At 42.4% G+C, this 461373-nt stretch carries 402 protein-coding genes, 14 tRNA genes, 3 rRNA genes, 12 pseudogenes and 1 riboswitch (2 of these 432 only partly in view); of the genes and pseudogenes, 115 read left to right on the forward strand and 316 right to left on the reverse strand.

The genetic code is table 11. The features are described from left to right. The 20 genes and pseudogenes from LC20001_RS09750 to groES form a co-directional block, all read right to left on the reverse strand. Positions 1-310: the start of a DEAD/DEAH box helicase gene (locus LC20001_RS09750; protein ID WP_003678647.1), read on the reverse strand. Its footprint begins 1040 nt before the window's first position; the window shows 310 of its 1350 coding nt (coding positions 1-310); it begins with the start codon at positions 308-310; its stop codon lies off the left edge, out of view. A gap of 227 nt (positions 311-537) precedes the next feature. Continuing rightward, the gene (locus tag LC20001_RS09755; RefSeq protein WP_003678649.1) at positions 538-1491 is read right to left on the reverse strand and encodes a DHH family phosphoesterase; all 954 of its coding nucleotides are present in this window, start codon (positions 1489-1491) and stop codon (positions 538-540) included. A gap of 2 nt (positions 1492-1493) precedes the next feature. Further along, positions 1494-2807 (reverse strand): DRTGG domain-containing protein, encoded by a 1314-nt coding sequence (locus LC20001_RS09760; RefSeq protein ID WP_010010666.1) that lies wholly within the window; start codon positions 2805-2807, stop codon positions 1494-1496. 87 nt (positions 2808-2894) lie between these two features. Further along, positions 2895-4031 carry a DNA polymerase IV gene (dinB, locus tag LC20001_RS09765; RefSeq protein WP_010010667.1) on the reverse strand — a complete coding sequence of 379 codons (1137 nt, stop codon included), beginning with the start codon at positions 4029-4031 and terminating at the stop codon, positions 2895-2897. A 138-nt stretch (positions 4032-4169) separates the two neighbouring features. Further along, positions 4170-5672, reverse strand: coding sequence for a glucose-6-phosphate dehydrogenase (gene zwf / locus LC20001_RS09770; protein ID WP_010010668.1), 1503 nt, complete (start codon positions 5670-5672; stop codon positions 4170-4172). A gap of 128 nt (positions 5673-5800) precedes the next feature. Beyond that, entirely contained in the window at positions 5801-8422 is a 2622-nt protein-coding gene (adhE, locus tag LC20001_RS09775; RefSeq protein ID WP_010010669.1) for a bifunctional acetaldehyde-CoA/alcohol dehydrogenase, read from the reverse strand. Positions 8423-8802: 380 nt separating this feature from the next. Continuing rightward, positions 8803-10186, reverse strand: a pseudogene (gene ltrA / locus LC20001_RS09780) (group II intron reverse transcriptase/maturase). 488 nt (positions 10187-10674) lie between these two features. Next, positions 10675-11106 (reverse strand): preprotein translocase subunit YajC, encoded by a 432-nt coding sequence (gene yajC / locus LC20001_RS09785; protein WP_003678499.1) that lies wholly within the window; start codon positions 11104-11106, stop codon positions 10675-10677. A gap of 76 nt (positions 11107-11182) precedes the next feature. After that, positions 11183-12325: a tRNA guanosine(34) transglycosylase Tgt gene (gene tgt / locus LC20001_RS09790; RefSeq protein ID WP_003678498.1), complete on the reverse strand. Its 1143-nt coding sequence runs from the start codon at positions 12323-12325 to the stop codon at positions 11183-11185. A gap of 407 nt (positions 12326-12732) precedes the next feature. Further along, a complete protein-coding gene (gene queA / locus LC20001_RS09795; protein WP_029508007.1) occupies positions 12733-13767 on the reverse strand; it encodes a tRNA preQ1(34) S-adenosylmethionine ribosyltransferase-isomerase QueA in 1035 nt (344 codons plus the stop codon). A 54-nt stretch (positions 13768-13821) separates the two neighbouring features. Further along, a complete protein-coding gene (gene ruvB, locus LC20001_RS09800; protein ID WP_010010673.1) occupies positions 13822-14841 on the reverse strand; it encodes a Holliday junction branch migration DNA helicase RuvB in 1020 nt (339 codons plus the stop codon). A gap of 33 nt (positions 14842-14874) precedes the next feature. Beyond that, positions 14875-15486: a Holliday junction branch migration protein RuvA gene (gene ruvA, locus LC20001_RS09805; RefSeq protein WP_010010674.1), complete on the reverse strand. Its 612-nt coding sequence runs from the start codon at positions 15484-15486 to the stop codon at positions 14875-14877. A 209-nt stretch (positions 15487-15695) separates the two neighbouring features. Next, a complete protein-coding gene (locus tag LC20001_RS09810; RefSeq protein WP_010010675.1) occupies positions 15696-16265 on the reverse strand; it encodes a Maf family protein in 570 nt (189 codons plus the stop codon). Next, a complete protein-coding gene (gene mutL, locus LC20001_RS09815; RefSeq protein ID WP_010010677.1) occupies positions 16262-18199 on the reverse strand; it encodes a DNA mismatch repair endonuclease MutL in 1938 nt (645 codons plus the stop codon). Before mutL ends, LC20001_RS09810 begins: the two co-directional genes overlap by 4 nt. Positions 18200-18322: 123 nt before the next feature. Continuing rightward, positions 18323-20968: a DNA mismatch repair protein MutS gene (mutS, locus tag LC20001_RS09820; protein ID WP_010010678.1), complete on the reverse strand. Its 2646-nt coding sequence runs from the start codon at positions 20966-20968 to the stop codon at positions 18323-18325. 211 nt (positions 20969-21179) lie between these two features. After that, positions 21180-21545 (reverse strand): YlbF family regulator, encoded by a 366-nt coding sequence (locus LC20001_RS09825; RefSeq protein WP_010010679.1) that lies wholly within the window; start codon positions 21543-21545, stop codon positions 21180-21182. A 20-nt stretch (positions 21546-21565) separates the two neighbouring features. After that, positions 21566-22375, reverse strand: coding sequence for a TIGR00282 family metallophosphoesterase (locus LC20001_RS09830; RefSeq protein WP_003678490.1), 810 nt, complete (start codon positions 22373-22375; stop codon positions 21566-21568). A 99-nt stretch (positions 22376-22474) separates the two neighbouring features. Then, positions 22475-24301 carry an APC family permease gene (locus LC20001_RS09835; RefSeq protein WP_010010680.1) on the reverse strand — a complete coding sequence of 609 codons (1827 nt, stop codon included), beginning with the start codon at positions 24299-24301 and terminating at the stop codon, positions 22475-22477. Between the two features lie 257 nt (positions 24302-24558). Continuing rightward, positions 24559-26199 carry a chaperonin GroEL gene (groL, locus tag LC20001_RS09840; RefSeq protein WP_003678487.1) on the reverse strand — a complete coding sequence of 547 codons (1641 nt, stop codon included), beginning with the start codon at positions 26197-26199 and terminating at the stop codon, positions 24559-24561. Positions 26200-26380: 181 nt separating this feature from the next. Beyond that, entirely contained in the window at positions 26381-26665 is a 285-nt protein-coding gene (gene groES / locus LC20001_RS09845) for a co-chaperone GroES (RefSeq protein ID WP_010010682.1), read from the reverse strand. A 188-nt stretch (positions 26666-26853) separates the two neighbouring features. On the opposite strand from groES, the gene LC20001_RS09850 reads away from it, so the two are divergent. After that, positions 26854-27489 (forward strand): CPBP family intramembrane glutamic endopeptidase, encoded by a 636-nt coding sequence (locus tag LC20001_RS09850; RefSeq protein ID WP_010010683.1) that lies wholly within the window; start codon positions 26854-26856, stop codon positions 27487-27489. A gap of 93 nt (positions 27490-27582) precedes the next feature. Here the strand turns inward: LC20001_RS09850 and LC20001_RS09855 are convergent. The 24 genes and pseudogenes from LC20001_RS09855 to LC20001_RS09965 form a co-directional block, all read right to left on the reverse strand. Then, positions 27583-28354 (reverse strand): annotated as a pseudogene (locus LC20001_RS09855) (IS30 family transposase). A 675-nt stretch (positions 28355-29029) separates the two neighbouring features. Next, on the reverse strand, positions 29030-29623 hold the full coding sequence (locus LC20001_RS14685) for a collagen-like protein (protein WP_010010686.1): 594 nt from the start codon (positions 29621-29623) through the stop codon (positions 29030-29032). Between the two features lie 4 nt (positions 29624-29627). Next, positions 29628-30095, reverse strand: coding sequence for a hypothetical protein (locus LC20001_RS09865; protein WP_010010687.1), 468 nt, complete (start codon positions 30093-30095; stop codon positions 29628-29630). 12 nt (positions 30096-30107) lie between these two features. Beyond that, positions 30108-31565, reverse strand: coding sequence for a LysM peptidoglycan-binding domain-containing protein (locus LC20001_RS09870; RefSeq protein ID WP_010010688.1), 1458 nt, complete (start codon positions 31563-31565; stop codon positions 30108-30110). Then, positions 31552-32070, reverse strand: coding sequence for a holin (locus tag LC20001_RS09875; RefSeq protein ID WP_225358947.1), 519 nt, complete (start codon positions 32068-32070; stop codon positions 31552-31554). Before LC20001_RS09875 ends, LC20001_RS09870 begins: the two co-directional genes overlap by 14 nt. Before the next feature lie 4 nt (positions 32071-32074). Continuing rightward, complete coding sequence (locus LC20001_RS09880) at positions 32075-32437, reverse strand: hypothetical protein (protein ID WP_010010691.1); 363 nt, start codon at positions 32435-32437, stop codon at positions 32075-32077. Then, complete coding sequence (locus LC20001_RS09885) at positions 32430-32849, reverse strand: hypothetical protein (protein WP_010010692.1); 420 nt, start codon at positions 32847-32849, stop codon at positions 32430-32432. Before LC20001_RS09885 ends, LC20001_RS09880 begins: the two co-directional genes overlap by 8 nt. Before the next feature lie 53 nt (positions 32850-32902). After that, positions 32903-33526 carry a hypothetical protein gene (locus LC20001_RS09890; RefSeq protein ID WP_010010693.1) on the reverse strand — a complete coding sequence of 208 codons (624 nt, stop codon included), beginning with the start codon at positions 33524-33526 and terminating at the stop codon, positions 32903-32905. A 33-nt stretch (positions 33527-33559) separates the two neighbouring features. Beyond that, positions 33560-33739 carry a hypothetical protein gene (locus LC20001_RS09895; protein WP_010010694.1) on the reverse strand — a complete coding sequence of 60 codons (180 nt, stop codon included), beginning with the start codon at positions 33737-33739 and terminating at the stop codon, positions 33560-33562. A gap of 2 nt (positions 33740-33741) precedes the next feature. Further along, the gene (locus LC20001_RS09900) at positions 33742-33972 is read right to left on the reverse strand and encodes an XkdX family protein (protein ID WP_010010696.1); all 231 of its coding nucleotides are present in this window, start codon (positions 33970-33972) and stop codon (positions 33742-33744) included. Continuing rightward, positions 33972-34346 (reverse strand): hypothetical protein, encoded by a 375-nt coding sequence (locus LC20001_RS09905; RefSeq protein ID WP_010010698.1) that lies wholly within the window; start codon positions 34344-34346, stop codon positions 33972-33974. The genes LC20001_RS09900 and LC20001_RS09905 overlap by 1 nt, the downstream gene beginning before the upstream one ends. Positions 34347-34358: 12 nt before the next feature. Beyond that, on the reverse strand, positions 34359-34790 hold the full coding sequence (locus LC20001_RS09910) for a hypothetical protein (RefSeq protein WP_029508008.1): 432 nt from the start codon (positions 34788-34790) through the stop codon (positions 34359-34361). Positions 34791-34833: 43 nt separating this feature from the next. Next, positions 34834-35289, reverse strand: coding sequence for a hypothetical protein (locus LC20001_RS09915; protein ID WP_029508009.1), 456 nt, complete (start codon positions 35287-35289; stop codon positions 34834-34836). 136 nt (positions 35290-35425) lie between these two features. Continuing rightward, complete coding sequence (locus LC20001_RS09920; RefSeq protein ID WP_010010701.1) at positions 35426-35893, reverse strand: hypothetical protein; 468 nt, start codon at positions 35891-35893, stop codon at positions 35426-35428. A 120-nt stretch (positions 35894-36013) separates the two neighbouring features. After that, entirely contained in the window at positions 36014-37039 is a 1026-nt protein-coding gene (locus tag LC20001_RS09925) for a BppU family phage baseplate upper protein (RefSeq protein WP_003677555.1), read from the reverse strand. Then, a complete protein-coding gene (locus LC20001_RS09930) occupies positions 37040-37483 on the reverse strand; it encodes a hypothetical protein (protein WP_035456932.1) in 444 nt (147 codons plus the stop codon). A 329-nt stretch (positions 37484-37812) separates the two neighbouring features. Further along, positions 37813-38076, reverse strand: a pseudogene (locus tag LC20001_RS14820) (LPXTG cell wall anchor domain-containing protein); the annotation flags it as partial. A gap of 831 nt (positions 38077-38907) precedes the next feature. Further along, positions 38908-39258 carry a hypothetical protein gene (locus tag LC20001_RS09940; RefSeq protein WP_010010705.1) on the reverse strand — a complete coding sequence of 117 codons (351 nt, stop codon included), beginning with the start codon at positions 39256-39258 and terminating at the stop codon, positions 38908-38910. Continuing rightward, entirely contained in the window at positions 39209-40357 is a 1149-nt protein-coding gene (locus LC20001_RS09945) for a phage tail protein (RefSeq protein WP_010010706.1), read from the reverse strand. Before LC20001_RS09945 ends, LC20001_RS09940 begins: the two co-directional genes overlap by 50 nt. A 13-nt stretch (positions 40358-40370) precedes the next feature. Further along, positions 40371-41195: a phage tail domain-containing protein gene (locus tag LC20001_RS09950; protein ID WP_010010708.1), complete on the reverse strand. Its 825-nt coding sequence runs from the start codon at positions 41193-41195 to the stop codon at positions 40371-40373. Beyond that, a complete protein-coding gene (locus LC20001_RS09955; protein WP_056943312.1) occupies positions 41195-42511 on the reverse strand; it encodes a lytic transglycosylase domain-containing protein in 1317 nt (438 codons plus the stop codon). Before LC20001_RS09955 ends, LC20001_RS09950 begins: the two co-directional genes overlap by 1 nt. A gap of 105 nt (positions 42512-42616) precedes the next feature. Then, positions 42617-43990 (reverse strand): IS701 family transposase, encoded by a 1374-nt coding sequence (locus LC20001_RS09960; protein ID WP_145955953.1) that lies wholly within the window; start codon positions 43988-43990, stop codon positions 42617-42619. A 272-nt stretch (positions 43991-44262) separates the two neighbouring features. Beyond that, complete coding sequence (locus tag LC20001_RS14420; RefSeq protein ID WP_010010118.1) at positions 44263-44424, reverse strand: hypothetical protein; 162 nt, start codon at positions 44422-44424, stop codon at positions 44263-44265. Between the two features lie 56 nt (positions 44425-44480). Continuing rightward, positions 44481-44747, reverse strand: coding sequence for a helix-turn-helix domain-containing protein (locus tag LC20001_RS09965; RefSeq protein WP_202813384.1), 267 nt, complete (start codon positions 44745-44747; stop codon positions 44481-44483). Positions 44748-44904: 157 nt separating this feature from the next. Between LC20001_RS09965 and LC20001_RS09970 the strand changes: the two genes are divergently transcribed. The 5 genes from LC20001_RS09970 to LC20001_RS09990 all read left to right on the forward strand — a co-directional run bounded on the left by LC20001_RS09970 (position 44905) and on the right by LC20001_RS09990 (position 48635). After that, on the forward strand, positions 44905-45294 hold the full coding sequence (locus LC20001_RS09970) for a helix-turn-helix domain-containing protein (RefSeq protein ID WP_010010122.1): 390 nt from the start codon (positions 44905-44907) through the stop codon (positions 45292-45294). Positions 45295-45311: 17 nt separating this feature from the next. Beyond that, entirely contained in the window at positions 45312-45746 is a 435-nt protein-coding gene (locus LC20001_RS09975) for an ImmA/IrrE family metallo-endopeptidase (RefSeq protein WP_010010123.1), read from the forward strand. A gap of 16 nt (positions 45747-45762) precedes the next feature. Then, complete coding sequence (locus tag LC20001_RS09980; RefSeq protein WP_010010124.1) at positions 45763-46686, forward strand: DUF4352 domain-containing protein; 924 nt, start codon at positions 45763-45765, stop codon at positions 46684-46686. A 72-nt stretch (positions 46687-46758) separates the two neighbouring features. Beyond that, on the forward strand, positions 46759-47322 hold the full coding sequence (locus tag LC20001_RS09985) for a hypothetical protein (protein ID WP_010010125.1): 564 nt from the start codon (positions 46759-46761) through the stop codon (positions 47320-47322). A 122-nt stretch (positions 47323-47444) separates the two neighbouring features. Further along, a complete protein-coding gene (locus LC20001_RS09990; RefSeq protein ID WP_010010127.1) occupies positions 47445-48635 on the forward strand; it encodes a site-specific integrase in 1191 nt (396 codons plus the stop codon). Positions 48636-48760: 125 nt separating this feature from the next. On the opposite strand, the gene LC20001_RS09995 is transcribed toward LC20001_RS09990, so the two are convergent. From LC20001_RS09995 to LC20001_RS10005, 3 genes are all read right to left on the reverse strand, one after another. Beyond that, entirely contained in the window at positions 48761-50101 is a 1341-nt protein-coding gene (locus LC20001_RS09995) for a glucose-6-phosphate isomerase (RefSeq protein WP_003678480.1), read from the reverse strand. Positions 50102-50256: 155 nt separating this feature from the next. Then, positions 50257-51117: a GRP family sugar transporter gene (locus tag LC20001_RS10000; protein ID WP_003678477.1), complete on the reverse strand. Its 861-nt coding sequence runs from the start codon at positions 51115-51117 to the stop codon at positions 50257-50259. 387 nt (positions 51118-51504) lie between these two features. Next, positions 51505-52176 carry a VanZ family protein gene (locus LC20001_RS10005; protein ID WP_010010128.1) on the reverse strand — a complete coding sequence of 224 codons (672 nt, stop codon included), beginning with the start codon at positions 52174-52176 and terminating at the stop codon, positions 51505-51507. Positions 52177-52452: 276 nt separating this feature from the next. On the opposite strand from LC20001_RS10005, the gene LC20001_RS10010 reads away from it, so the two are divergent. The 3 genes from LC20001_RS10010 to LC20001_RS10020 all read left to right on the forward strand — a co-directional run bounded on the left by LC20001_RS10010 (position 52453) and on the right by LC20001_RS10020 (position 56266). Further along, complete coding sequence (locus tag LC20001_RS10010; RefSeq protein WP_010010130.1) at positions 52453-54636, forward strand: LTA synthase family protein; 2184 nt, start codon at positions 52453-52455, stop codon at positions 54634-54636. Between the two features lie 190 nt (positions 54637-54826). Then, a complete protein-coding gene (locus tag LC20001_RS10015; RefSeq protein ID WP_010010131.1) occupies positions 54827-55603 on the forward strand; it encodes an FtsX-like permease family protein in 777 nt (258 codons plus the stop codon). 84 nt (positions 55604-55687) lie between these two features. Further along, on the forward strand, positions 55688-56266 hold the full coding sequence (locus LC20001_RS10020; protein WP_010010132.1) for a P-loop NTPase family protein: 579 nt from the start codon (positions 55688-55690) through the stop codon (positions 56264-56266). 36 nt (positions 56267-56302) lie between these two features. Here the strand turns inward: LC20001_RS10020 and LC20001_RS10025 are convergent, their stop codons facing one another. After that, positions 56303-57778 (reverse strand): ATP-binding protein, encoded by a 1476-nt coding sequence (locus tag LC20001_RS10025; protein WP_010010133.1) that lies wholly within the window; start codon positions 57776-57778, stop codon positions 56303-56305. After that, a complete protein-coding gene (locus LC20001_RS10030) occupies positions 57775-58503 on the reverse strand; it encodes a response regulator transcription factor (RefSeq protein WP_010010134.1) in 729 nt (242 codons plus the stop codon). The genes LC20001_RS10025 and LC20001_RS10030 overlap by 4 nt, the downstream gene beginning before the upstream one ends. A 256-nt stretch (positions 58504-58759) precedes the next feature. On the opposite strand from LC20001_RS10030, the gene LC20001_RS10035 reads away from it, so the two are divergent. Then, positions 58760-59536, forward strand: coding sequence for a Cof-type HAD-IIB family hydrolase (locus tag LC20001_RS10035; protein WP_003678470.1), 777 nt, complete (start codon positions 58760-58762; stop codon positions 59534-59536). A gap of 51 nt (positions 59537-59587) precedes the next feature. Here LC20001_RS10035 and LC20001_RS10040 read toward each other — a convergent pair whose 3' ends face one another. From LC20001_RS10040 to LC20001_RS10060, 5 genes are all read right to left on the reverse strand, one after another. Continuing rightward, the gene (locus tag LC20001_RS10040) at positions 59588-60673 is read right to left on the reverse strand and encodes a PTS sugar transporter subunit IIC (protein ID WP_010010135.1); all 1086 of its coding nucleotides are present in this window, start codon (positions 60671-60673) and stop codon (positions 59588-59590) included. A 235-nt stretch (positions 60674-60908) separates the two neighbouring features. Beyond that, positions 60909-61877 carry an ABC transporter ATP-binding protein gene (locus LC20001_RS10045; RefSeq protein WP_010010137.1) on the reverse strand — a complete coding sequence of 323 codons (969 nt, stop codon included), beginning with the start codon at positions 61875-61877 and terminating at the stop codon, positions 60909-60911. Next, positions 61877-63403, reverse strand: coding sequence for an ABC transporter permease/substrate-binding protein (locus tag LC20001_RS10050; protein WP_010010138.1), 1527 nt, complete (start codon positions 63401-63403; stop codon positions 61877-61879). The genes LC20001_RS10045 and LC20001_RS10050 overlap by 1 nt, the downstream gene beginning before the upstream one ends. A 104-nt stretch (positions 63404-63507) precedes the next feature. Next, entirely contained in the window at positions 63508-64839 is a 1332-nt protein-coding gene (locus tag LC20001_RS10055) for a dihydrolipoyl dehydrogenase family protein (protein ID WP_010010139.1), read from the reverse strand. Between the two features lie 111 nt (positions 64840-64950). Then, complete coding sequence (locus tag LC20001_RS10060; protein ID WP_235804457.1) at positions 64951-66795, reverse strand: GGDEF domain-containing protein; 1845 nt, start codon at positions 66793-66795, stop codon at positions 64951-64953. A gap of 579 nt (positions 66796-67374) precedes the next feature. Here LC20001_RS10060 and LC20001_RS10065 point away from each other — a divergent pair. Then, a protein-coding gene (locus LC20001_RS10065) for an IS3 family transposase (protein WP_099267149.1) occupies positions 67375-68753 on the forward strand; the annotation gives its coding sequence in 2 pieces (ribosomal slippage) (positions 67375-67864 and positions 67864-68753; 1380 coding nt in all). 179 nt (positions 68754-68932) lie between these two features. Here the strand turns inward: LC20001_RS10065 and LC20001_RS10070 are convergent. Beyond that, on the reverse strand, positions 68933-70285 hold the full coding sequence (locus LC20001_RS10070) for an FAD-dependent oxidoreductase (protein ID WP_010010142.1): 1353 nt from the start codon (positions 70283-70285) through the stop codon (positions 68933-68935). Between the two features lie 333 nt (positions 70286-70618). After that, positions 70619-71464, reverse strand: a complete 846-nt coding sequence (locus LC20001_RS10075; RefSeq protein ID WP_010010144.1) for a methyltransferase domain-containing protein — start codon at positions 71462-71464, stop codon at positions 70619-70621. Positions 71465-71692: 228 nt separating this feature from the next. Here LC20001_RS10075 and guaC point away from each other — a divergent pair, with 228 nt between their 5' ends. Then, positions 71693-72670 (forward strand): GMP reductase, encoded by a 978-nt coding sequence (gene guaC / locus LC20001_RS10080; RefSeq protein ID WP_003678891.1) that lies wholly within the window; start codon positions 71693-71695, stop codon positions 72668-72670. 189 nt (positions 72671-72859) lie between these two features. Then, a complete protein-coding gene (gene cobT, locus LC20001_RS10085) occupies positions 72860-73912 on the forward strand; it encodes a nicotinate-nucleotide--dimethylbenzimidazole phosphoribosyltransferase (protein ID WP_010010146.1) in 1053 nt (350 codons plus the stop codon). A gap of 15 nt (positions 73913-73927) precedes the next feature. On the opposite strand, the gene LC20001_RS10090 is transcribed toward cobT, so the two are convergent. Next, complete coding sequence (locus LC20001_RS10090) at positions 73928-74305, reverse strand: PTS glucitol/sorbitol transporter subunit IIA (protein WP_010010147.1); 378 nt, start codon at positions 74303-74305, stop codon at positions 73928-73930. Between the two features lie 210 nt (positions 74306-74515). On the opposite strand from LC20001_RS10090, the gene LC20001_RS10095 reads away from it, so the two are divergent. Both LC20001_RS10095 and LC20001_RS10100 read left to right on the forward strand, forming a co-directional pair. Next, a complete protein-coding gene (locus tag LC20001_RS10095) occupies positions 74516-75547 on the forward strand; it encodes a lactonase family protein (protein ID WP_010010148.1) in 1032 nt (343 codons plus the stop codon). A gap of 23 nt (positions 75548-75570) precedes the next feature. Then, positions 75571-76209 (forward strand): copper homeostasis protein CutC, encoded by a 639-nt coding sequence (locus LC20001_RS10100; protein WP_010010149.1) that lies wholly within the window; start codon positions 75571-75573, stop codon positions 76207-76209. Between the two features lie 153 nt (positions 76210-76362). Here LC20001_RS10100 and msrA read toward each other — a convergent pair whose 3' ends face one another. From msrA to yjbM, 8 genes and pseudogenes are all read right to left on the reverse strand, one after another. Next, complete coding sequence (gene msrA, locus LC20001_RS10105; RefSeq protein ID WP_010010150.1) at positions 76363-76875, reverse strand: peptide-methionine (S)-S-oxide reductase MsrA; 513 nt, start codon at positions 76873-76875, stop codon at positions 76363-76365. 14 nt (positions 76876-76889) lie between these two features. After that, complete coding sequence (msrB, locus tag LC20001_RS10110) at positions 76890-77324, reverse strand: peptide-methionine (R)-S-oxide reductase MsrB (RefSeq protein WP_010010152.1); 435 nt, start codon at positions 77322-77324, stop codon at positions 76890-76892. Positions 77325-77465: 141 nt separating this feature from the next. Continuing rightward, on the reverse strand, positions 77466-78806 hold the full coding sequence (gene mgtE, locus LC20001_RS10115; protein WP_029507986.1) for a magnesium transporter: 1341 nt from the start codon (positions 78804-78806) through the stop codon (positions 77466-77468). 45 nt (positions 78807-78851) lie between these two features. Beyond that, the gene (locus tag LC20001_RS10120; protein ID WP_010010154.1) at positions 78852-79742 is read right to left on the reverse strand and encodes an RluA family pseudouridine synthase; all 891 of its coding nucleotides are present in this window, start codon (positions 79740-79742) and stop codon (positions 78852-78854) included. Continuing rightward, positions 79739-80554 (reverse strand): NAD kinase, encoded by an 816-nt coding sequence (locus LC20001_RS10125; RefSeq protein ID WP_010010155.1) that lies wholly within the window; start codon positions 80552-80554, stop codon positions 79739-79741. The genes LC20001_RS10120 and LC20001_RS10125 overlap by 4 nt, the downstream gene beginning before the upstream one ends. A gap of 98 nt (positions 80555-80652) precedes the next feature. Next, positions 80653-81831 (reverse strand): annotated as a pseudogene (locus LC20001_RS10130) (IS256 family transposase). Positions 81832-81930: 99 nt separating this feature from the next. Further along, positions 81931-82809, reverse strand: coding sequence for an IS982 family transposase (locus LC20001_RS10135; protein WP_010500113.1), 879 nt, complete (start codon positions 82807-82809; stop codon positions 81931-81933). A 206-nt stretch (positions 82810-83015) separates the two neighbouring features. Continuing rightward, the gene (gene yjbM / locus LC20001_RS10140) at positions 83016-83714 is read right to left on the reverse strand and encodes a GTP diphosphokinase (protein WP_056943370.1); all 699 of its coding nucleotides are present in this window, start codon (positions 83712-83714) and stop codon (positions 83016-83018) included. 164 nt (positions 83715-83878) lie between these two features. Between yjbM and LC20001_RS10145 the strand changes: the two genes are divergently transcribed. The 3 genes from LC20001_RS10145 to LC20001_RS10155 all read left to right on the forward strand — a co-directional run bounded on the left by LC20001_RS10145 (position 83879) and on the right by LC20001_RS10155 (position 86320). Further along, entirely contained in the window at positions 83879-84757 is an 879-nt protein-coding gene (locus LC20001_RS10145; RefSeq protein ID WP_010500113.1) for an IS982 family transposase, read from the forward strand. A 232-nt stretch (positions 84758-84989) separates the two neighbouring features. After that, positions 84990-85607 (forward strand): CYTH domain-containing protein, encoded by a 618-nt coding sequence (locus tag LC20001_RS10150; protein ID WP_010010156.1) that lies wholly within the window; start codon positions 84990-84992, stop codon positions 85605-85607. 83 nt (positions 85608-85690) lie between these two features. After that, entirely contained in the window at positions 85691-86320 is a 630-nt protein-coding gene (locus LC20001_RS10155) for a DsbA family protein (RefSeq protein ID WP_010010157.1), read from the forward strand. A 130-nt stretch (positions 86321-86450) separates the two neighbouring features. Here LC20001_RS10155 and LC20001_RS10160 read toward each other — a convergent pair whose 3' ends face one another. After that, entirely contained in the window at positions 86451-87374 is a 924-nt protein-coding gene (locus LC20001_RS10160; protein WP_099267151.1) for an IS30 family transposase, read from the reverse strand. Between the two features lie 221 nt (positions 87375-87595). Next, positions 87596-88627 (reverse strand): IS30 family transposase, encoded by a 1032-nt coding sequence (locus tag LC20001_RS10165; RefSeq protein ID WP_169925069.1) that lies wholly within the window; start codon positions 88625-88627, stop codon positions 87596-87598. A 427-nt stretch (positions 88628-89054) separates the two neighbouring features. Between LC20001_RS10165 and LC20001_RS10170 the strand changes: the two genes are divergently transcribed. Beyond that, positions 89055-90407, forward strand: a complete 1353-nt coding sequence (locus tag LC20001_RS10170; RefSeq protein WP_010010158.1) for an amino acid permease — start codon at positions 89055-89057, stop codon at positions 90405-90407. Positions 90408-90494: 87 nt separating this feature from the next. Here the strand turns inward: LC20001_RS10170 and LC20001_RS10175 are convergent, their stop codons facing one another. The 4 genes from LC20001_RS10175 to LC20001_RS10190 all read right to left on the reverse strand — a co-directional run bounded on the left by LC20001_RS10175 (position 90495) and on the right by LC20001_RS10190 (position 97318). Next, positions 90495-92672 (reverse strand): alpha-galactosidase, encoded by a 2178-nt coding sequence (locus tag LC20001_RS10175; protein ID WP_010010159.1) that lies wholly within the window; start codon positions 92670-92672, stop codon positions 90495-90497. Positions 92673-92786: 114 nt separating this feature from the next. Beyond that, positions 92787-94466 (reverse strand): alpha-glucosidase, encoded by a 1680-nt coding sequence (locus LC20001_RS10180; RefSeq protein WP_010010160.1) that lies wholly within the window; start codon positions 94464-94466, stop codon positions 92787-92789. Between the two features lie 17 nt (positions 94467-94483). Beyond that, positions 94484-95344, reverse strand: coding sequence for an ROK family protein (locus tag LC20001_RS10185; protein WP_003678873.1), 861 nt, complete (start codon positions 95342-95344; stop codon positions 94484-94486). 12 nt (positions 95345-95356) lie between these two features. Then, positions 95357-97318 (reverse strand): sucrose-specific PTS transporter subunit IIBC, encoded by a 1962-nt coding sequence (locus tag LC20001_RS10190; RefSeq protein WP_003678871.1) that lies wholly within the window; start codon positions 97316-97318, stop codon positions 95357-95359. A gap of 243 nt (positions 97319-97561) precedes the next feature. Here LC20001_RS10190 and LC20001_RS10195 point away from each other — a divergent pair, with 243 nt between their 5' ends. Further along, positions 97562-99058: a sucrose-6-phosphate hydrolase gene (locus tag LC20001_RS10195; RefSeq protein WP_003678869.1), complete on the forward strand. Its 1497-nt coding sequence runs from the start codon at positions 97562-97564 to the stop codon at positions 99056-99058. Positions 99059-99071: 13 nt separating this feature from the next. Then, positions 99072-100052: a LacI family DNA-binding transcriptional regulator gene (locus LC20001_RS10200; RefSeq protein ID WP_010010162.1), complete on the forward strand. Its 981-nt coding sequence runs from the start codon at positions 99072-99074 to the stop codon at positions 100050-100052. A 364-nt stretch (positions 100053-100416) separates the two neighbouring features. Here the strand turns inward: LC20001_RS10200 and LC20001_RS10205 are convergent. The 16 genes from LC20001_RS10205 to serS all read right to left on the reverse strand — a co-directional run bounded on the left by LC20001_RS10205 (position 100417) and on the right by serS (position 108259). Beyond that, positions 100417-100500: transfer RNA gene (locus LC20001_RS10205), tRNA-Leu, on the reverse strand. 47 nt (positions 100501-100547) lie between these two features. Continuing rightward, positions 100548-100618 (reverse strand) — tRNA-Cys (locus LC20001_RS10210). A gap of 34 nt (positions 100619-100652) precedes the next feature. Continuing rightward, positions 100653-100724: transfer RNA gene (locus LC20001_RS10215), tRNA-Gln, on the reverse strand. Positions 100725-100736: 12 nt separating this feature from the next. Continuing rightward, positions 100737-100809, reverse strand: a tRNA-His gene (locus tag LC20001_RS10220). Positions 100810-100811: 2 nt separating this feature from the next. Next, a tRNA-Trp gene (locus LC20001_RS10225) sits at positions 100812-100885 on the reverse strand. Between the two features lie 10 nt (positions 100886-100895). Next, a tRNA-Tyr gene (locus LC20001_RS10230) sits at positions 100896-100976 on the reverse strand. 5 nt (positions 100977-100981) lie between these two features. Beyond that, positions 100982-101054, reverse strand: a tRNA-Phe gene (locus LC20001_RS10235). An 18-nt stretch (positions 101055-101072) separates the two neighbouring features. Then, positions 101073-101146 (reverse strand) — tRNA-Asp (locus LC20001_RS10240). Positions 101147-101154: 8 nt separating this feature from the next. Then, a tRNA-Val gene (locus LC20001_RS10245) sits at positions 101155-101227 on the reverse strand. A gap of 4 nt (positions 101228-101231) precedes the next feature. After that, positions 101232-101303: transfer RNA gene (locus tag LC20001_RS10250), tRNA-Glu, on the reverse strand. Between the two features lie 11 nt (positions 101304-101314). Next, positions 101315-101404, reverse strand: a tRNA-Ser gene (locus LC20001_RS10255). A 9-nt stretch (positions 101405-101413) separates the two neighbouring features. After that, a tRNA-Asn gene (locus tag LC20001_RS10260) sits at positions 101414-101486 on the reverse strand. Between the two features lie 10 nt (positions 101487-101496). Beyond that, a 5S ribosomal RNA gene (gene rrf, locus LC20001_RS10265) occupies positions 101497-101613 on the reverse strand. A 78-nt stretch (positions 101614-101691) separates the two neighbouring features. Next, positions 101692-104614: ribosomal RNA gene (locus LC20001_RS10270) — 23S ribosomal RNA — on the reverse strand. Positions 104615-104824: 210 nt separating this feature from the next. Next, positions 104825-106394, reverse strand: a 16S ribosomal RNA gene (locus tag LC20001_RS10275). The 16S, 23S and 5S rRNA genes sit together here with 12 tRNA genes alongside, the layout of an rRNA operon. Before the next feature lie 587 nt (positions 106395-106981). After that, on the reverse strand, positions 106982-108259 hold the full coding sequence (serS, locus tag LC20001_RS10280; RefSeq protein ID WP_056943348.1) for a serine--tRNA ligase: 1278 nt from the start codon (positions 108257-108259) through the stop codon (positions 106982-106984). A 448-nt stretch (positions 108260-108707) separates the two neighbouring features. Between serS and LC20001_RS10285 the strand changes: the two genes are divergently transcribed. Continuing rightward, the gene (locus tag LC20001_RS10285) at positions 108708-109373 is read left to right on the forward strand and encodes a deoxynucleoside kinase (RefSeq protein WP_010009283.1); all 666 of its coding nucleotides are present in this window, start codon (positions 108708-108710) and stop codon (positions 109371-109373) included. Positions 109374-109426: 53 nt separating this feature from the next. Here LC20001_RS10285 and LC20001_RS10290 read toward each other — a convergent pair. Then, positions 109427-110419: pseudogene (locus tag LC20001_RS10290) on the reverse strand (ISL3 family transposase); the annotation flags it as partial. Between the two features lie 96 nt (positions 110420-110515). Between LC20001_RS10290 and LC20001_RS10295 the strand changes: the two are divergent. Then, a complete protein-coding gene (locus LC20001_RS10295; protein WP_145955953.1) occupies positions 110516-111889 on the forward strand; it encodes an IS701 family transposase in 1374 nt (457 codons plus the stop codon). Here the strand turns inward: LC20001_RS10295 and LC20001_RS14780 are convergent. After that, positions 111888-112202, reverse strand: a pseudogene (locus tag LC20001_RS14780) (ISL3 family transposase); the annotation flags it as partial. The gene LC20001_RS10295 and the pseudogene LC20001_RS14780 overlap by 2 nt on opposite strands. 290 nt (positions 112203-112492) lie before the next feature. Here LC20001_RS14780 and LC20001_RS10305 point away from each other — a divergent pair. Next, positions 112493-113998, forward strand: coding sequence for a helix-turn-helix domain-containing protein (locus LC20001_RS10305; RefSeq protein ID WP_010010587.1), 1506 nt, complete (start codon positions 112493-112495; stop codon positions 113996-113998). Between the two features lie 98 nt (positions 113999-114096). Here LC20001_RS10305 and LC20001_RS10310 read toward each other — a convergent pair whose 3' ends face one another. The 7 genes from LC20001_RS10310 to LC20001_RS10340 form a co-directional block, all read right to left on the reverse strand. Further along, positions 114097-115560, reverse strand: a complete 1464-nt coding sequence (locus tag LC20001_RS10310; RefSeq protein WP_010010588.1) for an amino acid permease — start codon at positions 115558-115560, stop codon at positions 114097-114099. Positions 115561-115672: 112 nt separating this feature from the next. Next, a riboswitch (Lysine riboswitch) is annotated at positions 115673-115851 on the reverse strand. A 43-nt stretch (positions 115852-115894) separates the two neighbouring features. Continuing rightward, the gene (gene budA, locus LC20001_RS10315; protein WP_010010589.1) at positions 115895-116620 is read right to left on the reverse strand and encodes an acetolactate decarboxylase; all 726 of its coding nucleotides are present in this window, start codon (positions 116618-116620) and stop codon (positions 115895-115897) included. A 94-nt stretch (positions 116621-116714) separates the two neighbouring features. After that, a complete protein-coding gene (gene alsS / locus LC20001_RS10320) occupies positions 116715-118394 on the reverse strand; it encodes an acetolactate synthase AlsS (protein WP_056943321.1) in 1680 nt (559 codons plus the stop codon). 302 nt (positions 118395-118696) lie between these two features. Continuing rightward, positions 118697-118843, reverse strand: coding sequence for a hypothetical protein (locus LC20001_RS14425; protein ID WP_010010593.1), 147 nt, complete (start codon positions 118841-118843; stop codon positions 118697-118699). 121 nt (positions 118844-118964) lie between these two features. After that, positions 118965-119489, reverse strand: a complete 525-nt coding sequence (locus LC20001_RS10330) for an Rrf2 family transcriptional regulator (protein ID WP_003679143.1) — start codon at positions 119487-119489, stop codon at positions 118965-118967. Between the two features lie 457 nt (positions 119490-119946). Further along, positions 119947-120510, reverse strand: a complete 564-nt coding sequence (locus tag LC20001_RS10335; RefSeq protein WP_010010595.1) for a GNAT family N-acetyltransferase — start codon at positions 120508-120510, stop codon at positions 119947-119949. Between the two features lie 109 nt (positions 120511-120619). After that, the gene (locus LC20001_RS10340; RefSeq protein WP_010010596.1) at positions 120620-121159 is read right to left on the reverse strand and encodes a GNAT family N-acetyltransferase; all 540 of its coding nucleotides are present in this window, start codon (positions 121157-121159) and stop codon (positions 120620-120622) included. A 153-nt stretch (positions 121160-121312) separates the two neighbouring features. Here LC20001_RS10340 and LC20001_RS10345 point away from each other — a divergent pair, with 153 nt between their 5' ends. Next, positions 121313-122101: a lp_1002 family arylesterase gene (locus LC20001_RS10345; protein ID WP_003679147.1), complete on the forward strand. Its 789-nt coding sequence runs from the start codon at positions 121313-121315 to the stop codon at positions 122099-122101. 133 nt (positions 122102-122234) lie between these two features. Beyond that, positions 122235-122513: a hypothetical protein gene (locus LC20001_RS10350; protein WP_010010597.1), complete on the forward strand. Its 279-nt coding sequence runs from the start codon at positions 122235-122237 to the stop codon at positions 122511-122513. On the opposite strand, the gene LC20001_RS10355 is transcribed toward LC20001_RS10350, so the two are convergent. Further along, positions 122491-123384 (reverse strand): RluA family pseudouridine synthase, encoded by an 894-nt coding sequence (locus tag LC20001_RS10355; RefSeq protein WP_010010598.1) that lies wholly within the window; start codon positions 123382-123384, stop codon positions 122491-122493. The genes LC20001_RS10350 and LC20001_RS10355 overlap by 23 nt on opposite strands. Then, positions 123374-124036, reverse strand: a pseudogene (locus tag LC20001_RS10360) (RQC domain-containing protein); the annotation flags it as partial. The gene LC20001_RS10355 and the pseudogene LC20001_RS10360, both read right to left, overlap by 11 nt. Before the next feature lie 121 nt (positions 124037-124157). On the opposite strand from LC20001_RS10360, the gene LC20001_RS10365 reads away from it, so the two are divergent. Next, positions 124158-125186, forward strand: a complete 1029-nt coding sequence (locus tag LC20001_RS10365) for an IS30 family transposase (protein ID WP_164512712.1) — start codon at positions 124158-124160, stop codon at positions 125184-125186. 78 nt (positions 125187-125264) lie between these two features. Here LC20001_RS10365 and LC20001_RS10370 read toward each other — a convergent pair. From LC20001_RS10370 to LC20001_RS10415, 10 genes and pseudogenes are all read right to left on the reverse strand, one after another. Then, positions 125265-126395: pseudogene (locus LC20001_RS10370) on the reverse strand (RecQ family ATP-dependent DNA helicase); the annotation flags it as partial. Between the two features lie 156 nt (positions 126396-126551). Then, positions 126552-127082, reverse strand: coding sequence for a hypothetical protein (locus tag LC20001_RS10375; RefSeq protein ID WP_010010603.1), 531 nt, complete (start codon positions 127080-127082; stop codon positions 126552-126554). Positions 127083-127284: 202 nt separating this feature from the next. Next, positions 127285-128904, reverse strand: a complete 1620-nt coding sequence (locus tag LC20001_RS10380; protein ID WP_003679154.1) for an ABC-F family ATP-binding cassette domain-containing protein — start codon at positions 128902-128904, stop codon at positions 127285-127287. A gap of 432 nt (positions 128905-129336) precedes the next feature. Next, positions 129337-129993, reverse strand: coding sequence for an amino acid ABC transporter permease (locus LC20001_RS10385; RefSeq protein WP_003679156.1), 657 nt, complete (start codon positions 129991-129993; stop codon positions 129337-129339). Positions 129994-130008: 15 nt separating this feature from the next. After that, positions 130009-130647: an amino acid ABC transporter permease gene (locus LC20001_RS10390; RefSeq protein ID WP_003679158.1), complete on the reverse strand. Its 639-nt coding sequence runs from the start codon at positions 130645-130647 to the stop codon at positions 130009-130011. A gap of 2 nt (positions 130648-130649) precedes the next feature. Next, positions 130650-131477, reverse strand: a complete 828-nt coding sequence (locus LC20001_RS10395; RefSeq protein ID WP_010010604.1) for a transporter substrate-binding domain-containing protein — start codon at positions 131475-131477, stop codon at positions 130650-130652. 17 nt (positions 131478-131494) lie between these two features. Then, on the reverse strand, positions 131495-132232 hold the full coding sequence (locus LC20001_RS10400; protein WP_003679161.1) for an amino acid ABC transporter ATP-binding protein: 738 nt from the start codon (positions 132230-132232) through the stop codon (positions 131495-131497). Positions 132233-132447: 215 nt separating this feature from the next. Beyond that, a complete protein-coding gene (locus LC20001_RS10405; RefSeq protein ID WP_010010606.1) occupies positions 132448-133437 on the reverse strand; it encodes a D-2-hydroxyacid dehydrogenase in 990 nt (329 codons plus the stop codon). Positions 133438-133791: 354 nt separating this feature from the next. Further along, positions 133792-134715: a DUF6681 family protein gene (locus tag LC20001_RS10410; protein WP_003678033.1), complete on the reverse strand. Its 924-nt coding sequence runs from the start codon at positions 134713-134715 to the stop codon at positions 133792-133794. Positions 134716-134729: 14 nt separating this feature from the next. Continuing rightward, positions 134730-135209, reverse strand: coding sequence for a hypothetical protein (locus LC20001_RS10415; protein WP_029508004.1), 480 nt, complete (start codon positions 135207-135209; stop codon positions 134730-134732). Positions 135210-135918: 709 nt separating this feature from the next. Between LC20001_RS10415 and LC20001_RS10420 the strand changes: the two genes are divergently transcribed. Both LC20001_RS10420 and LC20001_RS10425 read left to right on the forward strand, forming a co-directional pair. Further along, positions 135919-136113 carry a hypothetical protein gene (locus LC20001_RS10420; RefSeq protein ID WP_010010610.1) on the forward strand — a complete coding sequence of 65 codons (195 nt, stop codon included), beginning with the start codon at positions 135919-135921 and terminating at the stop codon, positions 136111-136113. Positions 136114-136185: 72 nt separating this feature from the next. Further along, positions 136186-137564 (forward strand): IS3 family transposase gene (locus LC20001_RS10425; protein ID WP_099267153.1). Its coding sequence is split into 2 segments (ribosomal slippage): positions 136186-136675 and positions 136675-137564, totalling 1380 coding nucleotides; the frame shifts between segments, so codons are not numbered across the junction. A gap of 41 nt (positions 137565-137605) precedes the next feature. Here the strand turns inward: LC20001_RS10425 and LC20001_RS10430 are convergent. From LC20001_RS10430 to LC20001_RS10465, 8 genes are all read right to left on the reverse strand, one after another. Further along, on the reverse strand, positions 137606-138187 hold the full coding sequence (locus LC20001_RS10430; protein WP_186758242.1) for a nucleoside/nucleotide kinase family protein: 582 nt from the start codon (positions 138185-138187) through the stop codon (positions 137606-137608). Between the two features lie 88 nt (positions 138188-138275). Then, positions 138276-138830 (reverse strand): ECF transporter S component, encoded by a 555-nt coding sequence (locus LC20001_RS10435; RefSeq protein ID WP_003678038.1) that lies wholly within the window; start codon positions 138828-138830, stop codon positions 138276-138278. Between the two features lie 115 nt (positions 138831-138945). After that, positions 138946-139791, reverse strand: a complete 846-nt coding sequence (locus LC20001_RS10440; RefSeq protein WP_003678041.1) for a pyridoxamine kinase — start codon at positions 139789-139791, stop codon at positions 138946-138948. Positions 139792-139793: 2 nt separating this feature from the next. Continuing rightward, on the reverse strand, positions 139794-141140 hold the full coding sequence (gene gdhA, locus LC20001_RS10445) for an NADP-specific glutamate dehydrogenase (protein ID WP_003678044.1): 1347 nt from the start codon (positions 141138-141140) through the stop codon (positions 139794-139796). Positions 141141-141405: 265 nt separating this feature from the next. Continuing rightward, entirely contained in the window at positions 141406-142698 is a 1293-nt protein-coding gene (gene eno / locus LC20001_RS10450) for a phosphopyruvate hydratase (protein ID WP_003678045.1), read from the reverse strand. Between the two features lie 159 nt (positions 142699-142857). Further along, positions 142858-144153 carry a 3-phosphoshikimate 1-carboxyvinyltransferase gene (gene aroA, locus LC20001_RS10455; protein WP_010010612.1) on the reverse strand — a complete coding sequence of 432 codons (1296 nt, stop codon included), beginning with the start codon at positions 144151-144153 and terminating at the stop codon, positions 142858-142860. A gap of 34 nt (positions 144154-144187) precedes the next feature. Further along, positions 144188-145363, reverse strand: a complete 1176-nt coding sequence (aroC, locus tag LC20001_RS10460; protein WP_010010614.1) for a chorismate synthase — start codon at positions 145361-145363, stop codon at positions 144188-144190. A gap of 15 nt (positions 145364-145378) precedes the next feature. Next, positions 145379-145876 (reverse strand): GNAT family N-acetyltransferase, encoded by a 498-nt coding sequence (locus LC20001_RS10465; RefSeq protein ID WP_010010615.1) that lies wholly within the window; start codon positions 145874-145876, stop codon positions 145379-145381. A gap of 607 nt (positions 145877-146483) precedes the next feature. Between LC20001_RS10465 and LC20001_RS10470 the strand changes: the two genes are divergently transcribed. Further along, the gene (locus tag LC20001_RS10470; RefSeq protein WP_010010616.1) at positions 146484-147872 is read left to right on the forward strand and encodes an APC family permease; all 1389 of its coding nucleotides are present in this window, start codon (positions 146484-146486) and stop codon (positions 147870-147872) included. A 461-nt stretch (positions 147873-148333) separates the two neighbouring features. Here LC20001_RS10470 and LC20001_RS10475 read toward each other — a convergent pair whose 3' ends face one another. Further along, positions 148334-150664 carry an ABC transporter ATP-binding protein/permease gene (locus tag LC20001_RS10475; protein WP_010010617.1) on the reverse strand — a complete coding sequence of 777 codons (2331 nt, stop codon included), beginning with the start codon at positions 150662-150664 and terminating at the stop codon, positions 148334-148336. A 405-nt stretch (positions 150665-151069) separates the two neighbouring features. On the opposite strand from LC20001_RS10475, the gene LC20001_RS10480 reads away from it, so the two are divergent. Next, a complete protein-coding gene (locus LC20001_RS10480; protein ID WP_010010619.1) occupies positions 151070-151513 on the forward strand; it encodes a MarR family winged helix-turn-helix transcriptional regulator in 444 nt (147 codons plus the stop codon). A 6-nt stretch (positions 151514-151519) separates the two neighbouring features. Next, positions 151520-151642, forward strand: a complete 123-nt coding sequence (locus LC20001_RS14695) for a hypothetical protein (protein ID WP_010010621.1) — start codon at positions 151520-151522, stop codon at positions 151640-151642. A 400-nt stretch (positions 151643-152042) separates the two neighbouring features. Here LC20001_RS14695 and LC20001_RS10485 read toward each other — a convergent pair whose 3' ends face one another. Then, positions 152043-152441 (reverse strand): VOC family protein, encoded by a 399-nt coding sequence (locus LC20001_RS10485; protein WP_003678054.1) that lies wholly within the window; start codon positions 152439-152441, stop codon positions 152043-152045. Positions 152442-153166: 725 nt separating this feature from the next. Here LC20001_RS10485 and sstT point away from each other — a divergent pair. Continuing rightward, entirely contained in the window at positions 153167-154462 is a 1296-nt protein-coding gene (gene sstT, locus LC20001_RS10490; RefSeq protein ID WP_010010622.1) for a serine/threonine transporter SstT, read from the forward strand. A 178-nt stretch (positions 154463-154640) separates the two neighbouring features. Beyond that, on the forward strand, positions 154641-156008 hold the full coding sequence (locus LC20001_RS10495) for an IS4 family transposase (RefSeq protein ID WP_099267132.1): 1368 nt from the start codon (positions 154641-154643) through the stop codon (positions 156006-156008). A 414-nt stretch (positions 156009-156422) separates the two neighbouring features. Here LC20001_RS10495 and LC20001_RS10505 read toward each other — a convergent pair whose 3' ends face one another. Beyond that, a complete protein-coding gene (locus tag LC20001_RS10505) occupies positions 156423-156803 on the reverse strand; it encodes a hypothetical protein (protein ID WP_010008986.1) in 381 nt (126 codons plus the stop codon). Positions 156804-156956: 153 nt separating this feature from the next. Between LC20001_RS10505 and LC20001_RS10510 the strand changes: the two genes are divergently transcribed. After that, positions 156957-158330 carry an IS701 family transposase gene (locus tag LC20001_RS10510; RefSeq protein ID WP_145955951.1) on the forward strand — a complete coding sequence of 458 codons (1374 nt, stop codon included), beginning with the start codon at positions 156957-156959 and terminating at the stop codon, positions 158328-158330. On the opposite strand, the gene LC20001_RS10515 is transcribed toward LC20001_RS10510, so the two are convergent. The 4 genes from LC20001_RS10515 to pplA all read right to left on the reverse strand — a co-directional run bounded on the left by LC20001_RS10515 (position 158285) and on the right by pplA (position 162030). Continuing rightward, positions 158285-158617: a hypothetical protein gene (locus tag LC20001_RS10515; protein WP_056943270.1), complete on the reverse strand. Its 333-nt coding sequence runs from the start codon at positions 158615-158617 to the stop codon at positions 158285-158287. The genes LC20001_RS10510 and LC20001_RS10515 overlap by 46 nt on opposite strands. After that, positions 158610-159908, reverse strand: coding sequence for a Y-family DNA polymerase (locus LC20001_RS10520; protein WP_010009132.1), 1299 nt, complete (start codon positions 159906-159908; stop codon positions 158610-158612). Before LC20001_RS10520 ends, LC20001_RS10515 begins: the two co-directional genes overlap by 8 nt. Before the next feature lie 136 nt (positions 159909-160044). Further along, positions 160045-161025: a 1,4-dihydroxy-2-naphthoate polyprenyltransferase gene (locus tag LC20001_RS10525; protein WP_003678060.1), complete on the reverse strand. Its 981-nt coding sequence runs from the start codon at positions 161023-161025 to the stop codon at positions 160045-160047. A gap of 99 nt (positions 161026-161124) precedes the next feature. After that, a complete protein-coding gene (gene pplA, locus LC20001_RS10530) occupies positions 161125-162030 on the reverse strand; it encodes an extracellular electron transfer flavoprotein PplA (RefSeq protein ID WP_003678062.1) in 906 nt (301 codons plus the stop codon). Positions 162031-162511: 481 nt separating this feature from the next. On the opposite strand from pplA, the gene LC20001_RS10535 reads away from it, so the two are divergent. From LC20001_RS10535 to LC20001_RS10550, 4 genes are all read left to right on the forward strand, one after another. Next, on the forward strand, positions 162512-164392 hold the full coding sequence (locus LC20001_RS10535; protein ID WP_010009131.1) for an NAD(P)/FAD-dependent oxidoreductase: 1881 nt from the start codon (positions 162512-162514) through the stop codon (positions 164390-164392). Between the two features lie 119 nt (positions 164393-164511). Continuing rightward, complete coding sequence (locus LC20001_RS10540) at positions 164512-164931, forward strand: NusG domain II-containing protein (RefSeq protein ID WP_176720030.1); 420 nt, start codon at positions 164512-164514, stop codon at positions 164929-164931. A 14-nt stretch (positions 164932-164945) separates the two neighbouring features. After that, positions 164946-165545, forward strand: coding sequence for a Gx transporter family protein (locus tag LC20001_RS10545; RefSeq protein ID WP_176720031.1), 600 nt, complete (start codon positions 164946-164948; stop codon positions 165543-165545). Then, positions 165532-166512 (forward strand): polyprenyl synthetase family protein, encoded by a 981-nt coding sequence (locus LC20001_RS10550; protein WP_010009124.1) that lies wholly within the window; start codon positions 165532-165534, stop codon positions 166510-166512. The genes LC20001_RS10545 and LC20001_RS10550 overlap by 14 nt, the downstream gene beginning before the upstream one ends. Before the next feature lie 95 nt (positions 166513-166607). Here the strand turns inward: LC20001_RS10550 and LC20001_RS10555 are convergent, their stop codons facing one another. The 4 genes from LC20001_RS10555 to LC20001_RS10570 all read right to left on the reverse strand — a co-directional run bounded on the left by LC20001_RS10555 (position 166608) and on the right by LC20001_RS10570 (position 172203). Continuing rightward, the gene (locus LC20001_RS10555; protein ID WP_003678067.1) at positions 166608-167717 is read right to left on the reverse strand and encodes an Ldh family oxidoreductase; all 1110 of its coding nucleotides are present in this window, start codon (positions 167715-167717) and stop codon (positions 166608-166610) included. A gap of 178 nt (positions 167718-167895) precedes the next feature. After that, complete coding sequence (gene asp1, locus LC20001_RS10560; protein ID WP_010009121.1) at positions 167896-169401, reverse strand: accessory Sec system glycosyltransferase Asp1; 1506 nt, start codon at positions 169399-169401, stop codon at positions 167896-167898. Beyond that, on the reverse strand, positions 169398-170945 hold the full coding sequence (locus tag LC20001_RS10565; protein ID WP_010009118.1) for a glycosyltransferase: 1548 nt from the start codon (positions 170943-170945) through the stop codon (positions 169398-169400). The genes asp1 and LC20001_RS10565 overlap by 4 nt, the downstream gene beginning before the upstream one ends. Positions 170946-171174: 229 nt before the next feature. Further along, positions 171175-172203: a DUF1002 domain-containing protein gene (locus LC20001_RS10570; RefSeq protein ID WP_010009117.1), complete on the reverse strand. Its 1029-nt coding sequence runs from the start codon at positions 172201-172203 to the stop codon at positions 171175-171177. A gap of 575 nt (positions 172204-172778) precedes the next feature. On the opposite strand from LC20001_RS10570, the gene LC20001_RS10575 reads away from it, so the two are divergent. Both LC20001_RS10575 and LC20001_RS10580 read left to right on the forward strand, forming a co-directional pair. Continuing rightward, complete coding sequence (locus LC20001_RS10575) at positions 172779-173678, forward strand: proline-specific peptidase family protein (protein ID WP_010009116.1); 900 nt, start codon at positions 172779-172781, stop codon at positions 173676-173678. A 17-nt stretch (positions 173679-173695) separates the two neighbouring features. Further along, positions 173696-174367 carry a histidine phosphatase family protein gene (locus LC20001_RS10580; protein WP_010009115.1) on the forward strand — a complete coding sequence of 224 codons (672 nt, stop codon included), beginning with the start codon at positions 173696-173698 and terminating at the stop codon, positions 174365-174367. Positions 174368-174411: 44 nt separating this feature from the next. On the opposite strand, the gene LC20001_RS10585 is transcribed toward LC20001_RS10580, so the two are convergent. Both LC20001_RS10585 and LC20001_RS10590 read right to left on the reverse strand, forming a co-directional pair. Then, positions 174412-176220, reverse strand: coding sequence for an FtsX-like permease family protein (locus LC20001_RS10585; RefSeq protein ID WP_010009113.1), 1809 nt, complete (start codon positions 176218-176220; stop codon positions 174412-174414). A 14-nt stretch (positions 176221-176234) separates the two neighbouring features. Further along, the gene (locus LC20001_RS10590) at positions 176235-176996 is read right to left on the reverse strand and encodes an ABC transporter ATP-binding protein (RefSeq protein ID WP_010009112.1); all 762 of its coding nucleotides are present in this window, start codon (positions 176994-176996) and stop codon (positions 176235-176237) included. A 432-nt stretch (positions 176997-177428) separates the two neighbouring features. On the opposite strand from LC20001_RS10590, the gene LC20001_RS10595 reads away from it, so the two are divergent. Further along, on the forward strand, positions 177429-179063 hold the full coding sequence (locus LC20001_RS10595; RefSeq protein WP_010009111.1) for an APC family permease: 1635 nt from the start codon (positions 177429-177431) through the stop codon (positions 179061-179063). Between the two features lie 172 nt (positions 179064-179235). Then, on the forward strand, positions 179236-179793 hold the full coding sequence (gene dhaS, locus LC20001_RS10600; protein WP_010009110.1) for a dihydroxyacetone kinase transcriptional activator DhaS: 558 nt from the start codon (positions 179236-179238) through the stop codon (positions 179791-179793). A 54-nt stretch (positions 179794-179847) separates the two neighbouring features. Here dhaS and LC20001_RS10605 read toward each other — a convergent pair whose 3' ends face one another. From LC20001_RS10605 to LC20001_RS10650, 10 genes are all read right to left on the reverse strand, one after another. Then, complete coding sequence (locus LC20001_RS10605) at positions 179848-180579, reverse strand: TerC family protein (protein ID WP_010009108.1); 732 nt, start codon at positions 180577-180579, stop codon at positions 179848-179850. Between the two features lie 22 nt (positions 180580-180601). After that, entirely contained in the window at positions 180602-181990 is a 1389-nt protein-coding gene (locus LC20001_RS10610) for an oxaloacetate decarboxylase subunit alpha (RefSeq protein WP_010009107.1), read from the reverse strand. 22 nt (positions 181991-182012) lie between these two features. After that, on the reverse strand, positions 182013-182135 hold the full coding sequence (locus LC20001_RS14490; protein WP_010009106.1) for an OadG-related small transporter subunit: 123 nt from the start codon (positions 182133-182135) through the stop codon (positions 182013-182015). Between the two features lie 14 nt (positions 182136-182149). Beyond that, complete coding sequence (locus LC20001_RS10620; RefSeq protein WP_010009105.1) at positions 182150-183271, reverse strand: sodium ion-translocating decarboxylase subunit beta; 1122 nt, start codon at positions 183269-183271, stop codon at positions 182150-182152. Between the two features lie 32 nt (positions 183272-183303). After that, positions 183304-183708 (reverse strand): acetyl-CoA carboxylase biotin carboxyl carrier protein subunit, encoded by a 405-nt coding sequence (locus LC20001_RS10625; RefSeq protein ID WP_010009104.1) that lies wholly within the window; start codon positions 183706-183708, stop codon positions 183304-183306. Positions 183709-183717: 9 nt separating this feature from the next. Then, positions 183718-184053, reverse strand: a complete 336-nt coding sequence (locus tag LC20001_RS10630) for a hypothetical protein (protein ID WP_010009102.1) — start codon at positions 184051-184053, stop codon at positions 183718-183720. Between the two features lie 448 nt (positions 184054-184501). Continuing rightward, positions 184502-185755 (reverse strand): dicarboxylate/amino acid:cation symporter, encoded by a 1254-nt coding sequence (locus LC20001_RS10635; RefSeq protein ID WP_099267154.1) that lies wholly within the window; start codon positions 185753-185755, stop codon positions 184502-184504. A 317-nt stretch (positions 185756-186072) separates the two neighbouring features. Further along, entirely contained in the window at positions 186073-187236 is a 1164-nt protein-coding gene (locus LC20001_RS10640) for a mandelate racemase/muconate lactonizing enzyme family protein (RefSeq protein ID WP_010009098.1), read from the reverse strand. A 278-nt stretch (positions 187237-187514) separates the two neighbouring features. Continuing rightward, complete coding sequence (locus LC20001_RS10645; protein ID WP_010009096.1) at positions 187515-188219, reverse strand: GntR family transcriptional regulator; 705 nt, start codon at positions 188217-188219, stop codon at positions 187515-187517. A 217-nt stretch (positions 188220-188436) separates the two neighbouring features. Next, the gene (locus tag LC20001_RS10650) at positions 188437-189810 is read right to left on the reverse strand and encodes an IS701 family transposase (RefSeq protein WP_145955951.1); all 1374 of its coding nucleotides are present in this window, start codon (positions 189808-189810) and stop codon (positions 188437-188439) included. A gap of 254 nt (positions 189811-190064) precedes the next feature. On the opposite strand from LC20001_RS10650, the pseudogene LC20001_RS14785 reads away from it, so the two are divergent. Together LC20001_RS14785 and LC20001_RS10660 are read left to right on the forward strand one after the other, a co-directional pair. Beyond that, positions 190065-190196 (forward strand): annotated as a pseudogene (locus LC20001_RS14785) (IS30 family transposase); the annotation flags it as partial. 247 nt (positions 190197-190443) lie between these two features. After that, complete coding sequence (locus tag LC20001_RS10660) at positions 190444-191112, forward strand: EAL domain-containing protein (RefSeq protein ID WP_010009046.1); 669 nt, start codon at positions 190444-190446, stop codon at positions 191110-191112. A 57-nt stretch (positions 191113-191169) separates the two neighbouring features. Here LC20001_RS10660 and smpB read toward each other — a convergent pair whose 3' ends face one another. The 4 genes from smpB to LC20001_RS10680 form a co-directional block, all read right to left on the reverse strand. Beyond that, entirely contained in the window at positions 191170-191640 is a 471-nt protein-coding gene (smpB, locus tag LC20001_RS10665; protein ID WP_003679715.1) for an SsrA-binding protein SmpB, read from the reverse strand. 58 nt (positions 191641-191698) lie between these two features. Beyond that, positions 191699-194164 carry a ribonuclease R gene (rnr, locus tag LC20001_RS10670; RefSeq protein WP_010009044.1) on the reverse strand — a complete coding sequence of 822 codons (2466 nt, stop codon included), beginning with the start codon at positions 194162-194164 and terminating at the stop codon, positions 191699-191701. Between the two features lie 77 nt (positions 194165-194241). Next, the gene (secG, locus tag LC20001_RS10675; RefSeq protein WP_003679711.1) at positions 194242-194478 is read right to left on the reverse strand and encodes a preprotein translocase subunit SecG; all 237 of its coding nucleotides are present in this window, start codon (positions 194476-194478) and stop codon (positions 194242-194244) included. A gap of 150 nt (positions 194479-194628) precedes the next feature. Further along, complete coding sequence (locus tag LC20001_RS10680) at positions 194629-196182, reverse strand: ClC family H(+)/Cl(-) exchange transporter (RefSeq protein ID WP_010009043.1); 1554 nt, start codon at positions 196180-196182, stop codon at positions 194629-194631. A 230-nt stretch (positions 196183-196412) separates the two neighbouring features. Between LC20001_RS10680 and LC20001_RS10685 the strand changes: the two genes are divergently transcribed. Both LC20001_RS10685 and asnA read left to right on the forward strand, forming a co-directional pair. Further along, positions 196413-197723, forward strand: a complete 1311-nt coding sequence (locus tag LC20001_RS10685) for an IS1380 family transposase (RefSeq protein WP_099267155.1) — start codon at positions 196413-196415, stop codon at positions 197721-197723. Between the two features lie 854 nt (positions 197724-198577). Beyond that, complete coding sequence (asnA, locus tag LC20001_RS10690) at positions 198578-199585, forward strand: aspartate--ammonia ligase (protein WP_010009042.1); 1008 nt, start codon at positions 198578-198580, stop codon at positions 199583-199585. 125 nt (positions 199586-199710) lie between these two features. Here the strand turns inward: asnA and tpiA are convergent, their stop codons facing one another. The 5 genes from tpiA to rpoN all read right to left on the reverse strand — a co-directional run bounded on the left by tpiA (position 199711) and on the right by rpoN (position 205454). Next, the gene (gene tpiA, locus LC20001_RS10695; RefSeq protein ID WP_010009041.1) at positions 199711-200466 is read right to left on the reverse strand and encodes a triose-phosphate isomerase; all 756 of its coding nucleotides are present in this window, start codon (positions 200464-200466) and stop codon (positions 199711-199713) included. Positions 200467-200528: 62 nt separating this feature from the next. Then, positions 200529-201740, reverse strand: a complete 1212-nt coding sequence (locus tag LC20001_RS10700) for a phosphoglycerate kinase (RefSeq protein ID WP_010009039.1) — start codon at positions 201738-201740, stop codon at positions 200529-200531. A 145-nt stretch (positions 201741-201885) separates the two neighbouring features. After that, a complete protein-coding gene (gap, locus tag LC20001_RS10705) occupies positions 201886-202908 on the reverse strand; it encodes a type I glyceraldehyde-3-phosphate dehydrogenase (protein ID WP_003679702.1) in 1023 nt (340 codons plus the stop codon). 37 nt (positions 202909-202945) lie between these two features. Next, entirely contained in the window at positions 202946-203983 is a 1038-nt protein-coding gene (locus LC20001_RS10710) for a sugar-binding transcriptional regulator (RefSeq protein WP_003679701.1), read from the reverse strand. Positions 203984-204152: 169 nt separating this feature from the next. Beyond that, a complete protein-coding gene (gene rpoN, locus LC20001_RS10715) occupies positions 204153-205454 on the reverse strand; it encodes an RNA polymerase factor sigma-54 (protein ID WP_010009035.1) in 1302 nt (433 codons plus the stop codon). Positions 205455-205596: 142 nt separating this feature from the next. On the opposite strand from rpoN, the gene LC20001_RS10720 reads away from it, so the two are divergent. Next, positions 205597-205668, forward strand: a tRNA-Arg gene (locus LC20001_RS10720). A gap of 140 nt (positions 205669-205808) precedes the next feature. On the opposite strand, the gene LC20001_RS10725 is transcribed toward LC20001_RS10720, so the two are convergent. Together LC20001_RS10725 and LC20001_RS10730 are read right to left on the reverse strand one after the other, a co-directional pair. Further along, on the reverse strand, positions 205809-206657 hold the full coding sequence (locus LC20001_RS10725; RefSeq protein ID WP_010009034.1) for an SDR family oxidoreductase: 849 nt from the start codon (positions 206655-206657) through the stop codon (positions 205809-205811). 82 nt (positions 206658-206739) lie between these two features. After that, positions 206740-207312, reverse strand: coding sequence for a TMEM175 family protein (locus tag LC20001_RS10730; RefSeq protein ID WP_010009033.1), 573 nt, complete (start codon positions 207310-207312; stop codon positions 206740-206742). A 144-nt stretch (positions 207313-207456) separates the two neighbouring features. Between LC20001_RS10730 and LC20001_RS10735 the strand changes: the two genes are divergently transcribed. The 3 genes from LC20001_RS10735 to LC20001_RS10745 all read left to right on the forward strand — a co-directional run bounded on the left by LC20001_RS10735 (position 207457) and on the right by LC20001_RS10745 (position 209731). Beyond that, positions 207457-208443 carry an alcohol dehydrogenase catalytic domain-containing protein gene (locus LC20001_RS10735; protein WP_010009031.1) on the forward strand — a complete coding sequence of 329 codons (987 nt, stop codon included), beginning with the start codon at positions 207457-207459 and terminating at the stop codon, positions 208441-208443. Between the two features lie 117 nt (positions 208444-208560). Further along, positions 208561-209142, forward strand: coding sequence for an ATP-dependent Clp endopeptidase proteolytic subunit ClpP (clpP, locus tag LC20001_RS10740; protein WP_003678991.1), 582 nt, complete (start codon positions 208561-208563; stop codon positions 209140-209142). 76 nt (positions 209143-209218) lie between these two features. Next, on the forward strand, positions 209219-209731 hold the full coding sequence (locus tag LC20001_RS10745; protein ID WP_003678993.1) for a thioredoxin domain-containing protein: 513 nt from the start codon (positions 209219-209221) through the stop codon (positions 209729-209731). A 48-nt stretch (positions 209732-209779) separates the two neighbouring features. On the opposite strand, the gene whiA is transcribed toward LC20001_RS10745, so the two are convergent. The 42 genes and pseudogenes from whiA to LC20001_RS10955 all read right to left on the reverse strand — a co-directional run bounded on the left by whiA (position 209780) and on the right by LC20001_RS10955 (position 258485). Beyond that, a complete protein-coding gene (whiA, locus tag LC20001_RS10750) occupies positions 209780-210727 on the reverse strand; it encodes a DNA-binding protein WhiA (RefSeq protein WP_003678995.1) in 948 nt (315 codons plus the stop codon). A gap of 20 nt (positions 210728-210747) precedes the next feature. Continuing rightward, positions 210748-211749 (reverse strand): gluconeogenesis factor YvcK family protein, encoded by a 1002-nt coding sequence (locus tag LC20001_RS10755; RefSeq protein ID WP_003678997.1) that lies wholly within the window; start codon positions 211747-211749, stop codon positions 210748-210750. Further along, positions 211746-212630: an RNase adapter RapZ gene (gene rapZ, locus LC20001_RS10760; protein WP_003679000.1), complete on the reverse strand. Its 885-nt coding sequence runs from the start codon at positions 212628-212630 to the stop codon at positions 211746-211748. Before rapZ ends, LC20001_RS10755 begins: the two co-directional genes overlap by 4 nt. A gap of 306 nt (positions 212631-212936) precedes the next feature. Then, positions 212937-213323, reverse strand: a complete 387-nt coding sequence (locus LC20001_RS10765; RefSeq protein WP_010009028.1) for a hypothetical protein — start codon at positions 213321-213323, stop codon at positions 212937-212939. 160 nt (positions 213324-213483) lie between these two features. After that, a complete protein-coding gene (gene argH / locus LC20001_RS10770) occupies positions 213484-214866 on the reverse strand; it encodes an argininosuccinate lyase (protein WP_010009027.1) in 1383 nt (460 codons plus the stop codon). Between the two features lie 3 nt (positions 214867-214869). Beyond that, positions 214870-216090, reverse strand: coding sequence for an argininosuccinate synthase (locus LC20001_RS10775; RefSeq protein WP_010009026.1), 1221 nt, complete (start codon positions 216088-216090; stop codon positions 214870-214872). Between the two features lie 210 nt (positions 216091-216300). Continuing rightward, positions 216301-219156 carry an excinuclease ABC subunit UvrA gene (gene uvrA / locus LC20001_RS10780; protein WP_003679007.1) on the reverse strand — a complete coding sequence of 952 codons (2856 nt, stop codon included), beginning with the start codon at positions 219154-219156 and terminating at the stop codon, positions 216301-216303. Positions 219157-219242: 86 nt separating this feature from the next. Beyond that, on the reverse strand, positions 219243-221249 hold the full coding sequence (uvrB, locus tag LC20001_RS10785) for an excinuclease ABC subunit UvrB (RefSeq protein ID WP_003679009.1): 2007 nt from the start codon (positions 221247-221249) through the stop codon (positions 219243-219245). Between the two features lie 248 nt (positions 221250-221497). Continuing rightward, positions 221498-222133, reverse strand: coding sequence for an HD domain-containing protein (locus LC20001_RS10790; RefSeq protein ID WP_010009024.1), 636 nt, complete (start codon positions 222131-222133; stop codon positions 221498-221500). 163 nt (positions 222134-222296) lie between these two features. Beyond that, positions 222297-224021 carry a phospho-sugar mutase gene (locus tag LC20001_RS10795; RefSeq protein WP_010009023.1) on the reverse strand — a complete coding sequence of 575 codons (1725 nt, stop codon included), beginning with the start codon at positions 224019-224021 and terminating at the stop codon, positions 222297-222299. A 234-nt stretch (positions 224022-224255) separates the two neighbouring features. Then, entirely contained in the window at positions 224256-225209 is a 954-nt protein-coding gene (gene trxB / locus LC20001_RS10800) for a thioredoxin-disulfide reductase (RefSeq protein ID WP_010009022.1), read from the reverse strand. A gap of 399 nt (positions 225210-225608) precedes the next feature. Then, positions 225609-226016, reverse strand: coding sequence for a tetratricopeptide repeat protein (locus tag LC20001_RS10805; protein ID WP_003679017.1), 408 nt, complete (start codon positions 226014-226016; stop codon positions 225609-225611). A 309-nt stretch (positions 226017-226325) separates the two neighbouring features. Continuing rightward, complete coding sequence (locus LC20001_RS10810) at positions 226326-227339, reverse strand: NAD(P)H-dependent glycerol-3-phosphate dehydrogenase (RefSeq protein ID WP_010009020.1); 1014 nt, start codon at positions 227337-227339, stop codon at positions 226326-226328. Positions 227340-227378: 39 nt separating this feature from the next. Further along, positions 227379-228236 (reverse strand): prolipoprotein diacylglyceryl transferase, encoded by an 858-nt coding sequence (gene lgt, locus LC20001_RS10815; RefSeq protein ID WP_003679021.1) that lies wholly within the window; start codon positions 228234-228236, stop codon positions 227379-227381. Then, positions 228236-229270: an HPr(Ser) kinase/phosphatase gene (gene hprK, locus LC20001_RS10820; RefSeq protein WP_003679023.1), complete on the reverse strand. Its 1035-nt coding sequence runs from the start codon at positions 229268-229270 to the stop codon at positions 228236-228238. Before hprK ends, lgt begins: the two co-directional genes overlap by 1 nt. Positions 229271-229551: 281 nt before the next feature. Next, entirely contained in the window at positions 229552-230736 is a 1185-nt protein-coding gene (locus LC20001_RS10825; RefSeq protein WP_010009017.1) for an MFS transporter, read from the reverse strand. Beyond that, the gene (locus tag LC20001_RS10830; RefSeq protein ID WP_010009016.1) at positions 230729-231175 is read right to left on the reverse strand and encodes a MarR family winged helix-turn-helix transcriptional regulator; all 447 of its coding nucleotides are present in this window, start codon (positions 231173-231175) and stop codon (positions 230729-230731) included. Before LC20001_RS10830 ends, LC20001_RS10825 begins: the two co-directional genes overlap by 8 nt. A 125-nt stretch (positions 231176-231300) precedes the next feature. Beyond that, positions 231301-231648 (reverse strand): phage holin family protein, encoded by a 348-nt coding sequence (locus tag LC20001_RS10835; RefSeq protein WP_010009015.1) that lies wholly within the window; start codon positions 231646-231648, stop codon positions 231301-231303. Further along, positions 231648-231932: a hypothetical protein gene (locus LC20001_RS10840; protein WP_010009014.1), complete on the reverse strand. Its 285-nt coding sequence runs from the start codon at positions 231930-231932 to the stop codon at positions 231648-231650. The genes LC20001_RS10835 and LC20001_RS10840 overlap by 1 nt, the downstream gene beginning before the upstream one ends. Further along, on the reverse strand, positions 231932-232195 hold the full coding sequence (locus LC20001_RS10845) for a PspC domain-containing protein (RefSeq protein ID WP_010009009.1): 264 nt from the start codon (positions 232193-232195) through the stop codon (positions 231932-231934). Before LC20001_RS10845 ends, LC20001_RS10840 begins: the two co-directional genes overlap by 1 nt. Before the next feature lie 87 nt (positions 232196-232282). After that, positions 232283-233755 carry a daptomycin-sensing surface protein LiaX gene (liaX, locus tag LC20001_RS10850; RefSeq protein WP_010009008.1) on the reverse strand — a complete coding sequence of 491 codons (1473 nt, stop codon included), beginning with the start codon at positions 233753-233755 and terminating at the stop codon, positions 232283-232285. 269 nt (positions 233756-234024) lie between these two features. Continuing rightward, positions 234025-234990: an aliphatic sulfonate ABC transporter substrate-binding protein gene (locus LC20001_RS10855; RefSeq protein ID WP_010009007.1), complete on the reverse strand. Its 966-nt coding sequence runs from the start codon at positions 234988-234990 to the stop codon at positions 234025-234027. 139 nt (positions 234991-235129) lie between these two features. Next, positions 235130-236094, reverse strand: a pseudogene (locus LC20001_RS10860) (aliphatic sulfonate ABC transporter substrate-binding protein). Positions 236095-236145: 51 nt separating this feature from the next. After that, positions 236146-237675 carry an AMP-binding protein gene (locus LC20001_RS10865; RefSeq protein WP_010009006.1) on the reverse strand — a complete coding sequence of 510 codons (1530 nt, stop codon included), beginning with the start codon at positions 237673-237675 and terminating at the stop codon, positions 236146-236148. Next, the gene (locus LC20001_RS10870; RefSeq protein WP_010009005.1) at positions 237632-238852 is read right to left on the reverse strand and encodes an acyltransferase; all 1221 of its coding nucleotides are present in this window, start codon (positions 238850-238852) and stop codon (positions 237632-237634) included. The genes LC20001_RS10865 and LC20001_RS10870 overlap by 44 nt, the downstream gene beginning before the upstream one ends. 14 nt (positions 238853-238866) lie before the next feature. After that, positions 238867-239586 carry an ABC transporter ATP-binding protein gene (locus LC20001_RS10875; protein WP_010009004.1) on the reverse strand — a complete coding sequence of 240 codons (720 nt, stop codon included), beginning with the start codon at positions 239584-239586 and terminating at the stop codon, positions 238867-238869. Further along, positions 239583-240398, reverse strand: coding sequence for an ABC transporter permease subunit (locus tag LC20001_RS10880; RefSeq protein ID WP_010009003.1), 816 nt, complete (start codon positions 240396-240398; stop codon positions 239583-239585). The genes LC20001_RS10875 and LC20001_RS10880 overlap by 4 nt, the downstream gene beginning before the upstream one ends. A gap of 149 nt (positions 240399-240547) precedes the next feature. After that, positions 240548-241222 (reverse strand): phosphate signaling complex protein PhoU, encoded by a 675-nt coding sequence (phoU, locus tag LC20001_RS10885; protein WP_003679042.1) that lies wholly within the window; start codon positions 241220-241222, stop codon positions 240548-240550. A gap of 80 nt (positions 241223-241302) precedes the next feature. After that, positions 241303-242064 (reverse strand): phosphate ABC transporter ATP-binding protein PstB, encoded by a 762-nt coding sequence (pstB, locus tag LC20001_RS10890; RefSeq protein ID WP_003679044.1) that lies wholly within the window; start codon positions 242062-242064, stop codon positions 241303-241305. Positions 242065-242275: 211 nt separating this feature from the next. Then, entirely contained in the window at positions 242276-243085 is an 810-nt protein-coding gene (gene pstB / locus LC20001_RS10895; protein WP_003679047.1) for a phosphate ABC transporter ATP-binding protein PstB, read from the reverse strand. Positions 243086-243087: 2 nt separating this feature from the next. Then, on the reverse strand, positions 243088-243987 hold the full coding sequence (pstA, locus tag LC20001_RS10900; protein ID WP_003679049.1) for a phosphate ABC transporter permease PstA: 900 nt from the start codon (positions 243985-243987) through the stop codon (positions 243088-243090). After that, on the reverse strand, positions 243987-244907 hold the full coding sequence (gene pstC, locus LC20001_RS10905; RefSeq protein ID WP_003679051.1) for a phosphate ABC transporter permease subunit PstC: 921 nt from the start codon (positions 244905-244907) through the stop codon (positions 243987-243989). The genes pstA and pstC overlap by 1 nt, the downstream gene beginning before the upstream one ends. A 204-nt stretch (positions 244908-245111) precedes the next feature. Continuing rightward, complete coding sequence (locus LC20001_RS10910; RefSeq protein ID WP_003679053.1) at positions 245112-245975, reverse strand: phosphate ABC transporter substrate-binding protein PstS; 864 nt, start codon at positions 245973-245975, stop codon at positions 245112-245114. 258 nt (positions 245976-246233) lie between these two features. Further along, positions 246234-247616, reverse strand: coding sequence for a group II intron reverse transcriptase/maturase (ltrA, locus tag LC20001_RS10915; RefSeq protein ID WP_069700543.1), 1383 nt, complete (start codon positions 247614-247616; stop codon positions 246234-246236). 479 nt (positions 247617-248095) lie between these two features. Beyond that, on the reverse strand, positions 248096-249808 hold the full coding sequence (gene pnpS, locus LC20001_RS10920) for a two-component system histidine kinase PnpS (RefSeq protein ID WP_010009000.1): 1713 nt from the start codon (positions 249806-249808) through the stop codon (positions 248096-248098). Next, positions 249795-250502 (reverse strand): response regulator transcription factor, encoded by a 708-nt coding sequence (locus LC20001_RS10925; protein ID WP_003679057.1) that lies wholly within the window; start codon positions 250500-250502, stop codon positions 249795-249797. Before LC20001_RS10925 ends, pnpS begins: the two co-directional genes overlap by 14 nt. A 48-nt stretch (positions 250503-250550) precedes the next feature. Continuing rightward, a complete protein-coding gene (locus LC20001_RS10930) occupies positions 250551-251696 on the reverse strand; it encodes a PDZ domain-containing protein (protein WP_010008998.1) in 1146 nt (381 codons plus the stop codon). A gap of 183 nt (positions 251697-251879) precedes the next feature. Further along, positions 251880-252996, reverse strand: a protein-coding gene (gene prfB, locus LC20001_RS10935; RefSeq protein ID WP_099267156.1) for a peptide chain release factor 2 whose coding sequence is annotated in 2 segments (ribosomal slippage) — positions 251880-252923 and positions 252925-252996 — 1116 coding nt in all. Because the reading frame shifts where the segments join, the coding sequence is not laid out codon by codon here. Between the two features lie 83 nt (positions 252997-253079). Further along, complete coding sequence (gene secA, locus LC20001_RS10940; RefSeq protein WP_010008995.1) at positions 253080-255446, reverse strand: preprotein translocase subunit SecA; 2367 nt, start codon at positions 255444-255446, stop codon at positions 253080-253082. 268 nt (positions 255447-255714) lie between these two features. Then, a complete protein-coding gene (gene hpf, locus LC20001_RS10945; protein WP_010008993.1) occupies positions 255715-256272 on the reverse strand; it encodes a ribosome hibernation-promoting factor, HPF/YfiA family in 558 nt (185 codons plus the stop codon). Positions 256273-256473: 201 nt separating this feature from the next. Next, entirely contained in the window at positions 256474-257154 is a 681-nt protein-coding gene (locus tag LC20001_RS10950) for a ComFC family protein (RefSeq protein WP_010008992.1), read from the reverse strand. Continuing rightward, positions 257151-258485, reverse strand: coding sequence for an ATP-dependent helicase ComFA (locus LC20001_RS10955; RefSeq protein WP_010008990.1), 1335 nt, complete (start codon positions 258483-258485; stop codon positions 257151-257153). Before LC20001_RS10955 ends, LC20001_RS10950 begins: the two co-directional genes overlap by 4 nt. Positions 258486-258678: 193 nt before the next feature. Here LC20001_RS10955 and LC20001_RS10960 point away from each other — a divergent pair, with 193 nt between their 5' ends. Further along, a complete protein-coding gene (locus LC20001_RS10960) occupies positions 258679-259332 on the forward strand; it encodes a YigZ family protein (RefSeq protein ID WP_010008989.1) in 654 nt (217 codons plus the stop codon). Here the strand turns inward: LC20001_RS10960 and LC20001_RS10965 are convergent, their stop codons facing one another. From LC20001_RS10965 to LC20001_RS11035, 15 genes are all read right to left on the reverse strand, one after another. Further along, entirely contained in the window at positions 259333-260406 is a 1074-nt protein-coding gene (locus LC20001_RS10965) for a glycosyltransferase family 4 protein (RefSeq protein ID WP_003679070.1), read from the reverse strand. 186 nt (positions 260407-260592) lie between these two features. Continuing rightward, the gene (rny, locus tag LC20001_RS10970) at positions 260593-262155 is read right to left on the reverse strand and encodes a ribonuclease Y (protein WP_010008984.1); all 1563 of its coding nucleotides are present in this window, start codon (positions 262153-262155) and stop codon (positions 260593-260595) included. 270 nt (positions 262156-262425) lie between these two features. After that, the gene (gene recA, locus LC20001_RS10975) at positions 262426-263520 is read right to left on the reverse strand and encodes a recombinase RecA (protein WP_003679519.1); all 1095 of its coding nucleotides are present in this window, start codon (positions 263518-263520) and stop codon (positions 262426-262428) included. 134 nt (positions 263521-263654) lie between these two features. Beyond that, the gene (locus tag LC20001_RS10980) at positions 263655-264902 is read right to left on the reverse strand and encodes a competence/damage-inducible protein A (RefSeq protein WP_010008982.1); all 1248 of its coding nucleotides are present in this window, start codon (positions 264900-264902) and stop codon (positions 263655-263657) included. Between the two features lie 107 nt (positions 264903-265009). Continuing rightward, positions 265010-265597: a CDP-diacylglycerol--glycerol-3-phosphate 3-phosphatidyltransferase gene (gene pgsA, locus LC20001_RS10985; protein ID WP_010008980.1), complete on the reverse strand. Its 588-nt coding sequence runs from the start codon at positions 265595-265597 to the stop codon at positions 265010-265012. 255 nt (positions 265598-265852) lie between these two features. Beyond that, positions 265853-266803, reverse strand: coding sequence for a helix-turn-helix domain-containing protein (locus LC20001_RS10990; protein WP_010008978.1), 951 nt, complete (start codon positions 266801-266803; stop codon positions 265853-265855). 309 nt (positions 266804-267112) lie between these two features. Further along, on the reverse strand, positions 267113-267841 hold the full coding sequence (ymfI, locus tag LC20001_RS10995) for an elongation factor P 5-aminopentanone reductase (RefSeq protein ID WP_003679515.1): 729 nt from the start codon (positions 267839-267841) through the stop codon (positions 267113-267115). Next, a complete protein-coding gene (gene yfmH, locus LC20001_RS11000; RefSeq protein WP_010008977.1) occupies positions 267838-269148 on the reverse strand; it encodes an EF-P 5-aminopentanol modification-associated protein YfmH in 1311 nt (436 codons plus the stop codon). The genes ymfI and yfmH overlap by 4 nt, the downstream gene beginning before the upstream one ends. Continuing rightward, positions 269148-270425 (reverse strand): EF-P 5-aminopentanol modification-associated protein YfmF, encoded by a 1278-nt coding sequence (gene yfmF / locus LC20001_RS11005; RefSeq protein ID WP_010008976.1) that lies wholly within the window; start codon positions 270423-270425, stop codon positions 269148-269150. Before yfmF ends, yfmH begins: the two co-directional genes overlap by 1 nt. Positions 270426-270467: 42 nt before the next feature. Next, the gene (locus LC20001_RS11010) at positions 270468-272846 is read right to left on the reverse strand and encodes a DNA translocase FtsK (RefSeq protein WP_010008975.1); all 2379 of its coding nucleotides are present in this window, start codon (positions 272844-272846) and stop codon (positions 270468-270470) included. A gap of 247 nt (positions 272847-273093) precedes the next feature. Next, positions 273094-273522 carry a DUF1149 family protein gene (locus LC20001_RS11015; protein WP_003679509.1) on the reverse strand — a complete coding sequence of 143 codons (429 nt, stop codon included), beginning with the start codon at positions 273520-273522 and terminating at the stop codon, positions 273094-273096. A gap of 24 nt (positions 273523-273546) precedes the next feature. Next, complete coding sequence (locus tag LC20001_RS11020) at positions 273547-275601, reverse strand: DNA topoisomerase 3 (protein ID WP_010008973.1); 2055 nt, start codon at positions 275599-275601, stop codon at positions 273547-273549. A gap of 96 nt (positions 275602-275697) precedes the next feature. Continuing rightward, positions 275698-276207: a tRNA (uridine(34)/cytosine(34)/5-carboxymethylaminomethyluridine(34)-2'-O)-methyltransferase TrmL gene (gene trmL, locus LC20001_RS11025; protein ID WP_003679506.1), complete on the reverse strand. Its 510-nt coding sequence runs from the start codon at positions 276205-276207 to the stop codon at positions 275698-275700. 377 nt (positions 276208-276584) lie between these two features. Continuing rightward, a complete protein-coding gene (locus LC20001_RS11030) occupies positions 276585-277304 on the reverse strand; it encodes an SDR family oxidoreductase (protein WP_010008968.1) in 720 nt (239 codons plus the stop codon). 158 nt (positions 277305-277462) lie between these two features. Beyond that, positions 277463-278251, reverse strand: a complete 789-nt coding sequence (locus LC20001_RS11035; protein WP_010008966.1) for a hypothetical protein — start codon at positions 278249-278251, stop codon at positions 277463-277465. A gap of 108 nt (positions 278252-278359) precedes the next feature. Between LC20001_RS11035 and LC20001_RS11040 the strand changes: the two genes are divergently transcribed. Then, positions 278360-278875 (forward strand): hypothetical protein, encoded by a 516-nt coding sequence (locus LC20001_RS11040; RefSeq protein ID WP_010008965.1) that lies wholly within the window; start codon positions 278360-278362, stop codon positions 278873-278875. 34 nt (positions 278876-278909) lie between these two features. Here LC20001_RS11040 and efp read toward each other — a convergent pair whose 3' ends face one another. The 5 genes from efp to LC20001_RS11065 all read right to left on the reverse strand — a co-directional run bounded on the left by efp (position 278910) and on the right by LC20001_RS11065 (position 282317). Next, positions 278910-279473, reverse strand: coding sequence for an elongation factor P (gene efp, locus LC20001_RS11045; RefSeq protein ID WP_003679499.1), 564 nt, complete (start codon positions 279471-279473; stop codon positions 278910-278912). 114 nt (positions 279474-279587) lie between these two features. Then, positions 279588-280010, reverse strand: coding sequence for an EAL domain-containing protein (locus LC20001_RS11050; protein WP_081455878.1), 423 nt, complete (start codon positions 280008-280010; stop codon positions 279588-279590). Further along, positions 279959-280252: a hypothetical protein gene (locus LC20001_RS11055; protein ID WP_010008963.1), complete on the reverse strand. Its 294-nt coding sequence runs from the start codon at positions 280250-280252 to the stop codon at positions 279959-279961. The genes LC20001_RS11050 and LC20001_RS11055 overlap by 52 nt, the downstream gene beginning before the upstream one ends. Positions 280253-280875: 623 nt before the next feature. After that, the gene (locus LC20001_RS11060; RefSeq protein WP_010008962.1) at positions 280876-281310 is read right to left on the reverse strand and encodes a VOC family protein; all 435 of its coding nucleotides are present in this window, start codon (positions 281308-281310) and stop codon (positions 280876-280878) included. Positions 281311-281396: 86 nt separating this feature from the next. Next, a complete protein-coding gene (locus LC20001_RS11065; protein ID WP_003680164.1) occupies positions 281397-282317 on the reverse strand; it encodes an L-lactate dehydrogenase in 921 nt (306 codons plus the stop codon). Positions 282318-282457: 140 nt separating this feature from the next. Between LC20001_RS11065 and LC20001_RS11070 the strand changes: the two genes are divergently transcribed. The 3 genes from LC20001_RS11070 to LC20001_RS11080 all read left to right on the forward strand — a co-directional run bounded on the left by LC20001_RS11070 (position 282458) and on the right by LC20001_RS11080 (position 285893). Next, positions 282458-282895, forward strand: a complete 438-nt coding sequence (locus LC20001_RS11070; protein ID WP_010008959.1) for a MarR family winged helix-turn-helix transcriptional regulator — start codon at positions 282458-282460, stop codon at positions 282893-282895. Between the two features lie 71 nt (positions 282896-282966). Then, positions 282967-284313, forward strand: a complete 1347-nt coding sequence (locus LC20001_RS11075; protein ID WP_010008958.1) for a dihydrolipoyl dehydrogenase family protein — start codon at positions 282967-282969, stop codon at positions 284311-284313. A 257-nt stretch (positions 284314-284570) separates the two neighbouring features. Continuing rightward, complete coding sequence (locus LC20001_RS11080) at positions 284571-285893, forward strand: IS1380 family transposase (protein ID WP_099267102.1); 1323 nt, start codon at positions 284571-284573, stop codon at positions 285891-285893. 303 nt (positions 285894-286196) lie between these two features. Here LC20001_RS11080 and LC20001_RS11085 read toward each other — a convergent pair whose 3' ends face one another. Together LC20001_RS11085 and LC20001_RS11090 are read right to left on the reverse strand one after the other, a co-directional pair. Then, positions 286197-287342, reverse strand: coding sequence for an AI-2E family transporter (locus tag LC20001_RS11085; protein ID WP_010008957.1), 1146 nt, complete (start codon positions 287340-287342; stop codon positions 286197-286199). A 75-nt stretch (positions 287343-287417) separates the two neighbouring features. Further along, complete coding sequence (locus LC20001_RS11090) at positions 287418-288407, reverse strand: alcohol dehydrogenase catalytic domain-containing protein (RefSeq protein ID WP_010008956.1); 990 nt, start codon at positions 288405-288407, stop codon at positions 287418-287420. 148 nt (positions 288408-288555) lie between these two features. Here LC20001_RS11090 and LC20001_RS11095 point away from each other — a divergent pair, with 148 nt between their 5' ends. Further along, on the forward strand, positions 288556-289110 hold the full coding sequence (locus LC20001_RS11095; protein WP_010008955.1) for a nitroreductase family protein: 555 nt from the start codon (positions 288556-288558) through the stop codon (positions 289108-289110). Between the two features lie 43 nt (positions 289111-289153). Here LC20001_RS11095 and LC20001_RS14620 read toward each other — a convergent pair whose 3' ends face one another. The 6 genes from LC20001_RS14620 to LC20001_RS11120 form a co-directional block, all read right to left on the reverse strand. Next, positions 289154-290176, reverse strand: coding sequence for a UvrD-helicase domain-containing protein (locus LC20001_RS14620; RefSeq protein WP_235804471.1), 1023 nt, complete (start codon positions 290174-290176; stop codon positions 289154-289156). A 49-nt stretch (positions 290177-290225) separates the two neighbouring features. Beyond that, on the reverse strand, positions 290226-291281 hold the full coding sequence (locus LC20001_RS14625; RefSeq protein WP_010008952.1) for a UvrD-helicase domain-containing protein: 1056 nt from the start codon (positions 291279-291281) through the stop codon (positions 290226-290228). A gap of 161 nt (positions 291282-291442) precedes the next feature. After that, entirely contained in the window at positions 291443-292276 is an 834-nt protein-coding gene (locus LC20001_RS11105; RefSeq protein ID WP_010008951.1) for an alpha/beta fold hydrolase, read from the reverse strand. Positions 292277-292285: 9 nt separating this feature from the next. Further along, positions 292286-293194, reverse strand: coding sequence for a magnesium transporter CorA family protein (locus tag LC20001_RS11110; protein WP_003680836.1), 909 nt, complete (start codon positions 293192-293194; stop codon positions 292286-292288). A gap of 64 nt (positions 293195-293258) precedes the next feature. After that, the gene (locus tag LC20001_RS11115) at positions 293259-293777 is read right to left on the reverse strand and encodes a GNAT family N-acetyltransferase (RefSeq protein WP_010008948.1); all 519 of its coding nucleotides are present in this window, start codon (positions 293775-293777) and stop codon (positions 293259-293261) included. 16 nt (positions 293778-293793) lie between these two features. Beyond that, positions 293794-294111: a DMT family transporter gene (locus LC20001_RS11120; RefSeq protein WP_029507944.1), complete on the reverse strand. Its 318-nt coding sequence runs from the start codon at positions 294109-294111 to the stop codon at positions 293794-293796. 283 nt (positions 294112-294394) lie between these two features. Here LC20001_RS11120 and LC20001_RS11125 point away from each other — a divergent pair, with 283 nt between their 5' ends. Further along, positions 294395-294631, forward strand: a complete 237-nt coding sequence (locus LC20001_RS11125) for a hypothetical protein (protein WP_010012393.1) — start codon at positions 294395-294397, stop codon at positions 294629-294631. 142 nt (positions 294632-294773) lie between these two features. After that, positions 294774-295697: an IS30 family transposase gene (locus tag LC20001_RS11130; RefSeq protein WP_099267157.1), complete on the forward strand. Its 924-nt coding sequence runs from the start codon at positions 294774-294776 to the stop codon at positions 295695-295697. 436 nt (positions 295698-296133) lie between these two features. Here the strand turns inward: LC20001_RS11130 and LC20001_RS11135 are convergent, their stop codons facing one another. Beyond that, positions 296134-297519: an amino acid permease gene (locus tag LC20001_RS11135; RefSeq protein WP_010008944.1), complete on the reverse strand. Its 1386-nt coding sequence runs from the start codon at positions 297517-297519 to the stop codon at positions 296134-296136. Positions 297520-297663: 144 nt separating this feature from the next. Continuing rightward, entirely contained in the window at positions 297664-298170 is a 507-nt protein-coding gene (locus tag LC20001_RS11140; RefSeq protein ID WP_003680634.1) for a MarR family winged helix-turn-helix transcriptional regulator, read from the reverse strand. A 140-nt stretch (positions 298171-298310) separates the two neighbouring features. On the opposite strand from LC20001_RS11140, the pseudogene LC20001_RS11145 reads away from it, so the two are divergent. From LC20001_RS11145 to LC20001_RS11155, 4 genes and pseudogenes are all read left to right on the forward strand, one after another. Further along, positions 298311-299252: pseudogene (locus LC20001_RS11145) on the forward strand (ATP-binding cassette domain-containing protein). Between the two features lie 215 nt (positions 299253-299467). Beyond that, entirely contained in the window at positions 299468-299629 is a 162-nt protein-coding gene (locus LC20001_RS14790; RefSeq protein ID WP_425319781.1) for a hypothetical protein, read from the forward strand. After that, positions 299556-300818: an IS4 family transposase gene (locus tag LC20001_RS11150; protein ID WP_425319775.1), complete on the forward strand. Its 1263-nt coding sequence runs from the start codon at positions 299556-299558 to the stop codon at positions 300816-300818. The genes LC20001_RS14790 and LC20001_RS11150 overlap by 74 nt, the downstream gene beginning before the upstream one ends. A gap of 86 nt (positions 300819-300904) precedes the next feature. Next, entirely contained in the window at positions 300905-301606 is a 702-nt protein-coding gene (locus LC20001_RS11155; protein ID WP_003680883.1) for an ABC transporter permease, read from the forward strand. A gap of 57 nt (positions 301607-301663) precedes the next feature. Here LC20001_RS11155 and LC20001_RS11160 read toward each other — a convergent pair. The 15 genes and pseudogenes from LC20001_RS11160 to LC20001_RS11225 all read right to left on the reverse strand — a co-directional run. Further along, positions 301664-301873, reverse strand: a pseudogene (locus tag LC20001_RS11160) (2,3-bisphosphoglycerate-dependent phosphoglycerate mutase); the annotation flags it as partial. Positions 301874-302084: 211 nt separating this feature from the next. Further along, positions 302085-303020 (reverse strand): reverse transcriptase family protein, encoded by a 936-nt coding sequence (locus tag LC20001_RS11165; protein WP_050781686.1) that lies wholly within the window; start codon positions 303018-303020, stop codon positions 302085-302087. Between the two features lie 2 nt (positions 303021-303022). Beyond that, positions 303023-303310, reverse strand: coding sequence for a helix-turn-helix domain-containing protein (locus tag LC20001_RS11170; protein ID WP_010008935.1), 288 nt, complete (start codon positions 303308-303310; stop codon positions 303023-303025). A gap of 51 nt (positions 303311-303361) precedes the next feature. Further along, complete coding sequence (locus tag LC20001_RS14430) at positions 303362-303511, reverse strand: hypothetical protein (protein ID WP_156403526.1); 150 nt, start codon at positions 303509-303511, stop codon at positions 303362-303364. A gap of 318 nt (positions 303512-303829) precedes the next feature. Beyond that, positions 303830-304978, reverse strand: coding sequence for a tyrosine-type recombinase/integrase (locus LC20001_RS11175; protein WP_010008934.1), 1149 nt, complete (start codon positions 304976-304978; stop codon positions 303830-303832). A gap of 56 nt (positions 304979-305034) precedes the next feature. Further along, complete coding sequence (locus tag LC20001_RS11180; RefSeq protein WP_010008933.1) at positions 305035-305319, reverse strand: helix-turn-helix transcriptional regulator; 285 nt, start codon at positions 305317-305319, stop codon at positions 305035-305037. Between the two features lie 21 nt (positions 305320-305340). Beyond that, positions 305341-306969, reverse strand: coding sequence for a DNA primase family protein (locus LC20001_RS11185; RefSeq protein ID WP_010008932.1), 1629 nt, complete (start codon positions 306967-306969; stop codon positions 305341-305343). Continuing rightward, positions 306950-307312, reverse strand: a complete 363-nt coding sequence (locus tag LC20001_RS11190; RefSeq protein ID WP_010008930.1) for a hypothetical protein — start codon at positions 307310-307312, stop codon at positions 306950-306952. Before LC20001_RS11190 ends, LC20001_RS11185 begins: the two co-directional genes overlap by 20 nt. After that, the gene (locus LC20001_RS11195) at positions 307302-307754 is read right to left on the reverse strand and encodes a hypothetical protein (protein WP_010008929.1); all 453 of its coding nucleotides are present in this window, start codon (positions 307752-307754) and stop codon (positions 307302-307304) included. Before LC20001_RS11195 ends, LC20001_RS11190 begins: the two co-directional genes overlap by 11 nt. A 13-nt stretch (positions 307755-307767) precedes the next feature. Then, positions 307768-308910, reverse strand: a complete 1143-nt coding sequence (locus LC20001_RS11200) for a DNA polymerase (protein WP_010008927.1) — start codon at positions 308908-308910, stop codon at positions 307768-307770. 247 nt (positions 308911-309157) lie between these two features. Next, positions 309158-310003, reverse strand: coding sequence for a hypothetical protein (locus LC20001_RS11205; RefSeq protein ID WP_010008925.1), 846 nt, complete (start codon positions 310001-310003; stop codon positions 309158-309160). 78 nt (positions 310004-310081) lie between these two features. Beyond that, positions 310082-310612, reverse strand: a complete 531-nt coding sequence (locus LC20001_RS11210; RefSeq protein WP_010008924.1) for a DUF1643 domain-containing protein — start codon at positions 310610-310612, stop codon at positions 310082-310084. Between the two features lie 95 nt (positions 310613-310707). Beyond that, positions 310708-311070 (reverse strand): hypothetical protein, encoded by a 363-nt coding sequence (locus tag LC20001_RS11215; RefSeq protein WP_010008923.1) that lies wholly within the window; start codon positions 311068-311070, stop codon positions 310708-310710. After that, the gene (locus LC20001_RS11220) at positions 311060-311536 is read right to left on the reverse strand and encodes a JAB domain-containing protein (protein ID WP_010008922.1); all 477 of its coding nucleotides are present in this window, start codon (positions 311534-311536) and stop codon (positions 311060-311062) included. Before LC20001_RS11220 ends, LC20001_RS11215 begins: the two co-directional genes overlap by 11 nt. Positions 311537-311637: 101 nt before the next feature. Then, a complete protein-coding gene (locus LC20001_RS11225) occupies positions 311638-311919 on the reverse strand; it encodes a hypothetical protein (RefSeq protein WP_010008920.1) in 282 nt (93 codons plus the stop codon). Positions 311920-312244: 325 nt separating this feature from the next. Here LC20001_RS11225 and LC20001_RS11230 point away from each other — a divergent pair, with 325 nt between their 5' ends. Continuing rightward, positions 312245-315055: a DNA methyltransferase gene (locus LC20001_RS11230; RefSeq protein ID WP_010008919.1), complete on the forward strand. Its 2811-nt coding sequence runs from the start codon at positions 312245-312247 to the stop codon at positions 315053-315055. Between the two features lie 445 nt (positions 315056-315500). Here the strand turns inward: LC20001_RS11230 and LC20001_RS11235 are convergent, their stop codons facing one another. Continuing rightward, positions 315501-316190, reverse strand: a complete 690-nt coding sequence (locus tag LC20001_RS11235) for a 2,3-diphosphoglycerate-dependent phosphoglycerate mutase (RefSeq protein WP_010008918.1) — start codon at positions 316188-316190, stop codon at positions 315501-315503. Between the two features lie 166 nt (positions 316191-316356). On the opposite strand from LC20001_RS11235, the gene LC20001_RS11240 reads away from it, so the two are divergent. Next, positions 316357-316548, forward strand: a complete 192-nt coding sequence (locus tag LC20001_RS11240) for a hypothetical protein (RefSeq protein WP_029507575.1) — start codon at positions 316357-316359, stop codon at positions 316546-316548. On the opposite strand, the gene LC20001_RS11245 is transcribed toward LC20001_RS11240, so the two are convergent. The 12 genes from LC20001_RS11245 to LC20001_RS11300 form a co-directional block, all read right to left on the reverse strand. After that, a complete protein-coding gene (locus LC20001_RS11245) occupies positions 316514-317734 on the reverse strand; it encodes a MalY/PatB family protein (protein WP_010008916.1) in 1221 nt (406 codons plus the stop codon). The two genes, LC20001_RS11240 and LC20001_RS11245, sit on opposite strands and share 35 nt — an antisense overlap. A gap of 479 nt (positions 317735-318213) precedes the next feature. Then, positions 318214-319254, reverse strand: coding sequence for an AI-2E family transporter (locus LC20001_RS11250; protein ID WP_003677794.1), 1041 nt, complete (start codon positions 319252-319254; stop codon positions 318214-318216). A gap of 124 nt (positions 319255-319378) precedes the next feature. Continuing rightward, positions 319379-320041, reverse strand: coding sequence for a type 1 glutamine amidotransferase (locus tag LC20001_RS11255; protein ID WP_010008914.1), 663 nt, complete (start codon positions 320039-320041; stop codon positions 319379-319381). Between the two features lie 64 nt (positions 320042-320105). Further along, entirely contained in the window at positions 320106-320573 is a 468-nt protein-coding gene (locus tag LC20001_RS11260) for a CinA family protein (protein WP_010008913.1), read from the reverse strand. 407 nt (positions 320574-320980) lie between these two features. Beyond that, positions 320981-321310 (reverse strand): hypothetical protein, encoded by a 330-nt coding sequence (locus LC20001_RS11265; protein ID WP_010008912.1) that lies wholly within the window; start codon positions 321308-321310, stop codon positions 320981-320983. A gap of 62 nt (positions 321311-321372) precedes the next feature. Continuing rightward, positions 321373-322494, reverse strand: a complete 1122-nt coding sequence (locus tag LC20001_RS11270; protein WP_010008911.1) for an aminotransferase class I/II-fold pyridoxal phosphate-dependent enzyme — start codon at positions 322492-322494, stop codon at positions 321373-321375. Between the two features lie 26 nt (positions 322495-322520). Beyond that, positions 322521-323336: a MetQ/NlpA family ABC transporter substrate-binding protein gene (locus LC20001_RS11275; protein ID WP_003677785.1), complete on the reverse strand. Its 816-nt coding sequence runs from the start codon at positions 323334-323336 to the stop codon at positions 322521-322523. 430 nt (positions 323337-323766) lie between these two features. Further along, a complete protein-coding gene (locus LC20001_RS11280) occupies positions 323767-324057 on the reverse strand; it encodes a hypothetical protein (protein ID WP_010008908.1) in 291 nt (96 codons plus the stop codon). 33 nt (positions 324058-324090) lie between these two features. Further along, positions 324091-324936 (reverse strand): PTS system mannose/fructose/sorbose family transporter subunit IID, encoded by an 846-nt coding sequence (locus tag LC20001_RS11285; RefSeq protein WP_010008907.1) that lies wholly within the window; start codon positions 324934-324936, stop codon positions 324091-324093. Between the two features lie 2 nt (positions 324937-324938). Continuing rightward, positions 324939-325790 (reverse strand): PTS mannose/fructose/sorbose/N-acetylgalactosamine transporter subunit IIC, encoded by an 852-nt coding sequence (locus LC20001_RS11290; RefSeq protein WP_029507942.1) that lies wholly within the window; start codon positions 325788-325790, stop codon positions 324939-324941. A gap of 31 nt (positions 325791-325821) precedes the next feature. Beyond that, entirely contained in the window at positions 325822-326316 is a 495-nt protein-coding gene (locus LC20001_RS11295) for a PTS sugar transporter subunit IIB (protein ID WP_010008904.1), read from the reverse strand. Positions 326317-326329: 13 nt separating this feature from the next. After that, positions 326330-326764 (reverse strand): PTS sugar transporter subunit IIA, encoded by a 435-nt coding sequence (locus tag LC20001_RS11300; protein ID WP_010008903.1) that lies wholly within the window; start codon positions 326762-326764, stop codon positions 326330-326332. 587 nt (positions 326765-327351) lie between these two features. Here LC20001_RS11300 and LC20001_RS11305 point away from each other — a divergent pair. The 6 genes from LC20001_RS11305 to tnpC all read left to right on the forward strand — a co-directional run bounded on the left by LC20001_RS11305 (position 327352) and on the right by tnpC (position 333798). Beyond that, complete coding sequence (locus LC20001_RS11305) at positions 327352-329877, forward strand: PRD domain-containing protein (RefSeq protein ID WP_010008902.1); 2526 nt, start codon at positions 327352-327354, stop codon at positions 329875-329877. A 240-nt stretch (positions 329878-330117) separates the two neighbouring features. After that, complete coding sequence (locus tag LC20001_RS11310) at positions 330118-330543, forward strand: hypothetical protein (protein ID WP_099267158.1); 426 nt, start codon at positions 330118-330120, stop codon at positions 330541-330543. 14 nt (positions 330544-330557) lie between these two features. Next, complete coding sequence (locus LC20001_RS11315; protein WP_099267159.1) at positions 330558-331484, forward strand: IS4 family transposase; 927 nt, start codon at positions 330558-330560, stop codon at positions 331482-331484. A gap of 200 nt (positions 331485-331684) precedes the next feature. Continuing rightward, positions 331685-331861, forward strand: a complete 177-nt coding sequence (locus tag LC20001_RS14435; protein WP_169925041.1) for a hypothetical protein — start codon at positions 331685-331687, stop codon at positions 331859-331861. Further along, the gene (tnpB, locus tag LC20001_RS11320; protein ID WP_010011941.1) at positions 331851-332204 is read left to right on the forward strand and encodes an IS66 family insertion sequence element accessory protein TnpB; all 354 of its coding nucleotides are present in this window, start codon (positions 331851-331853) and stop codon (positions 332202-332204) included. Before LC20001_RS14435 ends, tnpB begins: the two co-directional genes overlap by 11 nt. Positions 332205-332268: 64 nt before the next feature. After that, positions 332269-333798 (forward strand): IS66 family transposase, encoded by a 1530-nt coding sequence (tnpC, locus tag LC20001_RS11325; RefSeq protein WP_169925051.1) that lies wholly within the window; start codon positions 332269-332271, stop codon positions 333796-333798. A 919-nt stretch (positions 333799-334717) separates the two neighbouring features. On the opposite strand, the gene LC20001_RS11330 is transcribed toward tnpC, so the two are convergent. From LC20001_RS11330 to LC20001_RS11340, 3 genes are all read right to left on the reverse strand, one after another. Then, a complete protein-coding gene (locus tag LC20001_RS11330) occupies positions 334718-335188 on the reverse strand; it encodes a PTS sugar transporter subunit IIA (RefSeq protein ID WP_010011944.1) in 471 nt (156 codons plus the stop codon). 1 nt (position 335189) lies between these two features. Beyond that, positions 335190-335948 carry a DeoR/GlpR family DNA-binding transcription regulator gene (locus tag LC20001_RS11335; RefSeq protein WP_056943338.1) on the reverse strand — a complete coding sequence of 253 codons (759 nt, stop codon included), beginning with the start codon at positions 335946-335948 and terminating at the stop codon, positions 335190-335192. 94 nt (positions 335949-336042) lie between these two features. Further along, the gene (locus LC20001_RS11340) at positions 336043-337428 is read right to left on the reverse strand and encodes a PTS transporter subunit EIIC (protein WP_029508065.1); all 1386 of its coding nucleotides are present in this window, start codon (positions 337426-337428) and stop codon (positions 336043-336045) included. A 357-nt stretch (positions 337429-337785) separates the two neighbouring features. On the opposite strand from LC20001_RS11340, the gene LC20001_RS11345 reads away from it, so the two are divergent. After that, positions 337786-339015 carry an IS110 family RNA-guided transposase gene (locus tag LC20001_RS11345; protein WP_010011946.1) on the forward strand — a complete coding sequence of 410 codons (1230 nt, stop codon included), beginning with the start codon at positions 337786-337788 and terminating at the stop codon, positions 339013-339015. Positions 339016-339162: 147 nt separating this feature from the next. Here LC20001_RS11345 and LC20001_RS11350 read toward each other — a convergent pair whose 3' ends face one another. From LC20001_RS11350 to LC20001_RS11370, 5 genes are all read right to left on the reverse strand, one after another. Then, a complete protein-coding gene (locus tag LC20001_RS11350) occupies positions 339163-340098 on the reverse strand; it encodes a sugar phosphate isomerase/epimerase family protein (protein WP_056943337.1) in 936 nt (311 codons plus the stop codon). A gap of 330 nt (positions 340099-340428) precedes the next feature. Then, a complete protein-coding gene (locus tag LC20001_RS11355; RefSeq protein WP_099235829.1) occupies positions 340429-341739 on the reverse strand; it encodes an IS1380 family transposase in 1311 nt (436 codons plus the stop codon). Between the two features lie 235 nt (positions 341740-341974). After that, positions 341975-342475: a ribose 5-phosphate isomerase B gene (rpiB, locus tag LC20001_RS11360; protein WP_010011947.1), complete on the reverse strand. Its 501-nt coding sequence runs from the start codon at positions 342473-342475 to the stop codon at positions 341975-341977. 16 nt (positions 342476-342491) lie between these two features. Next, entirely contained in the window at positions 342492-343139 is a 648-nt protein-coding gene (gene rpe / locus LC20001_RS11365) for a ribulose-phosphate 3-epimerase (protein ID WP_010011949.1), read from the reverse strand. Positions 343140-343224: 85 nt separating this feature from the next. Beyond that, positions 343225-344208 carry a LacI family DNA-binding transcriptional regulator gene (locus LC20001_RS11370; RefSeq protein ID WP_010011951.1) on the reverse strand — a complete coding sequence of 328 codons (984 nt, stop codon included), beginning with the start codon at positions 344206-344208 and terminating at the stop codon, positions 343225-343227. A 252-nt stretch (positions 344209-344460) separates the two neighbouring features. Between LC20001_RS11370 and LC20001_RS11375 the strand changes: the two genes are divergently transcribed. Then, complete coding sequence (locus tag LC20001_RS11375) at positions 344461-346383, forward strand: fructose-1,6-bisphosphatase (RefSeq protein WP_010011952.1); 1923 nt, start codon at positions 344461-344463, stop codon at positions 346381-346383. A 40-nt stretch (positions 346384-346423) separates the two neighbouring features. Here the strand turns inward: LC20001_RS11375 and LC20001_RS11380 are convergent, their stop codons facing one another. After that, positions 346424-347743: an MFS transporter gene (locus LC20001_RS11380; protein ID WP_010011953.1), complete on the reverse strand. Its 1320-nt coding sequence runs from the start codon at positions 347741-347743 to the stop codon at positions 346424-346426. A 493-nt stretch (positions 347744-348236) separates the two neighbouring features. Between LC20001_RS11380 and LC20001_RS11385 the strand changes: the two genes are divergently transcribed. Next, positions 348237-349046 (forward strand): Cof-type HAD-IIB family hydrolase, encoded by an 810-nt coding sequence (locus LC20001_RS11385; protein ID WP_056943262.1) that lies wholly within the window; start codon positions 348237-348239, stop codon positions 349044-349046. On the opposite strand, the gene LC20001_RS11390 is transcribed toward LC20001_RS11385, so the two are convergent. After that, positions 349043-349453, reverse strand: a complete 411-nt coding sequence (locus LC20001_RS11390) for a hypothetical protein (RefSeq protein WP_010011954.1) — start codon at positions 349451-349453, stop codon at positions 349043-349045. The genes LC20001_RS11385 and LC20001_RS11390 overlap by 4 nt on opposite strands. A 154-nt stretch (positions 349454-349607) precedes the next feature. Between LC20001_RS11390 and LC20001_RS11395 the strand changes: the two genes are divergently transcribed. Continuing rightward, positions 349608-350147 carry a GNAT family N-acetyltransferase gene (locus LC20001_RS11395; RefSeq protein WP_010011955.1) on the forward strand — a complete coding sequence of 180 codons (540 nt, stop codon included), beginning with the start codon at positions 349608-349610 and terminating at the stop codon, positions 350145-350147. 401 nt (positions 350148-350548) lie between these two features. Here the strand turns inward: LC20001_RS11395 and LC20001_RS11400 are convergent, their stop codons facing one another. After that, the gene (locus LC20001_RS11400) at positions 350549-350845 is read right to left on the reverse strand and encodes a hypothetical protein (protein WP_010011956.1); all 297 of its coding nucleotides are present in this window, start codon (positions 350843-350845) and stop codon (positions 350549-350551) included. A gap of 426 nt (positions 350846-351271) precedes the next feature. Between LC20001_RS11400 and LC20001_RS11405 the strand changes: the two genes are divergently transcribed. Then, positions 351272-353761: an excinuclease ABC subunit UvrA gene (locus LC20001_RS11405; protein ID WP_003677768.1), complete on the forward strand. Its 2490-nt coding sequence runs from the start codon at positions 351272-351274 to the stop codon at positions 353759-353761. A gap of 150 nt (positions 353762-353911) precedes the next feature. Next, complete coding sequence (locus LC20001_RS11410) at positions 353912-354985, forward strand: DMT family transporter (RefSeq protein ID WP_010011958.1); 1074 nt, start codon at positions 353912-353914, stop codon at positions 354983-354985. 264 nt (positions 354986-355249) lie between these two features. Here the strand turns inward: LC20001_RS11410 and LC20001_RS11415 are convergent, their stop codons facing one another. Both LC20001_RS11415 and LC20001_RS11420 read right to left on the reverse strand, forming a co-directional pair. Continuing rightward, positions 355250-356470 (reverse strand): MFS transporter, encoded by a 1221-nt coding sequence (locus tag LC20001_RS11415; protein WP_010011959.1) that lies wholly within the window; start codon positions 356468-356470, stop codon positions 355250-355252. A gap of 91 nt (positions 356471-356561) precedes the next feature. Beyond that, entirely contained in the window at positions 356562-357275 is a 714-nt protein-coding gene (locus LC20001_RS11420; protein ID WP_010011960.1) for a gamma-glutamyl-gamma-aminobutyrate hydrolase family protein, read from the reverse strand. 110 nt (positions 357276-357385) lie between these two features. Between LC20001_RS11420 and LC20001_RS11425 the strand changes: the two genes are divergently transcribed. Then, complete coding sequence (locus LC20001_RS11425) at positions 357386-357829, forward strand: GNAT family N-acetyltransferase (protein WP_010011961.1); 444 nt, start codon at positions 357386-357388, stop codon at positions 357827-357829. 54 nt (positions 357830-357883) lie between these two features. Beyond that, complete coding sequence (locus LC20001_RS11430; RefSeq protein WP_003677761.1) at positions 357884-358507, forward strand: DedA family protein; 624 nt, start codon at positions 357884-357886, stop codon at positions 358505-358507. A gap of 31 nt (positions 358508-358538) precedes the next feature. Here LC20001_RS11430 and LC20001_RS11435 read toward each other — a convergent pair whose 3' ends face one another. The 11 genes from LC20001_RS11435 to LC20001_RS11485 form a co-directional block, all read right to left on the reverse strand. Then, the gene (locus LC20001_RS11435; RefSeq protein WP_010011962.1) at positions 358539-359963 is read right to left on the reverse strand and encodes a 6-phospho-beta-glucosidase; all 1425 of its coding nucleotides are present in this window, start codon (positions 359961-359963) and stop codon (positions 358539-358541) included. Positions 359964-360020: 57 nt separating this feature from the next. Continuing rightward, positions 360021-360344 (reverse strand): PTS lactose/cellobiose transporter subunit IIA, encoded by a 324-nt coding sequence (locus LC20001_RS11440; RefSeq protein ID WP_010011963.1) that lies wholly within the window; start codon positions 360342-360344, stop codon positions 360021-360023. A gap of 173 nt (positions 360345-360517) precedes the next feature. After that, positions 360518-360835 (reverse strand): PTS sugar transporter subunit IIB, encoded by a 318-nt coding sequence (locus tag LC20001_RS11445; RefSeq protein ID WP_003677756.1) that lies wholly within the window; start codon positions 360833-360835, stop codon positions 360518-360520. Between the two features lie 161 nt (positions 360836-360996). Then, positions 360997-361449, reverse strand: coding sequence for a MarR family winged helix-turn-helix transcriptional regulator (locus tag LC20001_RS11450; RefSeq protein WP_010011965.1), 453 nt, complete (start codon positions 361447-361449; stop codon positions 360997-360999). A 45-nt stretch (positions 361450-361494) separates the two neighbouring features. Further along, positions 361495-364665 (reverse strand): YhgE/Pip family protein, encoded by a 3171-nt coding sequence (locus LC20001_RS11455; protein WP_010011966.1) that lies wholly within the window; start codon positions 364663-364665, stop codon positions 361495-361497. A gap of 131 nt (positions 364666-364796) precedes the next feature. Then, positions 364797-365570 (reverse strand): ABC transporter ATP-binding protein, encoded by a 774-nt coding sequence (locus LC20001_RS11460; RefSeq protein WP_010011967.1) that lies wholly within the window; start codon positions 365568-365570, stop codon positions 364797-364799. Then, the gene (locus LC20001_RS11465) at positions 365560-366498 is read right to left on the reverse strand and encodes a FecCD family ABC transporter permease (RefSeq protein ID WP_010011968.1); all 939 of its coding nucleotides are present in this window, start codon (positions 366496-366498) and stop codon (positions 365560-365562) included. Before LC20001_RS11465 ends, LC20001_RS11460 begins: the two co-directional genes overlap by 11 nt. Next, positions 366495-367397: a heme ABC transporter substrate-binding protein IsdE gene (gene isdE / locus LC20001_RS11470; protein WP_010011970.1), complete on the reverse strand. Its 903-nt coding sequence runs from the start codon at positions 367395-367397 to the stop codon at positions 366495-366497. The genes LC20001_RS11465 and isdE overlap by 4 nt, the downstream gene beginning before the upstream one ends. Before the next feature lie 15 nt (positions 367398-367412). Next, positions 367413-368186, reverse strand: coding sequence for an NEAT domain-containing protein (locus LC20001_RS11475; RefSeq protein ID WP_029507577.1), 774 nt, complete (start codon positions 368184-368186; stop codon positions 367413-367415). 3 nt (positions 368187-368189) lie between these two features. Then, the gene (locus tag LC20001_RS11480; protein ID WP_010011972.1) at positions 368190-372143 is read right to left on the reverse strand and encodes an NEAT domain-containing protein; all 3954 of its coding nucleotides are present in this window, start codon (positions 372141-372143) and stop codon (positions 368190-368192) included. A gap of 230 nt (positions 372144-372373) precedes the next feature. After that, positions 372374-373426: an oxidoreductase gene (locus LC20001_RS11485; RefSeq protein WP_010011973.1), complete on the reverse strand. Its 1053-nt coding sequence runs from the start codon at positions 373424-373426 to the stop codon at positions 372374-372376. Positions 373427-373643: 217 nt separating this feature from the next. Here LC20001_RS11485 and LC20001_RS11490 point away from each other — a divergent pair, with 217 nt between their 5' ends. Together LC20001_RS11490 and LC20001_RS11495 are read left to right on the forward strand one after the other, a co-directional pair. Then, the gene (locus LC20001_RS11490) at positions 373644-374186 is read left to right on the forward strand and encodes a DUF1836 domain-containing protein (RefSeq protein ID WP_010011974.1); all 543 of its coding nucleotides are present in this window, start codon (positions 373644-373646) and stop codon (positions 374184-374186) included. Next, positions 374179-375039 carry a DegV family protein gene (locus tag LC20001_RS11495; protein ID WP_010011975.1) on the forward strand — a complete coding sequence of 287 codons (861 nt, stop codon included), beginning with the start codon at positions 374179-374181 and terminating at the stop codon, positions 375037-375039. The genes LC20001_RS11490 and LC20001_RS11495 overlap by 8 nt, the downstream gene beginning before the upstream one ends. A gap of 54 nt (positions 375040-375093) precedes the next feature. On the opposite strand, the gene LC20001_RS11500 is transcribed toward LC20001_RS11495, so the two are convergent. After that, entirely contained in the window at positions 375094-375678 is a 585-nt protein-coding gene (locus LC20001_RS11500) for an ECF transporter S component (RefSeq protein WP_010011978.1), read from the reverse strand. A gap of 184 nt (positions 375679-375862) precedes the next feature. On the opposite strand from LC20001_RS11500, the gene LC20001_RS11505 reads away from it, so the two are divergent. Both LC20001_RS11505 and LC20001_RS11510 read left to right on the forward strand, forming a co-directional pair. Beyond that, positions 375863-376711 carry an aldo/keto reductase gene (locus LC20001_RS11505; protein WP_010011979.1) on the forward strand — a complete coding sequence of 283 codons (849 nt, stop codon included), beginning with the start codon at positions 375863-375865 and terminating at the stop codon, positions 376709-376711. A gap of 200 nt (positions 376712-376911) precedes the next feature. After that, positions 376912-378249, forward strand: coding sequence for an IS4 family transposase (locus LC20001_RS11510; RefSeq protein ID WP_099267160.1), 1338 nt, complete (start codon positions 376912-376914; stop codon positions 378247-378249). Between the two features lie 199 nt (positions 378250-378448). Here the strand turns inward: LC20001_RS11510 and larE are convergent, their stop codons facing one another. From larE to larA, 6 genes are read right to left on the reverse strand one after another with little or no spacing between them, the layout of a single operon-like run. Further along, entirely contained in the window at positions 378449-379270 is an 822-nt protein-coding gene (larE, locus tag LC20001_RS11515; RefSeq protein WP_029508068.1) for an ATP-dependent sacrificial sulfur transferase LarE, read from the reverse strand. A 32-nt stretch (positions 379271-379302) separates the two neighbouring features. Then, positions 379303-380016 carry a D/L-lactic acid transporter LarD gene (gene larD, locus LC20001_RS11520; RefSeq protein WP_003679683.1) on the reverse strand — a complete coding sequence of 238 codons (714 nt, stop codon included), beginning with the start codon at positions 380014-380016 and terminating at the stop codon, positions 379303-379305. A gap of 2 nt (positions 380017-380018) precedes the next feature. Continuing rightward, positions 380019-380450: a nickel pincer cofactor biosynthesis protein LarC2 gene (gene larC2, locus LC20001_RS11525; protein ID WP_029508069.1), complete on the reverse strand. Its 432-nt coding sequence runs from the start codon at positions 380448-380450 to the stop codon at positions 380019-380021. A gap of 32 nt (positions 380451-380482) precedes the next feature. Further along, positions 380483-381247 (reverse strand): nickel pincer cofactor biosynthesis protein LarC, encoded by a 765-nt coding sequence (gene larC, locus LC20001_RS11530; protein ID WP_099267162.1) that lies wholly within the window; start codon positions 381245-381247, stop codon positions 380483-380485. A gap of 58 nt (positions 381248-381305) precedes the next feature. Continuing rightward, positions 381306-382049, reverse strand: a complete 744-nt coding sequence (gene larB / locus LC20001_RS11535) for a nickel pincer cofactor biosynthesis protein LarB (protein WP_010011983.1) — start codon at positions 382047-382049, stop codon at positions 381306-381308. A 1-nt stretch (position 382050) separates the two neighbouring features. Beyond that, the gene (gene larA / locus LC20001_RS11540; protein ID WP_010011985.1) at positions 382051-383325 is read right to left on the reverse strand and encodes a nickel-dependent lactate racemase; all 1275 of its coding nucleotides are present in this window, start codon (positions 383323-383325) and stop codon (positions 382051-382053) included. A gap of 329 nt (positions 383326-383654) precedes the next feature. On the opposite strand from larA, the gene LC20001_RS11545 reads away from it, so the two are divergent. The 5 genes from LC20001_RS11545 (at position 383655) to LC20001_RS11565 (ending at position 387800) form a co-directional block, all read left to right on the forward strand. After that, positions 383655-384320: a Crp/Fnr family transcriptional regulator gene (locus LC20001_RS11545; RefSeq protein ID WP_003679690.1), complete on the forward strand. Its 666-nt coding sequence runs from the start codon at positions 383655-383657 to the stop codon at positions 384318-384320. A 200-nt stretch (positions 384321-384520) separates the two neighbouring features. Continuing rightward, the gene (gene cbiM, locus LC20001_RS11550) at positions 384521-385480 is read left to right on the forward strand and encodes a cobalt transporter CbiM (protein ID WP_003679691.1); all 960 of its coding nucleotides are present in this window, start codon (positions 384521-384523) and stop codon (positions 385478-385480) included. After that, on the forward strand, positions 385470-386249 hold the full coding sequence (locus LC20001_RS11555) for an energy-coupling factor transporter transmembrane component T (protein ID WP_010011988.1): 780 nt from the start codon (positions 385470-385472) through the stop codon (positions 386247-386249). The genes cbiM and LC20001_RS11555 overlap by 11 nt, the downstream gene beginning before the upstream one ends. 4 nt (positions 386250-386253) lie before the next feature. Then, positions 386254-386979 carry an energy-coupling factor ABC transporter ATP-binding protein gene (locus LC20001_RS11560; protein ID WP_010011989.1) on the forward strand — a complete coding sequence of 242 codons (726 nt, stop codon included), beginning with the start codon at positions 386254-386256 and terminating at the stop codon, positions 386977-386979. 119 nt (positions 386980-387098) lie between these two features. Beyond that, on the forward strand, positions 387099-387800 hold the full coding sequence (locus LC20001_RS11565) for a DUF554 domain-containing protein (protein ID WP_010011990.1): 702 nt from the start codon (positions 387099-387101) through the stop codon (positions 387798-387800). Between the two features lie 36 nt (positions 387801-387836). On the opposite strand, the gene LC20001_RS11570 is transcribed toward LC20001_RS11565, so the two are convergent. Beyond that, positions 387837-388646 carry a GNAT family N-acetyltransferase gene (locus LC20001_RS11570; protein ID WP_010011991.1) on the reverse strand — a complete coding sequence of 270 codons (810 nt, stop codon included), beginning with the start codon at positions 388644-388646 and terminating at the stop codon, positions 387837-387839. Between the two features lie 94 nt (positions 388647-388740). Here LC20001_RS11570 and LC20001_RS11575 point away from each other — a divergent pair, with 94 nt between their 5' ends. After that, positions 388741-389604 (forward strand): helix-turn-helix domain-containing protein, encoded by an 864-nt coding sequence (locus LC20001_RS11575; protein WP_010011992.1) that lies wholly within the window; start codon positions 388741-388743, stop codon positions 389602-389604. 29 nt (positions 389605-389633) lie between these two features. Here the strand turns inward: LC20001_RS11575 and LC20001_RS11580 are convergent, their stop codons facing one another. The 3 genes from LC20001_RS11580 to LC20001_RS14440 are packed head-to-tail and all read right to left on the reverse strand — an operon-like array spanning position 389634 to position 391080. Next, positions 389634-390317, reverse strand: coding sequence for a CPBP family intramembrane glutamic endopeptidase (locus tag LC20001_RS11580; protein WP_056943266.1), 684 nt, complete (start codon positions 390315-390317; stop codon positions 389634-389636). A gap of 37 nt (positions 390318-390354) precedes the next feature. After that, positions 390355-390891: a CPBP family intramembrane glutamic endopeptidase gene (locus tag LC20001_RS11585; protein WP_010011996.1), complete on the reverse strand. Its 537-nt coding sequence runs from the start codon at positions 390889-390891 to the stop codon at positions 390355-390357. A 27-nt stretch (positions 390892-390918) separates the two neighbouring features. Then, a complete protein-coding gene (locus tag LC20001_RS14440) occupies positions 390919-391080 on the reverse strand; it encodes a hypothetical protein (protein ID WP_010011997.1) in 162 nt (53 codons plus the stop codon). Positions 391081-391489: 409 nt separating this feature from the next. On the opposite strand from LC20001_RS14440, the gene LC20001_RS11590 reads away from it, so the two are divergent. After that, positions 391490-392440, forward strand: a complete 951-nt coding sequence (locus LC20001_RS11590; RefSeq protein WP_010011998.1) for a TerC/Alx family metal homeostasis membrane protein — start codon at positions 391490-391492, stop codon at positions 392438-392440. Between the two features lie 173 nt (positions 392441-392613). On the opposite strand, the gene fba is transcribed toward LC20001_RS11590, so the two are convergent. The 5 genes from fba to LC20001_RS11615 form a co-directional block, all read right to left on the reverse strand. Beyond that, positions 392614-393495 (reverse strand): class II fructose-1,6-bisphosphate aldolase, encoded by an 882-nt coding sequence (gene fba, locus LC20001_RS11595; protein WP_010011999.1) that lies wholly within the window; start codon positions 393493-393495, stop codon positions 392614-392616. Between the two features lie 316 nt (positions 393496-393811). After that, a complete protein-coding gene (locus LC20001_RS11600; RefSeq protein WP_010012001.1) occupies positions 393812-394294 on the reverse strand; it encodes a GNAT family N-acetyltransferase in 483 nt (160 codons plus the stop codon). Positions 394295-394339: 45 nt separating this feature from the next. Further along, positions 394340-395290: an NAD(P)-dependent oxidoreductase gene (locus LC20001_RS11605; protein ID WP_010012002.1), complete on the reverse strand. Its 951-nt coding sequence runs from the start codon at positions 395288-395290 to the stop codon at positions 394340-394342. Positions 395291-395683: 393 nt separating this feature from the next. After that, on the reverse strand, positions 395684-395872 hold the full coding sequence (locus LC20001_RS11610; protein ID WP_010012003.1) for a hypothetical protein: 189 nt from the start codon (positions 395870-395872) through the stop codon (positions 395684-395686). An 88-nt stretch (positions 395873-395960) separates the two neighbouring features. Further along, a tRNA-Asn gene (locus tag LC20001_RS11615) sits at positions 395961-396033 on the reverse strand. A 283-nt stretch (positions 396034-396316) separates the two neighbouring features. On the opposite strand from LC20001_RS11615, the gene LC20001_RS11620 reads away from it, so the two are divergent. The 5 genes from LC20001_RS11620 to LC20001_RS11640 all read left to right on the forward strand — a co-directional run bounded on the left by LC20001_RS11620 (position 396317) and on the right by LC20001_RS11640 (position 400827). Further along, a complete protein-coding gene (locus LC20001_RS11620) occupies positions 396317-396760 on the forward strand; it encodes an Lrp/AsnC family transcriptional regulator (RefSeq protein ID WP_010012004.1) in 444 nt (147 codons plus the stop codon). A gap of 3 nt (positions 396761-396763) precedes the next feature. Continuing rightward, positions 396764-397057, forward strand: coding sequence for a MazG-like family protein (locus tag LC20001_RS11625; protein ID WP_010012005.1), 294 nt, complete (start codon positions 396764-396766; stop codon positions 397055-397057). Positions 397058-397330: 273 nt separating this feature from the next. Further along, a complete protein-coding gene (locus LC20001_RS11630; RefSeq protein ID WP_003679643.1) occupies positions 397331-398008 on the forward strand; it encodes a type 1 glutamine amidotransferase in 678 nt (225 codons plus the stop codon). Positions 398009-398087: 79 nt separating this feature from the next. Continuing rightward, complete coding sequence (locus LC20001_RS11635) at positions 398088-398777, forward strand: zinc metallopeptidase (RefSeq protein ID WP_003679645.1); 690 nt, start codon at positions 398088-398090, stop codon at positions 398775-398777. 508 nt (positions 398778-399285) lie between these two features. Further along, the gene (locus LC20001_RS11640; protein WP_010012007.1) at positions 399286-400827 is read left to right on the forward strand and encodes a helix-turn-helix domain-containing protein; all 1542 of its coding nucleotides are present in this window, start codon (positions 399286-399288) and stop codon (positions 400825-400827) included. 321 nt (positions 400828-401148) lie between these two features. Here LC20001_RS11640 and LC20001_RS11645 read toward each other — a convergent pair whose 3' ends face one another. Then, entirely contained in the window at positions 401149-402069 is a 921-nt protein-coding gene (locus LC20001_RS11645; RefSeq protein WP_010012009.1) for an aldo/keto reductase, read from the reverse strand. A 153-nt stretch (positions 402070-402222) separates the two neighbouring features. On the opposite strand from LC20001_RS11645, the gene LC20001_RS11650 reads away from it, so the two are divergent. Further along, a complete protein-coding gene (locus tag LC20001_RS11650) occupies positions 402223-403647 on the forward strand; it encodes a gamma-glutamylcysteine synthetase (protein ID WP_056943267.1) in 1425 nt (474 codons plus the stop codon). A gap of 56 nt (positions 403648-403703) precedes the next feature. Here the strand turns inward: LC20001_RS11650 and LC20001_RS11655 are convergent, their stop codons facing one another. The 3 genes from LC20001_RS11655 to LC20001_RS11665 all read right to left on the reverse strand — a co-directional run bounded on the left by LC20001_RS11655 (position 403704) and on the right by LC20001_RS11665 (position 407471). Next, entirely contained in the window at positions 403704-405854 is a 2151-nt protein-coding gene (locus LC20001_RS11655) for a TcaA 3rd/4th domain-containing protein (protein ID WP_010012012.1), read from the reverse strand. A 336-nt stretch (positions 405855-406190) separates the two neighbouring features. Beyond that, positions 406191-406661, reverse strand: a complete 471-nt coding sequence (locus LC20001_RS11660) for a hypothetical protein (protein WP_010012013.1) — start codon at positions 406659-406661, stop codon at positions 406191-406193. Between the two features lie 168 nt (positions 406662-406829). Further along, positions 406830-407471 carry an SDR family oxidoreductase gene (locus tag LC20001_RS11665; RefSeq protein WP_010012014.1) on the reverse strand — a complete coding sequence of 214 codons (642 nt, stop codon included), beginning with the start codon at positions 407469-407471 and terminating at the stop codon, positions 406830-406832. A gap of 153 nt (positions 407472-407624) precedes the next feature. On the opposite strand from LC20001_RS11665, the gene LC20001_RS11670 reads away from it, so the two are divergent. Next, positions 407625-408128 carry a MarR family transcriptional regulator gene (locus LC20001_RS11670; RefSeq protein ID WP_010012015.1) on the forward strand — a complete coding sequence of 168 codons (504 nt, stop codon included), beginning with the start codon at positions 407625-407627 and terminating at the stop codon, positions 408126-408128. A gap of 107 nt (positions 408129-408235) precedes the next feature. Here the strand turns inward: LC20001_RS11670 and LC20001_RS11675 are convergent, their stop codons facing one another. From LC20001_RS11675 to LC20001_RS11700, 6 genes are all read right to left on the reverse strand, one after another. After that, positions 408236-409159, reverse strand: a complete 924-nt coding sequence (locus LC20001_RS11675; protein WP_010012016.1) for a serine hydrolase domain-containing protein — start codon at positions 409157-409159, stop codon at positions 408236-408238. Between the two features lie 19 nt (positions 409160-409178). Next, the gene (locus tag LC20001_RS11680; RefSeq protein WP_010012017.1) at positions 409179-410093 is read right to left on the reverse strand and encodes a DMT family transporter; all 915 of its coding nucleotides are present in this window, start codon (positions 410091-410093) and stop codon (positions 409179-409181) included. 270 nt (positions 410094-410363) lie between these two features. After that, on the reverse strand, positions 410364-411968 hold the full coding sequence (locus LC20001_RS11685) for an APC family permease (RefSeq protein WP_010012018.1): 1605 nt from the start codon (positions 411966-411968) through the stop codon (positions 410364-410366). 365 nt (positions 411969-412333) lie between these two features. Next, the gene (gene ltrA / locus LC20001_RS11690) at positions 412334-413716 is read right to left on the reverse strand and encodes a group II intron reverse transcriptase/maturase (protein WP_069700543.1); all 1383 of its coding nucleotides are present in this window, start codon (positions 413714-413716) and stop codon (positions 412334-412336) included. Between the two features lie 497 nt (positions 413717-414213). Then, complete coding sequence (locus tag LC20001_RS11695; protein ID WP_010012019.1) at positions 414214-414444, reverse strand: heavy-metal-associated domain-containing protein; 231 nt, start codon at positions 414442-414444, stop codon at positions 414214-414216. 97 nt (positions 414445-414541) lie between these two features. Beyond that, the gene (locus LC20001_RS11700) at positions 414542-415915 is read right to left on the reverse strand and encodes a glutathione synthase (RefSeq protein WP_010012021.1); all 1374 of its coding nucleotides are present in this window, start codon (positions 415913-415915) and stop codon (positions 414542-414544) included. 145 nt (positions 415916-416060) lie between these two features. Between LC20001_RS11700 and LC20001_RS11705 the strand changes: the two genes are divergently transcribed. Both LC20001_RS11705 and LC20001_RS11710 read left to right on the forward strand, forming a co-directional pair. Continuing rightward, the gene (locus LC20001_RS11705) at positions 416061-416258 is read left to right on the forward strand and encodes a YegP family protein (RefSeq protein WP_010012022.1); all 198 of its coding nucleotides are present in this window, start codon (positions 416061-416063) and stop codon (positions 416256-416258) included. Between the two features lie 322 nt (positions 416259-416580). Next, a complete protein-coding gene (locus tag LC20001_RS11710) occupies positions 416581-417771 on the forward strand; it encodes an IS110 family RNA-guided transposase (protein WP_056943250.1) in 1191 nt (396 codons plus the stop codon). Positions 417772-417904: 133 nt separating this feature from the next. Here LC20001_RS11710 and LC20001_RS11715 read toward each other — a convergent pair whose 3' ends face one another. From LC20001_RS11715 to LC20001_RS11730, 4 genes are all read right to left on the reverse strand, one after another. After that, positions 417905-420283 carry a phosphoketolase family protein gene (locus tag LC20001_RS11715; RefSeq protein ID WP_010012026.1) on the reverse strand — a complete coding sequence of 793 codons (2379 nt, stop codon included), beginning with the start codon at positions 420281-420283 and terminating at the stop codon, positions 417905-417907. A gap of 188 nt (positions 420284-420471) precedes the next feature. Then, positions 420472-421203 (reverse strand): GntR family transcriptional regulator, encoded by a 732-nt coding sequence (locus tag LC20001_RS11720; protein ID WP_010012027.1) that lies wholly within the window; start codon positions 421201-421203, stop codon positions 420472-420474. A gap of 370 nt (positions 421204-421573) precedes the next feature. Then, positions 421574-422419, reverse strand: coding sequence for an oxidoreductase (locus LC20001_RS11725; RefSeq protein WP_010012028.1), 846 nt, complete (start codon positions 422417-422419; stop codon positions 421574-421576). A 130-nt stretch (positions 422420-422549) separates the two neighbouring features. Further along, on the reverse strand, positions 422550-424172 hold the full coding sequence (locus LC20001_RS11730; protein ID WP_010012029.1) for a malolactic enzyme: 1623 nt from the start codon (positions 424170-424172) through the stop codon (positions 422550-422552). Positions 424173-424510: 338 nt separating this feature from the next. Between LC20001_RS11730 and LC20001_RS11735 the strand changes: the two genes are divergently transcribed. Both LC20001_RS11735 and spxB read left to right on the forward strand, forming a co-directional pair. Further along, complete coding sequence (locus LC20001_RS11735; RefSeq protein WP_244901106.1) at positions 424511-424765, forward strand: VOC family protein; 255 nt, start codon at positions 424511-424513, stop codon at positions 424763-424765. Between the two features lie 310 nt (positions 424766-425075). Continuing rightward, positions 425076-426818: a pyruvate oxidase gene (gene spxB, locus LC20001_RS11740; RefSeq protein WP_010012032.1), complete on the forward strand. Its 1743-nt coding sequence runs from the start codon at positions 425076-425078 to the stop codon at positions 426816-426818. 97 nt (positions 426819-426915) lie between these two features. Here spxB and LC20001_RS11745 read toward each other — a convergent pair whose 3' ends face one another. The 4 genes from LC20001_RS11745 to LC20001_RS11760 form a co-directional block, all read right to left on the reverse strand. Then, complete coding sequence (locus tag LC20001_RS11745; protein WP_010012033.1) at positions 426916-429834, reverse strand: beta-glucosidase; 2919 nt, start codon at positions 429832-429834, stop codon at positions 426916-426918. 163 nt (positions 429835-429997) lie between these two features. After that, complete coding sequence (locus LC20001_RS11750) at positions 429998-431014, reverse strand: glycosyltransferase family 2 protein (RefSeq protein ID WP_010012060.1); 1017 nt, start codon at positions 431012-431014, stop codon at positions 429998-430000. Between the two features lie 11 nt (positions 431015-431025). Continuing rightward, positions 431026-431526, reverse strand: a complete 501-nt coding sequence (locus tag LC20001_RS11755; protein ID WP_056943251.1) for a GtrA family protein — start codon at positions 431524-431526, stop codon at positions 431026-431028. Further along, positions 431526-433937, reverse strand: coding sequence for a glycoside hydrolase family 3 C-terminal domain-containing protein (locus tag LC20001_RS11760; protein WP_010012061.1), 2412 nt, complete (start codon positions 433935-433937; stop codon positions 431526-431528). Before LC20001_RS11760 ends, LC20001_RS11755 begins: the two co-directional genes overlap by 1 nt. Positions 433938-434097: 160 nt before the next feature. Between LC20001_RS11760 and LC20001_RS11765 the strand changes: the two genes are divergently transcribed. Together LC20001_RS11765 and LC20001_RS11770 are read left to right on the forward strand one after the other, a co-directional pair. Next, complete coding sequence (locus LC20001_RS11765; protein WP_235804439.1) at positions 434098-434811, forward strand: LytR/AlgR family response regulator transcription factor; 714 nt, start codon at positions 434098-434100, stop codon at positions 434809-434811. A 64-nt stretch (positions 434812-434875) separates the two neighbouring features. Further along, a complete protein-coding gene (locus tag LC20001_RS11770; RefSeq protein WP_056943252.1) occupies positions 434876-436114 on the forward strand; it encodes an ATP-binding protein in 1239 nt (412 codons plus the stop codon). Positions 436115-436160: 46 nt separating this feature from the next. Here the strand turns inward: LC20001_RS11770 and LC20001_RS11775 are convergent, their stop codons facing one another. Beyond that, positions 436161-436940 carry an alpha/beta fold hydrolase gene (locus LC20001_RS11775; RefSeq protein ID WP_003678834.1) on the reverse strand — a complete coding sequence of 260 codons (780 nt, stop codon included), beginning with the start codon at positions 436938-436940 and terminating at the stop codon, positions 436161-436163. Between the two features lie 147 nt (positions 436941-437087). Between LC20001_RS11775 and LC20001_RS11780 the strand changes: the two genes are divergently transcribed. The 6 genes from LC20001_RS11780 (at position 437088) to LC20001_RS11805 (ending at position 443511) form a co-directional block, all read left to right on the forward strand. Then, complete coding sequence (locus LC20001_RS11780; protein WP_010012065.1) at positions 437088-438641, forward strand: zinc ribbon domain-containing protein; 1554 nt, start codon at positions 437088-437090, stop codon at positions 438639-438641. A gap of 243 nt (positions 438642-438884) precedes the next feature. After that, a complete protein-coding gene (locus tag LC20001_RS11785; RefSeq protein ID WP_010012066.1) occupies positions 438885-439685 on the forward strand; it encodes a (Fe-S)-binding protein in 801 nt (266 codons plus the stop codon). Between the two features lie 24 nt (positions 439686-439709). Then, positions 439710-441185, forward strand: a complete 1476-nt coding sequence (locus tag LC20001_RS11790) for a LutB/LldF family L-lactate oxidation iron-sulfur protein (protein ID WP_003678831.1) — start codon at positions 439710-439712, stop codon at positions 441183-441185. Beyond that, positions 441182-441889 (forward strand): LutC/YkgG family protein, encoded by a 708-nt coding sequence (locus tag LC20001_RS11795; RefSeq protein ID WP_010012068.1) that lies wholly within the window; start codon positions 441182-441184, stop codon positions 441887-441889. The genes LC20001_RS11790 and LC20001_RS11795 overlap by 4 nt, the downstream gene beginning before the upstream one ends. A 117-nt stretch (positions 441890-442006) precedes the next feature. Further along, entirely contained in the window at positions 442007-442498 is a 492-nt protein-coding gene (locus LC20001_RS11800) for a hypothetical protein (protein WP_003678827.1), read from the forward strand. A 353-nt stretch (positions 442499-442851) separates the two neighbouring features. Beyond that, positions 442852-443511 (forward strand): RAD23 family protein, encoded by a 660-nt coding sequence (locus LC20001_RS11805; protein WP_225358720.1) that lies wholly within the window; start codon positions 442852-442854, stop codon positions 443509-443511. Positions 443512-443704: 193 nt separating this feature from the next. On the opposite strand, the gene LC20001_RS11810 is transcribed toward LC20001_RS11805, so the two are convergent. From LC20001_RS11810 to LC20001_RS11820, 3 genes are all read right to left on the reverse strand, one after another. Next, a complete protein-coding gene (locus LC20001_RS11810; RefSeq protein ID WP_010012070.1) occupies positions 443705-445141 on the reverse strand; it encodes a glutamate synthase subunit beta in 1437 nt (478 codons plus the stop codon). Between the two features lie 21 nt (positions 445142-445162). Next, on the reverse strand, positions 445163-449617 hold the full coding sequence (gene gltB, locus LC20001_RS11815) for a glutamate synthase large subunit (protein ID WP_010012071.1): 4455 nt from the start codon (positions 449615-449617) through the stop codon (positions 445163-445165). Between the two features lie 247 nt (positions 449618-449864). Continuing rightward, on the reverse strand, positions 449865-450080 hold the full coding sequence (locus LC20001_RS11820) for a hypothetical protein (RefSeq protein ID WP_010012073.1): 216 nt from the start codon (positions 450078-450080) through the stop codon (positions 449865-449867). A gap of 246 nt (positions 450081-450326) precedes the next feature. On the opposite strand from LC20001_RS11820, the gene LC20001_RS11825 reads away from it, so the two are divergent. Further along, entirely contained in the window at positions 450327-450692 is a 366-nt protein-coding gene (locus tag LC20001_RS11825) for a hypothetical protein (RefSeq protein ID WP_003677462.1), read from the forward strand. A 192-nt stretch (positions 450693-450884) separates the two neighbouring features. Here the strand turns inward: LC20001_RS11825 and LC20001_RS11830 are convergent, their stop codons facing one another. Next, a complete protein-coding gene (locus LC20001_RS11830) occupies positions 450885-452045 on the reverse strand; it encodes a cation:proton antiporter (RefSeq protein ID WP_003677459.1) in 1161 nt (386 codons plus the stop codon). A 106-nt stretch (positions 452046-452151) separates the two neighbouring features. Beyond that, positions 452152-453039 (reverse strand): hypothetical protein, encoded by an 888-nt coding sequence (locus LC20001_RS11835; RefSeq protein ID WP_010012075.1) that lies wholly within the window; start codon positions 453037-453039, stop codon positions 452152-452154. Between the two features lie 255 nt (positions 453040-453294). On the opposite strand from LC20001_RS11835, the gene LC20001_RS11840 reads away from it, so the two are divergent. After that, positions 453295-453954 carry an HAD-IA family hydrolase gene (locus LC20001_RS11840; protein ID WP_010012076.1) on the forward strand — a complete coding sequence of 220 codons (660 nt, stop codon included), beginning with the start codon at positions 453295-453297 and terminating at the stop codon, positions 453952-453954. Here LC20001_RS11840 and LC20001_RS11845 read toward each other — a convergent pair. Further along, complete coding sequence (locus tag LC20001_RS11845; protein WP_010012077.1) at positions 453929-454573, reverse strand: GyrI-like domain-containing protein; 645 nt, start codon at positions 454571-454573, stop codon at positions 453929-453931. The two genes, LC20001_RS11840 and LC20001_RS11845, sit on opposite strands and share 26 nt — an antisense overlap. Before the next feature lie 81 nt (positions 454574-454654). Here LC20001_RS11845 and LC20001_RS11850 point away from each other — a divergent pair, with 81 nt between their 5' ends. The 4 genes from LC20001_RS11850 to LC20001_RS11865 all read left to right on the forward strand — a co-directional run bounded on the left by LC20001_RS11850 (position 454655) and on the right by LC20001_RS11865 (position 457313). Beyond that, complete coding sequence (locus LC20001_RS11850) at positions 454655-455011, forward strand: DUF488 domain-containing protein (RefSeq protein ID WP_010012078.1); 357 nt, start codon at positions 454655-454657, stop codon at positions 455009-455011. A 222-nt stretch (positions 455012-455233) separates the two neighbouring features. Then, positions 455234-455635: a nuclear transport factor 2 family protein gene (locus tag LC20001_RS11855; RefSeq protein WP_010012079.1), complete on the forward strand. Its 402-nt coding sequence runs from the start codon at positions 455234-455236 to the stop codon at positions 455633-455635. A 95-nt stretch (positions 455636-455730) separates the two neighbouring features. After that, positions 455731-456438 carry a helix-turn-helix domain-containing protein gene (locus LC20001_RS11860; RefSeq protein WP_010012081.1) on the forward strand — a complete coding sequence of 236 codons (708 nt, stop codon included), beginning with the start codon at positions 455731-455733 and terminating at the stop codon, positions 456436-456438. Next, positions 456414-457313 carry an IS3 family transposase gene (locus LC20001_RS11865; RefSeq protein ID WP_139026548.1) on the forward strand — a complete coding sequence of 300 codons (900 nt, stop codon included), beginning with the start codon at positions 456414-456416 and terminating at the stop codon, positions 457311-457313. Before LC20001_RS11860 ends, LC20001_RS11865 begins: the two co-directional genes overlap by 25 nt. Before the next feature lie 70 nt (positions 457314-457383). Here the strand turns inward: LC20001_RS11865 and LC20001_RS11870 are convergent, their stop codons facing one another. Continuing rightward, a protein-coding gene (locus LC20001_RS11870) for a 2-hydroxyacyl-CoA dehydratase (protein ID WP_010012084.1) crosses the window boundary here: on the reverse strand, positions 457384-461373 show its 3' portion. 324 nt of this gene lie beyond the right edge of the window; 3990 of the gene's 4314 nt are visible here — the last part of the coding sequence; its start codon lies off the right edge, out of view; it ends in the stop codon at positions 457384-457386.

The raw sequence follows: 461373 nt of genomic DNA on the forward strand, positions 1-461373 counted from the left end.
GAATGTTCAATGGTTCTGGACTGAACTTAGCAATCTGTTCGGCAGCCTGATAGATCTGTTCGGCTAACTCCCGGCTAGGTGCCGTGATAACTGCTTGAACTTCATGATTTTCTTCTTGTAATTGATTAAAAATAGGGATTAAAAAAGCATGTGTTTTACCACTACCAGTTTGGGACTGGCCAACCACACTTCTGCCCGCCTTGATCAACGGAATTAATTTTTCCTGCACTGGCGTTGGTTGGATAAAACGAATATCTGCTAACGCTTGTAGAATATAGGGCTTCAATTTGAAGTCTTTAAATGTACTCATAACTACCTCTTCTATTTCACTTGATTAAGATAGGAGTTGTGACATAAGTCGTTTATGCCCGACGCCTTCTTCACACTTCCGAACAATATAGTTAAAACGTGTTTCATAAGGCAACTTTTTCCGCTTAGCTACGATCGTCAAATAATCCACTACGTGAATTATTCGCCGCTCTAAGCTAATGCTCAAAAGCTGGGCGCCTGATGTCACACTCTCTGATGTTCATGGCTCTATTTGTTATTTTGCGCTAATTGGTCAACACCAGCGATAATCGCTTTGATTTCAGCCTCACTATACGCCCGCGCACCACTGGCCAACGGATGGCCACCGCCATCATGAGCCTTAGCTAATTGATTGACAATTGGTCCTTTAGAACGCAAGTGAACGCGATAGCTAGCTGGGGCTTGTTGAACAAAAACACTCCAAACTTGTACCGCAGCAATTTTACCAGGTAATGAAACAACCGCATGCGCCTGCGCAACACTTACGTTTAACGCATTCAATGTTTCTGTAGTCAACGTAACATAAGCTGCGCCACTAGGCAACACCGTCATATGTTCTAATACATAAGCCGATAAGCGCGCCTGTTCAAGAGTTAATGTATCTAAATTGCGATTGATCACTGTTGGATCAAAGTCTGCCTTTACCAGCTCACCAGCAACATTAAAAGTATGTGTACTGGTATTAGCAAACATAAAGCGCCCTGTATCACCGACAATACCAGCATATAATAATTGTGCTGCCGTAGCTGATAACTGTAGCTCAGCGCTAGCAGCTTGTAAATCAAAAATTAATTCTGATGTACTAGAAGCTTGGTCATCAACCAATTGAATATCGCCATAAGCATCATCATTTGGATGATGATCGATCTTGATCAATTCTTGTCCTTGATTAAAACGTTGATCATCAACTCGCGGCGTATTCGCTGTATCCGTGACGATCACCAACGCCTGACGATAAGTTTCATCAGTCACTTGGTCCATTGTTGCTAGCCAATCTAGGCCTTCAGTATTCGCCCCAACGACGTAAACTTTTTTTGCTGGAAAACTGGCTCGAATAATCTCTGCCAAACCAACTTGTGAGCCTAACGCATCAGGATCAGCCTTTTCATGCCGATGAATAATAATCGTTTCAAACGCTTTAATTTGTGCGATGATCTGTTGCTGTAATTCTGCTTTTTGCATGTTTATTTTCCTCGATGTCCTTCTAATAATTGACAAACAATAATTGCCTTAGCAACTAAGCCGCCACCTTGTTGCACATTAACATCCAATTTAGCCGAATGACGACCACTTTCCATAATTACCGGCGTGATCGTTAATTCAGTATCCAGTTGGATCAGCCGTAAATAATGAAGATCGACCTGATCAATCGTTGAGGGGCGCTTTAGCTTGGTGAGCAACAAACGTTGACAGGTATTAACGACTAACTCACTCAGTACCCCCAACGAGATCGTCCCCAATTGATTGATCATCTGCGGCGTGACCACTAGCTGATAAACACCGCCAATTGTCTCCTTAAGATTGCTGACTACCTGATCATAAAATGTGTCGTGTAGTTGCAATGGTTCTTGATGACTGTCCAGTGTGGCCATAACATCTTGGCGACTGATGATGCCGAGTAAATGCATTCGATTATCGACTACCGGGATCAATTCATAGCCATCATAGACCATCATATGGCTAACACTAGCTAGACTAGTTGTCTCATTGACCGTTGCCGGAGTTGCCGTCATCACCTTATCAATCGTTGTTTGCCCACCATGATCCAATATATCTTTGCTAGTCACCACACCAACCAATTGTTGTCGCTGGGTGATCACAGGAAAACGGGAATGATTCGTATTGCGATTCAGTCGTTTATAGTCGGCAACCGTTTGGCGGCTATATAGATATTGAGTTTGCGCTAATGGAATATAAATATCGGCCACGGTGGCGATTTTATGCTTGATGGCCTGATCTGCTAAAGCACGATTGATCAAACTGGCAACTGTATAAGTATCAAAAGGTGTCATCAATACTGGCAAAGCTTTTTGGTTGGCTAATTCGATAATTGCAGGACTAGCACCCAAACCACCAGTAATTAAAACAGCCGCACCATTTTCTAAGGCTAGACGCTGGATCTCCTCACGATTACCAACGATCAATAATGAATCTTTAGTAATATAAGGAACCATCCGATCACCCGTCATTGCGCCGATCAAAAATCGATGCAATACCTTATTCAATCCAGCATCACCACCAAGCACCACACCATTAATAATTTGAATCAAGGCATGATAATTTAAAGTCTCCATTTGCGCTGGCAGCATTTGATCGATTCGCACCGTACCTACGCGCTCGATCGTTGAAACCAAACCCCGATCTTCTGCTGTTTTGATTGCCTGGTACGCGGTGCCTTCACTGATTTCTAAGTCGTGTGCTAACCCACGCACAGATATCCGCTCACCAATTTTTAGTGTTTTGATATATTCTACGCCTTGCTCCCGCTTCGATGCCATCAGCTACCTCCACTATTCAGCACTTCTACGCCTATAATCGAAACCAAGTATACCGGTTTTCAGTCTAAATTACAAAGTTACCTTTAGTTACACTTTTGGGTCTGAACGCGCAAATAGCGGCAAACTGATTTCTTCAAATGCTAAAGGATCCAACGTGGTGATCGTGATTCCTAAAAGGCGTATCCCTTTACTTAAACTACCATTTTCATCCCATAATTGTTGCGCATAGTAGGCAATTGCCGTTTCATCCGCAATATAATCGCTCAATGTTAACCGTTTAGTGGTGGTTTCAAAATCACGATTACGCCATTTTAACACAATTGTTTTACCATGTTTCTGTGTTTTCGCTAAGTTATTCGCTACACCACGTGCCAATACGCGTAACTCAGTGTTAACTTGCGTATCGGTACTTAACGGTTGCCCAAAAGTAGACTCACGGCCAACGGATTTACGCTGCCGCTGATATTCTACTGGTCGCAGGTCAACTCCGTGAACGTGCCGGTAAAGTTGATCCCCCATTTTGCCAAAACGTTGGATCAATTCAAATTCACTAAGTTGTTGCAGATCTGCACCCGTATAGATATCAAGTTCATGTAGCTTCGGTACCGTCTTCTTACCAACGCCATGGAACTTTTCAATCGGCAGGTCACGAAGAAATCTAAGGGCCTGTTCTGGCATGATCACTGTTGTCCCAGCCGGCTTACGATAATCAGACGCCATTTTCGCTAAAAATTTATTGTAAGAAATACCAGTTGAACTGGTTAAGTGAGTGACTTGTTTGATCTCAGTCTGAATTTTCCGCGCCAGCAACACGGCGCTAGCCAAGTCAGCCTTATTAGCCGTTACATCCAAATAAGCTTCATCCAAAGCCACATATTCAATGACATCAGTATATTTTTTAAAAATTTCGTGGACCTGTGCCGAAACACTACGATACAACGTGAAATCTGGCTTTTTGAAAATTGCTTTTGGGCATAACTCCAACGCTTTTTGCGCTGCCATCGCGGAATGCACGCCGAACTGTCGTGCTGTATAGTTAGCAGTGGTCACGACGCCTTTACCACCGTTATCACTGGGATCCCGGGCAATGATCAGCGGTTTACCGATAAATTCCGGGTGCTCACGCTCTTCGATTGAAGCGTAAAAAGCATCCATATCCACATGAATTATTTTTCGGGATAAATCATTGGTCAATGGAATTTGTAAAATACCTAAATTTGCCACTACGCCTGCCCTCCCACTTAGTGATAATCGAATCGTTGTTTACAATTAATTATATTGTAACCTAAATCACGATTTTAAGACTAGCAAAGCTAGCCACAGATAACAAAAAAGCCAGAGCTTTCACTCTAGCCTAAAAATTTATTCTTTTGGTAATGCCTGTGTCGGATCATAGATCCAATGCCGTCCTTCACGCGCTAATAACTCAGTCGCGGCTTCTGGACCCATGGAACCACTAGCATAATTAGGAAAATCAGTTGGGGTTGTTTCTGCCCAAACTTGTTCAATCACATCAGCGAATTTCCACGTCTGTGAAAGTTCATCCCAATGGGTAAAGTTGGTCGAGTCACCATTGAGCGCATCTAGTAGTAAACGTTCGTAAGCTTCCGGACTGTTACCGGCAGCCGCAGCACTATGCCGAAAATCAAGATCAACTGGTCGCGTTTCGAAGCCTTGGCCTAAACGCTTAGCATTAACTCGTAACCCGAAACCTTCAGTGGGTTCAACATAAATGGTTAGTACATTATCGCCTAGCTTATCATCATCACTGACCGTTTTGAAAATATTCATCGGTAATTGTTTGAAGACAATGTCAACCCGGGTCGCTTTTTTAGCCAAACGTTTCCCCGTCCGCACATAAAACGGCACGCCAGCCCAACGATAGTTTTCGAATTCCATTTTGCCTGCAACATAGGTCTCAGTTTTCGAATCAGAAGCCACTTGTTCGGCTTCACGATAACCTTCTAAACGCGTACCATCAATCGTCGCCGGACCATACTGACCGCGAACAAAGTTACGACGTGCTTCTTCCGGCGTATCAATATGCAAACTGCGCAGAACTTTGATTTTTTCATGGCGAATATCCGTGGCTGAAAACGAAACTGGTGGTTCCATCGCCAACAAAGTGGCAATCTGTGAAATATGATTTTGGACCATATCGCGCATTGCACCCGCAGTTTCGTAATATCCAGCCCGCTCCTCAACACCTAAAGCTTCACTTAATGTGATCTGAATATTGTCGATATAACGATTATTCCATAGGGATTCAATAATATTATTACCGAAACGAATTGCTGAAATATTCTGTACCATTTCCTTACCTAAGTAATGATCAATTCGGTAAATCTGATCTTCAGCAAAAGACGCCCGGATCTGTTCATTTAATTCTTCCGCACTTTGGTAATCATGGCCAAATGGTTTTTCAATGATCAGGCGGTTAAAACCATCTTCAGTTAAAATTTGTTCTGACTTTAGATGTTTTGCAATTGTGCCGAAAAAGTTAGGCGACATTGCCATGTAATAGATTCGATTATCTTGTAATTCATACTTTTGATCAAGCTTTTTAGCTAGCTCTTCCAAGACCACATAATGTTCCGCATTAGTCACATCATGAGATTGATAGTAAAAGTGACTAGCAAAGGCAGCGACCTGTTCGTCAGTTGCCTGCAGATCACTTAAAGACTCCGTCACGATCTGATGATAATAATCATCAGTCCATGGTCGCCGTGCAGTGCCAATCACCGCAAAATGTTGATCTAAATAGCCCTTCTGATAAAGTCGAAATAGCGATGGGTATAATTTGCGCCGCGCTAAATCACCAGAACCGCCAAAAATAATAAATAAAGCTACTTTTTCGTTTTGCATGCCTGACACCACTTCCGTTATTTTTTAACTCTAACTAATTGTACCTATTCACTTCGGTAACAGCAAGTCAAGTAGCTGAAAAATTTCTACACAAAAAAGTAGCCAACAAATGGCTACTTTTTAATGGCTTATTTAGTTTCGACACCTTGACCATCCCATTCACGAATTAAAATCTCTTTCAATTCACTGATCAATGGTTCTTTCGGATTGGCTGGTGTGCATTGATCCTCAAACGCCAACTCAGCTAACTTATCCACACTACGATCAAAGTGCGCTTTGTCGACCCGGTTGTCCTTTAAATTCAAGGTAACATCAACGGAATGTGCTAAATCGATAAAGGCTTGCACTAAGGCTTCCTTCAATTCTTCATCAGTATTACCCTTTAAGCCAAGATAGCGGGCAATATCCGCATAATCTTGTAATGCTGTGAAGTGTGAATACTTAGGCCACATGGCGATCTTAGTTGGTACCGTTGCATTATAACGAACAACTTGGGGGTACGTGATTGCAATCGCCAATCCGTGTGGTAAATCAAATTCCCCACCTAACTTGTGCGCAATAGAATGGTTAATGCCTAAGTAGGCACTGGCAAAAGCCATCCCCGCCATAGTTGCCGCATCATGCATCTTTTGTCGTGCTTCGCGATTACCATCATAGGAAGCTTTCAGGTTATTAAAAGCCAATTTCAAAGCTTGCAACGCCCAGCCGCGGGTATATTCAGAAGACATCACGGAAACGTAAGCTTCAGTTGCATGAGTGATTGCATCCAAGCCAGTCCAAGCAGTTGTCCGCTTAGGTACCGTTTCAACAAATTGTGAATCAACAATTGCGATATCTGGTTGCATTGCATAATCAGTGATCGGATATTTGACGTGCGTCTTTGAATCCGTGATAACTGCATATGGCGTTACTTCAGAACCAGTCCCAGAAGTCGTTGGAATCCCAATATATTTTGCTTTGTTCGGTACTGGTACCCGGTAAGTCCGTTTACGGATATCCAAGAATTTCTGCTTAGCACCGAAGAAGGAAGTTTCTGGATGTTCGTACATCAACCACATAAACTTCGCGGCATCCATTGCGGAACCACCGCCTAAAGCAATGATCGTATCTGGTTTAAAGGCATCCATCCGTGCCACACCCTTGTAAACCGTGTCGGTTGAAGGGTTAGGTTCAACATCAGAGAAAATATCGATCTCAACTTGGTTGGTCCGTTTACGTAAAACATCAAGTACGCGATCAGAGTAACCGAACTCAACCATCCCAGGATCACAAACTAAGAAAACACGTTTAATGCCTTCCATGTGTTCCAAGTAGCGTACTGAGTTGCGTTCGAAGTACACTTTTGGGGGTAACTTTACCCACTGCATGTTGTTGCGCCGTTTGGCAACCGTTTTAATATTGATCAAATCCATATCCGAAACATTATGCGAAATCGAGTTCTTCCCGTATGAGCCTGTCCCTAAGGTCAATGATGGCGTCATATTATTGTAGATATTCCCGATCCCACCAAGCGCTGATGGCGAGTTAACTAAGATCCGGCAAGCTAACATATCCATGCCAAATTGTTTAACTAATTCATCGTCACGTGTATGGATCGAAGCAGTATGGCCTAAGCCACCGAATTCCAATAATTCTTTTGCCCGAGCAAAGGCAGCTTCATGGTCCTTAACCTTATATAGGGACAAAACAGGTGATAATTTTTCACGTGATAGTGGGTACTTAGGACCGACGCCATCAATCTCAGCAATCAAGACTTTAGTATCCTTAGGTACATCGATACCCGCTAATTGTGCGATTTGATAAGCTGATTTACCCGCAATCGGGCCTTTAACACCGCCGCGTTTTTCATCAAACATTGCTTCGCCCAATGCCTTTAATTCAGACTTCTTAACGAAGTAACAATTCCAATATTTAAATTCAGCCTTAACTTCAGCATAGATATCTTGGTCAACAATGGCACTATTTTCGGAAGCACAAACCATCCCATTATCAAAAGTCTTCGATAACACAATATCATTAACGGCTTGCTTGACATCAGCTGTTTTTTCGATGTAAGCTGGACCATTACCAGGACCTACCCCTAAAGCTGGGTTACCACTTGAATAAGCAGCTTTGACCATGCCAGGACCACCAGTTGCCAAAATCGTGGCGATATCCTCATGATGCATCAAGGCACCAGTTGCTTCAATACTTGGGTCAGCGATCCATTGAATACAATCGGCAGGTGCACCGGCTTCAATTGCTGCATCCAAAAGAATTTGTGCAGTACGTACACAAGCTTGTTGTGCTTGGGGATGGAAACCAAAAATGATCGTATTCCGGCCTTTAAGTGAGATCAAAGATTTAAAGACAACCGTTGAAGTTGGATTTGTGACTGGTGTGACCCCAGCAACAACCCCTAAAGGTTCAGCAATTTTGATGATCTGTTCTTCATCATCGTCATCGATCACCCCAACCGTTTTGTCATGACGAATGCTGTTCCAAACATATTCACTGGCGTAAATATTTTTGATGGCTTTATCTTCAACAATCCCACGATGAGTCTCTTCAACGGCCATTTTAGCCAGTTCCATATGGTGATCTAGGGCAGCTAAAGCCATCGCCTCACAGATGGCATCCACTTTTTCTTGTGTAAAAGTAGACATAGTTGCTAATGCTGCTTGCGATTTTTTAACCAGACCATCAATTGTCTTTTCGACAGAAACGCTTTTATCTTCAGTCTTGTTCTCAGTTTTTGTTTGTTTTAGCATAACACATTTCTCCATTTCTCAGGTTGAATTAGTTGTTATCTATTTCACAAATTGATGATACTACAAATTTTAAAAATTGTAAAGCATTTTCCTGTTAAATAAAAAAGTTGATTTTAAGCGCTTTCAATGTTGCCAATTATAGCCTTTCCTGAAAAATTAAACTGATTTCCATGAAATCTTTTTGTGAATTTAATAACAATTAATCGATAAATCCAATTAAACTTACCTAACTTGGTCGGCAAACAACCAAATACGCATATCTACTTTTTACCATGGGCACCGGAAACGGCGCAACTTAAATAATCGAGTAGGAGGTAATTGTAAGTTACCGTCCTCTCACACCACCGTACGTACGGTTCCGTATACGGCGGTTCAATAATTTAAGCACTCTGAATTTGCTGGAGCGTCTGACTCAAGTTAATGAGTCCACGACGTTCCAGCTCTTTGTTAGTTAGGGTACGGCACAGCGTTTTACTATGCGCTGTCCGCCAGTACCCTTTACGCGTGTTAGCGGATAGCTTAGCTTCATCTTTCGTAAATCCTAATCCGCTCAAGTTGTTCTCTCTAGTTTTGGCTTTCTTCCATTGTTTCCAAATGTACTGGCGAATACGTGACCGCAGCCACGCATCTAATTCCGTGATGAACCGCTTCATTCTACCCAAGCTGTAATACTGCAACCAACCGCGCATCTTTTGACGAATCTCTGCCATTATTTGGTCTTCGGATACACCACGATTACGCTTAGTCAGCCGCCTCAATGCTTGTTTAACTCGCTGCTTCGCTGACCACACCGGATAGGGAAAAGCCCTGCCTTTAGTGTGGCCCAACGTAAACCCTAAGAACTTCATTCTGTTGGTGGCGACCACTTGTGTCTTTTCCTGATTGAGCGTGAGTTTTAACTCATGCTCGAGAAAACGAGTCACACTAGCGAGGACTCGTTGGCCCGCGCGTGGACTTTTAACAAAGATATTGCAGTCATCGGCGTAACGGACAAATTCATGACCGCGCCTAGCTAGTTCTTGGTCGAATTCGTTGAGATAAATATTCGCTAACAGTGGCGAGATCGGCCCGCCTTGCGGTGTGCCTTTCTCACTGCGTTCAAACAATTGCCCATTCATGGTGCCACTAGTCAGAAAACGGCGAATGAGCCGTAGTATCCAGCGGTCACTAATTCGCTGCTTGAGAAACTTCATAAGCATGTCATGATTAACCGTATCGAAGTAGGCCTTCAAATCCAGATCAACCACATAGTGATAACCCGCATTATCTAGCTTGAACGACCTGTTGAACTGCGTCATGTGCACTGCGTTGGGGTCGAAAACCAAAACTATTGTTGGCGAAGATCTGTTCATATATCGGCGAAAGGACCTGGGCCACGGCCTGCTGGACTAGCCGGTCGATCACGGTCGGAATGCCAAGCTTACGCGTTCCACCGTTGGGCTTTGGAATTGAGACTTGCTTGACTGGTGCCGGTTTATAAGTCCCATTGGCCAATTCTGCGAGTAATTCTTCGCGATGTACTTTCAGGTACGGTTTCAATTCATCAACGGTCATACCGTCAACTCCGGCCGCCCCTTTGTTCCTGACCACACGTTGATAAGCCAAATTCAGGTTGTTGCGGGCCAAAACTAATGCTTGAAACTGAGTGCCACTCATCTTTTCTCCTTCACCGGAGGCGATACTACGCGCCCCAGTTTGTCTTTGGTCTTCCAGACCTATCATCCGCTGGCGGTCAGCTTGTTCTGTTTTCTGCGATTTTCGCATCGTCTTCACTTCCAGTCGCAATATGAGTTATTATTGTTTGGTCCTTCATGGTTACCCACTACTATGACCTCGGCTGACTCCTGTACACTTAACCAGCCATTTCTGACTTGCTTTGAACTCATATTTCCTTGTCATTTGGGTATTCCCTAAGAAAATCAGGATTGTGTGTACAGGTCTCCCCGGGTAAGAACGTCAACTTTCGTACCATGTCACCGTCAGCTTTACTGTCGTAACTTCGGGTAGTATCGGACTTCAGTGTGTTTGGCCACCTTATCCAGTTACTTCCGGCCTTATAGCTGCTTCTTGTTCATCGGTGCAGTACTTTGCTCATCAGGCTTCCTTCAGTCTTCACCTCACGATAAAGGCCTTGCCTTTGGCTAGCGGTTCCGACTACTACGGCCCGCAGTGGACTTTCACCACCTAGTTGACGCCCATGCCGGGCGCACCAAAAAAACACGGACAAAAATTGTCCGCGCTTAGGTACCACATTATTTTTCAGTTTTATCGTCAGCAGCTGATTGATCAGTTGCCGCGCTATCATCAATATGGTTCGCTTCAGCTGATGATTCAACGCCAGAATCAGACGTAACATCACTTTCGTTGCTAGTTGGTGCAGCTGGTGTTGTCGTTTTCTTATCGACACGCCCAATTGCCCGTAGATCAAAGGTTAAATAAACTCCTTCAATATCCAATTCAACGGTTTGTGCTTGCTTGTCGATGCTGTTGATCACGCCATGCAAACCACCAATGGTAACGACAGAATCGCCTTTACCCATGCCGCCCATCATTTCTTTTTTCTTCTCTTGTGCTTTACGTTGTGGCCGGATCATCATGAAGTACATTAACCCGAACAAAACAACGATCATTAAAATCGAAGTTAACCCACTACCATTAGCAGCAGCCAGTACTAAATCATTCATTTAAATAGACACCTCAATCATTAATATAAACTACCTTACAAGCGTAACAGACTTATCTTAAGACTTCCAGCAAAAACTAGAAATTACGGGCATTTTTTTGATTAAAACCATAACTTTCAAAAAAGGCTTCGCGGAATTCTAACAGATTATCATCCATAATTGCTTGCCGCACTTGTTGCATTAGATGTAATAAGAAATACAGATTATGATAACTGGTCAAATGAATGCCAAAAATTTCGTCGGCTTTGATCAAATGCCGAATATACGCACGACTATAATTACGGCACGCATAACAATCACAATTATCATCTAGTGGGCCAAAATCATGAGCGTATTTAGCATTTTTGACAACTAAACGACCATGACTCGTCATCACGGTACCGTTACGCGCAATTCGTGTTGGTAAGACGCAATCAAACATATCGATCCCGCGAATCGCACCATCGATCAACGCATCAGCTGAACCAACTCCCATCAAGTAACGGGGTTTATTTTCTGGCAAAAGTGGTGTCGTAAAATCAAGTACATGGTTCATTTCTGCCTTTGATTCACCAACTGACAAGCCACCGATCGAATAACCAGGAAAATCAAGACTGACTAGATCACGCGCACTTTGTTCCCGTAAGTCTTTGAAGCCAGCCCCTTGGACGATACCAAACAAGCCTTGCGTTGCCGGATTACGGTGCGCTTTCAGACCACGTTCGGCCCAACGGCTAGTCCGCGCCACCGACTTCTTCACATAGTCATAACTTTCGAAAAATGGTGGACATTCATCTAAGCTCATCATGATATCAGGACCGAGATCATTTTCAATCTGCATCGCTTTTTCTGGTGATAAAAACATTTTAGCCCCATTCAAATGGTTTTTAAAATGAACGCCCTCTTCAGTAATATCACGCATTTTAGCTAGTGAAAAAACCTGAAAACCACCAGAATCAGTCAAAATCCCTTTGTCCCAGTTCATGAACTTATGCAGGCCGCCAGCTTCTTTAACGATTTCTTCGCCTGGGCGTAACCACATATGATAAGTGTTAGCCAAAATAATATTGGCCCCCATCTTATCTAATTCTTCCGGTGCCATCGTTTTAACTGAGGCATTGGTGCCAACCGGCATGAACATCGGTGTCGGGAAAGTGCCGTGTGGCGTAATGATCTCACCTAGGCGCGCGCCGGTGTGCTTTTCCTTTTTGATCAAGTGATACTTAATTGCAGGTTCCATGAAATGCTCCTTACTTGGTATTTATGTTTGGTTCATCGTTTAAAAGATAACTGTCATATTTTAACACGCTCGGCAAAAAGCGCAAGTCAGCTGTTGTTGGACTTAAGTAGACATTGTTTTGTAAGCGCTTGTAATTTATGGTAAAATATACTTGTGGTGTGTGACTCACATAAGTTCTAACGTTATCGCTGATAAAATCTATTCCCTACTTTCGAATAAATGATTGTTTAAGTATTTCTCCATTAGCTTGTGATGTTTTCGCGTGTTTGATGTTCGATAGATTTAAGTTTTAACTTGCGTAACGATATTTTTGTGACACCCCGCGTAATTTAATTACGTTTAACAAAAATCTTATGTGAGTACACACTATATAAAAAAGGACGAGCATATGCCCGTCCTTTTTTATATTATTTAATAAACATCGCGTCGCCAAAACTAAAGAAACGATAACGTTCGTCAATTGCATGTTGATAAGCATTTAAAATGTTATCCCGCCCGGTAAAGGCAGCAACTAACATCACTAAGGTTGATTTTGGTAAATGGAAATTAGTGATGAAAGCATCAACAACTTGCCACTGATAACCTGGCTTAATAAAAATGTCCGTCCAACCACTATCGGGCTTGATCTCACCATTAAACTTAGTCCCAATCGTTTCCAATGTCCGAATTGAAGTTGTCCCAGTGGCAATGATCCGACCACCGTTTTTACGCACTTCGTTCAATTCATCAGCCGCTTCTGGTGTGAGCCGATAGAATTCACTATGCATCTTATGATCATCAATATCATCTTCGTCAACTGGCCGGAATGTCCCCAAACCAACATGTAATGTTAAGTAAATTAACTTTACACCTTTAGCTTCAGCTTTAGCTAATAGTTCCTTGGTCCAATGCAAACCTGCCGTTGGTGCTGCTGCTGAGCCATTTTCCTTAGCATAGACAGTTTGATACATTTCTGGATCATCCAATTTTTCTTTGATGTAAGGTGGTAATGGTGTTTCGCCTAATTGTTCCAAAATTTCCATAAAAATACCGTCATAATGGAATTCAATCATCCGACCACCATGTTCTAGTTCTTCAGTCACTGTGGCTTTTAATTGCCCATCACCAAAGACAACTTCTGTACCGACTTTAGCGCGCCGGGCTGGCTTCATTAAGGTTTCCCATTTGTCGCCTTCAGTATTATTTAATAATAAAACTTCTTCATGACCACCAGTGTCAGGCTTAACCCCGTACAAACGCGCCGGCATCACGCGCGTATTATTCATCACGACTGCATCACCGGCATGTAATTCATCCAAGATATCGTAGAAATGCTTATCTTGCAATGCGCCAGTTTTGTGATCTAAAATCAACATCCGCGAAGCATCACGCTCTTTTAGCGGTGTTTGTGCAATTAATTCGTGTGGTAAATCATAATCAAAATCTGATAAAGACAATCCCATTTTTGGTCAGGTTCCTTTCTACTTCACAATAGGTAGATCAATTAGCCAAGTGCGCTAATTGGTCTTTGATTTTTGTTCAAACGGTATTCCTAAATGAGCGTATGCTTGGGGCGTTACGACACGACCACGCGGTGTTCGTTTAAGGAAGCCAATTTGTAATAAGTAAGGTTCGTACATTTCTTCGATTGTATCGGTCTCTTCACCGACATTGGCGGCAATCGTACTTAAACCAACTGGACCGCCATTATAATAGTCGATCATTGCTCGTAATAATTTTTGATCAACATAATCTAAGCCGCGACCATCAACTTGTAGTAACTTTAATGCCTTTTCAACGATCGGTAAATCAATTGCTGATTGGTCGGCTACTTGAGCAAAATCACGAATTCGCTTCAGTAAGCGATTAGCCACCCGGGGCGTTCCCCGCGAACGCCGGGCAATTTCATGCGCCCCTTCAGTGACGATGGTTGTATCAAAAATTGCTGCTGAACGTTCAACAATATCGGTTAGATCTTGCTCATTGTAATAAGCCATATGCGCCACGATACCGAAACGATCACGTAATGGTGCTGACAATAAACCAGCACGTGTCGTCGCACCAATTAAAGTAAATGGTGGCAACGGAAAATGCACCGGATGTGCTGTCGGTCCTTGACCAATCACAATGTCAACGAAAAAGTCCTCCATTGCTGAGTAAAGCATTTCCTCAACGATTTTCGGTAAACGATGAATTTCATCGATAAATAATACATCGCCCGGCTGCAACTCGTTTAAAATTGCCACTAAATCACCAGGACGTTCAATTGCTGGTCCACTGGTCGTTCGAATATTGACCTGCAATTCATTAGCGATCACCATTGCTAACGTCGTTTTACCTAGACCTGGTGGCCCATAAAGTAACACATGATCTAGCGACTCTTCACGCTTTTGCGCAGCAGTGATATAAACTCGCAATTCGTTTTTGACCTTATCTTGACCAATATATTGGCGCAAATACTGTGGTCGCAACGATTTCTCCATACCGGCTTCACCTGCATCTGCCGTTTCAGGTGAAATTACACGATCATCTGCCATTAATACACCTCCCACCAAGTAAAAAATTATCTTTTAACGCTTCATCAATAGGCGCAAGGCTTCACTTAAATAAGCATCTGTACTATCTGCATTAAATTCCTTCAACGCTGGTCTGATCCGCTTGATTTCAGTTTCCTTATAACCTAAGGCTTGCAAGGCAGCTAAGCTTTCGTTCAAATAATCATTGCCGTCATCTGCCGGTAATTCAATTTGCTGTTGGCCGACCAGAGCATCAGTTGTTGCAAGATCGCCTAGCTTGCCTTTAAGATCCAACGCAATCTGCTGTGCCGTTTTCTTACCAACACCTGGGAATTTAGTTAAATAACCAATATCGTCATTTTGAATGGCATTGATCAACCCAGCATGGTCGTTGTTTGCTAGAATTGCTAGTGCTGATTTAGGCCCAATGCCAGAAACTTTTAGTAGTTTTTCGAATAGCTGTTTTTCGGCTAAGCTGGTAAACCCAAATAAAGTCATATCATTATCCCGAATAGCTTGAAAAACATAAACTTTCTGCATTTCTGTTGGTGATACTTGCAAACGAAACGGATTTGCTAACTGTAACTTATAACCAACACCAGCCACTTCCAGCACAATATAAAACGGACTAACGTAGGTCACTAAACCTACTAAGTATTCATACATCTCTTTCACGACTCCAAATCATTTCAAATGAGTACATCTGTTCGTATTGTACCATACTTGGTCGCAGCCAGTTGCAGAAAATACTGTTACCACGAACGATCTCAACAAAAATAGATTATACCACTACCATGGATTTACGCGCAGAAAAAAATAAGCTTGAACTAGTTATAGCCAGTTCAAGCTTATTTAGTCAGCGAACTAACGATCAGTTAATCCAAAAATAATTCATCGCCAGCCAAAAGCTCGCTGACGACCGTGATCGGTAAACCCATCACGTTATAATAATCACCAGTAATTGCCTTGATCAATAAACCACCGTAGCCTTGAATACCATAGGCTCCCGCTTTATCGCGATATTCATCAGTTGATAAATATCGTTCAATTTGATGAGCTGTCAGTGACAAAAAAGTAACATCTGTTCGCACTACCCGCTGCTGAATTGCTTGCTGAGGGCGTTTTAACCATACCGCAGTATAGACTTGATGCGTTTGACCCTGTAATAAATTTAGTGTTGCTCGTGCCGCTGCTAATGACTTTGGCTTACCAAAAATTTGCTCGCGAAAACTGACAACTGTATCTGCACTTAAAACGGTTGCCGTAGGATATTGTGCTGATATCGCATTACCTTTACGTGCTGCTAATGTTTGCACATGTTGTGCTGGCGCTAGCGGTTCGGTAATATGTTCGGAAACCCGCGCAGGTATACTTTCAAAATGAGTCGTAATTCGCCGCAACAATTCCTGCCGGCGTGGTGAACTGGATGCGAGAATCAAACTCATGCCATTTCCCCCCGTAAACTTGTATGACTTTCTTGAATCCGGCGGAACATTTTCTCCAGATCTTTACCACTGAAATGAACCAACACTGGCCGTCCATGGGGGCAATTAAATGGATTTTCACATTCAGGCAAGCGCTGTAACAAAGCCTTAGCTTGTTGATCATCTAAATGGTGATTAGCTTTGATCGCACGTTTACAACTCATCATGATTGCCGTTTGTTCGCGAAACTTAGCAACAGTAATTTTTTGATCATTAAGAATATAATCGATCATTTCACGAATCGTATCCTCTTCCTGACCAGCTTTAAACCAAGTTGGATGACTGCGTACCACAAAACTATTCTGACCAAAAGCTTCCAAGTTCAAACCGAGTTGTTGCAACAAGTCCGTACGGTCACGTAACCGAATAGCATCACTAGCTGGATAATCTAGCACTAGTGGTACCAATAAGCTTTGTTGATCCGTGCTGACTTTACCAATCTCCTGACGATAATATTCATAGTTGACTCGCTCTTGGGCAGCATGTTGATCAACGATATAAAAACCATCTTCACCCTGTGCTAGCAAATAGGTACCGTGCATTTGACCGATATAATCCAAATGAGGAAAACGTTCAACCGCTGGAGCTGGTTGTGCTAATGGTGTCACTGCAGCGGCTGCGCCTAAGGCTGGACCAACCTGTTCATGCTGATACTTAGCATCCCAAGCCGCAAGATCAGCCTGATCAGCAAAGTTAGTGACCGTCTCTTCAGTGGTCGCAATTGCTGGTTCACTGGCTAATTGTTCAGCAATTTGTGCCGCTGATTCTGGTTCAGCTGCCGAGCTTGCTTCAGGTGTCGTTGAATAAGTTTGGGGCCATTTTGTACTAGCCGCATTTAATGCCATTTGTAGCTGATCAGCTTTTTTTTGCTTACTTGAGTTTAAGTTCTCGTTGGCGTCCGGAATCAGGTTTTCACTGGCGATCCGCGCGTAAATCGTTTTGCGGATCAACTCACCCAGTTCATCTTCCTTACTTAATCGCACCTCTTGTTTGGCTGGATGAACATTGACATCCACCAGTAGTGGATCCATCTCAATTGCCAATACGATCAACGGAAAACGACCTACCATTAATTTAGACCCATACCCAGCAATAATTGCCTTAGTTAATTGAAAATTTTTAATATAGCGACCATTGATCATTACTGTGATGTAGCGCCGTGATGAACGCGTTAGTTCTGGCAAAGACACAAATCCATGCAACCGAAAATCAAGATCTTCAGCGCTAATTGCCAGCATTTTTTTGGCGTTATTGACCCCGTAAATTCCGGCGATCGTTTGTTGTAATTGCCCATTACCCGCAGTACGGACCAAGATGTTACCATCGTGGCTTAAGGAAAAAGCAACCTCGGGATGACTTAAAGCTAACCGATTAACAATATCACCAATATTCGCCAATTCCGTATTCGGTGATTTAATATACTTCAGCCGCGCGGGTGTATTGAAGAATAAATCACTAACGGTCACAGTGGTGCCCTGACGAACGGCACTCGACTCTTCCTCAACCAGCTTACCGCCACGAAAATGAACGCGTCGGCCCACTTCTTCGCCAGTAGAAGTTTCTAGAATCATATCAGAAACGGACGCAATACTAGGTAACGCTTCACCCCGGAAACCTAATGAACGAACTTTAAATAAATCTGCCCGATCATGGATCTTGCTGGTGGCGTGGCGTTTAAAGGCATTTAAAACATCCTCAGCCGCAATACCGTCGCCGTTATCGATTACCTGGATCTGTTTTAATCCAGCTTCCGCAACGACAATGTCAATTTGGGTACTATGTGCATCCAATGCGTTTTCAACTAACTCTTTCACGACGGAAGCTGGCCGCTCGATTACTTCACCAGCCGCAATCTGGTTAGCCAATACTTCAGCTAGTTCATGAATCTTTGCCATCACTTTAACTCCCTTCTGCTCCGCAATTAAGTTGCTGATAGTCCGACCAGCCTCACTTCAATCAAGCCAAAACGTACTTCTCGCTTTTGTGAGCAACGTACTTTTTAACCTCCGTTAAACGACTTATAACCGCTTTTGCCACTTGTATAGCGTATTCATGACATCCATCGGCGTCATGCTCATTAAATTCAATTCTTTAAGTTCGTCTAACACTTTAAGTTCTGACTTAGAAACGTTACTTTCTTGATAATCAAATAAAGCGAGTTGTTCATCCGTTTCATCAGGTGCTGGCGTTTCAGCAACTTGTTCTACCGGTGTTGCCGCACTTGCTGGTGTTTTTTCCGATACTTTTTCCGTTAAAGTTGGCGTTTCAACTGTTGCTGCCTGACTTTGCGTCTCTAGACCAGCTAAAATCGTTGTTGCGCGTGTCAACAAACTATCCGGTAAGCCGGCCAACTTCGCTACATGGATCCCATAAGACTTATCAGCGGCACCAGCCATCATTTTATGCAAAAAGACCAACGTGCCATTCTCTTCTACCGCCCCAACGTGTACATTACGTAAATGAGGTAAATCAGTATCTAAAGCCGTTAATTCATGGTAGTGAGTCGAGAATAATGTTTTAGCGTGGACGTGATCATGTAAATACTCAATAATAGCTTGCGCTAAAGCCATGCCATCATAAGTTGCAGTCCCACGACCAATTTCATCAAACAAAATCAGACTATTTTCCGTCGCGTGCGCTAGCGCAGTGTTAGATTCCATCATTTCGACCATAAAAGTACTCTGACCGGAAATCAAATCATCTGCCGCACCAATGCGAGTAAAAATTTGGTCAAAAATCGGCAAGGTCGCTTTAGTCGCAGGAATAAAGCAACCAATCTGTGCCATGATCACAGTTAATGCCAATTGCCGCATATAGGTACTTTTCCCTGACATATTGGGTCCAGTGATCAAAAGGATCGTATTGTCAGCATCCATCGTCACATCATTGGGAATATACTTCTGCTCACCCAGAACTTTTTCAACCACTGGATGACGCCCAGCCACAATCTCCAAATCATGCGCTTTCGTCAATGTCGGCCGCACGTAATGATACGTCTCACTAACCACTGCAAAACTTTGTAACACGTCTAAGGCCGCAACTCCTTTGGCTAAGCGTTGCAACCGATGGATCTGCTGCTTAACTTGCTCGCGAACTGCAGTAAACAAGTCATATTCTAAAGCCGTTGATTTTTCTTGTGCTTCTAAGATCAGCGTTTCTTTTTCCTTTAATTCCGGCGTACTGAAACGCTCAGCATTAGTCAAAGTTTGCTTACGCTCATAGCGATCCTCAGGTAAAGCGGCTAAATTGGCTTTAGTGACTTCGATGTAATAACCAAAAACACGGTTAAAGCCAATTTTTAACGTGTGAATACCCGTTGCTGCACGTTCCTTTGCCTGCAATTCAGCGATCCACTGCTTACCGTTTTTCATCGCATCCCGATAATCATCTAGTTGCTGATTATAATGTGGTTTGATCACATTACCATCCTTGATCGACAATGGCGGTTCATCATTGATTGCGCGATCGATCAGATCAGCTACGTCGCTAACGGGATCTAAGTGATCGATCACATCATCAAACGTACCATCATTAATATCCGTCAAGATCGCTTTCAACTTGGGGATTTGTAATAGCGAAGTCTTTAGCTGAATCAAATCGCGGCCGTTAACATTACCAAAAGCAACCCGCCCTGCCAAGCGTTCCAAATCATACACTTTAGTCAGTTCATCTTGCAAGCTGGAACGCTCAAAGAAATGATCCATTAAGCTAGCAACTTTGTCTTGACGCTGTTTGATCTGCGTGGCGTTGATCAACGGACGATCTAACCATTGCTTCAACAGGCGACCACCCATAGCCGTTTTAGTTGCGTCCAATAACCATAATAAGGTTCCGCTACGTTGGCCAGTTCGAATTGAAGTCGTCAGCTCCAGATTATTTTTGGCGTAATGATCCATTTTTAAGAATTCAGAAGGCTCATATTCTTCCGCTACCTGTAAGTGTGCCAGGCTGCGCTTCTGCGTGACCGTCAGGTACATTAATAACTGTTCAACGACTTTGACCTCGGTTAAATCAGCCAAGCCCTGCGTCACAAATGATAATTCAGCCCGCGGATCAACTTGATCCTGGTAAGAGATCAAAACACCTAACTTAGTTAAATTGGTTAAGATTTGTGGTGTCACCTCGTGGTTAGCCACTAATTCCTTAGTCCGTAAGCTCATCACTTCATTGACCACAGCGTCAGCACCGGCTAAGCGACTGACCTTTAATTCACCTGTGGATAAATCAGTGTAGGCAAAACCATACTGATCCTTTTTAGTTTCAACCAAAGCGGTCAAATAGTTATTACTTTTAGCGGTGGCCGCTTTTTGTTCCATGATTGTCCCCGGCGTAACCAGTTGAATCACTTCACGTTTAACCATGCCTACAGCAGTTCGCGGATCTTCTACTTGCTCACAAATAGCGACCTTATAGCCCTTATCAACTAAAATATCGATATAATTTTGTGCCGCATGGTGCGGTACACCACACATTGGAATCGGATCCGTGGCACTTTTATTGCGTGCCGTCAAAGTTAATTCCAATAATTGGGCACCTTTGATTGCATCGTCATAAAACAACTCGTAAAAATCACCGATCCGGTAAAATAAAAACGCATCAGGATAGTCTTTCTTGATTGCGTTATATTGAGCCATCATCGGTGTTTCTTTAGTTTTTTGTGGCACGTTCAACTTCTTCCTTTCTACTTCACTTTTAAGGTAAATTCTTGTACCAAGAATTTCTGATGTTGCGGACGATGTCCATTCTTGTGGCAAAAACGTGCCGCAAGAAACATGGCTCTACTTCACTTTTAAGGTTAATTCTTGTACCAAGAATTTCTGATGTTACGGACGATGTCCATTCTTGTGGCAAAAACGTGCCGCAGACAGCAAGAAACTACTTCTTGATCAATTGATCAACTTGTCGTTGTAACTCGTCAGTAACCATCTCTAAGGTTGCATTCGCATCAAATAACGCATTACGATAAGCAATGGTTAAGGGATGTTCATCCAAGGCCTTTTTTAACTGATCAGCCTGCTTTTTAGCCTGTGCAGCCGCCTTGGGTTTATCATAATGTGCATCATTAACGATCGATTTTTGTGCTTGCTCTAAGTCCTGCTGCAATTGATTCAAGGTTTGATTATGCTTGACTTGACGTTCAATTGTTTGATAACGCTGCACCGTTTCATCGTTTTTTAGTAAGGCACACAATTTAGCCAATACAGCCTGGCTGTGTGCATCTAGCCGCGACTCAATTGCCATATCCTCACCTTTTTTCAAAATTACGCATTAAAGTCAAACGGATTATCGGCATTAATGACGATTGGTTCAATTTTCTTGGCGTGACCTGTCGTTTCATCTAGATCAATGAAACAGCCACCCAATACGCCACGACCGTCTTCTTTAACTTCATAACGAGTTGGTAGCTGTGTCAAAAAGCGTTCAATACTTTTTGCTGGCTTAACGCCAAGAATTGCATCATAAGCACCAGTCATTCCGGCATCGGTCAAATAAGCAGTTCCTTGTGGTAAAATTCGCGCATCGTTAGTCTGTACATGTGTATGAGTTCCAACGATTGCTGACACTTGACCATCCAAGTACCAACCCATTGCTTCTTTTTCCGCAGTTGTTTCAGCATGAAAATCTATAAAAACCAGATCCGTTTGTTGGTGGATCTCAGTCAATAATTCATCAGCCTTATAAAATGGATTATCTAGCGACTGCGCCATTAACGCGTTGCCTTGTAAATTGATCACCGCTAGTTTTAATTGATTGACCTGAACATAAACGTAACCTAAACCAGGGGTCGTTGCCACCGGAAAATTAGCCGGACGCACCAATTTTTTTGCTGAATCAATAAAATCAAAAATATCCCGGTTATCCCAAACGTGGTTGCCCATGGTGATCACATCAGCCCCGGCTTGCAAAAATTCCTTGTAGATCTTACCAGTGATACCACGCCCGCCGGCTGCATTTTCACCGTTAACGATCGTGACTTGAGGCCGATACCGCCCCTTTAATTGTGGCAAATAAGTGGCGATCATTTCGCGCCCCCGTGAACCCATAACGTCCCCAACAAATAAAATCCGCATGTGACTCCTCTTTTCCAGAAAGTTAGCTATATTGTACCATTTTTCCGCAATCGTACCAAAAAAGGTTGTTGTGACAAAGTGGCCACACCAACCCTTTATTTATTTCTTCAAGTGATAACTATAAGTTGCCAAAATAATGTTCTCCCGCGTTGCTAAAGCAGCACGCAACCGGAAACTCGTTTGATTATGCAAAATATTCTGCCATGGCTTCTTCGGTACAAATTGAGGGACCAAAATCGTCGTCGTATAGTTCCGTTCCTTAGCGTTTTTAGCAATGATGTCGGCAAAGCGCAATACTGGCCGCGCAATCGAACGATACGATGAATGAATATCGACAAACCGAATATCAGGGAAATCAGCCTTAAATTCAGATTCAGTTTCCCGTTCTTTGCCAGGATTTTCATCCATCGAAACGTGCATTGCAATGACATAATCTCCGATCGAACGGGCATAATTCAATGCGCCGGCAGTAACCTGAGTTACGTTACTGACCAATACAATAACCGTACTCCCATCGTAATCATGAAAATTAACGGCTTCGATCAAGCGCAGTTGTGCCGCCACTTTTTTGTAGTGATCATGAATTTTATAGAAGATAAAGATCATGATCGGCATGATAATAAAGTATGGCCAAACCCCGCTCATATGATACATCAGTAAGAAGACAAAGATGGCAAGGGAGATCAACGCCCCAGTAAAGTTAGCGATACTTCGACCAACCCAACCTTTTGGACGTTCATGCCACCATTTACGGATCATCCCACTTTGTGAAAGCGTGAATGGAACGAATACACCAGTTGCATACAACGGAATCAACCGTTCAGTACTACCGTTAAAAATAAAGATCAAAATGATCGACCCAACCGCTAAAGTCAGGATCCCATTTGAATAGCCTAAGCGATCACCACGATCCATATACATATGAGGCATGAATTTATCTTTAGCCAAGTTATAAGCCAAAATTGGAAATGCCGAAAAACCGGTATTAGCCGCCAAGGCCAAAATTAAGGCAGTGGAGAACTGCAGAATATAATAAACCGTTCCCTTGCCAAAGATATGTTGGCCTAATTGTGCTAAAATAGTGACTTTTTGTTGCGGTAGTATACCAAAATACCAACTTAAAAAGGTAATTCCAGCAAAGAAGAAACCTAAAAGTAGGCCCACAATTGCCAAAGTTTCGGCCGCATTTTTAGCCTTGGGCTTCTTGAAAAATGGAACAGCATTACTGATGGCTTCAACCCCAGTCAATGAAGAAGAACCGGAAGAAAAAGCTCGTAAAATCAAACCAACCGTTACCCCAGGTACGGCGGCACCGACCAATGAAGTAGCGTGGAATGAACGTGCGCCAGTGGCAATTTCCACCAAACCAGTCACAATCATGATTGTCAGCATAATGACAAAAAGATAGACTGGCACCATTAGAAATGAAGCCGAATCGCGTAAGCCACGCAAATTCATCGCAGTAATAAAAACAACGATCAAAATCGCAATCCCCACTTGATGACCATATAACGCCGGAATTGCGGAGGTGATGGCTTCTGTACCTGATGATACCGAAACTGCCACAGTCAGCATGTAATCGACCAATAATGAGCCTCCAGCGATCAGACCAGGATACATCCCCAGATTTTCGCTAGAAACAACGTACGCCCCACCACCCTGTGGATAGGCATGGATAATTTGGCGATAAGATAAAATCAACGACAATAACAAGATCAGAACAAAGGCAGCGATCGGCAATGAATACCACATGGCTGCTGCGGATAACACGACTAACGCCGTGATAATTTGTTCTGGCCCATAAGCAACAGATGACAATGCATCTGACGATAATAGTGCCAACGCTTTTAATTTACCAAGCTGTTGACCACCTTCATCGGAGGATTTAAGCGGTTTACCGATGAAGAAACGTTTTAACTGCTGCATGATAAAATACTCCTTTTCGTGAGTACGCAAAAACACACCTGTTTTCCACGTTTACGCCTAGCTGTGCAACAACCAGACAGCTCACGACTCCAAATCATTTTATTTCTTTATTTAATTACGACAGAAGTCATTTTACGCCATTTGCGCAGATGATTCTACCTAAATCTAAAATATGTCAAAAAAGTTGTTTTGTTTCTTAAATATGTAAAAAAGAACGCCCAACTTAATGAGCGTCCCTTAAAATCGATTCAATTGGCTTACATCATGCCGCCCATACCTGGGGCCATGCCTGCACCGGGTGCGCCAGCGCCAGCATCGTTACTTTGTGGTTCAGGCTTGTCAGCAACAACAGCTTCAGTTGTTAATAACAAGGAAGAAACAGAAGCAGCGTTTTGCAAAGCTGAACGAGTAACCTTAGTTGGGTCAATGATCCCAGCGTCGATCATGTTTTCCCATTTGCCATTAGCTGCGTTGTAGCCAACTTCTGGATCTAATGACTTCATGTGTTCAACAATAACGGAACCTTCAACACCGGCATTTTCAGCGATTTGACGAACTGGCTCTTCCAAAGCACGTAAAACAATGTTGATACCAGTTTGAACGTCGCCTTCTTCTTCAAGCTTAGCAACGGCCTTGATTACATTGATCAAGGCAGTACCACCACCAGCAACGTAGCCTTCTTCAACGGCAGCACGTGTTGCGTTTAAGGCATCTTCAATGCGGTATTTTTGTTCTTTTAGTTCAGTTTCAGTTGCTGCACCAACACGAACAACGGCCACGCCACCAGCTAATTTAGCTAAGCGTTCTTGTAATTTTTCACGGTCGAAGTCAGAAGTTGTGTCCGCAATTTGTGCTTTAATTTCAGCAACACGTTGTGCGATCGTGTCTTTGTTACCAGCACCTTCAACAATTGTTGTATTGTCTTTAGTAACGGTCACTTTACCAGCTTGGCCTAATTGACTGATATCAGTATCTTTCAATTCAAGACCTAAGTCAGCTGTGATCACAGTTGCACCAGTCAAAGTAGCAATATCTTCCAATTGTGCCTTACGACGATCGCCAAAGCCAGGCGCTTTAACTGCAACTACATTAAATGTTCCACGGATCTTGTTCAAAACAAGAGTTGGTAAGGCTTCACCGTCTACATCGTCGGCGATGATCAACAATGCTTTACCTTGTTCTACGATCTTTTGTAGTAATGGTAAAACTTCTTGAATGTTAGAGATCTTCTTGTCCGTTACTAAGATGTATGGATTGTCCAGATCAGCTTCCATCTTGTCATTGTCAGTAACCATGTATTGTGACAAATAACCACGATCGAATTGCATCCCTTCAACAACGTCTAAAGAAGTATCGATTCCTTTAGATTCTTCAATTGTGATGACACCGTCGTTGCCAACTTTTTCCATAGCATCAGCAATTAATTTACCAACTTCTTGGTTAGCTGAAGAAACAGCCGCGATTTGAGCAATATCACCTTTACCGTTAACTTTATGCGAAATCTTGTGTAATTCATCAACGGCAGCCTTAGTTGCTTTTTCGATCCCGTCACGGATACCAACTGGGTTAGCACCGGCAGTGACGTTCTTCATACCTTCGCGAACGATTGCTTGGGTCAAAACAGTGGCAGTGGTCGTCCCATCACCAGCGTTATCGTTAGTTTTTGAAGCAACTTCAGAAACTAATTTAGCACCCATGTTTTCGAAATGATCTTCTAATTCGATATCTTTAGCAATTGTAACCCCGTCGTTAGTGATGGTTGGTGAACCGTAAGATTTTTCCAAAACAACGTTACGGCCTTTAGGTCCTAAAGTTGTTTTAACAGTGTTTGCCAACTTATCAACACCACGGAGCATAGCAGAACGTGCGTCTTCAGAGAATTTTAATTCTTTAGCCATTTTAATATTTCACCTCATAAATTGATTTTTTTAGAGAGAGTGTTAAATCAGGTGTTAAAGTTTTGAGCATTTGGCTAGTTTGGCGAATTGACTGCACAGCAGGCAATTTGACAAACGTAGCAAAGCGGAAAAACTTGCCTGATTTCACACGTTTACGCTAATCTAGAACAATATCGCTAAATTAGTCGACGATAGCAATTAGATCTTTTTCATGTAAAACAAGATAATCATTGCCTTCGTAGCTGACGTTAGTCCCAGCATACTTATCAAACATAACTGTATCGTCAACTTTAACGGTTAATGGTTGAACGTCGCCATGATGATTAGCCACTCCTGGGCCAGCGGCAACAACTTTACCAGTCGTTGGTTTTTCTTTAGCATTTGATGCTAAGACAATACCGCCAACGGTTTTTTCTTCTTCATCTGCAACTGCTACAATGACACGATCGCCTAATGGTTTTAACACGTGTAATCCCTCCGTTTTACATTTAATCAATTTTTAGCACTCTTAGCAGTTAAGTGCTAATCACAATATTCATAATACCATGTTCGTTTGGGAATGCAAGTTTTATGTTCAAAAAATACTGACGGCTTTTCTTTTAGCGTAAAAAACGCTACTCTAATAACAAGTTGATTTTTATAAAGGAGCCCGCTATGTCACTTAAGAAAAACGTTGTTACAACACTGATTACTTACTTGATCATCTACCTACTACCGACTGTTCTAAATTTATTTTTACATTTAGGCAGCCATATTTATTTGATTCAAACGATCGATTACATTATTGGTGCGATTTTACTCAGTTACTACTATTGGCGCACCAAGGAACGTCCCCTGATCGAGACAAAGGCCGACAAAGGCTATCAAATTCTTTGGTGGGGAGTGCTAGGTTTCATTGCCGCTTTAGCTGCACAGATCCTAGCTAATTATATTGACACTTTTTTGTTTCATTCTGTACCCAACTCAGCAAACACAACAACGATCTTAACGATCATCAAAAGCTATCCGGTTTATCTTTTGGCGACGATCATTGCCGCACCGATCATGGAAGAGCTGGTTTTTCGCCGGACGATCTTCGGTTCACTCGTCCCCTTCACAGGTAAAGTTGGTGCTGCCCTGATCGCCAGTGTCATGTTTGCCATGGCACACAACGATGGTCACTTGCTGGTTTACACCGCAATTGGCTTGGTCTTCTGCTACCTTTACCAAAAAACTGGCCGGATTCAGACTTCGATCATCAGCCACATGTTAATGAATGCGGTGGTGATTGGCATTAGTCTATGGCGCTAAACTTAAAACAGCCTTAATTCCAAGTGCTTGAAAGTCAAAATAGCTTTCAAGCACTTTTTTTATGGTTCGAATGCTTTTTTACAACTTGAATTGTCAAATTAAGTGCAATTTTTGATTATGATAGATCTCATATGGTGTTTTCCAGTTTAAACATTTTCGTGGCCTTTTATTCAGCCGATCAACGAATTCTAAAATGACGGTATCCGAAATTGGATCCACTGGCTGAGTTTTTCTTAGCTGCTTTATGCATTATTAAGTATCTTGAACAACGGTCAACCATTGTGACCACACAAGATCTGCCAGTTTTGCCAGCTACAGTATCCAGCTCCCAGTGGCCAATCTGAGTCCGCTTATTGGCAGACTCAGGTCGTTCTTGGAGTGTATGCGATATAGGAATCTTCCCGCGACGTTCCTCATAACCTTTTTTATGGCGCGATTTACCATGATGTCTAAGCTTTCTGATCACCCCTCTGGCACCTCGTGATGAAAGCTTCTGATCAAATAAACCGGAGTAGATGCCACGATAAATCGTGGTGTAGCTGATCTGAAATGATGAGGTCTCTAATTTTAAGCGTGCGGCAATTTCTTCTGGTGACCATTGTAGATCCAAGAATAAATGCCGGATTAATTGAAGCAATTGGTGATCAGAAAGTAACGACCGGCGCCCACAATGAGATTTTTGAGCCTCGTAGCGCTCTTGAGCAACAGAAGGTGAATATGCCGATCTATTTCGCGATAACTCACGGCTAACTGTCGACGTTGCTCGACCAATTGTTTGGGCAATTGAAGTCAGTGAAGCCTGATTATTATGCATCAGGAATATCGTTTCGCGTTCACTCATGGTAAGATGTTTGTATGGGCTCATGATTATGTGCTCCCTTCGATGGTTGTCTTCGCAAACACCATTTTACAGGGATTCATATCATGAGTCTCTTTTGTTGCACTTAAAGTATAAATTCAAGAAATAAAAAAGCCCTCAAAAATCATAAAATAAGTCGCAGCCAAAAGACACGAGATAAGTTTATGATTCTGAGAACTTTTTATTTAGTCTAAAAAGACAGTATACGCTATATTAAAGGCGTTCGTTCAATTCTTTACCAAGTTCTTCAAAGCCAGGTTTGCCTAGCAATGCGAACATGTTCTTCTTGTTATCTAAGTAATTTTATTACTTTTCAAGCATCTTCAGATATTTCAAAAAGCCTTTGCTACGCGTTTTTAATCATTTCATCTATTTCATGCTAAAATTTATTTACTGATTTATCGTATACTTTGTCGTATACCCTAATTTCATGTTAGATCAGTAATTTTTTCAAAAACCTACTATATTAATAAGCCAGAGATTGTCCAGAATAAATCCAGTTAGCATTTGTAATTCCATTACGACTGGCAAGCGCAACGGTCAATCTAAAAAATATTTGGAACTTGGAACAACGCACTAAAAGCGGCCAATTTAAAAATAAATAAAATTATTTTTTTGCAATAAAAAAAAGACCTACCCCGCAAGGGATAGGCCAATTTGTTTAATCGATAGCATTTAATTTTAATTAGTAGGCTCAGTGTAAATTAGCTGACCGGCGGCATTAATCGCAAAGGTACCAACTTTGGCATCTTTACCAGCAGCCCCCGTTGCACCCGTATCACCTTTGTCACCTTTAATTCCTTGTGGGCCAATAGCTCCGGTATCACCTTTAACACCTTGAGGACCAGTCGGACCAGTAGCACCGGTCGCACCTGTGTCACCTTTAGGTCCTTGAATACCTTGTGGACCTTGATCACCCTTAATACCTTGAGCACCTGATAGATCATCAAGATAGACGTATTTCGAGCCGTCCCACGTATACATTTTAGAATTATCCACGTCATTAGTATTTGTGGTGGCAATCAAAACAAAGTCGCCATCATCTAGCCCAGCACCATTTGACGATGTCATTTGAGCAACGCTGCCATAAGTCTTTTTGATCTCAAAATTCTTGCCAGTAGGGCCTTGGACGCCCTGAATACCTTGATCACCCTTAGCCCCGTCTTTGCCTTTCAGCGAAGCTAACCATTGGACTTGAGTACCACTAAAACCATTAACGACTGCGACCTCATAAGCTGATTGACCAGTAACACGTCCTAAATTAATATCTGTCATATTATCACTCCGTTTCTTTTGTGCTGGTGCTGTAAATCAAATCACCAGTATCATCAATTCTAAAATTTCCTGCTACGCCATTACTTGCTGCTTTATCTGCGATTTTTTGCATTTGCTGATAAAGATCAGTTAAACTGATTACTTTGACCATGTTGCCTTCAACGCCATTTAAAGCATAACCAACATAAAAGTAGAGATAACCAGCCGAGGGGTAAATCGCCCGCGCCGCACCGTTGACTAACCAAACCTCTAGTCGATAGCGTCCGGCTGGTAGTTCTGCTGCAGGTGTGATGATTATGCGGTTATCGGCTAGCTCATACTTAAGCTGCTTAACATCACCATCATCGTTAGCTGCAATGACCGATAAATCACCAACTAGTCCAGTTGGTAAACCGTCATCAAATAATGTGAGCGTCATAGTGCTGGTATCAGTCTCCTTGCTTGAGTAATCAGTCACTTTTAACTCTCGCAAATCAAACACCCCCTAGTAGGCCAGTGTCTGACCCGTATAGATCAAATTAGTGTTGCCAATGCCATTTTTAGCCGCTAACGATGCTACCGTGGTGCCTAGACTAGCGGCAACACCGCCTAAGGTGTCACCATATTTGACCGTATAACTCCGACTAGTAGCAGTCGCCCCGCCACTAAATTTAAGCTGCTGACCAGTATAGATCATGTTGTAATTCGTGATACCATTATAGGCTGCCAGAGTTGCTGTGGTTAGACCGTGAGCGGCGGCAATCGCTGATAAGGTATCGCCACTTTTAACTGTATAGTAACTAGTAACACTAGCTGCTGTAGCATTGCCTTTAACTGTCAGCTTTTGACCGATATAAATATAATCAGCGTTGCTGATACCATTTAGGCTAGCTAAGGCGGATACGCTAGTACCATACTTTGCCGCGATGCCACTGAGCGTGTCACCAGATTGCACAGTATAGGTTGAGCCACTGCTTGTAGCAATCGTACCAGTAACGGATAAGATTTCCGCGTTGCTGCGATCAAGCCAGCTATTAATGCCGGATAACAGTAACTTAGTGCCACTAACCTGAGCAACCGTATAGTTTTGCCCCTTTACCCAAGACGGGATACTTTCACCGGTCGCCCAGCGATTGGCACCAAAGTTGACCTTAACGGTGTTGCCGACCTTAATGGCTGACTTCTTGGTGTTATTAGCAGCTTGACCTGCGGCAATCGCTGGCGTAGTTGTAACCGGCTTGACCTTTTCACCGCCAGCCTTGCTAGTACCGGTGCCAGTATAACCAGCATCAGTAATCCCCGTTAAATCAATGTTATAATCCAAGCCACCAGGTAGGCCGGTCGAAGTAAACTGAAATACCCCAATATTGTTCCAACTTGGGAAAAAGTTATAATTTGGCTCCGTTCGGACAGAATAGTCAGGATATTCACCTAGCCACAGTTGGTAGGCGTTTGAGATAAATGTCAGATTAATATGTGACGTCAAGAATGCCTTGTAACCATAAAGCATAGGCGTATAGCCAGCCTGCTTAACGCGATTCAGCGCATACATAACCGAATCCGTATCAGGATAACCAGACTCCACATCAAGCGCGACAATCGATCCTTTAGGCGTTTGAATCCGTGGCAAATAATAATTAAGCATAGCATCGGCTTGAGCGCGACCGCTAAACTGAGCGTAAATATAGGTTTGTGCCCGCTTGCCCTCGGCAATCGCGTACTGTACTTGTGAATTATATGTTGCCTGGTCAACAAAGGAACCATTGTAATAACCGCCGATTTGCGCGAAGGCGAACTTATCATTACCGGAGACAAACCGTCCTTGATTTCCTTGATATTTTGACCAATCTGGACCTTTATCGCCAACTGCGGCCCGTGCTGCTGGTTTACTTAAGATTACTGGCGACACTAAAAGAGCCGCCGCTAATGCGACAGCTCCAAATTTAACTTTATTTTGTGACACTTGAATCACTCCCTACTGCTGGGATATCAATAGCAATTGTTCCAGCTGAATTGACCGCGCTGCCAGTACTCACGGGTGCTGGTGCCGCACTAGTTGCAGAAGCCGCTTGACTAGCTGCAGTGTTAGAACCACCTTGCAGAATGCCGACTAAGGTCTTAAGCCCATCAACCTCTTTTTTTAATGCTGCATTTTCATCCACTACGGTCCGTTTTGCGGTACTAGTGGCTTGCACGGCCGAAGCCGCTCCACTAACTCCGTCAAACAGACCACTAGTCGCACCACCAGTTAACGCGCCAGCTAAGGCAGCACTAGCATAATTACTGTCGTGAGTAACAAGCACTGCAACTAAACCGCCTAGCACACCAATGATAATACTAGCCCATGGTAGCACCCAGCTAGGCAGCTTGGTCATTTTCTTTAACGCTTGTGTGGCCAGCCCTGAAACAGCGGCGATTACCGCTAACTCGGCAGCCGTTGCTAAATTCAAATTAGTAATAGTATCCATTACTTTAACCTCCAATTAATCCATGCGCCTTCAACTTCTTATTTTCAGCGCCTAATCTAGCATTTTCAGCCTTATAAAACTCATTGCTCTTTTTGAGATGATTGTTTTCTTTTGTCAATAAGGCTAATTGCTGATTCAGTTCAAGTTCCATCTGGTCTTTTTGCCGTTGCAATTTATTAAAAGATCCCTGTAAATCCTCATATTGTTCGCGTACTGTCCTAATAACGAATTGCTGCATCTCGTCCTGTTCACGTTTGGCGTCAGAATGGTCTTGTCGGTGAGCATGTGCGATTGCACCAATGGCGCTTAATAATCCAGCGGCGGCACCTAACAACACTATAAAATTCTTCGCAATCCATTCAGTCATGTCGCCGATCACCTCGCATTGCCGTACCAATAAGCAAGACAAATGCTAGGCCCATTGACACCCATGTTAAATTAAACCGTTGATCTAATAATCCTCGCCAAGCAAAGGCAAATGCCATTGCTCCGTAAAGTGGTGCCGCTAGAACAACACCAATATCTCGCCACTTTCTGAGACCTAGAAAAACGCCCAATAGGAGAAAGAAACCTGCTAAAACCAATAAGCTTGCAAACCACCAATCGTCTACAAAATCAGCACCTAAATGCTCAAAACGTGGTAGTGGCGGCGGTGGTGTGATCTGCGGTTCATCCAAGTAATTAAGGTGCAAGAAAACGTAAATACCACCAATTAATGTAAATACACCGTAGGCAAAGTGAAAATACTCTTTACTGAGTCGCTGCTTAAATAGTTGCATTCACCCACCTTCTTTCTGTTTTACACAAAATAAAAACGCCTAAGCTGTAGGCGTCATTCTAGTTTTGTTATTCTATTCTTGGTAATTTGATATATTTGTGGAAGTCCACCAACCCCAGCTATAGGTTCAATATACTGATTTGCCTTGACTGTTGTTTCAATCTGAAATTTGACAATCTCGGTCGCTTTTTTTAATGAGCAATTTTCTTGAATAACACTCTCAGCATCCGGTCTATCATAATTAAATAGTCGCAGAATCGAATCCGACTGTCCCCAGAAGAAATTGCTACCAAACGCGGTATTAATTTTAAAATCCTGTCCAGTAACTGAAACAATACACGGATGACCATTCAAAAATTTCACGATTGCAAATTCGTTGTTCGCTATATTTGTTTGCGCGATTGATGAAATCAGCTCAACCGCAATTTCATCTGGTGCAATATCATCCATTCTTGCATCCAAGTTAGCAAAGAATTTATTAATTTGGCTCTTAGAATCAAGTGGATTCACCAAAAAATTACCGGTTGTAGCAATAACTGCTTTAGCATGTTTAAGCAAAAAAACCTTTTGTGCTGTGTCGCTTACGATTATTCTTTGACCATAGTCATCATTAACTAGCCGAGAATCAGAGCCAATAATAACACCATCGTGAACAATTGCCGATGCAATAATTGTCATTAATATCACCTCGGCTAAATTATCCCACAAATATCATTTATTACCATATGCCAAAATATGAGTAACCTCATTTTTACCAGGCTCAATTCCTTGCATGCCAACAGATTGTAGTCCATTGTCATTCTTAAAATCATCAACTAAGTTAGTTATCTGCTTCGCCTGGTCCGCAGTTAGGTTAGTAAACGAAATTTCATAATTAATTTGTTTACTCATAATCAGCCTTCCGTCGGCGTTACGTTGGCCGTGCCACTAGTTGCTGCAGTCGAATCGGGCGCCGCGCTTGTTGTGTCAGTGGGTGTCTTATAAGCAACTGACGTCTGATATTCCTCACCAACAATTGTCTTATATTGGTCGGCCGTAATAGCTGATTTAACAACCTGTGCCGCGACGTCTTCTTTTGTCATTGTGTTCCATAATTGATACGCGAATTTAAATGTAATAAACATTATTCATTACCTCCTGTGGCTAATGCTGTCAGTGCCTGTTCAATTGATGTGATTTGTGTGGCCGTATTTGTATCATTGTCCGCAATTTGTTGGGCTAGTGCGGTCAACGCCTGTTGTTCAGCAGTCGGTTGTGGTGCTGCCTCGGGATGTTCCTTTAAATATTCCTGATAAGCTGCATCCTGTGCCGCTTGCCAAACTGCTTGATCAGTGCCGACCCATGCGGTAGCGTCATCATTCGGAAATGTGACTGGTTCATACAAGCCATCAGCCGGCTTAATTTCTGTTTCGCCAGCTGCTGCCACATAATCATCATCAACTAGCTTAGAACCTTGAAATTCACGGCTAGTTTTATCGTATAAATAAATTGCTTTCAAGTTTTATCCCTCCTATACGTCTGCGGTAAAAGCACCACGGATAATTGCTGCCTGTGTAGTAGTCCAAGCTTTCCGCGCGGTGACTGCGATAGCACCGTTAGAGATTGCCCAGCTAGCTAAGTTATCAGTCCCAGCAACAGTTAAACCAGATAACGTGACCGAGTTATTACTAATGCCTGTAGGCAATTGGATTACATTTGTTGTTGATCCAAAGTTCTTTGCCGGCATGTTAACAGAAAAACAAACAAAAACGAGCTTGACCGTACTAAATGTTAAAGAACGATAAGCTTGTTTGTCACCAGAAACCGTTGTACATCCGTTAAGCAAAGTAAATCCAGTAGTGATCCAGCCGCTATCCGTTACTTTACCATCTAAATACTTATCATTACCTAAAATACTTGCTAGCCAGCCTTTTTGACCAGCATAAATTGTTGCTAAACTCATATAAAAGCTCCTCTCAGGCATCCTGATTGGAGCAAATAATCAATTACCATTCAAAAGTCGCGTTAACTTGGAAATCTGTTCCGGCCGCTAAATTTTTCGTTAACCCCCAAAGATTGATTGTTAACGAAAAATCGGTCGTATCTAAGCCAACTACCGCATATTGACCGGTTCCGACAAGCAAAACTGTACTTAAATTTTTGGTAAATGCAGTCTTCATTATGCCGCTTGGAAGCTTACAAATCGCAATTACACCTTGACTACTGGTCAAAGCAGGCGCCTTAACATAGCCTGCAAACTCCGTTGCAATTAATACGCCACCAAAAGTGATGGTGCGATATTTAAGCGTGTTAGGCATGTCGCTGGTGTTGCCCGTATATCCATTAATAAAACTAATACCAGCATCAGTCCATGCACTAATTTCTAGCGTTTGATCTTTGACAAATTGATTATATTGCTGCCACCAGTTACTGCCTTTTGTCATTGTGTAATCAGTCATCATTCAGCACCACCTTTCAGTAGTGCTAGAAACCCGTTAGCAGAAGGGGTTTCTACCCCCCCCACGATTTTCAGGGGTAGTAGATTGGATTAGATCTTTGAACATAAAAAGCGCTCCTTTCGGGACGCCTGAGTCAGAGTTAATTTAAAATTGGAAAGATATGCGCGCAGTCTATCCACATCTTGGTAGATGAACTAGCCGAATTAGCCCAGTCTAGTGTTGATCCGCTCATTGTTGCGATCGAAACCTGATTGGTTGAAAATGCTAGACTGAGTCGCACCTGACCACCAGTGCTTGGTGCAACCCATGGCTGACTAGTCTCACCAAAATTAGGTAAATTCGTCGGAATATTAAATAACTTAGTTTCGTAGCCTGTTTTACTTAAACTACTAACTGGTACCGACACACTGCCGAAAATAGCAAATGCAATGCCGGATTTGTTGGAAAACAGTCTATATTTAATCCCGTCACTAGACGTCACGCCATTTAAAAAAGTGATGCCTGAACTACTTGCTGTAACATCGTTCCCAAAATATTCATTCATAAAATCATTTAATTGTTTACTCCAACCAGACGCTCCATTTGAAATGTTAAATTTATTAGCCATTAGAATTGCCCCCTTTTAATTAAGGTAAAGGGAGCCAAACCCTTGTCACTAGAAGGGTTCGCTACCCCCCCCCCAGCAATTTTTGTTTGTTCTTGATCATAAAATTACCTCCATGAATTTTTACCATGTCGTTACTAATTCCCAAGCACTCCACACTGTGTCTGCGGTGCCTTTGCGCATTAACACGACTGGCCTTGACGATTGCGTAAACTTGGCAGTCTGTGTCGGCCAACCCAAAGTGTTATCTGTCCACGGCACATCAGTATCAACGATAACGGCACCAAGCGATACACCAGACGGTAGCATATCTGCTGTGATTCCGATATCTGCCGCATTGTTAACTTCACGCGCAAAACCAGCTGGATATGATTTGATATAATCAATCGGATTACTATTTGTCTTACGTTTATCAAGCGCTTTAAGCGAATTCTGAAGATTGGTAACAGTCCCACTCAAAGTGTTAAAAGCTGTTGTGTCAACATAATCATTTGCATCAGCTTGCATTTTGATTGCACTTAATGTTTTTTTAAGTGCTGCAATACCAGTGTTGAGCGTTGATGTTGGATCAATAACATCATTAAGTGCGGTATTGTATTTTGTTTGAGATGCTGTAATATCAGCTTGTTGCGCTTCAATAAAATCAGTAACTTGTTTTGTTGCCTTATCTAATTCAGCTTGCAGTTTAGTTGTCGCGTCAGTTTTGATTTTTTCTAAGTCGGTATAAAACGGCTTTGAATTAATTCCCATGTCGACCTTATTCGCCAACGCACGAATTCCAATATTGACCGTTGAAATCACTGTGCCATCGGTATCAGCAACTCCAAAATATGTGCTCTCGGAATCCCAGTCACCTTGCACACTAAATGTGCCACTTGGAAAATAAAATGTGATACGTCCGGTCTGCAAATTGTCACCAGGCTGATCCGCTTGGGCTGTGCCATAAATTTTCTTGGCATTACCATCTGGATCGATACCAGCAAAATAGACTGTCATACCAGTCAAATCTTTTGGCATACCATTGCTTGTTATCCAAAGTTTAAGATAACTTTGAGCATCAGCAACACGACCATTAAAATTACCGCTTAGATCAATTGCAGTTGGTGTTGGTTTAACTAAATCTAATTGGACATAAGTGTTTACTGCCAACTAGCTCACTCCTTTCTGATACGGTGCGATATATAAATAGCAGCCGTTGAGTTTGTCCTCGATCGACTGCCAGTTGTTGTTTATATTTATTTTGTAATCGGCAAAGCCAAGTGTTTGTGGCCGCCACAAGTTAATCTGCGGTGTATCGGTGTAATTAGGTGCACCAACTAGGCCGTAGCCGTTAAATCGGCTAATTAAGCCATTCAACGTATCCTGTAGCTGATTAAACAATTGATTAAGCCAAAAATAAGCCGATCGGTTGAGATACTTGCTTGGACACTGCGTAATGGCCGGTAGCGTCGGTGCACCAAAATAAAAAAGACCATCAAGGTCTCGATAAAGCTCGTTGATCGACTTAAAAATAGTGACGCCATTTTGATAGGCATTACTCAACAAAACTGGTTCAACATCTGGCAGCCGTGCCAGTGTGATCACATCACTCATTTTACAGCCTCCTACCATGTTGTCGTCAATTCCCACGCACTCCATGACGTGTCTGATATGCCAACACGGATAAGCACTACGGGGCGTGTTTGATTTACTAATTTAGCTGTTTGAAATACCGAGCCGCCACTAGCATCGTTATACGGTGTTTCTGTGGTTAGACTGCAATAATTTCCAAGCGTTTGACCAGATGGCATTAGCGCCTGTGTAATCCCGATAGCATCAGTACTTTTAAACTCAGTTACAACTTTTTTAGGATTATTGGTGTGGTACCAGCCAGGTGTCTGATTTGTGCTGCGAGTATCAAGTATTTGACTAACTGCATCCTTACCGGCCGGACCCTGCGGACCAGTGGCTCCGGTTGGTCCTTGACTACCGGTGTCCCCTTTAGGGCCCTGCGGACCCGTAGCACCCGTTGCACCTTTAGCCCCAGCTGGACCAACTGGACCTTGGGGACCAATAGCACCTGTAGAACCGGTAGAACCGGTATCACCTTTATCGCCTTTAGGACCTTGGGGACCAGTTGGCCCAGTGTCACCTTTTGGACCCTGAGCACCTGTGTCGCCTTTATCACCCTTAGGACCTTGTGCACCCATCTGTTGCCAAGCACCCCAATTGGTGTCTGAGGTTGCAACGCGATATGCAAAGCAACCAGCATTGGCGTTGTTAGTTGCGATTTGAACTGGTAGGCCACCAGAGTAATCTTTCCATGACACAATTGTTGTCAGGTTGCAGAAAGTCCCACCTAAGATTGCACCGGCCTTAATGGTCGAGATACTCTTAAACTCAGTCACAATGGACTGCGCATAGTTGCTTTGATACCAGCTTGGTATAGAATTATCATTACGAGTATCCAACTCGGCCAGTTTAATGTTAGCTGGACCAGTATCGCCTTTATCGCCTTTAGGACCCTGAGAACCTGTGTCGCCTTTTGGTCCTTTGATGCTAGTTAGCAAACTGCCGAAGTCAAACGTACCACCGCCACCATAATTAGCACTAGACACTACATTGGTAATCTGATAAACGTTGCCTATTATGTCAACAATCGTATCACCAACTTTAGGTGGATTAGTAGTCGTAGGCGTTGGTTTCAAATCTGACCACCAACGTCCACTTGCATTAGATCCTATGCTATACGGGAAATACCAAACCGACTGTCCAGCTACGCCTGTGTCGCCTTTGTCGCCCTTATCACCCTTTGGTCCTTGAGGACCGGTAGCGCCAGTATTGCCGACCGCACCAGGCATGGCTAAAGACTGCCAGCAAGTCATGTCAGTAGGTGCTTTGCCAGTGTTGGCTGTTAAACAGATATACGATCCACCATTATAACTCACGATATCCAGCGGCACATAAGCCTTGGTCGCACTGTACGCACCCTGTGCCACCGGCATTACGCGGCCTAAATCTTTTGTTGTACTTGCCATTTAATCACTTCCTTCTATGGTTAAATCACCATTGATAACGCTAATTTTAATCGACGCGATCACCTTGGCTGCAATCTGACTGACAATATCCTGCTCGGTGACGTCCGTGGCGTTAAGCTGCAAGTGACCTGTTTTGACGTCAAGTGATACAGATAAATGCTGCTTAACTACTGTCAATATTGCGTCCATTGTGATACTTAAAAATGTGTCACTGCTGCTGCCAGATGCGGTAATCAACTGACTAATACGTGTGTCTAGTCCAATAACGGCATCCCAAGCAGTGATTGGCCAATAGACTGTTTTAGTCTTGTCCTGTAGGTAACGTTTCTGCGTAATCGGCGTATCTGACAACTGACTCACCCCCATCTAGCGTTGACACGTTATTGTTGATGATCGTTGACTGCTCGTTTTTAATGTCCGTAATCTGTTGTGCTGCTTGTTGACGGGCTAATTGTAAATCGGCGGTAATCCGATCAAACGTTTTAATCTGATTGCCTAGCGTTATTTGCGTAGCAGTATGACCAGTTAAATCACGTGTAATCTCAGTAATACGAGTATTAACATCAACTCCGTTACGAGCACGTAAATAGCCGTGGTCACCAACTGCTACTGCATCTTTATTTAATTTAAAGGGGCTTTTAGTATTATCATTATTCAACGTAATTGTCCGTTGAATTAACGGATAATCTTGTAACTTCGTTTTAAGATATGCTAATAGTGCATCATTATTAGTAAAGCGTTCATCACTGACAAAATCGGCATCAATAACGCCATAATCCTTGACATGTGGACTACTGTATTCAGCAGTCGCTAGTGGTTTGCTGTTATCATCCATCTTGCCAGTTCCCTTAATATGCGTAGCGATTGCCGTATAGTCTGATTGTTCGTTGAGTGTGTTAAAGCTAAGGGTGTCCAACCAAACAAACGCATCTTGTTGCCCGATGGTTTTATAAATATCAATATGCTGGTTATCAATGCTAAACTCAAAGCCAAAATCACTGACAAGTGTATTTAAGAAAAGATCATAAGCCTTGCCTTTGCCGAACTCAGTTGAGAATTCAAAGTTTGGAAAGCTGTCATGAATCGTATAGGTAACACTGGTCCCATTAGTTAGTAATTGCATGCAAGCGTCCAGCGACTGTGTGTCTTTAATCGTCCCATCAACGTAGTGATCGTTCCAATCATGCAATATTCCCAGAAAAACTGCTTGTATACTGTAATCTCCGCCAGATGGTGTTGCGCTGACTGATTGAAGGCGATACTGCTGTTGCGTGTCTTCATTAATTAACAGTGTCCTAGGCTGCATCATGTTGGCTACATTAGGATTAAGGCTGCGTAAAAATGTAACTGTGATTTGTGAGACCTGTCCAAACGTGTCAACTAGTGAGGCAGTAGTCGGATTATTAATCGGCGCTATATTGCCTTGAAAATCTTTTACTGTTAGCACCATTTACACCACCTCCTTAATAGTAGAATCTTGTTGAAAAAGTTACATCAAAATTGGTAGCGCCGGAAATAACAATATCGTTGAAACCCAACTGGAAGTCTAAATAAGCATGATTTGAGCTGCCATAGACTTGTGTGCCATCTATAGCCGGAACATTACCCCAAATTAAAAGCTCTTGATTTTTATTCAAGGGCTTCGTCAACGAAAACGTCTGGTTTGTTGTCACATTCTTGATGGACAACGCGTTAGCCACATCACCATGAAATTTAATCAACATTGGATGTTCGTCCGCATTAATCGGCACTACACCAGCAATATAAACCTTGGCGGTAGTCTGGTTTTTAAAAGTATAATCAAGCTCATTATTAGTGGGCAGAGCCATACCGAATGCTGCCATCTGATTAAGGTTATCACTGGTGGTCACCGTCTCTCCATAGCCCTCACTTACGATTAGATTTACAGTCACATCATCTGATATGACATTGGATCCCTGATAAGGGCTCACGGAAAAGCCGCCATCAACGTGTACTGGCCATCGAATAAATGGCACCCGCATGTCGATCACATAAAAGTCTTCTGATCCGCCTAATAATCTAAATACTTCCAGGCGTTGTAGGCTCTGGTCATACTTATCGTTACTATTAATATCAAACACCCATGGTATTGTCCGCTGCTGCAGTTGAGCAGTTGACGCAGTAACACGATGTGATGAAATTGATGTATAGGTGTGGCTGTAATTAGGTGACGGCGGCGAGAAGCTTTCGGTGTGAATGCCAATCGAACTTGCAAGTATCTGTTCACCGGTAGGCGTGACAATCATAATGTCATCATCCTTAGCCATTAATGAATTCCCCCTAACCGATTAATTGTCGCTAATTGATCACGTCCTAATAACTGTTTAACTAGCGGATAAACTATTTGTTCCACATAACCGTCTAAATGAATTTCAATTTTTCCTTGTGCCTTTTGTAGACCATCGACTAGCGCATGAGTAGTGGCTGTTAAATCATTTGAGCTGCCATTATTAGTAGTCCCTGATTGTGAGAACATTTGTGCTGATGGTTGATAACCGGAAATAGCTTCTGCGCTGGCAAACATCGTTTTCGGTAGTTTAACTTGTTGTAATGCTGCTGGATTAACCTGAGCCATTTGGGTTAACAGTTCACTGGTCAAGGTACCGGCATTACCGGCATAACCATTGATGACAAACTCGTCATGCTGCGGATTATCGCCAATCAACGCCGGCGTTTCTTTAGTAATATGTTGTCCCAAGGCCAATCGGCGACCACCGGTTGGACCCCAGCCACCAGTCTTAACATCAGACCGCCAATTAGTATCGTTGAACATAGCATAAATCTGATCTTCGCCTGATAAAATGTTTGTGTGCCCTGGTACCATGTAAGACGCAAAGGTGCTAGGCACAAATTGTAGCAATCCTCTAGCCGGTGTACCGTTAGCCATGTTAATGTCCCAAATGCCTTGGGTAATGCTGGGATTACCGCTAGATTCGTGATCAATAACATTAATAATGCGGCTAATTTCACCAGCAGTAGGATTTTGTCCCATTGCATCGCCGACCTTTTTTACAATACTAGCCCAGCGCTGCGCACCAGCACCAGCAGGGCCAGAAACGGCTTCAGCATCGACTTTCTTTTTAAGCACGTTCAACCAATTAGTCTGCTTCTTTTCAAATTCTTTCCCAGAAGAACCAATGGTACTAGTATCGGCACCAAACGGCGTCATGTCATAGGTGTTATCAACTAACTTCTTCCAATTGTCGATTGGGTGCTCAATGAACTTCATTGCGTCACCAAACAGCTTCTTGATCCAATCAATAATGCTGCCACCAGACCCATTGGCAAACATAGGTACCCCTAATGACTGCATGATTGGCCGAACTTTGTCGGTGTCGTCACCACTAAATACTTGTGCGCCGGCTGGTAACATGGTAAACGTTGGAATACTAGGCGACAAGCCAATTTGACCATTACCATAGTCGATCAGTTCTTCTTTACCACCATCACCAACAACAGCCGGCTGATCAGTTGCAAGCTTGCCATTAGTACCGTTTGCGTGGAAATATCCACTAGGTAAAGTTCTCGTAACGTTTGCTGATTGATGACTACCTGTTTTTTTACCGCCTAGGCTGGTTGACAAATTATTTGCACTGTCAATACCCTTGTTGAAATTATCATTAACGCCAGTTGTAATATCAGCGGCAACTCCAATTGGAATATTTCCAAGAGTGTATAAACCAGCACTTTACAGCTTTTCACTGACCCCCGACCAACAAGAAGCCAACCACTGAATCACCACTTTGGCCGGTGTTGTTTTTAACCGCCTTTGCACTTGCCGCGCTAAACTAGCCAAAAACAGCGCCGCTTGAATTTGCCGACTTAACCAGAGTTTGCGTTCACGCAAACTTTTGGTTACCAAAAAAGCTAAACTAGGTTGGGTCAATGGCAATACGATCATCAAGGTATACGCCGTATTCAATAAATGATGATCGGCTTCAATCTTGGCTACTGAACGCACGGCGTAATCACCGAAGTGCCAGAATGTTTTCATTTCATAAAAATAGGTCTCGATCGCCCAACGTTTTTGATAGTAGGCCAACGCTCGTAGCGCTGGCGCAGGGGCGCTGGTCTCCGGCGTCCGATAGGTGAGCTGGGTCGGATCAACGGCTAGGGTTTCGGTTGTGATCGCCGCTAATTCTTCGGGCGCGCTCGTCGCCATGAACAGACGACAAGTCGTCTTGCGTTGTACGCGGATCATGTAAACTGGCTGGGGCATCAAGCGTGTCAGACACCGCACTATACCGATCTGATCTCCGGCCGAACAAAGATTTAATGCAATATTTCCCAAATGGATCTGGTCACCATATTTCCGCGGCCGACCGCGCTTACCGGTGCGTTTGGGTAAGCCAAACATGGCGGTATCTTTACGCACATTGGCGATCATAGCTAGATTAGGTTGCGTCATGACCAGTTGGTTGATCTCAGCTTTGGGATACCAACTGTCACACAGTAGGAACACTTGTTGGTCGCTGGCGATCGATTTCAAAGTCGTCTTGATCATTTGCGCCGCTTGCTGGTATTTGGTCGCCTGTTCCGCCTGATAAAGGTGCGTGGCTAACGGCAAGAACGTATAAACTGGCTGGTCATCTTGGTCCCGCTGTGTTGGGATCATCAGACCTAAAGTAACGAAATCATGGGCATTGACGAGCCGCTTACCCGTATGTGCGGCGTGATCGAATAGATATTTGACGCCGGTAAATTTGTGGCCGAACTTGGGTTGGACCGTGTCATCCAGAACCAATAATAAGGGCAAGTCCTGACAAGTAGTGGGAATCAAGGTCAGTAAATACGTCAAGTTGCGCACTTCTAACTGTGGCAAGTGGTTACCGATCACTGCCAAAGCCCGATAAAACGTGTTCAAAGAATGCTTCGTCACCCGGCCCAGAAATTGTTCAAATAAGTGGCGGATCGAGTGGCGGTCACCGATCACTAACAACGCTAGACACAACCAAAAATAGTTAAGGCCCATTGGCTTAGACAAGCCAGCCGCTTTTAAATCAGAAAAATAGGCGTGGAGGGTGGTTAAAAGTGATGATTTTTGATAAAATGAGTTCAACACGAATCCTTCTTTCTAAATGGTTTTTTGTCGAACTCATTTTAGCAAAGAATAGGCATTCGTGCCTTTTTATATCCAAATTTTTTTAAAAAGCTGTAAAGTGCTGTCATATGAGCGCCGTAAGCCATTTCTTTTTGAGATAAGCCTGTATTGTGCTGTGCCTTTCTCCATATCCTTGTTAAATCCACTAACTTCACCTTCCAATCGTTAAATAATTCGGGAAATATCAATTCCCGATTCAGGCATACATCTCTTAAAATAAGAGATATAGAACCTTAGAAATTCTCAACGAGCTCTTCACTAATTTCATGTTCAACTCGATGCTGTTCAATTTCGACTAAACCAGCTAATGCTCGATCACTCATATTTTTTAGTACTACCAACGCAACATCTGGCCGAGCGGCTTGTGCGTATTTAATCATTGATTCGCGTGACATATGATCACCGCCTTTCATAGGATTGAATTAAGCTGATCCTGAGTGAGTTCCATTAATCAGCCCACCTCCTGTTTCGATTTTTTGATACGTTTCGTATCTAATAAAGGTAAAAAAATATCTGGAAAAAGATAAGAAGCATCTTTATTAAAAAAATCAACATATTTTTTTGTCATTGTCATACCTGGATTACGATCACCAGATTCAATTTTTCTGACTGTTATCTCCGCAATGTTCAGTTTTAGCGCTAATTCAGATTGTGTTAGATCTAGTTTTTTACGTTCATTGCGCAATGCTGCTCTTGTTTGTATTTTCGTTTTAATCACCTCCAATTACAGATACAAATCGTATCAACAGTTATTATAATAAACGATACTAAACGTATCGTCAATAGCTAAATTGATATTTTTTGTATCTTTTCGATTTTTAGATACAAAATGTATCTATACAGTGATACAATTCATTACGAAAGGCGGTGTTTTTATGCTGGGTGAACGGCTAAAAGAACTTCGAAAAAATAAGGCACAAACCCAAGAACAAGTTGCAAAGTATCTTGGTATTTCCCGTGCCGCCTACTCTCATTTTGAGAACAATAGAAATGAACCCGACTATAGCACCTTAGATAAATTAGCTAACTACTACGGGGTTACGACCGATTATTTATTAGAGAGGAATAATACACCTCAATGGGCCGATAAACGTGATACAACGGATCTAAAAAAATTTCTAGATGATGATTCGGGTATGACTTACGATGGTGATAACTTAACCGAAGAAGAAAATGAACAACTGCGTGTTGCTCTTACACAAATATTTTGGAAACGTCGCCGAGCTGAACGCAAGATTTCACGCGACACTGAAGAAAATCTATAAGTGATGTGATTGGGTTTATGAAAGAAGATTTAGAGACGGTTATCGGGTATATGGGTCACCGTTATAAAACATTTGATCCGTTTGTTATTGCGGAAAAATTAAATGTTCAAGTGGAATGGCAAAATTTCGGAGAACGACCTATCGGTGAAACAAAGTATTATCCTACTATGAATGGTAATAAAGCACCTATCATTCTACTAAATGAAAAAGTACGTGATAGACCTGAGCGATATTTTGCAATGGCCCATGAATTGGGTCATGTGATTGAGCATGAAGGATTAGAAAGCTACTATGAATTCAATCGTCGTAATCGTAGCAAAGTTGAAGTTGAAGCGGATACCTTTGCAGCGCATCTACTCACTAACCTATTTGTTGAAGAACATGATCGAGCTGCAAACAATTATCAAGAACTCGTTTGGACATATGGCTTTCCTAAAATGAGTTCATACTAAATTTGGAGGAATTAAAATGAAAAAACTGTTGGGTTTATTAAGCGTGGGGATTATTTCTTTGGGATTAGCTGGATGCGGTCAACAAAATAAGACGAAAAACAAACAGGAAAAGGCACTCACTGTATCCGTAGATAAACGTACTTACGATGTACGTACTTCTGGTAATGATGATATTTATGATACGGCTTTGGTTACAGGAAAGACAACTCCTGGTGCAAAAGTTTACGTTAATGATTCGGGAAAAGAAAAAGCAGAGAATTGGCATGGTGAAGATACGGCGGATAGCAACGGGCTTTTTAAAATTAAAGTCTACAACGGCTCAGAAAAAGTTTTTCATTATGTAGTTTATTCAAAATTAAAAGGGAAGATTTCAAAAGAAGTTCCAATTAGTATTAAAGACCATGAATCTTCAATTGACGACCAAAGAGCCTCTACGTACGTCTCAGATGATTCAAGCTCTAAAGACTCTTCGACTGCTTCAACTGGTAACGATACTTACAGTAGTGTTAAAAACTATAACGTTAACTGGTCAGATAACAGTTGGGCAGGATTAAATATTTCTATTGATAAAGTTGATGTAGGAGCATTGAAGTCACCTGAAGAAACAACTGACAACGCTGAAGCAAATGGTATTATTCGTGTTCATTTTACCATTAACAATACCCAACGCGACCTGTCCACCTACCCTAACCAGGCTACACTGCAAACAAGCGATGGTCAGCAAATTGATGCTGACTTATCAGACAGTGATGATATTGGTGGTGATTTTATGCAAGGTACCCAAAAAGACGGATATGTATATTTTCTTGTGCCTACATTAGACAACGCCTCAGATATTACAAATATTCGCTTAAAGTTTGATGGCGATTATGATACTGATAACTATGAGGACGATAATTCAATGCATAGCTTCGATACAGGAATAATTAATTTAAATTGATGTAATTGATTATGCTATTCAGCACTTGAACGACTAAATAAAGTAATTTGTAATAAAAATGGAGGCATAGAAATGAAAAAATTAGTCAGTTTAGGCATGATCACACTGGCTACCCTATCGTTGGCAGCGTGTGGGAATAATAGTTCAGCAAATAAAGATAGCTCATCGTCAAAGGCTCGCTCTGAAAGCATCGCTAAAGCTAATAAGGCTAAAAAAGAATCATGGGCGAAAAAAGTCTCTTTAGCTAAGGCTAAATCAGAGTCAAAAGCTAAAGCTACTAGTGAATCACAAGCTAAGGCAGCATCTGAAAGTAGCGCTAAGGCGGCTAGTGAAGCTGCAGCAAGTTCTAGTGTCGCCGCAGAATCTGAATCTGCAGCAGCTGCCTCATCTCAGGCCGCTGCAAGCTCGTCACAAGCAGCTGCGCAATCTAGTCAGCAAAATACTAGTCAAGCTGCAAATGGGCAGTCTATTTCAACAGATGAAAATACGCTAACTGGTTTCGTAAATAAATACGGCATGTCACCGGCTGCTTATAAAATGGTACATGATGGCATGACACCACAGCAAGCCTTAGCTGCCACACCAGATAATATGGAGACGTCAGGGGAAATTCAAACTGAACACTCACCACAGTAATTTAAATTCTAAACCCGTCGATTTCGACTGGTTTAAACGAGGGCAGTTGCCCTTTTATTTAGCGTCCAAAAAGAACGTATGTACGTATATTTAAGCAAAAATTCCATAAAGGAGTTGTTTTTATGGCTTCAATTTCCGAATATCAGCTAAAAAATGGACAAAAACGCTATAAAATTCAAGTTTACGGTGGTTTAGACCCATTAACAGGTAAAGAGTCCAGAATAATTCGTAAAGGCTTTAAACGAGCTAAGGACGCCAAATTAGCAGCTAATAAATTAGAAAACGACATAGCAAATGGTCAACACAAAAAAACTGACTTAACGATTGGTGATTTTCTCACCCAATGGATTACCGAATTAAAGGTCAACGTTAAGGAAGGGAGCATGATTCTCTACCGTTATAATATTAACCATTATTTAATTCCAACGATCGGAAAAATCAGGTTGTCTAAATACAACCTAGCTCAGCATCAGATTTTTATCAATAAATTATTTAACGAAAAAAATCTCAGTTTAAACACAGTTAAACTGATCAATGGTACACTCAGTAATGCCTTTAAAAAAGCAGTAAAAATTGGTTATGTCGAAAAGAATCCGACCATTGGCACAGAATTCATTAAAACTAAAGTGGACGCTGAAAAAAGAAAGGTACTACATTATTGGGAGAATGATCAAGTTACTAAGTTCCTAGAAGCTGCTAAAAATGAGCGCGACCAAGTTTGGTATTATTTTTTTCTTACGATCATAGACACCGGTTTACGTAAAGGCGAAGCAATGGCCTTGCGCTGGTCTGATATTAGTTTTAAAAACAATACGCTCACCGTCAATAAAACACGGATTTACCGCGATGAACATGGCAACGATGAAATAGCCTTGGATTATCCTAAAACGGCTAATTCTGTACGTACCATTCCCCTATCGCACCGTCTTGGTAAAACATTGCGCGAACTATACAGATTGCAGCATCCTAATGTGGTAAAGGTTGATACGGCATCGATACCTCTAGAAAAAATTAAACTACCAATTAGAGATTTTATTTTCGTTTATAAATTTGGCAAAGGCTTACCCTTACGCTCAAAATCGACCAATGGTGCATTTGACCGTATCACTAAACGCGCTGGACTACCCCACATTAAAATCCATGATTTGAGACATACGCATGCCGTGCTATTACGTCAAGCCGGAGTAAGCCTTGACGACATAAAAGATTTACTTGGTCATAAAGATATTTCGACTACTCAAATTTACGCACACATTACGCCACAAGTTAAAGAAAAAGCCATGGATAAATACGATCAATTAATTAATCATTAAACACAAAAAAAGCCCCACATAAGTCATCAAAAACACGATATCGTATACTTTATCGTATACTTTCATGTTTTATCGACCTATGTGGAGCCCTTTATTTTAGCTAAAGATACGCTACAAACGCCATATTAAAGGCGTTCGTTCAATTCTTTACCAAGTTCTTCAAAGCCAGGTTTGCCTAGCAATGCGAACATGTTCTTCTTATACGCTTCAACACCTGGTTGGTTGAATGGATTGATCCCGTTCAAATAGCCAGATACAGCAACAGCACGTTCAAAGAAGTAGATCAAGTAGCCTAAAGTGAAGGCATTTTGTTCTGGAATGTGTACACTCATAACTGGCACACCACCATCGTTATGCGCTAAAACAACCCCTTGATAAGCTTTAGTGTTAACAAAATCAATGGACTTACCTTGCAAATATGCCAAACCATCTAAGTCGCCTTCTTCAACAGGAACTGTCAAGTCATGAGTTGGTTTGTCAACTTTGACAACAGTTTCCATCAAATTACGACGGCCTTCTTGGATATACTGACCTAATGAATGCAAATCAGTAGTGAAGTTAGCTGAAGATGGGTAGATACCCTTTTGGTCCTTACCTTCAGATTCACCCATCAATTGTTTCCACCATTCGGAGAAGTATTGCAAGGTTGGTTCGTAGTTTTCTAATAATTCAGTTGTGTAGCCTTTACGATACAAAATGTTACGTAAAGCAGCATACTTGTAGGCATCATTTTTAGTGACATCTGGATCTGAATATTCGTCTTCCGCTGCAGCAGCACCTTGCATCAATTGATCAACGTCGCCACCAGCAACCGCAATTGGTAATAAACCAACGGCAGTTAAAACAGTGAAGCGGCCACCAGTACCATCAGGAATAACAAAGCTCTCGTAGCCTTCAGCATCAGCTTCTTGCTTCAAAGCACCATTTGCTTTATCAGTTGTCGCGTAAATACGTTCTTTAGCGCCTTCTACACCATATTTAGCAATTAACTTTTCTTTGAAGACACGGAAAGCAATTGAAGGCTCAGTTGTTGTACCAGATTTAGAAATCACGTTGATCGAGAAATCACGGTCGCCGATTAATTCTAATAAGTCATGCAAGTATGATGAGCTGATTGAGTTACCAGCAAAGAATACTTGTGGGACTTGACGATCTGGTGCCATGTTATAGAATGTGCTGCTTAAAAAGTCAATTGCAGCGCGGGCACCAAGGTATGAACCACCGATACCGATCGCAACGAAAACTTCAGAATCGTTTTGGATCTTCTTTGCTGCGGCTTTGATCCGTGCAAATTCATCCTTATCATAATCATGTGGTAAGTGTAACCAATCACGCATTTGTGATTCCACACCTGTCCCATCGACCAATTGGTTATGTGCTGCAGTAACCATTGGTTGGATTTCATTTAATTCGTTATCATGAACGAACTGACTAACGGCGGAATCATCGAATGTAATATGTGCCATTAAAAATAGCCTCCCTTAATATAGTAACTACCAGAAATAACTTTAGCCGCTTTGTTGCAAAATTGCAAGCAGGTTTATGCGTTGTAAGGGCTTTTAAAATCAAGGTAGAAAAAAACTGTCAGTAACACGTGCACCAACAGTTTGAATAATTCAAATTATGCTTTCATGTAGCCGAGTAAAATCCCGCCACCGATAACAAATAAACAACCTACAACAACGTAGACCATTTCACGTTTGGTTTTCTTTTCACCAAGTAAGAAGATACTACCCAACGTTGAAATAATGATCCCGGTTTGTGATAACGAATAAGAAACCGCTAAGCCAACTTTAGGGATTGAAAGGAACATGAAAATATTTCCGGCACCCCAGAGTAGACCAGTTAAAATATTTTTAACCGTCGCCATATTTTTAACGTCTTTGCCCATTGCCATCACGATTGCCCCGATCAACATACCAATTGCTTGTGGCAAAATAACCGCAATCGCATTAACTTGACCCCAATCGACAACGATTGTATAACCAACATAGCCGATCGTTGAAATCAAAAGGACCCGTAGTCCCCGGCTGAGTTCAGTATTTTCTTCTTTAACCACATGGCTAGCTGGATCATTGCGTGAAGTTAAGGTTGCCCCAACGATCAAGATGATCAAAGCTAAGACACCGAGACTAATTTCACGCCCATTTTGCCATTCATGGAATAACAAAGCACCGGCTAATGTGTTACCGACTAATTGCATCCCTGTTGACATTGGTACTGTCCGGGAAACACCCATGATCTGCATTGATTGGAATTGTTGACCTTGACCAACACTCCATAATAAACCAGATGCAATACCAACCAGGAATACCTTTACATTTAAGACAGGATGATAAGCAAAGTAAGCACCTAACGCAAAAACCAAAGCACCAATTGTCATTCCAAGGGTTTGCTGATGTGCGTTACCGCCGAGCTTGCCACTCACTAAACCGATACTGCCCCAACATAGTGCTGGGATCAGTGCAATTAAAATACTCACAAAATTTTCCTCAATTCTCTCTTGATTTACGAAAACCCATTTTACCGGTTACAAATTAAGGATGCAACCTTTTTTTACTGAAAAAAAGTAAATGACTTACTGGTATAGCAAAATAATTCCACTTAATTATTACGTTGAATATCGACTTGAAAGAATTTTCATAACCGCTAAACGCCGGCTTAAGCACTAATTAAGAAAAAGTAGTCTAGCTGTGGCTATATGAAAATAAGTCTATGAAAACATTTTTATATTCAGCCTTTTCTCCGCCTTTTTCGCCAGCAAAAGCCTGTTTAATCGCCTATCAGTAAATGAAAGCGCTAATGTAAATTTTCATTCCGAAATAAATAATATTGGTCTGAAATTAAAAAAAGCCTCAGAATTAAATTCTCAGACTCGCTTATGCTGGGACACCAGTTTAATCAACAACCATTGTAGTCCCCGCCAAATTAGATATAAAACAAACCCCAGCAAACAACCTAACGCATTAAAAGTAACATCATCAATGTCAGCGATCCCAGTTGATAAGAAAAATTGCAACGTTTCAATTGACAGCGACACCCCAACCCCCAGCAAGTAAACTTGCAGAAATTGTACTGGTAACCAGCGCTGATTATCCTGCAAACGAACACCATAACTAAAGCCCAGCGGCACGAACCATAGAATATTGCCAAAGAGATTGTAGAGAAAATCAAATTTGGAAACACCCTGAGCCAACTTTAATGTTTCAACAAATGGCGTTGTATTGATTGCCTCATGAGGCAATTGAAGATGCGCCCAGAATTGACTTGGCCAGTAGATCCGCCTTAATGCGGTTAGTGAATATAGTAACAATAAGTAAATGATCAACACCCACAAATAGCCTTCACGCCACCAGAATTCCCGTTGCCGCCGCAAGCGCTGGTGCCGCCATAAATAAATTAATCGCAGCACGACAAAAATCAAAAAATAGAACAGCGTTTTATCAAGACTATAAAAAATTAGGCGAATCAATGGAAAATGATTAATATGTTCTGCATAATGTGCGGCCACTAGCCGATAAAGTGGCCCCAGAAAAATCATGAACGCGCCCCTTTTCTACTATAATAATGTTTATTTTGTTTAATGTGCTCGCTGCTAGTCTAACCTTACCGCCTTATATTTTAGCAAAAAACGCCTGGCAAAACGATATATAACCCTTGATTTGCAAAAACTTAAGCTATTATTACATCCATTTACTTTATGTGTCTTCTATGCCAGTTTGACAATTGATTTCGTTTACGCGTACAATATCGTGAGAATTGATTTAACAGTCTTTATGTAAAATCAATCGCTTAATCTAAAGGAGCTTATAGCCTCGTGAAACGTTTACTTAACCAATTAAAAAATTTCGTTAATCAACGCAATGGTTTTTTCATCCTCCTGATCGTGCTTTTCTGGTTAAAAACCTTGTTTGCTTATTATGTTGATTTTTCTTTAGGTGTTAGCGGTATTTTTCAACACTTTATTCTATGGTTGAATCCGTTGGCAACCACCCTACTTGTTTTCGGACTAGCTTTATATATTCAGCGACCATTCTGGCGTTATTTTGGACTGATGATCTTAGCTACCGCCAATACAGCACTATTGTACTTTAACGTTATCTATTACCGTCAGTTTACAGATTTTATGACCATCAATACGATTTTAGGCTATTCAAAAGTCTCCGAAGGTTTAAGCGGTAGTTCGCTGGCTTTGGCGCGACCGTATGATGTTTTATACTGGTTAGATCTGATCGTCCTAGTCATTTTATTACTTGCCCGTTTGATCAAAATTGATCAGCGACCGGTGCCGCGACGTTTTCCCTTTGCTATTACGTCCGTAGCGGTATTACTTTTTTCAATTAATCTCACACTTGGTGAAGCTAATCGGCCCCAGTTATTAACACGAACTTTCGACCGCAATTACATTGTGAAGTATTTAGGCTTAGATGCATATACGGTTTATGATGCCGTGAAAACTGCACAAAACAATCAGACCCGGGCTTCCGCAAATGGTTCCGATCTAACTAATGTACTTTCCTTCATCAACCAGCATTACGCTGCGCCTAACCCAAAGATGTATGGTATCGCCAAAGGTCGCAATGTGATCATTATTCATCTGGAAAGTTTCCAGCAGTTCTTGATCGATTATAAAGTTGACGGCCGCGAAGTCACACCATTTTTAAACAGTTTGTATCATGATGATCAAACTTACGCGTTTAGTAATTTCTTCCATCAAGTTGGTCAAGGTAAAACAAGTGATGCCGAGAATATGCTTGAAACCAGTGTTTACGGTCTACCACAGGGCTCAGTTTTCACCGCCTTAGGTTCGGATAATACTTTCCAAGCTGCGCCAGCCATCCTGCAGCAAAAAGCTGGTTATAGTTCCGCTGTTTTCCACGGTAACGTTGGCTCATTTTGGAACCGCGATAATGTTTATAAAAATATGGGCTACCAAAACTTTTTTGATGCTTCATATTTCAATACGACGGGTGACCGCTCAGAGCAGTACGGCTTGAAGGATAAATTATTATTCCACGACTCAGTTAAATATTTAGAACAGCTGCAACAACCTTTTTATGCTAAGTTCATCACTGTCACCAACCATTTCCCGTTCCCGTTGGATAGCGAAGATACTGATTTTCCTTTACCGACCACTGATGATAAGGCTGTTAATAACTACTTTGGTACCGCTCATTATCTCGATCAAGCGTTACAAGAATTCTTTGCTTATTTAAAGGCTAGTGGTTTGTATGACAACTCAATGATCGTCCTTTATGGTGACCACTATGGTCTTTCCAATAGTGATAATTTAAGCTTGGCCGAGTTACTAGGTAAATCATCCGATACTTGGAATGATTACGATAACGCGCAGCTACAACGAGTGCCACTGATGATTCATATTCCGGGGCAGCATGATGGTGGTATTCAGAAACAATATGGTGGCGAGATCGATGTTTTGCCGACGATTGAACATTTATTAGGGATTGATAATAAAGGCTACATTCAGTTTGGTACTGATCTGTTTTCACCACAACATGATCAAGTTGTTGCCTTTCGTAATACGAATTTTGTCACCCCTTCCCATACAGTGATCGACGGTACGATCTACAACAATAACGGCGACGAGATCACCCATCCGTCGACTGAATTGCAAGCGACGATCAAACGACAACAGACTAAAGTTCAAAATGAGTTACAGCTTTCTGATGCGGTTAATAATAAGAATTTGCTGCGCTTTTACACGCCGACTGGCTTCAAGCCCGTTGATCCAGAAAGTTACAACTATAAAAACGATTTTGCCAGTTTGAAACTTGCTGGCGAGAAGCTTGGTAAACTATCAACTAGCCTTTACGCTAAAAATGGTGATCGTACAACTAGCAATCACTATAAAACTGATGCGGCTGAGCTTTCTGATAGTAGTTCAGATAACGATTCCGCTAACAATTCTGATAGTGACTCAAATAGCAACTCAATGGACTATTCTAGTGCTATGAGTAGTAGTATGACTGGTCAAAACTAACATATTACGTTATATTTATGAAAATGGATTAATACGAGCCATATTGCTTATTTTTCGCAATATGGCTCGTATTTTTTATTTACATTTTAATGTTAACTTGTTTATTTACCTGATTCGCTATTTTAGTTAGGGAACTTCACACTTTTTTCAAGATATTTTTTTATAATGGGTTGTGTAATGAGGTGAGCTTATGCGGGTCGTGCAACGGGTATTTGCTAGTTTACGTTATCATTGGCGTTATACCGCCGTTTTCGGCGTATTCACCATGTTATTTCTAGTTAGTAGTCTTTCAACCTTGATCGTCCATGATATTCAGGGACATGCGTTAGGCTTATTTGAGCAGCGCATCGATATTATTGATCGTAAATCACAAATCTTAACCCGCTGGTCGCTTTTGCGCCAGCTACTCCATGTACGACAGTCAATCGTTATTGATACACAAAATTTCTATTTTATTTTATTTGGAAGTTTTGCCTTATTGATCCTGATTCTTAGTGTCATTACATTGATTCAGCGTAAACACGAATTTGCAATTTATCAGTTAGCTGGTAAAAGTAACGCTGATATTAGCTTTCAGTTCGCCCTAGAAAACCTCTTTTCATTTTTAATTGCTTTCTTCATTATAACGATCATTTTATTAGTCGTTCAAAGTTGGTATTTAGATGGTTTGATCCAATTAAATCAATACTGGTTCACCGAAAAATTACCGACTAGCCTAAAAACACTATTAACAAGTAACTCTGAACAAACTTGGCAAAAGTTCAACCAACTTTTTCAGCACCAATTCACTACCTTCAATGGCCACCTTTTACTATTTGATCAAGGTAGCCACAATGCTTTGGGATTAGCCGATTACGATCGTTACTTATGGGCGTTGCTCTGGCAAGGTAGTGGTTTAGTTTTTGCCATCAGTTACTTGAGTACTTCATTTTATAGTTGGCGGACTAGTCGCCAAGCATTGAATTGATCTAAGTAGCATCCCCTCTATAACCATTCTAAAATTATCGAATGGGCAACCTTTCGCGTCACTCTCTAGTAAAGGAGCAAGCTTATGTTCTCTTTCTATCCAACTAAAAATCAAATTAATTTTATAGATAAGTGGCAAACAGTCTTCACACCCGCTCAACTTTACTTCATCCATGTTCCACTAGCTGCGCAACGTCAGCAGATCATTAAATACTATCTAAAGTTATTTACTCAGCACCATTTAAATAAGCGATTAGGCATCATCACAGCGCACAAAGATATTTTACTACCCTATTTAAGCGTTCGGGAAAACATTATGCTTAATTTAAATGGCAGTATTAAGAAAAAGCAACGCCAACTACAAACTGCACATGATCATGCTTTTTTTGAAAAGGATGCCGGTGAGCTAACGGCGAGTGAGCGATTTTATGTACAACTTTATCGTAACGTTTTTGCTGGTAAGGATATTATCTTAGTTGATGCCAGTCTTGACGAATACCCTCCAGCAGAAATGCGTGCTGTTCTGGTTAAATTGAATCAACTAGTGGTTTCTAGTGCTATTACAATTATTTTTTTAACTGCTAACCAAGAATTATTGACTAGCGAACGCGAACAAAGCCTACGCACCGCCCCGTTCTTAGAAGAAACACCAAAAAAAGTGTAGCCATCCCCACTTTCTCGTGGTGAGTGACTAAACTTTTTATTTTTCTGTCGTAGTTTCTGCTCGGCTAGCAACCTCATCGGGAAAACTAATTGTAAAGGTCGTTCCAGCATTAAGTTTGCTGGCAACTTTGATCTCGCCGCCATGCAGTTGTACTAACTGATGAACGATAGCTAAACCTAAACCAGACTCACCGTACTTGGTATTTTTACGTGATGGATCAGCCTTATAGTAACGTTCCCAAATATTTTTAACTTGATCAGCTGACATCCCGATCCCCGTATCTTGAACCGTAAAGATGGTTTCGTGATAACCATGTTTTGCCGTGATCGTGATCGTTCCATCTTTAGTAAATTGAATTGCGTTTTGGATCACGTTAAACATCACTTGCACAAAACGATCGTAATCCGCATAAACTTGAACGGTTGGTCCTGGGGTTAAAATCAAATCATCATTGGCGTCATTGGACTTTTTGGTCAATTGCATAATAATATTCTGCAAGGCTTCAGTCGCATTAAAATTACGTCTGGACAAACTGATTTGATTGGTGCGAATTTTTTCGTAATCCAAATTTTCATTAACGATGCGGATCAAACGCTTAGTTTCATTTTGCATCAGCTCAATGCTTTTACCACGCATATCTTCTGGAATTGCATCGTACTGCAATCCTTCTAACAGACCGTTGATCGTCGTTAGTGGCGTCCGCATTTCGTGTGCAGCATCAGCCATGAATTGCCGCCGCCGTTCTTCTTGGCGCTTGATCTCATTCCGTGAGTCGCGCAATGAAGTCGTCATTTGATTAAAGTCGACCGCTAAATCATCCAGCTCATCATGATGTTTAGAATCAATTTGAACATCAAAATCGCCTTTGGCTACCTTATGGGCGGCACCCCGTAATCGGTTGATCCGCAGAATTTGATACTTAGCTAACCAAAAGCTAAGTGCCACTGCCGCTACACTGGAAATCAATAGCGCCATAAATAGATTATGCTCAATCTTAATAATATTGGCGTGCACATTGGAAACCAGTGAACCGACCGAAATAACTGCCTTCAAATCACCATCATAAAAATAAGGCACTAAAACATCAGTCATTTCCTGCTGATTATTCAGTACATTAGTTCCGTGATCAGACTTACGATAAATGCGTTTGCCTTGCCGCAGCTTACGCCAATCTGTTTTTGTTAACTTACGCGCTAACTTAGGTCCATTGGCATTAGCAATTGGATAAATCATCTGATTTTTGTCGTTAAAAATTGCAAAATGCACCTTTTGATGGGATAAAACAGCTTCACTATTACTGAGCATACTAACCTGGAAGCCTGTAAAGGTATTGGTTGTTTTATCGACCGTCATCGCTTGCTGCATTAGACTGTCGGCATAACCTTCCAACTGATCCCACGTATTTTCATAGACCATTTTATCCGTAAATTGAACGAAGAAAAGACCCACGACTAACAATGTCGTCATGATCACGGCAAAAAAAGCCAGCATTTGCTGATAGATCAGTTTCATTGAGCCGTCACATCGGAATCATCGAATTTATAGCCGACACCCCATACCGTTTGAATGATTTGGGGGCCGACTTTTTCGATTTTTTGACGCAGCTTTTTGATGTGGGCATCAACAGTTCGCTCGTCACCATAATATTGATAATCCCACACCAATTCTAACAACTGTTCTCGCGAAAAAACTTGTTTGGGTTTTTTGGCTAGGGTATGCAGTAAATCAAATTCCTTCGGTGTCAATCCTTCGATTGGTTTACCCGCTAAATAAGCTTCACGGGTCTTAGTACTTAATTTGAAGTGATCGGTCACCACATCAAAATCGGTTTCAGCATTATCATTATCAGTCTCATTACTCGCTTCGCCTAACTCAGCCCGCCGATGCAGAGCCTTGATCCGCGCAATTAAGGTCATGGGGCTAAATGGCTTGGTCACATAGTCATCAGCACCGATTTCCAGTCCCAACACCTGATCGCTTTCCGAATCACGCGCTGTTAACATGATCATCGGTACCGTTTTAGAAATCTTACGGATCTCCTGGGCAACTTGCATCCCGTCCATTCCCGGCAAGTTAAGATCCAAAGTAATGATGTCCCAACTATCCGGTGCCGCTTTAAACATATCCAGTGCTTCGTTACCGTCATAGGCGAAGCTAACTTGCCATTCTTCCTTAGTAAAAAACATATTCATCATTTCGGAGACTGATTTATTATCCTCGATCATTAATAAGCGCATATTCATATTTCCTCCGTTTGTCATCATTTTACCACGAGCATTTACGTCATCCGTAAACAGGTCCCCTAACCCGTCCATCAATTCATATTGCCCTTATTATACAATATCTAGCAGTTATTGTGGGCCTTTGCCAAAAAAGTTGTGCTAACTTCACTAACTATTCACATTTCTGTCTAAGTTCCATGGCTGTCTTTTCGGAAAACTTTTTGCTACACTGAATAATGACTTTTAATTTATTTTAGAAAGCAGTGAAAAAATGACCTATCGTGCGTTAGTTTTCTTCGACTTAGATGGCACTTTAATGAACCCACAATCACAGCTTGATGCGGATGTCCGCGCCGCTGTGCACAGCTTACGCGATCAGGATATTTTGCCGGTCATCGCTACTGGCCGCTCCCGCGGAGAAATTCCCGAAATCTTTGAACAAGCTGGCATTGATACTTATGTTGCCCTTAATGGTGGTGTCATTGTCTACAACGGCCAACCGATCTATGAAGGCGCCATTGCCCCCGCTACCATCGAAAAAATGCTCACAGTCACTGAATCACATGGTGATGCATTGGCCTACTATAATGGCACTGATTTTCGGATTTCACGGTTAAATGACTTAGTTAAAGCGCAATACGATTTTGTCAGCACCCCTTACCCACAGGTTGAACGTGATTTCTACCAAACCAATCCGGTGGACATGTTATTAGTGATCACGGTTGATAACGACAAACGTTATACCTATCCTTATGGCGATGAGCTCACTTTTTATCGCAACACCCCTTATGCTTTGGATACCGTCTTAAAAGGCGAATCCAAACAATTCGGGATCAGAACATTGATCGATAAAATGGGTTTGGCTGACGTACCCACCTATGCCTTTGGCGACGGCGTCAATGATATTCCGATGTTGAACACCGTCGATCATCCGATTGCCATGGGCAACGGGATCACTGCAGTTAAGGATCGTGCCGAATACATTACCGCTAAAAATACTGAAGGTGGCATTATTCAGGGCTTGCGCCATTTTGAATTACTACCATAAGCTAAAAAATACGCCAGTCAAATTGACTAGGCGTATTTTTGTAACTTCAATTTAAACGACTTCAACATGTAAAACATTTCGTTTAGCCCAGCCAATCGCCAACATGCCTTTGTGGACGGCGAACGTGATCACTGCTGGCAGTAAGACACAGGTACCCATGTAGACCCAGAACATATGCATATTTTTCGAGGCAAACGTGATCGGTGCAATAAACGAATTCAAGCCTAAACCGCCTAACTCATAATTAGCCCGGAAACCGAAGCCCATGATTGCGATCGGTGCCGCCACAACAGCAGCAACAAACGGTGGCAGCGCCATTTGCGGATGTAGTAACAGATTAGGGAATTGAATCTTCGGCGTCAATACTCCTTGGGCGATATTAGCACCTAAATTATTTTCGCGCCAGGACATCACGGTAAAACCAACAAATTGTGCCGTAGTTCCGACCAAAGCAGCAGCGGACGACATTGGATCCAACATCAACGCGATCGACAATGCCGCTGACGATGCCGGTGTCATTAAAAATAAACTCCACGTCAATGAGATAACCATTGAGCCAACCAATGGATTAACTTGCATCGAATTAGCTAAAAAAGCCGAAACTGCTAATAAGGCCGGCGTTGTGACTGCAGCCAATCCTAAGCCAGTGATTCCACCGACCAAGGTGGCCGCCAGCGGTACCAACATCATATCTAGCGGCGTTTTCCCCGTTAAATATTTACCGACTAAAGCTGCCACCAAACCGGCAGCAACGGCTGAAATCGGCTGACCCGTAGTGAAAACACCAGAGCCAGCAGCTTGTAGTAACGCATGACCAGTAGCAGTGGTCCCTTTAGTTGCTGCATCAGTAAAAAATACCGCATTTGACCCCACGGTTGCCGCAATCATACTGGAAAACATAACTAAACTATTGGTCCGTAATTGCATCGCAATTGCCGCGCCAAAAGCCGGCGCTAGCATGATTTTAGCCATCGTTCCTACCATATGCAACGCTGGCCAATGGACAAAGTTTGCGATTGATTCGATCAACAAGCCGATTCCTAGCATCACGAGAATTGCATTAGAAACCCCAGCTGATACTTTATAAACGTAATCTTTGATCGATAACTTCTCCTGATTTTGCGCCGTCTCTATCATCATAACGCCCCTTTTCATAATCTAAATAGCATTTATTTCTAATTTAAATGAGAATTTTTTAATCTTGTTCATGAAATTAAACCATGAAACTGTAGTGGTCGTCAATAACCAACACTAGATTGACATCTATTTGTAATAGATAGCGTTTGCTTATTTATGAGTTTATTCTCATTTAATGTACAGGAAACAAAAAAATAGCAGCTTGATCAAGACTCGATCAAACTGCGATTTTTGCTTATTTATTCTTAAAATTAATCATAAATGCTAGTAGTTGTTCCTTGGTCAATTTCCCAGCCAACGCCATTTCATCATTGATGCGTACAGCACCGTGCGTTTGCAGTGCCGGCAAAACTTCACCGATCGTCTGATTACTGTCAAACACCGGTAATTGTTGATCTGCTGCCGTTAATGGTTCTAAGTAGCCTAACACTTTCAAGCGGTTGAGGTAAACCCCATAAATGTCATTAGTTTGGGCTGAGGCAAACATTTTACTGACAAATTCGTTGGCCGGTTGCTGGGCAATTTCGTCAGGCGTACCGACCTGCACTAGTTGCCCATGTTGCATCACGCCAATACGATCGCCTAATTGCAATGCCTCATTCATATCATGGGTAACAAAAACAATCGTACTGTTTAATCGCTGATGGATCTTCAAGGTCAACTTTTGCAGCTGCTCACGGGAAATTGGATCCAGCGCACTAAACGGCTCATCCATCAATACCACTTTCGGTTGCCCCGCAAAAGCACGAATGATGCCGACACGCTGCTGCTCACCACCAGATAAATCACTGGGTAAGCGCTGTTGATAAGTTGCTGGATCTAGGCCAACTTCATTTAGTAAGTCCTTGACCCGAGTTTTGATCTCCGTTACTGGCATACGTTTCATTTCTGGGATCAAGCTAATATTCTGACCGACAGTCATGTTGGGGAACAGCGCGATCTGCTGTAAAACATACCCCATCTGTAACCGCAATTGACGTAACGGTAATTCATTCAAGGGTTGACCATGATAATAGATTGTGCCACTGGTTACCTCTTCAAGTCGATTGATCATTTTTAAAGTCGTTGTTTTACCACTACCGGAAGCGCCGACCAGTACAAATAATTCGCCAGCCTGAATCGTCAAATTAAGCTGCTTAACCGCATAATTTTCACCAAACTGTTTACTAACTTGGCGAAATTCGATACTCGATTCGGTTGTCATCAGCGGTCACCTCCCAATAAATGATGTGTCACTAGATACTGATGTGCGACTTTAGCCGCTGATTTGCGTTTAACGTTAACTTGATAATTCATTTCCTGCATATCCGCTGCAGAAATCTTACCCTGCAAACGATTCAAACTACGTACGATCTCGGGATGAGCCTTAGCTGTTGCTGTCCGCAGCAATGGTGCCCCCTGGTAAGTCGGGAATAGATGACGATCATCCTTTAACACAACAAGATCGTATTGGCGAATCTGAGAATCAGTCGAATAGCCATCGGTGACATTGACTTTATCTTGCTGCAAGGCTTCATAACGCAGATCAGCTGACATCGACTGCGTCTTGAAGCTAAGACCGTAGCGTTGCTGGATTCCTTTATAACCGTCAGTTCGATCCAAAAACTCCAGATCAAAACCAGCGTTGATCTTCCCTTTGACTTTGGCTAAATCACTAATACTATGCACATCATATTTATTGGCAAATGAACGCTTCACCACTAAAGCGTAAGTATTATTATATTTTAACGGCGCTAAATAAGTTAAGTCATCCTGTTTTTGCAGTGCGGTTTTAGCTTGCTGGTAAATTCCATTAGCACTAGTTGCCGTTTTGGTTGGCTTTTTAACCAAACTTTCTAAAACTGTGCCAGTAAATTCAGGATAAAGTGTGATCTGTTTTGATTTTAGTGCACTAAATAGGAACGAGGTTTGGCCGAAATTGGGCTTTAAGGTTACTTTAACATTGTCGTTATCGGATTCGATCAAATCGCGATACATGTTGATCAAAATCTCTGGCTCGGAGCCTAGTTTACCGGCAATCGTGATCTCGACTGGTTGCGGACGCACAAGTCGATAAACACCAAAGCCACCGCAGCCGACCACAACCACTGCCAACGTAATCAGCAATGGCTTGATTTTAATCCGCTTGACACCCCGTAAAGCTAAACTTAGAACGATTGCTAATAAAGCAGAAGCCAAAGCACCGATCAAAGTCATTGTATTATTGTTGCGATTGATCCCTAATAAAATAAAAGTCCCTAGACCACCAGCACCAATCAAAGCAGCTAGTGTTGCAGTCCCAATGATCATCACTAAAGCGGTGCGAATCCCGGATAAAATCATTGGAAAAGCTAATGGCAGTTCAACTTTACGCAGTTTTTCCCAGCGCGTCATCCCAAAAGCCGTCGCCGCTTCTTCTAGTGAAGGATCGATCTCAGTTAGTCCAGTATATGTATTTTGAAAAATTGGTAACAAAGCATACACCACTAATGAAATCACTGCTGGCACACTACCGATACCAACTAACGGAATCAGCATCCCTAATAAGGCCAACGATGGGATCGTTTGTAAAACACTAGCCAACTGCAAAAATACGTTGGCCGTTTTTGGCCGTGGAATCACCCAAATCGCCAATGGCAACGCAATTACGATCGCAATTGCTAATGAGATCACCGATAACAACAGATGCTGCCCTAATGCAGTCAGTAATGCCGCGCGTTGGGTCACTAGCGTTTGCAAAAAGTTCGCCAAGAAAGTCGCCTCCTATATATAAAAAACCCGCAACTGCTTCACTAATGTGAAAGTTACGAGCTTCAATTCATCACATAAACTAAATTATTACTGCCACTTAAAAACTATACATAATAGTAGCCAAGATCACTGCCTGGTGACGGATAAGCTAATATTTGTTGACCTAATTGAGCCTTAGTCATTGTCATCAATAAAGTTAAATAATTGATCACTTCTTCAGCAATACTGGCATAAACGACTGCCCCCACTAAGCGCTGATCAGTACGTTCAAAAATGGTCGTTACTTTAGCCGTTGGTTCCTTGATTCGATTAAAAGTATACCACTGCGTCACATCTTGTTCTAAGATTTGGTAACGTTCTGGTTGTTTTTTAGCATCAGCTAATTTTACACCAACCTGAGCAATCTGCGGACTGGCATAAACGACTTGTGGTGTAAATGGATACTCAATAGCAGTCGCTGTAGCAGCTAAAATAGTGTGCGCCACATAACGGCCTTCAAAACTGGCTACCGGCGTCAGTTTAGGTTGTTTTTTAGCAATTACATCACCTACTGCATAGACATGCGGATTAGTAGTCCGCAAATGATCATCCACTGTAAGTCCTTTGGCAGTAGCTGCAATACCAGCCACTGCTAAGTCAAGACTAGCTAATTGTGGACGACGCCCACTAGCTGCAAAAACTGCATCAACGTTCAACTGTAAAGTCGTATTGGTCGCCAAACTATAACGATCATCATGCTTAGTGACTGTGGTCAATTCGGTATCCCAATGGAACGTGATTCCTTTGGCAGTCATTGCTGCTGAGAGCAACTGCGTGTAATCCTCCGGAAAATCGCGTAAAATCCGCTGATTATGTTGTAGAATATGCACTTCGGCTCCAGCACTAGCCGCAATATTAGCTAATTCCAAAGCCACGTAACCAGCACCAATAAAGGCGATCCGCCGTGATAACGTCGGCAAAGCTAAGAAATCAGTACTAGTTTGCAGATACTCGCGCCCATTAATTTCAGGTACTACCGGTGCTTGGCCAGTTGCAATAATAAAATGATCAGCTTGATAACGTGTTTGATCTACTTGAATTTGATCAGCAGCCACAAAGCGTGGTTGCCCATGTACTGTAGTAATATTAGCCGCCTGTAGTCCAGCTAAAGTCCCACTAGGAATTTGATCCGTATAAGCGCGCTTAAACGCCATTAATTCTGGCCAATCGATCTCTGGCACACCTTTCAAACCAAATTGCTGTAAATGATGTGCTTGATCTTGAGCTTCAACGGCTGAATAAAGCATTTTCTTAGGATCACAACCACGATTAGGGCAAGTTCCACCCCAAAGGTTATTTTCAATCACTAAAACATGTTGTTGTTTAGCTAATGCATAAGCCGCCGCATTACCACCTGGCCCAGCACCAATAATGATCGTATCAAATTTAGTTGTCATACCCTGCCTCCATCTAAGTAACGCGTTTTTCTCTGCCTAAAATCAATTTTTACCGTGATATCTATAGTAAGTTTAGCACACTACTTAATACGAATACTCAAAATATGCTTACTATGACATTAGCAAAGGTAATTCAGCCGTTCCAAAATAAGGACCTTCTAGATAATCAACATAATCTTGGTTCTGTAACCAAGTAAACATGCTTTCATCAGCCACACCCGCTACAATAAATTCAATTTTCCAATTAGTTGCGATTTCACCCCAAAACTGAATGTCCTTACTCAACTCAGGCGGCATTCCAATAGCATCGGTCGTGGACTGAATGGTCAATTTGATTCCATCAATGTATTGCAAACTGGCATTAACTTGTTCAAAATGACGATTGCTACCAATTTGACTGAGTACGATTTTAATCCCACTTTCATGATAAAATGCTGCCATTGGAATCAATAGATCCAGCACTGGAATGCGATCAATCTCAATATACATAATTTCCGGACCATTCGGACTGTTAAAGAATTTAACTAATTTATCGGCAGTAGTCTGGTTAAGAAAGTTAGCGATCGATAACGACACAACGATCGACTGACAGCGACTATTGACTAAGACATCACGCATCAATTCAATCCGCGTATTAATATTCAAATGCCGCTGTTCTGGAATCACCCAAGTTTGTTTCTCACGATCATAGCGCCGCAAAGTTAATTCATTAGCTGCTCGCCGCTCATCGGCATCACGACCGCTAGTATAAATCCCCTCAACAAAATAAGCATAATTTTCCCGCTTTGAATCATCTTGTAGTTGCTGCGTTTTGCCATCGACGGTGATCGTATCCCGACCATTCTTTTTACTAATATATAATGAATGATCGGCACGCTTATAAACATCATCAGGTGATTGATCGTGATCTACTAATTCCGTCAAGCCAAAGGATACGGTAATTTTGATCGTGTCCTTATCATAGACGTACTCAGCAGCACGCACGGTCCGCCAACAATGGATCAAGATCGCTAATATTTCCTGCGCCGAACTATCAGGAAAGACTAAAGTGAATTCCTCGCCACCCGTACGATAAAGTTGATAATTTTCACTATATTGCAATAGAACACGCTTTAGGGCGTTAGCAACCTCAGTTAATACTTGGTTACCGGCTAAATGACCATATTGATCATTGATCAACTTAAAATGATCAATATCCATCATGGCAATTGCCAACGGTTGATGCCCAGTACGTGCAATCCCAAAGGCGTTAAAGATCTCTTTCTGATAAGCCGTAAAATTCTTGGTATTAGTCAAACGATCATAATTGGCTTGATGAGCAACTTGCTCATTGTGCGCCCATAAATTCTGCTGTCGCCCAGTAGACAATTTCATGACGAAGAACATCAAAACAGCTTCGATTGAAACTGCTGGCGTCATAACCATGCTGGCCGAATGGGTCGGTAGCGTAAACCAAAAATCGATTGCCACAATTGACGATACTAATAAGCGTAACGGGAAGCGCGATTCGATCGTATGCCGAAAACGCCAGACCACAACCAAAATAATCACCAGAATGATCATTGAAATGGCAAAACGATCAACCATAAAGTGACCCATATGGTGCATTGCCCAAACCGTGATCAACGCCACACAACGAATCAAATACTCACCAAAATTAATTTCTTCATCAAGCAACGAGAAAACTAAGATGAACAGACCAATATTATGGTACATCATTGAAGTGCTACCGCCGAGATAACCAGCAAAATGTAATATCGAGCCTAACCCGATAGCTAAAACAATCAAAGCGACCCGTAACCAAATACGTTCGGTACGCGAACGCTCCGAATCACTAAATGCACGATTCCAAACTTCAGTATAAAAGCTTACGAACCCCGCAATAAAAAATATTGCGACGGTCAGCTGTGCTGCCCATGACATCGCAACTACTAATAGATTTGTTCCATCTTCCACTGTGTGGTCCCCCAATACGAACAGGATACCGACCTTTAGCTATTAGATAACGCATAATACTAGCGCATGATTAAAGCCCTAGATATCAATTACCTAGGGAGTACTAAAAGCCACTATCACTGCAAAAATTACTTTAGTTGTGACATTAAATACTAATCGAACTGAACTGGTCATCAATGGACTATACCAATATACAAAGAATATCTTTATGCATCTGGCATTGATTTGAGCGAACGCAATTGCATTTCCGCTGACAAACCACACCCAAAAATAACGATTGATCAGTATAATAAAATATTTATAGAAAAATAAAATAAAAATTTATTTGCCAATAATTTTTCAATTATTTATTCAACAAAAATGAATAGTTAGAACTACTATATAAGCTAAGCAGCACACGTTATATCTAAATTAAAAAGTCTCGGTAGCCCCTATTTATTAGCGCTTTCAAGAAAATGAAGCACTTGCTAGGTCTAACTAAACAATCACCAATAATTAAATAGTATACCCAAAATCAGTTTTAAGTCACTGAAGTGAACCCCCGGTATTGGACCAAAATCCAATACCGGGGGTTTTACTATGACCAAATATACCAAGCAGTTTAAACTACATGTTGTTCAAGACTATCTGACTTCTTCATTAGGTTTTATCTTGATCGCCAGAAAGTACCAGATCAAAAGTCATGCGACCGTTAATAAATGGGTCCGGCAATACCAGCGTTTCGGTGTTAGGGGGCTTGAGGTTCGCCGACCAGAGAAAGTTTATGATGGCACTTTTAAGGTGACTGTTTTAAACTGGATGAAAACGAATCAGGCATCCATAACTGAAACTGCCCTTAACTTTGATATTTCTGCGCCGTCAACTATTTGGCAATGGCAACGAACTTTCGAAAATGAAGGTCTTGATGCCTTGTTTCGTAACCGAGGACGGTCAAAAATTATGTCAGCTGATAAACAAAGCAAGAAAACGAAACAACCAGATGAATTAACCCGCTTACGTGACGAAAACGAATTACTAAAGATCGAGAATGAATACCTAAAAAAATTGAAGGCCTTGGCTCAATCACAAGTAGACAACGAGCACAAATCATCCAAGAACTAAGGCCTAATTATCGGCTCGGTAAGATCCTTAAAGTCGTTGGCATGGCCAAGAGCACCTATAGCTACGCGATAAAGTCTGTCCCAACTGAAAACGATCCGGATGCGATCCTTAAACAAACCATTACAGACATTAAAGCTAACGCGACTGCGGCCGGTTACCGCCAGGTCACTGGCCAATTGGGTGAAATGGGGCTGGTGGTCAATCATAAGAAAGTCCTGCGTTTAATGCGTGAACTAAACCTGTTATCAACGGCATATAATAAGCAAACCCGTAAGTATAATTCTTACAAAGGAACGGTTGGAGCTGTCGCTAAGAATCGACTTAAACGACGCTTTATGACCAATCGACCGTATCAAAAGTTAACGACGGATATTACTGAGCTTCGTTGGGGCAATAAAACGATTGAAGAACGGGCTTACTTTACGTGTGTTTATGATCTATTTTCCGGTGAAGTCCTGAGCCATGATATTGCTTTAAAACCAACTGTGACGTTCACCACCGATGTTTTAACAACAGCGATCAACCTGATTCCCAAACAACTAGGTTATCGGACAACGGTCCACTCTGACCAAGGCTTTCAATATCAAAATCCACGTTGGGTCCGTATTTTAAAGCAACAACATCTTTTCCAGAGTATGTCACGCAAAGCAACCTGCTTAGATAATGCGGCCATGGAAAGCTTTTTTCACATTCTAAAAGCAGAAGTTTATGATCAAAGACAGTTCGATACCTTGGCGGAATTAACCCAAGCCGTAGCGAACTGGATTCAATATTATAATTTCACGAGAATCAAAACAAAACTGGGTGGTAAGAGCCCGGTTAAATACCGTGTTCTTACCACCCAGAAAGTTGCTTAAAGTTTCGTCCAATATTTGGGGTTCACTTCACACTATTATTTTTTTATTTATATGATTATCATACCACTATTTTTAAAATCAATATATTGTATTTCAAGTTATTTATTTAGAAAAGCAAAAAGTTCAGTGATTTTATGTTGCTAAATAACATAAAATCACTGAACTCTATTTCCGCCTGATCAACCTAGCGTTTCAAATAAATCATTTAAAGCTTCACTCATCGTTGGATGGGCAAAGATTTGATCACGCAGTACTTGGTATGGTAAATGATGATGCATCGCTAATGAGATCAAATTGATCACCTCATAGGCTTCTTCACAATACAAGGTTGCACCAAGGATTTGATCATCCGCCGCAACTAATGCTTTCAAATAGCCAGCTGGATTACCTAAAATATGTGCTTTAGGCATTGCCCCTGCCGGGATTTTGGCCACACGATAAGCAATTCCCTGTGCTTTAGCTTGTTCCTCATTTAAACCAATTGTTGACAATGGTGGGTTTAAAAAGACCGTATGCGGTACTAATTCTTGTTCCTGCAGTGATTTTTTACCAGCTCCCTTTAGTTGATCATAAACGATGCGATAATCGTCTAAAGAAATATAAGTAAACTGTGCCCCACCGCGAACATCCCCCATCGCCCAAACATTCGCAACCGTTGTCCGTAAATGATCGTCAACAACAATACCGTGTGCATCAGTTTTAATTGCGGTATTTTCTAAACCTAAGCCAGCAATATTAGCTGCACGCCCGGTTGCAACTAATATCGTATCGGCGACAAACGTCTGCGGCTGACCAGCAACAGTTGCTGTAATCTCAGCATGCGTACCCACATCAGTGACTCGAGTAACCTGAGCGTCTTGAACTACCTCAATGCCAGCTTGATCAAACTGTGCATGGACAGTTTGGGCGACTTCACGCTCATCACGAGCCATGAACTGTGCTTTATTGTCTAAAATTGTAACCTGAGCCCCAAATTGCTGATAAGTCGTTGCAAATTCCAGACCGATATAGCCGCCACCGATAATAACTAATTTCTGTGGTAACCTTGCCTGATCAAGCATTTCTGTACTGGTGACCATAAATTTACTATCAACTAATCCAGGAATAGCTGGCAAAATTGCTTTAGCCCCAGTATTGATGAAAATTCGTTCGCCATGAACTTGTTCAGTCTGACCATTAGCATAACTAACCGTCAAGGTATGCTCATCAATAAATTTAGCCCAGCCGGTCAAAACCGTGACCGCTGGAAGATCGGCAATTTTGTGCAAATTTTTTGTTCGTAAACCACCGATCACACTACGCTTGTTTAAAACTGCCTGCTGATAGTTGCGAGTTTGAGTGCCCACTACCGGCGCCATCGATAATGTATAAAGTAATTTCGATGGGATACAGGCAATATTGATACAAGTCCCACCATACATCTGATCAGAGCCTTCGATCATGACCACCGATTCACCCGCTTGCGCTAATTTAAACGCTAAAGTCTTAGCCGCCTTGCCAAAACCGATAAAAACATTCTTTGCTTCACGCATATTATGACCTCCATTATCCGATTGAGACCTATTTACGTTTTAAAGGTAGCACAACCTATTTAAATGTTAAAACAATTAGCTTGTGCACAACAGAATGTAACTAAAAACACCCAACTCACTATATCGTAAGCTGGGTGTCCTTTTAAAATGGAAAACGTACCATCTCGGTGTGGGCACGGCGAGACAGTACGTTAGTGAAGTTTTAATCACCAATTTTTATCAAAACTTAAAGGTTATTCTGATAAAAGTTAATGAAAAAATACCTTGAAAATACTATAACACCTTACGTCGCGTTTTACAACTACTTCAGGTTACATTTTCTTAACAAAAAGTTCAATCTAATACTGATTGCGCGCCAATTAAAACGGTCACATCAACTGTGATCTGCGGAAATGGTTGTGCCAGTAGCTGTTGTAGCTGCTCCGGTGTGGCTTGCCAATGAAGCGGTGTCATCAAAACAAGATCAGCGAAATTTTCTGGGGGAATCGTAAATTGGTAACGAACGCGCTGTGCGGTTACTTGGCGATAACTCTCTTTAAAATGGGCTAGTACTTTCTCATTAGAATAAACTGCCCGCCGGTCACCAGCAAATAAGGCTTGGCGCAATTCACTGAGATAATCAGTATTTGGGATCACTTTGATCACTTGTGCATCTGGCCGCATAATTCGGGCAAACTCCCGATAATTAGATGGTGAAAAAATATTCAAAATAACGTCAAATGTTGCGGCATTAAATGGTAGGTGCGCTAGATCCGCCACACAGAAAAAAGCCGCCGTATCTTGCTGCGTTGCTAAGTTGACCCCCGCTTTAGAAATATCAAACCCGATTGCCGTTTTCAAGTCGGCTTCCAGCTTATGTAGCGGCGTCCCCTCGCCACAGCCGACATCCAAGCCAACACCTGCTTTGGGTAGCTTTTCCCGTACCACATCCAAAAAGCCATCAAATAAGCCTGCTTGCAAAATTCGTCGCCGACTGGCTAACATTGCTGCGTCATACTCACTTTGCACTTGTCGCTGTAGAAAATATAGGGTGCCTTTTTTGCTGAGGTCTAATTGATGACCGTTGGGACAACTCAAACTGTTCTCGATAACTGCATGATAAGCCTCGTGACAAACCGGACATTGAAACAAATTAAGGTGCTGGCGCAAAAACTGCTGACCGCGCTCAATTTTCTTCATTCAAAAATCATTCCTCTAAGTTATTTATGGTACTTCATATTCTACACTGTTATCGCTCAAAGCAAAACACACGAACAATAAATCGAATCAATATAATATTATCCGTTTTTAGTATTGACGTTAGCTTGAAATTGGGTTAGTCTATCTAAGGAACGAAAAATGTGACATTATTTAAAGTTATTGTTCGTGTTTATGTAAATGATGCGCAATTATGAGGAGTTGGCTTACATGCAAGTATTTGATTACGAAGATATTCAATTAGTCCCTAATAAGTGTATCGTTGATAGTCGTTCAGAATGTGATACCCGGGTTACATTTGGGCCACGTACATTCAAAATACCCGTTGTACCAGCTAATATGCAGACAATTATCGACGCACCCCTAGCAAAAGATCTGGCCAATAATGGCTATTTCTACGTGATGCATCGCTTCGAACCGGCAACCCGCGCTGATTTCATTCGTGATATGCATCAAGCTAATCTATTTGCTTCAATTAGTGTCGGCGTTAAACCCGAAGAATATGACTTTATCGAACAATTGGCCACAGCCAAGCTGAATCCAGAATATATCACCATCGATATTGCTCACGGTCATAGTCAACGGGTGATCGACATGATTCAACATATCAAGCGCCACTTGCCGGACAGCTTTGTAATTGCCGGTAATGTAGGCACTCCTGAAGGCGTGCGGGAATTAGAAAATGCTGGTGCCGATGCAACTAAAGTTGGTATTGGCCCCGGCAAGGTTTGTATTACTAAGATCAAAACTGGTTTCGGTACTGGCGGCTGGCAATTAGCAGCACTACGTTTATGCGCCAAAGCAGCTAGTAAACCGATCATTGCCGATGGTGGTGTGCGAACTGATGGTGACATCGCTAAATCAATTCGCTTTGGTGCTAGTATGGTCATGATCGGTTCCCTTTTTGCCGGCCACAAACAGTCACCGGGTAAAACAATCGAACGGGATGGCGAACTTTTCAAAGAATATTTTGGCTCCGCTTCGGAATACCAAAAAGGCGCACATCACAATGTCGAAGGTAAAAAAATGTTAGTCACTTATAAAGGTGATATCGCCGATACTTTAGTTGAAATGCAAGAAGATCTGCAATCGGCAATTTCATATGCTGGTGGCAAAGATCTAAAAGCGTTAACTAAAGTTGATTACGTAATCGTTAAAAATTCGATTTTTAACGGCGATCAATATTAAAATATATCAATAGAAGGCTCCCTTTACCGGCTTATTTACGCTAAAATAATTTATTTTTACTCATAACCAAAAGCACGAAATATGGCAGTCAAGTGTGCTGCGTATTTCGTGCTTTTTTAAATTAAATCCTTTTCAAATCCATGATAGCGTTTTACAATGGATTTATTCTACAGGAAATCAGGCGTTACGATGCAAACATTTCAGGCAAACACTTATCACCTACCACCACTCGCTAGCGAATCAGCACAGGCTATGCGGCAAATTGTAAACGGCTTGGCCAAACCGATTGCCAGCTTAGGCCGTTTAGAGGAGCTTGCCATCCGCTTAGCCGGAATCGAGGCCACAACTAGCTTACGCTTACGGCAAAAAACACTTTTAGTTTTTGCCGCCGATCATGGTGTGACCGTAGAGCACGTTTCAGCAACACCAAAAAAAGTCACTATTGTTCAAGCCGGTAATATGTTGGCCGGACACACTGCCGTGGCTGCTTTAGCAATCGCAGCTCATTGTCAGGTTCAAGTGATCGATATTGGGATCGATTCGCAACGGACTTTTCCTAAGTTGATCAATGCCAAGATTGCTTATGGTACACAAAATATTGCCCAAGGCCCCGCAATGACGCGTGAACAAGCCCTAAAATCGATTAAAATCGGCTATGCTACCGCCCTAGCTGCCATTAATAACGGAAGTGAAGTGTTGGCCGTGGGTGAGTTAGGTGTGGGTAACACCACCACTGCCTCTGCCGTTGTTGCCGCCTGCTTACAATGTAATGCTGCCGAAGTCGTCGGTCGTGGCTCTAATATTTCCGATGCCAAATTGGCCCATAAAATATCGATCGTTCAGCAAGCATTGACGCGCAATCAACCTGATCCCACTGATCCAATCGATATTTTAGCCAAAGTTGGTGGCTTCGAATTTGGCGGTAAAGTCGGTGCCATGTTAGCTGCCGCCGAACATCACACACCTCTGATTTTAGACGGCTTTATTTCCTATGCTGCCGCATTATTGGCACAAAAAATAGCACCAACCATCACTGATTACTTGGTGCCATCCCATGTTTCGCATGAAAAAGGTTCGCAGCGCGCTTTACAACAGCTTGGACTGGAACCCTACTTTGATCTACAATTATGTGTCGGCGAAGGTACCGGCGCCGTTATGCTGATGCCTTGGCTGGATGAACTTGCTGCGATCCTTACCCACATGAATACCTTAGCCGACATGGCGATCATTTATAAAAAATAAATGGTAGACCGTGCCTTAATCGTCTGTCTTGTAACTAATCTTAGTGCCCACATGAAAAGCAGGCTTAACCGTTGTGGTCAAATAAACGCCGTTACCTAGTCGATCTGAAGCTGGTAGCGGTGCAAATAATAAGGTGATATGACCGATTGTCTGCAGATTTTGATTGGCGACATCACCAACGTATGCAATCGTATAAGTGTTTTCATCGATCGTGATCGTATCGCCTTCCGCCAAGGCCAACGTCTTCATTGCCGCTGGCTCACTAAATTCTTGGATCACCGCAATGTCTTGTAACTCAGGCGTTGCTTCTTGGTCAAATAAAATAACTAATGGATCTTCATTTTCAATGGCATGGTTGCCGATTGCAATAACCGTGCTCGTAACTGTACTCATAAAATTTTTCCTCCAATTAAGGTGACGCTTTCAATTAAATTGGCCACCACTACTCATTGCCATTAGTGTATCACAAAAACAGTACCCTCGTTACTCTTTTCCGTGTCTAACCAACTATGCTAAGATAGTGTTAAACGTACTATAAAATAACTGTGAGTCGAAACACAGCTTAATTGATCAACAAACCTAAGCAAGAAGGGATGTTTTATTTTGTCAGTAAAATTATTATTGGGTAGTTACACCCGCAATGCCGGCACTGGTATCTATCAAACCACTTTAGATGTAGAAAAAAAGCAATTAGCACAACCATCAGCTTACATTACGGCCGGCAATCCTACTTATCTGGCCGTTTCACAAGCAAAGCGCTTGTATAGTGTCTTAGCCGAAAAAGATGCTGGTGGCTTAGTCGCTTATGATCTAGCTGATTTTAATGCACCGAAATTGATCAATAAATCAGTTCAACCCGGCTCATCACCTGCATACGTAGCGGTCGATGAAGCACGCCAGTTAGTCTATTCAGCAAAATACCACAGTGGTCAATTATTGATCCACCGTGTTTTGCCTGATGGCGGCCTTGAATTAGTGACAACCGTTACCGATCATGGTCACGGACCAAAACCAGAACAAGACGGTGCACACGTTCATTTTGCCGATTTGACTCCTGATCAACGTTTAGTCACTTGTGATCTGGGCACCGATGAAGTCCACACTTATGATGTCACCGCAGATGGACAAGTTACTGAAGTGGCCGTTTACCAAACTGCCGCTGGATTTGGTCCACGCCATATCGTCTTCCACCCAACTGCACCGATCGCTTATTTAGCTGGAGAATTAGGTAGTGCTGTTGAAGTATTGAATTATGACGCTACCACTGGCCGTTTCACTCATTTACAGACGATCGCAACAATACCCGCTGAACACACGACTCATAATGGTGCTGCCGCGATTCGTATTTCCGCTGATGGTCGTTTCTTATATGTTTCGAATCGCGGTCACGACTCACTAGCTGGCTTTGCGATCAAAGCAGATTACAGCTTAAAATTACAACAATTAATCGCAACCGAAGGCGAATTCCCCCGCGATTTTGCTTTTGATCCAACCGAAAAATTTGTTGTCTGTGCAAATCAAAATACCAGCAATCTAACATTGTTTGCACGTGACGCTAAAACTGGTAAACTAAGCTTACTACAAAAAGATATCGCTTGTACTGAACCAGTTTGCGTGCGCTTTTTGAATTTTTAATTGAAACAATAAAGGAGCTTATCATGCTGATCAAAGAAGTTTGTCTTGAAAACTTTACCAACTTACCACAAGCCATTCGTCAAGGTGCTAATCGCATCGAGCTGTGCGATAACCTAGCCGTTGGTGGGACGACCGTTAGCCACGGTGTAATGGCCGAAACAATGCGTTACGCTCATGAAAAAGACGTTCCCGTTTTTACGATGATTCGGCCACGCGGTGGTAATTTTGTTTATAACGATTTAGAATTACGCATGATGGAGGCTGATCTTTTTACGGCGCAACAATTAGGCGCCGATGGTGTGGTCTTTGGATGCTTAACTAGTGATCATCAGATCGATGAAGAAGCTATGGAAATGCTGCTTGGAGCAGCCGGTGGCATGGAAGTTACTTTCCATATGGCTTTTGACGAAATTGCTGCGGACCAACAGCCTGCAGCAATTGATTGGCTAGCTGAACATCAAGTAACCCGTATTTTGACGCATGGTGGCCCATTAACCGAACCACTTAATATTGCCGCATTAAAGCAAACAATTGCGACAGCTAATGGTCGGCTAACGATCTTACCTGGTGGCGGGATCACTGCCGATAACGCAACTGAATTAGCTACAGAATTAGGTATCCCAGAAGTGCATGGTACCAAAGTTGTTGGTACATTAGGTTGATCAAAAACTCTTGATTTAGTGTGATGAACACGAAGATCAAGAGTTTTTTGATACGCTTTTAAGGCCTTTTCGTAGCTCCATTTTGTTCGTCCCTTTATTGGTCACAAAAAAACGCCTAGTATTTTCACAATACTAGACGACTCACTAAAAAATTTATTGCCATTTTTCGTGAATGAATTGTTCCCGTCCGCCCTGTTCCTCAATCGCATAGCGCCAAGCATTCTTCTTGTAGAAATCTTGGTGTTCTGCTTCGGCTGGATAAAAAGGTTGGGCGTCTTCGATTTGAGTGACGATTGGCTTATCAAAACGACCACTGGCCGCTAATTTAGCCTTAGAAGCTTCAGCAATTTGCCGTTCTGCTTCATTACTTACAAAAATTACCGGCCGGTAACTGTCACCACGGTCCTGAAACTGTCCCATAGCATCAGTAGGGTCGGTTTGCCGCCAATAGCTTTCTACTAGCTGAGCGTAGGAAATAACGCTGGGATCATAGGTGATCTCAACCGCTTCCGTATGCCCAGTTGTATGACTAGCCACTTGTTCATAAGTCGGATTAGCCACTGTACCGCCAGTATAGCCAGAAACAACCTTTTCAATTCCTGGTTGGGTATCAAACGGCTTGACCATACACCAAAAACAGCCACCAGCAAAAATTGCTTTTTCCAAGTTGATTCCCTCCATTATTCAAATAAAAATTGATAATCGCCATAGCCTTGCGCTGTCAAGTCAGTTGCTGGGACAAAACGCAACGCTGCTGAATTAATACAGTAACGTAGCCCACCTTTATCAACGGGACCATCCGTAAAAACATGGCCTAAATGTGAATCAGCATTTTGACTACGAACTTCAGTACGAGCCATTCCCAACGAACGATCAACGTGCTGCTTGATCTGCTTTTTAGCGATTGGCTTAGTGAATGACGGCCAACCACAACCAGCATCATATTTATCAGTTGAACTAAATAACGGTTCGCCGCTGACAATATCAACAAAGATTCCCGGCTGATCAAAATTATCATATTTGCCACTAAATGGCCGTTCAGTTGCAGCATGCTGAGTCACCTCATATGCCTCATCACCGATTCGCTGCCGTAATTCTGCATCGTCTTTTGCCATCATAAAACCGCCTTTCAGTTATTCATTGTACACAATTTGTGTAGACTTTTATATTGAACTTAAATAGAGTTCACGTCAAACATCCAGCTTTTTTTATCACTGCAAAACAAAAATGATCTGCCAACGCAGACCGCTTGATTGTTACTGTACAAATGAGGCAATAAAATACTGGGCAATGCTGAAATAAATCAGCACACTGGTTAGATCACTTAAGGTGGAGATGAACGGACCACTGGCAACCGCTGGATCAAAGCCTAAGCGCGCCATCAAACCAGGAATAAAACTACCTGCTAGATTAGCGACGACAATGGCGCAACACATCGCCAGACCGATCACAAAGCCCAACGTAAAATTATGCTTCCAAACGCCAACCACCAACGTGATCGTAACACCGGTAACTACCCCAGTGATCAAACCAGTTATTAATTCCGCCAATAACGACTGAACAAAGCTGCGTTCCTGATCAGGAAAAGTTAAACGTCGTACCGCCACGGCTAAACTTTGGGTACCAGCATTCCCGGCCGTCCCCGTGATCAATGAAATAAATACCGCCAGCACACTTGCCTCACTTACCAAACTTTCATAGTGATTGATCAAACTGGCAGTTGACATCCCTAAGAATAGTAAAGTAATCAACCACGGTAACCGTTTGACTGCCGCTTTCAATGGATTCTCACTAGTATTTTCCACGTCAACACCGGCCAAACCAGAGTAATCAGATGCTGCTTCGTCATCGATAACATCGATAATATCATCAACCGTGATAATACCCAATAAATGATTCTCGTCATCAGTGACGGGAATCGCAAAGAAATTATAGTCACGGATCGTTTGGGCAACACTTTCTTGATCATCCGTTACCTGCACTGAGATCACCCGTTCATTCATGATCGTGCGCACTTTTTTAGTCTGGTCATTAACGATCAGATCACGTAACGAAATAATGCCGACTAAATGTTGCACCTCATCTAAAACGTAAATATAGTAGATCATTTCGGCATCTTCGGCCTTTTCACGCAAAGTTTGCATAGCGGAGGCCACAGTTTGTTCTGCCACAATCGCCACAAATTCAGTGGTCATGATCGAGCCAGCAGTTTCATCATCATAATGCAGTAAGCTGCGCATATCCACTGCCGTCTGATGTGGCATCTGTGCTAGCAGCCGATTGACGGTTGCTTTATCCAAATGCTCCAAAATATCAACAGCATTATCAATATACATTTCAGTCAGCATCTGCGCCGCAAATTCAGGGCGCATTTCGGCTAAGAACACCGTCAGCTGTGCCTCATCATCGTCAATATCATCAAAAAAGTCCCCGACTTCACTTGCACTAAGTACTTTATATAAGGCCATTCGCTCCGAACGGTTTAAGCCAAGAAAAAATTGCGCTTGCTCCCAAGTATGCAACTCTAAAAAAGCCGCATGAAAAGCAGTGGGATCATTAGCAGCCAACAAGCGTTTTAAATGGCGCAGCTGAGTCAACCAAACCTTATTTTCTATATCTGCCAATTTTCCTCGCCCCTTTACTTATTTGAGAGTATTCAATAATACTTGTAGATCTGCCGGTAGTGGACTCGCCAGATCCAAATCCTTTGCCAAAAATGGCTGATAAAAATGTAACTGAGCACAATGTAGTGCTGGTCGTTGTAAATTTATTATTTGTGGTCCTTGATAGAGTTGATCACCAAGTAGTGGATGTCCAATTGCCGCGAAATGAACCCTGATTTGATGAGTCCGACCAGTATGCAATCGGACTTTGACCAGTGCCGCATTCTTAAACTGCTGCTGGCACCAATATTCAGTCAAAGCGCTACGCCCACCGACAGCAGTCGTCCGCTCAATAAACGACCAAGGGGCTCGTTTGATTGGAAAAGTGATCCGATTGTGAGTATAAGTCAGCTGCCCTTGTACCACTGCTAAATACGTCTTTTGCAATTGTTGTGTGTGCAATTGTTCGCTTAATAACGTATGCGCAAAAGCGTGTTTGGCAAAAATCATCAAGCCTGATGTTCCCCGATCCAATCGCGTCACAATATGAATACCTTGATTTGCATAACCTTGCCGCTGGTAATAACCTAACACACGATTGGCCATCGTGTCCTTAGGATAAATATGACTAGGCAGCGAAGCCACCTGGGCAGGTTTATCGACAACCAGAATATGCTCATCTTCCCAAACCACTTTTAACGGTGTTGCTGATGCCGTCAATGTAGCCGGCGCACCTTCCGGCGGTAATTGGACTGTCAGTGTTTGACCAGTTGTCAACAGCGTCCGCACTGTTACTGGCTGCTGTTCAACACTTAGTTGACCACCATGAAATTTAATTTTCTTGAGTAAAGTACGCGAGATTCCCTGGGCCGTTAAAAAAGTACGCACACTTTGCGGCGCTGCACCGAAATATTGCCATGTAAAAATCATCCGTGCTGCTTCTCGCCAATAAAAGCGTCCTCAACCCGATTCCAGAAATGCGTATGTCGATAACCCGCAAAAGAGATTCGTTGCTTAGCGATTTGATAACGGATCGCCGTGATCAATCGTTTTTTGGGGGCGAAGCGATCAACGGTCATTACATAATCATCCTTACCCTTAGGATCGGGATACAAGTCGATCCATTCATCAGGGGCGATCACAACAGGCGCACTTAACGTCCGGAAAACACGATTATTGATCGACGCGATCTCGGCTAACTGAATTGCTTCTAAGCGTGGATGCAAAACAGCGCCGCCAATTGATTTATTGTATGCCGTTGAACCCGTTGGTGTTGATATACACAAGCCATCACCACGAAAACTTTCAAACAGTTCATCGCGAATATAAACATCAGTAACCATGGTTGCCGAAACTCGTTTCAAAGTCGATTCATTCAGTGCTAAATAATGGGTCACTGAATTATCCCCAGCATAACGAACGCCAACATCTAATAATGGATAACTGATGATCTGCTCACTGCCATCACCCTTTAAACTCGCAACCAATTCATCTAACTCATAATCACGCCAATCAGTATAGAAACCTAAGTGCCCCGTATGCACCCCGATAAAACGGACGCGATCTAACATATGTGCGTATTCATGAAAAGCAGACAATAACGTCCCATCGCCACCGATCGTAATCACAATTTCTGGATTATTTTTAACGACTGAAAAGCCCGCTCGCTTCAGCTTAGCAATTAAATCTGCCGCTGTGTGAACCGATTTAGTATTTGAATTATGAAATACGGTTATCCGCATACGAAAATCCCCTCTATCTCACTTAATAATGACAGTTTTTTAGGGAGTGTCAAGAAGTTTGTGTAAATGAAAATCCCTTCTCCTGGCAAAATAATGTATTAATCGAAAAGTGATTCTAACGTGTCTTTGACTTGACCAAATCCGCGATGGCTACGATTGAAGTACTTTTCGTTATAGCTTATGACTTGAACTCCAATGAAATTGTCTAAAGATTTTTCGTTTGGAAATTGTTCCTTTGGTTTGGTCTTGCGTTTGATTCTTTTGTTCAGTGATTCTAAGATATTGGTTGAATAAATTGTTGGTCGAATGGCCGGGGGAAAACTCAGGAAAGCTAATAGTTCATTTTCAATGGATTTAAGTTGCTGGATCAGATTGGAATACGATTTCCCCCATGCACCATAAAAATCATTTAAGATCTTGTGTGCTGCAGTTACATCGGTCGCTGAATGCAACTCTTTAAAGTCATTTAAGATCGCCTCACGATCTTTTAAACGCACATGCGAACCAATATTGCGCATAACATGTACTAGGCATCTTTGAAATTTAGCTTTCGGGAAAGCGTGCAATAATGCTGGCTGCAGACCAACCATTCCATCTGCAATGATCAACTGGACTTGTTCTAATCCACGTTTTTTAAGATCTTCTGCCATTTCTGACCAAACTCCTGCATTTTCACTTGGAGCGATTCGATAATCAAGAACTTCTTTGATGCCGACAGATGTAATACCTAAAGCAATATAGACCGCTTCTCTTTAAACTGAATCGCGGCGCAAAGGTAAGTAAGTTGCATCTAAGAAAAGACAAACATAGTTTGCCTTAATAGTTCGTTGATGAAAAGCTTCAATCTATTTTGTTACCTGAGCAGTGATATTAGAAACAGTAGTAGGTGAATAATAAGAGCCATACATTTTTTCAATCAAATCTGTAATTTCACGGGTCGTAACGCCCTTGGAATAAAGCTGAATGATTGTTGTTTCTAAAGCGTCCTGACGACGAGAATAGGCTGGAAGCAGGTGGTTATGAAAATGGCCTTTACGGTCACGCGGCACAGCAATTTTCAACTTACCATATTCAGAGTCAATTAAACGATAATACTGGCCATTACGAGAATTGCCAGTATTAAAGCCACTGCGGTCATAAGGATCATAACCAAGTAAGGCAGTTAGTTCAGCTTGCAAGATGTGATTAATAGCCGTTTCGAGTTGTTGACGAAAAAGTTCTTTAACATCGCCATTTGACAATAGAGTTTTGGTTAGATTTTTGGTAAACTGATCCATGGGGAATCCCTCCGTTTTGGTTTGATTTGGATGATTTAATCATACGGGGAAGGGATTCCCTTTTCAACAGGACTTTTATTCATTTACACACGCGTGGTGCTAGTTCGTCATAAAATCAAAAAAGCCTAAATTGTATACCAATATCGTCAATTCAATCTTTAATTGAAAACCAAATAGACTACGGGTGAGATTGGTTTCAATCCCAAATTGCTGGGCTAAAATTGAAAAGCGTGACTCTATTGTCCGCCGTAACGCCTTGAGTTGACGCTTATTATGCTGTTTAGCACCTTTCATATTAGAACGATAAGGCGTCCATAAGTTATAGCCTAGGGCCCTAAAACTGGTCTTGAGTTTTTTCCCAACATAACCAACATCGGCCAAAATATTGGGACAAGGACAACCGCTAATTAGCTCAGGCGCTACCTTAGCATCATGAACTGAGGCCGCCGTGATCACATAATTCAGAATATAGCCATTAGCCGTGACGACCATGTGGGTTTTAAACCCATAAAATGGCATTTTCTTGGTGGCATTATAGCCAATGTTGGCCTTCCCAGCAAAAATTCTAACTCTGAAATTACGAACTTTGGCACATAGTGGGTTGGGTAAACTGTCGATAATCGCTAGGTCGCCCGAATGAGCATAATCCTTAGTGATACCTGAGCGAATGGCATTGACTACTGCCAGTAATTGTTGCGCGCGGCGGTTGAAACGTGAACGTGATACCACCATTTGCCGCGGCATAAACGCTGCCATCAGATAATAGAAGCGGCGTTGCGATTGAATTCCCAGTGTGACTTGTAAGCACAGTAAAGCTAAAAGTTTAATATCAGTAATTTTAGTATGTTCAACGTTGCGCCGCTCAATGACGCTACGCGGACAATAACGCTGATAAAGCAATGAACATAACTGGTAAAAGTAATGGAAACTAACTTGTAATTCGTGACGATTTTGCTTAAACTTGAGGTGGTTCAACACAGTTATTACTCCTTTTAAGTTTTGTCACTTATGAGTCTAACTGGGTTGGACTTTTTTGTTAAATTTCTAAATGTTACAAACTAGCACCACACGTATTTACACAAACTATTTTATACTCTCGTTTTTTAGCTAAGCTCGCTAATAAACTTTTGATGTTCGCGGCGATGGCCATTCTTCTGGCACAAAACGTGCCGCAAGAAACATGACTAATTATCTTGAGGTGCAGTCGCCCCATCGTCGTTGTCATTGATTTGATTGCGTTCAATCGTTCCGTCAATCATCTGCTGACCTTTGCCGTAAGAAAATAGTTGCTGGGCCTCTTGAATTTCTTCACGAATGGCGGACATTTCTTGATCCAACATAAAAGCAGCTTCGGCGGCCCGCTTTAACCGTTCATTGATTTCATCAGGAAATTCACCTTGATATTTATAATTCAATGAATGCTCGATGGTTGCCCAGAAATTCATCGACAAAGTACGAATCTGAATTTCCGCCAGTAATTTTTTCTCACCATGAACTGTTTGTACCGGATACATAATCACCATATGGTAAGAACGGTACCCACTAGGCTTAACATTGGTAATATAGTCGCGCTCCTCAACCACTTCCATATCGGTCCGTTGATGAAGCAGATCAACGACTTGGTAAATATCCTCGACAAATTGGCACATGATCCGCAAACCAGCAATATCCTGTAGATCTTGTTCCATCAAGTCTTCACTGATCTGGCGACGATGCATTTTTTCAATAATACTATCCACGGGCTTGACCCGACCAGTTACAAATTCGATCGGCGTATGCGCATTTTCTTGTTGAAATTGTTTGCGCATCCCACGTAATTTGATTTTCAATTCGTCCACAGCTTGCTTATATGGCATTAAAAATAATTCCCAGTCCTTCGGCATCGCAACTGTCCCCATCCTTCTCGTTATTTGCACAATGTTAAACGCAAAATTGCGTAAATTACTACATGATACGTGTGGTGCTAGTTTGTAACATTTAGAAATTTAACAAAAAAGTCCAACCCAGTTAGACTCATAAGTGACAAAACTTAAAAGGAGTAATAACTGTGTTGAACCACCTCAAGTTTAAGCAAAATCGTCACGAATTACAAGTTAGTTTCCATTACTTTTACCAGTTATGTTCATTGCTTTATCAGCGTTATTGTCCGCGTAGCGTCATTGAGCGGCGCAACGTTGAACATACTAAAATTACTGATATTAAACTTTTAGCTTTACTGTGCTTACAAGTCACACTGGGAATTCAATCGCAACGCCGCTTCTATTATCTGATGGCAGCGTTTATGCCGCGGCAAATGGTGGTATCACGTTCACGTTTCAACCGCCGCGCGCAACAATTACTGGCAGTAGTCAATGCCATTCGCTCAGGTATCACTAAGGATTATGCTCATTCGGGCGACCTAGCGATTATCGACAGTTTACCCAACCCACTATGTGCCAAAGTTCGTAATTTCAGAGTTAGAATTTTTGCTGGGAAGGCCAACATTGGCTATAATGCCACCAAGAAAATGCCATTTTATGGGTTTAAAACCCACATGGTCGTCACGGCTAATGGCTATATTCTGAATTATGTGATCACGGCAGCCTCAGTTCATGATGCTAAGGTAGCGCCTGAGCTAATTAGCGGTTGTCCTTGTCCCAATATTTTGGCCGATGTTGGTTATGTTGGGAAAAAACTCAAGACCAGTTTTAGGGCCCTAGGCTATAACTTATGGACGCCTTATCGTTCTAATATGAAAGGTGCTAAACAGCATAATAAGCGTCAACTCAAGGCGTTACGGCGGACAATAGAGTCACGCTTTTCAATTTTAGCCCAGCAATTTGGGATTGAAACCAATCTCACCCGTAGTCTATTTGGTTTTCAATTAAAGATTGAATTGACGATATTGGTATACAATTTAGGCTTTTTTGATTTTATGACGAACTAGCACCACGCGTTACATGATATATCTCACACTATTTTAGCATAAATCATTCAGCAGCGTATTGCTTGCATTTTGCCCGATAATCAGTGTAGACTTGCTCTGAGTGATTATGTAAGTGCGCTTTGTAAGTATGTTTCAATTTCTGTCATGAGAACGGCTGCCAGCGTTTATTTAGTCTATTCACTTAATAAACTAACCTGAATTATGTGGTCAAGATTAGAAAGGATGCTCATCAATGAGCCAACAAGCCGAACGCGAATTTAAAAACTTATTGACCGCGAGTGAGTATCAACGTTTACAACAAGCCTACTCATTTACCATACCATTTAAACAAACTAATTTATATTTTGACACTGCAACCCAAGAACTAAAACAACGCGGTTGGGGCCTGCGGTTACGTTTGTTTAAGGATCGCGCTGAGCAAACATTAAAAGTACCAGCGCATGGTGAACATGATTTGTGGGAAATCACCGATCCATTACCTTTATCCGTTGCACAACAGGTACAAATTCAACAACCTAGTCAAGTCAGTCAGTATTTACAAAAATATAATATTGATCGTACACAACTTCAATTGATCGGTTATGCGCAGACTGAACGCCAGCAAGCAATCTTATCGGCGGGCTTATTGGTCCTCGATCGGACTAGTTATGCTGATACTACCTTGGATCACGAGTTAGAGCTAGAGGTGCAAGACACCGCTAGTACATCCACAACTTTCCGTAATTTACTTAATACACAACAAATTGAACCACGCAAAACCACTAATAAAGTCGCACGTGCTGTTGTACATTTTCAAAACATATCACTTGAAAATCAGTATGCAAATCTTGAACGAATGCTTTTTGATTGAAAATTTCATTTATTTTGTTAAAGTATGTTTATGAACTAGTTGAAAATGTTTAGTAAGTTTCAACCAACATGGGGGACGTAATCGTGTTAGAAATCTATTTATTTGTTAATCCATTAGGCGAACAATGCCTAGAGGCAGAACGCTCAGTTTTAAAAGTTGCTGAAGAGCATCATGACACCGTACATTATCAATTTTTACCATTGGTTAATTTACACACTGTAGAAGATGTAATGCAACGGAACCAGCTCAACACGCACGATTTAACTATCCGTAATCAAATCTTTCAAAAAGTTTATGCAGCCGCATTAGATTACAAAGCGGCGCTATTCCAAGGTAAGCGTCGTGGCCAGGAATTTTTAATGGACCTACAGGCCGAGCTGAATTTTCATCATGAACGCTATACTGATGATTTAATCAGTCGTTTAGCCGCTGATAATGGTTTGGATTCAGAAATGTTCCATGAAGATCGCCGTTCTAAATTAACCGCTGAAAGTTTTGAGGCTGATCAACGTATCGCCTGCGAAATGCAAATTCAAAAACACCCTTCCGCAGTCATCTACAATTATGCTGATCCTACACAAGATTATGGTATTATGATTGAAGATTGTGCTTCCTATGAAGTATTAAAACAAGTTTGCCAAGGTAATTATGAAGCTGCATTAGCAGCAAAAGATCCGATTAAAAATCGGCGACAAACCATTCATATTCTTTAAATAACAGTTGTTATAAGCACATGAAAAAGACGCTCTTTATCAAATTCTGTTGATAAAGAGTTTTTTATTTAGATAATCGCTAAAATAGAAAATTGTAATTGGCAGATTGCAAGAAATAACTTGAACAAATTTAGTAACGCAGATTACGCAAAAAGATCTCAATCGGTGTTCGCCAATTTAAACATTTGAGTGGTCGGGAATTCAAATACCAGTTAATTTGAATCAATTCATCATCGGTAATCTCATCAATCGGTTGACCTTTGGGAATGAAGCGGCGTAGTACTCGGTTGCGATTTTCATTACTGCCTCGTTCATGTGGCGAATAAGCGTGCGCAAAGTACAGCGGAACACCGGCCTGTTCTTCAATCAAATTGTAGTTGGCGAATTCTTTCCCATGGTCAACAGTAAGGGTCTTGAGATTATCTCCTAACTGGTTAGCCAATTCTAAAATAGCCTTGGTCATTGAAGTACTATCTCGTCCATTAAGCCGTTTAACGATGGTAAGCCGACTCTTACGCTCGACAAACGTAGCTACTGCTTGACCTTTACGTTTTCCAGATAAAACTGTATCAACTTCGAAGTGACCTGAAGTATTACGATCAGAAATTTCAGCTGGACGATCTTCGATGGAACGTCCATGACTAAAACTACCACGGGTTTCTTTAGATCGTTTGCGACGAATACCATGGTCAGGTAAATCAGTCACATTAATATCCAGTAGTCCCTGATCAATCCAGTTATAGATGGTTTTGTAGGCAATTCTAACTACATGAGCCACTTGTTCAATTGACCATTTTTGGATCTTGATTTTTTCTTCAATCAATCGCTTTAGGTTAGTCGTTAAGATGGTTTTACGACCACGATGACTAAGTTTAACTGCATGGTCAGTTTGAGCCTTAACTGCGTGATACTCACCAGCTAAGCGATGAACCTCATTAAAGATAGTGGTTTTACTAAAGCCTAAATAATCGGCAATATATTGAAGTGAGTGCTTTTCATGATGAAGTGTTTCGATGACAACGCGGTCTTCAAATGATAAAATAGTGGTGCCCATAAAGGTCCTTCTTTCTAGTGGAATGTTGTGGTGATACCATTAAAGACCTTTATGGGTTTTTCTGTCCACTAATATGTTCAACTTAAATTTTACAATCTACCAAATAAAAAAAATCTAAGTTTTATGAGTTTTATTTCTCCAAATTGCAAGAACAAATTAGCCACACGATAAATCCTATTAAATCAGTATTTTCATTAATATTCATATTTTATGGACTTAACTTAACCGGCGGAAGCAGCGGAGAAAAGCTCTTTGGGTGTTTGATAGCCAGTTTGCCGGCGCGGTAAATTGTTTAGCTTTGACTCAACTGCTTGGATATCATGAGGACCCAAAATATCCATGGATAGACCCTTGGGTACATCGCGGCGGATCATTCGATTATGCGCTTCGTTAGTCCCACGCTCAGAGGAACGATATGGATGGGCATAATAAAGGTCAGCGACACCGGTAAGTACAGCGTCAACTTCCGAGAACTCAGCGCCATTATCGGCAGTAACTGACTTCATGATTGATCCGTATTCTTGACAGATCTTGGCCAGCTCATAGTTGACTGAATCGGCATCACGACCATCGATCAAACGTAGAATTTGGCAGCGGGATTGACGCTCGATCAGCGTTAAGATCACACTCTCTTGACCGTTGCGCTTGCCCACCACGGTGTCCAATTCGAAATGGCCGAACTCTTGGCGCTGGTCGATACTTTTAGGCCGTTCATCAATACTCCGTCCGGCCAGACGCTTGTGCTTGATCGAGTGATGATGTTTAGCACGGTGGCGCGTTTTTTCGAGTAGATCAAGATTACGGACTTCAAGTAACTGGGCATCAATATAGTGGTATAGCGTCTTGGTCGAGACCATCTCCTCAGGTTGATATAAGCCTTCAAGTTGGGCCCGTCCTACTGCTGCATCAGGCGACCAACCATCTTGACGCAAATGAGTCGTAAAATAGTCGATAAAATCAGCGACACCGACGAGTTTCAAAGGTCGATGACAGTGGGCTCGATTAGCTTCGTACTTAGCTTGTGCTGTTTCTGGTGAGTATACAGCGTAATATTGGCGTTGACCATTCACTTTTTTTACTTGGTCGATCTCGCCGCGGCACAATTCATTATTGATTGTTTGATGACAAACATTAAGCGCTCTGGCAATTGCACGATTGGAATAGCCTTGGCTGTGCAGCGTAGCAATTCTGCCTCGTTCAAACGAAGTTAGGTGCTGACCTTTTTTTCTGACTGTGGTATTCTGTTCTTGCATCAAGACAATAACCTCTTTCATTGTTTGTGTAGGAACATCAATGATAACAGAGATTTGTCTTGGTGTTTTTTATTTTATCAATTAGCTAAAAGTATTTGGCTAACTTGATTATAAAACGCGCGAGTTTTATTGATCCTTAAATCAGCATCGATACCTTGACAAATACCTTGATTTCTAATACACTGAGTGACAATTGTTTTAATCAGGTGAACAGAGAGATCAATACTGGCTGTGAATTGATCCACTTGAATGGCGTAACATATAGGTTGATCGCGTTATAGATCATTAGAGGCAATTCATTGAATTGCGAAACTTGGGTGGAACAGCGTTGAACAAACGCCCCTAGTGCAAAATAGTCTGCACTGGGGGCGTTTTTAAATACCGAAAAATAGTCACCAGTCGGAAAAATATAAGGAGGAGCTCTCTTATGCAAGATCCACAAAAATTATCACGCTCGCTGAAAAGTCGACATATCCAAATGATCGCCATTGGTGGCGCCATTGGCACTGGCCTATTTTTAGGCTCCGGTACTGCCATTCGTGCTGCTGGGCCATCAATTATCTTGTCATATCTGATCGTCGGCGTGTTCTGTTTTTTCTTGATGCGGGCAATTGGTGAACTACTATTATCCGATACTAGTAAAAGTTCATTTCTCGATTTTGTTAAACTCTATTTAGGCAAACGAATGGAGTTTGTCGCTGGTTGGATCTACTGGCTATGTTGGATCAGTTTGGCGATGGCCGATTTAACTGCTACCGGAATCTACGTGAAATATTGGTTCCCCAGTTTCCCCCAGTGGGCAACACCACTGATCATTATATTAGTTCTCTTGATCACCAATATGGTCAACGTCGGCTTATTTGGTGAAATGGAATCCTGGTTCTCAATGATCAAAGTTGTGGCAATCGTTGCTTTAGTGGTTGTCGGCGTCGTGTTAGCGGTTATCCATTTTCCTGTTAGCACCGGACATGCCGGCTTCGCTAATTTGGTTAGTCATGGTGGTTTCTTCCCAACTGGGGCGGTTGGTTTCTTCATGTCCTTCCAGATGGTCGTCTTCGCCTTTGTTGGTATTGAAATGGTTGGTTTAACTGCTGGCGAAACAACTAATCCAGAAATTAACTTGCCCAAAGCTATTAACAGTCTGCCGATTCGGATCGGGTTATTCTACATCGGCTCAATGGTCGCAATCATGAGTGTTTACCCTTGGAATCACATTACGACCACTTCCAGCCCATTCGTTCAGGTTTTCTCCAGTATTGGTGTTGTCGGCGCGGCTGGCATCTTAAACTTTGTTGTTTTAACGGCCGCAATGTCAGCCACTAATAGCGCTATTTTCAGCACAAGCCGAACGCTACATGCTTTAGCACGCAGCGGTAATGCACCAAAACGGTTCACCAAACTCGGCCGCAATAACGTACCCAACTTGGCCCTACGCTTCTCTTCAGCAATTTTATTTGTGATCGTCATTCTAAATTACTTGATGCCAGCCAGTATTTTCAACCTGATTTCTGGTGTTTCAACGATCAACTTTGTTTTTGTTTGGTTGATTTTACTTTGGTGTCACATTAAATACCGGCAAAAATATCCCCAAGGTTATACCAAATTTAGTATGCCGGGCTACCCAATCACTGATTATCTTAGCATCTTTTTCTTCGCTACTGTACTCGTTTTCTTATTATTCGATCCGAGCACGAGAGTTTCTGTGATCATCGCCTTTGTCTGGTTTGTTTTAATGTTTATTGCTTATGAATGTATGCAGAAAACAAGTCGTAAAGCTTGATCAATACGCAAAAAGGCTTTCTACCAACAGTAAACGAGGTAGGAAGCTTTTTTTGATTAACCAAGTAACGATCCTCACTATACCCGTTCAAATTGCTTGAAAGTGATACGTATAAGTATAGAAATCAGCTTTGACCCACGGCAACGTTAAGCCGACCCGCATTAATTCATCGCCACCAAATATTTGCCCAGAATCTGTTCGATAATTCCGTTTCGGGTCTAGATAATGTAGTTTAAAAACAGGATATTGCTGTGCTGGTTGCACCAATTTTTGAAAAATCAATACATTAAATTCACTTTGATCAGCATTAATGATTAGCCAAGCTTGATAATTAATCGCTGCTGTTTCCAGCCGATAGAACCGGCCAAATTGCATTAGCACGCGGGTCTGTTTGGCTGTGCTGATCTGTTCCATTATTGCTTGCTTTTTATTTTCTGATAGCTTAGTTAAATCCAATTCATACCCCAGATTACCAAATCGCGCAACATCAAAGCGCGTCTGTAAGCTAGTTTGCCGACCGACCTGCTGATTAGGCACCCTACTAACATGCGCACCTAAAGTGATCGGCGGATATAGCAAACTATAGCCATTTTGAATCATAACACGACTAAGCGCATCGGTATTATCACTAGTCCAAGTTTGTGGCATATAATACAGCATTCCCAGATTAAAGCGGCCACCACCGCTGGAACAGCCCTCAAATAAAACATCTGGAAATTCCTTCGTCAGCACTGCTAAAATTCGATACAACCCCAACACATAACGATGCCAAGCTTCGCCCTGCTGTATATCAGCCAACTCAGCTGCGTAGACATCAGTTAAATGGCGGTTCATATCCCATTTGATGTAATCAACTTGCCCAGTACCTAAGTATCGCCGAAAAACAGTGATCAAATAGTCTTGGACATCATTTCTAGTTAGATCTAAAACTAATTGACACCGACTTTCCGTTGCCGGATATGCCGGGACCTGTAAACACCAATCAGGATGACGACGATAAAGATCACTATTACGTGAAACCATTTCCGGCTCAAACCATAACCCAAATTGAAGCCCGAGCTGCCTTATTTGTTGTGCCAATCGACTAATACCGGCTGGAAATTTAGTTTCATCCGCAATCCAGTCACCTAGTGACGATGTATCATCGTTGCGTCCTTTGAACCAACCATCATCCAATACAAATAATTCGATACCTAATTTGGCAGCTTGCCGCGCCAAGTCAAGGCACTTTTCTGCTGTCAGGTCGAAATGCATCGTTTCCCACGTATTGATCAAAATCGGCCGTGATCGTCGTCTAAATTGGGGAGCAACCAAATTTGCTTGATATAAATGTTGAAAATTTTGACTCATCCCATTTAAGCCACTCGTACTATAATTTATGATCACTTCTGGAGCAACAAAGGTTTCCTGTGCCGTTAATTGCCAAGTAAATGTATCCGGATTCAATCCTAGCTGTGCACGAATATTACCATACTGATCCACTTCAACTGCCCCCATAAAATTACCACTATAGATTAAATGAAAAGCGTAAACTTCACCATTATACTCGGTCGTTTCCGGCGCCATAAGCGCGAAAAAAGGTTGATGTTGTGGACTGCTAGTTCCGCGCGCACTTTCAATTTTTTGAATACCGGGATACAGTGGATGTCGGTTTAAATTAGCTTCCTTCGTATGCGCCCCATACAGTGATAGCCAATCAAGTTTTTGCGGAGGTAAATCAAGCGACAGACTTTGACAATTTTCAATCATAACCGGTTGCTGACCACAATTAGTCACTTCTTGATGCGTTGCAATAATATCAAGTGCCTGAAAAATCGTATAAAAAAGGGGCACTTTCACGTTCGCAATCTGGTCAACTAATTCAATTTTCAAAGTTTCCGCTGCAGCTACTTGCTCTACATAGGTTGCTGGTAATCCAGTTAGACCCGGTTTACCAGCTAAAATCTCATAACCGGCGTAGCTTAAGTCGATATGGCGGCGTTGCCCACTTTGCACAATTGTTAAGACAGGTAATCTATAATCACCAGTTCCCCTAGTCGGACAAGCCAAAGGAAGCTCATTGACCGAAAATTTACGGTCAGTTGAATCTGGGTTACTGGCAAAACCCCTGTCAGTCAACCGCAATGAATTACTGTCATGAAAACTGCGAATAGCTGAACCCAAATAACGCTGCAAAACGTATTTCTCACGTATAATCGCCAGCACAAAACTTATTCGGCCATTACTCAAATGAAAACTGGCTTGCCGTTGATCAAATTCAATCATGTGTCGATTTCCCCCAAGTATTATTAAATCTAGAAACTTATTTCTTTACTCAGTATGAAAATATCCTAAAAGACAACACTACTGCGCAACTGACTTTTAGGATAAACACCAATATTAAATTAGCTCAAGAATAAAGGCTTCATACGGCTGAATATTTTCATCCAGCGCACAACGATGCGTATTATTTTTAAGCTTAAAGACAAATTCGGTTGTGACTAACTCCGCCAAACGAGTGATCGGTACGATTTGAGCTGACAGATTAGCAACGATCAACCAACTTTGTTCTGCCGTTACCCGGCGATAAACAAACAACTGCTGATCAGTCGGTAATTCCAATTGATACCGTCCAGTAGTTAAAATTGGAAACTGATGACGTAGCTGAATTAGTTGTTGATAGTATTTAAAAATCGAAGCGTGTTGTTGCCGATCCGTAGCCACATTGATCTGACGATAATTTGGATTTAGTTGAAACCATGGTCGCCCGATGGTAAAACCTGCGTTGGCACTCGTATCCCATTGCATTGGCGTTCGCGCATGATCCCGGCTAAGCTTTTGCGCTGCAGCCAAGAACTCAGTCGCTGTCATCGTCTGATCTTGTTCCACATATTGCCGATAATTGGTCGTGATCTCAATATCTTCATAATCCGCCAATGCAAACGTAGCATTGGTCATGCCGATTTCTTCACCTTGATACACAAAGGGCGTACCCTGCATACCATGTAAAACCGTTGCAAAAGCAGTTGCACTTTGATAACGATATTTTTGGTCGTTACCCCAGCGCGAAACGATCCGCGCACGATCGTGATTTTCAAAGTACAGCGCATTCCAGCCATGATCGCGTAAATTATCTTGCCATTTTGTTAAGCTATCTTTTAATTTTAAAAGATCAAAGTGATCATAATCCCATTTACCATTGACTCCACCAGCTTTACGGTCTGCGCGCATATGTTCAAATGAAAAGACCATATCCAGCTCTTTACGTTCTGGGTCAACAAACTTGCGGACATTTGCTGCTGTAGCCCCAGGTGCTTCACCAACACTCATCATATTAAACGGCGCCAAAACTTCCCGGTTCATTTCTTGAATAAATTCATGTAACCGTGGACCATTATTCTGATCACTTAACACATATGGTCGATTCAGCTTATCTGGATAATCAGTGAAGTGCTGATCTTTAGAGATCGACGAGATCACATCCATCCGCCAACCATCAACACCCTGCGCCTTCCAAAACCGCATCATATCGTAAATCGCTTGGCGTACTAGCGGATTTTCCCAATTTAGATCGGGTTGTTCTTTAGCGTAATAATGCAAGTAATATTGTTGTCGTTCTGGCACATAAGTCCAGGCAGAACCGCCAAAGTTGGCGGCCCAATTATTCGGCTCACTACCATCCGACTTAGGATCACGCCAAATATAAAAATCACTGAAATAATTATGCCGTGATTTTTTACTTTCTTGGAACCAAACCGCTTGATCTGAGGTGTGGTTGGCCACTAGATCCATAACGATCTTTAAATGTCGTTGATGTGCCGCAGCAATCAATGCATACATATCTGCATTAGTCCCAAAGCGCTGATCAATTTGCCGATAATCACTGATATCATAACCGTTATCAATCTGCGGCGAAACATAGATTGGGCTAAGCCACAACGCATCCACACCCAATTGCTGTAAATAATCCAATTTACTGATGATACCTTGTAGATCACCGATTCCATCGCCATTAGCATCCATGAAGCTTTTAGGATAAATTTGATAGATCACAGCATTTTGCCACCACGATTGTGCCATTGATCATACCTCCTTATTTAACGTAATTGTTCTTGTGCCAACAAAAGACAACCGGTGATCCCAGCGTTATCACCTAACTGCACGGGTACGATGTAATCATCTATCGCTGGTGTCGGCACGTAACCGGCTAATTGTTGGGCAAATTGTTGCCTGATCAACGGAAATAACTGCTGTTGCTTCATAACACCACCACCAAAGATGATCATTTCCGGCGATAATGTCACGGTCAGATCAACACAAGCTTGCGCCAAATAATTGGCTTCTAAAGTCCATGCCGGATCATCGCCAGCTAAAGTCTGTGCCTTGCGCTGATATCTTTGTTCTAAAGCTGGCCCAGCAGCTAACCCTTCCAAACAATCCGCATGAAAAGGACAGTGTCCCTGGTAAGTATCAGCTGGATCATGGCGAATCAGCATATGCCCCATTTCGGGATGACCAAAGCCATGCAATAATTGACCGTTGATCACTGCACCGCCACCGATTCCAGTACCAACAGTTAAATAGACACAACTTTTTAAGCCTTGGGCTGCCCCCAGCTTCAGTTCGCCATAAGCAGCTACATTCACATCCGTAGTCCACACATATGGAATATCAAAAGCCTTTTTCATCGTTCCTAAAAAATCATAGTCGCGCCACCCGACTTTAGGCGTGGCTGTGATATAACCGTAAGTTGCAGAGTTAACGGCAACATCGATTGGGCCAAACGAACCGATGCCCATTGCGTCTACTGGATTTTTTTGAAAAAAGGAAATAACTGCTCCCATCGTTTCAGCAGGCGTCGTTGTTGGAATTTGTTCCCGCGCAACAATCGTTAACTGTTCATCGCTGACGGCACATACAAATTTCGTTCCGCCCGCTTCAATTGCACCAATTTTCATTTGCACACCTCATTATTGATTGATATTTTCGGTCAAGGCAATCAGCTGCTCGCCAGATTTAACAGTTTGATTATTGATCCGATCAACGCCACCATATGCTAATGTATTGGTAATGATCACCATGACTGTTGAATCGTAGCCCGCTGCTTTGATTGCCGCCACATCAAACGTACCTAATAGATCACCTTGTTGTACGATTTGGCCTTTACGTACGCTAGTCGTGAAGTGAGCACCCGCTAAATTAACTGTATCGATACCTAAATGGATCAATATTTCGGCTCCAGCATCGGTTTTGATACCGTAAGCATGCATCGAATCGTAGGTCACCGTTACCGTACCACTAGCTGGTGCGTAAACATTGTTATCACTCGGAATAATTGCGGCACCTTTACCCATGATCTCGGCAGAGAAAACTTGATCATCAACTTGTTGCAGCGGCACTGATTCACCTGCTACCGGCGCAGCAACGATTTCGTCTTGAACCTTACCAGCATCACTGGCTTCCGGTGCTAAATTGATGTCGGCGGCCGCATCAGTAACGGCGGCCATTTCCGGTGTAGCGTTCAAAACGCGCTTACCATAGACAAAAGTCAATGCGAAACCAAGCACAAAACTGATAACGACCCCGATCAGAAAACCTGGTACTGATCTGGCTGAAATACAGATAAAGCCGATCACACTGGCTGGTCCCATAGAAACTGATAAGACGTGCATTGCCCCGATTACTGCACTAGCGATTCCAGAAGCGATCATTGCACAAACAAACGGGAATTTTAACTTTAAGTTGACCCCAAAAATTGCTGGTTCAGTAATACCAAGTAAAGCTGAAACACTAGCTGAAGAAGCCAACCCTTTTTGCTTTTTATTCTTAGTGACAAAGAATACTGCCAAACAAGCAGCCCCTTGAGCAATATTCGCCATCGAAGCAATCGGGAAAATAAATGAACCGCCAGTTTGTTTAACATTGGCTAATAAGGTCGTCTCGATCGCCGGAAAAGTTTGATGTAAACCAGTGATCACAATCGCAGAATAGAAAGTCCCAAAAATTCCGGTACCAAACGCTCCTGCTGTGTTATAAAGCCAAACTAATCCAGTCGTTAAGCCATCTGAAACGCCGCGCATCACCGGACCAACCACGATAAAAGTCAAAAAACCAGTAATGATAATAGCCAACATTGGTGTAAATGTGAAATCAAACGCGCTAGAAATATGGCGATGGAAATACTTCTCTAAATTGGCTAAGATCCACGCAACAACTAATACTGGTAGGACAGAACCCTGATAGCCAGCTTGAGCAACGTTCAAGCCAAAAACGTTCCAGAAAACCATCTTACCAGCGGCCATTGTGGTCGCGACCGCATAGCCATTGATCAAATCCGGAGCAACCATGATCATCCCCATAGCGGCCCCTAGATAAGGATTCCCCCCAAAACGCTTAGTAGCTGAGAACCCAACCAAGATCGGTAAGAACGTAAATGGTGCCGAAGCCATCGTATTGACAATCTGGGCAAAACCATTCAACGCGGGATAAGCTTGGACAACTGATTTTGCCATAAATAAATGTTCAGCAGTTAAAACATTATTTAAAGCCATTAACAAACCACCGGCAACTAACGCAGGAATGATCGGAATAAAAATATCAGATAAGACCTTGATCAAAGCCATAAACGGATTAATCTTTTTACCATTAACTGCTGCAGCTTTGATATCATCCGGTGTCGCTTCACTCAATCCAGTTGTTTTGATCAGTTCGGCATATACCTTATCTACATCCCCTGGTCCAATAATAATTTGAAATTGACCGTTAGTTTCAAACGTCCCCTTAACACCAGGATTCGCGTCCAATGCTTTCTGATTGATCTTACTTTCATCCTTGATCACCATTCGTAAACGCGTTGCACAATGCGCTGCTGCTTGAATATTATCCGCACCAACAGCACTAAGAACATCCTTGGCCACCTTTGCATGATCCATTATCATTACCTCCAACTATTTTATGTAATCGCTTTATGTTTATTATCATACTCACTTTTTTAAAATTGTCAAACGTATATCATTTAAAAAATTAACAATCATCGATTCATAATAAATAAAAGATCTAGTAAATGATTATCGTTTGACATAAAATGGTATAAAAGCTAATATAGCAAGTAAAGTTAACGATTGCATTTAAAATGGATCGTTATATTCTAACTAGTAGAAATCGAGGAATCGAGCATGACTTTAATTAAAAAATGGACACGCGCACTTAGATATCAAAGTTATTCAAAATGGCCCCCTGCTACACAACAAGCACTTTTAGCAACTGTCAGCACATCTCCTTGGCGTTTGGGCTATCACATTCAATCCGATAGCGGACTACTGAACGATCCTAATGGTTTTGCTTATTTCAATAACAAGTGGCATTTATACTACCAGAACTTCCCTTTTGGCCCAGTTCATGGGTTAAAATCATGGCGTCATTTAACTTCCGATGATTTAGTCCACTGGCAAAAGACAGCTGGCGATCTGTTACCAGATTCTGCCTACGATAGTCACGGCGCCTATTCCGGCTCTGCCTTACCACTTGGCAATCAATTATTTCTGATGTATACCGGTAATGTGCGCGACGCAAATTGGCAACGTCACCCATATCAAAACGGCGCTGTGCTGGACCAGCATAACCAGCTCACCAAATTAAGTAAACCATTGATCAGCGAACCACCAGCTGGTTACACCAGTGAATTTCGTGATCCGCAGATCATCGCAAAACAAGACCAATATTGGGCATTTATTGGTGGACAAACTAACGACAAAGTAGGCACTATCCTTGTTTATCAGTCCAATGACCTACACCAATGGGATTTTATGGGCCCGCTACAACTAGACCAACCCAAAATTGGCTATATGATCGAATGCCCTAATTTAATCCAAATCGGCAATACCACTGTTTTGATCAGTTGTCCCCAAGGTTTAGCACAGTCAACACTCGCTTACCAAAATATTTATCCCAATACTTATTTGCTTAGTGACCAAGTCGACTGGGAAAACTTAACTTTCAACGCACAATACTCACTTAAATTACTAGATGATGGTTTTGACGTTTATGCCACGCAGGCGATCAATGCGCCGGATGGCCGTGCGTTAGCCGTGTCGTGGATTGGCTTGCCTGAGATCGACTATCCCACTGATCGTTACGGTTGGGCCCATTGTTTAAGTCTGATCAAGGAATTAACGATCAAGGACGGCCACCTTTATCAATACCCTGTCAGCGAGAATCAAAAATTACGCACTGATGAGCAACAATTCAACGTTCAGGCAACGCCAGCACCGACAGTTATCCAAGCTAACAGTGGTCAACAATACGAGTTGGCTTTAAACCTTGCCGCAGATCAAGAAATTACACTACACATCGCAGAAAATAGTGACGCTTCTGCCTTTTTTGAGGTAAAATTAAACAGTAAAACCGGTGTTGTCACTGTTGATCGCCAAGCTGCTGGTGAACCATTTGCTGAAAAATACGGCACAGTCCGCACGAGTCAATTACCAGCCCATCACGCGATCACTTTAAATTTATTTGTTGACCATTCAGTTTGCGAGATGTACCTCAATCATGGTTACACTACCCTGACTGCACGCTTTTTCCCCAAGCCGGGCCAACAACAACTATCAGTTAGCAGTCCCACAACGGCTGAGCTCACCGGAAAATTTTGGCAATTAAACGCCATAGATTAAGGAATGATACACGATGGTCAAACTAACTGACGTCGCCAAATTAGCTGGCGTTTCCGCTACTACCGTTTCACGAGTGATCAATAACTACGGTTCTTTATCGCAACACACTAAAGATAAAGTATTTGCCGCAATGCAGGAACTAAATTATCAGCCCAACAGTCTAGCACGTTCGCTGCAAGGTAAGGAAACAAAATTAATCGGCGTTATTTTCCCATCAGTTAGTAACCCTTTTTTTGGTGAGCTCGTTTCATTACTAGAAAGCCATCTTTTCGCCAAAGGCTACAAAGTCATCTTATGTAATAGCGCGGAGAATAAAGAAAAAGAGCGGGCGTATTTACAAATGTTGATTGCCAACCAAGTTGATGGTATTATTGCCGGTGCTCATAATCTAGGCATTGCGGAATATGAACGCGTCGGTTTGCCCATCATTTCGTTTGACCGTGCCTTATCAAATACGATTCCAATCGTCAGCAGCGATAATTATACCGGCGGCGCATTGGCAACGGAAGCATTACTAAAAGCTGGGGCTAAAAAAATCGTCATCCTTTCTGGAATCAACCAGCCGAATTCTCCAACGACGGAACGCTTAAATGGCTATGCCGATACTCTAAAAGCAGCCGACCTACAACCAATCACTGCTGAGATCGATTTTCATACCGCCGCTAATATCAAAGCCTTAAAGATCCATCAGTTACTCGTTGATCAAAAACCGGACGGTGTCTTTTGTACCGATGATCTATCGGCACTTTTACTAATAAATGAAGCGCAAAAATTAGGCTTGGCTATCCCAACTGACTTACAAGTAGTTGGCTATGACGGTACTAAATTAATTCAAGATTATCATCCCGAATTAACTACGATCATGCAACCCATCGATGATATCGCTACTTTATTGATTGATCTGTTGCTACAAAGAATCAAAGACCACCATGTAGCTTTACAACCACGCTACCAATTGCCGGTCAAATTGATCAATGGCCAAACAACGCGTTAAGTTGAATTAAACACGCAAAAAAGCTTCCTACCAACAGTAAACGAGGTTGCGATAATCCCTCCATAATCATCAGATGAATTATTGTATTTCATCTGATGATTATGGAGGGATTATTATATGCCAAGATCCAAACTCACTGCCCTTGAAAAACTCAAACTGATCGAGGCGTTTCAACAGTCAGGTATATCGAGAACGCCACTTTTGCACGACAGCGTGGAATCGATGAGAAAGCGCTTGGAAGAAGCCAAAAAGAACATCCACTATAGCAAGGAATTGAAGCTCAGAACAAACAAAAAAGCAACCCTACTAAAAATTAATTTAGTAAGATTGCACTTATTCGATTGTGTCCATATTCGGACATCAATACCGGCGATCGGGGTCGAACCGATACTCCCGCGAGGGAACTGGATTTTGAATCCAGCGCGTCTGCCAATTCCGCCACGCCGGCATAATACTTATTTTTAAAAGCATGGATACCATACCTTTTTAATACAAAGGCGGTAACCGGATTTGAACCGGTGATAGAGGTTTTGCAGACCTTTGCCTTACCACTTGGCTATACCGCCATCATCAAGGTTCAAATACCTTGAAACTTTTAAACTGGGATAGCTGGATTCGAACCAGCGCATGACAGAGTCAAAGTCTGTTGCCTTACCGCTTGGCTATATCCCAATATGGTACAAGGGCGGTATGTGGGAATCGAACCCACGCGTGCCGGAGCCACAATCCGGTGCGTTAACCACTTCGCCAATACCGCCATGGCAGGGATAGTAGGAGTTGAACCCACATCAACGGTTTTGGAGACCGTGATTCTACCATTGAACTATATCCCTATTATAAAAATGGAGGAGAGTGGATTCGAACCACCGAACCCGAAGGAGCGGATTTACAGTCCGCCGCGTTTAGCCACTTCGCTACTCCTCCATAAATGGCGCGGGACAGAATCGAACTGCCGACACATGGAGCTTCAATCCATTGCTCTACCGACTGAGCTACCGAGCCATATGAAAATATTATAAGCGGTCCCAACGGGACTCGAACCCGTGATCTCCTGCGTGACAGGCAGGCGTCCTAACCAACTAGACCATGGAACCAATGTTGATGGAGGTTACAGGGATCGAACCTGTGACCCCCTGCTTGTAAGGCAGGTGCTCTCCCAGCTGAGCTAAACCTCCATAATGACCCGTACGGGATTTGAACCCATGTTACCGCCGTGAAAGGGCGGTGTCTTAACCACTTGACCAACGGGCCAGCATAGCTGACGGAGAGTAAGGGATTCGAACCCTTGATACAGGCAATACCCGTATACATGATTTCCAATCATGCTCCTTCAGCCGCTCGGACAACTCTCCATGACTCGACTCCGGCTGTCGGACTCGAACCAACGACATTCTGATTAACAGTCAGACGCTCTACCAACTGAGCTAAGCCGGAATTATAAACAGCGTGGCAACGTCCTACCCTCGCAGGGGGTGCTCCCCCAACTACTCTCGGCGTTAAGAAGCTTAACTTCTGTGTTCGACATGGGAACAGGTGTATCCTTCTTGCTATCGCCACCACACCACTTTCTGAGAACGTTACGCTCTCAAAACTGGATATTCAATTTATTTGCCCTTGAACTAACCTGCGTAAATGCTACTTGGTTAAGTCCTCGACCGATTAGTATTGGTCCGCTCCATGCCTCACGACACGTCCACTTCCAACCTATCTACCTGATCATCTTTCAGGGGTCTTACTTCCATAAAGGAATGGGAAATCTCATCTTGTGGGGGGCTTCACACTTAGATGCTTTCAGCGTTTATCCCGGCCATACTTAGCTACCCAGCGATGCGCCTGGCGGCACAACTGGTACACCAGCGGTATGTCCATTCCGGTCCTCTCGTACTAGGAACAGCTCCACTCAAATTTCCTACGCCCGCGACGGATAGGGACCGAACTGTCTCACGACGTTCTGAACCCAGCTCGCGTACCACTTTAATGGGCGAACAGCCCAACCCTTGGGACCAACTACAGCCCCAGGATGTGATGAGCCGACATCGAGGTGCCAAACCTCCCCGTCGATGTGGACTCTTGGGGGAGATAAGCCTGTTATCCCCAGGGTAGCTTTTATCCGTTGAGCGATGGCCCTTCCATACGGAACCACCGGATCACTAAGCCCGACTTTCGTCCCTGCTCGACCTGTAAGTCTCGCAGTCAAGCTCCCTTATGCCTTTACACGCTATGAATGATTTCCAACCATTCTGAGGGAACCTTTGGGCGCCTCCGTTACTTTTTAGGAGGCGACCGCCCCAGTCAAACTGCCCACCTGACACTGTCTCCCGCCACGCTGAGTGGCGCGGGTTAGAGGGTTCATACTGCAAGGGTAGTATCCCACCAATGCCTCCACCGAAACTAGCGTTCCGGCTTCAACGGCTCCTACCTATCCTGTACAAGCAGTACAAACACTCAATATCAAGCTACAGTAAAGCTCCATGGGGTCTTTCCGTCCTGTCGCGGGTAACCCGCATCTTCACGGGTATTATAATTTCACCGAGTCTCTCGTCGAGACAGTGCCCAGATCGTTACGCCTTTCGTGCGGGTCGGAACTTACCCGACAAGGAATTTCGCTACCTTAGGACCGTTATAGTTACGGCCGCCGTTTACTGGGGCTTCATTTCTGGGCTTCGTACCGAAGTACTAACTCATCCACTTAACCTTCCAGCACCGGGCAGGCGTCAGCCCCTATACGTCATCTTACGATTTAGCAGAGACCTGTGTTTTTGATAAACAGTCGCCTGGGCCTATTCACTGCGGCTGATCGTTAGATCAGCACCCCTTCTTCCGAAGTTACGGGGTCATTTTGCCGAGTTCCTTAACGAGAGTTCTCTCGCACACCTGAGGATACTCTCCTCGACTACCTGTGTCGGTTTGCGGTACGGGTAGTTTATTTCTCACTAGAAGCTTTTCTCGGCAGTGTGACATCAAGGACTTCGCTACTTAAATTCGCTCCCCATCACAACTTGTCCGTACAGGTGCAAGCATTTGACTCACACCAAGACTTATTGCTTGGCCGCACATTTCCAATCGTGCGGATCCTTTAGCCTCCTGCGTCCCTCCATCGTTCAAACAAAATAAACTAGTACAGGAATCTCAACCTGTTGGCCATCGCTTACGCCTTGCGGCCTCAGCTTAGGTCCCGACTAACCCTGGGAGGACGAGCCTTCCCCAGGAAACCTTAGTCATACGGTGGACAGGATTCTCACCTGTCTTTCGCTACTCATACCGGCATTCTCACTTCTAAGCGCTCCAGTTGTCCTCACGATCAACCTTCAACGCCCTTAGAACGCTCTCCTACCATGACCACATAAGTGGTCATCCACAGTTTCGGTATTATGTTTAGCCCCGGTACATTTTCGGCGCAGGGTCACTCGACTAGTGAGCTATTACGCACTCTTTAAATGGTGGCTGCTTCTGAGCCAACATCCTAGTTGTCTATGCAACCCCACATCCTTTTCCACTTAACATAAATTTGGGGACCTTAACTGGTGGTCTGGGCTGTTTCCCTTTCGACAATGGATCTTATCACTCACTGTCTGACTCCCGGATAATTCATCAATGGCATTCGGAGTTTATCTGAATTCAGTAACCCAAGACGGGCCCCTAGTCCAAACAGTGCTCTACCTCCATGATGGTCAATTCCGAGGCTAGCCCTAAAGCTATTTCGAAGAGAACCAGCTATCTCCAAGTTCGTTTGGAATTTCACCGCTACCCACACCTCATCCCAGCATTTTTCAACATACACGGGTTCGGTCCTCCAGTGTGTTTTACCACACCTTCAACCTGGACATGGGTAGGTCACTTGGTTTCGGGTCTACGTCTACATACTAAACGCCCTATTCAGACTCGCTTTCGCTATGGCTCCGCCTTATCAGCTTAACCTCGCATGCAAACGTAACTCGCCGGTTCATTCTACAAAAGGCACGCTATTACCCATTAACGGGCTCTAACTAATTGTAGGCACACGGTTTCAGGAACTGTTTCACTCCCCTTCCGGGGTTCTTTTCACCTTTCCCTCACGGTACTGGTCCACTATCGGTCACTAGGTAGTATTTAGCCTTGGGAGATGGTCCTCCCAGATTCCGACGGAATTTCACGTGTTCCGCCGTACTCAGGATCCTGAACGAAGAGCCGTTGATTTGACTTACGGGACTTTCACCCTGTTTTGTTCAGCATTCCAACTGACTCAGTTATCAACGACTTTGGTAACTCCAAAGTTCAGTCCTACAACCCCACAATGCAAGCATCATGGTTTGGGCTGTTCCCCGTTCGCTCGCCGCTACTTAGGGAATCGAATTTTCTTTCTGTTCCTGCAGGTACTGAGATGTTTCAGTTCCCCACGTTTACCTCTCATAAGCTATGTATTCACTTATGAGTAACCAACGACTAAGTTGGCTGGGTTCCCCCATTCGGAAATCTCCGGATCAAAGCTTACGTACAGCTCCCCGAAGCATATCGGTGTTAGTACCGTCCTTCATCGGCTCCTAGTGCCAAGGCATCCACCGTGCGCCCTTCTTAACTTAACCTATTTGATACCTAACGGTATCACGGTTAGAGTTTAGCGATTAAGAAATACTTTCTTAAAAAACTCTTTAAAACGCAGTGTTAATTCTCGGTTTATATATTACAAAGAAATTGAATATCCAGTTTTCAAAGTACAACGTTTGAGAGTAAGCCTCTCAAAACTAAACAAAGTTTCAAAACAAATCGTGTAGGTTTCCGTAATTATTCCTTAGAAAGGAGGTGATCCAGCCGCAGGTTCTCCTACGGCTACCTTGTTACGACTTCACCCCAATCATCTGTCCCACCTTAGGCGGCTAGTTCCCTAAAAGGGTTACCCCACCGACTTCGGGTGTTACAAACTCTCATGGTGTGACGGGCGGTGTGTACAAGGCCCGGGAACGTATTCACCGCGGCGTGCTGATCCGCGATTACTAGCGATTCCGGCTTCATGTAGGCGAGTTGCAGCCTACAATCCGAACTGAGATCGGCTTTAAGAGATTAGCTTACCCTCGCGGGTTCGCAACTCGTTGTACCGACCATTGTAGCACGTGTGTAGCCCAGGTCATAAGGGGCATGCTGATTTGACGTCATCCCCACCTTCCTCCGGTTTGTCACCGGCAGTCTTACTAGAGTGCCCAACTAAATGCTGGCAACTAGTCATAAGGGTTGCGCTCGTTGCGGGACTTAACCCAACATCTCACGACACGAGCTGACGACAACCATGCACCACCTGTCACTTTGTCCCCGAAGGGAAAGCTGTATCTCTACAGTGGTCAAAGGATGTCAAGACCTGGTAAGGTTCTTCGCGTTGCTTCGAATTAAACCACATGCTCCACCGCTTGTGCGGGCCCCCGTCAATTCCTTTGAGTTTCAACCTTGCGGTCGTACTCCCCAGGCGGAATGCTTAATGCGTTAGCTGCAGCACTGAAGGGCGGAAACCCTCCAACACTTAGCATTCATCGTTTACGGTATGGACTACCAGGGTATCTAATCCTGTTCGCTCCCCATACTTTCGAGCCTCAGCGTCAGTTACAGACCAGACAGCCGCCTTCGCCACTGGTGTTCTTCCATATATCTACGCATTTCACCGCTACACATGGAGTTCCACTGTCCTCTTCTGCACTCAAGTTTCCCAGTTTCTAATGCACTTCTTCGGTTAAGCCGAAGGCTTTCACATCAGACTTAAAAAACCGCCTGCGCTCGCTTTACGCCCAATAAATCCGGACAACGCTTGCCACCTACGTATTACCGCGGCTGCTGGCACGTAGTTAGCCGTGGCTTTCTGGTTGGATACCGTCAAAGGACTAACAGTTACTCTAGTCCCTGTTCTTCTCCAACAACAGAGTTTTACGATCCTAAAACCTTCTTCACTCACGCGGCGTTGCTCCATCAGACTTTCGTCCATTGTGGAAGATTCCCTACTGCTGCCTCCCGTAGGAGTTTGGGCCGTGTCTCAGTCCCAATGTGGCCGATTACCCTCTCAGGTCGGCTACGTATCATTGTCTTGGTAAGCCGTTACCTTACCAACTAACTAATACGCCGCGGGTCCGTCCAAAAGTGACAGCCAAAGGCCGTCTTTTACATTCAGACCATGTGGTCTGAATGGTTATGCGGTATTAGCATCTGTTTCCAAATGTTATCCCCCACTTAAGGGTAGGTTACCCACGTGTTACTCACCCGTCCGCCACTCACGTCAATCAACGTCCACTGCAAGCAGCTTCGGTCGACGTCAGTGCGTTCGACTTGCATGTATTAGGCACGCCGCCAGCGTTCGTCCTGAGCCAGGATCAAACTCTCATATAAAATGAAAATTGATTGCTCAATTGATTTTGTTGCTAGCGAGTTATAATTCAAATTGAATTGACTTCGCAAATGTTTGCTTTATCTCGAACCGGTCCGAAGGCCGGTAAAAAATAAAGACCCTACACATTTGATTTGTCGAAACTTTGTTCAGTTTTCAAAGGTCTACCTTGTTGCTCAACACAACTTAATCAGTTTATCATGACGAGCGAAGCTTGTCAAGAACTTTTTGAATAAATATTCAAGCCGTTCATTTCTGATTTCGTTATGCCTTGTTAAATCAAGCTTTTACTCTGCATCTTTATGCAAGTAGAAATGAATAACTCAACAAGTGACAACTTTATTAGTTTATCAAGTTAAGCAAGATATGTCAACAAAAAGTTTTAAAAACTTTTTTCAACGACACGAGCTATAACTGACAACAACAAATACTATATCAACATTTCGCGGTAGCGTCAAGGATATTTATAATTAAAATTTGCTTTATTTCAGATTACGAATGCTAATTAATTTATCTTTATAATTGTACGTATTAAAAAAGCATAATTACCGTAAAAGGGTAATTATGCATTCGTTACTGTTCGTTTCTATTATTTAGTGATTTTTTCTACACCACGCATATAAGGAACAAGAACTTTCGGTACGGTCACACTGCCATCTTCATTTTGATAATTTTCTAAAATAGCTGCAACAGTACGACCAACCGCTAAGCCTGATCCATTCAATGTGTGTAATAAATTGACTTTGCCTTCACTATCACGGTAACGAATCTGTGCACGGCGCGCTTGGAAATCTAAGCAATTTGAACAACTTGAAATTTCACGATAAGTTTCTTGCGCCGGAATCCATACCTCTAGATCGTAAGTTTTCGCCGCAGAAAAGCCCATATCACCAGTTGATAAAGTAATAACATGATAGGGCAATTCAAGCTTTTGTAAGATATTTTCTGCATTAGCTGTCATTTTTTCTAATTCATTAAATGATTCTTCTGGCTTAACGTACTTGACCATTTCCACTTTATTGAACTGGTGTAGTCGAATCAAGCCACGAGTATCCCGACCAGCACTACCTGCTTCAGAACGGAACGATGGACTCAACGCTGTGAAGTAAACCGGTAATTGTGCTTCATCCAAAATTTCACCACGATAGTAATTAGTCAATGGTACTTCAGCGGTCGGAATCATGGTCATTTCTTTGTCATCAGTCACCGTTGAGAAAACGTCCTCCCGGAACTTAGGGAACTGGCCCGTCCCAAACATCGAATCATCATTGACCATATAAGGTGTGATCATTTCGGTATAGCCTTCTTTTTCATGCTCATCCAGCATGAAATTATAAACGGCACGTTCTAACTTAGCACCTAAACCTTTATAGAAGAGAAAACGGCTGCCGGCCACTTTAGCGCCGCGTTCAAAATCAAGAATATCGAGATCTTCACCAATCTCCCAATGTGGTTTCGGCGTAAAATCAAACTGGCGCGGTGTACCGATCTTGCGCTCTTCATGATTAGCTGATTCGTCTGGACCGACTGGAATCGATGCATCTGGTAAGTTAGGTAAACGAACTGCGATATAGCGAACTTGTTCATTTAGCCCGGCAAGCTTTTCATCAACTTGTTTAACTTGAGCACCAACCTCGCGCATTTCTGTGATCATATCTGTTGCGTCTGCTTTATTGCGTTTCAATTCAGCAATTTGCTTAGAAACCTCATTGCGTTTTTGCTTTAAGTTTTCAGAAACGGCAATTTGTTCCCGCCGTGCTTCATCTAATTCAACTAAGTGATCGATCTCTGCTGGATCAACACCACGTGTTGCTAAGCGCTGTTTCACTTCTTCCTTGTTTTGCCGAATCATTTTAACATCTAACATGATTAAATCCTCCATTAATTAAATTTTAAACGCAATACAAAAAAAGCCGACTCATCCCCGTAATTGGGACGAATCAGCTTCGCGGTACCACCCAAGTTTGACTATCATTAGCCACCCTCAATTGTCGATAACGATCGTTGACCGTGCAGGATTAACTGCCCGCTATTGTGCTGGAAGCGGTCCGAATGGCTTTGCAGCTACCACCATTTCTCTTAACAGACCTTAGGCACATCATCGCGTTTAAATAATGTAGTTAGTGTACTCGAATTTTTAATAAAAGGCAACTCGAAAAAAGTTGTGCCACATATTGCAATCGATTTTCAGCATGATACAATATATGGTGCTGTTCAGACCCATTTAAGGTTAAACTTATTTGTACGGGCCTAAACTTGTGTTATTGCTCGTTAAACAATCCCAATTAAAAACCGAAAACAAGGAGCCTATTATTATGATCGTACTTGCAGGAACAATTGGCGCAGGTAAAACAAGCCTTACTACGCTATTGGCGGAACATTTAAATTCGCAAGCCTTCTATGAATCCGTTGATGACAATCCCGTTCTCCCTTATTTCTATCAGGATCCAAAAAAGTATGCCTTCTTACTCCAGATTTATTTTTTAAATAAACGGATGGCTCAATTAAAAGCTGCTGATCGCATCACTAACAGTGTGATGGATCGGTCAATCTTCGAAGATTCATTATTGTTCCACTTAAACGCGGATCTAGGCCGGGCGACTGAAACAGAAGTTGCCGTGTATGATTCATTATTAGATAACATGCTTCAAGAATTACCACAGCAAGACTACCATAAACGTCCTGACTTACTGGTCCATATCAACATTTCTTTTGAAACCATGTTAAAACGAATCGAAAAGCGTAACCGGCCTTATGAACAGATCACGCAAGACCCTAGCCTTTACGATTATTACCGGACGTTAAATCAACGTTATTCACAATGGTACGATGATTATAATGAAAGTCCTAAAATCCAAATCGATGGTGATCAACTTGACTTCGTCAGCGATGAGCTTGCCCGTAAGCGGGTCATTGAGCTAATTGATCAAAAATTAGCTAGCCTCCGGCAACCAGCATCTGCTGCTAGCAATCACCAATAATAAACGGCTCTTTGTCAAATCCTGTTGATGAATAGCTTTTACAGAGTTGAAAGTCATGCGACTTTCAACTCTGTTTTTTTCATTGGTTTTGTTCTCATTTGCCGTAACTTAATACGTGAAATCATATGATGGTAATTACGGAATCCAAATGCTGTGCGTTGAATTTGTTTAATCATTCGATTCATGCCTTCGACTGGGCCATTCGTATAGTCCGATTCACTGGCGTTGAGTACAACCACTAAGTTCTTTTTGAACGTTTGAAACACTGCTTTCATGTAGGGACTTATATTTTGATTTGTATATAGATCTTCCACAAGCTTGTCTTTGTCTTGATTCTTAAGGTTTTCCATGATGCTTTGCATCGACTCGTACGATGCTTTAAGTTCTTCGTTAATTGTCAGTCCTTGTTCTACACGTTCTAGTTGTGTGAGTTGTTTTCGCAGGTGTCGGTCATAAAAGACATGTTCCTCATCTAGATTTCCGGCATACTTCAAATAAAGCCGCCAGGCGAACTTTAACGTGCGATATTCATAGGATCTTTTATTGTACTTTTTCATGGTTTGTACCCGAGTTTGATTAAAAGCTCGAGTCATCATTGCAATGATGTGAAAGCGGTCGATCACAATTTTTGCCTGCGGAAACATTGCCTTGGCAATGTCTTGATAGTAACTATTTAGATCTACGGTAACTGTTTTGACACGTGCTCGAACACTTGCTGGAAATTGTTTAAAATAATCAGTAATACTTTGCTTGAATCGGTCTGGCAGAATTTGTTGAATTTCGTGCTCACCAGCGCCATTAATACAGATGAAATGGAGCCGACCACCAATTCCTCTAAATTCATCCATGACGAGATGAACCGGTAGATAGTTAAGATTTCTGCGAAATAAGTCATCATAGTTGTCTAAGTAACGACAGACAGTGCTAGCTGATATGCCGGCATCGATCGCAATGCTAGCTTGAGTGCGGTCGTCTTGTAGACTCATAAACACTTTCTGACGCGTGGCTCGGGAGATACAACAGTACTTGTCTACCACATCAGCACTTTACAGCTTTTTAAAAAAATTTGGATATAAAAAGGCACGAATGCCTATTCTTTGCTAAAATGAGTTCGACAAAAAACCATTTAGAAAGAAGGATTCGTGTTGAACTCATTTTATCAAAAATCATCACTTTTAACCACCCTCCACGCCTATTTTTCTGATTTAAAAGCGGCTGGCTTGTCTAAGCCAATGGGCCTTAACTATTTTTGGTTGTGTCTAGCGTTGTTAGTGATCGGTGACCGCCACTCGATCCGCCACTTATTTGAACAATTTCTGGGCCGGGTGACGAAGCATTCTTTGAACACGTTTTATCGGGCTTTGGCAGTGATCGGTAACCACTTGCCACAGTTAGAAGTGCGCAACTTGACGTATTTACTGACCTTGATTCCCACTACTTGTCAGGACTTGCCCTTATTATTGGTTCTGGATGACACGGTCCAACCCAAGTTCGGCCACAAATTTACCGGCGTCAAATATCTATTCGATCACGCCGCACATACGGGTAAGCGGCTCGTCAATGCCCATGATTTCGTTACTTTAGGTCTGATGATCCCAACACAGCGGGACCAAGATGACCAGCCAGTTTATACGTTCTTGCCGTTAGCCACGCACCTTTATCAGGCGGAACAGGCGACCAAATACCAGCAAGCGGCGCAAATGATCAAGACGACTTTGAAATCGATCGCCAGCGACCAACAAGTGTTCCTACTGTGTGACAGTTGGTATCCCAAAGCTGAGATCAACCAACTGGTCATGACGCAACCTAATCTAGCTATGATCGCCAATGTGCGTAAAGATACCGCCATGTTTGGCTTACCCAAACGCACCGGTAAGCGCGGCCGGCCGCGGAAATATGGTGACCAGATCCATTTGGGAAATATTGCATTAAATCTTTGTTCGGCCGGAGATCAGATCGGTATAGTGCGGTGTCTGACACGCTTGATGCCCCAGCCAGTTTACATGATCCGCGTACAACGCAAGACGACTTGTCGTCTGTTCATGGCGACGAGCGCGCCCGAAGAATTAGCGGCGATCACAACCGAAACCCTAGCCGTTGATCCGACCCAGCTCACCTATCGGACGCCGGAGACCAGCGCCCCTGCGCCAGCGCTACGAGCGTTGGCCTACTATCAAAAACGTTGGGCGATCGAGACCTATTTTTATGAAATGAAAACATTCTGGCACTTCGGTGATTACGCCGTGCGTTCAGTAGCCAAGATTGAAGCCGATCATCATTTATTGAATACGGCGTATACCTTGATGATCGTATTGCCATTGACCCAACCTAGTTTAGCTTTTTTGGTAACCAAAAGTTTGCGTGAACGCAAACTCTGGTTAAGTCGGCAAATTCAAGCGGCGCTGTTTTTGGCTAGTTTAGCGCGGCAAGTGCAAAGGCGGTTAAAAACAACACCGGCCAAAGTGGTGATTCAGTGGTTGGCTTCTTGTTGGTCGGGGGTCAGTGAAAAGCTGTAAAGTGCTGTACCACATCAGAAGTAGCCATAAACGACGCTTTACAATTACGACAAATGACGCGTTCTTTATGGAGTTCTAAATAAACTGGTTCACTCGCATTCGCTGCCAGATAGGTCACGCGTGATACGTAGTGTCCATTATGACTTAGCTCGCAAAAGCCACAGTTAGCGCAATGTTTCTGGTCGAACTTAACCGTGGCTATATATACTTTTGCGCGCTTAGCTTTAATCACTTGATAGTTATATTTGTAAAAAACTACATTTGGGTCTTTAATACTGAGCACAAATTTTATATTATTATCTACAGGGTCCATAAGTTTTCACGTCCTTTAAAAAAGATGCTGTAGTGGGTGGATTTTTTAGGTGCGAGGCTTATGGGCCTTTTTTATTTTGCACTAAAAAATCCTGCTAATAGATTACCATGTTAAGTAAGCTATCAACAGGAAAAAGTATAGAACCTAATAAACTTCTCAGTCTAAAGTCAGTCATTGATTTTAGGCTTTTTTGTTAGTCAAAGTACGTTCAGCGTCGCTTTGCTTTTAGGTAATAGAATAGTAAAATGAGAAAAGTAGCCACAAAATAAATACTTGTAAGGAGCTTTGTGATGCTGTTTGAAGAAATATTTTTAGAAAAAGCGGATCTGCAGAAGTTTCAGATGTTTCGCGTTCTAAAATCAGCTGGTACTAATTCGTTTACGATCAATGATATTAGTGAACAGCTACACCTTTCATATCAACAAACTTATAATACCTTTCAAGATCTATTACAGGATATGCAAACAATGAATCCACAACTCGATTCAACCCTTAATCGACATGAATTACTATCTCAACACACGTTCAAAACTTCTTTAGAGCGCTATCGCCTTTTTCTACTGGAACAATCCTTAGTCTTTCAGTTTATTGATTATCTAGTCCAAGAAGCAGCGCCTTCAGTTAGTGAGTTTTGTGAACAACACTTCGTCAGTAAATCAACCTTACTCCGCAAGTCAGCGGCTTTAAAACGTTTCATGTTGCAGTACTCACTGCGATTTTCTTATACGGATCTGAAAATTGTTGGTGATGAATGCAATATTCGTTATTTTCTATTTATTGTTTATTGGATCGGTTTTCATGGTATGCGCTGGCCGTTACATCATTTTAGTGAAAGTTCACTCCAGCAATCACTTACAACCGTTAACACACCAGCAAATGACACGATCCTTACTTTACAAAAAAGATTGTTGCTTGGTATCATGCGTGTGCGCATCACCAATGGTTATTTGATCCACAATAATAATCTTTTCAAAATTCTCACCGCACATAATCCTAGTTTTGAACAATTAAGTCTACCAACTGAGTTATTTAATTATCTTTCCGCGCGCAATCGACAACGTGAGACTGAATTCTTCTTTTTCGCGCAATTTAGTTTGATCACTTCTGCAACGACTACCCAACAGCGTGCACACCAGCTGACGGCCTACCTAACTGAGCAGAAAAGTCCTTTATGGCAGTTAACTGTGGAACTTTTAGGTAACCTATCAACTACTTACAAGACTAAATTGACTGTCACTAACGAACCAACATTAACTTATAATATTTTGCGGTTATTGATGACCACGACTGCGTTACAAGGTAATTACCCAAAAGTGATTGATTTTTATCAGCCCGACTTGACTAGTTACACCCAAACACAACTTTATCAATATATACTAGCCTTTCTCAGCCGGACCACAGTAACGCAAAATGCCGCACAGCTTTATCATCACCGTGAACAGCTTGCCACTTATTTATGCTATCTGCTGCAGCCGAAATTGCATCACTTTGAAGACCACCAAATGGTCCGCATTTGGCTAGTGGCTGAAAATAACGACCGCTTAACTGACGAGCTTCAACGCTTCCTAAAGTTCTTAAAAATCGCGCAAGTCATGCAACCACCGGCACAACCGACTGATGCTGATTTAATTTTATCTACTATTGATACTCAAGCCCCGCTAATACAACAAATGGCCACCACAGGTATTCCTATCCTACATTGGAATCTAGAAGCCCATGATACTAATTTTTTTCAGTTATATACCGAGATCAAAACACTTTATATGGCTAAACAAACAACTACAAGATCCAACTAAACCGTTGCGCAGCTTTGCGCGGCGGTTATTTTTATGATTCGCGACAAAAAAAGTGCCAGCAACCATGACGGCTACTAGCACTTCTTTCCCTTTAATCATTAATCATGATGGATCTTAGTCAAGTCCACTTCATCCAATGGAATCATGTGGGTCTTGTAACGAATCTTGTAATACGTGAACAAGATAATGAACAGTGGCACACTCATATAACTGACCCCTAGCGCTTGCCAATCAAAAGTCTTCACCGCATGTAGATCCTGGCCAATAATAACCAAAATACCTAGTACCATCGCCAAAATCGGTCCAAATGGGAATAACTTAGCGTGGTATTTCAACTCACTTAGCTGATGGCCTTGCGCGATAAAGGCTTTACGGAACCGATAATGCGAAATCGCGATCCCTAGCCATGCAATAAAACCAGTTAGCCCGGAAGCCGAAACTAAGAACAGATAGATCCGTGGTCCCCAGATGCCAGTCAGGAAAGTGAACAAGCCAACAACGGTCGTCATCAATAAGGCAGCAACGGGAACACCACGGCCGTTCACACGACCAAAAATTTTCGGTGCGATATGTTGCTTCGACATGGCCCACAACATTCGTGTCGAAGCGTACATCCCGGAATTAGCTGCTGAGATCACTGACGTTAGGATCACGGCATTGATCACACTGGCAGCACTAGCTAAGCCAACGCGCCGGAATACCAACGTAAATGGACTGATCGCCACATCACTGGCACCCGAACCAAGTAGATCCTTACTGGTATACGGTAAGATTGCTGCAATCACGAAAATTGCTAGGATGTAGAATAATAAAATCCGCCAGAAAACTTGTTTGATTGCCTTAGGAATACTAGTTTCCGGTGTGGCTGATTCTCCGGCTGTAATTCCGATCAATTCCGTTCCTTGAAAGGAGAAGCCGGCAACCACGAACACACTTAAAATTGCTGGAATCCCACCGACAAACGGTGCTTTACTGATCGTAAAGTTGTGTAGCCCAATTGCGGGGCCCTTACCGCCCATAATACCGAAGATCGTTAAGAAACCAACAATCAAAAAGACGATAACCGTGACGACTTTGATGATCGATAACCAATACTCAGTCTCACCAAATGAGCGCACTGATAAGGCGTTAATAATAAAGATCACCGCTAAGAAAAACATACTGAAGATCCAACCAGGAATATGCGGTAACCAGAAATGCATCACGATCGCAGTCGTGGATACATCCACCGCCAAAGTGATCGCCCAGTTAAACCAATAATTCCAACCCATTGCAAAGCCCAACGCTGGATCCACAAAACGACCAGCATACGTGGCAAAAGATCCCGATACCGGAATATAAGTTGCCATTTCGCCCAAACTAGTCATCAAGAAATACACCATCAAGCCAATCCCGATATAGGCGATCAATGCCCCACCAGGACCAGCAGTCGAAATTGCCGAACCTGAAGCGACAAATAAGCCAGTCCCAATACTGCCACCCAATGCGATCATCGACAAATGCCGCGTCTTCAGCTCACGCTTTACGCTGCCTTGTTCATGATCAATATGCTGTTGCGCCATCTAAAAATTCCTCCTGAACCAAGTCTAAATTTAGAGGTGCGCCACTTAAACACAAAAAACCGCCCTTTTATGTAGCACCCACTGCTACACAAAAAGACGGTGTCTCTTTCTGTCAGTCGATAGCGCCCCGTGATGACTTCATCACGACAGTACTTGACTTATTCAGCCAAGCCCCAACACTTAATTGAAAAAGCAATTAAGCATTTCGGCAGATCACCCTTTTGCCAGCCCTCAATGACGCTTTTCGCCTCCGACTGGTGACTCATGATCTCTGCAACCTCAATCTAATTGTTAATAGTATACCGAATATTTAATTGTTTAACAAGGCTAGTGCTTATTTTTCTGCCTGGTTGATCGATTGACTCATACCATCATAGTTAAAATTCTGGTGTAAGAAGTCGTGATTATCCAGTGGGAAATGCTGCTCCAACGTGGCAAATGGTTGGATCGCAACTTGACCTTTTTGCAAACGATAATCCAAAATATGACCACCGATCGTCTTATGATCGTCACTTAAGAAATGTACATGATAGCCTGCGACTGCTACCCCTTGGAACAATTCTGGTGCATAGTAGCCGATCAAGGTGCCATGAATATTATCTTGGTTAAACTTTGGCTGCGTTTTAGTTGCTTCCGTCAAGCTCGGGTAAGGCTTTTGTTGCTCTTCAACGACCCGCGTATGCATATGAGCAAATTCACCCGTAATTTTAACCGCGAAGAATACATTGCGGTACGGGTAGTTTTGCAATAAATAACGTTCAACTTCAGTCTTATTCAAATTAGATAATTCAATTTGTTCCAGCGGATCATCGAAATGGACCGTTGCAAAAGGTACGGATTGCTCCGCTGACAATTCATTGACCGCGCCCGACTCAACTACTTGATAAGCGTGGCCATCAAGTACGACCAACTCACCATTAAAGTCTTGCACTGTCCCAATACCATAATTACCATGTTGCAACAACTCACCCACAGTCATTGTCCCTTCAAATAAACCGGGCACTAACAAACTAAGCGTACCGTGTTGAAAAAGAACTGACTGCTTTTTTTGCTCTGCCATTAAATAAACATCCTCCCATTTAGAGAGTGGCTAAAATTTAGCCACGTTTTGTTAGCTTAATCATAAACGACACTGATTCAAAAATCAGTGATTTTTAATAGAATTGATCTGGTAAAATCGTTTGTCCGAGTTTTTTGTTATCGGAATAATCGATCGGAATATCAACGATCACAGGACCCTTAGTTGCAAAAGCTTGATCGAGCACCTTTTCCAGATCACCAGCTTGATCAACACGTAAGCCAGTTGCACCAAAGCTTTCCGCATACTTCACGAAGTCAACTGGACCAAAATCAGTCCCCGCACTTTGACCGTATTTCATTTCTTCTTGGAATTTGACCATATCATAAGCACCATCGTTCCAAATCAATTGGACGATGTTCAAATTCAAGCGCACCGCCGTTTCTAGTTCCTGACCTGTAAATAAGAAGCCACCGTCACCAGAAACGGAAACAATCTGTGTATTTGGTCGCAATAAAGCTGCTGAAATTGCCCATGGTAAAGCAACCCCTAGCGTCTGCATCCCATTAGAGAATAACAAATGCCGTGGTTCATAACTCCGGAAATGCCGTGCCATCCAAATGTAGAAACTACCAACGTCAACGGTTACCGTCATCTCGTCAGTCACCCGTTTTTGTAGCGCTGAAATAACCGCTAACGGATGGGTCAATTTAGTTTCTGGTGCGACAACTGGTGGTAAGTCACGCTTTTCAAACTGATCGTGTAATCCTTCCAAGTAATCCTTGGATTCGGCTTTAACTTCATAGCCGCGCAAATATGGCAATAAGAAGTCCAGCGTCTGGGCAATATCGCCGATCAATTCAGTTTCCGGTTGGAAATTATGATCGATTTCGGCCGCCATATCGTCGATCACTACGATCCGCGCATCGTTTTCTGCATTCCAGTTACGTGGTTCGTATTCGATTGGATCATAGCCGATCGTAATCACCAAGTCGCTTTGCTTCAACAACATGTCACCTGGTTGATTACGGAATAAACCGACACGACCAAAGAAGTTTTTCTCCAAGTTCCGTGAAATAATTCCCGCAGCTTGGAACGTCTCAACAACTGGAATATCGGAAACGTATAAAATATTGCGCAATGCCCGTGTTACTTCAGCAGAAGAAGCGCGCATCCCCACTAACAATACTGGCAGCTTAGCTTCCTTGATCTTGCGCGCTAAAATCGTAATATCAGCAGGACTAGCCGGCCCTAACTTAGGTGCCTGTAATGGCATTACAGATGGCCGTTCAATTTTTGAATCAACCACATCTTGGGGCACACTAACAAAACTGGCACCTTGTTTGGCAGATAAAGCCGCACGATAAGCGTTGGCGATCACTTCAGAAGCATTTTCTGGTTCTTGGATTTCTGCACTATATTTCGTAATTGGTGCCATCAAAGCAGTATTAGCCATGCTTTGGTGCGTCAACCGTAGTAAGTCAGCGCGCTGTACTTGTCCAGAAATTGCTAAAACAGGGTCCCCTTCAGCAGTTGCAGTAACCATACCAGTTGCTAAGTTGCTGACCCCAGGACCAGAAGTAGTCATAACGACCCCAGGTTTACCAGTGATCCGACCAATCCCAGAAGCCATAAATGCAGCCCCTTGTTCATGGCGGGCAACAATTAATTCAGGCCGCTTCGCATTGTCGGCGTGAGCTAATAGTTCAAACAGACGATCGATTTTTGCACCGGGAATCCCGAAAACGTATTTGACGTCATGGTTGATCAAACTTTCAAGGATGGCATCGGCGCCATAGCGTTGTTTTTCCGTCATTTATAAATCCCTCCAAAATAAAATTCTTTTCATGTTTTTAATTATTTTCAAAACCGGTTCTTATCATAGCATACTCTTCTCATAATTTCTTGTGAATTTAATTAAGTGAAATCATTTACAAATACCGTAATTGCTGAAATTCAATGTTTATGATTTTTCACAAGCGCGTAAACCACCAAATTTTTCTAATTTGTGAAATTACGCTAAAAATAAGTAACACACGACAAAAAATGCGTAATAAAAAAGTGTGTCCGGATTTTTCAGATTAGAAAAATCAAGCCACACTTAAACCATCGTCAAATTTAATTACGACCACTAAGCTTTTCAGCTTCCTTATCAATTGTTTCAAAACCAGAAACAGCTGACTTAGGTTGTGGATGCTTAGCACGAGCCTCTTCAGCTTTTTGGATCAACTCTTTCTTCTCAGCTTTAGAGAGTTTCTTTGCCATTGTTACCGCCTCTTTTAATATTGAAGTAACGGGCTAACACTCGTTAACTTTATTATAACGCTTTTTTTCTAAAAGCGTGCTCATTAATTCAGCATTTCAACCGTCAGCATCACAGTCGAAATTACTTATCGCTACGAATATTACGTAATAATTTTTGAATCAATAATTCTCGCTTCTCATCAGATTCATTCCAATTAACTAGTGGAATCTCACTATCACCAAGTGTTTCACTGATTACTTGGTAAACGGATTGCTTCTTCAACGACTCGCCCCATAACAAATCAGCCTGATGAAAAACTTGGTTGATCACTGAAGTTCCCTGCTTAGCGACCGGTTGAAAATCTTTAAAAACCATATCGATCAGACCAGAATCAGGGTAGGTATGGATATCCCCCTCAGTTGCCAATACAATATCATATAAACTGATTTCTTTCGGTGACCGGGCAATTGTGAAACCACCATTGTTCCCAGAAACGGACTTAATCAGCCCACCAACAACTAATTTACGCATAATTTTACGCAAATAAGTTTGTGATCCATTCAAGCGATGATGAATCACTTCAGATGAAATTGGAATTTCCGGATCTTGTGTCGCCAACAATGTAATAATACAAGCAGCTTGTTCAAAACCACGGGTTAATTGCATACCAGACACCTCTCTACTTCACAATTAAGGAAATTTATTAGCTTTAACCCACTAATAAATTCTGACGTTACGGACGATGACCATTCAACTACGGCAAAGTACGCCAAGTTGAAACATGGCTCTACTTCACAATTAAGGATATTTATTAGCTTAACCCACTAATAAATTCTGATGTTACGGACGATGACCATTCAACTACGGCAAAGTACGCCAAGTTGAAACATGGCTCTACTTCACAATTAAGGATATTTTATTAGCTTAACCCACTAATAAATTCTGATGTTACGGACGATCGTTATTCACCTATTTGTTATGGATATATCATATCACAAATATAAATGTGGCGCAAAAAGAAAAAAGGCGCTTACACCAGATCATCATCTGATATAATCGCCTTCTCCCTGCCAAGGGTGTAGTTTAAGTATACCGCAGCCACGTCTTTAAAAAAACAGTCAGCTTATTCTGCGAGTGTTAAATAAAAACTAGCTAACCCTTGCTGTGCATTTTGAATCTTAAATTCAAACCCAAATTTTTCAAACAACGCCATAACTTTTTTTAAACTTTCACCATCAAATGAACTGACATTGCCGTCAATTTTTACGACTTGGTTAGCACGTGCAATTTTCAATAGATATTGCAATGACAATTGCGCCAAACCATGATTTTGAAAATCGTAAAAAGCTAACTGGCTTTCAGCACCCAGAGTCTCCAATACTGTAATATGAACCGCTTTAGCCCACGCATCATATTCAAATAACAATTCATTTTGATAATCAGTTTTCGAGTGCCCGTATTTATCTACATTTTCATAAGCTGTGTAGACAAAAATCGAGCTGCTTTTTTCATTGAGCTGAGCACGATTAAAATCGGTATAAACAATGTACGGTGTAACTGGTTGTGAATCCGCACTATAATCTACGACTTTATCTAATATCGTCAACCGTGAATTAGCTTCAATTGCTGCCAGTCGTTCCCGATAAGCTTTTCCCATTTTTTTCAATTGCTCCTGTGACACGTCCATCATTCCTACCTCCAATATCTCTATCTCGGCTCATTATACCATAATCGACACTGAGCAAAAGCTAAACCTTACTATAGTTGCAATATTTTCATGATATTTTCATTTTCTGTTAACGCTGTCTAAAATCAGCCAGTGTCATTTTATAGTACATTTCGTCCACTGGTTCTTCATCGCTAAATAAGCGTGGTCGCTCAAATTCATACTCAAAATGAAAGCCCGTTTTTTCGATCACCCGCTGCGAACGCTGGTTATCCGCAAAATGACCCACCCAAATTTCTTGCAATCTTAAATGATTAAAACCAAAAGTTACGATTGCGGTGACTGCTTCCGGCATCAATCCTTGACCCCAGAAAGCTTCATTGAGCATAAAACTTAGTTCACGACTATCGTCTTTCGGCGTTGTCCCACTCGGTGCACGACGATGTAAGCCGATCGTACCGATCATCTTACCGCTGACTTGGTCCACCACCGCAAAAACTTCATCGCTGCGCAAAAACATCGTCAAAACAGCTTCACTTTCAGCCTGTGAATGATGGGGTTGCCAGCCGGCCATGGCGCCTAAACGCGGATTTTGCATGAGTTCGTGTAAATCTGTTAAATCAGCTTCTATAAATGGTCGAATCACTAGACGCGGTGTCGTTAAACGCACAGCAGTCAGCTCCTTAAATAAATTTAAATTTTTTCAACAATGCTGCTTAGGCCTTTCGCCTGCACAAATTGATTAAAATCGCTACAATAGTTTTAGCAACTAACATCATACTAAATACTTTGACACTTAATTATGAGAGGTAGGTTTTATATTTTGCAAATTATTACGGTCCCTTTAACGACACCAGCTTACTTAAAAGCTTACATTCGCCAGCCTGATGACAATACACCGCAAACCACTTATCCAGCGATCATTATCGTCCCTGGTGGTGGCTATACTCATATTCCTGAAGCACAGGCAGAGACTTTGGCTTTGGCCTTTGCTGCGCGTGGCTTTCAAGCTTTTTACCTCCGTTATCATTTTAACACGGAAGTGAGTCCACTCTTGCCACAGCCACTGCTTGATTTGGCGGCAGCCGTTCAGCAACTGCGCCAAAACGCGACAGCTTGGCACCTTGATCCCAATAAAATTGCGGCAGCCGGCTTTTCAGTTGGCGGTCATATTGTTAGTACCTACAATGGCAGTTGGCAGGAACACTGGCTGCAACAAGCAGCCCCAGATATTGATCTTCAGTTAAATGCCGCTATTCTTGCGTACCCAGTTATTCGATTGGATGCCGGTTGGCCCGCAGCAGACAAACTGGCCACTTTAAGTGCACAACCTGATCAATTTGCCGCGGATAAATTAGTTAATTCGGCATGTGCACCAACATTTATCTGGCATACAGCTGATGATCCATTGGTGCCCGTGCAAAACAGCCTCTATTACCTCAACGCCTTAGCAAAAAATGGAATTCCTTTTGAAAGTCATATTTTCCGTCACGGCCCCCACGGCTTAGCATTAGCCAATCAGCAAACCGCGTGGAAGGCTGACGCTGACCAACCGCATGTCGCACACTGGCTTGATTTAGCAGTGGAGTGGCTACAGGACACATTAGCTTAAGCTCGACACCATTCAGTAAAAATTAATTTAGTCTAAGCAAAAACTTAATTACTTGTACTTTTAAGCAGGACCACGTATAATTTTTAACAAGGAAAACGTTACTTTTGTCACCCGTGAGAAAGAGGGAAATACTATGCACAACCGCCATTATTTTCAACCTCGTCCTGCTTTTAGTGATGACGCTGCCGACTATGTACTCCATTTCATCGATGTTACCCGTCCGGATCTAACTCAGTATCCACAAATTAGTCAACTCGGTGATTGGATGCACTACGGCGAAAACGATTATCGCTTTTGGAGTCACATCAGTAAAAATGATTTAACCGCGACGATCAGCCAAGCCACTGGCATTACTGCTGATCATTTTGAAATTATCGATAGTGCTGATTTTAAAGGTTATTCTTACTTTTAAGCAACTGCTGTAAGTCCAGCGGCAATGGTGCAGTAAACGTTTGGGTTTGTTGTGTAAACGGATCAGTGAACGTTAATTGCCATGCATGTAGTGCTTGGCGGTGAATACCTCGATCCATTGGACCACCATATAAAGCATCGCCTAGCAACGGATGGCCTATAGCTTGCAGGTGGATTCGAATTTGGTGGCGCCGGCCAGTGTGTAACTTCACCTTCAAAACGCTAGCGTCCAATTGTGGCAAATAAGTTTGCCGCCAGAATTCAGTGCGTGCAGCTTTACCATTTAAATCGATGATACCAGCCGCTTGTGTCGGTCGTTGACCTAAAGGTAACGTGATCATACCATGTTCTGTGTGTACTGCGCCTGCAACTACCGCTAAATAAGTTTTTTCACGTACTAAATTAGTCGCTGAGTTAGCTAATCGACTATGAGCAAAAGCGTGTTTGGCCACTAATAACACACCACTAGTGGCATAATCTAGACGACTGACCAAATGTGGCACAATATTCTCAGCACCTTGCCGCAACAGATACCCACGCACACGACTAACAACCGTATCGATACCTGTCTGTGGACCGGAAACTGAAGCCAAATTAGCCGGTTTATTGATCACTAGCCAGTCTGGTGTTTCATACAATAGCATTAACGGCTGTGAACTAATAGCTGCCAGCGGATCACCATTTTCCGCTGGCAGCTTTATTTTTATTTCCGCATTGGTTGGTAGTTGGTCGATCAGGCGACTGGGCTGCCCCGCAACCCAAACTTGACCATGATACTTTAAGCGCTGCAACATATGCTTACTTAAACCTTGGTGTTGTAAAAATCGCGCCACAGTAGTTTTTGGTCCTTGATTTCGCCAATTAAATTTCATTGGCCGTACCCGCAGTTGCTAAAATCTCAAGAAAAGCAGCACCATATTGTTCAGCTTTATGTTCACCAACACCCTTGACCTCTAAAAGTTCACTGGTATTTTGTGGTAAACGTGCGCACATCTCATGTAATGTCCGATCAGAAAAAATAACGAACGGTGGCACTTTTTGTGCTTGGGCTAATTCTGAACGTAACTGGCGCAGTTTTTCAAATAGCGCATCATTTTCTGGTTGGGCCGCTTGCGTTGCCACTGCAGTTTTACGTAGAACTTGCTGCTGCCCACGCAACACTTCCGCCCCACTAGCAGTGACCGTCAAAACCGGATACTGTCCACCACTAGCTTGCAAATAACCTGCGGCAGTCAAAAAATCGATCAAGCTGCCAACTTCTTTTTGCGTTTGTCCTTTTAGCAAGCCGTAAGTGGATAATTTAGTAAAGTCCAATTCACGCACCCGTTGATTATTAGCACCAGTCAGCACCTGAGTGACCAACGTTTTACCAAAGTTTTCGTGCATCCGATAAACGCACGATAATACTTTTTGCGCCGTCACCGTAATATCGACTGCTTCGCGTTGATCTAAGCAATTGCCACAGCGACCACATGGTTCAGCTTTTTCACCAAAATATTGTAAAATTGCTTGTTGCAAACAACCCGCGCGTTTTATAATCAAGTTAGCCAATTAGATCCAGCTAATTGAAAAAATAAAAAACACCAAGACAAATCTCTGTTATCATTGATGTTCCAACACAAAAATGAAAGAGGTTATTGTCTTGATGCAAGAACAGAATACCACAGTCCGAGAAAAAGGTCACCACCTAACTTCATTTGAGCGCGGCAGAATCGCCACGCTACACAGCCAAGGATACTCTAACCGCGCAATTGCTAGAGTTATCGGCGTTTGTCATCAAACAATCAGTAATGAACTACGCCGTGGTGAGATCGACCAAGTTAAAAAAGTGAACGGTCAACGGCAATATCACCGCGAGTACTCGCCAGAAGCGGCACAGGCCAAATACGAAGCTAACCGAATGTCCTGTCATCGACCTTTGAAACTCGCTGGTGTCGCTGACTTTATCCACTACTTTACGGCCCATTTGCACCAAGACGGTTGGTCGCCTGATGCCGCGGTGGGCCGTGCTAAACTTGAAGGCTTATATCAACCTGAGGAGATGGTTTCGACCAAGACGTTATACCACTATATCGATGCGCAACTACTTGAAGTCCGTAATCTTGATCTGCTCGAAAAAAACCGGCGCCGCACCAAACACCACCATTCACCCAAGCATAAGCGTCTGGCCGGACGAAGTATCGAAGAGCGACCTAAAAGTATTGATCAGCGCCAAGAGTTCGGTCACTTTGAGTTGGATACCGTAGTCGGTAAACGTAATGGCCAAGAAAGTGTCATTCTAACGCTGATCGAGCGCCAATCTCGCTGTCAGATCCTGCGTTTGATTGATGGCCGTGACGCCGATTCAGTCAACTACGAACTGGCTAAGATCTGCCAAGAATACGGGCACATCATGAAGTCCGTTACCGCTGACAACGGGGCAGAATTCGCAGCGGCGGGGACGGTGCTTGACGGGGTTGCCGACCTTTATTATGCCCACCCTTACCGCTCTTCAGAACGAGGCACAAATGAGGCGCATAATCGAATGATCCGTCGTGATGTGCCTAAGGGCCTGTCCATGGATACTTTAGGCCCTAGTGATATCCAAGCAGTGGAAGCCAAGCTAAACAACTTACCACGCCGGCAGTCAGGTTACCAAACCCCAAAAGAGCTTTTCTCCGCTGCCGCTGGCTAAAGATTGAATCTTTAAAATATGAATATCAATGAAAATACTGTCTTGCCGGGATTTATTGCGTGGCTAATTTGTTCTTGCAATTTGGGGTTGCAAACAACCTTGGGTATTGGCGTATTGCATCAACGCTTGCAACTTCAAATATTCCTGCTGCCGTGGTGCATCGGCCATATCAGAACGCTCAATAAAGAAGCGCTGCAACTGAATATCAGAAGGCCGGTAAAGCAAAATAGCTTCACTAGGTAAGCCGTCGCGCCCTGCTCGACCAGCCTCTTGGTAATAAGCTTCCAAGCTTCCCGGCGCCTGCGCATGAATAACAAAACGCACATTGCTTTTATCAATACCCATCCCAAAAGCGTTGGTCGCCACCATCACTAATTTACGATCATATAAAAAATCCTCTTGGTTTTGCCGCCGGACTTCTTCACTTAACCCGGCATGGTACATCGTCACACTTAGGTCATGTTGTTGAAATAACGTCGTCAACCGCGTGACTTCTTTACGAGTACTGGCGTAAATAATACCTGATTCATGTGCATTCAACTTTAAATAATCCAGCATGTAGCGATCGCGATCCTGTCCCTTAACAACTTGTAAGGCTAAATTATTGCGCGCAAAGCCAGTTTTTACTTCATTTTCAGCAGCAATACCTAATCGTTGACGGATATCAGTTGCCACACGTTCAGTTGCCGTCGCAGTCAAAGCAACAAGTACAGGATCACTCCGCAATTCTTGCAATCGTGCCGTTACTTGGAGATAACTTGGGCGAAAGTCATGACCCCATTGTGAAATACAGTGGGCCTCATCAATGGCCACCAGATCAATCTTTAATTGATTAAGTTCAGCCATAAAATCCGCCATTTCTAGGCGCTCTGGTGAGAGGTACAGTAACTTGACCTCACCGCGAGCAGCCATATCCAAGCGCTGATCAATTTCTGCATAAGTTAAAGAACTATTGATAAATGTTGCTGGAATCGCATTTTCATTTAACGCATCAACTTGGTCCTTCATTAATGAGATCAATGGTGAGATCACCAGCGTTAAACCAGAAAATAATAGTGCGGGAATCTGGTAACAAAGCGATTTCCCGCCACCAGTTGGCATTAGCGCCAAGACATTTTCTCCGGCCATCAATTTATCGATCACTAATTTTTGACCATGACGAAATTGTGTGTAGCCAAACTTTGTTTTTAATATTGTTGCCGCATCCATCAAGTCCGTGCCCCTTTATTTAACGCTCTATACTTAATCTACGCTGTTTTTGATAACTTTCGTCTGTGAATTTCAACCACCTATTCTAACCAATAACTGTAACTGATGCAAGGCAAGTAAAAAGACGGTCCACACGGGACCGTCTTAAATGGATCATTATTCCAAGTTAACCGTTAAAGTTTTCGCGGTTCCTTTTTTAGGCACAATACTAATTTTCAATGGTTGTGTTTGGTTATCTAATTGGTAGGTAAATTCAAAATCCTCATCAGCTTGTGGCGCCACCGAGTCCGTAAAATCATCATCCCGTTCAACCATCGCTAATTCTGCATCCCCTTGGTGAACGGTCACTGTAGCTAAATCGGCAAAATGTTGATTACTAGTGGCCAAATTACGCCAACCAATTTCTAGTTCCATTTGCTGATCATCGTCTAATTCACCTTTAACCGAGGTGATCGCCAGTTGTTCAAACTGCCAAGTCTGATTAAGTAGTACCTTTTGCTCATCCGCCTGACGGTTTAATGTTAAAGTGTTGGTTCCTGAATGTGAGGTCAGCGCTTGACTACTTGTGCTGCTGGTCACGCTGCTTGCTTTGCTACTAGATGATTCTTGATCTGAATCGGGTTGTGAACAGCCGGTCAGCAAACCAACCGCACTTAATAAAATAAATACGCGTAACTGTTTGATCATCGCCAGCACCCTTTCTGCTAAGTTATGTTCTAAGCATAACGAGAAAAAAGGCGCAGCGTCAATAAATATCCTTTTACGCGGTACACCGCCGGGAACACCTGTTGACCGCTTATTTGACAACAACAGCACCCTGATCTTTAATTTTTCTATTGTTGGGCAACAACCGGCCTAGCAAAAAATCCGCCAATCATGGCGGATTTTTTTAGTACAATGCGGCAACCTGTTTTTGAATATCATCGTGAGCCAAGAACTCATCATAGTGCGTATCAAAACGCTCAACGACGCCTTTAGCACTGACCTCGACAATATGATCAGCGATGGTTTGAATAAATTCGTAATCATGAGAAGTAAAGACTAATGCGCCACCAAAATCAACTAACGCATCGTTTAAAGCTGTGATCGATTCCAAATCCAAATGATTGGTTGGATCATCGAGTAACAAAACATTAGCCTGGCTGAGCATAATTTTAGCTAACATACAGCGAACTTTCTCGCCACCGGACAACATGTTCAACTTTTTCAGCACTTCGTCACCAGAAAATAACATTCGACCTAAGAATCCACGTAAGAAGGTGTTATCACTTTCTTCTTTGCTAGCAAATTGTCGTAACCAATCCAAGATCGTTAAGTCAGCAGTAAATTCCGCCGAGTTATCCCGCGGTAAATAAGCTCGTGAAGTGGTCACACCCCAGGTTACTGTTCCAGTATCAGGTTCTAATTCACCGGCTAGAATTTGCATCAAGGTTGTCGTCGCCACATCACTACGACTGATCAACGCCGTTTTTTCACCTGGTTTCAAAGTGAAAGTAATTTGGTCAAGAATTTTAACACCGGCAATCGACTTGCTGATATTATCGACCCGTAACAGATCACTACCGATTTCGCGTGCCGTTTCAAATTTAATAAATGGATACTGGCGACTCGACGGTTTAATATCTTCCAACGTGATTTTATCTAACTGTTTTTTCCGCGAGGTTGCTTGTTTGGATTTAGACGCATTAGCGCTGAACCGGGCAATAAATTCTTGTAATTCTTTGATTTGGTCTTCTTTTTTAGCGTTGGCTTGGTTCTTTAACTGCGCGGCTAACTGACTGGATTGTAACCAGAAATCATAGTTACCAACAAACAGCTCGATCTTGCCAAAATCTACGTCACACATATGCGTGCAGACCGTATTTAAGAAATGACGATCATGGGAAACCACGATGACGGTATTAGGAAAATTCATTAGGAAATTTTCTAACCATTGAATCGTGGGTGCGTCTAGCCCATTAGTTGGTTCATCCAATAGTAAAATATCGGGCTTGCCAAATAAGGCTTGGCCTAACAACACTTTGACCTTCTCATTTTCAGTCAGTTCACTCATTTTTTGTTGCTGCATGGTTTCATCAATACCGAGTTCTTGCAGTAATTGTGCGGCCTCAGCTTCAGCGTTCCAGCCATCCATTTCCGCAAATTCGCCTTCTAATTCCGCAACTTTGATACCATCTTCATCGTTAAAATCAGGTTTGGCGTACAAGGCATTTTTTTCCTGCATCACTTGATATAACTTTTCGTGTCCTTGGATCACCGTATCCAGAACCGTATACTCCTCAAAAGCATAATGGTCCTGTTTCAAGCTCGTCATCCGTTCGTTAGGCGAAATTGTTACTTGACCAGTGGTTGGCGCTAATTGGCCGGAAAGAATTTTCAGAAAAGTCGACTTACCGGCACCATTTGCGCCAATAATGCCATAACAGTTGCCTGGGGTGAATTTTAAATTAACATCAGAATACAATTGGCGATCGGGGAAACGTAAACTAACATCACTTACAGTTATCATTGCTTATCCTCACTCTACTTCATAATTAATGGTAATTCATTAGCACAGTACGCTAATAAATTTTGATATTACGGGCGATGACCATTCTTGTGGCAAAAAACGTGCCGCAAGAAACATGGCTCTACTTCATAATTAATGGTAATTCATTAGCACAGTACGCTAATAAATTTTGATATTACGGACGATGACCATTCTTGTGGCAAAATTCGTGCCGCAAGAAACATGGCTCTACTTCATAATTAATGGTAATTCATTAGCACAGTACGTTAATAAATCTTGATATTACGGACGATGACCATTCTTGTGGCAAAATTCGTATCACAAGCAGAATGGCCTTTTTCATAGTAGCTTTCACTTTAGCACAGAAACGTCTTAACGACAATCAAAAAAGTGCAGCCGCTGAGTTTTTCTCTCAACAACTACACTTTAGGTTTAAGCGCCCATCCGCCGATCCAGTACACGGGAAAGCCAGGATAGTGCGTAACAAACAATAAAATAAAGCACTGCTAACGCTAAAAACATTGGCAACACAAAATTCGTATTTTGTCCGTAAATGATCTGCGCGTGGTACATCAGTTCTGGTAACATGATGATCGTTGCTAAAGAAGTATCCTTGATCAACGAGACGAATTGACTGACCAGCGGCGGAATCATTTTCTTGATTGCCTGCGGTAAAATAATATGTTGCATCGCTTGGCGATAGGACATCCCGTTACTCCGCGCAGCCTCCATTTGTCCAGGATCAACAGCTTGGATCCCACTACGAATGATCTCGGCAACCATCGCTGATTCAAAGACTGTCATCGCCAAGATCGCCGCCATAACAACATCAGGCTTGATCCCGATATTCGGCAAACCGAAGAACGTAAAGAACAAAATCAACAGTAGCGGCAAATTACGAATAATATCGATCACAAAACCCACTAACGCGGATAGATATTTGATCTTCACGTAACGTAACAAGCCAAGTAAACCGCCGATAATAAAACTCAGCACGATTGAGATAGCGGAAATTTCAACGGTGATCCATAGCCCTTCCAGGAGATAACGGATGTTCAGCCATGAATATGCTTGAATAAAATTATTCATTAGTTATTCCCCCTTCTAAGCCCATTTCTTTTCTAGATAACGCATAAAATAGCTCAATGGTAGTGTTAGGATCAAGTACAATAACCCAATTGCTAAATACGTACTTGTGGTATCAAAAGTCGTCGAGGCGATCAGATTACCTTGATACATTAAATCAAAACCAGCCACAAAGGCTAAGACTGATGAGTTTTTAACCAAATTAATGAATTGGTTACCCAACGGTGGAATCGTAATTTTAATCGCTTGTGGAAAAACAATGTGCGCCATTGCCTGAGTATAAGTCAGACCGTTGGAACGTGCCGCTTCCATTTGCCCTGGATCGACCGCTTCAATACCCGCACGAACAGTTTCAGCAATAAAAGCTGAAGTATAGATCGTCAAGCCGATTGTCCCAGCAGTAAATCCGCTGACCCCAGTAAGAAACATTGGAATCACAACGTAGAAAAACATGGTAATAACTAACAAGGGAATATTACGGAAAACTTCTACATAGATGCGACCGAGGGCATGAACCCATTTACGCTCACTGATCTCCATAAACGCAAAGAACGTCCCCACAATCAAACTACCAACTAAAGCTAAAATACTAGAACCAAGGGTAAACAGAAAGCCAGACCAAAGTTCCGGCCAATGATTAACTAAAATCGAAATCATTTTTAGTTCCCCCCTTCGTCAAAACCAGGTACTTTACCAAACCACTTATTTTGCAAGCGTTGATACTCACCTGATTTTTTCATATCGTCGATAGCCTTATTAACGGCAGCCGTCATATCTTTTTGACCATTATTAACAGCGATCCCATAAGGTTCCTTGGTGAAGGTACCACCCACAACAACGTAACCTGGATTTTCTAGCGACATCCCATAAAGGATCCCGTTATCTGTAGTCAACGCCTGTCCTTGACCTGATTGCAAAGCGGTAAAGGCCTGCGCGTAATCAGATAATTCCAAAACGCTGGCTTTAGGTGCAAACTTTTTAACGTTTAAAGCTGAAGTTGATCCTTGAACCGCCAGGACTTTAGCACCTTTATAATTCAGATCACGAATGTCTTTGATCTTACTGCCCTTTTTAACCAAGATCGCTTGGCCGGCATTAAAATATGGTTGCGAAAAATCAACCTGCTTAGCCCGTTCTGGCGAAATTGTCATTGTGGCAATGATTGCATCAATATTACCATTCTTTAACATTGGAATCCGAGTATTACTGGTCACTTGGATAAACTTAGCTTTACCATCTTTACCTAAGATCTGTTTGGTGATTGTCTTAGCCATATCAATATCAAAGCCTTCAATATTGCCGGTTTTGATATTCATCAGGCCGAATAAGCGGGTATCGGCTTTTACGCCCCAAGTCATCGTTTTGCTGGCTTGATCGACTTTTAAAACATTCTGTTTCGATAAACTTTGATTACCGCAGCCACTCATCAGTAAAACCAAACTCAATAAGAAGGCAAGCGGCAGTATGCGTTGGACAAACTTTTTCATGTCCAAGCCTCCCTTCATTAATGATTAATGATTTTACTTAAGAACTGCCGCGCCCGTTCTTCTTTTGGATGAGCAAAGAAGGACTTTGTATCGTCATCTTCCAAGATTTCACCGTCGGCCATGAAAATCAACCGGTCAGCAACTTCTTGGGCAAAGCCCATTTCGTGGGTAACCACAATCATTGTCATCCCTGCATCAGCAGCGACTTTTTTCATAACGTCCAGTACATCACCAATCATTTCTGGATCCAATGCAGAAGTTGGTTCATCAAACAGTAAAGCTTTCGGTTTCATCGCCAAACTACGTGCAATCGCCACCCGCTGTTCTTGACCACCAGACAACATACTTGGATAAGATTGTGCCTTATCGGCTAAACCAACTAAATCCAATAAGTCCATTGCTTCTTTTTCACTTTGTGCTTTATCCTCTTTTAAAACTAAGCGTGGTGCTAAGGTGACATTTTCCAGCACGGTTTTATTGGCATATAAATTAAAATGCTGGAAAACCATGCCGACATCCCGGCGAATCTTATTGATATCCGTTTTCTTATCTGCTAAATCAAAATTATTAACAATTAACTTCCCGGAAGAAACTGTATTAAGGCCATTCATCGTTCGGAGTAGCGTGCTTTTACCAGAACCTGATGGGCCGATAATAACAACGACTTCTCCTTTATCGATCGTCAAGTTGATATTTTTTAGGGCATGAAAATCGCCATAATATTTTTCAACATCGTGAAACTCGATCATTGACATAACTTTCCCTCCAAACTTGAGTACACCCGATCACTGGTAATTGCTGTTAATAATTACCAAATAATCGCGTAGCTAATTTCTGTGGTCCAAAGCCACCTTTTTAATTTTAATTTATTTTTAATCTCTACGCAAATAAATCTGGTTAATTTCTGGATATTTTTTTAAAATTAAAATTAATATGAGAAAAATCTCATTTTAAACATGACGATCTGTCATCACTTTACCGGATGCTGCGCCTGACCTGTTTCAAGAATACTTTTAGTATCATCCAAACTGATATCGACCATGTTTTGTACTGCCATATTGGTGTAAAAAGCAATGTGTGGTGTAAAAATAACGTTTGGCATAGCTTGTAATGCTAGCACATTGGGATTAGTTATTTTAGTCTTTGTGAGATCACGATTGTTGAATTCCTGCTCGTCTTCGATGACATCGATTGCTGCGCCAGCGATTTGTTTATTTTTTAATGCCGCAACTAAAGCGGGGGTATCCACTACTGGACCACGCGAAGCATTGATTAAAAAGGCGGTTGGTTTCATCTGTGTAAATTGCTCGGCACCGATCAAATGAGTCGTTGTTGGCAATAACTGTGTATGTAACGTCACCACGTCAGCTGTTTTTAATAAACTTGCTTGATCCATGTAGGTAACAAACTCAGCAAGTTCTGTATTTTCTACTGGATCAGTTGCAATCACCTTAGCACCTAAAGCATGGAACAAACGAGCAACGGTCCCACCAATACGGCCTGCCCCAATAATACCAATCGTCAATGTATGTACTTCATGGGCCATTAGACCACCCCAACGAAAATCATGGTGTGCCGTCCGTTCATCGAATAATTCCAAATTACGAATTAAACGCATAGTTTGTGTCAATGCATATTCAGCCACTGAACGCGGCGAATAAGCTGGCACATTGGTAATGATCAAATCGTTAGCTTGAGCTACTGCTAGATCAACAACATCATAACCCGCACTGCGCAAACTAATTTGCTTAATGCCAAATCCGTGTAGCTTCTGATAAACTTGATCACTGTCGATTTTAGCATGCTGAACGATCACAATACCGTCATAACCCTTAGCACGCTCAACCGTAGCTAAACTCAGATCTTGATCAAAAGTATCAACCGTTGCTTGATTGCGTTGTGCCCAAGCCTTGATTGCGGGTTGCTCATCATCACGAACACTGTACATTAAGATTTTCATTTTAAATTCCTCCATTGATTAAGCCGACTTAAAATATTCACCTGTACTACACAAATAAAAAAAGCCCACAGCATAAGCGCTGTGAGTTAAAAGCAATCACACTTTTGACTGCATTAATGCCATTAGAAGTTACTGCTGTGTGATTAGAACACTAAATTCCTTGATGTTCATCCACTAAACTATCAGCAGTCCGCAGTCACCGCTACAGTTATGATGCAATTAATTATTAGCTTATTTTAATTTAAGTTTAACCTTGTTATTAGAAATCGTCAATCATTTTCGTGTTCAGCATTTATCCGTAAAAAAAAGAAGGAGTTGGACATAAATTACTTATGTCACAACTCCATTTTAAGGTTAGCGATTACGCCGCGACATACGCGTTGGTTCAGCAGACGACGTTGGTGTTGATAGATTATTGGCAGCCACTTGCTCTGCCTTTACAGCACTGGTTGGGGCTGCTGTTGGATCCTTATACGCTGCTTGGATCACAAGCTTAAATGGTTCACTGCCAGAAACAGCACCCGAGCGTCCAGCAATCTTATACGGCCCACCAGTTAATTGCGCACTGGCCAACACGATCTGATATCTAGCCGCTGCTTCTTTAGTCGGCATCAAACCAACTTCAGTAACTTCCCCAACGGGTAAACTATCAATTGCATTCCGGCCGGCATAAACCAGATAGTGATCGCCCTGCTGCCGTAATTCATAAAATGGTAATTGGACTAAATCACCAAGCGCATAAACCGGCTGACCTGTTTTTTGTGCTTGCTCATAAATTTGTTCATCCGAGCGGTTAGCATAATTTAATTGTAAATAGCCATTAGCCACTAGACTATCAGCTAGCTGCTCAAGATTGGCCTGTTGCGTTGCATCCACCGTTAGTTTAGCTGGTAATAAGCTCTGTTCGTGAAACAAACCAGCTGCTGGGATTACAGTTGTCGTATGTGCAGCATGCTTCCCGCCGATCATCGGGTCATCAGCAGCGCTAGCAGCACGACCACCTAATAGCTTTTCGATCTTCGGCGAAATGTCAAACTTAGCGGTTTTCGTTGTAAAGTAATAAATGACATTTAACACCGTAAAGTAAACCAAGATGACAAAAACCAGTAAAAATAGTAAGCCCCGTGTCCAGGCGCCAGCACGGAGGAAATAAATAGCAAGATAACCTAGATAAAGGACACCAACTACACCGATCAATGTATACACACGGTTTTTTAATTTAACGTTCATGTTGAAATAGCCTAAATAGTGATTCAACATATCAAGCAAAGATAACACCCAATCACCTCCAATTATTCAGTTGTTGTGTCATTTGTCGTGGTTGTTGTCGTACCCGTACCTGTCGTGTTACCAGTCTTTGTTGTGTTTGAGGTCCCACCGGCTGATGACGAATCAGCAGCTGCAGAACTTGAACTAGCACTAGTTGCACTTGAAGAATTAGCCGTTGTGCTTTGACTATTTTGTGTTGGCGTCGTCGTTGTTTGTGCTTCTGAGCCATCATCATTAGTTGTCTGTGAATTATCATCAGTCGATTCTTGCACGCTATTGCTACTCTCCTTCACCGATTGACTGCTTTCAGGATGTGTAGAACTACTACTTTGACGCAAGCTGCTGGAACCGCTTGTGACTGATGAACTATCAACTTGACTTGTCTGTTCAGTTTTGCTTTTAACTGGGGCAACTTTGTCAGCCACAACATTGGTCGCGGCTAAACCTAAAACGATTGAAACAATCGCAAATGGGGTGATAAATGGCGGTGTCCGGTAAGCCATTCAAAAACCTCCTCCTTCGTATTGATCTTCTAATGTTTCATTAAACCATATCTGCTTTAACATTGCGCGTCTTATTGGTAAAGAATTATTAAAATTTAGTGTCGGTAAAATTACATTAAGTATTGGCCTCATTCGAGTCTACTTTTAAACCACGACCAAGTCTAGCCATTTCAGCTTAATTTAAACTTAAATCAAACTAAAACGCGCCGAAAAATTAGCAATCAGCTAATCCTTCTGCGTGCGGCTGAACATTTGTTCTTAAGTCTAGTTTAGCATATCGCGTCTAACTTGCAAGTTGTTGAATTGAAAACAAAAATGTAAATAATTGACTATATTTCAAAGGCTTTCATAAAAATAGACTTAGTGAAAACTTATAGTCAATGATAGTTTGTATTAGCTGTAGGGGTTAGTAAAACAGCAATTTAAATTTGTGTTGCATTTCACTTGCTAATTTTGAAATGATATTGTAAACTATTCTGTAAGCTGTTACGTTAACCGTTTACAAAGAAGCGAGTGATTTTTATTATGTTTTATGCAAAGACAATTTTACAGCTAAATCCTTGCGTAAAATTCATTTTGGTTGTAGACTATTGAACACGTGCTGGGCGTTACAAAATTAACGTAACATCTTAGTCACCGTTAACCTATTGCTTCGGTTGGCGGGACTAACTCACAAGGACATTTTCCTTGATACAAGGAGGTATACACCATGAAATTTGGTAATTTTAGTGATAGTTGGTATCGGATCTCATTAGACACCGATCAACAAATTTTTTATGCAACTTCCAAGCAACATCCGGAACAAGTTGCCAGCGGTGTCACCATTGATGAGGCAGTACGTAAATTAGCGTTACAAGCACATCAACCCGTGACCCTTAATAATCACGCCGATCAAACGGCCTAATCGATAATCTAAAAAGCGCTGATGAAGTGAACCCCCGGTATTGGACCAAAATCCAATACCGGGGGTTTTACTATGACCAAATATACCAAGCAGTTTAAACTACATGTTGTTCAAGACTATCTGACGTCCTCATTAGGTTTTATCTTGATCGCTAGAAAGTACCAGATCAAAAGTCATGCGACCGTTAATAAATGGGTCCGGCAATACCAGCGTTTCGGTGTTAGGGGGCTTGAGGTTCGCCGACCAGAGAAAGTTTATGATGGCACTTTTAAGGTGACTGTTTTAAACTGGATGAAAACGAATCAGGCATCCATAACTGAAACTGCCCTTAACTTTGATATTTCTGCGCCGTCAACTATTTGGCAATGGCAACGAACTTTCGAAAATGAAGGTCTTGATGCCTTGTTTCGTAACCGAGGACGGTCAAAAATTATGTCAGCTGATAAACAAAGCAAGAAAACGAAACAACCAGATGAATTAACCCGCTTACGTGACGAAAACGAATTACTAAAGATCGAGAATGAATACCTAAAAAAATTGAAGGCCTTGGCTCAATCACAAGTAGACAACGAGCACAAATCATCCAAGAACTAAGGCCTAATTATCGGCTCGGTAAGATCCTTAAAGTCGTTGGCATGGCCAAGAGCACCTATAGCTACGCGATAAAGTCTGTCCCAACTGAAAACGATCCGGATGCGATCCTTAAACAAACCATTACAGACATTAAAGCTAACGCGACTGCGGCCGGTTACCGCCAGGTCACTGGCCAATTGCGTGAAATGGGGCTGGTGGTCAATCATAAGAAAGTCTTGCGCTTAATGCGTGAACTAAACCTGTTATCAACGGCGTATAATAAACAAACCCGTAAGTATAACTCTTACAAAGGAACGGTTGGAGCTGTCGCTAAGAATCGACTTAAACGACGCTTTATGACCAATCGACCGTATCAAAAGTTAACGACTGATATTACTGAGCTTCGTTGGGGCAATAAAACGATTGAAGAACGGGCTTACTTTACGTGTGTTTATGATCTATTTTCCAGTGAAGTCCTGAGCCATGATATTGCTTTAAAACCAACTGTGGCGTTCACCACCGATGTTTTAACAACAGCGATCAACCTGATTCCCAAACAACTAGGTTATCGGACAACGGTCCACTCTGACCAAGGCTTTCAATATCAAAATCCACGTTGGGTCCGTATTTTAAAGCAACAACATCTTTTCCAGAGTATGTCACGCAAAGCAACCTGCTTAGATAATGCGGCTATGGAAAGTTTTTTTCACATTCTAAAAGCAGAAGTTTATGATCAAAAACAGTTCGATACCTTGGCGGAATTAACCCAAGCCGTAGCGAGCTGGATTCAATATTATAATTTCACGAGAATCAAAACAAAACTGGGTGGTAAGAGCCCGGTTAAATACCGTGTTCTTACCACCCAGAAAGTTGCTTAAAGTTTCGTCCAATATTTGGGGTTCACTTCATGACTTGATTTTTATATCAAGTCGGCGCTTTTTGTTAGGCCATAATTTTGCATGATTTGATCCAACTGCCTTTGTGCAACTAGCCAGTCATCATTAACGATCACTTGCGCCTGATCTGCTAACGCCGTTGGTAGCCGCAGATCGCGCTCATACTCAGGACTAGCTACCCGCTGTGCGATCATTTCCCGCTGATCGCCGCGCTTAGTTAACCGCGTCACCAGTGACGCAGGCTGTTCAACCGTCAGAAACAACGGTATCACCTGTGCACCTAGCGTCTGTACGTAAGTCACTGCACCTTTGGTATCCAAAACGATACTGGCATAAGCGCATTTTTCCCAGGCTGCAGCTAGGGCTTCACGTGATGAACCATAGTAATAATCAGCGTAGCGCACCGATTCAATATAATGCTTAGTAAAGAAGCTGACTTCATTTTCAAAATAATAGTCGACACCATTTTCCTCACCGACCCGTGGTGGCCGTGTTGTATGAGTGATGACCCGCGGAATTTGATAATACTTAGTTAAGTACTGACTCACGGTTGTTTTGCCCGTTCCTGTCGCCCCGGTGATCACGAATAAGCGCTGTGGCAACAACGCCACCTCCCTCAAAATAGACTCAGCTACTACTCTACAATAGAAACGGCGTGTTGGCAAAGCAAATTTTTCTGTACACTACGATTAATTAAGCACGCCGCCGTACGGTTTGTAGACTACCGCGTAAAGCAAAATACAGTATTGGCACCAGAATGGCAGTCGAAATTGAATTGATCACCGTCGCTGGCAAGCTTAAAAATGAATTGATCAATGCTACTTTAAAGCTAGTCCCAACCATTAGTGCTTCAACGATCGACACTGCATAAGTCGTCACGATCTTCATCAATCCAGCAACGATACCTAAAATCACAATGTGGCTAGCGCGATCGTCCCGCTGAAAGAGGTTAAAGCCGGTGTTGACCACTAAAGCGATCACGATCACTTCTAGCGCGGTCAACCACGACGTCGCCGCATAACCATTTAATAAATCAAAACCACCTAAACCAATAATGCCCGCTAACGCACCATTACGACCACCTAGGAATAAAATCGCTAAAACGGTCAAAGAATTGCCAAAATGGATAAATGGCCGCCCAACTAACGCTGGTATTGGAATTCTTAATAAAGATATCCCGATAAAAATGATGGCCGCAAATAAACCTGTAAAAATAATCGCCCGTAAAGTATTCTTCTCTTGTCGCATCTACATTCTCTCCCCAAAAATAAAGGGCTACGGTAATATTCACCGTAACCCAGTAAATTATTTTCCCAATTGATCAGGTCATTACCTAAATCAAAATTTTACGCTAAGTCACTATTTAAACTGGTAGTACTTGTTCTAATAATTGTTGGAATCCAGCTGCATAATCAACACCAAAACGCACATCCGTTGCCGCAGTGGCTGTTCGTTTGATTGCTTGCTGTACAAATTCCATAGCCTGCTGACTGGCACTTTGCAGCGTTGATCCATGTAACCACAAGCCAAAGCAAACACTAGCAAAAATATCACCAGTCCCAAAATAATGGCCTGCTAATTGTGGTGTTGACCAATGCCAAATCGTCCGTTCAGTATAACCAACTACACCAATTTGACCATCATTCAATGGTACACCGGTTAGAATCACATTGGCAATCGACAATTGTGCGCTTAACTGTTGCACTAATTTTTCTGCTGCCGCAAGCGTCAATGGCTGCTCATCTTGGGGCAATTCCAATAGTAACCGTGCTTCGGTCACATTCGGTGTAATAACAGTGGCCCGATGAGCTAGTTGGCGCATGCCCGCCACATAGGAACGGCCAAAGCCCTTGTATAAACGACCGTGATCTCCCATCACGGGATCTAGTAGAATCCGCGCCGCGGGTGTTGCTAAAGTCGGTAAGTGCTGTCTCATTACTGGTAAAGCGGCGGTACCTAAATAGCCTAAGTACACCGCAGAAAAATTCAGCTCCAGCGTTTGCCAATGAGCGATGATCCGTTGCATTTCCTGACTGAGATCAAGGTAGGTGTTAGCACCAAAGCCGCCAGTATGCGTTGATAATAATGCAGTTGGCAAAATAGCCGGTTGTAGACCGAGCGTTGCCACGATCGGTAATGCCACACCTAAAGAAACTTGACCAACACAGGATAGATCCTGGCTGATCAAAACTTGGTTCGGTAAAGTCATGGTTAGACAATACCTTGAGCGTACATCGCATCAGCAACTTTCAAGAAACCAGCAATATTGGCACCCGCAACATAATCGTCGCCTAAATTATACTGTTTAGCGGCATCAGCTGATTTTTGGAAAATATCTTGCATAATCTTCTGTAAACGTTGATCTACATCAGCAAACGACCAAGCTAGCCGTTGACTGTTTTGACTCATTTCTAACGCAGAAACGGCAACGCCACCAGCATTAGCTGCTTTAGCTGGACCGTACAATAAGCCGGCTTGGCGATAAGCTTTGATAGCTTCTGGTGTACTTGGCATATTGGCCCCTTCAGCAACCACTTGGACGCCGCTGGAAATCAATAATTTAGCCCCAGCAACATCAATTTCATTTTGTGTTGCACATGGTAAAGCAACGTCACAATCAATTGGTGCTTCCCAAACAGAACCTTTAGAATATTCTGCCGTTGAGACCCGCTTAGCGTATTCACTGATACGACCGCGTTCGACTTCTTTGATCTGTTGCACAACCTTGTAGTCAATACCTTGTTCATCATAAATATAGCCATCAGAATCAGAAACCGTTACGACTTTAGCACCTAGTTCAGTCGCTTTTTGAATCGCATAGATTGCCACATTACCGGCACCAGATAATTTGATTTTTTTACCGCTGAGGTCATCACGATGTGCTTTGAGCATCGCATCCACATAGTAAAGTAAGCCAAAACCAGTCGCTTCTGGCCGCGCTAAGCTACCACCGTAGCTGAGACCTTTACCAGTTAAAATCCCACCACTAAAGCCATTTAAACGTTTGTATTGACCAAATAAGTAACCAATTTCACGACCGCCGACACCAATATCACCAGCTGGCACGTCAATATCAGGCCCAATATGTTTTTGCAATTCGGTCATAAAGCTTTGGGCAAAACGCATAACTTCACCATCAGATTTACCTTTAGGGTTAAAGTCACTACCGCCTTTACCACCACCGATTGGTAAGCCAGTTAGACTATTTTTGAAAATTTGCTCAAAGCCTAAAAATTTAACAACAGACAAGTTAACACTAGGATGGAAGCGTAGCCCACCCTTATACGGGCCAATAGCGGAATTAAATTGCACCCGGAAGCCACGATTGATCTGAACTTTACCAGCATCGTCGACCCACGGTACACGGAATTGGAAGGCCCGCTCAGGTTCAGTGATCTGGCCCAAAATATTAGCTTCAATATATTCGGGATGTGCTTCAAACACCGGCGTGATCGTTGCTAGAAAATTATCGACCGCTTCAAGAAACTCAGCTTGGTTGCCATCGCGTTGAGCAAGGTTCGCCCGAACTTCTTTGATATATTCAGTTGCTTGTGACATATTTTTCCTCCTATTGCACATTAGCTGATCGATTGCACGATTACCTAATGTGATCGACAGTGCCCATTCAACTACGACAGAACCTGCAGTTGAAGTTAGGCCCAAATTTGACTATACGACAATATATATACAGAATTCAGTCGGCGCACGACAAATTCATGGTAGTATTATAGCACAATTAAAACACTCATTGAATTATAATTTTATCTTTTCAGAAAAAAAGCAGGATCACATCTGTGATCCTGCTTAAAATCGTTATATTTGATTAGTCAAAGTCAACGTTGTGTGGAAAATGAGCAACGTGTGCTTGGCCTTCAAGTTCTTCTTCGATGCGTAATAATTGGTTATATTTCGCAACACGTTCTGAACGTGCCATAGCACCAGTCTTCAATTCGCCACCAGAAACGGCAACGGCGAAGTCAGCAACAAATGTATCTTCTGTTTCACCTGAACGATGAGAGATCATTGTTGTGTAGCCGTTGTTCTTAGCCAAACGAATTGCTTCGATTGATTCAGAAACAGTACCGATTTGGTTCAACTTGATTAAGATTGAGTTAGCAACACCCTTCTTGATCCCTTTACGGAAGATAGATGGGTTTGTAACGAAGATATCGTCACCAACTAATTGAACACGATCGCCAACTTCTTCAGTGAACTTAGCGAAGTTATCCCAATCATTTTCGGAGAATGGATCTTCGATAGAAATGATAGCTGGGAATTTCTTCAATAAGTCATTTACGTAATAATCACGTAATTGGTCAGCATTGAATTCATGGCCTTCAAATGTGTAAATGCCAGTTTCTTCGTTGTAGAATTCTGATGAAGCAGCATCTAAAGCGATACCGATATCTTCACCAGGCACGTAACCAGCTTGTTCGATTGCTTTGTAAAGCATTGAAACAGCTTCGTCAGTGTTCTTCAAGTCAGGAGCAAAGCCACCTTCGTCGCCTAAGCCAGTTTGGAAACCAGCATCTTCCAAGACTTTTTTCAAAGTATGGTAAGTGTCAGCGATTTTTTCGATACCATCACGGAAGCTAGTCTTCTTGATCGGTGTGATCATGAATTCTTGGAAATCGATACCGTTGTCGGCATGCGCACCACCGTTGATAACGTTATGGAATGTTTGTGGTAATTCAATGTTTACCCCGCCCAAATAACGGTACAATGGTGTATCCAATGAAAGTGCAGCAGCACGTGCAGTTGCCATAGAAACGCCTAAGATAGCATTGGCACCCAAACGTGCTTTGTTAGGTGTACCATCCAAGTCGATCATGATTTGATCAATTGCAGCTTGGTTGTATGGTGAAACACCCTTCAAGGCATCATTGATTTCTGTGTTAACGTTGTTAACGGCTTTGCTAACGCCTTTACCTAAAAGACGGCTACCACCATCACGTAATTCAGTTGCTTCTAATTCACCTGTTGAAGCACCTGATGGAACGGATGCACGGCCCAAAGTACCGTCAGTTAAAACAACATCAGCTTCGACAGTTGGGTTACCGCGAGAATCAAAGACTTCACGTGCTTTAACACTTTCAATTACTACTGATTTAGACATTAAATATGTCCCTCCTTAGTGATTATCGGTGTGATTAAATAGGGCGACACCAGCACCCACAATTCATCTAAAATGATATCATCTTACATTTCAAATAACAACAAAATATGACCGCTTTTTTTGAAAATAAGTTTAGGAAAACGCTTACTTGATGCTATTTTAATCTAATACCTGTTTTAAGTCGGTGAAAAAACTGGGATAAGAGACATTAATCGCAGCGGCATCATGCAGCGTTAATTGGCTGTGACTCAATAAAGCAGCCACTGCCAACATTAAACCAATACGATGATCACCATGTGAATCTACCGTATCGCTAGTTACTGCACGCAATGGTGTTGGCCCATGAATGATCATCCCATCCGGCTTAGTTTCGATGTTAGCTCCTAATTTACGTAGCTCTGTCGCCACGGTTTCGATACGGTCAGTTTCTTTGACCCGTAATTCAGCGGCATCACTGATCTCGGTAGTGCCTTCGGCTTGCGTTGCCGCCAATGCGATCAAAGGAATTTCGTCGATCACGTTGGCGATCTCAGTGCCATGAACCGTAGTTGCCTTTAAAGCACTTGAAATTACCACCAGATCACCACTAACTTCGTCGATACGCGAATCAACATTTTCAACGTGAATGTCGGCACCCATGCGACTCAAAACATCCAAAAAGCCTGTCCGCGTCTTATTCAAGCCAACTTGGGCCAGCCGCAGTTCACTATTAGGAACGAGGGTCGCTGCCAAGGCAAAAAAGGCCGCTGACGACATATCACCTGGTACACGGAATTGTTGCGCGACAAAATGATTCTGTGGTTTGGTGGTCAGCGTTAACCCATCTTTTTCGATTTCACCGCCGAATTGGCGTAGCATCCGCTCAGTATGATCACGTGTCTGGGCAATTTCAGTTAATTTCGAAATACCATCGGCTTGTAAGGCGGCAAAAATCAGCGCGCTTTTAACCTGCGCACTAGCCACCGGTACTGTCATTTCAACTGCATTTAGTTGGGTATTCGCTGCAATCGTCAACGGTAAAAAATCATCAGCAGTCGCCGTGATCTGCGCCCCCATTTGACTTAATGGGCCGATCACCCGTTGCATCGGCCGCTTGCTCAAAGAAGCATCACCAAAAAAATCGATTGGAAATGGCTGCTTACTCAGTAAACCCAGCAATAAACGCGTGGACGTGCCTGAGTTACCGAGATCAATTGGCTCTTTGGGCGCCTTTAACCCGTTCAAACCAACCCCAGTGATCGTGACTTGATCACCCTCGATCGTGATCGGTACCCCCAACGCTTGAAACGCAGCTAATGTGCGCTTGCAATCATCAGAGAAAAGAAAATGATCGATCACCGTGGTTCCTTCAGCTAATGCACCAAACATGATGCTACGATGCGAAATACTTTTATCACCAGGAATCGTTAAGGTCCCGTGTAGCCCTTGCGCATTGGCAATTAATGCTTTATCCATAATAACCCCCTATTTTGATCGCAAAAGTCTAGTTTTAGTATGCGGCTAATTCTTTCCGATAAGCTGCAACTTGTGCTTGTAGACGTGGTAAGGCATCAGCGTCAAATTTAGCTAAAACGGCTTCCGCTAACGTGATCGATACCATTGCTTCAGCGACGACTGCTGCTGCCGGCACCGCCGTGGTATCGGAGCGTTCTACATTGGCTTTATAAGCTTGCTTAGTCGCGATATCGACACTATTCAGTGGTTTGTACAACGTAGGAATTGGCTTCATGACCCCTTTAACAATAATCGGCTCACCATTGGTCATACCGCCTTCAAAACCACCCAAATGATTGCTGCCTCGGTAGAAGCCACGTTCTGGTGTGTACAAAATTTCGTCCATATCTTCACTACCGGGATGATCCGCTAAACCGAAGCCGTCACCAAATTCAACCCCTTTAAAGGCATTGATACTAATGATCGACTGGGCAATTTTTGCATCTAATTTAGTATCTGCGCTCACATAACTCCCCAAACCAGCTGGTAGATTAGTGGCAACGACTTCGACAACACCACCTAAGGTATCACCAGCTTTTTTAGTGACATCGATCAGATCGCGGATCTTAGCGGCAGCAGCTTCATCATAGGTTCTGACGTCACTGGCTTCGGTGACTGCACGAACGGCCGCTAGATCACCTAATTCTGGTAATTTAGTTGGATCAGCGTAGATACCACCTAACTGTTGAACAAACCCGAGCACTTCGACATCGATTGCTGCCAATAACTGCTGGCAAACACTACCGACCGCCACACGCATCGTTGTTTCCCGCGCACTAGAGCGTTCCAAAATATTGCGTAGATCACGTTGTTGGTATTTTTGTCCCCCAACTAAGTCCGCATGGCCAGGCCGTGGCTTGGTCACCTGGCGGATCGTATTTTCCGGTGTTGCTGCTGCAGTTGGGCTCATGATTTCATCCCAATGGGCGTAATCGCGGTTAGTCACCTGTAACGTAATCGGTGCACCTAACGTTTTTTGGTGGCGTACGCCAGAAACGATCTCCACTTGATCATGTTCGATCTTCATCCGATTACCGCGACCATAGCCTTGCTGGCGCCGCGCCAATGCTGCATTGATTTTATCCGCAGATAAAGTTAAACCAGCGGGTATCCCTTCGATCACTGCCGTTAGTTTAGGCCCATGTGATTCTCCTGCTGTTACATAACGCATGTTAATTCCCCGTTTCTAATTGATTTGTTTACCTAAAATGACCAGATCACGAAACTCACCATCTAATTCAGCTACTTGGGGTAACTTTCCCCATTGACGATAACCTTGCTTCGTAAATAAATGTAGGCTAGGTTGATTGTGACCAAAAATAAAACTCAAAACCGTTTTGATACCTAATGTCGGTGCTTGTTGCTCAACAAAAGCCAGACTTTGCTGACCGATATGTTGACCGCGAAACTGTTCATCAATATAGAGACTGATTTCAACCGTATTGTGGTACGCCGCGCGTCCATAATAATCCGATAAACTCAGCCAACCAGCTGGTTGCCCGTCTGCTGTGATCAACCACAAAGGCCGTCGCCGTTGTTGATGTGCCGCAAACCATGGCTCACGCTGGACCACCGTCACTGGTTCTAAATCAGCAGTCACCATTCGGCTCGCCACTGTTTTGTTATAAACTTTAACAATAAACGGCAAATCGCTATGTTGTGCCCGCTGAAACTTTATTTGCATGTAAATTCCCCCATTACACCAGCTAAACCTGATCAAGCACAATTTCTCAACCATAAATTTAGCCACAACCTGTCTTTTACGACATTCTAATTATTAAATATTTAACCATCTTTACGCCTAAATTGCTAATCTAACTTTAATTAATTAACTTAGTAATCGTTTTCTTTAGGATTATATTAGGCTTTATTCACACAAAATTCATACCTTCCTGGTAGACTTTTAAGTGTTGGGAAAAGTGAGTGAATAAAATTGCTGTGCGCCGTTGATCGGCTTGAAGGCCTTTGAACGTATAAAAATTTTACCATGTCACTTATAGAAATTTGAAAATATGAATCAAGCATAGATAGGAGCATCCACTTCTGCGCATATATTAATTAATTGCGGTGGGCCAAAACAACGGTTACGTTAGGTAACGCTTGTTTTGGTCTTTTTTATTGCTAAAAATTGATAAGCCACCTGTGTTTTCCTGATAAAATGAGACCATTATGTGACTTATCATTTTCTTTTCATTGTTAGATAGCTATGCTATGATGAAAAGCATCTAAATAACGAGTTGATAGTAGCGAAAAACTGCTATTTGACCTGACTCATTGGAGGGGGAAATGAATTGTCGATCAAAGATAAAATGTGGCAAAAGCAAAGTCTAGATAAATATCTAGCTAAAGATAATCAATTCATCAAATCAATGAACGCATTTGACTTGATGGCATTAGGAATCGGTGCGGTAATCGGAACGGGGATCTTCATCTTGCCTGGTACTGTAGCTGCCCTAAAAGCAGGACCGGGGATCATGCTTTCATTCGTAATTGCCGCAATTGTTTGTTCTTTAGCAGCCATGTGTTACGCGGAGTTTTCATCCGCGATGCCCATTGCCGGTTCGGCTTATTCTTACGGTAATGTGATCTTTGGTGAATTTATTGGCTGGATCCTTGGTTGGGCGCTGATCCTCGAGTATATGTTAGCCGTCGCTGCTGTTTCAACTGGTTTTTCGGCTTACTTTAGTTCTCTACTACAGGGCTTTGGCCTCGCCATACCGAAAGTACTCAGCGGGCCGTTCGACCCCACACACGGCACTTATATTAATATTGTGGCAGTTATTATCGTCTGGTTGATTACTTGGTTATTAAGTCAAGGCATGAAACAATCGGTGCGCATTAACAACATCATGGTAATTGTTAAAATTAGTATCATCGTCATTTTCTTGTTGGTCGGTGTCTTCTATGTCAAGCCCGCTAATTGGCACCCATTTTTACCATTTGGTAAGCTTGGGGTCTTACACGGCGCTTCAACCGTCTTCTTTGCTTACTTAGGTTTTGACGCCGTTTCATCATCAGCCGCTGAAGTTAAAAATCCACAGCGTAATATGCCGATCGGAATTATCGGAACTCTAGTGATTGCAACCGTACTGTACATTTTAGTTTCTGTGGTTCTAACTGGGATGGTTTCCTTCCGTGAATTGGATGTTGCCAACCCCGTAGCGTTCGCCTTACAAAAGGTGGGGCAAAATTGGACGGCCGGTATTATTTCTTTAGGCGCCTTAGCGGGTATGTTTACCATGATGGTCACTATGATTTACAGTAGTTCACGTTTGATCTACTCAATTGGTCGTGACGGTTTACTACCTAAATTTCTCGGCCGTTTACAAGGAAAAAATCACTTGCCACAACATAGTTTATTACTGGCTACGTTGATCATTTCCTTCTTAGGTGGATTAGTTCCATTAGATCAACTGACTAGTTTAGTCAATATTGGCACGTTGATCGCCTTCACCTTTGTCTCAATCGGTATTATTCCATTACGCAAGCACACTGAGATCACACATAATGGCTTCCATGTGCCCTGGTCACCTATTCTACCGATCATCTCAGCCTTAGCTTGTATTGGATTAATGCTCACTTTATCTTTAGAAACTTGGATTGCTTCTTTGATCTGGTTTGCCATCGGTATGGTAATTTACTTTACTTACGGCATTCATCATGAGAATATCTCTGATTAACGAAATTTTTGATACGCCAAACGGAGCTCCGACAGCCAATGTCGCAACTCCGTTTTTTTTATTTATGACAGCCTTGCCCCTTTTTCGATTTTTTGCTTGATTGATCACGTTCAGCAAAGCGAAAAAATCTTTTGCCGCCAGTAGCCTTTACAGATAGGTACTTGGTTGATCTCCCAATCCATAATACCAACATCCCTTCCCTTAGGATATTTTTAGAATAGCATGTTAGTCTTTTTTCATTGGGCTTCATGAGCAGTTTTTTATAAAAAAATCACTTATCAAACACTTCCCCAACTAATTTAGGATAGAAAACATCGTTAAAGCCTAAGTTGACAATCTCTAGTATAAATCAACTATTTACTTTTTTTACCTTGTATTTCTTAGTAAATTCTTTTTTCCGTATGACGGTGTACAAAAAAGTCGCTTCTACTCAAATCTAGAAGCGACTTTTTTGATTAACTTTATTCTGAACGCAGCGCGATCGCAGCATCTTTCTTCGAAGCCATACGTGCTGGTAAATGACCACCGATGATCGTCAAAACCGTACTCAATACAATCAAAATTAAAGCATGAACAGGATTTAGCTGCGCAACGTTAGACAAATCAGTTAGCTTATACAGCAAACTATTGATCGGGAACGTCGCCAGATAGGCGATCACAACACCCAGGATACCGGAACCGACACCGAGAATACCCGTTTCCGCATCAAATACGCGGGTAATATCTTTTTTCCGTGCGCCAAGTGCTTTTAAGACCCCGATTTCCTTGGTCCGTTCTAACACTGAGGTATACGTTAAAATACCGATCATGATCATACTAGTTACTAACGAGATACCAGCAAAGGCCACTAGAACATACGTGATAGCGTCCATTAAACCACCCGTTAAATCAGTCATCGTTCCCGCCAAGTCGGTGTAAATAATCTTGTCAGCTTTATCTTTGCCCTTATTATATTTGTCCAAATAAGTCAAAACATGATCTTTATCCTTAAAATTATTCGGATAAATTAGGATACTGTAAGGAATGCCACTGCCACCCAAAGTAGCCATTAACTGTGATTTAGTCTGTGCCGTTAGCGTCTCGCCAGTCAGCACATTAGTGTTGCTCTGCTTTTGTGCTTGCACGATCGCTGAGTTTTTATTATCTTGAATAATTTGTCGAACTAACTTGTCCGAATACGCGATTCCTGGTGCCAACAGCCCCATATTAGTGCTCTTTTTAGCACGGATCACCCCAACGATCTTCAGCTGGTGTTTGCTATTGTTATAAGCGCTGGTCAAGTTTTGATTAGGAATGAAGTTATCAGACGGTAATTTTTGATAATAATCATCATTGCTGGCAACTTTGATCGTTGTCCCAATAATTTTACTGAAATCAACTTTTTGACCATTTTTTACGTCAAAGCCTAGATTTTTCAATGCATTGATATTCGTATGGTTTTTACTGTCCACAACGACCACAATATCTGTTGCGGTTTTGGGATAAGCGCCTTTAAGTAATTTGTAATTAGATTGCAGGAAATTATTTTTACCGGCCGTCAACGGTTCTGGAAATGAAGAAACGCCCACGCCTGACGATGAAGATAGACTTTGCTGAATGCTTTGTGTATCGCCGTCTGAGTTAGAGAATTTAACGGCCGTCACTTTACCCTCTACTTGACGTAACAAATTCATCCCAGTTAATCGAGTATAGCCAATATTATTGCTATACTCAGGATCAATATTTTTAACATAATTCAAAAATTTAGTATTGATCTTATTGACATGCTGGGCACTTTCACTTTGATCTTTAGCCGCGACTAAATAACCCCTATTTTTAGCCGTTTTATCGGAATCACTCATACTACTTTGTGCTTTAGATTGATCGGTGGTCACTTGCGAAATTGTAATTGGAAACTTGGACAGTGTTTCCGTTTGCGTATCATTGATTTGCTTTTGGAAACCGTTGGATAAACTTAAAACGATCGCGACACCAATAATTCCAATACTTGAAGCAAATGCGGTCAGGAACGTCCGCCCTTTTTTCGTCCGAATATTGTTAAATGATAACTTGATGGCGGTGGCAAAAGTCATTTTAGTTCGCTTTAATGTAAACGCACTGCTAGTTGCACTTTCCTGGTATGGATCAGAATCTTGCTGAATTTTACCATCAGCAAATTCAACGATCCGATCAGCGTACTGGTGCGCTAATTCAGGATTATGCGTGACCATTACGACTAAGCGTTCATGCGATAATTCTTGGATCAATTGCATGATTTGCTCGCTAGTGACCGTATCCAGTGCCCCAGTTGGTTCATCACACAATAGAATATCTGGATCGTTAACGATTGCGCGAGCGATTGCGACACGCTGCATTTGACCACCAGATAATTGATTAATCGCTTTATTGATGTGTTGGCCCAAGCCAACGCGCTCCAGTGCAGCTACCGCCTTTTGCTTTCGCTCCGCCTTACCAACGCCGCTCAGTGTCATCCCCATCTCGACATTATCGATAATGCTTAAATGACCGATCAGATTGTAACTTTGAAAAATAAAACCAACTGTATTATTGCGGTAGGCATCCCAGTCCGTCTCTTTAAATTTCTTAGTCGAAGTACCGTTAACGATCATATCACCGGAATCATACCGATCAAGACCACCTAAAGCATTCAACATCGTTGTCTTACCAGAACCGCTAGGCCCCAATATTGCAACAAATTCTTTTGGCCGAAAAGCAATCGAAACGTCATCTAGTGCTTTAGTCAGCGTATCACCGACTTGATAATACTTTTTTACGTGCTGTAATTCGAGCATGGTATCCCTCTTCTCATCTAAACCACTGTTAAACTGACTTTGATTTTACCAAAACACTTTACAATCGTCAAATATTCATTATAATTAATAATTGACGATATGAATAGACAGAAGCAATCTTAAACGCAAAGTAGAACCATGCTTCCTGCGGCAAGATTTTTGCCACGAGAATGGCATCATCCGTAACATCGAAGAGAGTGTGACATAAGGTGCCCAACTTTTGAGCATTAGCCTAGAGCGGCGAATAATTCACTGCGTGAATTATTTGACGATCGTAGCTAAGCGGAAAAAGTTGCCTTATGGAACACGTTTTAACTATATTATTCGGAAGTGTGAAGAAGGTGTTGGACATAAACAACTTATGTCACAACTCCTAACCTTAATCGTGGAGTAGAGGAGTTAACTATGGCAGATGAACAAAAAAATTTAAACACGTTGTTTGAATTGATCACCATTTTAAATCAATTGATTTTTGAACCAAAAATGATCCAGAAAATAAAATTATCTAAAAATGAAATTCTAATTCTAGGTTTGATCAAAGAAGGTAGCCAACCAGCAATGTCAGAATTGGCCAATAGATTAGGTACCTCTCCTGCTCAGATTACGCGTTCAGTTACCAGTTTAGAAAAAAAATCACTGGTCAAACGGATAATTAATCCAACTAATCGACGTATAATCAACGTTAGGTTGACGCCAGCAGGTAATCAATTAATTGGACAGCATGAACAAGCGGTACGTACTAAATTACAAAAACAACTTGCCGCCGTTTCCGCTGCTGACTACAACGAACTAGATCACGCACTGCAACAAGCTGTGACTATTTTAAAACGAACGACTTTAGGAGGTTAACCGCTGATGCACAAAACGGCTTTAAAACAGCAATTACAGTTAGACTTGGCTTCAGCCGAACAACTTAGCAATAAATGCAATTTGATTTATCAAAGCGAGCAGTCAGCAACTTCGCTTACCCAAGTTTAAAGACATTGCCTAAAAAGCAACGTGATCAATGGATGCTGTGCTAACCCACCAACCAATATTTTTTAGTCGCACGCATAGTTCAGAAAAGAATCAAACATTTCTTAGAAACAAATTTCAATGGTACCTATCAATATGTGGATACATTATTGACAGCACCGGCAGCACTGCCATTTGTTTGGTCGTTAACTACTAATCAAACAGGGTGACCGTGTTGACAGATTCACGTGGTCATTATCATTATTTATGACCCTAATTTGATCAGAAGAACCAGCGAATCAAGTTTTATTGGTGCCAACACGCTGCTAAGCTATTACAAATTATTTTAGTTCACTAAATCATTTTCACATAAAAAAGCTGTGCTAAGATTCTTAACAATCCAGCAACAGCTTTTTTAATACAGTTACATCGCCATCCAAGCAGCAGAGAGAATATTGCCGTCGGGATCTTTGATTTCTAACTCATACATTTGATCTTCGGGAATGCCGAGCTCAACATGATAATATGAACCACCATTGGCTGCTGCTTCAGCTGCGAATTCTTTAACTGCCGCAACACTATCGAAACTAAATGCCGTCATGCTGCCGCTGATTTTTTGCGTATCGGCCACTATTTGTCCTTGCAGAAATTTATTATAAAAGTCATGCGTTAGTAGCATGATCCAGATCGTATCACTCCACATCATACCTACACCGCTTTCATCCGAAAAATCCTTATTCTGCTTAAAACCTAATGCCTCATAAAACTTGATTGAACGCTGCATATCTGTAACTGGTAAGTTCACAAAAATCATTTTTGCCATCGTGCACCTCCTGATTTTTTTGAATACATCATCATTATCGCAAGCATGATCATAAATGGCAATCGATATACTTTCTCAGTATACTTGGGTTAGGGGGCTTTCATGCCAGCCACTGCAAATGCGCAAGTGCTCGGTTTTCGTTTACAAAATTAGCAACTAGCGCAACCACAACCAACAAGCGCCCTAGCGATAATCGTTGGTACCTGTGGCTTACAAACATGCTCCCTGATGCTTGGTCAACAGCTAACTATAATCAGTTGTCCGCCATCAAACGGGCACAACTCACACAAGCTTTAGAATCGAACAAGCTACTATTGTAGACTTCGAGTTACCGTGGTGCGCCCGTTATTTTTCCGACTGAACAAGCCAGTATTTTTCTAACCGCCTTAATTCCAGAAACAGATGAGCAGCCGTGGATCATACTCGCGGCTGATTGCCTACTTTGCCGGAACTCGCCCTTACTTTTGAGCAAGCACTACATTACGTTAGCACTGCTTACCACCAATTACAGCAACAATTGGGCAAATTAGGATTTGAGCACTAATTCAGTTTGCTAGAGCTTTATCAAATAAAGTCAAAAATTATACTGAAAGTTCTATTGAATCCCTTGATGGCACGCTTCATCCCCCTTAATAACCTCGTTTTAATATTAAAATCAGTTTATTTTTCTCTCATAATCCTTTATACTTTTAAAAATAAGTAAAAAAGATTGTGAGTTGAAAGTTATGTGGGAACGTATTACTAGAATTTCGCTGATCAAGCGGATCTTGATTGGGATCATCATTGGTGCCATTCTCGGTGTTGCCATACCAAGTTGGACTTGGTTAGAAATTCTGGGTGATCTATTCGTGAATTCATTGAAAGCTATTGCCCCGTTGTTAGTCTTCATGTTGATTATGTCATCAATGTCAAAACATGAAAAAGGCGCACAAACGCATATGCGTTCGATCGTTGTTTTGTATTTAATGGCAACTTTTGTCGCTGCTTTGGTCGCTGTTGGTGCCAGCTACTTATTCCCAGTCGACATTATTTTGCCTAAAGGAACTGCTAGTGCAGCGGCTCAAGCCCCAAAAGGCCTAGCACCCGTTATCAAAAATTTATTTAATAGTGCCATCGAAAACCCAGTCAAAGCACTGACTGAAGGTAACTACCTCGCTTTATTAGTTTGGGCTAGCCTGATTGGGATTGGTTTACGTCCGTTTGCCGGTACGACTAAAAAATTAGTCAGCGACTTTTCTAGTGCGATCACCAATGTTGTTCAATTCATTATTCAATTGGCTCCAATTGGGATCGTTGGTTTAGTTTTCCGCTCAGTTGCCGAAACTGGACTTAGTGGTTTAGCTCGTTATGGCCAACTAATCTTGCTGGTCGTCGGTACAATGGCCTTTGTTGCTTTGATCGTTTACCCAGCAATGGTGTTATTAATGACCCATCAGAATCCCTATCCACTGACCTTATTTACATTACGAGAAAGTGGAATTCCGGCATTCTTCACCCGTAGTTCCGCGGTCAATATTCCAATCAATATGGATCTTAGTCGTCGTCTAGGCTTAAATGAAAAAACTTATGCGATCTCAATTCCGTTAGGCGCCTCTGCTAATAGTGGTGGTGCAGCAATGACTATTTCAATTATGACACTAGCGACTGCGCATACATTAGGAATCAGCGTTTCTTTCCCGATGGCCTTCCTGCTATGTTTATTGTCAGCAATTTCCGCCACCGGTGCATCCGGCATTGCTGGCGGTTCACTTCTGCTAATTCCGCTAGCCTGCAGTTTATTCGGCATCTCGAATGATATCGCGATGCAAGTGGTCGGTGTTGGTTTCATTATCGGTGTCATCCAAGACTCAGTTGAAACTGCCGTTAATGCCGCCAGCGATATTTTATTTACCGCTACTGCTGAATTTGCTGACCTACGCCGTGCCGGTACACCCGTTAACATTACCGAGCGCGTGCGCAAAGCAAAACAAATGGAAGCCGGCGACGTTACAACGATCATTGAAGAACATCATGAACAATAACTTGAGAAATACCGCTAACTTATGCGGTATTTTTTTATGAAAAGAACTAAACCGTGAAAGTTCAAAACCCAGCTAAACCCTGATTGCACTAAGTTATTTTAGCCCAAAATTAAACACAAGCAGCTCCTTGAAGTATACTTGAGTCGTCTAAACCACGATACAAAGGAGTGCTTGTGCTATGGCTAGTATACCGCAAAATAAAATTGAAAAATCAAGTTTTAAAATAATTACCCAATTTTGTGCCTTGGCGCACCTACCAGCTTTGGTCCGCTTGCTCAATGATCACCGCCATTCTAACGTTTCACTAACTGCAATCTTGATTTGGTTACTCAAGGTTATTTTCCAGCGGCGGACACTTTACCGAGCAGAAGCACCAGGCATGTGTACCAAACGCACGGTCTACAATATCTTGAATGACGGTCGGATCAATTGGCAACGGCTTAGTTGTTTATTGGCACAACGGGTGATTACTGGCCTAGCACAGTGGCTCGACGCCCGCAAAAGTGGTGCGCTGATCATTGATGACACCCTGATCTCACGACTGAATGCGAAACAAACCGAGCTTTTAGCCAACACCTTCGATCATGATCGGCAACGCTACTTAAAAGGTTACCGTGGTTTGACCTTGGCTTGGAGTAACGGCCAGCTCGTGTTGCCAGTCACGACGGCAGTTTTGTCGTCACAGAAAGCACGTAATCGGGTGGGCACACCAGCTAAAACTTTAGATCAACGCACCTTAGCCGGACAACGGCGGGCCCAAGCGATGCGGCCAATGCCAGCGGTCGCACTAGAACTGATCAAGCAAGCGCGGGCAAATGGGCTCAAAGCTAAATATGTGCTATTCGATAGTTGGTTTACCTCGCCTAAAATGTTTGCGGCGTTAAACGACCAAAAGTTGATCGGTATTGGCATGCTTAAACGGACCAAGAAGATCTATTACCGCTATCGTGGCCGCCAATACACCGTCAAAACGCTCTATCAGTACTTACGTCAGTCGCATCGTCAATCACGAGCCGACTATTTATATAGTTGCGTGGTTCAGGCCGCTACCGCAAAGTTACCGTTACGCTTAGTTTTTGTCGCTAAACGCCATTGCGCCAACGACTACCTGGTGTTAGCGACTACAAAAACCAATCTGACCCCGGCAGCGATCATTCAACTTTATAGTCGCCGTTGGCAGATTGAGAACTATTTTAAGGCCGCCAAACAATATTTACGCCTTGATCAGACTCAGATCCAGGATTATGACGGGCTTTGTGCGCATATGGCTGTGACCATGATGACCTATGATCTGTTGGCTTGGCAACAGCGGCGCCAACCAGGCGACCCAACGATTGGCGATATTTTCTATCAATTGGATACCTTACTGCCGATCATTGATCTGGCGACTGCAATCGGCCAGTTACTAGGTGAGTTGACTAACCTAAAGGTGACTAAATCACCTGCAAAAATGACTGCGCAGATCAAGACACTGATTGACCAATTTTTAAATGGCTTATCGATTCAAACTTCGGCGCTGATCACGCTGAGCATGAGCAATAGTTGAAGGTTAATTTTTAGGCTGTAAAGCTTGGTGGACTAAGGGATTACTCGAATTGGAACTTTCACGACTTAGTGAAAAGAATAAAAAAATAGCGATTAAACTCAGATATAGTTTCTCTGGCATTTGTGCCAAAATAGCCCGTGCCTGCCGAAATAAACGCCTTGCTGTTGGCATTATTCCATGATAATCCGTAGCGTCTTTATACTCGGGCCGTAACAAGTAAGTATATAAAATTGCCAATCAAATATTTCCTGTGTTCGTTAAATAAGGTGTATACACAACTGAACTGATCGCCGCTACCTCCCTTAGGCATCAACAAAACCGTTATCCAAAGCCTTTTTTTCATAATATAATGCCACATTGTTATATTTGGATAAGCAAATCCATAGCATGTGCTGTCCGCATTAGAAAGCTCTTTTAAATAAATTCTGCATGTTTGATCGCTGCTAAAACTAACCAGATGATCTTTTGCTCGGCTGTTTGAATACCAATCTCGTTATCCGCCATTCCAACCACTGTCCCCGTCACCGCAACAACTCGTTCACCAACTTCCAATTGATTTAACTGCAGATGGACTAATTGTTGTCGCTGCCAGGCACTAAATAACCGCTGACTGATCAGCGCCTGTGATTGTATCGGCAATGGTGCTTCAGCAACTTCAGCTGCATGCATTTTCTGTAAAGCACTGGTGTGATCTGACAAATAAAAGCCACCCCACTTCATCATGCCCCGATCGTGATAATGATATTTAAAAAAATCAGCTGCCACCTGCTCATTTTTGGCTTTATGTAAAATCATTTTAATCACCTCGCTTGATCAATGTTTGTTTTTGCGGCCAGCGTTGCGTTCAGCACTTTACAGCTTTTTAAAAAAATTTGGATATAAAAAGGCACGAATGCCTATTCTTTGCTAAAATGAGTTCGACAAAAAACCACTCAGAAAGAAGGATTCGTGTTGAACTCATTTTATCAAAAATCATCACTTTTAACCACCCTCCACGCCTATTTTTTTGATTTAAAAGCGGCTGGCTTGTCTAAGCCAATGGGCCTTAACTATTTTTGGTTGTGTCTAGCGTTGTTAGTGATCGGTGACCGCCACTCGATCCGCCACTTATTTGAACAATTTCTGGGCCGGGTGACGAAGCATTCTTTGAACACGTTTTATCGGGCTTTGGCAGTGATCGGTGACCACTTGCCACAGTTAGAAGTGCGCAACTTGACGTATTTACTGACCTTGATTCCCACTACTTGTCAGGACTTGCCCTTATTATTGGTTCTGGATGACACGGTCCAACCCAAGTTCGGCCACAAATTTACCGGCGTCAAATATCTATTCGATCACGCCGCACATACGGGTAAGCGGCTCGTCAATGCCCATGATTTCGTTACTTTAGGTCTGATGATCCCAACACAGCGGGACCAAGATGACCAGCCAGTTTATACGTTCTTACCGTTAGCCACGCACCTTTATCAGGCGGAACAGGCGACCAAATACCAGCAAGCGGCGCAAATGATCAAGACGACTTTGAAATCGATCGCCAGCGACCAACAAGTGTTCCTACTGTGTGACAGTTGGTATCCCAAAGCTGAGATCAACCAACTGGTCATGACGCAACCTAATCTAGCTATGATCGCCAATGTGCGTAAAGATACCGCCATGTTTGGCTTACCCAAACGCACCGGTAAGCGCGGCCGGCCGCGGAAATATGGTGACCAGATCCATTTGGGAAATATTGCATTAAATCTTTGTTCGGCCGGAGATCAGATCGGTATAGTGCGGTGTCTGACACGCTTGATGCCCCAGCCAGTTTACATGATCCGCGTACAACGCAAGACGACTTGTCGTCTGTTCATGGCGACGAGCGCGCCCGAAGAATTAGCGGCGATCACAACCGAAACCCTAGCCGTTGATCCGACCCAGCTCACCTATCGGACGCCGGAGACCAGCGCCCCTGCGCCAGCGCTACGAGCGTTGGCCTACTATCAAAAACGTTGGGCGATCGAGACCTATTTTTATGAAATGAAAACATTCTGGCACTTCGGTGATTACGCCGTGCGTTCAGTAGCCAAGATTGAAGCCGATCATCATTTATTGAATACGGCGTATACCTTGATGATCGTATTGCCATTGACCCAACCTAGTTTAGCTTTTTTGGTAACCAAAAGTTTGCGTGAACGCAAACTCTGGTTAAGTCGGCAAATTCAAGCGGCGCTGTTTTTGGCTAGTTTAGCGCGGCAAGTGCAAAGGCGGTTAAAAACAACACCGGCCAAAGTGGTGATTCAGTGGTTGGCTTCTTGTTGGTCGGGGGTCAGTGAAAAGCTGTAAAGTGCTGGTTGCGTTGCAAAATCAACAAAATTAAAGGTCAATTGTGTTGTTTGCCGCAACAAGTGGACGACTGTTTCTAAATAGACTAACTGGTAAACGCGCAAACGATGTAACGGTAACGAACGTTCACGTTGATACGGTGCTTGAATATTGAGGAAGAAATTATAACTAGCACCGTAAATATTATTCACAATATCCAAGCGATAACGGTGCTGGGTACGCGGTTTAAAATAAAGTGCTAATCGTTGCTGAATCACTTTTGCCGCTTGCTGTGGTGTCTCAGTCAAAACTATTACCTCCATTGTGTCCGCCAACGAGCGCGGCCCGCGCTAACAGGGTACCGCCTTTCAATAAGCTGCTAGCAGGAAATAGCGCCGTAGTACCAAACCGTGCCCGGACTTGATCGAGTACGCGCTCAAAACGATCATCCTTTAATTGTCGTTGCGGATCTTGAAACAAATCAAGTTGTAATCCAGTATTAGGAACCAACTGTGAAAGCGAAACTGCAATGTACCGCACGGCTTGGCCTGACCAAGCGTCACGAAATAACGCCAACAGGTGACCAATTATTTCATGCTGACTATCCGTTGGCTCAATACGCAGAGAATGACTAAATCCAGCACGGCCATCCTCTTGTGCTGCAGCATGGGCAAAGCCGATCCCTAAACTAACACAGCCAGCTTTTTGCTGATGGCGACGCATCCGCGTACCTACTTGCAGCGCAATTTCGCGTAGTACCAATTCGATCTCCGCCTGTTTTAAATAATCACGCGGTAAAACTTGTGAATTGCCCCAACTTTTATCCTTCGGTGCAACTAAGTCATGGAGCTGACTGCGATCGATCCCCCACGCCAATGCATATAATTGTGCCCCAATGATCCCCATTTCTTGTTTTAGTTCATAGGGATCAATCTGTGCCAGGTCCCGAATACTGTGAATACCTAACCGTTGTAAATGTGCTGCGGTGCGGTGTCCAATGCTCCAAACTTTGGTTAAATCAGTGATTGGCCAAACTTTAGCCGCCATAGTTGCATAGGTTAATGTTCCTAACAATTCATGATCGTGTTTAGCAAATAGGTCAAGCGCCAGCTTAGCTTGCAGCGGATTTTCGCCGATACCCACAGTCGTATAAAGTCCAAGCTGCTGCCGCACTGTACATTGAATTTTTCGTGCAACCTGCAATGGCGTCTTCCCAAATAAACGCCAAGAATGAGTCATGTCTAGAATCGATTCATCGATCGAGTAAGGATAGCAATCTTCATCCGCAACAAAGGAACGAAAAATTTGGTTGATCGCCAAGTTTTTCTCAATGTAAAGATTCATTCGTGGTGGCACCACTAATAATTCTGGCGTCATTGGTACTTCATATTGACGCGAAACATTACTGATACCAAAGCGTTGCTTGGCCTGTGGCGAAGCAGCCAATACCAAACCGCTGCCGGTATTGTCTGCTTCTGACATGACAACTAGTACTGAACGCAACGGATTCAATCCGCGTTCAACACTTTCAACACTGGCATAAAAGGACTTATTATCGATCATAAAAAAGACACCACGCGGTTCATCGGCATAATCCATTCGACCCACCTCACCATCACATAATCCTATTATAGGAACATACGTTCTTATTTAGCAAGTTTTTTATGCCATTGACAAACAAAAAACCGAGTTATAGCTGCTCTAACACAGCTGTAACTCGGTTTTACTAACTTTTCTAGCCAAATACTTGAGTTCGCAGAATAGCCACCACTAGTGCCAAAATTTGAACCCCTTGAAAAAGCATTAAATTCTGAATCGCCGTTTCAAATGTGGTTTCCTTGATCTGCTCTCGATGAAAAATACGACTGTTCTTGCGAATTTGTGGTAGAACTAACCAAACCAATAAACTTTCCGGCGGTAAAAGACGTAAGATTGCGCTAACCGTGACACTAGCAAAACATAAATATAACAACGCATCATACAGCCACAGCGCCCGTTTTATGCCTAGGTAGTACGGCAATGTATAACGTTGATTGCGAATATCCTGCGGCAGATCCGACATATTATCGGCAAACATGACATTTGCCACCGTGAAAATATTCGGTAACCCGACCAAAACTAAAATAATCAACGTTAATAAATTGCCATTGATCATGAAACGCGGCCAATCAAAAAATAACCCTAGCAATCGCTCCGGCGCAACATTGACGTAGATCGTGATGAAAAAAACACCAAACCCTTCAGCTACACCAGAAAGCAATTCACCTAAGGGAAAACGAGAAAATGGGATCGGCCCAAAAGTATAAAAAATGGTTACAAAAATACCAGCGCCGCCCATAAATAGTAATAGTAAATTAGTTCGCCAAACCAAAATTAGGCCTAAGCCACACGCAACTACTAAAAAAGCCAGCATTAAGTTTAAAGCCCGCCGTGGCGATAAATGTTCGCGACCAATAATGTTATAAGTATCGCGATAATGTTGATCAACCGCCAATTTATAGTCCTGCACATTATTAAAGCCAGTCACAAAAAAAGCAATCGCCATCTGCGCAATAAAATAAATCAGTGAATTCAGCCAGTCAACACTTTGAAAATAATAAATCGAATACAATAAGCCTAGTATAAATGGTATTGCACTCGCAGTTTTTGCGTTCAACCGAATGAACTCTAAAAACAATTTAAAGGTCATCGGTTTAACGGTGGTTTCGTTATTCATTTATTTGCTTATGCCCCTTTGCGCTAAAAAATAAGAATAGGAACGCGGCAATATCGCCACATTCCTATTCTATTAAGTCAACATGAAAAGTACAACTAATTATTCAGCATAAACGTAGTTGCTGACCTTGATCGTACCTTTATCGCCATTTTGTGCCGCATTAACTAACTGAGCACTATACAACTTAAACGTATTTGAAGATTCAGTTGCCCCAGAAACGACCTTCACATTTTGATAAGTTGTTGCAGTCTTGCCCTTTAAAGCCTTGTTCAAATCAGGGATGTATTCCTTAGGACCAACTTTAACCTTGGACTTCATTGATTTTTCGTAAGCAGCATCCTTGGTCTTGGATTTACCATTTTTATTAACATAGTCCATATTAGACTTAGTGATCTTACCATTCTTAACGGTGATCGCCATCTTCATCCGGTAGCCATGCGAATAATTTTGTTCAGCTAACTTATATGTTCCGTTCTTCATCTTTTTACCGTTGTTAACAACAATCGTCTTAGTGTCTCCAGCTTGTGCTGCTTGAACTAATTGTTGTGCATAGTTCTTGAAGTCGTTAGAAGATTCAGTTGCTCCAGATACAACGGCAATGGCACCAGTATCAGAACCATTCTTCTTAAACGAATCATTCAACTGTGGAATATATTCAGCCGGACCAACCCCGCTTTTAGCCTTCATAGACTTTTCGTAATCAGCGTCTTTGGTCTTTGAATTACCATCTTTATCCACATAATCGTAACTGGTATTAGTGATCTTACCGTCATTACCAACCGTCATTGACATTTTTACCTTGTAACCATGACTGAAATTCTTTTCTTCCAGTTTATAAGTACCTGCTTTCATCGTCTTACCAGCAGTCACTTTCTTCTCAGTTACTGAACTGGATTCTGCCGATGAACTAGACGAATCAGCAGCCTGAACTGGCATTGCTGAAGCCAATGTTAAAACTGACATCGCAACGACCGACAAGCTTGTGACAAATTTATTTAATTTCATAATATGTTTCCCCCACCCATAAATATTTGTGTTTGACTTCACATAAATTAGTATATTACATTTTAAATCATAATCAAGCTAAAGACAGACTGCATTAGAAAACGTTTTAATTGCCATGAGTCTTTTTTAATTTAGCCATCCCTATTTTACACAAACAATAAGTTTTATATTTACAGAAACTGTAATCAACTAATTAATTTGTCCAATGCCAAAATGAATCATAAAGTCGCTTATTATACTAATTTATTCTGAATCAAGGTGACAAAAATCAATTCGTCATTGGCATAATTTTTGTTTTATTTCAAATAATTTGTTTTTTTGTGCTTGCACTTTAAATTTGTTCTGACCACATTTGTATATACCGATGGACAAAGCGATTGCGATTCTGTATAATTTACCTGATATAAGCTTTGCATTTTTTTTAACTTTATCTTTTTTGTGAAATTTTTATTCTACTGCAATTATTAAGGGGTGTTCATCTATGGCTGAGAAAAATATTGTAGTGGTTGGGGCTGGCTTTGCCGGTGTTTCTGCTACAAGACGCTTGGCAAAACGATTCAAAAAGAATCATGACGTGCATATCACACTCATTGATCGTCATTCTTACATGACTTATATGACTGAACTGCACGAAATTGCAACTGATCGTGTACCACTGGAATCTGTTCAATACGACTTAGGTCGCTTATTTGCACATAAAAAGAATGTTTCAGTGGTCACTGACAACGTTACAAAAGTCGATCACGATAAAAATGTGGTCAAAACTGAACATGGTCGTTACGACTATGATTATTTGATTTTAGCAATGGGTGCTGAATCTAATGACTTTGGCACACCTGGGGTTAAAGAACATGGCTTTAGCCTTTGGTCCTTTGAAGATGCGGTTAAAATCAAAGAACACATTAAAGCTACCGTTGCTGCGGCAGCATTAGAACATGACGAAGCCAAGCGCAAAGCAATGTTAACGTTTGTCGTTGTTGGTGGCGGCTTTACTGGGGTCGAGACCATTGGTGAAATGATCGATTGGCGGCCAATCTTAGCTAAGGAAAACAAGATTGATCCAAGCGAGATCACTTTGATCTTAGACGAAGCAGTCCCAACGATCCTTAACATGTTGGACCGTCCTGATGCGGATCTGGCCCTACGTTTCATGAAGAAAAAAGGCGTGGATGTTCGTACTAGTGCGCCAATCACTGAAGTCGGTGCCGACTACATGACGTTGAAGGATGGTACGCATGTGCCTACGCATACGGTCATTTGGACGGCTGGCTTAAAGGCTAACACCGATACTGCTGAGTTTGATATGGAACAAGGTCGCGCAGGTCGTTTAGTAACTAACGAATACATGCAATCCAAGCAATATCCTAATACTTATGTTGCTGGGGACCTGTCCTTAAATACCAATGAAGGCGATCGTGGGACACCACAAATTGTTGAAGCAGCTGAACAAACTGGGAATACTGCTGCAGAACATATCGTCGCTACGGTTAACGGCACTACACCTAAGCCTTTGAAGAGTAGTTATTCTGGCTTTGTCGTTTCGATTGGCTCCCATTACAGTGTTGCTAACGTTTTTGGTAGCATTCACCTTAGCGGTTGGCTGGGCACCATGATGAAGCACATGATCAACTTGTTGTACTTCTTTACAACTTTTGCTGGCTACTATATTTTCCAATACAGCATGCATGAATTCTTCCGTAACCGCAATGGTCGTAATCCTTTCTGGGGCCATATTTCTCGCTACGGTAACGTTTTATGGAGTGTTCCCGCGCGGATCTTCTACGCTTCTATGTGGTTAGTCGATTGCTGGTACAAGATTCAAGGTAGTGGCTCATGGTTTAACGGCAAGCTCCGGCTACCGTTCACTTGGCTCTATCCCAAGGTAACTACTAGTGGTGCTTCTGAAGCAGCTGGCACAGCCAAAAAAGCAGTTGAATCAGCTGCGGCAGCGCCAACTAATGAATTTTTCAGTCTATCATATGATTACGGTAAACAACCAATGATGATCTTCAAGCACTTACCAAAGTGGTATGAAAGTGTAACTAAGTTCTTCATTCCTAACAAGCAAACAGCGCTTTTCATGCAAGAATTCATGACGATCGTTGAAATTGGTTTAGCACTGTGTATTTTGTTTGGTTTGTTCACTTGGTTAGCCAATGCAATCACAATTGGTTTAGTGGTGGTCTTCTGCTTATCCGGTATGTTCTACTGGGTCAACATGTGGATGCCATTTATGGCCCTCGCCTTGATGAACGGCTCCGGTCGTGCATTTGGTCTCGACTTCTGGGTTGTGCCGTGGTTACAAAAACATCTTGGTCACTGGTGGTACGGCGACTTGAAATCAATTTATGGTAAACATTAACAATTACAGTCAATAACGGGGATGGTTCTGGGGTGACTTACCCAGGGCCATTTCTTTTTTTCAAAGCAAATCGGCAATAGAATGGAGTCAAGTCTGTGGCTAAGAATAAGTATTTGAAAATGATTCGTCCGTGGGACATCATTATTGTGGTTTTGCTAGTGATCGGCTCGTTCACTCCGCTTGTCATTTTTGCGTTGCATGAAAAGAATCAGGTTGCAACTGATAAACAGGCACCAACGACGCAGGTACGCACTGCTGTTATCAGCCATAATGGCAAAAAAGTGTATTCGATCAAACTAACCGGTCACAAAGGTTCGACTAAATACCGTTATCAGGCCGCCGATGGTGACTACAATGATGTCGAGATCAAAGGTGATCGAATCGCCATCGTTGGTGCCAATTGCCGTGATCAAGTCTGTGTGCGCCGTGGATGGATCTCAAAACCTGGACAAACGATCGTCTGTTTGCCACATAAACTCTTGATCGAGATCAAGGTCAACCACGGCTCACAAACCCAAGGTGGGATGGTCACCGAATGAGTGAGGAAAAATTAATGACCCAACCTAAAATTCAAAAATATGTATTCATTGCCTTATTAGTTGCACAAGGTGTCATTATTGGCCTACTAGAACGGATGATTCCCTTTCCCTTCGCATTTGCCCCCGGCGCTAAACTAGGCTTAGCAAATCTGATTACGATCGTTGCCCTATTTACAATGCCTTTTCGCGATAGCTTTTTGCTACTATGGATGCGTTTGATCCTAACTACCTTGCTGGGCGGTACACTATCAACTTTTCTATATTCAGCAGGTGGTGCAGTACTTAGTTATTTGGGGATGTTATTGATCAAACAGCTGGGACCCAAGCGCGTTAGCATTATTGGTATTTCCAGTGCTGGTGGCGTCCTGCACAACGTCGGTCAATTATTAGTTGCTAGCCTAATTGCTCAGAGTTGGACGGTAATGCTCTACTTACCAATCTTATCCTTCATTGGTATTCTTGCGGGAATTGCAATTGGTATCTCTGCTAATTATTTATTCGAGCACGTTCGTACCCTAAATTATTTAAAGGCCAATTATGCGCATATGCAAACGCAAAAGAAACGTCAACGACACGTGAGACACTTAAAGGAGTCGCATTATGACAAAAATTAATGCAATGTGGCAACAATACCCGCGCCTAGCGCCAGAGTTAACTGCCACACTGACTTTGATTGAAAAAAATATTAAAGCCCATGATCCAGAAGTCACTGCGGCTATTATCGATATGATCCATGCTGGTGGTAAATTGCTGCGCCCGGCTTACTGCCTGTTATTCGCCCAATTTCACGAAACTGATCGTAAAAAGATGATTGCGTTAGCTGCTGCAGTCGAAACATTACACACAGCAACATTGATTCATGACGACATTGTTGATGAATCCAATCTACGCCGTAATCAACCAACGATCCAAGCACGCTTCGGTAAAGACACCGCTGTATACGCGGGTGATTATCTCTTTGTCGTGTGTTTTAAACTACTGGCGCACTATACCAGTGACCTCCGCAGTATCCAAGTTAATTCGAATAGCATGGAAAGAATTCTTAACGGTGAGATCCACCAAATGAAGATGCGCTATCAGCTATCGATGAGCTTAGATGATTATTTATTGCAAATCAAAGGTAAAACGTCTCAGCTTTTCAGTACTGCTTGCTTTATTGGCGCTTATGAAAGTGGTAATACTCAAAGTTTTGCACGTCAAAGTGAACAGATCGGTATGGCGATCGGAACTGCTTTTCAAATTGTTGATGATATCCTTGATTACCAACAAAGTAGTGCTACTTTGGGAAAACCAGTTTTAGAGGACGTTCGTCAAGGTGTCTATTCCGCGCCACTAGTTTTCGCCCTGCAAAACGCGAACCCCGAATTAGTCGCATTACTAAAAAAACGAACCGCTTTAACACCAGCGGAATGTGAACAGATTCGCCAATTGGTTGTGGCGGCTGGTGGGGTCACAGCCGCACAAAAATTAGCTGCTGACTATACGCAACAAGCACTAACTGCGATCCACAAGTTACCGGCTGGCGCGGCACGGGATGACTTGGAACAATTAACGCAACAGTTGCTGACCCGTAAATATTAAAACATGCAAAAAGCATATCTAACGACAAAATTTATCGTTAGATATGCTTTTTATATAGAATCTAAATTAATTGAGGTGCTTAAAAACGACCTAACCTATTCCCAGGCAAATTTAAAATCAATGGCATATTTATCCCGCACGGCTGTTAGTGAATCGCGCACAGCTGGATTTAATGGAACGCCCGTTTCTGAACGCTCTAGGAAGGCTAAATATTCCTTTTCACCACCTGTATAAATTCGTGACTGGCCTTTTGCTTTCTTCGAAGCACGCAGAGCCCGCAAAATATCACCAGCGGTTTTTTCAAAAGCTGAAAGTTCAGTAAATGCGTTAACGTCAATGGCAATGAAGAAGTGACCTAAATGATACGGTTGTTTTTTACCATGCACATCAAAGCCACTTAATTGATGTAAGAAACTACCTCCCTGTAATGCAGCTGATAAGACTTCAACTACAGTTGCGTAATCGTACCCCTTATAACCAGCTAACTCTTCGCCAATACCACCCAGTGGCGCCAATGCACAAGTACCATCCACTAGTCCTTTAAGTGCAATATCTGGATCAGTGACGCCTTCCCCATTTTCATCGATCACCCATCCATAAGGCATGGTTTTATGGATACGTGCATAATGTTCAATTTTCCCCCGCTGGGTAATTGAAGTTGCTGCATCGATCATAAACGGAAAGGCTTCATCAGTTGGAAAACCAATTGTTAATGGGTTGGTTCCAAGCATATTTTCTACTCCAAAAGTTGGCGCGATCGATGGCCGAGCATTGGTACCAGTCATCCCGATCATCCCATTCTTAGCTGCCATGATTGGATAATAACCTGCGATTCCATAATGAGTTGAATTACGAACTGCAACCATGCCCATGCCATACTCTTTAGCCTTATCGATTGCCATTTGCATTGCTTGTGTACCGATAACATGGCCCATACCGTTCCCACCATCAAGTACAGCGGTTGTTTTGGTTTCACGCACAACTTCCACCTTAGTGATCACGTTCTGGATACCAGCTTCGATCCGATCAATATAGATTGGCTTAAAACGGCCAACACCGTGAGAATCAATACCACGTTTGTCGGATTCAATCAGTACTTGTGCACAAGTCTGTGCATCGGTGGCGGGGACACCAACGGCTTCAAAACCGAGCTCCATAAATTTCTGCAAGTTCGCGAAAGTCTCATACTGGATATCTTGTGCCATGTCGCTACTTCCTTTCTGTTAAAAAAATAAACCTCAGCTTTAGCGTAATTACTATATTTGCAAGCGGTTACATATAGAGGATATCACATTTTTTCACAGGGAACAATCTAAATCAGTTGTCACCCTAACTTTTCACGCTAAATAAAAAAAGAGCCCATTACTAGACTCTTCTGCACGGCTATAATTCTAAAAGTTGCTGCCATAACGGCCAAACTTTGTTCTCGCTATATTGGCGTGCACTGCGATAAGCGTTTTGACTCAATTGGCGCCAACGTTTTTGATTCACCAATGCTTTAGTGATCGCACTCGCTAATGCTTTAACATTCCCTGATGGCACTAAGTAGCCATTATTGCCATCAGTAATGATCTCTTTTGGCCCATAATTAACGTCATAACTAACAACGGGTACCCCATGAGATAACGCCTCAACCAAAGCTAACGATTGGCCATCACTTTCTGCCGGATAAACAAATAATTGTGCCTGATCGTACGTTGCCTTTAAGTCTTGATGATACGGTACAAAGGTGACCACATTTTTCAAATTAAGCTGCGTAACTTGCCGTTGTAAATTATTGACCTCACTACCATAACCATGGATCGCCAAGGTCGTATCCGTCAAGCGCTGATGAACTTGGCTAAAAGCTTCGATCAATTGATTGAGCCGCTTAGTTTGATCAACGCGACCCACAAAAATAATTTTACCTGGTGTCCGTTGACTAGCCGCAACTTGTTTGGCCTTTAATCTTGTTTCACTGACAACTGCTGCAGGGATTGCTGTGATCGGTCGAGCTGGCTTGCCCCCTAACCAGCGAGTCAAGTCGGCTTGCTGTTGCTTTGTTGCTGTGATCACGCCATCTAATTGCACTAAATGATCATGCAATGCATAGACATAAGCACCATTCATATTACTGAAGACTTGGTCCTGTGGATCATTAGCATGAGTTGTTGGCAACCAAGCAAACTTCCGCGCTGCTGTTTGCATATTGATCACTGGCCAATCAGCAGCTAATGGTCGGTCAGCAATAAAGGTCCCGGGAGTACGCTGATTCAATTCGTCGAGAAAGAAACGCATCAACTCATCCTCAGAATTAAATTGCCATTCACGACCATGATAAGCCAGCAAACGAATTGACGAGATATAATTATTATTTGCGTCATTATGAGCGTAATAACGCTCAAACAAACGACTGCCGTCAACATTATAAATGATCTCAGTGATCACTTCGCCAGCTGGTGAAAAGAATTGATCACTGGCTTTAAACCCACGCGAATCATAGTAAGTTCGCTGCACAACATTAGTAAGAGCATCAAAATAATTAACATAATAAAGGTGGCCTACTGTTCCTGGACTGAAATAAACATCGGCAATAACCTGATCACCATCACGGACATGACTAACATTCGCCCCAGGATCAACATTATACGCTGGCGCTAATTTAAGGTCCTGAATCTTTAACACACGTTCAGGCAGTTCCTCGCTACCACGGAAAAAATCGTATAAGTTGACCATATCCGTTGCTGCCAACCCAAAATGAGTCATATTTTGATGTAGTAAAACATCAAAATCACGGGTTACAAGCTTAGCCGGTTCTTGATGTTGTTTAAATAGCGCGATCCGTTTAAATTCAGCATGTTCAACACCTGAATTCAACGCCATTAAATATTGGTTAACAAAATAGATCATTTATTCGCCCCACCTTTCTGTGAATAATACTGCTCGGCTGCAGTGATCAATTGTTGCCAGGCATACCAAACTGCGTTTTCTGAATACCGCTGACTATCTTGATAAGCCTGTTTACTGTAAGCCTGTAATTTGGCTGGATCACTCAATAATGTATAGATAGCTTCGGCTAACGCATCAATGTCGTTTAAAGGTACCAATAGCCCATCTTGCTGGTCACGAATAATTGCTTGGGGCCCATATTTAATATCATAAGCTACTTGGGGTAACCCATGCGCCTGACCTTCTAATAAAGCTAGGGCAAAGCCTTCAGCACGACTAGTCAGCACCGCCAACTGAGCATGATCATACACTTGACCAACATCAGTGGTGTAATCATTGAATTTAACATAGTCACCGACACCCAGTTCAGTCACTAATTGATGTAACTTGGTCCCGGTATCACCGTTGGCATAACCCCAGAAATCTAACGAGACTTGGGGAAATTTAGCATGAACTTTTTTAATTGCTTTGATCAATTGATCCTGTTGCTTTTCTTCCGATAAACGAGCAACCATAACGACTTTACCTGGTGTTCGTTTTGACCATTTAACCGGTGGCTGAGCACTTAATTCATCGGCCACCACCCCCACTGGGATCGTGAAGATCGGTGTAGTCGTGCCATAACGGGCCGTAAAATCATCGGCTTGCTGTTGAGTTGCAGCGATCACACCATTCCAATCAGCTAAATTATTCAAGGCCAACTCGTAATTATAATTTAAAGCGGAGTGCCGTGGGTCAGCTGGGTCATTAACGTGATTACTGTGTAAATGCATCACGCGAAACGGTCGCGTGTGCATTCGTAGCGTTGACCAAGCTAATTCATAAGTCCGATCAACCACAAATACATTCCGGCCATTATCGACTTGATTTAATTCATCCAAGAAGAAGCGCATCATCGCCTCTTCACCGTTAAACGACCAATCACAGCCGTGATAGTCAATAAAGCGATAAAGTGAGTTCTTCACCTTGCCCTGCTTATTTTGCATATGGAACGTCTGATAAACAACTTTGCCTTGCGGATCAAAAACCTGTTCACTAGCGACTTGACCATCAAAGGTATAGAACTGCTCTAACCCTTTAAAGCCACGAGTGTCATACCACTCAGTCTTCGTCAATTTACCGTTGCGGTCAAAATACTGAACATTATTTAACCGTGAGTCAGTAGCGCTGATCGTATTGACCCGCATCCGCAACTGATCATCTTGCTCTACCTTATAATTATGCGCATCTGCAGTCACTTGGTATTCTGCCGGCAGGTTCAGATCAGCGATCGTCAATTTTCGTGGTTTAAAGCCAGTTGAATTTTGAATAAAATCGAATAAATTGATTTGATTATTCTCCGCGATTCCGGCAGCAGCTAAGGTTTCGTGGAGACTTAAAGAAAAGAAGCGGGTCACGATCTTAGCGGGAACACCATGTTTATTGAATAAAGCGAGGCGCTTCATTTCTGCGTGCTCAATTCCAGATTTTTTTAAATTCATACTGGTATTTACAAAATAAAACACGATTGCGCCAGCTCCTTTGTTTTAAATTTATTTTTTTGCTTATCACTGATTAGAAATACCCCCTTAGTATAACAAAATCTTACTTACAATGAAAAAAGTGGCGCATTGGCCATCGCCGTTGCCCCACTAATTTAACTTGTCTTTGGAAAAAATCGTAACATTAATTTTTATCATTGGTTTGGCATAAACGTGATTGAACAAGTTGCCTTTTCAATTCACGCTACATTATTTAACCAAAAATACTTTGCCAAACGCTTTTGACCCAATTAGTGAATTGCTGCCACCAACTACTGTTTTGGGCATTCTTTAACGCGCCACCAACCTTATCTAGGGCTGAGCCAATACTACTTTTAGCTTTATCTAACTGATTCATCGTTGATTTATCTAACACGCCTGATGTGGTTTGATATTTACCAGCTAAATTAACTAACTGTTTAATATTGTTTTGACTGATTTTCCCAGATAAATTATTATCTTTGATCGAGTTATTGACGATCGTTGTGATTTGCGTGGTATTCGCGGTCTTGCCTTGCTCTTTCAGATCAGCTAGTTGTTGTTTGATATCGGTCAACGCATTAGCCAATTGTAATTTGATCTTATTAGCGTCTTCTTTACTTTCAGAACTGCTCTGGTCAGGGTTGTCGGTTGCATTTTGTTTGACCGCATCTTGTGCGACTGAATTAGTCGTTTCCAATTCTTCTTGCCCTAACGCTGCTCGATCAGGATCAACGGTTTCGCCGTTAGCTTCAAAAGCTTTATAAACCCCAGTTAAGGCACTTTCACCCGTTACTGGTTTTACACTTGCTACCTCGATTGTTGCATCAGTGATTCCAGCAGTGATCAGTGGATTTTTATATTCGTTAGCTGTGATCTGTGTAATATTAGATGGTGTATCAATTTTGACAGTGATCCCATGACCACTAGACTCACGAGTCACTAAAACGGACGAGATCATTACACTAGTATCGCCGGAACCAGAACCTAAATATTTAACTAAGTCCTGTCCAGTTACACTACTAGTGGTGACGTCGTTACTATTAATATGCATGATATTCATCGTCTCTTGAATTTGGCTTTGATTCAACCCGCCACCATAAATAAATGTTGGTTTGCCCCAGCGTTCATTGACCACACTCTCGCTACTGCTACTAGAATACGTATCAGCGTGGGCAGCAACTATCCCACTACCAAAAAAGACACCCGCTAATACAAGCACAACTACTGCACGGCGACTAATTTTTTGCCAAGTTTGTTTCATTATATAAAACCCCTCTACTCCACAACAGTGGATAATTTTTATATCAAAAATTTCTGATGTTACGGACGATGACCATTCTTGTGGCAAAGGTCGTACCGCAAGAAACATGGCTCTACTCCACAATAGTGGATAATTTTTGTGCCAAAAATTTCTGATGTTACGGACGATGACCATTCTTGTGGCAAAGGTCATGCCGCAAGAAACATGGCTCTACGCCACAATAGTGGATAATTTTTATACCAAAAATTTTTGATGTTACGGACGATGACCATTCTTGTGGCAAAGGTCATGCCGCAAGAAACATGGCTCTACGCCACAACAGTGGTTAATTTTTATACCAAAATTTTCTGATACTACGACCTAGCCATGCTCATTTTTAATTAAACACCAGATTCTTGATAACTTTGCTAGTAAAAAATTTCCATAATCAACTCTAGCTTACTCATTTTACCTAATTTAGTCATCAAAAGCGATTTCTTCCACTAAATTTAAACTTATATTTAGCTTTGCTGATGCTTTAGGTTAGCCGCTGAAAATGCTAGAATGAAAGTATCTTATTAGAAAAAGGTGAGCGTATGAAAAACGGAACCAACATCATTACCTTAGATAACGGTTATCATTTGTGGACCCGCACTGATGGTACCGGCGATATTCAACTATTGACCTTGCATGGTGGCCCTGGTGGTAATCATGAGTACTATGAAAATTTTGCTGATAAGTTGGCACCACTTGGGGTCCGCGTTTCAATGTATGACCAATTAGGTTCATGGTATTCTGATCAACCTGATTTTTCTGATCCCGCGATCCGCGATCGCTTTTTAACTTATGATTATTATTTGGATGAAGTTGAAGAAGTTCGGCAAAAATTAGGTTTAGACAATTTCTATTTGATCGGCCAATCTTGGGGTGGCGCTTTAACCATGCTTTATGCTTTGAAGTATGGCCAACATTTAAAGGGTGCGATCATCTCCAGTATGGTCGACAACATTGATGAATATGTCGTCAACATCAATAAAATCCGTGAAGAAGCCCTACCGGCCGACGCAGTAGCTTATATGAAGGACTGCGAGGCCCGCAACGATCTTGATAATGAGCGTTATCAAGGTTATGTTGACATTTTAAACGCTGGCTACGTTGATCGTAAGCAGCCACCGGCGATCTCTCATTTGGTCAGCACGATGGCAACTCCAGTTTACAATGACTTCCAAGGCAATAACGAATTTGTTGTTACCGGCAAGTTGAAGTCATGGGATATTCGCGATCAGATCAAGAATATCAAGGTTCCAACTTTATTGACTTTCGGTGAACATGAAACGATGCCACTAGCAACTGCCAAACGAATGGCGGAACAGATTCCTAACTCACGATTGGTCACCACTCCTGATGGTGGACATCACCATATGATTGATAACGCCCCAGTTTACTTCGATCATTTAAGTCAATTCATTCAAGACGTTGAAAACGGCACATTTTAGCGTAGGAGGGGTCACTTATGACAAAAACGACCGTTTATTTCGTGCGTCACGGTCAAACTTATTTTAATCGGTATAATCGTATGCAAGGCTGGGCGGATTCACCGTTAACTGAACAAGGTATTCTGGATGCGAATAAGGTTGGCCAGCGGTTAGCACAGATCAAATTTGATCAAGCCTATTGCAGCGATACTGGTCGTGCACGGAGTACGGCACGCTTGATTCTCAAGGCCAACGCTGTCAGTAGTTTGAACGAACCGATAGAAACGCCGTTTTTCCGCGAAGAATTTTATGGCTACTTTGAAGGTATGAATTCGCCAGAAGCCTGGTACCTTACTGGTGCTGGTCATGACAGTAAAACTTATGCCGAAATTATTAGTAACTATTCGATCGATGCCTCCAAAGATTTTATGAAGCAAGCTGACCCTTTCCACGATGCTGAAAACAGTACTGAATACTGGAATCGCCTTTTGTTAGGCTTCGATATGTTGCGTCGTGACAATCCAGCTGGTGCTAAGATCTTACTAGTTAGTCATGGCACCACAATGCGCAGTATCGTCGGTAAATTTGGCCAGGAACACTTTGATCTGACTAAAAGTCCACGCAATGGTAGCGTCACTAAACTTCTTTTAGAAGGTAGCGAAGTTCACGTTGAGTACTATAATCGAATCGATGAAGGTCCTTTAGAATAAGCATATAAAAAACCGGTTCCAGTGCGGAATCGGTTTTTTGTGTGCTATTTTTTCAGCACGATACTTTGATACAGCTTAACCGTCAACAAATAATATAAACCATATAATACTAAGAAGATCAAAAATGGTAGCCATAAATCATGGTACGCATTCGGTAACAAACTGGTTGTGGTGAACATTTGCAGACCAAATAAGACATGAATAACACCGACCACACCAGGTAATAAGAATAAAACGCCGATCTCTTTAGCGATGGCACTACGTAATAATCGCTGGCGGGTACCAATCTTATCCAACATCCGGTAACGTAGCCGATCACTAGCAGCCCCAGATAGGATCTTAAACATTAGACAACTAGCTAACATTGCTAAGAAAGCCACTCCGAGGAAGAAACCCATAAATTCAAAACCAGATAGTAAACCGTTCATCATTTGGTAAGCATCGTACTTGGTTGTGCCCATACTATAATTTATTGATACTTTATTCTGCCGTTGATCTAACTGCGTAACCCGCTTGATTGCCGCCAAATTTGCAAAGAAATCATGTGCGATCAGCGTCGTTAACTGATGCGTCGGTGCATTAATTTGCGTAAAAGCAGCCTGATCAACCAACGTGATCGTCTTTTCACTATCCTGTGGTAACAGCAACGCTTGTAGTGACGATTGCCAACGTAATGGGCTTCGTGCAGTCATTTGCTTGCCAGTGATCAACTGATATTCAGCAGTCACTTGCTTCTTCTGCCATGGCTTTTGCGCATAAATTGGTTGCGCATCAAATTGTTCACGAACAAAATAAACGGTCGTCCCAGTGACTTTATAAGTGTAATGATCCTGTTGCTTCACCTTTATTTTAGCCGCAGCTTGATTAACTTTAGCAGTAGGGTCATGCAAGACAACATCATAAGGCGCACTCTCAGTAAAGAGACGGATATTCTTTTGGAAGCCCATCCCCGTCGTGATCGCGCCTAATGCCAAGGCAAACAACAAGGTTACCATTGCCAACATCCGATTATAATCAAAAATCCGAAAATTCAATTGTGCCAAGGTAAAGTTGTTTAATCCCCGACTAGCAAAATTCTCGTGCCGCTTAAGCCGGGTTAATAACCATGTAAATAATGAATCAAAAACCAAATAGGTCCCTAAAACGATAGTAACCAGTGCTACAGCAATACCGAGAATCTGCAATGTCCCGATCATATGCATCGTAATGTAACCTACAACCAAGCAGGCTAAGCCGAAAATAATTTGGATAACCGTTTTAATGGGGTTAACTTGAACGTGTATTGGTTGCGCCGCACTTTTTAACAAAGCTAACACCGGTGTTTTACGCAGAACCCGCTGATTCAACAACGCTGCTAAAACAAACAAAATTAAGAAGAAGATCACGGTGACCAACATGGCTGGCAAATAAAATGCATTAAAGTGGGCCGCAGTGGCATCCAAACGCTGAATCAACAGTCCACCAACTAAAGCAGTCAACCCCACCCCAACCAATAAACCAATCACTAAGGATAAAGCACCGATAGCTACAGTTTCGAGAAAAATCAATTGCCCTAGTTTACCAGACTTTGCGCCCAGCATCATGAATAGACCATAATCACGTTTTCGCATACTGAGTAAAAATGAATTAGCGTACAAAATATAAACGAACGTGATGATCGCCAACAAAACCGAACCAAATTGAAAAACAAAAGGTGCTAACGAAAACGTGCTATTGGCTTTGATAAAACTATTGTTAGTCGCCAAAGCTTCGAACATATAAAATATTGCCGCCGCCATGACTAAACCAGAAAATAAAACCAAATAGTCTTTGAAGCGGCTTTTGATCCCGGTCAGTGATAATTTAAATAGCATTCCCATCACTCCTCCTACTGTTCAGTACGGCTAAGTACGCCGAGAATATCTTGGTAGAAGGCTTCTTTACTGCGATCACCACGTTTTAATTCTTGACCGATCTGGCCATCTTTGATGAATAAAATACGCTGGCAGTAGCTTGCTGAAAATGGATCATGGGTCACTAACAAAATTGAGACTTGCTGCTGTTGATTCAACTTTGTCATCGTGTCTAACAAGCTTTTAGCACTTTTAGAATCCAACGCTCCAGTTGGTTCATCGCCCATCAGAATACTAGGTTGATGGACCAAAGCTCGTGCCGATGCTACCCGCTGCTTTTGCCCACCAGAAATTTCCGTTGGATAATTATTTAAAATTTCACTAATACCTAAGGTTGCCGCAATCTTTTCGATCAACGGCCGCGCCTTCTTGGCAGAGATATTTTGTAATGAGAGTGGTAAAGCGATATTTTCATAAGCAGTCATATTTTCTAACAAATTAAAATCCTGGAAAATAAAGCCGATCTCCTTAGCACGAAAATCCGCTAATTGATTGCCGCGCAAATGCGTAATTTCCTGTTGATTAATTTTTACCGAGCCACTAGTGGGTTGATCTAAGGTAGATAAAATATTTAATAACGTAGTTTTACCTGAACCAGAGGCGCCCATAATGCCGACAAATTCTCCAGCCTGAACTTGAAAACTAACATCGTGCAGTGCTTCATATTGTTTTTCGTTGGCCTTACCGTAAACTTTGCGTACATCGGTGACCGCAACGATCGTTGATTGTGTTGTCATAGTGATCCTTCTTTCAGCTAACTTGTTGGCTTAATTTTAGCAAATCATTAGCGGCAACGCCTGCGAATCAACTAACAACCACCTAACAAAATTGTAAGCTGGGGAAGAAATGCAATCAGGCTAGTATTTTCACGGCTTTTTCATTATACTAGATAAGGTTGAATTTTAATAAGTATCACGATTATGAATAAGAAAGGACGGTTGTCATGTGTGCAGCTGGCTTTTGCCAAAATAACCCGCCGATAATACTGAAGTAGACAATTGACTAGAATGTCGCTTTATGGCGATATTTTAGTGGAAACGTGCCAAAAAAGCATGTTTTTCCGCTTAGCTACGCCAGTCAAACGCATCACTGTGTGCTGCTTATTGCCTGGCTAGGCTAATGCTCAAAACATGAACGCTTTTTTAGGCACTCTATTTTAGGAGGTTATCATGGAAAAACTAGAATTAGAAAGTGCTAATCGCAATTATTTAAAATGGCCGGTGGTTGCTTTAATGGATTTTGTCACCGTCATTGGTTTCGACGATATTATTTATAATTTTCAGAATCAAGGTCTCGGTGTTGTCACATCTTGGGTCGTTATGCTTTTTATCTATGTCTTACCTTATTCATTGATGGTTGGTCATCTCGGCTCTGTTTTCAGTTCTGAAGGTGGCGGTTTAACTTCTTGGGTCCGCGGGACTAGCGGCGACAAAGTTGGTTATTTCGCAGCTTGGTTCTATTGGGTCGTTGGCTTACCGTACATCGTGGATGTCGCTAACTCAGTGGTTATCGCCTTTGGTTGGTTGATCCACGGTAATGGTAACGTTGACGCTTATATGTCTAAAGCCATGTTCGGTGTTTTGACTACGATTGTCTTCGTTGGTTTTATCTTCTTTGAGCATTTATTTAAAAATAAATCATTAGCGATCATGAGTGTTATCGGTGGTAGCGCCATGTTTATCATGACGGTCTTGTTTGTGATCATGACCGTTGTGGCACTGACAACAGGTGGTCACATTGCAACACAACCATTTACACCCAAAGCGTTTATCCCTAAAATTGACGGCCATTTCTTTACTACATTAGGGCTGCTTATTTTTGCCATGAACGGTTCGGAATTAGTCGCACCATACGTGACTGATATGAAAAACCCACGTAAGGATTTCCCGAAAGCAATGATCATGATTGCAGTGATGACGGCCTTCCTGACTGTCTTCGGCTCCTTCTCATTAGGTGTTTTCTTTAACGCTCATCACCTACCCGGCGATTTAAAAATGAACGGTTCCTACTATGCGTTCCTCGCTTTAGGCCAGCATTTCGGCTGGGGTAAAATTTTGATGTACATTTTTGCAGTGACGCAAGCGATCTATATGTGCGCACAACTAGCTGTCTTATTGGACGCCGGTACCCGTGTCTTCCTTGGTGATATCAGTAAGAAATATATGCCGAAACAATTATCTAAGCTTAACGCTGATGGTTTGCCGATCAACGGTTATTGGATGACTACTGCAATTTGTGCAGTCATCATGTTCTTAGGCGGCTTGCTACCCGAGATCAACGATATTTTCAACTGGTTATTAAACTTAAACGGTATTGTTTCACCATTCGCAACTTGCTTCTTATTCTGGGCATTTATGATGGTTCGCTTACATAGTGACCGTTACCCAACGCCAGCATATAAATATATCAAAAATGATCGATTAGGCTTTAGCGTCGGAGTTTGGATGTTCGTTGTCACCTTTTTCTCCGCTTTTGCTGCATTCTTCCCAACGGACGCAAAGCCCGGTACTAGTTTATGGACAGATTCATTGATCATGAATATCGTAGTAACAATCGGTCTATGTGCTATCGGTTTGATCATGCCAATTATTGCTCGGCGGCAACGCGAAAATGCTGGCAACGCCTTTACTGGCAGTCAGTGGACTCTAAATTTAGTTCTGCTCGTTATCGCCGTAGCACTTGGTTACTGGATCTCACGCCTACACAGTATTGACGTGCTGATTCGTTTAGTTCTAATTCTGTTAGTGATTGCCCTATTTAGCCTCTGTTTACGCCTGATTTATCGGCGACCAACTAAGGCATAAACATTAGCGTGGTGCATTTTGCATCACGCTTTTTTTGTCCCATTCAAAATATATCTACACAACGCTAGCTATCAAGTTTCTGAGATGATAAAATTTTAATGGAAACGATTAAATATGATTACGTAGTTCTACGTATAAATAAGTTGCAATAATGAATAAAGGATGGTTGCTTATGACCTCAACGACACAACGACAGATTGCTGCTGCATTTAAAACTTTAATGTTAACTATGCCTTTTAAGCAGATCAGTGTCACTTTGATCATGAAGCAAGCGCAGCTCCGGCGACAAACCTTCTATGAATATTTTCAAGATAAATATGATTTGTTAGCGTGGATCTTTAACGCTGAGGCCGGCACCGATCTGGAAGAAAGTGTTAATTACGAGCATTGGACTTCATCACTATTAGACTTATTAAATTATCTAGAAACTAATCGTGCGTATTATCGTAACGCCTTAGCGATCAGCGAACAAAATTCATTTGATCAATATTTTCTTGCTCACACCAAACAACTAACCGATATTATCGTTCGTGACTTGTTGAAAACTAAAAATATTCCTTTAACGGGTGAATACATCAGCTTTTTACGCGAATACTTCTCACGAGCCGTAGTCAGCGTGATCGTCGACTGGCTACAAGATGATCAACCAACCAGCCCACAATACTTAAGTCACCAATTACAAACAGTTATTGAAGATACGATCAGCGGCTTTTTGATTCGAGTGCAATAAAAATTAAAATAGCGAAATAAATCGAATTAGGTCTCCCTAGTCTGATTTATTTCGCTATTTATTTATGCTATATCGCTTTAAATAATGAATTAACAATGTCGCGCCAATCGTTAATGTGACAATCATCAAAAATAAGCTAGCTGGTATTTCAATACCAATCTGTGGAATCGTCATAAATAGTTTAACTGCGATAATAGCAATCAAAAAATAGGCCATGGGTTCTAATTCTGGAATACTTTGCATCAACTTCATAATAATTTCGGCGACACCACGCATCATTAAAATTCCTACCAGCCCGCCAAGTAAGACAATAATAGGATTTGTTGAAATTGCTAACGCAGCGATAATTGAATCAACTGAGAAAATGGCATCCATAAAGACCATCTGCCAGACTACCGACCAAAAATTTTTAACTAGTTTAACCACTCGTTCATTAGTTCGTTTCTGGTGATAATGGTGAAAGAAATTAATTGCCAAGTAAATTAGATATAAGGAGCCGGCTAACTTTACTTCCCAAATATGGATCATAAAAGTGCCGATGCCGATCATTAAAAATCGCAATAAATATGAGCCCCATAATCCATACAGTAAAGCACGAGTTTGTTGCTTTTTCTGCGATAAGTTTTGCGTCTGTGCGGCTAAAACAACGGCATTATCCACTGACAATAAACATTCAAGTAAAATCACTGAAAAAATGATCGACCAATCAGTCCATGATGTTACCACTTCACGCCAAGCTGCCAAATCAAAGAATGGCCCATATAAATTTGCAATAAGATGGAACAATTAGTCGACTTCCTTCCATAATTTACGAAAACAAAATTTGAATATGTTGCACCGGCACATCATAAAATGGATCTTCGCGCCGGCCCAGAAAGTCTTTCGCTTGCTCCGGAAACAAAGCATACATTAATACATCCTCAGTTGAATGAGCGTAAGCACCGATGGCTTTGCGGAACTGTGCCATTTGTGGCTTGATCAGATCAGCGGGTCTGACTGTGATCACGTCGGTATCATCGCCAATGATCTGCTGACGAATTTCATCTGAAACCGGAACTGGTGGGCGACCATAATAACCTTTGACGTATTCTTTGATCTCTTTGGGGACCAATTTGTAACGTTCACCGCTGATGACATTCATCACCGCTTGGGTACCGACCATTTGTGACAGCGGCGTAACGAGTGGCGGATAACCAAGATCGGCGCGGACGTTGGGTACTTCTTCCAACACTTCTTGATAACGATCTTCTAGGCCCTGTTCTTTTAACTGATTTAACAAATTAGATAACATACCGCCTGGCACTTTATACAACAGTGTCCGTGGCTCAGTGTCCTTCACTTTAGGGTTAAGTAACCCTGCTTTACGAAAACGGTCGCGAACCGGGTTGAAGTGTGCGGCGATTTTCGACAATTTGGTTACGTCTAAGTTCGTGTTGTAGCCAAGATCCGACAGGGCGATCGCCATCGATTCCGTACTTGGTTGACTGGTGCCGCCAGAAAAAGACGAAATTGCCGTATCGATAATATCGGCGCCAGCTTCAACGGCTTTTAGATAAGTCATTTCGGCGATCCCGCTGGTGGCGTGAGTATGCACCTCGAGGGGTACACTGACTGCCGCCTTAATTTCACTGACTAAGTCGTAAGCATCATGCGGCGTTAAGACACCGGCCATATCTTTAATGGCGATCGAATCCGCGCCGAGTTTTTCAAATTCTTGGGCGAGTTGTACAAAGTAGGGGATCGTGTGGAAGTCGCTAGTGGTATACGAAATTGCGGCTTGCGCTTCACCGCCAGCGTCTTTAGTCGCGGTGATCGCCGTTTCCAGATTACGCGGGTCATTTAAGGCATCAAAAATACGGATAATATCGATGCCATTTTCAACTGATTTATGTACAAACTCAGTCACGACGTCGTCAGCGTAATGTTTATAACCTAGTAAGTTTTGCCCACGTAGGAGCATTTGTAATTTAGTTTTTTTAACGTGTTGGCGAATGGCACGCAGTCGTTCCCAGGGATCTTCGTTCAAGAAGCGCAGCGCAGAATCAAAGGTCGCCCCACCCCAAACTTCGAGGGCATGGTAGCCAGCCTGATCCATCGTTTCTAAGATCGGCTGCATGTCACTAAACGGCATCCGGGTGGCAATTTGACTTTGTTGGCCATCACGTAAAACTGTTTCCATAAAGCGAATGTTTTTCATGAGTTCATTCAGTCCTTATTTTTTATTTAGCCGGGAAAATTTTAATCAACAGTTGGGAGATCAGGTAAAGTAGGAATAAAACCAAGAAAACGCCGACCATCCCGAAAAGCATTAATTCACCTGCTTGGATCAGTGCATTGTTCATATTTTGCTCCTTTACTAACTAAAGAATGACAACAGTAAGCCGCCAGCGACGACCGAAGCAATCTGCCCGGAAACGTTAGCGCCTACCGCATACATCAAGACAAAGTTTTGCGGATCTTCATCAGTGGCCATCCGTTGGATCACCCGACTGGACATGGGAAAAGCCGAGATCCCAGCGGCCCCGATCATCGGGTTGATCTTCTTTTTGCGGAATAGATTCAATAACTTAGCGAATAACACGCCACCGATCGAATCCATCACAAATGCAACTAGGCCAAAGGCAATGATCATTAACGTTTGGACGTTTAAGAATTGATCGGCTACGAGTTTAACGGAGATGGTTAGGCCTAATAGGATCGACACGATATTCACTAATTCGTTCTGGGCTGATTGGGATAATCGATCAAGCACCCCACATTCACGAAGTAAGTTACCAAACATCAAAAAGCCCACCAGGGGTAACGAAATTGGGGCAATGAAGCCAGCGACGATCGTGATCGCGATTGGAAAGAGGATCTTAACGGTTTTCGAAACATCCTCAGATTTATAAGTCATCCGGATCTGGCGTTCCTTTTTTGTCGTAACGGCTTTGATCGCGGCTGGTTGAATAATCGGCACTAACGCCATATAAGAATAGGCGGCCACGGTGATCGGCCCCAAGAGTTTCGGTGCCAGTTGACCCGAAACGAAAATGGAAGTGGGCCCATCGGCGGCACCGATGATCCCGATTGAAGCGGCCTCTTTAATGTCAAAACCGAATAAAACGGCGACGATCACGGTGAAGAAGATCCCAAATTGCGCTGCAGCACCGAACAATAACATAAAGGGATTTTGTAATAAGGGTCCAAAATCGATCATGGCGCCGATACCGATAAAAATCAATAAGGGAAACAGTTCCGTGCTGATACCGGCACTGAATAAAATATCCAGTACCCCTTTAGATTCATGACCGCCAACGATCTGAGTCAATACCCCGGTCCCAGGAATATTGACTAGGATCGCACCTAGCCCCATTGGGACTAATAAGGTTGGTTCATATTCTTTTTTGATCCCCAGATACATCAGTAAGCCACCGATGAGCATCATCACCAGCTCTTGCCAAGTAATTGAGGTGATTCCTTGTAGTAGTGTTTCCAAATTATAAACGCCTCTTCCCCAAAATATAATGCCTACTGAATCGTGATCAAGGCGTCGCCAGCATTGACATTTTCGCCCACCGCCACATTAATGGCGCTTACTTTCCCTGCATGATTGGCTACCACTTCGTTTTCCATTTTCATGGCTTCCAAAATGATCAGCGGCTGATTTTCTTTAACGTCATCGCCAACCTTGACCAAGAGCTTTAAGATCGAGCCGGGCATTGGTGCGGGTAAGGTGGTGCCAGCAGTCGTGGATGTTGTTGCCGCAGCTGGCGCAGTGGGTTGTGGCGTTGGTGCTGTAGCTTGTGGGGCTGGGGCTACTGGCGCGGGCTGCGGTGTGGGTGCCACTGCCGTTGGCGCCGGTGTGCCACCAATTTCTTCCATTTCAACTAAGTACTCCGTACCATCGATGGTGATTTTAAATTTACGTAACATAATATTCTCCTAATCTATTTTGCGTTTGATTGACTGCACAATGAATTGCTTTTCTGGTGCATCCCCAGCCGCGATACTGGTCGCAATTAAAGCGACACATTTAAATTCTGGGTTCAACTGTTGAGTCCGGGTAACGGTAAACTGGCTAGTTTTATTTTCACCAGCGGCAATCGCGGTAGCAATGATAGCGACTATTTTGTTTTTAGCTGGTTCACTGATGGGGATAAATTTAGTGATAGGCACCCAACTGACTGGCGGCACTGATTGTGCTACTTTTTTATCGGCGCGGGGAGCCACAGCAACAGTTCCTGATTCCTTTCCAAATAATTTTTTAAAAAACCCCATATCATCACCTCCGGGTAAGAATGATAACTAAATTATCCTAGTAGTTACGATTGTATAGTCGCACCTGAATTGATTTTTACAGTCATATTTATTTTCAAATACATCACAATTAGTATTAAAATGCTACTCAAACTCATTTCTAATACAAATAGCAACATTTTTCTATGACTTTCTGTGCTTTTGTTATCCGGCATCGGTGCAAAATGATTAAATACAAAGGTATCATGTGTACTAATTCACATTTTTACTCCTTTTATTTCATAGAAGAAGTAAATCGTTGGTCTCTGTAAAATCTATTTTACAGTCATAATTTCACCAGCAGTCACTTTTATTCTGTCACTATTCTTAGCTATAATTTTTCAACTGTATGCGTTTTTAATATCGCTGATTATGCTACATTTTCCGTATTCTAAAATAGTATTATAATTAGCATCACTATTTTGATTATTCAAGACCGCTTAACAATTTTAGGTTTGGCTGCTAATTTTAGATTAAGTTCCCCTTCAGATTTAGCAACCAATACCGATGTCGAAATATCCGCTGTCACATTAGGAATAATTCTACCCATATTCAAAATACGGTCAACACCGGCCAATAATCCAACTGCTTCTATTGGTAGACCAGCTGTTTGTAATACAACCGAAACTGCAATCAAGCCTGAGCCAGGAACACCGGCCAATCCAAGTGAAGTAATAGCGGCCATAAGCATGATACGTAAAAGCTCAATAGTTGAAAAATGAACACCGTATACTTGTGCTGCAAAAACAACTGCTACACCTTCATAAATTGCAATACCATCCATACTCATGTTAGAACCAATTGTAATAATAAAATTACCAATTCGATCCGATACACCAAGTTTTTTAACTGATTGTAATGCAAGTGGAATTGTTGCGACACTTGAAGTAGTAGAAAAGGCAAAAGCCAAGGTCTCTCTTGATGACTTAAAAAACTTCTTGATTGGTACCCTACAAATTAATCCACAAACAATAATACTGTGAATCACGATAGTTTGAATACCAGATGCCGTATAAACTGCACCAATAGTTTTTAAATACGGCCAAATAATTGCAATGCCACTTTTCCCAATGACACTAGCCATTAAACCGAAAACACCAATTGGCGTAAAGCCTAATACAATATTAACGAATTTTTTCATTGTATCCGCTAGTGATTTGCATAATGTTAACATTGGTTTTCCTTTTTCCCCAATAGCTAATAAGGCAAAGCCAAAAATAACAGCAAAGAAAATAACTTGCACCAAATTAGTACTTGTTAACGATTTAAATATATTACTGGGAATAAAGTTTAAAATCGTGTCACTTATAGATAATTTAACCGGTTTTTGAATTGCAGCATTTGCTGTTTGAATATTTGCACCTTGCCCAACATTAAATAACCGACCCATTCCCAGTCCCAGACCGGTTGCAATCAATGTAAAAACAACATACGTTCCAACCGTTTTTAATGCAATCTTACCGAATTGTTGCATATCATCAATATCCGCAATAGCAACGACCATTAAAGAAAATACTAATGGAGCTACAACTACCTGTAACAGACGAATTAGAATATCCCCCAAAACGGCAAATATTGTTGCCTGTTTTCCTAATAAAATTCCAGCAATAATTCCAAGTGCAAAACCTATCATAATCTTGGTAAATAAACTCATATTTCTAATCTTATTAATTATTTTTAGCATCAGTATACATCCCCTCGTATTACGATGAATTGCATAGACAAGATCAAAATCAGCTTACCATTTGATAAAAACTCAAGTAGCATTATATATCTACTATAATTAAGCATAATAATTTCATAAAAAGCGCCAACAATTCACTCATCCGTCATTAAAGCCTTCGAATGTTTTTTTAGAATTGTGGCGCTTTTATGCCAAAATAAACTTGATTATCAGGACCTTCAAAGAATCCATATATATTTACACTACACTTATATTTTATAGCTCCGTGCCTATATTTCTTACTACTAAATTTTATGTCAAAATATATAGACGCGATTCTATTTAGCTACTGAATACAATACTTTCATTAGTTTAGCTTTAGTCTCAAACCCAATACCTGGAATATCTGGTAAACCAACATATCCATTTTCGACCGCAATATCATCAGCAAATCCACCAAAAGGTTCAAAGATGCCAGGGTAAGATTCATTCCCACCAAGCTTTAGTCCTGCAGCAATATTTAATGACATTTGATGTCCGCCATGTGGAATGCAACGACGTGATGACCAACCATATTCTTTAAGCATTTTTAGTGTCTTCATATACTCAACTAATCCATAGCTTAAAGCACAATCAAATTGGAGATAATCAGTATCCTTCCTCATTCCCCCATAACGAATCAAATTGCGGACATCTTGCATTGAAAATAAATTTTCACCAGTGGCCATTGTTTTCTTATAATGTTTAGATAATTCAGCCTGTAATTCAAAGTCTAATGGATCGCCAGGTTCCTCATACCAAAACAAATCATATCTTTCTAAAGCCTCTCCGTATTTAATAGCTGTCTTCAAATCAAGGCGTCCATTAGCATCAACTGCTAAATTTTTACCAGATGGAACTACCTCTAGTGCAGCTTCAATACGACGAATATCTTCTTCTAATGAATTACCAATCTTCATCTTAACTACAGAATAGCCCATATCTAAATAGCCCTTAAGCTCTTCTTGTAACTGCTTATCATCCTTACCCGGCTGGTAATATCCACCGGCAGCGTACACAAATACCTTATCATCTGGCTTACCATCACCATAGCGTTCCGATAGTAATTGATATAGTGGCTTATCTTCGATCTTTGCTACAGCGTCCCAGATAGCCATGTCAATTGTCCCAACTGCAACGGAACGTTCCCCATGTCCACCAGGTTTTTCGCCAGTCATCATAATTTTCCACAATTTAAACGGATCAAGGTTTGTCCCATCTTCATTTAAATAATCAATCGGTTTAGCATCCATAATACGTGGAATCATACGTTTATTGATAATACCACTTGGTGCATATCGACCATTGGAATTAAATCCGTATCCAATAACAGCCTTACCATTTTTAACAACATCAGTTACTACGGCAACAACAGATACGTCCATCTTAGAAAAATCTATATAAGCATTTTGAATACTAGAGCTGATAGGTACTGGCTTCTCTTTAATTTCCAGAATTTTCATAAATATGATACCTCCACTTTAATTTGATATGTAAGCGCTTAACACAGTTATTATTATATTTAATGTATACGTAAAAGTCAATTAAAACTTCTAAATTTTACAAAAAGCCACCATAACGTCATTTTATGTATACATTGTTTAGGATGATTCAATCATGACAAAATATCCATAAACAAAGAGTGGCATGACCCTGTAGAATACAAGAATCATGCCACTCTTTACCTAATTCAAAACAAGCCTTGTGCAAATTTTTATTATACTTCAAACTTTATTAAAAGCTAGGACTTTTTCTTTATAATATCCGCTATTTCCAAACTGCCCCGATGCCTATGTCCTTGCATAAGCTCACGAGCTGCTATCTTATTTTTAGCACGTATAGCAGCAACAATTGCTCGATGTTCTTGAATAGATTGAATTGGCAATTTACGTGCATTAATCGTGTAAAGGCGAGCTCGGTACAACTGATCAGAATAGTTTGCCATTGCTTTTATTAATCGATTGTTACGCGATTGATCAACAATTAAATTATGGAACTCCTGATCAACAGCTACGTAGGTTTTCAGATTTTTATTATACATCGCTTCTTCTTGTTTATCGATTAACCTATCTAACCTATCTAACTCTTCATTACTAATGATATTAGTTGCAAGTTCTACAGCTAGCCCATCAAGTACCTCTGTAATTTCAGATATTTCAATAATAATCCTTCTCAGGATTGGTTCAACCTTAAAACCCTTTCTGGGAATAACTTTGAGCCAGCCCTCCATTTCTAGGCGTATTAATGCTTCATGTACTGGTGTTCGACTCATTTCTAATAAATCTGTTATTTCGCGTTCTAAAAATGACTTTCCCGGTTCTAGATAAAGATTACGAATGGCTTTTAAGATGACAAGATATGCCTGCTGTGTTAAAGAATTACTTGCTACTTCATTTTTATACCCTAATAACACTAGTCTCAAATACTCTCCATGGCCATCTTCCATCATCTCTCCTCCTCGTTGATACTATTGTAGCTAATCATACACTAAATTATTAATTTTCCTAGCCCTATAATTAATTATGACTAAAGTAATTAAAAAATGATTCTACCATTACCGCAGTATTTATTTTAAGTTTAGTAGCTACCTTATCAATAGATTTATTTTATCACGTATATCGTACAAATAGGATTTTATCAGGCTTTAATATTTCTACAGCACTTTACAGCTTTTCACTGACCCCCGACCAACAAGAAGCCAACCACTGAATCACCACTTTGGCCGGTGTTGTTTTTAACCGCCTTTGCACTTGCCGCGCTAAACTAGCCAAAAACAGCGCCGCTTGAATTTGCCGACTTAACCAGAGTTTGCGTTCACGCAAACTTTTGGTTACCAAAAAAGCTAAACTAGGTTGGGTCAATGGCAATACGATCATCAAGGTATACGCCGTATTCAATAAATGATGATCGGCTTCAATCTTGGCTACTGAACGCACGGCGTAATCACCGAAGTGCCAGAATGTTTTCATTTCATAAAAATAGGTCTCGATCGCCCAACGTTTTTGATAGTAGGCCAACGCTCGTAGCGCTGGCGCAGGGGCGCTGGTCTCCGGCGTCCGATAGGTGAGCTGGGTCGGATCAACGGCTAGGGTTTCGGTTGTGATCGCCGCTAATTCTTCGGGCGCGCTCGTCGCCATGAACAGACGACAAGTCGTCTTGCGTTGTACGCGGATCATGTAAACTGGCTGGGGCATCAAGCGTGTCAGACACCGCACTATACCGATCTGATCTCCGGCCGAACAAAGATTTAATGCAATATTTCCCAAATGGATCTGGTCACCATATTTCCGCGGCCGACCGCGCTTACCGGTGCGTTTGGGTAAGCCAAACATGGCGGTATCTTTACGCACATTGGCGATCATAGCTAGATTAGGTTGCGTCATGACCAGTTGGTTGATCTCAGCTTTGGGATACCAACTGTCACACAGTAGGAACACTTGTTGGTCGCTGGCGATCGATTTCAAAGTCGTCTTGATCATTTGCGCCGCTTGCTGGTATTTGGTCGCCTGTTCCGCCTGATAAAGGTGCGTGGCTAACGGCAAGAACGTATAAACTGGCTGGTCATCTTGGTCCCGCTGTGTTGGGATCATCAGACCTAAAGTAACGAAATCATGGGCATTGACGAGCCGCTTACCCGTATGTGCGGCGTGATCGAATAGATATTTGACGCCGGTAAATTTGTGGCCGAACTTGGGTTGGACCGTGTCATCCAGAACCAATAATAAGGGCAAGTCCTGACAAGTAGTGGGAATCAAGGTCAGTAAATACGTCAAGTTGCGCACTTCTAACTGTGGCAAGTGGTCACCGATCACTGCCAAAGCCCGATAAAACGTGTTCAAAGAATGCTTCGTCACCCGGCCCAGAAATTGTTCAAATAAGTGGCGGATCGAGTGGCGGTCACCAATCACTAACAACGCTAGACACAACCAAAAATAGTTAAGGCCCATTGGCTTAGACAAGCCAGCCGCTTTTAAATCAAAAAAATAGGCGTGGAGGGTGGTTAAAAGTGATGATTTTTGATAAAATGAGTTCAACACGAATCCTTCTTTCTGAGTGGTTTTTAGACGAACTCATTTTAGCAAAGAATAGGCATTCGTGCCTTTTTATATCCAAATTTTTTTAAAAAGCTGTAAAGTGCTGTATTTCTAGAGAACCCCAATTAATTAAGAGCCGGATTTACAATGTAAGTGCAACACCTAAATAACTAGACCAAAAAGGCCATGAAGCCTTAAACTTATAAGTGACAAAACCAATAAGTTAGGACGGACTTCATGACCCAATCTAAAGATATAAAGGTCAATCAATTACCCATTTCAGTGATGACCATATTAAGCAAGCGACCACGGCACTTAACCAACGGCCACGTAAACTATTTGGTTATAAATCAGCCAATGAATTCATGGCTGAACAGCTACTCGCATGACCACCACCTAGACCACTTATAAGTGAAGTTTAGCAAGTGTTGCACTTGATTTGACAATTCGGGGGAAAAATAATCCCCAAAGTTATGATTCTTACTGATTGTAATCGATTCTAATCTTTGCTAAAATTACAGGCGAAAAGAAAAGGTTAATATTATTAATTTGCTCATTCAATATAATTATTATTGGACACGACCCAGACTTGAGAGAGACAAGTGTGGGTCGTTTTATTTTTTGGAGGAAAAGCTTATGCTATGTTTCTGGGGACAACCAAGATTTTCACGAAAACCTTTTTCTGCATTTGGCTATGAACTGTTTTTGCGTGAAGGCGAACCAGGTAAATGGCGCGTGCCAAATGATTTTAGCCAGTTTTCTGCACAGCAAATTATCGACTTGTTAGTTAAAACGGTGCCACAACTGGCACCGAAGATACCAAATATTTCGATCAATGCAGATGTCGATCAATTTATTGACCCGGCGTTTTATCAACCATTTTCCCAGGTCAAACAACTGCTGCCGATGATCAATTTAGCTATTGAATTGACTGAGCATCCATCTGCTCAGCGGATCACAGCAACTAAGTTAGTGACCGCTGCGGCAAGTTTCAACCAGTTTGGTATGCGCGTTATTCTTGATGATGTCGGTTCAGGTAATAACCAGTTAGCGCGTGTACAGTTATTAAATCCTTATGTCCATGAATATAAATTTGCGATTCAAAACTTTCGTCCAGCCTCTACATTGGAAGATATTTTACCGCAATTGGCTTATTGGCATAGTCTGGCCCAGAAAAACCATAAAGCACTGACAATTGAAGGCGTAGAATCAGTAACCGATATTGCGCTTTTATCGCGTTATAAAATTGATATGTTACAAGGCTATTTTCTTGGCCGCCCCGAATATCTACCTACACAGCATTAAGTTAATCATGAAGCAAAAAACCACTGAAAAATAATTGCATTTTTCAGTGGTTTTAATTTAGCCATGATTTTTCATGACCCGCTGTAACTCACGGTCTTGATCACGTCGCTTTAACGTTTCTCGTTTATCGTAAGTGTGCTTCCCTTTAGCCACGCCAAGTAATAACTTAGCGAAACCATGCTTAAGATAAACACGTAATGGTACTAAGGTTATCCCTGAGCCTTGAGTAGCCCCTAACAATTTACCGATCTCTTTTTTACGCAATAATAACTTTCGATTACGTAACGGATCAACGTTAAACTGATTGCCCTGTTCATAAGGACTGATGTGGACATTTTCCAGCCAAACTTCGCCATTACGGACTCGGGCGAAACCGTCTTTCAAATTGATCCGCCCATTACGGACTGATTTTATTTCAGTACCGGTTAAAACGATCCCGGCTTCATACGTTTCTAATATGGTGTAATCGTGACGCGCTTTTTTATTCTGCGCTAAAACATTATCTGCTGACTTTGCTTTTTTTGCCACTCCAATCACCTCTACTTCACGAATATAGGTTGTTGACTAGCTTGATACATTTCACACCTTATTTATGCTCGCCATGACTTTGGTTGTTACGGATCGTAAATGGGTGGTTGCTGTTGCCGCTACCGCCACGGCGATTGCGGTTACGATTAGCACTTGCACCCGAATGGTTACGATTACCATTGCTTGCGCCCTGACGATTATGACTGTTGCCATTGCTTGAACTATTTCGGTTACCCCGGTAACCACCGCGACTATTGCCACCAGGTCGACGATTATTACCACCTTCACGCCGCTGGAAATTCCGGCTTGGTTTTGGCCGCTCAACTAAATCACCTAAGTCACTGGTTGGTGTATTTTCGTCTGGTAATAACTTGAAATTGATTTGGCTTTGATCCATATCAACATCGGTCAAAGTCACCTTAACTGGCTGACCAACCCGATAAGTCTTCTTTGTGTGCTCCCCAACCATTGCCATATAACTCTCGATAAAGTTGTAATAGTCATCGCCCATAGTTGAAATATGGACTAAACCTTCAACCGTATTTGGTAGTTCAATAAACAAACCAAACTTAGTCACTGAGCTAACTACAGCATCAAAATCTTCACCAACGTGCGGCAACATAAATTCTGCTTTCTTCAAATCGTCGGTATCGCGTTCAGCATCGATCGAACGCCGTTCCATTTCAGAACTGTGTTTAGCAATTTCATCCAACTGATCGCGATATTTATCTTGCGCTTCTTCATCGGTCCCATTTTCCATGTACCAATGGATCAAGCGATGCACCATCAAATCAGGATAACGACGAATTGGTGACGTAAAATGCGTATAGTATTTAGCAGCCAAGCCAAAGTGGCCTAACAACTGATCCGCATATTTAGCTTGTTTCATACTGCGCAACATCATGATCTGGATCACCGGTTGTACCGGTTGACCTTCAATTTTAGCCAAAACAGCCTGTAGCATCCGTGGCTTAATGTTCTGGCTATCACCTTTAGCCACGACCCCAATATTATTAATAAATTCATAGAAGGCGCGCATTTTTTCGCTATCAGGTGTTTCATGAACACGATATAAGAATGGTACATGTAACTTGTTATAGTGTTCAGCAACAGTTTCGTTAGCAGCCAACATAAAGGATTCGATCATCCGTTCACTAGTCCCGCGATCACTGACCACAATGTCAGTCGGATGGCCTTCACTATCAACAATAATTTTCGCTTCTGGCTTATCAAAATCGATGGCACCACGATCATGTCGCATTTGCCATAGGATTTTGTGCAAGGCACCCATTTGTTCAAACATTGGTACTAATTCAGCATATTCTGCTCGGACCTCAGCATCGTTGTCGTCCAAAATTTGGTTGACCGCTGTATAAGTCATCCGTGCAGCGCTCTTAATGACCGCTGGGAAAATTTCGTGCTTAACAATATTCCCTTTAGCATCGATCTCCATTTCGCAAGTCATCGTCAACCGCTCAACTTGCGGATTCAAGGAACAAATGCCGTTAGACAAGCGTTCTGGTAACATTGGTAAAACACGATCAGTCAAGTAGGTACTCGTCCCCCGTTCAAAAGCCTCATCGTTCAAGGCGGTCCCTGGGGTAACATAATGGGCAACATCGGCGATACTAACCCCTAAATGATAATGCCCATTATCCATCTTCCAAACAACAACGGCATCATCAAAGTCTTTTGAAGTTTCACCATCGATGGTCACAAAGTTTTGGTCAGTTAGGTCACGCCGCCCTTGCTTTTCTTCTGGCTGGACTTCACTAGGAATTTCGTTAGCTTCCTGCATCACTGCATCAGGAAATTCAGTTGGAATGCCATGGCGGTAAACAATTGATAGAATATCGACACCAGGCGCATTTTTATTACCAAGATCTTGTTTAGCGATTCCTAACATACTCTTAGGATTTTCAACACTTGGGAACTTGGTAATATCAACAACGACCATATCACCATCTTGAGGTTGGACACCGTCATCGGTAATAAATACAGGAACATCCTGCAGACTGCGCTGTGTCAAGCTAACATAACCAAATTGACCTGAGCTCTTTACCTGACTGGTTGGGAAGCCAGTAAACTCACCCACAACCGTCGTAAAGTTACGCTTGATGATATTAACAATCTTACCTTCAGGACCCTTACCGCTGTTCGGTACAGCTTCCTTGATCACCTCAGCTTCAACTTCATCACCATTTAAGGCAAAAGCGGTGTTATCTGCTGAAACGTAAACATCAGGTAGTTCAGGATCGTAGCTAATAAAACCAAAACCGCGATCGTTAGCGTGAAAAACACCACTGACCTTTTGTCGCTCAACTGCGACACCAAAATGACCGCTACCGTTTAATTTAATTTTTTTATCTTGTTCTAATTGAGTCAAGGTTTGCACCAAGACTTTAAAAGCAGCTGCATTGCGCAACTTTAATTGTTGATCTAGCTCCTCCGCCGTAAAATAATGGTTGGCGTGTTCAGTTAGAAAATTTAATACTTCAGCTTGAAATAATTCAGCGTTTTTCAAAGTAAACCTCATTTCTTCTCATAGAATTCCTATAAATCAGCAAAAAACCTCCTGCAATAATAACAGGAGGTTGGCGACTAGTGCGATGACACGTAAGCTAAAGCTAACGAAAATACAAAAAATAAAACGCCGAGTACGATCGTTACTTTTTGCATGAACGCTTCAAAACCGCGTGCCTTTTGTTTACCGAATAGGTCCTGTGCACCGCCGGATAAGGCGCTCAATGCATCTTGCTGCTTGCTTGGCTGCATTAAGACCGCAATTACGATTAGTACAGAAACAATCAACAGCAGGGTTAAGATAGTGTTGTACACCCTAGTTCCTCCTAACATTTAAACATGTTCATATGTGCTATTTTAGTCACTAAGTTAGTGTTCAATGACTGGCCAACTTACTGTGACCAACCGTTTTTGTTCAATATTAGTATTATACCATTGATTTATATAGAACAAAACCTAAAACAATCAAGTTTGCAGATTTTTGCGCTTTGCCGCAACCTGCATTAACTTCCGTCGAACTATACCTCGTCGCTCATGGGCAGTCAAAACGATCAACGTATCACCAGCGCGTAATAAGGTATCACCATGAGGGATCACTTCACGATTTTGCCGCCGTATTGCGATCAACAAACTTTCCTGTGGCCATTTTACATCACGGACTTGCTTATCCTCCAGCGGACTGCCAGCAAAAACTGGCATCTCGAGGCGATCATTTTTGCCGCTCATCCGCGCTAAGGTATTACCGAAGTTTAACCGCGATAATAGCGATTCATAGATTGGCGCACCACCCAACACATCAACAACGATATAGGCCACTAGTGAAACTAGTGCCAATGGCATTAAATGACGTAGATCACCGACCATTTCCGTGATCAATAAAATCGCCGTAAACGGTGCCTTACCAATGCCAGCAAAATAGCCAGCCATGGCAAAAATAACGAAGTTCATGATATAGATTTGGGGCATCCACTGCCATTGAGTAAACAATGTCCCTAACAATGCACCAATCAACGCGCCTAAAGTCAGAATAGGCAGAAAAATCCCCCCAGGCAAACCTGAGCCATAGGAAATCATGGAAAAGATAAACCGCAATAAAAACAACGCTAATAATGGCCAAAATGAAGGTAGCTTAATTGCTAATCCAAGTATCACTAGATTACCGCCACCTAATGCATGCGGCCAAAAATAGCCAATTGGGATCACTAGCAATAACGGAATCACACCTTGGAAATATCGTGGTAGCCACTTGAGCTTACTGTACCATTTAGGTAAGGCCAGCAGCACCCGTTGATAGAAAAAGCCCGCCAAGCCCAACACAATTCCTAAAATAATCAGTTGCCAGTATAACGCCAGTGGAAAGCTGTAAGCATAATGAATATGTAAAACTGGCGTCAGACCAAAAAAGTTTAACGAAATAAAATCAGCCGCGATCGCGCTGGCTAATGAAGTCATCCACACTAACGGCGAAAAATTATGATAAATTTCTTCCAGTACGAATAACGTTCCGGCAATTGGTGCGCTAAAGGCAGCTGATAATCCAGCGGCGGCGCCACTAGCCAGTAAAATTCGTTTTTCCGAATCTGAACGACCTAACCGAGTCGCCACACCCTGTCCAACAGCGGCGCCTAATTGAATCGAAGGCCCTTCACGGCCAAGAAACAAACCTGGCCCAATGCCTAATACACCAGCGACGAATTTACGCCATAAAACCGGCCACCACGGAATCGTTAAGTCACCAGCTAGTTGACCTTCAACCTGTGGAATGCCTGAACCCATAATATTCGGCTCTCCTTTGACCAACATTCCGATCAACCAGGCCAACGCAATGCTAATAACCGGCAAAGCTAACAACCAAACTGGCTGGAAATGCAGCCACTGAAACAACTGAATTGCTTGTTGTAAACTGATCTCGATCAGCCAACGAAACATACTCACCACTACACCACTTAATAAACCGACTAATAGCCCTTTTAAAATAAATTTTAAGCGTGTATTATCAAATTGTTTTAACCTTTGCAAGTAATACACCTCTTCTAAAAAATACATTACTAAACTAATATAACATTTTAACTAACAACTTAAAACCTGAATTATTCACCATAAGTTCTCCAAGTACAGTGTCACCCCGGTATCATGGGCGGTACTGTGTTTTTTATTTTTCACCTTTTTAGTGCAGAAAAAGAACCTCCGATTTGGTATAGTTGATTCACCACAAGTCAGCTATCCACCAAAAGAAAGAGGTCCTTCTCATGGCAACTTTACCGGAAAAACGAGTTAATTTCAATCCTAAATTACATATTTCGCACACTGGTGGTGAACTTTCCACTGATGCTGGGCTAGTGTTGGTCAAAGAATTAATGGCGCAACTCAATTTCACGACCTTAGCGTATCAATTAGTCCATTTTGATGACCAGCGCCATTACGCTCGTTACAGCAACGTTAGTCTACTAGAACAGGTCGTGCTGCAGTTGATCGCCGGTTACCCGGCCGATCTAGCTGCCACCAGTTTGCGCGATGACCCCACATTTAAATTACTATTGGCACAACCGCAATTGGCCTCACAACCGTCATTATCCCGTTTTTGGCAACGCTGTGACGAGCAGACCATCACCTCATTACAAACGTTGAATCAAGCATTGCTTGACCAAGCGTGGACTGGCGCCAAGCAACAACAGCTGATCCTCGATATTGACTCGACTCACGCCGATACTCATGGTCATCAGGAAAAAACGGCCTTTAATGCGCATTACGGTACCACGGGTTACCATCCGCTGGTCGCTTTTGACGGGCAAACGGGCCACTGTTTAAAGGCTCAATTGCGCCCAGGTAATGTTTATACCAGTACGGATATTGCCCCCTTTATCACACCACTACTACAGCACTATCATCAAGTCAAACCGAACGCTGATATCTTGGTCCGCGGGGATAGTGGCTTTGCGACTCCAGAATTATACGAAACTTGTGAAGCCAACGACACTTTTTACTTGATCCGCCTGAAAGCCAATCGGCGGCTGAACCAACTGGCTGAACGTTTTGTTCAGATCAGTGATGAGCAGAATTGGACTGAGACCGAGGTCCATTATTATCGCGCGTCTTATCAAGCCCGATCATGGCCTAAGCCGCGCCAGATCTATATTAAATCAACTCGACCAGCTGGTGAATTGTTATTTCAACATGAATACCTTGTGTCCAATTTAACGAGTTTTGTCGCCGAAGATGCGTTTCAAGCCTATCATCAACGGGGCCAAATGGAAAATTATATCAAGGAAGCCAAGGCTGGCTTTTACCTGGATAAAATGACTAGCTCGCAATTTATACCAAATTATGCCCGCATGATGTTCAGTGTCCTCGCTTATAATTTAGTCAGCTTGATGCGCCAATTGTTGCCTGTACAACATCAGCGATTACAGGTTACAACCTTGCGCTTATGGCTGTTTAAAGTAGCGGGTAAGCTGGTGACCAGCGGCCGGCAACTTTATCTAAAATTAAGCCGCCACCACGTCTATCAGGATTTGTTTTATCAACTGTTAGCTCGAATCCAAGCGCTACAGTGGGGCTAAACTGGTGCAATAAATCAAAAAAAGTCGGTTCGGCCAAGGGGCAAGTATGCTCAAAATTGAGGATCAAAAATTTATCCAGCCCCATAATTTGGTAGCCTTTAGCAAAAACAGTACATCTTGGTTTGACTACACCATAGCAGCACGAGAATTGGTCCAAAATTGTGCGGTATGCCGATATTAAACCTCGTATGAATAATTCGGGTAAAAATGTGTTTGGATCAACTAAACAAATTACCTACGGTCATCTTTTTAGCAATCAACCTATTTTATAGCAAAAACAAAAAAAGCTGAAAACTTTTTTTATTGCGCAATGCCTTAATTAGCGGGCTTTATGCCACTAATTTCTCATCTAAATTCATTATTTTTTCATTTTACTATTTATTATCACAGCAAATAATGTTAATCTTTTAATTAATAACTAAAAGATAATAAGAAAGACAAGTACGATTCGTCGTCCTGACAGTGAGTCGAGATCAGTGGAAACTCGATAAGGCAACAGCGTTTTGGAATAACCCTTTCTTTGATCGCGGGCTGAACGATAACTAGTAGGCTACGCCGTGACCGGTACGTTACCATCCGGAGGCGCATGATTGTGCGCTTAGTAAGGTGGCTCGTTTAGCGAGCAACTTGGGTGGTACCGCGAAAATAGTCCTTTTCGTCCCTTGATCGGGGATGAAAAGGACTATTTTTTTCGCCACGAAATCAGGTTAAAAAGTAAGTCATTACGTTATTTGGTTAATATTTATCGGCCGAAGCCAAATAAATAATGTACTTACACACAATTAAAAATTAAGCAAGCTGCTTAAGCGGCTTTTCACTTAAGTTAAATTAATACCCGACAAGGAGATACTAATATGCATTTAATTATTCCAACTGAATATGATCCAAAATTATCTGTCCGCCAAACCCAAGAAGCCATTCGCTATATCCGTGAGACCTTTCAAGATGAATTCGGTAAACAACTCAACTTATCCCGCGTTTCAGCACCAATGATGGTTGATCGTGCCACCGGTCTAAACGATAACTTAAATGGCATCGAATCACCAGTTTCATTTACCATGAAAGACATGCCAACTAAAACTATGGAAATCGTGCATAGTTTAGCTAAATGGAAACGTAACGCTCTAGGTCGTTTTGGCTTTCAACCTGGCGAGGGTCTTTACACTAACATGAACGCCATTCGTAAAGATGAAGACCTCGACAATTTTCATTCAATCTACGTTGATCAATGGGATTGGGAAAAAGTAATTACAAAAGAGGAACGTACAATTGCGACCCTTCAACAAACGGTTCGCCAAATCTTTAAAGTAATCAAGCATATGGAGCACGAAGTTTGGTATAAATACCCTAACGCTGTTCATCACCTACCCGATGAAATTCATTTCGTTACAACGCAAGAGCTAGAGGATCGTTGGCCTGATAAGACGCCAATGGAACGTGAAGACCTTATTGCCAAGGAATTTGGTTGCGTCTTTATTATGCAAATTGGTGGGGCCTTAAAATCTGGCAAGCGCCATGACGGCCGCGCTCCTGATTACGATGACTGGTCACTTAACGGTGATCTGATTTTCTGGTACGAACCCTTAGACTGCAAGCTAGAAATATCTAGTATGGGTATCCGGGTCGATGAAGTCGCAATGGCTAAGCAATTAAAAATTGCTGGCGCAGAAGATCGGCTACATTTGCCTTTCCATCAAAAAATTATGCATGGTGAATTACCTTACAGCATTGGCGGTGGGATCGGTCAATCACGCTTATGTATGCTGCTATTAGGCAAAGCACACGTTGGTGAAGTCCAAGCTAGTGTCTGGCCACAAGAAATGCTGGATGAATGTGCTGCGCACGACATTCACATCCTGTAGTCCTTGCTTCAGGCTATCATATTAAAAAGGGAGTTACGACATAAATATTGCCGTAACTCCCTTTTTATTGTGCCTTTAAGTAAAAAAAAGAAGCAGGCGTCCCTGCTTCTTCGTAAAAGCTTAAATTAGTCTTGGTAATGTACCAATTCCAAGAATGATTCAGGTTGTAAGCTAGCGCCACCAACAAGGCCACCGTCGATATCAGGTTGTGCCATTAATTCTTTAACGTTAGCTGGTTTCATTGAACCACCATATTGAATCCGTACGTTTTCAGCAGTTGTTTGGTCATAAAGGCCAGCAACTGTTTCACGGATCAAATGGCAAACTTCTTGTGCTTGTTCTGGGGTAGCTGTTTCGCCAGTACCGATTGCCCAGATTGGTTCGTAAGCAATAACTGCAGAAGCAACTTGTTCAGCTGATAAGCCCTTCAAAGCAGCTTTGATTTGACCAGAAACCCATTCGTCAACCTTGCCGGCTTTACGAGTTTCTAAAGTTTCGCCACAGCAGATAATTGGTGTAACCCCATTTTTGAACAAAGCGTGTGCTTTTTTGTTGATGTCTTCATCTGTTTCATGGAAATATTCGCGGCGTTCGCTATGGCCGATAATGCCGTAGTTAACACCCATTTCAGCTAAAACTTTTGGTGAAGTTTCGCCAGTGAAAGCACCAGCATCTTCAAAGTAGTTGTTTTCAGAAGCAACTTTTAAATCAGTACCTTTAGCAGCATCGATCAAAGTTTGTAAGTCAACGGCAGGAGCACCGATAACAGCTTCAACTTTAGTAGCGTCAGCTAACTTGCCTTTAATGCCAGCAACAAATTCAGCAGTTTCTTTAGGGTTCTTGTTTAATTTCCAGTTACCCGCAATGATTGGTTTACGCATTTGTAACATCCTTTCATGTCTGTTATGTAAACCTGGTGCCAGATACACCAGATTTGTTAAATTTATTTATTAGAAATAGCAGCAATACCAGGTAATTCTTTACCTTCAAGGTATTCAAGTGAAGCACCGCCACCAGTTGAGATATGAGTCAATTGGTCGCCAACGCCTAATTGTTTAACTGCTGCAGTTGAATCGCCACCACCGACGATGGTTGTTGCATCAGTTAAAGTACCTAAGAACTTGCCGATTTCCAAAGTGCCTTTAGCGTAGTTGCTCATTTCGAACACACCCATAGGGCCGTTCCAAACAACTGTCTTAGCGTCTTTAAGCACATCTTTAAATTCAGCAATTGACTTTTCGCCGATATCTAAAGCCATGTAGCCATCAGGAATGTTACCTTCAACATCCTTGCTAGGTACATCGTTATTGAATTCTTTAGCCACAATATTATCAACAGGCAAGACTAACTTGTCGCCAGCTTTGTCGATGATTTGTTTAGCTAAATCAATTTTATCTGTTTCAACCAATGACTTACCAATGCTTAAACCTTTAGCAGCATAGAACGTATAAGTCATACCGCCACCGACGATAACTTTGTCAGCTTTGCTTAATAAATGATCGATCACACCGATCTTATCAGAAACTTTGGCACCACCTAAGATGGCAACAAATGGGTGCTTAGGATTGTCAACGGCATCACCTAAGAACTTGATTTCTTTTTCCATTAAGAAGCCGGCAGCCACTTTTTGGCCTTTAGCTTTCATAGCAGTTGCGATACCAACGTTTGAAGCATGGGCACGATGAGCAGTACCAAATGCATCATTAACAAAAACATCGCCTAATGAAGCCCAGTATTCGCCTAATTTAGGATCGTTTTTGCTTTCGCGCTTGCCAAAGTCATTGTCGATGTCTTGGAAACGAGTGTTTTCCATAACAAGTACTTGACCAGCAGTCATTGCATTAACAGCATCTTCAAGCTTCTTACCTTCGTTAACAGGAACAAAAGTAACTGGTTGGTTCAATAATTCAGCCAAGCGAGTTGCAACAGGTTGTAAGCTTAATTCTTTTTTATCTTCGTCAGATTTGATCCGGCCTAAGTGAGAAAGCAAGATTGCTTTACCGCCATTTTCAACCACATATTTGATAGTTGGTAATGCAGCAACAATCCGGTTATCGTCACCAATAACGCCACCTTTGATCGGTACGTTAAAGTCTACACGGATCAACACTTTTTTATCTTTAACATCTAAATCAGAAACGATTAATTTAGCCATAGTGAATAGCCTCCTATTTTAACTATTTAGTCGTTGCCAGCCCGCGGGCCCTGCGCGCTGACCAACAAAAAAAGCAGAGGGAGTCAACCTCCCTCCGCCTTTTTTAAAGCATTATGCGGTTTTGAAACCTACTAGTTCTAACGGATTAGAGAGTAGCGAATTTCAATAAAGTACGAACCATTTGGCAAGTGAAGCCATATTCGTTGTCGTACCAAGCAACAGTCTTAACTAATTGCTTGTCGCCAGCAGTTGTAACTTCTGTTTGAGTTGGGTCGAAGATTGAACCGTAAGTTGTGCCAATGATGTCACTTGATACGATTTCGTCAGCGTTCCAGCCAAAGCTTTCGTTACCTTCAGTATGCTTCTTGATAGCTTCGTTAACTTCGTCAGCAGTAACCTTTTTGTCAAGGATAGAAACTAATTCAGTTAATGAACCGTCAACAACACCAACACGTTGTGCATGGCCTTGTAATTTACCTTGTAATTCTGGGATAACCAAGCCAATAGCTTTAGCAGCACCAGTTGAATGAGGAATAGTGTTAACACCAGCTGCACGAGCTGCACGTAAGTTACCGCCACGAACAGGGCCGTCTAATAACATTTGTGTAGAAGTGTAAGCATGGATAGTTGTCATAGTACCAACTTCAACGCCAAATTCTTTGTTCAAGAAGTAAGCCATAGGAGCTAAGCAGTTAGTTGTGCATGAACCAGCTGAAACAATTGTGTCATCAGCAGTCAATACATCGTCGTTTACGTTGTAAACAACTGTCTTCAAATCGCTACCAGCTGGAGCTGAGATCAAGACACGTTTTGCACCTGCATCCAAATGAGCTTGTGATTTAGCTTTGGATGTGTAGAAACCAGTACATTCAAGGACGAAATCTACGCCGTCATTTTTAACCCAAGGAATATCTTGTGCTTTAGGTTCAGCATATACACGGTATTCTTTGCCGTTAACAACGATACCATTGTCAGTAGCGCTAACTTCGCCAGCAAAAGTACCATGTGTTGAATCATATTTCAATAAATGAGCTAACATAGCAGGTGAAGTTAAGTCGTTGATTGCGACAACTTCGATATCGTTAGATTTAGCACCTAATTCGAAGATACGACGGAAAGCTAAACGGCCGATACGTCCAAAACCATTAATACCAATTTTTACAGTCATGCCTAAATTTCCTCCTTTAGGAAATAAAAAATTTATTTTAAAGGGTTACCCCTTTTAAAATCAAGTTTGCGGCACCTTCATCCGTGATCAACCACGTCTGATGGGGTGCTAGTTGTGTGTATGCCTTGATAGCAGCTGCTTTATTTGCGCCACCAGCAACAGCAATCACACTGGGAATTCTTTCAAGGTCGCGAAGTTGTAAACCAATTCGAGGAATCTTATAAACGACTTCTCCCGCTTGATTAAAGAAATAACCAAACGCTTCGCCAACCGCCTGTCTTTGTTGCAACATGGCTATCGTTTCAGCAGACATATCCCGGCGTTTTGCCATTGGAATTGCCTCACCAATACTATGAACCACCGCCGAACTTTTGTCAACTAACTGTAACACTTCTTTAACCGCAGGCTCGGCTAACAAAGGTTTATAAGTCTGTTCGCTGACATGTTCAGGGATATACAACACACGATGTTCGCCGCCAGTATGGACCGCCATACGCGCACAAACTGCATTTGCTTGAATATCAACTGCTTCACCTAAGCCGCCACGAGCAGGTACAAAAGTCAAATGCCGCTGCTGCGATAATTTTGGCGTCAACGAATTAGCTACATTAGCCATTGTTGTGCCACCCATTGCCGCAATAACGTTCTCACCTTTGGGCAAAATAACGTCCAGCGTTTCATTAACTAACTTGCCCATATCGGTCAGAACTTTCGGTAACTTGGTGGAATCGCCAGCTACGATCAAGCAATGATCGATACCGAGCACTTTACTCAGTTGTTTTTCTTTCGAATGTACACCGAGCAAACGCTCCATGACAGTTGTTAAGCTTTGATACGCTTCTTCACCTTGAGTGGTCAAAATCATACCAGACTTAGAAGTTGTGATCAAACCGTGTAACCGTAAAAAATCAGTTTCGGTTCGTAATGCACGCTCGCTCATGTTGAGTTCTTGGGCTAATAACCGCCGACCAATTGGTGCCAGCCAATAAATGGACTGCAACACTTGGTAACGCTGTTTAACCACGTCGATCAAGTCCGGCGCCAAAATTTCTAGCCAGGCTAATTCCTGATGCATGCTGATCCTCTTCCTTAGTGGGACTATAATCGTCCAACTATGTCGTATAATGACCCATCATGGCCAAAAAGTAAAGTGCACAGTCAATCTGTCCACTCCTCAAGCACAAAAATATTATAACAAGACCACTGCTGAAATGCAAGGCTCAACCCCCGATAAATCAAGGATATTAATCGAAGCGCTTTCGCTTTGATGAGGCTGCAATACCAAGACTTTCGCGATACTTGGCAACCGTTCTTCGCGAGATTGTCACTCCAGCTTTACCCAATAAAGCTACCAGATGTTGATCCGATAATGGCTTATGCTTATCTTCTGCTGCAATCAGATCCTGTAATTGTTGTTTAACACTAGCTGCGGAATCGGCTTGTTGGTTGCCGACAGCATTGGTAAAGAAATGCTTTAATTCAAAAATGCCAAAGTCAGTCTGCAAGTATTTCCCATTCACCGTGCGACTGACCGTTGACTCGTGAACACCTAGCTTGGTCGCTACATCGCGTAATAATAACGGCTTCAGTGGTCGTTTTACATTGAAAAAGAACTCATGCTGCCGTTGAATGATTTCTTGGCCGACACGAAGGATCGTGTTTCCGCGCTGCCCAACACTTTTTCGTAACCATTCAAACTCCTGCTTTTTTTCTTTCATATACTCAGTCACTTCGCGGTCATTGGTTTTCAGCATACGATCAAAATAATGCTGCTGAAAAACTAGCTGTGGCTGTGATTCATTAGTTAAATTTAACTGTAGCTCATCCCCTTGTGCGTGAACCACCAACTCAGGACGCACAAAATTGTTTTGGGTTTGGCTAAAGGCAGCACCCGGCCGTGGGGTCAACGTCTGCACGTAATCGAAAATATGCTGAATCTCAGCAATATCAACACGATATTTGGTCGCGATCACATTCCACTTGCGTTCGACAAAATTAGTGAAATCTTCCTCCAAAACAATATAAGCCAAGTTAGGCGCACTATTATCACTTTCTGTCTGCAACAATAAGCTTTCTTGTAAGTTACGTGCACCTACACCAGGCGGATCTAACTGCTGTAATAATGTGATGGCATCTAAAATCTGCACCGCATCAGCACCCGTTTTAGCACTGATCTCTTCATTGGTGATCCGTAAGTAGCCGTTAAGATCGACATATTCTAATAGAAACAAGACTAGATCACGCAACGGCGTATCGCGCATGGTCAAATGAACTTGTTCTAATAAATAGTCGAATAACGATTGCGTCGTGTCCGGAATTGCATTCATAAAATTATCAACGCGGCGCTGACTACCACTTAAATTAGCTTGGCCCTGTGTTGTGTGGCGTACTGCTAACAACGGATTTTCTAAACTTTTTTGCTGTAAGAACTGTTGTAACCCATCGGCATTGTATTGCAAAATCTGGATCGATTGTTGCAATTGCTGCGTCATCGCAAGCTTTTGGACTTGTTTTTGTTGCTGACTAAGTCCCTGTTGGTATGCCATGTTGACCGTTCCTTTCGTTTGACCGTGCTAAGTTACTCTCTATTTTAGTCAACTTACTTTAATTTGGCTATAGATTATTTTTTCTGTATTAGGACTTGTTTTTTATGCAGATTTCCGGTAAGATTATTTATGTTGTTCAGATGCGCCTGTAGTGTAATGGATATCACGTGAGATTCCGGTTCTTGAGATGGGGGTTCGATTCCCTCCAGGCGCATAAATAATTTCGAGTTCGGCGCCTTGTTGATGCAAGGCGTTTTTTAATTATCGCGATAAAATTTGAAGCTCCCACTTGATGATTTAATACCAAAAAAGTCACCCGACTGTGCATTTTTGCATAAGTCGGGTGATTTTGTTTTATCCAGGAAAGGTGCCGCCGTTGACATGAATAGTTTGACCAGTGATGAAACTACTGTCCACTGCAGCTAGGAATACGTAGCTTGGTGCCAATTCATAAGCTTTGCCACCGCGTCCCATTGGGGTTTTACCCCAATTTTCTAATTTATCTGGCGGAAAAGTTGCGGGAATTAATGGTGTCCAAATCGGTCCCGGTGCAACTGCATTAACTCGGATATCACGTTTTAATAGTTCTTCGTTTTGCGCTAAGGCACGGGTCCAAGAAACAATTGCACCTTTGGTCGATGAATAATCTAACAAAAGTGGATTTCCTTTGAAGGCCGTCACTGAGGTCGTATTGATGATTGCGCTATGATCCGCTAAATATGGTAGCGCTGCTTTGGTCAGATAAAACTGACCAAAAATATTCGTTCGAAAAGTACGCTCAAACTGACTATCAGTTAGTGCACCCACTTTTTCTTGGACATGCTGTTCCCCTGCATTATTGACCAAGATATCAATGTGTTGAAAAGTTTGCATCGTTTGATCCACCACTTGCTGGGCAAAAGTTGGTTCGCCAATATCGCCTTGGCAAACTAACACACGCCGCCCTAATGCAGTGATCTTATCCTTGATTGCTTGAGCATCGTCAGTTGATTCATAATACACGATCACGATATCTGCCCCTTCGCGCGCATACAATAATGCCACTGCGGCACCAATACCGCTATCACCACCAGTAACAATGGCAACTTTGTCTTTAAGTTTATCCGCTGGTCGATAAGTGGGATGGTCGATCTCAGGTGTTGGCGTCACATTTTTACTACTGTCATTGATCAAGTAATTTTCTTTGGGCTGCCGTTCTGTCATCTGTGAACCACCTCTTTATTAGGATTAAGTTCAAAATAACAAGTCCGGCGTAGCAAAACAATAAATACGCATGCGCTTATTTTCAGCGGAATTCCTGCTCAACGCGCCGATTAGGAATAAACCACAGAATCGAAACCACAATGCTAGCTACCAGGCCAGCTGGCGGCCAAACCAAGGTCAATAAGCAGCCGATGAAATAAATCAACAGCGATAACCAGCGTTTATGATCATGTTGTGAAATGACTGCCACCCGTGAATTTTGTCCATTGGCATGAATTAAGCAGCAATCAAGTAAATTATAGGTCAATCCGCACATAAACGAGACAATTGCATAGCTCAATTCGGGCAACATCGCAGTCAAATTTTCGCCGACCCAGGCAGTCGCAAATGGCAACAAACTAAGCCAAAATAATAAGGCGGTGTTAGCCCACAATACAATGCCATCAATCCTTTTGACGGTTTGATAGAGATGATGATGGTTATTCCAGTAGATAGCGATCGCGACAAAACTAACCACATACGCTAAAAAAGGTTCGATCAACTGATGTAACGCTGACCACGATACACCTTCTGGTGGCCGTAGATCTAACACTAAAATGGTGATCAAAATGGCGATTACGCCATCAGTAAAAGCTTCCACACGACTTTTAGACATTTAACCTCAACTCCTTGAATTTAATACTTACGATATTTTTTCAAACATAGAATAGCATGTTCACCATAAATGAGCTCAGGAGTTGTTTCGCTTACTTGTGCTATACTTTTAGTCAGTGATTAATTAGAAAGTAGTGTGATCAAAATGCAGGCACTGTATGTAAATTCAGCTACTGCCCATGAACTCAATGCGCTAACACTCGGGGAACAGCCTCAACCACAGCCCGCTGCAGATGAAGTTCTTGTCCGCGTCCACGCCGTTGGTTTAAATCCAGTGGACTACAAATTAGTGGAAGAAGGTAATACAAATTGGCAATTCCCGCATATTTTTGGCTTGGATGTTGCTGGTGAAGTCGTCACAACTGGTGCTGCCGTCACTGGCTTTAAAGCTGGCGAACGTGTTTTTTATCACGGTGACCTGACTAAAAATGGCGGCTTTGCCGAATACGCGGTGGTCAAAAGTTATGCCGTCGCCAAAATGCCCACCGGATTAAGTTATGAGCAAGCCGCCGCCCTACTTTGTGGCGCCATGACTGCCTATGCCGCTGTCTACCGTAAAGCTAATCTGACCAATCGGCATTCCGTTTTGATCCACGCCGGTGCTGGTGGTGTCGGCGGAATTGCCATTCAATTGGCCAAACAAATTGGTTTGACCGTTTATACCACGGTTTCGGCGCGTAAACGCGCTTTTGTACAAAGCTTACAGCCAGACCATATTATCGATTATCAAACCACTGATGTGACCGCAACGATCAAAGAATTGACTCAGGGACTCGGCGTTGATCTGATCATCAACACGATTGGTTCTACCGAGGCGACTGCTGATCTACAGCGGTTGGCTTACAATGGCGCGCTAGTCACGATCGTCGGTGAACCTGATCTAAGTCATTATGATCTCGGTCGTTATGGTCAAAGTGTCCTTAGTGTTAACTTAGGTGGTGCTCATCAAAGTCATAATCCACAGCAACAAGCGGATTTAGCAACAATGGCAACTGCTTTAGGTGAACTCGTTGTGACTAAAAAACTTGATCCAATGATCGATCATGTCTTGTCCTTCGAACAGATTCCCCAAGGCCTACAGGCGCTCAAACAACATTTAATCAGTGGCAAGCTTGTGGCAAGAATCGATTAATTTTTCAAATATTTAGCAACTAAATATTTGACCTTTTTTGACCAATAGTCTAAACTAGCATTACACTTAATTGAGTGCTAAAATTAATTTAAACTTGAAACTTTAGGAGGTCACACTATGTTAGTTCCTACAGTCATTGAACAATCTTCACGAGGCGAACGTGCTTATGATATTTATTCACGTCTGTTAAAAGACCGTATCATCATGTTATCTGGTGAAGTTAACGACCAAATGGCCAACTCGATCATCGCCCAACTACTATTCTTGGACGCCCAAGATTCTGAAAAAGATATTTCAATCTACATCAACTCTCCTGGTGGCTCAGTTTCAGCCGGCTTAGCAATCTACGATACAATGAATTTCGTTAAATCCGATATTCAAACGATTGCTATGGGGATGGCTGCTTCAATGGCCAGCGTTTTACTTACAGCTGGTACTAAAGGCAAGCGTTTTGCTTTACCTAACTCAACTGTCTTGATCCATCAACCTTTAGGTGGTGCTCAAGGTCAGCAAACTGAAATTGAGATCGCTGCACGCGAAATCTTGAAGACCCGTAATCGTTTAAATAAAATTTTGGCTGAATCCTCTGGTCAAGATCTTGAAACGATCCAAAAAGATACCGACCGTGACCATTACTTAACTGCGCAAGAAGCTAAGGATTATGGTTTGATCGACGATATCATGGTTAATCAAAAATAGTTTATTTCTGTACCCTACCGGCAATTGTTGGTAGGGTATTTTTAGTAGTAGACATTCAAAAATGGAGGTACTGATTATGGATACATCTGCGATCGATTTAACTAAGATCAGTCAGCGCGGGTTAGTTGTCGGCGATATTAATGCGCCGATCACTGTGATTGAATTTATCAATCTGCGCTGCCCCTATAGCAAAACCTGGTTTAAAAAGGCCGCCCCCATTTTAGAACCTGCAGTGGCCAGCGGCCGAATCAAACGAGTTTTCAAACTTTTCGACAAACCTAAAGTGACCCTAAGAAAAGGTAATCTAGCCCAACATCACTTACCCTATGACCAACCGGAACAAGCCTACGCCGCAATTAAAATTTTATTTGCACAACAAACCGAGTGGGGCGAACAATTAAACGACACCCAAATTGAAGCTTACATTAAACAACATTTTGGTTTTAAATTGCAGCCAAACCAAGCAATGATCGATTTAGTTTTAAATGAAGCCGCAGCCGCTAACATTCAATTTGTCCCAACTGTGATTATTGGAGAAGCGATTTTTGACGAACACATTACAACTGAAGAATTAGCCAAATTGATCTAATCAAAAAGCCGACCAAACTAATAAAATAGTTTGATCGGCTTTTTCAGCTTACGAAGTGACTTTACCCGCCCGTAAGTTATCGGCAATTTGCATTAATTTACGTAAGCGGTGGTTGATTCCTGACTTAGAGATTGCGCCACTAGGAACCCGCTCACCTAATTCTTTTAACGTAATATCAGGATTAGCTAAACGTAAAATAGCAATTTCTTGCAACTTTTGCGGCAGGCTATCTAAGCCCGCGACCTGTTCAATAAACTTAATATTCTCCACTTGATGCGTCGCCGCATCGATCGTTTTATTCAAATTGGCAGTTTCACAGTTAACTAAGCGATTCACCGAATTACGCATATCACGAACGATTCGGATATCTTCAAATTTCAGCATCGCACTAGTCGCACCGATCAGCTGTAGGAAATCAGCGATCTTCTCGCCTTCCTTTAAGTAAACGATATAGCCGCCACGACGTTCGGTCACCCGAGCATTCATTCCAAACTGGTTGATCATCGCGGCAATCTGTAGATTATGTTCCTCATATAATGAATAGATCTCCAAATGATAGCGACTCGTTTCAGGATTATTAACGGAACCACCAGCTAGAAAGGCCCCACGTAAATATGAACGCATTTTCTGGTCGGACTCCTTAACTTCTGTAGAAGGTAAGGTTGATAACGTCGATGCACCAGTTAAAATATGCAGATCATTGAGCACTAATGTACTGCCATGTTTTAAGCGGACAATGTAAAGATTATTCTTTTTTAATTTCATTTTACGCCGAACCAATAACTCAGCTTCAATTGAATAATTATCACGCAACAAGGCGTAAATGCGGCGAGCAATTGCTGGATTTTCTGTTTGCACGTTTAAAACAAATTGATGATTGGCAATACTTAATGAACCATTCATCCGAATTAAAGCTTCTAATTCAGCGCGTGCGTGTTCACGGTGGACCTCCAGCGTGGTGAGTTCTTTCTTAACTTCACTAGCATATGACCCCAAATCCGCCACCTACTTTCTAATTAATCGTGTGGTTGAAAGGCTAAATGCAATAATTCTTGTGCCACTTTATCGCCATCATGAAAGACACCACGATCGTGGAGCGACAAGAAATTATCTGAGATCACGCGACAACCAAGTTCGCGCAAGCCCTTAAAATCGTGTTCAACTTGAACTAAGTACTCATCATATTTTTGATGATCCATATAGTTAGGTGGAACTGGTTCAGTATTGACCAATACCGTATTAACGAATTGACTACCTAAATGTTTAGCCAAAACACGAACGTGATCAGCATCAGTAAAATGCTCCGTCTCACCTTTTTGCGTCATGATATTGCAGACATAAGTTACATCAGCCTTGGTTTGGCGCACTGCCTCCCCGACGTTACTGATCATTAAGTTGGGTAGAATGCTGGTGAACAAACTCCCCGGCCCTAACACCACTGTGTCGGCGTCCATAATCGCCGCAATGACTTCATCTACTGCTTGCGGCGCAGCATGAGTCGGATCTGCTGGGGTGACCCACACACGATCAATACTTTTACCGGCAGCTGTAATTTCTGCTTCTCCAGCAAGTTCAGTACCATCACTAAAATGCGCGTTTAATACCAATGGATCATCACTGGCCGGATAAACATGGCCATCGATCTCCATCATGTTTGACAACTCTTGGACCGCACCAAAAATACCTGAGCGCATTTCGGATAACGCCGCAATGATCAAATTACCGATCGCATGACCGGCTAAAAATGAATCATCACTATTGAAACGATATTGAAAAATATCCAAATAAAGTTGCGGTAAATTAGATAATGCCACCAAGACATTACGGATATCACCAGGTGGAACCACGTTAACGTAATTCCGAATGGCGCCTGACGAACCACCGTCATCAGCCACAGTCACCACAGCCGTAATATCAGTATTCTGCTTATGCAAACTTTTTAAAATAACCGGTAAGCCAGTGCCACCGCCGATGACAACCATCTTCGGCCGTCGATAATTTCTGGGCGATCTTGTCATGAGCGATTCACAGTCTCCTTCCGCTTATTCATATCGCGATGGGTCGTGTCAACCGGATAGTGTTGCCCCAGATCCTTACCTAATCGTTCCGCCAACGCAACTGAACGATGTTGCCCACCAGTACAGCCGATTGCGATCGTTAAACTCGTTTTACCTTCTTTTTCATAGCCAGGCATGATGAAATGTAGCATACTGCTAAACCGTTCATAGAAGTCTTCCGTAGCCGGTTGTTGCATAACGTAATCATAAACAGCCTGATTCAAGCCAGTTAACTTTTTAAATTCAGGCACATAATATGGATTAGGCAAGAAACGAACATCCATCACAATATCCGCATCGATCGGTACACCATATTTAAAGCCAAACGACATCACTTCAATATGGAACGTCGTGGTTTCTGCGGATTTAAAGTTATTAAAAATCTCCTCACGCAGTTGCCGTGGCGTCAATTCAGTCGTATCAATGATCAATTGTGACCGATTTTTGATCTCAGCCAACAAATTCCGTTCCTTGACGATACCATCTAATAAACGGCCTTCCATTGCTAATGGATGAGCGCGCCGTGTTTCTTTGTAACGCGAAACCAACTCTTCATTAGAAGCATCTAAAAAGAGGATCTTGGTTGTAACAAAATTAGTGTTATCCAAATTAGCCAGCATTTCATCTATTTCATCGTAAAACGCACGTGAACGTAAATCGATAACTAGTGCGATTTTGGTAACTTTACCTGATTCTTTGACTAATTCCCAAAACTTCGGTAACAAGCTAGGTGGCATGTTATCAACACAGAAATAGCCGAGATCTTCGAAGCTTTGCATGGCAACTGTTTTACCAGCGCCACTCATGCCAGTGATCACAACTAAATTTAAAGTATCTACCATTTTCAAATTCCTTTCTAGAGCTGTGCTGAACCATGCTTTTCCGCATGATTACACGATTAAGGTTAAGTTTACTCGTATTTTTTTGCGAATAAACGGCTATTATTCCGGGTACTGATTATTTTACGGCACAATATAGTCGCAAAAAATCTGGTGCTATTTTACATTTAGCTAACGCCGCCATTATGGCAACGCCCCCTAGTGTCTCACTTTCGTATCTAAATTAGTGTAACATACCGGGTGTATCATTACTAGTTTTATACCGATTAAAAAAGCTGTGCCCAGTAGCACAGCTTTTATTCCCCATCATTAAGTCTCTTGTAGCGGTCGTTCAGGCACTAACGCCTGCGGTAACCAAAACATTAAATCGATCAGCCCTAATAGCGCCGTCACACCCAATAATAGACGTAAACCCAGTGCACCCACGCTAAATACTACCGGTACGCCGGCAACAATAAATAGCAACAAGTTGATTGCCAACCACCCCGTCAATAAATAATATCCGTAATCAATTTTGATCAACTTACCTAGCATTGGCAAAATGTATAATCCAGTAAACACACATAATGCAAGCCACATTCCAGTTCCATTGAACATCGATGCTTCTGGTACAACCGGGTTCGCGGCCATTAACATAATCACTAAACAACCACAGAGCCAAGAACCAGCGCTTAATAGCCTTGCTTGATACTTCATACCTGAACGCCTCCCAACGTTTTAGCAGCAGCTCAAACCAGCAATTACCTATTTATTTATCTATTTTTATTATAACTTAATTAGATTAAAAAGCGCTTAAATTACACTTTTTTTGCGGCGCAAAAAAAAACGCCACTTAAGCGTGACGTTTAATTAAAGCTTATTGCAAAGCAGCTTTCGCGGCTGCAATTTGTTTTTTGATTTGATCAAAACCAGTACCACCCAGCGAATTACGCCGCGCGACGGCTGTCCGTGGATCTAGTGCTTGATAAACATCCACCGCGATCAATGGTGACAATGCCTGATAATCGGCTAATGAAACATCCTTCAAGTATTTATGTTCTTGAATACATTTCAAAACTAACTCACCGACTAGCTCATGTGCCTGCCGGAATGGTAACCCTTTGCTAGCCAAATAATCGGCTAACTCAGTCGCGTTGGAAAAATCGTGACTAGTAGCGTGCGCCAAATTGTCAGTTTTTACTGTCAAAGTATCCAGCATCCCCCGGAAAACAGTCAACGATTGTTCAACCGTATCGACCGCGTCGAACATGCCTTCTTTGTCTTCTTGGAAATCCTTGTTATACGCCAACGGTAAACCTTTCATCACGGTCAACAGGCCCATCAGATCACCATAAACACGGCCGGTTTTACCCCGGATCAACTCAGCCATATCTGGATTCTTCTTTTGCGGCATGATCGAACTACCAGTAGAATACGTGTCAGATAACTCCAAATACTGAAATTCTTGGGTATCCCACAGAATGATCTCTTCACAGAAACGAGAAAGGTGCATCATCAATTGCGCACAGTTACTGAGAAACTCCAGAATAAAGTCACGGTCGCTGACCGCATCCAAACTATTCTGGTAGACATCCGTAAAACCTAATTGCTCAGCGCTGTACTCACGATCAATTGGAAATGTTGTCCCGGCTAAAGCTGCCGCCCCTAGTGGCGAACGATCGGTGTGCTTTAAGTTAAATTCAAAGCGATTGTAGTCACGTTGCAACATTTCATAATAGGCCATTAAATAATGGGCATAAGAGATCGGTTGGGCATGCTGCATGTGGGTATAGCCCGGCATCAATGTTTCCACGTGCTGATCTGCCTTATTCACGACGACCTTCTGCAATTCAACGACTAATTGCAGAATCGTGTGCAAATGATTTTTTAAATATAAATGCATATCAGTTGCAACTTGATCGTTCCGACTCCGTGCGGTATGCAATTTACCGGCTACAGGCCCAATCTCCGCAGTCAACAGACTTTCAAGATTTAAATGAATGTCTTCATTTTCAATCGTAAAATGCAATTCACCGGCGGCTAATTTTTCCTGCAAAGTGTGCAAGCCAGCCGTGATTTGATCAGCTTCGTCGCCCTTTAAAATGCCGGTGTGTTTCAACATCGCAACGTGTGCTAATGAGCCGTGCAGATCCTCAGCCGCCATTTTTTGATCAAAATGGATCGATGCACCAAAGCTTTGGACGTATTCACTTGGTTCTGCGGTGAAACGACCGCCCCATAATTGATGATTTTCTGCCATAAACTACTCCTTTGCCTGTTCGCCGTTAACTTTGTCCTGCACTTGTGTATAAACTTGTGTTGGTAGACCCCAAAGTTTGATGAAACCAACTGCGGAAACATGATCGAATGTATCTGACGAAGTGTAAGTTGCCAAATCTTTGTCGTACAACGAATATGGTGACTTCCGACCTTCAACAGTTGCGTTGCCTTTAAATAATTTAACCCGGATCGTACCAGTCACAACCTGTTGTGACGTCTTCAAGAACGCCAATAAAGAACTAAATAGTGGTGAGAACCACAAGCCATTATAAATGGTGTTCGTCAATTGTAATTCAATCGTTGGCTTGAAATGTGCTAAATCACGTTCAAAGGTCAAATCTTCCAAAGCTTTATGCGCCTTGATCAGAACTTCGGCAGCTGGTGCTTCGTAAACTTCCCGTGATTTGATACCGACCAAACGGTTTTCAATATGATCGATCCGACCGATACCATGTTTGCCGGCAATTTTATCTAATTTAGCGATCAAATCAACCAAACCTAATTTTTCACCGTTCAAGGCAACCGGCACACCTTGTTTAAATTCGATCTCAACTTTATCCGCTTCATCAGGTGTATCTTCAATTGCGTTAGTCAAATCATAAGCATCAGCTGGTGGTGTGACCCAAGGATCTTCCAAAACGCCGGCTTCGTTAGCCCGACCCCAAAGATTTTGATCGATTGAGTAAGGACTGCCTAGTTTAATTGGTACTGGAATATCATGGTCTTTGGCGTAATTAATTTCTTCTTCCCGTGACCATTTCCAATCACGGACAGGTGCTTCGATCTTCATTTCTGGTGCTAAAGCCCGAATCGCAACTTCAAACCGTACTTGATCGTTCCCCTTACCAGTACAACCATGGGCGATAGCCGTCGCGCCTTCTTTTTTGGCCACTTCAACTAATTTCTTAGCGATCAATGGCCGCGACAAAGCAGAAACCAATGGGTATTCACCTTCGTACAAGGTGTGGCCTTGTAAAGCAACGGTGACGTAATCTTGGGCAAACTCTTCACGACAATCTAACGTGTAAGAAGCAACTGCACCGATCTTCAAGGCTTTTTCCTTGATGAAGTCCATGTCCTTGCCAACTTCGCCCACGTTAATACAAGTTGCGACCACGTCGTACCCTTTTTCGATCAACCAAGGAATTGCAACAGAAGTATCCAAGCCACCAGAATACGCTAAAATAATTTTTTCATTTGCCATTTAAAGCCACTCCTTACACATTTAAATTATCATTAAACTTAATTAATTTTCTTTAATCATTTGAATGGATTCATCATAGCGCACCTTTTAAAAAAATGCAACATTTTTTGATATTTATTCAAAAATAACTTAAATATTCGCTTTTAAGTGTATATTAAGCCTTTTTTCTGCAATAAAAAAGTGAGCTAAATTTTCAGCTCACTCTCATTTCTATTCTGGTTCCTTAAAGCGTGCCCGCTTACTATCACGTTCTAAAACTGGCTTAAGGTACTTACCCGTATAACTGTTTGGCGTCGCTGCAATTTTCTCTGGTGTCCCAGTTGCTAAAACTTCGCCACCACCAGCGCCACCTTCAGGACCAAGATCGATCAAGTAATCAGCCGTTTTGATCACGTCTAAATTATGTTCAATGATCAAAACAGTATTGCCGGCATCAACTAAACGATGTAGCACAGTCAATAACCGATTAATATCGTCAGTATGCAACCCAGTTGTTGGTTCATCCAAAATGTAGAACGTCTTCCCAGTCTGCCGCCGATGTAATTCTGAGGCTAATTTCATCCGTTGTGCTTCACCACCGGACAAAGTCGTAGCCGACTGACCAAGAGTCACATAGCCTAGGCCGACATCAACGATTGTTTGTAACTTACGGCGGATCTTAGGAATTGGTTCAAATAACTTCAACGCCTGCATCACCGTCATATTCAGGACATCGGAAATATTGTAACCTTTATACAAAACTTCCAACGTTTCTGAATTATAACGCGTGCCATGACAAACTTCACAAGGCACATAAACATCCGGTAAGAAATTCATTTCAATTTTAATAATGCCGTCACCTTTGCAGGCTTCACAACGACCGCCTTTAACATTAAAACTGAATCGATTCTTTTTATAGCCGTGAATCTTCGCTTCGTTGGTCTGGGCAAACAAATCACGAATATCGTCAAAAACACTAGTATAAGTGGCTGGATTACTCCGTGGCGTCCGCCCAATTGGACTCTGATCAATGTCGACGATCTTATCGATATTTTTGACCCCAGCAACCGACTTATATTTACCTGGCTTCTGCTTATTGCGATTCAGCTTTTGCGCCAAAACACGTTTCAAGATACTGTTGACCAGCGTCGACTTACCAGAGCCCGACACCCCAGTTACCACAATAAATTTACCCAAAGGAAAATCAACGGTAATATTCTTCAAGTTGTGCTCGCTAGCGCCTGTAATGCGAATTTTCTTACCATTGCCTTTACGCCGCTTCTCTGGTAACGGAATATATTTTTCGCCCGATAAATATTGGCCAGTCAATGAATGCTCGTTAGCCTCCACCTCAGCTGGTGTCCCCGCTGCCATTACGCGGCCACCATTTTCACCAGCACCAGGACCAATATCAATCAAATAATCAGCTGCGCGCATCGTGTCCTCATCATGCTCGACCACGATCAAGGTGTTGCCGAGATCACGCATTGACTTCAATGACGTGATCAAACGATCGTTGTCGCGTTGATGCAAGCCAATCGATGGTTCATCCAAAATATACAACACACCAGATAAGTTAGAGCCGATTTGAGTTGCCAAGCGGATCCGTTGTGCTTCACCACCAGATAAGGTACCGGCTGAGCGACTTAAATTCAAATAATCCAAGCCAACATTTTTCAGGAAAGTTAACCGATCGGTGACTTCCTTTAAAATTGGTTTAGCGATCGTATTTTCTTTTTCAGTTAACTTTAGCTGCTTAAAAAACGCCAACGAGTCGTTGATCGCATAATCTGAGACTTCGGCGATATGTTCACCATTGACCTTAACTGCTAAAGCTTGCGGATTCAACCGATAGCCATGACAAACGGGACAAGTTAATTCAGTCATGTATTGGCGCATTTGCGTCCGGGTGAAATCACTATTGGTTTCACGATAACGCCGCGCAACGTTGTTAATAACCCCTTCAAAAGTAGCATCAACATCACGAATACCGCCAAAATCATTTTCATAGTGAAAATGGAAGGTTTGGTCGCCGGCGCCATAAAGAATCGTCTGCCGTTGTTCAGCTGATAGTTTTTCAAACGGTGTATCCATATCAATATCAAAAGCCGTTGCTGCCTGCTCCAGCAATTGTGGATAATACTGAGATGAGATTGGATTCCATGGTGCTAAAGCGCCATCACGCAGCGTCATACTGGGATCAGGGATCACCAAATCAGTATCAACTTCTAATTTCATTCCCAAGCCATCACATTCTGGACAAGCCCCAAATGGTGCGTTAAATGAAAATAGACGTGGTTCTAACTCGCCAATCGTGAAGCCACAGTAAGGACAGGCATAATGTTCTGAGAATAGAATTGGTTCGCCGCCAATAATATCTGCTGTCGCATAACCATCGGACAGTCTTAACGCTGATTCGAACGAGTCAAATAAACGTGAACGCGCACTGTCTTTGACAATGATCCGATCGATCACGATATCGATGTCGTGTTTTTTATTCTTATCTAATTCAATTTCGTCGCTGATATCCTGAACGTCGCCATCAATACGAACGCGGACATAACCTTCTTTTTGAATTCGTTGCAACACCTTTTTGTGTTGACCCTTCTTAGCACGAATGATTGGCGACATAACTTGTAGCCGGGTTCCTTCAGGTAAGGCTAAAACCCGGTTGACCATTTGTTCAACCGTTTGGCTGCTGATCTCAGTTCCATCGTTGGGACAGATCGGGTGCCCGACCCGCGCCCATAACAAACGCAGATAATCATTGATTTCAGTAACTGTCCCCACCGTCGAACGTGGATTCTTCGAAGTTGTTTTCTGGTCGATCGAGATCGCCGGACTTAACCCATCGATGGAATCCACATCCGGCTTGTCCATTTGGCCTAAAAATTGACGTGCATAGGCCGATAAGCTTTCGACATAACGTCGTTGCCCTTCAGCGTATAATGTATCAAACGCCAATGAACTTTTACCTGACCCAGACAGCCCAGTGACCACCACTAATTTATCGCGCGGAATCGTCACATCAATATCTTTTAAATTATGGGCCCGCGCCCCATGAATCACGATTTTATCGTTTGCCAAAAAAGTTCCTCCTACTCAGAGTGATTAAATAAGCTACTTTTTTAATCACGTTTCCACTATTCAGTTTCCAAAAAACGTAGTGCGACTTATTCGATTTCCGCTTTTAATTCTAAAATCGTATCGCGTAATGTCGCTGCCTGCTCAAACTCGAGACTCTTAGCTGCAGTCCGCATCTGCTCTTCTAAACGTCCGATCATTGCCTTCTGCTCTTTCTTGGTCATATCCGCAAAGTCGGTTTCAGCAATTGCTTCACTATTATGCTCATCGACAGGAACTGATTTCACCGGTGAAATTAAATCACGGATCTCTTTCTTGATTGTCCGCGGTGTAATGTGATGCTTCTCGTTATAAGCTTCCTGTATTGACCGCCGCCGCGCAGTTTCATCGATGGCACCTTGCATTGAATCCGTGACGTTATCAGCATACATAATTACCGTACCATCAACATTCCGTGATGCCCGGCCAATCGTCTGAATCAATGAACGTTCACTACGCAAGAAGCCTTCCTTATCCGCATCTAAAATGGCGATCAAGGAAACTTCCGGCACATCGATCCCTTCACGCAACAAATTAATGCCGACTAACACGTCGAATTTACCTAAGCGCAAATCGCGAATAATCTGTGTCCGTTCCAAAGTTTTAATGTCACTGTGCAAATAACGAACCTTAATGCCTAACTCTTTCAAGTAATCAGTCAGATCTTCCGCCATTTTCTTAGTTAAAGTAGTGATAAACGTCCGCTCGTGACGCTCGATCCGCAAATTGATCTCGCCAACTAAATCATCGATCTGGCCCATAATTGGCCGCACTTCGATCTTAGGATCCAACAAACCAGTTGGCCGAATAATTTGCTCCGCAACCTGATCTGTTTGTTCATATTCATATGGCCCTGGTGTTGCCGAAACATAAACGATTTGATTAACATGTTGCTCAAATTCTTGTAAAGTCAATGGCCGATTATCCAATGCACTAGGTAACCGGAAACCATAATCGACTAACATCTGTTTTCGTGCCCGATCACCATTGTACATACCACGAACTTGCGGCATAGTCACATGTGATTCATCAACCATGATCAAAAAGTCCTTCGGGAAAAAGTCGATCAAGGTGTACGGCGGTTCACCCGGCTTACGACCGTCCATGTGCCGCGAATAATTTTCGATTCCTGAAGTATAACCCATCTCACGCATCATTTCGATGTCGTAATTAGTTCGTTGCTCTAAGCGTTGTGCCTCCAGTAGCTTATGTTGATCTTTCAATTCCGCTAACCGCGTTTTTAGTTCTGCCGCAATACCGTCAATAGCATGATCCATTTGATCCTCATTAGTCATAAAATGTGTTGCCGGAAAAATTGCGACATGATCACGGTCGCCCAACACTTCACCCGTCAAAGCATCAACTTCACGAATTCGATCGATCTCATCACCAAAGAATTCAACCCGCAGCGCACGCTCATCCCGTGAAGCTGGGAAAATTTCGATCACATCACCACGCACCCGGAAACGACCACGCTGAAAATCAATATCATTACGTTCAAATTGAATACTAACTAACTGACGCAATAGTTCATTGCGTTCCAATTCTTGACCAACACGAATCGATAAGACATGATCTGCATATTCTTTGGGATCACCTAAACCAAAAATACTCGATACTGAAGCTACCACGATCACATCATCACGTTCTAATAGCGAACTAGTTGCCGAATGCCGTAGCTTATCGATCTCATCGTTGATACTAGAATCCTTTTCGATATAAGTATCACTGGATGGTACATAAGCTTCTGGTTGATAATAATCATAATAACTAACAAAGTATTCCACCGCATTGTGTGGGAAAAATTGTTTAAATTCACCATAAAGCTGACCCGCCAACGTTTTGTTATGGGCCAAAATCAAGGTTGGCTTATTTACATTTTTAATTACTTCACTCATAGTAAAAGTTTTACCAGTACCAGTCGCCCCAAGTAAAATCTGGGCTTTTGTCCCAGCTTCAATGCCCTTGGTCAGTTGTGCGATCGCAGTTGGCTGATCACCAGCTGGCTGATAAGGCGAAACCAAATCAAAATCACGATGTGCTTCACGTTGAATCAAAAGTTAGCCCCCTCTATCTCACTTAAATAGGTTAGTTTTCTAGCCAAAACCGCCTAGTTGAAACACGGCTCTATCTTACTTAAATTAGGTTAGTTTCTTAACAAAAAAACGCCAAACTGAAACATAATCGTATATACTAGGCACCCAATATGTGCCAAACGAAAAAGGCTGGAAGCAGCTCCCAACCCGGTTAATTTACTGGTTCAATTTTAGCATAGCGAACATATTTTCGCCACTAGTTAAGCTGATTATTTCTCAGCCGTGATCTGTTGCGTAATACGGCGCAATTCCTCTTGATTAGTGAAGTTCTCCGCCAACAGATCTGGTAAAATTTCCTTAAAGAAATACTGAACGCTGACCATATCAGCAAAGGCGACGATCGTACGCAGACTTTCACGATAAATTTCAGTATAAACTGATTCTGGATTACCTTTTTGAATTTCACCGAAAGATTCATATAATAAATCGACTTTATCCGCAACTGATAAAATGCGACCTTCCAGCGTATCATCCTTGCCTTCACTCAACCGACGCCGGTATGCTGCTTGAAATTCTGCTGGTAATTCATTTTGAATAAAAGTTTCAGTTAAATTAGCATCAACATCTGCTAACATTTGCCGTAGGGTGGGCGTTGCGTATTTTACTGGCGTTTTGATATCACCAATAAAGCGCTCAGTATAGTCGTGATTCAGCGCTTTTTCATACAGCGCCCGCCAATTAACAGTTTGACCTGCATTTTCCTCAATGTCGCCGAGTATCTGGGCAATTTGTGTTACCTTAAACGAATGTGCCGCCACCGAGTGTTCTTCGTACTTAAAATAACCCGGTGCCCGATGAATCGTCTCTAAATTACTTAAGCTCTGTAAATACTGATGCATTCCCATTCTGCTCACGCTCCCGTTTAGATTAAATTGTTACCATTCTAACGACTTTTATCCGACCTGACAAGTATTTGGCTTTGACTGGTAACCTATTAATATGAATTGATCTAGCGCATAAATATATCCAAAAAAGAGCCTGACCACAAAGGGTCAAGCTCTCACTACTTTACTCAGCAGCAAATTCATTTAAAGCATTTTCGAATGCATCTAATTTAGTTGCTACATCTGCTTCACTAGTTCCAATCGTACCAACGTAGAACTTAATTTTTGGTTCAGTTCCTGAAGGCCGAATAGCGATCCAAGTTTCATCTGCTAACAAGTACTTCAATACATTAGATGTTGGCAACGCCATTTTTTCTTGATGACCATCAGCATAAGTCTTCGTCTGTTGAGCAAAGTCTTCCACTGCACTGATTTTAACGCCATTAAATTCTGCTGGTTGTTCTTCGCGGAACTTCGTCATTAATTTAGCCATCTTATCGGCACCACTAATACCATCAAAGGTTTGAGAAACTGTCTTTTCAGCATAATAACCATACTTCTTGAATAAGTCTTGCAAGCCATCATACAATGTCTTACCTTGTTTTTGGTAATAAGCCGCAATTTCAGCCAACAAAAGTAAGCCTTGAATTGCATCCTTATCACGTACGAATGGTCGAATCAATGAACCATAACTTTCTTCAAAGCCAAACATGTAAGTATGACTGTGATCTTGCTCGTATTGCTTGATCTTTTCACCAATAAACTTGAAGCCAGTTAGAACGTCTAGCATTTCAACATTATAATTATGCGCAATTTGCGTTGCTAATTCCGTTGAAACGATCGACTTGATTGCCACCGCATTAGCCGGTAAAGTGCCGGCATTTTGGTTAGCACGTAAAATGTAATCCAACATCAATGCTGCAATCTGATTACCGTTTAATAAACGATACTCGCCATCTGGTTGGCGCACCGCGGTACCTAAACGATCAGCGTCAGGATCAGTGGCTACCAAAATATCCGCATTTTCCCGCTTACCCAATTCGATTGCCATATCAAAGGCCTGTGGAAATTCTGGATTAGGGAACGGTACCGTTGGAAATTCTGGATCAGCGATCGCCTGTTTAGCGACTAACTTAAATTGCGTAAAGCCAGCGTTCCGCAAGGCTTGTGCACCTAACATTTTCCCAGTACCATGCAATGGTGAGTAAACTAATTTTAATTTGGGTCCGATTTCATCAACTAAATCCTGATTGATCGTAACTTTTTTGATGTTAGCTAAATAAGCTTCATCAACATCTTCCCCGATCATCGTCATTAATTTTGCTGTCCGCAAATCGTGCTCATCAACGACCGCAATGCCAAATAAATCGGCAGCTTTACGCACATAACTGGTAATCAAATCGGCTTCCTTAGGTGGCATTTGGCCGCCATCAGGACCGTAAATTTTATAACCGTTATATTGTTTAGGATTGTGACTTGCTGTGATCATGATACCCGCATAAGTTTCCAAGTGCCGGACCGCAAAGGATAATTCTGGGGTTGGCCGTAAACCATCGAAGACAAAGCTTGGGATCTTATGTGCACCTAAAACCCGTGCTGCTTCGTGGGCAAATAATTCGGAATTATACCGTGAATCAAAACTGATTGCGACACCACGTTGTTTAGTTGCCGCGTCCAACGTATCCATAAATAGGGCTAAGCCTTCAGTTGCTTGGCGAATCGTATAAATGTTCATCCGATTGATACCAGGCCCCATCACACCACGCATTCCTGCCGTGCCAAATTCCATTGGTGCGTAAAATGCATCCTCTAATTGTTCTTGATCAGTGGTTCCTGTTAATTCTTTTTTCAAATCAGCATCTAACTCAGGATAAGCTACCCAAGTTTGATATGTATCTTGCCATGCCAATCGCTTCATCTCCTCACAGTTATTCATCAATAGTATACTACAAACGACAGCGCTTCACTAAACTAACTTAAGTCGACTTAATCAAATTTTCATATACCAGTTATTGGTCTAGTCCAAAGATTAAGTGGGAATGATTAAGCCAATCTTATTTGAACAATGTTTCCATGAAAACGGCTTAGGTCAAAAAAGTGCAAAAAAGTAGTAGCAGAATTCTCATTCTGCCACTACCTATTTTTATTTTACGGATGCTTCATGTTTCACTTTATCATCTAATTCTTGAATATAGTTAAAGGCTTGTTGTCCAGCAACGCCACCATCACCAACAGCCGTTGTAATCTGACGTAGATCTTTTTGACGTACATCGCCAATGGCAAAAATGCCAGGTACTGCAGTACGCATATGTTCGTCAGTAACAACCCAACCTTTTTCGTCTAAAATGTTTAAATTTTGGAAACCGTCAGTCAAAGCGTCGATTCCAACGTAGATAAAGGCACCACTAGCAGGAAGAACATGTTCTTCACCAGTAACTTTATCTGTGTAACGAACGCCAGTCACCTTTTGTTCGTCGCCAAGGACTTCTTCCGTATTGGCATTCCAAACAAATTCAATCTTGTCGTTGTCAAAAGCACGCTGTTGAATAATCTTTTGCGCGCGTAATTGGTCACGCCGATGAATAATTGTTACCTTAGAAGCTAATTGGGCTAAATATAGGCCTTCTTCAACCGCAGAATCGCCACCGCCAATAACAGCAACTTCACGATTCTTAAAGAATGCACCGTCACATACGGCACAGTACGAAACACCACGGCCACTATATTCTTGTTCGCCAGGTACACCTAATTTACGATGATCCGCACCAGTTGCGATAACCACTGCTTTGGCTTGGTAATCACCATCATCGGTGTGAATCAATTTATATTCACCCTGGTCTTCAACATTAGTCACGTTCCCGTAAACGTATTCTGCGCCAAATTGTGTCGCGCCATCATACATATTCTGCGCTAAATCGGGACCTAAAATTGACTTAAAGCCAGGATAGTTTTCAATTTCAGCGGTGTTATTCATCTGACCACCATAAATACCGCGATCAAGGATGATCACTGAAAGGTTTGACCGTGATGCGTATAAAGCTGCGGTCAAACCACCAGGACCAGCACCGATCACAACAACATCTGCCTGTTTCGTCATTCTCATTCCTCCGTCTCTACTCCACAATTAAGGTAAATAATTAGTAAAAACCACTAATTATTTCTGATGTTTCGGGCGATGTCCATTCAACTAAAGCAAAGTCCGCTAAGTTGAAACATGGCTCTACTCCACAATTAAGGTAAATAATTAGCAAAGACCACTAATTATTCCCAATGTTCCGGACGATGTCCATTCAACTAAAGCAAAGTCCGCTAAGTTGAAGCATGGCTCTACTTCACAATTAAGGTAAATAATTAGTAAAAGCTACTACCTATTGCGTTCATGAACAATGTCCGTTCTTGTGGCAAAACCATGCTGTAGACAACATCGCTCTTACAAATCTATGTTCTCATCATACGCTGAGATTTTCGGAAAGTCTAGCGTTCTGCTTACTTTTAGTTAGAAGTTACCTTGTTCATGGTGCAACTGGGATAATAGATCCGTTGCTTCGTGCTTAAATTCTTGCTGTCCGCTAGCTAAGTAACCTTTGACATATTCTAAACTGCGCTTGAACTCATTCATAAAGGCATAGCAGTTAGCTAAGAAATATTGAATTTCTGGGTGATGCTCACCATAATGCAAATTCAGCTTTTCCAAACGCTGAATCGCTTCATTATAACGATTATCATATTGTAGGCAGATTGCCAATTGGCAGTTAGCAAATACATAATCATCATCGGTATGTGCTAGTGTCTGTGCACGTTCCAAATACGTAATTGCCTTCTTGTAATTGCTTTTCGAAAAAGCAGTCATGCCTAAATTAAAATAAAACTCGCACGATGGTAGAAACGAAATAACTTCACCCATGGCGTTTTGTCTCCCCCTTTAAATGCATTCATCCGTTGAAAGTACATTGATTATAGCATTAAATATCACAACTAACACTTAGAAAATTTCTCATTGATTTCTTAGATAATGCCAAAAAAAGCGTTTCAGTTCGATCGGCGCAACGTGCGCCACCAAACTTAGGCTGTGTTTAAAAAACAGATTTTACCACTCATTTAGTCTAGACATGGTTGAAAAAATACTGTCACTTGTTTTCGACAACACTTTTTGGCAAATAGCAGATTTAATGTTTAATTGTTAAACAGCACTTGCTTCCCGTTGTTGGTTGAACTAAGCCAATTCCATTTTACCTGCGCGTTTCATTAACGTAGCAATCTCAGTACCAATATCTTTTTGCTCATACAAAACATGATAAATTGCAGTTGTGATTGGCATATCAACATGCTTTTGTTGTGCTAACTCGTAAGCAGCTTTAGTAGTTGCCACGCCTTCAACGACCATACCCATATTTTTCAATACGGCAGCCAAAGATTCACCTTGACCTAACTGGTTGCCAGCGCGCCAATTCCGCGAATGGACACTGGTACAAGTGACGATTAAATCACCAACGCCTGATAAACCGATAAACGTCAATGGCTCAGCGCCAAAAGCCACTCCTAAGCGACTGATTTCTGCTAACCCCCGGGTCATCAAAGCTGCCTTCGTGTTATCACCATAACCTAAACCATGTAAAGCACCAGCACCGATCGCAATTACATTTTTTAAGGCTGCGCCCATTTCAACACCGATAACGTCGGTGTTCGTATAAACGCGGAAATAATCATTCATAAAGAGTTGCTGGATCGTTTCGGCCGCAGCTAAATCATTAGAAGCAGCCGTCAACGAGGTAATATCCCCAGCAGCGACATCTTCAGCATGACTGGGACCAGAAAGGACAACAATCGCCTGTCGTGTGGCATCTGGCATTTCTTCCGCTAAAACTTCGGATAGACGCTTATGAGTTTGCTGCTCCAACCCTTTACTAGCATGTACGATAATTGGTCGTTGTTGTAATTCAGTTAAACCGGCAACGACTTTTTTAGCTACTTCGCGGGTTGCATTCGTTGGAACAACAAACAGAACCACATCAGCACCAACCAAAGCAGTTTTTAAATCCGCTGTCGCCGTTAGTTCTGGTTCCAAAACAAAATCAGGTAAATAATGCTGATTGGTGTGTTGCTGCGTGATTTCCGCGGCCTGTGCCGGCTTATGTGTCCAAAGCGTGACTTCATGTCCATTTTTCAACAATAAATTCGCCAAAACAGTGCCCCATGAACCAGCACCTAAAACTGCAATTCTCTTCATTTAAAAAAATCTTCCTTTTCCATCAATTAAGGTATTTGCTTACTTTTTAGTTGCACGTTGTGCTGAAGCTAACTGATTGCCTGCTAAATAATCCGGCAAAAGTGGCTGATAATAGCGACGCCACAACCATAATCCGATTGCAGCAATAACCAAAACAGCTGATAGTAATTGCGAGACCCGAAGACCGCCAAATAGCATAAGGCTGTCAGTACGCATGCCTTCAATAAAGAAGCGGCCAAAGGCGTACCACGCCATATAGGCTAAGAAAACCTCGCCCTGTTTAAACCAATGCTTGCGGTGGCGAATACTTAACAACACAACAACACCCAGTAGATCCCACAAGGATTCATACAAGAAAGTCGGTTGTCGATATGCACCGCCGATGTACATTTGCTGCACGATAAAATCAGGTAAGTGCAGTTGCTGCAAAAAATGTAGCGTCGTTTTCGCACCAAAAGCTTCCTGATTCATGAAGTTACCCCAGCGACCAATTCCTTGACCAAGCAAAACCGTTGGCGCAGCAATATCGAGGACAAGCCAGACTGGTAATTGACGCCGCCGACAAAAAATGAGCACCACAATTGCCGCTGCGATCAAACTACCATAAATTGCCATCCCACCATGCCAAATAGCAATGATCTCACTAGGATGCGCCGCATAATACGGCCATTCAAACACCACATAGTAGAGACGTGCGCCAATCAAGGCAAACGGTAACGCCCACAAAATCATATCGAACAGATCATCAGTGGAAACCTGCCGGCGTTCAGCTTCGCGCATCGCCAAGATTACCGCCAGCACGACCCCAGTCGCAATGATCACACCATACCAATGAACCTCTAGCGGTCCTAGACGTAGTGCAATCGGATTTAACGCCGCAATTAAAGGTGTTGGCATCAAGCTTGGCCACCATCCTTATCCTGATCCTTGTCCTTCTCTGTCGGTGTATTCGGTAAAGCATCATTCGTCGTTTTATGTGCTGCCTCAGCTGCTTCATCTTCTAATGTATTCTCTTGAATTAATTGGTTTAGGTTGGATTCAAACGTTTTAGTCGCATCATAGCCCATTGTCTTCGCCCGATAATTCATCGCCGCAACTTCAATAATGATTGCTAGGTTACGCCCAATTTTAACTGGGATCGTGATTTTAGGCAACGTCACGTCAAAAATCTGCATCGTCTCTTCGCCATTGCCGAGCCGATCAAAATTCTTATCCGCAGTCCATGTCTCCAAATGCATGACTACTTGGATCGGCGTGTCACTGCGGACTGCTCCCGCACCAAATAAATTCATCACATCAATAATACCGATACCACGAATTTCTAGTAAATGGCGCAAAATGGCCGGCGCTTCACCGATCAATGTTTGTTCATCTTGCTCGTAGACTTCTACCCGATCATCCGCGATCAGCCGGTGCCCGCGCTTAACTAATTCCAACGCAGTTTCACTTTTACCGACACCGGAATCGCCAGTGATCAGCACTCCGATACCATAAATATCAACTAACACCCCATGCAGTGAGCGCCGTTCAGCCAAGCGACCTTCTAAATAATCGGTCATCAAGCTGGATAGCCGCGTTGTCGCCAATTTGGACCCTAACACAGGAATGCCCGCTTCTTTAGCAGCCTGCAACATTTCTGTTGGGACCGGCAATGACCGCGAAACGATAAATGCTGGCGTATCCTCACCACACATTTTGCGGAAGATCATCAGCCGCTCTTCCGGCATCATCTTTTTCGCAAATGAAATTTCCGTTCGCCCGAATAACTGGATCCGATCGTGCGGATAATAATTGAAATAGCCAGTCAATTCTAGACCTGGTCGAGAAATATCACTGACGGTGATCTGCCGTTGCTTTAAATATTCTGCACCAGCATAAACCTCTAAATTAGCGCGTGTTACCAATTCGCTTACTTTGACACTTTGCACCATTAGGCCTTGCTCCTATCTTATCAATAGCGACGTCTTAGTTAGCATCGTCGTTTATTTTGATTACATGATTCACAATACAAGATCATACTCTTGTTTTATATTTTAACATTTAGCATACGATAGCGCACCCATTCTTATGGAAAGGTCATTTTCAGCGGCAGTTACATCAATATTTGATACAAAAAAGGTCATTGCCAACAACTAAAATTAGTCGTGACAATGACATTGGACTAAGCATTTAATTCTGGCTGTGGAACTGTGATCACTAAATAAGGTGGCGATCAAACACACAAAACCGGCCATGCATAACTGTGAATGCTGTCATGGACTACACCGCTAACATAGGCCATCAAGGCCCCGCCAATTTGATGGCCCACAAATACCCAACCAAATAAAATACCTGAACGATGCAAGCCAAAATTGGCACTGATCAATTTGATTGTCGGTGAAACTGTAGCGTTCCAACTGAGACCAAATAAAACGGCGTATAAAATCAGCACTAAGCCCCCTTGATGAAAAGCTACCGGTAGTAGAAATAAAGCAATACCGCGTACGCCATAGGTAAACGCCAAAATCAACCGGGAATCAATTCTTTCCGTTAACCAGCCGGCTAATAATGAGCCGATGATATCAAAAACACCCATCACGGCTAACACATTAGCTGCATGAATGGCGTTCATCCCATAATCATGCCCCGCCGCAATAAAATGTACTCCGATCAGCCCGGAAGTTGATGCGCCACATACAAAAAATGGCAAGGCCAATAACCAAAAGATTTTACTTTTAAGTGCCATATGTAAAGCCTGTAGCGGCTGCATCAGCACACTACGCAAGTTAAGTGCCGGATATTGCGGAGTTCTTAATTTAGTTTCACCTAAAACCGGTAACCCCACTTGTTTGGGATAGTCGCGCATCAAGAATAAATTAGCAAAAAATACTACTAAAACGCAGCCAGCCACCACCAATGCAGTAAAACGCCAACCATGTTGTGCAATCAACATGGTAAAAATCGGCAAAACGATCAGCTGGCCAACTGATGAACTGGCAGTAAATAGACCCAGCACTAAACCATGATTTTTGCTGAACCAATTATTCGCGATATAAATACCATAAACATCAGCGATCATCCCAGTCATCGTTCCCGATAACAAACCGACTAATAATTCAGCCTGCCATACTTGTTGCATCAGTGGTAAAGCCGCCGTAACTGCCACTAAAATCAATAAGACGATACTACCAACTTTGCGTGCACCATAACGTTGTAGAAAAGCCGCTGAAAAAGGGCCGATCAAGCCAAATAATAAAGTACCAGTCGCAATGACCGCCGATTCAGTTCCTCGACTCCAACCAAAACTTTGCTGCCATGGTAAGACAAAAGTAGCTGGTAAGGCGCGTACACTAGCTGAAACCAATAAAGCCAAAAAACCAATCAATAAAATCAACGGATACCAATGTCGTTTAGTCATAAGCCACCGCCTTTGCACGTTGACTCGCTTGCACCATTGCATGTGCAACCTTCAATTTTTCTGGTCGACCACCCATTAATTGATCAGAACGGTCACGAAAATCCGCCAAAGCCTGCTGCATCGTTGGTACAATTTGGCCGGCCGTAGCCGTTAAATAAAGTCGTGTTTGATGACCTTGACGCTGCTTACGTAACCAGCCCCGTGTTGCTATTTTTCGGATCAAACGTGATAACGTCGATTGCTCATAGTCAAATGCTGACGCAAGTTCAGTCATCGAAATTCCTGGATTAGCCTCGATCATTAAGACCAAATAAGTATATGTGGGCGCCAAATTAGTTGGCGCAAAACACGTCGCTGCCAATTGCTCCAAATCACGCATCAAGCGATTGGCAGTAAAGTACAAACAGTTTTGCATAAACGTTGGTTGTTCGACTGTCATCAACAACACTTCTTTCTTATAATGTATATACATTATAAGCCTAAATATTATGATAAAACAACTTCAGTTTCTAACAATAAAAAAAACGATCGATTCATTTATCGAATCGATCGCCGTAATTTACATTAATCGCGGGCAAAACGGTCACTAACGATTGCGTTGACCACCGAGATGATGATCGCCGTTAAAATCGATGCACCGAAGCCGCTAAAGGCAAAGCCACTACCTACAAACAACGCTGTTAATTGTAACATCACCGCATTGATCACAACACTGAACAAGCCTAGTGTCAGAATCGTGATCGGTAAGGATAAAATCATTAAGATCGGCTTGATCAGCGCATTAAGCACACCAAGTATTAAACTCGCGCCTAGCGCCATCCAGATACTTGAAACATAGATCAAGTGTGGAAAAAAGCCAGCTAGTGCTAAGAAAATCAGCGCATTAACGAGAACTCGTTTCCAAAAACCCATTAAAAGTCACTCCAGTCATCATCTTGCACCTTAACGTCGCGGGCATTTTTACGTTGCTTTTGGCGTTGGTCGTGGTGATGCTGATGGTATTCTGACCGACCATAATGTTGCCATTGTTGCTGTTGGGTCCACTGACTACGACTATAATGCTGGCGCCGTCGCGTGAACATCAAAATGAAAAATAAAATCAATAATGGAACCGCCAATATGCGCAATGTGAATAACAAAACGACCATTAACAGAATCAATATTGGACTGAAAAAGAGAAAAAACAGAAACGGCATTAGAAATCACTCCAATCACTATCTTTAGTACTTTGTTGCTCAGTACTATCCTGTGCTAGATAGTCTGGGTGTTTAGGCCGACTAGGAATCACTAATGCTAAAATCGCGTATAAAACGACCCCTGGGAAACCAACTGTAAATAACGTAACTGCGGCGTAGATAACTCGAACCCAAGTTGGATCGATGTTAAAATATTCGGAAATACCGCCCAACACCCCACTGATGACGTGTCGATCTGATTTATATAAACGTTTTTCTGCCATTTTTATCGCTCCCTATAAGATAAATTATTTAGCGTGCCGATTTATCTAACGTGTTTACAAACACTAGTAAGCGATTCGGCAGCGCGTTTATTCCTGCGTATCTTTTAATAAAACATTACCTGAGGTGGTGCTTAATTCTAATTTAGCTGGTGTGTCCCCAAGATCACGTTCAAAGTCATACACTGAGTTACCGGTGTTATGCCGCTCATTTAGGACATCGACATTGCTTAAGCGTGATTTGATTGCCCCAAAACGGGTCTTACTTTTACCGGAAATAGCTAATTCAGTCGGTACCGCGACTTTCACGTTACCATTAACTGAGCTGGCAACTAGTTTAGTCAACGTGTTTTCCGTGATCGTTGCTTTAACGTCACCGTTGACCGTTGTCAATTCCGCCGATTCAACGTTGCTGACGAAACGCACCTCACCATTGACAGTATTGACCAAGGCATCGATCAGCCGACCACCGCTGACTTTAATGTTACCATTGATTCCTTCAACCTCAAGCATTGAGGCGTTGACACTACTGAAAGTGAGCTGACCATTGGTACCCTTAATGAACAAGTCGTCGCCTTCAAAGCCCTCTAAAGTCACATTACCATTCAATAGCTTGATTGTTGTGTGATCGTAAGTCCGTTCTGGCAAGTAGAAAGTCAAATCGGCCTGGATCCGCTTGTTTGGCACTTTGAACGTTAATGTGTCGGCCGTATTAGCTAACTCACTACGTTGCAAGAAGTTTTCCAACGGACTATCTGATTCCATTTTACCAAATAACTTTACATGTGCGCTAACTTTGATATCAGGACTATCCCAAGTCTTAAAGTTAACGTCACCATTAGCCACCTTCACGTCTAAAATCGTGGCGCTGGCATTTTCATAAACAAAATCATGATCAAATTTAGTTGTTGCAATACCAGGAACGCGGATGTTAACTTCTTTCCAATCCACGTTTTCCATAATTGTTTGCGCCGTGTTCTTAATGAACTTGCCTAACTGACTACCGGCATCGCCGACTTTTTCTCCGACTTGGTTCAGCGTGTCAGTGGCGGTATCTTTCCAGTCATCGCCTAAATTCAATTTATCCGCTAAACGTTCTTTATAATGATCACGTTGAGCTTTATGCAATTCAGCGACTTGCTTTTGCAAAGCTGTTTTTTCATCATTGAGCACGGCGATCTGACTTTCCGTTTTACCAATAGTTTCTTTGGTGCGATCGCGTTCAGCTAATTTATCCGCCGATAAAGTCTCAAGGTCTTCCATCGTGTCTAGCACTTGCAAATGTTCCTGCTGCGCCTTCAATTCGTGTTGAGCGTCCTTTAATTGCGCATCAACCTCTTTGATCTGATCTTGTAATTCAGCTAAAGCTGCGGTGTTATCAGTAGTTTCTTTTTCAGCGGCCGTCGTCGTTTCAGTTGATTGACGTTCTGTCTGTGTTTTTGTCGTTGAGTGTTGTTCAGCCGTATTTTTATCTTGCGCCAAGTTTTCCAGCAGCATCAAGGCTTCTTCAGTTGAGATGACGCCTTGTTTAACTAAATCGAGAATTCGTTCGCGTTCATTCATGTTATTGTCCTCCTTGGGCTATTAAAGCAATTCATTATTTTAAAATCAAAGTTTAAGGGCAATTAACAACTTCTTTTGCCATGACTCTATTATGGCTTGCTTGGCGAAAAAAAGCATAGGACCTAAGTTGGATTTTACGCTCAGCTATTTGGTGGAACTGTATAACCGGCTAGAGTTAGAGTGGCGTGAAAACCTTCGAAAAAGACTAAGGTAATCAAAAAAGGTTACACCATAATCACTTATAGTGTAACGCTTTTCAATCTTTGCTCCTACTGATCCACTAACGCGTCTTTGACCTTGATCTTTTTATCGATCAAGCCAGCGTTATAGAAAACATCCGCGATTTTTTGTTGTTCCTTAATCATCGTTGTAGTCACTTTGCCCATGGTGTAGGTTCGCCGCTGGACTTGCTTTTTAATAATTGTTTTCGATAAATGCAGCGTCTCACTGAGCATGGCGATCAATTTATTTTGGTGCTTAGTCGCCCACTGCATATCGTCATTGATATAAGTCGTCAAATAATTTGTCACCGTCGTATGTGTTTTGGCATAGCTACGCGTTGACAACATGAAGTCGCGGTCTTTAACTAAGCCAGTCCCATTAACCAAAACTTTAGCCTGCTGTTCGACTTCGGCGGTGGCGGTATACGGATCCCAAGTCACCCAAGCATCGACTTTACCTTTGGCAAAAGCCACACTGGCGGCTGCTTGATCCATATTGACTAAGGTCACATCACTAGTTGTCAAGCCGGCTTTTTTTAATGCTTGGATAATGAAAAACTGTGCCGACGTTCCTTTAGCATACGCGATTCGCTTGCCTTTTAGATCAGCTAGGCGCTTGATTCCTAAATCCTGACCAACTAAGATTTCGGAGCCATTCGGTTTGGCAGCTCCCGCAGCAACATAAACGAGTTTGATTCCGTTAGCTTGGGCAGTGACCGGCGGGGTGTCGCCAACACGAGCATAATCAATATCTCCAGCTTGCAAGGCTGTCAGTAGCGCCGTGCCATCAGAAAATTCTTTAAAAACGACTTTATAGCCTTTCGCCTGCATTTTTTTGACCAACTGCCCCCGTTGCCGCGCGATATCCACCGGATCCGCTTTTTGATAGCCAATGGTAACGGTGGTGAGCGCACTACTGCTGGTATCGGTTTGCCGGTAACCGTAAAAAGCGATTCCTAACCATGCTAATAATGCGATAAAAAGTAGACTGACTTGCCATTTGTGTTTTTTCATGAGTGACTCCTGCCATTGATTTTTATTAAAAAGAGTGTGTGCCATAAAGCTGCCTTATGGCACACACTTTAACAATATTGTTCGAAAGTGCAAAGAAAGAGTTGGACATAAATGACTTATGTCACAACTCCCCCTTGCACTACTGATCCACTAACGCATCTTTAACCTTGATTTTTTTATCGATCAAGCCAGCGTTATAGAAAACATCCGCGATTTTTTGTTGTTCTTCAACGATTGCATTAGTCACTTTGCCCATCGAGAAGGTGCGGCGGCTAACTTGTTTTTTGATCACTGCTTTTGATAAATGTAGCGTTTTGCTCATCATCGTGATCAGCTTGCTTTGGTGCTTGGTCGCCCACTGCATATCGTCAGCTAAATAGGAAACCAGATATTTACTGACCGTAGTGTGCGCTTTAGCGTAGCTGCTGGTGGAAACCACGAAATCACGATTCTTCGATAAACCAGTGCCATCAACTAACAATTTAGCGTTTTGTTCCACTTCGGCAGTAGCAGTAAAGGGATCCCAAGTCACCCAGGCATCGACTTTCCCTTTGGCAAAACGACACTGGCGGCCGATTGATCCATATTGACTAAGGTCACGTCATCTGTCGTTAAGCCTGCTTTTTTCAGTGCTTGAATGATCAAGAATTGCGCCGAGGTGCCTTTAGTGTAGGCGATCCGCTGGCCTTTCAAATCCTGCAAGCTGCTGATACTCGAATTCTGCTTAACTAAAATGCCTGAACCATTTTCCTTGGAAGCACCGGCCGCGACATAAACTAAATTCATCCCACTGGCCTGTGCCGTTACTGGCGGCGTATCACCTAAGCGGGCGTAGTCAATATTGCCCGATTTTAAGGCGGTGATCAGCGCCGTGCCATCGGAGAATTCTTTGAAGACGACTTTATACCCTTTCGTCTTCATTTTTTTAGCTAGTTCTCCGCGTTGCCGCGAAATATCCACTGGGTCACCTTTTTGGTAACCAACCGTAACGGTGGCTAGATCACTGCTGCTGGTGTCAGTTTGTTGATAACCATAAAATGCGATCCCTAGCCACGCAATCAGCGCGACTAATAATAAGCCTAATTTCCATTTATGATTTTTCATCTTCTACTTGGGACAACCTTATTTAACGCCCCTACTCCTTCCTTTATTAAACTATCTAGCGGCGACGGTCAATAATTGGTCGCGCAATTGCGGTCGCAAAACCTTACCGGTGGTATTCCGTGGAAATTCACGGACGAACTCGACCCGGGTCGGTGTTTCGTATTTAGCTAAATGCGCTTGCGCATAAGCAAACAGTGCTTGCCGCTGGGCAGCTTCATTTAAGCCTGGTGTTGTGCTGATCACGACTGCAGTCACTTCTTCACCATATAAGTCATCGGGCATACCGATCACGGATAATTGTTCAATAAAGTCTAGCTCGTTCAACACATTTTCAACTGCCTCTGGGGCCACTTTTTCGCCGCCGCGACTGATGATTTCCTTGCTGCGCCCTTTAACAAACAGATAGCCGTCTTCATCCAAGTAACCGAGATCGCCGGTCAAGAACCAACCGTCTTTAAATGAATCGGAATTCGGATCCATATATTGGGTGATCACGTGGTCGCCTTTAATGACGATCTCGCCAAGTACGTTCGGTTCTGTAGTGAATTCACCATCAACTAAAATGCTCAAGTCAGTGCCAAAGGCTTTGCCGGCGGAACCGATCTTCGGCGCATCAAATGGGTTGATCGTGCATTGACTAGCCGCTTCGGTCATACCGTAGCCTTCGATGACTAAGGTATCGAAATTATCTTGGAAGGCACGCAATTTGTCTTCTGGTAAAGCAAATGAAGATGAACGCACATAGCGCAGATGAATATCTGCAGCGTTGGCGCGATAAACGGCATTGGCATTGTCATTTAATAATAAGAACGTAATGATTGTTGGGACCACGGAGACCCAAGTAACGCCGTTATCCTTAACTTGTTGCCAAAACTTGCTGGCACTGAATTTGGGTGTGACTAAAATTTTACCGCCAGCTAAGCGGGTCGATAACGTCGACATGACTTGGGCATTGGTATGGAACATCGGCATCGTGATCATCGCCACATCGTCCGCGGTCATATGATTGCTGACAATATCGTTGCGTGCCGCATTGACTAACATCGCGTGGGTCAAGCCAACGCGTTTCGGTTTGCCGGTGGTCCCGGATGTGTTCAGGATCAAGCCGAGATCATCTTCCTGGGGCACCTGCGTGCTGGCTAGCAACCGCCCCGCCAACTGCTTAGTATCGACTAAGAAAGGCAGCTCCGGTACGGTGTGTAAGTGCAGCGTTGCCGCCGCAAATGGGGCTTCGGTCAATTCAGCCGCTAACGCCGGCGCCAATAAAATACCAACATAGTGGCGTTCCTGCCAATCAGCTCGTAATTCAGCGATCGGCGTTGACGGTGAAATTGGGTGGACGATAATACCTAATTCCCACGCTGCTTGATTGATCACTGGGAAAACCGCCGAGTTCGGCAAACAAACCAACAATTGATCACCGTAACCTAATTTATTGGCGACAAAGGCGTCATGCAAGCGGGTCACATCGGCCTGTAAGTCCTGACCGGTAAACCAAGTGCCTAAGTTTTCATCTTTAATTAGCGGTTCATTTAAATTATTTTTCAGTTGTTGTGATAATAGCTTTGTTAGTGTGGTCATGCAGCACCATTCCTTTCTTCTTAAACAGATGTACTTGCGGCCGCCCAATCAGAATGCCGAACGGTGCGACGCGGTAACAGAACCAAGCGATGCCAAACGAAATGGCGATCACAAAGATATAGCCGAGCGGGATCAATAACAGCAGCGCCCAATCGGGAATATTGATCAGACTGAGCAACCCGCTTAAAATGGTTAAGCCGATCGTCTGATCCAAATAAATGCCGAAGGAAACCTTGGCGCCGTTGCGAACGAATTTTTCAAACCAATTCCAGATGCCATACTGCCGCCAGTAGGCATAACATTTACCGATCCAAAAAACAAAAACGATCATTAAACTGTCATAAACCAGCATATACGGTTGGTGCGGCGAAACGGCGGCGGTGTGAGTCAAACCGAGAATACCACGGTTCCAAGCATAATAAGCAATGGTACCTAGGCCTAGCGTGAGCGTAACGGCCGCGATCGGCTTGATGTGGCGCTGGATGAAATCATTGACTTCCTGATAATGTAAGGAGGTGTACGCACCGAAGATAAAGTAGAACTGGTACGTGAACACATTGACACCGTAAGCGCGGAACCACCAAAGCCAATTGCTGCGATCCACGTGGGGCAATCCGTATTTAATGGCAAACATTAAACCTAATTGAATTAGAAAACTGATCAACAAGATGCGATTGTGTGCGTGAGACCAGTGTTTAAATAGTTTAACGATCAATGAGAACAGCAGATAAAGTTGTAACGTCACTAAAATATAGTACATGTAGAATTGATCCCCGTGCAGGATTGCGCTGAGATAAGTCGAGCCGAAGTTGGCCCAAGAAAAACCTGGCAGTAGCAGTAAGGTGGCAAAAACCATCAAAACTAAATTCCAAAGCAGGTATGGCCAGCCGGAGCCCGCAAAGCGCTTCTTAAAAAAGCTGGACCAGCTATTGCGGTGATAGTAATTTAACGTTAACACTAAGCCAGTCATGAACATAAAGCCCATTCGCGTAAAGTGGATCATCAAATGCGTACTGTTCAATAACAGATGCGGCCAACCACTGTTCGCCATCTGGGCGGCAAAGGTTGTGGTCGTATGATTGAGTAAAACGCCGAAAATAAAGAAGATCCGCATTAAATCAACTTCATAAAGGTAGGGGCGTTTTTTCTTTGGTGTTGTTTGTGTATTTGTCAGCATCTTCACCTTCTACTCTAGCCGTTCACACTGGCAGCGGTCGCCGGTGCATGCAGGATCACACTGAGAATGCGTTCGGACACGGTGGCAATCCTTGCGGCAGCTTGATCTTTTGCGCCGTCCGCCTCGTAAACGTTAGTGCCATCCTTGACCACGATCACCCGATCAGCCATGCGCGCCGCTTCGTCAACATCATGCGTGATCAATAAAGTGGTCAACTGTTGTTTGGCACAAATTTCTGCGATAAACACCTGCATTTTGCGCCGCGTCAAGGCATCCAATGCGCCTAATGGTTCATCCAACAATAGCAGTTGTGGCTGGGCCATTAACGCTCGCGCCAAGGCTAGCCGCTGCTTTTGGCCCCCAGATAATTGATCGGGGTAACTGTCAGCGAATTCTGCTAAGCCCACTTCGTTTAAAATAGCTTGCGCACGTTGCCGCTCAGCTTTGTCTTTACTTTTAAAGGAAACATTTTCTAAATTAGTCATCCATGGTAACAAGCGATCATTTTGGAACATCACCCGTACCGTGGTGTCAGGATCGCTAAATTGGACCTGGCCGGTGGTCGGTTGTTCTAATTGGGCGATCAAGCGTAAGATCGTACTTTTACCGCCGCCACTCATACCGACTAAAGCAATAAACTCGCCGGGATAAATATTAAAGTTAACGTCGTGTAACGCGACTTTAGTGTCGTAAGTTTTGCCAAGTTGTTCTAAGGTCAATAATGGTTTGATCATGCCTTAGCGCTCCCTTCCCGTTGCCATGCCAGGCAAATATTTTCTAAAGCTTTCGCGATCAAATCGGATAGCTTACCTAATAAAGCGTAAATGACGATACATAGTAAAACCGTGTCCATATTCATAAATTCCTGCGCGTTAGTCGCCATATAACCGATACCAGAACTAGAAGAAATAGTTTCGGCAACGATCAAGGTCGTCCACATCACACCTAAGGCATAACGCACGCCGACTAAGATCGTGGGCAAAGCCCCTGGAAAAATAATTTTTGTTAATAAAGCACGTTTGGATAAGCCGTACGCACGGCCCATTTCTAATAATTCGGGGTCAATACTGGTGATGCCATGGAAAGTATTGATGTAGATTGGAAACATGACACCGACCGTCACCAACGAAATTTTGGCGGTCTCGCCGATCCCTAAAGCAATGATCACTACTGGGATCAAGGACAGATGCGGAATGTTACGTAACATTTGGATCGAAGAATCAAATAGCGCCCGTGCAGTTTTTGATAATCCGTTTAGCAAGCCGAGAATAAAACCGATACTGCCACCAATCACAAAACCAGCAGTTGCCCGATAAAGGCTGATACTGATATTTTTCGGTAACTCGCCGGTTTGCCACAACCCGATGCCATCTTGGACCACGGCGATTGGTGACGGTAATAAGTTGCTATTGATCCAGCCGGCGCTAACAGCTAATTGCCAAAAACCGATCAACGCAACTGGGATCAACCAAGGTAATAATCGCTGCCATGTAATTTTCCAGCGCCGGTGAGTCCGCCCTACACCAAATTCCGCTATATTTTCCATTGATATTCATCTCCATTTGTTTTATCGATGATTTCATCTTACTGAGGTAAGCTTAAATCGAACTTAAAACCATAAAAAAATTAAAATGTTTGTGTTTAGCGGCGCAAAAAAAGACTGCCTAAACGGCAGCCTCGGTGGCGGAAATAAGATTACATCATTTCCTGATTATTCGTATTTAACTCAGTCAACTTGTTAGTCTTTAAATAAACGATCCATTCACAGATGTTAGTCACATAATCGCCGACCCGCTCTAAGTAAGTGCCAACCATCAGATAGTCAGTACTGCCGATCACGGTTTGCGGATCATTTTTCATCTCATCAATACATTTATCGTAAATTGTTTTGAACGCTTCGTTGACTTGTTGATCTTGCAAAGCAATCTTGCGTGCGCGCTGCTCGTCTTTTTTAACGTAAGCATCCAGCACGTCTTCAACCATTTGTTTAACGATATCCGCCATTGCGGCGATATCTTCTTCAATCTCAGGCACACGCGTATTACCTTTCACACGAATCGTTGATTTAGCAATACTGACCGCATGATCGCCCATACGCTCTAGATCACTGCTGGCTTTCATGATCGTGACGATCATCCGCAGATCGCTAGTCACCGGCTGTTGTAAGGCGATCATCTCAAAACTACGCTTCTCAATATCAACTTCACGCTGATTGATTGCCTCGTCATTTTGAATCACTTCTAGCGCCAGTTCACGATCATGATTGACAAACGCTTTGACCGAATTGTAAACTGCCTCATTGACCAGCATCCCCATTTCGGAGAAACGCACATGTAAATCTTCTAATTCTTCACTGAATATTTCCCGCATCCTGTTACCTCCTCTTATGATGTTTTTATATTTAAAATCTGTTTAAAACGGCTTTATAGAGCTGTTTTTGAGCACATTTTCTAACCAAAACGGCCGGAAATGTAGTCTTCACTTTCCTTTTTATCTGGTGCCGTGAAGAATTTCGCCGTTGGACTGTACTCAACTAATTGACCATCGAGGAAAAAGGCTGTTCGATCTGACGAACGGGCAGCTTGTTGCATGTTATGCGTCACCATGATGATCGTATAGTCATCTTTTAAATTTACCAGCATTTGTTCGATTTTACTACTGGAAATGGGATCCAGCGCGCTGGTCGGTTCGTCCAGCAAAATAACCGCTGGTTTGACCGCTAAGACTCGGGCGATACAGACTCGCTGCTGCTGACCGCCGGATAATGATAAGGCACTGTCATGGAGCACGTCTTTAGTTTCTTCCCAAACAGCGGCTGCCTTCAAGCTATTTTCTACCACTTCATCCAGCACGGCCTTATTTTTTTCACCGGCTAAGCGCAAGCCGTAGATCACATTCTCATAAATCGAAAATGGAAATGGATTCGGCTGCTGGAACACCATGCCAACTTCCTTACGTAGCTGGACCACGTCCGTCTCCGGTGCGTAAATATCTTGGCCATGCAGGCGAATATCGCCGGTAATGCGAATATTGGGGATCAAATCGTTCATCCGATTTAACAAACGTAAATAAGTGGATTTACCTGAACCAGATGGTCCGATCAAAGCGGTGATCTCGTTAGCGGTGAAATCTAAATTGATGCCTTTTAAAGCTTCACGCTGACCATAGTACAGGTGAACGTCTTTGCTGGTAATAATTTTTTCAGTTGCCATGATTGACCTCCTACGTAAACGTGGTTGAAAAAGCATTGTGACTCGTTTTCGACAACACTTTTTGAAAAGCAGCTGAACGATAGCTTATTTGCTAAGTAGCATTTGCTTCCCGTTGTCGATTGTGCTAAGGCAAAAATCGCCAAGTTCAAGTCGCAGACTTCTGCGCCTTACTAGGCTAGTACTCAAAATTTACCCGCTTTTTCAACACACGCTAACCAAAATGTCCCGACACGTAATCATCGGTTGCTTCGATTGCTGGCTTGGTAAAGATTTGGTTTGTTTCCGCATATTCCAGCGCCACCCCTTGATGGAAAAAGGCGGTGTAGTCGCTGATTCGTGCTGCTTGTTGCATATTATGGGTCACGATAATGATCGTATAGTGCTCTTTCAATTGTGCCAACGTGTCTTCAACAACACTGGTTGAAATAGGATCCAGCGCACTGGCAGGTTCATCCAGCAACAAAATATCTGGCTTCATCGCCACCGCGCGGGCAATACACAAACGCTGTTGTTGGCCGCCAGATAAGGCCAGCGCACTTTTATGCAACGTGTCCTTAACTTCTTTCCACAAACCAGCTTGCTGCAGCGTTGTTTCAACTAATTCATCCAACACATGCTTATCTTTAATTCCATGGCGGATCGGTGCAAAGGTAATATTGTCATAGATTGACTTGGCAAACGGATTTGGCCGCTGAAATACCATGCCGATATGTTTACGCATTTCAAAAACGTCGATTTTCGGTTGATTGATATCTAGATCACGATACATGATCTTGCCGGTGACCCGCGCGGTTTGGATCTCATCGTTCATCCGATTTAAAGAACGTAGGTAAGTTGACTTGCCGGAGCCCGATGAGCCGATGATCGCCGCAATTTTGTAGCGCGGAAATTGCAAGGAAACACCTTTGATCTGTTCATGATCACCGTAGAAAACGTGCAGATCTTCGGTACTTAAAGCAACTTCTTGTTGTGCCGGGTCAAAGGTTTTGATCGCCGTTTTAGTTAAATCATAATCTTTCATCTTTAGGCCCCCTTCTTCCCAGAACTAGTCATTTTCTGATACAAATGCTGGCCAAACCAGCGGGCAGCTAAGTTAAAGGCTAATACGGCAACGATCAACACCGCCGAAGCCCCAGCAGAAACCGCCACGGCATCTGGCATGATCCCTTCAGAGTTGATTTTCCAAATGTGCACAGCCAAGGTTTCAGCAGGCCGCAGCGGGTTTAGTGGGCTGGCAATATAAAATGGATTCCAATTGGTGAAATCTAACGCCGGTGCGCTTTGACCAGCAGTATAGATCAAAGCTGCAGCTTCACCGAAAACACGGCCAGCACCTAAGATCATCCCGGTGGTGATCCCTGGTAAAGCTTCAGGCACGATGATTCGAATCACCGTTTCCCAGCGCGACAAGCCTAGCGCCAAGCCGGCTTCACGCTGCATACTGGAAATACTGGCTAAGGATTCCTCCACATTTCGCGTCAGCAACGGTAGGTTAAAAACGGTCAACACTAGCGCCCCCGATAAAATCGAAAAGCCAAATTTAAACTGGATCACGAAAATCAAGAAGCCGAATAACCCAACGACCACCGACGGTAACGAACTGAGGATCTCAATCGAAGTTCGAATCAACGAAGTCAGCCAGTTCTTTTTAGCGTATTCAGATAAATAGATGCCAGCACCTAACGACAACGGCACTGAAATCAACATCGCTAACAGTAACAAGTAAAACGAATTGAATAACTGAATACCGATCCCGCCACCAGCTTCAAAAGCCCGTGCCGGCGTGGTCAAGAAATGCCAAGTCACGTGGGGCAACCCTTGAATCAAAATAAAACCCAGCAACGAAGCAAGGACTAAAATAATAATACCAGCGATCGCGTAAAGAATGCCAGTCGCTAACTTATCTTGCTGTTTACTGTTCATTATTTCATTGCCCCTTTCCGACCGATCAAGCGAATCAGTAAATTAAAGATGAGTGACATTAATAACAGGATCAATGCCAGCGACCACAGGGCATTATTTTCCAATGAACCCATGATCGTATTGCCGATTCCCATGGTTAAAATACTCGTCAATGTGGATGCTGGCGATACCAAGTTATGTGGCAACAAGGCTGCATTCCCGATCACCATTTGGACCGCTAAGGCCTCACCAAAAGCCCGTGCCATCCCGAAAACGATTGCCGTCAATAAGCCGGGAGTAGCGCTGCGCAATACCACTTTGTAAATCGTTTGCCAGCGCGTTGCCCCTAGTGCTAGGGATGCTTCACGATAATGGCGCGGCACCGCCTGTAGTGCCTCAACACTCATTGAGGTCACGGTCGGCAAGATCATGACGAACAACACAAAGGTCCCCGCCAGAATACCAAAGCCCGTGCCGCCAAAAATCTGCCGGATCACCGGAACAACAACGGTCAAACCGATAAACCCGTAAACAACAGAAGGAATACCGACTAATAATTCCGTGACTGGCTTTAAAATTTGCATCCCCCGCCGCGGCGAAATCTCAGTCATAAAAATCGCAGCACCGATTGCAAACGGCGTTGCTACCAATGCAGCAAAAATGGTGACTAAAAACGAGCCCACGATCATAGGTAACGCACCGACCGCCGGAATGCCGTGACTATCTTTCGTTCCTGGATTCCACGCTTGCTTAGTCAGAAAGTCCCAAACATTGATTTTATCATGATAAAACGTTGCTAAACCGCGAGAAGCCACAAAATAAAAAATTGCTGCGACGACGATCACGATCAAACTGATACAAAATAAGCCTAACCACCGACCGCGCCGTTCTAATTTCGCTTGACGCGATACTTTTAACATACTTTCACGAATTGGATCCATCTGCTCAGCTCCTTCTTTCAAAAACAGAGTGGTGGAAAAAGTGGTCAGCTTATGGCATATAACCTAGCCAGGCAATAAAAGATCCGAAGTGGCTCGTTTGACTAGCGTCGTTATATGCAATAAGCTACTTTTTCGACCACGTTTTCGCTAAACTAGCTTTGTAATAACTATAATCATGCAGACGTGCCACGCCACCAGTCTAGCTTACTTTACCGGTGTGACTTTACCCTCAAGATTACGCTCGACCTGCATATGACCTACCGGAATATAGCCTAATTTAGGCAACATTTTTTCCTGGATCGCATCGCTATAAATATAGTTGATGAAGTCTTTGGTTAGCCCTTTAGGTTGACCTTTAGTGTACATATGCTCGTACGACCAAATTTGCCAACGATTTGTCGTCACATTTTCATCGGTTGGCGCCACGCCCGCAACTTTGACCGCAGCGATTGTTTTATCGACATACGAAAACGCCATGTAGCTGATCGCCCCTGGTGTACTGGCGACGATCTGGCGCACCATTCCGGTGGATTCTTGTTCCTGTGCTTGCTTAGCTTGGGCACCACGTAGCACCCATTTTTCAAAGGTGACCCGCGTCCCACTACCTTGCGCCCGATTGACGATCACGATCGGTAAATTTGGCCCACCAACTTCACGCCAATTAGTCACTTGACCGGTAAAAATAGCTTTTAACTGCGCAAAACTTAAATTTTTAATGCCGATTTTTTTGTTAAGTACTGGGGTGATACCGACAACCGCGACCCGATGATCGACTAAACGATCAGCATTGATGCCACGCTTTTCTTCGGCATACACATCAGAATTACCGATTGCAACCGCCCCTTCTTGAATCTGGCTCAAACCAGTTCCAGAACCGCCGCCTTGGACATTGATAAATTTTCCTAAATGCTCACTGCCATATTGCTCACCAGCTGCTTCTACAAGTGGTTGTAGCGCTGATGAACCGACAACGGTGATCGATTCGCCCCGATCAGCCGAGCTTTGACACGCCGTTAACGTTACTAAACTCATTAATAACGCGGCGACCAGTAGGATACGCTTCTTCACAGCAAGACCCCCATTATTTCAATTCTCTTTAAGCATAAAAGATCAACGTAAAATCCAATGCGTTCTTTTGTAAAAATAATGTAAATTTTGTTGATTCACGGTATTGATTTAAAATGCAAACTCCAGACTAATAATAGCATGCTGCACATAGAAAACGCTTCAATTATGCCTATGAAGACAATCGAGTAGGAGGTAATTGTAAGTTACCGTCCTCTCACACCACCGTACGTACGGTTCCGTATACGGCGGTTCAATAATTTAAGCACTCTGAATTTGCTGGAGCGTCTGACTCAAGTTAATGAGTCCACGACGTTCCAGCTCTTTGTTAGTTAGGGTACGGCACAGCGTTTTACTATGCGCTGTCCGCCAGTACCCTTTACGCGTGTTAGCGGATAGCTTAGCTTCATCTTTCGTAAATCCTAATCCGCTCAAGTTGTTCTCTCTAGTTTTGGCTTTCTTCCATTGTTTCCAAATGTACTGGCGAATACGTGACCGCAGCCACGCATCTAATTCCGTGATGAACCGCTTCATTCTACCCAAGCTGTAATACTGCAACCAACCGCGCATCTTTTGACGAATCTCTGCCATTATTTGGTCTTCGGATACACCACGATTACGCTTAGTCAGCCGCCTCAATGCTTGTTTAACTCGCTGCTTCGCTGACCACACCGGATAGGGAAAAGCCCTGCCTTTAGTGTGGCCCAACGTAAAACCTAAGAACTTCATTCTGTTGGTGGCGACCACTTGTGTCTTTTCCTGATTGAGCGTGAGTTTTAACTCATGCTCGAGAAAACGAGTCACACTAGCGAGGACTCGTTGGCCCGCGCGTGGACTTTTAACAAAGATATTGCAGTCATCGGCGTAACGGACAAATTCATGACCGCGCCTAGCTAGTTCTTGGTCGAATTCGTTGAGATAAATATTCGCTAACAGTGGCGAGATCGGCCCGCCTTGCGGTGTGCCTTTCTCACTGCGTTCAAACAATTGCCCATTCATGGTGCCACTAGTCAGAAAACGGCGAATGAGCCGTAGTATCCAGCGGTCACTAATTCGCTGCTTGAGAAACTTCATAAGCATGTCATGATTAACCGTATCGAAGTAGGCCTTCAAATCCAGATCAACCACATAGTGATAACCCGCATTATCTAGCTGAACGACCTGTTGAACTGCGTCATGTGCACTGCGTTGGGGTCGAAAACCAAAACTATTGTTGGCGAAGATCTGTTCATATATCGGCGAAAGGACCTGGGCCACGGCCTGCTGGACTAGCCGGTCGATCACGGTCGGAATGCCAAGCTTACGCGTTCCACCGTTGGGCTTTGGAATTGAGACTTGCTTGACTGGTGCCGGTTTATAAGTCCCATTGGCCAATTCTGCGAGTAATTCTTCGCGATGTACTTTCAGGTACGGTTTCAATTCATCAACGGTCATACCGTCAACTCCGGCCGCCCCTTTGTTCCTGACCACACGTTGATAAGCCAAATTCAGGTTGTTGCGGGCCAAAACTAATGCTTGAAACTGAGTGCCACTCATCTTTTCTCCTTCACCGGAGGCGATACTACGCGCCCCAGTTTGTCTTTGGTCTTCCAGACCTATCATCCGCTGGCGGTCAGCTTGTTCTGTTTTCTGCGATTTTCGCATCGTCTTCACTTCCAGTCGCAATATGAGTTATTATTGTTTGGTCCTTCATGGTTACCCACTACTATGACCTCGGCTGACTCCTGTACACTTAACCAGCCATTTCTGACTTGCTTTGAACTCATATTTCCTTGTCATTTGGGTATTCCCTAAGAAAATCAGGATTGTGTGTACAGGTCTCCCCGGGTAAGAACGTCAACTTTCGTACCATGTCACCGTCAGCTTTACTGTCGTAACTTCGGGTAGTATCGGACTTCAGTGTGTTTGGCCACCTTATCCAGTTACTTCCGGCCTTATAGCTGCTTCTTGTTCATCGGTGCAGTACTTTGCTCATCAGGCTTCCTTCAGTCTTCACCTCACGATAAAGGCCTTGCCTTTGGCTAGCGGTTCCGACTACTACGGCCCGCAGTGGACTTTCACCACCTAGTTGACGCCCATGCCGGGCGCACCAAAAAAGGCGCCGTTATTTCTAACGCCACCTGCTAAGCTTCAATTTTTTCCGGTAAGGTAATGGTAAAGGTGCTACCGACACCGAGTTGGCTTTTCAAACGCACTTGACCGCCCAGCGCGGTGACCAACTCTTTGACGATCGCCAAACCTAAGCCCGTACCACCTTGATGATGACTGCGCGCTTTATCCACGCGATAAAACCGTTCAAAGATCCGTACTTGGTCATCCGCCGCAATACCCAAGCCGTTATCGCTAAAGCTAAGTTGCCACTGTGCGGCTTTTTTTTCGGCTGTCACCGTCAGCCGCCCACCTTGACGATTGTACGACAGCCCATTGATCAATAAATTCTTGACCACTTGTTCGAATTTATGCGGATCAGTTTGTAACTGTGCCGTTGCCGCAATATTTAGTTGCACCGTTACTTGCTTGGTATCAATCGTTTGCTGCAGCGGTACTAGTAAGTTCGTCACCGTTTGTTTGATGTTAACCGGTGCCACTTGTAATTGTTGCTGCTGGCCGCGGGATAAGGCAATAATATCTTGGATCAATGCTGTCAGTCGCTTGCTTTCCGCCGCAATGATCGTTAAAAATTCCTGCCGTACTTCCGGTTCATTCTGCGCGCCTGCCAATAGCGTTTCCGTAAAACCTAGGATCGAGGTGACTGGCGTCTTCAATTCATGGCTCACATTGCTGACAAAATCCAACTGCATTTGCTGGATCTGCTTAACTGGCGTGATGTCGTATAACAGCACTGCGACTTGATACGTTGCCTGTAGTGCCTGAGCCTTCATCCAGACCACATTGACATCCAAGTAACGCTCCTGCGGTTGCACTAATCTGACCGTTGCGTGCTGACTTTTTTGCTGGTTCAACGCATGTTTGATCAAGCGACTGAGCGCAAAATGATGAATATCATTCAGATAGGAATGCGGCTGATCACTTAATTGCTGCGCCAGCATCGTCGCAGCCGCAGGATTATGCGCCACCACATCACCGGTTTCATCCAGCAGCAATACGCCGATGGTCAAATGATTGATAAAGCGATTAAAGTTGTGCTGCTCATTTTGCGCTAAGGCCGTCTGGGCTTGCAGCTGCTGATCAACGTGGGTAACGGCACGCTCCAAGGCAAAATAATGATCCGTTGGCTTCAATAATACCGCTGGTGTTGGCTGTGGCGCGCCAACCTTAGCTAATTGCCGTTGAACCCGCTGCAAGGAATGCCGCTCCCAGCGCGTATAGCCACGAAAAATCAGAACACTTAGTAAACTTAGTCCGAGCACCGCTAATAACAAATGCACGCCTTGCGGCCAAAACGGTTGCCATAAATTATGCTGTGGCGTGTACAGTACAAAGGTCCACGGTTTTTGGCTAAATAAATAAGCCGTTTGCGCACGACTAGCGACGCGGATCTGCTCACGCTTAGTCGTTGCCGTCTTACTTTGAAAGGCCACCACGCTATCGATCAGATCTGCTTGCGGCCCGCCGACTGGAAATACTAATTGATTACGGGCATCAAAAATTGCCACATGTACATTCTGCTGGCGTTGCCATTTTTGCAGCAGCGCTCGCGGTAATTTAGTTGCCGTCACTTTAGGCAACACTTGCGTTTGCAGTAACTCGCCTTGCCGCACTAGCCCTAACTGCTGCTCAGCAATATAACGCTGATTTAAAAAAAGAATGATCGCCGCTATCCCAGCAGCGACCACCATAAAAAGTAACCAGCTGATTCGTCTAATCCGCTTCATGCTGAGGCGCCTCCAACTTATAGCCAAACCCACGCACCGTCACCAAATATTGCGGCTGTTTCGGATCAACTTCGATCTTATCGCGTAAATGACTGATCTGAATATCGACCATTCGCGTTTGCCCGGCATAATCATAACCCCAGACCCCATTTAGCAGTTGTTCACGACTTAGCACCCGATTTTGTCGCTGAGCTAAATACAGCAATAACGCGTATTCACGCGGCGTTAATTGCAGTTGCTGGCCGTTACGAAAAACCGTGTACGCAGTAGGCGAAATCTTTAGCGCACCAATCTGAATTTGCTCATTCTCATTGACACTGGACGTAACCGGTTGTAACCGGCGGCTGATCGCCTTCATACGCGCAATCACCTCACGCGGACTAAACGGTTTAGTCAAATAGTCATCCGCCCCCAGCTCAAGACCAACAATTTTATCAAATTCAGCGTCCTTAGCTGTCAACATAATGATCGGAGTCGTTACCTTTTCCTGCCGTAAACGCCGCGTCACTTCCATACCATCCATTTGGGGCAACATCAAATCCAGCAAAATAAAGTCAAACTTGGTGGCTAACGCTAGTTGTAATGCGGTCGCGCCATCATTGGCGGTCGTCACCTGATAATGTTCTTTTTTCAAATTATAAGTCAGTAACGTAACGATTGAGGGCTCATCATCGACTATAAGTACTTGCTTCAAGCTCGTATCTCCCCTTTACCCAAAAACTGGGCGCTTTTTCAACACACGCTAAACTTGTTCCGGAAAAGTCATAACGCCTAAATTATGCGGCGAATCTTCAAAAATAGCCGATTCGGTAATTTTAATGTCGCCACTTTGCGTTTTGACCCGTAAATGACAATAAGTCGGATCAGTCATGCGCGCAGCATAGAATGAATCCTCATCATGAACTGCCTGATTGTTACATTCTAAAATAATATCCCCAGCTACCAGATCCATTTTAGCGGCTGGCGTTTCTGGTTGAATTCCCAACACCATTACACCAGTGAACGGTTCAGTATAGTGCACCACCCCTTGCACACGGCGAGCACCTAACCACCCAATCACCGCAACCACCACGGCAATCAAGAGCAACGGGATAAATAACCGTGCTTGGAAATAAACGATCACTGCACTGATCAAATAAATCAGTCCAGTCACCAATTGCCAGCGATTTTGCTGTTTGATTTGCACTGCCGGTAGTTGTTGCCTTACCGTTAGTAAAAAGCCGATCAGCAACGGAACAATAACTAAATGATATTGATTTCCGGCGACATGAACCGTTGACCAAGCAAATAAGCCACTGGACAGTTTTGTACCTGGTACCAAGAAAGCCAACGGTACCAATGCCAATTGTTGTGCTTTAAAATAACCAGTTCGCCGACCGCGATTACTTTCCGTGATTCGTGGTGATAAATTGTGAATCGCTAAATACTGTCGTAAGCCAGCACTGGCCAGCGCACTGATTGCCAGCAGCAAAAACAAACTAACGGCGATCAACCGATTAGTCGCTACTTGATCAGTAAACCTCGGTACCGCTAAGCGCCAACTATTAGGCAATAATGCGACCATGATCAATGTTGTGAATAACACCGCAGCAGTCGGCCACACTACACTAACAGTCATGATCACTGCTAAAATACCAATGATTTGATAGCCCAGCCACCAAGCCGCCGATAATTTTAGGCTCAATAAAATTGTCCCCACCGACAAAACGATCCCCAACGGCAAGCCGTAAATAAAAAAGGCCTTGAATTCATTTAGCCGGCTATCAATGGCAATATGAAAAGTTTGCCGTTCCTGTTGGATACGACGACGGCTGACTAAATAACCTGCCAAAATAAGACACCATAATAGCGGCTGGGCCACTAAACTGACCAGTAATTCTACTATCATAAACCGGAAAACTCCTCATTCATGCTCGTGATAAGCACCTAACCATCAAACGCCACCACGATTCATTTATTATTACTGTTAGTATAGCATTACTGGTTCCAAAAAAATATTCACAATCTAGTAACAAAAAAGCTGCACCAACTTTCGATTAAAAATCAAAGCTGGTACAGCAAATTATTGCTATTATTTTGGATTATCCGCTTTTAATTGTAACTGTAAATAAGCATCAATGAATGGATCCAAGTCACCATCTAAAACAGCCTGACCATTACCAGTTTCGTAGTTCGTCCGGTGATCCTTGATCATCGTGTACGGTTGGAAAACGTACGAGCGAATCTGTGAACCCCAACCGATTTCAGCTTGCTCACCCTGAATCTGCGCACGTTCTTTTTCCTTTTCTTCCAATTCACGCTGATATAATTTAGCCCGTAACATGTTCATAGCCGTCTGTCGGTTTTGCAATTGCGAGCGTTCCGCCTGACTGGCAACCACGATCCCAGTTGGTAAATGCGTGATCCGCACTGCCGAAGACGTTTTATTGACATGCTGACCACCAGCGCCGCTAGCCCGATAAACGTCCACGCGCAGATCATCACTATTGATCTCCACGTTGACCGTATCGTCCAGCTCTGGCATGACATCAACTGACGTAAATGATGTATGCCGCCGACCAGCCGCATCAAATGGTGAAATACGAACTAGCCGGTGAACACCACGCTCTGAGCGCAAATAACCATAAGCATTGTGTCCTTTGATCAGCAAGGTCACACTTTTGATCCCCGCTTCTTCGCCAGCCTGATAATCAACTGTCTCCACAGTAAAATGATGTTGCTCAGCCCAACGCATATACATTCGTAGCAACATTTCACCCCAATCTTGGGATTCAGTTCCCCCAGCACCAGGATGAATTTCTAAAATGGCATTGTTACTGTCATATGGGCCATTTAACAATAAGCCCAGCTCATACTGCTGCATTTGCTGCTGCAATTTAGTAATCCCCGTATCAAACTCCGCTGCAATCTGCGGATCATCCTCTTCAGCCAGTAATTCTGCCGATACAGTCAGATCATCGTATTGCTGCTGCAATTGCTGAAATGAATCATATTTAGCCTTTAAGCCATTTGTTGCGTCGATCAACTTCTGTGCTTGTGCTTGATCATCCCAAAAACCTGGTTCAGCCATTTGCGCTTCATTTTCAGCAATATTATCCTTTAGCGCATCTAAGTCAAAGTGACCCCCTAAATTGATCTAATTTAGCGGCCACATCGGCCAAAATATGTTTTCCTTCACTTAATTCCATACTGGAACCTCCCCGTAATTAGCCAAAAAAGCGGCGTGCTTAATAGCTAACGTCGCTTTTTAGCGTTTTTTACTCAAAATAGATTAACGGCGAATATTCTGGCGAATTTCAGCCTTCATGAATAATCGTGTCACATCAAAATCAATGTCGGCGATCATTTCTTCAAACAAGCGATAACCTTCGGATTGATACTCAACTAGTGGATTCAATTGACCGTAACCCCGCAAGCCGATCGACTGGCGGATTTGATCCATCGTATCAATATGATCGGTCCAATGCGAATCAACAACTCGTAAGATGACCACTTTTTCAAATTCAAGCATCTGCGCGTCATCGTACAGTTGCTTTTTCTTTTCTGCATAAACTTCATCGGCACGACCAAGCAAGTAATCAATAATTTGTTGACTAGACTTACCTTCAAGATCATCGGCGATCGAAATCGTATCTTCTGGTACCATTGAATTGATGGCAAAGTCATAAATGGCTTGCAAATCCCAATCTTTTTGCTCACCCTGGGTGTGAGAATCGACTATCCGCTTGATCGTCCGTTCAATCATTGGAATCAAGACGTACTTCAAGGATTCTGTGCTATCAATGACCTGCATCCGTTGCGAATAAATGACTTCACGCTGTTCGCGCATAACGTCATCGTATTGCAAAGTGTTTTTACGCGTATCGTAGTTGTTACCTTCAACCCGCTTCTGGGCTGATTCAACTTGGCGCGTGATCATCCGACTTTGGATCACCGCATCATCATCGGCAACTTTCATCCGATCCAATAGCGCTTTGATTCGATCAGAACCAAAACGGCGCATCAAGGTATCTTCCAAAGATAAATAAAATTGCGTTTCACCTGGATCGCCTTGACGGCCGGCACGGCCCCGCAACTGGTTATCGATCCGCCGTGATTCATGGCGTTCGGTACCAATCACGCATAAACCGCCAACTTCTTTGACCCCAGGACCTAATTTAATATCAGTCCCACGGCCGGCCATGTTGGTTGCGATGGTAACCCCACCGCGCTGACCAGCATTCATAATAATTTCGGCTTCTTTAAAATGGTTTTTCGCGTTCAAAACCATATGGGGAATATGTTCACGATCTAACAACTTAGACAGTAATTCAGACGTTTCAACGGCTACGGTACCAACCAACATCGGTTGGCCCTTTTCATGGCGTTGCTTAATATCAGCGACAACTGCCTTAAATTTACTTTGTAGCGTTGGGTACAATACATCAGGATGATCGATCCGGGCAATTGGCCGATTGGTTGGGATCGTGATGACTTGCATATTATAAATTTCGCGGAATTCTTCCTGTTCCGTTTTAGCAGTCCCAGTCATCCCAGCCAGTTTATTGTACATCCGGAAAAAGTTCTGATAAGTGATGTTAGCCATTGTCTTGGTCTCGTCCTGAATCTCGACGCCTTCTTTAGCTTCAATCGCCTGGTGTAGTCCATCAGAATAACGGCGGCCTTCCATAACTCGGCCAGTAAATGAATCAACGATCATAACCTTGCCATCTTGGACCACATAATCAATATCTAACAACATAATATAATTGGCCCGCAACGCTTGGTCCAAATGATGGGTCAATGCCATGTTGTCAGCGTCATACAAATTATCTAAGCCAAAATTAGCTTCAGCCTTGCGAATACCTTGTTCCGTCAAACTAATTGTTTTAGTTTGGAGATCAATTTTGTAGTCTTCCTCTTCTTTTAAGGTTTTAACAAAACGATCTGTGCGGATATAAAGGGCAGTCGACTTTTCTGCTTGTCCTGAAATGATCAATGGTGTCCGCGACTCATCGATCAAAATAGAATCGACTTCATCGACGATGGCATAATTTAACGGGCGCTGAGACATTTGTTCCTTATAAACCACCATGTTATCGCGCAAATAATCAAACCCAAGTTCACTGTTAGTTGAATAGGTAATATCAGCTTGATAAGCGGCGCGCTTTTCTTCGGCGCTTAATGAATTCAAGTTCAAACCAACGGATAAGCCAAGCCAATTATATAATTCGCCCATTTCCGTCGCATCACGACTGGACAAGTATTCATTGACGGTTACAACATGAACACCTTTACCTTCCAATGCATTTAAATAAACTGGCATTGTGGCAGTTAAGGTTTTACCTTCACCAGTACGCATCTCAGCAATATTGCCTTCATGCAAGGTGATCCCACCAATAATTTGAACGCGGAAGGGATAAAGCCCCAGTACGCGCTTAGCCCCTTCACGAGCGACTGCAAAAGCCTCTGGTAAAATATCATCTAAGGTTTCACCCTTGGCTAAACGTTCTTTAAACGCTGGCGTTTTTGCCTGTAATTCTTCGTCAGAAAGGGCCGCCATTTCATCAGCGAGTGCTTCAACTTGATCGGCAATCTTGCCCATCCGTTTGACCTCACGCTTATCACTTTCGACCCAATTTCTTAAAATATTTGCCATGACTAATTCCCTTCTTGTCAAATGTCGACAATGGAGGTTGAAACAACGTGGCTTCAACTTCGTATCTAATTTCTAAAATAAGCTTACGTACACTGAAAAAGTAACCCTGATCTCCGGGCCACTTTATCGTCCCAGTTTTATAAAAACATTACTTCAAGTTTAGCATTAATTTAATTCTCTGCAAACAACTTTAACACATTGACTCCTTAACGTAAAAAAAGCTGAACTATCTTAAACAAGATAATTCAGCCGCAAATAAATGGTTTATTTATTGTTCGTCAGTTTCAATCAAACCGTAACGACCATCACGCCGCTTGTAGACAATGCTTGTGCCATTAGTTTCTGCATCTTCAAAAATGAAGAAGTTATGACCCAGCATGTCCATTTGTAAGATGGCCTCTTCACTATCCATTGGCTTCAGGTTGACCCGCTTAGTCCGCACAACGTCTAGCTTTTCTTCCTTACTATCATCGTTGGCATCAGCAGCCGGCACCGTTAAGTCAAAGTCACGGATACCTTTTTCCCGTGATTTACGATTGATCTTGGTTTTGAACTTACGGATCTGGCGTTCTAGCTTATCCGTTACGAGGTCAACACTCGCGTATAGATCTGGTGAAGTTTCTTCTGCACGTAAGGTTAAGTATGGTAATGGGATCGTAACTTCAACCTTCGCTGTCTTATCTGGATAAACCTTGAGGTTGACATGTGCAGTGGACTCGGCAGTATTAGTAAAGTATTTTTCTAACTTACCTAACCGTTTTTCAACATAACTCCGAATCGCAGCGGTTACCTCGATATTTTCTCCACGGACATTGTAATTAAGCATAGAACTTCTCCCCTTTCACTTGCAAGTTTACCATGGCTGGTAAACATAGGTGAAGCAAGATGGCTACAGCGATCGTCTGTAACCAAGCCCACACGCTAGGTACCTTAAAACGTGAGTACGGGTTTGCTTCGCTCCCTTGCTTATGCCTTAATTATAATAGAAAGCGGTCTAATTGACAATCAAAAGCGTATCTATATTCAGTTAACGCGCCAAAGTAAACGTGTGCACTTGGCAATCAGGCGCAGCTATTTTCAGGCAAGCCTGTGCGTGGCGCATGGTTCGGCCCGTTGTATAAATATCATCTAACAATAAAATTTTTTTATAATTTAATATAGCTGCTTCACCCGCAAAATAAAATAACTGTGGTGTGCGCAAGCGCGCCCGCCGTTTTTTATGCGCTTGCTTTACTTTTTGCGGCTGTTTTTTTAAGCAAAAGGTTAACGGTACACAGTCCTCATACAGTCCCACAACAGGATTAAAGCCGCGCTTAGCGTAACTAGTTGCATCAGTGGGAATCGGAACATATAGATCAGCCGGATGCTGGCGTAACCAGCGTTGACAGTCTGTGGTAAATGCGTCACGCAACCGATAATCGCCCAGACTTTTGTATCGTTTAAAGAAATCTTGCAATAATTCATTATAGACAAACAATGCGTGATTATGGAGTTGTTGCCGCGGCTGTTTTTCTAACCAGCGTTGGCAATCACGACAAAGCTCAGAGGTCTTTTGTGTACGACCGCATTCAGGACAAGCCGTCGTGATTGGCATTAAGCGTTGACGACAACGCGAACAAATCTTTTCCGTTAATAACGGCTGCCAATGTAGCAATTCTGCCAGCGTTAAACTCTGACTAAATGGTTGCTGACATAACAAACAGTTCATTTAAACCCCGCCTTTCGATTAACTTGCTTGATTTGCTGGCTGGCAGCCTTCACAGCTCGACTTAGTCCTGCACATAGGAAATCAACCGCACCTGTCGGCCGTGCAGCTGAACGACCGACACGGCCCGCCATTTGTACTAACGCTGCGGCAGAGAAAATAGGATCATCTGCACCTAAAACAATCACATCAATTCCTGGAAAAGTAACTCCGCGCTCTAAAATAGTCGTCGTCACTAAACAAAACACTTGTTGCTGCCGCATTTGTTGAACCTTTTCTAACCGTTGTGGATCAGCTGCGTAGACCGTTGCGAATTTTAATTCTGGGAATTGCTGCTGTAAGATTTTTGCCAATGGCCGTAACAGTTCGATCCGCGGTACAAAAAGTAAGAAACGTTGTTGCTGCGCAATTTTAGCCACCAACAGTTGTCGTAATAACTTCGGCAGGTGCCGTTGCCGCAACTGTTGCCGCCACTTAAAACACAAGCGAATCTTAGGCTGCGGTAACGGATGCCCATGATAACGGCGCGGTAAATAACTTAATTCAAGCTTTTTCTGCCGCACTTGGCGTAATAATTGGGGACTCGGCGTTGCCGTCAAAAATAATCGGGCGCCATCCTTTTTAACTGCGTGTCGGGTAGCGTACGCCAATTGCGGATTCTGCGCATAGGGAAAGGCATCAACTTCATCAATGATCAAAATGTCAAAAGCTTGATAGAATCGTAATAATTGGTGAGTCGTGCACAACACTAATTGGGTATACTGATACGTTGCCGTTTGCCGTCCATGTAGTAGCATGATCGGCGTTTGCGCAAAAGCAGCTTGTAACCGCGGCATCAACTCCAAACAAACATCAACCCGTGGCGAAGCAATGCCCACACGTAATTGATTGACTAAAGCCCACGCAATCCCTGGAAACAACATTTCAGTTTTGCCAGCACCAGTGACCGCCCATAATAAATGATCTTGCCGGTGCTGGAATTGATTTTGGATTGCGGCGGCTGCAACCTGTTGTGCAGCCGTTAATTGTCCTGTCCAAGTCAATGGATCAGCTTGAGTAATAAAACGATTTGGTTCCGCTAAGCTCACTAAATACGCATCCGCACAAACACGACCCAGCAATAAGCAATCAGGACAGTAGTAACGGCCATCAGCTAATTGAACTTGTTGCTTTAGTTGGCGACTACCGCAACGCGCACAAAGTAACCAATTCGCATTTAACGAGGTCATGGCGGGACGTTGTACTAGGTGTGGTATATTATTAAGTGAAGCGAGTTCGGTCGTAGTCACTAATTGTTGCCGACCATAAAGTTCTGTAACTTCGATTTTGATCACCCCATATATATAAACTACGCTAAAAATACAATTTATTTTTAAGGGTATCTTTTTTGATGCGGTAGGTTGTAGCTGACAGCATGTTCGCTGTTCTTACTTTGTCCAACACTTATTTACCGTTGTACAACCACCCACGATATCAGAAATCTTAAGAACAAAAATTCACTATTCACGGATTTAGGAGGTGTTCTGTTTGTTGACTCACTATATTACGCTCAAAAGTGATGGCGAGCATGAAATTGAGATCAAAAAATCACGCTTCATTTGCCAATTAGCGCGCGTCGACAACGAAGCTGCCGCACAAGCATTTATCGCTGCCTGTAAAAAAAAGCACTACAAAGCCAATCATAATTGTAGTGCCTACGTTATTGGTGAACAGGATGAACATCAACACGCACACGATGATGGCGAACCCGCCGGAACCGCCGGTGTGCCAATGCTAGAGGTTCTACGCCGACAACATTTAAAAAACGTTGTTGCCGTCACCACACGCTATTTTGGTGGCACTAAACTCGGCGCTGGTGGTCTGATTCGTGCTTATAGCAATTCCGTTTCTCAAGCAATCGACGTAATTGGTTTAGTAGAAGGCCGACTACAACAAGCTTTAGCCATTACCATTGGCTACCCCCAGATCGGTGCGTTAGAACATTATCTGACTCAACACGCGATCACGATCACAGATACTAGTTACTTAGCCAATGTGACGTTTACCGCTATGGTCGACGATAATGAATTAGTTGCAGTTAAAGACACAATTGTTGAATTGCTCAACGGTCAAGTAACCTTTGAGTTAGGCGCACAACAATTTTTTGAAACGCCATTAAAAAACACCACCGATCATAATTGATCAGTGGTGTTTTGCTATCCGGCGAATAAAATTCAACAGTGGCTGCCAATGGCTGCCAACTAAGCCGATCTCTTCGATAAAAATCTCTAAACCGAACAAAACAGCAATAACTAGTAAGATTGAACCCAACTGTGTAGATAAAGGAAATAGTAACGCAATCAGTGAAAAAACTAAGGCAATACCATAAATCGTCAGCACCGCTTGTCGCTGATTCAACCCCATAGCCAACAAGCGATGATGTAAGTGGTGGCGATCAGCTTGAGAAATTGGTTTATGGTTTAATAAACGCCGAAAAATTGCAAATACGGTATCGGTGATCGGTACCCCGAGAATGATCACTGGGATCACGACCGAGATAAAAGTCACGTTTTTCAATCCTTCTAATGAAAAAACTGCGATCATAAAACCAATAAATAAAGAACCAGTATCGCCGAGAAAAACACTAGCTGGATGAAAATTATGTGGTAAGAAGCCAAGCAAAGTCGCTACTAAAGCAAAGATCATAATTGGAATATCGACTTCTGTCACCGTCAAGAAGAACCACGCAATCACACCCATAGTAAACAGAGCAATGATTGATACGCCAGTGGCAAGCCCGTCCAAGCCATCAATCAAGTTGACCGCATTGGTGATCGCCAAGATCCAAATAATCGTAATGGGCAGACTCCATATACCTAACTCAAAATGGCCTACAAACGGAATCGAAACGTTTGTCATCCGAATATCCGCCACAAAATAAATGACCAATGCAGCTAGCAGTATCCCTAACATTTTTTGCCGTGGTCTTAATTCTAAGATATCATCCAGAATGCCGGTAATGATGATAATACATTCACCAAGAAAAATGCTGTATAGCATCATGGTTGGAAATTGCGCTCGCAGTAGTACGAATGTTGAAAACGTAAAGGTAATAAACAGACCTAAACCACCCATTGATGGGATAGGCGCCTTATTGATTCGTCGTGCATTCGGTTTATCTACCGCGCCCATTTTAATTGCTAAGCGCCGTACAAATGGTGTAATAACGGCAGAAAGGACCATAGTCAGACTGAACATGACAATTATTCTAAACATAGTTTTTTTAACTCTCTTTCAGTTGTTTCCCCTATGTTAAGTATTATACAAATCCCCGACTGAAAACACAAATTTCCACTGTACTACTCTAGCTTGTTGAACTAAAACACGGGACGAAGAAACAACTCGTAGCACTATTAAAACAGTGTCATTTGAGTCAATTTTCTTCGTCCCGTTTTCATTTAATTATTTAGCATATTCAACTGTTCTTGTTTCTCGAATAACGGTGACTTTGATGTGACCAGGATATTCTAACTCGTCTTCAATTCGTTTACGAATATCATGAGCCAATGTTACCGCCTGTAAATCATTAATTTCTTCTGGTTTAACCATGACCCGTACTTCGCGGCCTGCCTGAATGGCATAACTGGTTTTAACCCCTTTGAAATCATTGGTGATTGCTTCAAGTTTTTCCAGTCGATGAATATAGTTTTCTAAGGACTCGGAACGTGCTCCCGGACGGGCGGCTGAGATAGCATCCCCAGCTGCCACCAATACTGCAATGACGGAAGTAGGTTCAACGTCCCCGTGATGTGATGCAATTGCATTTATAACAACTTCATTTTCATGATATTTCCGGGCAATTTCAACGCCGATTTCGACGTGTGACCCAGCAACTTCATGATCCAAAGCCTTACCAATATCGTGTAATAATCCTGCGCGTTTTGCTAATGTAACATCCTCACCTAATTCCGCAGCTAATGCGCCAACTAATTTGGCAACTTCGATCGAGTGGTTCAACACATTCTGACCATAGCTGGTTCTAAAATGAAGCCGACCTAATATTTTGATTAAATCAGGATGCATATTATGAATACCGACATCAAAAATCGCTTGTTCACCGATCTGCCGGATTCGTTCATCCATTTCCTTGCGTGACTTCTCCACCATTTCTTCGATCCGCGCTGGATGGATTCGACCATCTTGGATCAGCTTCTCCAGTGCCATCCGGGCAATTTCGCGCCGGACAGGATCAAAGCCGCTTAAAATAACGGCTTCTGGTGTATCGTCGATAATTAAATCGATCCCAGTTAAGGTCTCTAAAGTCCGAATATTACGACCTTCGCGACCAATAATGCGACCTTTCATATCATCATTTGGTAAGTTAACAACAGAGACTGTCGTTTCCGATACTGAATCCGCAGCACTACGCTGAATCGCGTAGGCAATCAAACTTTTAGCGGTACGATCCGCCGTTTCCTTAGCATCAGCTTCGCTTTCCTTGATCATCACTGCACGTTCTTCGGCCAAGTCAGACTTGGTTTGAGTAATGATCATATTGCGAGCATCTTCTTGGGATAACGCAGCAACGCGCTCTAACTCAGCTTGTTGCTGTTCAATCAGTGAGGATACTTCCTTCTGCTTCTCATCAATGAGTTGTTGTCTGCTACCTAGCGTTGTTTCTCGTTTCTCTAAGAGTCGTTCCTTTTTGTCCAACGTATCATCCTTGCGGTCAAGTGTTTCTTCACGTTGTAGGACGCGATTCTCTTGTTTTTGAACTTCGCCACGTCGCTCTTTTAACTCATTTTCAATCTCAGCCCGATAACGATGATTTTCATCTTTTGCTTCTAAAAGTGCCTCTTTTTTCTGAGTTTCAGCTTCTTTTTTTGCATCAGCGATGATGCTATCAGCGGTATTGTGTGCCATAGCCAACTGTTTTTCATGAATTGACTTACGCACAGCATAGCCTAAGATTAAACCGACAACTAACATGATGACTGCGAGGATTATCGTGATAAATAGACTCATATCTTCACCTCCGCATCATCAAAAACGATTATTTTAATAACCGTATAAAATTTAAGATGTTTATTATTTGATTATTTACACACTATTCATTTTATAGTTGCAGACAGAGACTGTCAACATTAATCGGCTAACAATACCTAGTCCCGATTAAAAGCGCATTCATAAAAGTTAGTTTTAAAAAATTACATAGTCATAAATTTTTGATCAACTAAAAAAACTCACACCATAAGTAACTTATGATGTGAGCCTCTAGTTCGTTAGATTATGAAACTAAACATCCAATGTGCTAGGATCAGTAGCTTTGGCTGCAGTTTTATTTTTAGACTTATCTTTTGCTTTCTCGTCGGTTCCAGCTTTGCTGTCTTCAGTAGTTGGTTCTGCAATACCATAAGCTTCGCGAACTTTCTGCTTGATCTCCGCCATAACCTCTGGATGATCAGCTAAATAATTCTTGGCATTTTCACGACCTTGACCGATTCGATCATTGCCGTAAGAATACCATGAACCACTTTTATCGACGATATCTTTTTCAACCGCCATATCAACTAATTCACCTGTTTGTGAGATACCCACACCATACATAATATCAACTAAAGCAACTTTAAATGGTGGTGCTACCTTATTTTTAACAACTTTGATCTTAACACGGTTACCAATAATATTGGTACCTTCCTTGATCTGTTCAGCACGACGAACTTCTAAGCGCACCGTTGCGTAGAATTTCAACGCCCGACCACCAGGAGTTGTTTCAGGATTACCAAACATGATCCCAACTTTTTCACGGATCTGGTTAATAAAGATGGCGATAGTTTTCGTCTTATTAATTGAACCAGAAAGTTTCCGCAATGCTTGTGACATCAAACGTGCCTGTAAGCCCACGTGGGAATCACCGATTTCGCCTTCAATTTCTGCTCGTGGTACTAGAGCAGCAACAGAATCGACAACTACAATATCAATAGCACCACTAGAAACTAGCGCATCAGCGATTTCTAAGCCTTGTTCCCCAGTATCTGGTTGTGATAACAATAGATCATCGATGTTGACCCCTAGATTAGAAGCATACTTAGGATCCATCGCATTTTCGGCATCAATATAAGCTGCGGTTCCACCTTGTTTTTGAACTTCAGCGACAGCATGCAATGCAACCGTAGTTTTACCCGAACTTTCTGGACCATAAATTTCAATGATTCGTCCACGCGGATACCCACCAACCCCTAGCGCTTCATCAAGCGCCAATGAACCGGTAGAAACCGTGGAAACTTGCGTATCGACTTTCTCACCAAGACGCATAATTGAACCTTTACCAAAGTTCTTCTCAATCTTTTTAAGCGCATTATCTAATGCCGCTTTACGTTCATCAGCCAAGTGAGAACCTCCTTAAATTGTCACTAATTATCTTCATTTCATTGTAAACAATTAAGCGAACTACTTCTCGCTTCACAACTAATCATACCGAAACCGATTCTAAAAAGCAAGCAAAAAGTGAACAAATGTTCCCGCTATTTATCGGCGTCCAACAGATGATAAAGTAAGTCAAAACCAGTTAACGCACTTTGCTGCCGAACAAAATTTCGTGTGCGCGAGAAAACAAATTTACGTGCAAACGGAATTTGATCACGATAAGCAATACCAATATAAACCGTGCCGGCTGGCTGACCTTCTAACTTATCAGGACCAGCAACCCCTGTAAAGGAAATTCCAATATCTGATTTAAGTAATAACTTAGCTTGTCGGGCCATTGCAATCGCGGTTTCTTCACTGACGACACCGTATTTATGCAGATACTCTGGTGAGATCTGTAATAAATTAGCTTTTTCAGCTAAGGAATAAGTCACAAAACCCCCATTAAAAATGTCAGAAGCACCACTGACATTAGCTAACATACTTTGAAAAAGCCCAGCGGTCAAACTTTCCGCCGCGGTGATCGTCAACCCACGCTTTTTCAGCAAAGTAACTACAACTTGTTCCAGAGAATTATGTTCACCATAACCATAGAAGTATTGACCGACCCGGGCTTGAACTTTAGCTTCTAATTCAGCCAATAATTGATCTGCGGTCGTCTGATCCGTAGCTTCAGCAGTTAATCGTAACGTAACTTCATTGGTTTTAGCATAAGGGGCAATAGTGGGATTAGTTTGTTGGTCGATCAAATCCGCTAATTGTGTGACTAGCGCTGATTCACCGATACCATGGAAGCGAAGCACCCGTGAATCGAGCACATTAGCCTGCTTAAACTGCTTGATCAACAACGGACGAGCTGAATCTGTAAACATGGCTTCCAATTCACTTGGTGGTCCTGGCAATAACATATAGGTATGTGCTGGTGCTTGATAAAGTGCCCCCACGGCCATACCGACTGGATTTTTTAAGGGAATACTATTAGCTGGTAGCATCGCTTGCAAACGATTATTTTCAGTCATTGGTTGCTGTGAGCGCGCAAAAAAAGCTTCAATATAAGCCATAGCCGGTTCATCAACCACCAATTTCTCATTAAGGTGTGCCGCTAAAGTTTGCTTCGTTAAATCGTCTTTAGTTGGACCCAAGCCACCAGTTAAAATGATCAAATCACTACGACTATCAGCCAATTTGATTGCTGCTTCCAGACGTGCCGTATTATCCCCGACGACTGATTGATAATAAACATCGATTCCTAGATCAGCCAACTCACGGGCCACAAACGGTGTTGTCGTATTCGTGATCTCACCTAAAAGAATCTCCGTGCCCACTGCAATGATCTCTGCTCGCATTATTTTTGCCTCCACCATTTAATATACGTCATTTTATTCATTTCTATTTTAGCTTACTACTTTTTTCGTCAAAAAAACACGCACAGTCAGTGTACGTGTTCAAAATACTATTTGAATGAATCAGCAAAAACATGCCGACTATGCACAAAATAATCAACACCAGAATAAATTGTGAAGAATAAGCAAACATACAATAACGTTAACGCCATCGGAAAATGCAAATTATTGAAAAAGACATTATTCAAGAATAAAAAGATGATCGCAAACATTTGGGTTGTTGTTTTGATCTTACCTGGCATTGCCGCCGCTAAAACAACGTGTTCATTACTTTCTGCCAGTAACAGCCGCAATCCGGTGATTGCCAATTCGCGACAAACAATGATTGCAATGACCCAAGCAGGCGCCTTACCCATTCCAACTAAAATAATAAAAGCAGTCATGACTAGCATTTTATCAGCTAGTGGATCCGCAAACTTACCAAAGTTAGTCACTAAATGCTGACTCCGCGCAATTTTACCGTCAATAAAATCAGTGATTGAGGCAACAGCAAAAATAATCGTGCCAATGATCTGAGTCCACGGAATCACAGTCCCAGCAACGTTTGCGCTGCCCCAACTCCAAGGAACCAGCACTACCAACATGAACAACGGGATCATGAAAATTCGTACGATCGTCAATCGATTAGGTACATTCATTTAAATAATTCTCCTTCACAACTTAGAGTGAGTTGAAAAAGCACTAGTAGTGCTTTTTCAACCACGTTTACGCTAAATTAGCGATCAAAATTAGCTTTACAATATTTTCCAAGTACAACTTAGGTAATTTAATACATCACGCATAAAAAATAGCACACCTAACTTTATTCTACTATGTTAAACCTTAGCATAGTTCGGCGCAAATAATAAATTTAGCGTCGCTTAGAAATATCGTTATTGTGCTATTTAATAAGCTTAGTTACTGGTTTGGGTTGTGGCTTGACTGCTACTTGCGGCTGCACCACTGCTAGCAGCGGCAGTCGTCATCGTAACAGTGATCGTCTTAACAAACCCACCAACATTGTTGGGATCAAGGTTGAAGTTTTTACCATTGATCTTGGCTTTAGTATTTTCAGCATTACCCGTTTGAATTGTAAATGAAGTCGTCCCACTTGGAATTGTGATCGACTGTGGTGCACTCTGTAAAGTTCCCTGCCAAATTTGTGTACCACCAGCAGTAACGGCTACCCAAGCTGTCTTAGTATCACTAGCATGCAACACTAAAGTATTATTAGTTGGTGCATTGCTGTAGGTAAAGGCCGCTGACGTTGTTGTTTCTGAAGTAACGGTCATCTTCGGCTTAGTTGTTGACTTTTTAGCCGAGCTAGCTTTCTTAGCTGATGATGATGCTGCCTGTGAAGAACTACTACTGCTTTGACTAGATGCTTTACTTGAAGATTCGGAAGAAACTGTCATCGAAGAACTTTCTTGGATGACACTCTTATTCCGATCACGATTACCGATAGCAAAGGCATAGATCACACCCACGATCACAACAACAACAGCGACAATAATAATTGTCGGTAGGTAGCGACTAAAGCGCGCAAACCCATTATCGTGATTACGCGTTCGTGTCCGCGTATTGGCCTTATTTTCGTCTTCCGTCGGCTCAATATATTCTTGTGGTTGCGGCTGCGGAATCGTATCGTTGAACTCATTCAGCAGTTGCTCACTATCTAAGCCAACGGTATCCGCATACTGTTTGACGAAGGCGCGCACATAAAAATCGCCGGGCAGCGCCTCAAAGTTACCTTCCTCAATCGCAATTAAATAACGTTTCTGAATTTTAGTGATCTGCTGCAGATCATCCAAAGTGTAACCCTTGTCGATCCGTGCGTCACGTAATTTTTGTCCTATTTCACTCATTGATCCTCTTCCACCTATCGCCCTTTTACAAGAATTTCAATTTTAGTATAGCATAGAAAAATAAATCTTTTCACTAAGATTTTCCTTACAGTAATCTAATTTAAACAATTCTTTAAAGAGTGGTAAAAAAGCGTCCAGATTATGACGTATAGCCTTGCCAAGCAATAAAAGACACACAATGGCTTGTTTGACTAACGCAGTTGTACGTAATAATCTGTTTTTTACCACGTTTTCACCAACCTAACAGTATTCCCTAAACTCAATCGTAGAAAATCAACTTTTTAATATATTGCCATAAAAAACCGCCATTTACTTACGCCAACCACCAGTTACGTACAAGGTCTGTCCAGTCAAATAGCCCGCTTCTTTTTTCAGTAAAGCACTGATCCAATAGGCGACTTCATCCGGCTTAGCCAAACGACTGATTGGAATCTCACTGCGCAATTGATTTTTGGCATCGGCATCAAACAACTGATTCATTTTCGTATCAACAGCACCTGGCGCCACAACGTTGACCGTAATGCCTAATGAAGCGACCTCGCGGGCATAAGCGTTGGCAAAAGCTGACTGCGCTCCTTTGACGGTACTATAAGCTACTTCCAGAGCACTGCCACTACCGCCATAAACTGAGCCAACAAAAACGATCCGGCCATAGTCGCTATGCGCTAGTTTCTCACTAAGCCGCTGACAAAGCAACATTGGTGTTTTGACGTGCATTTCCCACAAACGTTCTAGTTGCACGGCAGTCGTCTCTTGAAACAACCCGTAAGTCGTAGTACCAGCGGCAAAAATCACGGCATCGACTTGGAATAGTTGACTCACGATTTGATCTAATTGCGTTTCATCAGTGAGATCATATGCTAACGTGAAAAAATCCTGTCGCGGGTATTGCTGAATAAAATCCGCCTGTAACTGTTGAACCGGCGCTGCATGTTGAAAATAGTGTAGATACAGGGACCAGCCGGCGGCAGCCAACTGACGAGCTACGGCTTGACCAATATCACCGGACGCCCCAATGATCAAAGCTGAACGATTCATTCAACTCCATCCCCAGCCAGTGGTTCAATATGAAACACACTCAGCGCTTCGCTGCGTACAAACTGTTGCAACGCTGCCTGGATATCAGCTAACGTGATCTCATCAATAATATTGACTAGATCAAACAGACTTGCATCGCCAAAATCATCGCCAGAGTAAGTGTTAGCAATGTATTCCAAGGCGTTCATTGATTGCAGCGTCCGACCTAAAGCTTCTTTTTTAACCAACGCTAAGCGGCCTGCATTTAAATCTGGGTTAGTGGCGGCCTTTTCCAACAAGCTGATCATCGCATCGGAAAACTCCTGGGGCTTTTCAGTATCCCCACTTAACGTGGCAAAATGATAAGTCCGCGCCAGATCTAGTTCATAACCAAAACTGTCATCGACCACACCTTGATCGTACAATTGTAAGTAGTTCTGTGAAGAATCACCAAACAACATATCAAACAATAAATTCAGTTCAGTTCGATATTTTAAGCCCGCACGATCCTGTGTAACTGGGGTTAGCCCTTTGATCCCAACAATACTCTTCCCGCGCTTAACTGGCAATTCAGTAACGCGATACGGAATAATATCGCTACCATCGGCAGCTTCCTCAGGGAATTGCCGCTGGATCGGCTCGGCCGGTGGGAAAGTTTTTGCAGCTTGATTAGCTTCAATCCACGCTAAAGTTTCTGCCGGATCAATATTGCCGACCACAAACAAATTCATATTACTAGGCTGGTAAAAAGTCCGGTAAGCTGTATATAGTTGCTCTGGCGTGATCTTAGCAATTGAATCGATCGTTCCGGCAATGTCCTCATGTAACGGATGCTTAGGATACAAATTCTCAATAATACCAAAAAATAGTCGCCAGTTAGGATCATCCTCGTACATTTCAATTTCTTGACCAATGATACCTTTTTCCTTGTTGACCGAAGCCTCAGTAAAATAAGGCTCCTGCACAAAATCTAACAACGTCATTAAATTAGTTTGAATATTGTCAGTTGCGGAAAATAAATAACTGGTACGGGTAAAGCTAGTAAATGCATTTGCGCTAGCACCATTATGGCTAAAAACCTCGAAAATATCGCCGGCCTTTTTTTCAAATAATTTATGTTCGAGAAAATGCGCGATACCAGCTGGGACTGCTGTATATTCACTTTCACCTGTCGGCACAAAATAATTATCGATCGAACCATAATTAGTCGTCATTACGGCGTAAGTCTTATGGTAGCCAGCTTTAGGCAACAGGGTTACCCGTAAACCATTAGCCAATGTTTGTTGGTACAGGGTTTCGTCTAGGGTAGCATAATGTGTCGTTTCCATTATTTGTCCCCTCCTTTACTGCTCAAGAAATAAATGGCCTGCAGCTTAATTGTTTGCGCGGCCGCCACGATCTGTTGCTTCGAAACTGCGTCCAATGCGGCAATAAAATCAGCCGTCGAAACTGCCGCTTCAGGAACTAGCTGACGAACGAGCGCTTGTGTTGTAAGATTACCAGCACTATCTAGACCAGTAATGTATTGATTTTTAATTGTAGCTCGAGTTTGCGCTAATAATTCATCGCTAAACTCACCTGCTTGCAGCGTCTCCAATTGTGCTGCGATAATTTCCTTGACGCGCGTCACATTTGTCGCATCGATCCCGGTTTGTACAGTGATCAACCCACGAAAGGCGTCATACGCACTTGAGGCATAATAAGCTAAACTAGCCTTTTCTCGTACATTAGTGAATAATAACGACATTGGTGAGCCGCCAAAAATACCGTTTGCTAACAACAACGCATAATAATCAGGTTGATAATAGTAAGTTGGCACTTGATAAGCCAAATTCAACTTAGCTTGATTAGTTGGCTGCACCTCAGTTTGCTCAGCGACAGTATCTAACAAAGCTTGCTGATAAAATACCGTCGGTTGTGTGACTGTCCGCACTGCTAATGGTAAATCAGCTAGTAAAGTGGTTACCGCCGACACATCAACATCCCCTAACACCGTGATCGCCACTTGGTCATGTGCCAACATTTGTTGATAGTAACGATAAAGACTGCTAGCTGTGATTGGTTCTAGATCATTGACGTTACCAAAGCTAGGCAAACGTTGCGCCGAACTATTTTCAAAATAGAGTTGTTGTAATTGCAAACTAGCGTAAGCTTGCTTGTTATCATAAACTGAAGCCAAATAAGCAGCCATATTGGTCTTTTCCCGATCAAAAGTTGCCGTGTCAAAATGTCCAACACTAACATTAGGCCGCCACAATACTTGTTTTAAGAAAGCTAAACCTTCTGTCAAAACCGCTGTTTCACCAGGTAAAAACTTATCATTGACCACGGTCATTACGACCGAAAAAACGTGTGTGTTGCCACGTTTACTAACCGAAATACCAAAATTAGCCCCGTACATCGCTGATAATTTAGCCGCCAAATCAGCTTGAGTTGGATAATCCTGGCTATTGGTCTCTAACAAGCTAGCTAGCAACGAACGCTGTGTGATCGTCTCTGCTTGTAGCGGTGCAATAAAATTGAGTACGATCCGCGTTGTTTTAAACTGTGTCGATGGCAGAACGGTCAACGAGACGCCGTCTGCTAATGTTTTTTTAGTTACCATAATGTACCTCACTTATGATTATTAATCTAATCAGCATACTGATCATGCTTGACTTGAGTCTTGCTCGTCATCCGGGTTTTGCACGTAAACTTTACGCGGCTTACTTCCTTCAGCTGGACCAACGATCCCCCGTTGTTCCATCTCATCAACGATCCGTGCTGCTCGGTTATAGCCAATACGGAAACGCCGTTGTAGCATGGAAATGCTAGCTGTTTGTAGTTGTGCAACTAGTTTGACTGCATCAGGGAAAAGTTCATCATCTGCTTGACTAGCCGTTTCCTCTGCTGGCTGATCATCGGGGATCAATCGTTCATCATATTCTGCCGTACGCTGTGCCGTGATAAAACCGACCACTGCTTCAACATCTTTAGCAGAAATATAGGCACCCTGGACCCGGGTCGGCTTATTTTGTCCCATTGGTAGATACAACATATCCCCACGACCCAGTAGCTTCTCCGCACCAGTACTATCAATGATCGTCCGCGAATCAATACCTGAAGAAACAGCAAACGCCATCCGACTAGGCACGTTAGCTTTGATCAAACCGGTAATAACATCAACTGATGGCCGCTGTGTTGCCAAGATCATGTGAATTCCAGCTGCACGGCCCATCTGTGCTAAACGAACGATTGCATCTTCAACTTCATTCGACGAAACCATCATTAAATCCGCTAACTCATCCACAATTGCCACAATATAGGGCATTGAGGGTAATGGCTGTTCAGTATCCTGATCTTGCTGCTGAACGGCTTGATTATACTCCGTGATATTCCGTTTACCACTTTGAGCAAATAATTCATAACGTCGTTCCATTTCAGCAACGACCTTGTGTAGTGCCTGCGCCGCTTTTTTAGCATCAGACACAACTGGTGTCAACAAATGCGGTACACCATTATAAACCGATAATTCAACCTTTTTCGGATCGATCATCATTAGTTTAACTTCATGCGGTTTAGCAGTCATCAAAATCCCAGTGATAATATCATTGATCATCACAGATTTACCACTACCAGTGGAGCCGGCGATCAATAAATGCGGCATCTTGCTGATATCGACCATGATCACATTACCAGAAATATCACGACCAACTGGAACTGATAAAATTTTACCAGGATGTGGTGGCTGTGCTTCAAAGACATCACGGAAAGAAACAGTAGCGACTGCCTTATTTGGCACTTCGATCCCAATTAATGATTTACCGGGAATCGGCGCCTCGATCCGCACATCTTTAGCCGCCAAAGCTAAAGCAAGATCATCAGTCAAACTTACAATTTTACTGACTTTAACCCCGATTGCTGGTTTGATCTCATATTTAGTTACTGCCGGTCCTAAATTCACATTTTTAACTTCAACATCAATACCAAAACTGTCAAAAGTCTGTTTTAATTTTTGTGTGTTCTGCTTGATCGTGGCATACTCTTCGCTTTGATCTGTTGGCGGTATCGCCTGCAACAGATCAGCACTAGGTAGTTCATAATCCTGATCAGCTACTGCCTCCGCAAATAACGCGGGTGCTTCACTAGTCGGTGCAGCCGCCGCACTAGCCGGTCCTGCTGCTAATTGATCCAAATCAACTTTTGCTTGTGCTGATTGCATCTGTTCCGCCGCCACATTGATCGTTGGTGTATCCGGCGTAACTGACGAACGCTGTGCCACTGGCTTAGGCAAATCTTTTGCAGCTGGTTCAGACTTCACAGCTGTCGGTGCAGTTGGCTTTGCTTTAGGTACTCGTGTTTTTAGTTTTTGTACCCGTGGACCTAACTGTTTGCCAGCTTGCCATAATCCTTGAGCACCAGCCCATAAACGCTGACCGCACCACTCAACCAGGCGTACCAAACGCAATACTGCATCACGAACAACAGTAAATGGAATATCAAAAATCAGCAACAAACCGCCAAGTACACCAATAATTGCCAGCAAGTAAGTGCCAAACTGACCAACTAGAAAATAACTAATGCTGTAGCCAGTTGCCCCTAGCATCCCGCCACCAAGCATTGTTGTGACACTTGCACGCTGAAAATCAGCAACTAGAAAGCGCCAAGTCACCGCCATAAATTGACTGTGTAATTCCAATTGCGCAAACATGACTGCATCTAAAAAACATAATAAACTAAAATAAGTTAGACTGACACCAGCCACGCGCTTGCCAGAAACGGTAGGACCATGACCCGCGACCAATAAGAATAAACCGTATAAGCCCAAGATAGCTGCTAAAAACGGATAAGTATCACCAACTAAAACCCGAATCAAGTTAGCTAACTGATTACCAATAAAGCCCCATTTAAAAATGGCGAATAAACTGAGTAAAATAAAAATCAAACCGATCACATTGACCGTTACAGGTGAGTTGTTTGTGGTAGTTTTCCGCCGCTTACTAGCGGCAGTCGTGCGCTTGCGCCGTGGCTTTTTTCTCGTTGCCACTTAACACACCTACTTTCTTGAAAAGACTTCTCTACCCATTATACACAAACTTTTGTTTGCTTGGGTCGCAACTTATAAAAAATGTAAAAAGCCTTAGCTGATCTAGTTATCGGCTAAACCAGCTAAAGCTTTTCTAGGTTATCTTTTAAAACTAAATCAATTGATCATTTCTAATTACGCACAAATGTGGTTGAAAAAGCAACTCATTGTCTAGTTAATTTCGGTAATTTTTCAACACATCTGCTAATTAGTTATCGTCGGGCGTGATCTTTTCGAAGGGTTCACTATCGTCGTCATCTTCAGCATGAAAATCTAACTGTACCCCCTGATCCAACGCAACTGCAGTTACTTGATAGGTTAGGGTTTCGATATACTCAACTAATGGACGCGATAAGCGCTGCATGTCAGCAGCAGCCAAATCATCTGGCGTGCCATTGAAATCGAGGATCTGAATGATCTGCGTAATCTGACCACTGACGGCGAAGCCTTCCAGAACAACTTCAAACGGAACCGCAAACTGAAAAATTTTACCACGAGCCATAATTTCATCCGCACCATCACCCGTTGCAGTGACTTCATTAATATTAACTTGAACGTCGGTTTTAGGTGCCGTATCCGGTGCAACACGGTCGTAATGGAAATGTTCGACCACAACTTGTTCACGATTAGTTTTCATTGGTTGCCTACTTTCTAAATTGAATTAGTCTTTTTGTTCCATTGCTGCTTTTAGTGCTTGAGCCAAGGCACTTTCGCCTGGTTCATCGTCTTGGTTGACCTTCTGTAATAAGCGGCGCTCTTCATGCTTGTTCATCCGCTTTTTACCTTTGACCGCTCCGACTTTTTCAGTGATATTACAGTGAGTACATTTGAAGTAATCGCCCTTTTCACCAGACAATAACACCATTTTTTTATGGCATTGCGGGCAACGATGGTTGGTTACTTTAGGGTCACGCCGACGATAATAATCACAATTCTGATTACTGCACACTAGTAAAACCCCATTGCGGGTGGATTTCTCCCGTAATTTTGAGCCACATTTAGGACAAACTTTCATCGTCAAATTAAAGTCTTTATAGTCCGCTGAACTCCGTTTGACTTCTTTCACTAGATCAGTAGTTGCGTGACGGATCTGTGCAATAAAATCACGCTTCTGCAATTTGCCTTGTGCGATTTGCTCTAACTGTTGTTCCCACTTAGCGGTTAAATCAGGCGTGGTCAGGCGTGGGTTAACCAATTTAAGTAATTGTTGCCCTTTTGGTGTCACCGCCAAATGTGTGCCAACACGCTCCATCAAGCCAGAATTAACTAGTTTTTCGATGATCTCAGCACGGGTTGCTGGCGTACCTAAGCCTTTTTTCTCCATCTGCACTAACAAATTAGCTTCACTCAACGGCTTCGGTGCTTGGGTCAGTTGTTTATTTAAGCTGACACTACCTTGTAATTGCGCACCAACTTTTAATGGTGTCACGCTCGTCGTTGCCAAGTCATATTTAAAACCGGCTTGTGTTACCTGAGTCTGCTTTAGAACAAAACCTTGACTGAGCTGATACGTAAACTGAGTTTCAATATAATCCGGCAAAAACAGGCCGATAAAGCGTCCCAAAATCATATCATAGATTTTCTTTTCATCACTAGAAAATAATTCCGGTTGTGGCATCTGCTCGGTGGGAATCAAGCCATAATGATCGGTCACTTTAGCGTCATTGAAAACATGCTTCTGCACCACCGGCGCTTTTCTACCAGCTAATGGTTTAGCCAACGGTTCGTAACGACTGACTGCCGCCAAACGCTCCGTCATTGTTGCCTGTAAGTCAGTCGTCAAATACTTCGAATCTGTCCGCGGATAAGTGACCACCTTATAACGTTCATATAACGTCTGCAACAAGTTCAACGTTTTTTTGGCTGAGAATTGAAACCGTTGGTTGGCGTCTTTTTGTAGTTCAGTCAAATCATACGGCAACGGCGCCTTTTGATGCTTGCTTTTTTCTTTCACGGCGGTGACTTGATAGCTGGCCGCTTGCAACTGTTTCTGCTGTTTTTGAGCTGAGGCCAAATCCAAATGTGGATTGCCGCTTAATTGCGCGTCACCGTGCTTAGTCTGCAGGCTCAATGTATAATACGTTTCCGGCTTGAACTTGCTGATTTTTTCAGCTTGCGCGGCAACTAAACCTAATGTGGGCGTCTGTACTCGCCCAGCCGATAAGCTATCATTATATTTTACAGTTAATACCCGCGTCACGTTTAAACCGACCAACCAGTCTGCTGCTGAACGTGCTTGCGCGGCAGCATAGAGATTATCGTAATCCTTACTTGGCCGCAAATGAGCAAAGCCTTCACGAACCGCTTTATCAGTTTGTGACGAGATCCATAACCGCTTCACTGGCTTGTCAAAATGCAAATAATCCAAGATCCAGCGAGCAACTAATTCGCCTTCCCGTCCCGCATCGGTTGCAATAACTGCGGCACCCACATCCTTGCGCTTAGCCAGTTCGCCGATTGCCTTCAATTGTGGCCGTGTCTTTGGTAATGGCTTGATCTGCATTTTCTCTGGCATCAATGGTAAAGTATCTAACGACCATTCTTGCCATTCATGCTTATAATCCTCTGGCATTTTCAAAGTCAATAAATGCCCTAACGCCCAAGTAACAATATAATCGTCGCCGCTATAATAGTGACGACTTTTTTGATTCGCTTTTAAAACTCGCGCCAACGATTCAGCGACACTAGGTTTTTCCGCGATAACTAATGTTTTCATCTATACCTCGATCTCATTTAAATTTAGGATAGGAGCTATGACTGATGGCATAACTTTTTTGCTTTTCCGAACACTACCGCCATCAGAAAAACAGTATTATTTCAATTTATCATGTTCGTAGCGATGCGCCCGCTCTAACCCAGTAAAGGCTTGCTGGCGCAGCGCTTCGTAAATAATGATGGCCGCTGAATTAGATAAATTCAACGCACGTACATTTTCCGTCATTGGAATCCGCAATGCTTTTTCTGGATTGGCCCGCATAAATGGTTCAGGTAAACCAGTTGTTTCCTTGCCAAATAAGAAGTAATGATCTACATCAGTGTCGGTATAGTCAACATCCGTATACGTTTTTGAAGAGAATTTACTGATCAAATACAGCCGTGCATCCGCTGGTAATGAAGCGATAAAAGCATCTAAACTTTCGTGATAAGTAATATCAACTTTTTCCCAGTAATCAAGGCCGGCCCGTTTCATATGTTTATCATCAGTAGAAAAGCCCAACGGCTCAATTAAATGTAAATGTGTATCCGTTGCAGCACAGGTCCGTGCAATGTTCCCGGTATTGGCCGGCATTAATGGCTCGTAAAGTGCAATATGGTTAGTCAATTTTCTTACTTCCTTTTCCAATAGCTTATTAGTGCGTGTTTGAAAAATCCGCTTTTTAAACATGTTTACGTTAAATTAATGGTAAAAACTAATTTAACATTACAAAGACACTCTAGCTTATTTGTGAATCCGTAGCTTCTATTATAACGATAGCTAGCGGTATTTTTCAAACTAGAGTGTCAAAAATCTCACGCACAAAAAAATCAGCCACTATACAGCAGCTGACTGATTGATTTATTTTGCGTTTCGCACCCGGTATTTAGTTAACAGATAACTGAACAATGCGATATTTAAATTAACAATGCTTAACCATAGCGTCCAGCGTTTCAACCGCAATTCATGTTTACGTCCCATTACTGATTCCTCCTATATTAAGCTCAAACTAAAGAAAAACCACCATCAACCGTTAAAACTTGCCCAGTCACATAATTGTTTTGCATTAAATAAAGATAAGCACTCGCAACTTCTGCCACTGTAGCTACACGGTGTAAGGGAATTTGCTGCGCCGTCGCCGTTTCATTTTGTTGTAGTTGTTGCGTGGATAGGTCCCGCCATAAACCAGTCGGGGTCCAAGTTGGTGCCACCGCATTAGCCCGCTGTGGGGCCATTTCTAATGCCAAACCTTGAACTAAAGTACCAATTGCCTGATTACCCACAATTGCGCCAGAAGCATCTTGTGGATGACCGCCAGCACCAGCTGTAAAAATTAGACTACCACCAGGCGCTAAATGCTTAACTGCTTGTTGTGCGACCATCACATTGGCGAAAAACTTAGCTTCGATTGCCGCACGAATTTCACTTAATGGTGTGTCTAAGAAACCACCACTAAGGGCGCCACCGACCATCGATACCACGTGATCGATAGGGCCAACTTGGCTTAAGTAAGTCGCTAAGGCTGCTTCGTCACGTACATCAAACGACTGCCCTGCCACACGGCCAACCACCATTAATCGACCCAAGGCCTGCTGAAAACGTTCTGGGTCACGGCCAACGATCATCACTTGCGCATCTTGTTGCAATGCTTGCCGAGCTACTTCTTCGCCAAAACCCGAAGTGCCACCAAGTACTAAAATGCGTTTATTCTGTAAAGTCTGCATCAATCTCATCCCTGTTTCTATATGGTTGATTTTGATGAGCTTGCTCATCAAAAATACATGCTATTTAATGTAATAAAATTCATTACTTTCCTAGCATACCATGATTACGTAAACCAGTGACAAAATTGTTAAGTAACGTTTTACAATTTGCGCTCACTTTACCGATAAGTTGCTAGCAGCTTCTGTAACTCAGCTCGTGCAGCTTCATCTTTGGAAACCATAAAAGTCTGATCAACCGTTCCCGCCGTTTGACCATCATCAGAATATTCACCAAAACCAGTATTCGTGCTGACTGCGGTTCCATTACCAGTTTTAAGTTCATAAACCACACCATTATCACCGAGTAGATACTTGCTAACTGGCTTGGTAAAATCCATGTTGACCGCATAGTTATCAGCAAATGAGCCAGCATACAATTTGTCATGGCCAATTGTGCCATCTTTAGCCGTATAAAATACACAACCACCAACTGCATGGATCGGGAATTGTCCTGCCCCTGGCACCCCAAAATCTTGTACCTGTACCTTGCCATCCGGCGTTTGTGCATACCAATCACCATGACCCGCACTACCGTGATCAAAATACCAATCACTGACCGCCATTTTACCAATTTCAGCCTGCTGACTCGCCCATGCCAAAAACGCAGCATTCACTTTAGCTTTTTGCTCATCCGTCAAATGTACAGACTCATTTTCTGATTCATTAGTTACATTAGATGTGCTATTACTAGCCTCTTTAGTGGCTTGCTGCGCCTGCTTTAATGACGAATTTGTCGCCTTCAAGCTGGCTGACTGCGCACTTTTTGCACGCTTTAATGATGCATTTTCTGCAGTTAAACTCGCAGTTTTACTGTTCTGCGCTGCATTATCGCTGCTGTTTTTTGCCCCACAACCGGCTAGGCCAACCATTACTAAAGCGATCAAGCCAAAACTTAACTCTTTTTTCAAATTGCCACCCCACTTTTTTACTATTTTAACACCTTCAGCAAAGCGGTTGCATAAAATTCGCTAACCGACTATGCAGTTGCTATGCTAATCTAAAAAGAGGTGTTGCTTATGTTGCGTGATTACATCATGTCAGCGGCTATTTTTAGTCTGTTCAGTTTTGCCTGGTTCGGTTGGGCGCAAGAAACTTTACCGACACAATGGCGTTGGCCAGTTGCTTTAGCTAGCGGTAGCGCACTGCTATTGGCAGCTTATAGTGGTTATCTCAGTTATCAACATTGGCATAGCGCGTCTGTGCTTGCTGCTGAAGCCAACTATCAATGGTACCTTATTTTTGTGATCAGTGAATTTATACTGGCCGGTAGCGGCGCGCTGCTGTTATTAAAAAAGCACCAGTCAGCATATGTCGCTCCTTGGATCAGCTTAATTGTCGGCAGTCATTTCATTGCCTTACAGTTCATTTTTCACGATCCTAGTCTTTACCTATTAGCCGCATTAATGATCAGCGTTAGCTTGGGTGGTCTATTCAGGCAAATTCATGCAAGAAGCGCCTTAGTTGGGGTTAGCAACGGGGTTATTTTACTCGGGTTTGCGTTATTTAATTTTGGTCGCTTTTTCTGGCACTAAAAAAGCCAGCCACAAGGGCTGACTCAAAAATCGCTTATTTACCAGCACGCCGTTGGTAAGTTCCCTTTTGCGTGTTGATTTCTAATTTTTCACCGGCACTGATAAAGTCAGGCACAGTGACAACCAAACCAGTTTCCATGGTTGCTGGTTTGCCACCACTGGCAGCCGTTGCCCCTTTGATCGATGGTTGTGTTTCTGCTACGGTCAAAACAACTGTTGTCGGCAAAGTTAAACCGATCACTTCAGTTTGGTAAAATTCGATCTTAACTTGCATATTTTCTAACAAATATTTCATTTCTGGTTCGATTGATTCTACTGGCAATTCATATTGTTCATAAGTTGCTAGATCCATGAAGAAAGCTGTCCCGTCTTGCGTATAAAGATATTGGGCATCTTTAGTTTCCAAAACGGCTTGTTCAACTTTTTCTTCAGGACGCATTGTTGTTTCAACGGTCGAACCTGAACGAATATCGTATAACTTCATGCGCATAACAGTGTTACCTTTACCGGGCTTATGATGATCGGCTGACAAAACTTTGATCAGCTTACCATTTTGTTCAAAAGTCATCCCGGCTTTTAAATTGATTGCTTCAATCATGTGTACACTCTCCTAAATAAAAAATCTTTCGCTACCCATTTTACCACGTCAATCATTATTACAAAATCATTTTTCGCTGTGCAAACTAAAAAAGCCGCATATTGCGACTTTTCTTTAATAAAACTGGTGCGGCCGATCGTAATAATAGCCTTGGCGTAAGTTAATCGACAGTTGATCAGCCAACGCTAGATCTTCAATCGTCTCAATTCCTTCCAAAACAAAATCCTTCGCGTCAGCTAAGGCCAGCTTTTGCCAAAAAACTAATTGCTTATAGTTATCTGGGCGCGCCGTTGTGAAATTCTGCAACGCAAACTTTACTTCAACGGAAAACGGCAACAAAGGCCGCAATAAGCTAATTTGATTTTCACCACTACCAACATCATCAAGACTTAGCTTTAGCCCATGTGCATTAATAAAATGAGCAGCATCAACTAATGCAGTTTCCAAAACAGAAACACCATTACTGCGCTCGGTCAATTCAATGATCAATTGGTGGTCAGGTACTTGTTGCTGTACCGCAACCAATGCCTGTAGCATTTGTCGATCAACAAATTGATCATCGCCTTAGTTTTCCCTGGTAAATGATGAATGGCTTCAGCTACAATTGGTGCAAACAATGACGGTGTTATCAGACTAAAATCCATCGGCACCCGCCACTGATCATTAACTTGTTCGCGCATCAACAATTCATAACCGTCAACCCAATCGCGCCGGCGATCATAACAGCCTTGGCGAAATAAACGATATTGATTCAATTGTCGCTCCTCCATCATAGTCATCACCGTTTCCCCTAATTCGTAATATTAAATTCAACTTAAATAAAATATATTTCAAATTAATAGATCATAAAATTTAATCCATCAAATTAAAGTTGTACCCATAAGTTCAGTATTTATAAATAAAATTATACTTTTAATTGCTATTATAATAATTGATTAACACTTAAATTACAAATATTTAAAACTATATTACGATAAAAAAAGTAAAAATTATTGAGACAACGCTAATTGCCGACTCTATAACTATTTTTGCGAGTGGAATTATTATATCCAGCAGTTTTTCACTGCTAACCGGTTTTATACATCATACGCTTTAATCAATTCTAATAATACACGCAGCTATATGACACCATTATTGTAAAGCCATTGATCCTGGGTACGTTGTGCTATCAACCAATCCACCATCAGTATCAATTAGCAACCATTTATTTGCTATCAAAAGAATAGTTATCTTTACTAAGGTATAGCTTATTGTGGCATATTTATCAAGCAAATCTAGCATCAACAGCTTCATTATAAGTAATAAATTATTATTATTAGTTATAATACCTTTTCAAACTAACTAAACGCTGCAGCTACGCACAAAAAAACGCCTAAGTTGCTTTAACTTAAGCGCATCATTTCTACTTGATCACCAACATATCATTCTGATCAAATTGCCAACTATCAGCATAGGCCACTTCCCAATAATAACCGTCAGGGTCTTTGAAGTAGCCACTATAGCCACCCCAATCACCCCAAACTAGAGGTTTTACCGCAGTAGCTCCATTTGCTAAGGCCTGGGCAAAAACTTGATCAGCTTCAGCCACGCTTTTAGTATTGTACGCATGCGTTACGCCGTTAAACGTGGTCGGCTGCGGATTAGCAGCTGGGTCGAGGCCAATATCTTTCAATAATTCAGTGTAAGGAAATAGCTCTAATTTAGTGCCGGCATTATTAAAAAAGACGATCTCATCAGCGCGCTCAGTATTTGGTTCAACGAAGCCAATTGCTTTATAGAATTTACGTGCCGCCGCCAAGTCTTTGACACCTAAACATATTAAGTGAATGCCATTCATTTTGATCACAACTCCTTTTATTTTGAATAAGTTGATTATACGCGTTGCTAAAAAAATACTCACCCAATTTGGATGAGTATTACGCGCTAACGACTCTCAGCGTATTTTGTTTTAATATAGTCGGCGGAGGTTTGTAACTTAGCCAATTCTTCCTTGGTCAGCTCTAATTGCAACTGTTCCACGATGCCATCGCGGCCAACGATCGCTGGATACGACAGATAAGTCCCGTATTCTTCACGATAGTTAGAAACTGGCAACTCAGTCAACGCATTATTCATAATTGTATTGGCGAGGTACACAGCTGCTGTTGATACGCCATAATTAGTGTACTTTTTACCATGAAAGACTTTAAACCCGCCAGCACGTGCTTCTTGATCCAATTCAGCGAGATCAAGTCCTTTTTCTTGGGCGATTTCAGTAATTGGCTTACCTAGAACGCGGACCGTGGACCAAGCTGTAAATTGCGAGTTACCGTGTTCACCTAGATTATAGCCAACCACTGAACGTGGATCGATGTGCAAACGTTCAGCCACCGAACGTTTCATCCGTGCTGAATCCAAAAGTGTTCCCGTACCGATAACGTGTTTTTTCGGTAAGCCAGTCACTTCTTGATAGATCGATGTGATCACATCCACTGGATTAGTGATGGCAACGATCAAACCATGAAAACCGCTGGCCTTGATCTTAGCGGCCACTTCCCGCACAGCAACCCGCGTAAACGGTAACTCAGCAAAGCGATCATCATTGGCATTATCTTGTAACTCAATGCTGCCAATAGCGGAAATGATCACATCAGCATCCGCTAACGCTGCATAGTCGTTCACAACAATATTAGTGTGAAACGGTAAATTAGGTAGTGCGTCCTGGAGGTCCAAGGCATCAGCAGCCACTTTTTCCGCTCTTTTATCGATCAAGACTAAGTCGTCAGCAAAACCGCCAGCCACAATATAATGAGCAGCCGCCGCGCCAACATTGCCCATCCCGATAACTGCTAATTTGCGTGTCATAATTTATTATCTCCCTTTAATGTTTATCTCTTTATATTATTAATCATAGCACGCTTTGAGATAATTGTTCTTGCAAAATAATACAAATAAGTCTATGCTGAATATCAATCGTACACGACTGAAAGGATTGAGGTAAATTGATGAGTGACGAAATGCAGTTGGCCAATCAGCTTTGTTTTTCGATCTACAATGCCAGCCGCTTGTTCAGTAAATTTTATCAACAGGCGTTAGCGCCATTTGAATTGACTTACCCACAATATCTGGTTTTACTTTCATTATGGCAGCATGACGACCAACCACTTCATGAATTAGGCGCCGAGTTAAAGTTAAACAGCAATACTTTGACCCCATTATTGAAGCGATTGGAAAATGCTGGCTGGTTGACTCGCGTTCGTCCAGCTAATGATCGGCGACAATTAAATGTCAAACTGACGGATATGGCTAAAACACGACAAAGTGATATTTACGCTGCCATCAGCGCTTGCGCCAGTCATGAAAAGTTGGACATTGCAAAATACGAAACTGCATTGGCAGTCAATAATGAATTAGTTAACGCATTAGAGGCGACACTAGCATAAGTCCGCCTTTTACTTTTTAATAATCAGTCGTGCACGATTAAACAATCAAAAACGAAACGGAGGAACTCACAATGAAACATTATGATGTTATTTTTATCGGCAGTGGTCACGCAAACTGGCATGCTGCAGTAACGCTCAAACAAGCAGGTAAATCGGTGGCAATCATTGAAAAAGATACCATTGCCGGCACTTGTACTAACTATGGTTGTGACCCTAAAATTCTATTGGATGGCCCGTTTGAATTATTAGCCCAACTTAAACAATATAATGGTATCGGGGTACATAACGGTACTAAAATTGATTGGGCAGAATTAATGGCTTATAAGCATAAAATCATTGACCCACTACCGTTACAAATGACTGCGTTGTTCCAACAAATAGGTATCGACCTCATTATGGGTGCTGGCCGCTTAGTTGATGATCATACAGTTGCTGTCGCAGATGATCAATTTACTGCCGACAACATTATCATTGGTACCGGCCAACGTGCCGCTAAATTAAACATTCCGGGCCGTGAATACCTACATGATAGCCGTGATTTTCTTGACTTAACTAACATGCCGCAACGGATCACCTTTATCGGCGCTGGGATCATTTCCTTAGAATTCGCAACGATGGCGATCGAACTTGGTAGCAGCGTTGATGTTGTTGAATTCGCCGACCATGCACTGAATGCCTTCGATCAGCGTCATGTCACTAAATTAGTTACTAAATTACAAGCTGCTGGTGTGACTTTCCACTTTAACGAAGCAGTTAGCCAGGTTACTGCTGAAGATGATCATTATTTGGTTACAACTAAAGCTGGCTTGCAATTAATTAGTGATTACGTCCTTGATGCCACTGGCCGCGTTGCCAACATCGAAGGCCTGGGCTTAGAAGAAGTTGGTATCCAAACAACTCGTGGCGGCATCGTGGTTGACGATCACTTACGTACCGCCGTATCAAGTATTTATGCTAGCGGTGACGTGATCGACAAACAAATCCCCCGCTTGACCCCAACGGCAACCTTTGAATCCAACTATATTGCCCAACAAATTCTCGGCAACACGGCTGCAATCAAGTACCCAGCAATTCCGTCAGTCGTCTTCACTTTACCACGCTTAGCCCAAATTGGTGTGACTACTGCGGAAGCAGCTGATTCAGCCACTTACCATACACAAGTCGTCCCTTATGGTCAGCAATTGATGTTCCAATATAAAAATGAAGTCGACGCTGAATTAACCTTGGTATTGGATCAAGATAACTACTTGGTTGGTGCTAGTCTATACGGTAACGACGCCCCTGACTTGATCAACTTACTGACCATGATCATTGACGGCCACTTATCCGCAACTGCGCTAGACCAAATGATTTTTGCTTTTCCTAGTGCCTCGATCGGCGTAATCAGTTTGATCAGCACGGTGTTGCATCGCGACTAATCTCATTGATCTTATTAAAAAGCCACTAAACGCGGTAACTTAGCGTTTAGTGGCTTTTATTATTCTGTTCAACTAATTTTTCAGGCTAAATATAATAGAACCTGAATTATGCATATCTTTTCCTAAACCTTAACGAGAATGTTGCTACACCATCGTTTTATCTTTGATTGAGGGTTTCACCAAAATGGTGTACCAAAAAAGCACCTTCCGTGTTATTGTTATAGCGACCAAACAATAACGAACACAGGAGATGCCTCATGACTAACTTACACGAAACCCAACTGCGATTCAACCCTAAAATCAAAATTAAGACTGATGATGTTCAACTTTCAAATAACGCAGGCCTGTTGTTTTACGCCGAATTTAAGCACGCAGCTGGTCTTGACCAAACTATTGATCAAGCGGCGGCACAATTAAGCGAAAAACGTATTGGCCCTCATTATTCTAAAACTAGCTTACTCAATCAAATGCTGGAACTGAATATTGCCGGTTACGGCAATGATGTCGCGGCCGACGCGCTACAACACGACCCAGTCATGAAACAGGTCCATGGGACGACTGATTTAGCACCACAACCGACTATTTCTCGTTTTTTAAGTGCGCTAACTTGTGATGATGTTCTGCACTTGAACCGTTTGATTTTAACCTTGGCGCTCGATTATATCAGGACTAACCATATTGACACGGTCATGCTTGATGTTGATTCGACGCATTGTGATACCTTTGGTCATCAAGAAGCTGCTAGTTTCAATGCGCATTATGGGGTTACTGGTTTCCATCCGCTAGTGGCCTATATCGCGCAGCTGAATTTGCTTTTAGGAATCAAGCAACGTCCAGGCAATCAGTACACCAGCACTGGTGTCAAAGAATTCTTAGCCCCGATCTTTGCGGCTTTTTGCGAATTGCCGTTTGATGTTCAGTTGATTTTACGCGGTGATAGTGGTTTTGCGACGCCTGAGCTTTATACGCTCTGCGAATTTTATGATGTAAAATATGTGATCCGCCTGAAGCGAAACGCCGCTTTAGACCAACTAGCTGATGAATTCACACCAGTAGTGCCCAAGCATTTTGATCAGAATTCGGTCATCTATGGTGAATTCAACTACGCGGCCAAGAGCTGGTCGATTGATCGGCGCGTCCTAGTAAAATCGACGCATCAAGTAGGTGAACTATTCTTTGAACGGCAATATGTGGTCACTAATATGACTGAAGCCGGGGTCAAATTATTGTACTTAGCCTATCAAAAGCGTGGGGCCATGGAAAACCTGATCAAAGAAAGTAAAGCCGGCTTTTTTATGGATAAGACGAATAGCCACACCTTTACTGCCAATGCCGCGCGGGCAACTATCAGCGGCATTGCCTATAACTTGATTGCCTTGATGAAGTTAATGGCCTTACCAAAAGAGCAGCGCAACACGACCATTAGTACACTACGCTTTCAAATCTTTCATGTTGCTGGAAAACTAGCCCGTCACGCCGGAAAAATAATCATTCATCTGGCGCAAAGCAACGTCTTTAGCCAGCAGATCGAAGCCTTATTAGCTAACATTCACACGTTAAGCCCCTTAGTGACCAACTAAGAAAATAGCGCAGTTAATTTTAAAATTTTTTAAAATTATTGTGTTTGACCAAGGGATTAGTGGCTACTTTTTTGACGCGATCAAGTATGAAAACTAATCAAACTAACTAAATTAAGTCAAACTTGGCTAGTCATGACTAGCCCAAGTCGTGAATATAGAGAAATTACGTAAAACTGATAATTTGGCCAATCAATTTGATGCATATGCATAATTCAGGTAGAACATTACTCATCTAGTGGTGGCAAGATCACATTATTGTAGCGGAACGTTCGCAGAGCAGCAAAATAGTTACTGTTTTTAGCCTTACTTCTCGGCCGCTTCAGCTTTTTTCTGAGGCTTAGCCGGTGCCCGTTTATTCGTGGCATCACGGAGTAATTGATACAAAGTTGCTGTAATTGGTACTCCCAGTAACATGCCAATAATGCCAGCGACACCACTACCGACCGTGATCGCCGCCAACACCCAGATTCCAGGTAAGCCGATCGAAGTGCCGACCACTCGCGGATAAATCAGGTTATTTTCCAGTTGCTGCAACACTAAAATAAAAACAATGAACAGGAATGCCTTAAGTGGTGAATCAACAACAATCAGCAAGAAGCCAACTGCCGCGCCGATCCACGCACCAAAAATTGGAATCAACGCCATGATACCGATAAATGCCCCAATTGGCACCGCATTAGGAAATCTAAATAGCCACATTCCTAACATGCACAACGTTCCCAGTACAAATGCTTCGGTAACTTGACCCACAATAAAACTGCTGAACATTTTATTGGCTACCTGCAAAACATAATGAATTTTGTCTAGCGCGCGTTGTGGCACAAAAGCGTGACTAACGCGACGTACATTATTAGCCAACCGTTCCTTGCTACTAAGAATATAAATAGCAAAAGTTACTGCTAAGAAGAAATTAACGATTCCTTTAGTGATATTACCAAAAATCGTGAACGCCGAACCAAAAATTCCACTCACACCACTGGTGAAATATTGCATCACTTTTGATTGAATCGACTGCCAATCGATCTCCATTGATTCCAATTGTTTGGTAATCAATGGTAACTGATCAGTATCTTTAAGCCAATTGGCAGTATTGTTTGCGATCGTTGGTACAGAAGTGAAAAAATCACCGAGTGCAGTGGCAAACTTCGGGATCACCAACTGTAAGACACCTAAAATAACCGCGATAATGATCAGCAACGCCACCACGATCACCACTGGACGGCGACTTTTTTGTAACCAACGCTTCTTTGTGTGTGGAAAGTACCATTTTTCCAAACGGGCACATAGCAAATTCAACACATAAGCTAGCGCACCCCCAAGAATCAATGGTAAAATCACGCCGAGAATATTGGTGAATGCCCCATAAATCTGTTTTGGATAAATTAAAATAATTAGAAATAGGCCGCCAATGATTGCAGCTTGAATAATGCGTTTCCGGTTGATTTCCATAGAAAACTCCTCTACTTGATTTAATCAAAGCTGGTGCTTAAACTCCGGATGTTCTTATTACAATAACATATAACACTAATCAATTTCATCCGCCGTTGGAACCAAAATGATTTTATCCTTACTGCTACCAGCGGTCAATAATTGGTGAGCTTGAGCCGCATAGGCAAAAGCATTAACCGCCAATTTATCCTCCAGCAAACGACCACGACTGAATTCATGATTCAATGTTTTGGCCGCTTGCTGCAGCTGACTCAGTGTCGCATGGCTAATGACAAAGCCGGCAATATTTTTATCAGTCGTATAAAATTCGCGCACCCGGAAATCAAATTGATCAGTTGCTGGCGCAGTGATCAGCGCCACGGTTCCCCGTTGTGCTAATAGATCTAGATTGGCCTGTAACGCTACGCGGCCAGAAGTATCAACGATATAATCGATACCTTGAGGATATTTATCAGCAATTTCGACGGTAAAATCTGTCTGATAATCATACGGCGCTGCACTACCTAATTTGGTTAATTGCGCAAAGTCACACGGCTGCGAAGTTGTGATCACAGTCAAGCCCATATCGTGTGCCAATTGAATTAATTTACGACCAACATGGCCTGCTGCGCCCTCTACTAATAAAGTCGCACCAGGCCGCACCTGGAAAATATCGGCCAACAAAATAGCCGCCGTTGCTCCTGAATGGACAGCTGCCACTAGTTGCAGTGGATTAACGGCCGCAGGTACTTTGAAGACGCGCGCCACTGGGATCGCTGCATATTCGCTGGTTACACCTTGGCGTCCGGCATAGCCCATACTATTAGTCCAGACTAAATCGCCTTTTTTGAATTGATCAACCGCATTGCCCACTGCCACCACAGTTCCTACCGCGTCACGCCCGATAATAAACGGAAACGTCAGCTGAGTCTTAAAACTTCCCCCGCGAATAAAAGTATCCACATGATCGACGGCAACTGCTTTAACCTTGATCAAAACATCATGTGACGCTACATACGGCATCGGTAATTCGCCTAATTGAATTTCTGTTGGCGCGCCGGTCCGTTTAATATATGCCGCTTGCACAAAAATTCCTCCTCTACACCCACTCTAAAGTGGCTAATTTATTCCGTTCAATAATTTATAGCTGTGTTAAGCATATTATACTGCACTGACAGCGCTTAATTAAGCTATAATGAAAAGTAAGCAAAACTATTAAAAGGAAGTCCTATTTATGGCTGAGTTAGAAACAATTATTCACGAACGGCACAGTGTACGTCGCTATGAAACAAATCATCCCATTTCTACTACCGAACTTGATGACATGATTGCCACAGCTGCTTTAGCGCCCACTGCAATGAACAAACAGCCGTTGCGCTACTTAGTACTCGATTCACCAGAAGCACGTACTAAGTTACTACAACAGGCTAGCTTTAATCAAAGTCAAATCGAAACCGCCAGTAGTTTAGTGCTGATTGTCGCTGACTTAGTCAATGATGATGCGTCAGCTTTTAGCACTAGTCATGGCACACCGGCACCAGATGCGGGTACTTTAACCAACCATGCCTTAAATGCCGGTTTAGCTGGTATGCAATTAATGTTGATCGCGCAAAATCGCGGTTACGTCACCAACCCAATGACTGGTTTCAATCATAACGAAATCTTATCTGCATTTGGAATCGACAAGGAACGTTATGTGCCACTATTATTGATTGCTATTGGTAAAAGTAACGATCATGGTCAAGCTAGCGAACATAAGCCACTAAATCAGATCTTACTACGGAAATAACAGCTTAAATAAAAACAAGGCAGCGTGTTATGCTGACCTTGTTTTATTTAATTGCTTGAAATGCAGCGGTTACTGTAGGATGCACTGTACCTGAAGCAAACAGCTGAACGGTTTTGGTTGCCCGTGAAATTCCGGTATACAATAACTTATTCAGACGTTCTGGTGTTACTACGGCTAATTGTGCTTGGCTCACATCTAATAGTAATACGCGGTCAAATTCTAGACCTTTAGCTAAGGTCAGCGGCAAGATCACAGCTTGTTTGGTAGTCATACCACCATTTTTCACAAGCGCCAGCGTTGGTGTCAGCGCCTTTAAACCTGCGTAAACGGACTCGACCATTTCTGGTAATAACGTAACAATTGCTGTTGAACCGGAATTTTCTTGCTGCAACACTTGATTTAAATCAGCTAACATACTAGCAAAATCAGAACTTGACCGTAATTCAGGTCGTTGGCCGTGGCGTTGCACAGAAACCATCTCTAAATTCTTGTCTACCGCAAACTCACGGAATAAGGTGGTGACCTCTTGCGTTGAGCGATAACTTTTAGTCAATTCAAATAAGTGTGCCGATTTTCCTTGCACTTGCAGTTGCGTTACTATCTGGTCAAAACCAGGTGTATTCGTGTTGATTGCTTGATTTTCATCACCAAGTAAGGTCAATTTTGCGCGGGGGAATAGCATCGTAACTAATTGTAACTCGTCTAATTGATAATCCTGCAATTCATCAACCATCAAAAACTTGATTTGATCGTAGTTGAATTTAGTTAAATGTATCAATACAAAAACAAGATCCGTCAAACTGGCAGTAATGCCTGGTAATAGTTGTTGCATCCAAGCTGACCAATCTAGCCAAGCGTATTGATCGATTTGAGTCGCTAAATCGGTTAACTGATACCGGCGCAGTTTCCGTGCATACTGTGCTAATTGTCGCTCATTGTTGACCTGCCTTGGCCGACCAAATATTTTCACCTGCTGTGCAGTGGTCAAATTATCTAATTCAGCCAAAATTTGTTCATTGGTGGCGGCAGTACGGACGTCTTGAGTGAGTAGTTGTTGTAAATTCAAACGGACTGACTCCAGGCGATCAGCTAACGTTGCGTTGGTTGGTGTTTGTTCAAACAAGGGCTAACAAACGCGTCGTATCAAGTCCATTTGATAAATTCTGAAACAAATCCACGCTAACTGTGATCGTCGTTAAGGCGGTTGTTAACTGCGCCAAATGGCTAGTTCCTGCCGGCCAATCTGCAAATGCAGTGGTTGGTCCCAGAATCTGCTGGACGGTTTGTGTGAGTAATTGCTGATAAGTCGCTTGCCAGGGGTTTTCCTCACCCAAGGTCGGTAAAACGTGGGAAACGTAGTCGCTAAACAACTTGTTAGGAGTCAACAACAGCACATCACTAGCCTTTACCTTCTGCCGATTGCGATAAAGTAAATAAGCGATACGTTGTATGACCACCGAAGTCTTGCCGCTGCCGGCGACACCGCGGATAATTAGCGCATCCGTCTGTTCATCACGAATAATTTGATTCTGCTCTTTCTGGATGGTTGCCGTAATATCAGTCAAATATTGCTGGTGATCTTGAGCTAGCACCTCGATCAATAACGGATCCTCCACTGCTAATTGCGTGTCAAAATATCCCAGTAACCGTTCATGATCAATTTGGAATTGACGCCGTAGATCAATGGTTGCTTCAATTATCTGGCCATTAGCCGTGTACGCACTGGCCCCCAGCACTTGATCATAATACAAGCTGGCAATTGGCGAGCGCCAATCGTACACTACATCTTCACCAGCCCAATTCTGGTAACCAGTAATTCCAATATGAAAAGTTTCACTTTCCGTCGGCTCATCAGCAAAGCGCACGACAATTTTACTGAAATAAGCAGCTGGTAATAATAACTTTAATTGTTGGATTTTATTGGCTAGCACACTAGCTGAAAAATGATATTGATCGATCTCACGATTCATCGCTTCCAAAGCCGCAAAAGTGTCTAAATTATCACTAATATTAGCCATATTCAGACTTGCATCCTGCGCCAAACCACCTTTTACTTGCAACGCTTGTTGTTGATTTTGCTTCTGTAGCTGTAAGAAATGTTGCTGTTCTACTGTTAGTTGCTGAAAAAGATCAGTTAATCGCTGCTGTTCTTGCACAAATAGTTTATCCAAGCAATGACCTCCCCAAATTCAAACCATGATCTAGGTTGCTAGCATACCAACTTTTCTACAATAGAAACAGTCTTGAAATTACCTTTGATTTGCAGGATAATTAACTTAAGGAAATGAATGAGCGGATAAAAATAGAGGTGTGAGCATAATTGCTCGCACCTCTATTTTGCGTAAAACTGTCTGATCCGTTGAAAAATCAACGTCGTGTTTTCAAGCTGTAGCCAGTGTCCAGCACCAACGATCGCCACAATTTTCAACTGCGGCGCATACCGTACAGAATTGTGCAGCTGCGCGTAACTTAAATAAGGATCCTGCTCACCAAAAATACCTAGTACTGGTAAGTCCACCGTCCGATCCACTTTCACAGCTTGAGATTCCCAATAATAAGGATTCAAATTAGCTCGATACCAATTTAACGCTGCCGTCAAACGCCCCGGTCGTTGTAAGTCAGGTAACCAATTACGGCTGGCTTCAGGATTGTTTCTGGTAAACTTTCTAAACAAAGCCCAATTATGCTGTGAATAAAGCTTTTCCGCCCAACCACTGGCTAAGAAACTCACCGCATACCAACTTTTTCTGAGTTGCTCAAAACCGCCAGCTTTAGCGTAAGCAGTGGGATGACCTACCCCTAATGTGACGTAGGATGAAAATAATTCCGGATGCGCGATCACCGCACCCCAGCCAATATTGGCACCCCAATCATGCGCGATCAATTTCACTTTTTCAGTTACGTGTAACGTCCGTAAAATACCGACGAGATCGGCAATCATGTTCCGACTACGGTAATTAGTCACGCCAATTGGTGCATCGGTTGCACCAAAGCCCCGTTGATCATAAGCAATCACGCGGTAGCCGGCTGCCAGCAAGTGAGGAATCAATTTACGCCAAACTTTTAATGAGTCGGGAAAACCATGCAATAAAACGATTGGCTCGCCCATACCTTGATCAAACACATTAAAATTCAACTGATCAACCTTAATTATGCGTGTCTTCATTATTCACACCTACAATTTATGATGTAACTTCAAACCAATCAGCAACCAAGCGATCAATAGGATCGAAACGCCGATCGTCAGTAACCAAGCCCCGCCTAGTTTGGCCAACGGTAAATGCACGTTCATGCCAAAAAAGCCAGTAATGATCGTTGGCACTGCCATTGTCAGTGACCAAATCGTCAGTAATTTCATCGTATCATTCAGATTATTATTGACGATGCTGTCAAACGTATCACCGATGCGATCGACGACCTGGGTTTCAATATTGATCATCCATTGGACCTGTTCGGCTTCAATCGTCACGTCTTCCAACACTTCTTGCTTCGCCGGACCAATCGCCAAGCCAAAATGGGTCCGTGGCAAGTGACGTAGTAAATTGAGATTAAATTGGACTGCACCTAAAAAGAAAGTCAACGTTTGCCGTAAATACGATAGTGCAATCAGATCCGCGTTTTTTGCTTCTTTATTTAATACTTTGTCTAGTTGATTACGCTTTTTAGTGATCGCCTTGACGATGGCAATATAACTATCCATCAACGCAAACAACGTCTGTAAAATGAACTGATCGGCCGTTTTGATTGCCGTATTTTGCTGCACCTTGGTAAAAATCTGCGTAACCCAGTCTAGCCCACTTTCGTTAAAGGTAAACACGGTATTACCGTGGATGATAAAGCTGATTGGTCGTGTAATGTAGCGCAATTGCGCCAAATTAATGATATAGGGTACATGTACAATGAATAATTCATCAGCCGTATCCGAATCATAAACATAATTGGGGCTTTCATCTTTATCAGTCACGTAGGTGATCATTTCAGTCGTCAAACCATACGTTTGTTGCAATTGTGTCTGTTCTTCTGCAGTCAACTTTTCCGTGCCGATCCAATTATAATCAGCAACCGTTACTTTTGAATGGATCATGAGTTAACTTCCTTTTTCGTCATCTTGCATCCATTATATTAGCTTTACGACGCAACACCAAGCTTTAAAGCTGTTTCGTTAAAATAAAATCCGTTTGCCGATCATCACCCATCATAAAATCATGTTGCCCAGTCCGAACGAACCCAAGCTTCGTGTAAAAATGTTGTGCCGCAAAATTCTTTTCCCACACCCCTAGCCAGATTTTCTGTTTACCGAGTTGCTGCGCGACTTGTTCCGCTTGTGCAATCATGCGACTGCCTAAGCCATGGCGTTTAAAAGTTGTCCGCACATAGATTCGTTCCACCTCTAAAGCTACATTACCCATCGCTTCAGTTTGTACTGCATCATGATTGAGCTTTAAATAACCCGCTAAGTACCCATCAACGTAAGCAAAATAAAACTGCGCCGCTGGTTCACTTAATTCTTGTTGCAGCTTGGCCGGCTGATAGGCTGCATCTAAATAAGCCTTTAAGTTTTCCGGCGTGTTTTGTGCCCCAAATGTATCCGTAAACGTTTCAATACTAATTTGCCGTAGTATCGCTAAGTCGGCTAAAGTGACTTTTTTTAATTGAATTGTACTCATTATCTGTTCCTCCAAGTTAATGTACCGTTATTTTAATCCCGATAATACTGATCAGCAAGAGTCCGACGAACACCCAAGTTAGCGGCGACAGTCGATCACCAAATAAAGTGACCCCTAAAATGATCGTGCCTAAAGCACCGATTCCTGTCCAAATCGGATAAGCAATACCCAACGGTAACGTTTTAATTGCTTTAGCCAGCAACCAAAAGCTAAGTCCCATACCAATAATTGTGTAAACTGAGTAATCTAGCTTTTGAAAACCATGACTCATTTTAAGCGTTGTCGCCCAGACAGTTTCAAACAAACCCGCCACGATCAGATAGATCCACGCCATATAAATTCCTCCAATTGCCAAAACTTTAGCAAAAAAATAAAGCATCGCTACCATTCCGACAACGACCTAACGGAATGATAACCATGCTTACAGCCCACCCGGCGGCAGGTAATTTATTCGAATTTTTGCTATTTAGTCATTATAGCACATAACTAAATTTTAGAAAGCGTTGTACCTGTATATAAAATACTAATCATCACTAATAAACCTTTTTTTGCCATTGACCAGCACTAGGCCAATCAACTAGAGTGTAATAACGTGAAAAAAATTTGGAGGTTTCATTGTGGCAAAAGAGAAAATTAAGATTGATCCTAATGAATTTGCATTGGCAGTTATTGGTGGTTCTAATTTAAAAGCAGACGACGACACCCGCGCCAGCAAAGATGCGCTAAAACGGTACCTAACGGCTTACATGTTAATTGAAAACTTCAATAAATTAGAAGCCGAACAATTCAAATTCATCAACAGTTCTGATTTTGAATTAATGATGAAAGCCTTAGAACATATGCGGATCAATTAGTTGCATGACCAAAAAAAGCCTGAAGGGGCTTTTTTATTTTTGGTAGATTGTAAAATTTAAGTTGAACATATTAGTGGACAGAAAAACCCGTAAAGGTCTTTAATGGTGTCACCACAACATTCCACTAGAAAGAAGGACCTTTATGGGCACCACTATTTTATCATTTGAAGACCGCGTTGTCATCGAAACACTTCATCATGAAAAGCACTCACTTCAATATATTGCCGATTATTTAGGCTTTAGTAAAACCACTATCTTTAATGAGGTTCATCGCTTAGCTGGTGAGTATCACGCAGTTAAGGCTCAAACTGACCATGAAGTTAAACTTAGTCATCGTGGTCGTAAAACCATCTTAACGACTAACCTAAAGCGATTGATTGAAGAAAAAATCAAGATCCAAAAATGGTCAATTGAACAAGTGGCTCATGTAGTTAGAATTGCCTACAAAACCATCTATAACTGGATTGATCAGGGACTACTGGATATTAATGTGACTGATTTACCTGACCATGGTATTCGTCGCAAACGATCTAAAGAAACCCGTGGTAGTTTTAGTCATGGACGTTCCATCGAAGATCGTCCAGCTGAAATTTCTGATCGTAATACTTCAGGTCACTTCGAAGCTGATACAGTTTTATCTGGAAAACGTAAAGGTCAAGCAGTAGCTACGTTTGTCGAGCGTAAGAGTCGGCTTACCATCGTTAAACGGTTTAATGGACGAGATAGTACTTCAATGACCAAGGCTATTTTAGAATTGGCTAACCAGTTAGGAGATAATCTCAAGACCCTTACTGTTGACCATGGGAAAGAATTCGCCAACTACAATTTGATTGAAGAACAGGCCGGTGTTCCGCTGTACTTTGCGCACGCTTATTCGCCACATGAACGAGGCAGTAATGAAAATCGCAACCGAGTACTACGCCGCTTCATTCCCAAAGGTCAACCGATTGATGAGATTACCGATGATGAATTGATTCAAATTAACTGGTATTTGAATTCCCGACCACTCAAATGTTTAAATTGGCGAACACCGATTGAGATCTTTTTGCGTAATCTGCGTTACTAAATTTGTTCAAGTTATTTCTTGCAATCTGCCATTTAAATATGATTCTAACAAACTATAGATGGCTATGATAATCAATTAGATGTGCAGAATAGGATAGAATATATCTGTAGTTTACCGCAATCTACCATTTAAATTATCGCGTGATTATTGTGCGGTATTCTAAAAATAATTCCCTTACTTTTAGAAAAATAGGCGTTTTCCCAAAAAAGAGAACGCCTATTCAATTACAGTTATTAGCGCAAGTTTTTGCTAACAATATTTAACCTATTGTCCAATATCGTAAATCACTGATGCGCCAGTACCCGTTTCAATATCAATAATGTTTTTCTCAATAGACCTAGTCAACTTGCCTAGTAAGTCGACTAGGTCTGTATGAAGAACGTTTATCCATTTTATATGTTTGGACATGATTCATCATGGTAATTTACGCATATAACTACGCAGCACTTCGCCGATGCCGAATCAGGTAAACTGCCGCAGCTAATACCAGAACCGCCGCCCCGACGATGACCGACACCCGAGTATCAGGATTGATAAACATAAACACCACGATCACCAGCAACATCACGATCGCAAAATAATTTGTCAGTGGATAAAGTGGTAATTTAAAGGGATGGGTCGCCATAAGCTTAGTATTGCCTTTGCGGAAACGCAATTCCGCCAACAGAATCACGAACCATGGCACCATTCCGGGTAAAACCGATGAACTAAAAACAACGACAAACAGATTGGCAGTCGACTTACTATAGATTGACGCCACCATATCAACAATAAAGCCTAGTAAAATACCACCAGAGATACCTAAAATAGCTGCGTCAGGCACAACATGTTTCGACACACGGCCAAAGAACTTGGGCGCGTCCCCTTCGTGAGCCAATTTGAACAGCATCCGGCTTGAAGAATAGATACCAGAATTAGCGCCTGAAAGTGCTGCAGTTAAAACAACAAAGTTGATCACAGAAGCAGCCGCCGTAATGCCGACTTTGGCAAAGGTAGAAACAAATGGCGAGCCCAGCGTACTCAACTGATTCCAAGGATAGATCGTTACGATCACAAAAATTGCCCCAACATAAAAAATCAGAATTCTGAATAGCACTGATTTAACCGACTTAATAATTGCTTTTTGTGGGTTAGCCACTTCACCTGCCGAAATACCTAATAATTCAATTCCTTGGTAAGACCCCACAATGATCGACATGGAAAAGAAAAAGCCTTGAACACCGCCAGTGAAGAAACCGCCATGCTGCCAAAGATTGCTTAAGCCAACTGGATGGCCACCATTGCCCCAGCCGAAGAAAATAATAACTAGGCCTAAAACGATCATCATAATGATCGTCACGACTTTGATCATCGCAAACCAAAATTCTAATGAACCGTATGCTTTAGCACTGGCAAGGTTTGCCGCAACCAAAAATAAAATAACAATAATTCCGGCAATAAAGGAATTGGTATGCGGCCACCAATATTTTAAATACTCTGTCGCCGCCACGACCTCAGACATCCCCACTACGATATATTCAAAAACATTCGCCCATTTAGCCAAATACCCTGCCAAGGGATGAACGTACTCAGCGGCATAATCAGCAAAGGACCCAGTACCTGGATTAACATAAATCATTTCGCCTAGCGCCCGCATAACAATGTAAAGGATCAAGCCAACAAACATGTAGGCTAAAATCACCGACGGCCCTGTCCACTTGATCGTCGAGCTTGAACCCATAAAAAGGCCGACGCCAATAGCGCCGCCTAAGGAAATCATTTCCATCTGATTTGCTGTCATCGAACGTCGTAATACCGGCGCTTTTTCTATATTTTGCTTCATTTCTTCTCCTGACCAGTCATGTGAAATTTATTTTCTAACTCATTTAAAACTTAGTTCATTTATAATAGCATACTACAAAATTGATCATTGATCGGTCACTAGTAGTAAATTGATTCAACACCGCTAACTATTCGTAAATTTAAATTACTTTTTGAATCGTTTTAAGTACCGGCTGGCAAATAATTTATGGAACTTAACCCCTAAGGTAGGGTTAGCTGTGTCAATATCTGTATACATGGCATCCGTGATTTTAGTCAGTAACGCTGAGAGCTGTTCCAATTCAGTATCAGAGAGCACCCGCACGAACGGTGGCACTTCTTGAGCAGCAGATTCAATTTTTTGTCGGCCCGCAGCGGTTAAATTCACTAAGTTGATTCGCCGATCCTTCGGTGATTTGGTTAAAGTAATTAAGTCGCGCTTGGCCAGTTTATAGACAAATTCACTAGTGGACTGTGGGGATATGCCGAGGCGAGTTGCAAGTTGCTGCTGTGACAGATGGTCTTCATCCGCTAATGCCAGTAAAATCTTCCCCTGCCCCTCTACCGTCAAGCGTGGTCGTGATTGCTTGACAATGTCATCATAGATTTTGCTGAGTTGCTCATACTCTGCCAATTTTCCTGCCACTAATTCTGCCTTAATTTGGGTTGCCATTAGTAATCATTCCCATTCGTTGTTTTCTTAAGTATACAACATTCCTAAATCGGCGTGGATCAGCCACTTGACATTTTAATCAGGGGACCTTATTATATTTTCAGTCAGGGTACCTGATTAAATTCAAGGAGGTCTGGAATATGAGTCACAACAATAGCGTTAACGTAACGCATATTTATAAACAATTCGGCAACAAGACAGCCGTAAAAGATATTTCATTTACTATTAAGCAAGGTGAAATTTTTGGCTTACTAGGACCAAATGGTGCTGGTAAGACCACCATCATAAGGATGATGACAACTTTATTACACCAAGATACAGGACAAATTTTGCTAAATGGGTACGATACATCAACTCAGAGTCGCTTGGCGCGGCAACAGTTTAGCGTAACTGGCCAATCAGCTGCGGTTGATCAAGATTTGACTGCACGTGAAAACTTAATGATCTTCGGTAAATTAAATGGACTGAACCATGCCGCTGCTCATACCCGAACTACCGAATTATTAACCGATTTTGACTTAATAAATTCAGCCGATCAAACGCTCGCAACATTTTCTGGAGGCATGCGGCGCTGATTGGATTTAGCCATTAGCTTGATTGGAAAGCCCGCAATCCTTTTTTTAGATGAACCAACCACCGGCTTAGATCCACGAACGCGGAAACAGGTGTGGCAGGCCGTTCGCAAACTAGCTGCTGCAGGATCAACCGTTTTGTTAACGACACAATATTTAGAAGAAGCAGATCACCTTGCTGATCGAATTGCCCTCATTGATCATGGTCAAATGATCGCATTGGGGACACCAAGTGAACTAAAACAACAAGTCGGCGGCCTACAACTTAGGCTAGAAGTGCCCGACACGCAACGAGTTAGCCAAGCACAGCAAATTATTCAGGAGATATTGACATTACCGGTTAACGTCAATGACCGCACACTAACAGCGCTACTCGGCAATGTGAAAATACAATTGGTTACACAAGTCTTGTAGCAGCTTCAAGCTGCTGCAGTGCCCATCAGCAATTTTGCAATTGAAGCACCGACATTGGATGATGTTTTCTTAAAACTAACAGTCGGTAAAAATTAAGGAGCAGAAAATCATGACAACAAAAAATCATCCTATGAGCAACATACTGACTATGACACACCGTAATTTACTCAAAACCTAAAGGTTGAAAGTTAATATTTCCACTTAAGCCCTGATCTGTTAGGGCTTTTTTGCTACAAAAATAGACATGAAACCATCCACATCTGTATACTTAAAGCGTCTAAACAAAAACCATACAGAGGAGTTTCATGCCTATGTCTACTATACAATACAATGACACTGATATTCATCATTCTTTTGCTCATTTTTCAAAATTGGTCCATCTCTCCGCTATTTTGCGTCGTGTCAATATCCATAAATCGCGCGGTATTAAAACTGAACGCTTATTTGAATGGTTTATTGACCACCATCTTTAATCGCTACTCCATTTTTAGAGCAGAAAAGGCTAACGATTTTTCAAAACGAACTGTTCGCAATTGTCTAAATGATCCACATATTAATTGGCAACGACTGGTTCAGCTATTAGCGATCCATTTGATCCAATACGTGCAACATTTTACCGATCCAAGACGGCGACAAGCTTTGATCATTGATGATTCATTGTTTAAACGTGAATTTTCACGCAAAACTGAATTATTAGCTCGTGTTTTTGACCACGACAAACAGCAGTATTTTAAAGGCTTTAGGACACTAACTTTAGGCTGGAGTGACGGCAATACTTTTTTACCGCTGAACTTTGCCTTGATGTCATCAAGCCACGCCAAAAATCGGTTTGGGCACCTTAAGTCCAGTGATCAACGATCACTGGCCGCGAAACGACGTACACAGGCAACCCGTAAAATGACCGATGTCGCTTTAGAATTAGTAGATGATGCAATCAAATCCGGCATCAAGGCCAAGTACGTCTTATTCGATAGCTGGTATGCATCACCGCGCATGTTTGCGGCATTGCTAAAACGTCATTGTCATGGGATTGGTATGTTGAAAAAAACTAAAAAAGTCTATTTTCGTTATCGTGGCCGAGAAATGGATATTAAGACTTTATACACTAACTTACGGCGCAGTAAATGGCCAATTAAGGATAGCTATCTATACAGTCCAATCGTCACATTTGAAGTTGATGGCGAAAAAATCCCAATGAAGTTAGTCTTCGTAACCAAACGTGGCCAGGCTGATCAATATCTTGTGTTGGCGACCACAATGACTGACCTAAGACCAGAAGCAATCATTCAGATGTACGGTCGGCGTTGGCAGATCGAATGTTATTTTAAAGTCGCTAAACAATACCTGCAATTTGATCAGACTCAAGTCCAAAGCTATGATGGGCTTTGCGGTCACCTAGCAATGGTCATGTTAAGCTATGACGTCCTTGCATTGGTGCAACGTGAAAATACGGACGACAGGACGCTGGGTGACTTATTCTTCGATTATGGACGACCGTTGCCTGATATTAAGTTAGTAAGTGCGTTGAATTGGCTGATACAAACAATTACTGGTCTAGGTGAAAAACTCGACATGGCGGTTGAAACATTAACTATTATTTTTGACGAATTTATAAAAGCATTACCGAGTAGCCTGGCCAGGCTACTCGGTAATGCTCAATGAAGTGGAAACTAGTAATATACCGTGCCATAACCGTTTGACATCAATGGTTATGGTCTATTTGATACTTTCAACCTTTAGTCAAAACATTGCATAATCCAGATAGCCTCAGTGATGTCATCATTGAACCAGTGATCTTTACATTATTATTTGGCTACTTATTTGGTGGCGTGATTGCTGGTAGTGTTCACGCCTACCTACCAATGCTAGTATCCGGAATTCTGGTTCAAAGTATTTTAAATGCGGCTTCCGGTTCGGGACAACAATTGCGCGAAGATATTAATGCTGGCGTCTTCGCCCGATTCAAAACCTTGCCGATCTCACCAATTGCGCCGTTAGCGGGTCAATTAGTTGGCGACAGCTTGCGACTCTTACTTTCAGGAGTCGCAGCTTTAACAACGGCTTTTTTGATGGGGTGGCGGCCAACCGTTGGTTTACCAACACTGGTAGCAGTTCTATTGTTAGCTATTTTCATTGGCTGGTCGACCTCGTGGATTTTTGCTTTGGTTGGTTTAATGGCGAAGAACGCTGAATTAATTGGCAGCTTATCTATGATCATTATCTTAGTGCTGACTTTCTTATCTAACGCCTTCATTCCAACAAAGACATTGCCACGATTTATCCAGACCATTGTTAAGCTCAATCCAGTCAGTTTGACCATAACTGCGATCAGAATGATTCTGCGGACTGGTAATTGGAGCAGTAATGCGACTATGGTCCTCATTAGTGGTGGAATCATCATTTTGATTTTTATGCCACTAACCGTTTTTATTTATCAACAGCGTGACTAAAAAGCCATAAAAAATAGGCATTCCCCACAAAGGAGAATGCCTATTTAATAGTAGTTATTAGTTTAATTTCTTCTTGCTAACAACGTTTAACTTAGCGTCCAAGTCGTAAACAACTGGTTCGCCAGTAGCCATTTCAACGTCCATGATGTCAGCATCAGAGATGTTTTCAATGTACTTAGTCAAAGCGCGTAGTGAATTACCATGGGCTGCGATAATGACGTTTTTGCCGTCTAATAATTTAGGTGCAATTTCGTCTTCCCAGAATGGTGTTGATACCTCAGTGCTAAAGTCATTGGTACCATCGACTTCTACCCTATTTCTGTAATTAGGAGTGACCAAAGAGCGTCCAGATACTATTTTTAAACTTTAGCGTTAAAAAATACACATACTTAGTTATTTAAGCTTTTGAAAATTATGACACATCCTCTAAATTTCCATCAAATCATTAACCCAAGAAAAAAATGAATTATAGTAAAATTCAACCATTCTTAAGTATTCGATGCATTTCAGGAAAAATTCCTGGGTTAATTTGGCGAGCTGAGTTAATTTTTCCAAGTAAACTTGCTCGTTGATGGTCTAAGTTAGGATCATCTTTATCAGCTTTTTTTTGTGCTAGATATTGTTGAAAGTCAGCATATATTTCTTGACGGAGACTATTAGGAGTCAGCATCTGATGGTCAGTACTCAGGATAACGCCAGTAACACGTTTGGCGCGCTGACTACCATATGTTCTTACTTTTTGTCTTTTAACTTTATGACCATAAGCCGCCATAATCTGTGAAATACGTGCTTCGAGAGCCGCTGAATCAATAGGATCTAAGCTTGAATATGTAACATCATCAACATATATCGTAAAAATACAGTGAAATTGTTTAGCCACACACGCTAACTCCTCAAACATCTTTTGATAAGCATAAAATGCAATCACCATACTTGTAGGAGCCCCTTGAACTATTTTCCCCTCAAACATAACTAGTGAAGTGCAAATATCTGCAACATCAGGGCTTTGCTCTAATTTTGTCAAGAAAAATTGGTATACATATTCTCTTTCACAATTATCAAAAAACTTGCTGATGTCAGCCTTGACAAAATAACTATCATCCGCATGTGTTTCTGCATTTTCCGTCCAGTTTTTACCAACTTCTCCTGCCATTACCCAATCAGGACGTTTTACTTTACGTAAATATGCGTATACAGATGTTTGTATTTTCTTTAATCGCTGATTAGGTGCATCAATGATTCGGCGTTCATTGCTATTCTTTTTAGGCCTCGTAAATGAATAGTAACGCGGATTCTTAGCAATTTCTTCCAGCGTTTTAAGATCAGTATCTAGCATTCTAGCCAACCGTCTTCTTGAATGACATTTATATAGTTGACTTTGATTCAGTGGATAACGTCGGATATTCTTTTTCAACTTTACTCACCACCAGCAGTCTTACTAATTAGTTTAAGCATTAATTTACGAATCATTAATTTACTTTTTCCTTCTTTATCTAACTTTTCATTATTCTCAGTTAACAAAATTAATGTTGATAACTTAAGTTCAAGAATATCGGCATATTTTTGCAATATTGCTAATGAAGGCTGTTTTTTATTATTCTCGATTTCTGAAAGGTATCCTGCTGATATACCTAGCTCTTCGCTAAAATCTTTTGCACTATATCCATAAATTGATCTAAGCTGTTTCAATGTTGAACCATACATTAAAAAATAACCACCTTTCTAAAAAAAAAGCAGGGATTATATCCTCTGCCGCTAACTGAATAAGTTAATTAATAAATTATTTAGTACATCGAGAAGTTTTGCTAAGAATTCTAAAATTCGCATTAATTGCAAGAACTTCATTTTACGATGCTCGCGGCGCCGGGATACTCGACTCTCCGAATCCAACTTGTGTTTGTTCATTATAATGCCTTCTTTCCGAAGTCCTTTTAGGACTTCCCCTTTAGAAAGAAGAGGTATTCGGATTATCTACCCTACTAATTTTAGAGCTTGGGTGCCCTTAACCCAAGCTCTGGCGCTTGACGCCGCGGGCGGCGGCAAGCCGCTGTCCGTTGTTCAAGACCAAAGACAGATTTCAAAAAAGAAATCCACGAATGCTATGCATTCCAATTGCTTAAGGGTGTACCTGTACCAAGTTGGTAATTATAGTATAACATATTTAATCTTTAAGTCAAATAATATTAAACTGTAAGCTAATTTTATTAATTTACACTATGTTTATTAAGCATTCATAATCACTTTAACAACCTTTGCTTGTTCAACGGCTATTTGCTCTGGTATTAGACCAAGATAATATTTACGCGTAATCAACTCACTACTATGTCCTAAATACTTGGAAACATAGGCTACACTAACCGCATTATCCGTGATCAATAAGCTAGCAAGTGTATGCCGCAATGTATGTGTACTGTAGCCACCTACAATACCCAACTTTTTCTGTAAATGATGGTAAGACTTGTTAATACTTGATGCTTTAGGAAACTTTGCGTGTCCATTAAACATAATATACCCATTTGGATTATCTATGCCTTTACGATACAATGCTGAGCGGTGTTCTAAAATCCAGATTCTAACTCGCTTCATTAACACTTCAGGCACTGGCACTACGCGATTGGCATTCTTTGTTTTGGGACTACGTAGTTGCTGTCGTATGCTGTCATAACTTTCATCCACACGAATAGTGTTACGCTCAAAGTCAAAATCGTCTTCTCGCAATGCGATGGCTTCACCTACTCGTAATGCCGATTGCGATATTACCATCAAAAGAAACCAGTTAGTATGCTGGATGGTCAAAGACCGGCTAAGGAGCCAATCTCGTATTTGCCTATAATCAGCCTCTGGCATAAACTTTCGCTGATCAGATTTAGTTAAAGATTCATCAGCAACGATCTTGACTTCACCATCGGCTGGGTTACGTGGTATAACCCCATCGGCCACTGCATCCCGTAAAGCTGTTCGAATGTGTGTTAAATCTTTCCTAATCGTTTCATGACTGCGATTTAGTGCGTTCACATACCCTTGAATGATTGGCCGATTAAGCCCTTCCACTGTGACCCTTGGAATCAACTTCTTCATATGCTTATAAGTAGCGCGGTATGTGGCCTTAGTTGCTGGAGCCACAAGCTTTTCTTTGTACGTAAGAAACCACAACCAATACCAATCAACAAATTTCATATTAGCTTTAAAATAGTTAGTACCGTTACTTTTATTCAATTCAAGGTCAGCAATCCATTTTTTTGCCTCACGTTTTGTATCAAAAGTTTTTGACTTACGTTTGCGAATACCCTGATAGGTGAAACTGATCTCAGCCTTAAATGCTTTCCCTGTCCCTGAGCCCTTAGCTTTGGGATTATGATAAATACGTGCCATTTTTGTTAGCTCCCTCCTTATTAAAAAAGCAGCGTCTTTCAACGCCGCCATTTAGCTTATGCATATTCAAACCACTTACGTGATCGTCCAGAAATATATTCAATCAACTCTTTACGTGGCACATAAACTCGTTTTGATTTACCCAGCAAGACTCGTGGTAATGCTGGATCGAGTAGTAATTCCGCAAACTGGCCTCTAGTAATACCTAGGACTTCCGCGGCCTGCTTCATACTTAACAATCGTTCGGGTTTATCGTCTGGGTCAAAGCGGCTTTTAATTGCCTCTAAATAAACAACTGCAGCATTTTTAATTTCTGGTTTAACCTTTAGATCGTCGTACATTTTGTTCAACTCCCTTCACTATCACTTTAAATTTAACGCACTGTCGACCCCGTCAGCCCTAAAGCCAATATCATCGACTACTTGGTACCCATTCGACTTATGCTCGCTGTAATTGACACCTTCAAAAATTATCGGAAAGCATCGCCGAAATTCATTCCAAAATCGTTGGCCTTTTGTGTAGCCTTTACTTGCCACGTTAGATGCTTTTAACCATATTTCAAAGTCTTGAATAATATCAGCACGTGTAAGTGTTTGACCTGATACGATGTGCAATTGCTGCCGCATAAATGTAGCCACTGGCGTTTCTTTTGTCGCAAAGTATTCTGCCTTAGTCTCAGCCATGTTTGCCGATTGTGAAAAGGCATAATCATTTTGCCGCAATTCTTTTAACTTCTTTATTGCTAGCCAGGCAATTCCAGGTAGTTCGGCCACTAACTTTTCACCAAGTTGCTTATCCGCACTCTTCGCCAAAAAAGTATGCTCAAATGGCAATATAATAAGCCTGCGACTAAATCCAACCGTATCCTCTGGAGCAGGTAAGGTGTTAAACGCAAATGCCATTTTCAGTCTTAGAACAGTTTCAATGGAATCTTTAAACTTACGATCAATAGTAATTGGTGAATAGCCAGAGATTGCCTTTAATTCCGACGTCGGAAAACCGTCAGCGTCATTTTCATCAGCTAGAATGGCTAGCTTGTCCATCAATCCTTGTTTTGCAAACTGTTTCGATAAACTCTGTACTTTTATTCCACTTACGTTTGTGGCCCCTAACATGTCCCGGTACACATTAAACAGTGTCGATTTCCCCGAAGCACCAGACGAGATTGCAAACAGAATTACTGTCCCAGTGTTATTTAAGTCCAGTAGGTAACCAGCCCATTCTTGTACGAAATCACGCTCAGCTTGATCATCAAAAGTAGATCTCAAAAATTGGTCAAATTGAGGCGTAGCCATTTCTTTAGGCTCGATCGGTGATTGTAATAAAACCATATGATCCGGATTGTGTGGCACTAAGCTTAAATCAGTCAGCGACAAGTCCTGCCCAGAGAACCCGAAGTAGTCTTTACTAAAATCTTTCATGGATGCTTGCTTAGCCTTACGTTTCAGCAATTCAATGATTGCATTTTCGCGTCCAATCCCCCACAAATTATGATCAAAGTCGTTCAGAAGCAACGCCATAATACGCGCAATTGAGTCATGAGCATCGATATATTTACCTTTTTTAAAACTATAAATAAGTAGCGCATCTGGATCTTCACTAACACCTAAGAAATTCATAATCACGAGCAAAAAATCAACGAGTGTGTTTTGGTTTAAATTAGGTTTGCCTTCGTCCGAGTAAAAAATGCCTAAACGTTGCACAAGTGCCCGCTTACACGCCAATGCAAATGATTGTCCGATATCTTCGGAGCGCTTACCTTCATTGTCGTACGTGGCATTGAAAATATCCCGATATAATAACTTATCCAAAGGACCAAAATCCGCCGTAGCTGCTTGTAATTGATTCGAATACAATCCAAAATCACTATTTTTTATTGTCTCAATAGCTTGTGACAGCACGATTTTTTTAGGAGGCATTTTATCAATAGTCTCATTGTTGATGAATGATCCCAGTTCCTGATTATATTTTTCACAATGGTTTAACTTCATATAAACGAGCCCCCTTTATCTCGTTAAAATTCCAACCGATCACATTCACCTTATCAGCATCGTTCTGATAAAAACGGGCCGTACCGCCTTGACCGGCTAGCAGCTTAGGTAAGTCTGCCAGATCAAATCCCGCAATATCACTCGCCTGGAAAAAACTGTTAATAAAGTCAGTAAACGAATTAAAGCCATCAGATTGTGTCGTAATTAGCACCTTTTGTGGTTCATCGAAGGTGTCGATATTCATACGCAGTAAAAGCGTTAAGTCACAAACAACTGCACTTTTTATTTGCACAGATTCAATTTTAAATGTTAATTGTTTGGTACTTCTTTCTTTATTTATCATCATTTTTGCCCCCATCTAGTCGTGAAAATGAATTGAATTTGATAACTTGCAATTGGCGATAATTGCCCACTTTAGATACTTCCCCAAAGAGTGTGCTACCAACCAGCTGATCTAAATTTGGAACTTGAATTCCTTTTGGCTCGCAATAAGCCTGTAAGGCACGGAGCATTAGGCCAAACGGAGTGTCATCTGTGCGATTGTCTACGAAGATTTTGACACTAAATTGTTCAAAATTACCTGATAGTGCCTGCAATTTCAGTTCGATTGCATGATACTCATGATCCGTTGTATTTCCAGTAGTGCGATTTACGGCCACAATCTTTAATTGATGACTACCATCAGTGATACTTTGCTTTAAATTTTGCCAAGATAAATCAAATGGATCATTATCCATCTGTGAAATTGGTTCTTTTTTTGCTTCGTCGTTCTCACGTTTAATCATTATTAATTCGCTCCTAAACTTTTTCAATTGATAATAATTTTTCGTGCTCATAGGGAACCCTGAACTCCAAACAATCAAATGATTGTATTAGTAGATACTCCATAGATTCTCTTACTCGTTCGAACACTTGATTACCAGTTATAAATACCGCGTCATGCTGGGCTTCAATAACATCTAGGCCCTGTTCATCCAGCATGAGTATGAATTGCTTAAGCAACTTAGCCATGGCACTTTGAACTGGAATAACACGCCGCTGCGTAGTACTTAATCCGAGTCCAACTAAGTCAGTCCTTTTACCGGCAAGCCATAACTTTTGATCACGCGCCACAAAATCTAAGAAGTGCATGGTCGTATCATAATGGCACCGAAGCCATTCAAATAAACGCTGTGCAGCATCAACATCTAATGAAAAATCAGTTTTTGCTAGCGTGTGAGTTAAAGATTGTTGCTGTTGTCCATAGATGATCCCTATAATTGCACGCTTAGCCACATTCCGTTGAACGTTATTAACTTGCCCTGTCTGGTATAACACCTGTGCCCCATCAGCATATAAATCGCCTCCGGATTCGAAAACATTTATTAATGCTGGATCAGCGGACATTCCAGCCAATAGCCGTATTTCAGCTTCTTGCACATCAACTTTGATTAGTTCCCCACCTGATGAGGAACCAAGATAAGGTAAAATCATCTTTGGTATAGCCATAGTGTTCGGATGTGCCGCACTCATTCGCCCCGATATCGATGACCAAATACGATGTTCGCCATAAAGCAGAACACGATTTAGGCTATCATGTGGATAACGACTTAGTGTTTGAACACCCCACTGTCTACGCAATCTAGATAGTTGCTGGTAACGAGCCAATTTTGCATTGGCTTCGTCAATCAGTTCAGTTGGTAAAGTTGAAATCACACGCGGCACTAAATTTGAGTTATCATCAATCAAGTTAGTAGAAACAGCTAATAGCTCAGCTAATGCTGCCTTTGCGTCAATAATTTTTTGATCCAGTTGCTCTAGCCCGTTCCCCATAAAACGGGCTAAATCAAGCTGTAACGGCCTAGTATCAAGTTTAGAAACCATCGGAAGAAAGTCCTCAGTTGATTGCCAAACCCATGTTGGTACGGCTGACTTCTGGTCTAGAAATAAGTTGGGAAACAACACTTGCCACCTCCTTTACTTAGTTTTGAAAGAACAGTTGTTGAAATGTCAAAACCTAAAACTCTTATCGCAGCACTTACAAGATGCTTCGGCGAATCCTTTTTTAAGTTGGCCTTTCAATAGCTAAAAGTATAAAATTTTCTTTGCTGTAATTTTAAGCTAATTTTTAGCCCGCCTTTTTTCTCACTTAAAATTAGGTCCAAGAAAAAAAGCACGTTCATTGTCGAATGAATGTGCTTTAAATAAATTAAATTTTTTTCAACAGTTTAAAAACTGCCCCAAACGTTTCATAGCTTCCATTCTCCTGTTCGGCGTACATTTGTTGCTTAAGTTTACACCAATACTCATCAAGAATAGTAGCCGACAGCCTCGGGTATAAACTTTCCGAAAATACTTTCTGAACAAAAGTAACACTGAAGCCTGTAATATTACGTGCAATTTTCTCTATTTGCTCGTGCTCGATCTCTTGATAATCTATCTCCATGATCAACCCATTATTAGAAAAGGTACGTTCATGCAACTCATTAGCGTACCTTTCAGCAATCGCTGCTACTAACTTCCTGTGTTGCTGTAAGTCCTCGGTTTCTCTTATGTAAGTAAACTTAATTCCTTCATCCAGATTTTGCCACTCAATCGAATCGCTAGGATCATTACTTGATTCAGAGCGTCCATCGTGTAAGGGCATTGTGGTTGTATGCTGGTTATGTGAGAAAATTGATTCTGAATGGTCGCTTACATATTTAATTTTTGGTTTCAATTTTTTGTTGGAATAATCGTCAGTATGTTGTAGCGCGTAGTGTAACCTAAATGCTATCCATAACGCAACAAAGCAATCTTTGCTTAATATGGGAGTTGGATTTGCCTTCTTGGCCGAAATATTTGAAAAATCTATTTTGCAATCCTTAGCGAGCCACTTCTGTCTAAATGTCTTGGACTGCCAAAGAAAATTCATTGAATCTTTACACCAACTGCTCGCTTTCCGCGCATCACGTTTATCAAATACAGTTATTGTAGGCTCAGGATCACGTGTACGCTTTTGAATACAATAAGAACCATAAGCCAAATCTCTAAAAGTTAATCTATCATCTACCATTAATAATCACCTCACCATTGTAATATAAGCAATCAAACCAAAAAAAGAAAGTATTCTTTTGCTTTCTTTTTTACACAATTAACTATCCATACCTGAAAGTGTCCAACCCTCTCGTTGCAATGCCAACGGATGCATTTGCTGACCGCGCTCACCCGAAATTAATTGCTTGATTTCATAGTCGTTTTTTTCATCTTGCAGCCTTAATAATAACGCTTCCAGCCTAGTTGTAGCAACCTTAGATTTTTTGATCAGTGAACCAACCGCAATCACCACCATGCTGCAATCCTGTGCCACTTTAACCAATTCGTCTATACTATCATCAGCAAAGGCCTCTGCCAATAGTCGGTCACTTGGATGTCCAACTTGGCGTGTAAAAAGATTACCAATAACTACACCGCCAGCACCAAGTGACACTGTGTTGTTTTGTATTAGCATTGAAGTTAGATCTAATTGCTGCAAGTTAGTATTGGCCGGATAATTACCGATGACTAACCATATAGGCTTATCTGAGTCCCAAATACGCTTGGTCCAATAAATATCATCTTTAACTTTTTTCATTGATAATTCAATTTTCATATTAGTTATTGTTGTATCAGATTTTCTCGGCATGATCGTAATTCCTCCTACGTTATAGTTAATCGTCGTTTTTCGTTAACTCCTTAGCTACTTCGGCAACCACTGCCGTTGCTGCTGCAATCGCCACTTTAATCAATACGTCCATCCGCATTGCCACCTTTCTGTAAATCATTCCAGTACACTAACTGACTATTCTTGACCCACCCAACTAGGTAAGCCTGCTCTAAGGTATCACTAAGAATGGCATAACCAAGGTAATCATTTCCTTGGTCTTCCGTTGAAAATAGGTAAAAACTTAGCGTGTCAGTCGTTTCCATTGTTCCAAAATCATGTGGTACGAGTACGCCACTCAATGAATCCAAGTCAAGTTCACTGCGATCAAGTTGCATGGCTTCAATCGCAAAATCATTAGGTCGTAAATGCAAGTCATACCGACTTTGCACAATAGATAGTAAATATTCTAAGTAAGCGATACCACTTTTAATTCTCAATGTAAGCACCTCCAAATATATCTGGATCTGATTCTCTAAAAGAATAATACGAATCATGTCCAATGACGACGTGATCGACAACCTTAACGTCAACTAAGGATGCGGCTTTGATCAATCGTTTAGTAAAAGCCTTATCTGCAGCCGAAGGAGAACAGTCACCACTTGGATGGTTATGCACCAATATAATTTTCGTACTGGCTGACATCAAGACCACGCGCAGAATCTCGGCAACAGAAGCAATGGTCCGTCCTGCATCCCCAATCGAGACGGGGTGCAACATCACCGGTTGATTTCTAATGTTCATCCCTACAACCACTAGCACTTCTCGGTCTAGGTCGGCTACCCAATTTACTAGTTCTTCATGAACGCTATTTGGTGAACTCAGGACACTACTATGCAGTTTAGATTCAGGCTCAGTGAGCTGATAATGAACTAATTTAACACCTACAAAATCGATACTTTCCATTGATATCCCAACTTTCTTTGACAAAAATGACCACAATGACTAAATTAGCCATTGTGGTCAAAAATCAACTTGTTGTTTAGATAATAAGCATTGCCTGTTTGCTATAAGAAACATCGCCTTTCAATGGTTAAGCCGTTATGCCTGTACTGGTACATGATTGGCTGCTCATCATCCGCGTTTTCCCAGACTACTGCTTGCCAATGATTATCCTTTGATCGATAAGATAAACGATGACGCAAAATCACCACGACACCTTTATGCCGTAGACTGATTGGAACTTCTTCCTGTACTAATAAACTGGTTTCCTCAACTAATCTTGGCCGGCAAATTTCAACGCCATAATTCATTTCTAACCAATCCGTAAAAAACTCCGAACGAAACACAATATATCCCTCCTACTAATAGTAATTAACTTGATCAATAGAATAATATATATCTAAAAACCCAGTTGAAATCACAAAAAAAGGCTAAGCAGTCTTATTACTAAATGATTTTCAAACAAATTTATTTTTTGGGGGGCAATGGGGCTGGTAGGGTATATAAAATCAAGCACTTAATTTGTGATTTATACCCGATGATATTTAATTTCATTTTATAGATAGGTCTGGTCATTAAGTTGTTTATATTGAAATTTTTTGTACCATACCCCATTCATAGGACAATCATGTTAAACTTATAAGTAAAATACATGTAGTGGAGGATTATCATATGGCAAGCAAAAAAGAGTTACAACGTGCATTATTATTTGTTAAATCATGGTTGCCAAAAATCAAAACTGGCCATGTAACTGAACGTCAGCATGATCGCGAATTTATGGCAGATTTATATGAAGTTTTTGGTATTTCAAAAGCTAATTATCGTGCTGGCTTCGAATACCGTGTACATATTGATGGCGGTACAAAAAGAATTGATTCATTATTGCCAACAGTTTTGCTAATTGAGATGGAGTCACAAAATGTACCCTTGGTTAATAATCCCAAAGCTGGGGATTCCCAAGCTGCGCGTTATGCTTATGCTTTAGCTGATGATGTTAAACCAAAATTTATTCTTTCTTGCGATTTCAATCACTTTTATATTCGTGAGCCAGCCACTGATTCAGTTTGGGAAACTGACTTAGCCCATTTCGTTGAAAATATTGATATTTTTGGCTTCTTATCAGGATATGAGCAAGAAGTCCAGCAGAAACAAGTTCAAGTAAATAAGGCTGCGGCAGAGAATATTTCTAAAGTTTATCGCAGTGTTCTAGATAGTGGCGTTCAACCTAATGCTGCCAGTCTACTAATGACGCGTATTGTATTCGCACTCTTTGCCGATGATACTGAAATTTTTTCACATAATGGCGTCTTTCAGAGATTTTTACAATCAACACGTGAAGATGGTAGTGATTTATTAGTTAGGTTAATCGATTTATTTAATACACTTAATACGCCTGACAATCTTTGGATCGGATCTGAACGTAAATTCCGCTATATTAATGGTGGTTTATTTGCACTTGATATTGCAAAGTACACTAGTCAATTGGGCCTAACTTTTAGTGCTGATGTCCGAAAAGCTTTAATTGAAGCATCCGAAATGGATTGGTCAAGTATTAGTCCAATTATTTTTGGTTCGATGTTTGAAGGTGCATTAGACCCACAAAAACGACATGACTTGGGTGCGCACTTCACTAGTGAAACCAACATATTAAAAGTCATTGACGGCTTATTTATGGACGATCTAAACGATGAGTTCTTGCAGGCCAAGAACAAAACTACTGCTGGCGGCGCTCGCACCAAAGCACTAAAGGATCTACACGAAGAAATTGCTAGCCTAACCTTCTTAGATCCAGCATGCGGCTCTGGTAACTTTTTAATCGTGGCTTATCGAGAATTAAGACGACTTGAACATGAGATTCTTGAGGAATTACTAAAAGATGAAGCTAAAAACGGTATTCAAATGTCACTTACCTTTATCCAAGATAATATTAAGGTTGAGGTTGACCAATTTTATGGCATTGAATTACAAGGTTACGCAGTTAGTATTGCTCGCGTCGGAATGTGGTTAATGGATCATCTAATGAATTTAGAAGCTAGTAATCTATTCGGTTCATTATATCTTCGCATTCCATTGCACAGTGGTGCCAATATTGTTCAGGCTGATGCTCTGCAGGTTGACTGGATAGATGTGTTTAAACAAGAACCATATAAATTATTACATGTACAGGAATTAGACTATATTTTAGGTAATCCACCATTTATTGGTAAAAAAGAAATGAACCCGTATCAAAAGCTTGAATTAATTAAAGCCTCACATAACTTAAAAGGTGCTTCAACAATAGATTTTGTTAGTGGTTGGTTCTTCAAGGCCAAATTTATTATTGAAAGAAACCCTAGTATTAATTGTGCCTTTGTTGCTACCAATTCAATTACTCAGGGACAACAAGCACCAATAGTTATGTGTAATTTGTTGAATAATGGTATTAGAATTAATTTTGCGCATAGAACTTTTTCTTGGGACAACAATGGTGCGCACGTACACGTTGTCATTATTGGCTTTTCTTCTGTCAAATCTACTAAAAAGAATAAGCCATTCCTATTTACTTATAAAAGTCCAAATGATTCCATACCAATTAGAACTAACGTCAATCATATTAATGAATACCTAATAAATGCCCCGACACTTACACTTAAAGCATCAAATACTCAATTGGGAGGTATGCCAGAAATCAAATACGGTAGTATGTTGATTGACAAAGGTCATTTTATTTTAAAAGATTCAGAAGCACAATCCTTAGTGAAAAATCATCCTAGTACGAAACCCTATATTAAAAAAATTATTGGTTCTAAAGAATTAATTTCTGGAATACCTAAGTATGTATTATATTTAAAAAACGCCCCATTTGATATTCTAAAAATACCATTTATAACAGATCGTATTAAAAAGGTTAAGTCATTTAGACTTTCTTCTAGAAGAATACCAACAAAAAAATTAGCTGATACTCCAACATTATTTGGTGAAGATAGAGTTTCAGAAAATAGTATTATTGCCATAGCTAAAGTTTCCTCATATCAACGAGATTATGTTCCAGCGGCATTTGTCGAAAAAGACATTTTAGCAAACGGATCACTCTTACAAATAACTAAACCCAATTTACATACATTTGCTATTATTGAAAGTAGAATGCATACTCTTTGGCTAAGAACCGTTGGTGGACGAATGAAAAGTGACTACCAGTACTCAAACACCTTGGTTTATAATACATTTATGTTACCCTCACTAAGTAATGAGCAAAAAAAAATATTAGCAAATTATGGTAAAAGAATTCTCGATATTCGTAAAATCAATCTCCATCTATCACCAAATGCTACGTTAGCTGATTTGTACAACCCGATATTTATGCCTGCAGATTTACGAAAAATTCATGAAACTAATGATCGTTTTATTGACTCAGTATATGGATTAAAACAACCAACTGATGAAGATAGGATTGCTGTTTTAATACAAATGTATAAAAACAGAATAGCTAAAATCAATAAGTAAATTACCCTAATCATCGATCAGGTATAACACTATTGATTTATTGTCATAATTTGATAGCGTTACCCCCCTAATCAATGAATAATTCACTGACACAATGACAATAATATTAATAATTTTCTGTCAGATATTGTGAAAAGTTCAAAATTAGAATTCATCTATCAACTGAATTAGTAATTAGTACCAACAGTGTCATTTTCATCGTAAACTATCTAACGTTAGCTAAAAACCACGTATCATGGGCGCATAAGGACGTAAGGACGTAGATAAACAATACCTTTTCTTATCCAAAATTATCTACAAAAAAATCACCAACATTCACCTACCAATTTTCCAAAATCCTATCTAATAGGGCCCAAAGAGCGTCCAATTAGCGCCCGTATTGACTAAAAAGCCATAAAAAATAGGCATTCCCCAACAAAGGAGAATGCCTATTTAATAGTAGTTATTAGTTTAATTTCTTTTTGCTAACAACGTTTAACTTAGCGTCCAAGTCGTAAACAACTGGTTCGCCAGTCGCCATTTCAACGTCCATGATGTCAGCATCAGAGATGTTTTCAATGTACTTAGTCAAAGCGCGTAGTGAGTTACCGTGAGCGGCGATAATGACGTTTTTGCCGTCTAATAATTTAGGTGCAATTTCGTCTTCCCAGAATGGAATAACACGTTCCAAAGTAACTTTCAAGTTTTCGCCGCCTGGAATGGCACGAGGATCTAAGTCAGCATAACGACGATCTTGTGCTGCTGAGCCTTCAGCGTCAGCATCCAATAATGGTGGCAAAACATCGTATGAACGACGCCAGATATGAACCTGTTCGTCGCCCCATTTTTTAGCTGCTTCAGCCTTGTTTTGGCCTTGCAATGCGCCGTAATGACGTTCGTTTAAGCGCCATGTTTTCATTTCTGGGATCCATAATTGACCTGCACCTTCCAATGCGTAATGCAAAGTCTTGATGGCACGTGTCAATACTGAAGTGTAAGCTTGATCAAATTCGATGCCTTCTTTTTTCAACAAAGCACCAGCGTTTTGGGCTTGGCGTACGCCTTCTTCGCTTAAATCAACATCAACCCAACCAGTAAATTGGTTAGATAGGTTCCATTCACTTTGACCGTGACGGATAAAAACTAATTTAGCCATATGGTGACTACCTCACTTTTAATTTATTTCTTTTTCATTGTACACTGGATAAGGTAAAAAATCTAATCTGTTAGCGCTTTTTTCATAACTATTTTCAAAATCACTTTAATTCATAGCAGTTATTCCGTAAACTTAATGGTAATACTTATAAAGGGAGTTTATTATTTTGCGTAAAATTAGCTACTTGATTTGGAGCTTATCGCTACTTTATTTTATCGTCTATGCCATGAGTCATGCGTTACGCGGTGCCGTAAACCAAAATGCCAGCCTCGCCATTTTACACGGCGGGCTGGGCATTATTTTTCTTGGTGGTATCTTCGGTTTTATTCTGCTGCGCTTATGGCGCGTGTTTCATTAATTTTAGCTAGGCTGTTGATAATATTAGCGACAGCTGCGTGAACGTATTTCGGTTCTGTCGCCAAGTTCAAGCGGACAAAGCCAGCATCATTTTTACTGAACCACTGGCCAAAATCAACCGCTAAATGACACTCGTCTTGAATAAATTCCTTAGTTAGATCAGCCGGCACAACGGCCCGTAGATCCAACCAAGCCAGATAAGTACCTTCCAGATCGGCCACTTTGATAGCGGGAACTTTAGCTGCTAGTTCAGTGCGCAAGTACTCATAATTGCTACGAACCACATTTAATAACTGATCCAACCATTCGCCGCCGGCACGATAAGCTGCTTCAGCTGCAACCTGCCCGAGTACACTAACTTCGGTTTGGTTGATCTGCTTGTGAAACGTATCGTAACGCTGCCGTAACTCATCGCTGGGGATGATCACATGCGAGTTGAGCATTGCGGCTAAATTAAACGTTTTTGATGGTGCAGTGACCACGATTAAATTATTACGGTAGCGACCATGTGCTACATTTAAAGCTGAAACAAATGGCTTTTTGCCGATAATGATATCTTGGTGGATCTCATCAGAAATCACTAACACATGATGGCGTTGACAGATAGCCAATAATTGTTTCAGTTCAGCTTCCGTCCACACCCGTCCCACTGGATTATGCGGTGAACACTGGATCAATAATTTCACTTTATTCGCAACAATTTTGGCTTCAATATCCTTGAAATCAATTGTATAATGGCCGTCATCATTGACTAATTCAGATGTAACCAATTGCCGATGATTATCCAACACTGCATTGTGGAATGGGTAGTAAACCGGCGTTAAAATGAGAACAGCATCTTGCGGCTTTGTAAAAGTATTGACCAAGCCATAAATCGAGTTAACCACACCAGTATCAAAACGCAGCCAGTCTTTTTCCAATTTAATATTATGACGCTTTTCCTGCCAAGCAAAGTAAGCTTCGTAGTAAGAATCTGGAGTGTAAGAGTAGCCGTAAACACCGTGATTAACACGTTCAGTCAAAGCAGTTGTCACAGCTTCAGGAACCTTAAATTCCATATCAGCAACCCACATAGCAATCAAATCAGGATCTCCATAACGCTGATCCAAAGCATCCCACTTCAACGAGTTGGTGCCCGTCCGCTTAACCGCATATTTTTCAATAAATTCTGTTGTTGATAATTCCATGACAACGACCATCCTTTCAAGAAAGAGTGTTTCATAAGGCGCTCAACTTTTGCGCATTAACCTAGCTTGGCGAATAATTCACGCAGTGGATTATTTGACGATTTAGCTAAGCGGAAAAAGTTACCTGATGGAACACGTTTACGTTCAACTCATACAAGACAAATATCGTAACACAAAAAAGCTCCCGCCTGTACAAATTTGTACTAGGACGAGAGCTTTAACTTTCGTGTTACCACCTAAATTCGCTATTGCTTCACAGCAACAGCCTTAGCCACATCAATTAATGTGCTGCAAGTTATCGTTTGCAAACCCGGACGCGTAGCCATCATGACCCACGCCAGCTCGGAGCTCATCTTCATCTAACTTAATTTTACCTGTTCTCACTAAATTCAGGCTCGCTGAAAAATCAGTTAAACTACTCTTCTCGTCAACGCTATTCTATTGATTACTCACTATCATAGAACAAAGCCTAACTGAAGTCAATTCTTAGCTGATTTTAATTTTTCTTTTTCACTGCTGATCGATTTGACACCTAAAATATCAAGGAAGAACGTGAAAATTGGAATTCCCACGATCAGACCCCAAGTCCCAAACATTCGCTCACCGACTAGTAACACAACAAAAGTGTAGAAAATCGGCAGCTTCGTGCGGCTAGACATGAATTGCGGATTCAGCACGTAAGCTTCCAATGCGTGAATAACCACGATCAGGATCAGAATGTACGCCACATATTGAATGCCACCAACCGAATAACCGATCAGCGCTAGAGGAACACAAGAAATGATCACACCGGCCACTGGAATCATACTTAAGAGAAAAATCATGATTGCTAGACTAGGTAATTGTGGCATTTTCATAATACTCAGAAAAATTGTGGTGATCACTGTGTTGACCATGGCAATGAAAACTTGTGCTTCGATCACAACACCAAATGTGTTAACAAACTTCTGCGCGAAAAAGTAAATGTCTTGGAAGAACCAAGCATAATCACTGGTTAAAAATAAGCGGGAAAACTTAAACATGCGCTGACTTTCCACTGTGAAGAAAAAGCTGAGGATCAACGATAAGAAGAACGTAACTCCCATCGTACCAATACTAGTCAAGTAACCAAAGGCCACGGAGATGCCACCCTTAAATTGGTGCATCAGGTCTGACGTTTTAATGTAACTATTGAGCCATTTGAACACCTGATTGGTATTGTAATCAGGATTCTGATAGAACTTATACACTGAATCGATCATTTTCATGGTCTGTTCTGCGATCACCGGCAAATACTTGGTCACGGCTGAATACAACAGAAAAATCGTTAATGCATAAACGATGATCACGATTAACGGCGCCGGGATTTTGATCCAACGGCGCACGAATTTTACCAATTGCAACACCAAAAAGGTAAATATAAACGTTAACAGAATAATGCTCATCATTTTTTTGGCTAAAAATAACACAGCAATAATCGATAACAATACGACGATCCGCCGCAGTTCAACATTCGCCAAAAATTTTTTCCAAAGCGACACCTAACATCACATCCTCTACTTACTGCCAATTGTACAAGAAATAGCAGTGAGATGCGAACAGAAATCACAGGAAACTAAATCATTATCTGCACAAAAATAGTTTAAGCACGACATTTGCTTAAACTTAATTGATCAAATCTAACAATTGAAATAACACTTGCTGATTTTCTGCAGGAATCGGCTGCGCCAAAATCATTTGTGGTGTTTGTGCTAATTGGGAACCTTGCGTGTATTGACCATCATTGAGCACGATTTCGCGTACATTGCTTGCTAAAGTTTCCAAATGAAATTGTAGGCCGATCACATTTTGCTGATATCTGAAACCTTGCTCCGGCACCAAATCACTGGCAAATAAGCGCTGAGCCCCTACAGGTAAGCTAAACGTTTCCTGATGCCAGTGTAGGACAGTCATTTTTTCTGGTAATTGAGCTAATGCCTTATCTTGCAAATAAACTGGCGCCCAACCAACTTCTTTTACCGGGGCCATTGTGATCTGGCTACCGAAAACTTTGGCCAATTGCTGAGCACCGAAACATACGCCAAAAATCGGCACGTTACGTTGCAATAATTCCTTGATCAAACGTCGCTCGGCACTGATCCAAGGTAAGTCGTCGTTAACACTTTGCGGCCCACCTAAGATCACCAGCATTTCCGTCTCCGTAACCGTCGGCAAAATACCAAATTGATACGGATGATAGATATACAATTGATGTTGGTGTTGTTGCGCCCAAAGTGCGATTGCACCAGGTCCTTCATTAGGTGTGTGTTGTAAAACATTGATCCGCATATTGAGCCTCCAGCTAATTAATAACTTAACTTTACGCTGCCTCACGTTAGCTGGCAATATCGTTTTAATATTTTTGCAAGTATTGCACCAATAAATCAACCCCTGCTTGGCAGCTCTGCGCCATTACTGACTCAGGTTCACTGGGAAAATAGTATGTTTTGGCTAAGGTCGTTTCCGGGCTAGCTAAACCGATACAAACAGTCCCCACCATCACGCCCTCCAATTTATCAGGGCCAGCCACGCCGGTAAATGCTAACGCAAAATCAGTACCGGCAATTTTGCGCGCTTGTTGAGCCATGCTTTTGGCAACTTCAGGACTGACGACGCCATATTCTGCGATCAAAGCGGTCGGCACGCCGAGTAGCTTGGTTTTAGCCGTGGTGGCGTAGGTGATGAAACCGCCTGGATAAATTTGACTAGCTTGTGGTGTGGCGGCTAATTGGCTTTGAAAGGTCCCACTAGTTAAGCTCTCAGCGCTGGTCAATGTCAGTTCGCGTTTAGCTAAATATTTTGCCAATGTCGGTATATCCATATTGCATTCCTCCTTGAATCTAGCGTAACAAAGCCAGCAAGCTAACTAAAGGAATACGCCTGCATTTAATCCGCTGATTTCACTATCTAATTTTCGCCAATAATACCAAGCCAAGCAATTTAGCTGATAGCTATGACCGTCGCAATAACCCATTTCAATCGGTAAGCCGGCAAAAATTTGTTATTTTAGGGTACCTCTGAGCGATAACTTTTCCAACACAGTGGGGCAGTCACATGGCGTAAGGACAAAATGGAATTCATTTTTTAAAACATTGCCAACAGTTGCTCGCCTACTTTTAGTTTTCTTATTACTATAAAATAGCAAGCTTAAGTGAAAGTTAACTTTTTTGTGGTCGGGCACTTTTTCAGTAAATAAAAAACCGCGCCTGCAATAGACGCGGTTTTGCTTTAGCCATCATGGCGAAAAGCTAAAATAACCTGTTTTTCATCCGGCCGGATATCGACTTCAACAACGATCTGCTTGAGATCTTGTTGGAATAATTGATTGGAAATATCACTTAAATGTAGCTCATCCTTAATATCGGCCAATTCCATTTTATTCATTTCAAAATTTTGCGTCACGTACCGAGTACCATAAAAATAATCATAGTAGATCTGTGCTAAAGCCGGCAATGGTAAATGTAAAACCGGTAACCCCTTAGTTTTTAGTGTATAACCGCTAGTCATCACTGGTTCACCAGCGATCACAGCCGTTTGGAAAAAGTCAGCTAATTTCATAATATCGGAATCTCCATTTCTGTTATCTTCCTTATTGTACCGACTTTTAGCAGGAACGCCAACTAAATTTCACTAGCGGCAAAAGCTTGTTCCAAATCACGCTGCAGATCGACTGCACTTTCGATACCAACCGACAACCGCAACAAGTTCGGCGTGATACCTAGCGCACGGCGCTGTTCGATTGGCATGTCGTGATGCGTTTGTTCATCGGGCACGGTCAGCAAACTTTCCACGCCGCCAAGACTTTCAGCAAAGGAGATCACCTTGAGTTGCTGCAAAAACTCAGCCACCGAGTGCGTCGCCGCTAAATAAAAGCTGATCATCGCCCCTTGACCAGGATAAAGGACTTTAGCAACCGCTGCTGATTTTTCTAAAAACGACACTAAGGCTTGGGCATTAGCTTGTTGCTGGCGTAAGCGTAGCGGCATTGTCTTTAAACTCCGTAGTAGCAGCCAACAGCTAAAGGGATCTAACACTGCCCCAGTAGTGACTAAATTAAAGGTCAACTTTTCAGCGACGGCAGCGTCGTTTAACATCACTGCGCCGGCTAAAATATCGTTGTGCCCAGACATATATTTTGTCGCGCTGTGTACCACTACATCAGCGCCGAGCAATAGCGGCTGTTGCAGTAGCGGTGTATAGAAGGTATTGTCGACGATCAATTGTAAGCCATGCTCATGCGCTAACTTAGCTGTTTTAGCGATATCGATCGACTTCATGGTTGGATTTGACGGTGTTTCGAGCCAAATAGCTTTAGTGTTAGGCTGGATCAACGCGGCTAATTCAGCATAATCCTGACCATCCCACTGGCTAAACTCCACTTGGTAATTGGCAGTCAACTGATCAAAATAGCGGAAACTACCCCCATACAGATCATCAGAAGTAATAATATGCTCACCCGTTTTAAATTGGGAGAACACCAACTGGATCGCGGCCATACCAGAACTTAACGCATAGGCATGCTGAGCGTGTTCCATAGTCGCCAAAACCGATTCCAACAATTCACGCGTTGGTGTCTGTACCCGCGAATAATCATAGCCAGTCGATTGGCCTAAGCCTTGATGACGAAATGCCGTCGAAAAGTACAGCGGTGCGGCGATTGCCCCAGTTTGTTGGTCGTCACTGCGATTGCCAGCCTGCGCTAAAATGGTTTCAATTTGTTCCTGCCATGGTTCTTTACTCATCGTCAAATTCCTTCCTTACTACTATATTATTTCAATTCCTTGGGGACGAACCAATAATCATTGGTGTTGTGTTTCTTCAAATACTGCTTAAACGCCTTGGAGCGGTAAGCCTTTTTAACTGCCTTGACCCACGGCTGATTTTGCTTTTCTTTAGTAGTGACGGCAACCAGTTCGTATTGTTTGACCACATTTTCGTGGAGCAAGCTGGCACTAGGCTTTAATTTGGCACTGTAAGCAATGCTGCCGGGCACGACGCCGTAAGCTAAATCTCGCAGATTACGTGGAATCTGTGCTGAATCCATTTCCATAAATTTCAAATGGTGCGGGTTCTTGGCAATATCACTTTTGGTAGCTTGCAGCGGATCAACACCTTTGCGTAATTTGATCCAGCCGGCTTTTTCTAACAGCCGGTAAGCGCGTGCTGTATTAGCTGGATCATTAGGGATGCCAATTTTGTCGCCATTTTTAACGGCTTTTAGCGTTTTGCGTTCGCCGGGAAAAATCGCCGTTGGGACAGTTGGAATCGGTGTGAAAGCTACTAAATCAGCCTTTTTATTTTCGTTAAAATTATCCATGTACGCAGTATGCTGATCAACACTAAGATCCAATTGGCCTTGGCTCAACGCAATATCAGCCTGTAATAAATCAGAAAACGACGTATTTTTAACGGTGTAGCCTTCCTTTTCCAAAATCGGCTTGATGCCCTTCAGAAATAATTCGCTATATGGTCCCGGTGAACTACCTAAGCGAATCGTTTTATCGGCTGCGTGTGTTGGTACACTGACTAACAAAAAACTTAATCCTATAGCAACTGCCAAGCCTAATTTTTGCCACTTTTTCATTGGTCAAGCTCCTTTCGTTCGCAACAAAAAAGCCCCCTGCAGAGTTTGACTCCACAAAGGGCGAATTATCGCGGTACCACCTTTTTTTACGTTACTAAACGTTTCTCACAGTCCCAATAACGGCGGACGACCGTGCATGCAAACATGTCTCCAAGACCATTTACCGCCAACATTACACCTAGTTACAGCACCCTAGGCTCTCTGTAGTAATGCATCAACGACTCATCTCTTCAGCGACGATTGATATTGCTTTTCATTATAGAAAGCTGAAGATGAAAAGTCAATGAGAATTTTAATCTAGCGTACATGTCTATGATCAATGCTATTTCGTAATAGCGAATTTTAGTAAAGCCTTGCAAGTAACGTTTAGCGCTATACAAGTTACCAAAATTATTTACTCAGCTAATTATAATCAAACTACCTATTGATTTTATTGAAAATATTCAATTTTCTTATCAAAGTCATCAATAATTGCATGAATATTTTGCTGCCCTTTCCAACCTGCATAACCAAACACTAACATTCCTAGTGTTCCTATCACAAAGAGGGTAATACCTAATATACACAGCCATAAATTTTGACGGTAGAAAAAATAAGTTAGGACAATTCCAATTCCACTGATGATCGTCCAAAGCTGAAACCAATAACCTAAATTTCTAAGCATATGCTTTTGATAGGTAACTTCCTGTTCATATCCTTTTTTCATTTCTTGAATTGTCATTTCAATTTCCTTTCGCCTATCCCAAATTGCGTCTTAATATGAAAGACCAGGATTGAAAACACCAATCAAAACACCAATAAGTGATATTACTACCAAAATAAGCATCGTCCAGATAGCCGATACATGCTTCTTCGTCATTAACCACCAGCAAAATAGCGTTACAATAACTGTTAATATTCCCGGATAAATACTATCCAGTTTATTTTGAAGATTTAAAAAGACCTTACCATCAGTGCCACGTAATTTAAGCGAAGTTGTGACATTTACCCATGAAGCCAGAACACCACCAACAACCATACTACCAACAACACCAATTGCCCGACGGATAGCAGCTCCTTGTTTACCAACCAAGAAACTAACCGCCTGATCACCAAATCGATATCCTCGAAAATATAGAAAACGCTGACCAAAATAAGCAATTAATACCCAAGCAACAATATAAAATATAGCTCCAAGTGGAGAGCCACCAGACGACATTCCCAATGAAATTCCTAAGAGTATGGGAATGAGAGTTCCATCAATCAGAGAATCCCCAATTCCAGCAATTGGCCCCATAAGTCCTGCACGCATGTCATTAATAGTTTCACCATCAATTTCTTTACCATTAGCACGGGCTTGTTCCATACTAGCTGTAATTCCTACAATAACAGTCCCCAACATTGGATTAGTATTGAAAAACGCTGTATATGCTTTAATTGCTTTAACCTGATCTTCATGTTTAGGATACAATTTTTTCAAGATTGGTAACATTGAAGCCATATATCCAAAGGTCTGCATATGTTCTTGAGAGAAACATGTTAAAGCACCCCAAAACCACCTATGGAAAGATTTCGTCAGCGTCTTATGATCAAGCTGATTTGAATTATTAGTATTTTCCATGATCAAATATCCTCCTCATTATCATCAGTTGGTCCTTCAGATGTAAGTCCATCATGTGGTCCTGATTCCTTAGCCATTTCAACTTCATACATGATAACCGCAAACAGTAATGAAATAACTGTGACAGAAACTAAATTTAGATGTAACGAAGCCGCTAACGTAAAGCCTACAAGGAAGGGAATAAAATCAACTGCTTTTCCAATAATTTGACGAAGTAAAATTGCAATCCCAACGCATGGCAGCATACCGCCAACAGTGAATAAAGTCATCATGGCAACACCGTCCATAGGCAAAGCATTTCGTAAAGCAGTCACGGCTGTTGCCCCATAATAAGTAAACAACATTGTTGGTAAAAATGAAAATATTGCGTGAGAAATCCACGGCCAACCGAAGTTAACAGCAGTTAATTTATCAAGCTTTCCATTGTGAACATCTTTCCAACCAAATGATTGCCAAACTAGGTTCATAGTAGCAACAGCATAGTAAAGAACTGTCCCAACGGTTCCAACCAATGTTCCCACTGACTTGGCAAGATTAGCAGCGCTTCCTCCAAGAGGATTTAAACCTTGTGAAGAGATGGCAACCATTGCTAAAGGAATTCCGATATAAGAAATTGCACGTACATCAGCAGAAACTGTACCACCCGGTGTAACAAGCGCGATATATACTAATTGCATCGCAACACCACAAGCTATCCCTAATTGAATATTTCCAAGAATAAGACCACAGATAAGACCACCAACTAATGGACGGCCAATAGTATAGTTCCCAACCGCTTGACCAGCCATACATGAGTTAGAACATAAACAAGCGAATAAGCCTAAAATTGCAGCTTGAATCCAACTAATTGTCATTTTGATATCCCCTTTTTTACAAATCAGTTGTTTAGTAACCAAATTTTGACTTGAATTTGCTCCAACTGCCTATTCGTTGATCTGGTAGTAATGCAAATTCTACTTTATAGCCGCTATTTTCAATCTTTTCTAAGGCATCTCCTTCCTCCTGCGTAAATGACTGATTGTCACCTAACTTGATTGCATTTTCACGATCATTTCCAGGACCCACGACAACAGTTGTGATATTTCCTGGTTTAAAATGCATATCCACCAGGATTTTTTTCATATCTTGTGGATTTTTAGTAATCAAAAAATATTTAGTTTCAGAATTCAAAACTTTGTCCTTTACCTGTTCAAAATGCTCAAGCGTCCAAACAAATGTCTTTTTATCAGATGCCGCCTTGTATGCCTCTGATAAAATCTGATTATTGGCAGCTTTATCATTAACAGCAATAATACCATCACAAGGATATTCCTTACCCCAGCGAACTGTAATCAATCCATGAATCATTCGATCATCAATACGTACAAAAGAAATTGCCATTATTACATCCTCCTTAAATATCGTCATCAGATAATTCTGATGAAGTTGATGTATCAAAAAATCTAATTGCCCCAGTAGCATCTGATAGTATCTTTACTTTTAAATCAGTGCTTGTCATTACATCCTTAGACATCATTGCTGTCAGCGCCATTGGAAAATTCATACCACCAGTTATAAGGCTATCTCGCAATTTACCCTGTTTACTCAGAACGTTACAGACAGTTGTAAGCGGGCTACCGCCAATAATATCAGCTAAAATAATAAATTGTGCATCATCTGGCAGTTCCATTAGCATTGCTTCAAAACGAGTTCCTAGCGCTGCGGCAGACTCATCGGGTTGTAGCCCAAGCGCAATAACAGACTTAATCGCATCACCCGCAAACATTCCTAAAGTTTGTTTCAGTCCCCTTGAAAAGTCACCGTGACTGACGAGTAATAAGTATTTCATTTATTCTCTTCCCCCCTGTAAAAATTATGATTATATGTTTTCACAGAAAGCGTTAACACTTGCCCAGTGGAAAAACATTTCTTAAACATACTGTGGTTATCACCACAAATAAAACACACCCTTTCAATTAAATTTTTGTAAAACATTTCTTATGTTTGACTAGACCAAATTTAAGTTAACGTTTACAATGTTTATATTAAGCACATTCAACTAAAAAGTCATTTAAATATTGTGCTTAATTATCGCTAATAGTGCTTAAAAGTAGTATTAATTGTTCACGGCAAATATATTTCTCAAATTCTATCGAAAAGCTGCTATATCCAACAGACAACGGCTATTTGTTTTAGGACCTTTCTCTATAAAAAATATTGGATATATATTTTAGAAAAAATAATAAAATTATTCTATACCTTAGCTGTGACCATCACTACTAAGGTACTGTGCCTAGTCAATTAAATTATTTACAAAGTATTTCCTATGTTTATCTAGACCAAACAAGAGCTGTACTTATATTAAACGTATATAAGTTAAAATAATTTAAGTACGTGTGTTTAATTATCATCAATAGTGCTTAAGGAGTGATTTTGTTGAATGCTGTAGAAAAACTTTACACGGCAATTGCGCAGCAATTTCCTAATGAACGTATCACAACTAAACAAGCAGCTAATATCGTTGGCCTGACTCGCGGTGTAACGAGTAGTTACTTATCAAAATTAGAGAAACAAGGTAAACTGTTAAAAACTGGCAGTCGGCCTGTATATTGGCAGATCAAGCGTGAAAGCTCGGCTTTTGATAAATTAATAGGTTCCCATGGTAGTTTGAGCGCTGATGTTCAACACGCCATAGAGGCAATCGTTTATCCAGTTCATGGCTTGCCAATTTTCATTACTGGGCCGCACGGTACGGGCAAACTAGCATTTGCACAAGCTATCTATCATGAATCAATACGTCGCCAAATATTCACTAAAGAGGCTGTTTTTGAATCTATTGATTGTGCAAATTATAAAGATAGGTCAGACACATTAAAAAAAGAAATACAGATAACTACCCAACGTTTCACTGTTGGTAAGTCACTTAAGAATTGCTATTTATATATTAAAAATTTACAGGAATTAAGCTCGGCTGATCAACACTCTCTGCTCGTCCAGACCAATCAGCAGAAAGACGCTAATATTCGGTACATTTTTTCGACGGTTACTGAAAAAATTAATATCAATCATGAATATTTTAATAGTGCGGCCATGCAGATTAATTTGATTCCACTTGGCAATCGACCACTTAATGAACGAATCACATTTGTTGCAATGTTTTTGCAACAACAATCTAATCAAATCAGAAGAGAAATTCTTGTTTCTCCTAGTGAATTCATAAAGTTAGCTACACTCAATCACAGCGATAATATTAGAGGGCTTAACAACCGAATCCAATTATTATGCGCTGAAACATATGCTAAAACGCCTACAACTAACCAGTTAGTAATTAGTAAGTCTACTAAAAATTCAATCTCTATAATGCCCAATCAACACTTGTTGCAAACATGCATCACTACTTTAATCACTAGCGCACTACAACTTAGCCCGACTGTTGATAGCTTATTTAATAAACTTTCTGACTCACTCCTTTGTGGGGAAACCATAACTGAACAAAACTTTTTGGTGCTTAAGGTACTTAATCAAATAGATACTACTATCAGTAAATCGCTGTTAGAAGCATTTGCAAAAACGATCGAACAAGACTCAAATAAGTACATTACTCATCAATACGGCATTAACTTCCCAAAAGATAATACTTTTTGGCGTAATGTTGCTTTGGCATTTATATTTTCAAATCTTTGCAGCGATAATCTACCGATGTCTGAAACAACGCATAAACTTCAGGCTGCAATCAAAAATCGTTACCCAAGAAGTCATTATCTGTTCCAAAAATTCTTGACCAAGTTAACCCCACAATATGCACAAGACGCTTATTACTACCTGCCATTTTTTATACTCATGGCACAATGTGAGGATAAAATAGAATCCGTGCACTACAACGCAATTTTACTCGCCCATGGAGAGAACACAGCTTCCAGTATCCAACAGGTTGTCAATACATTAACTGGTAATTACTTTTTTGAAGCCTTCGACATGCCTATCGATATCTCTCTTGATAAAATCAATTCTTATGTGCAAAACTACTTAGTTAATCAAGATTCTTCCCCAAAAGGAAACATAATTCTATTTGATATGGGCTCTTTACGGCAAATGTTCAGGGAAATTAAAAAGATATCTAAGCAAGAACTATTAGTTGTTAACAACGTTACAACTGCAATGGCGCTTGATATTGGGCTGCGTATTCAACGTAACGAAGCATTTCAATCAATTGCTGAAGCCAGCCAAAAGTATAGTTTAACTACTGATGCGCAATACTACGAAGGGTTGTCAAACCAAAAAAATATTATCGTCGCCTGTATGTCGGGTGTCGGCCTTTCAGAAGAACTAAAAAAACTAATTGAATCGACACTATCACCATCACTAAAAGTGATTGCTCTTGATTATAAAAAACTGCACGCGTTACTAAAAAATCATGATCGCCAGTTTTTCTCAAATACCCAGTTAATCTTAACCACCACAGACGTTAACGGGGATATGGGAATTGATATTATGAATATTTACAATATCTTTGATAAGTCGACTTCAATAAGACTACAAACAGTCTTACTGAATGCTGGTGAAAATGAACGATCAAGTAATTTATTGATTGATCGCTTATTGAAGTTTTTATCAATCGAAGGCATTCGAGGGCGTTTACAGATTTTGAATCCGGATGTTGTTATCCAAGAGAGTCAAGCTATCGTTTCACACTACGAAGACTTCTACAATGTAAAATTTACTCCAAGATTAAAATTAAATTTATATATGCATTTATCACTAATGTTTGAACGAATGATTATGAATTCTAAAAAATCCAAAAGTGTTATCAAAAGAATTCCATTAACTGATCAAGAACAAGATTTCTTTTCACTTTCTAGTGGAATCTTCCAACCAGTCGAGCGAAAGTTTAATATCAAAGTTCAAGATTATGAAATCGAGTTACTTTATCAGCTCCTCAAGGATTTTATCTTTATTGATTAACAGAGCACTTATAAAATTATTTAATCCAGCCGAAAACTTAAAATAGTATTAATGCAAAATACTGCCTAATAATCAGGTTAGACTATTAGGCAGTATTTCATATATAGCTAAACCGTGAAAGTTCAAAACCCAGCTAAACCCTGATTGCACTAAGTTATTTTTAGCCCAAAATTAAACACAAGCAGCTCCTTGAAGTATACTTGAGTCGTCTAAACCACGATACAAAGGAGTGCTTGTGCTATGGTTAGTATACCGCAAAATAAAATTGAAAAATCAAGTTTTAAAATAATTACCCAATTTTGTGCCTTGGCGCACCTACCAGCTTTGGTCCGCTTGCTCAATGATCACCGCCATTCTAACGTTTCACTAACTGCAATCTTGATTTGGTTACTCAAGGTTATTTTCCAGCGGCGGACACTTTACCGAGCAGAAGCACCAGGCATGTGTACCAAACGCACGGTCTACAATATCTTGAATGACGGTCGGATCAATTGGCAACGGCTTAGTTGTTTATTGGCACAACGGGTGATTACTGGCCTAGCACAGTGGCTCGACGCCCGCAAAAGTGGTGCGCTGATCATTGATGACACCCTGATCTCACGACTGAATGCGAAACAAACCGAGCCTTTAGCAACACCTTCGATCATGATCGGCAACGCTGCTTAAAAGGTTACCGTGGTTTGACCTTGGCTTGGAGTAACGGCCAGCTCGTGTTGCCAGTCACGACGGCAGTTTTGTCGTCACAGAAAGCACGTAATCGGGTGGGCACACCAGCTAAAACTTTAGATCAACGCACCTTAGCCGGACAACGGCGGGCCCAAGCGATGCGGCCAATGCCAGCGGTCGCACTAGAACTGATCAAGCAAGCGCGGGCAAATGGGCTCAAAGCTAAATATATGCTATTCGATAGTTGGTTTACCTCGCCTAAAATGTTTGCGGCGTTAAACGACCAAAAGTTGATCGGTATTGGCATGCTTAAACGGACCAAGAAGATCTATTACCGCTATCGTGGCCGCCAATACACCGTCAAAACGCTCTATCAGTACTTACGTCAGTCGCATCGTCAACCACGAGCCGACTATTTATATAGTTGCGTGGTTCAGGCCGCTACCGCAAAGTTACCGTTACGCTTAGTTTTTGTCGCTAAACGCCATTGCGCCAACGACTACCTGGTGTTAGCGACCACAAAAACCAATCTGACCCCGGCAGCGATCATTCAACTTTATAGTCGCCGTTGGCAGATTGAGAACTATTTTAAGGCCGCCAAACAATATTTACGCCTTGATCAGACTCAGATCCAGGATTATGACGGGCTTTGTGCGCATATGGCTGTGACCATGATGACCTATGATCTGTTGGCTTGGCAACAGCGGCGCCAACCAGGCGACCCAACGATTGGCGATATTTTCTATCAATTGGATACCTTACTGCCGATCATTGATCTGGCGACTGCAATCGGCCAGTTACTAGGTGAGTTGACTAACCTAAAGGTGACTAAATCACCTGCAAAAATGACTGCGCAGATCAAGACACTGATTGACCAATTTTTAAATGGCTTATCGATTCAAACTTCGGCGCTGATCACGCTGAGCATGAGCAATAGTTGAAGGTTAATTTTTAGGCTGTAAAGCTTGGTGGACTAAGGGATTACTCGAATTGGAACTTTCACGACTTAGATATATAGTTATTTTATATCTGTAAACCATACACTAAGACCATACGTAAGCACCAAATAACTGACCGACTATCAAACTAACTAAATCCAAGTTATGATTACCTCATCAAATAATTGGTGAGGTGTTTTTTATTGGCAAATCCCGATATTGTTCAAATCAAAATGGATCAACCTGAACCACAGCTACGCGCAATGACCAAGGCGCTCCAAATTAAAGTTGGGACAAATAAATTCGTAATCGTCTACAACCGGATCAATAACTATATTTTAGAAGTAATTTTAAAGGCGGTGTTCACCGATGATCATTGATCAACGGCAAATTCGCCAAGTCTATTTAGTGTGCGGTAAAACGGATCTTCGCCGCGGCATCGACGGTTTAGCCGGCGTTGTCCAGGATCAATTTGAATTGGATCCTTATAATCAGGCGCTCTATTTATTCTGTGGTACTAGGAAAGACCGCTTTAAGGCGCTCTACTGGGACGGTGATGGCTTTTTATTACTTTACAAACGAATTGAAAATGGGCGGTTACAGTGGCCGACTAATCAGAATGCGTTACGCAAACTGAATGCCAAACAATTGCGGCGATTACTCAGCGGTTGGTCGTTAGACGCCACTATTCATAAAACATGTCCACCTGGACATGAAAAATAACTATTCAAGCTAAAGGAGACGTGGTAAACTCAATTCATAAAATACGGACTGAGTAGGTGGGCTAATGACCCCAGAAGAAGAAATTGCGGCGTTACGCAAACAGGTGGCCGAATTGACCGAGATGGTCGCATACTTGACGAAAAAACTTTATGGTCAAAAATTAGAACAAACGGACCCTAATCAGCTGTCTTTACTGGAAGGTAATGACGGTGTTTTTAGCGCGCCAGAGCAAACTGGCCAACAAAGCAGCGCCACAGATCAAGTACCGGCAAAGAAAAAGCGTAAAAAAACCCGGCAAGAAAGCTTAAGCCGCCATTTGGCGGTTAAAGAAACAATGATTGATTTAACTGGCCAACAGTGTGACCAAGGTCATAAGCTAACCAGCGTTGGCAAAAAGTTTGTCCGTGAAGAACTGCATTTTATTCCGGCTAAACTCTATCGTGAGCGTATTTATACGCGCACCTATAAGTGCCTTGAATGTGAACTAGAAGATGGGATTGCGCATTTAATTCAAGCGCACACACCAGCAGCTTTAATTCCGCATAGTCTCGCTTCAGCTTCGGTGGTTGCCGAGATCATCTGTCAAAAGTTTATCTTAGGTACGCCGTTATATCGGCAATTACCCAACTGGAAGCGACTAGGTATCGCACTTTCAGAAGCCACGGCGACCAACTGGATCATTAAATCAAGTCAAATGGTTGCGCCAATCTACGACCTATTGTGGCAAGCAATCAGCGCGCAGCGCTATTTGCAAGGTGACGAGACCCCAATTCAAGTATTACGTGAATCAGGTAAAGCCGCAACCGCAAAATCCTATATGTGGGTGGCCCGAACGGTCAAACAATGTCCCCAGCAAATTATTTTATATGCTTATAGCAAGACACGTTCAGGCACCTTCGCCCAAAAATTATACCAGAACTTCACTGGTATCCTACAGTGCGATGGTTATGCCGGCTATAACTTGTTAGCAAACAGTGTGACTCGGGTCGGTTGTTGGGCCCATGTGCGGCGTAAGTTTTACGATGCCGCCCAAGTTAACGGTAAAACAGTAGCAAGTGTCCCCCTGACATTGATCGATGAGATGTTTGCCCATGAACGACAATGGCAGCATTTTTCCCCGCGCGTGCGGCGGCGTAGACGACGTAGTCAGATTCGCAAGCTACTTAAGCGCTTCTGGAAATGGATCGCTTCGGCACAGGTACTACCTAAATCACGTTTAGGCAAGACAATCACTTACGCCGTTGATCAAAGGCCGACCTTAGATCGGTTAATCAATATTGGCATGATGGACTGGAGCAATAATGCTTCTGAACGCAATATGAAGCGTCTTGTGATCGGCCGAAAAAACTGGCTTTTCAGTACGAGTCCAGCCGGAGCCAGATCAACCGCCATTTGGCTAACTTTAATTGAAAGTGCCAAGGCCAACGGCATTGATCCACGAGCTTACATTACTTATCTGTTAAAAGAACTGCCGCAACAACCAGATTTCGCCGATCCGGCGCAGTTAGCGGTTTATTTACCATGGCATTATCCAGGTGCTTGGCATCAAAATAAAAAAACAACGGACAAGCATCAAGCTAAAAATGCCGCCTAACAAAAGACAACCAGATTTCTCAAAATCGAGAAGTTTGGTTGTCTTTTTAAAACGGGTGATTATTTACCGCTTACGCTCAAAATCTGAGCGCCTTTTATGACACTCTTTCCACAAAAAAATCCGTCCATAACAAAATTAATTGTTAAGGACGGATTTATTCCGCGGTGCCACCTTAGTTGGAAAGTACGCTAAATAAAACATAAGCTTAGACTTCCCCATCTCAGCAGAGGACTAACATCCTCCCGGTAACTCACGTATACCAACACGTCGCGGGGTAATGGAAAGAGTGCTGAAAAAGGCGTTCAGGTACCGCGCATAGCCTAGCTTAAGCGATTATTTTCGCAGAAAATGATTGCTTAAGCGTAGCTAGGCACAGGGGCCTGCCTTTTTCAGCACGTTTCAGCCAAATTAGTTGAAACGTGCTAGGTAGGACAATTTTCTCCGGTTAGCTACGCTTGGGCAACGCGTCACTACGTGCCGTTTTTGCCCAAGCTAGGCTAATCCTCAAAAATTACCCGTCCTACCTGGCACTCTTTTTTTATCCGCGCCCTCAGTGGTCCATTTAATCGCTTGTTTCCTACCACCATTCCCAGCATACGGCGGCTCTCTGTGCAGGCATCACGATCTTGATCTCCACTTCTTCGGTTTATAACTTCGCTTTGAAGTTATGGACGGTTTATTAAGTTGTGTTAAAGACTAACCTATTTTCTCATGAATGTCAAATTATTTTTAAACCTGCCGTTTTTAACGGTAGATTTAACTAAAAATCAGAGCACTCGTAACAGGCTCTGATGGCAATTAATAATTAAATTCAACAATCTGAATGTACAAAATTTTTTGTGTTTTGACTACCCTTTTATTGTTTTGTATATTCATTTTCTAGCACTTTCTTAGGACCCATACCATGCCTTTTAGTACATTAATCTATCTGTCCCACATTAATTCCTTGAGTAACCTCACCCTCTGTATATGAAAGCTTGCGTTGTTCTAGGTTTGTAAAAATTACAATAACATCCGTAATCTTATCCTTTTTATTTAAAACGTTTAAATCCATATTTACTAGTTTAGTTTCAGGTGAGACGACATCACCTTCTTGAATAAAAGTTTCAAAGCCTTCGCCGTTTAACTCAACAGTATCAATACCTAAATGAATCAAAACTTCTAGTTTGTCTTTCGTCTTAATCCCTATTGCATGCTTTGTCGGAAAAACAGAAGTCACTGTCCCATCAACCGGAGAAAATATAGATCCATTTAGCGGCTCGATTGCAAATCCATCTCCCATCGCCTTACTAGCAAAAACTTCATCATCTACTTTCGTAATGCTTTTTAAATTACCAGTAACCGGTGCAAATATATTATCTATACGTTTTTTGTTAAAGAATAATCCCATATTAACTATCTCTCCTTTTAATATCAGGTAATAGAATCGGTACTAATTTACTTATTGCTGTATCGTTCTTATCAGAAATTAACACCACATCGTTTAAATCAAATGCCCGTACAGCCGAGATTTTATGAAATTTACTACTATCACATAAAAGATAGGTCTGTTTTGCGTTAGATTTGATTAGCCGTTTTTTTGTTGCTTCCGCGATATCAGGCGTTGTGACGCCTCTTTCATCATCAATTCCATTTACACCAAGGAAAGCACGATCAAAATATAAACCGCTTAAATTATTTTCAGTCAAAGTTCCACTTAACGATGATATTCTAGAATTATAGCGACCGCCCAGCACAATAATAGTTGCATTAATATCGCCCGCAATATTCAATACAGCTGTATTAGTCGTATAGATCGTAATATCTCTATCTAATAAGCAATTTATTAATAAGGCACTTGTAGAACCAGAATCAATATAAATACTCTCATAATCAGTAACTTCATTAGCAGCACGAACTGCAATTAGTTTTTTTTGTTCATCGTGCAACATCGTTTTCTGTGACATTGGTAATTCACTTGTAGTCATTGAAGCTTTTATTGCACCGCCAACTAAATATTCGATCTTTCCGTTGGCTTCTAGACTCTTAAGATCACGACGTAATGTCGATATACTAATATTTGGCAATTGCGTTTGTAACTCATCAATTTTGACAAGATCTTTATCTGCTAAAATACGAATAATTTTTTTCTGCCGCTCATATGGAATCATTTTATGCCTTCACCTCATCATGAATAACGTTTTCCCGTTTATTATTACTTTCACATTACTCAAGATTAGATGCTTTTTCAATAAAATTATCCAATTAAGCTAGTTTTTCTTCACGGTTGGTAAAAATATAGGCTAATACAGCAGCAACCACAAGTGAAATTGCTAACCCAATAATAGCATTTAAGAAATTACTTCCATTTTTTTGAATAAATGCTGGAAATGTTGTTACACTGCCAAAAACGAATGCATTCGTCACAACTTTGGTCAGGCCAAGATAGGCGCCACCAACAGCACCACCAATAATTTGTGCTAGCCATAATTTGCGATTTTTAACTAACAGCCCAAACAAAGTTGGTTCAATAATAGCAGAAAGCCCAATCGTTACTAAACCAGTTAAAGCAAAACTCCGTAATTTAGTGTCACGTGCTTTCAACCACACACCAATCGTCATACCGATCACAGCAAAATTACAAGCAAATGTCCAAGGACAAATATAATCAAACCCATTATTGGCAATATTATTGATCATAATAGGATTAATCGCCCAATGAATGCCCATACTAACAAGCACACTCCAGCCACCACCTACAACAATACCGGCTAAAATACTGCTACGACCAATCAACCAATTAACAAAAGTAGCAATTGCTTCACCGCTATATACCCCAAGGGGACCAATGACAATAATGGTTAATGGCACCATGATAAGCAAAGAAACAAGGGGTACAACAACTAATTTAAGGCTTTCTGGTACCTTTGCATCCAGCCATTTATATAGATAAGAGTACGCCCAAATTGCCAGAATAATTGGGACAACTGTTGAACTATAATTCATGAGAACCGCCGGAATACCAAAAAAATCAGTCATTGTACCATTGCCAGTTTTACCCATTAAATTAATAAAATCTGGGTAAAGTAACGCTGAACCAATTAATGCCGATAAATATGGGCTGGCACCAAAACGTTTAGCAGAAGTGAAAGCCAATAAAATTGGTAGAAAATAAAAGACACTCATTGATGCCGCATATAAAATGGTATAGGTACCGCTATCATTTTTAATAACACCAACTTGTACGGCTAAAATTAATAAACCCCGCAAAATTCCAGATCCGGCTAATGCTGGTAATAATGGCGCAAAGATTGCTGAAATTGCAGAAAACATACGGCTAACAATACTTCCCTTAGCAGCACTTTTCTGATCTTCAGTTAATTCTACCGGCACATCGCCACGTTCCACATTTACTGCTTTTTCAAACTCAGCATACAGTTTAGGTACTTCCGTTCCAATAAGAATTTGATATTGGCCAGCTTTGTAGACAACATTCAAGACTCCAGGTATCGCTTCAACTTTCTTATCATCAGCAAGTGATCGATCAATTAAATTTAGACGTAAACGTGTTGCACAATGAGTCATATTTCCAATATTTTTAGCACCACCAACATTGGCCAAAATGTCTTTAGCTGCCTGCTTAAAATCCATACTCATGACACTCACTCCTCGTATTATAAAATTTAGAAACAATAGTCATTAGCTATTAACGACTTTGGTGTTGCGTGATATTCTCTAGTTGTTCATTGGATTTAGGTCCAACTGGTATAGGCTTTTCACTCCTGTAGTTCATCTACTTGTAAAGCATGCCGCCCAGACAGTTCGATTTTCCGCAGACCACAAGCTGTAGCGTTCGACCTGATTCGAGTCCACTCGTGTGGCTCGCAGCTGGATCAGGCGGAACTAGTCTACTGATATTGCGAGGATGCCCGTTAGAACTGGAATTAGGGAACATCACGCAGCGCCTAAGCCTTATCCAATTAATTCATGCGAAAGGAGGTCCTATCCATGAACTTATATCTCGGTATTGATGTTGGTAAAAGTAATTTAGCTTTCTGTGCTTTAGATTCAGATCGACAATGCCGGTTTCAAGATGAAACCACCAATGATCTTAATGGTGCTCGTCAGATCAAACAAACGATTCTAGCTGAAACGCACCACCAAGATTATAACCAGATCATTGCCGGTATGGAGGCCACTTCGATCTATAATTTCCACCCCATGACTTTCTTATCAACTGATCCTGAATTAAAAGCACTGGGATTGACCGTGATCATTATCAATCCCTATACGTCACACCACTTTAGTCAGTTATTTGACGACGGTAAAACCGATAAGATCGATGCTAGACACTTAGCTGATCTCTTACGGGTCGAACCCTTGGGTAACCCCGTCATGCGCCAAGAAAAGTACGTTGCCTTACAACGATTGACGCGTGAACGTTACCACTTAGTTAGACAACTGACTGATTCAAAAAATCATTTTTTAAATAACTTGTACTATCGCTGTAATACATTGGATCAAACCGTCCCAACATCAGTGTTTGGGGCCACGATGTTGACCTTACTCACTGATGAAGAACTCTCGCTTGATGAAGCAGCGGCCCTACCACTAGCGCAATTAGTTGATCATCTACAACGACTTAGCCATGGAAAGTTTGGTGATACCGAGGCCGTAGCCAAAGCCATCAAACAAGCGGTCCGTTCTTCGTATCGCTTGACTAAAGTCGTCGCTGACTCAGTCAATGAAATTCTGGCCGTGTATGCGGAAGAGATTCGCATGCTCAATAAGCAGATCAAAAGTATCGACAAGACGATCGCACAAGTCAGTAGCCAAGTCAAGGGTATTCAATGCCTGACCAGCGTTCCTGGGATCGGCCCAGTTTATGCGGTTGGGATCGTCGCTGAGCTTGGTCAGATCGAGCGTTTCCCTGACGAAAGTCATATCGCTAAATATGCCGGTTTGGCGTGGCTGCCACATGAATCTGGTACTAGTGTGCGCCAGAAAACCCCACATACCCGTAAAGGTAATCAATATCTGCGTTATTACTTAGTTGAAGCTGCCAACTCAGTAAGACGTTATGACACCACTTATCAACGTTACTATCAAAAGAAATATAATGAAGTGCCCAAGTACCGGCATCAACGAGCAGCGGTCCTTACTGCACGGAAACTGGTCAGGTTGGTGGAAGTTCTGTTAAAGAACCGCCAACTCTACACCGCTCCGCCAGTGGCCTAGTTGCTTGAAGACTGATACTTGAGTCCAATATTCCCGGTGAAAAAAACTATTTCAGCGGGCTGGGGAGGTATGTGCTCAAGTTTAAAAAATAATGGCATTTATTTGTTTTCACCCTCTTGACTTATAACCACAAGGCTCGTATTTAGTTTATGAAGGGTTGTTTAAAAATTTCATCATTAATTTATGTGCTGCAATCGCATCATTTTGATTGATGATCTCCTGAATATTATCTAAACCGACATAATCAATTAACGAATTAAGCTGTTTAATCATTTTAATGTTCTGCTCGCACTCTTCACTGGCATTCTCGATAACGGGGAAAGTATCAAAATAAATCATGCCGCGATAATCATGTTTTCGTAAATAATATAAAAATTCCAAGGTTTTAAAAGGACTAGCTGTTCCAATCATCAAGCCATCATCATTTAGACCATAGCCATCATTTAAATGAACCCCCAATAGTTGCTTACGCCCACCAAATATATCTGCTGCCATAGCCGGATTTTCATGCTTCATCAACATATGGCAATAGTCCAAAGTAACGCCTACATTTTCTCTATTAATTTCACTAACCATCATCCCGGTAATACCCATACTATCAATAAAAGCATAGCCTCTAGGTTGAAACGGCTTGTATTCAATACTAAATTTGAGGTCAGGAGCATAATCAGCCATAGTTTGGAATGCTTTAACTAATTGAGTCCAAACCGTGGTGTAATCAATTTGAAAACTATAGTCAAAACCATCATGCGCCATCCAGACAGTCACAATATTTCCACCAACCGCGCGACAATAGTCCGCAGCATCCTTGCAAAGTTGCAACGCTTTGTCAGCTGTACTCTTATTAGAATTCCCAAGATCTCCGCGAATATAATCATTTTTAAATCTTAAGGCGACACCGTTTAATTTGAGATCATTTTCATTTAGAAGCGTTTTCATTTCTTCAACAGAAATACCTGCTGTATGTTCTGGGTAATTTAAATCAACATAATCTAGCCCAAGACCCTTAAATTTTTTAAATACCTCATTTAAATCATTGTGATTGTTAGGTAAAAATGAATTAATTCTAGTCGCTAGTTTCATAAAAATCCTCCTGTATTTATTTAATATCCATAGTATAGCATCATATTATTTCATTTACAATCATATAAATTCATATAATTCCATTTATTTTCAAAATTTAATTAATATTTATCTGAAGTAATAAAGTACCCGAATTATTCATACGAGGTTTAATATCGGCATACCGCACAATTTTGGACCAATTCTCGTGCTGCTATGGTGTAGTCAAACCAAGATGTACTGTTTTTGCTAAAGGCTACCAAATTATGGGGCTGGATAAATTTTTGATCCTCAATTTTGAGCATACTTGCCCCTTGGCCGAACCGACTTTTTTTGATTTATTGCACCAGTTTAGCCCCACTGTAGCGCTTGGATTCGAGCTAACAGTTGATAAAACAAATCCTGATAGACGTGGTGGCGGCTTAATTTTAGATAAAGTTGCCGGCCGCTGGTCACCAGCTTACCCGCTACTTTAAACAGCCATAAGCGCAAGGTTGTAACCTGTAATCGCTGATGTTGTACAGGCAACAATTGGCGCATCAAGCTGACTAAATTATAAGCGAGGACACTGAGCATCATGCGGGCATAATTTGGTATAAATTGCGAGCTAGTCATTTTATCCAGGTAAAAGCCAGCCTTGGCTTCCTTGATATAATTTTCCATTTGGCCCCGTTGATGATAGGCTTGAAACGCATCTTCGGCGACAAAACTCGTTAAATTGGACACAAGGTATTCATGTTGAAATAACAATTCACCAGCTGGTCGAGTTGATTTAATGTAGATCTGGCGCGGCTTAGGCCATGATCGGGCTTGATAAGACGCGCGATAATAATGGACCTCGGTCTCAGTCCAATTCTGCTCATCACTGATCTGAACAAAACGTTCAGCCAGTTGGTTCAGCCGCCGATTGGCTTTCAGGCGGATCAAGTAAAAAGTGTCGTTGGCTTCACAAGTTTCGTATAATTCTGGAGTCGCAAAGCCACTATCCCCGCGGACCAAGATATCAGCGTTCGGTTTGACTTGATGATAGTGCTGTAGTAGTGGTGTGATAAAGGGGGCAATATCCGTACTGGTATAAACATTACCTGGGCGCAATTGAGCCTTTAAACAGTGGCCCGTTTGCCCGTCAAAAGCGACCAGCGGATGGTAACCCGTGGTACCGTAATGCGCATTAAAGGCCGTTTTTTCCTGATGACCATGAGTATCGGCGTGAGTCGAGTCAATATCGAGGATCAGCTGTTGTTGCTTGGCGCCAGTCCACGCTTGGTCAAGCAATGCTTGATTCAACGTTTGTAATGAGGTGATGGTCTGCTCGTCACAGCGTTGCCAAAAACGGGATAATGACGGTTGTGAGGCCAATTGCGGTTGTGCCAATAGTAATTTAAATGTGGGGTCATCGCGCAAACTGGTGGCAGCTAGATCGGCCGGGTAACCGGCGATCAACTGCAGCACGACCTGTTCTAGTAGACTAACGTTGCTGTAACGAGCGTAATGGCGCTGGTCATCAAAATGGACTAATTGATACGCTAAGGTCGTGAAATTGAGTTGCGCCATTAATTCTTTGACCAACACTAGCCCAGCATCAGTGGAAAGTTCACCACCAGTGTGCGAAATATGTAATTTAGGATTGAAATTAACTCGTTTTTCCGGTAAAGTTGCCATGAGAAGGACCTCTTTCTTTTGGTGGATAGCTGACTTGTGGTGAATCAACTATACCAAATCGGAGGTTCTTTTTCTGCACTAAAAAGGTGAAAAATAAAAAACACAGTACTGCCCATGATAACGGGGTGACACTGTGCTTGGAGAACTTATGGTGAATAATTCAAGAAGTAACATCCCTAATTTATTAACTTTTATTACAAATAATTGTTATGTTTATATTGCGACTACATGATTTTCACTTATCTAGGTACTTCTGATTGTTAGATACACGAATTGATTCAAATTTTTTATCGTTCTTCTCTTCTATCGCTGCCATTTCATCAATTCGCCGCTGGTGTCGACCACCAATGAATTTTGCATCCAGCCATTCTTTAACGATCATTTTAGCTAGCTCGGAACCAATTACACGTGAACCAAAAGCAAGAATATTCGTATTATTATGTTGCTTCGAGAGCTTCGCTGAATAAGGCTCACTGCATACCACCGCACGAATTCCCGGTACCTTGTTTGCGGATAAAGAAATTCCTACGCCGGTTCCACAAATAAGGATGCCTAAATCGTAATTATGATTAGCGACTTCTTCAGCTACCTTTTTACCATAAATGGGATAATCGGTTCTTTCACTTGAATAGGCACCAAAATCAGTGACCTCGTGGCCTAATTCTTTTAGATATTCAATAATTATAGGTTTTAATTCATAACCCACGTGATCGGAACCAATTGCAATTTTTGACATTTTAAGCACTCCATTCTTAGATTTGTTTTAAATGATCGATGATTGTTTTATAATCTTTTGACTTACCAAATAATGCAGAAGTTCCCACAACAAAATTACTAACCCCAAGCTTACTCAGCTGTTGAATACGTTCTGGAGAAATTGCGCCATCAACACCTACAATATAATCAAAATCCTGTTTTAACTGACAGACTGCTTGTAATTTAGGCAAAACAGCATCCAAAAATTTTTGTCCAGCAAAACCTGGGTTAACTGTCATTACTAAAATAGCATCAACTAATGGTAACAATTCACGTACTGTTGCTAATGCTGTATCTGGATCGATGGCAATACCGGCTTTTTTACCTAATTGATGAATAATATCGATTGTTCGTGCAGGATGACGATCTGCTTCTGGATGGATATAAATTAAGCTAGCACCTAAATCTGAAAATAATTTGACATAATGACTGGGATTTTCAATCATTAAATGCGCATCTAATGGCTTAGTTGTAATTTGACTAATTAATTCATAGTCCTGTAAGCCCATACCAAAATTAGGAACAAACTGTCCATCCATAATATCCATATGAAACATATCGATTCCTGCAGCTTCCAGTTCTCGTACTTCATTTTCCAAATTAGCAAAATTTGCACACATCATTGATGGTGAAATTAACTTCATTTTTAACCCTTCTTTCCATTTAAGTAATCGTTTACGCAAACACAATTAATATGAGTAAACGATTACTCAATGCGTATTAAAAAAATTAGGCCGTTCCCCTGACAACTAGTTTGACCGGTACTTGGATATTTTTTTTGCCTTTGATAGGTAAATTATGAATCAACTTGATTAATCGCTCACTAGCTAACTCAGCTATTTCTTTTTTATTTTGGCGAACTGTAGTTAGTTGTGGATAGCAGACTTGAGCAATCGGCGCATCATCAAAACCGACTAATTTAAGTTGTTCAGGTATTTGTATTCCCAACAAATGTGCCTGTAAGAGAATCTTGGCCGCTAGATCATCACTGTTCGCAAAAATACCGAAGACACTAGCTGTATTCCTTTTTTGGATTAGGAAATGCTGGATTGGTTCTTCCACATCATCATATAAAAATACTGTCGATGTAATTTGAGTATTTTTTTTAGTCACATCCTGAAATCCACGTAGACGTTCTAACGTTGCAACAGATTTTTGTTTTGGTGACATTATTGTAATATCCTGCGTTTGCTTCAATAAATATTCGGTAGCTAGCACTGCTCCAGCGTAATGATCTGAACCGACAAATAATACATCATTATCTTTAGGGTTACGATCGATACAAATTAGCGGTAACTTACTGTGCAGATCTGTTGATTTAAAATCTATAGCACCCGAAATAATGATAATACCATCGACCATTTCACTTTCAAGAACCTTTAAATACTGAGATTCCTTTTCCTGATTATGCGCTGTATTGCAAATAATTGTGGAATAACCATGTTCAAAAAGGTAAGCTTCAATTTGTTGCACTGTACTTGAAAAAAAAGAATTGGTGATGTCTGGGACAATAATGCCGACTGTATTAGATTTATTGATTCTAAGGCTTTTAGCAACTCGGTTGGGTTCATAACCATACTTTTCAATAATATTTTGAACTCTTTTTCTAGTCTCTTCTGAAAACCGCCCATTATTATTAATGACACGGGAAACGGTAGCAGTAGATACACCGGTTAACTGTGCGATCTCCTTAATAGATAACTTGCGGTTCATTTTATCATCTACCTTTCAATTAAAGTTTTGAGTAATCGTTTACTCAAATTAGTTTACCGTTATTGTTATCACTTGTCAAATTCTTTAGCAAAGCGATAGATTGCTGTATAATCTAACAGCATTAATTATAATTGGTATATACCTTAAATAACTGTTTAGACGGTTCCACTAAGTCTACAGATATAATTGGTATTTTAAAATGAAAGCGGTATAATCAAGGCATATATTCAATATTTTGGGGGTATTTTTTGTATGGATGTAACTGATCTCGCATTACTTAAGGAACAATATACGACTAAAACTGCCTTAGCAACCGAATTGATCAATCTAGAGGCTATTTTGAGTTTACCGAAAAGTACCGAAGCATTTATCAGTGATGTCCATGGTGAGTATGATGCCTTTCAGCACGTTTTGCGCAACGGTTCGGGTAACGTTAAACAGAAAGTTGCCGATCTTTTCTCTGGCAAAATGACACCGCAAACAATTAGTCATTTTTCATTTTTGATCTATTATCCTAGTGAACGCTTAGCCGCTATTAAAAAGCGCTATCCCAACGCCAATGACTTACATCAATGGTATTTGGATACTTTTCAACGTTTAGTCGAATTACTGCATTTTGTGTCAACTAAATATACTCGTTCCAAGGTCCGCAAAGCCTTAGCGCCCGAATTTGTTTATATCACTGAAGAATTACTTTATGGTGATTTTAATAGTCCCGACAAAGCAGCCTATTACCAACAAATTACGGAAAACATTATCGCTTTAAAACAGGCCGATGAATTTATTATTGCGTCGTGCCACACCATTCAGCGGTTAGTGGTCGATCATTTACACTTAGTTGGCGATATTTATGATCGTGGCCCGCACCCAGAATTGATCATGGAGCGATTAATGCAGTATCATTCGCTGGATATTCAGTGGGGCAATCATGATATTCTCTGGCTCGGTGCTGTCTCTGGCTCCAGATTATGTCTAGCCAATCTATTGCGGATCTGCGCCCGCTACAATAATCTCAGTATTATTGAAGATGCGTATGGTATCAATTTACGCCACTTATCGCTGTTCGCCGAAGAGCACTATCAGGATAACGTGGCTTTTCGGCCTAAACAATTGCGCAGCGAGCGGCCGTTATCTAAGGCTGAGGAATTACAGATCACTCAGATCCACCAAGCAATCGCCATTATTCAGTTCAAGCTTGAAGGCCCAGTCATTGCTCGTCGGCCAGAATTTAAAATGGCCCACCGCCGCTTACTCGATCGTATCGACTATCAGAAAATGACAATTCAGCTTCACGGTAAAATTTATCCGCTAGAAAATACTTGCTTTCAAACGGTTGATCCAACTGATCCTTATAAGCTTTTACCTGAAGAAAAAAGAGTGATTGATCAGTTATTAGCGGCTTTCCGCCATTCAGATAAGTTACAGCGCCATATGAAATTTTTGATGCGTAAAGGCAGCATGTATCTGACCTACAATGATAATTTGTTGTTCCATGGGTGTATCCCCGTTACTGCCGACGGTAAATTTCAAGCCTTCAAATTACATGGTAAAGAATATGCTGGTAAAGCATTGCTAGATGTTTTTGAACAGAACTTGCGGGCCAGCTTTGCGCATCCCGGCGACGAAGACGATTGTGCCACTGATTTACTGTGGTATCTCTGGACTGGCCCCCTATCACCACTGTTTGGCAAGCATGATATGACCACTTTTGAACGCTACTTCATCAGTGATCCAGCTACCCACGAGGAACGCACCAATCCGTACTATAAACTGCGCCGTGAAGCTTGGTTCGTCGATTCAGTCTTACGTGAATTTGGTATGTCACCAGCCACTGGCCACGTGATCAACGGTCACACACCGGTGAAAAAGGGGCAAACGCCAGTGATGGCCGATCGTAAAATGATCGTCATTGACGGCGGTTTTTCCAAACCCTATCATAAAACTACCGGTATTGGCGGCTACACCCTGCTCTACAATTCTTACGGTATGCAGCTGGTGACGCACCAACCATTTACCTCTAAGGCTGATGCGATCGCCAATCTAACCGACATTATTTCAACTAAGCGCATCGTCGACCAAGTAGCACAGCGGAAACTCGTCGCTGAAACCGATATTGGCGCCGAATTAAAACAACAAGTAGCAGTACTGCGGCAATTATTAGCAGATAAGGAATAGAAAAAGGCTTGCGTCAATTTGGCGCAAGCCTTTTAATTTGCTATTTAGTAAAATCTACTGACTTAGTTTCTTTAGTCGTAGCTAAAGCAACAAAACAAGCAACTGCCATAACACCAAGATAGATACCAACCGAACGAACACCCCAGTTATCGGCTAACCAAGTGGCGATGGTTGGTGCAAAGGCTGCACCGACAATAGCAGCGACATTATAAGAAATACCAGCGCCAGAGTAGCGCACCTTGGTCGAGAATAATTCTGGCAATACTGCGCCAACAGGACCAAAGGAAATCCCCATCAAAACAAAACCAATGACTAAGAACGCGATTACACCGGCAACGTTATGCTGACCTTGTAATAAGAATGGGAATAATAGCGCAAAGACAACTAAAACCGCTGACGACGCCATTAAGATCCGCCGCCGACCCCAAACATCAGCATAATAAGAAGCAACTAAGATCATAACAGCAAAAACGATGATCGCACCCATCAATAAGGATAAGTATTCGCGGTTACTAAAGCCGAGATGAGTCGTGGCAAAGGTCAACGACCAAGTGGCTAAAGTATAAAATAAAGTATAAGTGACAGAAACAATAAACGTTCCTTGAATGATTTGGCGCCAGCTCGTTTTGAAAACTGTTTTTAATGGTGATTTAGTAACTTCGTTCTTTTCTTGAGCCAAACGGAATAATGGCGTTTCTTGCATTTGTTCACGAACCCAGAAACCAACTAAAACTAAGATTGCGGAAGCCAAAAATGGAACCCGCCAGCCAAAGCTGATCATTTGTGCTGGTGATAGGAATGATTCCAACACGAAGAATAGACCATTACTTAAGAAAAAGCCTAATGGTGCCCCAAGTTCAGGAAAGGCACCGTACAGTGCCCGCTTCTTTTTAGGGGCGTTTTCGGTAGCCACCAGAGCAGCCCCGGACCATTCGCCACCTAGACCAATGCCTTGAACGAAGCGGCAGAGACACAATAGAATAACGGCCATTAACCCTAATGTTGAATAACTTGGTAACAAGCCAATCAAAACGGTTGAACAGCCCATCAACAATAGCGAAACGACCAAGGTCCGTTTGCGCCCAATTTTATCACCAAAATGACCAAAAACGAATGAGCCTAAAGGTCGGGCAACAAAGGCGACCCCAAATGTTAGTAAACTCAGTAAAGTCGCAATCGTAGTGGTTACTTCAGGAAAGAACACTTTAGGAAAATACGCCGCTGCCGCAGTCCCGTACGCGTAAAAATCAAAAAATTCAATTGCTGTCCCAATCATTGACGCAAAAACGACCGTACGTACAGGATCACGTTTAAGGACAGTTGTTGCTTTTGTTTCGGTTAAACCATCTGTATCTTGCATATCTCAATCCACTTCCAATCTCATCTTTTTTTAATCTTTCATCCATCAACGATCAACTTTTCTTAATCAAGCAATCCTCACCTTCTTTCCTGAAAAATAAAAAGCCAAGAGCTTGTGACAGCTCTTGGCTTTACCAACGCTGCCCGCTTAATGCGGGCACTTAAAAATGTCAGCCCGCATTACCTAATAATCGCGCTGATAATAATAATATTGAGTTTTGCATTGGTATTTTTCATAACGAAATATCTTCTTTGTTTTTAACTTAATTTTAACTATACTATCACATTTTACATTTTACATTAAAATATGATTATAAAATAATTAAATTATTTTAATTGCAAAAAAAACGATCAGCAACAAAATAGTTCTGTCAACGATCGTTCTATGGTAGATTATTAAACAGTAGTTGCTGCGCATAAGCAGCATAAGTCGTGTTTGAAAAAGCAAATTTCTGCGCACTTTTCCAGACAGACGCTAAGAAAGAAGGCTCGCCATGTCAACCAAATTAATTGCACTCGATCTTGATGGGACAACATTAAATCCTGCTGGACAGCTTAGTTCCAAAACGCGTAACGTTTTGCGTGCTGCTAGTCAACGCGGGCATAAAGTCGTGATCACCACCGGTCGTCCAGATAATATTAGTGAACAATTCTACGATCAGCTAGACTTGACTACACCAATGATCAATTTCAACGGTGCATTAGTCCATGTCCCGCACCAACAATGGGCCTATGAACAAGCCACCACTTTACCGCAAGCCACTGCGTTAGCCCTATTAGAATTGAAACACGATTTTCCAATTAAAGTCGCCATCGCTGAAGGTAAACAATTTGTGCTGACTGATCGCCCCTTTCGTGATCTTCCTTTTTTCACCGATATGCCGGCACCAACAGTACTGCTTAACGCAGACTCACTGCAACAGGCACCTATTTCATTATCATTATTTACCGATGCCGTTACTTTGCCGCAATTACAAGCAGCAGTCAATCAGCGCTTTCCCCACGTTGTTGCACAAACTTGGGGCGCTTGGAGCGGCCCATTTTCTGCACTAGAAATCGTTCGGGAAGCAACACATAAATCAAGTGCCATTCAATATTTATTGGATTACTACCAGATGAACGCACGCGATGTTTTAGCTTTTGGCGATGACGATAATGACCGTGACATGTTGACTCATGCTGGCTGGGGGGTTGCCATGAAAAATGCCCGGCCAGCGATCAAAGTGCTAGCTAACGACGTGACCCCGCTCAGTAACGCGGACGATGGCGTGGCCGACTATTTAATTCGCCGGCTAGCTCTTTAAATGATATATTGATGAATGAAGGTACGATCAGCCGCGAAATCGGCCGCAACTGGTGATAGTGGCCAGGCAACCTCGTTGACAAAAATCAACTTGCCCGCTTTGAACTGCCACAGAGCAAGCACATCAACTTGATCAATTCGTCCATTTTCTGGGGTAATTAGCGCGATATAGTGTGCAGTAACTGCCCCCTTTTCTGACCAAAAAAGATCACGAATTTTTAAATCAGTAATGTCAGCATTGCTTGTTTTTAAATCAGTCAACCGCTCGATATACCGTGTTCGATTAATATTTTCACCATTGAGAACAGCAATAAAGGCCGGATGAAAAAATTCGTCCAACCGCGTTAATTCTTGGTGCGTTAGAATAGTGTTGAGCATTGTTTTAACTAAAGTCAATTCTGCTTCCATTTTTAGTTGATCCTTTCTACTTCACAATTAAGGTGATTTATTTGCCTAACGGAGCGTAGTTGTAAATTCCTCCATTACGTTCACTCGTTCAAACCATTTTGGTCATCGTAAGAAATATGCTGCTACTTTAAACTATAGTTACGGAGGTGTTCTTATGCAAACTCAAGCTTTTGCACGTGTGTTGTTACCCCATTATGAGCTGCGTTTTCTTAATACGGTTCCCGCCAAAGGTGTATACGCACTGCGCCATGATACAACGATCGCGGCGGCCACCGGTCGTAGCACGGATTATGATCTAACAGCAACCATGCAATATATCAGCCGGATGTTGACAGGAACACAACGGGGCAACTATCTGATGTGGGGCATCATGGATCGTCAAACTGATGAATTTTATGGCTTAATCCAACTTTGGCATTTTCAAAAGCAAACCGCCGAAGTCGGCTACGAAATTTTAAGTCAATGGCAGCGTCACGGTATTATGCAGGAAGTTTTGCCGCAAGTTGCTCAGCTAGCTTTCGAACAGCTAGACATCAAACGACTATATGCCGTAACCGGTGAAGCAAATTTGCCTTCGCGTCGCTTGTTAGAAAAAGTCGGTTTTCAACTGGATTCCAACTATCACGAAAAACTTTATACCTTTCAACAAACTGAATTAGCATTAGTACGCTACCAGCTTGATGCTAAAAAATGAGCCAGTGACAAGCAATTGTTTTCTAACTATAATATGCAAGCTGCCAGTAAAATCGGTTATTCAACTGATTTTACTGGCAGCTTTTAGCATCCCGATAAATTCTATTTTAATATCGAAAAGTACTTTGAACAAGATTACATTGATGATTATAGATCGAATTAAAATCTGGCTCTCCGTTTTCTGCTTCAGTAACTACCTAAATTTTAATTGAAAACGTCCTTCCAGCATTAGATATTAGTTGGCGGTATCAACAGCCCCTGATGTACCTTATTGAACTTAGATTATTTTTTATTTTACGCTCATCATTCATACAGCCAGTGCTAACCAATCTAATCCATCAATATTGGCTTTTGCTAATCTTTTAAATTTGATCCGTTTCCTAAGCCTTGCTTGCAGTCTTTTTAATGCACATTATCCAAAAACACATGATACGCTTTGGTGATTATTTTTTCATGATCTGCACTCTCGGCCTGTAATTCAATTTGTGCCTGCGCTAGATCCTGATCAGGCGCAATGCTGTAAGTGAACGTACCTGTACCGATTTCAGCACGCAATTCTAAATAATCATGCTCCACTAAGTGCAAAATTTGTTGAAAATCTTCATCAAACGGTTCCAGCATCAATGTATCTTTGAAAAATACCACACGACCAGCACGCAGCCAGTTAAAAAATTGTTGATTGGAAATTGGTATTTGCATTACGTGCCTCCTCTATCTCGCATAATTAGGTTAAGTTTATTAGCTAACCCCGCTAATAAACTTTTAATGCTCGTGGCGATGGCCATTCTTGTGGCAAAAAGCTTACCGCAAGAAACATGGCTCTATCTCGCATAACTAGGTTAAGTTTTATTAGCTAACCCCGCTAATAAACTTTCGATGCTCGCGGCGATGGCCATTCTTGTGGCAAAAATCTTACCGCAAGAAACATGGCGCTATCTCGCACACTGGGTTACTACTAATTAAAGTAACCGACAACTAACTATAATGCCATGTTTACCGTTATTTTGAGCGCAATAAGCATAGCACATTAACGCACAGCAAGGAAGACGCATGGCTGAATTTTCTGGAGACTGCTATCATAGAGGCAGTTATTTTAAATCTAATTGATGATTGTGAGTCCTCTTTATGCAAAATAAACAACCTGAGCAAATTGAAGTTCGTGGTGCGCGGGTCAATAATCTGCGGAACATTGATGTTGATATCCCGCTGCACCAATTTGTCGCCATTACTGGTTTATCTGGTTCTGGTAAATCGTCGCTAGCACTCGGTGTACTTTACGCTGAAGGCGCACGGCGCTACTTAGATGCACTGTCCACTTATACGCGGCGGCGAATCAGTCAAATGGGTAAAGCGGACGTTCGTGTTGTCCGCCATTTGCCGGCAGCCTTAGCACTACGCCAGCGGCCAAATGTGCCTAGTCAACGTAGCACCGTTGGCACGATGACGGAAAGTTTCAACGTTTTACGTTTGTTATTCTCACGGCTTGGCTCCCACGTATCACCTAGTGGCCAGCGGGTGGCCCCAACTTTACACGTTGCCGAAGAGTTACCGATCGATGCTGGCGACGGCACTAGCTTTTTTGGCCCTGGTGCTGAACGTTTCGCCTTTAATTCTGCCGGTGCCTGCCCGACTTGTCAGGGTAGCGGGCAAATCCGGCAAATCGTGTCTGAGCGGCTGATTCCTGACGATAATTTGACGATTCGCGACGGTGCAGTAGCTTCTTGGCGCTTGCCTGGGCGTAACTTTATGCCGCTAGTCGCGCAAGCAATCGGCGTCGATATTGACACACCATTTAAACAGCTAAGTGCCGCCGACCGCGATATTGTCCTTCATGGTGAGAAAAAGAAATACGCCATTAATATTCCTACCGCCACCGGCAAAATTTTCCATATGGATAACGCCCAATTTGAAAATGCATTTGCTGCAGTGACCGATAGTTTAGCAACTACCAAAAATGAACGGGCAATCCAACGTTTAAATCGCTTCTATTCTTTTACCACTTGCCCAACTTGTCATGGTAATCGGTTTGACCCGAAGTTGCTGCAAACTTTAGTCGCTGGTAAAAACATTGCTGAAGTCAGCGACTTACCACTAAAGGATCTATCCGCCTTTGCCCAAACCATCGTACCTTGGTTACCAGCAAAAATGCACAAGATCGGCCAAACCTTAGTCAATGAATTTACCAATAGCTTAACGCCATTGCTTGAGCTGGGCTTAGACTATTTAACGTTGAGCCGTGCTGGGATGACATTATCAACTGGCGAACTGCAGCGGATCCAGCTTAGTCGTACCTTGCGCACTGCGACAACCGGCGTGCTTTACGTTTTGGATGAACCATCGATTGGTTTACATCCGGCTAACGTTACCGGCTTGATCAAAATCATGCGCGCCTTGGTCGATCAAGGTAATTCATTAGTGGTAGTTGATCACAACACACACGTAATTGCTGCAGCCGATACAGTGATTGAAATTGGTCCCGGTGCTGGCCGTAAAGGTGGGCAGATCTTACATCAAGGCAGCGTTGCTCAAATCAAACAGCAAGCAGATTCACTGATTGCGCCTTATTTAACTGGTCAAGCTGATTTATTGGCTCGGCAGCCACAGCCGGATATTTTTGGTGCCGGTAAGTTTAGTTTCCATGTCAAGCAGCGCTACAACTTACGTGATGTCACCGCACAATTTCCATTAAATCGTTTAAGTGTAGTCACTGGTTTTTCCGGTGCCGGTAAAACGACTTTGATTCTGGATAGCTTAGTCCCAGCACTACAAGCGCAAATCAAAGGAACACCGCTGCCACAGCACGTTGATCAACTGCAAGCAGATTTACAGCGTGTTGTGATGATCGACTCGACACCAGTTGGTAAAAATACACGTTCCACCGTGGCCACTTATACGGGTATTCTTGATCGCTTACGTAAATTATTTGCCCAAACTCCAGCCGCTAAAGCTCACCATTGGGGTGCGGCGCATTTTTCTTACAATACCACTCAAGGTGCGTGCCCGACTTGTAAAGGTACTGGCCACATTTCCCTAGATGTGCAATATCTGCCGGATATTGATCAGGCCTGTCCCACCTGCCACGGTCAGCGCTATAATCCCGAAACGCTACAAATTAAGTGGCATGACCTATCGATCGCCGATATTTTAGCTTTATCTGTTGATCAAGCTGTCCCTTTATTTGCCAAATATAAAAGCTTACATCACTTAGTTTTAGCCTTACAGAGCATGGGACTTGGCTACTTAAAACTCGGCGAAGCGACCCCACAATTATCTGGTGGCGAAGCACAACGATTAAAATTAGTGGCCGAAATGGGTCAGATGCAAGCAGGTACGCTATTTATCTTCGATGAACCCTCCGTTGGGTTGCATCCCTTAGATACACGGACACTGATCCATGTTTTCGATCAATTACTGGATCAGGGTGCTACGATCATTACGATCGAACATGATCTCGACATTGTGGCTAATGCCGATTATGTTGTTGATGTTGGTCCCCGCGGTGGTAATGCCGGCGGCAAAATTGTGGCTAGTGGTACGCCGCAACAAATTGCTGCCAATACCAACAGTATCACTGGTAAATATCTAGCCCAGCAGCTGCAGCTTTTTCACGTTTAATTCCGCCTGTACCATTGACAAGTTTTCAATCAGTTTTACAATAGTAGTTAAACTATATTATGAAAACTGGTTGAAACTAATTTTCATAACATTTAATACAATACGTCATAATTCGTTGTTAGTGATTTGGGAAGGACCGATTAATTTTTTATGAAGCGAACTTATTTGTACGTTTTAATTTCAACCATCTTGTTTAGTTCCATGGAAATCTCGTTGAAACTGGCTGGTAGTGCCTTTAATGGGATCCAGCTTAACTTTCTCCGTTTTCTCGTCGGTGGATTGTTCCTATTGCCGTTTGCCATCAGTGCTTTAAAGAAACAGCACATCCACTTAACTGGCCGTGATCTGCTGTTGTTCATGTTAACTGGTCTCAGTTGTGTGTTGATCAGTATGACGTTTTATCAGTTAGCCGTTGAAGTTGATCAAGCCTCTACTGTAGCCGTTTTGTTCAGCTGTAATCCGATTTTTGCCTTGATCTTCTCTTACTTGATCTTGCGTGAACGGCTTAGTCGAACCAACTTGATTGCCGTTGCTGTTTCCTTGATCGGCTTGCTGATCATCGTTAATCCAGCTCATTTAACCAATCCATTAGGTTTAGCATTATCGATCACTTCAGCAGTCACTTTTGGCCTCTACTCGATCATTTCTCGTTGGGGTTCGATGCGCCGCAAGTTTAACGGTCTAACAATGACTAGCTTAACCTTTCTGGCTGGCTCCGCTGAATTAGCCATTTTAATGGGTCTGTCCCACGTGCCTAGTATCGCTGCCGGCTTAAGTAGTGTTCCCGCACTAAAAACATTTGCGGCAATTCCCTTTGTTCAAGGGATCGCTTGGCAAAATATTTTACTGCTAGCCTACATTTGCATTGGCGTGACTGCCGGTGGTTTCGGTTTCTACTTCTTGGCCATGGAAACATCTGATGTTTCCACCGCTTCACTGGTTTTCTTCATTAAACCAGCACTAGCACCGATCATGGCAATGTTTATGTTACATGAAGAAATTATTACACCAACGATCATCGGGATCGTTGTGATCGTCCTTGGTTCGGTCATCATGTTCTTAGGCAATCGTTTTGCCGAACAAGACGCCAGCATGCAGTACAAAGGTATTTTTGCCAAGTTATTGCGGAAACCTGGTACACCGACTGAATTACAACAAAAGTTGGCGGCTGAACGCCGAGAATTAGAGCACAAGAAAGCTTTAGAAAAAAATCTAAGTAAATAACTGCAATTAACGTTACGCTACTGAAAAGTTGGCGTGACGTTTTTTTATTCAGTAACCAAAAAACCGCACGTCAATGAACTTCAAATTAGAAGTCATTGGCGTGCGGTTTTATTTTAGTAAGTACATCGTAACTATCCTAATAGCTGGTTGATTTTCAGAACTCTGAAATTTTGTTTGAACAAGATATCTCAGTGTGTACGGATGGAACCGATCAACTCTATTTACATGTAAACCTCAGAAATCTAGATGCCTTTTCAACATATTCTACCCTTCACGTAAATTACGAATCGTCATCAAGGTCCCTAAGCTAAGCACATAGAGCAAAGACAGGAACGCCATCACCACGATCAGATCATAACGATCCATCAAAAAGCCGATCACCATCGATGAAAAGCCGCCGACTGCCCGGCCAACATTCATGATCGTATTGTTAGCCGTTGCGCGAATTTCCACTGGGTACAAGCGGCTGATCACCGCACCATAGCCCCCATACATTCCATTCGAGAAAAAGCCGATCAGCACTTCTGCCAGCAATAACGTCCATTGATTTGTCGCCAACGTGATTGCAAACACCGCCACTGCTGAAATGATCAGAAAAATGGCAAAGGCGCGCCGTGCACCAAATTTATCCATGATCGTGCCAAAGGTGAACATACCTAGACTCATACCAATGATCGTCGCAATCATCCACAAGGACGAGCTAGCAGCGCTAATACCCAAACGTTGCTGCATGATCGATGGCAACCAGTTCATCAGGCCAAAGTAACCAGCAATCTGCACCATAACCATGATCGTCAGTGCAATCGTCTGCCAAGCCAGCTGTGGCGTTTTAAATAAAGCACTGATCGTGGCCTTTTGGTGTTGGCTTTTATCTTGCTGCAAGGCAGTAAACGCGGGACTTTCCTTTAAGTGCCGACGCACGAAGAAAATTAAGATCACCGGTAAAACGCCGCAGAGAAATAAGCCGTGCCAACCGAAATGTGGTAGGATCAGTGCCGCCAAAATAGCTGCTAAGATCGCACCGATTTGACCACCGATCGCCGCCACTGAAGTCATTTTCCCGACTCGCTTTTGTGGAAAACTTTCCGCGATCAAAGCGATACCACAGCCGTATTCGCCACCAGCACCGATTCCAGCGATGAAACGACATAAGTAGACGGTCCAAATATTGTTGGCAAAATACATGGCGGCGGTGGCGATGGCAAAAATAAAGATCGTCTGCGAGAACACTTTTACGCGTCCGTAACGATCTGCTAGTAAGCCAAAAAGCACACCACCAACCAACATCCCTAAGTTAGTCACTGAGGCGATCAAGCCCGCCTGCGTCCCCGAAACGTGCAACGTCGTGATGATCGACGACAAGGCAAAGGAGAGAAACATAACATCCATATTCTCTAAACCAAAGCCAGCCGCTGACGACGTGATAACTTTTTTCTGGTACGGACTGAGACTTGTATCCACTTGATGCTTGATTGGTGCTTCCATATTCAATTCCTCCAAAATGGCTGCTCACTGACAGCCGTTTATTTTGATCGGTTCTATTATTTCACGATTCATACTACTTAGCAAGACGCAATTAAGAGGCGCTCTGCCCAATTCCACTGGCCTGCTGTATAAACGCCTGGAACAAACGTTGCGCTGCCGGGTGATCGGGGTACATGATCTCCGGATGCCATTGCACCGAAAATAATTGCTGCTGCGGTGCCTCCAGCGCCTCGATCACGCCATCAGCACTCCGCACACTGACTTTTAAACCCGGTGCTACTTGCGCAACTGCTTGATGATGAAAGGAATTCACCGCGTAAGCGCCTTGTAACAGGCTAGCTAACCGCGTTCCACTAATCACTTGAACTTGATGCGTCGTCTTCGTCCCAGAAATTGGTCGTTGCTGATGTTTGATCGGCGTGCCGGTAATATTTTGTACCAACGTCCCACCTAAAGCCACGTTAATAATTTGCTGACCACGGCAAATACCAAAAATCGGTTTGTGCGCCGCCAACGCTTGCTTAACCAATGCAATCTCAAATAAATCGCGCGCACGATCGAGTTCACCAGTTGCTGGATCTAACTTTGCTCCATATAAATCAGGTGAAACATCATGACCACCACTTAAAAGTACTGCATCCACCGTTGCTAAAAGTTCTGGCACTAATTCGACCGCCAAGGCTGGTACCATTAGTGGTAATCCACCACTGGCCGTCACCGCGTGGACATAAGTTTCTGGTGTCGCGGTTAATCGCCGTTTATCCATTATTTTTTTAGTATTCGTAATTGCAATTCTAGGCCGCATCCGCCCACCTACTTTCCCTATTCTTAATGGTTCCCATTTTAACACTCGATTACCCTGATGCGACGCTTTTTTAGTGCTATACTAAAAATTAAAAAAAGCGAGGAACCCTAATGCAATTAAAAGTTAATGCAACCAATTGGCAGCGCTCGGCAGCGTTTGCCGTACGGATGCAGGTCTTCGTCCGTGAACGTGGTTTAGCGCTACAAGATGAATTTGATGATCAAGACAATGATGGTACGATCTATGCGGTCATCTATCACAATGATGAACCCGTGGCCACTGGCCGTTTTAAGCAGTTAGACGCCACCACCATGCGACCTGGGCGGATTGCGACGTTGGCTAGCCAACGCGGTAATGGTCTCGGCGCTAAAATCATTATCGCCTTGGAACAAGTCGGCCGCCAACACGGCTGCACACAGTCCGTGATCCACAGCGAATTAACCGCTCAAGGCTTTTATGCTAAGTTAGGTTATCAGCCCAGCGGCGAACCATTTTCCGAAGACGGCGTGCCTTGCATCCTCCTGACCAAGCAATTAACACCGGTTATTGATTGACGCTCACAGTATTTTCACGGTATATTATGAGGACAAGCCTGATGGAGGTAACTTATGCAAACTATGATCGTCGATTTTATCGACCAATTCGGCTACCTAGGCGTTTTTCTACTAATTACTTTAGAAAATGTCTTTCCGCCAATTCCCTCAGAGATCGTACTCACATTTAGCGGCTTTATGACGCTACATTCTTCAATGACTTTGACTGGGGTGATCATTGTCGCCACCGCTGGTTCTGTTGCCGGCGCGATCATCCTATACGCGGTTGGCCGTCTGCTATCGGTAGAGCGCTTGGAACGCTTGATTGATGGCAAAGTTGGTCGGCTACTGCATTTTAAACGTAGTGATCTAGAAAAAGCCGAGCGCTGGTTCGTCAAACGCGGTAAAAGCACCTTATTTTTCTGTCGGTTTATTCCGATCGTTCGCAGCCTGATCTCGATTCCTGCCGGCACCACAAAAATGCCGTTCATTCAATTTCTATTTCTGACCGCGGCTGGCACATTGATTTGGAACGTGGTGCTAGTCACACTAGGGCAACATGCCGGCAAAGCGTGGACCCAAGTCGCTGGCTACGTCGATACCTTCGCCCACATCACGTTGATCGTACTAATCGTCTTGATCCTCGCCGGCGTGGCTTACTTTGTGAAAACCCGCTTTGGGAAAAAAGCTAAAAAATAAAAAAGTCGCAGATTTTTCTGCGGCTTTTTGTTTACGCTAGATCAGCGCCATTAGTCTGAATGACTTTTTGGTACCAGTAAAATGAATCCTTGCGTGAACGAGCTAAGGTGCCGTTGCCTTCATCATCCTTATCGACATAGATAAAGCCGTAACGCTTCGACATTTGACCTGTACCAGCGGAAACGAGATCGATGCAGCCCCACGGGGTGTAGCCCCATAGTTCAACGCCGTCCTCATTCACGGCTTTGATCATTTGCTCAATGTGAGCACGCAAGTAGTCGATGCGGTACGGATCATGGATACTACCATCGGCTTCAACTTTATCGCGTGCACCTAACCCATTTTCCACGATCATCATTGGTAAGTGATAGCGGTCCTGCAGCCAATTCAGTGCATAGCGCAAACCTAGTGGATCAATTGGCCAATCCCATTCGCTGGTTTCTAAAGTAGGATTAGCTACGATCTTGAAGCTAGCGCCATCAGCAGCAATCGTCATCGAATTATAATAACTAAAGCCAATGTAATCGACGGTCCCTTCTTGCAACACGATGCGATCTTCAGCCGTGATATCCGGCCGCAGACCATGTTGCTTGAAGTAAGCCTCCATCCCCACGGGGTAACGGCCCCATGCCTGGACATCGGACCACCAATAACGCCGTTGCATCATTTTTTCAGCAACTAAAATATCAGCTGGTTTGGCTGATGCCGGATACAGCGGCGTGAAATTGATCATACTGCCGATCTTAAAATCAGGATTGATCTGGTGACCCATTTTAACCGCTAAGGCACTAGCAACGACTTCATAGTGTGATGCTTGATACATCAAGGCTTCACGGGTTGCAGCGTCTTCATTATTGCGGAAAACTAAACCAGAATCTGTCGCCACTAGAAAATCATTCATATAATCCATTTGGTTATTGATCTCATTAAATGTCATCCAATATTTAACCGAATTACGATAGCGCTTGAAGCAAACTTCAGCGAAATGGACGAAGAAATCGATCACTCGCCGATCGCGCCAGCCACCATATTCGCTGACCAAATGATAAGGCATTTCAAAATGCGATAAAGTGATCACCGGTTCGATGCCGTATTTATGACATTCCGCGAAAACATCATCATAAAATTTCAAGCCTGCTTCATTAGGTTCGGCCTCATCGCCATTGGGAAAGATCCGCGTCCAAGCGATCGAAGTCCGAAAACAGTTAAAGCCCATTTCGGCGAACAACTTGATATCTTCCTTATAATGATGATAAAAATCGATGGCGCTATGATTAGGGTAGTTTTCACCGGCTTGGACGCCGTCAGTGATCTTGCGTGGTACTTTGTTAGCACCAGCCGTCATCACATCCGCGATGCTCAGCCCCTTACCACCGGCTTGCCACCCACCTTCCAATTGATGGGCAGCAACCGCGCCGCCCCAAAGAAAATCTGCTGCTAAACCACTTTTGGACATAAAGATTACCCTCCTTGTACTCAAAAAAAGAGTGGCATTATGGGCCACTCTAATAACCTACTCAGCCAGACGCTTATATAAATCGACAATTTCACCAGCTAGATCGCGAAAAGTGATGGCATTCATAATGTGATCTTGTGAATGTACCGTCAACAAGGTGACCTTAGCGTGTTCACCATTAGCTTCAGCGGTCAACATATCGGTCTGCGCATTATGGGCCTCAACCAAAAAATGATCCGCCTCTTTCAATTTAGCAGTGGCGGTGTCAAAATCACCTGTCTTAGCTGCATTGATTGCTTCAAACGCAGAACTTTTAGCGTTACCACCATTAACGATCAGACCCATGATCGATTGTAGATCTTGTTCTTTTTCTTCTGCCATAAATCAACTAGCTCCTTTATATAGTACATAATCATACGAAAAGTGGCAGCCAACAGCGCCGCCACTTTCATTGGGATGTTTAAAAATCACTATTGTATTGGTCTTCTGAATAACGTAAACGTGCTGGCAAAGCAGCTTCCACTTAGCTAAACATTTTACCGACCCGCATTGACTTATTTAGCTGCGTCGATTGAGGTTAATGCTTCATTTAAGACTTTTTCACCGTTCATCATACCGTAGTCTTGCATATTAATGACTTCAACTGGAATATCAACGCTATCCTGGAAGTTTTTCAGCATATAGCGAACTTGCGGTCCGAGCATTAGAATATCAGGATGCTTTTCAGCAATTTTATTATTGGCATCAGAAGAAGCGGTTGCAAAAATTTCTGCATCGACCCCTTTGGCTTCCGCAGATTTCTGCATCTTAGAAACTAATAAACTTGTTGACATACCTGCTGCACAAACTAACATAATGGTTTTTTCAGCCATTTAAATCGCCCCTTACTTTTTAAAACGTTTTCATTTACGTTAAAAGTATAACTCGTAGGTACAAATTTTACAAGTCAATACCATTTTAATTCATTAATTTTTTGCCTTTGCAGCCGAATATACAAAAATAGGACCACGCCAGCTAAGCGCAGTCCTATTTGCTATTCTTTATTATCTTTACGGATGATTTTCGTGCTAACCTTGCGCATCAGGCGCAACAATTCTTGTGCTTCTTCTTCGCCAAACAAGGCGACCCAACCGTGAAAACGTTGGTGGATTGCTTGATTGATCGACAGCGCTACTTTTTGACCTTCTGGGGTTAACCGCAGATACAAACGCCGCCGATCTGCGGCATCGCGTTCTTGCTCAATGTAATGATGCTCTAGCATCACCCGTATTTGCCGCGAGATCGCCGCTTTAGTCACACCACGTTTAGTCGCAATATCCGACATCGCTACCTGCTGTCCTGCCGCAATATCGCGCATGATCAAATATTGTTCAAATGATAAATTAAATTCTTTGGTCGGTTCAGAAACCAGATCACTAATGTACTTAAACCCCGACATATAAACATCAATATAAGCTTCTAACAAAGCATCATGTGCCTGACTCATCATGAATGACTCGCTTTCTTATTCGTTTATATTGAGCGTACCATATTATTCATGTTTTAGCGCGTTTAATTGTCGTTTAAAGGCAAATGGTAGGCTAAAAATAACAATAAATACAAATAAAATAACTGTATTGATCACTGGTTTAGTCGCCAAATCGTTTAACGCGTAATTTAGTCCATTTAGTAAATAAGTGCCCGGTAAAATAGTACTAATGCCTTGATAAACTGCCGATAACATTGCATTAGGCAATAAGCCGCCAGAAACAATTAGTTGAATAAAGAGAATCGCTAGCGTTGCTAAAACGCCTAAAGTTCCCCACCAACGATCAAAGTTAAAGACGATCAATGTAAATAGTCCGCTACCCAGTAACAATAACAGCAATAACGTCATTGGATGCGCCACTGTGACGCCCATCCACCGAGTAACGACCAAAATACCAGCAGCTTGGAGCACGATTGCAGCGGCTAATAAACCGAATTTCTGCAAACGTGGTTGTGCTTGGAAACGTTGACTATAACGATTGAAACCTAATTCGGTCAAGACTGCGCCGATAAATAGCACCATGAAGATCACTAATGGTGCTAACACAGATAATAATGGTTTAGCTAAATTATCCGCCTGTGTTTGGCTCGCAACTGGAGTCACAAAATGATCAACATTAGCTGAAGTAAAGTTCAACTTGCTGACTTGTTGGCTACCAGCAGCTAACTTATTATTCAACGTCAACATGCCAGTATTTTCCTGCGCTAAACCAGTATCCAATTGGCTTGCGCCCTCATCTAATTGTTTGACACCAGAAGTTAGCGTTGGTACCTGATTATTTAATGTGGCCAACCCGATGGCTAACCGCTTAGTACCCGTATTTAAAGCATCGGAATTAGCATTTAACGTTTGTGAACCTGTATAAAGCTGGATCACACCGGAAGTCAGCGTTGGGACTTGACCGTTCAGTGTATTCAGGCCAGCGGCTAATTGTCCAGCACCAGATTTTAGTGTCGGGGAATTAGCATTTAACGTTTGCGCGCCGGTATCAAGTTGGGACACGCCGGAAGTTAGCGTTGGTACTTGGCTATTCATCGTGTTCAAACCAGCCGCAACTTTTCCAGTGCCATCAGTGTACTGAGTAACCCCACTAGCAACTTGATTCGAGCCTGAAGCCAATTGATTGACCCCACTCGTTAAAGTTGGTAACTGGCTATTCATCGTGTTGATCCCACCGGTTAATTGCGTTGCCCCAGAATTTAATTTAGCTGAATTAGCCGTTATGTCAGTTAAACCATTGTTTAAACTATTGGCACCAGTTTCAAGTTGCGCTAATGCCGTTGTTAAACTTGGTAATTGTGCTGACAATGCATTGACGCCAGTAACACTTTGCGTTAATCCACCAGTAACTTGAGTTGCTCCTTGATATAGTTCGCTGCTGGTACCAGTATTGGCAGCAACATCACGTAAGCCCTTAATTGCACTTAAGCTACCAGCATATAATGAAGTTTGCCCGTTTGCCCCAGTTACATAACCAGCATATAGTTGATTGATTGCCCCTTGTAATGATTGAACGCTAGCAGCTAATGTTTTTAGCTGGGTCACGTCGATCGATTTTAAAGGTGTTAACGCAGTTTGAATTTTTTGTAATTCAGTTTGATTGCTTTGTTGGGCGCTACCAACAGTTTGTATTGCCCCGGTGATCGCAGCTTTTTGTGCCGCGCTTAAATTACTAGCTTGAACCGCACTGGCATCGATTGCTGCAACAGCTTTAGCTGAGCTAGCAGTATTCGCGCCAATCGTTGTCAAACTGTCGGTTGTTGTTGTAACGGCACTTTGTAAGCCGCTCACCTGACTTTGTAATCGTGTAATCGTTGTGGCGACATCCGTACTATTGACCTGATCATGCAATGAGGTCAACCCAGTTTTCATTTGCTCTAAGCCAGTACTTAATGCCGTTAATTGTGTATCTTGGCTAGTCACACCTTGATTAACTTTTAGAATGCCATCAGCAACAGCTTGGCTGCCGGTCTCTAATTGTTGTAAGGCCGTATTTAATTTAGTAACGTTTGCTGGTAAAGCCTGTACGGAACTGTTGACTTGGCCTAATCCAGACGCCAATTGACGACTTCCGGTTTGCGCTGATTTTGTCCCACTTGTATAGGCGGAAATCCCATTCTGCAAGCTAGTTGAACCATCAGCCAATTGTGTTACCCCAGTAGCTAACGGACCAACCTTACTTTGCAGCGTATTAATACCAGTAGCAACTTGCTTAGCCCCATTAGTTAGCCGACTTGATTGGGCCGTTAATTGGTTGCCACCAGTTGCTAGCTTTTGCACGCCACTAGCAAGTGGACCAACACCACTTTGTAAGGTACTGATACCAGTAGCGAGTTGTTGCACCCCATTTGTGTAGGTGTCAACCCCGGTATTTAATTGGTTGCCACCAGTTGCTAACTTTTGCACGCCACTAGCTAATGGACCAACACTACTTTGTAAGGTACTGATACCGCCAGCTAATTGACTGACGCCTGCTGTGTAGGCACCAACACCTGTATGTAACGTTGCACTACCTGAATACAGCTGATAGACCCCTGATGACAGCGTCCCTGTCTTGCTATTTAGTTCATTCAGCCCACTGCTTAATTGTTGACTACCAGAACTTAATTTCTCTGTACCTGTTTTTAATTTCTGGGTACCAGTATGTGCTTGACTGACGCCGCTACCCAATTGCTTCAATGCAGTAAACACATTTTGATCGTAAGCTGCCTGTACGTTAGCAACTACTTCGGCGCGTAATTTTTCAGCAACCTGTTGTGTGATCAAATGAGAAGCAAAATTGTTATGATCTGACATGGCCACCTTGATTTGACTGGTTTTTGGTTTCGTGTTCAGTGCCGTGGTCGCATTCTTAGAAAAATTATGCGGCAACGTCACTTTCATCAAATAAGTGCCATCTTTAAGCCGCGCGTTAGCAACTTTAGCCGAAACAAAATGCCAGGTAACTTGATGATTATGTAATAATTGTTTTTTTACACCCGTCCCCAACGCTACCGTCTTACCTTGAAACTTAGCGGGTTGATCCTGATTGACCACCGCCACATTAATCCGGCTAGTGCTAGTTTGTTGCTCATATGCAACAAAATTCATTGCGATGAATAATAATAGCAATGGAATAATGACAATTAAGCCTAGTAATAATAAAAAGCGTGAATGCTTTTTCATCGTCTGCATGAAATGATCGCCTCCATTTTTAATTAACGCGCTATATAGTATATACCATTAACTTTATGAGTATCGCGCAAACTAAATTTTTTGTCAAATCAATTTTGCGTCACTACTACACAAAAAAACCGGCAGCAAAACTAATTTGCTGTCGATTGATTAGGCAATTGAGCGATAAACTCACCTTGAGTCGTCGCGATCAATTCAGTATTAATTTGAAAAACTTCGCGCAGCCGTGCCGGTGTGATCACAGCTTGTGGCGTACCAGCAGCAACGATTGCGCCATCCGCTAACATCAGTACCTGCTGACTAAAATGGCGCGCCTGATTTAAATCATGTAAAATCATCACGATCGTTAAATGCATTTCTCGATTTAACTTAGCCAATAATTCCATGAAGCTAGCTTGGAAGTGAAGATCTAAATAAGTCGTTGGCTCATCTAACAGCAAGTACTCCGGTTGCTGTGCTAAAGCCAACGCCAACCAGACCCGTTGCTGCTGTCCGCCTGATAATTCGGCCATACTTTGCTGTTGCAGTGGCGTCAATTCTAAATAATCCAAAATTGGTTTGATCGCGGCATCATCAGGTTCCGCCAGCAGCGAATGGTATGGTAATTGGCCAAAACGAACCAAATCAAGAACAGAAATATCGTCATATAATAAATTATGCTGATGAACGACCGCCACTTTACGTGCATAAGCTTTAGCGGAAAACATCGTGATCGGCTGCTGGTCTAAATAGATCGTTCCTGCAGTTGGCTTGAGTTCCCGGGCTAATAATTTAAACAGTGTTGATTTACCAGATCCATTTGGCCCAATCACCGCCGTCATGCTCCCCGGTTCGATCGTAAAATCCAAACGATCAATCCCCCGTTTTTGTTGCGGATAGGTATAGCTCAATTGTTTAACTTGCATGGCGCTGTCCCCCTTGCCGCGCTAAAATAAAAATCAAAAATGGGCCACCGATCACCGCTAAAATCGTGGCGGCAGTCAGTTCATTTGGAATGACCACCAACCGACCCACCGTATCCGATAGTAACAGTAAAAAAGCTCCTGCTAACACAGAAAATGGAACCACTTGTCGATAATCATGACCGACAAAATAGCGGCTGACATGGGGTACGATAATACCGATAAATGGCAGCACACCGACACTGGCCGTTACCGTACTGGTTAGATAAACCGCTAATAGCAACAAAGCTAGCCGCACCCAAACCACTGCTACGCCTAAAGTTTGCAATTGCGCGTCGCCGATCTTCAAATAATTAGCCCACGGTGCCAGCCATAATGCCAACATCAAGCCAATAATACCGAGGATCACTAAAAAGAGTGTGGTCGTCCATGTACTAGTCGCAAACGTTGTCCCGCCGAGACTGGTTGCTGGCGTGAAAATTTGTTGAATCCCCACAAACATAGCGTTCAAGGCCACCCCAATCAGAATCAAGCGGTAGGGATCCATTTGCTTTTGAAATTGAAGTAACAATAAAAAGGCGACTAAGCCGCCTAGTAATGCAAAAATAAATTTATTGAACAGTAATGCTGGTAACAATAAGCTGCCGAGTAGTTGAAATAAACTGGCACCAGCGGAGATGCCTAAAATACTGGGGTCAGCGATCGCATTACGCAAAGCTGCTTGAAAAAAAGCACCAGCGATCGCCAACATCGCCCCGCTAACTAAAGCCGCGATGATTCGTGGTAAGCGAATATTGAACAGCGTGTTAAACTGCTGTGCATTTAAATGCGTTAAGTTGATCGTGGTTGCCCCTTGCAGCAAGGCAACAGCCAATAGTGCGATCAAAGCAACCAATAGCACGATATAAGCCCAGATTGAACGTTGCTTCACTTTGTCGCCTCCTTAGCCGGATATAACCAGCGACTGATCTGCTGTAAGCCAGTAACCACATGCATATTGGCTGTCGCGTCAAATTCAGGTTGCTGTAGATCATAAACGCGCCGTTGCTGGACCGCTGGCATTTGCGCCCACATTGCGTTTTGCTTAAATTCCTGCTCGAATTGCGGCTTGACCACTTCTGGCATGGCGTGTTCTAAACGTAAAATAACGTCAGGTCGTTGTTGCGCTAGTTTTTCGTTATCCGGTGTTAAATAGGGTTGTGTTTTATCTGGATAAAGATTTTCTCCGCCCGCCAAGCGTACGAGATCACCGATATAGGAGGTATCGGTGGCAATCATGTAGCCAGCACCAGGTAAGCCCATTAAAACCAAAACTTGTGGCTTGGCACCCTGTTGTCGTGCGTGCACCTTTTTAACCGCTTGATCGATCAATTTCACTTGCTGGTGTGCCTGCTGCTGACGTTGATAACGCTGACCCAACGTTGTCAACGTTTGTTTCAAGCTGGTAACTGTATCTAAATTTAAGTACTGCGCGTGAAATTTATGGGATTTAAAAGTCGCCTCATACTGCTCTTTTAGTACCGTCACTGAATAAACGGCGGTCGGCTTTAAGGCAGCAATTTTTTCAATATTTGGTGACATTGGACTGCCGACTTTGGTCACTTTTTGATAGCGTGCTGGCAACTGGTTGGCAGTCGTTGGCACACCGACCAGTGGCAGATCCAGCTTGGCCGCCATTTCCGTGACCGCTACAGTTGTCGCTACGATCCGCGGTTGCTTGTGCTGGGTGGCTTGAGGCGTTGGCCGCAACTGTAACCAAGCGACAACGCCCAGTACTGCGACCAATACCACAGCTAATAAAATAAAAACTAATTTACGTGCTGACTTCATTTTCAACTCACCTAATTATTTCCGTTTGATAAAGAAGTACGTGGCCACCGCTAAAATTGCCACCGCTACCGAACCGCCAGTCAAGATTGCCGTCTGCGTTTGTTTATTTTTCTTATTCAGAGCAGCAATCTGTGCGTTTTGCTTACGGGTGACACTAGTTGTGGTCGTTTTTGCAACGATTTTTTTCTGACTGCTAGCGCTAGCGGCACGACTACTGGCGCTGCTAGAACTGATCGCACTGCTCTCACTGCTGGTACTATTTGAACTAGTGGTACTGTTTTCACTGCTACTGGCACTCGCTGCTGAACTGGCAACCGCCGCTGGTGCACTGCTACTAGCTGCAGCGCTATTGAGTGCAGGTAAATGACTGGTATCAAATTTAAAGCTAATATCGTGGTTGGCCGTGTACACATTCGGTACGTTGATGGCAATCGAGCTATTGACCACTTGATTTAAATTAGGTGTTTGAAAGGCGTAAGAATAGTCATAACCGCTAGCACTTTGCGTTTTGCTGACGTTCGCTGGTCCTTGCCCGTTGATGCTGAGCACCGTCACCGGCCATTCACCTAATTGGGTGCTGGTGTGGATCGTCATTGTGACCAAATATTGATTACCGTTCGCTACCACATTTGCCGGCTTAACGTAATAATTAGACGCCATCGACGTTTGCTGTGTGCCATATTTCAAGGCTTGATAATTGATCGCCTCCGCGCCAACTTTTGCGCTAACTGTAAAACTCACGAGCAGCAGTACCGCCCCTAGAATTAATCGTCCTATTTTTCGTTTCATTTTCTACTCTCCCACATGCAGTCGTTTATACACAGCAAAACCGATGATCACCAACGCCACTGCACCGAAGCCAGCAATTTCTGCCATAAATGGATACACCTTTAATTTAGCTGACTTTTGTTGCTCTGCCGCTGTAATGGTGGTTGCCGCCGCAACTTTTTTAGTTTTATTCGCCGCTGTTTTAGCTGGTTTAGTCGCTTTAACTGCTTTAGTTGGTTGTGTGGCACTAATTGCCGTTAAACTGGTGCCGGCGGCCGGTAAGATCGTGTTGCCATTCGCTGCTTGAACCAAGCTGATCGTCGTCGCCGGTAACCCCTGCGTCGTTGCTGCGTTGGCTGCAGCTAAATAATTAGTGCCGCCACCTTGCGCCTTGCCGAAGGATAACCACACTTCAAATTGCTGGTTGCTGATGCCAGCGATCGGCACTGTCATGCTGATCGTTGCGGGGATCGGCTGATCTAACCCCTGCTCATTGCTGATGTGGAACGCATAAGTCCAAATATCGTTACCACCGGCAGTGCTGTGACTAAAATCAGAATAGCCACCATAATTGACGGATAATGGCTGAAATTTTACGTAACCAGTTGGCGCTTGAACCGTGAGATAAACCTTGTACCCACTACTATCTTTCACCACTTTAGCAGTATGCGTGTAGTAGTTATTAGCTGTCGAAAGCTTGCTCCGCGTTTCGTCAAGTACTTTGTACGGGATGTATTGGACCGTTTTGGTGGGATTGATTAGGTTGGTACCGGTAGCAACAGGCGCAGAATCTGGTAATTTTTGTTGTATTTTATTTCTTAAATCATTGCTAGATTGGTTACTTAAATTAAAGACAGCAAATGCATCTTCCTCCATGTCACCTATTGGCGTGGTTAGACTAAAATGAACATTGCCTAATCCAGCTAAAATTTCTGGGGTCACTTCGAAAATATAATCAGCTGCAGTTGCACTATGCTTAATAACTTGCGCGCTTTTACCGTTAAGCGTCATCCCTTTAATATATTGTAAGCCGTTGGTTACGAAGAAAACGGTTTTTAGTGTCTTCCCATTGTCACTTACTATTAATTGTACTGATTTACTAATAAATCGTTGTGCTGCTGAAGTTGCAGTTAAATCAGCATTTTTGATTGGCACCGTTAAATTATAAGTACCATCCTTTCTAGCTAAGTTTAATCCCTGATTGGCAGTTGATTCTGATGCAGCCTTAGTTTTCGATTCAGATGCTGCTTTCGCTGCGGATTCAGCTTTGGCTTTCGATTCAGATGCCGCTTTTGCTGCGGATTCAGCTTTGGCTTTCGATTCGGACGCTGCTTTTGCTGCTGATTCCGATGACGTATTTGATTCAGTATCGGTACTATTTGCTGCAAACAGCGCTTGACCAAATTTGACCCGCGCCTTTTCATTCATCACCATACCCATTGCTGGCACACTGATCCTCACGGCGGCTGGCATAATGGTCGTGTCAAAATTCTTATCCACAGTAAAGGTTAAATCAGCTTTGGTGCCATCATTATTGGCGATTTTAGCGTCTTGATTTGCCACACTAAATGCGGTTACCGTCGAGGCGTTTTGCGTCAAATGTAAGGTCACCGTTACTTGTTTACCGGCCACTTTAACCGTAGCGGTCGGGGCAAAGAAACTGGCTGAAACTGATGCTTCATCCGTTTTTTCTTTCAGCACCGTCATGGGCACTTCATACGTCCCATCAACTAAATGTGCGGGATCAAATGTGGTGGTCGTCTGAATTGGTTTGGTAGTCATTGTACCAGTATCTGTATTATTGCTTGGTTGCTCAGTGATGGTTGGCGCCACGTATAGCGCTTGGCCGAATTTCACTTTGGCCGTTTCGGTCATTGATTTCCCCATGCCTGGAACAGCGATCGACATCGTTGCTGTGACCAACGCATTGGCAAACTTATCGTTGATAGCAAAAGTTAGATCAACGCTATCCTTAGTTTTGTTGCTGATTGTCGCGTTTTGATCAGCTAATGCAAAGGCTGCCACCAGCGACGCGTTTTGTGTGATATGCAGGGTTACTTTCGCTTTTTTATTGGCCACGGTAATGATTGCCTTTTTAGCAAAGAACCCTGCGGAATGTGATGGTGTAACGCCATCATCCTTTAAAATCGTTACGTCAGTTTGATAAACACCGTCAGTCAACTTGTTAGGATCAAAAGCTGGGAGTTTTGATGCGTCTGTCGTTTCAGTTGTTGTGTCCGTAGTATTTGGTTGGCTAGAACTCGATTCCGTTGTGCTCGATGCCTTAGCTGAACTACTGTTTACTTTATTGCTGGCTTTGGACTCACTAGCAGAACTTGCTTTACTTTCTGAGCTAGCGCTGGCACTACTTTCAGTCGTTGCGCCTGCTTTAACTGCCGTCAACTGACCAAATTTAACCTGTGCTTGTTGCTTCATGCTAAAACTTGGCATCGGCTGAATCGTCATCGTTGCTGGTACCGTCGTATCTGCGTAATTAGCGATATTGGTAAAAGACATGGTCGCCGTATCAGTGGTTTTATTGCTAAAGTCTGCAGCCGTACCATCTAAACTAAAATCAGCCACGGTGTTCGCATTTTTCTGTAAATACAAGCTGACGGTCGCCTTGCCATCAACGATCCTTACTACGGCAGTTGGTTTGAAGAAAGCATTAGCCATTGAAAGTTCAGTGCTTGAATCGGCTTTTAAGATAGCAATCGGTGCTTCATAGATTCCATCTTGTAAAGTAGTCGTGGCACTCTTGGTAGGGGCAGTTGTCGGATCTGTTGCTGAATACAGCGCTTGACCAAATTTGACCCGCGCCTTTTCATTCATCACCATACCCATTGCTGGCACGCTAATCGTCATGGTGGCTGGGATAATGGCCGTATCAAAGTTCTTATCCACGTTAAAGGTTAAATCGGCTTTGGTGTCGTCATTATTCGAAATTTTAGCAGCTTGGCCAGCCAAACTAAACACGGTTACCGTCGAGGCGTTTTGCGTCAAATGTAAGGTCACCGTTACTTGTTTACCGGCCACTTTAACCGTAGCAGTTGGGGCAAAGAACTTCGCTGAAATTGATGCTTCATCCGTTTTTTCTTTTAACACCGTCATGGGTACTTCATACGACCCATCAACTAAATGTGCGGGGTCAAAAGTGGTCGTCGTAGCCGTATTACTTGTTGACTGCGTTGTTGGCTCTGTTGTCGCTGATTTAGATTCTGATTGATTGGACTGCTTTACTGTAGTCGATGCTGGTTGGCTGGCAGATTCTTGATTAGCCACAGAGGATTCGTTCGGTACCGCTGAACGACTTGATACAGCAGCTACCGGTCGGCTTGAACTTGTCGTTGTTGCAGGATCAGCCGTTGAATGACTAGCCGTACTGGCTTGCGTAGCACCACTAGTGACACTGCTTTGAGTTGCTTGACTACTTTCACTAGTAACGCCTTTGCTAACCGTAGTCGTTGAACTTGCAGTTGCCGGTTGATCCAGTTGCACTACTTTCAAAGTAGCTACATCTGGCTTAACGTCCATGGTTTCGTGAATTGATCCTAGCGGCGTATTGAGATCCAAATCTAATGACAGTGCCGCTGTTAAAGTGGACACGTTAAAAGTCATATCTTTCGTTGTTCCACTATCGCTAACCTTTGCCGCTTGTTGATTACTAGATAATCTAACCTCACCAATACTGGCGTCAGAGATAACATGTAGCGTTAAGGTCAATTGTTGATTCTTTACCACTAATGTCGCGAATTTACTGATATATTCTTGCGCAGTTGAAGGATCATTTGTTCCTGCCTTCATTACTGGCGCATCAATTGTATACGTCCCATCAGCCAGATTGTTTGGATCTAGTGCAGTCGCGCTGGTCTGTTCCGCAGCAGACACAGGAGTGACCGCTAAAGCGCTCACGCTCGGTGCAACCGCCCCTAAAAGTAACACACTAACTGATAAATAAGTAAGCAAGTGTTTCTTCATAATCTATTCCCCCAACTATTTATGCTTTATGTAAAACGAACAGTCACATATTATTAATCTTTTCTTAACAAAGTTAATTAAAGCATATTTTGTTACCGCATTCAATCACTTCAAGCATTTAAATATGTATTTTTTATATATATCCTCATAATAATAACTAATATTTTATATAAAAAGTATAATAAAAAAACCGCCACCAGAATTGGTCGCGGAAATGTAACTAATCTTTTTTATAGTTGATAAATGCTTGGGCTCAATTGACTAAAGCCAGCAGCTAAAATTTCCAAATCAGTAATTGCTTCATCAGCACTGACCAGTGGTGCGGCACCGTGGATAATACTTTCATACAGACCGTCGTAAACCCGGCCGTAGTCCCCCCGCGGCGTTGGCAGCTGTTTATTGATCCAATCATCATTAGCATTTTGATAATTTAGCTCACCAAAGAATTTCGGACTATCTTCCCCGAATCCCGCCGCAGCTGGGGTTAATCCAGCTTTTAAGTCATTCTCCTGTTGATCAATGCCATATTTAATGAAACTACCTTGAGTACCATGCAAAATAAAGCGCGGATAGGGTTGCGCCACTAGCGAGCTACTTTTGACCGTAGCTTTGAAATTAGGGTAAAACAAACTGACATCATAATAATCGTCAACCGTACTAGCCGGATTCTGTTGCGCCCGAATATCGTAACTGACTTGTTGGGGCCGTCCAAATAAGGCCACCACTTGATCAACTAAATGGCTGCCTAAGCCATAAAAAGCGCCATCTTCCGGGGCCCCTTGTTTAACTTCCGGATCAGGCCGAAAATGATCAAAATGTGATTCTAGTTCCAGCGGCTCACCTAAGTACCCAACTTGCAGAACCTGTTGTAAAGCTAAAAACTCACCATCAAAGCGACGATTTTGATACGGCATCACTAATAAGTTATGCTTAGCGGCTAGATCAAATAAGGCTTTAGCTTCCGCAACCGTGCTAGTAAATGGTTTCTCGACCAGCACATTTTTGCCAGCTTCTAAACAGCGCTTAGCAAAGGCAAAATGCAACGCTGGCGGCAAGCAGATCGTCACTAATTTAACCGCTGGGTCAGCTAATACTTCAGTCACGTTGTCCGTGAACTGAACGTGATGCTGCTTGTAAAATTCTTGTTCTGCTGGCCGTTTATTTAAATGGCGCGCATAAACCCATTTTACTTGAATATTGTCGCGTAACATCAAATACGGCAAATGATAGCGTGTGGCACTTTTACCAAAGCCAATCACCGCCATCGTTAATTTTTCTGTCATGTTATTTCCTCCGCTTCCACAATGTTGAAACATGGCTCATTTCAAATCTTAACTTTATTTTAAAAGCTTGACTAGATAGATACAAGTTTCGGCATTCGTTATTCAATATCGATTCTGATTTCACATATAATAATTAGATTAGCTTTGTAACCTAGTTTACAAAACTAGATTACAAGTTTATACTATCAATAACCTACTTGGTGAAAGGAGTCAATTTATGTCCACCCGAGAAAATGACTTTCAAGCATGGCTCACAAAAATCCAGGCCCTAAAATTACCGCAATGGGCCGATTTTCCTGATTTTGATATTTATATGGAACAATTGATCAATTTGGTCAACCAGTACCTGGCCCCATTGGAACTTGATCCGGTAACTCCAGCAATGATCAATAATTACGTTAAGCACAAGGTCATGTTTAAACCCATCAAGAAACGCTATCAGCGCGAACATCTCGCTGCGGTCATTACGCTGACCCTGCTCAAAACTGTATTTCCATTAGATATGATCCGCAGCGGCTTTAATGGTGAATTAAACGTCTTATCGGCACAAGCAGCCTACGATCGCTTTGCTGCTAATTTTACGATCCAATTACAGACCCTTGATCTGGCGCAAAGTACGCCATTACCTTTTACCGAAAACTTTGAATGGGATGAAGCCATTCAGCAGACTGCCGTCACTACGATCATTTACCAATTGATCAGCAAACGGCTGATGCTGCACGCACCACAAATTGAAAAAGGAGCCATTACTCATGACTAAAATTAATCCGCACGTTGCTATTCTTGTTGATTCTTGTTCTGATGTTCCAGCAGATTTTATTGCTGAACACCATCTCTACATGGTACCAATGACGATTGCTTATCACGATGAAATTTTTTTGGATAAAGTCACTATCGATCCTGACACGGTTTACGCTAATCTAGATAAAGAAGTGCCGAAAACTGCTTCACCAACTGGTGACCTGATTGCTAAAGCCTTTGCTGACATCAAAGCGGATGGCTTTAAGGAAGTTATCGCTGTTTGTATTTCTAGCGGCTTATCTGGTACATTTCAGCAAGTCGAAATTGCTGCACGTGTTTCCGGCTTAGATGTCAGTGTGATCGACACCAAAAACATCGGTATCGCTAGCGGCTTAACTGCGATCCTCGCAGCCCAACTCAGCGAAGAAGGTCTGCACAAGGTCGAGATCGAGGCACGAATCCGTACAGTTGCCAAACACACCAAAGTTTTCTTCTACGTGCCAACGCTGACCTATTTGCAAAAAGGTGGCCGTATCGGACGTGTTGCTGGCATGGCCGGCACACTGTTAAATATCAAGCCGATTATTTCTTGCGACGATGACGGCATTTACTACCCCGTCGCCAAAGTTCGCGGTGAGAGAAAAACATTGTTGAAAATGAAGAAGTTACTAGCCGAAACTATCGGCAACGCGCAACGCTTTAATTTGGCAGTCGCCGACGGTGCTAATCACGAGATTGCCGCACAGCTGACCGTAGAATTACACGAACTTTATCCGCAAGCTGAACATATCTTTACCGGCAATGTTTCACCGGCACTTGGTGTGCACACTGGCCCCGGGTTGATCGGACTAGGTGTCCAGATTCTAGCCTAACTAAAAAGACGCAACACTGGAAATTACATCCAATGTTACGTCTTTTATTTAGCGCTATTTGCGGAACCGCAATAGTGGTGTACAGATCAGCGGTGCCACCACTGCGGCCAAAATTGCCTCAGGAATTCCATTGGTCGCAACGACCACTAATAGTAAACCACCTAACCGACTCACGTCAGCCGTTCCATAAGCTTGTGCGACAGCCGGCGTCCGGTAGAATAGATAGATCAAGCCTAAAACTAAAATTGTGTTGACCAGTGCGCCAACTAACGCCGCCAGCATCATTGCTGGCGTGCGCTTGATTTTATGCTGTAACCAAATGAATAACCACCCAGCAACCAAGCCGATTAAAATTCGCGGCACGATCGATACCACCGGATTGGTGAAAACTAATGGTGCCAATGGACTAGTGGGTGATGTAAACGCACGAATAAACGTGATCAAGCCCCACGCACCGCCGACTAATGCACCGTCCTTTGGTCCCAGAATGATTGCCGCTATGATTACGGTAATGTGGATCGTAGTTAGATCCAATAAACCTAAAGGGATATAGCCGAACAACGGTACAAAATTTTGAATGATGATAATAGCAACAAACATTGCGAGAATACTAATACGATAAGCTTTATTTTTTTGCATCTCAAGCTCCTATTTCACGATTAAGGTTGATCAATCATCTGCTCACTGATGTCACTATATTACCATATAATCCGCCTGTAATTAATCTTTTGCTTTAATTTAGTTGATCATAATAAAGCCTTTTCTTTAACGAAATGCGTATAATAAGAGTGTTCAAGTAAACTAAAAAAGCAGATGGAAAATCGTGGCAATTTTAACAGAAACATTTAAGTTAGCAAACGGCGTTGAGATTCCAAAAGTCGGCTTCGGTATGTGGCAAGTTTCTATCGGTGATATCGCTTTTAACGCGGCCACAACCGCATTAAAGGCTGGTTACCGGCATATTGACACCGCTAAAGCCTATCACAATGAAGCTGATGTTGGCCGGGCGATCCGCGAATCTGGCATCCCACGAGCAGATATTTTTGTAACCTCAAAATTACCTGGCGCCACTAAAACTTATGATGGTGCCATCGCTGATTTTAATAGCACTATGGCGCAACTAGATATCGACTATCTAGATCTTTATTTAGTTCATGCACCTTGGCCATGGACCGAGATCGGCAAGAATTGCGACCAAGAAAATATCGAAGTTTGGCGGGCCATGGAAGATATCTACGCCACCGGCAAAGTTAAAGCGATCGGCGTTTCTAATTTTAACGTTCATGACTTAGAAAACATCTTGCCCACCGCTAAAATCAAGCCGATGGTCGACCAAATTCAATATTATGTCGGTTTTACCGAACCAAAAATTACTGAATTTGCTAAAAATAATGATATTTTAATAGAAGCTTATTCTCCTTTAGCCACCGGTGGTATGCTACAAAACGACCAAATGAAGGCCCTCGCTGCTAAATACAACGTTAGTGTAGCGCAACTAGCTTTGCGCTTTTGTCTACAAAACGACGTGCTACCGTTGCCTAAAGCAGTCAGTGAGGCGCATATTCAGGCTAATACTCAATTAGGCTTTGAGATCAACGCCGCTGATATGGACGTATTGAACGCCATGCCTGATACAGCACCGAGTCATACGCATAACCCGACCCAAGGATAATAAAAATAACGAATCTCTTAATTGCAATGTCATTAAGTTAAGCTATTGACAAAAAAAAATAAGGCTTCAGCTACATCATTTATGTAGCTGAAGCCTTATTTTTTACTTTAAACTTGGTAAACTAAAAGGGGAAGGCACTAAACCTTCTCCTCCACAGGTCTAATTGTAACAATCCAATACCGATAAGGAGTGTGTCACTAATGTTAAACCCAACTAATAGTTTAAGCGTTCTGGACCAAATTATCAATGAAACAGTTAGCCATATTCATGATTACACTCATTCACCACAGGATTTTACGCGTAAACGGAAATTAACTGCTGGTACGATGATTAAAACGATGCTTAATATGCAGGGTAACAGCCTTAACATTGAGTTATTCAATGCTTTTCCTGGTATTGATGAACAAGTTTCACCTTCTGCCTTTGAACAACAAAAAGGTAAGCTAAAACCCGACTGCTTCAAACATATTTTTCATCAATTCAACCAGCAAATAGCTAACGCGCAACTGTTGGATCACCATTACCATGTATTAGCGATCGATGGCTCGGACTTTGATCTGCCTTGGAATCCTACTTCAAAGTACGTTTGTGATTTTTCAAAAAATAAGCCTTATTGTCAAATGCATGTTAATACTTTATACGACTTGTTAAATAAAAGCTATCAAGACTGTATTAGCCAACCCAAAACGGCAATGGACGAACGCGGCAGTGTTTTAGCCATGCTTGATCACCTACCAGACGATTCGATCGTGATGATGGACCGTGGCTACCCAAGCTTTAATCTAATTGAAAATCTAAACCGGCACCAGGGGTTGCATTATCTTATTCGAGCCAAGTTAGGCGGCAGTATCAAAGAAATTCAAAATTTGCCAGATGGTGAGTGTGATCAAGCAATCGCGTGCCGCGTGACCACTTCTAATCATTATTACGTTACGCATAAAAGTAGTGAAAACATTCATTGTATTCAACATTATTGGCACCAGTACCAACCATTTCGTTCCAAAAATACCAAAGATCGGCGGTGGGATTTTGGCGTCTTTTGTACCGTTAAATTCCGGGCTTGTAAATTTCAAATTGGGACAACAGCTGACGGTAAGCCAGCGTGGGAAGTCTTGATCACTAATCTTCCGGCAAAGCAGTTTCCATTACCACGAATGAAACGGTTATATCATTTGCGTTGGGGCATCGAAACCGCTTTTTCTAAGCTAAAATATGATCTTGGCGCCATTCAATTTCATTCCAAAAAAGACCAGTTTATTGAAATGGAACTTTACGCCAACTTAATCATGTACAATGTGGTTAGTGCAGCCGTTAATCAAGCTTACGTCGCGCAGACCAATCACCATCATTGGGACACCATTAATTTTAAACTGGCCACTAGGATCGTGCGGTATTATTACCGCAATAACCAGCAGGCAAAGTTTCAAGCGTTATTGATTCAGCTTGGCACCTACTTAGTCCCGATTCGCCCCGGGCGTAAAAATAAGCGGCGACTAAAACCTAAGCGTGCGGTTAGTTTTGTTTATCGAGTCGCGTAAACTGACAACCTAATCTTGCGTCGCCCTTATTTTAGTGCGCTTTAAATTAGCTTTAAATTATAAAAACCACCCAATTAGCAATCATCAAATGACTAATCAGGTGGTTTTAAAATTAGCCGAGCGATTTCCTCAGGGACTAATAATTGTCAAGTCACTAACTTAATGACATTGCTCTTAATTGAGGTTCGCTTTTTTTATTTTACGCAAACTGCGCTAATTCTTTCCGTGACAAAACTTCATTCATTCTGCCACTGCGGAAACCGCCAAGATCGATCGTTACATACTTGAAACCTAACTTAAGTAAGGCATCATTAACTCGTTGATTGAAAACTAAGAAATCATTGAAGCGAGCTTCAGGTAATTCAATACGGGCAATTTCTTCATGATAACGCACACGCACCGTTGGGAAGCCGAGGTCGCGGATATACTTTTCGGCTTGCATGACTTGTTGTAATTTAGCGGAAGTCAATGTAGTGCCATAAGGGAAGCGTGATGATACTGAGCAGGAAGCGACTTTGTTCCAATTGGTCAAGCCTAATTGTTGCGCTAATTCACGGACATCCTTTTTATAAAGATCAGCGTCTTGTAATGGGCTGTGGGCGCCGGCTTCAGTGCGGGCTTTCAAGCCAGGACGATAATCGTTGTTGTCATCCATGATCATACCGTCAAGAACTGCTGCACCAGCCGCAATTTCATTTAAACGGTCATAGAACATTTTTTTAGCGTAATACCAGCTGTCGGGTAAGTTTTGTTTGATGTGTTCATTTGCTAAATAATCAAGCGTTGTTGTTTGCACATTGGCGCCTAATTCCTTAGCCAAACTAACGGCTTTATCGAACTCTTCGTTAGTAAATAATTCGGAGTTGGCGATAACAGCCATCACGTGGTCACGGCCAAGTACATCCAACGCCATTTTCAAAACCAAAGTGCTATCGATACCGCCAGAAAAAGCGACGACAACGTTACCTAATTGTTTTAAGTTATCAACGACTACTTGTTTCTTATCTGCTAAAGTTTGCATATTAAAAGCTTCTTTCCCTGAAATAATTTGATTTAAATGTTGAAAAAGCCGTGCATGAACCATGCGGCACAGGCAGCACCAATAAATGGTGCAATACCAGGTACGATAATGCCATATTGCCAATCACTGTCGGCTTTATTTTTGATTGGTAACAAGGCGTGAGCAATCCGTGGCCCCATATCGCGGGCTAAATTCATCGCGAAACCGGTTGGACCACCTAAGCCCATCCCAATTGCCCATACCAGCAAGCCAACACCAATCGGTACGATACCAGGTGTTTTGACGGTCGAAATCGCTAAGATCCCGGAAATAAAAATAAACGTATCAAAAAATTCGACAAAGAAATTCCGTGGCAAATTACGAACTGCAGGCGCCGTGGAAAATAGATTGCGAATAGTGATCGGTGAGACTTCCGCCTCGGAGGCTTTAAAATGATCAGCGTACATGACCCAAACGATCATGGCGCCAATGACCCCACCGAGCAAATCAGCCAATGAGTATGGGATAAACATGGCCCATTGAATATTGCCAAGTAAACATTGTGCCAGCACCATGGCTGGATTGATACAAACATCGCCAAAAATAAACAAGGCGATCGTAATGCCAAATCCCCAAGTCGTGATCGCAAAAATATGTCCTGATCCGCGATATTTGGTTCCTTTCAAAACTTCACTACAGTGGACACCGACCCCGAAAATAATCATCAAGGCGGTCCCCATAAATTCCGCAATTAATCGATGTAGCAAGGTTACACTTCCTTCTCTCTAACTTGTTGCCAAGCCGCTTGATAAACGGCCATTAATGGAACGTGGTGTTGTTGCGCTAACTGAGCACAATCCGCATATTCTGGTGTCCGTTTCACGATCGCACCATAGGTCGCCACCTTGATCTGTACGGTCCCATATTGGGTGGTAACTTGTTCAAAATGGCGTTGCATCACTGTCCGCTGCCAAGTTTGATAACGCACTCCAATCGTGCTGGTATGAGCTAAAAGTAGCTGTACAAATTGTTCGCGTGCTGTAGCAGCGACTAAGACAGATAATTTGGTGGCTGGCCGATTTTTCTTCATTTGGATCGGCGTAAAATAAACATCCAAAGCGCCGGCAGCCAACAATAATTGCATGACGTAACCAAGCGTTTCACCAGTTTGATCGTCTAAGTTAGCTTCCAGTAACACCACTTGGTCAGCCGTCTTAGTTACGACATGCTGACTTAGTTTTTTTTTTCGAATAAAATAGCGCGTAACGCATTGAAACCGCCAGTATCTCGTTTGCCAAAACCGTAACCGATCTGTAGCGGTGTCGCCGTTTCAGGTAATGGACCAAATTCGTCAACTAATACTTTAACTAAGCCCATCCCCGTTGGCGTGATCAATTCAGTGTGGACTTCAGGCCGCGCCTTGATCGGAATCGCTGTACCGACGCGCATCTGCATCACTGCCGGCACAGGTACCGGCATTTGACCATGAGCAACCTGAATAAAACCACTACCATCCGCCAAAGCGGAGCACTTAACGGTATCGACTTGTAACATTTCTAAAGCGATACAACAGCCGACAATATCGACGATCGAATCTAGTGCGCCAACTTCATGAAAATGAACTTCACTTAATGGCAAATGATGAACCACCGCTTCCGCCGCGGCGATCTCATTAAACACTGCACTGGCGTTTGCTTTGACATTTTCTGATAATTCACTTTGCGTGATCCAATCAAGAATTTCTTGTAAATGACGGCCGTGATGATGGTGGTGATCTTCAACGAAACCATGATCTTTTTCATGGGGTAAGACCACATCAAAATTAGTGCCGTAAATGCTGCTTTTAGCTTCGCGCTTTTGGCTCAACGTATAGCCATTCACACCTAGCTTAGCCAGTTCTTGCTGCAATTGTTCAAAATCAACGCCGAGGTCCAGCAAAGCACCGATAAACATATCGCCGCTGATCCCAGAAAAAGCGTCTAAATATAATGTTCGCATTTTATTATGTCCTCTATCTCACTTAATCAGGCAAAAATCGCCAAGTTGAAACATAGCGCTATAAATGATTGATCATGCTGGCTGAATAGGCTGCGCCAAAGCCGTTGTCGACGTTGACCACTGTAATACCCGATGCGCAGCTGTTTAGCATCGTCAATAGCGCCGTTAGTCCTTGAAAATTCGTGCCGTAGCCAACGCTGGTAGGTACGGCGATCAACGGTTTATCGATCAAACCACCGACCACACTAGCCAGCGCCCCTTCCATCCCTGCAATGACGATCACGACTTTGGCGCCGCAAATCACATCCAGCCGATTAAATAACCGCTGAATACCGGCCACACCCACATCGTAGATCCGTTCTACGCGATTGCCATACGTTTCCGCTGTAATAGCAGCTTCTTCGGCAACTGGTATATCAGAAGTTCCTGCAGTCACTACGGCAATATAGCTTTCTGTAGCCGGTAACGCCGGACCTAAGACCGCGCAGCGCGCATCTGCGTAGTAAGTGACTTGTGGTAAAGCTGCTTGAACGGCATGAAATTTTTCGGCTGACAAACGGGTGATCAAAATCGGTTGTGCCTGTTGCTGCAAGGTTTGGGCGATACCGATGATCTGAGCAGCCGTTTTACCGGCACCATAGATCACTTCGGGAAAACCATTGCGTTGTTGGCGATCAAGGTCAACTTGGGCAAAGCCGATATCCGCGACCGACTGTTGCTGCAATTGGCGATGCGCTTTTTCCGGCGATACTTGACCTGTAGCGACTTGCTGCAACAAAACTTGTAAGTCTGTCTGTGCCATTTTATTTTACGATCACGCCAAGGCCATCAGGGATCACAACGACTTTAGCATCCTTACCTTCGCGTTTATAGGCACTAGCCAGTGCGTCATCCAACGAAGTTGCCAATTCCATATGCATATCAGTGATCAATTTCGGATCAACTAGATCAGAAACAAAGATCACATGATGATGGACCAAAATACGGGCAAAAATTTGCGCTGTCCATTGATCAGGAATCGTTTTTAACCGTGGGGTATTGATGGCTTGATCTAAAAAGTCTTTCGGATCGGCAACATCGGCGAGATTATGATAAAAGCCTTCGCCACCGTGGCCGTCGCGAGAGCCGGCCACCATAATGATCGTGCCGCCTTCTTTGTTAGTCGCTTCGGCAGCAGTCATTCCTTTAACCGCTTGATAGATATTTTGATCTAGGGGAAAGCCACCGTTTGTTGAGATCGCAATGTCGCAATCGATTTTGTTAACGCTAGATAACTCTTTAACAAAATCACACCCAACTTTGTGGGCCGCTTCCATGTCACCAGCAAATGAACCGATAATTTTCTTATCTTCATCCAGCACAACGTTGATGATAAAGGCTAATTTAGCCGTCCGTGCGGCGTAAACCATATCCTTATGGATCGGATTGTGCATTAAATTACCCGTCCGTGCTTTGCTTGAGTTAATGAATTCACCAGAATGATTGGCCATGATCGTTTTATAAGAGGCGATCCCTGGCAAAACTGATTTGCGTCCGCCAGAAAAACCAGCAAAGAAATGCGATTCAATAAAGCCTTCAGAAATCAGCAGATCAGCTTCAGCAGCGACTTTATTAATGATACAGTCGCCGCCAGACGGCAGCTGGCCAATTTTGACCATTGAACTGTCATCGGTGGATACGTGCATCACGATTTCTTCATTAGCGACGATTGCTTCACCATATTTGTTAACTAATTCTTCATGTGTCGATGGTCGATGGAAGCCAGTCGCCACCAAAATGCGGACCCGTGCATCAGGAGCAACGCTGCGTAACCGGCGCAATAAAATCGGTGTAATAATATGCGAGGGTACTGGCCGCGTATGATCAGAACTAATGATGACAATATTATGCTTGCCCTTGGCTAGTTCTTCCAAACTCGCTGAACCAATCGGATGATCCAACGATTTTTCAACCGTCTCCTGTTCTGTAAAATCATTATGGTATGTCGCCGCCTTAGAAACGAGCTTACCCGCAAAATTTTCATCAGCAATTTTCGCAGTAACCGTCGTCTTATCGTAAGGCAAATCAATAGCTACCATAGCGTGACATCCTCTTTCTCTTATGTATTTTTTATCTGCACGTTCTTATACTAAACCAGCTTCAACATTGATTTAGCACAATCATGTTTGGAAAAACAGCTTTCTACGCCTAGCTTAATAAGTGAGTGCTTTTTCAAACACACTCCAGTTATACGCATCTTTTTTTGGCTTGTCTGCCACGTTTAGCATTTTCAAAGTAGGTTAACAAATGTATACTTTAAATGCTGTCGCTAATTTTTACTAAAAGACTATGATACATTAAGTAATTGTAATTTTGGCGGCACAGCGAATCTGTATTTACCAAAACTTACATGAAAGAATGAAGACGAATGGTATTGACCGATATTGAGTATTTAATCAGCTATCTAGAAGCCCATAACGTGCCGAAAATTCACAAAAAACGACATACTTATCTCACTTATCACGGGCTTTCTGAACACTACACTTACATTTTGAAACAAGGCATCATCAAGAACAGCATCATCCTGCAAGATGGCCGTGAATTTAATCTATCTTACATCGCCAAACCTGATGTGATCTCATTGTTGCGCGATGAAGTGTCAAAATTCACCTCACAACCGTTCAACGTGCGCATCGAATCAGATGAAGCAACCTTTTACCAGATCGACCGCGTAACTTTCTGGAAGTACGTCAACGCGACCCCTGAGTTGCAGAATTACATCAAAAATTACTATCGAAAAAAATTATCGGAAAATATTTTCCGACTACAACGGATGGTAATGAACGGTAAAAAAGGCGCCGTCTGTGCGTTCATTTACAGCTTGATCGACTTATTTGGTCGGCAGATCTCCGAAGGTATTTTGATTGACTTCACGGTTACTAACGACGATATTGCCGGCTTCTGTGGCATCAGCTCGCGTAGTAGTGTTAACCGAATGTTGAACGAATTAAAACAAGACGGAGCACTGACTACCCGCGACCGTAAATTTATCATCACCGATATTAGTTATTTGATCGATCATATCGCTAATTAGTTGCGTTTGATGTTCACTGGTGCCTTAGCCTTTATAATTAATTTGGTTTAACCCTTTATTTAACTTCTTAGTTTAGGTTCTATACTAGTCTCGTTTGAACAGAGTAATAGTGCCAAACTTTTTTGTTACCTGGTGTAACACCTTTTAGGTGAGTACAGGCACCAACCGATCCACATCATCTCGAAAAAAGGAGCCCAATCATGCACATTCCTGATAACTATTTAAGTCCGGTAACCTGTGGCGTTATGCTAACAGCAATGGCGCCGATCTGGACGGTTTCTATTCTAAAAGTTAAGGCGCAGATCAAAACGAAAAAAGAAACGGTGCCGCTGATCGGCGTCGCGGCCGCGTTAGCTTTTTTGATCATGATGTTTAACTTGCCAATTCCTGGCGGCACCACGGCGCATGCCGTTGGGGGCACCTTGCTAGCTGTCTTATTGGGCCCTTGGGCGGCGTGTTTGGCGCTGTCGCTGACCTTATTACTACAAGCGTTATTGTTCGGTGACGGCGGCGTATTAGCCTTTGGCGCCAATGCCTTCAATATGGCGGTGATCATGCCGTTTGTTGGTTATGCTTGTTACCAAATCGGCCGCCGCTTACACCATGAAAAAATCGGTTTGGCCGTCGGTGCCTATATGGGTATCAATTTAGCGGCATTAATGGCTGGTGTTGAACTAGGATTGCAGCCTCTACTGTTTCACAGTGCTAACGGAGCGCCACTTTATTGTCCCTACGGTTTGCAAGTCACGATTCCGGCTATGTTAGCCGCACATCTACTAGTTGCTGGCTGGGTAGAAGCCTTGTTTAGCGTACTTGTTTATCAGTTCATCAAAAAAGCTGCGCCGAGCACCTTGTACCAAGCACCGAGCGCCTCAACCTCGTTTAAAATTTTCTACGGCTTATTACTCGGGCTGATCGTACTTTCGCCACTGGGCTTGTTGGCTTCCGGCACCGCTTGGGGCGAATGGAATACCCGCGAGTTGAGTCAACGATTACAGGCAGCTGCGCCAACCGGTATGACCCACGGCGTGCATTTTAACGCTTTATTCAGTGACTACGCGATCCACGGCCTCAGTTTACCGTTAGGCTACATTTTATCGGCGGCAACGGCTGTATTGATTTTTACCCTGCTAATACGGGTGGTGCAACATGACCGCTAAATTACCGGCTTGGCTAACCGACGATATGCCACTACCAACCGTCAAAAAGCAGCACCACTTTTTAGCGCAAAATATTCGCCACCTCGAACAGTTATTGCAACATTTCAGCCAAGCAACTGAACAAGCACGACCACAATTGAAACATTATTGGCCACCACAGATTAAGTTGCTGACAACTTTAGGGGTGGTTTTACTTTTATCCTTAAATCAAAATCCGTTGCTACTGTGGTTGATTTTATTAGTCGAACTTGGATTACTTTTATTCTTACCTAATTTTTATTTAAGGCAAATTTTAAGGCAGGCATTAATTAGTAGTGGTGTGGCGTTATTTTTGATCTTACCTAGCCTGTTATTGACAATGCCTGCCAGTGTCGTCGTATTTAGTTTAAAAACCAGCTTGATCCTATTGACATTAACTTATTACCGCGCCACCAGCACCTTTAGCCAAGTGGTACAGGCACTCAAGCAGCTCCACTGCCCCAATGGCTTAATTTTCGTCATTGATATTACCTTGACCTACTTGAAAATGCTGGCTGAGTTTTTACTTGGGCTACTGCAAGCGGTCAGTTTACGTACCGTTGGCCCAACCGCTCATCCCTATCGAATGATCGGCTTATTGTTCGGTACTCTCTATTTAAAAACCCGCGATTATGCGCTAGCACTTTACGCGGCAATGGAGGCGCGCGGCTTTATCGGCGACTATCCAGCAACGCCCCACACAACTAAAAAACGGCGTGGCCACCGTTACTTATTCTTACGAGGAAGATGATCTGATGCTCAACTTGCAACACATTAGCTACGCTTATCCCACCGGCACCGGTTTGACTGATATTGAGCTGCAAATCAATGCCGGTGAATTCATTTGTTTCATGGGTCCCAACGGTTCCGGAAAATCTACTTTATTTAATCTTTTAAGCGGACTAAAAACCGCCACCGCTGGCCACTATTATTTCAACCAAACGTTGATCGACGCTGCCTATTTAAAAAACGCCCAGCAACGGCAAGCCTTTCATCAACAAATCGGCTTTGTCTTCCAAAATAGTGACGTGCAACTATTTAATTTGACCGTCGCTGATGAAGTGGCTTTCGGTCTGCGCCAACTGCCACTCGCACCGGATGTAATCGAACAACGGGTCAACGATTGCTTAGCGCTCACTGGATGCACCAATCTGCATGACCGTGTACCCTACCATTTATCTGGCGGTGAAAAAAAACGTGTAGCTCTAGCAAGTGTGTTAGCCTTAAATCCCAGTGTTTTGATCCTAGACGAACCACTTAACGGCTTGACCCCCGCGGCACAGCAGCAGATACTCGATTTATTGACCCAGTTACAACAAGCCGGTAAAACGATTTTATTAGCCAGTCATGACTACGCACAGATCAAAAACATTGCCCAACGCTTTATCATTTTCAATGAGCAGCACCAAATCGCCTACGACATGGACCGTGCCAGCCTCGCCAGCCAGCCACAGTTACAAGCTGAATTAGCCTTATTGTAAAAATAGGTGTAACCAAGTGTACTTAGCACTTAGTTACGCCTATTTACATTTAAGCTATTTGTTATTTCATCATTTTATGATACGATTTTAATAATTATCATTTAATGGGGATGGCAAATATGATTTTATTAGGTTCGGTGGTCAATAGTTTAGCAATCATCGGTGGTAGCTTGCTGGGCACCATTTTGCGCAATATTAGTGAACAAACTAAGGATACCGTCACTAAAGGTATCGGCCTCGGCGTGATTGCGCTGGGATTGCAAATGGCGGTCAAAACTGATTCCTTCACTTTGATCATTATCAGTCTCTGCTTAGGTGCCATGGTTGGCGAAGGGCTAAAAATTGAGACTGGTATGAATCGATTTGGGTTATTTTTGCAAAAGCATTTCGCCAAAACTAACGGCAACTTTGCTGAAGGGTTTGTCACTAGTACCTTGATTTTTGTCATCGGCTCAATGGGTATCATCGGTGCCATCCAAAGTGGGGTCTCCGGCAATCACCAAACCTTATATACCAAAGCCGTTATGGATGGTTTTATGGCAATCATGCTAACGGCATCACTAGGTTTAGGTGTACTTTTTTCCAGCTTGCCTGTGTTTATTTATCAAGGCTTGATCACCCTATTAGCCAGCGTGTTAGTCAGTTACGTGCCACACACACTATTAACGATTTTAATGGCCGGTATCAGTCAGATTGGCGGCTTGCTGATCGTCGCCATTGGCTTAAATATTATTAAATTGACCAAGATTCGTGTATCTAACTTTCTACCTAGCTTAGTGATCCTCGTGCTGTTCCTAACTTTAAAATATCTCTATTTCTAAAAAAACGAGTTATCCACTGTGGACAACTCGTTTTTTTTACCATTGTCGCGGTTGTGTAAAACCGTTGGCATCCTGTTGAAAACTTAGCTGTGGATAATATGTCATGGCCGCCGGCGCAGCCAATAATACTAAACTGATCTGTGATCCTAGATCACAGCGAATCTGGGCAAGCAGTTGCCGACCGATACCCTGGCGCTGAAATGACTTCGCCACTGCTAAATCAGCAATATAACCAACGTACGCACCATCAGTAAAACCGCGCGCAATACCTACTAATTCAGTCCCTTGCCATGCTGTATAGATAAAAGTAGCGTTATTCAGCATTCGTTGCAGCCGACCTAGATCATAGATAGGCCGCCTTAATCCAGCTGCTTGAAAAACTTGCGCCAATTGTTGCCCGCTAATTTTTGCCTGTGCGGTCACCGTAATACTAGACAACTTATTCACAGACAATTGGATTGCCCGTGGCAGTCGAAAAAGATGATCACAGGCTGTGAAACCGACTTGTGGATAATAAGTTTTAGCTGTGGGCGCTGCGCGTAATGTAATCGTCACTCGACACCCTAAATAGTCGTGACCAATTTTTAACAAGTGGCGCCCGATACCTTGTCGCTGATAGGCAGGCAAAACCGCTAAGTCCGATAAATAAGCACTGTATTCAAAATCAGTCAAATAGCGAGCAAAACCGATCAGCTGCTTTCCCTGCCATGCGCTGACGGTCAACGGTGTTTGTGCCAGCATTGTTGCTAGCCGCAGCGTAGTCAAATCTTTATCAAAAGCAGTCGCCTGGTAGATCGTCTTGATGGCAGCAACCGTCATTGTCGCATTTATTTTATACACAAGCATTATAACCTCGCCCTCTTTCATAACCAAAGTTTAACTTTAATCACAGTTTGCGCTAAACTTATGTTACTTATTTCGACAAAGCTGGTGATAACTAATGCAAACAATTGGTGCTGTCCTACGCAGCTTGCGCCAAGATAAAGGCTTGACCCAAGCTCAATTAGCTCACGGGATCATGTCGCGGTCCCATCTCTCTGAATTAGAACATCAAAATTACTATCCGACTTATGACAAATTTTTACGCTTGGTCAACCGTTTAGGCCTATCCCTAGATGAGTTTCAACGCGAATTAACATTACAACAGGAAAACGAAGCCGATTACTATGCCCACCGCAGCAATGACCTAGTCAATCAATGTGATTTCATCGGCTTGGCGAATTTTTTAAAAACTGAATTTACTGTTGAAATTGCACAACGTTCACTTTATCTACAACACAAGCGCCTTACCTTATTAGGTGAATTAGAATTCCATCAGCAAGCCGGCCAGATCGATCATGCCAAATATCGATCGCTCTTCACCTATCTGCTTAACACAGCACACTGGCATGAATATGAGATTCGCCTATTGACCAACAGTATTTTTCTAGCTGAGTATCCACTAGCTAAAACACTGGGCAATAAAATGAGTAAAAAAATCGCTAGCCACGAGCTTTATGGCCGCGAGAAGAATATTCCGATCTTGTTCAATAATTTAGCTGAACTGGCACTACAAAATAATGACCCGCACCAGGCGGTCATTTACTGCGATTTAGCGCAACATTTTGCGCATCAAATGAATGACTTATACAATCAATTATTAGCCACAATCAACCGCTCACTGGCCGCCGCAATTTTGACCCAACAAGCAGATAGCCACTTGGCTACCAACCTAACCATCCTTCAAGAATTCGGTTATCCCCAAGTTTATCAACATTACCAACAACTAATTCAGCAGTTACACGTGCCGCAGCCAAAAAAATAAAAAGTTACCCACAATTGTGAGTAACTTTTTTAAATTCCAAAAAATGCCAGGATGAATAATAGTAATGCACTTAAAAACTGGATAAAGTCGAACAGAAAATGGGTTAGAATATTTTGCCAAATATTGCGCGACCAATAATAAATCAGTGCGTACCAGGCGCCAACCGCCATATACGGGATCATCGCCACAATATTACCGTCAAAATTATTCCAATGGACTAACCCGAATAAGATTGCTGACAAAACAAACATCAACCACGTTAACACACCCCGATTACGCCACTGATAAAACAGCGCATGGCGGAAAATAATTTCTTCAGTAAATGGCGCCATTAGAACGGTTAGGCTGGCGATCAGTGTCACCGTCGCCGTTTGTACACTTAACACATCCGGGACACCACTACTGGACAGCCATGGTTTCAACAAACTACGTACCAACAGTAAAATTGCGTATGAAGCGATCACGCCACCGACGGCCTTGATGAAATTGACGAACCAATGTTTTTTAAATTCTCGCCAATCCGCTCGCAGCACTGAACGGTACAACCAAATTGCGCCACAAAAACCAGCAAAGAAAATCACATCCGTGATCAGTACCCGACCCAGGCGGTGAGCAAACAATTGCGGGACGAAGGAACCGAGCCATAATTCCACTGGCGGAATCAAGCAAGCTAATCCCGTAGCGATTAAGTCAATGCGGGGGCGTGGCACCATATTTTTCCGCGCAAACTGTGGTCGTTCGTGGGCAAAGTTAAGTCGCGGCGCTTTTTTTTCGTAATAGATACAGGCCGAGGCCGGTAAAAAAGATCAAGTAGAGGCTACTAGTCAGCAGACTAGTGCCAACGGTGTTGCTCAAAGTGCCAAATGCCAGTTGGTCAAAAATATCGATCAGCGCGTGGCCAATGATCGGCAGCCAGAGGTTATGCGTCAGTAAATAGATCACTGCGAAGAAAAAACCAAGTCCAAACGCACTCAGCACTTGCGCTAGTGTATTCAGACTGTTACCGTCACTCAGATTGACTAAGTGGATCACAGCAAAGGCAGAGCCACTCAACGCAGCCGCCGCACCCGCGCCGGAGTGCAAATGATCAGTCAAAAAGTTGACCACTAGTCCGCGGAACACATATTCTTCGACAAACCCAACGGCACCGCCAAGGGCAATTGCCGTTAAAATTGCGGTGAAGCTAAAGTTGAACCGCGGCTTTAATGTCGCATCACCCAGTAAAACCACCAACACGGGTAAAATATAAAGCAGTTGGTGCGGCTTGAATTGCCGGTTCAGGCGCACCTTTAAATAATAGCGATTGATCAGTACTCAGAAAAATAACGTCACTAACTCGCTTAAAAATTGCTGTGCCGGCGCTAATGATAACGAAAATAAGTTAAAAACTAAGCTGACGAGCACGCCGGCAATCGTCAAATTAAATAAAGCCAGAAACACGATTCCGCCAATAAATAGGGGTATATTTCGGCGCATTTTGACCACTCCATTCTCAATAAATGCCAAACTTTCATTTTGAACTATAGCAGAATAAACGGCTTTTTCCAACTATCGACAACTGAACAACTGTCGTTGAATCAACTAGTTGCTCCCAACGAATAGCTTTTCTGAAAATAATTTAAAAAAGTAGTATAAGTTTTTGCTTTTATCTAGTATAATCAGCTTACCGGTAAATTATGCAGGCAAAAATATAATTGTGGCCTACACAATTAGCGAGTGTCAAAACAGACTTTAGCTTTCTTTGATACCTGCTAACTACAAAAATTTAATTCATCAAGCTCTAACCGCAACTGAATAGTGTCTCGCCACTATTTTATGCCTACCCATTATCTTATCGAAGACAACGCAGCAGACATTTGATAGTCATCTCAAGGAGGAACCCTATTTGGAAGTTAGTATTGGTTATTGGATCGGATTTTTCGTTTTTATTATTGTGATGTTGGCCTTGGATCTAGGTGTTTTCCACCGGACCAATGAAGCACCGACGATCAAGTCATCCCTATTATGGAGTGCATTTTGGATCGGCTTGGCTTTTATTTTCGCCGGTGGGATCTGGGTTTTAGCTGGCGGCAACCACGCGCTCGATTTCGTCACCGCCTATCTACTAGAAAAGTCGTTGAGTATTGATAATATCTTTATCTTCATTTTAGTCTTCAACTTTTTCAAGATCGACGCTAAGTACCAGCACCGGCTGTTGTTCTGGGGCGTTTTTGGCGCCTTAGTCATGCGCGTCCTATTCATTTTTGCCGGGGTCGTGCTACTGGATAAATTTAAATGGTTGATGGTCGTTTTCGGTCTTTTCCTTGTCGTTACCGGTATTAAAATGCTATTCGAAAAGGAAGAATCTGGCGACCTAAACAATAATTTCATTATTAAAACGCTCCGCCGGCTCTTCCCGTTCAAAGAAGATGCATCCGTGGCTAAGTTTTTCGTTAAGATTGACGGTAAACGGTTTGCCACACAATTTTTGATCGCGCTACTCTTTATCGAAGCCTCTGATCTAATTTTTGCGGTCGATTCAATTCCGGCAGTCCTCTCGGTTTCGCAAAATAGCTTCATTGTTGTGACTTCAAATATTTTTGCGATCATGGGGCTGCGTTCACTGTATTTTGCGGTCAGCGGCATTTTACCGCTTTTCCGCTATATCAAGTATGCCTTAGCCGCGATCTTAGCCTTTATCGGCTTCAAGATGGTGCTCAACGAAGCGGCCCACTATTTCGACTTTAACTTGCATATCTCCAATATTAGTTCATTAGTAGTGATTATCGGTTTGATCACATTATCGATCGTCGCTTCGATCATTGCCGATCGGGCAATGCAACGTAAACGGCTATAAAATTAGCGCGAGTGTGACCGACTTTTATGTGCTATCACATATTTTAACGATCTTGTTTGGTAATGTAGAAGAAGGCGTTGGACATAAATGATGTCACAACGCCTTTTTTGCACCAAAAAAAGACCAACTCAATCTAAACCGAGTTGGTCTTTTCACATTAACAGAAAGTTAAATTAGATTTCTTCTGGAACCAATTTAACAGGTTTTGTACCCATCCAGCCAATGATTTCTTTAACAGTATCTTCGATAGCTTTTGTACCTGGTGCCAATAATTTACGAGGATCAAAGCCTTTACCTTCTTGGTCTTTGCCAGCTTCGATGTATTCACGAGTAGCTTTAGCAAAGGCTAATTGGCATTCAGTGTTGATGTTCAATTTAGCAACACCCATTGAGATAGCTTTTTCAACTTGTTCTTGAGGAATACCTGAACCACCATGCAATACAAGTGGTTGTTCGATAACGTCAGCTAATTCTTGCAAACGGTCGAAGTGTAGACCTTTCCAATTAGCTGGGTATTGGCCATGGATATTACCAATGCCGGCAGCCAAGAAGTCGATGCCAGTTGCAGCTAATTGTTTAGCTTCTTCAACATCAGCTAATTCACCTTCACCAACGATACCGTCTTCTTCACCACCGATTGAACCTACTTCGGCTTCAACGGAGATACCTTTAGCATGTGCTAAAGCAACGATTTCCTTAGTCTTTTCCAAGTTTTCAGCAAATGGTAAATCATGGCCGTCGAACATAACGGAGTTGTAGCCAGCAGCGATAGCAGCTTTAGCAGCTTCGTAGTTACCATGGTCTAAATGCATTACAACAGGAACTGTGATGTTCATGCTCTTGATTGTTGCTTCAACAAGTTGTTGGCAAAGTTCATAACCACCCATGTACTTTGCAGCGCCCATTGAAGTTTGGATCAATACAGGAACGTTTAATTCTTGAGCAGCACCTAAGATAGCGCGAGTCCATTCCAAGTTGTTCGTGTTGAATGCACCGATAGCATAATGACCCTTACGAGCAGCAGCAAACAGTTCAGTACCATGTACTAATGACATAAATATTAGTCCTCCTAAATTGTATTACAACGATCAATACAGATCCCAAACGATGACTCATTCTGAATATAGCTAAAAATAACTAAGTCGAAATAATAACCGTCGAAATCACGTTTAATCAAGTTGTACATTTACTGCTTTATTCTACCACATATTCAAAAATAATGGGACTACTTTTTCTGAAAAATTAGGGTTGCTTTTCAGAATGGCAATGTAATCGCTACCGCTAGATTTACGGACGTACAACGCCACGATAATGGTGCCACAATAGAAGACTAAATAATAAAATACTGCCGCGCCGCCCAAAGCCAACTAGTCAATCCGTAAACTCACGCACATACCAAGTATCGCAAGCACTGTGCTCACTACCCGCTAATGGCGCCGTTAATTGGCGAAAATCGTAACGATGATATAGCTGATTAGCCGCCTGCAACACCGCAAAAGTTTCCAAATAAAGCTGCTGGTAGTGCTGTTGCGCAAAGCCAAGCGTCTGCTGCATCAGCTGATGAGCCAACCCACGACCACGAAATTCAGGTGCTATATACAACTTTTGTAGTTCAGCGATTCCTTTAGCTGCATTAAACACACCGACGCCAGCGCCGCCAGCCACTTTACCGGTAGCATCAACTAAGACCCAGTATTGACTATTTGGTAGCTGCGCATAATATTCAGCTAAACGGTCAAGCTGTGGGTCAAAATAAGCTGTGCCGGGTAAGTTTAGTTGGTAGTCGGCTAGTGCCTGCTGAATGATCGTTTTGATCTGCTGATCATCAGTTGATTGGATCGGCCGTAATTGCATTCTGATCAGACCTTTTCTAATTGATTTTCCATCAGAATACTATCCCTAATAACCGCGGTCAAGCTCAACTTGATTTTGCGCCAACTGTCCCTGCGTCAAAAATGATTGTAAATTGTTCAGGAAAATTTGATTGGCGGCACGCATATAGCCATCAAAAATACCGGAAATATGCGGCATCAACAGCACATTTTTTTGTTGCCATAAAGGATGATCCGCCGGCAATGGCTCGTCTTCAAAAACGTCCAACGCCGCAAAACCGACTTGCTGCTGCAGCGCTGTTATCAGGGCGCTAGTGTCCACCGAAGGGCCACGACCGACATTCACAAAAATTGGTTGCTTCTGCAGCTGTGCAAAAAAGTCAGCATTAAAGAAATGCTTGGTCGTCGCAGTCAGCGGCATCACATTAACGATCACATCTGCCTGTCGTAAGGCTGATTTGACCGTTGCCATTGAATAAGTTGCACCAAAGTGGTCAACTGGATGGCCACTACGATTAACGCCACTGACTTGCATCCCCAACGCATTGGCTAATTCAGCGATTCGTTGGCCGATATGCCCCGTTCCATAAATCAACAACTGCTTTGCTTTCAAGGTTGTCAGTTGATGGTGTTCTGGCTTGTGCCACTGACTTTGCGTTTGCTGAACCGCCGATTCTTGCAGACCACGCACATGCATCAGCAGCATACCGATCACCGACTCAGCAATCGATTCAGCGTGAATGCCACTGGTATTAGACAATAGAATATGCTGCTGTTTAAGTTGTGCCAATGGCAATGAATCGACACCAGCGGAAATCGTTTGGATCCATTTAACTTGTTGTTGCGGCAGTGCTAATACTTTGCGGCCAGTTTCGTTCCAACCATAAATAATGTCAACCTGCGCCAAATCGGCAGCCGTTGCTTGATCGGCGGTCAACAAGCGAACATCAGCTGGTAATGCAGTCCGTAACTGCATCAACGCTTCATTTTGCTTCACTAAAGCTAAAATTGTTGTCATCTTCAACACCTCACTATTAGATTAATTATACCGCGAAATGCGCTAGCATGTGGCCGGAAAGGTCCAGCTAAACTAGCGCTAAAAACTAATATTATCCGTTGCCAAACACATTACCGACTACTTTAGTATTTTCTTTACCTAGGCTTCAAAATTATATACCGAAACCATCATAATTTCTTCACAATTATTCGGTATAGTTGTCAATGTAGATAAGCGAAGCGCTTTAGCCAATCAAATTTGATTCACTTTAGCGAAACGCGTATCTATACCCAACAACCAGATAACCCTAACTTTTTCATTCTCCTCCAAAGTATGAAAAAAGAGATTACGCCCTCCCAACGTAATCTCACCCCAACTCCTTTTTGCCACCGGTCACCCAGCCGGTGGCTTTTGTTATTTCCGCAATAATGCGCCGATCACGATTGCACAAAACATCGCTGCTGCTGCCGAATAAAGTGCATAGCGACTGACTAGTGGTCCACGCTCTTGATCATGGCGAACTAACAAGTAAATCCGATAAATAACTAACCCAACCACCATAACTAAGGCCAAATAAAATAAAGCTACGAATAATGTGATCATCGCAAACGCTCCTTGAATTAAATCTCATTTAATTTATTATCCCAGAAAAACAAAAAAAGACCAGTAGTCATCACTACTGATCTAAAAACTCCGGCTGTCGGACTCGAACCAACGACATTCTGATTAACAGTCAGACGCTCTACCAACTGAGCTAAGCCGGAATAACAGAAACTAGTATATCTATTTAAAATTAGAATTTAGCTTGATTTTGATTATATTTTTTTAAGAAAATATGCTTATCAAGCTAAGAAAATGACTCCTTTAACGTGCACTGCACAATCACTTTCTATATGTTATAAGATATCACACTTAGCTTTTTTTGTGGTATAATGCGGCTAAGTTCTTATTTTCATCTATTTTTTCTAGGTGTATTTTAGCTTTAATAACTAAAGTGTTGTGTTTTTTTCTTTATCATAAATCAAGTTCTAATTTGGAGGGTTATCTATGGATGCAACGGATCGGAAAATATTGAATCTTTTACAAGAAAATGCCCGTACCTCACTAAAAGATCTCGCTCAACAAGCGTTCATCTCAGCGCCTACTGCTGCGACACGTTTAAATCATTTAGAACAAACACTACTGCACGGTTATCAAGCTCAAGTCGATTACAAAGCACTAGGATATGTAATAAAAGCTTACGTTAGTCTAGACTTATCACCAACCGAAAAGCCTGAGTTTTATCGATTTGTTGCTGGTACACCCAACGTTTTGGAATGCGACTGCATCACTGGCCAATATTCAATGATCATGAAAGTCATCTATCGTTCGACTGAAGAACTAGACGATTTCATCAATCACTTACAACAATTTGGCCGTACCACTACCCAAATTGTTTTTTCCAACGTTGTCGCCGATCGTGGCATGCAAATCGAAGATCAGGAACATTAATTCATGGATAATCTATGGCAAACGATCAAGCAACTTTCGCAACAAGAACCAAAAACATTGGAGCAACAAGCCATTAAATTAAGTGAGGAAGTGGGCGAAGCAGCTGAGGCCCTACTTTCAATGGAAGGCGTTTCTGGCGATGGCTACAAACAGTTATCTGTCGCCGATACCAAAGAAGAATATGTCGATGTGCTACTAGTCACTTTTGCCTTACTGGAAAAACTAGGTACTACCGACGCTGAACTAGCCGATCTACTGCAGCGCAAACTGGCTAAATGGCAGGACAAACAGGTCTAAACCGTTGTTCACCACTGCAACTTATGCTATGCTTTTTGTTGAATTAAGTGACCTGCGGACAGCAAATAAGCACCTCGCAGCAATGGCACAGCGCCGTGACATCAAAGCTGATTAGCGCTTCTTGCTAATCAGCTACCTTAACTGTGAAGTAGAGCCATGTTTCTTGCGGCACGATTTTTGCCACAAGAATGGCCATCGTCCGTAACATCAGAGATGATTAGCGTTTTTTGCTAATCACCCACCTTAATTGTGAAGTAGAAAGGATTAAATAACATGACTAAAACAATTAAAATCGCCTATCTTTACGAGGATCTAATGAATACTTATGGCGATAGTGGTGACGTTAAGATTCTTAGCTACTTACTTAAGCAGCAAGGCTTCACCACTCAAGTTGATGATGTTAGTATCGATACACCTGAATTTAACGCGCAAGACTACGATTTTCTCTTCTTCGGCGGTGGTCAGGACTTCGAACAAACCGTCGTTGCTAAAGATTTGTTACGCCATAAGCAAACAATTGCTGACTACATCGAAGCAAGCAAACCAATGCTAGCAATTTGTGGGGGTTACCAACTGCTAGGTGATTACTATGAAATCAGTGATGGCACAGTCATCAAAGGGTTAGGCATTCTCCCCTTACACACTATATTCAAAGCTGACGCCCGAATGATCGGTGATACTGAATTTGAAACAGAATGGGGCACCGTTAAGGCTTTTGAAAATCATAGCGGCCGCACTTATTTTGATGACCCGGAAAAATTAAAGCCTCTGGGAAAAATGGTCACTGGTTATGGTAATAATCCCGATGATGGTGTTGAAGGGATGCGCTATAAAGGAACGATCGGTAGTTATTCTCACGGTCCGTTACTAAAAAACGTTAATGTTGCGCAGGCATTAGTTAAACAGATCATTGCTAATCACGAAGCGCGTTTAGCTGCAGAACCAGTTTAATCCGCCTTGAGACTGAGTACTTTTCACTTCGATTTTGACATAATAGTCTCACTATCACTCTGAAAGGTCGTGACTGGGTATGTTTTTTTGGGACCCCACCTATATTTTAGTTATCATTGGCCTGTTGATTTCAATGGCCGCTTCTGCCTATGTTAACCGTACGTTCCGCCGATATGATACCGTCCGCAGTCGTAGTGGTGTGACTGGAACCGACGCGGCTCGCTACATTCTGCAGCAATCAGGGATCAACGACGTCGCTGTCCAAGAAATTTCCGGTGATCTAACCGATAATTACAACGGTCAGACGAAGATCCTTAGTTTATCCAACTCAACCGCACAGTCTACGTCCGTAGCCGCGATTGGTGTGGCGGCTCACGAATGTGGCCACGCAGTTCAAGATCAGCGCAACTATATTCCTATGCGGATTCGTACTGCAATCGTACCTGCAGCTAATATTGGCTCTACGCTATCGTTTCCCTTAATTTTGCTAGGTGTAATTCTAGGGATGAACCATACGTTGATCAATATTGGTATCGCCGCGTTCTCCTTAGCGTTATTGTTCCAAGTAGTCACCTTGCCAGTTGAATTCAACGCTTCACGTCGTGCGATTCGGATTCTTGCTTCCGGCGGTATTCTCGCCGCAGACGAAGTCCCAATGGTTCGCCGTGTATTAACTGCTGCCGCCTTAACTTACGTTGCAGCAGCTTTATCCACCTTCCTACAATTATTGCGCCTAATCATTCTTTTCGGCAACAATGATCGCGATTAAAACTTAAATACACATTTTTGACGCTGTTCATACTTTTATGAATAGCGTCTTTTTATTTTCCCGAATATTAATTAATCAGCCAGTAATTAAATTCGTATTTTTCATTAGATTTTTCAAAATAAATAAATTATTATCCTTTGTAGCAATTAAAGTTCATCATTAATAATACTAAATTAAACTTATTTTCTATGCGCTTTTTAAGTCGATATTAATTAAATGGCCTCCAATCTAATCGGTCAAATATGATCAACTTTTTTGACTCTATTAGACCAAACAGCAATTAATTTCCCGATTTAATTAAATAAATGCAAAAAATTATTATTAATTTTATTTAGTTTTGACTGGAATTTTCTCTCAATAAAGTGTTATTATTTTGTATGTGGTTTACAATTATTTTAGAAGATTATTAAAACATGTTTTGTAAAAGAAAAAGTTACTTAATCAATTTAATTGATTTAATATATCCAGTCGCGCTCAAGTTTATTTATTATTGGAGGAAATGATAACTATGGACTTTGAACAAATGATGCTAAACGATCGGGCTTATCAATATTTTCGGATTTATAGTACGCTGATTTCAATGCGTGCGAGGGTTTATTCGATTAATGACATTGCTCAACGTGTCGACCTACCTTACCCTAAGGCTTACAAATTAACTCAAGGTTTGGTTGATGAATTAGCCCTGATCGATCCTAAAGCAGATTCATTGATTGCTGACAATGGTAGCTTAGATACAACTAATTTAACGGTTGACCTTAACACCTTACGTTATCATCTAATCTCTAATCAGCTACCTTACCAAGCCATCTATTACTTGATCACCGAAGACGAACCATCGATCGATGATTTCTGTAAACGCTATGAAACAAGTCGGGCAACTGTTTTTCGTAAAATCAAGCCTTTAAATGACCAATTACACAACTTTGGCTTACATTTTACCTTTAGTCATATGAATATTGTTGGTGACGAACGTAAGACAATTCTCTTCTTGTTCTGTATTTTCCGTTTAGCCACTGAAGGCGTGATCTGGCCATTTGGCGAACATCTCCAAACGATTGCACTTAAAGTTCGGGATCAATTTATGACCCGGATACAAGTTCCCAGTGAGTGGGAAAATTCTGATGTTTTCCCATTAATTTTAGCAATTGCCAGCTTACGGATGCGTCAGGGTAATTATGTAGAAGACGACGAACGCTATAAGATCTTGATAGACAACAATGAAAATTACGATCCACGTTTATTGGATTCTGAATTGATTTCCCAGCGTCATTATCCCGACCTGACCAATGATCGAAAACAGGCAATGTTGCACTTTGGCTACCAATTATTGAACATCTTGCCTGTTTTCCGGAAAGTAGATCGTTATTTACAGACCACATTAGATTATTGCTACAGTCGGAATAATATTGTTTGGCAATTTGCTACTGAATTTCTTAATTACATGCAGGAAAAAAGCTTTAGGATGCCTAACCGTTTAGTACTCGATAAAGTTCTGGTAGGTAACGTGATCAATGTTGCCTTAACAGGGTACGTATTTGACGGGGTTATGCCAACTTTATCGATCATCGCCAATTCTGAACGTAATATTTTAACTGGCGGCTACGATTATGCTGATCTCTATCATGAAATCGGTACTTATATCGACAACTTACCTGAAAAATACGCTGACTTCCATGGTGATCGTGAACAGATGGTACAATCCTTATATCATCTGTTATTACCGGTCTATGCTGAATACAAAGAAGAATATCATATCCGGGTTGGCTTAATGGTACCAGGAGATAGCATGCTTTATCGGCGTTACCTAGATCTTTATAGTGGTTTTAACTACATCGATATTGAACCTTATGATGCCACTGACTTTGCTGACTATGATCTGATCTTCACTTCATCGATCTCCTTCTATCTTGACGTCAAGAATCATGCAGATAAGCGGGTTTGCTATTTCCATCAAGGCTCCGCTGAATCAGAAATTTCACCACTATTGACAGCGCGTGAATACTACCTCAAGAAATTCCCAACGTTACCACAAATCGGTGCCATTTATTAAAAAAATAACTAATAAAAAAGCATTTGGAAAATAACTCCAAATGCTTTTTTGCACTTCCGAAAAATATAGTTAAAACGTATGACATAAGGTAACTTTTTTCGCTTGTCATGTTTCAACTTGGCGGTTTTCGCCTTGTTATGTTTCCTACGATACGATTTTCGCCACGGGAATAGTCACTGTCGCTCGTTCTTGGCGATACTTTTGATAAGTATTGAATATTGAACTTGTCTGTAAACAACGCTTACTTCCCGTTGTCGATTGGACTTACTACTGTGAAGTAGTAGCTGAGCACCTTATGTCATAGTCTCTTTTTTGCGTTATTTATGGCAAATTATTACCCGCAGCTAAGTAAACGTCATACCATTCTTGATGCGTTAACTTAACATCAGCACCAGCTGCCATTTGCGCGATACGTTCTTGATTCATGCTGCCAAGAATCACTTGCATCTGCGCGGGATGACGCAAGATCCATGCAACAGCGATCCCATTTTTAGTCACATGATACTTATCTGCTAATTTTTGTAGCTCGTCGTTTAATTCCTGGAACTTAGGATTATCAATGAAGACCCCTTCGAAGAAACCATATTGGAATGGGCTCCATGCTTGGATCGTCATATCATGTAACCGTGAGTATTCAATAATACCGCCATCATGATCAACGCTCCGCGGATCTGTCATGTTAACATGTAAACCAGCATCGATTGGTCCAGTATGCATAATCCCGAATTGTAACTGATTAACGATCAGCTTTTGATTCAAGCTAGGCTGCAATAATTCTACCTGACTAGGATTCATATTGCTGACCCCGAATTGACGTACCTTACCGGCATTTTGTAATTGATCAAATACGGTAGCGATCTCTTCAGGTTCAATTAAGGCATCTGGCCGATGAAGTAATAATGAATCAACATAATCAACGCCTAAGCGCTGCAAGCTGCCATCCACCGCTTCAATTAAATGTTGCTTGGAAAAATCATAAGCATGATCTAAGATACCAACCTTAGTTTGAATTAAAATATCTTCGCGCTTAATGCTTGATTGCCGTAAAGCCCGACCAAAACGTGCTTCACATTCACCTTTACCATACATATCAGCGTTATCAAAGAAATTAATGCCGCTGTTCACTGCTGTTTCCAAAACCTTTACTGCCGCAGCATCATCAGCTAAACCATTGACACGCATTAACCCTAAGGACACAGCTGACGCATTCAAGCCATTACGACCAAGATCAACAAATTTCATGTTCGCAACCTCCATCTATTTAATATACTTTCATTCTAGCATTTTACCTAACCCAACGTACTAAAACGCTGACAAACTTTTTAGTATTTAAATACCACTTTGTCTAATAAATCTGTATAATAAATTCAATCTCAAAATAAAGTGGTGATCGTTGTGCGTAATCTAATAGTAAATCCGCAGCAAATAGCCTTACTCCAACAAAGTCGTTTAGGCGTTGAAGTTGAAGAACATCGTATCAATAATTCTGGCCATCTAAGTCAAGCGCCCCACCCAACCGATTTGGGTAGTCGCCGTTTCCACCCTTACTTTCAATCTGACTTTGCCGAAAGCCAAGCTGAAATCATTACCGATCCACACACTTCAATGACAATACTTAGCCAGCAACTCGCAACTTTACAAGCAATTTTTACTCACGCTTTACAGCCCAATGAGTTGATCTGGCCACTTTCACTGCCGCCAGAAGTTAGCCCGGCTGACTTAACTTTTATCGCAAATAATTTTGAACGTCCAGCTTACCAAGACTACCGCGACTATTTATTAGAGAAATATGGTATCCAGCATGCGATCGCCACTGGTAGTCATGTTAGTTTTAGTTTACCGACTGCGTTACTGGCTGGGCAATCTGTCGCTGCACGCAATCAGCTTTATTTCCATATTGTGCAAAATTTCATGTTAGCCCGTTGGATATTAACTTACTTATTTGGTGCCACCCCGCAAGCTGCGCCAAATTATTTTTCTACACTACCAACTGCGTTAGCACAACCTGTTCGCAGTATTCGCAATAGTGAATATGGTTTTACTAATACCACCTCTGAAAACGTGCGTTATACGTCGCTAGCTTCCTATCTACACGATATTGACGCTGCTATTGCCACAGGCCAACTTTATTCACAGCACGAGTTCTACGGCCCTGTACGGCTAAAAAAGCAATCCAAATTAAATGATCTACTTACTGAAGGAATCGATTACTTAGAATTTCGTGTTTTTGATCTCGATCCATTTAGTGCGGATGCGATCAGTCAAACAACTTTGCGTTTTTTCAAAGTTTTTATCAGCTACTTAGCAGTACGCCCCCTACCAGATGATTTAGCGGCTGCGTTAGCCCACGCACAACAGCGTAATCGCCAAGTAGCTTTAGAAGCACCGGAGCGTCCTTCTGCTTTTACCAATGAATTGCAAGCTTGGCTACAACAACTCACCGATTTCAGTCATAGTTGGCCGACTGACTACCGGCAAGCCGTCACCATAATTGCGCAGCGGGCTAGCCAACCTGAATTAACACCCAGTGCCAGAATAATGTACGCTGCCAGTCAACAATCATTAACTGCTTTCGCCTTAGCCCAAGCCACACTACACCGACAACAGCAGCAACAGCAAATCCCCCCTGAGGCAGCACCGCTTAACGCCGATCAACAGCAGTTATTGATTGCCGCTTATCAACTAGGATTACGGGTTAAACACCGCAATACCACTATTCAACTTTGTGGGCAGCATTCAGCAGTTGAGCTGACCGAGATCCAATTAAATGGCACCAAAGCGACAACCAAGCTGCAACAACTATTTCCAGAATTACTATAAGCATCAAAAAAGAAGCTAACACCGCGATATTACGGTGTTAGCTTCTTTACTTTACCTTAATTGGCGTTATTATCAGCTATTTTCTGTTCATTATCACCAAAATCGATCACTTGCAGATTCTTTGTATCACTAGTTAAATGCGCACCAGTATAACGATAGGTTTGAACCCGTGTCTGCAAGCCTGATGTCTGCACATAGCTGGTTGTATAAGTAACTGAAAAGTCGACGGTAGTCTGATTATTCTTCGTCAAGACTTGATCAACTTGAACTTTAAAATCAGTATGGTCGATATTACTATTGCTTGCACGGGCTTGCGTAATAAACGTTGCTAACTTTTTATACGCTGCAGCGTCGGTGCCATTTTTAAAGTAAGCTGCTAAAGCAGCCGTATCATTGGCATTATTTGCATTGGTTGCACTACTAGCCGTTGTATATAAGCGAGTTAGTAGATCTTGTGCCTGTGCCGTTGTCGGTACAGTTGTAAAATCAGCCTGAATGTTCTGCTTAGCTGCTTTAGTTAGCGTCACCGCTTTAGTTTTAACGGTTTCTCCAGCAATTTTTGTTTCTAAATGTAGTTTCGAATTAGCTTCCCATGTTAAAGCAGGTAAAGTTAACTGTCCATTTTGCAACGTGCCCTTATTTTGATTATTGACGTATACAGTTGCATTGGCCACATTACTGTGTACCACCGGCGTCACGGGCTTTAACGTCAAATCGATCGTTTGTGCGTCGGCTGTTAGAAAAGTTGCATGTACCGTCCGTGATAAGGTTTTATCATCGGTTTGCGCGGTAACCTTCAGCGTATAGGTCCCGGGAATAAACGGCCCGATTTTCTGCGTTGCAGCTGGCTTCTTAGCCGTTACATTTTGCCCATCTAAATAAATCGATGGTGAAGGTAAGTCAGTGGCAATCGTCCGGTAAGTCGGAGCGATCGTCAACTGGTACGCAGTAAAAATAAAGTGATGCCCTTCTTTGACAAATCCCAGGGTACCATCCTTAGTTGCATTCGCCTTTTTCAACTGCGCTTTACTTGTTTTTAAGTATTGCGGGTTGGCTTTGGTAAAACGAATGAATGGACGACTATTACCTGGCGTCAAACGAAGATCAGCATCACTACTTGTCATGACTTGGCTCACACGGCTAGGATTATTAGTGGCGAGTACCGCAAAGGCACGATCTAACTGGGCATCCCGGCTAAAATAATGCTGGCCGAATAAAAAAGCGCCAAGTAAGATGACGATCACAATAATACCAATGATCCACCATTTACGTTTACTTTTCTTAGGTCGAATTTTTTCTGCTGATTCTGACTCAGCTTTTTCGATTGCAGGTTTAACGGGTGCTTCACTTTCACTAGTTGTTGGTTCATCAGCTTCGTCAGCCTGTTGCATGGAAGCTGCGGCCCGTTCTTCGGGCGTAACCGCTCGTGGTGCCTGATAAGGTTCATTCTCCGCGGCCGATTCTGCTGTTTTTTCATGACGCGCCATCCGCGTTGCTGGTTGTGCAGCACTGGAAGCTGTTGATTCAAGCGTAATATCATCAGGTGAAAGATGTTCCCGTGGCTGCGCGCTGTCAGTGGCTGCGCGTACTTGATCGACGATATCACTGATATCCTTCGTTTTATCGGCAATATGCGCTTCACGCCGACTCGATAATGAAGCACTGGATTGTGGCTGCGCACTAGCGGGCTGACCTAAATCATCAGGTACCAGTTGCTGTGTAGCTGCGCGCAACTTAGCAATGATCTCTTCTGGATTTTCATCTGCCTGAATTGAGGATAGAATAGCGGCCGCTGAAGCTGCGCTCTCGATCACGCGCTCATCAACATCAGGTAGCGCGCTATCTGGCGCGCTTGGTGCTGAAGTTACCGCAGATTCAGCCGAATCAGTTACTTCTGCTGATTCGGTTGATTCAGCTATCTGGCTGGTGACCGCAACACTCTTAGCAGTACTGGCTACTGCTGCTGCCGAAGGTGCGGCACTTTCAGTCGCAGCTGACGACGCTTGGGAAGTTTTTGCTGACGTTGGCGCCGGTTGCGGACGCCCTTCACGATAAGCAATCAAATCATAACCACAATTAGCACATTTTTTATCGCTGGTCATGATCGGTGCACCACAATTAGGGCAGAAAAACTCCCCAGCGCCTAAGTCCCCAAGGTCCGTCGCAAAAAGATGTGTATTCATTTTTAACTGTGACAATCGATTCATGGACGGATGGCTCCTTTTCGTTTCAAATATTCGTTTTCTTAGAGTGTGTTGAAAAAGCGTCCAGCTTATGACGTATAACCTAGCTAGACAATAAGTTCGAACTGAATTGTTTGACTACATCACTATACGTTGATCTGCTTTCAACCAAGTTTACGCTAAATTAATTTAGCAATATTTTTCCAGCTTAATTCAAGCGCTTAGTATTTAGCAATTCAAATTAATATAAGCAAAATGGCGCAACTTTTCAGCACGCTCTAACCATAATGACTACTATAAGAATAGCATTAATTACGCCGTGCTTCAATTTCACTTTGGTAACAAATTAAGCGCGCTTGATTATTTTTCTGCTGGCGTGTCCGCAGCAGCCTGTAACTCAGTAATTTTTTCACTGATTGCTGCATCAATCTGTTCAATCGTCGGCGCTGGCGCTTGCAGGAACGCTGCAACGCTACTCATTTTATCGATGCGCATCCCCGACGCATTTAGATTTTCCGCCGTTGTGATCAAATACAGATTTAATGGATACTGCTCTTCAGCAGTAGTCAACAATGCAATCTTATCTACCAGCTCATAAGGTAAATTAATAATACCCGCCTGTAATTCAATCGTAGCCGGCGTTTCAAAAGGTAACTCAATTTTAATTTGCGCTATTTTTTTAGCGGTTAGTTGTGTTTGTAGTTCAGTATACGCTGCTGCTAGCTTCTTCAAATCCGCTTTTTTAATATCGTTGGCTGTCAGCTTGATTGCAGTCGTCGTATATTCTTCCGCGCGGATCGCCGCGATAAATTCTTGGCTTTGCATTTCCATTTGGTAAAAACCTCCGCTTCATATAACGGTAATACGCTTCCGTTATTCACCCGTCTAGTATAACCTAGGATCCACATTCCTACCAGTAAAAAAGAAACTGTACGTAGCCAGCATTAGAAAAAATAAAGGAATGCACCTTTGCGCACTCCCTTACCTCAAATAGCGATTCTAAAATGCCTGCTCAATTGGTGTTGTTCCACTTACTAAATCGTAAATTTGCCCCGAAGCTTGTGGTTTACTTAAAACAGCCACGATGGCGGCCGCAACATCGGCGCGGGCAATCTTTTTACTGCTAGCTAATGTTGGTTGCAGCGAAATTTTACCGGTACCAGCATCATTGGTCAAAGCGCCTGGCCGCAAGATCGTATAATTTAATTGTGTTCGATGTTGCAACCATTCATCAGCGTAGTATTTAGCCACATAATATGGCTCAATCCTAGTTTGCGCCCATTTGTCCCGTTGGTCTGCATACAAGGCACTAACAATCACGTAGCGCTTAACGCCCGCTTGTTCAGCCGCAATCATCGTTTTAACGGCACCATCCAGATCGATTTCTAGAGTGCCATCGTAACCAGTCGCACCACCAGAACCGGCGGTAAACACAACATTATCCACATCTTTAAACGCCGCAGCTTGTTCTTGAGGTAAGGCAGTTAAGTCAAATTGCCGCGGTTGCCCACCAAGCGCGCTTAAAGTGTCAGCTTGCTTAGTATCACGAATCCCCGCCAAAACAGTTTCACCGGTAGCTGCTAATTGTTTCGTTAATAGTTGACCAATTTGGCCATGCGCACCAACAATAAAAGTTGTCATAAAATGACCTCCACATTAAAATTATTTTTGCCGTAATTGCTTCCACCACAACATTTATGCTATGGTTTACTCTGAAACTAAGTTTAACGCAATTCACTGAATAATACCTAACCTTTTGCCCGGAAACTATTTTAACAAGGAGTATTCATTACGATGGATAAAATCAATTACTTTAAACAAGTGATCGAACCAACATTACTGCAAATTGCGACCACCACCGCCAGCAATAGCTCTTTTGAACAAGAGTGGTTATTAAAGCGCTTAAAAACCACACCGGAGTGGCAGAAAGTACTGAGCAATCTGCCATTACTCTCTCTGCACACACTAGCCGATATTGGCAAAAATCAGCCGATCAATGGCACTGAACTCACTGCCCACTTACAAGTATCCAAAGGCGCGATTTCTAAAACCGTCAATAAGCTGATCAAATTTGAACTGATCGATAAATTCAAACGGACCGATAATCGTAAAGAAGTTTATTACTCGCTAACCGATAAAGGCCAACAATTAAATTACGCTCATCAACAATTGCACTTACAACTTGATCAACAAATGCAGCAACTGTTAGCTCAGTATCAACCCGAGCAGTTGGAACTTGTGGCTCGTTTTGTCAAAGAAATCCAAGATTTACACAACGCACCAATCGTGCAGGATTGATCGCAATTCCAATTATCGATAAATCTGGCGCGCTTTGTGGGATAATGCTCCTACGATTCGCCGGTTGCTGAGTAAGATGACCCCAGAATTACCGTCACGACTTAGTGCTAAATTAGACTCGTAACCATTTTCAACACCATGACTAACAAAAAATGGCGGTAATTGCATAAACCACCGCGATAACTGCCATCAGTCGCGTTAAATAAGGTCGCTATACTAGCTGGTTTTAGTAAGCGGCCTTGTTGGATTGCTTGTTCCAAGCGAAATAATTCGCTGGCGGTGCTGTACATATTACCCGTACCCAATTTGCGCTTTACCGCCACCCTAGTCGTATGGACGCGGAACAAATACGGCAAAAAAGTAATTTTAGTCTGGTAAGCCAACGCCGCATGCGTTTCTTGTTTAAAGCCATCTAATACAAAGCCGGTATGGTGCAATTTTAGTGGCTGTAATAGGCGTTTTTGGACTAAGTGCTGATAACTTTGACCCGTGATTTGCTCAATGATCCCTGTTAACAACAAATAATTCACTGGCTCGTAATTATGCTGCCCAATCTGCTTGACCTGAACGTATTTAACCGCAAATTTGATCAATTGCCGATCAGACAACATTTTTTGTGGCTCAGTCGTCGTAAATAACCCCGAATTCATATCCAACATTTGGCGCAATGTGATCTGGTTACTGTGCTTGATCTGTGGATAATATTGACTTAGCGGAGTATTCAACTGAACCTTACCAGTCTCCACGAGCTGCATGAATAAAACAGCGGTGAACACTTTCTGCACTGACGCCAATTGATAAGTTGAAGCCGCTGAATTACGCTGTAATTTAGCAAAATTGGCGTAGCCATAGCTCCGTTGCAGCACGGTATGTCCGTTACGAACAATCAAAACGGTGCCGGTAAAATGCTGCTTTTTGAGTTGTTGGGCAATCTTAGTGACTGTGGCTGCTTTTAGCGCCGCCTGAACGGAGCCGGCGCTTAAACTCAAACCTAGGACCAAGCTGATCAAAATAATAAATCGTCGTTTCAAACTAAAATACCTACCTTTACTATGACGACTCTAGCGATTGTGGTCGGGCCAGCGCTAGAATGAAGACCGTGCTTAAAATAAGTAACGTACCCCCAAATTCAATCCACCCAAAATGCACCCTTAAATACAAAACTGATAAGACCGTCGCGGCTAGTGGTTCAAAGGCATCTAACAGTCCGACTGCCGTTGCTGAAATATAATCTAAACTCGCCAAATATAGCGAATAAGCAACCACTGTACCGGGAATCACGATAAACCAATAACCCAGCTGACCAACCAGATCCAAATGCGGTATCTGCCACGCACCGGGATGGAGTAACCCAAATAGTAACCCACCTAACGTCATTGCCCAACCGGAGATCGCGATTGCACCATACTCAGCCAATAAGTGAATCGGCAATAAAACATAAGCTGCCGCGGCCATTCCAGTAGCCACGCCCCAGAAAAAGGCCGCCGGTGAGATAGCTAAATGTGTTGGCTGTCCACCAGTGACTAACAAAAAAGTCCCCACTAAGGCAACCAATACGGCAATTAAATCTGCACGTCGTGGGACTGCTTGTTCACGCAACATCGTATATAATACGATGAATACCGGTGACAAAAACTGTAAGATCGTCGCGGTTGCGGCATTGCCAACCGCCACAGCTTTGTAGTAAACAAACTGCATAGCCACCATGCCAAAGATCGTAAACGCAAGCAAAGCAATGATACTCCGCCAAGAATGCCACAGCGCAAATAAACGCTGACGCTCCTTGGGCAACAAAGCCGCAAACAACAAAAGCAAGATGCCGGAGATCAACATTTTAGACTCGATCAGCCAAACTAAACTCAGCTGGCGCGTCGTAAATAACCATTGCGCAATGGGTCCAGAAACGCCCCAGAGAATCGCCCCAACTGCCGCTAATAAGATTCCTTGTAACTGTCTTGTCCGCACTCAAATCCCCCCTATTCCACAACAGAGCCTGTTTTCTATTATCGATTGAACTACTTCACACATGTTTTTCATTATACCATTTGTCTCCATAAGAAAAATAAGAGTTTGCCATAAGCTATTTAGCTGCTATTTCACAATGGCAGTTGATTTTTTACATTGAAAATTATTGACCATTCTTGTGGCCAACAATCTGGTTTTGACGATATGGTTCAGAAACAAAAAAAGAGTTGCGCCATAATTGCTTATGCCACAACTCCCCAACCAATACGATTACTCATCATCATCCACTTTAACTTGTCGATTAACCTCCGCTGCTGCAACCAGCTCGTCACTATCGATTCGACTGGCTACACCCCAGCAGTAAAAAAGATATGCCGTAACACTGATCAGCACAAAATCCCATGGGTAATGTAACCAACCATTTCCGCCAAACGGCTGACTACCAAGATACGAAACGGCCGAAAGAAAGACCAAATAAATGATCAGCCACAAGCTTCCTTTTAATTGCTGTTTGAAATTAGGAAACCCGCGACGCCACTCATAATAAACGTAAAAAGGTAATCCCAACAAAATAACCAAGATGACTTGGATCGTAGTTGGCCACATTGCCCAGTAAGTGGCTAAACTTGCTAGAACAAAGGCAACTGGCGCAACAACGCGTAGCCATTTTGACGCCACCGGTCGCTTAAAATTAGGCCGCAACTTACGTAAGGAGATCACCGTCACTGGTCCAGTTAAATAGGCAATCAAAGTTGATGTGGAAATCACACTGGCCAACACACTCCAATTACGAAAAACGCTGACCATTAGCAAACTGATCACTAAATTAGCGGCCATCGCCAACCGCGGAATGCCATAACGTCGATTCAAACGGCCTAGCCACTGTGGCATGTGCTGATTTTTGGCCATCGCCCATAGCGTCCGACTTGTGACCGCCACAAAGGTAACCCCAGTGCCAAACGGGGATACAAAAGCATCTAAATAAAGCAAGATCGACCACCACTGCAGTCCTAGTAAAATTGCCAGATCTGCGAATGGCGAGGCAAAATTTAAACCATGCCAACCACTCTGAGCCAACAAATGTGGCGGTACACTACCGATAAAAGTGACTTGCAACAACGTATAGATCACGGCACTGATCAACAATGAAATAGCGATTCCCCGTGCCACGTTATGTCGTGAATCGCGAATTTCGCTCCCCATATTGATCACAGTCTGAAACGCATTATATGAAAAGATAATTCCTGACGCTGTCGTCGCCTGAAAAATTGCCGCGCTACCCTGTGGCGCAAAAGTCTGCCAATTATGACCAAAATTAGCGGGATGAAAGCCGGATGCCATCAATAAGATGATCGTTAATGCCGGGACCACCATTTTAAAAACAGCGATCAAACTGGTGAAACGAGTTAATAAACGAATCGACCAGAAATTCAATAGCGTAAATACTAACATAAATAAAAAGACGATCAACAGACCGAATGTGGTCACATCCCCATGAGCAACAAATTGGCGGGTCCAATTAGCCCACGCCCACGGCCATGAGCTCATATATTGCACTGCCGCCACCGCTTCAATGGGGATGATCGTTACTAGAGATACCCAGTTAGCCCATGCCGCAATAAATCCGAGCAGCGGTCCATGACTGTATTGTGCATAACGACTCATTCCCCCACTTTCAGGAAACATTGCCCCTAACTCAACATAGTTAAAAGCAATCGCCATGATCACGATCGCACCGATGATCCAGGCAATGATCGCTGCAGGACCGGCAACCATTGCCGCCTCCCCAGAACCAAACAGCCAACCAGAACCAATGATCGAACTCAGTGCCAGCATGACTAGAGAAAATAAACCAATTTTATGACGTTCCTGCATAAACGACTCTCCTAAATTTTAATCTATCACTTTTAAAACGAAATTCAGCAACTTGATTGTATTTTGAACTTAAGGACTAAATTATCTCATTGATTTTTAATTTGTACAAATTATTTTTAGCATCCGCTTTGATTGATTTATTGAGGCGCATAAAAAACTCTCAGAGGGCGCGCTTCGCTTCGCCCTCGTATCCATGATATGAAACCGTCTTCGCTCTTGATATAATCAAGAGGAAGGCGGCTTTATTTGTTCATCGCTGGTTTATTGGTGGTTCTTCAGACCCCGTAATCGAGTAGGAGGTAATTGTAAGTTACCGTCCTCTCACACCACCGTACGTACGGTTCCGTATACGGCGGTTCAATAATTTAAGCACTCTGAATTTGCTGGAGCGTCTGACTCAAGTTAATGAGTCCACGACGTTCCAGCTCTTTGTTAGTTAGGGTACGGCACAGCGTTTTACTATGCGCTGTCCGCCAGTACCCTTTACGCGTGTTAGCGGATAGCTTAGCTTCATCTTTCGTAAATCCTAATCCGCTCAAGTTGTTCTCTCTAGTTTTGGCTTTCTTCCATTGTTTCCAAATGTACTGGCGAATACGTGACCGCAGCCACGCATCTAATTCCGTGATGAACCGCTTCATTCTACCCAAGCTGTAATACTGCAACCAACCGCGCATCTTTTGACGAATCTCTGCCATTATTTGGTCTTCGGATACACCACGATTACGCTTAGTCAGCCGCCTCAATGCTTGTTTAACTCGCTGCTTCGCTGACCACACCGGATAGGGAAAAGCCCTGCCTTTAGTGTGGCCCAACGTAAAACCTAAGAACTTCATTCTGTTGGTGGCGACCACTTGTGTCTTTTCCTGATTGAGCGTGAGTTTTAACTCATGCTCGAGAAAACGAGTCACACTAGCGAGGACTCGTTGGCCCGCGCGTGGACTTTTAACAAAGATATTGCAGTCATCGGCGTAACGGACAAATTCATGACCGCGCCTAGCTAGTTCTTGGTCGAATTCGTTGAGATAAATATTCGCTAACAGTGGCGAGATCGGCCCGCCTTGCGGTGTGCCTTTCTCACTGCGTTCAAACAATTGCCCATTCATGGTGCCACTAGTCAGAAAACGGCGAATGAGCCGTAGTATCCAGCGGTCACTAATTCGCTGCTTGAGAAACTTCATAAGCATGTCATGATTAACCGTATCGAAGTAGGCCTTCAAATCCAGATCAACCACATAGTGATAACCCGCATTATCTAGCTGAACGACCTGTTGAACTGCGTCATGTGCACTGCGTTGGGGTCGAAAACCAAAACTATTGTTGGCGAAGATCTGTTCATATATCGGCGAAAGGACCTGGGCCACGGCCTGCTGGACTAGCCGGTCGATCACGGTCGGAATGCCAAGCTTACGCGTTCCACCGTTGGGCTTTGGAATTGAGACTTGCTTGACTGGTGCCGGTTTATAAGTCCCATTGGCCAATTCTGCGAGTAATTCTTCGCGATGTACTTTCAGGTACGGTTTCAATTCATCAACGGTCATACCGTCAACTCCGGCCGCCCCTTTGTTCCTGACCACACGTTGATAAGCCAAATTCAGGTTGTTGCGGGCCAAAACTAATGCTTGAAACTGAGTGCCACTCATCTTTTCTCCTTCACCGGAGGCGATACTACGCGCCCCAGTTTGTCTTTGGTCTTCCAGACCTATCATCCGCTGGCGGTCAGCTTGTTCTGTTTTCTGCGATTTTCGCATCGTCTTCACTTCCAGTCGCAATATGAGTTATTATTGTTTGGTCCTTCATGGTTACCCACTACTATGACCTCGGCTGACTCCTGTACACTTAACCAGCCATTTCTGACTTGCTTTGAACTCATATTTCCTTGTCATTTGGGTATTCCCTAAGAAAATCAGGATTGTGTGTACAGGTCTCCCCGGGTAAGAACGTCAACTTTCGTACCATGTCACCGTCAGCTTTACTGTCGTAACTTCGGGTAGTATCGGACTTCAGTGTGTTTGGCCACCTTATCCAGTTACTTCCGGCCTTATAGCTGCTTCTTGTTCATCGGTGCAGTACTTTGCTCATCAGGCTTCCTTCAGTCTTCACCTCACGATAAAGGCCTTGCCTTTGGCTAGCGGTTCCGACTACTACGGCCCGCAGTGGACTTTCACCACCTAGTTGACGCCCATGCCGGGCGCACCAAAAAAGGAGTTGGACATAAACGACTTATGTCCAACTCCTGCACTAAAACCTAACTTAATTCTTTAACTTTCATTTTCTTAACCGGATAACCTAAGCGATCCACAACGTCGGCCAACTTTTCGGCGGATGTTTGTGCCGGATCGAAATCAACTTTAACTTTAGCGGCATTAAACAAAACTTTGATCTCACTGACACCAACTTGCTGTTTAAGTGCACCCTCAATTTTTTGCATGCATGACGGGCAAGTTAAGTTATCTAATTGCATAATTGCTTTTTCCATAATAGTGACCTCCTTGATCAACTTATGGCTATAGTTTACCGCCGTTTAGTAATCCGGCAATTGATCGGCATCAAGTTTTGCCAATTTTTTAAAAATTTTAGCTGACTACCGATTGTTCCTGGGGATTCAGATGCGGTAAACCTTGGTATTGATCAAAAAGTGCCTGCTGCAATTTTTTAAGACTCGGCCGCGGTTCATTTTGAAAGTCACGATAAACTGGCGAACTATTGAGTTGAGCCCGTAACTGAAAATTGCGCGCCTGTTGCAAGCCGTACGCCAGTAATGAATCTTGCTGGATTCGCGGCAACAAACGACCCGCCAAAGTCAGTTGGGGCCGACATAATTTTTCGGCAGCTTGTGCCACCACCGAACGATAAATTGGCGGTAGCTCAGCGGTAATCACCAATTCTTGTAGCTGCGCTAGTAAATCTAAACCAGCCTGTTGCTGGCTGCTAGTTGCCAGCGGATGTTCCAGCGCCACCTGATCATTTTGCTGTGTTGCCGCCGTTAATTCCGTTGCTGCCAATTTAGGGGTAACCATAAAATAAAATGCTAGTAATTGCAACAATAGCAGCGTGTCGCTACGTATCCCGGTCGTAACCGTGGGATCAAGATCTAACATACGTAACTCAATATGACTGATCCCATGAGACGCCAAAGCCGTCAAGCCCGCCGGATGCCGCAACCGCACAGCTTCATGGAAGGCGGATTCAGCAATCAACTCATCAGCGGCAATAGCTGCTTGCATTTTTTCTACATAAGCTGCTACCGAGGTATAATCTCCCTTAAAATGACTAGCAAAACCATAACCGTATTGTCGCGAATTACGCAATGAGCGCACTGGCTGTGCCGGTAAATCAGTTAAATAATTAGCTTCTGCAACCGGACTAGCACCCTGTAAATAGGTGAACAACCACCGATACTGCATAAATCCAATCGCCTGCTTGAGTAACAATTCGTCACGTACCTGCCGCGTATCTCGTCGCACGGCCTTGGCAATGGCGCTAGTCCACTTTTTATTAGGGGCCAAGTTAACATGGATTCCTGAAGGTAAGCCTTCTTCCATGCCGTAACGGCGCCCTAATTCCTGATAATAAGCCATTTTTTCTGGTCCAACATCGGCATAACCTAGCTCACTGTGAGTTGCTGTTAAACAAGGCGGTAATGAAAACGGCCAAAGATACTCATCCGCTGCCAATGCGGAACGCAATGTATAATCTAATGCCGCTAAATACTGACTTGCTGTCCCAATTGAATTAGCGACTGGAGTGATTATTTCACTTTGTGTATTGAAGTAATCATTTTTAATGTACGGATTGGCGCGTTGTTGACCTAACATTGGTGGATATGGTGCCGCGCTTAAATAGCCGTCAGCACCAATTCGATGACGTTCCACTTCTAATCCCCAAGTAAATCCCTGGGCAAAATTGCTGACACCTAATTGTAAAATATATTTACCTAAATCATCCACGGTCCAAGCCTCGCTTTCGTTATAATCTATTACTTATCCACTATATAATCGTATACCGGAAACGCAATTAAATTCTAGAAATATGCTAGCGTTTTCTAAAAACTTTGCCAGCTCATGTTACAATAATCGATAAGGAGGCGGTTTTATGTACATTTTGATCAAACACATTGATAAGCTCAAAAATGATAAAGCCAAAAAAGTTTATCGTGTACTTTTAAAAGCTGATAATGGCGATACTTTATTTAAAAGCAAAAAACTTTACTACCGTAAATCAGTCGACCACCTTATCGTACGACTCCAAGAAAATGATTTTGCCACAACAAAAGTTATCGATCATACTTAAATCAATGCAGGCACTAACGATCAGTAAACCAAACTAAATTAGTTTTGCTGATCGTTTTTTAATGCAACAAAAAACTCTCAGAGGGCGCGCTTCGCTTCGCCCTCGTATCCATAATATGAAACCGTCTTCGCTCTTGATATAATCAAGAGGAAGGCGGCTTTATTTGTTCATCGCTGGTTTATTGGTGGTTCTTCAGACCCCGTACAAAAAACCGATGGTCTTCAGCTCTGAGATTACCCAATTGTTGCCCTGAGCACGTATATAAAATTTCAATCCCTCAATAGCCGAAGACGCTGCCTATCAATACTAGGAGGTCTCCCCAATGGAAGTTGTCGCAGAAAGTGTTGCCGGGATCGATGTCCACCAAAAGGAAATCACGGTAACCGTATTAATCGGTTCAGCCGAATCAGCTAAGCCAAAAAAGGTACACGCGCGTTTTCAAACGGTCACTTTTGACTTGAAAGCGTGCGGCGCATGGTTGAAACAACAGGATGTTAAGCAGGTACTCATGGAAAGTACTGGCCAATATTGGCGCCCTGTTTGGCAGATCCTTGAGCCGTTTGGCTTTAATATGATCCTATGTAATCCGCGTATTATTAAGAATATTCCCGGTAAGAAGACCGATCAAAAGGATTCTGAATGGTTATCCGAACTTGCGCGGTACGGACTTGTTAGTGCCAGTTATGTGCCACCACGTCAGATTCAAGAGCTACGTGAATCGACGCGTTTAAGCAAAAGTATCACCCAACAAATGACGCGCCTGAAGAATCAGGTCCACGATATTCTTCAACGTTCTAATATCAAGCTCACGACCTATGTTTCCGATATTTTCTCCGGTTCTGGACGCCGCATTCTGGCATTATTGGAGAATAGTGAGGTGATCAACCTTGCCAGCATCGAACAAGCAGGGACCGGTAAACGCGGGTATCGATTAAAGGCCACTCCAAAACAAATCTTGGCTTCTCTTGATGGCGCTCTGAGCTACAATGATCGCTTTTTGATGGCAATGAACATGAATCTGCTAGCGAGTTACCAACGTGAATTAATCAATCTAGAGTCGCAAATTTATGAGCAACTTGAAGCCTTCTCAGAGTTGTATCATCGCTTACAAGCGATTCCAGGCGTTGGTGAGGGTACTGCACAAATCATTATTGCCGAAATTGGCTCAGACGTAAGTCCATTCCCCGACGCCCACCATCTTGCCTCTTGGGCGGGCTTGTGTCCAGGCAGCTACGAATCCGCGGGTAAGAAACATGGGGCACATACGCTTCACGGTAATAAATACCTCAAAACGGCGATGATTACCGCGGCTATGGCAGCGAAGTCGACGAAGCAAACGGGTCTACGAGACTTTTACTGGCGGTTGTGCTCGCGTATGGGCAAGCAGAAGGCTAATGTCGCCCTCGCTCACAAGTTACTGCGTATTATTTATGTGATGATCCAGACTGGCGCGACGTATCAAGAATATAAAAAGAGCCAACGTACTGAAGATACGTTGACTCCCAAAATATAAGTTACTAGCGCTAGTATAACTACAGTATAGCAGTTTTTTTCGGCATTTGCACACCAAGGGGTTACTGCGCGCTAAATTGAGTTTGGTTTCATATAAAAATCGACTCCGCAAAGAGTCGATTTTTCAGTCGGTACTATTTCAATGGTTGCCATGTCCAGTCAAGTACTTCTGGAATATCCTCACCATTTTCACGAATATAATCGTGATGGTATTGTAATTTATCGTCCATTTTTTGGATGAAAGCTGCGCCTTTATCCGCATATTCAGGTAAGTGCATGATGACATCCTTGGCTAAATGGAAGCGATCAAGTTCATTGACGACCCGCATATCAAATGATGTAGTAATGTCGCCTTCTTCACGATAACCGTGGAACATGATGTTACGGTTATGGCGATCAAAGAAGATATCGCGTGGTAAGTCTTCAAAGCCATGATAAGCAAATAAGACTGGTGTATCTTTAGTAAAATAATGATCGAATTCAGCATCAGACAAGCCGCGAGGATCACGTTCTGGACTGCGTAACTTCAACAGGTCGATCACGTTAATATAACGGATCTTCAATTCAGGGAAGTTGTCGTGCAAAATATTAATTGCGGCTAAACTTTCCATATTTGGTTCAGTCCCTGCAGCAGCGATCACAATATCGGGCTTGCTACCTTGATCAGTTGAAGCCCAATCAATGATACCTAAACCGTTATTCGCCAACTTAGTCGCTTCTTCAATGCTGTAGTATTGTGGCCGTGGTTGTTTTGAAGTAATCAAAATATTGACCGTTTGCTTACTATTAAAGATCAATGGACTAACCGCTAACAACGAGTTAGCATCAGCTGGTAAATATTCACGGATATATTCTGGCTTCTTTTCCGCCATATGCGTTAAGATACCAGGATCTTGATGGGTATACCCGTTATGATCTTGCTGGAAGCTAGTCGATGTTGAAACCACGTTCAATGATGGATACTTAGTCCGCCAATCTAATTCATCAGCTTTACGGATCCACTTGAAGTGCTGGGTCAACATTGAATCAACGACCCGCAAGAAAGCTTCATAACTAGTAAACAAGCCATGACGACCAGTTAAGGTGTAGCCTTCATTAAAGCCTTCAGCTTGATGTTCTGATAATTGTGAATCAATGATCCGGCCGGTAGGTGCCAAATATTGATCTTGCGGCTCCTTGATTGGTTCCAACCACTGCCGACTAGTTGCCTCAAACAAGCTGTACAAACGATTGGACATCGTTTCATCAGGACCGAAAATACGGAAATTATCCGGATTGTTCTTGATCAGATCACGCAAATAATCAGACCAAACAATCATGTCTTGTTTAACTTGCTTACCATGTTCTGTATTATCCAACGCATATTTACGATAATCAGGTAAGTTCAAATCTTTAGGAGCAATACCACCGTTTGTAATTGGATTGGTCGACATCCGCTTGTCACCCTTAGGCGCTAATGCCCGTAACTCAGGAATCAACGTCCCATTTTCATCAAATAGTTCTTCAGGCTTATAGGATTCCAACCATTCAACTAACGCATCTGCATGCGTCATATCATTTTGATTTACTGGAATTGGAATCTGATGCGCACGGAATGAACCTTCGATTGGTTCGCCGTCCCAAGTTTTAGGACCAGTCCAGCCTTTTGGTGCCCGGAAAATAATTACTGGCCAAGTTGGTTGCGTTGGGTCGTTATTTTCACGTGCATGTTTCTGGATTGCTTTGATCGATTCGATTGCTTCGTCCATTGCTTTAGCCAAAGCCGGATGCATCACTTTAGGATCGTCACCTTCAACAAAAATTGGTGCCCAGCCCATACCTTCAAAATACTTTCGTAAATCAGCGTCAGATTTACGTGCCAAAATCGTTGGATTAGAGATCTTGAAACCGTTCATGTTGACGATTGGTAAAATCGCACCATCATGAATTGGGTTGATAAACGTATTCGAGAACCATGAAGCTGCTAACGGTCCTGTTTCAGTTTCACCGTCACCAGTGACTGCTGCAGCGATCACATCAGGGTTATCTAAGATCGCACCAGTTGCGTGGGATAATGTATAACCTAATTCGCCACCTTCATGGATCGAACCTGGTGTTTCGGCTGCCGCATGGGAAGCCACGCCACCAGGGAATGAGAACTGTTTGAATAACTTTTGCATCCCTTGTTCATCTTGCGTGATTTCTGGATAGATGTCACTGTATGAGCCGTCCAAATAAGAATTAGAAACCATGACCTGGCCACCATGACCGGGACCTTCAATATAGAACATGTTCAAATTGTACTTATTGATCACACGGTTTAAATGGGCATACAAGAAATTCTGTCCAGCAATCGTGCCCCAATGGCCAATTGGATAATACTTAACGTCACTAGCTTTTAATGGCCGCCGCAATAAAGGATTGTCTTTTAAATAAAGCTGACCAACAGAAAGATAGTTAGCTGCCCGCCAATAAGCGTTTAATTTTTCAAAATATTCTGGTGATGAATAATCTACGGTTTTTGTGTCCGTCATGATTGATTCTCCTTTTCATATTGAATGACTATTTTATGATTTACCAAAAGTCACCGCAGCTCACTGCGCTACTTCACCTAATAAGATAACCAATTTACGATTAAAAGTCAACCTTTTTGCAAATTGGGTCGTACCAATTAAAAAGTGAGCAAAAATAAAAAACTTGCCCTATCCAAGAAACAAGTTTTTTATGGCTTGTCGATCGCCACAAATGAATTAAATTTTAGATAACGATAGTGCATACGCATAAACGAATACTCAATTGGCGTCCCATCATCTAAAAAGAAAATCCCGGCCATTGTGCCCACTGGTTCGTTGGCCTGCAAATGTAACAGTTCTTGATCTTCTGCTGTAGCTGGTGCCGCACCAATCGTCAGGAACGATTTAGTGACTGCCTGCTTTTTAGTTTCCTGCAAGTAGTTAAAAATCGAATGCCCAGCAATATCCTGATTTAGCTCAGGCACGACCTTGATCGGAATAAAACTTTCTTCGATCATAAACGGCTGATCATCTAGCAAACGTAGCCGCTTAATCTGATAAACGAACTCGCCACTTTGCAAAAATAAATCACGCTGCAGCGTTGCCGTAGCCGGAATCGCTGCAAATTCAAGTAGCTTGATACCGGGCTTTTTCCCCGCCATTTGTAAATTGTCGGTGATACCTAAATTACTGCCTTCATAATTGAACAACGATTGATTTTCTAAATATAACGGATTAATAAAGGTGCCAGAGCCACGTTTTTTAAAGACCACACCATCATTAGCCAGCATCGCCAATGCGCGCTTGATTGAACTACGACTGACCGCATACTCTTCACTCAGATGACGTTCATCGGGCAATCTCATTTCCGCAGCAAACTCCCCGGCAAAAATACGCCGAGTTAAATCTTTGATTATGCGTTGATAAACTAAATCTGCCATACTTTTTCTCCTATTACACAATTAAGGTGGTTTATTAGCTAAATACGCTAATAAACTTTGATGTTCCACTGTCGCTCGTTTTCAACAACACTACTTAGCAAGTATCAGATATCTGATTTTTCCATGAAACAGAACTTGCTTTCCGTTGTCGATCAGACTAAGCCGAAGACCGGCAAGTCTAAGTCGCAGGCGATGTCTATTCTTGTGGCCAAGTTTAAGGAGCGTAGTTGCATAGTCCGCAACTGCGTTTCCTCAACTAAATTCGTTTCGGTCACCGCAAGAAACATGGCCCTATTACACAATTAAGGTGGTTTATTAGCCTGATTTTGACGCTAATATTCCAGTCACTAGAGCTTATCATACCATATTATTACCAGTATGCCTCGTCACCAAAAGCGGTGTGGTTTGAGGTGGGCGCCCAGGTATTCAGATCTTGCGTCAAGGCTGTGACTTGCTGACGGACTGCAACTAGTGCGTCTGCACCTAAAACTAAATGCAATGGCGGTTGCGGATCTGCCGCAGCTTTGAGAATCGCCTTGACTGCTAATTCAGGACTACCAGGTTTAACCGCCACCGTAGCCTGCGAATGCGCTTGAGCTTGTCCCGCAGTCGTTGCGTAATCAGTGATTGTTTGCTTGTGCTCACCCGCTGAACGGCCCGCCCAATCAGTTCGGAATGCGCCTGGCTCAACCAGCATCAACCGAATACCTAATGGTCTAACTTCTTGAGCTAATGTTTGACTCAACCCTTCAACTGCAAACTTGCTGGCTTGATAATAGCCTAACGCTGGATAAGTCGTCAATCCACAATCCGAAGAAATATTGATGATCAAGCCACTACGCTGGGCGCGCAACTGGGGTAATAGCGCCTGTGTTACTGCCGCCAATCCCCAAAAATTGGTTTCAAACATTGCTCGTACCGCCGTTTCATCGCTTTCCTCGACCGCACCAAAGTAGCCATAACCGGCATTATTGACCAAAACATCGATTTGTCCAAAATGCGCAATCGCTTTTTTTACAACCGCAGCGATCTGTGCCTTATCAGTGACATCCAACGCTAAAGTCAATACCTGTTGTGGATATTGCTGTGTCCATATGGCGATCGCATCTACCTGCCGTGCTGTCGCTACCACCTTTTCACCCCGATGCAGTAGCATTTCCACCAATGCTCGACCTAAACCACGCGAAGTTCCTGTGACTAACCAGACTTTTGCCATCTTAAGTTCCCACCTTGTCAAAAAAATAATAACTTCACTGTAGCAGACTTACTAGGCTCGACACAAATCAAAATAAGCCGCCAATAACCAATTATGGTCAGTAGCGACTTGATTTTGATATATCAATTACTTAATATTCCGGCAACCACTGATTTTCCGTGACTACCGCAGCAACGTCAGTAATTTTGCGACCGGCTAGACCTTGATCCAACGCACTTTGCACAACTGCAGTCGCAATTGTCTTTTGATACTCAGTCACCCGTGCTACTGGCGGTAAAACAGCTGCCCCAGGCTGACTGGTATCAACAATACCACCTAGCGAATGCGCGGCTTGCGAGATCATTTCATCATTTAAGCGAGTTGCTTGCGCAGCAATCACGCCTAACCCTAAGCCAGGATAAACCAAAGCGTTATTTGCCTGACCAATTTCGTAGGTCACACCATTATAGGTGACTGGCGCTTGTGGCACTCCTGTCGCCACTAAAGCTTTACCAGCTGACCAATTGATCAAATCAGCCGCCGTGGCTTCTGATAACTTAGTCGGATTCGACATTGCAAAAATAATCGGCCGTGGTGTATGGGCGCACATTGATTTAACAATTTCTTCGGTGAAACTGTGCGGTTGCCCTGAAGTCCCCACCAAAATTGTTGGCTGAACCGCCGCTACCACTGCCACCAAATCAGTCAATGCAGCGACATTAGTAAATTCACTGCGTTTACGGGCAAATGCCTTTTGTTCTGGCGTAAGATCAGCCATGTCGTCAAACAATAACCCTTGCCGGTCGACTAAATAAAAATGCTGCCGTGCTTCCTCAACCGACAATCCTTGCGCCTGCATTTCCAAAAAGATGCGCCGTGCAACACCAGTCCCCGCTGTGCCGGCACCAAAACACAAGTAGCGTTGTGTCGTTAATTTCTCACCGGAAATACTTAGTGCACCTAAAATGCCAGCCAGAACCACGATCCCGGTTCCTTGAATATCATCATTAAAAGTGGTGATCTGGTTCTGGTATTGATTTAAAATTGCTGCAGCATTTTCACGACCAAAATCTTCCCAGTGCAGAAAAACATTAGGAAAAGTCGTTTCGACCACTTCAACAAACTGATCGATAAACGCATGATAAGCTTCCCCCCGCACCCGCTTCTGCCGATTACCTAGATACAGCGGATCATCTAATAACTGCTGATTATCGGTACCTACATCCAGTACGATCGGTAAAACTTGCCGCGGATCGATCCCAGCAGCAGCTGTGTAGACCATTAATTTGCCGATCGAAATATCGACCCCGTTGACACCCCAGTCACCAATACCTAATACACCTTCACCATCCGTTACGACTACCATTTTGATCTCCCGACCAGCGGCAGCAGCGATCAAACTAGCCTGCATGCTATCCGGATCATTAATGCTCAAATAAACCGCACCACCAGGTTCAACAAATTGCTGACCATATTGCTCAACCGCATCACCAATCGTCGGAGTGTAAACCAATGGCAGTAATTCAACTAAATATTGCCGTAATAAACGATAGAATAGTATCCGATTTTGATTAAAGATCTGCATCAGAAATAAATGCTTAGCAATCGCAGTCGTACGTGTCTGTAACTGACCGTACACTTGTGCGACTTGCTCGTCCAAAGTCTGTACCTTTGGTGGTAATAAACCAGTTAAGCCCAGCTCATGCCGTTCAGCTACTGTAAATGCGGTTCCTTTATTACGTAATGGATCTTGCAGAATTTCCTGTGCTTTCACTATCGTTCGCCCCTTTTCACAAAGTATCACGACTCGTCTAATGATAACGCTACCATAACGTTAATTACTTGTCTATAGTTAAAAAGGTTCAAAATTACGCCTACATTTGATAGCTGTTAAACTCAAGATGAATCAAGCAGATAATGGTAAAATATAAGGAGGCTCAAGGGATGGAGCTTTACTTGAATTTTGCTGATCAATCAGCCGCGGTACTTGATTTTTACGGCAAGTTTTTTTAAACAACTACCAATGAAATTATGTATTATCGCAATGCACCGGCCGACCCGGAACACCCTCTACCTGAACAACTGAAAGATCTAGTTATGCACGCCAGCATCATGATCGATGGTACGCAGGTCATGATTTCAGACGTGCCACCAGAAAGGGGACTGGAATTGACCAGTGGCAACAACATTGCCTCAGTGATCCAAGCTAAAAGTGACGCTGAAATCGAGCCACTCTATCATGCTTTGAGTAGCGATGGCAAGATTGTTGCACCACTAGAAGCAACCTTTTGGGCAAAAAAAATGTCATTGTTAATAACAAATTCGGTATTTAATGGCAGCTTAACTTACCAACTGAAACTTAAATAAAAAGAACGCAAGCTCTGGCCTGCGTTCTTTTTTGTAGCTCGATTATTGATTATGTGCGGATATTTATTATTTATTTGCATTATGGCATCACTACAAATTAGCTTGTCAAACAATGATGATCAGTTTGCCCATCTACTGCCAAATCAGAATAGACTGTTGATGGCAACCATCATTTCTTACGAAGCCGTTTTACTTGCTAAAAGATTGTGTAAACGTTAAATTAGGTATAAAGGGTTTACAAAAATAGTCAGTTCGTTATACAAAAATTGCAACTTATACGGGTAAGCAATTTTAAAGGAGGATCTTCATAATGGTAGAAAAAATTAATGCAGCAGACGCAATGCTCAAGGTATTGGAGGATTGGGGCGTCAAAAATATTTACGGTTTACCGGGTGGTTCATTTGATTCCACAATGAACGCTTTGCATAATCGCCGCAATACGCTTCACTTTGTCCAAGTTCGTCACGAAGAAGTTGGCGCTTTAGCTGCTAGTGGCGAAGCTAAAGTAACCGGCAAATTAGGTGTTACTTTTGGTTCTGCTGGTCCTGGTGCAGTTCACTTACTTAATGGCTTGTATGATGCTAAATATGACCACGTCCCAGTCTTGGCGTTAGTTGGACAAGTTCCAACTGCAACAATGAACACTGATTACTTCCAAGAAATGAATGAAAATCCGATGTTTGCTGACGTGGCAGTTTATAACCGGACAGCAACCACTGCAGCTGGTTTGCCACACGTGGTCGACGAAGCGATCCGCCAAGCTTACAAGCATAATGGTGTCGCTGTTGTTACGATTCCAAAGGATCTTGGCTGGACTGAGATCGACGATAATTTCGTTTCGACCGCTGCTGCTGCAACCACTAGTGATACAGTTGCACCCGCAACTGAAAAAATCGACGCTGCCATCGCTTTACTGAAGGCAGCTGAGAAACCATTGATCTACATTGGTCAAGGTGCTCGCGGCGCAACCGACGACATCATTACCCTTTCCGAAAAATTATCAGCGCCGATCGTTTCAACGGTTCCAGCTAAAGGTATCGTGCCGGATGATTACAAAGCCTATATGGGTTCTGCCGGCCGTGTTGCCAGCAAGCCAGGGGTTGAAACTTCCCGCGCAGCAGATACGGTTTTATTCGTTGGTACTGATTTTCCGTTTACGGCGTACTTCTTTGCGCCTGACGCAAAATTCATCCAAGTCGACACCGATTCTGCCAAACTAGGCAAACGCCATGCAGTTGAAGTTTCCATTTTGGCCGATGCCGTTAAAACGTTCCGTGCTTTGGTTGAACGTAGTGGCGACGCAGTTCCTGAAAAACCATTCTACAAGGCTGCTCTAGCCAATAAGATCAACTGGCGCAAGTGGATCGACAGCTTTGAAGAAAGTGACCAAACGCCAATGCGGGTGGAACCTGTTTTCAAACAAATCAACGATATGGCAGAACCAGATGCAATTTTCCAAGTTGATGTTGGTAACGTGACGATCGACGGCATGCGCTTCTTGCGGATGAACCATCAAGAACAGTTTACTACTTCTGCTTGGTACGCAACCATGGGGTATGGCATACCAGCTGCCATCGCTGCTAAAGAAGCTTTTCCTAATCGCCAAGTCTTCTCAATCTCCGGTGATGGTGGCTGGACCATGGTCGTTCAAGACTTGTTGACTCAAGTCAAAGAACACCTACCAATCATCAACGTAGTCCTCAGCAACCAATCACTCGGCTTTATCGAAGCTGAACAGGACGATACTAAACAACCACATTCCGGTGTCGATTTACTAGATGCCGATTGGGCTGGTGTCGCTGAAGATATGGGTGCAACTGGCTATAAAGTCACTAATTTGGCCGAACTCAAAATGGCTTTTGAACAAGCTAAAACTGCCACTGGTCCAGTTGTGATCGATGTTAAGATCGCCAATGAACGGCCATTACCAGTTGAACAACTTGTTTTAGATCCAGAAACCCAAGACCCCGCAGCCGTCAAAGCATTCGTCGAAGAATACCAAGCACAAGGCTTGATTCCACTGCGGCAATTGTTGGCTGATGCAGAAAAATAAGTAATTTTATAGACATAAAAATAAGTTATATTCTGAGTGAAATTCTCAAGAATATAACTTATTTTTTTAGTAATATTTTAGTAATTTAATATTTCAATTAATTTACTTTTTTCACATATTTACGGCGATACAATACAATGACAATACCTTGTAACACGATCACTATCACTGCAGCGATAATATCAAATTGAATCACAGACTTTTGCCATGGTAATAACAAACTCTGATTTCCTTTATCGTTTTTATAAGCAGCGCTATTAACGACCGTGTAGAGAATATTATGCGATGCATTCCGCATATTCTTAACCGTTTGTGGGTTATCAGTATGCGTAATGTTTGCACCCATTTCACCATTAGTTGATAGCATAAGATCATTACCATTAGCAATCCCTGTATTACCAAGCATATAACCGGCACCCATGAAGTAATCTGTTTCAACTAATCCACGGTAACCCCATTCGCCACGTAATACATTTTGCAATAAGTTGCTATTAGCACCGGACCATTTATTGCCAATAAAGTTAAAGGATGACATCGTTGCCGTTGCTCCACCATCCTTTACAGCCATTTCAAATGGTTTAAGGTAATCTTCACGAATTGCTTGCTCACTAGACCAAGTCATCAATTTATTTGTCCGATTAGTTTCTTGATCATTCAATGCAAAATGTTTCATATAAGCATAAACACCATGCTTTTTAGCACCAGCAATTTCATTGGCAGCCATATACCCTGAAAGAATACTATCTTCAGAGTAATATTCAAAGTTACGGCCGGCAAAAGCATTACGATGTAAATTCATTGCTGGACCATACCAACCAGTTACACCAATCTCACTACCTTGCTTACCAACCATAGAGCCACGATCTTTGGCTAAGTTTTTATTCCAAGTTGCTGCAATCATGGCTGCAGCTGGAAAAGCAGTTGTATTCATGTTTTTGACCATAAAACTAGTTAACCCAGAAGGACCATCAAAATCATAGGTATGTTGTGCGTCAACCGAATTCAAACCGACAGTTTGATAGCCACCATACGTAATCAAATTATTCATATCTTTGACCGATAGCTGATCTAATAGCTTGTTCCACTCTGGATCACTGTAACTCTTGCCTCGTAGTGCTGCTAATTTCACATTATTATTAGCATTAGTCGTTGGCATTTTAGCATTAGATTTCTTGTATTGAACGTTTTTAACGTTTGTCGCACCTTGTTGCATATTTTGAGACAATTGTTCTTTACCTGGGGCTGCAGTTGCCTGGCTATAATTTGCAAAGTTATTCTTACGACTCAAATAATCCACGTTACCTTCAGCATAACCAAACTCATTCTTAGCAACTTTTTTATCGCTACTCCGCTTATTATCGCTATTGTAGGTAACTGTTTGGGGAACATTATAATCTTTTGAGCCTAATACATCATGTGCATCAGATTTAATCTGAATTTGGTATCTACCCTTATCCAGCACGTAAGCACCACCATTATTCTCATTATAAGAAGCTAAATCTTCACGATCTAACGTAAATGGAATGGTTTGGCTCTCGCCTGGTTTAAGATTTTTTGTTTTGGCAAAATCAATTAGATTAGTTGACGCTTTTTCAGTACCACCGTTAGTATACGGAGCTGTATAGTACGTTTGAACCACATCTTTACCAGCAACCTTACCAGTATTTTTGACTGTAACGTTAAAATGAATCTTACCATTCACAGATTGCTTAATGTCACCCATACTTTGACTAAACTTAGTATAACTTAAACCATAGCCAAATGGATATTGTACAGCCTGGTCATAGGCGGCGTTATTATTTTGATAATAAGTTTCATAAAATTTATAACCAACATAAATATTTTCTACATAATTAACATATTTGTATGAGGCGTTTGTGTACTGGAAATCACCTACGTTATTATAAGTCGGCGTTTTATTTAAGTCACGGGCGTAAGTATCAACAGTCCGTCCGGATGGATTGACGGTGCCCTTCAGAATTTTACCTAGGGCTGAAAAGCCTTTTTGTCCGGGGCCTGACATCCACAACGCGCCTTTAATGTTTTTATATTGATTTAAGAAGCCTAACTCCATTGGATTAGATGCATTAATTAATACAATGACGTTTTTAAAGTTTGAATTAACTAGAGAAAGCATATCACGTTCTGATTTTGATAATTGTAGATAATTATCGCCTTTTTTGAAGTCACCTTTATTACCATTATAAGTGACGCCTTTGGCACCCATATCTTTAGGTAAATCAGCACCTTCACCGCCAGAACGTCCAAGTACAACTAATGCAGTATCAGAGAAGTTCTTTGCTTTATTAACTAACTTATTAGAATAATCGTTTCGTGCTGGCTCTGGAAGTGTCCAATCTTGTTTCATCATACTAATGTCTGGCCGTGTTTTACGATACTTCGTGTAAAACTTACTCAAGGAATCATTAGTTTTAAAACCAGCATCTTTCAAACTTTGATAAATATCAACTGAATTTGCACCCACAGCACCACCTGAACCAGTACCACCATAAAGTGGATTAGTTGAGGCCCAACCAAAAACGTTAATATTTTTAGCATTAATTGGTAAGTAGTTATTCGTATTTTTCAATAAGACAGTGCCTTCATTTGCAATATTTTCATTCACGTTATTGCTTTGCGCTACCGTACTGGCACTTACCTGATCAAGCTTAGCAAAATTTAGATTAAATAAAGCTGACATTGGAACGAAGACAACAATATTTAGTGTAAGTACTAAAGCAAGAAAGAATGCGACCAATGATTCCCACTTTAACCAAAAATTAAATTTCTTACTTCTATTGCGGAATACAATCAACGCAATAATAATGACAACTAAAATAATGGCTATTGGAATAAAATAAGTGCCTACTTTATTAATAGTTGTCATAATATCATTCATCGTGACAACACCTTGCTTTATTAGGTTACTAATAAAGATATATCCAATACCAGCTACTGCTAAAAGTGCAATCACAATAGCGCTGAGCGTAATAATGAGACTACGATTTTTCTTCATCAAGCTTGCTCCCCCTTTTATTTATAACGCTTACATTTTCAATTATACTAAGTTTAGTTATTTAGAATCCTTCTCAGCATAACTTGTCACTTAGTCTTCATAACTTGTAAAATAGCAATATTCTCCTGCTAAAATTATCTATACCAATCAATACTTAACTTTATTAGTTAAACCCGTACATCCGCTGTGCAATGTGATAAGCACCAACGGCAGTCTTGCGACCTATTTTTCCTGGAAGATGAACCCCAATACCAAAGGCCCCATGACGTAATTGTTTGTATAGTGTTTCATCATACTGTTTAACGAAACGCCAGAGATCCTTTTTCAACGCTAAATAACGTGGGGTCCCACCCTTGACCAATAAGATTGAAGAAACCGTGGTAATGATCTCTACATATTTTTCCATATACTGACTAACCGGACTGCTGTCAGTAATATTTTCAGCATAAAAAATAATCAACCGCCTATTAATTTTCAATTGTTGATCAATCCGCGACAACATCACATCTTCATTTACAGATTGATCGGCACGACCGATAAAATAATGATAAAGTTCTACGTTCAAATAGTAGATTTTTTTAACAAAAGGTAGTGGTTCAAAGACATAAATATTGTCCACATAAAAAGTGTGCCGGGGTAATTCCAGCTTTGCTTCATCGCGTAATAAACTGGTTCGATAAATAATTGCATGCATCAATAAATATTTACCTGCAGGAAATCTGACATCTTGCCAACCAAAAACTTGACCCTGCGGTAAAATTGTTGGATAACGCATCACCTTTTTATGCCGTGCACCTTGCCGGTCATAAATATAATTACTAACGATCATATCCAAAGCTTCACCCTGCCGATTGGTTTCCCGCAAAAAATCCAATACTTGCTGATACGCAGTAGCATCTAACCAATCGTCACTATCAACAATTTTTGTGTACAGTCCTGTTGCGGCATGTAAACCGGCATTGATTGCTGCGCCGGGACCACCGTTTGCTTGATGGATTGCACGAACAATTCCTGGAAACTTATGTGCATAATAATCAATGATTTGTGGTGTCCGATCATTGGAACCATCATCAACTAGAAGAATTTCTACTTCTTCACCACCAAGTAACAGTGAATTAACACAACGTTCTACATAATCTTCCGAGTTATAACAAGAAACAATTAAACTTAAACTTTTCACGTACTTCTCACCTATTTCATAATGACAAATTTCATCATTGGATAATTAATCACAACTTGGATCACAATGTTAACAATATTAGCAACCGTCGCCGCCCAACCACCAATTATCGGTGTCAGCTGTTGAATAATATATGGTGGTAACCATACCGAAATTATTCCAGCGACCGCAACGGTTAATACATACCAGAACAGAACTTTTTTGATCTGTACAGTAGCGCCAAAAACCACCTTGCGCTGCACGATAAAATTGACGATCTGGGCACAGATATACGCAACTAAAAAACTAAGAAAGCCACCTAAACCGCCCTGACTAGCATTATAGTGAAAAATCCACCAATTAAAGGAACTATCTAGACCTTTGAAAAAAATACCTGTACCTAGCCACAATACGATAAAATTTGTGATCGTTGCAACATTGCTCATAATATTAAATAAAATAAATTCATAGAGATCAGGATATTTATTTTTAAACTTTTTTAAAACGCCAACAACACCGTTTGAATGGTCCATCAACTCATCTCCTTTTGCCAAACTTTATTTTGCTTGCGATTTTTGAAATAGTTATTAATTAAGCGCGTTAAACCTGACCAGAAATGCCCATTGACCATACGTAAGATTGCGTTGACCATATCCAAACTAACTTGGCCGTTAGTCATTTTAGCAATAGCTCGAAACGGCATATTATAAATAAAAAGTAAATTTAAATCAGGTTTACCTTTTGCTTCACTTTTGGCTAGCGCGTGTTTTAGGTAGCGATAAACTTGACGCGCTAACCAATTTTTGGCATACCGCATTTCTGCAATCGTACTGTTAATGGCTAATTGTTGCCCAATTTCAGTCTTGACTGCAGGTAACGTTTGCCCATATAAAGCTGAAAAATCTGCCAACGTCACTTGGCTTAAATCGGCCTTTCGGTAATGCACAAGATTCAATGCTGGCGCAACATTTTGTCCTGCTTCAACAATTGTGCCCCGCAAACGAATATCATCTACACTAGCGCCAATTAATATGTCATAAGTACCGGCTTCGACTTGCCAACTATTCGATGTAACATCGAAATAGCGGAACGCCTTATCATCAAATCTAATGTTGATTTGTTTAGCTTCACCTGGTGCTAAATGTACTTTAGTAAAGCCCTTTAGCTCCCGTCGTGGTCGAATAAGTTGAGAGTCACTTTTACCGATATATAATTGGACCACTTCGTTACCTTCACGTTCACCAGTATTCTTGACCATAGCCGTTACTCCCGAAGACGCAACATGCAAGTCACTATAGGCAAACGTCGTATAGCTGAGACCAAATCCAAAAGGAAAACGAACTGGCTTTTCTGCAGTTGTATAGTAACGATAACCAACAAATGGGCCTTCTTTGTAGTAAACATCACGTTGCGTGGTCGGATATTCCTTACCAAAAGGCACATCCTCATAGGTTAAGGGATAGGTTTCCGCTAGCTTACCGCTAGGGTTTTGTTTACCGATCAAAACATCCCACATGGCACTGGCACCTGCTTCGCCACCTAAATAACCGTGAACGACAGCTGCTACTTTATCTAGCCATGGCATTTCAATCACCGAACCTGCCGATAAAACAACAATAATTGGAGTACTAGTTTGTGCAAGTGTGTTGATCAGTTCAACCTGATTGTCTGGCAAATTTAAATCTGTGCGATCAAGTCCTTCACTCTCAGAAATTTCGTCTAAACCAGCACAAATTACGGCAACATCACTTTTGTTAGCTAATGCAACTGCGGCTGCACTTAATTCGTGATCAACAATACCGTTACGTTGGTAGCCTTGTTCGTAACCGATAAAAGTAATCGGTTGATCAACAGCCGTTGCAACCATATTTTCAACTTGTTGTGCGTTAACTAGCGAAGAACCAGCGCCTTGATAACGCGGCTGTTTGGCAAAATCTCCAATCAAAGCTACTTTAGTAGTGTCAGCCAATGGTAATGTTGCTGCTTTATTTTTAAGGAGAACAATACTTTCAGCGGCTGCTTTGTGAGCAACTTGATGCTGGTGTGACCAATCCACCTGTTGCTGTGTATTTTTTCCTGCAGTTGATTGCAGAATCTGTGTCAATAATTCATCAACACGTTGATTCAATGTTTCTTCGGCCAATTCACCTGATTTGACTGCCTGAATTATTTCTAATGGACCATTAGCCCCTAAGGTTGGCATCGCTAAGTTGCCACCATTTTGCACTGCTGCAACGTGATCGTTATCACCACCCCAATCACTGACAACAAAACCCTTAAAACCCCATTCTTTACGTAAAATGTCCTCTAATAAGTACTTATTTTCATGTGCATAAATACCGTTGATTTCATTATATGCGGACATTAAAACTCGTGGTTTGCCCTCTTTGACTGCAATCTCGAAATTAGTTAAATAAAGCTCACGTAAAGTTCGTTCATCGATCAATGAATTAGAAGCCATGCGTCGATATTCTTGATTATTAGCTGCGAAATGTTTAGGACTAGCAAAAGTCCCCGTTGATTGAATACCTCTGATCATAGCCGCACCCATTTTCCCAGCTAGATATGGATCCTCACTATAATACTCAAAATCACGTCCACAGCGCGGATTACGCTTGATATTCAAGCCTGGGCCAAGTACAACTTGAACATCTAATGCTCGCGCTTCGTTACCTAATGCAACACCAACTTGGTCAATCAAGTTTTCATCCCAACTATTAGCTAAAGTTGCCGCAGTTGGAAAGCAAGTTGCTGGTTCACTAGCATTCAACCCTAAATGATCAGTTGCTCCCGTTTGTTTACGCAATCCATGTGGCCCATCAGCCATAAAAATTGCCGGAATTTTATCGGCAACCGCATATGTCTGCCACGTTGACTGCCCAGTTGTTAATGCCGCTTTTTCTGCAAGTGTTAATTGTTCAATTACTTTTTGATTATTCAACATTTACTTGTCCTCCATTGGTATGGCTTATTTTAAAGTTAACAACTATGTGAACGCTTTAAAAGCCTAATTGCATAAACTGCAAGATATCGTTCATACCTTGTCAGAAACCCTCTATTTCGCTCCCCGACTTTATTCGTTATAATTGAGATTGACTAAAGAGGTGATAAACTTGCGCATTGCAATTGTTGAGGACAACCAACAAGAACAAAATAGCTTACTAACTTTATTAAATAAATACGCAATCGAAAATAATATTGCCATTGAGCCAACAATTTTTAATAATGGTTTACAAATTGTCGACCAATACCACAGTAATTTTGATGTTATCTATTTTGATGTCCAAATGCCGCTTATGGATGGTATGACGGCTGCAAAAAAAATACGTCAAATTGATGATAATGTAATTATCGTCTTTTTAACGAATTATGTTCAATGGGCAGTCGAAGGCTACTCCGTTCATGCTTTGGATTTTTTACTTAAGCCACTAACCTATTTTAATTTTCAAGAGCATTTTAAGAAAATATGCCACCAGCTCGCAAAGCATCAAAAAACGTTAACCCTTAAAAGCAGTAACGGTTTGCGAAAAATTATCCTTGATAATCTTTATTACGTTGAAAGTGAGGGCCACTATTTACACTTTCATACAATCGATGGCACGATTGATATACTAGATACAATGAAAAATATTGAACGTGAATTAAAACCAGATCATTTCTACCGTTGCAACAACGGCTATTTGGTTAATCTCGGTCACGTTAAGGCAATTAATGGTAATATTGCTGAAGTAGGACCAGATAAACTACAGATTAGCCGACCACGAAAAAAAGCCTTTATGGCCGCATTAACTGATTATTTAGGATCGGAGATGATCTAATTTGGCAACAATTCTGCCTAACATTCCACGTTTTTATACCGGAATTGCAGAGTGGCTGGCGTGTATGCTTCTTATTTTTCGTTTAAAACCAAGTAAACGACGTATCAATCATCTAGCTATTATTGCTTTAGGTATTGGTCAAATCTTTCTACAAATAATAGTTGGCTTTTGGCCACTTTGGTATTGGGTATTCGGTATGTTAGTCAACTTACTATGGATGTTTCTTACTCTATATTGGAGTGAAAAAGTCAATCTATCAGTGAAGCTATACCATTTAAGTAAAGCCTTTATTTTAGCTGAATTCTGGGCCTCACTATCTTGGCAATTATATTGTTATCTGTTGTTGCAGCTAAAATTGCCACAATGGAATGAACTGATTTTTATGTTTAGTTGCTACGTGCTGCTATTCATCACTTTTTTCAAACTAGAAAAAAAGCCTAAATATCAATACGCTTTGCTTAATATAAAAAAACGCGAAGTCATTAGTGCCATCGTTACTGCCAGCATGGTCTTTATGATCAGTAATTTGGGCTTTGCATTGACCAATACATTTCTTAACTTAGGTGATTCGGTTACGATTTTCATGATGCGAACGTTTATTGATCTTTGCGGAATATTATTATTGAAACTACAAGAAAATCAACGCTACGAAAGCTTTTTAAAGGGTGATCTGACTGCAATCAACAACATGTTCCAATCACAGTATGAGCAATATCAAGCTTATAGGGAAAGTAGTCAATTAGTTAACCAACGGTTTCACGATTTAAAGCATCAACTAGATGTCTTAGCTTTAGAAGATGATGCTGACAAAAGAAAAATTTACCTTAGTCAATTGCGCAAAGGAATCACGCAATATAGATCAGCGGTTAAAACCGGTAACGCAATAGCAGATGTCATCTTAACCCGTAAAAATACTTACTGCATTCAGAACAAAATCACATTTACCTGTATTGCTGATGGTGCACTGTTGAATATGATCGAAACTATGGATTTATGTAGTTTATTGGGTAACGCATTAGATAATGCCATTGAATCGAGCTTAAAAATTGCTGACACTGAAAAACGCTTGATCAATTTACGAATCGCCCAAAAAGCAAATTTTATTCTTTTTTCTCTAGAAAACTACGTTGAAGCACCACCATCATTTGAAGGCGGCCTACCTAAAACCACAAAATCTGATCAACAACAGCATGGCTACGGTTTAAAGAGTATCGATTATATTGCTAATAAGTACAACGGTTCCCTAACTGTTGGTGTAAAAGACAATTGGTTTTCAATCAAAGTCCTATTGCCATTAACTTAAAACATCCCGCAGAAAGTTACTGCTTTCCACGGGATGTTTTATTTTCCTATTGCGCCAAAAATGCCAACAGTACTTGATTAAATGCTCCTGACTGCTCAGCCATCACAATATGGCCGCTGTCAGCGATCACTTTAGCTTGCCCAAATGGTGCTAACGCCGCTGCTGTAGAAGCAAATTTTGAGTCAAAATACGGGCTTTCGCCGCCGGCAACAAATAAAATGGGACACTGCAGATCAGCAATCACGTCACGCCAATTTTGCATGGCATGGTCGACTAAAAATGGCAAATTCAATTCCGCATCATAGGGATAAGCCTGCTGAATCGGCCGAATTTGCTTATAGGTTTCGTCATCAATATGCTTAAAGGTTGACCGTCCCATCGGTAGTTGTAAATAAGTATAAAAATTATCCCAAGCTAATTGTTTAAACCCGTAAGGCCATTCGACCGTATTGATCATTTGCGGTGATTGATCAACATCAATGATTTTAGTGATATTTTGCGTGCCATAAAGTGACACATAGGCAAAAATCGTGGCTGCGCCCATCGAATTACCCACCAAAATAACCTGTTCTAGCTTTAAGGCGGCAATCAATTCAGCCAAATCTTGGGCATGGCGGCTGATTCGTAACCCTTTAGCAGTGTGTTCTGATTGCCCTTGATTACGGCAATCTAGGTTGACCACCCGATACCCAGCGGCTAACAGCGCACTGATCTGCTGTCGCCAAATTTCTTTGACGCCGCCTAACCCGGTCAAAATCACTACCGGCTGCCCGGTACCTTGATCAGTATAATCTAAACTCACTCGATCTTTTGTTATAAATTTCATCATGATCACCCTTTAAAATTTTAAGTTTATCTTCATCATACCGCAGTCTGAGTGACTACCGCTATTCAACTTTAATTAAATGCGGTATGATAGTGTTGGTTCGTAACGTTTACATGTAAAATCGAACAACGAAAGGAGCCAAATTATTTGGCATTTAAAAAATTTCAAAATAGCAACGAGATTCGCCGTTTGATCAATCGTCAGAATTTGATCCAAAAACGAGCCGTTGCCATGATCAACCGCGGTACGGATAAAGGTAATCTGTACCAGAAGTTGAATCAACGGGTCGGCATCAAACGACAAATGTCGCAAGCGACCATTAATGTAATGATGGATATCTTCCGTAACGAGCATATCACGGCTATCCCCGACAACAGTTTCGTCGTCTTCGCACGGACCACTTTGAACGTACACGACGGCGAACCACAGGAATTACTGTTGCAACTGAACAAACTCGACTCTTATACTTTATTTTTAGCGCCGAAACAGTCCAGTGAAAAAATCTTCAGTACCCCGAAACGTGGTTGGTTGATGACTTTGCGCGATGACGGTTGGATCCTGATGTTACCGGGACAGAATCCCAATCAAGGCATTCAACTACTTTTACCTGAAACAAATGAAGCAGAATCAACGCCAGCACCAAAAAAGGCGACCAGTAACGCAACATGGCCCAAGTCAGCGACTAGTGCACGCGCAGCTAGATCTGCGACAACTGCAACTAGTGCGACCAAGCATAATTCGGCCAAACCGGCAGCTAGCAGCCATGCTAGGGTAGCTACTAGCAGTCACGCTAAGCCAAGTGCAAGTAGTCATAACGCGCCTACTAGTAGCCATGCCAGCGCCAATAGCCATGTAGCCACACCAACAAGTCAAACAACAGCTATTGACAACAGCACAGTTGCCAACTCAGCTAATAGTCAGGCTGATTCGATCGCCGTTAGTAGCACCACGACTTATAGTACCCCCAGTCACGTAGCCAGTGCGGCAGCAACAAAGCCATTACCTGGTCCACGTGAAGCCGATGAATTGATCAAAAACTTAGTAGAATCAGGCCGTCGCTATCGGGTGGTCGGTTTAGACTACGGCAAGATCAATATGATCACCGCCACTGATGGTGCCGATAATTTATTACAAGTACCTGGTTCCGTGATCTCAAAACATATTCTCGATTACCAACACGAGATTCGCCAATTACAACGGCAAACCCAGACGTTAGATGATGACGTTGAATTGACCCGCTTATCCTACATGTTAAAACGTTATGTCCTTAAATCTTGCCGTAAAATTGTCAATCAATTGATTGAGCATTATGGGGATGACGTCATTTATGTGACCGAGCTCCATCCTAGTTTGGACGTCAACAAAACACCTAATATTATTTTGAGTCCTGATTATTTCTACAAAGCATTATTCACGATCTTATTTGAATTAGTCGGCCAAAATGCCGCCATTATTCAAGTTCCTAATAACGAAACGTCAATCATCTGCCCTAACTGCGGCTTTACCAGCGCTGGCAATCGGCAAAAAGAACTACACACGTTTAAATGCTTAAATTGTGGCTTTGAAAGTAACGATGATCAAGCAGCTGCAACGAATATTCGCCAACGCGGTTTACGCTACATCTCTAATCTCACTAAAAATATGAACTTTGCTGTACCGACACCTGAGGTGACCCACGTATCAGCTCAAGAAGAAGTATAATTTTTTCACAATAACTAGGGCAATCCCTAATTCTAAAACACCAAAAAGTGCTGCTTTTTGGTGTTTTAATTTACCTAAATACTGTCGTAACAACTTTTTAGTCTTAATTAAGAGACTAAGTGCAAGACTCATTTGTCAAGAGAAACCCTTTTCTTTTTTAGATTAAATGACCTATACTAAGGGCGTAGATAGTTAAAGTTATTAAATGATAATCATTATCACTTAGCTAAGGAGGCTTCTCTTATGAAGGTCAGCATATTCACCACTTGTATGATGGATCTAATGTTCCCACAAGTTGGTAAAGATATGGTCGAAGTACTGGAACGCTTGGGTTGTACCGTTGATGTTCCGGAAAATCAGATCTGTTGTGGTCAACCAACGTTTAACTCTGGCTACGTTGAAGCTAGTTGGTCGGTTATGCATAATCAAATCGATGCTTTGTCAGCAATCGATTGTGATTATATTGTCTGCCCCGCTGGCTCCTGCACTGCTATTTTAAAAGAATATCCTGATTTATTAGCCGATGACACCACTGATCCAACCGGCGAATACATGGCGCAAGCCAAAATATTGGCCGCAAAAACTTTTGAGTTTTCCCAATTTATTTGGCGTGTTTTAGGCATTGCCGATTGCGGTGCCGAGCTGAATACGATCGCCACTTACCATCGATCCTGCCACATGACGCGGTTATTAGGTGAGCGGGAAACACCATTCTGGTTATTGGAAAATGTTAAGGGCTTAGAAATGCGGCAGTTACAAGGTATTCAATATTGTTGCGGTTTTGGTGGTACTTTCTCAGTTAAGGAACACGAGATCTCCGAATTAATGGTCACTTCTAAAGTGAAGCACATCGAGGAAACTGGGGCCCAAGTTCTGATTTCCTGCGATCCTGGCTGCTTAATGAATATCGGCGGTCGTTTCAATCGTTTAGGCAAGCCAATGAAAATCATGCATATTGCTGAGGTGCTGAACCACAACGTTGACGAAAGTCGGATCAAAAAAGTTAGCGAAGTCGCTACCCCAGCGCCGGCGCCATTCCCTTAACTTGGAAGTCAGGAGGTTATTATCATGGGACTTAAAACAAGTACTTTACCATTTAAAGAACGTATTGCAGCGTCAGCGAAGGATCAATTTGCCCACGCTTCAATCGCCAAAGCACAGGATACACAATACAATAAGCGTGAAAATGCCCGCGCTGAGCTTGGCCATTGGCAGGATTGGCGTAAACTAGGGCAATCGATCCGCCAACACGTGATCCAGTACTTACCGGACTATCTGGAAGAATTTAGTGATAATGTTGAGAAGCGCGGTGGTAATGTTTTTTTTGCCCAAACCACTGAAGAAGCCAATGACTTTATTTTAAACGTGATCAAGGAACAAAATGGCCATCACGTGGTCAAATCAAAGTCCATGGTCACCGCTGAACTCGATTTAGACAAAAAACTGCAAGCATTACCGGACGTTTCAATTTTAGAAACAGATTTAGCTGAATTTATTTTGCAGGAAGACGACTGGGATGAACCATCACACATCGTCTTTCCCGCTATCCACAAAGATCGTAATCAAGTCCAAACGATTTTTAAGAAATTAGGTTACGACGGTGACAATGATCCAGAGCACATGGCACGCTTTGCTCGTAAATATCTGCGCCAACGCTTTTTGGAAGCTGACGTTGGCATCACTGGCTGCAACTTTGCAATCGCTGATTCCGGCATTATTAACCTAGATACCAACGAAGGCAACGCCGACTTAGCTGATTCGATCCCGAAAACACAGATCGTGGTGATGGGAATGGAACGTTTGGTACCCAGCATGAAAGAAGCCGAAATTTTGGATAATATGTTGGCTCGTTCAGCAGTTGGCCAAAAATTGACCACTTATGTGACTTTTGAAGGCCAGCAAAGTGTTGGTGAAAGTGATGGACCAGAAAACTTTTATGTTGTCGTGCTCGATAATAATCGTTCGAAAGCTTTAGGCACCGAATTTCAAGAAATCCTGCAATGCATCCGTTGTGGTGCTTGCCTTAACGTTTGCCCAGTTTATCGGCAAATTGGTGGTCATGGCTATGGTTCGTTATACCCTGGCCCAGTTGGTGCTGTCTTATCGCCAATTTTAGGTGGCTATGAACAATTCGGTGAGCTGCCTTTTGCCTCCAGCTTATGTGCTGCTTGTACCGAAACCTGCCCCGTATTGATCCCACTGCATAATTTATTGATCAAACATCGTGAAGTCGAAACGGATCGTCTGAAAATGATGCATGGTTTCAACGATTTCCAAATGCGCGTGGTCGGTAAAGGCACGGCCTCACCGTTTCTATTTAAGGCGGCGCTACGCTTCAAGCATTTTGGCTTGTCGCCATGGACACACCAAAAACCAGTTACCGCGACTAATTTCTTTGCGTATAACGGCGCAATGATCACTAAAGGCCCCGGGATGGTCGGCGGTTGGACCGATGTTCGTGATTTACCAGCACCACCAAAGCATCGTGATGATTTCCGTGTTTGGTTCAAACAACATAAGCAGCAAGGAGGTGCGCCCAAATGACGATTCAAAATCGCGATAAATTCTTAGACCATTTGGCTGAACGCTTAGGTCAACCCCGCCACCAATTAGCGGATCACCCTTATCAGCAACTCAACGATCTGCCGCAACAAACGCTTAGTGATAAAACTCCTGCTGAGCTGCTGGCTTTAGCGCGAAAAACTAGCGAAGCATTACCGGTTACTTTCTATGAAGTAGCGGCAGTGGAATTACCCCAACTACTAACCGATTATGTGGCTAGTAAAGGCGGTGGACCACTATTGCTACCAACTAGTGAACATTTTGCTGACTATAATTTAACCGACTGGCAAGCTAGTATTGCTGCAACTGAAACAGTCAATTACTGGCAGCCCGAAGCAGAGCGAGCAACTAATTTAAAAGCTGCGGAAATGGCAAATATTAGTCTTAGCTTTGCTGATTTTCTATTAGCTGAATCAGGAACGATCACGGTCAGTACTAATCCTGGTCAAGGGCGTGCCCTGCATTTCTTGCCGACTCATTACCTCAGCATCGTTCCCCGTTCACGTATCGTGGCACGCTCGACCCAAGCCGTTGCCTGGTATGAACAAGAACGCCAAGCAGGCCGCTTAGATAGTTCAGCGATTCATTTTATCACTGGCCCCTCAAACTCTGGTGATATTGAAATGCAATTAGTCACTGGCGTTCACGGTCCACTAGACGTAACCTATGTTGTCGTTGATGATTAATGAATAGTTCTGGTAGCTATTTTATGCTGCTGGAACTGTTTTTTTCGATTTAAATTTAACAATTCGCCCTAAATCAGGTAAACTTACTTTATATTCAGTAGAAAATGAGGTTATTCAATGGCAACTCAAACATTAAGCCAATTAGCAGATTACTTAGAAGCACATAACGACAAAATCAAAATCGGCGAAGAAAAATTTGATCCCCAAACTATTTATGCAGCGCTTGATCAATTAGCTATCTTGGCTAAACCAGTACAAGATTACTTTACGATCAGTGAAGATGATTATTATGAACAAGAATCTGATCATCTCTTAACTCTGCAAGATGGCAAAAAGCCATTAGGCGAGCTGCAAGATCGAATCATCGTGACCCATACTGATGGTGAGCTTAGTGCCGGCGACTTGCGTTACACTTACGCCCACGAAGACGCCTACAGCACCGGCTATGATGTACAAACCGATTTGCATATTTTAACTTATGGCTTAGAAGTCATCGGGGCAACTGATCGTTTAGATCATGCACAAGTCCAAAAGACATTAGCTAAGGATGCAGTCCTCAGCTTAGCTTTGGCAGCTAAGGCAGTCAATGATTGGCAAGCAACTAAATAAGTTCTATTTTACGTGCTTGCATGTATCTAAAAAAGCGTACTTAGAAAAATCAAATTTGGTTTTCTGGGTACGCTTTTTCTAGTTAAAACAGTTTTCAGAAAGCATTCGATATTTCAATTTATTTTCAGAAAACCATTAACATCGTCCGCAAAGGCTTGTAGGGTATATAGGTTGACCTTTTTCTTGGTTTAGTAACTTGGCGAATAGCCATAGTTAGTTAGGAGTAAATTATTAAAATGTTTTTCTGGATCACCAGCATCATCTTATTACTATTGTTTGTAACTTTGATCACACGTACCGCACTCATACACCCAGCATCCCTATCAATAAGGGCTTTCTGCACTCGTAAACACTTGGCCACAACACATTTTGTCTTACTCGCATTGCTAATGCCGCTATTATTGCATAATTCAAATGTCGCCGCCCAAAATGATAGCTTCCAGGCGCAGCGAATTAGTGACAAAAAGATAACAACCAAGAAAATCAGCAATAAAAAATCCATAACCAAGCAAACTGTTGATCAGGCGGCCACAAGTCAGGCAAGTGCCAGCACTCCTGCTACGCAAACAGCAGAATCAACAGAACAAGTAGCCAGTCAAGCGACTACTTCAACTGTAGCGGAAACGCAAAACACGACAACCGCACAATCAACTACACCAGTTACGCATTCAGGATTCACTCTAGGTGGGGTCGATTTCCCGATTGTTTCATTTTCTGGTTCAGGTCACGTTCCTGCTGACGGTAATGTTTATTCATGGAGCCAGTTAGCCAATCATTACTTGATTGAATATCAAGGTACTGCCCATAATTACATTAGTTCAGCAACTGTCGGCGCAACGGTATACGTTAATGGACAGGCTTATCGTATCTCCGAAGTGCTACCCTGGGTCGACTACAACAGCGCCTACAATGTATTGTTATCCCACCGTGTTACTGGCGGTATTTCCTTTCAAACTTGTGAAACAACTAGTGCCGCTTCACCACTGCGTTTATTTATCGCGGTGCCAGCGTAACACCAGTGATCACAACGGAGCAAAACCAGCGATCGTTTAAAATAGCTTAAATCTATGGATGTGCCTATAAATTATGGGTGCATCCTTTTTTGTTACTTTTCCCGTACTGAATTGAAACCTGACCCTCAAAAACAATACAACAAAAAAGCCGCATCCAAAATTACTGGATACAGCTTTTGCTAGATAATTAGTACTAAGCTTGTGCGGCCACAACGGCTGTGATCGACTGAGCCACAGCTTCGGCACAAAGACGGCCTTCGCGGATCGCCCAGATCACTAGACTAGGACCACGCCGGGCATCACCAGCAACATAGACTTGATCAACGTTGGTATTATAGCCATCGTAAATTTCGTTAACGCCAAATTGATCAAATACATCCGTTGCCGCACCAGTGAAACCAAGTGCCAATAATACTAGATCAGCCGACATTTCTTGCTCCGTGCCCGCAATCGGCTGAAACTGTTTAACTTTGCTGGTAGTTAAACTAGTCACCTGACCATCGGTACCATTAAAGGTGGTTGCCGTAGTTTCGTATTGTGTGATCACATCACCAAATAATTCCTGTGCTTCTGCCTGACCGTAGCCATACTTGGTTACCCGCGGCCATTCGGGCCAGGGATTATCCGCACTACGCTCAGCCGGTGCTGCCGCAGTGATCTCCAACTGCTTAACGTCGGCCGCACCTTGCCGCACCGCAGTGGCGATGCAGTCATTACCAGTATCGCCACCGCCAATCACGACGACTTTTTTACCGGCTAAACGCTGTGTTGCCGCAGTACCATTAGCCACGACGGCCTTAGTCGCTGTGGTCAAAAAGTCAACCGCCAGTTGAACCCCATTTAGTTCGCGGCCTGGTGCTTTAAGATCGCGCGCTACACCTGCACCGATCGCCAAGATCACGCGGGTAAATTGCTGCCGTAATTCGTCAGCGGTAATATCCTTACCGACCGTTGTATTAACGACAAACTTGATGCCGACTTCTTTCATCAAATTGATTCGCCGCTCAACAATCGTTTTCGGTAATTTCATATTCGGAATGCCGTACATCGCTAGACCACCCGGACGGTCGCTACCTTCAAAAACGGTCACACTGTAACCGAGCTGGTTCAACCGCCAAGCAGCTGCTAAGCCTGCTGGGCCGCTACCAACCACGGCAACTTCGATGCCATTTCGGCTAACCGGTAGGCCACTTTTTTTGACCCAGCCATGCTTAAAGGCTTGCTCGATGATGAAGCGTTCGTTATTACGAATTGTGATTCCCTGGCCGTTTAATGCTTCATTACAGGACACTTCACATGGTGCTGGGCATACATTACCAGTGAAATCAGGTAGTGAATTAGTCAGTGTCAACCGTTCAAACGCCTTTTTGTCCTCGGCACGATAGATCAAATCATTCCATTCCGGAATCAAGTTATCATTGGGACAGCCGCCAACCGCGCGCCCACCACCGTAGAAAAAGCCAGAATGACAATGAGGAACGCCACAGTTCATACAGCGAGCGGCCTGACGCCGACGTTCTTCCTCAGGCAAGGTTTCTTCTAGCGCTTTAAAATCGTGTACCCGCTCAAAAATCGGTCGATACGTATCGTTACGGCGGGGGTATTTCATAAAACCAAATGGATCAGCCATATTCTATTCACTCCTTCCTATCTAAATCGTCTCGCCAGTGGCGATTGCAAAGGCTTTTTCGGCCAACTGTGCCTTTGGTGTTCCTTGGGCAGCTAATTCCGCCATAATTTCGTTCATATGACGGAAGTCTTGTGGGTAAACTTTAACAAAATGTTGTCGCTCGTTTTCCCAGTCCGCCAAAATTACCTTGGCTTTAGTCGACTCCGTATAATAAACGTGTTTCTCCAACAATTTCTTCAAGATACTGTCGTCGCCAGTTGCACCCACTGGAAATAGCTCAACCATTTCCAGATTACAGTTAGCCGCAAACTTAGCCGTTGGGTCGTAAACATAGGCGACCCCGCCAGACATCCCAGCACCAAAATTACGTCCGGTACTACCTAAAACAACCACTGTACCGGCAGTCATATATTCGCAACCATGATCACCAATGCCCTCAACAACAACATCAGCGCCTGAATTACGCACACAGAAACGCTCACCCGCGCGACCATTAAAGAAGGCCTCACCGGATGTGGCGCCAAAGCAAGCAACATTACCAACGATCGGTGTGGTACTGTATAGCTGCTGAGCTTTAGCTGGTGCTTGCACGATCAAACGACCGCCGCTCAAACCTTTACCCACATAATCATTAGCCTCACCGACTAATTTCAGCTCTAGCCCTTGCGTCATAAAAGCGCCAAAACTTTGACCAGCGACCCCAGTATATTGATAACTGATCCGCCCAGCTGGCAACGTTTGATTACCAAAGCGTTCAGCAATCCAACCGCTAATACTACCGCCAACTGTCCGCATCACATTATTGATCGGTGCGCTAAGTTCAGTCGACTTGACTTCCTGCAGTGCCTGCGTCGCAAATGCATCTAATTCTGGCTGTTGTGCCGGTGTCGCTAATGGCTCATTTGACTTACGCTCAATGCCGATCGATGTGCTCAAAATACGGCTGAAGTCCAATGATTTAGCTTTACCTTTAGCCACAAATTTCGGTTGTAAATGTTCAGTATGACCAACCATTTCGTCAACGGTCCGATAACCTAAAGTCGCCATTTGTTCACGCAGATCTTGGGCCAAATAACGCATGCAGTTCATCACATGTTCTGGCTTACCAGCAAAGAACTTACGTAGGGCTGGATTCTGCGTCGCAATCCCAGTGGGACAAGTATTCAAACTGCAGACCCGCATCATGATGCAGCCAATTGACGCCAGCGTTAATTGCGCAAAGCTAAACTCTTCAGCACCAAGCATAATCGCAACAGCAATATCACGGCCCGTCATTAATTTACCATCGGTTTCCAAGGTTGCTCGCTGCCGCAAACGATTTAAGGCTAGGGTTTGATGAGCTTCAGCAAGTCCCATTTCCCACGGTAAGCCCGCGTCACGTACTGAGTTCCGTGGGGCTGCGCCTGTGCCGCCATCGTAACCCGAGATCACGACTTTATCGGCACCAGCTTTGACTACCCCAGTGGCAATCGTGCCGACACCCGTGCTAGCAACTAATTTAACCGTCACTTTGGCGTGCGGATTGACTTGCTTCAAATCAAAGATCAATTGCTTCAAATCTTCGATTGAATAAATATCATGATGCGGTGGCGGTGAAATCAAACGCACACCAGGCACCGAGCCACGGATTGCCGCGACCCACGGATAGTTCTTCAATCCCGGTAATTGACCGCCTTCACCTGGCTTAGCGCCTTGGGCCATTTTGATCTGAATTTCTTCAGCACTCATCAAATATTCAGTATTTACGCCAAACCGCGCCGATGCGACTTGCTTGATCTTGCTATTTAAGTTACGACCATCCGCTCGCGGCTTGAAGCGTTCCCGCTGTTCGCCACCTTCACCAGAGTTACTTTTAGCGCCTAACGCATTCATCGCTGCCGCAATTGTTTCGTGGGCTTCTTCAGATAATGAGCCATAACTCATCGCCCCTGACTTAAAGCGTTTAACGATCGCACTGACTGGCTCAACCTCACTTAACGGCACCGGCGACTTAGTCGAACTGATCGTCCACAATGAACGTAACGTTGTCGGACTGGCTAACTCCTCTTCATGCATTTCCTTGGCGTATTCTTGATACAACTTGTAGTTGCCACCACGTACAGCCTGTTGGAATTTATATAACGTCATGGGATTATACAAATGGTGCTCGCCTTCAGCGCGGAACTTAAAGCTACCGCCGGATGGTAATGGATCATGTGCTTTCGGTCCGTAAGCACGAGTGTAACGCGCCAAATATTCCTGCTCGATCTGTTCTAGGGATAGGCCGCCGATTCGGCTAGGTGTGCCGGTAAAGTAGCGTTCAACAACTTTTGACGACAGGCCGACCGCTTCAAATAACTGCGCACCTTGATAACCCGCAATGGTCGAAATGCCCATCCGGCTCATGATCTTGATAATACCCTTTTCACAGGCTTGACGGAAAGTTTCCACATGATCAGCTAACTGATAAGCACCGAGTGTGGCGTATGCGCCATATGGATGGATCGCGGATGCCCCATAACCGATCAATGCAGCAAAATGATGGACTTCACACGCTTCACCAGTGTCGACGATAAGCGAGGCTTGACCGCGCTTGCCTTTAGCGACTAAATAATTATTTAAGCCGGCAACTGCCAGTAAAACTGGAATGATCAATTTATCCTCAGTCGCACCGCGATCGGTGAGGATCAACAATGTAGTCCCCGTATCAACGGCCGCTTCCGCTGTTTGGAAAAAGCTATCCAAGGCCTGTTCTAGCCGATTAGGCCGTGCTTTTTTGTCATAGCATAATGAGATCTCAGTTGACTTAAAATCTGGCATATCCAAATGCCGCAGCCGTTCAAAATCAGTTGAACTGAGCATTGGGGTCGCTAACTTGATCTTCTTAGCGTTAGCGGCAGTATCAGTGGTCACATCAGCGTCACGGCCAATAAATAATTCCGTCCCGATAACCAACTTTTCACGGATCGCATCGATCGGCGGATTCGTGACTTGAGCAAATTGTTGCTTGAAGTAAGTAAATAAAGATTGGGGTTTATCGGACAACACTGCCAGTGGTGAATCGAATCCCATTGAAATGATTGGTTCCTCACCATTTTTAGCCATCGGTACAATGGCTTCACGAATAATGTCATCGGTATAACCGTGACGCCGCCATAACGTTTGCAACGCTTCCGGTGATAGATTCTCGGTCACATCGGCTTGGGGCAAACTGTTTAGCGTCAGCTGATTGTCATGCAACCATTGACTATAAGGGTGTTGTTGCGCATAATGCGCCTTTAATTCTGCAGTGTGGTAGAAGCGTCCCGCAGCAGTATCAACTAAAATCATATCGGCAGGGCCAAGGATACCCTTTTCAGCAATGTCTTCAGGCGCAATATCCACCGTTCCCGCTTCAGAAGCAACGACTAACAAATTATCTTTAGTCAGTAAATAACGCGATGGCCGTAAACCATTACGATCCAACGCCGCACCAACTTGTACCCCATCAGTAAAGCACAACGCTGCGGGACCATCCCAAGGCGCAACAAAACTGGCGTTATATTCGTCAAAGGCACGCTCATCATCAGGTAATTTGACCGCGTCACCCCAAGCTTCCGGAACCATCATCATCAACGCTTGCGGAATATCACGCCCGTTGCGATAAAGGTACTCCAAACAGTTTTCCAACTTAGCTGAATCGGAATCTTCTTCGTTATAAACTTCAATATCGTGACTGGCCATCCAATTTTCAGCACCTTTTAACGTGTTGATCTCGCCGTTGTGGGCGAGAAAACGGAATGGTTGCGCCCGTTCCCAACTTGGAAAAGTATTGGTTGAAAAACGTGAATGGATCAACGCAATATTAGTTTGCATCGCCGGATCATGTAAATCAGGATAGAATAACCCAACTTGATAAGCGTGCAACATACCTTTATAGCACAATGTTTGGCTAGACAAGCTGACAATCGCAAATTCATCCGCCGCAAACGTTTTTTCTAATCGACGCCGCAATTGATACAAAGCATCCTCAAATGGCCGCCCCGCTGGTATATCATGGGGCCGTGCCACTAAAACTTGGGCAAAACCAGGCATAACGCGTTGCGCCGTCGGACCACAATTTTCGTAGACGTAAGGCACCGCACGCGTTCCCAATACAGCAAAGCCCGCGTGGCCAATCTCAGCTGTGACCGCCGTCAACTCAGCGGCTTTATCAGTCGGTGTCTGGGGCAAAAAGAACATCCCCACTGCGTAATCACCAGCTGGCGGTAACGTTAAGGCTTGTTCTTGTGCATATTTGCGAAAAAATGCATCGGGTAATGCCATCAAAATACCAGCACCATCACCGGTATCAGGCTCAGCCCCAGTACCGCCACGGTGATTCATCCGCGCTAACATGGTCAACGCTTGTTCAATTATCTGATGACTACGCTCCCCAGTTACCTGGGTAATAAAGCCCATCCCACAAGCCGCGTGCTCATAGCGCGGTTCATAGAGGGTCTGTTCACGATCTATCATGAAATCCCACCTCGGGTTCGCTAAGATTAGAATATTTTAATTTTTATCTCATTTTAATAGTCATTTTCATAATAATCAAGTTTTTTCAGAAAAAAACATGATTTATACTAGTACATCGGCCTTTATAAATCACATATATAAGGTATTTAGCACCTATAAATAAAAAGTGACTAAATGAAAATAAATCTCATTTAGTCACTAAATAATAAATGTAGCGAATCAAAAAATTGATCCGCTACATCATCTTTCATGATTCACTTTGTACGAATTGTTTGGCCCGCACAGCTAAGCGCTTGATACGAATACAAAATTGTAACACAAACGTTAGTAACGCGCCGCTCACGATGAGAATAAGATCACCGAGAAAAATAATAACTGAAACAAAGCCAGCAAATAGATGTGCCGCCGTTAAATAAATCAGTCCGGCAACAATCAATAAGCTAACAAGCACGAACATTGTCATGCTGATTCATCCCCAATACTCAAACTATTAAAAAAATAGCTTTCTGAACAATACCTCTATTTTAACATGTTTTCTGATTTTAGTATAATTCATATAGAATCTAAACAGAAACTGACTGTTCATCCAAACGTTTAAATTGTACGTGACCGCCGGTTTTGCATATAATGAGTCTATAAACAGTTGATTTTTATTAGGCTCGTACGCAATGTTCAATGAGCTACTACTATTTTGAAAGCAGGTGCCACAATGAAACTTTATCAAGCTTTGACTCAAGTGACGCTTAATGATCAATTAGCCGGTCAGGCCACTAATTTCCACGTAACACTCGACACGGCTAAACCATTGTATCATGACCTACCAACGTTATATCACTATATCGATAGTGTCTTAAAGCCCGGCGCGAGTCACAAAGACAACAATTTAAAATATGTCAGCGACCATATTTTTATTCTCGAAAACTTTGATTTTGACGCACATGAGTTTACTCGAGAACTCAAAACGCCCGATGCACAAGCCACGTTTGCCTACAATTTAGTTCAAGATTTGAATCGCCATTTGACGATCAATTTAGATTTACTAGAGCAAGAAGTCCAGTTACTGTTTGCTAACTAGAATCCTTTCTGCCTTATTTGGGTCACTTCATTCACTTTTATGACAATAACCGCAGTTTCATCTTCTTATTTTAATCACACCTAGTATGGCATAGTTGCTATAACTCGTAACGATTTTAACTTACTGAATATTATAATTACGAATTAAAAATCAGCTCGCATAAATTGAGCTGATTTTTTATCATCTGTATCTCTATTTACTTGCTGCCAGCTGTCGTGCCGCCGCATGTTTCAGTAAAAATGGTGCTGCTAAAGTTGTCAGTACGATAACAATGATCGTTGCCGAGTAATACTCAGGAACGATCAGTTTAGCCTGATAACCGATCTGTGCAATAATCAAGGCCATCTCGCCCCGTGATACCATCCCCGCACCAACCGTGTAACTGCTAGCAAGATCGAAGCCAGCGATCCGTGCACCTAGTCCACCACCAATTAATTTGGTCAGAATCGCCACAATTGTCAGTGCGACAATAAACCACAGCGCCGAGCTCATCCCTTTAAAGTCCATCTCTAAACCAATGCTAACAAAGAATACCGGAATAAAAACGGCATACCCTATCGGCTCAACGTTGTGATCAATCTCAGCTTTATAAGGTGTTTGTCCAACCGCAATACCAGCGAAAAACGAACCAACCACTGCTGATAAACCGATCAAATCCGCTAAATACGCCATACTTAAGCAAACGACTAGCGACATGATCGTTACTGCTGAGCCAAGTAAAAAGCGCTGCGACAGATGCATCAAAAATGGCGCGATCCATTTGACCACGAAATAAATACCAATAAAGTAAAGAATCTGTTCAGCGAAGCCCACTAATAAGCTAGGCGTATTGCTACCAGTGTTTTCACCGCTCAAGCTAACAAAAACACTTAAAATAACCACGCTTAAAACATCATCGACTACCGCTGCTGCTAAGATCGTAGTTCCTTCCTTACTGTCCAGCAATTTCAATTCACGCAGAACTTCCACCGAGATCGAAACCGAGGTTGCCGTGAAGATGACACCCATGAAAACTGCCAGCAATAACGAAAAATGGAACCAAAGACTGACTAAAGTCACTAGACTTAACGGAAATACAACACCAACTAGTGCAACCCAGATGCCCGGCCGTAAATACCGTCGTAACAAGCCGATGTCACTTTCCAAGCCAGCCATAAACATCAATAAGATCACACCGATTTCGGAAAAATCATGGATAAAACTGCTTGGCTGGATCCAGCCTAATATCGCCGGTCCTAAGACGATGCCAACTAATAATTGGCCAATCACCGCCGGTACGCCAATTTTGCGACTAAAATGTCCGGCTAATAAGGTAGTGACCAAGATCAAACATAAAATACCTAAAAATGCCATACTCGCTTCCTCCTCTAATAATCAACAAAAAAGCAGACGCCAAGCCAGCCCTCCTCACCCTAGAAGGGACCGTCTTGAAAGCATCTGCTCCAACCGTCTAAACTATTTAATTTTTACGCCGTTTACGGCCTAACAAACTGATCAATAAAGCGATAATTCCGAGTCCCATCAAGATATAACTTGGTACGGCATAACTATTTAATACCGCATTACCGATTGCCGCCGCTGCAGTACTAAACGATTTAGCTGCGATCGCCGCAATTTCTATGATTCCGGCAGCGGAAACCCCAAAGTAACCGATAAAGACGATCACGCCGCTGACCAACGCAATCCAACCAAACTGCTTAGCAAAACGGAAAACGTTGTGATCCAACCATAGTAAGGCAAGCAGCAGTATAACCGTCAAAATCGTGGCACCCCAGAAAACACCGGTGACCAGGCTCCGAACTGTCTTAACTTCTTGTGTCGCTTGAGTCACTTGCGGAACATTCAACTCTTTAGTCAGCCGAGTCTCCAATGTATTAGCCAGCGCATTGACAGCTGTGCTAGTCGTACCTAGATCAGCTAAGGCGGCACTTTGCTGACTTAAACTTGAGGTCAACTTAGTTTTAGTGTGCGCAACAATATGGCTGACTGAAACCGGCTGACTCGTTCCTGCCAACAGATTACGCACCGTTTGATCCAAATCTTGCTGCGCAGTTTTAGCGGTTACCACTTGTGGCGCAATGCTACTCGGCAAGCCGTTATCAGTTACCACATTAGCCAACTCAGCATTAGCGACTTCGGCTAGTTGCTTACCAGCATCAGTTTTATCTAACTCGGTCACTAAATAATCAGCGTTAAAAACACGCTGCTTAGCGACGCCAGTTCCTACAGCTAACAATAAACTGATCACCGCTAAAATACTCAATAGTACCGCCAAACCACCATGACGCTTCGGCGGTGCCGCAATCACATTCTGCCGCCGTGATTGATTTCTACTTGGTAAACTCATAAAAAAACTCCTATTCCACAATTAAGGTCAATCATCTATAGCCTGATCAACAACTTTAGATACATTCACCCGTTCAATTCAGTGCACCCAATATTCTCTACATTAGTTTAACACGTTATGCCAATTTCTGAAAAAACACGTATACTTATTATAGCAAACAAAAATATATTACGCGCTTAGTTACCTGCGTAAACTTAATCAATAGAAATTAGACACACGTAATAATTATTTCATCATGACCTTAGGAGGCTTCGCATGCTACAAGCACTTTTCTTCGATCTCGACGGTACCCTCACTGATTCACAGTTGGGAATCGTTAATTCAATCAAATACTCATTAAATAAATTACAGCTACCAGAATTAGATGACGCGACTTTAAAGTTATTTATTGGACCACCATTACTGGCTTCTTACCAAAAGTATTGTGGTCTCAGTGCCGTTGATGCGCAACAAGCTTTATTAGCGTACCGCGAGTATTACACCGATAAAGGCATTCTGGAAAACAAAGTTTATGCTGGAATTCCTAGTGCACTTGCACAACTACAACAAAATTATCAACTTTATATCACCACGTCAAAGCCAGAATTATACGCACAACAGATCAGCGATCACTTTGCACTCAGTCAATATTTCACGGCAATTTATGGCGCCAGCATGGATGAAACCCGCGCTGGTAAAAGTGAGATTATCGCCTATGCCCAAACCGAAACTGGCTTGGTGCATGGCCAGAACTTGGTCATGGTCGGTGATCGCGAAAATGACATTAATGGGGCCCATGATCATGGTCTGCAAAGTATTGCCGTCACTTATGGCTTCGGCTCCCAAGATGAATTAAGCGCAGCGGTACCGAGTGCTTTTGCAACGGCGCCAACTGAATTACCATCGATCGTTAAGCAGTTGGAGCGGCCACTTTAGCCACAGAGACCCGCAGAATAGTTTTCAGTTTTTCCGGCGCGGTACGCCGAAAATCCGATAAATAAATCTCTTTATGTGCCAAGCTGGTCCGCCGGTAGCCGGCTGAATCTAAGTAGGTTTGCAGTTTAGCGAAGCTGGCTGGTTCATTATCAAATGGCCCTACATGTAATTGCATTGCCACTAGTCCTTCACTGATAGTTTCTAGATTCAATTTGGGCACCAAATCAGTCGGAATTTTAGCTGCAGCTAACTCCTTAGCTTGCGCAAAAACAGTTGGCGTCACAAACTCAGGTTGTTTTAGCATCATTTTATATTGCAGCATCTCTTTGTGATCCTTAACCTCACCACTAAAGCCAGCTGGCAATGTCCAGAAAGCTTCCAAAGGAAACACGGTGTAGTCAAATGCGCCCGCAAAATTGATCGCCTTTTTCGGCGCCATTTTAATGGTATAACTGATTGCATATAAGGCGGCGATTCGGCGGCTAAATTCTGGTTGATTGGGATCACCCTGGCCAGTTATTGTGATAAAATTCTGCGGACTAAGTTCAACGATACTTGGTTTTTGTCGTGTCGGATAAATTGCTTTTTCTTGTTTGCGCCATTCATACTTTTCACTCATGCAAGGCAACCACCTTTGTTGTTTTATTTATTATAGCATATTTAGAACGTACGTTTGCCATTTAACGAAAGGAGTTCATTCATGCAAATCAAATTAGAACGAATCTATACTAAAACGGCTGATCATTCCGGTTATCGGCTTTTAGTTGACCGATTATGGCCGCGCGGAATCAGTAAAGTCAACGCCGCGTTAGATGATTGGAATAAGGCGATCGCACCCTCAAATGACTTACGCAAATGGTTTAATCATGATGTTGCTAAATACCCTGAATTTCGCCGACGTTATCTAGCCGAATTAGCAGCCAATCCAGCCACTACTGATTTTTTAAATACGCTGAAACAGCATGCAATCGTGATTTTTCTATTTGGTGCCAAAGATGAACAACATAATCAAGCGGTTGTATTAAAAGAATACGTTGAAAAGCAAAATAACGCCTAACACTAGGCGTTATTTTTGGATTGCGCGAATGATAGTAATTGCGGATCACGCGCCGGCGGATTCGTCGATAATTCAGTCAATAAAATCATAAAAGCTGCCGCATTAGCCTAATGTGAAAATTTGTGAAATCATGTAAATTTTGACTACCCTTCAATAAATTTTTACCGTATAATTTAGTTATGAAAACGTTTTCTCTGTCAATTTAGAAAGCAGGTCAACCCAATGAACAAAGCACAAGCTACACAATTTATGACGGTACTTTATCGTGATGTCATGAGCCGCTTTGCATTAGATAAATTAGACCAGTATTTCACTTCCAATTATCTTCAAACCACTAATGGTCAACAATTAAATTACAGCCAAGTCAAGCAACACTTAGCCAACTTACAACAGAATCTCGACCATTTAGTTTTTAGTTATTTTCATGATGTGGTTTTTGACGAAGCTACCCAAACGATCACCGTAGCTTACCAACTAACCGCAACACAACATAATGGCCATCAGGCACTAGCTGAGGTGATCTCAATTTTCACTTTTACCAACGACAAGCTTTCGCGTTGTCATGAATTGATAATTCCCTTAATGCAGGATGACCGCAGTTTTATTGATTTAGCCACTAAATGAAGACAAAACAAAAAACGTCCAATTAGGATATACTCCTAGTTAGTTGGACACGGAAATAATTAAAATTCTGGTCTAACAAACTAGGAGTATTTATTTTGGCTAAACATTATAGTGTAGAGGAAAAGATTGAGATATTGTCCTGCTTAGATAAAGGCTGGGGTATAACTGAGGTTACCCAATACCATGCTCTATCTACAAGTACCGTCGAACTTTGGAGACATCAGTATCAACTTAAAGGTATTGATGGACTTAAACAAAGGAAATACACCCACTTCTCTCAAGCGTTTAAGCAAAAGGTTGTCCTTGAATATCTCAATACAGATACCTCACTACCGTTCCTACGTGACAAGTACAATATATCCAATAAATCTGTCATCTATCAGTGGGTAAAACTGTATACTAGTGGTAATAAATTAGAGGCCACTAGGAGATCTGAGATGAATAAAGGAAGATCAACCACTCTCAAAGAGCGGATAGAAATCACAAATTGGGTTATTGCACATGATTATGACTATAGTGGTGCCATGCGTAAGTTCAACGTTTCATATGGTCAGGTATACAGTTGGACTAAGAAGTTTAAGAAAGATGGTCCCGATGGACTCATTGATCGCCGCGGTAAGGGGAAATCTGAAAATGATTTACTCACTACGGCTGAAAAGCAGGCACTGGAAGTTAAGCGACTAAAGGAGCAGGTAACTTACTTGTCTACAGAAAATAATCTTTTAAAAAAATTACAGGAGATAGAAAGAAGGGATTCCAAGAGAACAAATATCGTGCAATTAAAGAATTATCGCAGAAAGTAGATGAAAGAAGTGGAAAAGTCTTCAGTGTAGCTCTGAGCTGCCAACTTATGCAAGTTGCACGTTCATCTTACTATGCCTGGTTAAACCATGTTCCATCGAAAAGGAATATCGATGATCAAGGCATCCTAGATTACGTCATTCAATTAGAAGAAGCACACAACTATATCTTTGGGGTAAATCGCTTAGTGATGCATGTAAATGATGATACACAATATCATGTATCCAATAGTAAAATGCGACGAATCATGAGAGAAAATAATATAGTAGCTTCAATTAAGACCAAACGTAAACCAAGGAAAAATCGTAAAGAAGAAATTATCAGTAAAAATTTACTACTGAACGAAGACTATACGCACAACTTTAAGCCCGGGTACGCTAATAAATATTGGGTTACAGACTGTACCGAGTTACTCTATGGCATTAATAATCAGTGTAAGCTTCGGCTCAGTGCAATAAAGGATCTGTATGACCATTCGATAATTGCGTGGATGGTAGATGATACAGAAACCGCAAAATTGGTAACAGAGACATTTAAGTTAGCGATTGAGAATGAACCTGGTGCAGTACCTGAAATACTGCACAGTGATCGCGGTAGCGGATATGTGTCAGGGCTGTTTAACACTACCTTATCGGCTGAAGGAGTCTTGCATAGTATGTCGCGACCGGGAGAACCAGGTGATAATAGTTCAATTGAGAGCTTCTGGAGCCATATGAAAGAAGAGTACTTTAGGTTCCACACTTCAAACACAAAGCAAGAATTAATAGACAACATAGCAGAATTTATGAACTGGTATAACAATGAACGCCGACAAAGCACACTAAAAGGCATGACTCCGAAAGAATTTCGAAATCATGCCTCAAAAAATATTGCCTGATTTTAATTATTTATCTGTCCACTTGACACGGAGTAGCTCCATTATGGGCGTTTTTGTTTACTTTCATTTTTTAAACTTGTGAACCAACCGTAGAGAGTTTTTGGCCACTATTCACCGGTGTAACAACAGTTTGTTGTGTGGCCAAGTTTTTGTTGGCAGTTGCTAACATTAAACGGATACGGTTCAACTGATTAACGATCGAAACACCAGGATCATAATCGATTGGTGCAATATTAGCCTGTGGGTACTGGTGGCGTAATTCTTTGACAACGCCTTTACCGACGACATGATTTGGTAAACAGCCGAAGGGTTGCATACAGATAATGTTGTCCACTCCGCCTTTGAGCAACTCGATCATTTCACCGGTTAAGAACCAGCCTTCACCAGTTTGATTGCCTAATGAAAGGATCTTGCTAGCATCATCGGCTAAGCTTTCGATTGCGGCGATACCCTCAAAACGACTAGAAGCGGTCAACGCTTTTTGCAATGGCTTTTCACACCATTTGATCAGTTTCAACGCCATTTCAGCTAAAACTTCTGACTTTTTAGCAAAGCCGAATTGCTGGTAACGGTAGATCTGATTGTATAACGAATAGTTCATAAAGCCAACAATATCGGGAACAACGGCTTCAGCGCCTTCGCGTTCAAGCAAACGGACAATATTATTATTGGCAATTGGTGAGTATTTGACTAAAATTTCGCCAACGATACCCACTTTCGGCTTATTCAATTGTTGCAACGGTACCGTGTCGAAATCACGGACGATTTGTTGCACGTTGCGCTTAAATTCGTGGAAATTGCCTTTGATCACACTCGGCTGAACTAATTTCAACCATTGATCATGCATTTTATCAATCTCACCAGGCGTTTTTTCGTACGGCCGTGTGCGATAAACCACCCGTTCAAATAAATCGCCGTACAAGAAGGCTAACGCAACTCGTTTCAACAATGGTAACGTCAACTTGAAGCCAGGTGTTTCTTCAACACCCTGATTACCTAATGACATGGAAACCACTGGCACCTGGGCAAAACCGGCATCCTTTAATGCTTTACGAATCAACGGAATGTAGTTAGTCGCCCGGCAGCCACCACCAGTTTGGGTCATCATTACAGCAGTATGATCAAGATCGTACTTACCACTCTGCAGTGCTTCTAACATTTGACCAATGGAAATAATGGCTGGGAAACAGGCATCGTTATTGACGAATTTCTGGCCTTCATCAATCGCATGATGGTCATCAACTGGCAAATTGACCACGTTGTAACCAGATGCTTGCAAGGCCACATCAACTAAACCTTGCTGATGGATCGGTGACATCATCGGCATTAACAATGTATATTTATCTTTACGCATATCTTTGGTAAACTGTACGGGCTTTTCATCTTCATGTAACTTCTCGGGCATGATTGCACGCCGACGCCGTTCAGCGACTGCTGCCTTTAATGACCGCAACCGAATCCGGACAGCGCCCATGTTTGTCCCCTCATCAATTTTCAAACAAGTGTACAAACGATTGTATTGGGTCATGATTTCTTCGACCTGGTCGGTATCAATCGCATCCAAGCCACAACCAAAGGAGTTCAACTGGACAAATTCCAACTGTGGGTCCCGGGCAGCAACCCGTGCTGCAGCGTACAACCGTGAATGATACACCCACTGATTAACCACGCGTAAGCCTTTGACATCACCTAAATGTGCGATCGAATCTTCGGTTAGTACATGGAAGCCTTCAGCGGTAATGATCTGTGCGATCCCATGATTGATCTCGGGATCCAAATGATAAGGGCGACCAGCTAGAACGATTCCACGCTCGCCAGTTTGTTTTAACATCCGCAGTGTATCTTCGCCACGGTCTTGAATCTGTTGTTTGAAATGTGCTAATTCAGCGTAACCAGCATCCAAAGCAACTTTAACTTCAGCTTCAGTCACACCAAAATCTTTAAAAGTTTCATACAAGTTACGCGCAGTCGACTCACGATCACCCAAGTTCAAAAATGGATTACGATAATCAACCTGACCCGCACGAATCTCGTCCACATTATTGCGGATCACATCAGGATAGGATTGTACGATGGGGCAGTTAAAATGGTTCTGTGCGTCTTTATTTTCTACACGTTCATAGACGATCCCAGGATAGAAAATCGTATGAATACCTTTATTGATCAAAGCCTGTACATGACCGTGGACCTGTTTAGCTGGATAACAAACAGTGTCACTAGGAATAGTTTCGATCCCAGATTCAAATTGCTTTTTGCTGCCTTTTGGTGATAACACTGCGCGAATCCCTAATTTAGTAAAGAAAGTCTGCCATAATGGATAATCCTCATACATATTTAGTACCCGGGGAATACCAATCACGCCGCGAGCTTCCTTTTTACGTAATGGGCGATAGCCGAACAATAGCTTATATTTTTCTTGAACTAAATTAATTTTACCGTTGTCCTTCGGTACTCGCTGCTTCATCCCACGAGCTTCACCGCGTTCACAGCGATTTCCGGTGACAAAGCGACGACCGTCACTACAAATCGTGATCGTTAAGGCACAATTATTTTCGCATAAACCACAATGCATGAATTCCTTTTTAAAGGTCAAGTTTTGCATATCTTTGGTATCAAGTAAGGTCGTTTCATCGCCTGTTTCATAGGCAGTTTCAGCAATCAAAGCTGCACCATAAGCACCCATTAAACCAGCAATATTCGGCCGGATCACTTCACGACCAGAGATCTGTTCAAACGCACGCAAAACAGCTTCATTATAGAAAGTACCACCTTGGCAGACAATGTGTTTGCCTAAATCCTCGGCCCGACGCAATTTAATAACTTTAAACAAGGCATTCTTGATGACTGACATCGATAAACCAGCTGAAATATCGCCGATCGTGGCGCCTTCTTTTTGCACCTGCTTAACCTTTGAGTTCATGAAGACGGTACAACGTGAACCAAGATCAGCTGGGTGTTGAGCCAATAACGCTGCCTGCGCAAAATCCTTCACACTATATTTCAACGAAGTGGCAAAAGTTTCGATAAACGAGCCACAACCAGAAGAACAAGCTTCATTTAACTTGATCGTGGTCAGCGCATTATTTTTAACTGTCATTGCCTTCATATCCTGGCCGCCGATATCTAAAATAAAATCAACATCAGGCTGGAAGAAATGGGCAGCCCGATAATGGGCCACTGTTTCGACCTCACCGAGATCAACTTTTAGCGCATTCTTGATCAAATGTTCGCCGTAGCCAGTCACACAAGCTTTACCAATCGTGACATCAGCCGGTAATTTAGCGTATAAGTCAGTCAAAATGGCTTCTGTTTTCTCTAGCGGCGCACCATCATTGTTATCGTAATAAGTGTACAGCAATTTATGATCAGTGCTCATTAAAGCAACTTTAGTTGTTGTGGAGCCAGCATCGATCCCCAGAAAAGCCACACCATGATAACTAGCCAAATCACGGGTTTCAACTTTGGCTTGAGCATGGCGCTTACGAAATTCCTGTAACTCGTCATCATCTTTAAATAATGGCGTCAACGACCGTGATGGCCGCATGACCCGATCGTCACCATGTTCCAAACGATCAAGTAAAGTCACCAAGTTGATTTGCGGCTGTTTTTCAGCATATAACGCTGCGCCTTTGGCAACAAACAGCTGGGGATCACTTGGGAAGACCACATCTTCAGGCGCCAAATTCAATGTATCAATGAACCGCGCCCGCAACTGATCCATAAAGTATAGTGGCCCACCTAAAAAGGCGACCTTACCTTTAATTTTATGACCAGACGCCAAACCAGCGATAGTCTGATTGACCACCGCTTGAAAAATACTTGCTGCAATATCAGCTTTACGTGCACCATCGTTGATCAAAGGCTGTACGTCAGTTTTAGCGAACACCCCACAACGTGATGCGATTGGATAAATCGTTTCAAAATCCTTGGCCATTTCATTCAAGCCGTTGGCATCCGTTTTTAATAGTGTTGCCATTTGATCGATAAATGCCCCAGTACCACCAGCACAACTACCGTTCATTCGCTGCTCTAGCGATGCGCCAAAGAACGTGATCTTCGC

Origin of the sequence: Loigolactobacillus coryniformis subsp. coryniformis KCTC 3167 = DSM 20001 (assembly GCF_002706425.1) — a bacterium.
Lineage (GTDB): Bacteria > Bacillota > Bacilli > Lactobacillales > Lactobacillaceae > Loigolactobacillus > Loigolactobacillus coryniformis.

Coding starts and splice junctions, on each gene's coding strand:
- tpiA (WP_010009041.1), bottom strand. CDS start 200,466: ATGCGTAAACCAATCATTGCGGGTAACTGGAAATTAAACAAGAACCCT.
- LC20001_RS11435 (WP_010011962.1), bottom strand. CDS start 359,963: ATGTCCAAAAGTGGTTTAGCAGCAGATTTTCTTTGGGGCGGCGCGGTT.
- LC20001_RS11175 (WP_010008934.1), bottom strand. CDS start 304,978: ATGGCACGTATTTATCATAATCCCAAAGCTAAGGGCTCAGGGACAGGG.
- LC20001_RS11640 (WP_010012007.1), top strand. CDS start 399,286: ATGGACTTTGAACAAATGATGCTAAACGATCGGGCTTATCAATATTTT.
- LC20001_RS11790 (WP_003678831.1), top strand. CDS start 439,710: ATGGGACTTAAAACAAGTACTTTACCATTTAAAGAACGTATTGCAGCG.
- LC20001_RS10805 (WP_003679017.1), bottom strand. CDS start 226,016: ATGGGTGAAGTTATTTCGTTTCTACCATCGTGCGAGTTTTATTTTAAT.
- pplA (WP_003678062.1), bottom strand. CDS start 162,030: ATGAAATTAAATAAATTTGTCACAAGCTTGTCGGTCGTTGCGATGTCA.
- LC20001_RS11735 (WP_244901106.1), top strand. CDS start 424,511: ATGATCGATGGTACGCAGGTCATGATTTCAGACGTGCCACCAGAAAGG.
- pgsA (WP_010008980.1), bottom strand. CDS start 265,597: ATGAATGTACCTAATCGATTGACGATCGTACGAATTTTCATGATCCCG.
- LC20001_RS11565 (WP_010011990.1), top strand. CDS start 387,099: ATGATTTTATTAGGTTCGGTGGTCAATAGTTTAGCAATCATCGGTGGT.
- LC20001_RS10735 (WP_010009031.1), top strand. CDS start 207,457: ATGCAGGCACTGTATGTAAATTCAGCTACTGCCCATGAACTCAATGCG.
- pstA (WP_003679049.1), bottom strand. CDS start 243,987: ATGAACAGTAAACAGCAAGATAAGTTAGCGACTGGCATTCTTTACGCG.
- LC20001_RS10035 (WP_003678470.1), top strand. CDS start 58,760: ATGACCTATCGTGCGTTAGTTTTCTTCGACTTAGATGGCACTTTAATG.
- LC20001_RS10030 (WP_010010134.1), bottom strand. CDS start 58,503: ATGCGCTTATTAATGATCGAGGATAATAAATCAGTCTCCGAAATGATG.
- LC20001_RS11210 (WP_010008924.1), bottom strand. CDS start 310,612: ATGCCGAGAAAATCTGATACAACAATAACTAATATGAAAATTGAATTA.
- LC20001_RS09995 (WP_003678480.1), bottom strand. CDS start 50,101: ATGGCACATATTACATTCGATGATTCCGCCGTTAGTCAGTTCGTTCAT.
- tnpC (WP_169925051.1), top strand. CDS start 332,269: ATGACCCCAGAAGAAGAAATTGCGGCGTTACGCAAACAGGTGGCCGAA.
- LC20001_RS10480 (WP_010010619.1), top strand. CDS start 151,070: ATGGCAGATGAACAAAAAAATTTAAACACGTTGTTTGAATTGATCACC.
- LC20001_RS11775 (WP_003678834.1), bottom strand. CDS start 436,940: ATGAAATTTATAACAAAAGATCGAGTGAGTTTAGATTATACTGATCAA.
- eno (WP_003678045.1), bottom strand. CDS start 142,698: ATGTCTAAATCAGTAGTAATTGAAAGTGTTAAAGCACGTGAAGTCTTT.
- LC20001_RS11500 (WP_010011978.1), bottom strand. CDS start 375,678: ATGCAAAAAAATAAAGCTTATCGTATTAGTATTCTCGCAATGTTTGTT.
- LC20001_RS10385 (WP_003679156.1), bottom strand. CDS start 129,993: ATGAATAATTTTATTCAAGCATATTCATGGCTGAACATCCGTTATCTC.
- LC20001_RS11670 (WP_010012015.1), top strand. CDS start 407,625: ATGGATAAAATCAATTACTTTAAACAAGTGATCGAACCAACATTACTG.
- LC20001_RS10440 (WP_003678041.1), bottom strand. CDS start 139,791: ATGACTTTACCGAACCAAGTTTTGATCAGCCAGGATCTATCCTGTGTT.
- LC20001_RS09875 (WP_225358947.1), bottom strand. CDS start 32,070: ATGGATACTATTACTAATTTGAATTTAGCAACGGCTGCCGAGTTAGCG.
- LC20001_RS11835 (WP_010012075.1), bottom strand. CDS start 453,039: ATGAGTTTACCAAGTAGAAATCAATCACGGCGGCAGAATGTGATTGCG.
- LC20001_RS10015 (WP_010010131.1), top strand. CDS start 54,827: ATGCGGGTCGTGCAACGGGTATTTGCTAGTTTACGTTATCATTGGCGT.
- LC20001_RS11795 (WP_010012068.1), top strand. CDS start 441,182: ATGACGATTCAAAATCGCGATAAATTCTTAGACCATTTGGCTGAACGC.
- LC20001_RS10335 (WP_010010595.1), bottom strand. CDS start 120,510: ATGGACGTGTCACAGGAGCAATTGAAAAAAATGGGAAAAGCTTATCGG.
- LC20001_RS10165 (WP_169925069.1), bottom strand. CDS start 88,627: ATGCAAGAACAGAATACCACAGTCAGAAAAAAAGGTCAGCACCTAACT.
- LC20001_RS11445 (WP_003677756.1), bottom strand. CDS start 360,835: ATGGCTGAAAAAACCATTATGTTAGTTTGTGCAGCAGGTATGTCAACA.
- aroC (WP_010010614.1), bottom strand. CDS start 145,363: ATGCGTTATGTAACAGCAGGAGAATCACATGGGCCTAAACTAACGGCA.
- spxB (WP_010012032.1), top strand. CDS start 425,076: ATGGTAGAAAAAATTAATGCAGCAGACGCAATGCTCAAGGTATTGGAG.
- LC20001_RS09945 (WP_010010706.1), bottom strand. CDS start 40,357: ATGGTGCTAACAGTAAAAGATTTTCAAGGCAATATAGCGCCGATTAAT.
- LC20001_RS10525 (WP_003678060.1), bottom strand. CDS start 161,025: ATGAATAACGAAACCACCGTTAAACCGATGACCTTTAAATTGTTTTTA.
- yajC (WP_003678499.1), bottom strand. CDS start 11,106: ATGAATGATTTAGTACTGGCTGCTGCTAATGGTAGTGGGTTAACTTCG.
- LC20001_RS11630 (WP_003679643.1), top strand. CDS start 397,331: ATGACTAAAACAATTAAAATCGCCTATCTTTACGAGGATCTAATGAAT.
- LC20001_RS10580 (WP_010009115.1), top strand. CDS start 173,696: ATGACAAAAACGACCGTTTATTTCGTGCGTCACGGTCAAACTTATTTT.
- sstT (WP_010010622.1), top strand. CDS start 153,167: ATGTGGGAACGTATTACTAGAATTTCGCTGATCAAGCGGATCTTGATT.
- LC20001_RS11850 (WP_010012078.1), top strand. CDS start 454,655: ATGCAAATCAAATTAGAACGAATCTATACTAAAACGGCTGATCATTCC.
- LC20001_RS09950 (WP_010010708.1), bottom strand. CDS start 41,195: ATGGCTAAGGATGATGACATTATGATTGTCACGCCTACCGGTGAACAG.
- LC20001_RS11335 (WP_056943338.1), bottom strand. CDS start 335,948: ATGATTCCATATGAGCGGCAGAAAAAAATTATTCGTATTTTAGCAGAT.
- LC20001_RS11245 (WP_010008916.1), bottom strand. CDS start 317,734: ATGGAATTATCAACAACAGAATTTATTGAAAAATATGCGGTTAAGCGG.
- LC20001_RS10125 (WP_010010155.1), bottom strand. CDS start 80,554: ATGCGGATAACCGTATTTCATAATTCAAATACTAAATCGGTTCACACA.
- LC20001_RS11015 (WP_003679509.1), bottom strand. CDS start 273,522: ATGAAAACTAATCGTGAACAAGTTGTGGTCGAACATTTCCATTACGAC.
- LC20001_RS11490 (WP_010011974.1), top strand. CDS start 373,644: ATGTCCACCCGAGAAAATGACTTTCAAGCATGGCTCACAAAAATCCAG.
- LC20001_RS10005 (WP_010010128.1), bottom strand. CDS start 52,176: ATGATTTTTCTGGGGCCACTTTATCGGCTAGTGGCCGCACATTATGCA.
- LC20001_RS11820 (WP_010012073.1), bottom strand. CDS start 450,080: ATGACAATGTTCGTGCTTGTTAGCTTATTGATTGTTGCCGGACTGATT.
- LC20001_RS11385 (WP_056943262.1), top strand. CDS start 348,237: ATGTCAACCAAATTAATTGCACTCGATCTTGATGGGACAACATTAAAT.
- LC20001_RS10380 (WP_003679154.1), bottom strand. CDS start 128,904: ATGATAACTGTAAGTGATGTTAGTTTACGTTTCCCCGATCGCCAATTG.
- LC20001_RS11575 (WP_010011992.1), top strand. CDS start 388,741: ATGCAAACAATTGGTGCTGTCCTACGCAGCTTGCGCCAAGATAAAGGC.
- LC20001_RS11350 (WP_056943337.1), bottom strand. CDS start 340,098: ATGAAACTAGCGACTAGAATTAATTCATTTTTACCTAACAATCACAAT.
- LC20001_RS09810 (WP_010010675.1), bottom strand. CDS start 16,265: ATGAGTTTGATTCTCGCATCCAGTTCACCACGCCGGCAGGAATTGTTG.
- LC20001_RS11745 (WP_010012033.1), bottom strand. CDS start 429,834: ATGAAGAAAAATCGTAGTCTCATTATTACGCTCAGCGCTATTGTGATT.
- LC20001_RS09890 (WP_010010693.1), bottom strand. CDS start 33,526: ATGACAATTATTGCATCGGCAATTGTTCACGATGGTGTTATTATTGGC.
- LC20001_RS11220 (WP_010008922.1), bottom strand. CDS start 311,536: ATGGAAAGTATCGATTTTGTAGGTGTTAAATTAGTTCATTATCAGCTC.
- cbiM (WP_003679691.1), top strand. CDS start 384,521: ATGCACATTCCTGATAACTATTTAAGTCCGGTAACCTGTGGCGTTATG.
- larB (WP_010011983.1), bottom strand. CDS start 382,049: ATGGCACAGACAGACTTACAAGTTTTGTTGCAGCAAGTCGCTACAGGT.
- LC20001_RS11135 (WP_010008944.1), bottom strand. CDS start 297,519: ATGAAGCAAAATATAGAAAAAGCGCCGGTATTACGACGTTCGATGACA.
- LC20001_RS11300 (WP_010008903.1), bottom strand. CDS start 326,764: ATGAAATACTTATTACTCGTCAGTCACGGTGACTTTTCAAGGGGACTG.
- LC20001_RS10200 (WP_010010162.1), top strand. CDS start 99,072: ATGGTCAAACTAACTGACGTCGCCAAATTAGCTGGCGTTTCCGCTACT.
- LC20001_RS10825 (WP_010009017.1), bottom strand. CDS start 230,736: ATGACTAAACGACATTGGTATCCGTTGATTTTATTGATTGGTTTTTTG.
- LC20001_RS10330 (WP_003679143.1), bottom strand. CDS start 119,489: ATGCAATTAACCCGTGGTTTTGAACAAGCTGCTTGTATTATTACATTG.
- LC20001_RS11625 (WP_010012005.1), top strand. CDS start 396,764: ATGGATAATCTATGGCAAACGATCAAGCAACTTTCGCAACAAGAACCA.
- LC20001_RS11430 (WP_003677761.1), top strand. CDS start 357,884: ATGCAAACTATGATCGTCGATTTTATCGACCAATTCGGCTACCTAGGC.
- argH (WP_010009027.1), bottom strand. CDS start 214,866: ATGGCAGAAAATCATCAATTATGGGGCGGTCGTTTCACCGCAGAACCA.
- LC20001_RS11485 (WP_010011973.1), bottom strand. CDS start 373,426: ATGACAGAAAAATTAACGATGGCGGTGATTGGCTTTGGTAAAAGTGCC.
- LC20001_RS09975 (WP_010010123.1), top strand. CDS start 45,312: ATGAAAGAAGATTTAGAGACGGTTATCGGGTATATGGGTCACCGTTAT.
- asp1 (WP_010009121.1), bottom strand. CDS start 169,401: ATGATCTATTTTGTTAACCAATATTTAATGGCGTTGAATTCAGGTGTT.
- LC20001_RS10685 (WP_099267155.1), top strand. CDS start 196,413: ATGGCAACTTTACCGGAAAAACGAGTTAATTTCAATCCTAAATTACAT.
- LC20001_RS10045 (WP_010010137.1), bottom strand. CDS start 61,877: ATGACAACCGAATCGAGTATCGAATTTCGCCAAGTTAGTAAACAGTTT.
- LC20001_RS10355 (WP_010010598.1), bottom strand. CDS start 123,384: ATGAAATTTAATTGGCGAAATCAAGGACCAAAAACTACTGTGGCGCGA.
- LC20001_RS11390 (WP_010011954.1), bottom strand. CDS start 349,453: ATGGAAGCAGAATTGACTTTAGTTAAAACAATGCTCAACACTATTCTA.
- gltB (WP_010012071.1), bottom strand. CDS start 449,617: ATGATAGATCGTGAACAGACCCTCTATGAACCGCGCTATGAGCACGCG.
- LC20001_RS11510 (WP_099267160.1), top strand. CDS start 376,912: ATGTTAAACCCAACTAATAGTTTAAGCGTTCTGGACCAAATTATCAAT.
- LC20001_RS10730 (WP_010009033.1), bottom strand. CDS start 207,312: ATGTCTAAAAGTCGTGTGGAAGCTTTTACTGATGGCGTAATCGCCATT.
- LC20001_RS11770 (WP_056943252.1), top strand. CDS start 434,876: ATGCTTCTTATTTTTCGTTTAAAACCAAGTAAACGACGTATCAATCAT.
- pstC (WP_003679051.1), bottom strand. CDS start 244,907: ATGGATCCAATTCGTGAAAGTATGTTAAAAGTATCGCGTCAAGCGAAA.
- larC (WP_099267162.1), bottom strand. CDS start 381,247: ATGCGAACATTATATTTAGACGCTTTTTCTGGGATCAGCGGCGATATG.
- LC20001_RS10185 (WP_003678873.1), bottom strand. CDS start 95,344: ATGAAAATTGGTGCAATTGAAGCGGGCGGAACGAAATTTGTATGTGCC.
- yjbM (WP_056943370.1), bottom strand. CDS start 83,714: ATGCCGAAGGACTGGGAATTATTTTTAATGCCATATAAGCAAGCTGTG.
- LC20001_RS10375 (WP_010010603.1), bottom strand. CDS start 127,082: ATGATCAAACAGTTACGCGTATTTATTTTATTAAGTGCGGTTGGTTTG.
- LC20001_RS11140 (WP_003680634.1), bottom strand. CDS start 298,170: ATGGCAACCCAAATTAAGGCAGAATTAGTGGCAGGAAAATTGGCAGAG.
- LC20001_RS11115 (WP_010008948.1), bottom strand. CDS start 293,777: ATGAGTACAATTCAATTAAAAAAAGTCACTTTAGCCGACTTAGCGATA.
- LC20001_RS09985 (WP_010010125.1), top strand. CDS start 46,759: ATGAAAAAATTAGTCAGTTTAGGCATGATCACACTGGCTACCCTATCG.
- adhE (WP_010010669.1), bottom strand. CDS start 8,422: ATGCTAAAACAAACAAAAACTGAGAACAAGACTGAAGATAAAAGCGTT.
- yfmF (WP_010008976.1), bottom strand. CDS start 270,425: ATGGTAACTAAAAAAACATTAGCAGACGGCGTCTCGTTGACCGTTCTG.
- LC20001_RS10350 (WP_010010597.1), top strand. CDS start 122,235: ATGCACAACCGCCATTATTTTCAACCTCGTCCTGCTTTTAGTGATGAC.
- LC20001_RS09900 (WP_010010696.1), bottom strand. CDS start 33,972: ATGTTTATTACATTTAAATTCGCGTATCAATTATGGAACACAATGACA.
- LC20001_RS10550 (WP_010009124.1), top strand. CDS start 165,532: ATGACAAAAATTAATGCAATGTGGCAACAATACCCGCGCCTAGCGCCA.
- hpf (WP_010008993.1), bottom strand. CDS start 256,272: ATGCTTAATTACAATGTCCGTGGAGAAAATATCGAGGTAACCGCTGCG.
- trxB (WP_010009022.1), bottom strand. CDS start 225,209: ATGACGAAACAGGCAGATGTTGTTGTGATCGGTGCTGGTCCTGGTGGT.
- LC20001_RS14790 (WP_425319781.1), top strand. CDS start 299,468: ATGTCTACTATACAATACAATGACACTGATATTCATCATTCTTTTGCT.
- LC20001_RS11610 (WP_010012003.1), bottom strand. CDS start 395,872: ATGATCACATTATTCGTAGCTTTATTTTATTTGGCCTTAGTTATGGTG.
- pnpS (WP_010009000.1), bottom strand. CDS start 249,808: ATGAAGCGGATTAGACGAATCAGCTGGTTACTTTTTATGGTGGTCGCT.
- LC20001_RS10555 (WP_003678067.1), bottom strand. CDS start 167,717: ATGGCACAAGATATCCAGTATGAGACTTTCGCGAACTTGCAGAAATTT.
- LC20001_RS11030 (WP_010008968.1), bottom strand. CDS start 277,304: ATGCAGACTTTACAGAATAAACGCATTTTAGTACTTGGTGGCACTTCG.
- LC20001_RS10075 (WP_010010144.1), bottom strand. CDS start 71,464: ATGAAGAAAATTGAGCGCGGTCAGCAGTTTTTGCGCCAGCACCTTAAT.
- LC20001_RS10700 (WP_010009039.1), bottom strand. CDS start 201,740: ATGGCTAAATTAATCGTTTCTGATTTAGATGTTAAAGATAAAAAAGTG.
- tnpB (WP_010011941.1), top strand. CDS start 331,851: ATGATCATTGATCAACGGCAAATTCGCCAAGTCTATTTAGTGTGCGGT.
- ymfI (WP_003679515.1), bottom strand. CDS start 267,841: ATGAATCGTTCAGCTTTGATCATTGGGGCGTCCGGTGATATTGGTCAA.
- LC20001_RS10830 (WP_010009016.1), bottom strand. CDS start 231,175: ATGACAGTCGAACAACCAACGTTTATGCAAAACTGTTTGTACTTTACT.
- LC20001_RS11065 (WP_003680164.1), bottom strand. CDS start 282,317: ATGACACGCAAATTAGCAGTTATCGGGATGGGCAATGTTGGCGCGGCG.
- LC20001_RS11455 (WP_010011966.1), bottom strand. CDS start 364,665: ATGCAGACGATGAAAAAGCATTCACGCTTTTTATTATTACTAGGCTTA.
- LC20001_RS11845 (WP_010012077.1), bottom strand. CDS start 454,573: ATGAGTGAAAAGTATGAATGGCGCAAACAAGAAAAAGCAATTTATCCG.
- LC20001_RS11495 (WP_010011975.1), top strand. CDS start 374,179: ATGACTAAAATTAATCCGCACGTTGCTATTCTTGTTGATTCTTGTTCT.
- LC20001_RS09920 (WP_010010701.1), bottom strand. CDS start 35,893: ATGGCTAATAAATTTAACATTTCAAATGGAGCGTCTGGTTGGAGTAAA.
- LC20001_RS10520 (WP_010009132.1), bottom strand. CDS start 159,908: ATGGATTATGCCGATGAACCGCGTGGTGTCTTTTTTATGATCGATAAT.
- LC20001_RS14425 (WP_010010593.1), bottom strand. CDS start 118,843: ATGGCAAAGAAACTCTCTAAAGCTGAGAAGAAAGAGTTGATCCAAAAA.
- LC20001_RS11660 (WP_010012013.1), bottom strand. CDS start 406,661: ATGGAAATGCAAAGCCAAGAATTTATCGCGGCGATCCGCGCGGAAGAA.
- LC20001_RS09980 (WP_010010124.1), top strand. CDS start 45,763: ATGAAAAAACTGTTGGGTTTATTAAGCGTGGGGATTATTTCTTTGGGA.
- LC20001_RS11560 (WP_010011989.1), top strand. CDS start 386,254: ATGCTCAACTTGCAACACATTAGCTACGCTTATCCCACCGGCACCGGT.
- LC20001_RS09970 (WP_010010122.1), top strand. CDS start 44,905: ATGCTGGGTGAACGGCTAAAAGAACTTCGAAAAAATAAGGCACAAACC.
- LC20001_RS10870 (WP_010009005.1), bottom strand. CDS start 238,852: ATGCTGACAAATACACAAACAACACCAAAGAAAAAACGCCCCTACCTT.
- LC20001_RS10485 (WP_003678054.1), bottom strand. CDS start 152,441: ATGGCAAAAATGATTTTTGTGAACTTACCAGTTACAGATATGCAGCGT.
- LC20001_RS10775 (WP_010009026.1), bottom strand. CDS start 216,090: ATGGCAAATGAAAAAATTATTTTAGCGTATTCTGGTGGCTTGGATACT.
- fba (WP_010011999.1), bottom strand. CDS start 393,495: ATGTCATTAGTACATGGTACTGAACTGTTTGCTGCTGCTCGTAAGGGT.
- LC20001_RS10120 (WP_010010154.1), bottom strand. CDS start 79,742: ATGATTTTTACATGGCAATATTTCGGTGCAGCGCCGCAAAGTGTGCGT.
- LC20001_RS11275 (WP_003677785.1), bottom strand. CDS start 323,336: ATGAAAAAGTGGCAAAAATTAGGCTTGGCAGTTGCTATAGGATTAAGT.
- efp (WP_003679499.1), bottom strand. CDS start 279,473: ATGATTGAAGCAATCAATTTAAAAGCCGGGATGACTTTTGAACAAAAT.
- LC20001_RS10505 (WP_010008986.1), bottom strand. CDS start 156,803: ATGATTTTACATAAAGCCAAAAATGAGCAGGTGGCAGCTGATTTTTTT.
- LC20001_RS10415 (WP_029508004.1), bottom strand. CDS start 135,209: ATGGCTTACCGGACACCGCCATTTATCACCCCATTTGCGATTGTTTCA.
- LC20001_RS10025 (WP_010010133.1), bottom strand. CDS start 57,778: ATGAAACTGATCTATCAGCAAATGCTGGCTTTTTTTGCCGTGATCATG.
- LC20001_RS11375 (WP_010011952.1), top strand. CDS start 344,461: ATGGATGTAACTGATCTCGCATTACTTAAGGAACAATATACGACTAAA.
- LC20001_RS10710 (WP_003679701.1), bottom strand. CDS start 203,983: ATGCATCAGGAATTAGCCTGGCTAGAAATTTTGGCGCCGGACTTGATC.
- LC20001_RS10745 (WP_003678993.1), top strand. CDS start 209,219: ATGGATACATCTGCGATCGATTTAACTAAGATCAGTCAGCGCGGGTTA.
- LC20001_RS11095 (WP_010008955.1), top strand. CDS start 288,556: ATGGCTGAGTTAGAAACAATTATTCACGAACGGCACAGTGTACGTCGC.
- LC20001_RS10645 (WP_010009096.1), bottom strand. CDS start 188,219: ATGGAAGATGGCCATGGAGAGTATTTGAGACTAGTGTTATTAGGGTAT.
- LC20001_RS10100 (WP_010010149.1), top strand. CDS start 75,571: ATGCTGATCAAAGAAGTTTGTCTTGAAAACTTTACCAACTTACCACAA.
- LC20001_RS09915 (WP_029508009.1), bottom strand. CDS start 35,289: ATGATGACTGATTACACAATGACAAAAGGCAGTAACTGGTGGCAGCAA.
- LC20001_RS11410 (WP_010011958.1), top strand. CDS start 353,912: ATGAAGCGAACTTATTTGTACGTTTTAATTTCAACCATCTTGTTTAGT.
- dhaS (WP_010009110.1), top strand. CDS start 179,236: ATGACCTCAACGACACAACGACAGATTGCTGCTGCATTTAAAACTTTA.
- LC20001_RS10810 (WP_010009020.1), bottom strand. CDS start 227,339: ATGAAGAGAATTGCAGTTTTAGGTGCTGGTTCATGGGGCACTGTTTTG.
- LC20001_RS11720 (WP_010012027.1), bottom strand. CDS start 421,203: ATGGCAGATTTAGTTTATCAACGCATAATCAAAGATTTAACTCGGCGT.
- lgt (WP_003679021.1), bottom strand. CDS start 228,236: ATGCCAACACCTTTAATTGCGGCGTTAAATCCGATTGCACTACGTCTA.
- ltrA (WP_069700543.1), bottom strand. CDS start 247,616: ATGCGAAAATCGCAGAAAACAGAACAAGCTGACCGCCAGCGGATGATA.
- LC20001_RS10875 (WP_010009004.1), bottom strand. CDS start 239,586: ATGATCAAACCATTATTGACCTTAGAACAACTTGGCAAAACTTACGAC.
- LC20001_RS10835 (WP_010009015.1), bottom strand. CDS start 231,648: ATGGGTTTTTGGAAACGAGTTCTCGTTAATGCGCTGATTTTCTTAGCA.
- LC20001_RS09930 (WP_035456932.1), bottom strand. CDS start 37,483: ATGAGTGATGTGATCACACTGGCACGGCTGCCAGATGTTGAACCAGTT.
- asnA (WP_010009042.1), top strand. CDS start 198,578: ATGCATTTAATTATTCCAACTGAATATGATCCAAAATTATCTGTCCGC.
- budA (WP_010010589.1), bottom strand. CDS start 116,620: ATGGCAGAGCAAAAAAAGCAGTCAGTTCTTTTTCAACACGGTACGCTT.
- LC20001_RS11425 (WP_010011961.1), top strand. CDS start 357,386: ATGCAATTAAAAGTTAATGCAACCAATTGGCAGCGCTCGGCAGCGTTT.
- LC20001_RS11840 (WP_010012076.1), top strand. CDS start 453,295: ATGCTACAAGCACTTTTCTTCGATCTCGACGGTACCCTCACTGATTCA.
- LC20001_RS11810 (WP_010012070.1), bottom strand. CDS start 445,141: ATGGCTGATCCATTTGGTTTTATGAAATACCCCCGCCGTAACGATACG.
- LC20001_RS11635 (WP_003679645.1), top strand. CDS start 398,088: ATGTTTTTTTGGGACCCCACCTATATTTTAGTTATCATTGGCCTGTTG.
- LC20001_RS10540 (WP_176720030.1), top strand. CDS start 164,512: ATGATTCGTCCGTGGGACATCATTATTGTGGTTTTGCTAGTGATCGGC.
- LC20001_RS10595 (WP_010009111.1), top strand. CDS start 177,429: ATGGAAAAACTAGAATTAGAAAGTGCTAATCGCAATTATTTAAAATGG.
- LC20001_RS10630 (WP_010009102.1), bottom strand. CDS start 184,053: ATGGGGTTTTTTAAAAAATTATTTGGAAAGGAATCAGGAACTGTTGCT.
- msrB (WP_010010152.1), bottom strand. CDS start 77,324: ATGGCAAAAGACGATGCAGAATTACGGCAGCGAATCGGTGATGAGGCA.
- larE (WP_029508068.1), bottom strand. CDS start 379,270: ATGCAAACTTTAGCAGATAAGAAACAAGTAGTCGTTGATAACTTAAAA.
- LC20001_RS11295 (WP_010008904.1), bottom strand. CDS start 326,316: ATGGCAATTTCTTTTGTACGTATTGATGATCGAATGATTCATGGATTG.
- LC20001_RS11255 (WP_010008914.1), bottom strand. CDS start 320,041: ATGCGGATCAATGTTTTACAACACACACCTAATGAAGGACCTGGTGCA.
- LC20001_RS11855 (WP_010012079.1), top strand. CDS start 455,234: ATGAACAAAGCACAAGCTACACAATTTATGACGGTACTTTATCGTGAT.
- LC20001_RS11130 (WP_099267157.1), top strand. CDS start 294,774: ATGGGCACCACTATTTTATCATTTGAAGACCGCGTTGTCATCGAAACA.
- LC20001_RS10070 (WP_010010142.1), bottom strand. CDS start 70,285: ATGCGTGAAGCAAAGAATGTTTTTATCGGTTTTGGCAAGGCGGCTAAG.
- gdhA (WP_003678044.1), bottom strand. CDS start 141,140: ATGTCACAAGCAACTGAATATATCAAAGAAGTTCGGGCGAACCTTGCT.
- LC20001_RS10725 (WP_010009034.1), bottom strand. CDS start 206,657: ATGACAGAACGGCAGCCCAAAGAAAATTACTTGATCAATGACAGTAGT.
- LC20001_RS14695 (WP_010010621.1), top strand. CDS start 151,520: ATGCACAAAACGGCTTTAAAACAGCAATTACAGTTAGACTTGGCTTCA.
- LC20001_RS11380 (WP_010011953.1), bottom strand. CDS start 347,743: ATGCAAGATACAGATGGTTTAACCGAAACAAAAGCAACAACTGTCCTT.
- LC20001_RS11055 (WP_010008963.1), bottom strand. CDS start 280,252: ATGACTATGATGGAGGAGCGACAATTGAATCAATATCGTTTATTTCGC.
- LC20001_RS11665 (WP_010012014.1), bottom strand. CDS start 407,471: ATGACAACTTTTATTGTTGGTGCGCATGGCCAAATTGGTCAACTATTA.
- LC20001_RS11400 (WP_010011956.1), bottom strand. CDS start 350,845: ATGCAAATACCAATTTCCAATCAACAATTTTTTAACTGGCTGCGTGCT.
- LC20001_RS09990 (WP_010010127.1), top strand. CDS start 47,445: ATGGCTTCAATTTCCGAATATCAGCTAAAAAATGGACAAAAACGCTAT.
- tgt (WP_003678498.1), bottom strand. CDS start 12,325: ATGGAACCTGCAATTAAGTATCACTTGATCAAAAAGGAAAAGCACACC.
- LC20001_RS11110 (WP_003680836.1), bottom strand. CDS start 293,194: ATGATCCATTCAAAAGTAACGGTTGCTGATTATAATTGGATCGGCACG.
- LC20001_RS10040 (WP_010010135.1), bottom strand. CDS start 60,673: ATGATAGAGACGGCGCAAAATCAGGAGAAGTTATCGATCAAAGATTAC.
- hprK (WP_003679023.1), bottom strand. CDS start 229,270: ATGGTGCAAAGTGTCAAAGTAAGCGAATTGGTAACACGCGCTAATTTA.
- LC20001_RS11355 (WP_099235829.1), bottom strand. CDS start 341,739: ATGGCAACTTTACCGGAAAAACGAGTTAATTTCAATCCTAAATTACAT.
- LC20001_RS14430 (WP_156403526.1), bottom strand. CDS start 303,511: ATGAACAAACACAAGTTGGATTCGGAGAGTCGAGTATCCCGGCGCCGC.
- LC20001_RS10625 (WP_010009104.1), bottom strand. CDS start 183,708: ATGTTACGTAAATTTAAAATCACCATCGATGGTACGGAGTACTTAGTT.
- LC20001_RS11705 (WP_010012022.1), top strand. CDS start 416,061: ATGTACATTTTGATCAAACACATTGATAAGCTCAAAAATGATAAAGCC.
- gap (WP_003679702.1), bottom strand. CDS start 202,908: ATGACTGTAAAAATTGGTATTAATGGTTTTGGACGTATCGGCCGTTTA.
- LC20001_RS11580 (WP_056943266.1), bottom strand. CDS start 390,317: ATGGTGCCACGCCCCCGCATTGACTTAATCGCTACGGGATTAGCTTGC.
- LC20001_RS11230 (WP_010008919.1), top strand. CDS start 312,245: ATGGCAAGCAAAAAAGAGTTACAACGTGCATTATTATTTGTTAAATCA.
- LC20001_RS10965 (WP_003679070.1), bottom strand. CDS start 260,406: ATGTTTAGAATAATTGTCATGTTCAGTCTGACTATGGTCCTTTCTGCC.
- LC20001_RS09850 (WP_010010683.1), top strand. CDS start 26,854: ATGTCACTTAAGAAAAACGTTGTTACAACACTGATTACTTACTTGATC.
- yfmH (WP_010008977.1), bottom strand. CDS start 269,148: ATGGAAACGACACATTATGCTACCCTAGACGAAACCCTGTACCAACAA.
- LC20001_RS10545 (WP_176720031.1), top strand. CDS start 164,946: ATGACCCAACCTAAAATTCAAAAATATGTATTCATTGCCTTATTAGTT.
- LC20001_RS09825 (WP_010010679.1), bottom strand. CDS start 21,545: ATGGCAATTGAGTCGCGGCTAGATGCACACAGCCAGGCTGTATTGGCT.
- LC20001_RS10195 (WP_003678869.1), top strand. CDS start 97,562: ATGACTTTAATTAAAAAATGGACACGCGCACTTAGATATCAAAGTTAT.
- LC20001_RS10365 (WP_164512712.1), top strand. CDS start 124,158: ATGCAAGAACAGAATACCACAGTCCGAGAAAAAGGTCACCACCTAACT.
- LC20001_RS11555 (WP_010011988.1), top strand. CDS start 385,470: ATGACCGCTAAATTACCGGCTTGGCTAACCGACGATATGCCACTACCA.
- ruvA (WP_010010674.1), bottom strand. CDS start 15,486: ATGTATGAATACTTAGTAGGTTTAGTGACCTACGTTAGTCCGTTTTAT.
- LC20001_RS09760 (WP_010010666.1), bottom strand. CDS start 2,807: ATGGCATCGAAGCGGGAGCAAGGCGTAGAATATATCAAAACACTAAAA.
- ruvB (WP_010010673.1), bottom strand. CDS start 14,841: ATGGCAGATGATCGTGTAATTTCACCTGAAACGGCAGATGCAGGTGAA.
- phoU (WP_003679042.1), bottom strand. CDS start 241,222: ATGCGGGAAATATTCAGTGAAGAATTAGAAGATTTACATGTGCGTTTC.
- LC20001_RS14440 (WP_010011997.1), bottom strand. CDS start 391,080: ATGCGCCGAAATATACCCCTATTTATTGGCGGAATCGTGTTTCTGGCT.
- LC20001_RS11405 (WP_003677768.1), top strand. CDS start 351,272: ATGCAAAATAAACAACCTGAGCAAATTGAAGTTCGTGGTGCGCGGGTC.
- isdE (WP_010011970.1), bottom strand. CDS start 367,397: ATGAAGTCAGCACGTAAATTAGTTTTTATTTTATTAGCTGTGGTATTG.
- LC20001_RS10305 (WP_010010587.1), top strand. CDS start 112,493: ATGCTGTTTGAAGAAATATTTTTAGAAAAAGCGGATCTGCAGAAGTTT.
- LC20001_RS11605 (WP_010012002.1), bottom strand. CDS start 395,290: ATGACAACAATTTTAGCTTTAGTGAAGCAAAATGAAGCGTTGATGCAG.
- LC20001_RS10840 (WP_010009014.1), bottom strand. CDS start 231,932: ATGCCGTTTCTGTTTTTTCTCTTTTTCAGTCCAATATTGATTCTGTTA.
- LC20001_RS10390 (WP_003679158.1), bottom strand. CDS start 130,647: ATGATTTCGATTTTAGTTAATCATTGGCCGGAACTTTGGTCTGGCTTT.
- LC20001_RS11290 (WP_029507942.1), bottom strand. CDS start 325,790: ATGACAATTAGTTGGATTCAAGCTGCAATTTTAGGCTTATTCGCTTGT.
- LC20001_RS10020 (WP_010010132.1), top strand. CDS start 55,688: ATGTTCTCTTTCTATCCAACTAAAAATCAAATTAATTTTATAGATAAG.
- LC20001_RS11185 (WP_010008932.1), bottom strand. CDS start 306,969: ATGAAGTTAAACCATTGTGAAAAATATAATCAGGAACTGGGATCATTC.
- aroA (WP_010010612.1), bottom strand. CDS start 144,153: ATGGATAAAGCATTAATTGCCAATGCGCAAGGGCTACACGGGACCTTA.
- LC20001_RS11710 (WP_056943250.1), top strand. CDS start 416,581: ATGGAAGTTGTCGCAGAAAGTGTTGCCGGGATCGATGTCCACCAAAAG.
- LC20001_RS10990 (WP_010008978.1), bottom strand. CDS start 266,803: ATGAGTGAAATAGGACAAAAATTACGTGACGCACGGATCGACAAGGGT.
- LC20001_RS10575 (WP_010009116.1), top strand. CDS start 172,779: ATGAAAAACGGAACCAACATCATTACCTTAGATAACGGTTATCATTTG.
- LC20001_RS11825 (WP_003677462.1), top strand. CDS start 450,327: ATGAAACTTTATCAAGCTTTGACTCAAGTGACGCTTAATGATCAATTA.
- LC20001_RS14490 (WP_010009106.1), bottom strand. CDS start 182,135: ATGAACAATGCACTGATCCAAGCAGGTGAATTAATGCTTTTCGGGATG.
- LC20001_RS09755 (WP_003678649.1), bottom strand. CDS start 1,491: ATGCAAAAAGCAGAATTACAGCAACAGATCATCGCACAAATTAAAGCG.
- LC20001_RS11600 (WP_010012001.1), bottom strand. CDS start 394,294: ATGCAATTACGGCCGATCCAATCAACTGATGATCAGCAGATCAAAACG.
- LC20001_RS10845 (WP_010009009.1), bottom strand. CDS start 232,195: ATGGCAGAAAAACGTTTATATAAATCAGATCGACACGTCATCAGTGGG.
- LC20001_RS10190 (WP_003678871.1), bottom strand. CDS start 97,318: ATGGATCATGCAAAGGTGGCCAAGGATGTTCTTAGTGCTGTTGGTGCG.
- LC20001_RS11695 (WP_010012019.1), bottom strand. CDS start 414,444: ATGGAAAAAGCAATTATGCAATTAGATAACTTAACTTGCCCGTCATGC.
- LC20001_RS11265 (WP_010008912.1), bottom strand. CDS start 321,310: ATGAAATTAGCTGACTTTTTCCAAACGGCTGTGATCGCTGGTGAACCA.
- LC20001_RS10465 (WP_010010615.1), bottom strand. CDS start 145,876: ATGCAAATAAAGTTTCAGCGGGCACAACATAGCGATTTGCCGTTTATT.
- LC20001_RS11420 (WP_010011960.1), bottom strand. CDS start 357,275: ATGCGGCCTAGAATTGCAATTACGAATACTAAAAAAATAATGGATAAA.
- LC20001_RS10755 (WP_003678997.1), bottom strand. CDS start 211,749: ATGACAAGATCGCCCAGAAATTATCGACGGCCGAAGATGGTTGTCATC.
- LC20001_RS11450 (WP_010011965.1), bottom strand. CDS start 361,449: ATGAGTCAGGCACATGATGCTTTGTTAGAAGCTTATATTGATGTTTAT.
- LC20001_RS10930 (WP_010008998.1), bottom strand. CDS start 251,696: ATGATAGTAGAATTACTGGTCAGTTTAGTGGCCCAGCCGCTATTATGG.
- LC20001_RS11620 (WP_010012004.1), top strand. CDS start 396,317: ATGGATGCAACGGATCGGAAAATATTGAATCTTTTACAAGAAAATGCC.
- LC20001_RS10585 (WP_010009113.1), bottom strand. CDS start 176,220: ATGCTATTTAAATTATCACTGACCGGGATCAAAAGCCGCTTCAAAGAC.
- LC20001_RS10660 (WP_010009046.1), top strand. CDS start 190,444: ATGCTATGTTTCTGGGGACAACCAAGATTTTCACGAAAACCTTTTTCT.
- LC20001_RS10590 (WP_010009112.1), bottom strand. CDS start 176,996: ATGACAACACAATCAACGATCGTTGCGGTCACCGATGTACGCAAAGTT.
- LC20001_RS11570 (WP_010011991.1), bottom strand. CDS start 388,646: ATGCTTGTGTATAAAATAAATGCGACAATGACGGTTGCTGCCATCAAG.
- guaC (WP_003678891.1), top strand. CDS start 71,693: ATGCAAGTATTTGATTACGAAGATATTCAATTAGTCCCTAATAAGTGT.
- LC20001_RS11725 (WP_010012028.1), bottom strand. CDS start 422,419: ATGGCAAAAGTCTGGTTAGTCACAGGAACTTCGCGTGGTTTAGGTCGA.
- LC20001_RS10855 (WP_010009007.1), bottom strand. CDS start 234,990: ATGAAAAAACACAAATGGCAAGTCAGTCTACTTTTTATCGCATTATTA.
- LC20001_RS10285 (WP_010009283.1), top strand. CDS start 108,708: ATGATCGTACTTGCAGGAACAATTGGCGCAGGTAAAACAAGCCTTACT.
- LC20001_RS09895 (WP_010010694.1), bottom strand. CDS start 33,739: ATGAGTAAACAAATTAATTATGAAATTTCGTTTACTAACCTAACTGCG.
- LC20001_RS09835 (WP_010010680.1), bottom strand. CDS start 24,301: ATGCAGCAGTTAAAACGTTTCTTCATCGGTAAACCGCTTAAATCCTCC.
- LC20001_RS11070 (WP_010008959.1), top strand. CDS start 282,458: ATGAGTGACGAAATGCAGTTGGCCAATCAGCTTTGTTTTTCGATCTAC.
- LC20001_RS10790 (WP_010009024.1), bottom strand. CDS start 222,133: ATGGGAATGCATCAGTATTTACAGAGCTTAAGTAATTTAGAGACGATT.
- LC20001_RS09880 (WP_010010691.1), bottom strand. CDS start 32,437: ATGACTGAATGGATTGCGAAGAATTTTATAGTGTTGTTAGGTGCCGCC.
- LC20001_RS11415 (WP_010011959.1), bottom strand. CDS start 356,470: ATGGAAGCACCAATCAAGCATCAAGTGGATACAAGTCTCAGTCCGTAC.
- LC20001_RS11345 (WP_010011946.1), top strand. CDS start 337,786: ATGAACTTATATCTCGGTATTGATGTTGGTAAAAGTAATTTAGCTTTC.
- LC20001_RS11715 (WP_010012026.1), bottom strand. CDS start 420,283: ATGACGGACACAAAAACCGTAGATTATTCATCACCAGAATATTTTGAA.
- LC20001_RS10980 (WP_010008982.1), bottom strand. CDS start 264,902: ATGCGAGCAGAGATCATTGCAGTGGGCACGGAGATTCTTTTAGGTGAG.
- LC20001_RS10880 (WP_010009003.1), bottom strand. CDS start 240,398: ATGGAAAATATAGCGGAATTTGGTGTAGGGCGGACTCACCGGCGCTGG.
- LC20001_RS10865 (WP_010009006.1), bottom strand. CDS start 237,675: ATGACCACACTAACAAAGCTATTATCACAACAACTGAAAAATAATTTA.
- LC20001_RS11235 (WP_010008918.1), bottom strand. CDS start 316,190: ATGGCTAAATTAGTTTTTATCCGTCACGGTCAAAGTGAATGGAACCTA.
- LC20001_RS11280 (WP_010008908.1), bottom strand. CDS start 324,057: ATGACAATTCAAGAAATGAAAAAAGGATATGAACAGGAAGTTACCTAT.
- LC20001_RS11395 (WP_010011955.1), top strand. CDS start 349,608: ATGCAAACTCAAGCTTTTGCACGTGTGTTGTTACCCCATTATGAGCTG.
- LC20001_RS10090 (WP_010010147.1), bottom strand. CDS start 74,305: ATGAGTACAGTTACGAGCACGGTTATTGCAATCGGCAACCATGCCATT.
- LC20001_RS11545 (WP_003679690.1), top strand. CDS start 383,655: ATGGTATTGACCGATATTGAGTATTTAATCAGCTATCTAGAAGCCCAT.
- LC20001_RS11440 (WP_010011963.1), bottom strand. CDS start 360,344: ATGGCAGAAGAAAAAGAACAAGATCTACAATCGATCATGGGTCTGATC.
- LC20001_RS10055 (WP_010010139.1), bottom strand. CDS start 64,839: ATGACAACTAAATTTGATACGATCATTATTGGTGCTGGGCCAGGTGGT.
- LC20001_RS10170 (WP_010010158.1), top strand. CDS start 89,055: ATGCAAGATCCACAAAAATTATCACGCTCGCTGAAAAGTCGACATATC.
- LC20001_RS10475 (WP_010010617.1), bottom strand. CDS start 150,664: ATGCTCGAATTACAGCACGTAAAAAAGTATTATCAAGTCGGTGATACG.
- LC20001_RS11260 (WP_010008913.1), bottom strand. CDS start 320,573: ATGGATATACCGACATTGGCAAAATATTTAGCTAAACGCGAACTGACA.
- LC20001_RS11655 (WP_010012012.1), bottom strand. CDS start 405,854: ATGAATCGATTGTCACAGTTAAAAATGAATACACATCTTTTTGCGACG.
- LC20001_RS09910 (WP_029508008.1), bottom strand. CDS start 34,790: ATGAGTTTAGCAACAATTTATGCTGGTCAAAAAGGCTGGCTAGCAAGT.
- LC20001_RS11645 (WP_010012009.1), bottom strand. CDS start 402,069: ATGAAATTTGTTGATCTTGGTCGTAATGGCTTGAATGCGTCAGCTGTG.
- LC20001_RS10435 (WP_003678038.1), bottom strand. CDS start 138,830: ATGCGACAAGAGAAGAATACTTTACGGGCGATTATTTTTACAGGTTTA.
- LC20001_RS11060 (WP_010008962.1), bottom strand. CDS start 281,310: ATGAATGGCATTCACTTAATATGTTTAGGTGTCAAAGACTTGGCGGCG.
- LC20001_RS11800 (WP_003678827.1), top strand. CDS start 442,007: ATGGCAACTCAAACATTAAGCCAATTAGCAGATTACTTAGAAGCACAT.
- LC20001_RS11190 (WP_010008930.1), bottom strand. CDS start 307,312: ATGATAAATAAAGAAAGAAGTACCAAACAATTAACATTTAAAATTGAA.
- LC20001_RS09885 (WP_010010692.1), bottom strand. CDS start 32,849: ATGCAACTATTTAAGCAGCGACTCAGTAAAGAGTATTTTCACTTTGCC.
- cobT (WP_010010146.1), top strand. CDS start 72,860: ATGCAAACATTTCAGGCAAACACTTATCACCTACCACCACTCGCTAGC.
- LC20001_RS11080 (WP_099267102.1), top strand. CDS start 284,571: ATGACTAACTTACACGAAACCCAACTGCGATTCAACCCTAAAATCAAA.
- rpe (WP_010011949.1), bottom strand. CDS start 343,139: ATGAAGTTAATTTCACCATCAATGATGTGTGCAAATTTTGCTAATTTG.
- LC20001_RS14420 (WP_010010118.1), bottom strand. CDS start 44,424: ATGTCACGCGAATCAATGATTAAATACGCACAAGCCGCTCGGCCAGAT.
- pstB (WP_003679044.1), bottom strand. CDS start 242,064: ATGGCAACTGAAAAAATTATTACCAGCAAAGACGTTCACCTGTACTAT.
- LC20001_RS11785 (WP_010012066.1), top strand. CDS start 438,885: ATGAAGGTCAGCATATTCACCACTTGTATGATGGATCTAATGTTCCCA.
- LC20001_RS10535 (WP_010009131.1), top strand. CDS start 162,512: ATGGCTGAGAAAAATATTGTAGTGGTTGGGGCTGGCTTTGCCGGTGTT.
- groL (WP_003678487.1), bottom strand. CDS start 26,199: ATGGCTAAAGAATTAAAATTCTCTGAAGACGCACGTTCTGCTATGCTC.
- secA (WP_010008995.1), bottom strand. CDS start 255,446: ATGGCAAATATTTTAAGAAATTGGGTCGAAAGTGATAAGCGTGAGGTC.
- alsS (WP_056943321.1), bottom strand. CDS start 118,394: ATGACGGAAAAACAACGCTATGGCGCCGATGCCATCCTTGAAAGTTTG.
- LC20001_RS10635 (WP_099267154.1), bottom strand. CDS start 185,755: ATGCTAAAAATAATTAATAAGATTAGAAATATGAGTTTATTTACCAAG.
- LC20001_RS10160 (WP_099267151.1), bottom strand. CDS start 87,374: ATGGGCACCACTATTTTATCATTTGAAGACCGCGTTGTCATCGAAACA.
- LC20001_RS11760 (WP_010012061.1), bottom strand. CDS start 433,937: ATGTTGAATAATCAAAAAGTAATTGAACAATTAACACTTGCAGAAAAA.
- rpoN (WP_010009035.1), bottom strand. CDS start 205,454: ATGGCATACCAACAGGGACTTAGTCAGCAACAAAAACAAGTCCAAAAG.
- LC20001_RS10405 (WP_010010606.1), bottom strand. CDS start 133,437: ATGAAAATCTTAATGTACAGTGTTCGTGATGATGAGCAACCCGCAATC.
- LC20001_RS10175 (WP_010010159.1), bottom strand. CDS start 92,672: ATGATTGAATTTGATCAACGGCAAGCCAGTTTTCATTTGAGTAATGGC.
- LC20001_RS10495 (WP_099267132.1), top strand. CDS start 154,641: ATGGCTAGTATACCGCAAAATAAAATTGAAAAATCAAGTTTTAAAATA.
- clpP (WP_003678991.1), top strand. CDS start 208,561: ATGTTAGTTCCTACAGTCATTGAACAATCTTCACGAGGCGAACGTGCT.
- LC20001_RS11480 (WP_010011972.1), bottom strand. CDS start 372,143: ATGAAGAAACACTTGCTTACTTATTTATCAGTTAGTGTGTTACTTTTA.
- LC20001_RS11340 (WP_029508065.1), bottom strand. CDS start 337,428: ATGGATTTTAAGCAGGCAGCTAAAGACATTTTGGCCAATGTTGGTGGT.
- rpiB (WP_010011947.1), bottom strand. CDS start 342,475: ATGTCAAAAATTGCAATTGGTTCCGATCACGTGGGTTATGAATTAAAA.
- LC20001_RS11085 (WP_010008957.1), bottom strand. CDS start 287,342: ATGGAAATCAACCGGAAACGCATTATTCAAGCTGCAATCATTGGCGGC.
- LC20001_RS11205 (WP_010008925.1), bottom strand. CDS start 310,003: ATGGTAGATGATAGATTAACTTTTAGAGATTTGGCTTATGGTTCTTAT.
- LC20001_RS11040 (WP_010008965.1), top strand. CDS start 278,360: ATGTTGCGTGATTACATCATGTCAGCGGCTATTTTTAGTCTGTTCAGT.
- larA (WP_010011985.1), bottom strand. CDS start 383,325: ATGGTAGCTATTGATTTGCCTTACGATAAGACGACGGTTACTGCGAAA.
- LC20001_RS10765 (WP_010009028.1), bottom strand. CDS start 213,323: ATGAAGTATCAAGCAAGGCTATTAAGCGCTGGTTCTTGGCTCTGTGGT.
- LC20001_RS11075 (WP_010008958.1), top strand. CDS start 282,967: ATGAAACATTATGATGTTATTTTTATCGGCAGTGGTCACGCAAACTGG.
- LC20001_RS11050 (WP_081455878.1), bottom strand. CDS start 280,010: ATGCTACAGGCATTGGTTGCGGTACAGCAACAAGTACCTGACCACCAA.
- pstB (WP_003679047.1), bottom strand. CDS start 243,085: ATGAAAGATTATGATTTAACTAAAACGGCGATCAAAACCTTTGACCCG.
- liaX (WP_010009008.1), bottom strand. CDS start 233,755: ATGAATGAACGCGAACGAATTCTCGATTTAGTTAAACAAGGCGTCATC.
- LC20001_RS11120 (WP_029507944.1), bottom strand. CDS start 294,111: ATGGCGTGGATCTATCTGATCGTGGCGGGTTTGTTTGAAACTGTCTGG.
- rapZ (WP_003679000.1), bottom strand. CDS start 212,630: ATGGTAGATACTTTAAATTTAGTTGTGATCACTGGCATGAGTGGCGCT.
- LC20001_RS10420 (WP_010010610.1), top strand. CDS start 135,919: ATGAAATTTGGTAATTTTAGTGATAGTTGGTATCGGATCTCATTAGAC.
- LC20001_RS11195 (WP_010008929.1), bottom strand. CDS start 307,754: ATGATTAAACGTGAGAACGACGAAGCAAAAAAAGAACCAATTTCACAG.
- LC20001_RS09830 (WP_003678490.1), bottom strand. CDS start 22,375: ATGCGGATTTTATTTGTTGGGGACGTTATGGGTTCACGGGGGCGCGAA.
- LC20001_RS11270 (WP_010008911.1), bottom strand. CDS start 322,494: ATGAGTAAAGAACCATGGCAGGAACAAATTGAAACCATTTTAGCGCAG.
- LC20001_RS11020 (WP_010008973.1), bottom strand. CDS start 275,601: ATGAAAACATTAGTTATCGCGGAAAAACCTAGTGTCGCTGAATCGTTG.
- ltrA (WP_069700543.1), bottom strand. CDS start 413,716: ATGCGAAAATCGCAGAAAACAGAACAAGCTGACCGCCAGCGGATGATA.
- zwf (WP_010010668.1), bottom strand. CDS start 5,672: ATGCAAAACGAAAAAGTAGCTTTATTTATTATTTTTGGCGGTTCTGGT.
- LC20001_RS14685 (WP_010010686.1), bottom strand. CDS start 29,623: ATGACAGATATTAATTTAGGACGTGTTACTGGTCAATCAGCTTATGAG.
- LC20001_RS10640 (WP_010009098.1), bottom strand. CDS start 187,236: ATGAAAATTCTGGAAATTAAAGAGAAGCCAGTACCTATCAGCTCTAGT.
- LC20001_RS11830 (WP_003677459.1), bottom strand. CDS start 452,045: ATGGCATTTTTAGGTATTTTATGTTTGATCTTGGTCACTACCTTATTA.
- LC20001_RS10395 (WP_010010604.1), bottom strand. CDS start 131,477: ATGAAAAAGTTTGTCCAACGCATACTGCCGCTTGCCTTCTTATTGAGT.
- LC20001_RS11475 (WP_029507577.1), bottom strand. CDS start 368,186: ATGAAACGAAAAATAGGACGATTAATTCTAGGGGCGGTACTGCTGCTC.
- LC20001_RS10570 (WP_010009117.1), bottom strand. CDS start 172,203: ATGAAACAAACTTGGCAAAAAATTAGTCGCCGTGCAGTAGTTGTGCTT.
- LC20001_RS10610 (WP_010009107.1), bottom strand. CDS start 181,990: ATGAAAAACATTCGCTTTATGGAAACAGTTTTACGTGATGGCCAACAA.
- LC20001_RS10950 (WP_010008992.1), bottom strand. CDS start 257,154: ATGAACTGTTTGTTATGTCAGCAACCATTTAGTCAGAGTTTAACGCTG.
- LC20001_RS11755 (WP_056943251.1), bottom strand. CDS start 431,526: ATGGACCATTCAAACGGTGTTGTTGGCGTTTTAAAAAAGTTTAAAAAT.
- LC20001_RS11180 (WP_010008933.1), bottom strand. CDS start 305,319: ATGTACGACGATCTAAAGGTTAAACCAGAAATTAAAAATGCTGCAGTT.
- LC20001_RS11460 (WP_010011967.1), bottom strand. CDS start 365,570: ATGCAAGTTAAACAATTGAGCTATACCTATCCGCAACAAAAACGGGGG.
- queA (WP_029508007.1), bottom strand. CDS start 13,767: ATGGGATTGTCTTTATCAGATTTTGATTATGATTTACCACACGAATTA.
- serS (WP_056943348.1), bottom strand. CDS start 108,259: ATGTTAGATGTTAAAATGATTCGGCAAAACAAGGAAGAAGTGAAACAG.
- LC20001_RS10310 (WP_010010588.1), bottom strand. CDS start 115,560: ATGGCGCAACAGCATATTGATCATGAACAAGGCAGCGTAAAGCGTGAG.
- LC20001_RS11310 (WP_099267158.1), top strand. CDS start 330,118: ATGGTTAGTATACCGCAAAATAAAATTGAAAAATCAAGTTTTAAAATA.
- LC20001_RS11285 (WP_010008907.1), bottom strand. CDS start 324,936: ATGGAAAATACTAATAATTCAAATCAGCTTGATCATAAGACGCTGACG.
- LC20001_RS10180 (WP_010010160.1), bottom strand. CDS start 94,466: ATGGCACAATCGTGGTGGCAAAATGCTGTGATCTATCAAATTTATCCT.
- LC20001_RS10150 (WP_010010156.1), top strand. CDS start 84,990: ATGAGCCAACAAGCCGAACGCGAATTTAAAAACTTATTGACCGCGAGT.
- LC20001_RS11170 (WP_010008935.1), bottom strand. CDS start 303,310: ATGTATGGTTCAACATTGAAACAGCTTAGATCAATTTATGGATATAGT.
- mutL (WP_010010677.1), bottom strand. CDS start 18,199: ATGGCAAAGATTCATGAACTAGCTGAAGTATTGGCTAACCAGATTGCG.
- rny (WP_010008984.1), bottom strand. CDS start 262,155: ATGAGTCTATTTATCACGATAATCCTCGCAGTCATCATGTTAGTTGTC.
- LC20001_RS11105 (WP_010008951.1), bottom strand. CDS start 292,276: ATGAAGACACGCATAATTAAGGTTGATCAGTTGAATTTTAATGTGTTT.
- LC20001_RS11685 (WP_010012018.1), bottom strand. CDS start 411,968: ATGCAGGAACGTCATAAAATTGGTTTATTTTCTCTAGTCATGCTGGCA.
- LC20001_RS10400 (WP_003679161.1), bottom strand. CDS start 132,232: ATGTCAATGATCGAGTTTCACGATGTTGAAAAATATTATGGCGATTTT.
- LC20001_RS11330 (WP_010011944.1), bottom strand. CDS start 335,188: ATGGGATTATTCTTTAACAAAAAACGTATAGATAATATATTTGCACCG.
- LC20001_RS11370 (WP_010011951.1), bottom strand. CDS start 344,208: ATGAACCGCAAGTTATCTATTAAGGAGATCGCACAGTTAACCGGTGTA.